Origin of the sequence: Nonomuraea sp. CA-143628 (assembly GCF_050942315.1) — a bacterium.
Lineage (GTDB): Bacteria > Actinomycetota > Actinomycetes > Streptosporangiales > Streptosporangiaceae > Nonomuraea.
The window spans coordinates 8,287,877-8,749,249 of the sequence record NZ_CP192072.1; the positions used below are offsets into that span (position 1 = coordinate 8,287,877).

At 70.2% G+C, this 461,373-nt stretch carries 406 protein-coding genes, 3 tRNA genes and 2 riboswitches (2 of these 411 only partly in view); of the genes, 166 read left to right on the forward strand and 243 right to left on the reverse strand.

Annotated elements, in window-relative coordinates:
- The 3 genes from ACQP2T_RS37745 to ACQP2T_RS37755 form a co-directional block, all read right to left on the reverse strand.
- Positions 1-16, reverse strand: the 5' portion of a protein-coding gene (locus ACQP2T_RS37745; protein ID WP_433509670.1) for a peptidoglycan recognition protein family protein. It extends 758 nt beyond the left edge of the window; 16 of the gene's 774 nt are visible here — the first part of the coding sequence; the start codon lies at positions 14-16; the stop codon falls past the left edge of the window.
- Positions 17-103: 87 nt separating this feature from the next.
- A complete protein-coding gene (mtnA, locus tag ACQP2T_RS37750) occupies positions 104-1,042 on the reverse strand; it encodes an S-methyl-5-thioribose-1-phosphate isomerase (RefSeq protein WP_433509671.1) in 939 nt (312 codons plus the stop codon).
- A gap of 45 nt (positions 1,043-1,087) precedes the next feature.
- Positions 1,088-2,953 (reverse strand): CASTOR/POLLUX-related putative ion channel, encoded by a 1,866-nt coding sequence (locus ACQP2T_RS37755; RefSeq protein WP_433509672.1) that lies wholly within the window; start codon positions 2,951-2,953, stop codon positions 1,088-1,090.
- A gap of 108 nt (positions 2,954-3,061) precedes the next feature.
- Between ACQP2T_RS37755 and ACQP2T_RS37760 the strand changes: the two genes are divergently transcribed.
- Together ACQP2T_RS37760 and ACQP2T_RS37765 are read left to right on the forward strand one after the other, a co-directional pair.
- The gene (locus tag ACQP2T_RS37760; RefSeq protein ID WP_433509673.1) at positions 3,062-4,621 is read left to right on the forward strand and encodes a serine/threonine protein kinase; all 1,560 of its coding nucleotides are present in this window, start codon (positions 3,062-3,064) and stop codon (positions 4,619-4,621) included.
- An 80-nt stretch (positions 4,622-4,701) separates the two neighbouring features.
- The gene (locus ACQP2T_RS37765) at positions 4,702-5,811 is read left to right on the forward strand and encodes a DUF5925 domain-containing protein (RefSeq protein ID WP_433509674.1); all 1,110 of its coding nucleotides are present in this window, start codon (positions 4,702-4,704) and stop codon (positions 5,809-5,811) included.
- A gap of 100 nt (positions 5,812-5,911) precedes the next feature.
- Here the strand turns inward: ACQP2T_RS37765 and ACQP2T_RS37770 are convergent, their stop codons facing one another.
- On the reverse strand, positions 5,912-8,185 hold the full coding sequence (locus ACQP2T_RS37770) for a DUF6493 family protein (RefSeq protein ID WP_433509675.1): 2,274 nt from the start codon (positions 8,183-8,185) through the stop codon (positions 5,912-5,914).
- Between the two features lie 202 nt (positions 8,186-8,387).
- On the opposite strand from ACQP2T_RS37770, the gene ACQP2T_RS37775 reads away from it, so the two are divergent.
- Genes ACQP2T_RS37775 through ACQP2T_RS37785 form a run of 3 tightly spaced genes read left to right on the forward strand, consistent with a single transcriptional unit; the run spans position 8,388 to position 12,616 of the window.
- Positions 8,388-9,440: a C39 family peptidase gene (locus ACQP2T_RS37775; protein WP_433509676.1), complete on the forward strand. Its 1,053-nt coding sequence runs from the start codon at positions 8,388-8,390 to the stop codon at positions 9,438-9,440.
- A gap of 3 nt (positions 9,441-9,443) precedes the next feature.
- A complete protein-coding gene (locus tag ACQP2T_RS37780) occupies positions 9,444-11,357 on the forward strand; it encodes a prolyl oligopeptidase family serine peptidase (RefSeq protein ID WP_433509677.1) in 1,914 nt (637 codons plus the stop codon).
- Positions 11,354-12,616, forward strand: coding sequence for a M20/M25/M40 family metallo-hydrolase (locus ACQP2T_RS37785; RefSeq protein WP_433509678.1), 1,263 nt, complete (start codon positions 11,354-11,356; stop codon positions 12,614-12,616). The genes ACQP2T_RS37780 and ACQP2T_RS37785 overlap by 4 nt, the downstream gene beginning before the upstream one ends.
- On the opposite strand, the gene ACQP2T_RS37790 is transcribed toward ACQP2T_RS37785, so the two are convergent.
- Entirely contained in the window at positions 12,613-14,115 is a 1,503-nt protein-coding gene (locus ACQP2T_RS37790; RefSeq protein WP_433509679.1) for an FAD-dependent monooxygenase, read from the reverse strand. The genes ACQP2T_RS37785 and ACQP2T_RS37790 overlap by 4 nt on opposite strands.
- A 95-nt stretch (positions 14,116-14,210) precedes the next feature.
- Here ACQP2T_RS37790 and ACQP2T_RS37795 point away from each other — a divergent pair, with 95 nt between their 5' ends.
- The gene (locus ACQP2T_RS37795) at positions 14,211-14,861 is read left to right on the forward strand and encodes a TetR/AcrR family transcriptional regulator (RefSeq protein ID WP_433509680.1); all 651 of its coding nucleotides are present in this window, start codon (positions 14,211-14,213) and stop codon (positions 14,859-14,861) included.
- A gap of 40 nt (positions 14,862-14,901) precedes the next feature.
- Complete coding sequence (locus ACQP2T_RS37800) at positions 14,902-15,498, forward strand: TIGR03086 family metal-binding protein (protein WP_433509681.1); 597 nt, start codon at positions 14,902-14,904, stop codon at positions 15,496-15,498.
- 29 nt (positions 15,499-15,527) lie between these two features.
- On the opposite strand, the gene ACQP2T_RS37805 is transcribed toward ACQP2T_RS37800, so the two are convergent.
- The 5 genes from ACQP2T_RS37805 to ACQP2T_RS37825 all read right to left on the reverse strand — a co-directional run bounded on the left by ACQP2T_RS37805 (position 15,528) and on the right by ACQP2T_RS37825 (position 20,143).
- Positions 15,528-17,129 (reverse strand): ABC transporter permease, encoded by a 1,602-nt coding sequence (locus tag ACQP2T_RS37805; RefSeq protein ID WP_433509682.1) that lies wholly within the window; start codon positions 17,127-17,129, stop codon positions 15,528-15,530.
- Positions 17,126-18,031 (reverse strand): ABC transporter ATP-binding protein, encoded by a 906-nt coding sequence (locus ACQP2T_RS37810; protein ID WP_433519881.1) that lies wholly within the window; start codon positions 18,029-18,031, stop codon positions 17,126-17,128. Before ACQP2T_RS37810 ends, ACQP2T_RS37805 begins: the two co-directional genes overlap by 4 nt.
- A 203-nt stretch (positions 18,032-18,234) precedes the next feature.
- Positions 18,235-18,978, reverse strand: coding sequence for a DUF427 domain-containing protein (locus ACQP2T_RS37815; protein ID WP_433509683.1), 744 nt, complete (start codon positions 18,976-18,978; stop codon positions 18,235-18,237).
- Positions 18,979-19,016: 38 nt separating this feature from the next.
- Complete coding sequence (locus ACQP2T_RS37820) at positions 19,017-19,604, reverse strand: hypothetical protein (RefSeq protein WP_357946013.1); 588 nt, start codon at positions 19,602-19,604, stop codon at positions 19,017-19,019.
- Positions 19,605-19,675: 71 nt separating this feature from the next.
- The gene (locus tag ACQP2T_RS37825) at positions 19,676-20,143 is read right to left on the reverse strand and encodes an adenylyltransferase/cytidyltransferase family protein (RefSeq protein ID WP_433509684.1); all 468 of its coding nucleotides are present in this window, start codon (positions 20,141-20,143) and stop codon (positions 19,676-19,678) included.
- A gap of 159 nt (positions 20,144-20,302) precedes the next feature.
- Here ACQP2T_RS37825 and ACQP2T_RS37830 point away from each other — a divergent pair, with 159 nt between their 5' ends.
- Together ACQP2T_RS37830 and bla are read left to right on the forward strand one after the other, a co-directional pair.
- Positions 20,303-20,755 (forward strand): ATP-binding protein, encoded by a 453-nt coding sequence (locus tag ACQP2T_RS37830; protein WP_433509685.1) that lies wholly within the window; start codon positions 20,303-20,305, stop codon positions 20,753-20,755.
- A 142-nt stretch (positions 20,756-20,897) separates the two neighbouring features.
- Positions 20,898-21,809, forward strand: coding sequence for a class A beta-lactamase (gene bla / locus ACQP2T_RS37835; protein WP_433519882.1), 912 nt, complete (start codon positions 20,898-20,900; stop codon positions 21,807-21,809).
- Positions 21,810-21,813: 4 nt separating this feature from the next.
- Here bla and ACQP2T_RS37840 read toward each other — a convergent pair whose 3' ends face one another.
- A complete protein-coding gene (locus ACQP2T_RS37840; RefSeq protein WP_433509686.1) occupies positions 21,814-22,791 on the reverse strand; it encodes a response regulator transcription factor in 978 nt (325 codons plus the stop codon).
- Between the two features lie 194 nt (positions 22,792-22,985).
- Between ACQP2T_RS37840 and ACQP2T_RS37845 the strand changes: the two genes are divergently transcribed.
- From ACQP2T_RS37845 to ACQP2T_RS37855, 3 genes are read left to right on the forward strand one after another with little or no spacing between them, the layout of a single operon-like run.
- A complete protein-coding gene (locus tag ACQP2T_RS37845; RefSeq protein WP_433509687.1) occupies positions 22,986-24,968 on the forward strand; it encodes a TRAP transporter permease in 1,983 nt (660 codons plus the stop codon).
- Positions 24,965-25,912 carry a TAXI family TRAP transporter solute-binding subunit gene (locus ACQP2T_RS37850; protein ID WP_433509688.1) on the forward strand — a complete coding sequence of 316 codons (948 nt, stop codon included), beginning with the start codon at positions 24,965-24,967 and terminating at the stop codon, positions 25,910-25,912. Before ACQP2T_RS37845 ends, ACQP2T_RS37850 begins: the two co-directional genes overlap by 4 nt.
- A 20-nt stretch (positions 25,913-25,932) precedes the next feature.
- The gene (locus ACQP2T_RS37855; protein WP_433509689.1) at positions 25,933-26,445 is read left to right on the forward strand and encodes a DUF1850 domain-containing protein; all 513 of its coding nucleotides are present in this window, start codon (positions 25,933-25,935) and stop codon (positions 26,443-26,445) included.
- Here ACQP2T_RS37855 and ACQP2T_RS37860 read toward each other — a convergent pair.
- The 7 genes from ACQP2T_RS37860 to ACQP2T_RS37890 form a co-directional block, all read right to left on the reverse strand.
- Complete coding sequence (locus ACQP2T_RS37860; RefSeq protein WP_433509690.1) at positions 26,355-27,323, reverse strand: magnesium transporter CorA family protein; 969 nt, start codon at positions 27,321-27,323, stop codon at positions 26,355-26,357. The genes ACQP2T_RS37855 and ACQP2T_RS37860 overlap by 91 nt on opposite strands.
- Entirely contained in the window at positions 27,323-28,036 is a 714-nt protein-coding gene (locus ACQP2T_RS37865) for a DUF72 domain-containing protein (RefSeq protein WP_433509691.1), read from the reverse strand. The genes ACQP2T_RS37860 and ACQP2T_RS37865 overlap by 1 nt, the downstream gene beginning before the upstream one ends.
- Positions 28,037-28,069: 33 nt before the next feature.
- Positions 28,070-28,930 carry an NAD(+)/NADH kinase gene (locus tag ACQP2T_RS37870; protein WP_433509692.1) on the reverse strand — a complete coding sequence of 287 codons (861 nt, stop codon included), beginning with the start codon at positions 28,928-28,930 and terminating at the stop codon, positions 28,070-28,072.
- A gap of 59 nt (positions 28,931-28,989) precedes the next feature.
- Entirely contained in the window at positions 28,990-30,153 is a 1,164-nt protein-coding gene (locus tag ACQP2T_RS37875) for an NAD(P)/FAD-dependent oxidoreductase (RefSeq protein WP_433509693.1), read from the reverse strand.
- Between the two features lie 180 nt (positions 30,154-30,333).
- Entirely contained in the window at positions 30,334-31,152 is an 819-nt protein-coding gene (locus ACQP2T_RS37880) for an alpha/beta fold hydrolase (RefSeq protein WP_433509694.1), read from the reverse strand.
- A gap of 51 nt (positions 31,153-31,203) precedes the next feature.
- Complete coding sequence (locus ACQP2T_RS37885) at positions 31,204-31,743, reverse strand: hypothetical protein (protein ID WP_433509695.1); 540 nt, start codon at positions 31,741-31,743, stop codon at positions 31,204-31,206.
- A 39-nt stretch (positions 31,744-31,782) separates the two neighbouring features.
- Positions 31,783-32,208 (reverse strand): nucleoside deaminase, encoded by a 426-nt coding sequence (locus ACQP2T_RS37890; RefSeq protein WP_433509696.1) that lies wholly within the window; start codon positions 32,206-32,208, stop codon positions 31,783-31,785.
- A gap of 105 nt (positions 32,209-32,313) precedes the next feature.
- On the opposite strand from ACQP2T_RS37890, the gene ACQP2T_RS37895 reads away from it, so the two are divergent.
- Entirely contained in the window at positions 32,314-33,459 is a 1,146-nt protein-coding gene (locus ACQP2T_RS37895; RefSeq protein WP_433509697.1) for a hypothetical protein, read from the forward strand.
- Between the two features lie 70 nt (positions 33,460-33,529).
- A complete protein-coding gene (locus ACQP2T_RS37900) occupies positions 33,530-34,756 on the forward strand; it encodes an MFS transporter (RefSeq protein ID WP_433509698.1) in 1,227 nt (408 codons plus the stop codon).
- 4 nt (positions 34,757-34,760) lie between these two features.
- On the opposite strand, the gene ACQP2T_RS37905 is transcribed toward ACQP2T_RS37900, so the two are convergent.
- Together ACQP2T_RS37905 and ACQP2T_RS37910 are read right to left on the reverse strand one after the other, a co-directional pair.
- Positions 34,761-36,008, reverse strand: a complete 1,248-nt coding sequence (locus tag ACQP2T_RS37905; RefSeq protein WP_433509699.1) for an MFS transporter — start codon at positions 36,006-36,008, stop codon at positions 34,761-34,763.
- Between the two features lie 78 nt (positions 36,009-36,086).
- Positions 36,087-36,836, reverse strand: coding sequence for an SAM-dependent methyltransferase (locus ACQP2T_RS37910; RefSeq protein WP_433509700.1), 750 nt, complete (start codon positions 36,834-36,836; stop codon positions 36,087-36,089).
- Between the two features lie 362 nt (positions 36,837-37,198).
- On the opposite strand from ACQP2T_RS37910, the gene ACQP2T_RS37915 reads away from it, so the two are divergent.
- Positions 37,199-38,104 (forward strand): helix-turn-helix domain-containing protein, encoded by a 906-nt coding sequence (locus ACQP2T_RS37915; RefSeq protein WP_433509701.1) that lies wholly within the window; start codon positions 37,199-37,201, stop codon positions 38,102-38,104.
- Between the two features lie 162 nt (positions 38,105-38,266).
- Positions 38,267-39,286 (forward strand): LacI family DNA-binding transcriptional regulator, encoded by a 1,020-nt coding sequence (locus ACQP2T_RS37920; protein ID WP_433509702.1) that lies wholly within the window; start codon positions 38,267-38,269, stop codon positions 39,284-39,286.
- A 74-nt stretch (positions 39,287-39,360) separates the two neighbouring features.
- Here ACQP2T_RS37920 and ACQP2T_RS37925 read toward each other — a convergent pair whose 3' ends face one another.
- Entirely contained in the window at positions 39,361-41,115 is a 1,755-nt protein-coding gene (locus tag ACQP2T_RS37925) for a glycoside hydrolase family 43 protein (protein ID WP_433509703.1), read from the reverse strand.
- A 136-nt stretch (positions 41,116-41,251) separates the two neighbouring features.
- Between ACQP2T_RS37925 and ACQP2T_RS37930 the strand changes: the two genes are divergently transcribed.
- From ACQP2T_RS37930 to ACQP2T_RS37955, 6 genes are all read left to right on the forward strand, one after another.
- Positions 41,252-42,601: an ABC transporter substrate-binding protein gene (locus tag ACQP2T_RS37930; RefSeq protein WP_433509704.1), complete on the forward strand. Its 1,350-nt coding sequence runs from the start codon at positions 41,252-41,254 to the stop codon at positions 42,599-42,601.
- Positions 42,602-42,652: 51 nt separating this feature from the next.
- Positions 42,653-43,585, forward strand: a complete 933-nt coding sequence (locus ACQP2T_RS37935) for a carbohydrate ABC transporter permease (RefSeq protein WP_433509705.1) — start codon at positions 42,653-42,655, stop codon at positions 43,583-43,585.
- Positions 43,582-44,472, forward strand: a complete 891-nt coding sequence (locus ACQP2T_RS37940) for a carbohydrate ABC transporter permease (protein WP_433509706.1) — start codon at positions 43,582-43,584, stop codon at positions 44,470-44,472. Before ACQP2T_RS37935 ends, ACQP2T_RS37940 begins: the two co-directional genes overlap by 4 nt.
- A gap of 7 nt (positions 44,473-44,479) precedes the next feature.
- A complete protein-coding gene (yicI, locus tag ACQP2T_RS37945) occupies positions 44,480-46,711 on the forward strand; it encodes an alpha-xylosidase (protein WP_433509707.1) in 2,232 nt (743 codons plus the stop codon).
- A gap of 25 nt (positions 46,712-46,736) precedes the next feature.
- The gene (locus ACQP2T_RS37950) at positions 46,737-48,179 is read left to right on the forward strand and encodes a GH1 family beta-glucosidase (protein WP_433509708.1); all 1,443 of its coding nucleotides are present in this window, start codon (positions 46,737-46,739) and stop codon (positions 48,177-48,179) included.
- 138 nt (positions 48,180-48,317) lie between these two features.
- Positions 48,318-49,340 carry a zinc-dependent alcohol dehydrogenase family protein gene (locus ACQP2T_RS37955; RefSeq protein WP_433509709.1) on the forward strand — a complete coding sequence of 341 codons (1,023 nt, stop codon included), beginning with the start codon at positions 48,318-48,320 and terminating at the stop codon, positions 49,338-49,340.
- Positions 49,341-49,356: 16 nt separating this feature from the next.
- On the opposite strand, the gene ACQP2T_RS37960 is transcribed toward ACQP2T_RS37955, so the two are convergent.
- Together ACQP2T_RS37960 and ACQP2T_RS37965 are read right to left on the reverse strand one after the other, a co-directional pair.
- Positions 49,357-50,154, reverse strand: coding sequence for an alpha/beta fold hydrolase (locus tag ACQP2T_RS37960; RefSeq protein ID WP_433509710.1), 798 nt, complete (start codon positions 50,152-50,154; stop codon positions 49,357-49,359).
- Positions 50,155-50,440: 286 nt separating this feature from the next.
- A complete protein-coding gene (locus tag ACQP2T_RS37965; protein ID WP_433509711.1) occupies positions 50,441-50,674 on the reverse strand; it encodes a cation transporter in 234 nt (77 codons plus the stop codon).
- Positions 50,675-50,856: 182 nt separating this feature from the next.
- Here ACQP2T_RS37965 and ACQP2T_RS37970 point away from each other — a divergent pair, with 182 nt between their 5' ends.
- Positions 50,857-51,840 (forward strand): LuxR C-terminal-related transcriptional regulator, encoded by a 984-nt coding sequence (locus ACQP2T_RS37970; protein ID WP_433509712.1) that lies wholly within the window; start codon positions 50,857-50,859, stop codon positions 51,838-51,840.
- A gap of 68 nt (positions 51,841-51,908) precedes the next feature.
- On the opposite strand, the gene ACQP2T_RS37975 is transcribed toward ACQP2T_RS37970, so the two are convergent.
- The gene (locus tag ACQP2T_RS37975; protein WP_433509713.1) at positions 51,909-52,685 is read right to left on the reverse strand and encodes a hypothetical protein; all 777 of its coding nucleotides are present in this window, start codon (positions 52,683-52,685) and stop codon (positions 51,909-51,911) included.
- Positions 52,686-52,798: 113 nt separating this feature from the next.
- Here ACQP2T_RS37975 and ACQP2T_RS37980 point away from each other — a divergent pair, with 113 nt between their 5' ends.
- Positions 52,799-53,014 carry a hypothetical protein gene (locus ACQP2T_RS37980; protein WP_433509714.1) on the forward strand — a complete coding sequence of 72 codons (216 nt, stop codon included), beginning with the start codon at positions 52,799-52,801 and terminating at the stop codon, positions 53,012-53,014.
- A gap of 6 nt (positions 53,015-53,020) precedes the next feature.
- On the opposite strand, the gene ACQP2T_RS37985 is transcribed toward ACQP2T_RS37980, so the two are convergent.
- A complete protein-coding gene (locus ACQP2T_RS37985) occupies positions 53,021-53,830 on the reverse strand; it encodes an alpha/beta fold hydrolase (RefSeq protein ID WP_433509715.1) in 810 nt (269 codons plus the stop codon).
- Between the two features lie 163 nt (positions 53,831-53,993).
- The gene (locus ACQP2T_RS37990) at positions 53,994-54,596 is read right to left on the reverse strand and encodes a CGNR zinc finger domain-containing protein (RefSeq protein ID WP_433509716.1); all 603 of its coding nucleotides are present in this window, start codon (positions 54,594-54,596) and stop codon (positions 53,994-53,996) included.
- A 98-nt stretch (positions 54,597-54,694) separates the two neighbouring features.
- Between ACQP2T_RS37990 and ACQP2T_RS37995 the strand changes: the two genes are divergently transcribed.
- From ACQP2T_RS37995 to ACQP2T_RS38005, 3 genes are all read left to right on the forward strand, one after another.
- Positions 54,695-55,147: a VOC family protein gene (locus tag ACQP2T_RS37995; RefSeq protein ID WP_433509717.1), complete on the forward strand. Its 453-nt coding sequence runs from the start codon at positions 54,695-54,697 to the stop codon at positions 55,145-55,147.
- Positions 55,148-55,169: 22 nt separating this feature from the next.
- Complete coding sequence (locus tag ACQP2T_RS38000; protein WP_433509718.1) at positions 55,170-56,054, forward strand: pyridoxamine 5'-phosphate oxidase family protein; 885 nt, start codon at positions 55,170-55,172, stop codon at positions 56,052-56,054.
- 62 nt (positions 56,055-56,116) lie between these two features.
- Positions 56,117-56,572, forward strand: coding sequence for a nuclear transport factor 2 family protein (locus tag ACQP2T_RS38005; protein ID WP_433509719.1), 456 nt, complete (start codon positions 56,117-56,119; stop codon positions 56,570-56,572).
- Positions 56,573-56,590: 18 nt separating this feature from the next.
- Here the strand turns inward: ACQP2T_RS38005 and ACQP2T_RS38010 are convergent, their stop codons facing one another.
- Positions 56,591-59,272 carry a LuxR C-terminal-related transcriptional regulator gene (locus ACQP2T_RS38010; protein ID WP_433509720.1) on the reverse strand — a complete coding sequence of 894 codons (2,682 nt, stop codon included), beginning with the start codon at positions 59,270-59,272 and terminating at the stop codon, positions 56,591-56,593.
- Between the two features lie 73 nt (positions 59,273-59,345).
- Positions 59,346-59,873 carry a carboxymuconolactone decarboxylase family protein gene (locus ACQP2T_RS38015; protein ID WP_433509721.1) on the reverse strand — a complete coding sequence of 176 codons (528 nt, stop codon included), beginning with the start codon at positions 59,871-59,873 and terminating at the stop codon, positions 59,346-59,348.
- Positions 59,874-59,931: 58 nt separating this feature from the next.
- On the opposite strand from ACQP2T_RS38015, the gene ACQP2T_RS38020 reads away from it, so the two are divergent.
- The 4 genes from ACQP2T_RS38020 (at position 59,932) to ACQP2T_RS38035 (ending at position 62,235) form a co-directional block, all read left to right on the forward strand.
- Entirely contained in the window at positions 59,932-60,624 is a 693-nt protein-coding gene (locus ACQP2T_RS38020) for a GNAT family N-acetyltransferase (protein WP_433509722.1), read from the forward strand.
- Between the two features lie 25 nt (positions 60,625-60,649).
- Positions 60,650-61,024, forward strand: a complete 375-nt coding sequence (locus tag ACQP2T_RS38025) for a BlaI/MecI/CopY family transcriptional regulator (protein ID WP_433509723.1) — start codon at positions 60,650-60,652, stop codon at positions 61,022-61,024.
- On the forward strand, positions 61,021-61,971 hold the full coding sequence (locus ACQP2T_RS38030; RefSeq protein ID WP_433509724.1) for a M56 family metallopeptidase: 951 nt from the start codon (positions 61,021-61,023) through the stop codon (positions 61,969-61,971). Before ACQP2T_RS38025 ends, ACQP2T_RS38030 begins: the two co-directional genes overlap by 4 nt.
- 84 nt (positions 61,972-62,055) lie before the next feature.
- Complete coding sequence (locus ACQP2T_RS38035) at positions 62,056-62,235, forward strand: DUF4396 domain-containing protein (RefSeq protein ID WP_433509725.1); 180 nt, start codon at positions 62,056-62,058, stop codon at positions 62,233-62,235.
- On the opposite strand, the gene ACQP2T_RS38040 is transcribed toward ACQP2T_RS38035, so the two are convergent.
- Positions 62,232-63,398, reverse strand: a complete 1,167-nt coding sequence (locus ACQP2T_RS38040) for an FAD-dependent monooxygenase (protein ID WP_433509726.1) — start codon at positions 63,396-63,398, stop codon at positions 62,232-62,234. The two genes, ACQP2T_RS38035 and ACQP2T_RS38040, sit on opposite strands and share 4 nt — an antisense overlap.
- Positions 63,395-64,789 (reverse strand): MFS transporter, encoded by a 1,395-nt coding sequence (locus ACQP2T_RS38045; protein WP_433509727.1) that lies wholly within the window; start codon positions 64,787-64,789, stop codon positions 63,395-63,397. The genes ACQP2T_RS38040 and ACQP2T_RS38045 overlap by 4 nt, the downstream gene beginning before the upstream one ends.
- A gap of 78 nt (positions 64,790-64,867) precedes the next feature.
- Between ACQP2T_RS38045 and ACQP2T_RS38050 the strand changes: the two genes are divergently transcribed.
- Positions 64,868-65,452, forward strand: coding sequence for a TetR family transcriptional regulator (locus ACQP2T_RS38050; RefSeq protein WP_433509728.1), 585 nt, complete (start codon positions 64,868-64,870; stop codon positions 65,450-65,452).
- A 55-nt stretch (positions 65,453-65,507) separates the two neighbouring features.
- On the opposite strand, the gene ACQP2T_RS38055 is transcribed toward ACQP2T_RS38050, so the two are convergent.
- From ACQP2T_RS38055 to ACQP2T_RS38065, 3 genes are all read right to left on the reverse strand, one after another.
- The gene (locus tag ACQP2T_RS38055) at positions 65,508-66,125 is read right to left on the reverse strand and encodes a DUF305 domain-containing protein (protein ID WP_433509729.1); all 618 of its coding nucleotides are present in this window, start codon (positions 66,123-66,125) and stop codon (positions 65,508-65,510) included.
- A 139-nt stretch (positions 66,126-66,264) separates the two neighbouring features.
- Entirely contained in the window at positions 66,265-66,921 is a 657-nt protein-coding gene (locus tag ACQP2T_RS38060) for a DUF305 domain-containing protein (protein ID WP_433509730.1), read from the reverse strand.
- A 77-nt stretch (positions 66,922-66,998) separates the two neighbouring features.
- Positions 66,999-67,451 (reverse strand): hypothetical protein, encoded by a 453-nt coding sequence (locus ACQP2T_RS38065; RefSeq protein WP_433509731.1) that lies wholly within the window; start codon positions 67,449-67,451, stop codon positions 66,999-67,001.
- Positions 67,452-68,224: 773 nt separating this feature from the next.
- On the opposite strand from ACQP2T_RS38065, the gene ACQP2T_RS38070 reads away from it, so the two are divergent.
- Positions 68,225-69,517: an MFS transporter gene (locus tag ACQP2T_RS38070; RefSeq protein ID WP_433509732.1), complete on the forward strand. Its 1,293-nt coding sequence runs from the start codon at positions 68,225-68,227 to the stop codon at positions 69,515-69,517.
- A gap of 248 nt (positions 69,518-69,765) precedes the next feature.
- Positions 69,766-70,740 carry a C40 family peptidase gene (locus ACQP2T_RS38075; RefSeq protein ID WP_433509733.1) on the forward strand — a complete coding sequence of 325 codons (975 nt, stop codon included), beginning with the start codon at positions 69,766-69,768 and terminating at the stop codon, positions 70,738-70,740.
- A gap of 105 nt (positions 70,741-70,845) precedes the next feature.
- Here ACQP2T_RS38075 and ACQP2T_RS38080 read toward each other — a convergent pair whose 3' ends face one another.
- Positions 70,846-71,472, reverse strand: a complete 627-nt coding sequence (locus tag ACQP2T_RS38080; RefSeq protein ID WP_433509734.1) for a TetR/AcrR family transcriptional regulator — start codon at positions 71,470-71,472, stop codon at positions 70,846-70,848.
- A 101-nt stretch (positions 71,473-71,573) separates the two neighbouring features.
- Here ACQP2T_RS38080 and ACQP2T_RS38085 point away from each other — a divergent pair, with 101 nt between their 5' ends.
- Entirely contained in the window at positions 71,574-72,443 is an 870-nt protein-coding gene (locus ACQP2T_RS38085; RefSeq protein ID WP_433509735.1) for an alpha/beta fold hydrolase, read from the forward strand.
- A 35-nt stretch (positions 72,444-72,478) separates the two neighbouring features.
- Positions 72,479-73,312: a mycothiol conjugate amidase Mca gene (gene mca, locus ACQP2T_RS38090; protein WP_433509736.1), complete on the forward strand. Its 834-nt coding sequence runs from the start codon at positions 72,479-72,481 to the stop codon at positions 73,310-73,312.
- A gap of 127 nt (positions 73,313-73,439) precedes the next feature.
- Here mca and ACQP2T_RS38095 read toward each other — a convergent pair whose 3' ends face one another.
- Positions 73,440-74,144, reverse strand: a complete 705-nt coding sequence (locus ACQP2T_RS38095; RefSeq protein ID WP_433509737.1) for a universal stress protein — start codon at positions 74,142-74,144, stop codon at positions 73,440-73,442.
- A 107-nt stretch (positions 74,145-74,251) separates the two neighbouring features.
- Between ACQP2T_RS38095 and ACQP2T_RS38100 the strand changes: the two genes are divergently transcribed.
- Entirely contained in the window at positions 74,252-76,843 is a 2,592-nt protein-coding gene (locus tag ACQP2T_RS38100) for a GNAT family N-acetyltransferase (protein ID WP_433509738.1), read from the forward strand.
- A gap of 118 nt (positions 76,844-76,961) precedes the next feature.
- Complete coding sequence (locus ACQP2T_RS38105) at positions 76,962-79,298, forward strand: phosphoketolase family protein (RefSeq protein WP_433509739.1); 2,337 nt, start codon at positions 76,962-76,964, stop codon at positions 79,296-79,298.
- 34 nt (positions 79,299-79,332) lie between these two features.
- On the opposite strand, the gene ACQP2T_RS38110 is transcribed toward ACQP2T_RS38105, so the two are convergent.
- The gene (locus ACQP2T_RS38110; protein ID WP_433509740.1) at positions 79,333-79,755 is read right to left on the reverse strand and encodes a nitroreductase family deazaflavin-dependent oxidoreductase; all 423 of its coding nucleotides are present in this window, start codon (positions 79,753-79,755) and stop codon (positions 79,333-79,335) included.
- Positions 79,756-80,036: 281 nt separating this feature from the next.
- Between ACQP2T_RS38110 and ACQP2T_RS38115 the strand changes: the two genes are divergently transcribed.
- On the forward strand, positions 80,037-80,618 hold the full coding sequence (locus ACQP2T_RS38115) for an Rv1733c family protein (RefSeq protein WP_433509741.1): 582 nt from the start codon (positions 80,037-80,039) through the stop codon (positions 80,616-80,618).
- Between the two features lie 178 nt (positions 80,619-80,796).
- A complete protein-coding gene (locus ACQP2T_RS38120) occupies positions 80,797-81,048 on the forward strand; it encodes a DUF4342 domain-containing protein (protein WP_433509742.1) in 252 nt (83 codons plus the stop codon).
- Between the two features lie 92 nt (positions 81,049-81,140).
- Here the strand turns inward: ACQP2T_RS38120 and ACQP2T_RS38125 are convergent.
- A tRNA-Pro gene (locus ACQP2T_RS38125) sits at positions 81,141-81,217 on the reverse strand.
- Positions 81,218-81,302: 85 nt separating this feature from the next.
- Here ACQP2T_RS38125 and ACQP2T_RS38130 point away from each other — a divergent pair.
- From ACQP2T_RS38130 to ACQP2T_RS38145, 4 genes are all read left to right on the forward strand, one after another.
- Positions 81,303-81,728, forward strand: coding sequence for a hypothetical protein (locus ACQP2T_RS38130; protein ID WP_433509743.1), 426 nt, complete (start codon positions 81,303-81,305; stop codon positions 81,726-81,728).
- Positions 81,729-81,797: 69 nt separating this feature from the next.
- On the forward strand, positions 81,798-82,343 hold the full coding sequence (locus tag ACQP2T_RS38135) for a hypothetical protein (protein WP_433509744.1): 546 nt from the start codon (positions 81,798-81,800) through the stop codon (positions 82,341-82,343).
- 5 nt (positions 82,344-82,348) lie between these two features.
- Positions 82,349-83,020, forward strand: coding sequence for a hypothetical protein (locus tag ACQP2T_RS38140; protein WP_433509745.1), 672 nt, complete (start codon positions 82,349-82,351; stop codon positions 83,018-83,020).
- Positions 83,021-83,026: 6 nt separating this feature from the next.
- Positions 83,027-83,221 carry a hypothetical protein gene (locus ACQP2T_RS38145; RefSeq protein ID WP_219538302.1) on the forward strand — a complete coding sequence of 65 codons (195 nt, stop codon included), beginning with the start codon at positions 83,027-83,029 and terminating at the stop codon, positions 83,219-83,221.
- A gap of 106 nt (positions 83,222-83,327) precedes the next feature.
- On the opposite strand, the gene ACQP2T_RS38150 is transcribed toward ACQP2T_RS38145, so the two are convergent.
- Positions 83,328-83,741: an ATP-binding protein gene (locus tag ACQP2T_RS38150; protein WP_433509746.1), complete on the reverse strand. Its 414-nt coding sequence runs from the start codon at positions 83,739-83,741 to the stop codon at positions 83,328-83,330.
- A gap of 16 nt (positions 83,742-83,757) precedes the next feature.
- A complete protein-coding gene (locus ACQP2T_RS38155; protein WP_433509747.1) occupies positions 83,758-84,498 on the reverse strand; it encodes a SigB/SigF/SigG family RNA polymerase sigma factor in 741 nt (246 codons plus the stop codon).
- 206 nt (positions 84,499-84,704) lie between these two features.
- On the opposite strand from ACQP2T_RS38155, the gene ACQP2T_RS38160 reads away from it, so the two are divergent.
- On the forward strand, positions 84,705-85,061 hold the full coding sequence (locus tag ACQP2T_RS38160) for an STAS domain-containing protein (protein WP_357946367.1): 357 nt from the start codon (positions 84,705-84,707) through the stop codon (positions 85,059-85,061).
- 22 nt (positions 85,062-85,083) lie between these two features.
- Here ACQP2T_RS38160 and ACQP2T_RS38165 read toward each other — a convergent pair whose 3' ends face one another.
- On the reverse strand, positions 85,084-85,809 hold the full coding sequence (locus tag ACQP2T_RS38165) for a GAF and ANTAR domain-containing protein (protein ID WP_433509748.1): 726 nt from the start codon (positions 85,807-85,809) through the stop codon (positions 85,084-85,086).
- 49 nt (positions 85,810-85,858) lie between these two features.
- Between ACQP2T_RS38165 and ACQP2T_RS38170 the strand changes: the two genes are divergently transcribed.
- The 3 genes from ACQP2T_RS38170 (at position 85,859) to ACQP2T_RS38180 (ending at position 89,513) form a co-directional block, all read left to right on the forward strand.
- Positions 85,859-87,691, forward strand: coding sequence for a SpoIIE family protein phosphatase (locus ACQP2T_RS38170; RefSeq protein WP_433509749.1), 1,833 nt, complete (start codon positions 85,859-85,861; stop codon positions 87,689-87,691).
- Between the two features lie 117 nt (positions 87,692-87,808).
- Complete coding sequence (locus tag ACQP2T_RS38175; RefSeq protein ID WP_433509750.1) at positions 87,809-88,912, forward strand: glycosyltransferase; 1,104 nt, start codon at positions 87,809-87,811, stop codon at positions 88,910-88,912.
- Positions 88,913-88,922: 10 nt separating this feature from the next.
- On the forward strand, positions 88,923-89,513 hold the full coding sequence (locus ACQP2T_RS38180; protein ID WP_433509751.1) for an FMN-binding negative transcriptional regulator: 591 nt from the start codon (positions 88,923-88,925) through the stop codon (positions 89,511-89,513).
- 10 nt (positions 89,514-89,523) lie between these two features.
- On the opposite strand, the gene ACQP2T_RS38185 is transcribed toward ACQP2T_RS38180, so the two are convergent.
- A complete protein-coding gene (locus tag ACQP2T_RS38185) occupies positions 89,524-90,582 on the reverse strand; it encodes a PucR family transcriptional regulator (protein WP_433509752.1) in 1,059 nt (352 codons plus the stop codon).
- Positions 90,583-90,658: 76 nt separating this feature from the next.
- On the opposite strand from ACQP2T_RS38185, the gene ACQP2T_RS38190 reads away from it, so the two are divergent.
- From ACQP2T_RS38190 to ACQP2T_RS38205, 4 genes are all read left to right on the forward strand, one after another.
- Positions 90,659-91,576, forward strand: coding sequence for a proline dehydrogenase family protein (locus ACQP2T_RS38190; protein ID WP_433509753.1), 918 nt, complete (start codon positions 90,659-90,661; stop codon positions 91,574-91,576).
- Complete coding sequence (gene pruA, locus ACQP2T_RS38195) at positions 91,577-93,250, forward strand: L-glutamate gamma-semialdehyde dehydrogenase (RefSeq protein WP_433509754.1); 1,674 nt, start codon at positions 91,577-91,579, stop codon at positions 93,248-93,250.
- 711 nt (positions 93,251-93,961) lie between these two features.
- Positions 93,962-95,107, forward strand: a complete 1,146-nt coding sequence (locus ACQP2T_RS38200) for a PQQ-binding-like beta-propeller repeat protein (protein ID WP_433509755.1) — start codon at positions 93,962-93,964, stop codon at positions 95,105-95,107.
- Between the two features lie 354 nt (positions 95,108-95,461).
- Positions 95,462-97,366, forward strand: coding sequence for a BTAD domain-containing putative transcriptional regulator (locus ACQP2T_RS38205; RefSeq protein ID WP_433509756.1), 1,905 nt, complete (start codon positions 95,462-95,464; stop codon positions 97,364-97,366).
- 54 nt (positions 97,367-97,420) lie between these two features.
- Here the strand turns inward: ACQP2T_RS38205 and ACQP2T_RS38210 are convergent, their stop codons facing one another.
- The 5 genes from ACQP2T_RS38210 to ACQP2T_RS38230 form a co-directional block, all read right to left on the reverse strand.
- Complete coding sequence (locus ACQP2T_RS38210; RefSeq protein WP_433509757.1) at positions 97,421-97,921, reverse strand: hypothetical protein; 501 nt, start codon at positions 97,919-97,921, stop codon at positions 97,421-97,423.
- Positions 97,918-104,925 (reverse strand): RHS repeat-associated core domain-containing protein, encoded by a 7,008-nt coding sequence (locus ACQP2T_RS38215; protein WP_433509758.1) that lies wholly within the window; start codon positions 104,923-104,925, stop codon positions 97,918-97,920. Before ACQP2T_RS38215 ends, ACQP2T_RS38210 begins: the two co-directional genes overlap by 4 nt.
- A gap of 14 nt (positions 104,926-104,939) precedes the next feature.
- Complete coding sequence (locus ACQP2T_RS38220) at positions 104,940-109,094, reverse strand: LamG-like jellyroll fold domain-containing protein (RefSeq protein WP_433509759.1); 4,155 nt, start codon at positions 109,092-109,094, stop codon at positions 104,940-104,942.
- A 198-nt stretch (positions 109,095-109,292) separates the two neighbouring features.
- Positions 109,293-109,814 carry a snapalysin family zinc-dependent metalloprotease gene (locus ACQP2T_RS38225; protein ID WP_433509760.1) on the reverse strand — a complete coding sequence of 174 codons (522 nt, stop codon included), beginning with the start codon at positions 109,812-109,814 and terminating at the stop codon, positions 109,293-109,295.
- Between the two features lie 127 nt (positions 109,815-109,941).
- Positions 109,942-110,670, reverse strand: coding sequence for a tyrosine-protein phosphatase (locus ACQP2T_RS38230; RefSeq protein ID WP_433509761.1), 729 nt, complete (start codon positions 110,668-110,670; stop codon positions 109,942-109,944).
- A 93-nt stretch (positions 110,671-110,763) separates the two neighbouring features.
- On the opposite strand from ACQP2T_RS38230, the gene ACQP2T_RS38235 reads away from it, so the two are divergent.
- Positions 110,764-112,476, forward strand: a complete 1,713-nt coding sequence (locus ACQP2T_RS38235) for a S8 family serine peptidase (RefSeq protein ID WP_433509762.1) — start codon at positions 110,764-110,766, stop codon at positions 112,474-112,476.
- 78 nt (positions 112,477-112,554) lie between these two features.
- On the opposite strand, the gene ACQP2T_RS38240 is transcribed toward ACQP2T_RS38235, so the two are convergent.
- Positions 112,555-113,187 carry a TetR/AcrR family transcriptional regulator gene (locus tag ACQP2T_RS38240; RefSeq protein WP_433509763.1) on the reverse strand — a complete coding sequence of 211 codons (633 nt, stop codon included), beginning with the start codon at positions 113,185-113,187 and terminating at the stop codon, positions 112,555-112,557.
- 72 nt (positions 113,188-113,259) lie between these two features.
- Here ACQP2T_RS38240 and ACQP2T_RS38245 point away from each other — a divergent pair, with 72 nt between their 5' ends.
- Positions 113,260-114,654, forward strand: a complete 1,395-nt coding sequence (locus ACQP2T_RS38245; RefSeq protein WP_433509764.1) for an MFS transporter — start codon at positions 113,260-113,262, stop codon at positions 114,652-114,654.
- Here the strand turns inward: ACQP2T_RS38245 and ACQP2T_RS38250 are convergent.
- The 5 genes from ACQP2T_RS38250 to ACQP2T_RS38270 form a co-directional block, all read right to left on the reverse strand.
- Positions 114,651-115,679, reverse strand: a complete 1,029-nt coding sequence (locus ACQP2T_RS38250) for a FecCD family ABC transporter permease (protein ID WP_433509765.1) — start codon at positions 115,677-115,679, stop codon at positions 114,651-114,653. The genes ACQP2T_RS38245 and ACQP2T_RS38250 overlap by 4 nt on opposite strands.
- Positions 115,679-116,689: a FecCD family ABC transporter permease gene (locus tag ACQP2T_RS38255; RefSeq protein ID WP_433509766.1), complete on the reverse strand. Its 1,011-nt coding sequence runs from the start codon at positions 116,687-116,689 to the stop codon at positions 115,679-115,681. Before ACQP2T_RS38255 ends, ACQP2T_RS38250 begins: the two co-directional genes overlap by 1 nt.
- A complete protein-coding gene (locus ACQP2T_RS38260; RefSeq protein WP_433509767.1) occupies positions 116,686-117,702 on the reverse strand; it encodes an iron-siderophore ABC transporter substrate-binding protein in 1,017 nt (338 codons plus the stop codon). Before ACQP2T_RS38260 ends, ACQP2T_RS38255 begins: the two co-directional genes overlap by 4 nt.
- Positions 117,703-117,716: 14 nt before the next feature.
- Positions 117,717-118,610, reverse strand: a complete 894-nt coding sequence (locus tag ACQP2T_RS38265) for a siderophore-interacting protein (protein ID WP_433509768.1) — start codon at positions 118,608-118,610, stop codon at positions 117,717-117,719.
- 316 nt (positions 118,611-118,926) lie between these two features.
- Positions 118,927-119,550: an ArsR/SmtB family transcription factor gene (locus ACQP2T_RS38270; RefSeq protein WP_433509769.1), complete on the reverse strand. Its 624-nt coding sequence runs from the start codon at positions 119,548-119,550 to the stop codon at positions 118,927-118,929.
- A gap of 68 nt (positions 119,551-119,618) precedes the next feature.
- Between ACQP2T_RS38270 and ACQP2T_RS38275 the strand changes: the two genes are divergently transcribed.
- Both ACQP2T_RS38275 and ACQP2T_RS38280 read left to right on the forward strand, forming a co-directional pair.
- Positions 119,619-120,869 (forward strand): MFS transporter, encoded by a 1,251-nt coding sequence (locus ACQP2T_RS38275; RefSeq protein ID WP_433509770.1) that lies wholly within the window; start codon positions 119,619-119,621, stop codon positions 120,867-120,869.
- A 56-nt stretch (positions 120,870-120,925) separates the two neighbouring features.
- Positions 120,926-121,732 (forward strand): serine/threonine-protein kinase, encoded by an 807-nt coding sequence (locus ACQP2T_RS38280; protein WP_357945775.1) that lies wholly within the window; start codon positions 120,926-120,928, stop codon positions 121,730-121,732.
- Between the two features lie 7 nt (positions 121,733-121,739).
- Here the strand turns inward: ACQP2T_RS38280 and ACQP2T_RS38285 are convergent, their stop codons facing one another.
- The gene (locus ACQP2T_RS38285; RefSeq protein ID WP_433509771.1) at positions 121,740-122,495 is read right to left on the reverse strand and encodes a lysophospholipid acyltransferase family protein; all 756 of its coding nucleotides are present in this window, start codon (positions 122,493-122,495) and stop codon (positions 121,740-121,742) included.
- A gap of 121 nt (positions 122,496-122,616) precedes the next feature.
- On the opposite strand from ACQP2T_RS38285, the gene dhaK reads away from it, so the two are divergent.
- Genes dhaK through ACQP2T_RS38300 form a run of 3 tightly spaced genes read left to right on the forward strand, consistent with a single transcriptional unit; the run spans position 122,617 to position 124,651 of the window.
- Positions 122,617-123,597, forward strand: coding sequence for a dihydroxyacetone kinase subunit DhaK (gene dhaK / locus ACQP2T_RS38290; protein WP_433509772.1), 981 nt, complete (start codon positions 122,617-122,619; stop codon positions 123,595-123,597).
- On the forward strand, positions 123,597-124,268 hold the full coding sequence (dhaL, locus tag ACQP2T_RS38295; RefSeq protein WP_433509773.1) for a dihydroxyacetone kinase subunit DhaL: 672 nt from the start codon (positions 123,597-123,599) through the stop codon (positions 124,266-124,268). Before dhaK ends, dhaL begins: the two co-directional genes overlap by 1 nt.
- Entirely contained in the window at positions 124,268-124,651 is a 384-nt protein-coding gene (locus ACQP2T_RS38300; protein WP_433519883.1) for a PTS-dependent dihydroxyacetone kinase phosphotransferase subunit DhaM, read from the forward strand. The genes dhaL and ACQP2T_RS38300 overlap by 1 nt, the downstream gene beginning before the upstream one ends.
- A gap of 6 nt (positions 124,652-124,657) precedes the next feature.
- Here the strand turns inward: ACQP2T_RS38300 and ACQP2T_RS38305 are convergent, their stop codons facing one another.
- From ACQP2T_RS38305 to ACQP2T_RS38320, 4 genes are all read right to left on the reverse strand, one after another.
- The gene (locus ACQP2T_RS38305; RefSeq protein WP_433509774.1) at positions 124,658-126,382 is read right to left on the reverse strand and encodes a thiamine pyrophosphate-binding protein; all 1,725 of its coding nucleotides are present in this window, start codon (positions 126,380-126,382) and stop codon (positions 124,658-124,660) included.
- Positions 126,379-127,224, reverse strand: coding sequence for a cyclase family protein (locus tag ACQP2T_RS38310; RefSeq protein WP_433509775.1), 846 nt, complete (start codon positions 127,222-127,224; stop codon positions 126,379-126,381). Before ACQP2T_RS38310 ends, ACQP2T_RS38305 begins: the two co-directional genes overlap by 4 nt.
- Before the next feature lie 61 nt (positions 127,225-127,285).
- Complete coding sequence (locus tag ACQP2T_RS38315; RefSeq protein ID WP_433509776.1) at positions 127,286-127,870, reverse strand: hypothetical protein; 585 nt, start codon at positions 127,868-127,870, stop codon at positions 127,286-127,288.
- A 97-nt stretch (positions 127,871-127,967) separates the two neighbouring features.
- Positions 127,968-128,396: a CBS domain-containing protein gene (locus ACQP2T_RS38320; RefSeq protein ID WP_433509777.1), complete on the reverse strand. Its 429-nt coding sequence runs from the start codon at positions 128,394-128,396 to the stop codon at positions 127,968-127,970.
- A gap of 148 nt (positions 128,397-128,544) precedes the next feature.
- On the opposite strand from ACQP2T_RS38320, the gene ACQP2T_RS38325 reads away from it, so the two are divergent.
- The 12 genes from ACQP2T_RS38325 (at position 128,545) to ACQP2T_RS38380 (ending at position 139,783) form a co-directional block, all read left to right on the forward strand.
- Complete coding sequence (locus ACQP2T_RS38325) at positions 128,545-129,930, forward strand: aminopeptidase P family protein (RefSeq protein ID WP_433509778.1); 1,386 nt, start codon at positions 128,545-128,547, stop codon at positions 129,928-129,930.
- 156 nt (positions 129,931-130,086) lie between these two features.
- Positions 130,087-130,872, forward strand: coding sequence for an MlaE family ABC transporter permease (locus tag ACQP2T_RS38330; protein WP_263655046.1), 786 nt, complete (start codon positions 130,087-130,089; stop codon positions 130,870-130,872).
- Complete coding sequence (locus tag ACQP2T_RS38335; RefSeq protein WP_433509779.1) at positions 130,872-131,726, forward strand: ABC transporter permease; 855 nt, start codon at positions 130,872-130,874, stop codon at positions 131,724-131,726. Before ACQP2T_RS38330 ends, ACQP2T_RS38335 begins: the two co-directional genes overlap by 1 nt.
- Before the next feature lie 4 nt (positions 131,727-131,730).
- Positions 131,731-132,750: an MlaD family protein gene (locus ACQP2T_RS38340; protein WP_433509780.1), complete on the forward strand. Its 1,020-nt coding sequence runs from the start codon at positions 131,731-131,733 to the stop codon at positions 132,748-132,750.
- A gap of 1 nt (position 132,751) precedes the next feature.
- The gene (locus ACQP2T_RS38345) at positions 132,752-133,810 is read left to right on the forward strand and encodes an MCE family protein (RefSeq protein WP_433509781.1); all 1,059 of its coding nucleotides are present in this window, start codon (positions 132,752-132,754) and stop codon (positions 133,808-133,810) included.
- A complete protein-coding gene (locus ACQP2T_RS38350) occupies positions 133,810-134,835 on the forward strand; it encodes an MlaD family protein (protein WP_433519884.1) in 1,026 nt (341 codons plus the stop codon). Before ACQP2T_RS38345 ends, ACQP2T_RS38350 begins: the two co-directional genes overlap by 1 nt.
- A complete protein-coding gene (locus tag ACQP2T_RS38355) occupies positions 134,832-135,863 on the forward strand; it encodes an MCE family protein (RefSeq protein WP_433509782.1) in 1,032 nt (343 codons plus the stop codon). Before ACQP2T_RS38350 ends, ACQP2T_RS38355 begins: the two co-directional genes overlap by 4 nt.
- A complete protein-coding gene (locus tag ACQP2T_RS38360) occupies positions 135,860-136,906 on the forward strand; it encodes an MCE family protein (protein WP_433509783.1) in 1,047 nt (348 codons plus the stop codon). Before ACQP2T_RS38355 ends, ACQP2T_RS38360 begins: the two co-directional genes overlap by 4 nt.
- 28 nt (positions 136,907-136,934) lie before the next feature.
- Positions 136,935-138,278, forward strand: coding sequence for an MCE family protein (locus ACQP2T_RS38365; RefSeq protein ID WP_433509784.1), 1,344 nt, complete (start codon positions 136,935-136,937; stop codon positions 138,276-138,278).
- The gene (locus ACQP2T_RS38370; protein ID WP_433509785.1) at positions 138,275-138,991 is read left to right on the forward strand and encodes a hypothetical protein; all 717 of its coding nucleotides are present in this window, start codon (positions 138,275-138,277) and stop codon (positions 138,989-138,991) included. Before ACQP2T_RS38365 ends, ACQP2T_RS38370 begins: the two co-directional genes overlap by 4 nt.
- An 18-nt stretch (positions 138,992-139,009) precedes the next feature.
- Positions 139,010-139,597 (forward strand): 4'-phosphopantetheinyl transferase family protein, encoded by a 588-nt coding sequence (locus tag ACQP2T_RS38375; protein ID WP_433519885.1) that lies wholly within the window; start codon positions 139,010-139,012, stop codon positions 139,595-139,597.
- A 9-nt stretch (positions 139,598-139,606) separates the two neighbouring features.
- Positions 139,607-139,783, forward strand: coding sequence for a hypothetical protein (locus ACQP2T_RS38380; RefSeq protein WP_433509786.1), 177 nt, complete (start codon positions 139,607-139,609; stop codon positions 139,781-139,783).
- Here the strand turns inward: ACQP2T_RS38380 and ACQP2T_RS38385 are convergent.
- On the reverse strand, positions 139,780-140,706 hold the full coding sequence (locus tag ACQP2T_RS38385) for a cation diffusion facilitator family transporter (protein WP_433509787.1): 927 nt from the start codon (positions 140,704-140,706) through the stop codon (positions 139,780-139,782). The genes ACQP2T_RS38380 and ACQP2T_RS38385 overlap by 4 nt on opposite strands.
- A 217-nt stretch (positions 140,707-140,923) precedes the next feature.
- On the opposite strand from ACQP2T_RS38385, the gene ACQP2T_RS38390 reads away from it, so the two are divergent.
- The 3 genes from ACQP2T_RS38390 to ACQP2T_RS38400 all read left to right on the forward strand — a co-directional run bounded on the left by ACQP2T_RS38390 (position 140,924) and on the right by ACQP2T_RS38400 (position 143,793).
- Complete coding sequence (locus ACQP2T_RS38390; RefSeq protein WP_357639270.1) at positions 140,924-141,382, forward strand: MarR family winged helix-turn-helix transcriptional regulator; 459 nt, start codon at positions 140,924-140,926, stop codon at positions 141,380-141,382.
- 72 nt (positions 141,383-141,454) lie between these two features.
- Positions 141,455-142,105, forward strand: a complete 651-nt coding sequence (locus ACQP2T_RS38395; RefSeq protein WP_433509788.1) for an LppX_LprAFG lipoprotein — start codon at positions 141,455-141,457, stop codon at positions 142,103-142,105.
- Positions 142,102-143,793 carry an MFS transporter gene (locus ACQP2T_RS38400; RefSeq protein ID WP_433509789.1) on the forward strand — a complete coding sequence of 564 codons (1,692 nt, stop codon included), beginning with the start codon at positions 142,102-142,104 and terminating at the stop codon, positions 143,791-143,793. The genes ACQP2T_RS38395 and ACQP2T_RS38400 overlap by 4 nt, the downstream gene beginning before the upstream one ends.
- A gap of 51 nt (positions 143,794-143,844) precedes the next feature.
- Here the strand turns inward: ACQP2T_RS38400 and ACQP2T_RS38405 are convergent, their stop codons facing one another.
- Positions 143,845-145,044 carry an acyltransferase family protein gene (locus ACQP2T_RS38405; RefSeq protein ID WP_433509790.1) on the reverse strand — a complete coding sequence of 400 codons (1,200 nt, stop codon included), beginning with the start codon at positions 145,042-145,044 and terminating at the stop codon, positions 143,845-143,847.
- 236 nt (positions 145,045-145,280) lie between these two features.
- Positions 145,281-146,597 carry an aspartate--tRNA(Asn) ligase gene (gene aspS, locus ACQP2T_RS38410; RefSeq protein ID WP_433509791.1) on the reverse strand — a complete coding sequence of 439 codons (1,317 nt, stop codon included), beginning with the start codon at positions 146,595-146,597 and terminating at the stop codon, positions 145,281-145,283.
- 406 nt (positions 146,598-147,003) lie between these two features.
- On the opposite strand from aspS, the gene ACQP2T_RS38415 reads away from it, so the two are divergent.
- Positions 147,004-147,540, forward strand: a complete 537-nt coding sequence (locus ACQP2T_RS38415; protein ID WP_433509792.1) for a hypothetical protein — start codon at positions 147,004-147,006, stop codon at positions 147,538-147,540.
- A 210-nt stretch (positions 147,541-147,750) separates the two neighbouring features.
- A complete protein-coding gene (locus ACQP2T_RS38420; protein WP_433509793.1) occupies positions 147,751-148,200 on the forward strand; it encodes a DUF6220 domain-containing protein in 450 nt (149 codons plus the stop codon).
- A gap of 134 nt (positions 148,201-148,334) precedes the next feature.
- On the opposite strand, the gene der is transcribed toward ACQP2T_RS38420, so the two are convergent.
- The 13 genes from der to ACQP2T_RS38485 form a co-directional block, all read right to left on the reverse strand.
- On the reverse strand, positions 148,335-149,741 hold the full coding sequence (gene der, locus ACQP2T_RS38425) for a ribosome biogenesis GTPase Der (protein WP_358555631.1): 1,407 nt from the start codon (positions 149,739-149,741) through the stop codon (positions 148,335-148,337).
- Between the two features lie 33 nt (positions 149,742-149,774).
- Complete coding sequence (gene cmk / locus ACQP2T_RS38430) at positions 149,775-150,431, reverse strand: (d)CMP kinase (RefSeq protein ID WP_433509794.1); 657 nt, start codon at positions 150,429-150,431, stop codon at positions 149,775-149,777.
- 258 nt (positions 150,432-150,689) lie between these two features.
- Complete coding sequence (locus ACQP2T_RS38435) at positions 150,690-151,853, reverse strand: NAD(P)/FAD-dependent oxidoreductase (protein WP_433509795.1); 1,164 nt, start codon at positions 151,851-151,853, stop codon at positions 150,690-150,692.
- A 454-nt stretch (positions 151,854-152,307) separates the two neighbouring features.
- Positions 152,308-153,681, reverse strand: coding sequence for an SMI1/KNR4 family protein (locus ACQP2T_RS38440; RefSeq protein WP_433509796.1), 1,374 nt, complete (start codon positions 153,679-153,681; stop codon positions 152,308-152,310).
- Between the two features lie 199 nt (positions 153,682-153,880).
- The gene (locus ACQP2T_RS38445) at positions 153,881-155,005 is read right to left on the reverse strand and encodes a prephenate dehydrogenase (protein ID WP_433509797.1); all 1,125 of its coding nucleotides are present in this window, start codon (positions 155,003-155,005) and stop codon (positions 153,881-153,883) included.
- A gap of 69 nt (positions 155,006-155,074) precedes the next feature.
- Positions 155,075-155,434: a chorismate mutase gene (gene aroH / locus ACQP2T_RS38450; protein ID WP_433509798.1), complete on the reverse strand. Its 360-nt coding sequence runs from the start codon at positions 155,432-155,434 to the stop codon at positions 155,075-155,077.
- 69 nt (positions 155,435-155,503) lie between these two features.
- Positions 155,504-157,645 (reverse strand): pseudouridine synthase, encoded by a 2,142-nt coding sequence (locus tag ACQP2T_RS38455; RefSeq protein WP_433509799.1) that lies wholly within the window; start codon positions 157,643-157,645, stop codon positions 155,504-155,506.
- The gene (gene scpB / locus ACQP2T_RS38460) at positions 157,642-158,148 is read right to left on the reverse strand and encodes an SMC-Scp complex subunit ScpB (protein WP_363990325.1); all 507 of its coding nucleotides are present in this window, start codon (positions 158,146-158,148) and stop codon (positions 157,642-157,644) included. The genes ACQP2T_RS38455 and scpB overlap by 4 nt, the downstream gene beginning before the upstream one ends.
- A gap of 454 nt (positions 158,149-158,602) precedes the next feature.
- Complete coding sequence (locus ACQP2T_RS38465) at positions 158,603-159,415, reverse strand: segregation and condensation protein A (protein ID WP_433509800.1); 813 nt, start codon at positions 159,413-159,415, stop codon at positions 158,603-158,605.
- Positions 159,412-160,353 carry a ParA family protein gene (locus ACQP2T_RS38470; RefSeq protein WP_357945679.1) on the reverse strand — a complete coding sequence of 314 codons (942 nt, stop codon included), beginning with the start codon at positions 160,351-160,353 and terminating at the stop codon, positions 159,412-159,414. The genes ACQP2T_RS38465 and ACQP2T_RS38470 overlap by 4 nt, the downstream gene beginning before the upstream one ends.
- 116 nt (positions 160,354-160,469) lie before the next feature.
- Entirely contained in the window at positions 160,470-161,375 is a 906-nt protein-coding gene (locus ACQP2T_RS38475) for a site-specific tyrosine recombinase XerD (protein ID WP_357945676.1), read from the reverse strand.
- Between the two features lie 15 nt (positions 161,376-161,390).
- On the reverse strand, positions 161,391-162,002 hold the full coding sequence (locus ACQP2T_RS38480; protein ID WP_433509801.1) for an NUDIX domain-containing protein: 612 nt from the start codon (positions 162,000-162,002) through the stop codon (positions 161,391-161,393).
- Positions 161,999-163,663, reverse strand: a complete 1,665-nt coding sequence (locus ACQP2T_RS38485) for a CTP synthase (protein WP_357945671.1) — start codon at positions 163,661-163,663, stop codon at positions 161,999-162,001. The genes ACQP2T_RS38480 and ACQP2T_RS38485 overlap by 4 nt, the downstream gene beginning before the upstream one ends.
- Before the next feature lie 110 nt (positions 163,664-163,773).
- On the opposite strand from ACQP2T_RS38485, the gene ACQP2T_RS38490 reads away from it, so the two are divergent.
- Genes ACQP2T_RS38490 through ACQP2T_RS38500 form a run of 3 tightly spaced genes read left to right on the forward strand, consistent with a single transcriptional unit; the run spans position 163,774 to position 166,475 of the window.
- A complete protein-coding gene (locus ACQP2T_RS38490) occupies positions 163,774-164,436 on the forward strand; it encodes a DapH/DapD/GlmU-related protein (protein WP_433509802.1) in 663 nt (220 codons plus the stop codon).
- Positions 164,437-164,490: 54 nt separating this feature from the next.
- Positions 164,491-165,615: an NAD(P)H-dependent flavin oxidoreductase gene (locus ACQP2T_RS38495; RefSeq protein ID WP_433509803.1), complete on the forward strand. Its 1,125-nt coding sequence runs from the start codon at positions 164,491-164,493 to the stop codon at positions 165,613-165,615.
- Between the two features lie 26 nt (positions 165,616-165,641).
- A complete protein-coding gene (locus ACQP2T_RS38500) occupies positions 165,642-166,475 on the forward strand; it encodes a GntR family transcriptional regulator (RefSeq protein WP_433509804.1) in 834 nt (277 codons plus the stop codon).
- On the opposite strand, the gene ACQP2T_RS38505 is transcribed toward ACQP2T_RS38500, so the two are convergent.
- The gene (locus tag ACQP2T_RS38505) at positions 166,432-168,849 is read right to left on the reverse strand and encodes a GcvT family protein (protein ID WP_433509805.1); all 2,418 of its coding nucleotides are present in this window, start codon (positions 168,847-168,849) and stop codon (positions 166,432-166,434) included. The genes ACQP2T_RS38500 and ACQP2T_RS38505 overlap by 44 nt on opposite strands.
- A gap of 61 nt (positions 168,850-168,910) precedes the next feature.
- Between ACQP2T_RS38505 and ACQP2T_RS38510 the strand changes: the two genes are divergently transcribed.
- Together ACQP2T_RS38510 and ACQP2T_RS38515 are read left to right on the forward strand one after the other, a co-directional pair.
- Positions 168,911-169,810: a phosphotransferase gene (locus ACQP2T_RS38510; protein ID WP_433509806.1), complete on the forward strand. Its 900-nt coding sequence runs from the start codon at positions 168,911-168,913 to the stop codon at positions 169,808-169,810.
- A 4-nt stretch (positions 169,811-169,814) separates the two neighbouring features.
- Positions 169,815-170,420: a DUF4126 domain-containing protein gene (locus tag ACQP2T_RS38515; protein WP_433509807.1), complete on the forward strand. Its 606-nt coding sequence runs from the start codon at positions 169,815-169,817 to the stop codon at positions 170,418-170,420.
- Between the two features lie 3 nt (positions 170,421-170,423).
- Here the strand turns inward: ACQP2T_RS38515 and ACQP2T_RS38520 are convergent, their stop codons facing one another.
- The 3 genes from ACQP2T_RS38520 to ACQP2T_RS38530 form a co-directional block, all read right to left on the reverse strand.
- Positions 170,424-171,221, reverse strand: coding sequence for an alpha/beta fold hydrolase (locus tag ACQP2T_RS38520; RefSeq protein WP_433509808.1), 798 nt, complete (start codon positions 171,219-171,221; stop codon positions 170,424-170,426).
- A gap of 3 nt (positions 171,222-171,224) precedes the next feature.
- Entirely contained in the window at positions 171,225-172,145 is a 921-nt protein-coding gene (locus ACQP2T_RS38525) for an alpha/beta hydrolase (RefSeq protein ID WP_433509809.1), read from the reverse strand.
- Between the two features lie 105 nt (positions 172,146-172,250).
- The gene (locus tag ACQP2T_RS38530; protein WP_433509810.1) at positions 172,251-173,009 is read right to left on the reverse strand and encodes a glucose 1-dehydrogenase; all 759 of its coding nucleotides are present in this window, start codon (positions 173,007-173,009) and stop codon (positions 172,251-172,253) included.
- A gap of 162 nt (positions 173,010-173,171) precedes the next feature.
- Between ACQP2T_RS38530 and ACQP2T_RS38535 the strand changes: the two genes are divergently transcribed.
- On the forward strand, positions 173,172-173,777 hold the full coding sequence (locus ACQP2T_RS38535; RefSeq protein ID WP_433509811.1) for a hypothetical protein: 606 nt from the start codon (positions 173,172-173,174) through the stop codon (positions 173,775-173,777).
- 57 nt (positions 173,778-173,834) lie between these two features.
- A complete protein-coding gene (locus ACQP2T_RS38540; protein ID WP_433509812.1) occupies positions 173,835-174,416 on the forward strand; it encodes a Uma2 family endonuclease in 582 nt (193 codons plus the stop codon).
- Positions 174,417-174,604: 188 nt separating this feature from the next.
- On the opposite strand, the gene ACQP2T_RS38545 is transcribed toward ACQP2T_RS38540, so the two are convergent.
- Together ACQP2T_RS38545 and ACQP2T_RS38550 are read right to left on the reverse strand one after the other, a co-directional pair.
- Positions 174,605-176,155, reverse strand: a complete 1,551-nt coding sequence (locus ACQP2T_RS38545) for an amidase (RefSeq protein ID WP_433509813.1) — start codon at positions 176,153-176,155, stop codon at positions 174,605-174,607.
- 215 nt (positions 176,156-176,370) lie between these two features.
- Complete coding sequence (locus tag ACQP2T_RS38550) at positions 176,371-176,964, reverse strand: hypothetical protein (RefSeq protein ID WP_433509814.1); 594 nt, start codon at positions 176,962-176,964, stop codon at positions 176,371-176,373.
- Between the two features lie 112 nt (positions 176,965-177,076).
- On the opposite strand from ACQP2T_RS38550, the gene ACQP2T_RS38555 reads away from it, so the two are divergent.
- The 3 genes from ACQP2T_RS38555 to ACQP2T_RS38565 all read left to right on the forward strand — a co-directional run bounded on the left by ACQP2T_RS38555 (position 177,077) and on the right by ACQP2T_RS38565 (position 178,839).
- Complete coding sequence (locus ACQP2T_RS38555) at positions 177,077-177,385, forward strand: hypothetical protein (protein WP_433509815.1); 309 nt, start codon at positions 177,077-177,079, stop codon at positions 177,383-177,385.
- A gap of 52 nt (positions 177,386-177,437) precedes the next feature.
- Positions 177,438-177,668 (forward strand): hypothetical protein, encoded by a 231-nt coding sequence (locus ACQP2T_RS38560; RefSeq protein WP_433509816.1) that lies wholly within the window; start codon positions 177,438-177,440, stop codon positions 177,666-177,668.
- Positions 177,669-177,969: 301 nt separating this feature from the next.
- Positions 177,970-178,839, forward strand: a complete 870-nt coding sequence (locus ACQP2T_RS38565; RefSeq protein ID WP_433509817.1) for a serine protein kinase RIO — start codon at positions 177,970-177,972, stop codon at positions 178,837-178,839.
- Between the two features lie 211 nt (positions 178,840-179,050).
- Here the strand turns inward: ACQP2T_RS38565 and ACQP2T_RS38570 are convergent, their stop codons facing one another.
- The 5 genes from ACQP2T_RS38570 to ACQP2T_RS38590 all read right to left on the reverse strand — a co-directional run bounded on the left by ACQP2T_RS38570 (position 179,051) and on the right by ACQP2T_RS38590 (position 186,585).
- Positions 179,051-182,305, reverse strand: coding sequence for an ATP-binding protein (locus ACQP2T_RS38570; RefSeq protein WP_433509818.1), 3,255 nt, complete (start codon positions 182,303-182,305; stop codon positions 179,051-179,053).
- A 79-nt stretch (positions 182,306-182,384) separates the two neighbouring features.
- Entirely contained in the window at positions 182,385-184,493 is a 2,109-nt protein-coding gene (gene uvrB / locus ACQP2T_RS38575; protein ID WP_357946355.1) for an excinuclease ABC subunit UvrB, read from the reverse strand.
- 72 nt (positions 184,494-184,565) lie between these two features.
- Positions 184,566-184,799, reverse strand: coding sequence for a helix-turn-helix transcriptional regulator (locus ACQP2T_RS38580; protein WP_433509819.1), 234 nt, complete (start codon positions 184,797-184,799; stop codon positions 184,566-184,568).
- Between the two features lie 14 nt (positions 184,800-184,813).
- Positions 184,814-185,665 (reverse strand): ABC transporter permease, encoded by an 852-nt coding sequence (locus ACQP2T_RS38585; RefSeq protein WP_433509820.1) that lies wholly within the window; start codon positions 185,663-185,665, stop codon positions 184,814-184,816.
- Positions 185,662-186,585 carry an ABC transporter ATP-binding protein gene (locus ACQP2T_RS38590; RefSeq protein ID WP_433509821.1) on the reverse strand — a complete coding sequence of 308 codons (924 nt, stop codon included), beginning with the start codon at positions 186,583-186,585 and terminating at the stop codon, positions 185,662-185,664. Before ACQP2T_RS38590 ends, ACQP2T_RS38585 begins: the two co-directional genes overlap by 4 nt.
- Before the next feature lie 141 nt (positions 186,586-186,726).
- Here ACQP2T_RS38590 and ACQP2T_RS38595 point away from each other — a divergent pair, with 141 nt between their 5' ends.
- Genes ACQP2T_RS38595 through ACQP2T_RS38605 form a run of 3 tightly spaced genes read left to right on the forward strand, consistent with a single transcriptional unit; the run spans position 186,727 to position 190,310 of the window.
- Positions 186,727-188,304 (forward strand): SPFH domain-containing protein, encoded by a 1,578-nt coding sequence (locus ACQP2T_RS38595; protein ID WP_433509822.1) that lies wholly within the window; start codon positions 186,727-186,729, stop codon positions 188,302-188,304.
- Positions 188,301-189,530: an SPFH domain-containing protein gene (locus tag ACQP2T_RS38600; protein WP_357945627.1), complete on the forward strand. Its 1,230-nt coding sequence runs from the start codon at positions 188,301-188,303 to the stop codon at positions 189,528-189,530. The genes ACQP2T_RS38595 and ACQP2T_RS38600 overlap by 4 nt, the downstream gene beginning before the upstream one ends.
- A gap of 9 nt (positions 189,531-189,539) precedes the next feature.
- Positions 189,540-190,310 (forward strand): sporulation protein, encoded by a 771-nt coding sequence (locus ACQP2T_RS38605; RefSeq protein ID WP_433509823.1) that lies wholly within the window; start codon positions 189,540-189,542, stop codon positions 190,308-190,310.
- 48 nt (positions 190,311-190,358) lie between these two features.
- Here ACQP2T_RS38605 and ACQP2T_RS38610 read toward each other — a convergent pair whose 3' ends face one another.
- A complete protein-coding gene (locus ACQP2T_RS38610; RefSeq protein WP_433509824.1) occupies positions 190,359-191,261 on the reverse strand; it encodes a PIG-L family deacetylase in 903 nt (300 codons plus the stop codon).
- A gap of 263 nt (positions 191,262-191,524) precedes the next feature.
- On the opposite strand from ACQP2T_RS38610, the gene ACQP2T_RS38615 reads away from it, so the two are divergent.
- The 3 genes from ACQP2T_RS38615 to ACQP2T_RS38625 are packed head-to-tail and all read left to right on the forward strand — an operon-like array spanning position 191,525 to position 193,909.
- Entirely contained in the window at positions 191,525-192,469 is a 945-nt protein-coding gene (locus tag ACQP2T_RS38615; RefSeq protein ID WP_433509825.1) for a hypothetical protein, read from the forward strand.
- A complete protein-coding gene (locus tag ACQP2T_RS38620; RefSeq protein ID WP_433509826.1) occupies positions 192,466-193,083 on the forward strand; it encodes a hypothetical protein in 618 nt (205 codons plus the stop codon). The genes ACQP2T_RS38615 and ACQP2T_RS38620 overlap by 4 nt, the downstream gene beginning before the upstream one ends.
- Before the next feature lie 10 nt (positions 193,084-193,093).
- Positions 193,094-193,909, forward strand: a complete 816-nt coding sequence (locus ACQP2T_RS38625; RefSeq protein ID WP_433509827.1) for an inositol monophosphatase family protein — start codon at positions 193,094-193,096, stop codon at positions 193,907-193,909.
- Between the two features lie 47 nt (positions 193,910-193,956).
- Here the strand turns inward: ACQP2T_RS38625 and ACQP2T_RS38630 are convergent, their stop codons facing one another.
- Both ACQP2T_RS38630 and ACQP2T_RS38635 read right to left on the reverse strand, forming a co-directional pair.
- On the reverse strand, positions 193,957-194,400 hold the full coding sequence (locus ACQP2T_RS38630; protein WP_433509828.1) for a hypothetical protein: 444 nt from the start codon (positions 194,398-194,400) through the stop codon (positions 193,957-193,959).
- A 31-nt stretch (positions 194,401-194,431) separates the two neighbouring features.
- Positions 194,432-195,604: an SLC13 family permease gene (locus ACQP2T_RS38635; RefSeq protein WP_433509829.1), complete on the reverse strand. Its 1,173-nt coding sequence runs from the start codon at positions 195,602-195,604 to the stop codon at positions 194,432-194,434.
- Between the two features lie 173 nt (positions 195,605-195,777).
- On the opposite strand from ACQP2T_RS38635, the gene ACQP2T_RS38640 reads away from it, so the two are divergent.
- Positions 195,778-201,345, forward strand: coding sequence for a TIR domain-containing protein (locus ACQP2T_RS38640; RefSeq protein ID WP_433509830.1), 5,568 nt, complete (start codon positions 195,778-195,780; stop codon positions 201,343-201,345).
- An 83-nt stretch (positions 201,346-201,428) separates the two neighbouring features.
- Here ACQP2T_RS38640 and coaE read toward each other — a convergent pair whose 3' ends face one another.
- The 6 genes from coaE to polA all read right to left on the reverse strand — a co-directional run bounded on the left by coaE (position 201,429) and on the right by polA (position 209,721).
- Positions 201,429-202,031: a dephospho-CoA kinase gene (gene coaE, locus ACQP2T_RS38645; protein WP_433509831.1), complete on the reverse strand. Its 603-nt coding sequence runs from the start codon at positions 202,029-202,031 to the stop codon at positions 201,429-201,431.
- Between the two features lie 26 nt (positions 202,032-202,057).
- Positions 202,058-202,504 (reverse strand): GNAT family N-acetyltransferase, encoded by a 447-nt coding sequence (locus ACQP2T_RS38650; RefSeq protein ID WP_433509832.1) that lies wholly within the window; start codon positions 202,502-202,504, stop codon positions 202,058-202,060.
- 129 nt (positions 202,505-202,633) lie between these two features.
- Complete coding sequence (locus ACQP2T_RS38655) at positions 202,634-203,803, reverse strand: epoxide hydrolase family protein (RefSeq protein ID WP_433509833.1); 1,170 nt, start codon at positions 203,801-203,803, stop codon at positions 202,634-202,636.
- Positions 203,804-203,910: 107 nt separating this feature from the next.
- Complete coding sequence (gene rpsA / locus ACQP2T_RS38660; protein ID WP_225291707.1) at positions 203,911-205,398, reverse strand: 30S ribosomal protein S1; 1,488 nt, start codon at positions 205,396-205,398, stop codon at positions 203,911-203,913.
- Between the two features lie 201 nt (positions 205,399-205,599).
- On the reverse strand, positions 205,600-206,649 hold the full coding sequence (locus tag ACQP2T_RS38665) for a polysaccharide deacetylase family protein (protein ID WP_433509834.1): 1,050 nt from the start codon (positions 206,647-206,649) through the stop codon (positions 205,600-205,602).
- Positions 206,650-207,030: 381 nt separating this feature from the next.
- Positions 207,031-209,721 carry a DNA polymerase I gene (gene polA, locus ACQP2T_RS38670; protein WP_433509835.1) on the reverse strand — a complete coding sequence of 897 codons (2,691 nt, stop codon included), beginning with the start codon at positions 209,719-209,721 and terminating at the stop codon, positions 207,031-207,033.
- A gap of 131 nt (positions 209,722-209,852) precedes the next feature.
- Here polA and ACQP2T_RS38675 point away from each other — a divergent pair, with 131 nt between their 5' ends.
- The 6 genes from ACQP2T_RS38675 to ACQP2T_RS38700 all read left to right on the forward strand — a co-directional run bounded on the left by ACQP2T_RS38675 (position 209,853) and on the right by ACQP2T_RS38700 (position 215,207).
- On the forward strand, positions 209,853-210,197 hold the full coding sequence (locus tag ACQP2T_RS38675; RefSeq protein ID WP_433519886.1) for a PaaI family thioesterase: 345 nt from the start codon (positions 209,853-209,855) through the stop codon (positions 210,195-210,197).
- A gap of 524 nt (positions 210,198-210,721) precedes the next feature.
- The gene (locus tag ACQP2T_RS38680) at positions 210,722-212,011 is read left to right on the forward strand and encodes a branched-chain amino acid ABC transporter permease (RefSeq protein ID WP_433509836.1); all 1,290 of its coding nucleotides are present in this window, start codon (positions 210,722-210,724) and stop codon (positions 212,009-212,011) included.
- 13 nt (positions 212,012-212,024) lie between these two features.
- Positions 212,025-213,011, forward strand: a complete 987-nt coding sequence (locus tag ACQP2T_RS38685) for a branched-chain amino acid ABC transporter permease (protein WP_357945587.1) — start codon at positions 212,025-212,027, stop codon at positions 213,009-213,011.
- The gene (locus ACQP2T_RS38690) at positions 213,001-213,951 is read left to right on the forward strand and encodes an ABC transporter ATP-binding protein (protein WP_433509837.1); all 951 of its coding nucleotides are present in this window, start codon (positions 213,001-213,003) and stop codon (positions 213,949-213,951) included. The genes ACQP2T_RS38685 and ACQP2T_RS38690 overlap by 11 nt, the downstream gene beginning before the upstream one ends.
- Positions 213,948-214,745, forward strand: coding sequence for an ABC transporter ATP-binding protein (locus ACQP2T_RS38695; protein ID WP_433509838.1), 798 nt, complete (start codon positions 213,948-213,950; stop codon positions 214,743-214,745). Before ACQP2T_RS38690 ends, ACQP2T_RS38695 begins: the two co-directional genes overlap by 4 nt.
- A gap of 60 nt (positions 214,746-214,805) precedes the next feature.
- Entirely contained in the window at positions 214,806-215,207 is a 402-nt protein-coding gene (locus ACQP2T_RS38700; RefSeq protein WP_357945579.1) for a hypothetical protein, read from the forward strand.
- A 73-nt stretch (positions 215,208-215,280) separates the two neighbouring features.
- Here ACQP2T_RS38700 and ACQP2T_RS38705 read toward each other — a convergent pair whose 3' ends face one another.
- A complete protein-coding gene (locus tag ACQP2T_RS38705; RefSeq protein ID WP_433509839.1) occupies positions 215,281-216,576 on the reverse strand; it encodes an ABC transporter substrate-binding protein in 1,296 nt (431 codons plus the stop codon).
- A 188-nt stretch (positions 216,577-216,764) separates the two neighbouring features.
- Here ACQP2T_RS38705 and ACQP2T_RS38710 point away from each other — a divergent pair, with 188 nt between their 5' ends.
- The gene (locus tag ACQP2T_RS38710) at positions 216,765-217,625 is read left to right on the forward strand and encodes a hypothetical protein (RefSeq protein ID WP_433509840.1); all 861 of its coding nucleotides are present in this window, start codon (positions 216,765-216,767) and stop codon (positions 217,623-217,625) included.
- A 3-nt stretch (positions 217,626-217,628) separates the two neighbouring features.
- On the opposite strand, the gene ACQP2T_RS38715 is transcribed toward ACQP2T_RS38710, so the two are convergent.
- From ACQP2T_RS38715 to ACQP2T_RS38725, 3 genes are all read right to left on the reverse strand, one after another.
- On the reverse strand, positions 217,629-218,918 hold the full coding sequence (locus ACQP2T_RS38715) for an ABC transporter substrate-binding protein (protein WP_433509841.1): 1,290 nt from the start codon (positions 218,916-218,918) through the stop codon (positions 217,629-217,631).
- A gap of 294 nt (positions 218,919-219,212) precedes the next feature.
- On the reverse strand, positions 219,213-220,508 hold the full coding sequence (locus tag ACQP2T_RS38720; RefSeq protein ID WP_433509842.1) for an ABC transporter substrate-binding protein: 1,296 nt from the start codon (positions 220,506-220,508) through the stop codon (positions 219,213-219,215).
- Positions 220,509-220,657: 149 nt separating this feature from the next.
- Complete coding sequence (locus ACQP2T_RS38725; RefSeq protein ID WP_433519887.1) at positions 220,658-221,224, reverse strand: ANTAR domain-containing response regulator; 567 nt, start codon at positions 221,222-221,224, stop codon at positions 220,658-220,660.
- A gap of 134 nt (positions 221,225-221,358) precedes the next feature.
- Here ACQP2T_RS38725 and ACQP2T_RS38730 point away from each other — a divergent pair.
- Positions 221,359-221,432, forward strand: a tRNA-Leu gene (locus tag ACQP2T_RS38730).
- Positions 221,433-221,752: 320 nt separating this feature from the next.
- Here ACQP2T_RS38730 and ACQP2T_RS38735 read toward each other — a convergent pair.
- The gene (locus ACQP2T_RS38735; RefSeq protein WP_433509843.1) at positions 221,753-222,349 is read right to left on the reverse strand and encodes a TIGR03086 family metal-binding protein; all 597 of its coding nucleotides are present in this window, start codon (positions 222,347-222,349) and stop codon (positions 221,753-221,755) included.
- A complete protein-coding gene (locus ACQP2T_RS38740) occupies positions 222,343-223,170 on the reverse strand; it encodes an SDR family NAD(P)-dependent oxidoreductase (RefSeq protein ID WP_433509844.1) in 828 nt (275 codons plus the stop codon). Before ACQP2T_RS38740 ends, ACQP2T_RS38735 begins: the two co-directional genes overlap by 7 nt.
- Before the next feature lie 70 nt (positions 223,171-223,240).
- On the opposite strand from ACQP2T_RS38740, the gene ACQP2T_RS38745 reads away from it, so the two are divergent.
- From ACQP2T_RS38745 to ACQP2T_RS38755, 3 genes are all read left to right on the forward strand, one after another.
- Complete coding sequence (locus ACQP2T_RS38745) at positions 223,241-224,317, forward strand: LysR family transcriptional regulator (RefSeq protein ID WP_433509845.1); 1,077 nt, start codon at positions 223,241-223,243, stop codon at positions 224,315-224,317.
- A gap of 90 nt (positions 224,318-224,407) precedes the next feature.
- Positions 224,408-225,370, forward strand: a complete 963-nt coding sequence (dapD, locus tag ACQP2T_RS38750; protein ID WP_357945556.1) for a 2,3,4,5-tetrahydropyridine-2,6-dicarboxylate N-succinyltransferase — start codon at positions 224,408-224,410, stop codon at positions 225,368-225,370.
- Positions 225,371-225,844: 474 nt separating this feature from the next.
- Positions 225,845-227,443: an AAA family ATPase gene (locus ACQP2T_RS38755; protein WP_433509846.1), complete on the forward strand. Its 1,599-nt coding sequence runs from the start codon at positions 225,845-225,847 to the stop codon at positions 227,441-227,443.
- A gap of 91 nt (positions 227,444-227,534) precedes the next feature.
- Here the strand turns inward: ACQP2T_RS38755 and ACQP2T_RS38760 are convergent, their stop codons facing one another.
- The 5 genes from ACQP2T_RS38760 to ACQP2T_RS38780 are packed head-to-tail and all read right to left on the reverse strand — an operon-like array spanning position 227,535 to position 232,894.
- On the reverse strand, positions 227,535-228,728 hold the full coding sequence (locus ACQP2T_RS38760; protein ID WP_433509847.1) for a hypothetical protein: 1,194 nt from the start codon (positions 228,726-228,728) through the stop codon (positions 227,535-227,537).
- Between the two features lie 29 nt (positions 228,729-228,757).
- On the reverse strand, positions 228,758-229,843 hold the full coding sequence (locus ACQP2T_RS38765) for an enolase C-terminal domain-like protein (RefSeq protein WP_433509848.1): 1,086 nt from the start codon (positions 229,841-229,843) through the stop codon (positions 228,758-228,760).
- Positions 229,844-229,861: 18 nt separating this feature from the next.
- Positions 229,862-230,773, reverse strand: coding sequence for a carbohydrate ABC transporter permease (locus ACQP2T_RS38770; RefSeq protein WP_433509849.1), 912 nt, complete (start codon positions 230,771-230,773; stop codon positions 229,862-229,864).
- Positions 230,770-231,615: a carbohydrate ABC transporter permease gene (locus ACQP2T_RS38775; protein ID WP_433509850.1), complete on the reverse strand. Its 846-nt coding sequence runs from the start codon at positions 231,613-231,615 to the stop codon at positions 230,770-230,772. Before ACQP2T_RS38775 ends, ACQP2T_RS38770 begins: the two co-directional genes overlap by 4 nt.
- Positions 231,602-232,894: an ABC transporter substrate-binding protein gene (locus ACQP2T_RS38780; protein ID WP_433509851.1), complete on the reverse strand. Its 1,293-nt coding sequence runs from the start codon at positions 232,892-232,894 to the stop codon at positions 231,602-231,604. The genes ACQP2T_RS38775 and ACQP2T_RS38780 overlap by 14 nt, the downstream gene beginning before the upstream one ends.
- Positions 232,895-233,006: 112 nt before the next feature.
- On the opposite strand from ACQP2T_RS38780, the gene ACQP2T_RS38785 reads away from it, so the two are divergent.
- Both ACQP2T_RS38785 and ACQP2T_RS38790 read left to right on the forward strand, forming a co-directional pair.
- Complete coding sequence (locus tag ACQP2T_RS38785; RefSeq protein WP_433509852.1) at positions 233,007-233,663, forward strand: GntR family transcriptional regulator; 657 nt, start codon at positions 233,007-233,009, stop codon at positions 233,661-233,663.
- Complete coding sequence (locus ACQP2T_RS38790; RefSeq protein WP_433509853.1) at positions 233,660-233,869, forward strand: hypothetical protein; 210 nt, start codon at positions 233,660-233,662, stop codon at positions 233,867-233,869. Before ACQP2T_RS38785 ends, ACQP2T_RS38790 begins: the two co-directional genes overlap by 4 nt.
- A 94-nt stretch (positions 233,870-233,963) precedes the next feature.
- Here ACQP2T_RS38790 and pyk read toward each other — a convergent pair whose 3' ends face one another.
- From pyk to gltB, 5 genes are all read right to left on the reverse strand, one after another.
- Entirely contained in the window at positions 233,964-235,391 is a 1,428-nt protein-coding gene (pyk, locus tag ACQP2T_RS38795; RefSeq protein ID WP_357945547.1) for a pyruvate kinase, read from the reverse strand.
- Between the two features lie 35 nt (positions 235,392-235,426).
- Positions 235,427-235,777, reverse strand: coding sequence for a DUF2784 domain-containing protein (locus tag ACQP2T_RS38800; protein ID WP_433509854.1), 351 nt, complete (start codon positions 235,775-235,777; stop codon positions 235,427-235,429).
- Positions 235,778-235,858: 81 nt separating this feature from the next.
- Positions 235,859-237,598: a S8 family peptidase gene (locus tag ACQP2T_RS38805; RefSeq protein ID WP_433509855.1), complete on the reverse strand. Its 1,740-nt coding sequence runs from the start codon at positions 237,596-237,598 to the stop codon at positions 235,859-235,861.
- 348 nt (positions 237,599-237,946) lie between these two features.
- The gene (locus ACQP2T_RS38810) at positions 237,947-239,425 is read right to left on the reverse strand and encodes a glutamate synthase subunit beta (RefSeq protein WP_433509856.1); all 1,479 of its coding nucleotides are present in this window, start codon (positions 239,423-239,425) and stop codon (positions 237,947-237,949) included.
- A 14-nt stretch (positions 239,426-239,439) separates the two neighbouring features.
- Entirely contained in the window at positions 239,440-243,948 is a 4,509-nt protein-coding gene (gltB, locus tag ACQP2T_RS38815; RefSeq protein WP_433509857.1) for a glutamate synthase large subunit, read from the reverse strand.
- 211 nt (positions 243,949-244,159) lie between these two features.
- Between gltB and ACQP2T_RS38820 the strand changes: the two genes are divergently transcribed.
- Entirely contained in the window at positions 244,160-245,710 is a 1,551-nt protein-coding gene (locus tag ACQP2T_RS38820) for a bis-aminopropyl spermidine synthase family protein (protein WP_433509858.1), read from the forward strand.
- A gap of 280 nt (positions 245,711-245,990) precedes the next feature.
- Here the strand turns inward: ACQP2T_RS38820 and ACQP2T_RS38825 are convergent, their stop codons facing one another.
- The 16 genes from ACQP2T_RS38825 to ACQP2T_RS38900 form a co-directional block, all read right to left on the reverse strand.
- Complete coding sequence (locus ACQP2T_RS38825; protein WP_433509859.1) at positions 245,991-246,584, reverse strand: hypothetical protein; 594 nt, start codon at positions 246,582-246,584, stop codon at positions 245,991-245,993.
- Positions 246,581-247,396 carry a hypothetical protein gene (locus tag ACQP2T_RS38830; RefSeq protein ID WP_433509860.1) on the reverse strand — a complete coding sequence of 272 codons (816 nt, stop codon included), beginning with the start codon at positions 247,394-247,396 and terminating at the stop codon, positions 246,581-246,583. Before ACQP2T_RS38830 ends, ACQP2T_RS38825 begins: the two co-directional genes overlap by 4 nt.
- The gene (locus tag ACQP2T_RS38835) at positions 247,396-248,100 is read right to left on the reverse strand and encodes a VIT1/CCC1 transporter family protein (RefSeq protein WP_433509861.1); all 705 of its coding nucleotides are present in this window, start codon (positions 248,098-248,100) and stop codon (positions 247,396-247,398) included. Before ACQP2T_RS38835 ends, ACQP2T_RS38830 begins: the two co-directional genes overlap by 1 nt.
- Entirely contained in the window at positions 248,097-249,182 is a 1,086-nt protein-coding gene (gene lgt / locus ACQP2T_RS38840) for a prolipoprotein diacylglyceryl transferase (protein ID WP_433509862.1), read from the reverse strand. The genes ACQP2T_RS38835 and lgt overlap by 4 nt, the downstream gene beginning before the upstream one ends.
- 26 nt (positions 249,183-249,208) lie before the next feature.
- Entirely contained in the window at positions 249,209-249,961 is a 753-nt protein-coding gene (locus tag ACQP2T_RS38845; protein ID WP_433509863.1) for a DsbA family protein, read from the reverse strand.
- Positions 249,958-250,491: a MauE/DoxX family redox-associated membrane protein gene (locus ACQP2T_RS38850; RefSeq protein ID WP_433509864.1), complete on the reverse strand. Its 534-nt coding sequence runs from the start codon at positions 250,489-250,491 to the stop codon at positions 249,958-249,960. The genes ACQP2T_RS38845 and ACQP2T_RS38850 overlap by 4 nt, the downstream gene beginning before the upstream one ends.
- Before the next feature lie 315 nt (positions 250,492-250,806).
- Complete coding sequence (locus tag ACQP2T_RS38855) at positions 250,807-254,754, reverse strand: endo-alpha-N-acetylgalactosaminidase family protein (RefSeq protein WP_433509865.1); 3,948 nt, start codon at positions 254,752-254,754, stop codon at positions 250,807-250,809.
- Between the two features lie 159 nt (positions 254,755-254,913).
- The gene (gene trpA / locus ACQP2T_RS38860; RefSeq protein WP_433509866.1) at positions 254,914-255,714 is read right to left on the reverse strand and encodes a tryptophan synthase subunit alpha; all 801 of its coding nucleotides are present in this window, start codon (positions 255,712-255,714) and stop codon (positions 254,914-254,916) included.
- A 112-nt stretch (positions 255,715-255,826) separates the two neighbouring features.
- Positions 255,827-257,032: a tryptophan synthase subunit beta gene (gene trpB / locus ACQP2T_RS38865; RefSeq protein WP_433519888.1), complete on the reverse strand. Its 1,206-nt coding sequence runs from the start codon at positions 257,030-257,032 to the stop codon at positions 255,827-255,829.
- A 38-nt stretch (positions 257,033-257,070) separates the two neighbouring features.
- Complete coding sequence (gene trpC / locus ACQP2T_RS38870) at positions 257,071-257,910, reverse strand: indole-3-glycerol phosphate synthase TrpC (protein ID WP_225291735.1); 840 nt, start codon at positions 257,908-257,910, stop codon at positions 257,071-257,073.
- A 119-nt stretch (positions 257,911-258,029) separates the two neighbouring features.
- Entirely contained in the window at positions 258,030-258,461 is a 432-nt protein-coding gene (locus tag ACQP2T_RS38875) for a DUF2752 domain-containing protein (RefSeq protein WP_357945515.1), read from the reverse strand.
- On the reverse strand, positions 258,461-259,084 hold the full coding sequence (locus tag ACQP2T_RS38880) for a CD225/dispanin family protein (RefSeq protein ID WP_433509867.1): 624 nt from the start codon (positions 259,082-259,084) through the stop codon (positions 258,461-258,463). Before ACQP2T_RS38880 ends, ACQP2T_RS38875 begins: the two co-directional genes overlap by 1 nt.
- A gap of 117 nt (positions 259,085-259,201) precedes the next feature.
- Complete coding sequence (locus tag ACQP2T_RS38885) at positions 259,202-259,792, reverse strand: DUF4190 domain-containing protein (protein ID WP_433509868.1); 591 nt, start codon at positions 259,790-259,792, stop codon at positions 259,202-259,204.
- Positions 259,793-259,922: 130 nt separating this feature from the next.
- Positions 259,923-260,657, reverse strand: a complete 735-nt coding sequence (locus ACQP2T_RS38890) for a Trp biosynthesis-associated membrane protein (RefSeq protein WP_433509869.1) — start codon at positions 260,655-260,657, stop codon at positions 259,923-259,925.
- Between the two features lie 227 nt (positions 260,658-260,884).
- On the reverse strand, positions 260,885-261,235 hold the full coding sequence (gene hisI / locus ACQP2T_RS38895) for a phosphoribosyl-AMP cyclohydrolase (RefSeq protein ID WP_433509870.1): 351 nt from the start codon (positions 261,233-261,235) through the stop codon (positions 260,885-260,887).
- 427 nt (positions 261,236-261,662) lie between these two features.
- Positions 261,663-261,998 carry an STAS domain-containing protein gene (locus tag ACQP2T_RS38900; protein WP_358538132.1) on the reverse strand — a complete coding sequence of 112 codons (336 nt, stop codon included), beginning with the start codon at positions 261,996-261,998 and terminating at the stop codon, positions 261,663-261,665.
- A 175-nt stretch (positions 261,999-262,173) separates the two neighbouring features.
- On the opposite strand from ACQP2T_RS38900, the gene ACQP2T_RS38905 reads away from it, so the two are divergent.
- Complete coding sequence (locus tag ACQP2T_RS38905; protein WP_433509871.1) at positions 262,174-263,001, forward strand: MEDS domain-containing protein; 828 nt, start codon at positions 262,174-262,176, stop codon at positions 262,999-263,001.
- On the forward strand, positions 262,994-263,383 hold the full coding sequence (locus ACQP2T_RS38910; protein ID WP_357945497.1) for an ATP-binding protein: 390 nt from the start codon (positions 262,994-262,996) through the stop codon (positions 263,381-263,383). Before ACQP2T_RS38905 ends, ACQP2T_RS38910 begins: the two co-directional genes overlap by 8 nt.
- Before the next feature lie 60 nt (positions 263,384-263,443).
- On the opposite strand, the gene ACQP2T_RS38915 is transcribed toward ACQP2T_RS38910, so the two are convergent.
- On the reverse strand, positions 263,444-265,228 hold the full coding sequence (locus tag ACQP2T_RS38915; protein ID WP_433509872.1) for an ABC transporter ATP-binding protein: 1,785 nt from the start codon (positions 265,226-265,228) through the stop codon (positions 263,444-263,446).
- A gap of 46 nt (positions 265,229-265,274) precedes the next feature.
- Positions 265,275-267,056, reverse strand: a complete 1,782-nt coding sequence (locus tag ACQP2T_RS38920; protein WP_433519889.1) for an ABC transporter ATP-binding protein — start codon at positions 267,054-267,056, stop codon at positions 265,275-265,277.
- 114 nt (positions 267,057-267,170) lie between these two features.
- Here ACQP2T_RS38920 and ACQP2T_RS38925 point away from each other — a divergent pair, with 114 nt between their 5' ends.
- The 3 genes from ACQP2T_RS38925 (at position 267,171) to ACQP2T_RS38935 (ending at position 269,555) form a co-directional block, all read left to right on the forward strand.
- Positions 267,171-267,800 (forward strand): TIGR03085 family metal-binding protein, encoded by a 630-nt coding sequence (locus ACQP2T_RS38925; protein ID WP_433509873.1) that lies wholly within the window; start codon positions 267,171-267,173, stop codon positions 267,798-267,800.
- A gap of 170 nt (positions 267,801-267,970) precedes the next feature.
- A complete protein-coding gene (locus tag ACQP2T_RS38930) occupies positions 267,971-268,132 on the forward strand; it encodes a hypothetical protein (protein WP_214637633.1) in 162 nt (53 codons plus the stop codon).
- A 61-nt stretch (positions 268,133-268,193) separates the two neighbouring features.
- Positions 268,194-269,555 (forward strand): glutamine synthetase family protein, encoded by a 1,362-nt coding sequence (locus ACQP2T_RS38935; protein WP_433509874.1) that lies wholly within the window; start codon positions 268,194-268,196, stop codon positions 269,553-269,555.
- Positions 269,556-269,616: 61 nt separating this feature from the next.
- On the opposite strand, the gene hisF is transcribed toward ACQP2T_RS38935, so the two are convergent.
- Genes hisF through hisD form a run of 9 tightly spaced genes read right to left on the reverse strand, consistent with a single transcriptional unit; the run spans position 269,617 to position 275,696 of the window.
- A complete protein-coding gene (gene hisF, locus ACQP2T_RS38940) occupies positions 269,617-270,378 on the reverse strand; it encodes an imidazole glycerol phosphate synthase subunit HisF (protein ID WP_357945485.1) in 762 nt (253 codons plus the stop codon).
- The gene (locus ACQP2T_RS38945) at positions 270,375-270,770 is read right to left on the reverse strand and encodes a Rid family hydrolase (RefSeq protein WP_433509875.1); all 396 of its coding nucleotides are present in this window, start codon (positions 270,768-270,770) and stop codon (positions 270,375-270,377) included. The genes hisF and ACQP2T_RS38945 overlap by 4 nt, the downstream gene beginning before the upstream one ends.
- Before the next feature lie 31 nt (positions 270,771-270,801).
- Positions 270,802-271,524: a bifunctional 1-(5-phosphoribosyl)-5-((5-phosphoribosylamino)methylideneamino)imidazole-4-carboxamide isomerase/phosphoribosylanthranilate isomerase PriA gene (priA, locus tag ACQP2T_RS38950; protein ID WP_433509876.1), complete on the reverse strand. Its 723-nt coding sequence runs from the start codon at positions 271,522-271,524 to the stop codon at positions 270,802-270,804.
- Entirely contained in the window at positions 271,524-271,853 is a 330-nt protein-coding gene (locus ACQP2T_RS38955) for a hypothetical protein (RefSeq protein ID WP_433509877.1), read from the reverse strand. Before ACQP2T_RS38955 ends, priA begins: the two co-directional genes overlap by 1 nt.
- Positions 271,846-272,481: an imidazole glycerol phosphate synthase subunit HisH gene (gene hisH, locus ACQP2T_RS38960; protein ID WP_433509878.1), complete on the reverse strand. Its 636-nt coding sequence runs from the start codon at positions 272,479-272,481 to the stop codon at positions 271,846-271,848. The genes ACQP2T_RS38955 and hisH overlap by 8 nt, the downstream gene beginning before the upstream one ends.
- The gene (locus tag ACQP2T_RS38965; RefSeq protein WP_357945477.1) at positions 272,475-272,630 is read right to left on the reverse strand and encodes a hypothetical protein; all 156 of its coding nucleotides are present in this window, start codon (positions 272,628-272,630) and stop codon (positions 272,475-272,477) included. Before ACQP2T_RS38965 ends, hisH begins: the two co-directional genes overlap by 7 nt.
- Positions 272,627-273,220 carry an imidazoleglycerol-phosphate dehydratase HisB gene (gene hisB, locus ACQP2T_RS38970; protein ID WP_433519890.1) on the reverse strand — a complete coding sequence of 198 codons (594 nt, stop codon included), beginning with the start codon at positions 273,218-273,220 and terminating at the stop codon, positions 272,627-272,629. Before hisB ends, ACQP2T_RS38965 begins: the two co-directional genes overlap by 4 nt.
- Before the next feature lie 59 nt (positions 273,221-273,279).
- Entirely contained in the window at positions 273,280-274,365 is a 1,086-nt protein-coding gene (locus ACQP2T_RS38975; protein WP_433509879.1) for a histidinol-phosphate transaminase, read from the reverse strand.
- A gap of 8 nt (positions 274,366-274,373) precedes the next feature.
- Positions 274,374-275,696: a histidinol dehydrogenase gene (hisD, locus tag ACQP2T_RS38980; RefSeq protein ID WP_433509880.1), complete on the reverse strand. Its 1,323-nt coding sequence runs from the start codon at positions 275,694-275,696 to the stop codon at positions 274,374-274,376.
- A 250-nt stretch (positions 275,697-275,946) separates the two neighbouring features.
- On the opposite strand from hisD, the gene ligD reads away from it, so the two are divergent.
- Positions 275,947-276,936: a non-homologous end-joining DNA ligase gene (gene ligD / locus ACQP2T_RS38985; protein ID WP_433509881.1), complete on the forward strand. Its 990-nt coding sequence runs from the start codon at positions 275,947-275,949 to the stop codon at positions 276,934-276,936.
- Between the two features lie 8 nt (positions 276,937-276,944).
- On the opposite strand, the gene ACQP2T_RS38990 is transcribed toward ligD, so the two are convergent.
- Entirely contained in the window at positions 276,945-278,096 is a 1,152-nt protein-coding gene (locus tag ACQP2T_RS38990) for an MFS transporter (protein WP_433509882.1), read from the reverse strand.
- Positions 278,097-278,150: 54 nt separating this feature from the next.
- Here ACQP2T_RS38990 and ACQP2T_RS38995 point away from each other — a divergent pair, with 54 nt between their 5' ends.
- Positions 278,151-278,909, forward strand: coding sequence for a helix-turn-helix domain-containing protein (locus tag ACQP2T_RS38995; protein ID WP_433509883.1), 759 nt, complete (start codon positions 278,151-278,153; stop codon positions 278,907-278,909).
- A 20-nt stretch (positions 278,910-278,929) separates the two neighbouring features.
- Positions 278,930-279,424, forward strand: coding sequence for a Cys-tRNA(Pro) deacylase (ybaK, locus tag ACQP2T_RS39000; protein WP_433509884.1), 495 nt, complete (start codon positions 278,930-278,932; stop codon positions 279,422-279,424).
- Here the strand turns inward: ybaK and ACQP2T_RS39005 are convergent.
- On the reverse strand, positions 279,405-281,858 hold the full coding sequence (locus ACQP2T_RS39005) for a transglycosylase domain-containing protein (protein WP_433509885.1): 2,454 nt from the start codon (positions 281,856-281,858) through the stop codon (positions 279,405-279,407). The genes ybaK and ACQP2T_RS39005 overlap by 20 nt on opposite strands.
- A 58-nt stretch (positions 281,859-281,916) precedes the next feature.
- Positions 281,917-283,227 (reverse strand): UDP-N-acetylglucosamine 1-carboxyvinyltransferase, encoded by a 1,311-nt coding sequence (gene murA / locus ACQP2T_RS39010; RefSeq protein ID WP_433509886.1) that lies wholly within the window; start codon positions 283,225-283,227, stop codon positions 281,917-281,919.
- Between the two features lie 63 nt (positions 283,228-283,290).
- On the opposite strand from murA, the gene ACQP2T_RS39015 reads away from it, so the two are divergent.
- Positions 283,291-283,800 (forward strand): hypothetical protein, encoded by a 510-nt coding sequence (locus ACQP2T_RS39015; RefSeq protein WP_433509887.1) that lies wholly within the window; start codon positions 283,291-283,293, stop codon positions 283,798-283,800.
- Positions 283,801-283,815: 15 nt separating this feature from the next.
- Here the strand turns inward: ACQP2T_RS39015 and ACQP2T_RS39020 are convergent, their stop codons facing one another.
- Positions 283,816-285,183: an amidase gene (locus ACQP2T_RS39020; RefSeq protein ID WP_433509888.1), complete on the reverse strand. Its 1,368-nt coding sequence runs from the start codon at positions 285,181-285,183 to the stop codon at positions 283,816-283,818.
- A 14-nt stretch (positions 285,184-285,197) separates the two neighbouring features.
- Positions 285,198-288,716 carry a DNA polymerase III subunit alpha gene (gene dnaE / locus ACQP2T_RS39025; RefSeq protein ID WP_433509889.1) on the reverse strand — a complete coding sequence of 1,173 codons (3,519 nt, stop codon included), beginning with the start codon at positions 288,714-288,716 and terminating at the stop codon, positions 285,198-285,200.
- Between the two features lie 531 nt (positions 288,717-289,247).
- On the opposite strand from dnaE, the gene ACQP2T_RS39030 reads away from it, so the two are divergent.
- Positions 289,248-290,324, forward strand: a complete 1,077-nt coding sequence (locus tag ACQP2T_RS39030; protein WP_433509890.1) for an SGNH/GDSL hydrolase family protein — start codon at positions 289,248-289,250, stop codon at positions 290,322-290,324.
- Here ACQP2T_RS39030 and ACQP2T_RS39035 read toward each other — a convergent pair.
- Complete coding sequence (locus tag ACQP2T_RS39035) at positions 290,321-291,322, reverse strand: chorismate mutase (protein ID WP_433509891.1); 1,002 nt, start codon at positions 291,320-291,322, stop codon at positions 290,321-290,323. The two genes, ACQP2T_RS39030 and ACQP2T_RS39035, sit on opposite strands and share 4 nt — an antisense overlap.
- Before the next feature lie 286 nt (positions 291,323-291,608).
- On the opposite strand from ACQP2T_RS39035, the gene ACQP2T_RS39040 reads away from it, so the two are divergent.
- The 6 genes from ACQP2T_RS39040 to ACQP2T_RS39065 are packed head-to-tail and all read left to right on the forward strand — an operon-like array spanning position 291,609 to position 298,264.
- Positions 291,609-293,348: a serine/threonine-protein kinase gene (locus tag ACQP2T_RS39040; RefSeq protein ID WP_433509892.1), complete on the forward strand. Its 1,740-nt coding sequence runs from the start codon at positions 291,609-291,611 to the stop codon at positions 293,346-293,348.
- A gap of 10 nt (positions 293,349-293,358) precedes the next feature.
- Positions 293,359-294,993, forward strand: coding sequence for a serine/threonine-protein kinase (locus ACQP2T_RS39045; protein WP_433509893.1), 1,635 nt, complete (start codon positions 293,359-293,361; stop codon positions 294,991-294,993).
- Positions 294,990-295,856: an AraC family ligand binding domain-containing protein gene (locus ACQP2T_RS39050; protein ID WP_433509894.1), complete on the forward strand. Its 867-nt coding sequence runs from the start codon at positions 294,990-294,992 to the stop codon at positions 295,854-295,856. The genes ACQP2T_RS39045 and ACQP2T_RS39050 overlap by 4 nt, the downstream gene beginning before the upstream one ends.
- 11 nt (positions 295,857-295,867) lie before the next feature.
- Positions 295,868-296,530: an AzlC family ABC transporter permease gene (locus ACQP2T_RS39055; protein WP_433509895.1), complete on the forward strand. Its 663-nt coding sequence runs from the start codon at positions 295,868-295,870 to the stop codon at positions 296,528-296,530.
- A 14-nt stretch (positions 296,531-296,544) separates the two neighbouring features.
- Entirely contained in the window at positions 296,545-296,856 is a 312-nt protein-coding gene (locus ACQP2T_RS39060; RefSeq protein ID WP_357641961.1) for an AzlD domain-containing protein, read from the forward strand.
- A gap of 10 nt (positions 296,857-296,866) precedes the next feature.
- Positions 296,867-298,264: a protein kinase domain-containing protein gene (locus ACQP2T_RS39065; protein ID WP_433509896.1), complete on the forward strand. Its 1,398-nt coding sequence runs from the start codon at positions 296,867-296,869 to the stop codon at positions 298,262-298,264.
- Between the two features lie 13 nt (positions 298,265-298,277).
- Here the strand turns inward: ACQP2T_RS39065 and ACQP2T_RS39070 are convergent, their stop codons facing one another.
- The 3 genes from ACQP2T_RS39070 to ACQP2T_RS39080 are packed head-to-tail and all read right to left on the reverse strand — an operon-like array spanning position 298,278 to position 300,134.
- Complete coding sequence (locus tag ACQP2T_RS39070) at positions 298,278-299,207, reverse strand: RluA family pseudouridine synthase (protein ID WP_433509897.1); 930 nt, start codon at positions 299,205-299,207, stop codon at positions 298,278-298,280.
- Positions 299,200-299,709 carry a signal peptidase II gene (gene lspA / locus ACQP2T_RS39075; RefSeq protein WP_433509898.1) on the reverse strand — a complete coding sequence of 170 codons (510 nt, stop codon included), beginning with the start codon at positions 299,707-299,709 and terminating at the stop codon, positions 299,200-299,202. The genes ACQP2T_RS39070 and lspA overlap by 8 nt, the downstream gene beginning before the upstream one ends.
- A gap of 35 nt (positions 299,710-299,744) precedes the next feature.
- Positions 299,745-300,134 (reverse strand): TraR/DksA family transcriptional regulator, encoded by a 390-nt coding sequence (locus ACQP2T_RS39080; RefSeq protein ID WP_357945428.1) that lies wholly within the window; start codon positions 300,132-300,134, stop codon positions 299,745-299,747.
- A gap of 440 nt (positions 300,135-300,574) precedes the next feature.
- Between ACQP2T_RS39080 and ileS the strand changes: the two genes are divergently transcribed.
- Positions 300,575-303,721: an isoleucine--tRNA ligase gene (gene ileS / locus ACQP2T_RS39085; RefSeq protein WP_433509899.1), complete on the forward strand. Its 3,147-nt coding sequence runs from the start codon at positions 300,575-300,577 to the stop codon at positions 303,719-303,721.
- Between the two features lie 51 nt (positions 303,722-303,772).
- Here ileS and ACQP2T_RS39090 read toward each other — a convergent pair whose 3' ends face one another.
- A complete protein-coding gene (locus tag ACQP2T_RS39090; protein WP_433509900.1) occupies positions 303,773-304,708 on the reverse strand; it encodes an SDR family NAD(P)-dependent oxidoreductase in 936 nt (311 codons plus the stop codon).
- Between the two features lie 110 nt (positions 304,709-304,818).
- Between ACQP2T_RS39090 and ACQP2T_RS39095 the strand changes: the two genes are divergently transcribed.
- Positions 304,819-305,409 (forward strand): TetR/AcrR family transcriptional regulator, encoded by a 591-nt coding sequence (locus tag ACQP2T_RS39095; protein ID WP_433509901.1) that lies wholly within the window; start codon positions 304,819-304,821, stop codon positions 305,407-305,409.
- Between the two features lie 342 nt (positions 305,410-305,751).
- On the opposite strand, the gene ACQP2T_RS39100 is transcribed toward ACQP2T_RS39095, so the two are convergent.
- The 18 genes from ACQP2T_RS39100 to mraZ all read right to left on the reverse strand — a co-directional run bounded on the left by ACQP2T_RS39100 (position 305,752) and on the right by mraZ (position 328,762).
- A complete protein-coding gene (locus ACQP2T_RS39100; RefSeq protein ID WP_433509902.1) occupies positions 305,752-308,238 on the reverse strand; it encodes a hypothetical protein in 2,487 nt (828 codons plus the stop codon).
- Between the two features lie 42 nt (positions 308,239-308,280).
- The gene (locus ACQP2T_RS39105; protein ID WP_357945415.1) at positions 308,281-309,153 is read right to left on the reverse strand and encodes a DivIVA domain-containing protein; all 873 of its coding nucleotides are present in this window, start codon (positions 309,151-309,153) and stop codon (positions 308,281-308,283) included.
- Between the two features lie 106 nt (positions 309,154-309,259).
- Positions 309,260-309,553 carry a YggT family protein gene (locus tag ACQP2T_RS39110; RefSeq protein ID WP_358438949.1) on the reverse strand — a complete coding sequence of 98 codons (294 nt, stop codon included), beginning with the start codon at positions 309,551-309,553 and terminating at the stop codon, positions 309,260-309,262.
- An 80-nt stretch (positions 309,554-309,633) separates the two neighbouring features.
- Positions 309,634-310,134 carry a cell division protein SepF gene (locus ACQP2T_RS39115; RefSeq protein ID WP_225291780.1) on the reverse strand — a complete coding sequence of 167 codons (501 nt, stop codon included), beginning with the start codon at positions 310,132-310,134 and terminating at the stop codon, positions 309,634-309,636.
- 140 nt (positions 310,135-310,274) lie between these two features.
- Positions 310,275-310,979 (reverse strand): YggS family pyridoxal phosphate-dependent enzyme, encoded by a 705-nt coding sequence (locus ACQP2T_RS39120; RefSeq protein ID WP_433519891.1) that lies wholly within the window; start codon positions 310,977-310,979, stop codon positions 310,275-310,277.
- A gap of 826 nt (positions 310,980-311,805) precedes the next feature.
- Positions 311,806-313,263, reverse strand: coding sequence for a cell division protein FtsZ (ftsZ, locus tag ACQP2T_RS39125; protein ID WP_433509903.1), 1,458 nt, complete (start codon positions 313,261-313,263; stop codon positions 311,806-311,808).
- A 672-nt stretch (positions 313,264-313,935) separates the two neighbouring features.
- Entirely contained in the window at positions 313,936-314,598 is a 663-nt protein-coding gene (locus ACQP2T_RS39130) for a cell division protein FtsQ/DivIB (protein ID WP_433509904.1), read from the reverse strand.
- Between the two features lie 366 nt (positions 314,599-314,964).
- A complete protein-coding gene (gene murC / locus ACQP2T_RS39135; RefSeq protein ID WP_433509905.1) occupies positions 314,965-316,380 on the reverse strand; it encodes a UDP-N-acetylmuramate--L-alanine ligase in 1,416 nt (471 codons plus the stop codon).
- Positions 316,377-317,453, reverse strand: a complete 1,077-nt coding sequence (gene murG / locus ACQP2T_RS39140) for an undecaprenyldiphospho-muramoylpentapeptide beta-N-acetylglucosaminyltransferase (RefSeq protein WP_433509906.1) — start codon at positions 317,451-317,453, stop codon at positions 316,377-316,379. Before murG ends, murC begins: the two co-directional genes overlap by 4 nt.
- Positions 317,454-317,465: 12 nt before the next feature.
- On the reverse strand, positions 317,466-318,761 hold the full coding sequence (ftsW, locus tag ACQP2T_RS39145; protein ID WP_433509907.1) for a putative lipid II flippase FtsW: 1,296 nt from the start codon (positions 318,759-318,761) through the stop codon (positions 317,466-317,468).
- Complete coding sequence (murD, locus tag ACQP2T_RS39150) at positions 318,758-320,122, reverse strand: UDP-N-acetylmuramoyl-L-alanine--D-glutamate ligase (RefSeq protein ID WP_433509908.1); 1,365 nt, start codon at positions 320,120-320,122, stop codon at positions 318,758-318,760. Before murD ends, ftsW begins: the two co-directional genes overlap by 4 nt.
- Positions 320,122-321,177, reverse strand: a complete 1,056-nt coding sequence (gene mraY / locus ACQP2T_RS39155) for a phospho-N-acetylmuramoyl-pentapeptide-transferase (protein WP_357945394.1) — start codon at positions 321,175-321,177, stop codon at positions 320,122-320,124. The genes murD and mraY overlap by 1 nt, the downstream gene beginning before the upstream one ends.
- Positions 321,174-322,688 (reverse strand): UDP-N-acetylmuramoyl-tripeptide--D-alanyl-D-alanine ligase, encoded by a 1,515-nt coding sequence (locus ACQP2T_RS39160; protein WP_433509909.1) that lies wholly within the window; start codon positions 322,686-322,688, stop codon positions 321,174-321,176. Before ACQP2T_RS39160 ends, mraY begins: the two co-directional genes overlap by 4 nt.
- Positions 322,685-324,217 (reverse strand): UDP-N-acetylmuramoyl-L-alanyl-D-glutamate--2,6-diaminopimelate ligase, encoded by a 1,533-nt coding sequence (locus ACQP2T_RS39165; protein WP_433509910.1) that lies wholly within the window; start codon positions 324,215-324,217, stop codon positions 322,685-322,687. The genes ACQP2T_RS39160 and ACQP2T_RS39165 overlap by 4 nt, the downstream gene beginning before the upstream one ends.
- 40 nt (positions 324,218-324,257) lie before the next feature.
- On the reverse strand, positions 324,258-326,654 hold the full coding sequence (locus tag ACQP2T_RS39170) for a penicillin-binding transpeptidase domain-containing protein (protein WP_433509911.1): 2,397 nt from the start codon (positions 326,652-326,654) through the stop codon (positions 324,258-324,260).
- Positions 326,651-327,160 (reverse strand): hypothetical protein, encoded by a 510-nt coding sequence (locus ACQP2T_RS39175; protein ID WP_433509912.1) that lies wholly within the window; start codon positions 327,158-327,160, stop codon positions 326,651-326,653. The genes ACQP2T_RS39170 and ACQP2T_RS39175 overlap by 4 nt, the downstream gene beginning before the upstream one ends.
- Entirely contained in the window at positions 327,144-328,115 is a 972-nt protein-coding gene (gene rsmH / locus ACQP2T_RS39180; RefSeq protein WP_433509913.1) for a 16S rRNA (cytosine(1402)-N(4))-methyltransferase RsmH, read from the reverse strand. Before rsmH ends, ACQP2T_RS39175 begins: the two co-directional genes overlap by 17 nt.
- A gap of 215 nt (positions 328,116-328,330) precedes the next feature.
- Positions 328,331-328,762 carry a division/cell wall cluster transcriptional repressor MraZ gene (mraZ, locus tag ACQP2T_RS39185; protein WP_225291791.1) on the reverse strand — a complete coding sequence of 144 codons (432 nt, stop codon included), beginning with the start codon at positions 328,760-328,762 and terminating at the stop codon, positions 328,331-328,333.
- A 408-nt stretch (positions 328,763-329,170) separates the two neighbouring features.
- Here mraZ and ACQP2T_RS39190 point away from each other — a divergent pair, with 408 nt between their 5' ends.
- From ACQP2T_RS39190 to ACQP2T_RS39200, 3 genes are read left to right on the forward strand one after another with little or no spacing between them, the layout of a single operon-like run.
- Positions 329,171-330,214: an AAA family ATPase gene (locus ACQP2T_RS39190; protein WP_433509914.1), complete on the forward strand. Its 1,044-nt coding sequence runs from the start codon at positions 329,171-329,173 to the stop codon at positions 330,212-330,214.
- Positions 330,211-331,473, forward strand: a complete 1,263-nt coding sequence (locus tag ACQP2T_RS39195; RefSeq protein WP_357945380.1) for a DUF58 domain-containing protein — start codon at positions 330,211-330,213, stop codon at positions 331,471-331,473. The genes ACQP2T_RS39190 and ACQP2T_RS39195 overlap by 4 nt, the downstream gene beginning before the upstream one ends.
- Complete coding sequence (locus ACQP2T_RS39200) at positions 331,470-333,899, forward strand: transglutaminaseTgpA domain-containing protein (RefSeq protein WP_433509915.1); 2,430 nt, start codon at positions 331,470-331,472, stop codon at positions 333,897-333,899. Before ACQP2T_RS39195 ends, ACQP2T_RS39200 begins: the two co-directional genes overlap by 4 nt.
- A gap of 72 nt (positions 333,900-333,971) precedes the next feature.
- On the opposite strand, the gene ACQP2T_RS39205 is transcribed toward ACQP2T_RS39200, so the two are convergent.
- From ACQP2T_RS39205 to ACQP2T_RS39215, 3 genes are all read right to left on the reverse strand, one after another.
- Positions 333,972-334,367, reverse strand: a complete 396-nt coding sequence (locus ACQP2T_RS39205; protein ID WP_358538237.1) for a DUF3040 domain-containing protein — start codon at positions 334,365-334,367, stop codon at positions 333,972-333,974.
- A 203-nt stretch (positions 334,368-334,570) separates the two neighbouring features.
- Complete coding sequence (gene dinB / locus ACQP2T_RS39210) at positions 334,571-335,812, reverse strand: DNA polymerase IV (RefSeq protein ID WP_433509916.1); 1,242 nt, start codon at positions 335,810-335,812, stop codon at positions 334,571-334,573.
- Between the two features lie 42 nt (positions 335,813-335,854).
- Complete coding sequence (locus ACQP2T_RS39215) at positions 335,855-336,574, reverse strand: methyltransferase domain-containing protein (protein WP_433509917.1); 720 nt, start codon at positions 336,572-336,574, stop codon at positions 335,855-335,857.
- Positions 336,575-336,941: 367 nt separating this feature from the next.
- Between ACQP2T_RS39215 and ACQP2T_RS39220 the strand changes: the two genes are divergently transcribed.
- On the forward strand, positions 336,942-337,622 hold the full coding sequence (locus ACQP2T_RS39220) for a hypothetical protein (protein ID WP_433509918.1): 681 nt from the start codon (positions 336,942-336,944) through the stop codon (positions 337,620-337,622).
- Between the two features lie 357 nt (positions 337,623-337,979).
- Here the strand turns inward: ACQP2T_RS39220 and nusB are convergent, their stop codons facing one another.
- From nusB to ACQP2T_RS39235, 3 genes are read right to left on the reverse strand one after another with little or no spacing between them, the layout of a single operon-like run.
- Positions 337,980-338,390 (reverse strand): transcription antitermination factor NusB, encoded by a 411-nt coding sequence (gene nusB / locus ACQP2T_RS39225; protein WP_433509919.1) that lies wholly within the window; start codon positions 338,388-338,390, stop codon positions 337,980-337,982.
- Position 338,391: 1 nt separating this feature from the next.
- Positions 338,392-338,952: an elongation factor P gene (efp, locus tag ACQP2T_RS39230; protein ID WP_358181102.1), complete on the reverse strand. Its 561-nt coding sequence runs from the start codon at positions 338,950-338,952 to the stop codon at positions 338,392-338,394.
- Positions 338,953-338,976: 24 nt separating this feature from the next.
- A complete protein-coding gene (locus ACQP2T_RS39235) occupies positions 338,977-340,026 on the reverse strand; it encodes a M24 family metallopeptidase (RefSeq protein ID WP_433509920.1) in 1,050 nt (349 codons plus the stop codon).
- A 102-nt stretch (positions 340,027-340,128) separates the two neighbouring features.
- Here ACQP2T_RS39235 and ACQP2T_RS39240 point away from each other — a divergent pair, with 102 nt between their 5' ends.
- The 3 genes from ACQP2T_RS39240 to ACQP2T_RS39250 all read left to right on the forward strand — a co-directional run bounded on the left by ACQP2T_RS39240 (position 340,129) and on the right by ACQP2T_RS39250 (position 344,117).
- Positions 340,129-342,006, forward strand: a complete 1,878-nt coding sequence (locus ACQP2T_RS39240) for a glycoside hydrolase family 9 protein (RefSeq protein ID WP_433509921.1) — start codon at positions 340,129-340,131, stop codon at positions 342,004-342,006.
- A gap of 212 nt (positions 342,007-342,218) precedes the next feature.
- Positions 342,219-342,935 carry a helix-turn-helix domain-containing protein gene (locus tag ACQP2T_RS39245; protein ID WP_433509922.1) on the forward strand — a complete coding sequence of 239 codons (717 nt, stop codon included), beginning with the start codon at positions 342,219-342,221 and terminating at the stop codon, positions 342,933-342,935.
- A gap of 12 nt (positions 342,936-342,947) precedes the next feature.
- Positions 342,948-344,117, forward strand: coding sequence for a cytochrome P450 (locus tag ACQP2T_RS39250; RefSeq protein ID WP_433509923.1), 1,170 nt, complete (start codon positions 342,948-342,950; stop codon positions 344,115-344,117).
- A 214-nt stretch (positions 344,118-344,331) separates the two neighbouring features.
- Here the strand turns inward: ACQP2T_RS39250 and ACQP2T_RS39255 are convergent, their stop codons facing one another.
- The 6 genes from ACQP2T_RS39255 to ACQP2T_RS39280 form a co-directional block, all read right to left on the reverse strand.
- The gene (locus tag ACQP2T_RS39255) at positions 344,332-345,963 is read right to left on the reverse strand and encodes a protein kinase domain-containing protein (RefSeq protein WP_433509924.1); all 1,632 of its coding nucleotides are present in this window, start codon (positions 345,961-345,963) and stop codon (positions 344,332-344,334) included.
- 246 nt (positions 345,964-346,209) lie between these two features.
- Positions 346,210-346,515: a hypothetical protein gene (locus ACQP2T_RS39260; RefSeq protein WP_433509925.1), complete on the reverse strand. Its 306-nt coding sequence runs from the start codon at positions 346,513-346,515 to the stop codon at positions 346,210-346,212.
- A gap of 268 nt (positions 346,516-346,783) precedes the next feature.
- Positions 346,784-347,335: a flavoprotein gene (locus tag ACQP2T_RS39265; RefSeq protein WP_433509926.1), complete on the reverse strand. Its 552-nt coding sequence runs from the start codon at positions 347,333-347,335 to the stop codon at positions 346,784-346,786.
- On the reverse strand, positions 347,332-348,750 hold the full coding sequence (locus ACQP2T_RS39270) for a helix-turn-helix domain-containing protein (RefSeq protein WP_433509927.1): 1,419 nt from the start codon (positions 348,748-348,750) through the stop codon (positions 347,332-347,334). Before ACQP2T_RS39270 ends, ACQP2T_RS39265 begins: the two co-directional genes overlap by 4 nt.
- A 1,204-nt stretch (positions 348,751-349,954) precedes the next feature.
- Positions 349,955-350,031: transfer RNA gene (locus tag ACQP2T_RS39275), tRNA-Met, on the reverse strand.
- 54 nt (positions 350,032-350,085) lie between these two features.
- Positions 350,086-351,126 (reverse strand): LLM class F420-dependent oxidoreductase, encoded by a 1,041-nt coding sequence (locus ACQP2T_RS39280; protein WP_433509928.1) that lies wholly within the window; start codon positions 351,124-351,126, stop codon positions 350,086-350,088.
- A 104-nt stretch (positions 351,127-351,230) separates the two neighbouring features.
- Between ACQP2T_RS39280 and ACQP2T_RS39285 the strand changes: the two genes are divergently transcribed.
- Positions 351,231-352,118 carry an endonuclease/exonuclease/phosphatase family protein gene (locus ACQP2T_RS39285; protein ID WP_433509929.1) on the forward strand — a complete coding sequence of 296 codons (888 nt, stop codon included), beginning with the start codon at positions 351,231-351,233 and terminating at the stop codon, positions 352,116-352,118.
- A 214-nt stretch (positions 352,119-352,332) separates the two neighbouring features.
- Here the strand turns inward: ACQP2T_RS39285 and ACQP2T_RS39290 are convergent, their stop codons facing one another.
- From ACQP2T_RS39290 to ACQP2T_RS39305, 4 genes are read right to left on the reverse strand one after another with little or no spacing between them, the layout of a single operon-like run.
- The gene (locus ACQP2T_RS39290; RefSeq protein ID WP_433509930.1) at positions 352,333-352,896 is read right to left on the reverse strand and encodes a nucleotidyltransferase family protein; all 564 of its coding nucleotides are present in this window, start codon (positions 352,894-352,896) and stop codon (positions 352,333-352,335) included.
- Positions 352,893-353,984: an XdhC family protein gene (locus ACQP2T_RS39295; RefSeq protein WP_433509931.1), complete on the reverse strand. Its 1,092-nt coding sequence runs from the start codon at positions 353,982-353,984 to the stop codon at positions 352,893-352,895. Before ACQP2T_RS39295 ends, ACQP2T_RS39290 begins: the two co-directional genes overlap by 4 nt.
- Positions 353,977-355,053: a vWA domain-containing protein gene (locus tag ACQP2T_RS39300; protein WP_433509932.1), complete on the reverse strand. Its 1,077-nt coding sequence runs from the start codon at positions 355,051-355,053 to the stop codon at positions 353,977-353,979. Before ACQP2T_RS39300 ends, ACQP2T_RS39295 begins: the two co-directional genes overlap by 8 nt.
- Complete coding sequence (locus tag ACQP2T_RS39305; RefSeq protein WP_433509933.1) at positions 355,046-355,909, reverse strand: AAA family ATPase; 864 nt, start codon at positions 355,907-355,909, stop codon at positions 355,046-355,048. Before ACQP2T_RS39305 ends, ACQP2T_RS39300 begins: the two co-directional genes overlap by 8 nt.
- A gap of 144 nt (positions 355,910-356,053) precedes the next feature.
- Between ACQP2T_RS39305 and ACQP2T_RS39310 the strand changes: the two genes are divergently transcribed.
- A complete protein-coding gene (locus ACQP2T_RS39310) occupies positions 356,054-356,899 on the forward strand; it encodes a hypothetical protein (RefSeq protein ID WP_433509934.1) in 846 nt (281 codons plus the stop codon).
- On the opposite strand, the gene ACQP2T_RS39315 is transcribed toward ACQP2T_RS39310, so the two are convergent.
- From ACQP2T_RS39315 to ACQP2T_RS39345, 7 genes are all read right to left on the reverse strand, one after another.
- Positions 356,896-357,363, reverse strand: coding sequence for a PH domain-containing protein (locus ACQP2T_RS39315; RefSeq protein WP_433509935.1), 468 nt, complete (start codon positions 357,361-357,363; stop codon positions 356,896-356,898). The genes ACQP2T_RS39310 and ACQP2T_RS39315 overlap by 4 nt on opposite strands.
- A 20-nt stretch (positions 357,364-357,383) precedes the next feature.
- Positions 357,384-357,854: a 6,7-dimethyl-8-ribityllumazine synthase gene (gene ribH / locus ACQP2T_RS39320; RefSeq protein ID WP_358444964.1), complete on the reverse strand. Its 471-nt coding sequence runs from the start codon at positions 357,852-357,854 to the stop codon at positions 357,384-357,386.
- The gene (locus ACQP2T_RS39325) at positions 357,851-359,077 is read right to left on the reverse strand and encodes a bifunctional 3,4-dihydroxy-2-butanone-4-phosphate synthase/GTP cyclohydrolase II (protein ID WP_433509936.1); all 1,227 of its coding nucleotides are present in this window, start codon (positions 359,075-359,077) and stop codon (positions 357,851-357,853) included. The genes ribH and ACQP2T_RS39325 overlap by 4 nt, the downstream gene beginning before the upstream one ends.
- A complete protein-coding gene (locus ACQP2T_RS39330) occupies positions 359,074-359,733 on the reverse strand; it encodes a nicotinamide mononucleotide transporter family protein (RefSeq protein WP_433509937.1) in 660 nt (219 codons plus the stop codon). The genes ACQP2T_RS39325 and ACQP2T_RS39330 overlap by 4 nt, the downstream gene beginning before the upstream one ends.
- Complete coding sequence (locus tag ACQP2T_RS39335; protein ID WP_433509938.1) at positions 359,730-360,320, reverse strand: riboflavin synthase; 591 nt, start codon at positions 360,318-360,320, stop codon at positions 359,730-359,732. Before ACQP2T_RS39335 ends, ACQP2T_RS39330 begins: the two co-directional genes overlap by 4 nt.
- The gene (gene ribD, locus ACQP2T_RS39340; protein ID WP_433509939.1) at positions 360,320-361,513 is read right to left on the reverse strand and encodes a bifunctional diaminohydroxyphosphoribosylaminopyrimidine deaminase/5-amino-6-(5-phosphoribosylamino)uracil reductase RibD; all 1,194 of its coding nucleotides are present in this window, start codon (positions 361,511-361,513) and stop codon (positions 360,320-360,322) included. Before ribD ends, ACQP2T_RS39335 begins: the two co-directional genes overlap by 1 nt.
- A 102-nt stretch (positions 361,514-361,615) precedes the next feature.
- Positions 361,616-361,746: riboswitch (FMN riboswitch) on the reverse strand.
- Between the two features lie 95 nt (positions 361,747-361,841).
- On the reverse strand, positions 361,842-362,651 hold the full coding sequence (locus ACQP2T_RS39345; protein ID WP_433509940.1) for an oxygenase MpaB family protein: 810 nt from the start codon (positions 362,649-362,651) through the stop codon (positions 361,842-361,844).
- 269 nt (positions 362,652-362,920) lie between these two features.
- Here ACQP2T_RS39345 and ACQP2T_RS39350 point away from each other — a divergent pair, with 269 nt between their 5' ends.
- The 5 genes from ACQP2T_RS39350 to ACQP2T_RS39370 are packed head-to-tail and all read left to right on the forward strand — an operon-like array spanning position 362,921 to position 368,791.
- Positions 362,921-363,922 (forward strand): ABC transporter permease, encoded by a 1,002-nt coding sequence (locus tag ACQP2T_RS39350; protein WP_433509941.1) that lies wholly within the window; start codon positions 362,921-362,923, stop codon positions 363,920-363,922.
- 9 nt (positions 363,923-363,931) lie between these two features.
- Entirely contained in the window at positions 363,932-365,716 is a 1,785-nt protein-coding gene (locus tag ACQP2T_RS39355; protein ID WP_433509942.1) for an ABC transporter substrate-binding protein, read from the forward strand.
- A gap of 53 nt (positions 365,717-365,769) precedes the next feature.
- Positions 365,770-366,750, forward strand: coding sequence for an ABC transporter permease (locus ACQP2T_RS39360; protein WP_433509943.1), 981 nt, complete (start codon positions 365,770-365,772; stop codon positions 366,748-366,750).
- Positions 366,750-367,763, forward strand: coding sequence for an ABC transporter ATP-binding protein (locus tag ACQP2T_RS39365; RefSeq protein WP_433509944.1), 1,014 nt, complete (start codon positions 366,750-366,752; stop codon positions 367,761-367,763). Before ACQP2T_RS39360 ends, ACQP2T_RS39365 begins: the two co-directional genes overlap by 1 nt.
- The gene (locus tag ACQP2T_RS39370; protein ID WP_357945315.1) at positions 367,760-368,791 is read left to right on the forward strand and encodes an ABC transporter ATP-binding protein; all 1,032 of its coding nucleotides are present in this window, start codon (positions 367,760-367,762) and stop codon (positions 368,789-368,791) included. The genes ACQP2T_RS39365 and ACQP2T_RS39370 overlap by 4 nt, the downstream gene beginning before the upstream one ends.
- A gap of 189 nt (positions 368,792-368,980) precedes the next feature.
- On the opposite strand, the gene rpe is transcribed toward ACQP2T_RS39370, so the two are convergent.
- Positions 368,981-369,682, reverse strand: coding sequence for a ribulose-phosphate 3-epimerase (gene rpe, locus ACQP2T_RS39375; RefSeq protein ID WP_433509945.1), 702 nt, complete (start codon positions 369,680-369,682; stop codon positions 368,981-368,983).
- 122 nt (positions 369,683-369,804) lie between these two features.
- The gene (locus ACQP2T_RS39380; protein WP_433509946.1) at positions 369,805-370,782 is read right to left on the reverse strand and encodes a phosphotransferase family protein; all 978 of its coding nucleotides are present in this window, start codon (positions 370,780-370,782) and stop codon (positions 369,805-369,807) included.
- A gap of 83 nt (positions 370,783-370,865) precedes the next feature.
- Here ACQP2T_RS39380 and ACQP2T_RS39385 point away from each other — a divergent pair, with 83 nt between their 5' ends.
- Positions 370,866-371,267: a hypothetical protein gene (locus ACQP2T_RS39385; protein ID WP_433509947.1), complete on the forward strand. Its 402-nt coding sequence runs from the start codon at positions 370,866-370,868 to the stop codon at positions 371,265-371,267.
- Positions 371,268-371,291: 24 nt separating this feature from the next.
- Here the strand turns inward: ACQP2T_RS39385 and ACQP2T_RS39390 are convergent, their stop codons facing one another.
- Positions 371,292-372,752: an MFS transporter gene (locus ACQP2T_RS39390; protein ID WP_433509948.1), complete on the reverse strand. Its 1,461-nt coding sequence runs from the start codon at positions 372,750-372,752 to the stop codon at positions 371,292-371,294.
- Between the two features lie 244 nt (positions 372,753-372,996).
- Here ACQP2T_RS39390 and ACQP2T_RS39395 point away from each other — a divergent pair, with 244 nt between their 5' ends.
- Positions 372,997-373,398 carry a hypothetical protein gene (locus tag ACQP2T_RS39395; protein WP_433509949.1) on the forward strand — a complete coding sequence of 134 codons (402 nt, stop codon included), beginning with the start codon at positions 372,997-372,999 and terminating at the stop codon, positions 373,396-373,398.
- 23 nt (positions 373,399-373,421) lie between these two features.
- On the opposite strand, the gene ACQP2T_RS39400 is transcribed toward ACQP2T_RS39395, so the two are convergent.
- Positions 373,422-374,360 carry an aldo/keto reductase gene (locus ACQP2T_RS39400; RefSeq protein ID WP_433509950.1) on the reverse strand — a complete coding sequence of 313 codons (939 nt, stop codon included), beginning with the start codon at positions 374,358-374,360 and terminating at the stop codon, positions 373,422-373,424.
- 91 nt (positions 374,361-374,451) lie between these two features.
- Here ACQP2T_RS39400 and ACQP2T_RS39405 point away from each other — a divergent pair, with 91 nt between their 5' ends.
- Positions 374,452-375,072, forward strand: a complete 621-nt coding sequence (locus ACQP2T_RS39405) for a TetR/AcrR family transcriptional regulator (protein ID WP_433509951.1) — start codon at positions 374,452-374,454, stop codon at positions 375,070-375,072.
- 41 nt (positions 375,073-375,113) lie between these two features.
- Entirely contained in the window at positions 375,114-376,097 is a 984-nt protein-coding gene (locus tag ACQP2T_RS39410) for a serine hydrolase domain-containing protein (protein WP_433519892.1), read from the forward strand.
- A gap of 42 nt (positions 376,098-376,139) precedes the next feature.
- On the opposite strand, the gene ACQP2T_RS39415 is transcribed toward ACQP2T_RS39410, so the two are convergent.
- From ACQP2T_RS39415 to pyrR, 22 genes are all read right to left on the reverse strand, one after another.
- Positions 376,140-377,771 carry an RsmB/NOP family class I SAM-dependent RNA methyltransferase gene (locus tag ACQP2T_RS39415; protein ID WP_433509952.1) on the reverse strand — a complete coding sequence of 544 codons (1,632 nt, stop codon included), beginning with the start codon at positions 377,769-377,771 and terminating at the stop codon, positions 376,140-376,142.
- Positions 377,729-378,094, reverse strand: a complete 366-nt coding sequence (locus ACQP2T_RS39420) for a hypothetical protein (protein ID WP_433509953.1) — start codon at positions 378,092-378,094, stop codon at positions 377,729-377,731. Before ACQP2T_RS39420 ends, ACQP2T_RS39415 begins: the two co-directional genes overlap by 43 nt.
- Before the next feature lie 60 nt (positions 378,095-378,154).
- On the reverse strand, positions 378,155-379,084 hold the full coding sequence (fmt, locus tag ACQP2T_RS39425) for a methionyl-tRNA formyltransferase (protein WP_433509954.1): 930 nt from the start codon (positions 379,082-379,084) through the stop codon (positions 378,155-378,157).
- Positions 379,085-379,086: 2 nt separating this feature from the next.
- Positions 379,087-379,635, reverse strand: a complete 549-nt coding sequence (gene def, locus ACQP2T_RS39430; protein ID WP_363989160.1) for a peptide deformylase — start codon at positions 379,633-379,635, stop codon at positions 379,087-379,089.
- 25 nt (positions 379,636-379,660) lie between these two features.
- Positions 379,661-380,995, reverse strand: coding sequence for a hypothetical protein (locus tag ACQP2T_RS39435; RefSeq protein ID WP_433509955.1), 1,335 nt, complete (start codon positions 380,993-380,995; stop codon positions 379,661-379,663).
- Between the two features lie 38 nt (positions 380,996-381,033).
- Positions 381,034-382,536: a hypothetical protein gene (locus ACQP2T_RS39440; RefSeq protein ID WP_433509956.1), complete on the reverse strand. Its 1,503-nt coding sequence runs from the start codon at positions 382,534-382,536 to the stop codon at positions 381,034-381,036.
- A gap of 49 nt (positions 382,537-382,585) precedes the next feature.
- Positions 382,586-384,919 carry a primosomal protein N' gene (locus ACQP2T_RS39445; RefSeq protein ID WP_433509957.1) on the reverse strand — a complete coding sequence of 778 codons (2,334 nt, stop codon included), beginning with the start codon at positions 384,917-384,919 and terminating at the stop codon, positions 382,586-382,588.
- Positions 384,920-385,083: 164 nt separating this feature from the next.
- Positions 385,084-387,852: a LuxR C-terminal-related transcriptional regulator gene (locus ACQP2T_RS39450; protein ID WP_433509958.1), complete on the reverse strand. Its 2,769-nt coding sequence runs from the start codon at positions 387,850-387,852 to the stop codon at positions 385,084-385,086.
- Between the two features lie 143 nt (positions 387,853-387,995).
- A complete protein-coding gene (gene metK, locus ACQP2T_RS39455; RefSeq protein WP_433509959.1) occupies positions 387,996-389,183 on the reverse strand; it encodes a methionine adenosyltransferase in 1,188 nt (395 codons plus the stop codon).
- Positions 389,184-389,302: 119 nt separating this feature from the next.
- Complete coding sequence (locus ACQP2T_RS39460; RefSeq protein WP_433509960.1) at positions 389,303-389,632, reverse strand: hypothetical protein; 330 nt, start codon at positions 389,630-389,632, stop codon at positions 389,303-389,305.
- A gap of 66 nt (positions 389,633-389,698) precedes the next feature.
- On the reverse strand, positions 389,699-390,991 hold the full coding sequence (gene coaBC, locus ACQP2T_RS39465) for a bifunctional phosphopantothenoylcysteine decarboxylase/phosphopantothenate--cysteine ligase CoaBC (protein ID WP_433509961.1): 1,293 nt from the start codon (positions 390,989-390,991) through the stop codon (positions 389,699-389,701).
- 8 nt (positions 390,992-390,999) lie between these two features.
- Positions 391,000-391,269, reverse strand: a complete 270-nt coding sequence (rpoZ, locus tag ACQP2T_RS39470) for a DNA-directed RNA polymerase subunit omega (protein WP_214637710.1) — start codon at positions 391,267-391,269, stop codon at positions 391,000-391,002.
- Between the two features lie 5 nt (positions 391,270-391,274).
- Positions 391,275-391,847 carry a guanylate kinase gene (gmk, locus tag ACQP2T_RS39475; RefSeq protein ID WP_363990336.1) on the reverse strand — a complete coding sequence of 191 codons (573 nt, stop codon included), beginning with the start codon at positions 391,845-391,847 and terminating at the stop codon, positions 391,275-391,277.
- 139 nt (positions 391,848-391,986) lie between these two features.
- Entirely contained in the window at positions 391,987-392,310 is a 324-nt protein-coding gene (gene mihF / locus ACQP2T_RS39480; RefSeq protein WP_214637712.1) for an integration host factor, actinobacterial type, read from the reverse strand.
- 912 nt (positions 392,311-393,222) lie between these two features.
- Positions 393,223-393,921, reverse strand: a complete 699-nt coding sequence (pyrF, locus tag ACQP2T_RS39485) for an orotidine-5'-phosphate decarboxylase (RefSeq protein ID WP_433509962.1) — start codon at positions 393,919-393,921, stop codon at positions 393,223-393,225.
- Entirely contained in the window at positions 393,918-394,883 is a 966-nt protein-coding gene (locus ACQP2T_RS39490; protein ID WP_358444884.1) for a dihydroorotate dehydrogenase, read from the reverse strand. The genes pyrF and ACQP2T_RS39490 overlap by 4 nt, the downstream gene beginning before the upstream one ends.
- Positions 394,884-395,011: 128 nt before the next feature.
- The gene (locus ACQP2T_RS39495) at positions 395,012-395,884 is read right to left on the reverse strand and encodes a dihydroorotate dehydrogenase electron transfer subunit (RefSeq protein ID WP_263656021.1); all 873 of its coding nucleotides are present in this window, start codon (positions 395,882-395,884) and stop codon (positions 395,012-395,014) included.
- A gap of 40 nt (positions 395,885-395,924) precedes the next feature.
- Complete coding sequence (gene carB, locus ACQP2T_RS39500) at positions 395,925-399,221, reverse strand: carbamoyl-phosphate synthase large subunit (RefSeq protein WP_433509963.1); 3,297 nt, start codon at positions 399,219-399,221, stop codon at positions 395,925-395,927.
- Complete coding sequence (gene carA / locus ACQP2T_RS39505) at positions 399,208-400,314, reverse strand: glutamine-hydrolyzing carbamoyl-phosphate synthase small subunit (RefSeq protein ID WP_433509964.1); 1,107 nt, start codon at positions 400,312-400,314, stop codon at positions 399,208-399,210. The genes carB and carA overlap by 14 nt, the downstream gene beginning before the upstream one ends.
- Positions 400,311-401,597: a dihydroorotase gene (locus ACQP2T_RS39510; RefSeq protein ID WP_433509965.1), complete on the reverse strand. Its 1,287-nt coding sequence runs from the start codon at positions 401,595-401,597 to the stop codon at positions 400,311-400,313. Before ACQP2T_RS39510 ends, carA begins: the two co-directional genes overlap by 4 nt.
- Positions 401,594-402,511, reverse strand: coding sequence for an aspartate carbamoyltransferase catalytic subunit (locus ACQP2T_RS39515; RefSeq protein WP_433509966.1), 918 nt, complete (start codon positions 402,509-402,511; stop codon positions 401,594-401,596). Before ACQP2T_RS39515 ends, ACQP2T_RS39510 begins: the two co-directional genes overlap by 4 nt.
- Positions 402,508-403,080 carry a bifunctional pyr operon transcriptional regulator/uracil phosphoribosyltransferase PyrR gene (pyrR, locus tag ACQP2T_RS39520; protein WP_433509967.1) on the reverse strand — a complete coding sequence of 191 codons (573 nt, stop codon included), beginning with the start codon at positions 403,078-403,080 and terminating at the stop codon, positions 402,508-402,510. Before pyrR ends, ACQP2T_RS39515 begins: the two co-directional genes overlap by 4 nt.
- Positions 403,081-403,317: 237 nt before the next feature.
- Here pyrR and ACQP2T_RS39525 point away from each other — a divergent pair, with 237 nt between their 5' ends.
- From ACQP2T_RS39525 to ACQP2T_RS39550, 6 genes are all read left to right on the forward strand, one after another.
- On the forward strand, positions 403,318-404,562 hold the full coding sequence (locus tag ACQP2T_RS39525) for an arginine deiminase (RefSeq protein ID WP_357945243.1): 1,245 nt from the start codon (positions 403,318-403,320) through the stop codon (positions 404,560-404,562).
- Between the two features lie 3 nt (positions 404,563-404,565).
- On the forward strand, positions 404,566-405,501 hold the full coding sequence (arcC, locus tag ACQP2T_RS39530; protein ID WP_433509968.1) for a carbamate kinase: 936 nt from the start codon (positions 404,566-404,568) through the stop codon (positions 405,499-405,501).
- 17 nt (positions 405,502-405,518) lie between these two features.
- Positions 405,519-406,943, forward strand: coding sequence for an amino acid permease (locus tag ACQP2T_RS39535; RefSeq protein ID WP_433509969.1), 1,425 nt, complete (start codon positions 405,519-405,521; stop codon positions 406,941-406,943).
- Positions 406,940-407,806, forward strand: a complete 867-nt coding sequence (locus tag ACQP2T_RS39540) for a universal stress protein (RefSeq protein WP_433509970.1) — start codon at positions 406,940-406,942, stop codon at positions 407,804-407,806. Before ACQP2T_RS39535 ends, ACQP2T_RS39540 begins: the two co-directional genes overlap by 4 nt.
- A gap of 509 nt (positions 407,807-408,315) precedes the next feature.
- Complete coding sequence (gene bldD, locus ACQP2T_RS39545; protein ID WP_026214021.1) at positions 408,316-408,810, forward strand: transcriptional regulator BldD; 495 nt, start codon at positions 408,316-408,318, stop codon at positions 408,808-408,810.
- 710 nt (positions 408,811-409,520) lie between these two features.
- A complete protein-coding gene (locus ACQP2T_RS39550; RefSeq protein ID WP_433509971.1) occupies positions 409,521-409,805 on the forward strand; it encodes a hypothetical protein in 285 nt (94 codons plus the stop codon).
- 145 nt (positions 409,806-409,950) lie between these two features.
- Here the strand turns inward: ACQP2T_RS39550 and ACQP2T_RS39555 are convergent, their stop codons facing one another.
- The 6 genes from ACQP2T_RS39555 to ACQP2T_RS39580 form a co-directional block, all read right to left on the reverse strand.
- A complete protein-coding gene (locus tag ACQP2T_RS39555) occupies positions 409,951-411,006 on the reverse strand; it encodes an oxygenase MpaB family protein (RefSeq protein WP_433509972.1) in 1,056 nt (351 codons plus the stop codon).
- Between the two features lie 197 nt (positions 411,007-411,203).
- Positions 411,204-412,100 carry an RNA polymerase sigma-70 factor gene (locus ACQP2T_RS39560; protein WP_433509973.1) on the reverse strand — a complete coding sequence of 299 codons (897 nt, stop codon included), beginning with the start codon at positions 412,098-412,100 and terminating at the stop codon, positions 411,204-411,206.
- 104 nt (positions 412,101-412,204) lie between these two features.
- On the reverse strand, positions 412,205-413,338 hold the full coding sequence (locus ACQP2T_RS39565) for an NAD(P)/FAD-dependent oxidoreductase (RefSeq protein ID WP_433509974.1): 1,134 nt from the start codon (positions 413,336-413,338) through the stop codon (positions 412,205-412,207).
- 958 nt (positions 413,339-414,296) lie between these two features.
- Entirely contained in the window at positions 414,297-414,620 is a 324-nt protein-coding gene (locus ACQP2T_RS39570) for an SAV_6107 family HEPN domain-containing protein (RefSeq protein ID WP_433509975.1), read from the reverse strand.
- A gap of 1,357 nt (positions 414,621-415,977) precedes the next feature.
- Positions 415,978-416,172 (reverse strand): ferredoxin, encoded by a 195-nt coding sequence (locus ACQP2T_RS39575; protein ID WP_393472053.1) that lies wholly within the window; start codon positions 416,170-416,172, stop codon positions 415,978-415,980.
- Positions 416,173-416,176: 4 nt separating this feature from the next.
- A complete protein-coding gene (locus ACQP2T_RS39580; protein WP_433509976.1) occupies positions 416,177-417,367 on the reverse strand; it encodes a cytochrome P450 in 1,191 nt (396 codons plus the stop codon).
- 100 nt (positions 417,368-417,467) lie between these two features.
- Here ACQP2T_RS39580 and ACQP2T_RS39585 point away from each other — a divergent pair, with 100 nt between their 5' ends.
- Positions 417,468-418,070, forward strand: a complete 603-nt coding sequence (locus tag ACQP2T_RS39585; RefSeq protein WP_433509977.1) for a TetR/AcrR family transcriptional regulator — start codon at positions 417,468-417,470, stop codon at positions 418,068-418,070.
- Between the two features lie 45 nt (positions 418,071-418,115).
- Here the strand turns inward: ACQP2T_RS39585 and ACQP2T_RS39590 are convergent, their stop codons facing one another.
- A complete protein-coding gene (locus ACQP2T_RS39590) occupies positions 418,116-420,176 on the reverse strand; it encodes an alpha-galactosidase (RefSeq protein WP_433509978.1) in 2,061 nt (686 codons plus the stop codon).
- A 72-nt stretch (positions 420,177-420,248) separates the two neighbouring features.
- Here ACQP2T_RS39590 and ACQP2T_RS39595 point away from each other — a divergent pair, with 72 nt between their 5' ends.
- The gene (locus tag ACQP2T_RS39595; RefSeq protein WP_433509979.1) at positions 420,249-421,415 is read left to right on the forward strand and encodes an ROK family protein; all 1,167 of its coding nucleotides are present in this window, start codon (positions 420,249-420,251) and stop codon (positions 421,413-421,415) included.
- Between the two features lie 13 nt (positions 421,416-421,428).
- The gene (locus tag ACQP2T_RS39600; RefSeq protein WP_433509980.1) at positions 421,429-423,174 is read left to right on the forward strand and encodes a glycoside hydrolase family 36 protein; all 1,746 of its coding nucleotides are present in this window, start codon (positions 421,429-421,431) and stop codon (positions 423,172-423,174) included.
- Here ACQP2T_RS39600 and ACQP2T_RS39605 read toward each other — a convergent pair.
- The 5 genes from ACQP2T_RS39605 to ACQP2T_RS39625 form a co-directional block, all read right to left on the reverse strand.
- Positions 423,169-424,863 (reverse strand): hypothetical protein, encoded by a 1,695-nt coding sequence (locus tag ACQP2T_RS39605; RefSeq protein WP_433509981.1) that lies wholly within the window; start codon positions 424,861-424,863, stop codon positions 423,169-423,171. The two genes, ACQP2T_RS39600 and ACQP2T_RS39605, sit on opposite strands and share 6 nt — an antisense overlap.
- 89 nt (positions 424,864-424,952) lie before the next feature.
- Positions 424,953-426,542, reverse strand: coding sequence for a hypothetical protein (locus ACQP2T_RS39610; protein WP_433509982.1), 1,590 nt, complete (start codon positions 426,540-426,542; stop codon positions 424,953-424,955).
- A 66-nt stretch (positions 426,543-426,608) separates the two neighbouring features.
- Positions 426,609-427,850, reverse strand: coding sequence for a hypothetical protein (locus ACQP2T_RS39615; protein WP_433509983.1), 1,242 nt, complete (start codon positions 427,848-427,850; stop codon positions 426,609-426,611).
- On the reverse strand, positions 427,847-428,659 hold the full coding sequence (locus ACQP2T_RS39620) for a hypothetical protein (protein WP_433509984.1): 813 nt from the start codon (positions 428,657-428,659) through the stop codon (positions 427,847-427,849). Before ACQP2T_RS39620 ends, ACQP2T_RS39615 begins: the two co-directional genes overlap by 4 nt.
- A complete protein-coding gene (locus ACQP2T_RS39625) occupies positions 428,656-430,401 on the reverse strand; it encodes a glycoside hydrolase family 97 catalytic domain-containing protein (protein WP_433509985.1) in 1,746 nt (581 codons plus the stop codon). Before ACQP2T_RS39625 ends, ACQP2T_RS39620 begins: the two co-directional genes overlap by 4 nt.
- A 329-nt stretch (positions 430,402-430,730) precedes the next feature.
- Here ACQP2T_RS39625 and ACQP2T_RS39630 point away from each other — a divergent pair, with 329 nt between their 5' ends.
- Genes ACQP2T_RS39630 through ACQP2T_RS39650 form a run of 5 tightly spaced genes read left to right on the forward strand, consistent with a single transcriptional unit; the run spans position 430,731 to position 435,850 of the window.
- A complete protein-coding gene (locus ACQP2T_RS39630; RefSeq protein WP_433509986.1) occupies positions 430,731-432,137 on the forward strand; it encodes an ABC transporter substrate-binding protein in 1,407 nt (468 codons plus the stop codon).
- A complete protein-coding gene (locus tag ACQP2T_RS39635) occupies positions 432,134-433,033 on the forward strand; it encodes a carbohydrate ABC transporter permease (RefSeq protein WP_433509987.1) in 900 nt (299 codons plus the stop codon). Before ACQP2T_RS39630 ends, ACQP2T_RS39635 begins: the two co-directional genes overlap by 4 nt.
- Positions 433,034-433,042: 9 nt before the next feature.
- The gene (locus tag ACQP2T_RS39640) at positions 433,043-433,957 is read left to right on the forward strand and encodes a carbohydrate ABC transporter permease (protein ID WP_433509988.1); all 915 of its coding nucleotides are present in this window, start codon (positions 433,043-433,045) and stop codon (positions 433,955-433,957) included.
- A gap of 3 nt (positions 433,958-433,960) precedes the next feature.
- Entirely contained in the window at positions 433,961-434,944 is a 984-nt protein-coding gene (locus ACQP2T_RS39645) for an aldo/keto reductase (protein ID WP_433509989.1), read from the forward strand.
- A 21-nt stretch (positions 434,945-434,965) separates the two neighbouring features.
- A complete protein-coding gene (locus ACQP2T_RS39650) occupies positions 434,966-435,850 on the forward strand; it encodes an aldo/keto reductase (RefSeq protein ID WP_433509990.1) in 885 nt (294 codons plus the stop codon).
- On the opposite strand, the gene ACQP2T_RS39655 is transcribed toward ACQP2T_RS39650, so the two are convergent.
- The 3 genes from ACQP2T_RS39655 to ACQP2T_RS39665 form a co-directional block, all read right to left on the reverse strand.
- Positions 435,843-436,433, reverse strand: a complete 591-nt coding sequence (locus ACQP2T_RS39655; protein WP_433509991.1) for a class I SAM-dependent methyltransferase — start codon at positions 436,431-436,433, stop codon at positions 435,843-435,845. The genes ACQP2T_RS39650 and ACQP2T_RS39655 overlap by 8 nt on opposite strands.
- Positions 436,434-436,444: 11 nt before the next feature.
- Complete coding sequence (locus ACQP2T_RS39660; protein ID WP_433509992.1) at positions 436,445-438,799, reverse strand: penicillin acylase family protein; 2,355 nt, start codon at positions 438,797-438,799, stop codon at positions 436,445-436,447.
- Positions 438,800-438,943: 144 nt separating this feature from the next.
- Positions 438,944-439,399: a hypothetical protein gene (locus ACQP2T_RS39665; RefSeq protein WP_433509993.1), complete on the reverse strand. Its 456-nt coding sequence runs from the start codon at positions 439,397-439,399 to the stop codon at positions 438,944-438,946.
- A 36-nt stretch (positions 439,400-439,435) separates the two neighbouring features.
- Here ACQP2T_RS39665 and ACQP2T_RS39670 point away from each other — a divergent pair, with 36 nt between their 5' ends.
- Positions 439,436-439,543: a hypothetical protein gene (locus ACQP2T_RS39670; RefSeq protein ID WP_433509994.1), complete on the forward strand. Its 108-nt coding sequence runs from the start codon at positions 439,436-439,438 to the stop codon at positions 439,541-439,543.
- A 6-nt stretch (positions 439,544-439,549) separates the two neighbouring features.
- Here ACQP2T_RS39670 and ACQP2T_RS39675 read toward each other — a convergent pair whose 3' ends face one another.
- From ACQP2T_RS39675 to ACQP2T_RS39685, 3 genes are all read right to left on the reverse strand, one after another.
- The gene (locus ACQP2T_RS39675) at positions 439,550-440,698 is read right to left on the reverse strand and encodes a methyltransferase domain-containing protein (protein ID WP_433509995.1); all 1,149 of its coding nucleotides are present in this window, start codon (positions 440,696-440,698) and stop codon (positions 439,550-439,552) included.
- 11 nt (positions 440,699-440,709) lie between these two features.
- Positions 440,710-441,585 (reverse strand): radical SAM protein, encoded by an 876-nt coding sequence (locus tag ACQP2T_RS39680; protein ID WP_433509996.1) that lies wholly within the window; start codon positions 441,583-441,585, stop codon positions 440,710-440,712.
- Positions 441,586-441,775: 190 nt separating this feature from the next.
- Positions 441,776-442,612, reverse strand: coding sequence for a L,D-transpeptidase family protein (locus ACQP2T_RS39685; protein ID WP_433509997.1), 837 nt, complete (start codon positions 442,610-442,612; stop codon positions 441,776-441,778).
- An 84-nt stretch (positions 442,613-442,696) separates the two neighbouring features.
- On the opposite strand from ACQP2T_RS39685, the gene ACQP2T_RS39690 reads away from it, so the two are divergent.
- The 3 genes from ACQP2T_RS39690 to ACQP2T_RS39700 all read left to right on the forward strand — a co-directional run bounded on the left by ACQP2T_RS39690 (position 442,697) and on the right by ACQP2T_RS39700 (position 444,394).
- Complete coding sequence (locus ACQP2T_RS39690) at positions 442,697-443,173, forward strand: YbaK/EbsC family protein (RefSeq protein ID WP_433509998.1); 477 nt, start codon at positions 442,697-442,699, stop codon at positions 443,171-443,173.
- Positions 443,174-443,183: 10 nt separating this feature from the next.
- Positions 443,184-443,735, forward strand: a complete 552-nt coding sequence (locus tag ACQP2T_RS39695; RefSeq protein ID WP_433509999.1) for a GNAT family N-acetyltransferase — start codon at positions 443,184-443,186, stop codon at positions 443,733-443,735.
- A gap of 158 nt (positions 443,736-443,893) precedes the next feature.
- Positions 443,894-444,394 carry a hypothetical protein gene (locus ACQP2T_RS39700; RefSeq protein ID WP_433510000.1) on the forward strand — a complete coding sequence of 167 codons (501 nt, stop codon included), beginning with the start codon at positions 443,894-443,896 and terminating at the stop codon, positions 444,392-444,394.
- Between the two features lie 325 nt (positions 444,395-444,719).
- Here the strand turns inward: ACQP2T_RS39700 and metF are convergent, their stop codons facing one another.
- Positions 444,720-445,643, reverse strand: coding sequence for a methylenetetrahydrofolate reductase [NAD(P)H] (gene metF, locus ACQP2T_RS39705; RefSeq protein ID WP_433510001.1), 924 nt, complete (start codon positions 445,641-445,643; stop codon positions 444,720-444,722).
- Positions 445,644-445,747: 104 nt separating this feature from the next.
- Between metF and ACQP2T_RS39710 the strand changes: the two genes are divergently transcribed.
- Complete coding sequence (locus ACQP2T_RS39710; RefSeq protein WP_433510002.1) at positions 445,748-446,815, forward strand: polyprenyl synthetase family protein; 1,068 nt, start codon at positions 445,748-445,750, stop codon at positions 446,813-446,815.
- Positions 446,816-446,941: 126 nt separating this feature from the next.
- Here ACQP2T_RS39710 and thiE read toward each other — a convergent pair whose 3' ends face one another.
- The 3 genes from thiE to ACQP2T_RS39725 are packed head-to-tail and all read right to left on the reverse strand — an operon-like array spanning position 446,942 to position 449,123.
- The gene (gene thiE / locus ACQP2T_RS39715) at positions 446,942-447,577 is read right to left on the reverse strand and encodes a thiamine phosphate synthase (RefSeq protein WP_433510003.1); all 636 of its coding nucleotides are present in this window, start codon (positions 447,575-447,577) and stop codon (positions 446,942-446,944) included.
- The gene (locus tag ACQP2T_RS39720; protein WP_225298599.1) at positions 447,555-447,929 is read right to left on the reverse strand and encodes an Rv2175c family DNA-binding protein; all 375 of its coding nucleotides are present in this window, start codon (positions 447,927-447,929) and stop codon (positions 447,555-447,557) included. Before ACQP2T_RS39720 ends, thiE begins: the two co-directional genes overlap by 23 nt.
- Before the next feature lie 30 nt (positions 447,930-447,959).
- Positions 447,960-449,123, reverse strand: coding sequence for an NAD(P)/FAD-dependent oxidoreductase (locus ACQP2T_RS39725; RefSeq protein ID WP_433510004.1), 1,164 nt, complete (start codon positions 449,121-449,123; stop codon positions 447,960-447,962).
- A gap of 58 nt (positions 449,124-449,181) precedes the next feature.
- A riboswitch (TPP riboswitch) is annotated at positions 449,182-449,299 on the forward strand.
- Here ACQP2T_RS39725 and ACQP2T_RS39730 point away from each other — a divergent pair.
- The 4 genes from ACQP2T_RS39730 to pknB all read left to right on the forward strand — a co-directional run bounded on the left by ACQP2T_RS39730 (position 449,289) and on the right by pknB (position 453,935).
- Positions 449,289-450,797: an FAD-dependent oxidoreductase gene (locus ACQP2T_RS39730; protein WP_433510005.1), complete on the forward strand. Its 1,509-nt coding sequence runs from the start codon at positions 449,289-449,291 to the stop codon at positions 450,795-450,797. Its footprint overlaps the riboswitch before it by 11 nt.
- Complete coding sequence (gene thiS / locus ACQP2T_RS39735; protein ID WP_225298594.1) at positions 450,794-450,994, forward strand: sulfur carrier protein ThiS; 201 nt, start codon at positions 450,794-450,796, stop codon at positions 450,992-450,994. Before ACQP2T_RS39730 ends, thiS begins: the two co-directional genes overlap by 4 nt.
- Before the next feature lie 40 nt (positions 450,995-451,034).
- Positions 451,035-451,742, forward strand: coding sequence for a thiazole synthase (locus ACQP2T_RS39740; RefSeq protein ID WP_433519893.1), 708 nt, complete (start codon positions 451,035-451,037; stop codon positions 451,740-451,742).
- Positions 451,743-452,003: 261 nt separating this feature from the next.
- A complete protein-coding gene (gene pknB / locus ACQP2T_RS39745) occupies positions 452,004-453,935 on the forward strand; it encodes a Stk1 family PASTA domain-containing Ser/Thr kinase (RefSeq protein ID WP_433510006.1) in 1,932 nt (643 codons plus the stop codon).
- A gap of 47 nt (positions 453,936-453,982) precedes the next feature.
- On the opposite strand, the gene alc is transcribed toward pknB, so the two are convergent.
- From alc to uraH, 8 genes are all read right to left on the reverse strand, one after another.
- Positions 453,983-454,927 (reverse strand): allantoicase, encoded by a 945-nt coding sequence (gene alc / locus ACQP2T_RS39750; protein WP_433510007.1) that lies wholly within the window; start codon positions 454,925-454,927, stop codon positions 453,983-453,985.
- Entirely contained in the window at positions 454,928-456,238 is a 1,311-nt protein-coding gene (gene allB, locus ACQP2T_RS39755) for an allantoinase AllB (protein ID WP_433510008.1), read from the reverse strand.
- Between the two features lie 11 nt (positions 456,239-456,249).
- Positions 456,250-457,389: a glycerate kinase gene (locus tag ACQP2T_RS39760; protein ID WP_433510009.1), complete on the reverse strand. Its 1,140-nt coding sequence runs from the start codon at positions 457,387-457,389 to the stop codon at positions 456,250-456,252.
- 121 nt (positions 457,390-457,510) lie between these two features.
- The gene (locus ACQP2T_RS39765; protein WP_433510010.1) at positions 457,511-458,908 is read right to left on the reverse strand and encodes an 8-oxoguanine deaminase; all 1,398 of its coding nucleotides are present in this window, start codon (positions 458,906-458,908) and stop codon (positions 457,511-457,513) included.
- Positions 458,905-459,378 carry a (2Fe-2S)-binding protein gene (locus tag ACQP2T_RS39770; protein WP_433510011.1) on the reverse strand — a complete coding sequence of 158 codons (474 nt, stop codon included), beginning with the start codon at positions 459,376-459,378 and terminating at the stop codon, positions 458,905-458,907. The genes ACQP2T_RS39765 and ACQP2T_RS39770 overlap by 4 nt, the downstream gene beginning before the upstream one ends.
- Positions 459,378-460,238: an FAD binding domain-containing protein gene (locus ACQP2T_RS39775; RefSeq protein WP_433510012.1), complete on the reverse strand. Its 861-nt coding sequence runs from the start codon at positions 460,236-460,238 to the stop codon at positions 459,378-459,380. Before ACQP2T_RS39775 ends, ACQP2T_RS39770 begins: the two co-directional genes overlap by 1 nt.
- Positions 460,239-460,242: 4 nt before the next feature.
- Entirely contained in the window at positions 460,243-461,115 is an 873-nt protein-coding gene (gene pucL, locus ACQP2T_RS39780; protein ID WP_433510013.1) for a factor-independent urate hydroxylase, read from the reverse strand.
- A gap of 3 nt (positions 461,116-461,118) precedes the next feature.
- On the reverse strand, positions 461,119-461,373 hold the 3' portion of the coding sequence (gene uraH, locus ACQP2T_RS39785; RefSeq protein ID WP_433519894.1) for a hydroxyisourate hydrolase. The gene runs 48 nt beyond the window's last position; only the last 255 of its 303 coding nucleotides appear in the window; its start codon lies off the right edge, out of view — the gene reads right to left on this strand; the stop codon is at positions 461,119-461,121.

Sequence of the window (461,373 nt, forward strand, 5' to 3'; positions counted from 1 at the left end):
CGAGGTCAATGGCCACCTTGTGTCTCCGGGGGTAGGGGAATGTGACCACTGAGCGTAGCCCGGAGTGCGCGGAAAGGTTGGTAGATCTGGATTTTTGATGTTCTTAGGGTCTGATCACCCTTTTGTCGGTGACGATCGCGGTGATGAGGTCGTGCGGGGTCACGTCGAACGCCGGGTTCAGCGCCCGCGTGCCCTCGGGCGCCACCCGCATGCCCCTGATGGAGACGATCTCGTCGGCGCCTCTGTCCTCGATCTCGATCTGCCGGCCCGAGGGAGTGGCCTGGTCGATGGTGGTCTCGGGCGCGACGACGATGAACGGTACCCCGGCCCGTTCCGCGCCGAGCGCCAGCGCGTACGAGCCGATCTTGTTGGCGGTGTCGCCGTTGGCGGCGATGCGGTCGGCGCCGATGAGCACCGCGTCGATGTCCCCCTTGGCCAGCAGGTACGGCCCGGCGGAGTCGGCGACGAGCCGGTGCGGCGCGCCCATCCTGCCGAGCTCCCAGGTGGTGAGCCGGGCCCCCTGCAGCAGGGGACGGGTCTCCAGGGCGAGCACCTCGGCCAGCCGCCCGCGCTCGTGCAGCGTCTGGACGACCCCGAGCGCGGTGCCCCGTTCGACGGCCGCCAGACCGCCGGTGTTGCACACGGTCATGATGCGCAGCCGGTCGCCTTCGAGCAGGTCGGCACCGCGCCGGCCCATCGCCTCGCACGCGGCGATGTCGTCGTCGCGGATCCGCAGCGCGGCCTTGAGCACGGCCTGCGGCCCCTTGGGCAGGTGCGTGGCGGCCTGGTCGACGCCCCAGGCGAGGTTCACGGCGGTGGGCCGGGCCGCGCGCAGCCTGGCTATGGCGTCCTGGTCACCGGCCGCCAGCACGACGCCGAGCGCCCCGGCCACGCCGAGCGCGGGCGCCCCGCGTACGGCCAGCCGCCGGATGGCGTCGATCAGGTCCGCGACGGTCTCGATCCGCAGCATGACGCACTCGTCCGGCAGGCGCGTCTGATCCACCAGCTCGACCGCGCCGTCTACCCAGTCAATCGTCCTCACGCCCAAACCGTAGCCTTCCAGGCAAGTCCGCGCCGTCACCCGGGTTCAGCGCTCGGCCAGGACGATCACCGCGTCCTGCCGGTTCAGCACGATGGGCTGGGACTTCGGCGGGTTGAGGACGATGCCGTAGTGCGGCGGGATGTTGAGCGCCGAGGTGTCGCGGTAGCCGATGGCCGTCTCGCCTCTGCGGCGCGCCGCCTCGATGACCGTCGAGAACGTGACCCGCGTACCCGAGGCCACGTACGAGCCGGCGGGGCGCGGGTAGATCTCCGAACCGCGCGAGTCGAACAGGTAGCCGAAGACGTCCGCCAGGTGGCGGTTCTCCGCCAGCTGGGCCAGCAGGAGGCCGATCACCGTGTCGCTGATCACGATGTCGTCGGCCTCGGTCACCTCCGCGAGCGCGCGGTTGTTCTCGTCGTGCATCTCGCTGACGATCGAGTAGTGCTCGCCCATCGCGCTCTGCATGTCGCGCAGCTGCAGCAGCGTCATGAGCGTGCGGGTGTCGGCGTGGTGCGGCTTGAAACGGTCGTCCGACAGGACGATGACGTGCTGGAAGAGGCCGACACCGAGGGATTCGAGCGCGTACCGGTCCGTGGTGTCGCATTCCTTGACGTTCACGGTGAGGTTGACCAGGTCCGCCAGGCCGGTCCCGGCCTTGGGGTGGTCGGCGGCGATCTCCAGGACGGAGCCGGGGGCCACGTAGGCGTCGAGGTAGTGGACGATCTGGTCGGCCCGGCCGTTCCAATTGAGCAGGAGCGTGCGCTCGGGTTCGAGCGGGGAGTGGCCGGCGACGGCGATCGCGCTCTCGTCAAGAGTGGGCTCGCCGGTGGCGAGCCGGATGGCGGAGTCGTCGTGGGCGATGACGATGATGTGGTCGGCGGCCTCGACGACGGTGTCCATGGCCGGGTTCAGGACGACTCCGGTGGGCCGGCGCAGGCCGATGACCGTGGCCGTCTCGTAGGCGTGCTGCGCGTCGCCGTACGTGCTGCCCGCCAGCTCCGTCCCGGCGCGCAGGTAGATCTCGCCGCCGTCGAAGTTCAGCAGGTCCATGCAGACGACGGACATGCCCGACTGCCGCGAGGACTGGACGATGAGCCGGGCGGCGGTGTCGTCGGAGTCGACCAGGTGCACGTCCTTGCCGCCGGCCAGGCGGGCCGCGGCGATGTTGCGGCTGGCGGCGATGGCGGCGACCACCGGCGGGCGGGTGCCCTGGCGCTTGGCCAGGGCGAGCAGGATCTTGATGACGTGCGCGTCGGGGTCCTCGCCGTCGGGTGAGAGCACGACGACGGACCGGGCGGCGGCCAGGTTCATCAGGTTGAGGTCACGCGACTCGGTGGGCCTTCCCGTACGGCAGACCAGGCGGGTCCTGCCCAGGTCGCCGATGTTCTCGCGGATGTCCTCCTCCATGGCCAGCTTGTCGCGTTCGGCCAGTACGGCGATGACCGAGCCCGGCTGGCTGGCATGCGCCTTGGCCAGCTCGGCGACGATCGTGAACACCTGGTCCGACCAGCCGAGCACCACCGTGTGCCCGGACTCGACGATGCGGGAGCGGCCCCTGCGCAGCCGGTCGACCTTCTGCTTGAGGCCGTTGGACAGTAGGCCGACGAGCATGCTGACGACGAAGATGCCGCCGAGCGACCCGGCGAACATCACCGCCATATAGGCGACCGACCCCTTGTCGCTGGCGACCTTGCTCGGGGTGAGCGCGTGCATGAGCGCGATCCACACCACGTGGCCGGCGCCGCCGACGCCCTCGGGCTCCTCCGGGGCCAGCCAGAGAGTGAGCCCGGCGACCACCACGATGAGCCCGACCGACACCACGGCCAGCCAGCCGATCAGTGAGGCCGTGCCCTTCGACATGGTGTTGTCGAACCAGTACCGCGCCCGCTCGCGGAACGTCACCCTCGCCACCCCAGAAACCCCCACGTACGCAGTGATTCGATCAAGGACATTTTCGATCGAGGACACAAGGTACCGGGCTATCTATACAGATGCATGACGAGCGGTAACGTATCCGCCATGGCGACCCCCCTGACCCCGGACGACCCGGCGTCGCTGGGCGCGTACCGTCTGGCCGGGCGGCTCGGCAAGGGCGGGCAGGGCGTCGTCTACCTGGCGCACTCCCGCGACGGCGAGGCGGTCGCGATCAAGCTGCTCAGCACCGGTGACGAGGAGACCCGCGCACGGCTGGCGCGGGAGCTCGACGCATTGGAGAGCATCGCCTCCTTCTGTACGGCGCGCGTGCTGAACGCCTCGATCGACGGGCCGCGGCCCTACGTCGTGAGCGAATTCGTCGAGGGCCTGTCGCTGGCCGAGCGCGCCCGCGAACGCGGCCCGCTGCGCGGCGGCGAGCTGGAACGCCTGGTGGTCGGCACCGCCACGGCCCTGGCCGCCATCCACGCGGCGGGCATCGTGCACCGCGACTTCAAGCCGGCCAACGTCCTGCTCGGCCCGGACGGGCCCCGGGTGGTGGACTTCGGCATCGCCAGGGCGGAGGGCGCGGCGACACTGACCTCGGGACTGATCGGGACGCCCGCCTACCTGTCGCCCGAGCAGATCGCCGGCTCGCCCGCCTCCCCCGCGTCGGACGTGTTCGCGTGGGCGGCGACGATGGTGTTCGCGGCGACCGGTCGCAGCCCGTTCGGCGCGGACACGGTGCCCGCGGTGCTGCACCGGGTCCTGCACGCGGACCCGGACCTGTCGGAGCTGCCGCCCCGGCTGCGGGGGCTGATGGCCTCGTGCCTGGCGAAGGACCCCACGCACCGGCCCACGGCCCGCGACCTGATGGTCTCCCTGGTCAATCCGATGTCGACCCCGCCTTCCCCTGCGCCGGGCGTCCCTGCCGGCCAGGCCACCGACAGGCAGGGGGCCGCCGGTCTTCCGGGTCAGCCTCCCGGGAGGCCGGGTGCCACCGGTTTTCAGGGTCAGGCCACCGGGAGACCGGGCGTCCCTGCCGGACCCCTCGATACCGGCCCTGGGGAACGTACGGGACCACGAGCCGCGGCGCTCACCACGGACGTCTCCAAGCGGAACCGCTCGCGTGGCCTGCTGGTCGGCGCGGTGGCGGCCGTGCTGGCCCTGGGGGCGGCGGGAGGCACCCTCCTGTGGATCAACCGCGCCCCGACCGGCGCCACGGCCCACACGTCCTCGACCCCCGCGCCGAGCCAGAGCAGCACCGCTCAGGAACCCACGAGCACCGCTACCGAGAAGACCACCACCGAGACGAAACCTCAAAGCGGCTCGCTGAAGATCCCTGCCACGTTCGCCGGCAAGTGGTCCGGCCGCATCACCTCCACGAACCCGATCGACTCCGACGGCGCCACCATCACGATCGATCTGAAGACCGGTCAGTCCACCGCCTCATGGGGCCAGAAGGACAGCGCCACCAGCTGCACCGGCAAGATCACACTGACGAAGCTGACCGGGACGAAGCTCACCTTCTCCCTCCAGCCCGACACGATCGACTGCATCGCCGGCACGGTCTGGCTCACGCTCGACGGCGGCAAGCTCGCCTACATCTGGCGCGACGTACCGGGGCCCGGCCTCGTCGAGGAGACCGGAGACCTCAGCAAGGGCTGACACCCGGAGCGCCAGCAATACCTCTGGAATTGCGCAAATGCCGTCGACAGACCGGGCCGCGAACCTGGATCATTACTGTTATGTCTGTGATTAAGGAGGTGCCGTTCCCCAGCCCGGACTCCCCTGAGCTCCCGATGAACATCTGGATCGACGACGCCGACTCCGCCATCGACGTCATCGACGCTCTGGCCTTGTCGCCGTTCGCGACCGGCGTCCAGCCCTGGTCCCGCCTGGCCAACCTGGAGCGCGTACGCCCCGACGCCGCGCTCCGCCCCGAGCAGGGCAGGACCGTACGCACCGCGCAGGTGCAGGACGGCTCCGTGTCGAGCCTGATCTGTGGCGACGGCTGGACCCTGCGGGTCATCCGGCACCGCAACCGCACCGCGACCGTCAGTGTCACGGCGGTCAGCGACGAGCTGGCCCGCTCCGTGCTGAAGGAGTGCACCGAGGGCGCCGAGGAGCCGGAGCCCGACACCGACCACGTCGAGATGGGCTTCTGGTGGCGCGGCGCGCACGGCGGCACCCGCTCCGAGAAGCCGATCACCGCTTCGCCCTGGGACGAGATCAGCGGCAACTACTCCGCCCGCGTACGCGGCTCGCTCGACAGCCTGATGGCGGTCACCCCGGCCGACGTCGGCGGCCGCCTCGTCCTGCTGCACGGCCCGCCGGGCACGGGCAAGACCACGCTGCTGCGCTCGCTGGCCAAGCAGTGGCAGGACTGGTGCCAGGTGGACTGCGTACTCGATCCGGAGCGCCTGTTCAACGAGCCGGGCTACCTGATGGAGGTGGCGGTCGGGTACGACACCGACGAGGAGGCGCAGCGGTGGCGGCTGCTCGTGCTGGAGGACTGCGACGAGCTGATCAGCTCCTCCGCCAAGGCCCAGACGGGCCAGGGGCTGTCGCGGCTGCTGAACCTCACCGACGGCTTGCTGGGACAGGGCCGTGACGTGCTGGTGGCGATCACCACGAACGAGGACCTGACCCGGCTGCACCCCGCCGTCGTACGTCCGGGCCGGTGCCTGGCCCAGATCGAGATCGGCCCGCTGACCAGGAACGAGGCGGTCGGCTGGCTCGGCTCGTCCGAGGGCGTCGGCCCGTCGGGCGCCACGCTGGCGGAGCTGTACGCGCTCCGCTCGGGCCGCGCGATCCCCCCCGCCGCCGAGGGCGAATCCACCGGCCTGTACCTCTGACCCCTCACCCGCGCGCCCGGCCGAGGCGACACGCCCCGGCCGGGCGCGCGGGCGGGGAGATCAGGCGAGCCCGACGTCGAGCCGACTCTGGCGAGCCGGTTCAGGTGAGGCGGGCGTGGAGGCGGCGCGCTTCGCGGACGAAGCCGCTGCTCCCCTTGCGTCGCGCGATCTCCGCGACGCACGGCAGCTCACCCCGCGCCCCCGCCCACGACGCCGCACGTACGGCGAAGCCGAGCGCCTGCGTGTGGGCGGTGCGCGCCCGCTCCCCTGGCCCCGGAAGGTAGACGGCCAGGAACCCGGCCACCACCTCCCACACCTCCCGATGCGCCCCATGCCGAGCCGCGCTCTCCAGCGACTCGGCCACCGCGCTCAGCTTGTACCAGGCCCTGCGCAAGAGCAGCGCGAGCTGCCGCCCCACCTCGGCGGCGGGCAGGTCGCCCCGCCCGGCCATCTCGACCAGCACCCGGACCCCCTCGTTGGGCTGCTTCCCGCCCGCCCAGGAGTTCCGTTCGACCAGGAAGTACGCCAGGAGCAGCGCGACCCCCTCACCCGCCGGCCCACCGGCTCGGGCCAGCGCCCAGAGCATGTCCGGCTCCACCCCGGGCGCGTTCCACTGGTAGAGCAGGAACGGCAGGCAGTGCAACACCACCGCCTCCCGGTCCGACGGCAGAACGGCGGGCCACCACGACAGGTAGACGCCGTGACCGTCCCGCCGCGACGCGCTCGGATCGTCGAGCAGATCACGGAGCGGCCCGAACCCACCGTACGAGGGAGGAAGCGGCCCCGACTCGCCATCCGCGAGACCGGGCGGACCCGACTCAGCACGTGAGAGACCGAGCGGACCCGACTCACCGCACGGGAGGGCGATCCTGGGCACGAGGTCGGGATGCTTCCCGCCGGCGGGCTCGCGGTCGCCGGTGTAGGTGGTGGACCCCCGAGTCCACTCGACGGCGGTCACCGGCACGGGCCGGCCGCCGCTCATCCAGCGGGCGGCCGTGACGCCCGCTGTGGACGTCAGCCCGCCCGCCCGCGCCGCCACCTCGGGCGCGACCGAGCGGGGCAGTCGCAGGAGCGCCTGCCACAGGTCGGCGTCCATGACCTTGGCGCCGGTACGTTCGTAGCCGTCGAGCCGGTCGACCAGCACGCCGGGATCCAGGTGCCCGGTGCCGCTCGTGGGGGTCGCCAGCAGGTACGGCGGCAGCGTGCCCGCCCGCAGCGCGGCGTGGACCTCGGCCCAGCGCCGCAGCAGGAACAGGTGCGGCGGCGACACCCGCACGGGCGACGGCAGCAACGACGACGACCACCCGAGCCAGGTCTCGGGCGTGACGATCTGCCTGGCCATCGCCTCGGACCACTGGTCCAGGTAGCGCCACTCCGGCTGCACGTCCAGGCGGGTCGGCCAGCTCGTCCAGCGGGCCAGGACGGAGCGGAGCAGGCCACGGTCGTCGGTGCAGAACCGGACGAACCCCTCCAGCCACCGCTCCGCGCCCTGCCAGTCCTCGCGCTCGGGGAAGGCGCCCAGTTCCCGGATGTCACCGATCAGCGGGAAACCGGCGTTCTCCTGGGGAGACGCGGGCAGCGGCACGGGCATGAAGCCGTCGTCGTCCTCGTCGGCCGGAACCTGACCGCCGAACACCGTCACGAGTTGTTCGCCGAGGTCCGGCGGGAGCAGCCCGAGCGCGTCACGGATCACCTCGGCGCCCGCGGAGGTGAATCGGGCGGCGTGCTTGAGCGCGAGCCGTACGGCCCGCTCCTGGAGGTCGGGGGCGTCGCACGCGAAGGCGTACGCCAGGGCCAGGGCGTAGTCGTCGGCATCGTCAGCGGCGTCGCGGACGGCTTGGTCGAGCCAGCTCAGCCCGACCGACACCAGCTTGCGCTCGGGCCTGAACAGCAGCGCCCGCAGGGCCTCGGCCACGTCGGCGGGGTCGAGCGTGTCGAGGCGGCGCAGGTGCCGTAACGCCAGCTCGGCGACCACAGGTGGCGCGGCGGGCAGCAGCCGCAGGTAGTCGTGGGCCCGCGCCGCGACCTCGGCGTGGGCGGGCTCGACGAGCTCGTGCAGCCGGGCGAAGAAGCGCAGGTCAGCGGCCTGGCCGCCGCGCAGGAAGCGGCGGACGCAGCCGGCGAGCAGCAGCTCCCGGTCGATCATGCCCTCGCGCTGGAGCTCCGCCAGCAACGCCGACCAGCTGTCCCGCATGGGCGGATCGGCCAGCGCCATGCCCACGCCTTCCGCCTCGAAGATCAGCGGCAACAGGTGGCCGGGCAGCCGCCGGGCCACCTCCTTCCTGTCCTGATCGTCGAGCCCGAGCACGATCTCCGCGACCTTGACCGCGTCACGGGTGGCGATGGCCTGCTCGACGACCTCCCAACCGCTCACGGCCGGTCCTCAGGGCCGAGCCGGGTCCGGGAGCCGGATAACGCCGTCCCACCGGAGGTCGAGAGAGCGGGTCTGCCATCGGAGAGCAGGGAGGAATACGCCTGCACTGCTTGAGTCATGGCCGGAACATTAGAGATCACCACCGACAAGATCACCGCAGTACGTAAACCTTCCGATGCGCGACAACCGGTGCGAAACCACAATGGGTCCGGTGCTCACCGTGGACCCGGCCCGCGTCGCCTTCGCCCGCTTCGCCGTGCCCGCCACCCCATTGACCTCATGGACCAGCCCGGAACACCCGATCGGCTTCACCGCGACCCAGCTCGTCGCCTCGTGGACCGCGCGGACCCCGCCGGGCACGTGGATCGAGGTGGAGCTGCAGGTCAGGCTCGCGACGGGCGAGCAGTCGAAGTGGTACGTCATGGGCCACTGGGCCGAGCACGACGAGATCCGCACCTCCTTCCCCGGCCAGGGTGACGAGGACGGCGACGTGGCGGTCGACACGTTCGTGGCGCGCCGGCCGGTCACGGCCTACCGGGTGCGGGTCACGCCGCACGGCGCGGGCGCGCGCGTGGACTGCCTGGGCGTGATGGCCTCCGCCCTCTCCCAGGGTCCCCCGGTCCCGAGCCTTCCGGGTACGGCCGGAGCCGTCGAACTGGTGGTGCCCCGGCACTCTCAGTACACGCACACCGGTCACCATCCGGAGCTCGACGGCGGCGGCGCCAACTGGTGCAGCCCCGCCTCGGTGGCGATGGTCCTCGGGTTCTGGGGTCGCGGTCCCGGTCCCGAGGAGCTGGCCTGGGTGGTGGCCGGCGACCCCAGTCCGGTGGTCGACCACGCCGCGCGCGGCACGTTCGACCACAGTTACCAGGGGACCGGCAACTGGCCGTTCAACGTGGCCTACGCGGGCCGGTTCGGGCTGGCCGGGTTCGTGACCAGGCTGCGGTCGGCCGCCGAGCTGGACCTGTTCGTGCGGGCGGGGATCCCGGTGATCGTGTCGCTGTCGTTCAAGGCGCACGAGCTGCCAGGGTCCGGCTACTCCTCGGGCGGGCACATCATGGTCGTCACCGGTTTCACCGCCGAGGGCGACGTCGTCGTCAACGACCCGGCCGCGCCGAACGACGCCGACGTGCGCCGGGTCTATCCGCGGGCCGCGTTCGAGAACGTCTGGCTCCGGAGCTCGGGCAGCGGCGGCATCGTGTACGTCCTCCACCCGCCCGAGCGTTCCTTGCCCCCTTCCGATGGCAATTGGTGAGATATGAGCAGCATTCGACCGATCGACGTGGCCCGTACTGATGGCGGCCCCCAGTGGGTGGAGGCCGTCGCCACGCCCGCCGGACTGGAGGTCTGGTGGGACGAGCCACGCCCGCACGAGGGCGGGCGGCGCTGCGTGGTGCGCCGCCTGCCGGACGGCTCCCTGGTCGACGCTCTGCCTGAGGGGTGGAACGCGCGCAACCGCGTGGTCGAGTACGGCGGGCGGTCCTGGCGCCCGCTGCCCGGCGGCGGCCTGGTCTTCACCAACTGGTCCGACCAGCGCATCTACCGCCTGGACGGCCCACCCACGACCGGCGATCCCGCGGTCGGGCTGACCGCAGCCGGGGAGCCCGTTGCTGGGGAGCCGGTGGCGCTCACACCTGAGGGGACGGCGCGCTACGCCGACCTCTACCTCCCGCCCGGGCGGGACGAGGTCTGGGCCGTGCGCGAGCAGGACAATGTGCGCGACCTGGTCGCGGTGCCACTCAACAGCGGCCCGCTCAGAGTGATCATCAAAGCCCAACATTTCCTGATGAATCCCCGCATTTCCCCCGGCGGCGGATATGTCGCCTGGATCGGCTGGGACCACCCGAACATGCCCTGGGACGGCACCGAACTCTGCGTGGCCCCCCTCGACGACGACGGAACCGCCGGGCCGTACCAGGTGATCGCGGGCGGCCCGGCGGAGTCCGTGATCCAGGCGGAGTGGCGCGACGAGCGCACCCTGTACGCGGTCGCCGACCCGACCGGCTGGTGGAACATCCACCTCGTCACCCGCGACGGCTCCGGCGCCCGCAACCTCACCCCGATGGCCTCCGAGGTCGGCACCGCGCCCTGGAAGCCCGGCAGCACCTATTTCGCGGTCGCCGGCGACCGCCTGGTGCTCGTGCACGGCACCCCCGACCGCCGCCTCCTGAGCGTCCTGGATCTGGAGAGCGGTGACCTGCGCGAGATCGGCGGCGAGGCGACGTACTGGGCGCCGACGATCTCGGCGGCGGAGGGCAAGGCAGTGGCGGTGTCCGCCACTCCGTACACGCCCACGCGGGTGACCGTGGTCGACCTCGACGGCGGCGCGCACGAGGCGGTGTCGGCGCCGAAGCCGCTGCCCGACCGGGCGCTGCTGCCGACGCCCGAGACGGTGACGATCGAGGGCGTGCACGCGCACCTGTACCACCCGACCGGGGTTCAGGGTCCCGCGCCGTACGTGGTCTTCGCGCACGGCGGGCCGACCGGCAGCTTCACGATGACCCTCGACCTGGAGGTCTCCTACTTCACCAGCCGGGGCCTCGGCGTCGCCGAGGTGAACTACGGCGGCTCCACCGGCTACGGCCGGGCCTACCGCGAGCGGCTGCGGCACCAGTGGGGCGTGGTCGACGTGGCCGACTGCGCGAAGGTGGCGCGCGGGCTGGTCGAGCTGGGCCGGGCCGACGCCGCCAAGATCGCGATCCGCGGCGGCAGCGCCGGTGGCTGGACCACGGTCGCGGCGCTGGTGCACAGTGACGTGTTCGCGGGCGGCGTCGCGCACTACGCGATCACCGATCCGGAGAGCTGGGCGGCCGAGACGCACGACTTCGAGTCGCGCTACCTCGACGGCCTGATCGGGCCGCTGCCCGAGACGCGCCGGCGTTACATCGATCGCTCGCCGCTGCTGCACGCGGCGCGGGCGTCCGGACCGTGCCTGATGCTGCACGGCCTGGAGGACGCGATCGTGGACGTGGGCCAGGCCGAGCGATTCGTCGCCGAGCTGGACCGGCACGGCAAACAGTGGGCCCTGCTCACCTTCGCCGGAGAGCAGCACGGCTGGCGCCGGGAGGAGACCATCGTCGCGGTGCTGGAGGCCGAGCTGGCATTCTATGGACTGATCTTCGGGTTCGAGACGCCCGAGGTGGCACCGCTCAAGCTGAAGGGACGGTCGTGAAGAGCGTCGGCGAGATCTGCTCGGACCTGATCAGGTTCGACACCTCCAACCCGGGGTCGGGCGAACGCCCGGCGGCCGAGTACGTGGCCACGCTGCTGGCCGACGCCGGGCTGGAGCCGGTGGTGTTCGAGTCGGCGCCGAAGCGGACGACCGTGGTCGCCAGGATCGACGGCGACTCCCGTGACGCGCTGCTCGTCCACGGCCACCTCGACGTGGTGCCCGCCGACCCGGCCGAGTGGCGGATGCACCCGTTCTCGGGCGAGATCGTCGACGGCTGCGTCTACGGCAGGGGCGCGGTCGACATGAAGGGGTCGTGCGCGATGACGCTCTCGGCCGTGCTCGGCATGGCGGCGCGCGGCCAGCGTCCCAAGCGCGACCTGGTGCTGGCGTTCCTGGCGGACGAGGAGGCGACGGGCGACTACGGCTCGCGGCACGCCGTCACCGAGCACCGGGAGCTGTTCGACGGCGTGACGGAGGCGATCAGCGAGTCCGGCGGCTTCAGCGTCGCCGCCGGCGACCACCGCGTCTACCCGATCGCCGTGGGCGAGCGCGGCACCGCCTGGATGAAGCTCACCGCCCACGGCGTGGCCGGCCACGGCTCCCGGCCCGCGGTGGACAACCCGGTCGCGACGCTGGTGCACGCGCTGTCACGGGTGGCCGCCCACCAGTGGCCGGTACGCCTGACGCCGTCGGTCTCGGCGCTGCTCCAGAGCCTGTCGGAGATCACCGGCCAGCCGATCGACCTCGACCGCCTCGACGAGGAGGCGACTCGGCTGGGCGCGCTCGGCCATCTGTTCAGGGCGCAGATCCGCAACTCGGCCAACCCGACGATGCTCGACGCGGGCTACAAGGTGAACGTCGTGCCGTCCACGGCCCACGCGCACGTGGACGGCCGCTACCTGCCGGGGCTCCAGGAGGAGTTCCTGGCGACCATGGACGAGCTGCTCGGGCCGAAGATCACCAGGGAGTTCGTCAATCTGGAGGACGCGCCGGACGCGCCGTACCCCTCGTCGTTCTTCGACTCGCTCGCGGGCTCGCTCGTGGCCGAGGACCCGCTCGCCCGGCCGGTGCCGTACGTGATGAGCGGCGGCACCGACGCCAAGTCGTTCGCCACGATCGGCATCAAGGGGTACGGTTTCGCGCCGCTCATGCTGCGGCCCGATCTGGACTACTTCGGGATGTTCCATGGGAAGGACGAGCGGGTGCCGGTGGAAGGGCTGGAGTTCGGCACCCGTGTGCTGACCCGGCTGCTGACCTAACCGACCCCGAACCAGGCGTCGAGGGCCTCGGCGAGACCGGCTTCGCCGGAACCGGCCCAGGCGACATAACCGTCAGGACGTACCAGTACGGCGGCCGCGTCGGCTTGATCCACGGTTCCGCCCACCACGCGGACGCGGTCGTCGCGGCCTTTCGCGGCCGCGCGGGTCTCCGGTGAGCCCGCGAGGTCCAGCAGCAGGCCGCGGCCGTCCCTCAACGACTCCCTGACCCACCCCACGCCCTCGATCTCCCAATCCGGTACGAACCGCCCGGCCAGCGACCGCGACGCGTCCGGCGCGTAGTCGATGTCCGTGCCGTTGGCCATGGCGATGAAGTGCCCCCTGGTCTCGGGGAGCTCCAGCGCCTCGGAGATCACCTCGCGCAGCGCGTCGACCTGCGGTCCCGGCCGCATCAGCGCGACCTGGGCCCTGGTGTTGCGCAGGACGCGGGCCGCCACCGGGTGCCGCTCGGCGGTGTAGGTGTCGAGGAGCCGTTCGGGCGCCTGGCCGCGCACCACCAGGGCGAGCTTCCAGCCCAGGTTGGCCGCGTCCTGGAGGCCGAGGTTGAGCCCCTGGCCGCCGATCGGCGAGTGGACGTGCGCCGCGTCCCCGGCGAGCAGGATGCGGCCCTTCCGGTACGTCTCGGCGTGGCGGGTGTTGTCGCTGTAGCGGATGCCGGCCTCCAGGCTGAGGACGACCGCGTCGGTGCCGCTCGCCCGCCGGATGCTCGCCTGCATCTCCTCGGCGGTGACCGGTGCGTCCCGCTCGGTGGGACCGCCGTCGAACTCGATGGTGGCGACCTCCCCCGGCACCAGCGACAGGTTCACCAGGCCGCCGGGGGCGCGCAGGGTCGAGGTGAGCGCGCCGGGGTCGGCCAGCTCGGCCACAGCGGTACGCCCGGTCATGGTCGCGGACGTGCCGGTGAACGGGATGCCGGACTGCTTGCGCACGAGGCTCCGGCCGCCGTCGCACCCCACCAGGTACCCGGCCCGTACGACCCGGCCGTCCGCGAGTGTGGCGACCACGCCGTCGCCCTCGTCGGCGATCTCGGCGACCCGGCACCCGGAGCGGACCTCGACGCCGAGCCCGGCCGCGTGCTCGGCCAGAACCCGCTCCAGCTGGTGCTGCTTGAGCATGAGCAGCTCGGGAACCCGGTTGCCGGCCTCGCCGATCAGCGGCAGGCCGCTGAAGTGGCCGCCGCTCATGCCCAGCTTGAGCATGTACACCAGCCCAGAGACCATGTCCCCCGCAACGGGTTCACCACCGGTCCCCAGCTCGCCGAACAGCGCCCACTGCGCCTCGGCCAGCGGCTCCACCAGCCCGCGCAGGTTCAGCGTGTGGAGGGTGCGCGCGTTGAGCGAGCGCATCCCGAGGCTGCGCGTGATCCGTTCCTGGCCGGTGGCCGCCTCCAGGACCAGCGGGTCCGCCCCCGCCAGCTTCAGCTCGCAGGCCAGCAGCAGGCCGACCGGCCCGCCACCGACGATCAGTACGTCCGCGTTCACGGAATCTCCTTACTTACGGTGTATGCTTACGCCGTAAGTACATACATACACCGTAAGCTCTGTCAACCGGAGGTCTACGACAGAAGGAGTGACGAATGACCCGGCGCGAGCCGCTGAACAGGGAGAAGGTTCTGGACGCGGCCCTGGAACTGGCCATGGAAGAAGGCCTCGAAGGGCTGTCCATGCGGCGGCTGGCGAAGTCGCTCGGCGTCGAGGCGATGTCGCTCTACAACCACGTCTCCAACAAGGCCGACATCCTGGACGGCCTGGCGGAGCGGGCCTTCGACCAGGTCGAGCTACCCGACCCGGCGCTGCCTTGGCCGCAGCGACTCCGAGCGGTGGCGCTCAGCATGTACGAGGTGTTCGCCCGCTCTCCGGTGGTGCCGATGGCGTTGCTGACCGACCAGTCCAATCCGACCTCCGTACGGGCGCTGGCCCCGATCGACAGCGTGGTCGGCGCCCTGTACGAGGCCGGCTTCGACGACGCGGCCGTGTGGCGCGCGCTCGGCGCGGTGAACAGCCTGATCTTCGGGTCGCTGCTGCTGTCCACCGGAGGGTTCAACGTCGACACCGGCGAGCACGCGGGACGCAAGCAGGTCGGCGTCTACATCCAGGAGATGGACCCGGCCCAGCTCCCGCATTTCAGCAGGCTGCTACGGAACATCCCCCCGACCGACCCCGCCACCGATTTCGAGCGCGCGCTGGACATGCTCATCCTCGGACTGGAACAAAGCATTCCGTTCTGATAGAGTGAAGACACAGCGGAACGAACGGAAGGAACCCCCCATGAGCGACAACATGCCGACCGGCTGGGACATACTCGACGCCGCGCACCAGGCGCTCCGCCAGGCCGTGGCCGGCGTCCCCGCCGACGGCTGGGACCTCCCGACCCCCTGCGCGAAGTGGAACGTCACCCAGGTGCTCCAGCACGCCGCGGGCGACCAGGTGGGCTTCGCCGCCTTCCTCACCGGCGAGCCGGGTCCCGCCGAGAACCCGTTCGAGCCGACGGGCGAGCTGGCCGAGGAGCCCCGGGCGTACGCGGAGGCCGCGATGGAGCGCTCGGCCAGGGCCTGGGCCGGTGTCGACAAGAGCGCCGAGCAGGTGCCCGTCCCGGTGCCGCCGAACACGATGGCACCGGCGCTCGGCGCGGGCGCCTGCGCGCTCGACGCGGCGGTGCACGCCTGGGACATCGCCGTGGCCACCGGACAGTCCTCACCGCTGACCCCGGAGCTGGCCGGAGAGCTGCTGCCGGTGGCGAAGGCCATCGTCGAGCCGCTGCGCCAGTGGGGCGCCTACGCCGCGGTGGTGCCCGCCGAGCCGGGCGACGACGAGGTCGCGGAGCTCCTCCGCTACCTGGGCCGCAACCCGGCCTGGACCGCCTGAGCGACCGAGCCGAAGTCCGGGCCGGGGGCTCAGCCGAAGTCGCGGCGGCGGAGGGCGAACAGCCCGCCACCGAGCAGCAGCGCCGACAGCGCGACCATGGTGAGGGCGGGCACCGGGTCGAAGGCGGCTCCGGCGACGGTGTTGGGGATGTAGTGGAACGGCTCGAAGGGGGTCCCGCCCCAGAGTCCGTACAGTGGACCGGCGGCCCGTCCCATGACCGCCACCGCGACCCAGGTGATCCAGCCGATCGCCACGGAGGCCCTCGGGGCCAGGCCGTAGGCGAGCATGCAGACCGCCCCGACCAGCCAGGCGCCGGGGACGGTGCCCAGGGTGCCGGCGAGGATGCGGACGATGTCCGACGAGGGATCGCCGACGAGGAAGGCGTAGAACGTACCGAAGACGACTCCGGCGACGGCGAGCAGTGCCGCCGTACCAAGACCGGCCACCACCAGTTGCCCGGCGGCCCAGCGCAGCCGGGTCATCGGGGTGGCCTGTACGGCTTCCGCGCGCCCGGTCGTCTCGTCGGCGCGCAGCCGATGGACCATGAGGACCGGGTAGAGCGCGATGACGTGGGCGAAGATCAGGATGATGGCCCACAGCGCGAAGTCGACCGCTCCGCCTCCCGAACTGCCGCCGAAAGCCTTCAGCAGGTTGTCGACCGTGACGCCGGGCGCCTCGGTGAACTGGTACGCCAGGGTGCTGACGCCCCCGGCCGCCGCCGCGAAGCAGCCGATTCCGACGGCCCAGGTGATCAGCAGGCCCCGGTGGAGCCGCCAGGCCAGGCTGATCGGGCCGCGCAGGCCGGGGGCGGTCATAGGCCCGCGACGCTCATGGATCACTCCGGCGCCGAGGTCGCGGCGGCCGGCCAGGCGGTAGGCGATGGCCATCAGGGCCGAGGTCACAGCCGCCGGAATCGCCAGCAGCCACCAGCGATCACTCCAGTACGGCTCCACCAGATGGCTCCAGCCGATCGGGGAGATGTACTTCATCCAGTACTGTCCGGAGGCGTCACCCGCATAGCGCAGGATGTAGGCGAGGCCGAGCACCGACAGGGCGATGGCTCTGGCCGTACGGGCGGTCTGCGCGAGCTGGGCGGTCACGGCGGCGATGGCGCCGAACACCCACCCGGCCATGGTGATGGCCGCGCCGTAGTCGATCGACCCGGCCGGATCCAGCCCGATCCCGATCAGCGTGATCGTGGTCACCGCGCCACCGGCGAAGCTGACCCCGCCCGCCACCAGCAGGGCCGCGGTCAGGGGAGCCAGGCGGCCGAGCACACCCGCGCGCAGCAGCTCGATCCGGCCGGCCTCCTCGTCGGCGCGGGTGTAGCGGACGACGGCCATCAGGGCGGCCAGCCCGTTGAACACGTAGAGGAAGCCGCCGCTGCGCCAGGCCTGCATGTAGCCCAGGTCAGGCACGACGAAGCCGCCGCCGAGCGCCCGGAAGAAGCTGTTTCGGTTGATCATCGTGGTGTAAGTGGTCATCACCTCGGGGGTGGGCATGTTCCGGTTGATGTAGGAGACCATCGCCAAGGCCAAGGCGACGAGCAGGATGATCCACCACGGCGCGATGCTTCTTTCGCGGCGCAGCGCCAGCCGTACCGACCGAGCCGTCCCGGTGAGCGCGTTCATCGGCTCGCCTCCGCGCGCGTCCTGTCGTAGTACCGCAGGAAGACCTGCTCCAGCGTGGGCGGTTGGCTGACGAGACCACGGACGCCGAGTGAGGCGAGGCACCGCAGCACCGGACCGAGCGCGTCGGCCTCGACGTCGAAGCGCACCAGACCGTTCTCCGCTCGCACGTCGTGCACTCCCGGCAGCTCGGCGAGCTCATCGGGAGGGGCGGAGAGCTCGGCCTGGATGGAGGTGCGGGTCAGGTGCCGCAGGTCGGGCAGGCTGCCGGTGTCGATCGTCCGGCCGTCGCGGATGATGGTGACCCGGTCACACAGCTCCTCGACCTCGGTGAGGATGTGGCTGGACAGCAGTACGGTGCGGTCGCCGCCCCGCCGCGTCTCGCGAACGACGTCGCGGAACACCGTCTCCATCAACGGGTCCAGGCCCGCGGTGGGCTCGTCGAGGATCAGCAGCTCGGCGTCGGAGGCGAGCGCGGCGATCAGCGCCACCTTCTGCCGGTTGCCCTTGGAGTAGGCGCGGGCCTTGACCCCGGGGTCCAGGTCGAAGCGTTCGATCAGCTCTTGACGCCGGGTACGGTCGGCACGGCCACGCGACTGCATGAGCAGGTCGATGACCTCGCCGCCGGACAGGCCAGGCCAGAGCGTGACGTCTCCGGGCACGTAGGCCAGCCGGGAATGCAGTCTGGTCGCGTCCTCCCATGGATCGCCGCCGAGCAGCCGGGCGGTGCCCGCGTCGGCGCGCAGTAAGCCGAGCAGGATCCGGATCGTGGTGCTCTTGCCGGCACCGTTCGGTCCGAGAAAACCGTGCACCTCGCCGGTGTTCACGGTCAGGTCGAGCCCGTCCAGCGCCCTGGTGCGGCCGAACGTCTTGACCAGACCGCTCACTGAGATGGGGGCAGTCATCATGAGCCTTTCTCGTGGGCGCCGACCCTTTGTTCGCGGCGCCGCGTCCCGGATCCGAGCGTCAGCGGCCCGATCAGGGCCGTGCTCCGACGCCTATCCGCGCGTATATCTGACTACGCAATGAGAAAGCCTACTACACGCGCGTGTAGCCGCTAAGGCAGCCCTCTGGGCAGGCTCAGTAACTAATGCCGATCCCCGGTGCGTCAGGCGAACTTGGTCTTCGGCCGCTCCTGGAGTTCGCCGTCGAGGTAGATGTCGAGCTTCTCGTTGTAGAACGCGATCAGCCCCGCGACCCGCTGACTCTCCGGCAGCGGCGTCCGGTACGACCAGGCGAGGTCCTTGGCGCCGTTGACCGTCCAGTACTCCGCCGTGCCCTTGTACGGGCAGTTGGTGGCGGTGTCGGTGCGTTCGAGCAGGTCAAGCCGTACATCCGTCTTGGGCAGGTAGTAACGGGCGGGCAGCCCCGTCTCGAACAGGATGCGGGGGCTGTGCGAGTCGGCCACCGTCACACCGTCGACCTCGACGCGCACGTGCCGCGAGCTCGGCAGGATGTCGACCCTGGTGTACGGGTCGCGCGGGTGGAAGAAGACCTCCTCGTCCTCCTCGAACCAGGATTCCATGGCATCCCACTCGAAGCGGATGTGCCCGCGGATGTCCGCCAGCGGCGACTCCGGGTAGGCCAGCCCCGCCTCCGGGGCCTCCGTGCCTCCCGAGGTGACGGTGTAGACGACGCCGTCTCCCCTGCTGGGCGAGTGCTTCGTGGCGCCCGTCGGCTTGAGCGCCGACTCGTCGACGTCCGAGAGCGGGAAGTAGTACGTCGGGTAATAGGGGATCTCCCACACCAGGAGGGCCTGGGTGGTGTCGGCCACCGCCCGGCCGCCGAGGTAGGTCCTGACACGCTTGGCGGAGCGCTCGACACGCACCCGGCCGCGGTTCGTGGCTTCCATGGTCGCGGCAACCCCTACGAAGCCACCGCTATTCCCCCTTATCGGATGCCGAACGCCGCCAGGGTCACCCATGTCGACGCCACGCCCACCAGCGCCCCGGCCACCACCTGCGCCCACGTGTGGTGCGCCAGCCGTACCCGGGCCCAGCACACCAGCGCCACCACGGCCGCCCCCACCAGGCCGGTCGGTACGGCGGGCAGGACGTGGGCGAGCACCACCACGGTGCCCGCGCAGACGGCGGCGTGGAAGGAGATCTTCCAGCGCATCGTGACCGGCACGGTGACGGCCAGCGCGACGAGCATCGCGGTCACTGTGGCCACCAGCAGCGTCGGCGCGCCCAGCGCGACGAGCAGCACCAGGGCGACCAGTACGGCGGCGACGGCGGCCAGCAGGGGCCCGGTGCGGCGGGTCCGGTCGACGATGTGGTGGGAGTCCAGCCGCCCCGAGCGGACGCCCAGCGCGATCACCCCGGCGGGCACACCGCCGCACAGCGCCGAGGCCGCCAGGCCCCACGCGGCGCCGCTCCAGCCGTGCGCGATCAGCCCCACGGCCGGGGGCATGGTGATCACCAGCACCTGCGGGGCCAGCAGGTCCGTCACCCGCTTGGCAACCAGATCGACCGTCATGGCAGCAAAGCCTACGCGATCTTGAACGGGCCGACTTCCGATCTTGAAAGGACCGGGCCCGCCAGAAGGGGTCAGCCCTTGCCCGCCGCGTTGACGATCCTGGTGGTCGAGCGATTGGGGATGGCCTCCAGCTCCCAGCATTCGGCGCCCAGCAGCGCGGCCGCCGCGCATCGGCCGCCCGCGTGCGGGTCGCCCGCGGTGTGCGCCAGCGCGCCGGGCCGCATGGGGGCGAGCAGGTCGATGTAGTCCTCCGGGCCGTGCGCCGCCGAGGGCCCGGTCACGATGAACACCCCGCTCACGAAGCGGAGCGCGGCCAGCACCTCGGCGCGCTCCACCGCCGGGTTGAACGGGCGCGTCGGCCCCTTCCACGCGCGCACGCGCGGGTCGTCCTCCACGCCGACGACCAGCGGCAGCCCGCGCCCGGCGACGGCACCCAGGTAACGCACGTGTCCGACGTGCAGGATGTCGAAGACTCCGGTCACGAACACTGCCCCCGGGTGATCGTACGGCTGCACCCAGACGGCCTCCAGGCTGCTCACGCAGGCACCCCTCCTAGTCGACTCGTCGATCGCAGCGTACTCGGTCCGCCCGGACGATCGCGCGGGCGACCATGGGAAAGGGCATTCCTACCTTTTAGCGATAATCTCCCGCACCCCTCTGACGCGTCTCATGACGTCGCCGTAATCGGGGAGGTCGCCATGGCACCGCCGGACTTTCACCAGTTGGAAGAAGGGGACCAGGAGCCGTTCGTCGTACGGTTCCCGGGGATTCCGTCCCAGGTGGCGAAGGCCAGGAGACTGGTGACGGCGGCGCTCGGGCGTGATCATCCGCTGTACGACGACTGCGTGCTGCTCACCAGCGAGCTGGCCACGAACGCGATCCTGCACTCCCGCTCGGGCGAGGGCGGCTCGTTCATCGTGTCGGTGCTCGCCGCGGGGTCCCTGGTGCGGGTGCTCGTCAGGGACGGGGGTTCGAGCGGGGCGCCGTGCGCGTGCCGTACCGAGACGCAGGCGACGAGCGGGCGCGGCCTGCCGTTGATCGAGACGCTCAGCCACCGGTGGGGGTTCGTCCGCGAGAACGGCGCGACGTCCGTGTGGTTCGAGTTGCGGCAGGTGATGATCCCCGCGCAACGGTCGGCGGAGGCCGTCTGACCTGCGATCATTTGTCAGCCGATATAGATCCCTTCTCCATATCGATATTGGACACCATCTGATCCGATCTGCTGTGCTCCTCTCCTCTGACGGACGAGAGCAAGGACATGGCATGCGACACCCTCGCCGCCTCACGGCCGCACTGCAAGCGACCGCGCTGACGGTCTCCCTCCTGGCGGGCGGCGCCTATGGAGCGGGCACCGCCTCAGCCGCGACCGCGCCGTCTCAGGTGGTGAGCGACGGTCAGGCGGCCGCGAAGAAGGAGTTGCGCGCGCTGGAGGCGTCCTACAAGGGCCGCATCGGCGCGTACGCCCTGGACACGGCCACGGGGAAGACGATCGCCTACCGGGCGGGCGAGCGTTTCCCGCTGCTGTCCACCTTCAAGGCGATGGTCTCCGCCGCCGCGCTGCACGAGGCCCGTACCTCCGACCCTGGGCTGATGGAGCGGGTCGTCCACTGGACGGCCGACGACCTGAAGCCGAACTCGCCGGTCACCGAGAAGCACGTGAAGGACGGGCTGTCCGTCGCCGAGTTGTGCAAGGCGGCGATCACCTACAGCGACAACACCGCCGGCAACATGGTGCTGAAGCAGATCGGCGGACCGGCGGGCCTGACCCGCTACTTCCGTACGCTGAAGGACCCGATCTCCCGTCTGGACCGCTGGGAGACCGAGCTCAACGACTGGACTCCCAAGGACAAGCGGGACACCACCACGCCCGCCTCCGTGGCCCGCGACCTCGCGAAGGTCACGACCGGCGACGCGCTCACCGCCAAGGACCGGGAGACGCTCAACGGCTGGCTGATCGCGAACACGACCGGGGGCGCCCGCATCCGCGCCGGCCTGCCCAAGACCTGGACGGTCGGCGACAAGACCGGCACCGGCCCGTCGTACGGGACGGCCAACGACATCGCCATCGCCTGGCCCGAGAAGGGTGCCGCCCCCATCATCCTGGCCATCTACACCAACCGCCCGGCCACCGATGCGGCCAAGGACGAGAAGGTCATCGCCGACACCGCCACCGTCCTCGCCCGCGGTCTGGGCAAGATCTCCTAGCCGGCTAGACGTCGAGGCGGCACAGCCCCTCGGCGAGAGCCTTGGTGGTGAGGCGGGTGCGGCTGTCGCAGCCCAGCTTGGCGAAGATGTGCTCCAGGTGGGTGGTCACGGTGCGGACGCTGAGCACCAGGGCGGCGGCGATCTGCGGGTTGGAGTCGCCGGCGGCCACCCGGGTGAGCACGTCCACCTCCCTGCCGGTCAGCTCGTACGGCAGGGTGCACGGGCGTTCGGCCACCACCGCGCCCTGGAGCGAGCCCTGGAAGCCGACGCCGGCCCGCAGCACCCGCACCTCGTGCCAGCGGCCGTCGCGGTCGAGCCAGAGACCGCGGCGGCTCAGCTCGCGCGAGTCGATGAAGGCGCGGGCGAGCCCGGCGATGGCCGGTTCGTCCCACAAGGCCGCGGATCTGGCGACGCCGGGGACCTCGCGGCGCACGCCCAGCCGGTCGAAGGCGGCCGCGAGGAACCCGGCCGGTAAGCCCACCGGGTCGATCACGCACCGGGTCAGGTCCGTGACATGCGCCAGCATGGGCGCCACGGCCGCGACCAGCGAGCCGGTGAGCTCGGGGAAGGCCTCTCTGGCAGCCAGGTGCAGCAGGCCCGTGTAGCGGCCCTCCGCCAGGAACAGCGGCGCGGTCAGCCCGGCGCGCCACCCGTAAGGGGCGAGATGGCGGCGGAAGTAGCGCTCGGTGCCCGGCTCGGGCATCGGCACCGGCGCCCGCGTGGCCATCGCCGTGCGGTAAGCCTCCAGCCCGATGTATTCCTCCGCGGCGTCGCCGTCGATGCGCCGGTGGCCGTCGGAGACGACGCTGTGGTGCCGCCCGCTGGCCGGGTCGAACGCGACGAACTCGTAGGCGTCGACCGGGACCACCCGGCGCAGCGCGGCCATCGCACCGCGCGCGCCACCACCCCCGCCGCCCGCCGCCTGGTAGCCGATTTCGGCGAACGCCTGCAGCTGGCGGACGTTCAGGGTGATCTCGGCCACGGTTCTTTATATCAGTGCGTGCACGGACGTACCGAGATCTCCGGCTACGGCCCCACCGCCCCAGAACGTCAGCCAAGCGTCGCGGCCGAGTCGTCCGCCGATCGCCGCCGTCCAGATTTCTGTACCGAACTGGGCCTTCCTCATTGCGTAAAGGGCTCGTAAAGTCCGTTCAAACGCCCTGTCAGGGAGGACACTTGACCGAGCTGAGCGACCGCGACGCGGAGCTGGTGTCGGCCCACGAGCAGGAGCGTCCGGCCCGGCGGTTGACCGGGACGCTGCGGCTCGGCGTGTGGATCGTCGGCGGGCTGCTGTCGGCGTACTCGCTGGTGGTGGTGTTCAGGCCGGTCGAGGCGCTGGAGCATCGGCTGACGTTCCTGGCGGTGGCGCTGCCGCTGGTGTTCCTCTGCTATCGCTCGGGGATCTCGTCGGCGCTGCGGCGGGTACGCGGCGCGGCGCCGCCTGAGCAGCCGTCCGAGGAGGCGCGCCGTGACGTGGTCGATCGGCCCGGGGTGGGTGACTGGCTGCTGGCGGCGGCCGCGCTCGCGGTGCTCGTCTATCCGCTGCTCGACATCGACGCCTTCCGCGACCGGGGCTCGGGCGCGGCGCTGACCGGGCTCGACATCGCGGCCGGCCTGGTGCTGACCGTGCTCCTGCTGGAAGCGGTCCGCCGCACGGTCGGCTGGTCACTCACCATCATCTGCCTAATTTTCCTGGCTTATGCCTACTTCGGGGCATATTTGCCGATTGGGTGGACGATTGGCCATCGCGGTTTCGACCTCGCGCAGATCGTGTCGCAGCTCTACACCGGCACCGAGGGCTTCTTCGGCGTCCCCATGCAGGTCGCGGCCAGCTACATCATCCTTTTCACGATTTATGGCGCGGTGCTGGATTATTCAGGCGCAAGCAAGTTCTTCATCGACCTGAGCTTCGCCGCCTTCCGCAAATCCCGCGCCGCCCCCGGCCGTACGGTCACCACCGCCGGCTTCCTGCTCGGCACAGTCTCCGGCTCCGGCGTGGCCACCACCGTCAGCCTCGGCAGCGTCGCCTGGCCGGTGCTCCGGCGGGCCGGCTACCCCAAGGAGGCGGCGGGCGGCATCCTCGCCTCAGGCGGCATCGGGGCGATCCTCTCCCCGCCCACGCTCGGCGCGGCGGCGTTCATCATCGCCGAGTATCTCAAGGTCGGCTACCTCGAGGTGCTCATCTACGCGACGATCCCCACGATCCTGTACTACCTGGGCCTCTTCCTGGCCATCGAGATCGACTCGCGCCGCTTCGGCACCCACGCCGTCGCGGTGGACGCGCCGAAGGCGGGCCGGCTGCTGCTGCGCTTCGGCTACCACTTCAGCTCGCTGATCCTCATCATCGTGCTGATGGCGCTGGACCGGTCGGCGTTCCAGTCGGTCGTGATCGCCACCGCCATCGCGTTCGCGCTGTCGTTCCTCGACCCCGAGCACCGGATGGGGCCGAAGCGGACCGCGCAGGCGCTGGCCAAGGGCACGCTGGAGGTGCTGCCCGTGACGGCGGTGTGCGCGGCGGCGGGCATCATTGTCGGCGTCATCACCCAGACCGGGCTCGGGCTGAACCTCAGCGCGATCATCGTGGACGTCGCCGCGGGCAACCTCATCCTGACGACGTTCATGTCCGGGGTCGCGGTCATGCTGCTGGGCCTGGCCGTACCGGTGACCGCGAGCTTCATCATCGCGGCGGTGATCATCGCGCCGGCGCTCACCACGCTCGGCGTCACGTCCGCCGAGGCGTACATGTTCGTCTTCTACTACGCGGTGCTGTCCGAGGTGAGCCCGCCGACCGCGCTGTCGGCCGTCGCGGCGGCGGCGATCACCGGCGGCAACACCTACAAGACGATGATGATGACCTGGCGCTACACGCTGCCCGCGTTCCTGGTGCCGTTCGCGTTCGTGCTCACGCCGAACGGTCAGGCACTGCTCGGGCAGGGACCGATCGGCACGGTGCTGCTGATGAGCGCGGTCTCGGCCGTCGCGGTGGCGGCCCTGGCCATGGCGACCGGTGGGGTGACCGGGTGGCCCGAGCGGCTGCTGGCCACCGTGGCGGCCGTGTTGCTGCTGTTCCTCGAACCCGTCCCCATCGTCGCGGGCCTGGCCGTCCTGGCCGTCGCGGCGGCCGTGCACCTCATCAGGAGAAGGAGAGTCCCAGCGTGAAGCGGATCCTTGCGGTGCTCGCCGCCATGGCACTGGCCGCCGGGGCGGCGGCCTGCGGCGACGTGAGCGGGTCGGGCCACCGGCTGTCGATCGCGACGGGCGGCACGACCGGCGTCTACTACGTGTACGGCGGGGGCCTGGCCAAGCAGCTGACCGACAACATCGCCAACACCCAGGCCACCGCGTCCGTCACCTCCGCCTCCGTCGAGAACATCAAGCTGCTGGCCACCGGCAAGGCCGACATCGCCTTCTCGCAGAGCGACACGGCCGCCGACGCCGTCACCGGGACCGGGTCCTTCACCGCCATGCAGCCGATCAAGGCCATCGCCCGCATCTACGACAACTACGCCCACGTCGTCATCGCCCCCGGCCTCGCCGCGAGCAAGATCGCCGACCTGAAGGGCAAGCGGGTCTCGATCGGCCCGCCCAACTCCGGCACCCAGGTGCTGGCCAGGCGCCTGCTGGAGGCGGCCGGCCTGAACCCCGACTCCGACATCTCCAAGCAGCAGCTGTCCATCAACGAGTCGGTCCAGGCCGTCAAGGACGGCACGATCGACGCCTTCGTCTGGGTCGGCGGGCTGCCTACGGGCGGCATCGTGGACCTGGCCACCAGCAAGCCGGACATCAAGCTGCTCGACGCCACCGACCTGCTCGCGCCGATGCAGGCCAAGTACGGCAAGGAGTACATCAGGCTCGACATCGACATGTCCCTCTACAAGCTGCCGGGCACCGTCAAGACGGTCGGGGTGGCCAATGTCCTGCTCGTGCCCGACAAGATGGACGAACAGCTCGCGTACGACATCACCAAGACGCTGTTCGAGAAGAAGGCGCAGCTCGCGGCCGTCCACCCTGAGGCGGCCAAGCTCGATGTCAAGATCGGCCAGCAGGTGGAGCCGGTCACGCTGCACCCGGGCGCGGCCCGCTACTACAAGGAGAAGGGCTGATCCGCCTCGCCCTCGCGCTGGTGACCTTGCTGGCGGCCGGTGCCTCCGGCGCGGGGCGCCCGGCCGTGGACGGGCTGCTCCTGCCGCCGTCCGGGGTGTTCGCGATCGGCTACATCCATTCGATCTACCACGCCCCGTCGGCGGAGGTGTTCACCGTCCAAGGGCGCCGTTTCACCATGCGGGCCGTGGTCTCGACCAGCGGCGGCGTGCTCGACTACTACGCGCTGGACGGCCAACGCGGCCACGCGGCGGGCCTCTGGACGCTCCGCCTGGCCGTCCCCGCGATCTACGACGAGCTGCCGCTGATCGCCACCCCGATCGGGCGCCGGACGCTGATCGCGGGCGGGCGCTGCCTGCCCCTTTACCCCGCCTCGGGAGCCGCGCAGGTACGGCTGACGGTGCGACTCGCGCTCGACGACCGGGGCGGCCCCTGCCCCCGCGCCTACAGCCAGTCCTTCTTCTTGAAGATCGCGTACAGCGCCACGGAGGCCACGGCCACCAGCGCCGACGCCACCCAGACGCCCCAGGGCTGACTCGAACCCGGGTAGGGCACGTTCATGCCGTAGAAGCCGGTGATCGCGGTCGGCACCGCGATGATCGCCGCCCAGCTGGTCACCCGCTTCATGATCTCGTTCAGCCGGAAACCCTGCTGGGCCAGGCGCGTCTCACGCATGTTGGCCAGCAGATCGCGCAGCGACTCGGTCCACTCCGTCGCGCGCACCACGTGGTCGTAGACATCCTCGTAGTAGGGCGCCATGACCAGGTCGGCGACCACCTCCTGGTCGCGGCGGAGCAGGGTGCCGACGACCTCGCGCATCGGCATGATGATCTTGCGGAAGGCGGCCATGTTCTTGCGCAGGTCGTACATGGTCCGCTGCAGCTGCCTGCCGTCGATCGGCGCCTCCTCGAACAGCAGCTCCTCCAGGTTCTCCACCCTGGAGTCGAACTCCTGGACGAGGTCGAACTGCCCGTCGACCACGTAGTCGAGCAGGCCGTGCAGCAGGAACGCCACCCCGTGGTCGGCCAGCCGCTTGGCGGCGTCCCAGCGCTTGACCACCTCGCCGATGTCGAATTGGTCGCTCTCGCGGATGGTGACCAGCGCGTTCTTCGTCACGAAGACGTTGACCTCGACCGGATGGAGCCGCCCGTCGTCGAAGTGCACCCCGTAGACGGTGATGAACAGGTGATTCTGGTAGATGTCCACCTTGGGGCGCTGGTGGTCGGACAACACGTCCTCGACGGCGAGCTCGTGCAGGCCGAGCTCCTCGCCGACCACGGCGAGGTCCTCCGGCGTCGGCGCGCACAGATCAAACCAGACGGTATTGGCCTCGTCGGCCACATAGTCGGAGACCTCCGCGACCGGGAAGCCCTCCTTCTCCAGAACACCGTTTCGATAAAGGCGGGTATGCACTAGACGAGTCTGGCAAAGCGGATTGCGTTCCGCACGGCCGCTCCCCCCGGATCGTTGTTGAAATAGATGTAGGCGTCACACCAACCGGCCTTCTTGACCCGCCCTGCCCAGGTCTTCAGCGCCGTGTCCCCGTACGACGGCCAGGGGTTGGCCCGCCCTTCGTGCAGCCGCAGGTAGCCCCAGCCTGCCGCGCGCCACAACGGGCTCACCGGCCTGCCCAGCCGGTCGGCCCAGCACAGGGCGGCGTCGCGGGCCGCCAGGATCTCGCGGACCTCGTCCGTCCACCACGACGGGTGCCTGGGCTCGACCGCGACGCGCACGTGCTTCGGGAAGCAGTCCAGGCAGCGGGCGAGCCGGTCCGGATCGGCCTTCAGGGTCGGCGGGAGCTGCAGGAGGATCGGGCCGAGCTTGTCCTTGAGCGCCGAGGCGGCGTTCATCAGCCGCTCCACCGGCTCCTCCGGATCGGCCAGCCGCTTGATATGGGTGAGGAACCTGCTGGCCTTGACGGCCATCACGAACCCGTCGGGTGTGCGGTCCCGCCAGCCGGCGAAGGACTCGGGTGAGGGCAGGCGATAGAAGGCGTTGTTGCTCTCCACAGTGGGGAACGTCTCGGCGTACGTCTCCAGCCAGAGACGCTGCGGGACCTCCTGCGGATAGAAGATGCCGCGCCAGTCTTTGTACTGCCACCCAGACGTGCCCACCAGCCTCGCCATACTCCGGCGCCTACCCCGCGGAAGGCACCGTACTCACTCCACCTCGGCGCTGCCGTCCACCCGAAGCTTGCGCCGGGCCCGCTCGTAGAAGGTCGTCCCCATCCGCACCACGTGGGCCGCGTCCGGCATGGCGGCCACCGTGACCCGGTCACCAGGGCACAGATGCCCCAGCACCGCCCCGTCCACCTCCACCGCCAGCCGCCCGCTCGTGGGCAGCAGCTCCAGCGTCACCTCCTCGTCGGCGGGCAGGACCAGCGCCCGGTTGAACGACGAGTGGGCGGCGGCGGGCACGACCAGCAGCGCCGCCACCCGAGGCGACACGATCGGCCCGCCCGCGGCGAAGCTGTAGGCGGTGGACCCGGTGGTCGTGGCCACGATCACGGCATCGGCCGCGTAGCGCACGAACGGATCGTCACCCGGCATGACGGAGACGGCGGCCATGCCGTCGCCCGGGATGCGCACCAGGGCGATGTCGTTGAACGCGATCAGCTCCTCGGCCCCGTCGAGCTTGGTCCGCACGGCCATGCGCGGCTCGATCGTGTAGCGGTGCCCGTCGATGGCCGACAGCGTGGCGGGCAACTCCGCGATGTCGATCTCGGCCAGGAACCCCAGCCGCCCCAGGTTCACCCCCAGCACCGGCGTCTTCCGCCCGGCGATGAGCCGCATGGTGCGCAGCATCGTCCCGTCACCGCCGAGGCTCACCAGCAGGTCGGCCCGCTCGATCAGCAGGTCGATGTCGACCGGCACGGCGCTGCAGTCGATGCGGCCGACCTCCTCCGGGAGCCCCATGACGGTGACGCCTCTGGCGGCGGCCCAGCTCAGGATGGTGTCGATCGCCTCTTTGGAGTCGCGCCGTGGATGCAAGACCAGGCCGACCGTCCCGACCATACCCATGTGGCCAGCTTAGGGGCCCGGTCACAGAGCCCGACGTCCGCCGCCCGCCCGTACGGTGTTCAGACGATGTTGAGCTCCGGTCTGGCCCCGGCCAGAGCGAAGCGACTCGCGTCGAAGCCGCTGACGTCGACGAACGGCGTCCGGTCCAGATAGAGGTCGCGGACCACCTCGCCGACGGCCGGGCTCATCAGGAAGCCGTGGCCGGAGAAACCGGTGGCGTAGATGAACCTGTCGACGTCCGGGGCGGTCCCGATGAGCGCGTTGTGGTCCGGCGTCACCTCGTACAGGCCGGCCCATCCGGTGGCGATGCCGGTCTCCAGCAGGGCCGGGGCACGGCGGGCCATGGCCTCGCCAAGCCTCGGCAGCCAGGCGTCGGACCGGTCGAACTTGAACCCCGGCGTCTCGTCCGGATCGGACATGCCCAGCAGCAGGCCGGGACCTTCGCGGTGGAAGTAGAACGTGGTGCCGAAGTCGATGGTGAACGTCGTGGGCGGCAGGCCGGGGATCGGCTCGGTGATCAGGATCTGCCTGCGCAGCGGGCTCACCGGCAGGTCGACGCCCACCCAGTCGCCTATGGGACGTGACCAGGCGCCGGCCGCGCAGATCACGGTGTCGGTCTCGATGCGGCCGCCCTCGGTCTGGACGGCGACGATGCGGCCGTCCACCGTCTCGATGCCGGTCGCGGCGCAGTTGGGCAGCAGCCGCGCGCCGAGCCGGCGGGCCGCGCCCGCGTAGCCGAGCACCACGGACTCGGGCGTGCAGTGGCCGTCGGTGGGCGAGTAGGCGGCGGCGAGCAGGCCGTCGGTGTCGATCAGCGGCGACAGCTCCGCGGCCTCGCGCACCGAGATCATCCTGCTGGGCACGCCGAGGTCGTTCTGGATCGCGACGTTCTTCTCGAACTCCGCCACGGACTCGGGCGAGTCGAGCAGGAACAGGTAGCCCACCTTGTGCAGGTCGATCTCCTGCCCGAAGCGGGCGGCGAAGGTGTCGAAGGTCTCCAGGCTGCGTACGGCGAGCTGGACGTTGACCCGGTCGGAGAACTGCGCCCGCACTCCCCCGGCGGCCTTCGAGGTCGAACCCGAGCCCAGCGACCCCTTGTCGATGAGGACCACGTCGGTGACTCCGGCCGCGGCCAGCGCGTAGGCCGAGCTGACGCCCATGGCGCCACCCCCGATGACGACCGCTGAGGCCCGCGCGGGCAGCCGGCGTCCGGTTTCGCTCACGGCCACCTCCTTCCCTGCTCGCTCGTCCTAGCATGTGTGGACATCATCGCCCATGCCTCTCGGCGGTCGCCGTCCACGGGTCCAGGATCGCCGAACGCCCGGATCCGGAGAAAGCGGTCGAGCACGGGTATCTGTGGGCGTAGCCGAAGAGGTTCTTACGCTTCCACCTGCGGCAGGTCGTCATCGGTCCGCCGACCGCAGCTCGTCACCCAGGGCCTTGGCGAACTCGCCCGGGTTGGTCAGGAAGCCGACGTGACCGCCGGGGAACTCCACGATCCGCCTGCCGAGGGCTTCCGCGAGAGCATCGGTGGTGCGGCGTAGCAGCGTCTGGCCCGATTCGGCGCCGAACGCCACGGCCAACGGCGCGTCACGCAGCACGTCCAGGTCCGGTCTGAAACGGACGAAGGACCGCAACTCATACGCCAGGACCGTCTCCAGGTTGGCGTGGACCCGATCCAGCATCTCCCGTAGCGGCGCGGGCAGCGCCGCGGACGTCGCCGGTGGCGGGTCCACGCCGACGTCCGAGCCGAACATCCGCATCGCCGGGTCCACGCCGTCGCGCTGGTAGGTCTCGTACACCTCCTGGAACCGGGCGTGCCACCGATCGGCGTCGGGCAGCAGCTCGATGACGAACGGCTCGTGCGCCACCACGGCCCGGACCCGCGCGGGATGGCGGGTGAGCAGGTCCATGCCGACCATGCCGCCGTAGCTGGTGCCGAACACGTACGCGGGCTCGGCGCCGAGCGCACTGAGCAACCGGCAGGCGTCGTCGGCGTGCTCGCCGATTCGCTGCTCGCTCGGCTGCCCGGTCAGGCGGCTGCGCGAGTTGCCGCGCGGGTCGTAGGTGATGACCCGGTAGCGGCCAGCGAGCGCGTCGGCCAGCGGCCCGAACAGCGCCGCGTCGCCGTCACCGCCGTTGATGAGCAGGAGGTACGGCCCGGATCCGCGCACCTCGTAGTAGATGTCCGCGCCGGGCACGCTGAGACTGCCGGTCTCCATGAATCAAACCTCCCCTGGTCTGGGCCTGATGCCCGAGTTGCCGTGCCCCGGTCAGGCCCGGTCGAGCCGCTGGAACAGGCCGTACACGAACCGAGCCCGGTAGTCCGTGCCCTCGTGGGCGAAGTCGACCACCCAATGCTGCGGCGCCGAGCCCTCGCCCTGCGCGGCCCCCGGGAAACTCGTCACGACGTCGCCGACGACGCACCCCCACGGGACCAGGTCCACGAAGGCCAGCGCCTTGTCGCCGTGGGGACGGACGAACCACTGGTTCCATATCGCGCCGTCGGGCCCGATCAGCGCCTCGAACTCCAGGTCCGGCCAGGACGGCAGCGTCCACCGAGCCACCCGGCAGGTCAGGCTCCCGACCGGGGTCGTGCCCTCGTACGACGGCGGACCGAGCATCGTCCGCAACGCGCCCAGGCCCTTCCGGCTACGGACGGAGTGGGCCATCTTCGTCCATTGCGTGTGCGCGGCGCGAAGCTCGGCCCGGGACGCGCCCATGTCCATGAGCGCGTCCTCCACCCGTTCGGCGTTGAGATCACGCATCCGATGCATCAAGGTCAGCTCGAACTGACGAACCCCGAATCCCATGGCCGCCAGCCTGCCAGGCTCGGCGGCCGGGGACGCGGCTCATTTCCCGATGTCCTCATTCCACAGCTCGGGGTTGGCGGCGATGAAGGCGCTCATGAGGTCGACGCATTCCTGGGAGTCGAGCACCACCACCTCCACGCCGTGCCGGGCGAGCCATTCGTGCTGGCCCATGAAGGTCCGGCACTCCCCCACGACGAGCCGCGGGATGCCGAACTGGCGGATCAGGCCGCTGCAGTACCAGCAGGGCGACAGCGTGGTCACCATGGTCGTGCCCCGGTAGGTGGGCTGCCGCCCGGCGTCGCGGAACGCGGCGGTCTCGCCGTGCACCGACGGGTCGCCGTCCTGGACCCTGCGGTTGCGGCCCCGGCCGAGCAGCGTGCCGTCCGCCGCGAACAGCGCCGCCCCCACCGGTACCCCGCCCTCGGCCAATCCCTTCCTTGCCTCTTCGAGCGCTACTTCGAGCATGTTCCGACTATCCCCCCAAGCAGGTGACGCTCACCGTGTTTTCCTGACACAACCCTGACCCAGACGTCGACAGGCGCTGCCGAACGCCTTCCTAAGCTGTGGCGCATGCGACTGCCGAGGCTGACGATCATGCTGGGAGCGGTCGCCGTCGCCGCCGCTTCCTGCGGTTCGCCCCCCGCTCCCCTGGTTGCGGACCACGCCGCCGCGCCACCGCCGAAGCCGCGACCGCGCCGGCACGCGCCGGTAGCCGCACGCGTGACCGACGTCTACGCCCACGACCGGCCAGGGATGCTGAGCCCACGGGTGGCGAAGATACCCCCTCGCGTGTACGTCCCCAACAGCGAGTCGGACACGGTGGACGTCATCGATCCGCGGACCTACCGGGTCGTGCGCCGCTTCCGGGTCGGCGCCCTGCCGCAGCACGTCGTGCCCTCCTGGGACCTGAAGACACTGTGGATCAACGAGAACGAGGGCAACCGGCTCGTCCCCATCAACCCGGTCACGGGCCGCCCCGGCAAGCCGGTGCCCGTGGACGATCCGTACAACCTGTACTTCACCCCCGACGGCTCGTACGCGCTGGTCATGGCCGAACGCAACAACCGCCTCGACTTCCGCGACCCGCACACGATGCGCCTGATCCGTTCCCTCGACATGCCCTGCCGGGGCATCAACCACGGAGACTTCACCGCCGACGGATCGGTCTTCCTGGCCAGTTGCGAGTTCTCCGGCCAGATCGTGGCCATCGACTGGAAACGCCCCCGCGTGAAGAAGGTGATCGGTGTGGGGTCGGGGAACATGCCGCAGGACGTCAAGCTCTCCTCCGACGGCCGGCTCTTCTACGTCGCCGACATGATGGCGGGCGGCGTGTGGATCATCAACGCCACCACGTTCCGGCGGGTGGGCTTCCTGCGCACCGGCGCGGGGGCGCACGGCCTGTACGTCAGCAGGAACTCGCGGCGGCTCTACGTCTCCAACAGGGGCGAGGGGACGGTCTCCGTCGTCTCGTTCGCCACTCGGAAGGTGGTCGAACGGTGGCGGATCCCAGGCGGCGGCTCGCCCGACATGGGCGGGGTGTCGGCGGACGGCAAGCAGCTCTGGCTGTCCGGAAGGTACGACGGCGTCGTCTACGTCCTGTCCACCAGGACCGGAAAGCTGCTCCACAAGATCAAGGTCGGCCGAGGCCCGCACGGCCTGTGCGTCTATCCCCAACCCGGACGCCACTCCCTCGGCCACACCGGCGTGTTCCGCTGACTTCCCACGACGCAGGAAGATCTATAGGCGTTGCCGCGCGTCCGCACAGCCGCCCGCGCGATGATGCCGCATGACGAATAAGCAGGTCAGGACCCCTTTTCTAGTCGAAGTAGGGCGCAACGGGCGGCTCGTCATGGCCGCCCGAGCGCTGCGGACCTTCGGGTACGGATGCACGAGCGTGCTCCTGGCCGAACTGCTCGCCCAGGACGGCGCCGAACCCTGGCAGACCGGCCTGCTCCTGACCGTGGCCGCCGCCGGCTCGGTGCTCGCCAGCCTGGTGCTCGGCCTGTTCGCCGACCGCTGGGGACGCCGGCGCACGCTGATCGCCTGCGGCTGCCTGATGGCCGTCGCCGGCCTGGCGTTCGCGGTCAGTGAGTCGTATCCCGTCCTGCTCGCCGCCGCCTTCATCGGCACGATCTCGCCGTCCACCAACGACAACACCCCGTTCTCCGGGGTGGAGCAGTCCATCCTCGCCCAGACCTGCGCCCCGGTCCGGCACACCCTCGTCTTCACCTGCTACAACGTCACCGCCATGGCGGCCGGCGCCCTGGGCGGGCTGGCCGCCGCCGCGCTGTCGTTCCAGCCGTGGGTGTCGGCCGCCGACGCCGCCTTCGCGGTGTACGCGCTGCTCGCGGCGGGCACCGTACTGCTGTTCTGGCACCTCACACCGGACGCCGAGGCCGCGTCTATTGAGAGGTGCCAGACCGGACCCCGGGTACGGGTGCCCGGACCGGTCCGGCGCCTGGCCGCGCTGTTCGCCCTCGACGCCTTCTCCGGCGGGATGGCCGTCCAGGCCGTCCTGGCCTGGTGGTTCGCCCACCGCTACGGGGCCACCACCGCCCAGCTCGGCCTGGTGTGCTTCGCCGCCAATCTGCTCCCGGCCCTCGCCCAGCTCACCGCGCCCCTGCTGGCCGCCCGGCGCGGGCTGCTGGCCGCCATGCTGCTCCCCCACCTGGCCGCCAACCTGCTGCTGGCCGGCATCCCGTTCGCCCCGACCCTGGGTGGCGCGGTCGCGCTGCTGCTGCTCCGCCAGACGCTCTCCAAGATCGACGTACCGGCCAGGCAGGCCTTCACCGCCGCCGTCGTACCCCCTGCCTACCGGACGACCGCGGCCAGCATGGCCAGCCTGGCGCGGAGCATCGCCGTGTCCGTCAGCCCGCTCGCCGCCACGGCCCTGCTAACGGGCACCCTGGTGGCGCTGGGCGCGCCCCTCATCGTCGGCGCCGTGCTGGGCATCGGCTATGACATCACGCTCTGGTGCGCGTACCGGACCGACCCCGCGGCGGAGACCCTCTGAGCGCTCATCCGTCCTTCGTCGGCGTACGGGTGCCGCGCATCTCGGCCATCCCCCGGACGAGGAGCAGGCAGGGCGGTATCACCAGCACCAACCCAGCGGCGCACAAGAGGACGGCGTGGTCGCCCATGAGGTTCGTCAGCGGCCCGGTCAGCGCCTGACCGAAGGGCATGAGGCCGAACGTGCTGAGCCAGGCCAGCGAGGTGATCCGCCCGATCAGATGGTCGGGCACCTCCCGGTACATCGCGACGTCCCAGGTGAGGGCATACGTCTCGACGCCGAAGCCCGCCACGAGGTAGCAGCAGAAGAGCACCCAGACAGAGGGGGCGAAGAGGAGCGCCAGCGGGACCAGCGCGTACAGGGACATCGACCACATGGCCACGACGCCCGGCCGCCGCGGCTGCCAGACCATCATCGTGACGCTGCTGATCAGACCGCCGGCGCCGTAGAACGCGAGCGCCGTACCGTATGCCGCATAAGAGCCGAACGTCTCCCGGCTCATCAGCGGCAGAAGCACCTGGCTCGGGGCGATCACGAACATCAGGCTGACAGGCGAGAACAGCAGCAGGGCCGACAACCACGGCCGGCGCCCCGCCTCGGCGAACCCCAGCAGCGCCTCACCCAGCAGCGACCGGCGTCGCACGGGAGTCCACGGTGGTTCCGGCACCCGGCGGAACACGGCCGCGCCGCCCGCGAAGACGACCCCGGCCAGCACGAACGGGAGCAGTTCGCCGCCGCTCGCCAGTTGGGTGCCGACCACGGGTCCGGCGATGACGCCCAGGCGCGTACAGATGTTGACGAGGGCCCGGCCGGACACGCGCTGGTCTTCCGTCAGCGTGCCCGCCAGCATCGCGTTGAAGGCGGGCCGGATGAACGACTCCGCCGCGCCGACGGCGAAGAGAACGGCGGCCAGTAACCAGGCGGACGGACGCTGTCCGAGGACGAAGACCGGGACGACCGCCGCGACGGCGTCCACGGCGAGCATGATCATCAAGATCCGCCGCCGGGGAAGGCGGTCGGACCAGACTCCGCCCACCAGGAGCAGGCACAATGACGCGATGCCCTTGGCGGCGAGCACGGAACCGACCGCGGACGCGTCACCCCCGGCATTGAGCACGGAGACGGTGACGGCGATAGCCAGAACCTGCTCGCCCAGCACGAAGCCGAGCTGCGCCGAGGCGAGCAGCCGGAAGGCGGGATTCCGAAGGACCGCGAGGTTGATGTTCGGCCGACGAGGGGCTTGTGCGGGCGTCATAGGCGGGCTTGACCAGAGGCTCGCGCAGGCGTCATCGGCGGGCTTGGGCGAGGGTCTCGTGCGGGCGTCATCGGCGACCTATCGCTTGCGCGCCACCCCGCACAACGCGTCCACCCGCTCCGTGGAGTCCTGGAACGGGTCGGGATCGGGACGCCATTGCGGCAACGACACCACGCCGGGCGCCACGAGGTCCATGCCGTCGAAGAAGGCGGTGATCTGCTCTTCGTCGCGCAGGTTGTAGGGCACGCCGCCGCCCTCGTTGTAGTTCTCCTGGGCCTGGTCCAACGCCTGGCCGGTGACGAGGTTGACGCCGTCCCACAACGCCAGGTAGCTGCCGGGGGCCAGGCGCTCCATCAGTCTCGTCACGACCTCTGTCGGTCCCTCGTCGTCACGTACATAGCCCATGATGCCCATCAGCATGAGCGCTACCGGCCGGCTGAAGTCCAGGGTCTTGGAGGCACCGGCCAAGATCGCGTCCGGGTCGCGTAAGTCCGCTTCGATGTAGTCGGTGGCGCCTTCGCGGGTGCCCACGAGCAGGGCCTGGGCGTGCACCAGGACGAGCGGATCGTTGTCCACATAAACCACTCGGCTGGTCGGGTCGGCCTGCTGGGCGAGTTCGTGGGTGTTGTCCACAGTGGGCAGCCCGGTGCCGATATCGAGAAACTGGCGTATCCCCTGCTCCCGGACCAGATAGCGGACGATGCGGGCCAGCAGATGCCGAGACAGTTGAGCGATCCTCACGATTTCCGGGAAGTCTCTGCTGAACTCATCACCGGCCTGGCGGTCGACCGGATAGTGGTCCTTGCCGCCGAGCCAATAGTTCCACATCCGCGCAGCGTGCGGGACAGATGTGTCGATATGCCGGTGAATCGGCGATCCCCCTACAGGCGATTCGTCCGTCACGAAACCCTCCTCTAATGTCGCCTCCGTGGCTACTGAAACCTAGTGGCCGCGCTTTACCCGCGCTATACCGCGAAGGACGATAAAGTTGGATATTTCCGCATGAAGTGGCGGGGTAGTTCCCCAAGTCCGGGCGAGATCGGTCACCCTCAGCGATGATGGAACCGAACAAGTGCACGGTGAAGAAGGAACAGCCGGATGGGACCGACAGGAAATATGGTGTCTCAGCTGTCTCATGTGACAAGATGGTGACGATCGCGGCGTGGCGATTTGCCGAATTGGGAGCATAAATGCCGACTCCTCGAGGCAGTGGCGACTCGACGGAAATCTCAGGCGACACGTGGCAACGTTCCGGGCCGACGGCCTTGCGGATGCTGGTCGGCGTACGCCTGCGTCGGTTGCGCGAGTCCCACGGAATCACCCGCGGTGAGGCGGGGTCCGCCATCGGCTGCTCAGCGTCCAGGATCACCAGCTTGGAAGGCGGACGGATCGGTCTCCCGCTCGGCGATGTGGCCGACCTGCTCAGCCTGTACGGCGTCGACGAGGACGAACGCCAGATCGTGCTGGCCCTGGCCGTCCAGGCCAATGCTCCTGGCCGGTGGCAGGACTACCGAGACGTGATCCCCGACGAGTTCGAGGCGTTTCTCGGGCTGGAACAGGACGCCACGGTCATCCGCACCTACGAGGACCAGCACGTCCCGGCCCTGCTCCAGACCAAGGACTATGCCCGAGCCGTCATCGCGCAGAGCCACGAAGGCGGCGACGCCGAGCTGATCGAACGCCGGGTCGCCCTGCGGATGCACCGCCAGCGACTTCTGCTGCCACCCACGCCCCGTACGTTATGGGTGGTCATGGATGAGTCGGTGCTGCGCCGTCAGGTCGGCGACAGCGCGACGATGCGCGCCCAGATGGAGCATCTCCACGAGATGGTCAAGCTGCCGCACGTCACCCTCCAGGTGCTGCCCTTCGTGCACGGCAAGGGAGTTGACCCCTTCACCGTCCTGCGCTTCGCCGAGGCGGACCTGCCTGACGTGGTCCATCTGGAACAGACCGCCGACGCCCAATACCTCACCAGGGACGCCGACGTCCGGCCGTACCGCCATCTGCTGAACCAGCTGAGCGTCTACGCGCAGCCGGCCGGGGCGACCCCGGAGATCCTCCAGCAGATCATCGGCACGCTGTGGTCGGCGTCGTAGCCACCGGAGAGCCTCAGCACGCTGTAGCCGCGCGCGGCGGGTGTGACACCATCGATCTTCGCGTGCGCGTTCGCCCGGCCGGGGTACGCGGCGGGTGTGACACGATCGACCTGACACCGGGCAGGCCAGGACGTCGTGGTGGAAGCTGTCGGAGTGGGGTACATGAACCGGGCACCAGGCATGGTGGATGTGGCACGCGAAGCCGGCGTGTCGCACGTCACCGTGTCCCGCGTCCTGAACGATCACCCTTCGGTCCGGCCGGAGACCCGGGCCCGGGTCGAGGCCGCCATCGAGAAGCTCGGCTATCGCCGTAACAGCGTGGCCCGCGCGCTGAAGAGCCGCCGGTCCTCGACGATCGGCGTGGTCCTCGCCGGGGCCGAGCTGTACGAGCTGCCCCGCGTCCTGCGCGGCGTACAGGCCGCGGCGCAGCGGGCCGGATACTGGCTCAACCTGGCCGCCTGGCAGGGCGGCACCACCAAGGACCTGACCGAGACCCTGCAGCGGCTCACCGACCAGGCGGTGGAGGCCATCGCGGTCATCGCCGACCGGCCCATGGTGATGGACGCCCTGGCCGACATCGTCACCGGCGTGCCCATGTCGGTAATCATGTCCGGCAACGTGCCCAACCCGGATGTCGGCTTCGTCGAGCTCGACCAGGAGCTCGGCGCGCGGCTCGCCGTGCGGCACCTGCTGGAGCTCGGGCATCGCCGCATCGTTCATCTGACCGGCGCGCTGCGCACCTTCGACGCCCGCGCACGCGTCGAGGGCTGGCGGACCGCGCTGGCCGAGACGCCGGACGCCCACGGCGAGCTGCTCGAGGGCGACTTCACCGGCAACAGCGGCTACCGGCTGGCCCACTACCTCGTCACCCGCCGTACGGGCGAGCTGCCGACGGCGATCTTCGCCGGCAACGACCAGGTGGCCATGGGGGTGCTGGCCGCCTTCGCCGAACTCGGCGTCAAGGTGCCCGACGACATCTCGCTCGTCGGGTTCGACGACATCGCCGGCGCGGCCTACCTGGTGCCCGCGCTCACCACGGTCCGCCAGGACTTCGTCGGCCTCGGCGAGCGGTCCATCCAGCAGGTGCTGCGCATGATGAAGGGCGAACCGGCCTCCTCCGAGCGGATCGCCCCCGAACTGGTGGTCCGGCGCAGCACGGCGCCGCCTCGGCAGTCGCGCTAGCGCCGCGCCAACTAGCCCGCCGCCGCGCCAGGGCCGCGCTCGCTAGCCCGCCACCGCCCCGGCCGCCGCGCTGATCAGCCCGCCGTGAGCCCGCTGGTCTGCTCGGCGTGGGGTTGGTAGTCGAACCAGCGTGCGTACGCCCGTCCGTCGGTGGAGCGGCCGTTGCTGGTCGCGTACAGGCCGAGGTAGACCCCGACGAACCCGCCCGCCCGCTCGGTGCTCAAGCAGGACCGCTCGACTTCGCCCAGGCTGATCCACCGGCCGGTGTCAGGCTCCTTGAGGCGAAAGGCGTAGCGGGCCTCGTCTCCCTCGACCGCCAGCACCACCTCGCCCGTCGCGACCGGTAGGGACGCCAGGCGGGTGCTCGTACCGGCCTGGCGTACAGTCAGCACCACCTGAGCCCGCCCGCCCCCGTCCACGGTGAGGGCGAGGGTGGCGTGGTGGTCCTGGTTCTGGAAGACGGCGAGTCCGGCCTCTTCCGTCGGATGCGCCGCGGAGAAGCTGATGTGCGTCCGCGCGTCGAACCGGACATGCTGCTGGCGCCGACCCAGGAAGGTGGGCACGCCGGTGGAGGCGAGCGACTCGGCGGCGAGGACGAGGCCGAGACCGCCCCCGTCGGCCGAGGGTCTGACGCGGTCATCGACGGGTCCCCGGAGGCTGTTCCACTCCAGGCCCGGCGACGGCGCATCGAACCGCACCCGGCCCGCCACCACGGCGGCCCCCTCGCCCAGCCCGCCAAAAACGCCATCGCCCGACCCCGCAGAGGCGCCCCCGCCCAGCCCCGCGGAGGCGCTGTCGGTCAGCCCCGCGGAAGCGCCGTCGGTCGACCCCGCGGAGGCGCCAGCGCCCAGCCCCGCAGATCCCGCCCCCGCAGAGGGACCATCTCCCGGCCCTGCGGCGGTGGCGATCGACGGCAGCCGTTCCGACAGCCGCACCCCGCCCGACTCCGGGGCGAAGACCGGCCCATGAGTGCCCCAGGCGACGGGCACCAGGAACACCTCGCGGCCCAGCGTGTGCGTCCCCTCGATCGGCCGGACCCCGAGCGCCACGGCCCAGGCCTCGCCGTCGGGGGTGTCCACCAGGTCGACGTGGCCGACGTTCTGGACGGGCTCGGCCGAGCCGCGGTGCCGGTGGGTCAGCAGCGGGCTGCGCGGATCGGTGACGTACGGGCCGGTGATGGCACTCGATCGGGCCGCGGTGACGCTGTGGTTGCTCTCGGTCCCGCCTTCGGCGGCGATCAGGTAGTACACGCCGTCACGCTTGTACAGATGGGGCGCCTCCACCCACGCCCCGCGTACCGCGCCGTGCCACAGCACGTGGGTCGGGCCGACGAGCTTGAGCCGGTCGAGGTCGAGTTCGCGCATCCACAGCTCGCCGGGGCCGCCGCCGGTCGGCTGGCGGGCGTCCCGGCAGGCGGTGAACCAGCACCGGCCGTCGTCGTCGAAGAACAGCGACGGATCGATGCCCTCGGCCTCCAGCGGCATCGGATCCGACCACGGCCCGGCCGGGTCCTCGGCGGTGACGACGAAGGTGACGCTGCCCTGCCGGTTTCTGGCCAGGGTGGAGACCACGTAGAACGTGCCGTCGTGGTGGCGGATGGTCGGCGCCCAGATCCCGTCGGAGACGTCCAGGCCCTCCAGCGACAGCGGGCTCGGCCGGTCGAGGACGTGCGTGAGCTGCCGCCAGTTCACCAGGTCCCGGCTGTGAAACAGGGGGATGCCCGGGAAGTAGGCGAATGATGAGGTGACCAGGTAGAAGTCCTCACCGGCCCGGCAGATCGACGGGTCCGGATAGCAGCCGGGCAGAACCGGGTTGCGGAAGGTGGGCACGGGGGTGGACTCCGAAGCTGTGTCGGCTCTGTTACGAGCAGGGGGCTTGACAGGATGACAACGTTAACATCAGGTTAGTTCCCAACGCACGACCCGGCATTCCGCCGTGGTGCACCACCCGCCCGAGGAGACCGTGATGACCCCACCGACCCCCCGACCGCGCCGTCGCTGGACGATGGCCGCCGCGCTCGCGGTCGCCCTGACGGCGAGCGTGGCCGCCTGCTCGTCCGCCGACACGCCCTCCTCGGGCACCTCGGGCACCGAGGCCGCCAAGGGTCCGGTCACGCTCCAGGTCTGGACCTGGAACCTCAAGGGCGACGATCCGCGGGCCAAGGCGATCATCGACAAGTACCACCAGGAGAACCCGAACGTCACCATCAAGCTTTCGGAGGTCGGCGGAACCGCCGACACCGCCTCCAAGTTGCTGGCCGCCGACCAGGCCGGCGACACCCCTGACGTGGCGCAGGTGGAGTACCGCGGCCTGCCCGCCCTGGTGGTGGCCGGAGTCGTCAAGGACGTCACCGCCGACGTGGCCGCCCTCAAGTCCGGCATCGAGCCCAACATCTGGGCCCTGACCACCTTCAACAACCAGGTCTACGGCGTGCCCCAGGACATCGGGCCGATGATGTTCACCTACCGCAAGGACCTGTTCGACAAGTACGGTGCCAAGGTCCCCACCACCTGGGCCGAGTACGCCAAGGCGGCCGAGCAGATCCACAAGAAGAACCCCGAGGCCTACATCGCCAGCTTCTCCGCCGCCCAGCTGGAGTTCTTCGCCGCGCAGGCCGCCCAGGCCGGCGCCCAATGGTGGAGCAACGACGGCAAGGCCTGGAAGGTCGGCATCGACAGCGAGCCGTCGCTGAAGACCGCCGACTTCTGGGAGGACCTCGTGAAGCGGGACCTGGTCAAGGTCGAGCCGCTGCTCACGCCGGAATGGAACGCTCAGGTCAACGACGGCAAGCTGCTGAGCTGGGCCGCCGCCGCCTGGGCCCCCAACGTGATCCACTCGGTGGCGCCCGACACCGCCGGCAAGTGGGAGTCGGCGCCGCTGCCGCAGTGGACGGGCGGCGACCCCGCCGTCCCGTTCCTGGGCGGCTCCGCCTTCCTGGTGCCGGCCAAGTCGAAGCACGCCAAGGAGGCCGCGGCCTTCGCCGCCTGGCTCGGCGCCTCCGACGAGGGCTCCAAGCTGCAGCTCTCCCTCGACATCTACCCCGGCGGCAACGCCGGCCGCCAGGCGACCCTGAGCCACGAGCCGCCCAAGCTGATGCCGCAGCAGAAGGACTTCTACCAGGTCGCCGACCAGGTGATCAAGAACACCACCATCCCGGTGACCTGGGGACCCAACGTGAACGTGTCGCAGACCGCCTTCGGAGACGCGCTCAACAAGGCCGCGCTCAACAAGAGCTCCTTCCGCGAGGTATACAAGGCCACGCAGCAGGCAGTCGTCGCCGACCTGGAGAAGTCCGGCTACACCGTCACCAAGTAAGACGCCGAGGGCCCGTCGGGGCCCTCGGTCCGACCCCATCCTGGATGTCTCATGCCCGCCAACCCCGCTGGCCGGCGCTCGCGCCTCCGCTTCCGCGGCGCCGCCACCCCGTGGCTGTTCGCCACGCCCGCGATCGTGTTGTTCACCCTGTTTCTGATCATCCCGATCGGTTACGCGATCTACCTGAGCTTCCGCGGCTTCCGCATCGACGGCGGTGGCGCGTTCGGGCGGCGGGTGCAGACTTTCGTCGGCTTCGACAACTATCTCGCCGCGCTCACCGATCCCGAATACGTCGCCGGGCTCGGCCGGGTGCTGCTCTACGGCCTCATCTCCATTCCCAGCGTGCTGGGCCTGGCGCTGCTGTTCGCGCTGCTGCTGGACACCCCCAGGGTGCGGGCGCGCGGCTTCACGCGTACCGCGATCTTCCTGCCGTACGCGGTGCCCGGCGTCATCGCCAGCCTCCTGTGGGGCTTCCTCTACCTGCCCAGCACCAGCCCGCTCAACTACCTCGCCAAGCAGTTGCACGCCGGGCCGCTGGACTTCTTCAGCTTTCCCACCCTGTACTTCTCGCTGGCCAACATCGCGCTGTGGTCCGGCGTCGGCTTCAACATGATCATCATCTTCACCTCGCTGCGCGCCATCCCCACCTCCGTCTACGAGGCGGCCCGCATCGACGGGGCCAGCGAGCTGCAGATCGCCTGGCGCATCAAGATCCCCTTGGTGGCGCCCGCGCTCGTGCTCACCGGCCTGTTCTCCGTGATCGGCACCCTGCAGCTGTACAGCGAGCCGGCCACGCTGCGGCCGATGTCGACCACCATCAGCTTCACCTGGGTGCCGCTGATGAAGATCTATCAAGAGGCGTTCATGAACGACAATCTCGGCGGGGCCGCCGCCGCCTCCGTCGTCCTGGCCCTGGGCATCCTGGTCCTGTCCATGTTGCTGCTGCGTTTCTTCCAGCGCCGTACCTTCGGGGACAACGCATGACCGCCGCCCTCCAGAGCCGCACCGGTGATCGCCAGTTCCGCCGGCGCCGCGCGGGTGCGGCGCGACGGCCGCGGCTGGCGCTGATCGTGCTGCTGCTCGGCGCGCTCTACTGTCTGGCCCCCGTGGTCTGGGTGGTCGCCGCCGCCTCGAAGACCTCGCGCGAGTTGTTCACCACCTTCTCCTTCGCGCCCGGCAGCGGCTTCTTCGACAACCTTGCCAACCTGAGCGCGTACGGGGGCGGCCAGTTCTGGCAGTGGGGGCTGAACTCCCTGCTGTACGCCGGGCTCGGCGCGGTCCTGTCCACGCTGGTGTCGGCCATGGCCGGCTATGCCCTGGCCAAGTTCCGCTTCCGCGGCAGCCAGGTCCTGTTCTCGGTGATCCTCGCCGGCGTGCTGGTGCCCGGCATCGTGCTGGCCGTCCCGCAGTATCTCCTCATGGCGGCCGTCGGCCTGGCCGGGACCTACTGGTCCGTACTCCTGCCCGTGATCATCAACCCGTTCGGCATCTTCCTGTGCCGGGTCTTCGCCAACGCCGCGGTCCCGCAGAGCACCCTGGAGGCGGCCCGTCTGGACGGCGCCGGTGAGTTCCGCATCTTCGGCGGCATCGTGCTGCCCATGATGACGCAGGGGCTGGTGACGGTGTTCCTGCTGCAGTTCGTCGGCATCTGGAACAACTTCCTGCTGCCCTTCATCATGCTCTCCGACCAGGACAAATACCCCATCACTCTCGGCCTGTACACGTTCATGGGAAAGGGCGCGGGCGACGGCGACCTCTACTCGCTGGTCATCATGGGCTCGGCCGTGTCCGTCATCCCGCTGATCATTCTGGTCCTGGTCCTGCAGCGCTTCTGGCGCGCCGACCTGCTGGCCGGCGGATTGAAGGGATGATCCACTGATGAAGTTCACCGACGGTCTCTGGCAGTTGCGTCCCGGCGTCACCGCGCTGTACGCCGCCGAGGCCCACGACATCTGGGCGGAGGACGGGACGGTCACCGTGACCGCGCCCACCACCGTCATCCACCGCCGGGGCGACACGCTCAACCGGCCGGTGCTCTCGCTGACCCTGTCGTCACCGCTACCGGACGTGATCCGCGTACGCGTCGACCACCACGTGGGAGGCGGTGAGGAACGCGGCTTCGACCTGCCCGGCGCCGAGGACGGCCACGGCGTCGTCAAGGCGGACGACACGAACGGGGCGACGCTCACCAGCGGCGCGCTGAGCGCGACCATCGCGCCCGGAGCCCCGTGGAACCTGTCCTTCCACGGTGACGGACGCCCGCTGACCGCCAGCGGCCACAAGTCCATCGGCTACTTCCGGCTCGCCGAGGACGCGCACGTCGATTCGGCGCCGGTCGGCGCCGCCCGCTCCTCCGTCCACCTCGCCCAGCAGCTCTCGCTCGGCGTGGGCGAGGTGGTGTACGGGCTGGGCGAGCGCTTCGGGCCGCTGGTCAAGAACGGCCAGACCGTGGAGATCTGGAACGCCGACGGCGGGACCTCCTCCGAGCAGGCGTACAAGAACGTGCCGTTCTACCTGACCAACCGCGGATACGGCGTCTTCGTCAACCATCCCGGGCATGTCTCGTACGAGATCGGGTCGGAGGCGGTGCAGCGTGCGCAGTTCTCGGTCGCGGGAGAGAGCCTCGAGTATTTCGTGATCTACGGGCCGACGCCCAAGCGGATCCTCGAACGCTACACCGCGCTCACCGGCCGCCCCGCCCGCCTGCCCGCGTGGTCCTACGGCCTGTGGCTGTCGACCTCGTTCACCACCGACTACGACGAGCGGACGGTGACGTCCTTCATCGACGGCATGGCCGAGCGCGACCTGCCGCTGTCGGTCTTCCACTTCGACTGCTTCTGGATGCGCGAGTTCAACTGGTGCGACTTCGCGTGGGACCCACGCGTCTTCCCCGACCCCGAGGGCATGCTCGCCCGTCTGCGCGCGAAGGACCTGCGCGTCTGCGTGTGGATCAACCCGTACATCGCCCAGCGCTCGCCACTGTTCGCCGAGGCCGCCGGGCGGGGCTTCCTGCTGAAGCGTCCCGACGGGTCGGTCTGGCAGTGGGACCTGTGGCAGCCCGGCATGGGGCTGGTCGACTTCACCAATCCCGAGGCGACGCGGTGGTTCCAATCCAAGCTGCGCGCGCTTCAAAACCAGGGAGTCGACGCTTTCAAAACCGACTTCGGGGAGCGCATCCCGCTCGACGTCGCCTATTTCGACGGGTCCACGCCCGAACGGATGCACAATCTCTACACGCACCTCTACAACACGGCCGTGTTCGAGGTGCTGGAGGAACAGCGCGGCCGGGGCGAGGCGGTGCTGTTCGCGCGGTCGGCGACCGCGGGCGGCCAGCGGCTGCCGGTCCACTGGGGCGGCGACGCGGGGTCGAGCTACGAGTCCATGGCGGAGACCCTGCGCGGCGGCCTGTCGCTCGCGTTCTCCGGCTTCTCCTTCTGGAGCCACGACATCGGCGGCTTCGAGGGCACCCCGGATCCCGGCGTCTTCAAGCGCTGGGTAGCCTTCGGGCTGATGTCCTCCCACTCGCGGCTCCACGGCTCCTCCTCCTACCGTGTGCCCTGGGCCTTCGACGAGGAGGCGGTCGAGGTGACCCGGCTGTTCACGAAACTCAAGCTCCGCCTGATGCCGTACCTGTTCCAGGTGGGCCTCCAGGCCCACGAGAGCGGGACGCCCGTCATGCGGCCGATGGCGATGGAGTTCCCCGAGGATCGCAACGTCGCCCACCTCGACACCCAGTACATGCTGGGCCCCGACCTGCTCGTCGCGCCGGTCTTCAGCCCGGACGGTACGGTCGAGGTCTACCTACCGGACGGCACGTGGACGAACCATCTGACGGGCGAGCGCGTCGAGGGCGGACGCTGGCGCACCGAGTCGCACGGCTTCACCTCGATGCCGATCTACGTACGCGAAGGTGCCGTCCTGCCCATCGGGGCCAGGGACGACCGGCCGGACTACGACTACCTCGACGGCCTGACCCTCCGCGTGTACCCGGGACCGGACGGCGAGACCACCCTCACGGTCACCGACCAGGTGTTCACCATCACCCGCTCCGGTGGCCAGGTTTCCATCTCTTCTTCCCTCGCCTCCGGCTGGACCTACGAACTCGCCTGACGGCGCCACGAAACGAGGATTCTTCATGACGCCCAACCGCGACGACTACCGCGAATCCGGCCTGACCTTCCCCGCCGGCTTCCTCTTCGGCTCCGCCACCGCCTCGTACCAGATCGAAGGCGCGGCGACCGAGGACGGGCGCGGGCCGTCCATCTGGGACACCTTCTCCCGCACGCCCGGCAAGGTGTGGAACGGCGACACCGGAGACGTGGCCGACGACCACTACCACCGCCTCGAAGAGGATCTCGACCTCATGAGCGAGCTCGGGCTGGAGGCCTACCGCTTCTCGATCGCCTGGCCGCGCATCCAGCCCACCGGCCGCGGCCCGGCCAACCCGAAGGGGCTGGACTTCTACGGCCGCCTCGTCGACGGCCTCCTCGCTCGCGGGATCACCCCCGTCGCCACCCTCTACCACTGGGACCTGCCCCAGGCGCTCGAGGACGAGGGCGGCTGGACCGACCGCCGGACGGCGTACGCCTTCGCCGACTACGCCCGCGTCGTCGGCGAGGCGCTGGGCGACCGCGTGGCCGTGTGGACGACCCTCAATGAGCCCTGGTGCTCGGCCTATCTCGGCTACGGCTCGGGCGCGCACGCACCCGGCCGTACCGACGGCGCCGCGGCCCTCGCGGCCGTGCACCACCTCAACCTGGCGCACGGCCTGGCCGTCCAGGAGCTGCGGCAGGTGGTCACCAACGCGCCCCAATACGCGATCACCCTCAATTTCCACGTCCTGCGGGGCGAGGGCGACGGCGGCGCGGAGGCCGTGCGCCGCATCGACGCCCTGGCCAACCGCGCCTTCACCGGCCCGCTGCTGCGCGGAGAGTATCCGGCCGACCTGCTCCAGGACACCGCCGGCGTCACCGACTGGTCGTTCGTCCACGAAGGCGACCTCGCGATCATCCACCAGCCGCTCGACCTGCTCGGCGTCAACTACTACTCGACCACGACCGTACGTCTCTGGGACGGCGTGAGCCCGCGGCAGAGCAACGACGGCCACAAGGACATGGGCGGCTCACCCTGGCCGGGGGCCGACCAGGTGGAGTTCGTCGCGCAGGCCGGACCGTACACCGACATGGGCTGGAACATCGATCCGGGCGGTCTGGAGGAGCTCCTGCTCCACCTGCACGCCGAATTCCCCGGGCAGGCCCTCATGATCACGGAGAACGGCGCGGCCTTCCCGGACGAGCTCACCGTCGAGGCCGACGGGACGCGAGCCGTGCACGACGCTCTGCGCACCGACTACCTCCGGCGCCACTTCGTGGCCGCCCACCGCGCGCTCCAGGGCGGCGTCGACCTGCGCGGGTACTTCGTGTGGTCCCTCATGGACAACTTCGAGTGGGGGTACGGCTACTCCAAGCGGTTCGGCATCGTGCACGTCGACTACGCCACGCTGCGGCGTACCCCGAAGGACAGCGCGCACTGGTACCGCGACCTCATCTCCGACCGCACCATCCCGGCGCTGCCGTAACCTTCCAAGGCTTGCGGGCTCCCCGCAACGACATCGCCATCTTCTCTGCCGATGACGGTCAAACGGTCACGCGGCCCGGCCTGGGCCGCCGGGTCCGCGCCGACACTGGTCTCCACATCATCGGCAAGGAGAACTCTCATGCGTGGCGCCGTACTGCACGCTCCCCGTGACGTCCGGGTGGAAGAGCGCGAGGACCCGAAGATCCTCGCCCCCACCGACGCGATCATCCGCCTGCCCGCGACCTGTGTCTGCGGGTCGGACCTGTGGCCGTATCGCGGGATCGACGCCGTCCAGGAACCGTCCCCGATGGGTCACGAGTACGTCGGCATCGTCGAGGAGGTCGGCAGCCAGGTCACGACGATCCGGCCGGGCCAGTTCGTGATCGGGTCCTTCTTCGCCTCCGACAACACCTGCGAGATCTGCCGGGCCGGCTACCAGAGCTCCTGCGTTCACCGGGAGCTGATGGGCCCGCTCGGCGCTCAGGCGGAGCTGCTGCGCGTACCGCTCGCCGACGGCACGCTCGTCGCCACCCCGGACGTCCCCTCACCGGATCTCATCCCCAGCTTCCTGGCCGCGTCCGACGTGCTGGGCACCGGCTGGTTCGGCGCGATCGCCGCGCAGGCCGCTCCCGGCAAGACGGTCGTGGTCGTCGGCGACGGCGCGGTCGGCCTGCTCGCGGTGCTGGCCGCCAAACAGCTGGGCGCGGAGCGGATCATCGCGATGAGCCGCCACGAGTCCCGGCAGCGGCTCGCCCGTGACTTCGGCGCGACGGACATCGTCACCGAACGCGGCGACGAGGGCGTGGCGGTGATCAAGGAACTCACCGGCGGCCTCGGCGCCCACTCGGTCGTCGAGGCCGTCGGCACCCAGGAGTCGATGATGCAGGCCATCCGCTCCACCCGGCCCGGCGGCTACGTCGGCTACGTGGGCGTGGCCCACGACGTCGCGCTGCCCGGAGAGGAGCTGTTCTTCTCCCATGTGCACCTGCACGGCGGGCCGGCCCCGGTCCGTCAGTATCTGCCCGAGTTCGTCGACCTGATCTTGGACCGCCGGATCGACCCCGGCAAGGTCTTCGACCTCGAACTACCGCTGGAGCAGGCCGCCGAGGGCTACCAGGCCATGGACGAACGCCGCGCCATCAAGGTCCTCCTGCGCCCATAGACTCCCGCCGCTTGGTTCACTCCGCGACGTGGGCGAGGGTACGCATGAGCTCCGTGGCGAAGGCGGGGACGTCGGTGATGAATCCGATGTGCCCACCGGGTAGCTCGGCCACGTCTCTGTCCAGGTGCCGGCCCAGCTCCAGGGTCGCCTCGTAGCACGGGCGCCCCTGCGACAGGCGGCCGGCCGCGGGGATGACGCGGTCGGCGTGCGGGGCGAGCGCGACGAGATCCACGGGGGCGGGCGGGTACTGGCGCAGCTCGTGCTCGAACCAGTAGGTGGCGTTGGCGTCGTTCCTGGGGGCGCGGGCCATGTGCTGCTGATCCGACGGCGCGAACGTCCGCTCCCTGAACGCCCGCATCGCCGGCTCGATCCCTTCTCGCAGGTACAGGTCGTACACCTCGGAGAAGACGGCCGCCCACTTGTCGCCGTCAGGGAGCAGCCGCAGGGCGGGCGGCTCGTACGGGATGAGCGTGCGCACCACGGACGGGTGGCGGGCGAGGAGTTCCAGGGCGACGGTCGCCCCGGAGCTGGCGCCGAAGACGATCACCGGGTCGGCACTCAGGTGCTCGATCAGGCGCCATGCGTCGTCGGCGTCCGTTTCCAGGCGACGGCCGTAGTCCTGGGGACCGTCGAGATGGCTCCGGGAGAAGCCGCGGCGGTCGTAGACGACGACGGTGTGCCGCGCGGCCAGCTGCGGGATGAGCGCCCGGTAGACGTCGGCCACTCCGGGCGCTCCCGTGATCAGGACCATCACGGGGCCGCTGCCATGGGTCTCGTAGTAGAGGCGGGCCCCTGGGACTTCGAGAGTGCTCATGCGATGTGGACTCCTCGCCGGCTCTGCGATTTTGCGATACATAGTGTATATATCAGATTCACCTTGTCCACTTGAAGAGACAGAGTGGTCGCTCACCAGGATCTGATCTCGAAAGGACGGCCACGCAAAGCGCAGGAGCGCGACGAGATCGGGAGCGAACCTGGACCTGCGCGCGCCGGCCCGTATCGGCGGGGACCGCCGCCGATACGGCACCGACGACCTCTATCGCGTCGAGACCCAGGCCTCGCTGGGGCTCACTCGACCGCGCGCTGGAGTGCGCGGCACATCACGTTGCCTCGACGCCGCAACCGGCCGCTTCCATGGCGGCCCGCACCTCCAGCTCGTTCACGGGGCCGTCGGTCAGGATGCTCACCCGAGATTCCGCCGGATCGACGTCGACCCCCACAACTCCCGGCACCTGGATGATCTCCGCCTTGACGGCGCCAAGACAGTGCTCGCACGTCTCCGGCGACAGGCCGGTGACGCAGTAGGCGACAAGGCTGTACGCAACGGTGATCAATGGGATTCCTCCTCGTTCGCGGCGATGACGTTTCGCCTCACTCACCGATCGTGCTGCAGGCCAGAGTGTCTGTGGAGGGCGCGAGAGCTTCCGAAGTAGGACATGGCGGAAATCAGAACTCTTTGCCGACAAAGGCGCTGATATGCCAATGTGCAGGATTGATCCAGTAGGAAGGGAGCCAGGTGGACAACGGGGCATTTTCCGGGGACGACGGCGTTGCGCGCTCTCTGTACGCCCGCATGCGCCAGGACGGCGAGTCACTTTCCGAGGCCGCGGCGAAGCTGAGCCTGACAGCGGCGGACATCGACCGGGCCCGCGACGAGCTCACCCGGCTCCACCTGCTGAACCCGGAGACACAGGCCGCCGCCGACCTGACCGCCGCGCTCAATCGCAGCCTGCAGAGCAGCCATCGGATGCTCGACAACCTCGTCGAGCAGCACGTCAAGATCGCCACACTGGCCAAGAACTACCTCGGCCTGCCCAAGCGGACGGACGACCACGCCAACATCGAGTATTTCCCATGGCCCGACCACCGCCGGCGGCTCCACGACCGGCTCAGCGAGCTGTCCGAACTGGCCGAACACGAGGTGCTCGGCATGCACCCGATCGCTGCCTGGACGCGTGAATCTCTCGACGCGGGCCTGGCGCGCAGCGAGGCGAACATCCGCAACGGCGTACGGGTGCGGAGTCTGCACGCCCAGATCGCCATGTCGAACCCGCTGATCCGCGAGTACACGGTGCGGTGGCGGGAGCTGGGCATGGAGATACGGGTCACCCCGGTGATCCCCACACGCATGGTCATCTACGACCGTACGGCCGCCGTCGTCCAGACCGACCCTGAAAACCTGGACGCCGGCACTGTCCTGATCCGAGGCGCCGACGTGGTGAAATCCCTCGCGGCGATCTACGACTACTGCTGGACGACCGCCTCCGAGCCCGAGGACGTGCCCCGCTCCCCCGACGGCTCCTCACTCACCGAACAGCAGCGCGCGGTGCTGCGCATGCTGGCCGCCGGCATGAAGGACTCCGCCATCGCCCGAAGCATGGGCGTCTCCACCCGTACCGTCACCCGCGTGGTGGGCGAGCTGACGGTATTGCTGGGAGCGGGCAGCCGCTTCCAAGCAGGTGTCCGAGCGGCCCGGCTCGGCTGGCTCGACACCCACTGACCGCACGCCGACGACCTGCGCCCCGTACGGGAGCGGCGAGGCACCGTCCGGGCCGTACGGGAGCGGCGTCAGTCGCCCAGGATCTGGGCCGTGGGCTGGGGCTGCTGCCACATGTCACGGCCGTTGCTCCACAGCTCGGCGGCATGGTAGGCGAACCGGTCGAACAGGCCGTCGTCCTGGCACCGCCTCAGGTGCAGCATGGGCGAGTCGTGCCCGACCAGCTTGGCCAGATGAGGCGTGACAAGCATGTCCGAGTCGAACCGGAACACGCTCATGGCGATGTGCGCATCCCCGTAGCGCGCCTCGATCCCGGGAACGTCGCGCAGCTGCTTGATCTCCGACAGCGTGATGCGGATACGCGTGGAGACGGTCAACGGGACGTTCTCCACTTCCTCACGGCTGCGTGTGACATCGCTCTCCGGGTCGCCGACGAGAAACCGGATCTTGCAGCCCTGCTGAGCCTTCCGTTTGAGCACCTTTGCCAGATTCGGGTGTTCCAGCCATAGGAAATAATTCGTGTAACCGGCGAACACGATCTCATTTCGCGCAGAGTTGATGAGGTCACGCCAAATTGATGTCGGGCATGCCGACCGATACGGATAAGTGGTCAAGACTTCCTTGTCCGGCCCCATTTTCACCGCATTGCGAATCGCGTCTGGCCATAGCACGGCTGTCTCAACTCCTAGTGCCTCTGCGGCGGCCCACTGGTGCCGCAGGTGCGGGACACGAGTCTCGTCCTGCAGCCAGCGTTCCACCGTCTTGACGTCCACGCCACACCGGTCGGCCAAATTCTGGTTCGTGACCTGGGCGTTCAGCATGGCACTGCGTAGGGCGACGTTAGCCACGGGACACCTTGGGGGTGGAGGACGCCAGGGACGTTTTGAGCCTAACGCCATAACGTCCTGGACGTCTAAATAACGCGGTTGGTTCGTCGCTCTTCAGTAAGCACGCTGACCACATGTTCACGCCGGTAATTCTCGAAGACCTCCAGGAGACTTTTCCTGGTTGGCGTATTTGGCGCAGTTCCGCAGGACGCCTCTGGGCAACTCGAAACGGCCGACACCTGTCGCCGTACGAGGTGGATCACGGCCTCTGTCAGACGGTCGACGCCGACGACCTCGCCCAGCTCGCCGAGCAGTTGAGGGAGCAGGACGCGGTGGACCGAGCCCTGTGACGCTCCCTACGTACCCGCCAGGAATCGGACGAGCGGTCCGTGGGTCTCCTCGGGACAGTCGTCGTGGAGTGAGTGCCCGCCACCCGGCACGGTGCGGACTTCGGCCTGGGGCAGGTGTGTGACGAACCGCCTGGCGAGGCTCGCCGGGAAGTAGCGGTCCCGGTCGCCCCACAGCAGCAGGACGGGAGCTCGTACCAGATGGAGATCCCTTTCGGTGGCCGCCCAGCTCACCGAGCGTTCGACCCGCAGGACGTCGTCGAGCCGGGACGATCGCATCGTGCGTTCGAGGTCGTCGATCCGGTCTTCGGGAACACGGTCTCGATGGGCGAACGACTTGATCAGCATGTGCCGGATAGAGGGCCGCAGCAACCGGCGAAAGACCAGTTCGCCCACGACCGGGAGCCGGGCGAGGCGGAATTCCCACGCGTCCTTGACGTCCAGGCCGGCCGGAGCGATCAGGGCCAGGCGGGTCACCGTGTCCGGGTGGAGTTCGGCGAAGCGCAGGGCGAAGCCGCCGCCCCAGGAATGACCGACGATCGCCGTACGCCCGAGGCCGACCGCATCGAGAAAGTCCCCGATGAGACGCACCACTCCGTCCACCCCCAGGGAGAGGCCGCGGTCGAGGATCTCTGTGGCGCCCTGCCCAGGCGGGTCCAGGGCATAGACGGTGTGGCGCTGGGAGAGGATCGGGATCAGGTCCTGGAAGGTGAACCGCCAGCCACCGGCTCCCGGCAGCAGGAGGACAGGCGGGCCGCTTCCGGCTCGCGCGTAGTGAAAGCGGGCCAAAGCCGTCTCCACGACCACTCCGGCCGGCATGACTCGACCACTGCTTTCGTCAACCGACACAGTTCCTCCAGCAAGCCATTAACTCGAACATCGATGTTCAGGTTAATCGCAGAACGGGCGGGACGTCGAGGCATGTGGCGGGTTGGGCTGCTCGATCGACGCCAGGCCGACTATGCGCCCAGGGCCATGGCCCTCAGCCCTCGGCCCCCTGCCGCACCTTGGCGTAGTGACGGGCGGCTCGCGCCCGGTTGCCGCAACCGGGTGAGCACCACTCTCGCCGTGCGGTGTCGCGGACGAAGTACAGCACGCAGCCCGGGCCATGACAGGCGGACAGCTGCTCACGCAGCGGCCCGGCGAACAGGTCGATGGCGTCTTCGGCCAGGGCGGCGAGGGCGGCGGCTACCGGGCGGCCGGCGGCGCGCACCGTCGTGTGCGGCTCAGGGGTGGTGCGCAACTCGCGCCAGCGCGGGGTCAGCCCCACGTGACGATTGAGGGTCGCGACCACGTCCGCATCGGGTTCACGATCGTTGACGGCCGCGGCGGCGAGGGCTCGGACGGCGTCTCGGAGCTCCCTGGCAAGACGCAGGTCACCGTCGGTCACACCCTGGATGTCGGCATCGGTGAGTGCGACCGCCAGGTGTGGGCGCATGTCGCGCAGCCACGCCGCCAGATGCTCGACGCTCCGCAAGCCATCCTTGCGGCGGCCCCTCACCGCGTACGTGGTGTTGCCGAGTTCGATGGACGGCGGTTCACCGAGGAACGGAGCGCCGCCATCCGCGAGGTGTGCCACTTCCACTCTTCTAACGCTATCTCCAGCTTGACACCGTTACAAACTACGCGCCATATTCTAATGGTCCACCGACCGGTGAAACGTTAGAACATTGGAGATCCTCTATGAGCACACCGGCCCTGAAGACCGGGCACGTCGGCCTGAACGTGACCGACCTGCCGCGTTCCATCGCCTTCTACCGCCGGGTCTTCGACTTCGAGGTCATGGGCGAGCGGACTGACGGCGACCGCAGATTCGCCTTCCTCGGCCGCGACAGCACCCTGCTGGTCACGCTGTGGCAGCAGAGCGGCGGCACGTTCGCCACCGACCGGCCCGGCCTGCACCACCTGTCGTTCCAGGTACCCGACATCGAGGCGGTTCGTCGCGCCGAGGCCACCTTGCGGGAGCTCGGCGTACAACCGGCCTATGACGGGATCGTCCCGCACGGCGAGGGCTCGTCCTCCGGCGGTGTCTTCTTCGCCGACCCGGACGGCATCCGCCTGGAGATCTACGCGCCGAGCGGCGCCGACACCGCGCCCGCGCCCACACAGGGCGCGCCGACGTGCGGCTTCTTCTAACACATGGGGAAAGGGGTCCCTCATGCTTCACCGAGGTGAACACGCAGTACAGCGCCGCGCCGGTCTGACCACCGACCGCTTGGGATCAGCCGGTGTGCGGGCGACCATCCCGCCGGTGGCGGCGGAGTTCGTCGGCCGGCAGCGCCTGATGGTGCTCGCGACCGCCGACGACGCCGGCGCGGCCTGGGCCGGCGTGCTCACCGGCCCGCCCGGCTTCGCCACCGCCCCCGACGACCGTACCGTCATCGCCGACCGGCTTCCCGGCACCGGCGATCCGCTCGCGGACCTCTTCGAGACCGAGCGGCCGGTGGGCATGCTCATGATCGAGCCGGCCACCCGGAGGCGGATGCGGGTCAACGGCCGCGCGCGCCGTCACGGAGATCAGCTCTTGGTACGCACCGAACAGGTGTACTCCAACTGCCCGAAATACCTGCAAACCCGCGCCTACATCGACGACTCGCCCTCCACGAGCAGGACAGCACTCGTCACCGGCGAACTCACCACCGGTCAGCAGCAGTGGATCGCCGCGGCCGACACGTTCTTCATCGGCACTTACGCCGCAGGGCTCGGGGCCGACGCCTCACATCGCGGCGGCAACCCCGGGTTCGTCACAGTGACCGGCAGCCGCCGGCTGACCTGGCCCGACTACGTCGGCAACTCGATGTACATGACGTTGGGCAACCTTGAGCTCGAACCGCGCTGCGGGCTGCTGTTCCTGGACTGGGAGAACGGTCACACCCTGCACCTGACCGGCCGCGCCCGCGTCGACTGGGACCAGGACCGGGCGGCCGCGGTGCCCGGCGCGCAACGGCTGATCGACTTCGACGTCGAAAGAGTCGTCCAGATCGCCGGTGGCCTCCCCCAGCGGTGGTCATTCGACGAGTACTCCAGGTTCAATCCCGCCTGAACGCCTCGCGGCTGATCCGGGTAGAGCACTGGAACACCCACCTACCTGACCAGGGAGCACAAATGACCCGTCCACCTGTCCCGCCCTTCACCGCCGAGACCGCGCACGCCAAGGTGCAAGCCGCTGAGGACGCCTGGAACACCCGCGATCCGGAGCGCGTGGCACTCGCCTACACGCCGGACTCGACCTGGCGCAATCGCGACGAGTTCGTCACCGGCCGAGCGGAGATCATCGCCTTCCTGACCCGCAAGTGGGCCAAGGAACTCGACTACGCGCTCCGCAAGGACCTCTGGGCGTTCACCGGCGACCGGATCGCCGTCCGTTTCCAGTACGAGTGCCACGACGCCGACGGGCGATGGTGGCGCAGCTACGGCAACGAGCTCTGGGAGTTCGACGCCGATGGGCTGATGCGACGACGCGAGGCGAGCATCAACGACCTCCGGATCACCGCCGAGGAGCGCCGTATCTTCGGCCCGCGCCAGGCCGGTGATCAGGGCATGTCCATTCCGCTCGCATAGGCCCAGAACTGCGGATGGTCACGTTTCGCCGGCTGCGGGCGCCTTCTGCAGAACCACCAGCCGCGCCAGATCCGTACGAGAGCCGATGCCCAGCTTCGGATAGATCTTGTACAGGTGATACTCGACCGTGCGCGGGCTCAGGAAGAGCTGGGCGGCGATCTGCTTGCTCGACAACCCATCGGCGACCAGGCCCGCGATACGCAGCTCCTGCGGGGTCAGCGCGTCGAACACGGCGGCGGGCGGGGCCTGCCCGCTCTCCCCCGCCGCCCGCAACTCCTCCTGCGCGCGCCGCGCCCACGGCCGGGCGCCCGCCCGTTCGAACGTCTCCCACGCCGTCCGCAGATGCGCCCGCGCCTCGCCCGGCCGCTGCGTCCGGCGCAGGCGCTCACCCAGCAGCAGGGCCGTCCTGGCCGCCTCGAACGGATTGGTGTGCAGCCGCAGCGCCTCGCCGAAAGCGTCCTCGGACGACTCGACCAGGCCCCGGCAACGGGCCAGCAGGGCGTGCGACTCGGCCGTGGCGGCGTGCGTCGACCACCGCTCGTACGCGGCCAGCACCGCCCGGGCGCCCGCCTCGTCACCCGCGCCCACGGCGGCCTCGACGCGGTCCGGGGCCGTCCGCCACACCACGGTCGGATGCCCCGCGCCCGGCCCTGCCGCGGTGATGGCCGCGAAACGGTCGTGCGCCGCCGCGAACCGGCCCAGGCACAGGTCGAGCAGCGCCAGCGCGTACGAGGCGACGCCCGCGCGCAGCCCGACCCGGTGCGGAACAGCGATGGCCAGCGCCTCGCGGGCCTGCCGCTCGCAGGGCTCCTCCTCGCCCCGCAGCGCCGCCACCACCGCCAGGTTGGCCAGGTGCGCGGCCACCGTGTTCTCGTACCCGGCCTCACGAGCCAGCTCCAGGCCCTCCTCGGAGACGGCCTGGCTGCGCGCCAGCCGCCCCGCGATGCGCTCGGCCGTCGCCACGAACTCCAGTACGACCGGCAGCTGGCCGCTCATCCCCGACACCCGGGCCACCTGCCCGGCCCGACCGGCCATCTCGGCGGCCAGGTCTCCCTCGCCCAGGTAGCTGGCCGCGGCCGCCGCCCACAGGTATTCCGCCGCGTCCTCCAGCTCACCGACCCGGGCCAGCGCCCGCCGCAGCAGGACCGGCCCGGCGGCGTCTCCGTCCAGCGTCAGGCCGATCCCGGCCACCGTGTCCCGCAGGAACCCTTCAGGATGCGCCGCGGCCCGCCGGCCGAGCTCGGCGATGGCCGCCGTGTCGCCGACGTACGAGGCCGCCTCGACGGCATCGGCCAGCATGTCCAGGCTCTCACCCGCCGCCAGGATCCGTACGGCTTCGGCGGCGTTGCCCGAGTTCAGCTCGAACCGGCCCCGGAGCTGGGCGATCTCCATGGCGAGCATGGCGTCCCCGTCGGCCCGTTCGCGCGCCTCGGCCAGCAGCGACTCCGCCTGTCCCGGGCGGCCGCCGAGCCAGGCCGCGACGGCGGCGTCCTTCAGGCGGACGGCACGGGAGCGCGGCTCGGGGGTCAACTCGGCGGCCCTGGCCAGGGCGGTGGCGGCGGCGCCATACCCGCCACGGTCACGCGCCCGCTCCGCGGCGGCCACCAGCGCGGCGGCGACCCGCTCGTCCTGGCCCAGGGCCGCTTCGGCCAGGTGCCAGGCGCGGCGGTCATCCGAGGCCAGCTCCGCGAGGACGGCGTGCACGTGGCGAACGTCGGCGGGGGCGGCCGCCTCGTGCACCGCGGATCGGATGAGCGGATGACGGAAGCGCACGCTCGTGCCCGACACCCCGGCCAACCCGGACTCCTCCAGCTCGGCCAACGCCGCCCGCGTGCTCGTACCGGACTGTGTCGCTTGCTCGGCGAACAGCCGGTCGGTGGCGCGCAGGACCAGGTCGAGGTCGGCCTCGACGGCGGCGGCCAGGGCGACCAGCCGAGCTGGGGCGGACAGCGCGGCCACCCGATCACCGAAGAGCCGGGCACCACCGGGCAGTGGGTCGGGCAGTGGTTCGCGCCCGGCGAGCTGCGCGCGCGTCAGGCGAGCGGCGACCTCGCCCAGGGCGAGCGGGTTCGCGCGGGTCGACGTGACAAGCTCGCGTGCCACCTGGGCGGGCAGCACACCGCAGCGGGACTCCAGCAACTCGGCCGCGGCGGGCTCGGACAGGCCGCGCACGTCCATCGTCAGCGGCACACCCTTGACAGCGGCGTCCCCGCGCACGGCGAACAAGATCGCGATCCGTTCCGTCCCCAACCGCCTGGCGGCGAACAGCAGCGCGTCGGCCGAAGCCCGGTCCACCCACTGGAAGTCGTCGACCACGCAGATCAGACCGTCCGGCGCGGCGGCCTCGGCCAGCAGTGAGAGCACGCCGGCCCCCACCAGGAACCGATCGCCGACACTGCCCGCGGCAAGCCCCAGGGCCGCGCTCACAGCCACGCGCTGCGGCTCGGGCAGCGCGTCCAGCGCGCCGGTCACCGGCCACAGCACCTGGTGCAGCGCCGCGAACGCGAGGTCGGACTCCGACTCCACGCCGGTGGTCCGCAACACCCGCATCCCGCCACCGCGCGCGGCCGCCGCGTCAAGCAGGGCGGTCTTGCCCTCCCCCGCCTTGCCGCGCAACACCACCGCGCTCCCGGCGCCATCACGGGCCCGCGTGATCACCTCGTCGAGTGCGCTGATCTCCTCAGATCTTCCATAAAGCACGAACACCCACTGTAGGAGGCCTCGACGCGGCTGCGGATGACCACGCCCGCCGACGGCGAGCCCGTCAGGCGACCTACGCGATCTCTTCTGCCGGCTGCAAGCCCACCAGGAGGTTGAAAGCGCCGGTCAGGAGATTGAGGGCGACGACGCCCACGATCTCCGCCACGATCCGGTCGCTCCAGCCGTGCGCCCGCACCTCCGCGACGTCCTCATCCGTGATCGCCGACGGCTCGGCCAGCACACGCACGGCCAGGGCGATGAGCGCCGCCTCCCTGGCGTCGGTGGACGTGCCCTGCCGGGCCAGCGCGATGTCGCTCTCGCTGAGCCCCGCCGCGCGCCCGCCCTCGGCATGCGCCTGAAGGCAGTGGCCGCAGCCGATCCATTCCTGTACGGCGAGCGAGATCTTCTCACTGAGCGCGCGCGGCAGCTTGACGCGCTTCATGGCCCGCGAGAAGTCCAGGTATCCCTGCAGCAGCGCGGGTGAGTGGGCCATGGTGGCGACCATGTCGCCCACGCCACCCCTCCTGCCGATGATGTCGTTCAGCAGCTCTCTGGATTTTTCCGGCGCCTCAGCGGGATCGAGGGGGGCCAACCGTCGCATATGTCCTCCAAAAGATTCTCGGATACCATACCCCCCTAGTGTATGAGGGAGGAAGGCGATGGAGCGACGGCTCATGGAGCACCTGTCCTGCTGGCTTGGCGGCCGGCCCGCGACGAGCGGGCTGGACATCATCGGCACGCCCAAGCGCACCAGCCCAGGATGGGACGGCAAGATCCACCCGGTCATGGGAGTCGCGAGCCCGGAGGGCGGCGTGTTGTCGGTCCCGGCCGAGCACGCCGCGACCGTGGCGGAGCAGTACGCCAAGGACGACAAGGACCTCACCGCATTGGGACCACGGATCCCCGGCCTGGTCGGCTTCCCCGAGCGCGGCTGGTTCACCGCCGTCTATCGGTGGACCACACACCCACCGCCATTCCCTGACGCGGGCGTCTGGGTCCCCGCCGATTCCCCGGACACCCCCGAATGGCTGCGGCCCTTCGGCGGGGACGTCCTGATCGCCACGGATCCGGTGACCGGAGAGCACCTGGCGGGGGTGGGGATCAAACGACACGACGCCCACGGGCACGAACTCGCCGTCGTGACCGCCCCGCAAGCACGCGGCCGTGGCCTGGCGCGCAGGCTCGTCGCCCAGGCGGCCCGGCGGGTGCTGGACAAAGGCGCGGTCCCCACCTACATGCATGATCCCGCGAACCACGCCTCCGCCGCGGTCGCCGAGGCGGCGGGCTTCAGCGACCACGGATGGCTCGTCTTCGGCGCGACCGAGGCTCGCCAGCGCCGGCGAGCGGCATGACTACGATCGCCGGTAGGATCAGGGCATGATACGAGGCCTGGGTGAGCTCGAATCCACGATCATGGATTGGTTGTGGGCGCTGCGCCGACCGGCTTCCGTACGCGACGTGCTGGAGGGTTTGCGTCAGGAGCGGGTCATCGCGTACACCACGGTGATGACCGTGATGGACAACCTGCACACCAAGGGCCTGCTCAAGCGCCGGCCCGTCGGCCGGGCCTACGTCTATGAGACGGTCGCGTCGAAGGAGGCCTATACCGCCGGCCTGATGCGCAGCGCGCTGGCGGGCAGCGGCAACCAGGCCGCCACGCTCGTGCACTTCCTGGAGCAGCTCACGCCGGAGGAGGCCGCGGCGCTGGAGGCGGCGTTGCAGGTGTTCCCGCCCGGCGGAAGGCCGGCATGATCGCCGCTCTCGCCCTGGCGCTCTACACGATCGTCGCCGCCATCTGGCTGCCCGAGCTGGGGCGGCGGGCGGCGCGCTGGGCCGAGCGGGCGCCGCGGCTGGCGATCGCGTTGTGGCAGGCGGCCGGCGCGTCGGTGCTCGCCTCGGCGGTGCTGGCCGCGCTGGCCTTCGCCGTGCCCGCGGACGTCGTCGGGCACGGCTTGGCCGAGCTGTTCGCGATCTGCGCCGACATGCTGACCGACGGTTCCGGCCTGACCTGGACGAGTGCCGTGGGGCTGTCGGCGGCCGCCCTGCTCATGGCCAGGGCCGCCTACTGTGGCGCGGCGGTGCTGCTCAGAGCCCATGTCGAACGTCGTGAGCACGCGGCCATGCTCGACCTCCTGGGCCGGCATGACAATGACCTGGGCGCGGTGGTGATCGACTACGCCGAGCGACTGGCCTACTGCGTGCCCGGCAGGCGCGCCAAGATGGTCATCACCACGGGCGCGCTGCACACCCTGGCGCCCGAGCAGGTCACCGCGGTCCTGGAGCACGAGCGTGCGCATCTCCGCGGCCGCCATCACCTCGTGCTGGCCGCCGCCGAAGCCCTGGCCAGGGCGTTTCCCGGCATCCCGCTGTTCGAGCGGGCCAGGACGGAGATCACCCGGCTGATCGAACTGCTGGCCGACGACGTCGCCGCCCGCCGCCACCCCCGCGCGCAGATCGCCGCCGCGCTGGTCCGCCTGGCCACCGGCCGAGCGCCCGCCTTCACGCTCGGCGCGGGCGGCGAGACGGCACTCACCCGGGTACGCCGCATGCTCAACCCCGAGGCGCCGCTCCGCCGCCGGGAACGCCTGGCCGGGCTGGCGGCGGTCGCCGTGTTGCTGGGCGGGCCCGCGATGGTCGCACTGGTGCCCGGCGTCAGCTCCTTCCTCGCCCATCACTGCCATTCGCTCTTCGCTCTTTAACCTACGATCGCCCATAGTCGGTTCCGACTCCGTGCGAGGAATGCGCGTCGCCACTACGGAGGAACATTCGGCGAGGTGCTGGGCATGGTCATCGGCACCGCCGCCGGTCTGTCCAACCTCACCACGGTGGTGCTGTCCGTGGCGCTGGCCTGCGTGTTCGGCTACGCGCTGACCATGCGCGGCGTCCTGCGCGCCGGAGTCGACTTCCGTACGGCGCTGAAGGTCGCCATGCCCACTGAACGCTCATGGCCGCTGAACGCTTAAGGCTCGTTGTGGAAGCGGAGGTGGCGGCTGAGCAAGTGCGTCACCGGCGGGACGGTGGCCAGGCGCAGGGGCAGGTCACGCAGGGCGAGCTCGAACCGGTTGCGTGGTGCGTGCACGCCTGTGTTGGCCCGCCCCTTGCGCTGCCGCTCGACCACCTCCGGCCGTAATCCGGCCTCCCAAGCGCGCAGCGCCGCGGGAATGTCGCCGGAATGGCGTTCGAGCTCGGCACCGAGGAGGTCGGCACCGCCCACGGCCAGCGAGGAGCCGTAGCCGGCGAAGAGCGTGACGCACCAGGCGGCGTCGCCGAGCAGGACGACGCGTCCCTCGCTCCACCGGTCCATGACGATCTGGCTGACGCTGTCGAAGTAGACGGCCTCCTCGTCCAGGTCCGCGATCAGCTCTGGCACGGCCCACCGCGGGCCGGGATATTCCTGCTGAAGGGCGCGGCGCGGCCCCTTGGCCAGTTCCGCGTCGGGGTCGGCGGCGCTGTAGGTGAAGAACGCGGCCGACCGGCCACCTCCCAGGTCGGCGACGGTGAACGTCCGGCCGACGCCGCTGACTGTGGTGAACGCCCGCTCGGGCGCTCCGCCGGGCAGTTCGTCCAAGGTGAAGGCGGCCACCACGTGGCCCAGGTCGCGCCGGAAGCGCTCTTCGGGACCGAAGACGAGCGTGCGTACCGACGAATGCAGGCCGTCGGCGCCCACCAGTAGGTCCGCCCGTTCTACCGAGCCGTCGGCAAGGGCGACCTCCACCATGTCGGCGTCCTGGCTCACGGCCGTGATGGTCGTGCCGAAGCGGATCTCGGCTTGATCGGCCACCGCCTCGTACAGAACGTCCTCGATGGCGCCGCGCAGCAGCGCCATGCCGCCGTCACCGAGAACCTTGCGTACGGTCGAGTGCGGGACGGTGAAGCGCGGGCGCCCATCCGCTCGCAGATAGGCCAGGTCGAAGGCCACGACCTGATGGGCCCGCAACGCGGGCAGGACGCCCATGCGGTCGGCGGCCTCGTACCCGATGCCGGAGAAGATGACCGCGTAGCCACCGCCTCGTCGCGCCGGGGAGCGCTCGAGGACAAGGGGTTCCCAGCCGATCTGGCTCAGCCGCAACGCGGCGGCCAGGCCCGCGATCCCCGCGCCGACGATGATCGCTCGTTTCGTGGTCATGCCGCCAGATCCTTTCTGCCAGGGAAGAACGTGATCGCGAAGACGGCGCACAGTGCCATCAGGACGGCGGACATGACGAAGGCGAGGCCGTACCCGTCGGTGAGCGCCGCGCTCGGCGGCATACCCGCCTGGAGCCGCTCATCGGTACGGGCGGCGGCCGCGGTCGCCAGGACCGCCAGCCCGAGCGCGCCGCCGAGCTGAGCACTGACATTGAGCACCGCGGCGGCCACACCGCTCGCCGACGACGGCACGCCCGACAGCGCGGCATCGGTGAGCGGCACGACCATGATCCCGTGTCCCGCGCCCACGACCGCCATGGGCACGATCAGGCTCGCGAGCAAGCCGGCGGTCGGCGAGATCCAGGCCAGCGGCAGCAGGCCCGCGGCGACGACCAGCGTGCCGAACGTCAGGACCAGCCGCGTGCCCAGGCGGCGGACCAGCAACGGGCCGAGCCACGAGGCGCCGACCATGACGACGGTCATCGGCACGTACGCCAGGCCCGTCACCAGCGCCGAAAACCCGAGTACCTCCTGCATGAACAGCGTGGCCAGGTAGAACAGGCCGAACAGAGCGCTGGCCCGTACCACTTGGATCAGGTTGGCCCCCGCCACGGAGCGGATGCGAAACAGCCCGAAATCGACGAGCGGCCGGCGCGCGACGGCGTTCTCGTGGACGGCGAAGTAGCCCAGCAGCGCCGCCCCGACGAGCAGGAGCCACCATTCCGCGCGCAGCACCGCGTAGATCAGCATCCCGACCCCCACCGTGACGGTCACCGCCCCCACGACATCGAACCCCCGGCCCGGCTGAGGCTCACCACGCGCGGGCAGAACACGGCCGGCGGCCACCAGCAGCACGCCGATCGGCACGTTGATGAAGAAGATCCACCGCCAGCCCGGCCCGTCGGCGAGCAGCCCGCCCGCGACCAGCCCCAGCGCGCTGCTCACCGCCGTAGCCGTCCCCCACACCGCCAGCGCGCGGCTGCGCGGCCGCCCCTCGGGGAAGATCAAGGTGATCATGGCCAGGGTCATCGGCGCGACCAGCGCGGCCGCCAGCCCTTGCGCGCCCCGAGCCCCGACCAGCACCCCGGCGCTCGGCGCCAGCCCGGCCACCAGCGACGCCCCCGTGAACAGCGCGATGCCGCCCATGAGGACCCGCCGGTGGCCGAACAGATCGCCCAGCCTCCCGCCGAGCAGCAGAAAGCCGCCGAAGAGCACCATGTACGCGTTCACCACCCAGGACAGATCAGCCGCCGAGAAGGCCAGCTCGTCCTTGATCGCGGGTAACGCCACATTCACCACCGTGCTGTCGACGGCGTCCAGCACTTGCGCCAGGCACAACGCGACCAAGGCCACCACATGCCCCCGCGTCCACACGAACTCCTGCGTCTCCATATCCCTCCTCAGAATGAACACTCGCTCATACAGTATGAGCGAGTGTTCATTCTGGCAAGTTCGGTAGACTCCGGAGCCATGTCACCGCGCGGCGTCACCATCCCTGAGGTACGACAGCAGCTCTTCGACGCCGCCGAGCGGATCCTGCTGCGCGAGGGGCCATCCGGGCTGACCAGCCGGGCGATCACCCGGGAGGCCGGGGTCGCCGCCGGGCTGCTCCACAACCACTTCGGCGACCTGGACAGCTTCCTGGCCGCGCTCTTCGTCGACCGGGCGCGGACGGCGACCGTACGCCTCCGGGGGCTGGCCACCCAGGCCGGATCGGGGGCCGTGGTGGACAACGTGATGGTGACCATCGAGCCGCTGTTCGCCGGCAACCTGCTCGCGCTCGGCGGGCTCGCCTTGGCCAGGCCGTCCATTGTGAGCAAGCTGGGCGAGGCGCACAGCGAGGGGGCGCTGGAGCTGGATGCGAGCGAGCGCGTGATCGCCGACTACCTGGCGGCCGAGCAGCAGCTCGGCCGCGTCCCACTCGGCGCCGACACCGCCTCGATCGCCCTCGCCCTGGTCGGGGCGGCGCATCAACTCCTCCTGACGCGTGGCCCGCACGCGCCGGACCTGCGCGAGCGCATACGCCGCGTGGCGGACGCCCTCCTCACCCCCTGACGCCTACGCGTGACGCACGCGCTCCTCACCCGACGAAGCCCAGCAGCCCGTCGCGCTATTGGAGCCGAGCGAGGATCTTCTGCATCTGGTCCACTTCGGCCTGCTGGCCGGTCTCGATGGTGTCGGCGAGCTGCTTCGCCTCCGGATTCTTCCCGCGCTCCCGCTCGGTGCGGGCCATGGTGATCGCGCCCTTGTGGTGAACGATCATCATCTGGAGGAATGCCTTGTCGAAGGCGGAGCCCTTGGCGTCTTCGAGCTTCTTCATGTCCTCAGCGGACATCATCCCGGGCATGCCATGCCCCATCCCCTGGTCCATGCCGCCGGACGGCAGCGGCTTACCCCAGTCGGTGAGCCAGCCCTTCATGGTCTGGATCTCCGGATCCTGAGCCGCCTTGATCTTCGCCGCCAGCTCCTTGACCTCCTTGTCGGAGGCCCGCGTCTCGGCCAGCTCGGCCATCTCCACCGCCTGCTGGTGGTGCGGGATCATCATCTGCGCGAACATCACGTCCGCGTCGTTGAATTCGGCTCCCGGTTGTGCGCTCGTCGTCGGCGTCGCGGCCGCCCGCACGGCGTTGGGAAAGGCGGACGCGCTCCGGCCCGCCGTCATGCCGCCGCAGGCGGCGAGCAGTAGCGCTCCCGTCACCAAGGAAACGCCGGCTGGTTTGGTGATCATCCCTGCTGAACCCCCCGATCGCAGGACATCAACCTACGAGGAGGGCTTCTACCCTGCTCAGAAGGGCTCTCACCTGCGCGTTTCACCCCGGCGACGAGCCTGGCCGGCTGCCCGGCGACCGGGCAGCCGGCACCAGCCGCTAGAGCCGGTCGAGGATCTTCTTCATCTGGTCCACTTCGGCCAGCTGGGCGCTCTCGATGGCCTTGGCCAGCTCCTTCGCCTCAGGGTTGGAACCCTGGGACTGCTCGGTGCGCGCCATGGTGATCGCGCCGTTGTGGTGGGCGATCATCAGCTCGGCGAACCCCTTGTCGAACGCGGTCCCCTTGGCGTCTTCCAGCCTCTTCATGTCCTCCGCGGACATCATCCCGGGCATGCCATGCCCCATCCCCTGGTCCATGCCGCCGGACGGCAGCGGCTTACCCCAGTCGGTGAGCCAGCCCTTCATGGTCTGGATCTCCGGATCCTGAGCTCCCTTGATCTTCGCCGCCAGCTCCTTGACCTCCTTGTCGGAGGCCCGCGTCTCGGCCAGCTCGGCCATCTCGACCGCCTGCTGGTGGTGCGGGATCATCATCTGCGCGAACATCACGTCCGCGTCGTTGAACGTCGCCGCCGCCTGAGCAGTCGCCTGATCACTCGCCTGAGCGCTCGCCGACGTGGCGGCCGGAGCGCTGGACATGGTGGACATGTCCTTCCCGTCCATCGAGGCACTGTCCGTACCGCCGCATGCGGTCAGCAGGATCAGCGCGGCGCCCGAGGTGGCGACGATGGCGGAGAATTTCCTGATATTCGTGAACATGGTGGTCTCTCTGAAGATTGACGTGCATGGCTGACACCTCCCGGACGACCCTGAGGATCGTCCGCAGATGGATCGGCCTATGTACGCATCACTGAGAGCCCGGCGAGGGCAGGGGCCAGGCGGCGTGGCGGCGACCTGGCCACTCCGCCCACCCATGGCCTCCTGGCGGCCATCGCTCCTGGCCACGGCCGCATCATGGCCAAGATCACCGCGATCAACAGCGCGACGATCAAGGGCAGCACGGCCAGGCACACATCGGTCGGATCCGGCCAGACCGAGCTCCCGGAGCCCAGCAAGGGCCCGCTGAGCACACCGACGGTCGCCGCCTGCCCGATGAGCTCCGTCCCGCCCTCCGGCATCGCCTTCTCAGAAGCCTCCATGTGCGCCGGAGCGTACGAGCCGAGGGGCGAGGAGGTCTCATGCGAGGCCAGGTGCCCGAGCGTATGCATGCCCCAGACACCCAGGACGAGCATCACCGGCAACAGCCATCGCGGACAGAGAAGGGACGACCAGCGGACCGATCCGCCCACGCGCCCCTCCTCCCCCGCACGCTGCTCAGTGCTTGAGACCCGAGCGTGCGCTCACACGCCGACTCGCTTCAACTATTGCTCATAGTACTGCGCTCCCGGACGGCGGGAGGCACATGCGTTGTACTCCGTTCAGACCGCCAGCGCACCGCTCTTCACGCCGCCACCGCGGCGATGCGACTGTGGCACCACACTTGATACATACCCCATAGGGGTATAAATCTACTCGCGACATACCCAACCCTGGTATAGACGTCTGGAGAGTGCACCATGTCCGCACCATCCCCCAGGCGCTGGACCGCCTTGGCCCTGATCGCCATGGCCCAGTTCATCGTCATCATGGACACGTCGATCATCGGCGTGGCCCTGCCCCGCTTCCAGGAAAGGCCACGGTTTCTCCCAGGAGAGCGTCTTCGGTTCCCCGTGTTTACCCAGGTAAAGCGGACATCGGCGTAGTCTCGTCGCGCCCGACTGAGGTCGGGTAGTGATCTGGTGGAAGCCGAAGCCGCGTCCGTCCGGCGAGCCGGGCGGACCGTGGTTTGAGAACCGCGTTGTCGGGGCCTGACTGCGCACTGCTGGAGGGAGTGCGCCTCTTGGGCCACCGCCCCGCCGGACGCTATCCCGATGGTGCGGACACCAACGGGGGCGGGGACCGGGCGCTCAGTCAGGCACCCGGCTGTGACAGAAAATTACCGCACGATTACTATCCGTCGCAACCGATCGGGCCAGAGAAATCCAACAACAGTTCTAACGGTAACCACACGCTCGCATAGCGAATGCCAGCGACAGTTCATACCCTGTCCTGGGTCTTCAACGCCTACGTCGTCGCCTTCGGCGGGCTGCTCCTGCTCGGCGGCCGGCTGTCCGACCTGTTCGGCGCCCGCCGGCTCTTCGCCGCCGGCTGGCTGATCCTGCTCGCCGGCTCCCTGGCCGCCGGCATCGCCCCCGAGGTGTGGGTCGAGCTGACCGGCCGCGCCGTCCAGGGAATCGGCGCGGCATTGATCGCCCCCTCCGCGCTCACCCTGCTCATGATGCTCTTCGGCCGAGACCCCAAGGAGCTCACCAAGGCCCTGGCCCTGTACGGCGCCGCGGCCCCGGCCGGCGGCACCGCGGGAGTGTTCCTCGGCGGCCTCATCACCGAATACCTGAGCTGGCCCTGGGTCTTCTACATCAACATCCCCATCGCGCTCGTCGCACTGGTGGCCACCGGCCCGCTGATGCCCGCCGCCCAAGCCCAGCGCGGCTCCATCGACGTGACCGGCGCGCTCACTGTCACCGCCGGTCTCGGCGCCGCGGTCTACGCCATCGTCCGGGCGCCCGAGATCGGCTGGGGTTCCGCGCAGACCTGGCTCGTGCTGGCCGGCGCCGTGGCTCTGCTGGCCGCGTTCGTCGTCATCCAGGCCCGCCGCCGCGAACCGCTCATGCGGCTGTCGATCTTCCGCACCCCGAACCTCGCCGCCGCCAACCTCACCCAGTTGCTGCTCGGCGGGGCTTGGATCCCGATGTGGTTCTTCCTCAACCTCTACCTGCAGCAGGTCCTCGGCTACAGCGCCTTCCCCAGCGGCGCCGCCCTGCTCCCGATGACCGTACTCATCATGATCGGCATGATCGTGCTCGCGCCGCGGACCATCAACCGGTTCGGCCCCAAGGCCACGACCATCACCGGCCTGGCCCTGCTCACCGCCGGCATGGGCTGGCTGTCCCTGATCAGCCCGAACGGCACCTTCGCCGGAGACGTCCTGCCCGCCAGCCTCGTCGCCGCCCTCGGGATGTCCATGGCCTTCATCCCCTCACTCGGCACCGCCATCTCCTCCGCCCGCCCAGAGGAAGGCGGCCTCGCCTCCGGCATCGTCAACACCAGCTACCAGGTCGGCTCCGCGCTCGGCCTGGCCGCCATGACCGCCGTCGCCGCCGCCAACGGCGCCGGGCAACTCGGCGACCTGCCCGCCCTGACCAACGGCTTCTCCTCCGCCTTCATCGGCGCCGCCGGCATCGCCGCCGCGGGCACCCTGCTCGCCGCCCTGACACTGCGCACCCGTACGGCCGAGCCCGCCACCACCCGCCGGTGACCTACCGCGAACAAAGCGGACAAAGGAGAGTGACACCCAACGCCGCGCCCGGCTCCCCCGCTCTTGGGGCCGGGCGCGCCTTCTTGTCGCCGAACGGCACGCTTATCTCCTTATGAGATGACATCCGCTAGGCCAGATAGTATGTCCCGCCAGCGAGAGCAATCCCTGCGAACAGGCCAACCGGCCCCCCGCCTTCTGTACTATTGCGCCCCAGGTTTGGAGACTTACGAGGAGGCATCGTAGTGGCCGTGCCGACAAGGCTTGGGCAGACAGCTATGGCGGCGGCACTGGCCTCGGCCGTATTGGTCTCCAATCCCGGCGGTGCCGCCGCCGCGCCTCCGTCGCCCGCCAGGGCCAGGGCCAAGCTGGTGAAGCTGAACGAGCAGGCGGACGACCTGGTCGAGCGGCACAACCAGGCCACGGAGGCGTACAAGTCGGCCAAGAAGAAGTACGACGCTCTCAACGCCGAAATCGGCCGCAAGGATGAGCGAGTCGCCACACTGCGCAGAGACCTCGTCACGGCGGCCGTCGGCGACTACCAGACCGGCCCGCTCACCTGGCAACGATTCGCCTTCCAGAACAGCCCGGAAACGACGCTGAGCAGCATGGCCTCTCTGGACCAGATCGCGCAGGACAGGGCCGCGAAGGTGCTCGCCTTCGATGCGACCACCAAGGACCTGCGCGACAGCCGCGCGGCGGCCAAAAGCGTCCTGGCGGATGCCGACGCGGCGCGCGACAAGGTACGCGGCGAGAAGGAGAAGGTGGAAAAGCTCATCAAGGAGCAGACCAAGCTGCTGCGCCGACTGGGCGCCTTCAAGACCGGCGACCCCAACAGCACGGGCATCCCGTACACCGGACCGGCCTCCGGCAACGCCCGCCTGGCGCTCCAGTTCGCCTTCGCCCAGATCGGCAAGCCCTACCAGTACGGCGCCGTGGGGCCGGGCTCCTACGACTGCTCCAGCCTCACCCAGGCCGCCTGGCGTAGCGCGGGAGTCGAGATCCCGCGCACCACGTACACCCAATGGAGCTGGGGCGCCAGCCGCCACGTCCCCCTCGACGCGTTGCAGCCCGGCGACTTGCTCTTCAGCAAGGGGCTGGGGCACATGGGCATGTACGCGGGCGACGGGAAGATGGTCCACGCACCTCAGACGGGCGACGTCGTGAAGGTGGTCGCTCTCGACGACTACTGGCGTAACCGCCTGCTCGGCGCCGTCCGTCCCTGACGGAGCCCAGCACACGGGCATCCATCCCCACAAGACCCGGCACCTTCGTACGGGAAGGTCGGCAGGTGGACGTGGTGCTCCTACAGATCGCGTCTGATCATGCTGTCACCGCATCGCATAGTCGGCCATAGAGACTTCCAGCAGCCCGAACACCTGGCGGGCCGAGCGGGTCACGGTGGAGGCGATCTGGCGGTTGCTCCGCCCCTCCCTCGTGAGATCCATGATGTGCTCGAACAGGGTGCGGTGGGCGGCACCGAGCAGGGCGGCCGCCGCGCGGGCCGTGAGATCGCCGGGTGTGGACGCGGTGTCGGCGGCAAGGACCTGGGCGAGGGCGTCTTCGCGCTGGTCGTGCAGGTCGCGTAGCCGGGCGGTAAGGGTGGGGCTGTCGCTGATCATGCGGGCGAAGCCCTGACTGGAGAAGCCGATGACGGCGTCGTGCCGCTCCACCCCGGCAAGGAACTCGCGACGCAGGGCGGCCAGCGCGGACTCCCCCGCCGACCGGTCGGCGACGGTGCGGGCCAGGCTGGCGGCGAACGTCTCGTGATGGTCGAGGGCGAGGTCTTCCTTGCGGGGGAAGTAGTTGGTGACGGTCATCTTGGCCACCTGGGCGGCGGCCGCGATCTCGGTGATGGTCACCGCTTCGAAGCCGCGCTCGATGAACAGTCTCGTCGCGGCGTTGGAGATCGCCTGCCGCGTCTGCTGCTTCTTGAGCTCGCGAAGTCCCGTGGCCATGACACCACATCCTCTCATAGGCCGATCATAAATCGATGCTTGACACATTTTTATGTCCATCCTAAATTTATGTCCCACCCAAGCAATACGGGAGGGAATCCTTGAACATCCCCGCCGGTTCCGACGAGACCGCAGCGGTCATGGCGCAGATGCGTGCGCTGGCAGCCGGGACCCCGGAGCCGCCCGCGGACGCCGATTTCACTCCGGCGCTCCCGCACATGGAGGGGGCCGCCGGGCAGTGGGTCAACACCTCTGGGCGTTCGGCGGCGGAGGCCGGTATCACGCTGTACATTCACGGCGGCGGCTTCACCCACACCGAACCCCGGATGGAACGACTCATCGCCTGCCATCTGTCCAAGGCGACAACTCGGCCGGTCTTCGCGGTGGACTACCGGCTCGCCCCTGCCCACCCCTACCCGGCGGCGCTCGACGACGTGACGGCCGTCTACAGCAGGCTGCTCGATCAGGGCGTACCGGAGTCCCGGATCATCCTGTTCGGCGAGTCGGCAGGCGGCACCCTCGCCCTGTCGGCGCTGCTGGCACTCAAGGAAAGCGCGGCCCCGATGCCGGCCGCAGTGATCGCGGTGTCCCCCTTGACCGATCTGACCCTGTCCAGCCCGTCGCTGGACACCAACGACGAACGAGACATGATCAATCGGGCGGTACTGAAGGGCGTCGCGACCCAGTACCTGGCAGGAGCTCGACCGGATCTGGCGCCTCAATCCCCCCTGTACGGCGATCTTCGTGGCCTGCCGGCCCTTCTGCTGATAGCCGGTTCCGCGGAGGTGCTGCTCGACGATGCCCGGCGCTTCGCGGCGGCCGCCTCGGCAGCGGGAACGGCGGTCACCCTCGATGTCTACGAGGGCATGCCCCATGTCTTCCACCTGGCGATGTTGCCGGGCGTACCCCTTCCCACCACGACCACGTTCCTCCGCCGCCTGACGGAGTGGACCGAAGAAAGGCAGAGATGACGTCGCGGATCACGCCAGGAGAGCCCCTTCGCCTGATGAGCGTGCACGCCCATCCTGACGACGAGTCGAGCAAGGGCGCGGCGACACTCGCCAAGTACGCCGCGGAGGGTGTGGACGTCCTGGTGGTCACCTGTACGGGCGGGGAGCGCGGCGACGTGCTGAACCCCGCGATGGACCGGCCCGGCGTACGGGAGAACCTCACCGAGATCCGGCGGGCCGAGATGGCGGCGGCCAGGGAGATCCTGGGCGTCCGGCAGCACTTCCTGGGCTTCGTCGATTCGGGCCTGCCGGCGAACGGCGAGCCGCTGCCGGACGGCTGCTTCGCCCTCCAACCGCTGGAGGAGGCGGCCGGGCGGCTGGTGGCGTTGATCCGCGAATTCCGCCCGCACGTGATCGTGACCTACGACGAGACCGGCGGATACCCACACCCCGACCACATCAAGACGCACCAGGTGACCATGGCGGCATTCGACGCCACTCGTCATCCGGAAAACGGCGAACACTGGCAGCCACTCAAGCTCTACTATCTGGGCACCCTGTCGCGAGCCTGGTTCCAGGCCATGCACGATGCCCTGACAGCGCGCGGGATCGACTCGGGAATGGCGGCCGTGCTGGCAGAGCTCCCGGACGACGCCCCCGCGCTGGAGATCACTACCCGCATTGCCTGCGCGGAGTACTTCGAGGTCCGGGACCGGGCGTTGCTCGCCCACGCCACGCAGATCGACCCCGCCAGCGGGTTCATGCTCCACGATCGGGACGCCGAGCGGGAGGTGTGGCCTGTCGAGGACTATCACCTCGCTCGGTCCCACGTCGACGGCACCGTTCCCGAAGACGACCTGTTCGCCGGCCTGCGCCCCGGCCGCGAGTGACACCCCGCTCAACCAGATCCGGCCCGCGGTGGCGACCACGTCCCGAACGCGGGCCGCTCGGGGCCGCGGCATCGTCAGGCCCGCGACGAACTCCCCCAGCCTGCCAGGCCCTCTTCAACAGGACGGTTCAGGCTTGGCCCACCACCGCCACCGGGCAAGGTGCGTGCTGCAGGAGGTAGCCGGCGGCGCCGTGACGCGTGGCTCCTGTGCGTCCGATGACCACCAGCGTGGCGTGGTCGGCGGCGTCGTACGGCTGAACGCGCACGCCGGGATGACGCGCCGCCCACTCGGAGAGGTCGGCCGGGGAGGCGATCGGAAGCCGGCGCAGCGCGGCTTCGCCGAAGGCGAAGTCCAGCACGGCCGCCTCCGGATCCTTGCTGGTCACGATGATCGGGCCGCGCCTGGTCGGCGCGGGCAGCGGGCCCGGGCCGCGGACGACGATGACCGGGCAGTCGGCGTGGGCGGCGACGTAGCCGGCGACCGAGCCGACCACCACCCGGGGCAGCGCGCTCAGGCCGCGGGAGCCGACCACGATGAGGGCGGCGTCGTCGGAGAGCTCGACGAGGCGCTGCGCGGCGGCCCCTTCGTGCAGATCGGTGTCGACGCGCACGCCCGAGCTGGTGGAGCGGGCGCACTCGGCACCGTGCCACAGCACGTGCTCGGCGGCCTTGCGCAGGTGGGCCTTGGCGTCCTCGTCCGCCGCACCGTAAGGCCACTGCCAGGCGTGGGCGACGGTCAGCGGCAGCTGCCTGAGCTCCGCCTCGTCCAGCGCCCAGTCCAGGGCCTGCATGGAGAAGTCCGACCCGTCGTAGCCGAGCACGATGTCGTTCATGCCGCCAGCCTGACGCGTGCGCGGGCCGGCGGGTAGGGACCTTGGTCCCGCGGGCGAAGGCCGTACGGCACTGCCTGCCGAGCCGATCGCCCGACAGCCTCGAAGGTATGACCGACGGATATGACGTCTTGCTGCGCGACGGCGGGATCGCCCACGTGCGACCACTGCGGACCGACGATCGCCAGGCGCTGCACGAGCTGGTGGACCGCTCGTCCGAACGCTCGGCCTACTTGCGCTTCTTCACCGGCGGCCGGAACACCGCGCACTCCTACATGGATCGCGTCACCAGCGACAAGTACGACGGCCATGCCCTGGTGGCCACCCTCCGGGGCCGGCTCGTGGCGGTCGCCGAGTACATCCCCATCCGCGACGGCAGCGCCGACCTGGCCATCCTCATCGACGACGCCGTACACGGCCATGGGCTCGGCACGCTGCTGCTGGAGCACGTGGCCCTGGACGCCGCCACGCACGGCGTGCGCGAGCTGATCGCGGACGTACTGGCCGAGAACCAGCGGATGATCAAAGTGCTGCGCGACCTCGGCCTGGACCTCACACAGCGCTTCGACGGCGGCATGCTGCACCTGGCCATCGCCGCCGAGCCGACCGCGCGGCTGCGCGCGGGCATCGAGGCCCGCGACCACGAGGCGAAACGCGCCTCCCTGGCCCGGGTGCTGGCCCCCCGCTCCGTAGCGGTGATCGGCGCCGGCCGAGACGAGCGGGGCGTCGGTCACAAGGTGCTGCGCAACCTCATCGACGCGGGCTTCGAGGGCCCGATCCACCCGGTCAATCCGAACGCGACCGAGGTGGCCGGACTGACCTGCCACCCCACGGTGCCCGACGGCGTGGACCTGGCGGTCGTGGCGGTGCCCGCCCGGCACGTGCTTCAGGTGGCCCGCGACTGCGCGAACGGCGGTGTGGCCGGACTGGTGGTGCTCACGTCGGGGTTCGCCGAAGCCGGGCAGCCCGAGCTGGAGTCGCAACTGGTGCGCGTCTGCCGTACAGCCGGTATGCGGCTGATCGGCCCGAACTGCCTGGGCGTGATCAACACCGCGGCCCACCTGAACGCCAGCTTCCTGCCGCACCATCCGGCCCCGGGCCGGGTCGCGCTGGTCTCGCAATCCGGCGCGGTCGGGGCCGCGCTGTTGGAAAGGCTGAACGTCTCCTCGTTCGTCTCGGTCGGCAACAAGGCCGACGTCAGCGGCAACGACCTGCTCGAATCCTGGGAGGACGACGACGGCACCGACGTGATCGCGCTGTATCTGGAGTCGTTCGGCAACCCGCGCAAGTTCGCCCGCATCGCCCGCCGGGTAGGCGCGCACAAGCCGGTGTTGCTGGTCAAGAGCGGTCGCGGCGGCGCGGGAGATCGGGCGGTGCGCTCGCACACCGCCGCCGCGGCCACCCCCGACGTCGCCGTGGACGCCCTGGTCCGCGCCTCGGGGGTGATCCGGCTCGACAGCGTCCATGAGCTGATCGACACCGCCAAACTGCTGTCCGCCCAGCCCCTCCCCCGAGGCCGCCGGGTGGCGATCGTCGGCAACTCGGGCGGTCCTCAGGCGATGGCCGCCGACGCCTGCGAGCAGCAGGGTCTGGTCGTTCCCGAACTGCCGCCCGGCCTGCTGCGGGCCCGTACCGCCGCGGCGCTGGGCAACCCGGTGGACCTGACCGCGGACGCGAGTGCCGAGGAGATCGGCGCCGCCGTCGCGGCGCTGGCCGCCTCGCCGGAGGTGGACGTGGTCCTGGCCGTGTACACCCCACCGTTCGGCTCGGGGCTCGAGCAGACTCGGCAGGCCCTTTCCATCGCCGCGAAGGGAGCGGGCAAGACCGTGCTGGCCTGCGTCGTCGGCCATGACACTCTGATCGACGGCCACCTGCCCAGCTACGCCTTCCCCGAGCAGGCCGTGGAAGCGCTCGCGCACGCCGTACGCTACGCCGAGTGGCGCGACCGTCCCACCGAGCCGGCACCCGCCTCCTTCCGCGTGCACGAGCGGACGGCGCGGCAGCTCGTACAACAGGAGCTGTCAGCCCACCCGGACGGCAGGTGGCTCTCCCCCGCGACCACCGCCCGGCTGCTCGACTGCTACGGCGTCACGATGGTGGAATCGATCGAGGTGGACGGCCCCGAGGCCGCCGCGGCCGCGAGCGAGCGCATCGGGCCGCCCGTCGTCCTCAAGGCCGTCGGCCCGGTGCACAAGAGCGACATCGGCGGCGTCCGCCTCGGCCTCCGAACCGCGGACGAGGTGCGACAGGCGTACCACGATATGTCCGCGCACATCGGCCCGCAGATGACCGGCGCGACCGTCCAGCGCATGCTGCCGGGCGGTGTCGAGATCATCATCGGCGGCGTCAACTACCCGGCCTTCGGCCCGCTGGCCATGGTCGGCATGGGCGGCGTCATGGCCGACCTCCTGGCCGATCGCGCGTTCCGGGTGCCGCCCGTCACCGACCCCCTCGACATGATCGGCGAGCTGCGCTGCGCCCCGCTGCTGCACGGCTACCGTGGCTCGCCTCCGGTGGACGTGGAGGCCCTGGCCGACCAGCTCGTACGAGTGAGCAGGCTGCTGGAAGACCTGCCCCAGATCGCCGAGCTCGACCTCAACCCCGTCATCGTCGGCTCCGACGGCGCCACCACGGTCGACGCCCGCATCAGGGTGGCACCCTGTGAGCCACCGCCATCACTGCTCCTGCGGCGCCTGCGCTGACCGAACGACCGCGCCAATTCAGGACTTCCGCCCCTATTGGGATTAGATCACCAAAAATCTGGAGGCGTTGGTGCATGCCATCTCGCGCCAAGCCTCCTCGCGACTGAAGGTAACCGTGATGGATGTCATGAGCCAGGTGGACGCCTACTGGCGTGCCGCGAACTATCTGTCGGTGGGGCAGATCTATCTGCTGGACAATCCGCTGCTCACCGAGCCACTGCGCCCTGAGCACATCAAGCCGCGCTTACTCGGCCATTGGGGCACCACGCCGGGCCTGAACTTCTGCTTCGCCCACCTCAACCGCATCATCGCCGAGCGTGACCAGGACATGATCTATATCGCCGGTCCGGGGCACGGCGGCCCGGCTGCGGTGGCGCACGCCTGGCTGGAGGGCTCGTACTCCGAGAAGTACCCGGAGGTCTCGCGGGACGTCGCCGGTATGCGGCGGTTGTTCCGGCAGTTCTCCTTCCCCGGCGGCATCCCCAGCCATGTGGCACCCGAGACACCCGGCTCCATCCATGAGGGCGGCGAACTCGGCTACTCCCTCGCCCACGCCTACGGCGCCGCCTTCGACAACCCGGACCTGGTGGTGGCCTGCGTGGTGGGCGACGGCGAGGCGGAGACCGGGCCTTTGGCGGGGAGCTGGCATTCCAACAAGTTCCTGGACCCGTCGCGTGACGGCGTGGTGCTGCCGATCCTGCACCTGAACGGCTACAAGATCGCCAATCCGACCGTGCTGGCCCGCATCCCCTCGGCCGAGTTGCTGTCGCTGATGGAGGGCTACGGCTACCGGCCGCACATCGTCGGCCCCGACCACGAGCAGATGGCCACGACCCTCGACACCGTCTTCGACCAGCTCGCCGACTACAAGCAGGGCCGCGCCGACCGCCTGCCGATGATCATCCTGCGCACGCCCAAGGGCTGGACCGGGCCGCGCGAGGTGGACGGGCTGCCGGTGGAGGGCACCTGGCGCGCCCACCAGGTGCCGCTCTCCGGCGTCCGCGACAACCCCGAGCACCTGGCCATGCTGGAGCAGTGGATGCGCTCCTACCGGCCCGATGAGCTGTTCGACGCCGATGGGCGGCCGGTGGCCGAGATCTTGGAAACGGTTCCGCACGGCGCACGGCGGATGAGCGCCAGCCCGCACGCCAACGGCGGTGAGCTGCTCGAACCCCTCGCATTACCAGACTTCCGCGACTACGCCGTAGAGGTCAAAACGCCTGCCGGGCAGTCCAGCGAGCCCACCCGTGTGCTGGGCCGGTTCCTGCGCGACGTGATCGCGGCGAACCCGCGGAACTTCCGGTTGATGGGCCCGGACGAGACGGCCTCCAACCGGCTTCAAGCCGTCTTCGAGGCGACCACCCGGGCCTGGAACGCCATCGTCGAATCAACTGACGAGAACCTCGCCCCCGGCGGCCGGGTCATGGAGGTGCTGAGCGAGCACCTGTGCCAAGGCTGGCTGGAGGGCTACCTGCTGACCGGCCGGCATGGGCTGTTCAACTGCTATGAGGCGTTCATCCACATCATCGATGCGATGTTCAACCAGCACGCCAAGTGGGTGGAGACGTCCAAGCGGATCCCGTGGCGGCGTCCGGTCGCCTCGCTCAACTACCTGCTCTCCTCGCACGTGTGGCGGCAGGACCACAACGGCTTCTCCCACCAGGACCCGGGCTTCCTCGACGTCGTGGTCAACAAGAAGGCCGAGGTCGTGCGGGTCTATCTGCCGCCGGACGCCAACACGCTGCTCTCTGTCGGCGACCACTGCCTGCGCTCCCGCGACTACGTCAACGTCGTCGTGGCCGGCAAGCAGCCGGTGCTCGACCTGTTCACCATGGACGAGGCCATCGCGCACTGCACCCGTGGCCTCGGCATTCTGCCCTGGGCCTCCACCGATCAGGGCGCCGACCCCGACGTGGTGCTGGCCTGCGCGGGTGACGTCCCCACTCTGGAAACCCTCGCCGCCGCCGCGCTGCTCCGCGAACACCTCCCGTCGCTGAAAGTACGCGTCGTCAACGTCGTCGACCTGATGCGGCTGCAACCGCCCTCGGAACACCCGCACGGCCTGCCGGACGCCGAGTACGACGCCCTGTTCACCACCGACCGGCCAGTGATCTTCAACTTCCACGGCTACCCCTGGCTGATCCATCGCCTCACCTACCGCCGCCATGGGCACGCACACCTTCACGTACGCGGCTACAAAGAGGAAGGCACCACCACCACGCCGTTCGACATGGCCATGCTCAACGACATCGACCGCTATCACCTGGTCATGGACGTCATCGACCGCGTCCCCGGCCTCGGCACCAACGCCGCGCACCTACGCCAGCGCATGTCCGACGAACGGCTCAAGGCCCGCGCCCACACCCGCGAACACGGCGAGGACGCCTCGTACATCAGCGGCTGGACCTGGCCCGACCCACCTGACCACGCTCCAACGATGAGAGCTCCCCGATGACCGTTGCCGACGAGGAATGACCCCGCCGCTCAGATCACCCGCCGGCGGACGACACCGTCGGGGGCACGATACGGAAGACCGGGAAACGATCGGCGATCGCCTCGAACTCGGCCGGCGAGGCGCGCCGATCCACGGGGATGTGCGCCCGCGCACCCGGCGCCACCGCCAGGTAGCGGCGAAGAACAGGGGCGCGCAGTTCGATGGGAACCTCCTCGAGCACGATCCTCTCGCTGCGTCCGTGCCGTAGAAGCCCTTCTCCCTTTGCCGCCCGTACGTTACCCACCCAGTTGGCCTTCTCCCCGAGCATCGACACCAGGTAGCGCTCGTTCTGGTAGTCGGCGACGACCAGGGGAAAGGAGATGAGACGCCCCGTGCGGCGGCCTGGCACCTCCAGGGTCACCATTCGCTCCGGCATCAGCACGCCGGTGGAGTGGAGGAGGGCGGAGAGCCGGTTCATCGCCCCTGCCAGGCGATTCGGCCGTCCCCCGCGATATAGCCACTGCCGGAAACCTGTACCCCTCATCGCTACCTCCCAGAAATGATGTCCCTTCAGCACATCTCTTCCTGCGATCTTCGGTCAGTGCCGATAGTCCCGCTCCGCCAGGACTTTCGCCCCAGCGAACCGGGGACGCCGGCCTTGGCGCCGCTGCGAAGGACCAAGGTCCCTGTCGCGCCGAGTCGTACGGCTCTGCCGGTCATGGCCGGCAGAGCCGCACAGTGGACAGAAGGAGGTGCGCCGTGAAGAACTCATCCCATCCGCTGTTGCTGTGCGTGCGGTTGTACCGGCCGGATGGCAATCCGTTGCGCCGCCGCTCCGACCGGCTGGAGTCCGCCCTTGTCCTGGCAGTCCTGCTGCTGGTGCTGGCCAGCCTGTGGCCGGCCGTGCTCGCGGGCCGGGCCACCTACCAAAGCGTCCTGCGCGATCAGCAAGGTCATTCGCGTGTACGGATCATGGCCACGTTGTCGCAGGACGCTCCGGGCGCCATCGCGCCGTTCACCGAGATACCCACGGCCGAGCCTCGGGCGATGGCGCGATGGACTTTCCACGGCACTCCGCGCAGCCACCTGGTGCCGGTGTCCCCATCGGCCAAGGCCGGCTCGGTGGTGCCGGTGTGGGTCGACGCCGCCGGAACGCTCGCCACACCACCGGCTGACAAGGCGGAACTCGTGGGCAGAGGCCTGGCGACGGGCGCCCTCATCGTCCTGGCGACGGCGTTGCCGGCGATGAGCTTGTTCTTGGGTGCCCGCCGGCGAATGAACCGGGCCCGGTACCGGCAGTGGGAGACCGACTGGGCGCGAGCAGACCACAGCTCCGCCTAGATCCGACCTGAAACGCCGGGCATACTGGGCGAACGTTTCGACAGCGCCTCCGGCCTCGTCGTCCTGGACGAACGTGGCCAGGACCACCGGCGGGCATGACGGGCCCTTCGCCTCCTGCCCCGGCGCCTGCCCGCACGCATCCTGAAAGCGGAGCGAATCAGAAGGGAGAGCAGCAGAGATGACCGTCACCAAGGAAGAGGTCAAGGTCCGCAGCACGGAGCTCGCTGACAAGATCAAGACGTTGATTCACGAGGGCAACGTCCGCCGGATCATCCTCAAGGACTCTTATGGCCACACCGTGATGGAGATCCCCGTGACCGTCGGCGTCGCGGCGCTCATCGTCGCCCCCGTCGTCTCGGCCGTCGCCGCGCTGACCGCCTTAGCGGCCGAATGGACCATCCAGATCCACCGCGATCCCGACCATGTATAGGACAAGCGGCCGCTTCCGCCTGCCACTTGGCTTCCCGGAATTGAAAAAGGGTGCCACTCTCTCGAGTGACACCCTGCTCGACCAGAGAAACCTGGTCGGGACGACAGGATTTGAACCTGCGACCCCTTGACCCCCAGTCAAGTGCGCTACCAAGCTGCGCTACGTCCCGGTCTGTGTCGATCACCCCCTGCGGGGCGAGACGTCATAACCTTAGCGCACATCAGAACCACACGCGTACTCAGCAGGAGGGGCTCGTGGGGCGCAGGCCGACCGTTGATCGGAGTGAGCTGGCCAGGCTCGTCGCCGAGGGGATGAGCGTGCAGGAGTTGGCCACGCACTTCGGGGTGAGTGAGTCCGGGGTGTTGCAGGCCAAGCGGGCCGCGGGCCTGGCCAAGCCGATGCTCGATCACAGCCGGGCCGTACCGTGGAAGCTGGAGCGGAAGCACGCGCAGTCCGGGCCCGCCACGAACCTGCGGAACCTGTCCGCCGCCGCGCAGGGGAAGCCGCCGGCCGCCGAGCGGTTGAACACCGCCTTGCGGTGGGCGCAGCGGCTTGTCGATGCCGGGCTCGACGTCGGCTACGACAGCGTGAGCGGGTTCAGGGAGGTCGCCGCCGCCCCTGGTGACTCACACGTCGCGACAGTGCTGGAAGCGGCCAGGAAAGCGCTGGAAGGCCGCTGACACCGGCGTTTCGGGCGCTCGTACGGGGGCAGTCGCTGGTCTCGACATTAGAGACCGGAGGCGAACATCATGTCCACCTTGATCTGGGTGGTCGTCGTCGTGGTCGCGGTGGTGGCCCTCGCCGCAGTCGGCTACGTGGTGTTGCAGCAGCAGCGCCGCAGCCGCCTCCGCACACGTTTCGGCCCCGAGTACGAACGCCTGATGGCGGAGCACGACAGCAGGCGCGACGCGGAGCAGGAGTTGCTCGCCCGAGAGCAGCGCCACTCCGAGCTGGACATCCGGCCCCTGCCGGAGGAGTCACGTGACAGCTACGCCACCCGGTGGAACGAGGTGCAGGAGCGCTTCGTCGACGCCCCCGGATTCGCGGTATCCGAGGCCGACCAGCTGGTGGCGGCGGTCATGGCGGAGCGCGGCTACCCCACGGAGGACTTCGAGCAGCGGTTGTCCGATCTGTCCGTCGGGCACGGTGCCACCCTGGACCACTACCGGGCGGCCCACGAGATCAGCGGGCGCGCCGCCAGGAAGGAGGCCTCCACCGAGGACCTCCGTCAGGCGATGGTGCACTACCGCGCGCTCTTCGAAGAGCTCCTACAAGAGACCACGCGAGGACGGTGACCGATATGACGAGCGACGAGCTGAAAGTGCCGTCGCAACGGGCGGACCAGACCGACGACGATGACGCCCCCAACGACGACTTCCGCGCGAACGACACCCCCACCGCTGACCTCAGCAGGGAAGACATCGTCCGTGACGAGCAGTCCCGGGCGACCGCCGACACGGAGAACGGCGAGAACGACAAGGGGAACGGCGCCCGTCACCACGAGCCGTACGCCCCGACGGGCGGCGACATGCTCGCCGAGCCCGAGCCGGGTCTGAGCCCGGACCCCGTGCGCGACGAGCCCGAGTACACCGACGACGTGGCCGGCGAGCCCGTGGCGGTGGAGAGCGCGCCGGCCCACGCCGCGCCTCAGTCCGTCGTCCTGTTCGACCAGGACCCGTCCGAGGTGCAGGGCCGCTGGCGCGAGCTGCAGACCTCGTTCGTGGACGACCCCAGTGACGCCGTCCAGCGGGCCGAAGGACTGGTCGAAGAGGTGGTCGAGGCGATCACCAGCGGTCTTGCGGCTCGTACGGGCGAGCTGCGCGACCGCTGGAAGGGCGCGGGCGACACCGAGCAGCTGCGGCTGGCCCTGCGCGACTACCGGGTCGTGCTGGAGCGGCTGCTCACCCTCTCAGAGCACGAAGCAAACCACGAAGCAGGCCGCGCAACCGATACGGCCTACGGAACGAGGTAACGGGACATGCTGGCGATAGTCGCGGCGATCATTTTCGGCCTGGGCTTCCTGCTCGACCTGCTGAACGTGAGCATCGGGTCAGGAATCTCCGGCACGACGTTCATGCTGCTCGGCCTCACCCTGCTGGCGCTGCACCAGGCGGGCATCGGCACGGCCAGCGTCAAGAGCTACGGCGGCTGGCGAGGCCGTACCCGCCGATAACAAACGACCCGCCGATAACATACGCCGACAGCGGACACAACACGACAGCGCGCGGCGCACTCGATGATCAGGAGAGGATCACGAGGCGTCGCGCGCGCACGTGAAATCAGGTCTTGCTGGGGAAGCGCATGATGACCGTGCTGCCCTCGCCGCCCACCCGCAGCGACAGGTCGGAGGAGAGCAGGCGGGCCACCCAGAGTCCCATCCCGCCCACCGAGCCGGGCATCGGGCCGGGCTTCCAGGTGCCCTCGTCGTGGACCTCGACCACCAATTCGCCGTCGTGGACCCAGGTACGGAGCTGCGCGTCGACGGTGCCGTGGGTGACGGCGTTGGTGGCCACCTCGTTGACGGCGATGACGAAATCGCCCACCGCCTCCTCCGCCATGCCCACCTCGCGGGCCTCGGACGCGGCGAACTGGCGCACCTGCGGGAGGTCCGGCAACCGGAAGCTCAGCCTTTTCACCGGCGCGCCCGGTGGCGGGCTGATGGAGCCCGCCTGAGGATCGACATCCTCGTTCACCCGGTAACCGCCTTAATCAGCTGACTAGCTCACTACGTAGCTGGTCCAGCACTTTACGGAGGATTCGCGATACATGCATCTGCGAGATGCCGAACTCTGCCGCTATTTCGGCTTGTGTCATGTTCCCAAAGAAGCGCAGCAGCAGGATGTGCTTCTCACGCGACGGCAGCGCGTCGATCAGCGGCTTGACGGCTTGCCGGTCGACCATCTTGCTCAGCGTATCGTCGTCCTCCGGGATGATGTCGCCGAGAGAGGCGGCGTCGTCCTCGGTTCCGAGCGGCGCGTCGAGCGACAGCGTGCTGTAGGCGGCCGAGGCGTCGAGCGTGAGCAGGACGTCCTCCTCGCTGATGTTCATCTTCGCGGCCAGTTCGGCCACGGTCGGGGAGCGTCCCAGGTCCTGGCTGAGGTCGGCGACGAGCCGGTTCAGCTCGGAGCGGCGCTCCTGGTAGAGACGCGGCACCCGGATGGCCCAGGTACGGTCGCGGAAGTGGCGCTTGACCTCGCCGGTCATCGTGACGACGGCGTAGCCCCTGAAGGCATGGCCGAGAGTGGGGTCGAAGCCGTTGACGGCCTTCATGAGGCCGACGTACGCGGCCTGCAGAAGATCTTCCAGAGGCTCGCCGCGGTAGCGGTAACGTCTGGCGATCTCCATGGCGAGCGAGCGGTGCATCTCGACGATGCGCTCCCGCAGGCGTTCGCGGTGACTGTCGGTAGTGGCTTCGCTCGCCATTTCGGCCAGCAACTCTTCGGCGGTCAACTCCTCGAGGACGAATTCCCGCACAGCCATGGCTGCTCCTCATATGGGTCGCAGGGCCGCCTCCACCTGCAGAAAAAGCCCATGCAGAGGCCTGCCTCGCTCTACATCCGAGACGGAAGCCCTCTGCTGGACTTCGGATCCAGTGTCCCCCCTAACGGCAGAAGTATTCCTCCTTCGTTCGGTGACAGTAGGGTTGCCCCGTGACAATGCCGGAGAACGGCGAAGGGGCGGTGACGGCCCTGAGCCTTACGTCGTCGACCGTGGACGAGATCACGGTGATCAAAGTCGATGGCGTGCTCGACGCCACGACGCGCGAGCAGTTCGCCGACTACCTCTCTCTGGCGGGCTCCGAGCTGATCCTGGACCTGGCCGGAGTGACGTTCATGGACTCGCGCGCGCTCGGCCTGATCGTCCACCATTGGCAGACCAGCCTGGCGTCGGGTGCCAGGTTTGCCCTGGTCGGCGTGGAATATTCAAAGTCAAAGGTCATGTGGATCACCGGGCTCGCGCAGCGGCTGCCGCTGTACGACACGCTCGACGACGCCTTGGCCGCCATTGGCTGAGCCCATTCCCCAAAACCAGGCTCTAGCGGCGGGACTTTTTCTGGTGCTCGTCGACCAGGAGCCTGGCCAGATCCGCCACCTTGACCTGGTGGTGCTGTGAGATCCGGCGCAGTTCCTCGAAGGCCGCCTCGGACGAGCACCCGCTGGTCTTCATGATGATGCCCTTGGCCTGGTCGATCACCGAGCGGCCGGCCAGGGCCTCCTGGAGCTGGGCGGCGTCCGTACGCGCTTCCTCGAAGTCCCACAGGTTGGCCATGGCCACGCCCACCTGCTCGGTCAGCATGTCGGCCAGCGCCTGGGCGGCCTGCGGGGAGAAGGCGGCCGGCCGTACCGAATAGAGGCCGATGACCAGCAGGACCGGGTCGAGCCGGATGGGCACGGTGAGCACCGAGCGCACGCCCCATCGGGCGGCGAGCGGGGCGTAGCGCGGCCAGCGCGAGTCGTTGAGCACGTCCGTCACGACCACCCGGCCGCCGGTCAGCCTGGCGTCGGTCGACGGGCCCTCGCCGATGTCGCGCTCGCCTTCGACCAGCATGATGAGCTCGCTGTGCGAGCCCGACACCAGCACCCGCTGGTCCCGCCAGTGCTCTGCGGAACCGCCCGAGCAGCCGGGGACTCCGTCGGCCAGCGCGGTGGTCAGACCGCGCAGCACGCTTTCCGTTGAGTTGTCTTCGCCCAACCGCCCAAGAGTCGCCAGGTCACGGGCAAGTCCGGGGGTGATCATCGCCGTTGATTTCATAGCAAGCATGCCCTACCCCTTATGGCTAGCATTATCCAGAGTGGCGTAGCGTCAGAGAATGACCATGCCCGGCCTCGAACACGCCCTGGACGCTCTGTCCGGACGTGTTTCCTCCCTGCGCGAGGCGCGGGCGGCCTACCCCTCCGACCTTGCGCCGACTCTGGACGCGGCACTCGCGGAGCTCGACACCGCCGCCGAGTTGCTGGCCGAGGCGCGTGAAGCGCTGCGCAACGCGCCCAAGCGGCAAGGCGGCAAGAAGGACGGGGGGCAGCGGGAGCTGAAGCTGCTGCGCCAGGTCTACCGGGCCTTCCCCGTGCCGGTGATCGTGCTGGACGGCGGCGGGGTGGTCCGGCGGATCAACCCCGAGACCTCGCGGATGCTGGGCAGCCCCGACGGCTACCTGGTCGGCCGGTCGTTCCCGCTGCTGGTGGACGTGTCGCGGCGGGCGGCGTTCCGCTCGCACCTGATGTCGGTGCTGCAGACCGGGCAGCCGGCGGCGTTCGAGTCGCGGCTGGCGCACCAGGGCCGGACCCATACCGTCCAGGTGGCCCTGACCAGGCTGACGATGCCCGGCGAGCCGCAGCAGATGGTGGCGGCCGTGGCGCTGCCGACCGAGGTGCAGCTGCCCGAGCCGGGCGCGCGGCGGCCCGAGCAGTCCGACGGCGCGCTGCTGCTGGCGGCGGCCAAGCGCCAGGACCTGCTGGCCACGATGACCACGCTGCTGCTGGACGAGGAGGCGCTGCGGCAGCCCGTGGCGCTGCCCAGGGCGACGCGGCTGCTGGCGGCCGGCTGGGCCGACTGGGTGATCGCGGACGTGGTACGCGACGGTCTGGCCCGCCGCGCGGCCGTGGTGGCGCCCAAGGACCACCCGCTGGGCGACCTGGTACGCCAGATCGAGTCCGCCCAGCCGGCCGCGAGCCACGTGGTGACCCAGGTGCTGGAGCGCGGTTCCGGCGTGGTGCACGAGATGGTCGACGACGAGACACTGCTGGGCTTCTGCGCCGACGGGCCGCTGCTGACGGCGATGGGCGCCGGCTCGATGCTGTGCGTGCCCATCGGCCCGGGCGACGGGGTGCTCACGCTGGTCAGGTCGCACGCCCGGCCGCCGTTCACGCTGGCCGACCTGGGGGTCATGCAGGAGGTCGGGCTCCAGCTCGGGCTGGCGGTGCGCGCGCAGAGCAGCTTCCAGCGCCGTTCGCGGGCCGCCGACGCGCTGTCGGCCACCGTCGCGCCGCGCAACCTGCCGGACGTGCCCGGGTACGAGGCCGCCGCGATCTACAATCCCGGCGCGTCGGTTGGCGCCGAGTTCTACGACGTCTTCCCCGTCGCGGACGGCTGGGCGTTCGCCCTCGGCGGCGCCGCGGGCAAGGGCGAGGAGGCGGCGTCGGTCAGCGCGATGGTCAGGGGTGGGGTCCGGGTGCTCAGCGTCTGGGAGTCCGATCCCGACGTGGTGCTGCGCAAGGTGAACGAGGCCCTGGTGACGCAGGGGACCGGCATGTTCGTGATGGTCGTGGCCGGGTTCGTACGGGGCCGCAGGATCCGCCTGTCGTCCGCGGGGCATCATCCGGCCGCGCTGCTGCTGCCCGACGGGAGCGTCCGGTTCGCCTCGGGTGGCGGCGTGCCGCTGGGCATCTCCCCGGAGGCCGAGACCGAGACCGAGGAGCTGACCGTCGCGGTGGGCGAGACGCTGCTGCTGTATTCCGAGGGGCTGATCTCCTCCAGGAACGAGGCCGGCGAGCCGTACGGCGAGGAGCGGCTGGCCGACGTGCTGGGCAGATGCGCCGGCCAGGCGCCCACGACCATCGTGAAGGCGGTCGAGGCGGACCGGCACGCGTTCTCCGGCGGACAGGTTTGGGACGAGATCGTGGTGCTGGCGCTGCGCGGCGTCTGAGGGGTGTCGGCTCTGCGGGGGTTTGCGGTTGAGCCATCTTTGGGTAAGGTCGGGGGAAGAACGACGTGCCTAAGACGCAGGCACACCTTGAAAGCTGTTTTCACGCTGAGGTGTGCCATGAATATCGCGATCGTCGCTTCCGCTACCGGCAACAAGCGTCACCATATTCTCTCCGTAGCGCGTGAACTGGGCCGCGAGCACCACGTCACCATCTACTCCCGTCGTGACAGCGCCGAGGGCAAGGCCAGGACGCGGGTGGCCCCGGGCGTGATGATGGAGCACATCGAGGTGGGCCCGGCCCGCGATCTCGCCCCCGCCGATGTCATGCCGTACCTCAAGGACGTCGGCCAATATCTGAGCCGGCGCTGGAGCCAGGAACGCCCCGACGTGATCCACGCCCACTCCTGGACCGGCGGCCTCGCCGCGGTCACGGGCGCCAACGGCCTGGGGGTGCCGGTCACCCAGACCTTCCACACCGTCGACGCGGCCCACCTGAAGCTGGAGCGCGCGCTCGGCCGCAGCGCCAGAGCGGTCATCGCCGGCTCCGGTGACGAGGAGTCGGCGCTGATCCGGCTCGGCGTGCCGCGCCACAACATCGCCATCGTGCCGTACGGCGTCGACACCGAGCGCTTCCACCGCCAGGGCCCGATCGCCACGCGCGGCAGCCGCAAGCGCCTGCTGCACCTGGGCCCGCTCACCCCCGAACGCGGCGCCCCCACGATCATCCGCGCGCTGCAGGGCCTCCAGGACGTCGAGCTGGTGCTCGCGGGCGGCCCCGAGCCGGACCTGCTCGACGGCGACCGCGAGGTACGCCGCCTGCGCGCCCTGGCCCAGCAGCTCGGCGTGGCCGACCGGGTCACCCTGCTCGGGCAGGTCAAGCGGACCGCGGTGCCCAAGCTCATGCGCAGCGCCGACGCCGTGGTGTCGGTGCCGCGCGAGGCCACGACGGGGATCGTCGCGCTGGAGGCCATGGCCTGCGGTGTACCCGTGATCGCCTCGGCCGTGGGCGCGCACCTCGACTCGATCATCGACGGCGTCACCGGCCTGCTGGTGCCGCCGGACCGCCCCGCGCGGACCGCGCGCCTGGCCCGCGAACTGCTGACGGACCCGACGCTGCGCACCGCGCTCGGCTACGCGGGCGCCGACCGCGCCCGTTCGCGCTACTCGTGGGAGCGGGTCAGCCAGGAGCTGGTGCGGGTGTACGAACTCGCCTGCGCTTAAAGTTCCTTTTATGCTGATTCACCCTTGGGACGCGGGCACCGACGAGCAGTCCCTGGCGTACGTGAAAGACCACCAGTTCGGGCACCTGATAGCCGCGGGCCGCGGCCGTGAGGTGCCCGTCGTGGTGCCGACGCAGTTCCTGCTCGTGGACGAGCGGACGATCGTCCTCCACCTGGCCCGGCCGAATCCGATCTGGGCGGCGATCGACGAGAACCCCAAGGTGGTCATGTCGGTGGCGGGCCCCTGGGCCTACATCCCCGGCCGGTGGCGGGCCGAGCCCGGTGTCGAGCCGGAGCTGGGCGTGCCGACCACGTTCTACTCCTCCGTCCAGCTGATCTGCCAGGCCGAGATCGTCAAGGAGGTCGAGGGCAAGCTGGAGATCCTGCGCGAGCAGCTCGCCGACCTCGAACCCGGGCAGGGCGATCCGGCCCGGATGCCGCGGCTGATGTCGGGCATCCAGGGGATCCGGCTGGCGATCGAGGAGATCCGCGGCAAGTTCAAGTACGACGGGCACAAGGACGACGCTCACCGGCAGCGGGTCGCCAAGGGGCTGACCGAACGCGGCGGGCCCGGCGACGCCTCCGCCCTCAGCCACCTGTAAGACCCGCCGTTCAAGGCGCCAGGAGGCGGGCCGCTTTGAGGCCCAGGTGGACGGTCAGCCGGTCGTCGCCCTCCGACAGGTCACGGTGCAGTGTCCGCTCGGCCTTGCCCAGCCGGTAGTAGAGCGTCTGGCGGTGGATGCCCAGCTCGGCGGCCGTCTTCTGGGCGTGGCCGCCGTGGTCCAGGTAGACCTCCACGGTGTGTGCCAGCTCGGCGTCCAGCGCCGCCGTCTCGGCCGCCAGCTCGCGCAGGTCGCTCTGGCCGAGCCGGGCCAGCAGCCGGTGCACGCCCAGGTCCTCCCATCGGGCGACGGGCGCGAAGCGGGGGAAGTGCTCGGCGACGCGCAGCGCCTGCCGTGCCTCGCGCCAGCTCTGCCAGGCGTCCGCCGGGTCCGCCCGGGGGGCGCCGGTGCCGGCCGCCGTACCGTACGCGCTCTGCAGGGTCTGGGCGACCTCGGCGGCCAGGTGCGCGGGGGCGAGCAGCGCGACGGGCGAGCCGGCGCGGGCCAGCACGCCGCGCGGCAGCGTCCAGAGGGCGGCGACGCGCTCCTCCGACTCGCGCACGGCGATCGCGGTGACGGGCCCGAGCACCTCGATGGAGGCGCCGGCCCGCTCCTCCGGGTCGGCCGAGAGCAGCGCGCGCAGGCCGCGGCCGAGGTCGTGGCGGCTCCTGGCCTCCTGGGCGAGCGCGGCGGCGGCCCTGGCCACGAGCGGCGCGGCCCGGCTCAGTGCCTGCTCGGTGAGGCTGCCGGAGTCGAGCAGCCACAGGTAGCCGTAGGTGACCTCGCCGTGGCGCAGCGGCCAGCAGACCCTGGCCAGGACCTTGAGGTCGGCGTCCGCGGGGATCCTGACCGGGCCGTGGGCGCGGGCGATGCCGTAGCGTTCGAAGTAGTCGCGGACCTCGCCGGTGGCGCGTCTGCGCAGGATCGACTCCTGGCGGACGGTGTCGATGTCGCCGTGCTGCGCACCGTACGCCAGCAGGCGGAACGAGCGGTCCTCCAGCGTCGCGGACGCCCCCAGCAGGCGGGCGAGCTCGTCGACGGTCTCCTGTAGATCTGCCGAGTTGTGCATTTGTATGACAGCCTGCCACAAGTGGCGTTACGCGCGTCGATGGCCCGGTTGTGAGCTGCGGTTTTAGGCTGAGGACATGCTGGGTCAACTGCTACTCGCCACCTCCCGGAGCGCGCTGGTACGCCGCTCGGTATCCGGCTTCCCCCTCACCCGCAAGGTCGTCGACAGGTTCGTCGCCGGTGAGAGCGTTCAGGAGGCCCGGGCCGCCATCGAACGGCTGCGCGACGCCAAGCTCGCCGTCACCGTCGACCATCTCGGCGAGGAGACCCGCGACGCCAGCGCGGCGGCGGCCACCGCGAAGGCGTACATCACGCTGCTCGACGCGCTGCGCCCGCTCGATCTCGGCCGCCGGGGCGAGGTGTCGGTGAAGCTGTCGGCCGTCGGGCAGCGGCTCGACGACGCGATGGCGCTGGAGCACGCCCGCGAGATCTGCGCCGCCGCCGACGCGGGCGGCTCGACCGTGACGCTCGACATGGAGGACCACACCACCGTCGACTCGACGCTCGCGATCCTGCGCAAGCTGCGCGCGGACTTCCCGTCGACCGGCGTGGCGATCCAGGCCTACCTGTTCCGCAGCGCGGACGACTGCCGCGCGCTGGCGGTCGAGGGTTCGCGGGTACGCCTGGTCAAGGGCGCCTACCGGGAGCCCGCCTCTGTCGCTTACCAGGGCAAAAGCGAGGTCGACAAGGCGTACGTGCGATGCCTGCGAACCCTCATGGCGGGGCAGGGGTATCCCATGGTGGCGACGCACGACGACCGGATCATCTCGATCACCGAGCTGCTCGCCGACCGCTTCGGCCGCGGGCTCGGGTCCTATGAGTATCAGATGCTGTACGGAATCCGCACCGACCGGCAGGAGGACCTCGCCGGGGCCGGTCACACCGTGCGCGTCTACGTTCCCTACGGCGACGACTGGTACGGCTACTTCATGCGCCGCCTGGCCGAGCGGCCCGCCAACGTCGCCTTCTTCCTTCGTGCCCTTGGGGGTAAGTAAATGGACGCCATCAGCAACGTGCCTGTTCCCGCCAACGAGCGGGTGTACGGATACGCGCCGGGCAGCCCGGAGCGGGCGACGCTGGAGAACCGGATCAAGGAGCTGTCCGGGTCCTCGATCGATCTGACCATGACGATCGACGGCGAGCGGCGGCTCGGCGGCGGCGCGCCGATCGACGTGGTGCAGCCGCACAACAAGGCCTCCGTCCTCGGCCGCACCCAAGATGCCACGGCTCAGGACGTACGGAACGCCGTCGACAGCGCGCTGCGCGCGGCTCCGGCCTGGCGGGCGCTGTCGTTCGACGAGCGGGCGGCGGTCTTCCTCAAGGCGGCCGACCTGCTGGCCGGGCCGTGGCGGGCGACGCTGAACGCCGCGACCGTGCTCGGACAGTCGAAGTCGGCGCAGCAGGCGGAGATCGACTCGGCCTGTGAGCTGATCGACTTCCTGCGGTTCAACGTGGCCTACGCGCGGCAGCTGTACGCCGACCAGCCGATGTCGTCGGCCGGGGTGTGGAACCGGATGGAGTACCGGGCGCTCGAGGGCTTCGTGCTGGCGATCACTCCCTTCAACTTCACCGCCATTGCCGGAAATTTGCCGACGTCGGCGGCTTTGATGGGAAATGTCGTCGTCTGGAAGCCTTCGCCCACGCAGCAGTTCGCGGCGCACTTCACGATGCGCCTGCTGGAGGAGGCGGGCCTGCCGCCGGGCGTGATCAACATGGTCACCGGCAACGGCCAGGCGGTCTCCGAGGTGGCGCTCACGCACCCGCAGCTGGCGGGCATCCACTTCACCGGCTCGACGGCGACCTTCCAGCACCTGTGGGGCACCGTCGGCGCGAACATCGCCTCCTACCGCGGCTACCCGCGCCTCGTCGGCGAGACCGGCGGCAAGGACTTCGTCCTGGCCCACCCGTCCGCCGACCCGGCCGTGCTCGCCACCGCGCTGGTCAGGGGCGCCTTCGAGTACCAGGGCCAGAAGTGCTCGGCGGCCTCGCGGGCGTACGTGCCGCGCTCGGTCTGGTCGCGCATGCGTGACGACTTCGTCTCCGCGGCCGAGTCACTGACCGTGGGCGACGTGGCGGGCGACCTGTCGACGTTCATGGGCGCGGTCATCGACGACCGGGCCTTCGCCAAGCACAAGGCGGCCATCGACCGGGCGCGCGGCGCCTCGAACATCGACCTGCTCACCGGCTCGTACGACGACTCCACCGGCTATTTCGTGAAGCCGACCATCCTGGAGTGCGCCGACCCCACGGACGAGATCTTCGTCAAGGAGTACTTCGGGCCGATCCTGGGCGTACACGTGTATGAGGACGGCGACTTCGACGCGGTGCTCGACCAGATGGAGAGCGTCTCGCCGTACGCGCTGACCGGGTCGATCATCGCCCAGGACCGCTACGCGATCGCCTCGGCCTCGGAGCGGCTGCGCTTCGCGGCGGGCAACTTCTACATCAACGACAAGCCGACGGGGGCGGTCGTGGGCCAGCAGCCGTTCGGCGGCGCCCGCGCCTCGGGCACCAACGACAAGGCGGGCTCGATCTTCAACCTGATCCGCTGGGTGAACGCCCGTACGATCAAGGAGACCTTCGTCCCGCCGGTCATCACGGGTCCTTACCGGGGTGACATTCCGCAGATGGCCTTCGAGCAGCCCGACCTGAAGCGGCTGGGTTACTGAGGTCCAGCGGCTGAACTGAGGCACCCCGGACTCCGGGGTGCCTCTCACCCATGGTCGGCGGCACGAACCGGTCAGCGGGCCGCCTCGTCATACGCCGCCACGTGGGACGTGCGGGCTCTTACGGCTCCGTCCGGGGCCGTCGCCTTCGTCACCGAACAACTTGATCTGGATCCGGCCTGCTTTGGCGACTACGGGCAGCGGCCCAAGATCGCCTACGAGCACGCGTGGCAGATCCAGCCTTTCGTCCTGCCTCCAGGGGTTCCCGTAGCAATCGCAGAAATCCAACGAACCTATCTCTTACGCCTTCTTGGGACGGTTTGCGATCTTTGCCGCTACGGTTCGTACTGGTCCAGTGCTTCCAGGGAGGTTGATGGGGTTCGCGACCCAGTTCTTCTCTGATGAGCAGACGGAGCGACTGCGGTTGTTTCCGGACATCGGCCGCCCGATGATCCGCTGGGTATGCCGCAGGCGGCAGTGTTCCCCGGGGTGTTGGAGTACTACGTGCGGGCCACCCGGACAGGAGCCAAACCCTCGCCCAGCCCACCATGATACGGAGTCCCGAAAGTGTCCCCAGGTACCGTGCCTCACGGCGATCTGGCGCGTACCGGCCGATGTGCCGGCCCAGGCATCGTCAGCGAACCCCAGGTGGTGCGGCGGTTCGCCACTCCTGCGAGCCCTTCGCTCCCAGCCGTCGCCGATGGCGTGATGTACATGAGCGACGCCGAGGGCAATGCCTTCGCCTTCGACATCGCCACAGGCCATCAGCTTTGGCATCAGCAGCACTGCGACAACCCGCAGGATCACGACAAATGGGATTTTACGCGCCTAGAGTGGCCACCCGCACTCACCTCCGGCCTGGTCATCATCGACACAGGCGAAGAAACTTTCGGGTGCGACAGAGGCGATGGACGGTTGAGGTGGAAGCTCGAGGGAGCACGCAGACCGACTGTGGTCGACGGCCTTCTCCTGAGAGTCGGCATCGACAGACCCCGCCGGGCGGGCCGTTCGGCCTCCGAGACGGTGCCTGCTCTACCACCTCTGCAACGAGGGATGGAGGCGCTCGACGCCGCCACCGGTCAGCTCCGCTGGCAGACCAGCGTGCCCTCTGATGGCTACACATACAGCCTGTCCCACGTCCATCCCACCATCGCCGAGGGAATGGTGCTGATGACCGAGGGGTTTGACCCGCATTGCCGTGTAAAGAGCGGGTTGCATGCCTTCGACCTGCATACCGGCGCTCTGCGCTGGGAGATCTGGGAAGACAACGAACAAGCGTGCCCCCGAATGCCGCCGTGTGACAGGCCGGACAGGGTGGGGGTCTCCTCTGGGCGTACCGTCTGGGCACACGGCCTCGTCTGGATTGTCGAGGACCGGTTCCATGCCGACTACCCGTACGAAGAAACGCTGGTCGGCCTCGATCCGCGAACGGGTCGGCCAGAACGGACGCTCAGCCTCAAAGGGTTCGACGACCCGGACGAGATCGGCTCCGGAATGCCGATCTTCGGGCACGATCTCCTCTACTGCCTTGGGGATGAGCGGATCGACGCGCTAGATCTCGCCACCGGGACTGTCCGATGGACCCAGCGCCTGACATCACCCACCGTCGGATCGCTGCTGCTCGCCGGAAACATCCTTCATATGGCCACCGAGAACGGCGGGCTTCAGGCACTCGACGCCGACACCGGCGACCCGAGATGGAGCATCGTCCTGAACGATGAGACAGCCATGTGGGAGCCGCCCTTCCCCGTGTCCGTGCCGTTAGCAGGAACCGGATACGAGGCGATGCCGGCCCCCTTCGTCCTCATCGACGGCAGTCTCTTCGTCCGTACCGACAACGCCGTGCTCCAGCTCCGCTGATGAATCAACGAGTCCGCGGATGGCCCAGTTGCCTCGGACGGCACGCTCACGAAACCCCATTTCCGCAAGTCAACCCCATATTCGTGGATCTTCGGCGATAGCTGCCGGGACTCCTCCAGGCCGGAGCCGGCATATCTCACCGACCCCAGATCACCGGCATTGCCTATCAGCCCCTTGGGCTGGAGTTTTGCACTCAGGCGGAAACGTCTGGATGGTGCCGACATGTTGGGGCAGCCTGGCCAGGCACCGGAGAGAGGGTTCGTCCTTCACGAACGCGACGAAGGTGCGCTCCGCAGGGGGAGATCGTCCTGGTGTCGGCGGGGGCGCCGCATCGGGGAGGCGACGGGGGTCCATATGCGATTACAGGTGCTCGGACCGATGCGGTTCTGGACCGGTTGCGACTGGGCTCCGATCCCCAGCCCGCGCCCCCGAACCCTGCTGGCCCTGCTGACGATCGGCGCGGGGCGGCCGATCACCACAGAACGCATGATCGCCGAGCTGTGGCCGGCCAAGCCGCCGCCGACGGCGGCCACTCTGCTCCGGGGCTACATCCTGCAACTGCGGCGCGCGCTCGGCGACGACGGCGGCGAGACGATCATCACCCGGGCGTCCGGCTACGAGATCCGCCGCGCCGCCGACGAGACCGATGTCGCCCGCTTCGACGCCCTGACCACGCAGGGCCGCACCGCGCTGGTCAAGGGCGCCGCCGGGGAGGCCCACCGGCTGCTCTCCCAGGCGCTCGCCCTGTGGCGCGGCGAGCCGTACTCCGACACCCTGCCCACCGCGGCGGTGAGCGCCGAGGTGAGCAGGCTGGGCGAACGCCGGCTCACCGCCACCGAGGCCCGCATCGAGGCGGGCCTGCTGCAGGGGCGGGGGCCCGAGCTCATCCACGAGCTCCAGGGGCTGACGAGCGAGCATCCCCTGCGGGAGGGCCTGTGGGCGCAACTCATGCGCGCGCTGCACGCGGCCGACCGGCGCGCCGACGCCCTGGACTCATACCGCCGAGCACGTCAGACGCTCGTAGCGGAGCTCGGCCTGGAGCCCGGCCCTGAGCTGCGAGAACTGCACCAAGCCATTCTCGAGGGCAGATCCTTACCAGGTACGAGCGCCTCCGCTCGCCCTGTGACCATCGCCAGCGCTGCCCAGCGCGGTGCCGCCTCGGCATCACCGCCCCTGGAACTGCCCCGGGACGTCCCGGCGTTCACCGGCCGACTGCAGGACATGGCGTCCTTGCAGCGGCTCATGACCCACCCCGACGGATCGAGTACGGTCGTGATCACCGGGGGCGGCGGCATGGGCAAGTCGGCAATAGCGATCCACCTGGCCCATCGCCTGCGCGACCATTTCCCCGGCGGATACCTCTACGTCAACCTGCAAGGGGCCCGCGAAGAGTTGACTCCCCTCCTGCCCGACGAAGCCCTGGGGCGCATGCTGCGGGCCCTCGGCGTCGCCGCAGGGGATGTGCCCACGGAAACCGCGGAGGCGGCCGCCCGGTTCCGCTCTCTGACGACGGACCGCGGCATGCTGGTACTCCTGGACAACGCGGTGGACGCCGCCCAAGTAGAACTCCTTCTCCCAGGCGAGGGATGCGCGGTCCTGGTGACCAGCCGGCGCTCCCTGACGACCCTGGGCGGCGCCGTCCACCATCTGAACGCCCTTTCCGAACAGGAATCGCTGGCCATGCTCGGCAGCCTGGCAGGCGAGGAACGTGTCGCCGCCGAGCCGGACGCGGCCCTGCGGATCATCCGCTACTGCGAAGGGCTCCCTCTCGCCGTACGCATCGCGGCCGCCCGCCTGACCTCCCGGCCACGCTGGCCCCTGAGTTGGCTGGCGGACAAGCTGGAGAACGAACAGCATCGCCTGGACGAACTTCAAGTAGAGGATCTGTCCCTTCGCTCCTCCTTCGCCATCAGCCTGCGTGACCTGGAGGGTCACCCCAGCGGGCAGGATCTGATCCGCTTGCTCTGCCTCCTGGCCCTTTCACGCCACCTCCAGGTGAGGATCCCTCTCGCCGCCGCAGTCGCCGGCACAACGCTTGACCAGACCGAGAAGCTGCTCGACGAACTCCTCGACGCCCGTCTCCTGGAATCCCCCGAACCGGGTCGCTACCAGATACCCGCGCTTCTATGCCTGTTCGCCGAGAAGCATGCCATCACCGCTTTTCCCCTCAGAGCCGGATCCGCCCCTCGAGTACGCGATCCGTTGGTGGCGGAGGTGGAGCAGACAGGCACACCGCTACAGCTGCTCCCGAATCGCTAGACCAGACAGGCCGTCTACGCTATTCAAGATCCATCGCCTTTGACACCCGCGTCATTAAGTATCTTCCGCCAGGTCCAGCTGGGCCAGCACATTCGCTAGAAACGGATTTCTCACCAGCCCGGGATACTTGGCATATAGGTTGCGGAGAAGTTCTGTCAGACCTCCTCGAGCAAGGGCGAGAAGCTCGCTGTAGGCGATGGCCGCCACATTCTCTGAATACGAGCACGATACCCGAACATCAGAGGCGTTCAGCTGGAATTCGATCCGGTATTCGGATTCGAGAAATCCAGCCGCCGACACGCCTTTCGCCGGCAGTTCGTGGAGTGAGCGCAGCATGCCCAGGGCAAAGCTCAACGTCGAGACCCATCCGAAGTGTGTTCTGAAATCGATCCCATCGATTGCCAGGTCCACGTCACCCATGAAGCATGAGTAGAACAGCATGTACCCTGGAGTGGTCGCCAAATCCAGACCGACTTCGGGATTTCCGTAAGGCGAATGATCATCGATGATGTACGTCAGGTGGCTCGCCCGCGAGGTGGCGTTGTCAGATGTCATCTGATGACCGGAAATGCGGTGCCGAGATTTCCTGCGTCATCGACATAAATCTTGATCCAAGATGTCGGAACTCCGTCCACGGTGCCGAATCCTTTGACTCCGGTGTTGTAAAGGTGGTAGTGCGTCGAGGGAATCTCACCCACCCCACCGTAAGTCTCCTGCCTGACGCCGGCCATCACGGCGTCGATGACGTTCTCGGGCGAGGTGTCGGTGCCGAACTTACTCGCTGTTCCGTTCTTCGATACGGCAGGAGTTCCTGGGCCATGCAATTTCCAGATGTGTCCGTCTCTGGCGCCTGAGACCCTGTCCGCCACCTGCCATGGATCCGTCAGTCCGTTGCAGTTGTGAACGAGGACCGGTGCGGAGCCCGTCAGCACATAGAACGTGTGGATGTCGTCGGCTGTCAGGTTGTGGACGCGTTGGGTGGCGGTCCACTTCTGGACGACAGTGATCTGGACGTGAGTACCGGCGCTGGTGCGAAGCCACATGCCCGGCTGCAGCTGGTCCGCGTCACGCCACTCTCGCAGGTCGTCCAGCCAGAACGGATGGCCTTCGGTCGCGGTAAGGCTGCCGGTGCGATCGCCTCGGTCGCCGTCGATGTCCACGGTGATCTTGACGAGGTGCTTGACGCCCTCACCGACGATCAAAGCGGTGACCTGTTTCGCCTGTGTACTGCCGGTGCCCGGGTCGGTGGCGAGGATCCGATCGCCCACTTTGACGCGCTCGATGGGCTTGGCGGATCCGTCCGCCATCAACACCTTCGTGCCGGGGACGAAGCTGTTGCCCTTACAGCCTCGGCCCATCGCTCTGGCGGCGGCTTTTATGCCCGATCGAATCCTGCCTCCGCCACGAGCGGCGGAGGTCGCCGCTTTCTTGAGCACCTGCCCGGCGATCTCGCGGCCCGTCGTGCCCGCCGCCCTCGCCGCTGCGTATCTGGTCAGCCCAGCGAGCCCAAGCTTTATCGCTGATTTGGCCAGGCTTGCGACACCGACCACAGCGAGGGCGATGTCTGGCGCTAGTTTGCCCGCTTTGTACCAGTTGGAGCCAGGGTCCGCTCCCAACCAATGAGCAATCTTGTCTTCGGCTCCAGGTATCGAGGCAATAGAGCCGAGAGGGCCGAATGCGCCGTTCTGCAAGCCCCACATCTCGGCGCCTACGTAGGCGTTCCAGGCCGGCTTGAGGAGGTGCCTGACGAACCAGTTGCCACCGCCGCCATGGCCACCACCGCTGCCGCCGCCGCTGTTGCCGCCGCCGCCGTGGCCAGTGGAGTTGCCGCCGCCGGTATGTCCGCCGCCGTCGCTGCCGGCCCCAGGGTCTCTCGCGCCGGGATGGCAGGCATAGGGGCCACACCAGGGGCCGTCCGGTTGAAGGCCCGAGGGGTCGCTCTGGGTGACAGGGCTTTGATCGGCGTAGGAGTAGCCGTCCCAGCTCTGCGGGGCGCTCAGGTTGAACAGCGGGTCGACCGAGATGAAGCGGCCGATGTCCGCGTCGTACTCACGAGCGCCCAGATGCGTGAGGGACGTGCTGGAGTCGATGGTGCCGCCGACGAAGCCCCTCTCCCCCGGCCAGACGCCGGCGGCGGTGCCGCGTGGCTGGCCGAACGGGGTGTAACGCCGCTTGCTCAACCCGCCGGTGGTCGCGTCGATCGCCACCTCCCCGGTGCCCTGGTGGTCGGGCGACAGGAAGGTGACCCCCGCGGTGGTGCGCATGGCGACGGTCACGTCGTCGTGGCTGTAGTAACGGGTGGCCTGGGTGGTCGTGGCTCCCTTGTTGAGGTGCACCTCCAGCCCTGGGAGGTAGACCGTGGTCCCGGTCGGGTCGCGGCGGATCAGCCGGTCGCCGTCCGAGTCGTAGCCGAAGCTGGTCTCACCGGTGCCCGCGTCGGCGACCTTGGTGAGATGACCTTCGACGTCCCAGGAGAGCGTCTGGTCGCCGGCACCGGTGGTCCGCCTGGTGGTGTTGCCGGTGGCGTCGTAGGCGTAGCTGTCGGTACGCCCACCTGTCCCGGTCTGGGTGGTGACGGTGGCGAGTTGGTGCCCCTTGTACGAGGTGCCGACGCCGGTGCCACCCGCGTAGGCATAGGTACGCGTGCCGGCGAGCTTGTTGGAGGTGTCGTACTGCGTCTCGGTGGCGCGGTTGCCGGAGGCGTCGAAGGTGTACGCGGTCCGGTACGGCGCGGGGCCGCCCAGGGTCGCCGAGCCGGGATCGGTCGCACAGCCGTCGCTCGCCTGGGTCCAGGCGTCGGTGAGCCGCCTCAGGTAGTCGTAGCGGAAGCACTGGTTGTCGGTGCCGTCGCGGGAGACGTCGGTGATCTGCCTGATGTCGCCCGCGTCGTCGTAGTCGTAGGTGGCGTCGCGGTCGACGCCCGGCATGCCGGCGTGGACCGTGGTGCTGGTCTTCAGCCGCTGGGTGCCGAACTCGTACCCGTAGGTCTGGTCGACCTGCTTGCCCCCGGTGGACAGCCGCCTGCCCAGCAGCTTGCTGGTCTTGCTGTAGTCGCTCCCGATGACGTACGTCGCCAGGTTGCTCGTCAGCTTCACCGCACGGCTGAGCTCGTCATACGTGGTGGCGACCACCTCGGCCGGGAGCCCGCCGACCGCCGGGCTGCTGACCGACTGCACGGTCCCGTCGAGGTTGTAGACGGTGTTGAACTGGTAGCCGGCGGACGGCGCGAGCGCTGACTCGGCCGCGGGGAGGCCGGACAGGGTCACGGTCGTGCGGGTCGGCCGGTTCTGGTTGTCGTAGAAGTTGACCGCCTCGGTGTAGACGGCGCCGTTCTCGTATCGGATGGAGGCGGTCGGCTGTCCCTTGCGTACCGTGTCGTACGTCCACTCGGTGAGCTTGGTGCCGGGGCTGCCGCTCGTCGTGTCGGAGCGGGCGATCTGGCGGCCGATCGGGTCGTAGGTGGTGCCGATCTTCTTGCCGCGCGCGTCCTCGGCCTGGACGGCCTGGTCGAGGTCGTCGTAGGTGTACTTCGTGACGCCCTTGTCTGGGTCGGACACCTCGATCTGGCGACCGCGCAGGTCGTAGTCGTAGGTCCAGGTGTGGCCGCCGTACCCCTTGATCGAGGCCAGCTGTCCCCTGGGGGTGTAGCTGTAGGAGGTCGAGTCGTAGCCGCCCGGCTTGTGCTGGCGAACCTCGACCTTCCTGCCTAGGGCGTCGACCACCGTGGTCGTGGGGATACCGCCGGCGGGCGGGGTGACGGTCGTCCGGTCGCCGCCGTAGGCGTAGGTCGTGCGCCACTTCTCCCCGGCGTCGCTGTTGCCCGCGAGCAGCCGTTCGGCGACGACGCGGCCGAGCCCGTCGTAGGTGTAGGCGGTCTGGCTCTCCACCTGGCCCGGGGCGTCCACGCCGAACAGGGACGCGCCGGGGGCGCCATCGGCGTAGTACGTGGCGTAGGTCCGGTCCACGCTGCCCTGGGCGTTGTAGAAGGTGTCGCTGATCAGGCGGCCGCCGTCCGGGCCGGGCTGCTGAGTCTGGCGGGAGCGCAGCCAGCCGTCCATCAGCTCGTACGCGGTGTCCTGACCGCCGTCGTTGTTGAGCTCCTTGGTGTAGATCGCAGTGATCTGGCCGGCCACCGTCTGGTAGCCGAACTGCCGGTTCGGGAGCTGGTCGGTGTCGCGGCCCGGCGCCCACACTCTGCTCACCCGGCCGAGGGCGTCGTAGGAGAAGACCGTCGTCTTGTCGCCCTCGTCGGTGGACTTGAGGGCACTCCCCCAGGCGGGATCGAGCTCGGTGATCGTGGTCATCGCCGAGCCGGCGTCCCCGCTCTTGACCGGCGGGCCCGTGACCGTCGCCTTGGTGGTCAGGCCGCCGCTCTCGGTGTAGACGGTGGTCGTCGTGCGCTCGACGGGGGTGGCCGTGGTGTTGTCGACCACTGTCACGGCCTTCGGCCTGCCGTAGGCGTCGTAGGCGGTCTTGGCGGCCGGCACATAGCGCACGGCGGTGCTGGTGGTGCCGGTGGCCGCGACCTTGTCGGTCGCCGTGACCAGCCCTCTGGTCGGCGCCGCTCCGAAGGCCCCGCCGTCGTAGTAGGTGCGCCCGTCGGAGATGAGCTGCTTGCTGAGGTCTGCGGACTGACCGCAGGACGCCGCCACCGTCCGTACCTGCGCCGGGAAGCCGACCAGCCAATCGGTGGTGTTCTGCGCCGCCACCGTCGTGGTGACGCATCGGTTGTCGGCGTCGGTGGTGACGTCGCCGAAGTCGTCGACCTGCGTCGGCGCGCCCGTCGTGGGGTCGAAGGCGTTGGTGGTGGCCTTGGTCTCCCGCCAGCTCCCGTCGTCGAGCGCGGTCAGCTTCCGGGTGGTCTTGGTGCCGATCAGGTTGGCGGTGACGGTTCCCCAGGAGCGGGTGCGGGAGGCGGTCTGGGAGTGCCACGGCGAGGCGACGCTCTTGGACACGACACTGCCGCCGGCCTTGTCGTAGGTCACGGTGCGGACCTCGAATCCCTGCAGGGACTCGTGGTCGGGATAGCTGCCTCCCTCGTCGTCGGAGACCTTGACGTCCTTCTCGCCGCCGGAGGTGTTCAGGCGGTCGCCGTCCATGCCCTGGAAGTACCAGTGGTCGACCTGGCCGGGCGCGCCGCTGGTGGCCGCGCTGATCACCCGTACCTTGTCGTAGCCGTGCCACTGCGACCACGTCTTGTACTTCTCGGGCGTGAGCCCGTCGTCGTCGTCGAAGTGCCAGGCGGGATGCCCGACTCCGTAGTCGTACCTGGTGACCATGTCCGGCGACCCGCCGGTCAGGTCGGTCTGGACGGTCTCGGTCACCACGTACTTGTGGAACCAGTCGAGGGTCGGGTTCTCGCTCTCGCCGTCGGTCTTCGTCCAGTACGTGGGGAAGCAGCGACGGCGGTTGGTCTGCGGGGTCGGCAGGTCGCTCGTGGTGCAGTCGGCGTCGGAGTACTTGATGTCGAGGACCCCGCCGAACTCGTTGTACACCGTGCCGAGCCGGTCCTTCACGAACGGGCCGAGGTCGTCGCCGAGCTTGTCCACCCGGTTCGGCTTCTGTGTGTAGACGAACGACACGGGGGGCAGCTCGACCGGGTCCGGTCCGGCGAGACCGGTGTGGACGATGGACGTCAGCAGCAACTGCCGGTCGACGTCGGCCATCCCCCACGCGTGCTTCAGCTCCCAGTAGTCCACCGGGCGGTAGTCGCTGCCGTCCGCCTTGAGGACCTGGGTCTTGACCATGGTCAGCCGTTTACGGGTCCAGAACGTGGGCGAGAGGTTGCCGTGCTCCTCCTTGCACTCCTGTCCGGAGTCGCAGTGCAGGTCCCAGGGCACGTCCTCCCAGTACTCCGGGTGGTCCTTGATCTTGTCCACCGCGCAGTCGGCGTCCTCGGAGCGCAGGCACCGCTCGGAGACCTCGAAGCTGACCCGTGCCGGAGCCTTGCCCGGGAACAGGTTGTCGGAGCGCAGGCCGTAGTCGATGTGGTCGAGGTAGCCGCCGCGTACGTACGGCGTCTCGTCCTCGGCCTTGAGGTCGCGGCCGTAGTGGTTCGTCTCCTGCTTGTAGAAATAGGTGATGGCGTTGCCGTCCCGGTCGACGACCTTGTCGAGGTTCCACCGCCACGCCTGCCGGCACCAGGAGTCCTTGAACTCGGACTTGTGGCACGGCTCGCCGTCGTCGTCGCCGAACACCGGCACCGTCCAGGCCGACTGGGTCTGCGGGTTCTCCAGGGCCAGCGTGTTCAGCCCGAAGAAGTACTGGGTGCCGTCGGGGGTGGTGACCTTCCAGTACTCCCCGTCGTTGTCGCCGTTGTCGAGGGAGGCGCTGGTCAGCTTCTCGACGCGGGTGCCGTCGTCGTTCTTCATCCGCCACTTGTCGCCGCCCGCGGGGATGAGCTCGCCGCCCTTGCCGTTCAGCGTCATCGTGGCGTTGTCGTAGCCCCAGCACAGATCGCCGGGGTAGAGGTCGAGCGTGGTGTTCTTCGGCACGCCGTCGTCCTTGCAGGACTTGTAGTGCCGCTCGATGTAACCGGGCCACAGGTCGAACCCGTCGCCTGCCCAGGACGGCTGGGTGTTGGTGTTGGAGGTCCGGCCGTCGATGGACGAGGAGGAGTACGACAAGCCGACCTCCGGGGCCAGCCCGCCAGGCACCGGCGGTACCCGCATCGGATACGACCAGGTGAAGTCGCCGGACTGAGGGCCGACACCCCACGTCGCCGACGCCGACAGCGACGTCGCCTTGTAGTCGCCCTTGCCGCTGGAGGGCGCCGCCGCGGCCGCCAGCACCGTCGCCGCGCCGTCCGCCGACGCGGTCGTCACCTCCGCGCTCACGCTCTGGTGCTCGGTGTCGTTGGCCGAGGCCACCGGGGTGGCCGTACGGCATCCGGCGGCGTCCGGCGTGGTGAGCGCGCAGGCGGGCAGCCGTACCAGCCGCAGGCGGGAGCCGTAGGAGGCGCCGTACGCGCGGGCGAACCCGGAGTAGTCCAGGCGCACGGCCATCTTCCCGGGGACCGGCGCGGCGCCGGCCTGCTCGACGGAGAACACCACCCCGTCGACGCCGGCGCGCCGCCCTGTCGCGCGGTCCAGCATCCGCACCCGCACCTTGCCCGGGGTGGCGGACGAGGCGGTGGCGGACGAGGCGGTGGCAGACGGGGCGGTGGCAGACGAGGCGGTGGCGGCACCGGTGGGCGAGACGGCACCGACCCAGACCGGGAGTGTGCCCGCCTTCGCGGCGGCCGTGGAGTCCGACTTACGGAGGCCGGGCGCGGGCAGGGAGACCTCGGCGACCCCCGCCTTCGGCCACGCCACGGTGGCGGAGGGCGCCGGGTGGGCCACGGACGCGTCCACCTTGCGCGGTTTGACCTTCACCTCGTGCCCGGCCACCGTCTTGTCGGGGTCCGCCGGCTTGGGCAGCAGCCGTGCGGCGTCCGCCGCCACCGGCAGAGCCTCGACGGGCACCGCCGCCAGCAGCCCCGCGCACACGAGCAGCGCCGTCACGGTCGCGACCAGGCGCGGAGAACGCCGCCGGCTCTTCCTGCCATTGCCGCTACGCACAACTTCCTCCACGGCTAGAGCTCGTCGATCTCGGTCGGGTTGGCCAGGTAGGCGACCTCTTCCTCGGTGGCCGCGCCGCGCAGCACCCAGACGTCGTCCAGCTGGCCGCGCCAGTTCTGGCCCGTTGGATAGGCGCCGCCGGTTCTGGCCCGCCCGAGTTGAACTGAGGTGATGGGCGCGAAGACCCGGGTGTTCTCGCGGTACGACACCGTCGGGGCCTCGGCGGCGTCCTCCCGGACGCCGTTGACGTACAGCGTGATCCGGCTGTTGAAGCCGTCGTAGACGACCGCCAGGTGGTCCCAGTCGCCGAAGCCGCCCTGGTGGAAGCTGGAGTGCTCCACTGTCGCGGTGGTCGCGCCCGTCCCGTCCACGCTGGGTACGTCCAGGACGTAGCGGCCCTTGGCGGCGTCGTAGCGCACCGCCACGGCGCTGTTGGTGGCGCCGGCGAGGCCGAGCACGGTCATGGACCTGGTGGGAGTGCCCGCCGTCTGCACCCACGCCGACACCGTGAAGCTCTCGGCGCTGTCCACCACCGCCCCGTCGGCCGTGGCGTAGTCCCCGTCGCCGCCGGGAAGGTCGAGCGCCCCGGCCACCTGGCCGTCGGGCGGGGTCACGACGGCCAGGGCGGGATCGGTGGTGATCTTCGCGGCGCCGGCCAGCGTGACCGGGTGCTTGACGGCCACCGGAGCGGAGTCGGGGCTGGTCGCCGGGGTGCCGGTCGCGGTGTTGAGCCGCCAGCGGCCGAAGATGTCGGACTTGACGGCGAACAGGTCCTGCGCCTCCTCGACCGAGACGATCCGGTCGTAGACCCGCACGTCGTCGATCGCGCCCGTCGCGTAGTCGACCGCTGCCCCGTTCCACTTGGACCGGCCGATCTGCAGCCCGCCTCCGGCCTGCCACACCGGTGGAAGGTCGTTGGAGCCGCTCTCGACGCCGTTGACGTAGATCCGGAGTTTCCCGGCCACGACGTCCTGGACCCCGACCAGGTGAGTCCACTGGCCGAGCGTCGCCGTGGCGGCCGAATACGCGGTGAGCGTCGTCGGAGCCGTGACGTCGCCCGCTGTCCGCATGAACGCCCACTTCTTGTTGGCGGCCCGGTACTTGAGGTAGAAGCCGCTCTGGTTGGCGCCGTCCTGGCTGACGATCGTCATGTCCGTGGCGGCGGTGGTCGGCAGCTTCACCCAGGCGGCGATGGCGAAGTCGCCGGTCGTGTTCAGCACCGGGCCGGCGGTGGATGCGTACGCTCCGGGCCCGGTGAGCTGCATGGCCGTGCCGACCTGGCCGGGGACCGCGAGCGTGGCGCTGCCGTGCACGGTGGCGGGCAGGGGGCCGCCGCCCTCGCCGTAGACCCGCTCGTTGCCCGCCGGCTCCTCCAGCCGCCAGTGCGCCGCGAGCTTGCGGCCTTCCGGTGTGGAACCGGCGGCCAGGCTCGCCGCGTCGGCGTCGGACAGGGCCTCGGCGAACACCTCGACCTCGTCGACGTCGCCCGGCCAGTTGTTGGCGTACCCGCCGTCGTACAGGCTGCGCCCGATCTGGAAGGCGCCCCTGGCGTCGAGTACGGAGGTGACCGGGGTCTCGGCCGCCTTGGTGCCGTTGACGTACAGGCGGAGCATCTTGGCGGGCGCGTCGTACACGCCGGTCAGGTGGGTCCAGACGTTCAGCTCCGGCGGCGTGGGCGCGATCGCCCCCGTCCACGGACCGCTTCCGCCCTTCACGTCGTTCGCCGGGGTCTTGAACACCCATGAGCTGGGGGCGGGATTCACGCCGAGCTGGAAACCGCTCTGGACGGACGCGTCCTGCGCCAGAACGTTGTAGAAGGCGTCGTTCTTGCGCAGCCGGACCCATGCCGAGACGGTGAAGCTCTGCGCGGTGTCGGCGACGGCGAGGTCGGTGGCGGCGTAGCCACCGGCGTAGCCGTCGAGGCTGAGCCCGTTGCCGGCCTTGCCCTCCGCGCCGAGGGTGGCCCCGGCGCCGGACCGGGCCGCGATCCCCGGGGTCTCACCTGTGAGCGCGGTGGAGCCTGCGGGTTCGTCCAGTTTCCAGCGCGCCTTCTCCGGGGCGCCCTCGCTCACCCAGAACCGGTAGTCGCCGACCGAGAAGTTCCCCGCCGCGTCCCACACGGTGATGTACAGGGTGTTGACGCCGGGATGCGTCGGGACCACCTGGACCGTCTGCGGGTTGGCGGCGCGGGTGAGCGCCGAGGCGGGGGCGGGGGTGGTGTTGAGCGCGTAGGCGTACTTGGTCACCTCGGGGTCGAAGGTGATCGTGAACGAGCCGTAGCGGCCGACGCCGTCGCGCGCCGTCACATCCGGGTCCTCTGGGTTCAGCTCCGGGTACTCGGGCGAGCCGACCACGGGGGTGCGGGGAGCTGTGGGGTCGTAGCGCAGGTAACAGCTGGTGGCGGCGCCACCCGAGCTCCACGGGCTCCAGGCCACGCCGTCATAGGCGCGCACCTGATAGTTGAAGTCCGTGTTCACCGGGATCAGGCCCGAAGGGACCTGCGCCGAGAACGACGATCGGTGCGAGCCCTTGGCCGACTGCTTCTTGGGGGTGGTGGTGCTCCACTGGTGCTCGGTGCCGGCGGCGTCCTTCCACGACACCAGGAACTCGGCGTTGAGCTTCTCCCCCTCGGCGCCGCTGTTGTCGGGGTCGGTGAGGTTGTCGGCGTACAGCATCGGCAGCCGGTTCACCGGCGTGGTGTGGCCGTAGGCCGGGCAGGGACCGCCGGGGCTGGAGTGCAGTTGCCTCATCTGCGGCTGCGGCGGGGTGCTGTTGTAGTAGACGCGTAGAGTCGCGTCTCCGTCGAACCGCTTCCAGCCGTACTCGTCGTCCTCGTGCCCGGCCCGCAGGCCGAACGTCGTGCTCGACCAGCCCTTCTTGGCGGCCTCCTTGACGGCCGACTCCACGTCGAAGACCACGTCGCCCGCCGGGCAGCTGCTCGAATGGCCCTTGGCGACGTCCCGGTAGGTGAGGTAGTCGGCCCAGTTGTCGGAGGTCGAGTTCCAGGTCGAGTCCTTGCCGAAGGCGGTGGTCCGATAGATGTGCACCGATCGCCCGTCACACGACGGCGCCCAGGTCTCCTTGACCGAGAACTCCGCCGACAGGATCTGCTTGCCCGCGAAACGGCTGGTCGGCATGCGGTAGAACAGCCGCTTGACGTGCGAGCTGCCGCAGTAGGCGCCGGCCGGGGGCAGGCTGATGGGGCAGCGCCCCATGCCCTCATTGGTGAATTTGTGGTCCTCCCAGCCTCCGCTGGAGACCATCAGCTTGGCGGACTCGCCGGGCGCGTACCACATGGGGTCGATGTAGATCGGGAACTTGGCGTCCGGGGAGGTGAGCAGCCCCTGGTCCGGCTCGAGCGTCATGCGCCCGGCGTCGGCGCTCGTCTTCATCACCGCGACGCGCGAGGTGTCCCCCGGCGCCGCCGCCGACGGCCTGCGCAGCCCTCCGTTCCCGGGCGTGGCCGAGGCGGCCAATGCCCCGACCGGCTCGCTGGAGTCCCACATCTTCGGTGGCGGCGCCCTGAACACCTCGGCGCCCGACACCGGGTCGAATGCCGATTGGTCGCCTCGCGTGTCCGCCGCCATCCGCAGGTCCGGTGCCGACAGCCCGAACTGGAGCTTGGCCAGCCGGGGATCGCGCGCCGCTTCCGGCGTCTTCACCACCAGCACGTGCGACGCGCCGTCCGCGGTGGCCCGGACCCGCAGGTCGACGTCGGGCCCGAACACGCCCCGGTACAGCGCGGTGTCACCGTCGAGTTCGGGTGCGGGCAGGCGGCCGGGCCACGACAGCGACATCCGGCGGCCCGCTCGGGTCATCGACAGCATGGGCGCGTCGCCGCCGCCGGACAGCCGCAGATCGACAGTGGTGGCCGCGGGCCGGATGGACCCGTCGGGATCCCTCCGCAGGGTGGTGTCGATGCCGACCCACGTGCCGTCCTTCAAGGTACGGACCGGTTCCAGGTGCTCGACCGCGACGAACCCGCCCTGTGGCTGCGCCCGCACCTCGTGTCTCTCACCGCGCAGGCCGAGGACCTCAACCGGCTGCCCCGACTCACGGGCCGACCGCGCCGCTTCGGCCTCGGTCACCTGGGGCTCAGGGCCGGCGGCCCGCGCTCCCCGTCCGGGAACCGCACCCCAGGACGGGACGGCGAGGCATGACAAGGTCATGGCCGCCATCGCTGACACCGCCGTAAGGGCCCAACGAGTTCTCAACACCGCGCTCCCACCGGCTCCCCGTTGACGTCGGCCGCCAGACTCTTCTGGCGGCCGAGATCAAGAGTGGCGGTGACCGGTAGTAAGCCCGTTCAGATCGTGTAGATCCCGTGTTGACCCGGTGTTGTCATGCGGTGCCGGCGCTCTACTCGGTCAGCGGTCCACGAGCACCCGGCCGAACTCGACCTGCGGGGTGGCTCCGGCGAAGTTACGGTCGACCTGGGCCCGTTCGGCCGCGCTCGGATTCGCGTTCGTGCAGCTCACCGGAGCGCTGGAGCCGGACATCAGGTCGGAGCAGAGGCCGGTGCGCCGGTCCGGCAGACCTAAGATGTGGCCGATCTCGTGGGCCGCGATGCGCGGGGGGTTGTAGCCCTGTGAGGTGGCCTCCCTGCCCATCCAGATGGTGCCCCGGCCCAGGCTCGTGGGCAGGGTGCGGGGCCAGCCGTTGTCGGCGACGACGACGAAGTCGGCGGGGGTGCCTGCGACCAGGCGGACGTTCGCGACACTGGAGTTCCAGATCTGCGCGGCCTGGTCGACCGCGCCGCGGAACTCGGCGGCGCGGCTGGCGTCGTACCGGAGGGTCCTGACCAGGGGCGCGGCCTGCGCGGGCGAGGCGGTCAATAAGAACGCGACGGTGAGGATGAGAGAGAGCGCGAGACGCAGGGGTTTGTGCATCGGGTCTCCTCGGACAGTGGGGGTGCTGTCACGGTAGGCGCGACAACGCCGTCCGGGGATAAGCCAGTTTGCCCCTATTACGGTGATATGGAGGAGCCAATGGAGTGCGCCGAGGGCGCGGTGCTTGTCACGGGCTCAGGTACCGTTCGCGCAAGGCCGTGATCAGCTCGTCGTCGGCGCCCAGCCGGTCGGCCGCGTAGTCCCGTACGGAGCCATGGCCGGCCGCCAGGTCCGCCAGGCAGAGCCGCATGATCTCGCCCGGCGCGCGGCCGTAGCCCGGCCACTTCAGCGTCCGGTCCGGATAGGCCGCCCGCCAGTCGGCGACCAGCCGTTCGGTGGCCAGTTCGGTGAGCGCGAAGTCCTCCACGATGGTCTCCTCGTCCACCCCCAGCAGGGACAGCACCAGCGCGGCCAGCAGCCCGGTACGGTCCTTGCCCGAGGCGCAGTGCATGACGAGCGGAGCGCTCTCCTCGGCGGCGATCACCTTCAGCGCCTGCCCCAACTCCGCCACGCCGTCCAGCGCGACCTCGGCGTACCGGTCGGCGAGGAAGCGGGCGGTGTCGATGTCCGCCCCCAGCTCGGCCTGGTCATAGGGCTGATGCTCGATGCTGAGGTTGTGGTAGGACAGGCCGTCGCTGTCCGGTACGCGGCCCCTGGCGGCTATCTCCCACGGGTAGCGCAGATCGATGACCGTGCGCACGCCCAGGTCGAGAAAGCGCCGCCAGTCCTCGCCCTGGAGCTTGGCCAGGGAATCGGAACGGTACAGGCGCCTCCAGCGCACCGTACGACCGTCGCGGGTGCGGTAACCACCCAAGTCCCGGAAATTGTGCAGCCGGTCGAACGCGATATGCCTCATCGAGCACATCTTATGAGGTAGGCGGGACCTATAGACGTAGCCGGGAAACATGACCAGATTGGTGGACATATACAACTACGCCCGGAGGTACGCGTGAAGCGTGTCATCGTCCTGGCCGCCTGCACCCTCGTGGCTACCGCTATGGTCAGCCCCGCACAGGCAGTCAGGACCTCAACCGCCTCGGCAACCGAATACATCGTCTTATACAAGGAGGGAGTGCAGCCGGACGTCGCCCGCAAGGCCGTCCAGGCGGCAGGCGGCACGGTGGTCAAGGAGAACACCGCGGTCGGCGTGGCCACCGTCTCCACCACCAACACGGGCTTCGCCGGTGCCGTCACCGCGAACGACTCGATCGAGGGCGTGGCGCACAACCGGTCCATCGGAACGGTCCCGTCCGCCGCCCGCTCCGCCGCCAAGGCGCGCAAGGCCGGCGACGCCGTGGAGAAGGCCGCTGACGGCGCCCCCGCCGGCACCACGTTCGGCAAGCCAGGACCGACGGCCGAGCCGCTGTCGGAGCTGCAGTGGGACATGAAGCAGATCCACGCCACCGCCGACGGCTCCTACCGCTACGAGCAGGGCGACCCGGGGGTGCTGGTCGGCATCCTGGACACCGGCGTGGACGCCTCACATCCGGATATAGCACCCAATTTCAATCGGGCTCTGAGCCGTAACTTCACGGTCGACATCCCGGTCGACGCCAACGGCGACCCGGTCGACGGGCCCTGCGAGGCCGAGCCGGACCACTCCTGCACCGACCCCGCGGACGTGGACGAGAACGAGCACGGCACGCACGTGGCCTCCTCCATCGCCTCGCCCATCAACCGGCTCGGCGTGTCCGGCGTGGCGCCCAAGGTGTCCATCGTCAACCTCCGGGTCGGCCAGGACTCCGGCTTCTTCTTCCTGCAGCCGAGCGTGGACGCGCTGACGTACGCGGGCGACCACGGCATCGACGTGGTCAACATGAGCTACTACATCGACCCGTGGCTGTTCAACTGCGTGGACAACCCGGCCGACTCCCCCGCCGACCGCGTGGAGCAGGCCACCATCATCAAGGCGACCCAGCGGGCGCTGAACTACGCCCACGCCAGGGGCGTGACGCTGGTCTCCGCGGCGGGCAACGGCGGCACCGACTACACCAAGGAACTCGTCGACGGCTCCAGCCCCGACTTCGCCAGCGTGCCCGGCGAGGCGCCGTACGACCGGACGATCCCGCCGAGCTGCGTGTCCATGCCCAGCGAGGGCAACCACGTGATCGCGGTGTCGTCCACCGGCATCAGCAAGCGCAAGGCGTACTACTCCGACTACGGCAACGGCTACGTGGACGTGGCCTCGCCCGGCGGCGACGCCTACGACGACCCGGCCAACACACGTGACGTGACCAGGGCGACGCTGGCCGCCTATCCGAAGTCGCTCGCCGAGGAGAACGGGCAGCTCAACCCCGACGGCACGCCGAACACCCCGTCCGTGGTGCGCGACTGCCGCGGCTCGGTCTGCGGGTACTACACCTACCTCCAGGGCACCTCGATGGCCTCGCCGCGGGCCGCGGGCGTGGCGGCGCTGATCGTCAGCCGGTTCGGCCACCGCGACCGCGCTCACGGCGGCCTGACCATGAACCCGGACGCGGTGGAGGCGGCGCTGAAGGCGACCGCCACCAAGACCCCGTGCCCGGAGCCCCGGGCGTTCACCTACACCCGCATCCTGCCGAACGGTACGACGACGACGGCCACGCACACCTGCGAGGGCGGCAGGTCGCGTAACGGCTTCTACGGCTCGGGCATCGTCGACGCGTTGAACGCGGCCCGATAGCCCCACGGCATGACCGGTGCGCGTCCGTGAAAGCGAACGCGCACCGCGTCAGCCAAGGCTAAGGCGGACGCGCGTGCGCTATGACGTCTGAGCGCGGATGGCCTCGATCACCAGCGTCAGCTCGCTCTCGAAGAGGTCCTCCGACGTCGTCGACCCCAGGTGGGGAGCGACCGCGCCCAGATGAGGCAGCCCTTCGACGTCGACGGGGGCATGGCCGAGCAGCACGCTGTGCCCGTCACCGGAGGACTCCCGGTGGACCCGCCCCACCACCACGTCCATGAACACCGTGAACCACCGCGCGGTCGCCGCGCCGTCCAGACCCGCGCTCCTGATGATCCCGATCACCGTGTCGAACAGGCGCAGCGCGCCGGGCCCGTGTCCGTGCCGGGCCGCCAGAAGGTCGGCGAAGCCGGGATAGGCGAGCAACGTCGCACGCAGTTCGCGGGCGAACACCCGCAGCTGCTCCGGCCACGGCCGGTCCGCCTCGACCGGCGGCACCACCGCCTCGGCGACGGCGTCGGCGACGAGCTCGACCAGCGCCTCCTTGTCGGCCACGTGCCGATAGAGCGCCATGCGCGACGCCCCGGCCTCCTCGGCGACCCGGCGGATGGTCACCGCGCCGAGGCCCTCGCGCCGGGCCAGGTCGAGCGCCGCGACCACGATCCGCTCGCGGGTGAGGCTGCCCCACGCCCGCCGGTCCCGCGTGCTCATGCGGTCGACAGTACACTTGCGGACGATGTCCGCAAGAATTAGGGTTGCCTAACCTTGACCAAGGGAGGCGACTTGACCACGACAACCCCCGCCCGCGCGACACTGATCGCCGCGAGCCTGGCCGCCAGTTCGGCGCAGACGATCGTGGTCGCGGCCTTACCCGGCTTCCAGCGTGAGACCGGCGCCCCGCTGAGCGCCGTCGCGTGGCTGCTGACGACGTTCATGCTGGCCAGCGCCGTCGCCACGCCGATCGCCGGGCGGCTCGGCGACCTCTACGGCCATCGCCGCGTCCTGATCGCGTCCCTGGGCCTGCTCATCGCGGGCACCGTGCTGGCGGCCGTGGCGGCGCAGGCGGGCTCGCTCCCGTGGCTGCTGGCCGGGCGGGCCGTGCAGGGGGCGTCGGGCGGGGTCCTGCCGCTCACGTTCGGGCTCGCCAGGCACCTGGTGCCACCGGAACGGCAGCGCGGCACGATCGCGCTGCTCAGCGCCATGATGGGACTCGGTGGCGCGGCGGGCATGGTGATCGCGGGCCCGCTCGCCGACCTGCTGGGGACGCCGTCGCTGCTCTGGGTGGGCCTGCAGCTCGCCGTCCCCGCCGCCGTCGGGGCGATCCGGCTGCCGGAGACGCCGTCGGCGGCGGTGTCAGGGGTGGACCTGCCGGGCGCCGCGCTGCTCTGCGGCACGCTGGTCGGGCTGCTGCTGGTGATCAGCCAGGGCGCGGCCTGGGGCTGGACGTCGGCCGCGGTGCTGGGGCTGGGGGCGGCGACGCTCGCGCTGGCGACCGGGTTCGTGTGGGTGCAGCTCCGCACCCCCGTGCCGCTGGTGGATCTGCGACTGCTGCGAACGCGGGCCATGGCCGTGACGAACCTGACCGCACTCGTCGTGGGTGCCGCGATGTTCAGCTCTGTGGCCCTGTTCCCGCAGTTCGTACAGGCCCCGGTCAGCACCGGGTACGGCCTGGGCGGCTCGGCGACGACCACCGGGCTGGTCATCCTGCCGGTCGCCCTGGGCATGCTGGCCGGCGGGCCGCTGGCCGGACGCCTGGCCGCCAGGTTCGGCGCGGCCGTCCCGCTGCGGGCCGGGGCGGCGTGCGCGGCCGTCACCTTCGCCGTGCTGGCGCTGCGGCCGCCGCCGCTGTGGGAGTTCTACCCCGCCGGGCTGCTGCTCGGAATCGGGTACGGCCTGGCGTTCGCGTCGATGGGCCTGCTGGTCGTGGCGGCGGCCCCGGCCGACCAGACCGGTGTGGCCACGGGCGTCAACACCATCGCCAGGACCGTCGGCGGGGCGGCCGGGGCTCAGGTCGCCTCGGCCATCCTGGCCGCCACGGCCATCGCTCACGTGCCCACGCTCAGGGGGTTCACGATCGCCTTCTGGACGTTCGCCGTGATCGCTGCGGTCGCCGTGGTCACCGCCGCGCTGATCCCGGCGCCGGCCGTACGGGAGGGGGAGCCCGTGGGACGACGCTAGGCGCGGCGGCCGCGGGCGAGGAGCCAGAGCAGGAGCGGCGCCCCGAGCACGCCGGTGACCACGCCGACGGGCAGCTCCACGTCCGGGATGAGGCGGCGGGCGATGAGGTCGGCCGCCAGGACCACGAACGCCCCGGCCAGCGCCGAGGCGACCGGCGGTGGCCAGGCGGTGCGGGCCAGCCGCTGGGCGATCTGCGGCGCGGCCAGGGCGACGAACGCGATCGGCCCCGCGGCGGCCGTGCCGAAGGCGACCAGTGCGACGCCCACCAGCAGCAGCGTCAGCCGCGCCCGCTGCACCGGCGCGCCGAGCACCACCGCCACCTCGTCGCCGAGCTGCAGCGCCCGGCTCCAGCGGCCGAGCAGCAGCGCGACGGGCGTGAGCACGGCCAGGGCGAGCGCCAGCGGCACGGCCTGGCTCCAGGTACGGCCGTTGAGGTTGCCGAAGAGCCAGCCGAGCGCGGCCTGGGCCTGGAAGGTGTTGCTCGTGACCATGAGGTATTCGGTGGCGCTGGTGAAGATCCACGACAGGCCGATGCCGACCAGCACGATCCGATACCCGGTGGTGCCGCGCTGCCACGCGAACAGGTACGTGAGCAGCGCGGCGAGCACGGCCCCCGAGAAGCCGAGCACCTGCGTGCCGGGCCCCGATCCGATCCCGAGGACGATCCCGGCCACCACGGCGACGCCCGCTCCCTGGGTGACGCCGATCATGTCGGGGCTGGCCAGCGGGTTGCGGGTCATGGTCTGGAACAGGGCGCCGGACAGCCCGAAGGCGGCACCGGTGAGCAGCCCGGTCAGCGCCCTGGGCAGGCGCAGCTCCCGTACGACGAACAGGATGCCCTGGTCGCCGGTGCCGAACAGGGACTGGACGACCTCGCCGAGCCCGAGCGGGAACTCGCCCAGCCCGATGCCGAGGCAGAAGGCCAGGAACGTCACGGCGGCCAGCGCCAGGCACACCACGACGACCCGAGGGCGCAGCACGCCCGACACGGGCGGCGTGGAGAGGCGGAAGGTGAGCTGGCTCATCACAGCTCCGCCAGCCGCTGGCGCCGGGCCAGCACGATGAAGAACGGCCCGCCGATGAAGGCGACCAGCAGCCCGGCCTGCACCTCGATCGGCGGCACGACGAGGCGGCCCAGGATGTCGGCGGCCAGCAGCAGGCACGGCGCGAGCAGCGCCGACAGGGGCAGCAGGAGCCGGTGGTCGGTCTCGGCCCCGCCGCGCCTGGCGACGGCCCGCGCGAGATGCGGCACGACCAGGCCGACGAAGACGACGGGTCCGATGGCGGCGACCGCGGCGCCGGTGAGCAGCATCACGGCCACCGCCCCCTGGAGGCGCACGAGCCCCACCCGGCGGCCCAGCCCGCGGGCCACGTCGTCGCCGAGCGCGAGGCTGTTGAGCGCGGGCGCGCAAGTGATCGCCAGCACGGCACCCGCCAGGATGAACGGCAGCAGTTGCGGCAGTACGCCGGAGCCGTGCCCGGACAGCGATCCGGCGGACCAGAACCGGTAACGGTTCAACGATTCGGGATCGACGAGCACGATGGCGCTGGTCACCGAGCTGAGCAGAAAGGTGACGGCCACCCCGGCCAGGGCCAGCTTGACCGGGGCCATCCCGTCACGGCCCATGCCGGCCATCGCGTACACGACGAGGCTCGCCAGCAGCGCGCCCGCGAACGCGAACCACACGAACCCGGACAACGCGCTGATCCCTAACAGGCCCATGGAGATCACCACGCCGAACGCCGCGCCCGCGCTGACGCCGAGCACCCCGGGGTCCGCGAGGGGGTTGCGGGTGAGCGCCTGCATGAGCGTGCCGGACAGGCCGAGTGCCGCCGCGGCGAGCACGCCGAGCAGTGTGCGCGGCACGCGTACGGACCAGATCACCTCCCGCGTCTCCTGGTCCGCGCCCAGGCCGCCCAGCGCCCTGACCACCTCGCCCAGGGGGATCTGGCGGGCGCCCAGGGCCAGCGACAGCAGGCAGATCAGGGCGAGGGCGCCGGCCGACGCCACCACCAGGACGACCCGGCGGGTCACGAGGGCAGCCCGACCTCGGTCGCCGGGTTCCCGTCGACGGCGGCCGCGAGCCGCGGCACCAGCGTGTCGAGCACGTACGGCAGGCTCAGCACGGTCAGGAAGGACACCGAGTTGCCGACGTCGGTGCCGTCCTTCAGGAACACCTCGCGCCCCTCCTTGACCACCTTGAGCCCCTTGTAGACGGTGTCGGCGCGCAGGGTGGCCTTGTCCTTGTCGGGGTCCGTCACGCTCCAGAGGAGCGCTCCGGTGTCGAGCAGGTCGAGGCGTTCGCGGCTGATGTTGGCGCCGAACTTGTCGCCGATGGCCTGGTCCAGGTCGGCGGGGAGCTTGAAGCCGAGCGAGGTGAGCAGGCGGGAGCGCGGGTCCTGGCTGCCGAAGACGAAGTAGCCCTCGTAGACCGTGCCCATCAGCCCGGTCTGTCCGGCGAACTCCGGATGCTCCTTCCGTACGGCGGCGAACCGGTCCTCCACCTGCTTGACCAGCGCGTCCGCCTTGGCGGGCTCGCCCACGGCCACGCCGACCCGCTTGGTCACCTCCTGCCAGGAGATCCCGTAGTCGATGCGCTCCTTGGGCTGTGCCACGGTGGGTGCGATCTTGGACAGGGTGGTGTACTGCTCCTGGGTCAGCCCCGAGTACAGGGCCAGGATCAGGTCGGGCCGCAGTGCCGCGATCTTCTCCATCTGGGGACCGCTACCCGTGTCCTTCAGTACCTGCGGGACCGCCGCGGAGCCGAGCTTGGGCTTGGCCCAGGGCCCGATGGCGCCGGGATACCCGCCGAGCCACTCGGTGGTGGCCACGGGCACGATGCCGAGGGCCAGCAGGGCGTCCTGCTCGACGAGGCCGACGGTGACGATCCGCTTGGGCTTGGCGGTGATCGTCGTGCTGCCGTACTTGTGGTCGAGGGTGGCGGAGAAGGCGGAGGCCGCCGCCACGGGGGCCTGGGGCGGGGCGGAGCCGCATCCGGCGACCAGGGCGAGGGTCATGGCGGCGAGCGCGTACAGGACGCGGGTCATAACTGGGGACTCCCTTATTCGTTGTGCTCGGCGCGGCCCAGCCGCCAGTAACCCATGAAGGCCACGGCCCGCTTGTCCATCCCCCGCTCGGCGACCAGGTGCCGCCTCAGCGACTTGATCACCGCCGCCTCCCCGGCCAGCCAGGCGTACAGCGGGCCGTACGGCGCCTCCTCGGGCACCTCCCACAGCTCCTCCACATCGACGTCGATGTCGTCGAAAGAGTCCGGGGTGGGCAGCGGCGGGAGCAGCCGGTCGGCGGCGGCCCTGACGGCGGGCACCAGCAGGGCGCCGCGCTCCTCGTCGTCGCGGGCCAGCCAGGTGACCTTGACGCCGCTCGCCGTCTCGACCGGGAGGAAGTCGTCCGCGCAGGGCACCTCCATGAGCGCCTCGCCCTCGTAGCCCGCCGGCAGGCGTTCGAGGATGGAGCAGATCGCGGGGACCGCGGTCTCGTCGCCGGCGATCAGCACCGCCCCGGTGTCGGCGGGCGGGTGGAACTCCAGGCCGCCGTGCGGCCCGTCGTGGCGGGCGTCGGGGCCGAGCAGCACCGCGACGGCCCCGGGCCGCACATCGGCCGCCCAGCGGGCCACCGGGCCGTCGCCGTGGTCGTGCATGACCACGTCGACGTCCACCTCGCGGGCCTCGGGGCGTACCAGGCGGGCGGTGTAGGTACGGAGCGGGTTGCGCAGCGCGTCGGGCAGGCCGCGCCAGCGCGGGAACCAGTCGGGGCCGCTGGGCAGGTGCTCCAGCCCGTGCCCGTCGACCGGCAGGATGAGCTTGATCCGCTGGTCGAACCCGTTGTCCGCGAAGTGATGGAGGTCCTCCCCCTCGAACGTCACGCGCAGGAAGGCCGGGCTCAGGCGTGCCAACCGGTTCACGCGTACGTCGAACATGCGAAAGGGCTCGATCATCGTCAGCTCCACCTCGATCCTTTAAGGTGAGGCTAACCTAACTCATACTGATCGACCAGTCCCGTCCGGGCACGGCAAACGCCCCCGTCCCTCCAGCCCGGGACGGGGGCGCCTGCCATTCCGAGCCCTATGTCCGGCGGACTCGGAGGTCGGCGACATGACGAGGGCGGCGGCGCCGCCGAGCATCGCCCGCTCCGTCGGCGGCGCCGCGCCCGGCATGCGGACGGGGACGGAAGCTTGATGCTGGACATTAGGCGGCGAGCGGCGGCGTCGCGACAGGGCCCGGCCTAGGGATGTCCCTAGGCGTCCTTGATCCCTAGACGTCCTTGATCGCGCCCTTGACCCCCACCGGCAGCACGTCGAAGTGGACCACCACGCGACCGGTCGCCGGATCCGGAGCACCCGGGGACTCGAGGTCCCTGCGGTCCGCCACGGCGCGGTACCTCTCCAGAACCTCGAACACCTCCTCACGCATCCGCGTCGTCTCGGCCACGGTGAGCCGCATCGACCGCCGGCCGAACCCGCTCGCCCGCACCCACTCCTCGGGAGTCGTCGCCTCCTCCTCACGCCAGCGCGCCAGCTCGGCACCGCGCTGCCGGATGAGGTCGTCGAGCAGCCGGGCGAACGCGTCGACCGTCTCGGCGTCGGCCGACGGGTCGGTCGAGGGATCGCCGTAGGAGAAGCCACCCGGCACGATCCGCCAGTACTTCTCCTTGCCCTTGCCCAGCTCGGGCACCGTCTCGATCATGCTGTGCCGGGCCAGCTCACGCAGGTGGTAGCTGGTCGCCCCGGTGTTCTGGCCGAGCAGTCCGGCCAGCCGGGTGGCCGTCGAGGGACCGTGCTCGTCGAGCAGCTCGTAGATGCGCAGTCGCAGCGGGTGCGCGAACGACTTCAGCGCGTTCGCGTCGAGCGCCCTGGCCGAATAGTGCTTGCTCTCCATGGCTGTGCACACCTATCTTTGCAAAGAAATCTGTGCATAGTTTTCCTTACACACTATCGGAGTGAGCCATGCCACGTCTCGGCCGATCATTCGGCTTCCTCCTGTCGTCGACCGCCCTGTCCAACCTGGCCGACGGCGTGCTCAAAGTGGGCGCGCCCCTCCTGGCCGTGTCGCTGACCCGCTCCCCCACGCTGGTGTCGCTGACGGGGGCGGCGGCCACGCTGCCGTGGTTACTGTTCGCCCTGCACGCGGGCGCGATCGCCGACCGGCTCGACCGCAGGCGGATCATGGTGCTGGCCAACCTCGCCCGTTCCGCCGTGCTCGCGGCGACGGCCGCGCTCGGGCTGCTCGGGCTGGTGAACCTGTGGGTCATGCTGGCGGCCGTACTGATCGCGGGCGTGGCCGAGGTCTTCGCCGACACCTCGGCCCAGTCGGTGCTGCCGATGGCGGTGCCGCCGGAGCGCATCACGGCGGCGAACGGGCGGGTGCAGAGCGTCCAGATGATCGGCAACGAGTTCGCCGGCGCGCCGATCGCGGGCCTCCTGGTCACGCTGCTGCCCGCCGCCGTCTTCGGCGCTCCAGCCCTCCTGTACGGCGCGGCGGGCCTGCTCCTGCTGGGCATGAGGGGCTCCTACGGAACGGCCGCCACAGCGGGCCCCAGGCGCTCGCTGCTGCGCGACATCGTGGCGGCCCAGCGCTACCTATGGTCCCAGCGGTTCCTGCGGACGCTGGCCGTCTCGGCCGGCCTGCTGAACTTCGCCAGCGCCGCCTACTTCGGGGTGTTCGTGCTGTGGGCCGTCGGCGACGGGTCGCGGATCGGGCTGTCCCCCAGCGCGTACGGCCTGATGATGACCGCGATGGCCGTCGGCGCGGTGGCCGGATCGCTGGTCTCGGAGCGGGTCTCCGGGCTGCTCGGAGAGGGCCGGACGCTGGTCGGCGCCTGGCTGGTGAGCGCCCTGCTGCACCTCGTGCCGGTGGTGTGGCCCGTCGCCTGGCTGCTGTATCCGACCGCCGTGGTGTGGGGCGTCATCGGGGCCGCCGCGAACGTGCTGGTCATCTCCACGCGGCAACGGCTGATCCCGCCTGAACTGCTCGGCCGGGTCAACTCCGCCTACCGGCTGATCGGCATGGGCGGGATGCCGGTGGGGGCCGCCCTCGGCGGAGTGGTGGCCGAACTCGCCGGGCTGACCACCGTACTTCTCGGCGCCACAGGGGTCTGTTTGGTGGGCGTGGGGCTTGTGTGGCGCGCCTTACACGATCGAATTTCCCACCCTTTGACCAGCGCACCTTCCGTTCCCGACACATTCAGATCACGTTAGTCACACTTTGGCCTACCTCGAGATGACATGATTACCCCGAGCAATGAGGGGATGGCATGCGGGAGATCGGCGGACGGTACCTCCTTAACGAGGAGGCCGGTCGTGGAGGTATGGGAGTCGTCTGGCGGGCTTTCGACCAGCTTCTCCACCGGGAGGTGGCGCTCAAGGAGCTGACCCTCAGCGGTGAGGCCGAGATGGTCCGCCGCCGGGTCCTCCGCGAAGCGCGGATGGCCGCTGGCCTCACCCACCCGAACATCGTCACGGTCCATGACCTCATCGAAGAGGGCGGCAAGCTCTGGATCGTGATGGAGTACCTCGACGGCCTCTCACTGCACCAGCTGCTCTCCCAGGTGGGGACGCTGCCCGCGCAGTCGGTGGCGGCGATCGGCCAGCACCTGCTGGCCGCGCTGCGCACCGCCCACCAGGCAGGGGTGCTGCACCGAGACGTGAAGCCGGCCAACGTGATGCTGACCGGCGACCGCGTGGTGCTGACGGACTTCGGCATCGCCACGGTCGAGGGCGACATCCGGATGACCACGTCCCGGCGGCTGCGCGGCACGCCCGCGTTCATGGCCCCCGAGCGGCTGCACGGCGGCCCGGCCAGCAAGGAGGCCGACATGTGGTCGTTCGGTGCCACGCTCTACAGCGCCATCGAGGGCCAGCCGCCCTACCCCGGGCAGGACGCGGCCACGGTGCTCGGCATGGCCAGGAGCGGCGGCTACCCGCCGCCGCGCCGGGCCGGGGTGATGCGACCTCTCATCGAGGGCCTGCTCCACCACGACCCGGTACGCCGCTTCACGCCCGAGCAGACCGCCGGTTTATTGGCCGGCATGCGCGCCAGCAGCTACCCCGCCGCGATCTGACGGGGCTTCATTCCTCCTCGCCGCGCTTGGCGCGGGCCTCCGCCTCGGCGGCGTCCATGGCGGCGGCCTCCTCCGGCGTGGGAGCCGTGCCGCCCAGGTGCCGGGGCTGCCACCACACGCCCGGCGGGATCTCCGGGTAGGTGCGCTGGGCCCGGTCCACCAGCTCCGACATCCGCGCGTGCAGGTCGGCGACGTGCTGGTCGACGTTCTCGCCGCGCTTGGGGTGCATGGGCTCCCCGATCAGGATCGTGATGGGTACGTGCCGCAGAGTGAGTTGTTTGGAACGGCCCTTGGTCCAGATCCGCTGACTCCCCCACAGCGCCATCGGGATGACCGGGACCTTGGTCGCCTGAGCCATGCGGATGGCGCCGTTCTTGATCTCCTTGACCGTGAACGACCGGCTGATCGTCGCCTCGGCGAAGACGCCGACCACCTCTCCCGCCTTCAGCATGCGCAGCGCCGTCGCGTAGGACCCCGCGCCCGCGCCCCGGTCGACCGGGATGTGGTGCATGCCGCGCATCAGCGGCCCCGAGATGCGGTTCTCGAACACATCCTGCTTGGCCATGAACCGCACCAGCCGCTTGGCGGGCACCGCCCCGAACCCGGCGAAGATGAAGTCGAGATAGCTGATGTGGTTGCTGACCAGCACCGCGCCACCGGTGCGCGGAATGTGCTCGGTCCCCTCTATGTGGAAGCGGTAGTCGAGCACGCGAAAGAGGGTCCGCGCGGTGGCGATCACCGGCGGGTACACGATCTCAGCCATGACCAGAAGGTAGCCTATTCACCCCGGTCGGACGGTAGTCGGCAAGGTCGTAGAGGCTGTGGACGCCCTGCTCACGGTAAGACGCTTGCCCTGCCGGGGAAACGGGCAGATGTTCTTCATCATGAAGAAGCTCATCAACTCGGCCGAATCCGCGGTTGACGACGCCTTGGCCGGGATGGCGGCCGCCCACCCGTCGCTGCGGATCCGCGACCGGGTGGTCTACCGCGCGTCGGGGCCGCGGGCAGGCAAGGTCGGGCTGGTCTCCGGCGGTGGCTCGGGGCACGAGCCGCTGCACGCCGGCTTCGTCGGCTACGGCATGCTCGACGCGGCCTGCCCTGGAGAGGTCTTGACCTCGCCCGTGCCCGACCAGATCGTCGAGGCGACCACGGCCGTCGACGGCGGCGCGGGCGTGCTGCACATCGTCAAGAACTACACCGGCGACGTGCTCAACTTCGAGATGGCCGCCGAGTTGTGCGAGGACGTCCAGGTCGCCGGCGTGCTCGTCGACGACGACGTGGCCGTCCAGGACTCCCTCTACACGGCGGGCCGCCGGGGCACCGGCGCGACGCTGTTCGTGGAGAAGATCGCCGGAGCGCTGGCCGAGGAGGGCGCGCCGCTGGCACAGGTGGCGAGCGTGGCGAGCGAGGTGAACGTGCGCAGCCGCTCCTTCGGCATCGCGCTCACCTCGTGTACGACGCCCGCGGCGGGCAAGCCGACGTTCGATCTGCCCGACACGCAGGTGGAGCTGGGCATCGGCATCCACGGCGAACCCGGCAGGATCCGGGCGCCGATGGCCTCGGCCCGCGAGCTGACCGAGATCGCCATGGACGCCATACACCGCGACCTGCCGCTGGAGGGTGACCTGCTCGTCCTGCTGAACGGCATGGGCGGCACACCCCTGATGGAGCTGTACGTGGCGTTCGCCGAGGTGGCGGCCGTCATCCGCGGCAAAGGGGCGCGGGTGGCGCGGTCACTGGTGGGCAACTACGTAACGAGTCTGGACATGCAAGGCTTCTCCGTGACGATCTGCCGGCTCGACGACACGTTGACGCGTCTGTGGGACGCGCCGGTCGAGACGCCGGGGCTGCGCTGGGGACGCTGATGGGCGCCCCCACGGACCCCGAGACGGGCGGCGGTTTCATGGACCCCGGCACGTTGACCACGGCCTTCTTCGTCGCCTGGTTGGAGGAGGTGGCCGAGCAGGTCCGGGTGCATCGCGAGCGACTGACGGCCCTGGACGCGGCGATCGGCGACGCCGACCACGGCGCGAACCTCGACCGCGGCTTCACCGAGGTCCTCAAGGCGCTGGCCGACTCCCCACCGACCGCGCCGGGCCAGGTGCTGGTGTCCGCGGGCACGACACTGATCCGCCGCGTCGGGGGTGCTTCCGGGCCGCTGTACGGGTCGGCGTTCCGGGCCATGGGCAAGGCGATGGAGGCGCCGGTGACGCAGGCCGGGTTCGCGGCGGCGTTCGAGGCCGGGGTGGTCGCGGTCGAGCGGCTGGGCAAGGCGGCTCCGGGCGACAAGACCATGGTGGACGCGCTGGCCCCGGCGTCGCTGGCCCTGGAGCTGGCCGTACGGGATGGGGTGGGGGTTCGGGAGGCGTTCGAGCTGGCGGCGCGCGCGGCCGAGGAGGGGGCGCGGGCCACGATCCCCATGCTTGCCCGTAAGGGCAGGGCCAGTTACCTGGGCGAGCGCAGCGTCGGGCACGAGGATCCGGGGGCGGCGTCGTCGGCGCTCATCGTCGCCTGCCTGGTCACTGTGAGCTCGTGATGGTGGGCATCGTGCTGGTTGCCCACAGCGCCGGGCTGGCGGAGGAGGCGGCCGCGCTCGTCCGCGGCATCGCCGGTACGGGCGCGCTGGTGGCGGCGGCGGGCGGCACCGAGGACGGCGGGGTGGGCACGAGCCTCGACCTGATCGAGCGGGCGCTCACAGCGGTCGACCAGGGCGACGGGGTGGTGCTCGTGCCCGACCTGGGCAGCTCGGTGCTGACGGCCCGGCTGCTGGCCGAGCCCGGCCGGGTGGTGGTGGCCGACGTGCCGTTCGTGGAGGGGGCGATCGCGGCGGCCGTCACGGCGGGTGCGGGCGCGCCCCTGGCGGCCGTTCTCGCGGCCGCCGAGGAGGCCCGCACCGTCCGCAAGCTCAGCGACTCCTGAGCCCGCTCAGTGGCCCTTGAACGCCTCTTCCAGCCACCACGAGCCGTGCTTCCCGGCGACCTTGGCGTGGACCAGCAGCGGCCGGTCCCTGGGGCCTTTCAGCCACTCGGCCACCCCGGCCAGGTCGCCAGGCCCCGTGACCGTCACGGCCGCGAAGCCGTAGCCGGTGGCGATCGCGGCGAAGTCGGCGGGCGGGAACCTGACCGTGCCGAGCGGGTGCCCGTGCGGGCCGAAGTGGTGCACCTCGGCGCCGTACGCCTCGTCGTCGTAGACCACGACCACCATCGGCAGCCCGAGCCGTACGACGGTGTCGAGTTCGGCGATGCCCATCAGCGCCCCGCCGTCGCCCAGCGCGGCCACCGGCAGCCGGTCGGGCCGGGCGAGCGCGGCGCCGATCGCGGTCGCCAGCCCGAGCCCGATCGACTGGAACGCCTGCGTGAAGCAGAACCCCCGCTCGTCGGGCACGTCGAGGAACATGGCCGGGTACCCCATGAAGTTGCCGGAGTCGACCGCCACGATCCGCTCCCCCGGCAGCAGGTCGTCGAGCCCGATCGTGAGCGTCCTGGGGTCGATCAGCCCGTCGCCGCCCTCGTCGTCGTAGGGCACGGCCTGCCACCGGCCCTCGGCCCGGATCCGCGCGGCGACCTCCGCCGACCGATACCCGCGCCCGGCGTCTCTGGCCGGACCACGAGCGTCCCCGGTCGGCGCGAGGGCGTGGAGGACCGTGCGTGCCGTGGCGGCCGTGTCGCCGACCAGGCCGAGGGTGATCGGCCGGTGGACCCCCAGGGCGCTCTCGTCGAGGTCCACCTGGACGAGCCTGGTGCGCTCGCCGATCAGCCGTCCGTGACGAGTGGTCCACATGTTGAGGGCGCACCCCCAGGCCACGATGAGGTCGGCGTCGAGGATCAGCTCGGCGGCGAGCGGTGTGGCGAAGCCGCCGCTCACATCCAGGTCCCAGGGGTTGCCACGGAACAGGCCCTTGGCGACGGCGGAGGTGGCGAGCAGCGCACCCGTGGCGTCGGCCAGCTCCTCCAGCTCGGCCCTGGCGTGCCTGGCGCCGCGCCCGGCGACGAACACCGGCCGCCGCGCCTCCGCCAGCAGCCGGACCAGCGCGTCGAGTTCCACGGCCGACGGCGTACTGAGCGACTCCGCGCCCGGCAGTGTCCCAGGCGGCTCCGCGCCCGACAACGTCCCAGGCGACCCCACAGCCGACGGCGTCGCGTGCGACTCGCCGATGAGGCCGGGCCACTCGACGAGCTCCTGCTGCACGTCGAGCGGCAGGTTGAGCACCACCGTGCGCCGGTCGCGGGCCGCCGTACGGTAGGCCGACAGCGTGTCCTCGACCGCCCGGCCCGCGGTGACGCGGAGCGACACCGCGCCGACCGACGCCGCCAGCGCGTCCTGGTCGATGTGGAAGTTGGACCGTACGTCCGTCGCCTCGCCGGTGAGCACGATCAGCGGGGTACGGCTCTTGGCCGCCTCGGCGATCCCCGTCACGGCGTTGGTCAGGCCGGGCCCCTGGTGGACGGAGACGATCCCGACCTTGCCGCTCATCCTGGCGTACGCGTCGGCCATCGTGGTGGCGCCGCCCTCGTGGCGGGCGGCGACGAAGCGTACGCCGTGTGCCACGAGGGCGTTGGTGACGTGGAAGTTGCCGCTGCCCACCACGCCGAACGCGGTGTCGACCCCGGCCTCGGCCAGCACCCGCCCGACGGCCTCGGCGACGATCATCTCTCGAGCTTATGGTCGCGGCCGCTTCGGAGCTCGTTGGCTCGTTCCTCGCTCTCTCCCTCCGAGCTCCTCCGCTCCACCAGAGCCAGTACCCGCACAGGGCTTCCGGAGCCGCCCACGATCGGCAGCGGCGGGGCCAGGACGACGGCGCCGGTCACCGGGAGGCGGTCGAGGTTGCGCAGCTGGGTCAGGCCGTACTTGCCCGCCCCCAGCAGGAACGAGTGGCACGGGAAGGGCGGGTCGAAGGAGTGGGCGGTGCCCGCGTCGGTGCCGACGGTCTCGACGCCGAGCCCGAGGATGGGCGTCTCGTTGGCCAGCCAGTTCGCGCATTCGACGGAGATGCCGGGGGTGTGCGGGCCGGTCTCGTCGGCGTTCAGGAAGGTGGCCTGGTCGGCGGACCTGGCGTCCCAGCCGGTGCGGTAGAGGAGCCAGCCGCCGTCGGGCAGCGGGCCGTTGGCGCGCTCCCACTCCTTGACGTGGTCGATCTGGAGCAGGAAGTCGGGGTCCTTCTCCGCCTCCGACGCCAGGTCGAGCACGACGGCGGGCGCCAGCAGGCTGGACGGGGGCACCTGGGAGACGTCCTGGCCCTCGCGGCCGGTCACCCAGTGGATCGGCGCGTCGAAGTGGGTGCCGGTGTGCTCGCCGGTGTGGATGTCGTTCCAGTACCAGGCGGGGCCGCGGTCGTCGTAGCGGCTGATCTCCTCCAGCCGGAACGGGATCGTGTTACCGAACGGCTCGGGCAGTTGGAGGATCGGCGTCTCCGGCGACAGGGGCGAGGTGAGATCGATCACCTCGATGGCGCCACCGCGCAGGCTCTCCACCAGGCTCCGCAAGATCGACATGTCATCCTCCTTGATGGGCTGGCTGCATCCTCCTATATCGGCCCGCCCGGCTCCAAGCACGTCAGGCCTTGGTCCATGGGGCGCAGCCGCCCGTCTGGAGCGCCTTGTCGGTGGCCAGGATCGTCACGGTGGCGGGGCCCTTCGGCATGTCCGCCGCGATCACGTCGCTCATCTGGGCGGACGTGCTCTTCATGCGGGCCCAGTAGCACGTGTCCGTGGCGGTCGCGGGACCCGTCGTACGGTAGGTGCCGGGCTGGATGTCCACGCCCACGATGAGCGTCCGCATGCCGCCGACCGCGCCCGGCGGCCCGGCCGAGCCCACGGGAGCGGCCGTCCCCGTCGGCGCGGCCGTGCCTGCCGGGGCGGATGTCCCCGCCGGCGCGGACGCGGTCGGGCCGGACGTGACAGTGCCGGGCGGGGCCACCGGAGCCGACGTGACAGTGCCCGCCGGGGCTGACGGATCCGGTGTGGCGGCACCCGCCGGGGCCGACGGGTCCGTCCCCTGGTCCGCGGGCGGGGTCGAGTCGCCGATCGTCATCGTCACCGGAGGCGTCTCGGCGGGCGCGGCCGTCGCCGCCCCCGAGTCGAGCCCGGTGAAGTACCCGAGCAGGAACCCGAGTAAGCAGGTCAGCCCGGAAACGAGCACGATGATGGTCGGACTGCTCGTCGCCCGGGGATATTCCGGAGACGGAGGGTATTCGGGAGGAGGCCCGTACATCACGGGGACAAGCGTCCCATCCGTGTCAACGGTGGAGGTAGTCGACCAGCGACGCCTTCTCCGTCTCCAGCTCCTCGATCGCGCTCTTGACCACGTCACCGATGCTCACGATGCCGACCAGCCGCCCGTCCTCGACGACGGGCATGTGCCGGAACCGGTGGGTGGTCATGGTCCTGCGCAGCTCTTCGACGTTGTCGTGCGGGCCGACCGTGCGTACTTCCGAAGTCATGATCGCGGAGACGGGCTGGTCGAGCACGGCCGCGCCGCGGTCGTGCAGGCGGCGGACCACGTCGCGCTCGGACACGATGCCCGTGATCGTCACGCCGTCGGCGGAGACCACGACGGCGCCGATGTTGTGCTCGGCGAGCTTGGTCAGGAGTTCGCGGACCGTGGCTTCCGGAGCCACGGTCATCACCGCGCTTCCCTTGCCGCGTAGGATTGTCCCGATGAGCATCTGAACCACCTCGGCTCTCAGTTACCCCGGGTGGCTCCGGCTAAGCGCTCCACCCGTGTGCCTTTCAGGCAAGCAAGCAGGTAGGGGCATCGTCAAGCGTTCCCGTAGGCTGCATGCCGTACATGGAGCTTGTGAAACAGGATGCGTGATGACAGAGCCGCTCAATACCGGCAGCCACGATCTGCCCGTCACCGCGGCGCTGACCGCGTTCATGCGCACGGGCTGGGCCGACACCCGGCGCACCGACGTGGCGGCGCTGCCGATCGCGCCCTGGGCGGCCAGGCGCCGCGCCGCGCTCGCCGCCCGCTTTCCCGGTGAGCGGCTCGTCGTGCCGTCGGGGACGCTGAAGGTGCGCAGCAACGACAGCGACTACCGCTTCCGGCCGCACAGCGCGTTCTCCTATCTGACGGGCGCGGGCGAGCCGGGCGACGTGCTGGTCATCGAGCCGTCGGGCGAGGCCACTCTGTACCTCAGGCCGCGCTCGCCGCGCGAGGACGGCGAGGAGTTCTACCGCGACAGGCGTTATGGGGAGTTCTGGGTGGGGCGGCGGCCCGACCTGGAGGAGGCGGCCGAGCTCTACCAGATCGGCTGCGCCCACATCCGCGAGCTGTCGCTGACCAGGCCCGCCAGGGTGCTGGGCGGCGTGGACGCGGCGGTCGACGCGCTGCTGCCGGGCGACGCGGAGTTCGAGAGCTTCCTGTCGGAGATGCGGCTGATCAAGGACGCGTGGGAGATCGGCGAGCTGCAGTCGGCGGTCGACGCCACCGCGCGCGGCTTCGAAGACGTCGTACGCGCGCTGCCCGCCGCGCTCGGGCACCCTCGGGGCGAGCGCTATCTGGAGGGCGTGTTCGGGCTCCGTTCGCGCCTGGAGGGCAACGCGGCCGGCTACGACAGCATCGTGGCTTCGGGCGCGCACGCGTGCGTGCTGCACTGGATCCGCAACGACGGCCGCCTCGACCCGAGCGACCTCCTGCTGCTGGACGCGGGCGTCGAGTCCGACACCCTCTACACGGCCGACATCACCCGGACGCTGCCGCTGTCCGGCCGTTTCAGCCCTGTGCAGCGGCAAGCGTACGAGCTGGTGTACGAGGCGCAGACGGCCGGGATCGCCGCGCTCAAGCCCGGTGCCCGCTTCCGCGACTTCCACCTGGCGGCGATGCGCGTCATCAGCGAGGGCCTGCACGACTGGGGCCTGCTGCGCGACTCGCCGGACGCGCTGATGGAGTCGGGCCTGTACCGCCGGTACACGCTCTGCAGCAGCGGCCACATGCTCGGCCTGGACGTGCACGACTGCGCCCGCGCGCGCTCGGAGGTCTACCTGGACGGGGTCCTGGAGGAGGGCCAGGTGCTCACCGTCGAGCCGGGTCTCTACCTGCAGCCCGACGATCTCACCCTGCCGGCGGAGTTCCGGGGGCTGGGCATCCGGATCGAGGACGACCTGGTGATCACCGCCGACGGCGCCCGCCTGATGTCGGCCGCCCTGCCGCGTCACCCCGCCGAGGTCGAATCCTGGATGGGTGACCTGCTGAGCTGAAACGGTTACGAGGTGATCACGTTTCGTGGCGGGCTGACAACCTGTGACCTGGGTCTCATACCTTTTCCTCAAATTCCAGCGAAAGCATCGACTTACTAGACGGACCGTCAGTAGGGTTACTGCTTCCGTAGTCGGCTGGTTCCACGAGGTGGTCAGTTGTCCGGATACGTTGGCCGCAAGGCTGTGTCCGTGCTCGGCCAGGTGGGTGACCTCTTCGTCATCGTCCTGGAGGGATTGCGCCGCAGCTGGGACGTCCGGAGCTGGTGGTGGGAGTTCGTCGACCAGTGCTGGTTCCTGGCCCGCGTGACCAGCGTGCCGGTGCTGCTCGTCTCCTTACCTCTCGGCGCCACCGTGGCGTTGCAGGTGGGTGACCTGGCCTGGCAGCTCGGCGCGGCGTCCGCCACCGGCAGCGCCGTGTTCGTCGGGCTCATCCGGGAGGTCGCGCCGCTGGCCAGCGCCCTGTTGATCGCCGGAGCCGGCGGCAGCGCGATGACCTCCGACATCGGCGCCCGGCACATCCGCGACGAGCTGAGCGCCATGGAGGTGATGTCGGTCAACCCGATCCACCGCCTGGTCACGCCGCGCATGTGGGCGGCCAGCACGGTCGCGGTCTGCCTGTGCCCGCTGGTCATCCTGGCCGGGGCCAGCGGCGGCTACTTCTTCAACGTGGTCGTCCAGGGCGTGACCTCCGGCGCCTACTTCGACGGCGCGCTGTCGCTCGTGGTGGGCTCCGACCTGTACGTGACGCTGTTCAAGGCGTGGATCTTCGGCTTCATCGCCGCGGCCGTCGCCTGCTACAAGGGCATGACCTGCGCCACCAGCCCCGTCGGTGTGGGCCGGGCGGTCAACCAGTCGACGGTGGTCACGTTCATGCTGGTGTTCGCGTTCAACTACGTGATCTCCGCCGTCTACTTCCTCGCCTACCCGCCGAAGGCGCTGTGATGGTCTCGCGTACGGCCGGCCTCAGGCTCGCCGCCGGCGGGCGCGAATGGGCCGAGCGGTTCGCGACCCTGGCCAACTGGCCGCTGTTCGTGTGGAAGGTGCTGTTCTACTCCGTCCGCGACGTGATCCTCCGGCTGAAGTACTTCAAGGTCGTCATCCGACAGGTCAGCGACGTGGTCGTGGGCGTCGGCGCGACCGTCATCGGCGGCGGCATGATCTTCGTGGTGTTCACCATGGCCTTCGTCGTGGGCGCGACCGTGGGCCTGCAGGGCTACCAGGGGCTGCAGGCGATCGGCGCCGAGTCGTTCATGGGCCTGGTCGGCAGCTTCGCCAACGTACGCGAGATCACCCCGATCATCGCCGCGACCGCGCTGGCCGCGCAGGTCGGCTCGTCGTTCACCGCCGAGCTCGGCGCGATGCGGATCTCCGAGGAGATCGACGCGCTGGAGGTGATGGGCATCAACGCCTTCACCTACCTGATCTGCACCCGGGTGGTGGCGGCGCTGCTGGCGCTGGTGCCGATCTATCTGATCGCGTTGTTCGCCAGTTTCTTCGCCACCCGGCTGATGAGCACGGTCCTGTTCGGGCTGGCGCCGGGCGTCTACGACTACTACTTCTACCTGTACCTGCCGGTCAGCGACATCGTGTTCAGTGTGACCAAGGTGGCCGTGTTCGCCTTCACCGTCGTCGTCATCCACTGCTACTACGGCTTCTACGCCACCGGCGGCCCGGTCGGCGTGGGGGTGGCGGCGGGCCGCGCGATCCGTCAGTCGATCGTCACGATCGTCCTGCTCAACCTGCTGCTGTCGTACCTGTTCTGGGGTAACGGCGGCAGCGTGAAGCTGACGGGGTGAATGAATGGGACGCGACGAGTTCTCCCTGCCCGTTCGCGCGGGCATCGCGCTCGCGCTCATCGTGGTGCTCGCGGCGACGACGATCTTCATCGTACGGACCGCGTCGGAGATCAGCGGCACCAGGATCGACGCCGTCTTCGCCCGCGCCGGTCAGGGCCTGGACACCCAGTCCCCGGTCAAGATCCGCGGCATCACGGTCGGCGACGTGACGAAGGTTTCCCTCGACGCCAAGGGCAAGGCCGTGGTGAGCATGGCCATCGAGCCCGGCGTCCGGCTGCCCCGCACCACCGTCGCGGCCATCGAGCCGTCGTCGGTGTTCGGGCCCAAGTTCGTCGACCTCAAGCTCGGCGCGGGCGAGACCACCGGCCCCTACCTGGCCGGCGGCGCGGTCATCACCCAGAGCGAGCAGGCCCTCGACCTGTCCGACACGCTCGGCGCCGCCTACCGGGGCCTGGACGCCGTGGACCCGCGTGAGGTCACCGTCATCGTGCACACGCTGGCCCAGGGGCTCGACGGCGAGGGGAAGCGGCTGCGCGAGCTCATCGACGACGCGGGCACGGTCGTCGATGTCGCGCACCGGCAGCGCGCGCGGGCCAGGCAGTTCCTGCATGACACGGCCGGGCTCTCCACCGCGCTGTCCGACAAGGGCGACGAGCTGATCTCGATCTCCTCCGACGTCAACGTCATCACCCCCGACCTGCTGGAGCGGGCCGACAAGGTGCGGGTGCTGCTCCAGGAGGTCACCTCGGTCTCCGACCTGGGCGCGCACGGGCTGCGCAAGCACCGGCAGGACCTGCGGGCGGCCGTCCACTCGGGCGAGCGGGTGGCCTCGCTCATCTACGCCCAGCTCGGCCTGGCCGGTGACGGCGTACGCGGCCTGAACCGGCTGGTGGACCTGCTGAACAAGCTGATCGAGGCGCCGGGCCCCGGCGGCGCCCGGCAACTGCAGGTGGAGGCGTTCCTCTCGAGCGACATCTGCGAACTCGTCGTCGGCTCCTGCGGCCCCACCGACGGGAGGGACTGACGTGGCGCTGTCCAGAGAACGCGTGGCCCGCCGGTGGACGCTGCTGCGCGTGATGCTGTTCGTCGGCGTGACGGTGACGCTGATCGTGGTGATCAGCGTGCAGATCGCCCGGGTCAGCACCGGCGGCGGATACCAATTGATCGCGACATTTGATGATGTGTCGGGGTTGCGGGAGGGCGACCAGGTGAAGATCGCCGGAGCGCCCGTGGGACAGGTCGACACGATCAAGGTGGTGAACGGCCGCGCCGAGATCACCATGGAGGTCCAGGACGCCATCAGGGTGCCGTCGGACACCGAGGCCGCGATCAGGTGGCGCAACGCGGTCGGCCAGCGGGTCGTCTATCTGCTCCCCGGCACCGCGCCGGGCCGGCTGGCCCCCGGCTCGCGGATCGTCCGCACGTCGTCCGTGGTCGACATCGGCCGGCTGGTGAGCGACCTCGGCCCGCTGACCCGCAGCCTGGACCCGGACCAGATCAACCAGCTGCTCACCGCCGCCGCCAGGTCCCTGAAGGGCAACGACAAGAACATCCCCCGGCTGCTCGACAACGTCAACGCCATCACCGGCACGATCAACGAACGCAAGCAGACGATCCAGCGGCTGCTCAAGGACTACGCCACCGTCACCGGCGTGGTCGCCCAGCGCGACAAGCAGATCGAGCAGCTCGTCGACAACCTGGTCACCCTCTCCGAGGCGTTCGCCGGCAACCGCAAGCTGATCGACGACGCGATCGTGCAGCTCTCGACCACCGTCCACACCTCCGACCAGGTGCTCGGCAAGAACGCCGACGAGCTGGGCGCGCTGGTCGACAACCTCTCCGGGCTGACCGGCGGCATCAGGCGGCACGTGAACGCGATCGACAAGACGATCGGCACCTTCCAGCCGCTGCTGGCCCGCGCCTACTCCAGCGTCGATCGCGGCCACTACTTCATCACCGCGGTCCCGTGCCTGGCGCTGAGCGCCGCGCCCTGCCCGTACCCGATGAAGACGCCGCCCCCATTGCGCGGCAGCACGCGGATCCAGAGCTCCAAGGACCTGCAGAAGCTCATGGTCGGTGAGTGATGGCGCTCAAGTCCTTCCGCGACCGCAACAAGATCGTCGTCGGCCTGATCTCGCTGACGGTGATCGGCGCGGTCCTGGTGGCCACCTTCCTCGTCGGCAGCCTCGGGCTGCTCGAAGGCGGCTACTACATGTCCGGCACGTTCGTGGACTCCGGCGGCCTGCGCACCGGCAACGACGTGCGGGTCGCGGGCGTGCGCGTCGGCAAGGTGACCGAGGTGCGGCCCGACTACGGCCAGGGCAACGTGGTCGTCACCTGGAAGGTCGACACCGACGTACGGCTCGGCCGCGCCACCCGGGCCGACATCACGCTGTCCAACCTGCTCGGCGGCCGCTACGTCAAGCTGTCGGGCCCGGTCACCGCCCCGTACGTCGACCAGCTCCCCGAAGCCCAGCGCCGGATCCCGGTGACGCGGACAGGCGTCCCCACGCTGATCAACGACGCCATCAAGGACGCCACCCACCTGGTCCAGAAGCTCGACACCAAGGCCGTGGACGACCTGCTCACCCAGCTGGGCAAGGTCGACATCAGCAAGCGCGGCCGGATCACCAAGCTGCTGAAGAACATCGGCGACCTGTCCGACACCATCAGCCAGAGCGAACCCCAGCTGCAGAAGCTCCTCGACAACGGCACCAAGATCATGAACGTCCTGGAGCGCAAGGACAAACAGCTCGGCCGGCTCATCGACGCCATCGAGGTCATGCTGAACGAACTGCGCTCGCGCCGCAACGAGCTGCGCGCGCTGCTCGGCGACGGCAGCGACCTCGTCCAGAGCACCACCCGGCTGATCAACGAGCACGAGAAGACGCTGGTCCAGGTCCTCGACGACACCGGCGCGATCACCACCAAGCTCAACAGCGGCAACAAGGAGTTCAACGCGCTCCTGGCGTGGGCCGGCCCGACGTTCTCCGGGCTGTCCACGATGGGCGGTCAAGGCCCGTGGCTCGAGGCCATAGCCACGGGCCTGGGCCCCATCGACCCGGAGGTGCTCGGCGCCATCGCCAAGGACAGGAAGAACGACCGATGACCCGTCTACTGGCGGCCCTGCTGGCCGGCACGCTGCTGGCGGCCAGTGGCGGGTGCACGGTGCTCGGCCCCGAGCCGTACCGGCTGACCGCGATCTTCAGCAAGGCGCCCTCGCTGTACGAGCAGGCGCGGGTGAAGGTGATGGGGCTCGACGCCGGATATGTGACGAGCATCCGGATCGACGGCGACAAGGTGCGCGTCGAGCTGTCGGTCGACCGGGAGGTGCCGCTGCCCGCGAACGTCAAGGCCGTGGTCGCGCCCCAGAACACCCTGGGCGAGCGCAACGTGGTCCTCTACCCGCCCTGGAAGCCCGGCGACCAGCGGATCGCCTCCGGCGCCACCATCCCCCTGGAGCGCACCGACCTGCCGGTGGAGATCGACGACGCGCTCGACGCGTTCACCAAGCTGACCGACGCGCTGGACTCCGACAAGCTGGGCGACGTCGCGAGCGACCTCGCCGGCGGCGTCAGGGGCCGCGGCAAGACGGTCAACAACGCGCTCGCCGACACCGCGCGGCTCACCGACACGCTGGCCAAACAGGACCAGCAGCTCATCGACCTGGCCAAGGGCCTGAACAAGCTGGCCACCAGCCTCAACAAGCGGCAGAGCCAGGTGACCGGCGCGATCGACTCCTTCGCCGAGGTCAGCGCCATCCTGGCCGAGGAGCGGCGGCGGCTGCGGACGTTCATCGCGGGCATGGCCGACTTCGTGCGCCGCGGCGACGTGATCATCGAAGCCTATTCCGAACGGCTCCCCCAGGCCGCCGGCACACTGGCCGAGCTGGTGCTGACGGTCCGGGCCAACAGCGCGTCGATGGCCCAGGCGATCAAGGGCGCGGCCGACTTCTCCGACATCCTGATCGACTCCTGGGACAAGAAACAGCACGTGCTGAAGATCCGCGTCGTGCTCAACGCGATGACCAGAGCCTGGCTGACCCCGCTGTTCGACGCCCTGAACCTCGGCAAGGTCCCGTGCCTGCCCGCCGGCCTCAGCAACTGCCCCTACCAGCAGGGGAAGAAGCAACGATGAAGGCACGTGTCCTGTCCGGGCTGCTCGCGCTGAGCATCACCGCGTCCTGCTCGCTCCAGACACTCGGCGCCACCGGCGGCGACCTGACCGTCAACGCCACCTTCGACGACGTCCAGAGCCTGGTCGCCGGGCACAGCGTGCAGATCTCCGACGTACGGGTGGGCACGGTGACCGGCATCCGGCTGCAGGGCTACCAGGCCAGGGTGACCATGTCGATCACGCCGGAACACCCGGTGCCCGAGGGCAGCACCGCGACGGTGGCCAAGACCTCGGTCCTGGGCGAGAACTACGTCCAGCTCACGCCGCCGCCGGGCAAGGACCTGTCCAAGGGCCCCTACCTCAAGAGCGGCGCCACGATCACCGACACCTCGGTCGAACCGGACATCGAGCAGGTCACCGCGAAAGCCGGGCCGCTCATCGAGGCGCTCGGCACGCAGGACGTCAACGCCATCCTCGACGCCGCCTCGACCGCGTTCGCCGGCAAGGGCGCCGACGTCAACAAGCTGATCAAGCAGACGGCCGAGGTGACCGACACCTACGCCGCCGCCCGCCAGGACATCGCCACCACCGTGGACGCCCTGGCCAAGCTGGGCGACCAGCTCGCCAAGGGCAGCAAGGAGCTGGACCGGCTGCCCGGCACACTGGCGGCGGCCACGGCCCGGATCGCGCACGGCCGCAAGCACGTGAAGACGGCCATCATCGCGCTGACCGACCTGGCCAAGGAGGCCAACCTCACGGTCTACCCGCGGCACGCCGCCCGGCTGCGCACGCTGCTGCGCGAGCTCGACGCGATCACCTCCTCGATGCTGCGCGGCAAGGAGGACCTGAAGGCGCTGGTGGCCAAGCTGCAGGCGTTCATCGACACGCCGCCGATCACGGTCAACGGCCAGGTGCTGATCTACGTGTGGCTGAAGGGCCTGCTGGCGCCGCGCCACAAAGGACTCCTGCCGAACGGCAAGACGGGCCTGCTGCCGGACGGCAAGACGGGTCTGCTGCCCAACCGTGTGACGGACTTCCGCCTGCTCTGGGAGCCACCGAAATGAGGAACCGTCCGCTCTGGGGGCCGCCGCGATGAGGAACCGCCGCATCTACCTGAACCTCGGTTTCTTCGTCGTCCTCGGCATCGTGATGACGGTCTGGGCGTTCAGCACGATCATCAAGCTCGACGCGATCACCCAGCCCTACCGGGTGTCGGCGGAGTTCGTCTCCTCCCCCGGTCTGATCCGCGGTTTCGATGTCGCCTACCTGGGCGTCCGGGTGGGGAAGGTCGGGGACGTACGGCTGGCGCCCGGCAAGATCGTCGTGGGCCTGGACATCGACAAGGAGGTCCGGCTGCCGAAGGCCGCCACGGCCGAGGTACGGCGCAAGTCCGCGGTCGGCGAGCCGTACGTGGAGCTGTCGCCGCCCGCGACCGGCGTGAACGGCCCGACGCTCGCGGCCGGCGACGTGATCCCGCTGTCCAAGACCACGGTGCCGCTGGACTACCGCAAGCTGTTCGAGGGCGTCGGCAAGCTGCTGTCCGCCGTGCCGCCCAAGGACGCCAAGACGATCACGCACGAGCTGGCGGTGGCGCTGGACGGCCGGTCGTCGTCGATCAGGGACATCATCGAGGACGCGCACGACCTGACCGGCACGCTGGCCGACAACTCCCAGGTGCTCGACGACCTGTCCGTGCAGCTCACCCAGCTCACCCACACGCTGGCGGGCAGGAAGGACAAGCTGGCTTCCGGCATCACGGACCTGAGCACGGTGACGGCCACGCTGCGCGACTCGCGTACCGACCTCGACGCCTTCCTGGACCAGGGACCGGGCGTGTTCGGGCAGCTCGACCAGGCCATCAAGCGGGCCAGACCGGGCCTGTCGTGCCTGCTGACCGCGGCGGGCCTGCCGCACAAACCGGTGTTCTCCGCCGAGACCGAGCGGAACGTGCACCACCTGCTGAGCATCGTGCCGACCGCGCTGAGCCTGGCGGACGACATCAGCGTTAGGGAGGGCAACACGGTGTACGGCAAGGCGTCGTTCATCTTCAGCGTCCCGGGCGGCCCGCGACCGGCGGAGGAGTACGCGGGCCCGGTCGGCCCGCCCACCGTGCCCCGCCTGCGCGCCTGCCCCGACCGCGCAACGGCCGGACCGGTCCGTACGGAAGACGCCGCCGACCACCCCCGGAACGACACAGGCACAGACGCGGAGCAGACCAGGCGGCCGGAAGCCCAGGCCACCGCACAGCCCGAGCGGACCCCGGAGGCGGCGGGCGCGAAGTCACCCGCCGCGGCTTCCGGGCCCGCGTCCCGTACCCCGGTGGACGCCGCTCCGCTGATCGCCGCGATCTTCCTCGCGGTGGCGGCGAGTGGTGGCATCTTGGGGTGGATCGCGGTGGGCCGGGCCGCCCGCCGCCGTGATGAGGAGAACTCATGACCACCAAGCAGGACCTCGCGGAGGACCAGCAGAGCGCCGCGGAGGAGGCCACAGCGGCAGAAGCACCGACCACCTCGGACACCGACGCCTCGGACGGCGTCCCCTCCGACACTGGTGCCTTGGACGGTGGTGGGGTGGTCGCCGCTGGGCGGTCGGGGCTGGGGCGTGGCCGGGTCCTGGTGGCGGCGGTGGCCCTGCTGGTCGCCGCGCTGGCCGCCACGGCGGCGCTGCAGTGGGTCTCCGCGAGCCAGGCCCGCGACTCGCTGGCCCGGCTGGAGAGCGAGCGGGCCCTGCGGCTGGAGGTCTCGGGCGCGGCGAGCTCGTTCGGCAAGGCGCTGCTCAGCTACGACTACCAGGACCTCCAGGCCACCCGCGCCACGCTGACGGCCCAGGCCACCGGCGACTTCCTGGCCACCTACGACGAGGCGTTCGGCGGCGCGATGGCCCAGGTCATCGTCAAGCTCAAGGCCGTCTCGCAGGCGAACGTCCGCGAGGTCTACCTCTCGGACGTCGACGAGGCCACCGCGCACGCCATCGTCGTGGTCGACCAGCAGGTGAACACCTCGGAGGCGATACGCTCGGTCAAGGACTCCCATCTGAAGATCAGTCTGGTCAAGGAGAAGGGCGTCTGGAAGGTCCAGGACGTGACCGTGCTCGGCGCGGCCAAAGAGGACCAATACAACCTGGACAGCGGCACCAAGAAGAAGGACTGACCGATCGGCCCCGTGGCGATGGGTGGGCGCCCCGACGAGGTGCTCGCCCCAGAAGACTGGCTGACCGACGTCGAGCGGGCGCGCGCCGCCCGGTTCGCGTTCGAGCCCGACCGCCGCTCGTTCACGGCGGCCCACCTGCTCGTACGCCTCTGCGCCGCGGCGGTGCTCGACACCGACCCGGCCGGGCTGACCCTGTTACAGCACTGCGAGATACACGGCCCCGGCCACGGCCGCCCGTACATCGAGCAGGCCCCCTCCCTGGGCGTCAGCCTCAGCCACACGCGCGGCTACGTCTGCGCGGCGGCCGGTGCGGGCCGGGTGGGCATCGACGCCGAACGCGTGCCGCCGGGCCCGTTCGACCGGCTGCTCGCGGGCCGGGCGCTCACCGAGCGGGAGCTGGCGGCGGTCAGCACCAACGAAGAGCTGATCAGGCTCTGGACCCGCAAGGAGGCCCTGATCAAGCGCGGCGAGCTGACCATCGACGGGCTGCGGGCCACCGACGCCGACGTGACGGGCCGCCACCTGCTCGAATGGACCGCCGAGGGCGACATCGTAGTGGCCGTCATCACAGACTCACCAGCCGAGCAGCTGCCCCTGATCGCATAAACTGCGGGCATGTTCTACAGCAAGTCAGTCGAGGAGCGAATCGCCGACCGAATGGCCAAGCGCAAGCCGCTCGAAGAGGGCAAGACCTTCGAGCACGGGCCGGCCAAGTTCGTGTTCATCTCGCTGATCGTCGCCGTCGTGCTCATGCACGTCGTCGGCCTCGCCGTGGTCATGGCCCTGGACTAACGGCGCCGAGTGGGAGTCGGATCCAGGAACACCTGGGAGATGCCGGGATAGCGCTCCCGCAGCCGGCGGTCCAACTCGTCGCAGGCGATCTCCACCCCCGCGGCCGTCGCGTCGTCCCGGAAGTCGATCTTCGCGGCCACCAGGAAGCGGCCCGGGCCCAGCATCATGGTCAGCAGCTCGACCACGTTCTCCACCTCAGGCTGCCCCGCCAGCACCGCGCGGATCTCCTCCTCGATGGGGCCCGGAGCGGACTGGCCGATCAGCAGCGACACGTTCGACCGGATCAGCGTGAGCGCGGCCACCAGCAGGAGCACGCCGATCGCGATCGACGCCGCGCCGTCCCACACCGGCGAGCCGGTCACCTGGTAGCCGAGCAGACCCAGCGCCGCGATCACCAGCCCGATCAGCGCGGCCGCGTCCTCGTACACGACGGCCTTCAGCGCGGTGTCCGAGGTGATCGAGACCAGCCGGAACGGGCTGACGTCATGCCTGCGGGCCTCCCTGCGCAGTTGCGCGAGCGCGTTGAGGAAGGACACGCCCTCGATCGCGAAGGAGAGGGCCAGCACGATGTACGACGGGGTGAGGTTGCCGAGCCGCTCGCCGTGGCTGATCTCGTGCACGCCATGGGTGATGGAGAAGCCCGCGCCACCGACCAGGGTCGCGACCGCCGCCATCATCGCCCAGAAGAAGCCCGCCTTGCCGTGCCCGAAGGGATGGCGCGAGTCGGCGGGCCGCCGGCCCCGGCGTACGGAGACCAGGAGCAGGAGCTCCGTCACCGTGTCCGCGGCCGAGTGGGCCGCCTCCGACAGCATCGCCGCCGAACCGCCGATCAGGCCCGCGATCAGCTTGGCCACCGCGATGGCCAGGTTCGCGCCGCCCGCGACCAGGACGGTGCCCAGACTCTCACCAGAGTTGTCCGCCACGACGGATCACTCTATGACGGACGTTACTCCCGGCGACGTGGTGGGCCACGTCCGGCGGCATGGTGGGCCGCGTCCGCCGGTCCGCCATAGAGCCTGCGGTGTCCCACGGACCGCGAGGTCACACGGACTGCGAGGCCGGCGTCTATGTGCGCTAGATTGGAGATCTTGACCTCCTCCCTCGCCTGAAGACGGGGGTATCCACGCTCGAGGAGTCTCGATGAGCGCGCCTCGCTGGCTCTCCCCCGCCGAGCAGCGTGCCTGGCGTACCCACCTGGCGCTGCACAAGCTGCTCATGCACCGGCTCGACCGCGAGCTGCAGGAGCACGCCCTGTCGGTGAACGACTACGAGATCCTGGTCAATCTCTCGGAGAGCCCCGACCACCGGATGCGGATGAGCGACCTGGCCGACGCGACCATCCAGTCGCGCAGCCGGCTGTCGCACCAGATCTCCCGTATGGAGGCCAAGGGACTCGTCGTCAGGGAGGACTGCCACGACGACCGGCGCGGCACGTTCGCGGTGCTCACGAGCGAGGGCTGGGCCACTATCGAGCGGGTCGCGCCTGATCACGTGACCAGTGTCCGGGAGCACTTCGTCGACCGGCTCACCGACGACCAGCTGGACGCGCTGGTGGCCGCCTACGAACCGATCGTCGAGCACCTGAAGAAGCTACGCTGACCGACCACGCCGACACCTAACCGATATGCCCGACGGCGCACGATCGTTCCGGGCGCTCGCTACGATCCGCTCATGCTTCGAAAGCTGCTGTTCGTCGTCGTCTTCGCGCTGGTGTCCGCCTGCTCATCGGGCGGCGGCGGAAGCGAGCTGCCCGCCGGGCCCGACCTGCTGAAGAAGTCCACCGAGGCCATGAAGGTGGTCAAGTCGGCCACCTTCTCCATCGCCACGGACGGCAAGCCCAAGGTGCCGGTGAAGAAGGCCGACGGCAGGCTGACGGCCGCCGGTGACGCCGACGGCACGATCACCATCGAGGTGCTGGGCAGCCTCCAGGAGATCACCTTCGCCCTGGTCGGCGACACCGTCCACTTCAAGGGCCCGACCGGCGGCTTCCAGAAGATGACCAGGAAGGACCTGGCGCAGCTCTACGACCCGTCGAAGATCCTCGACCCGTCCAAGGGCCTCGCGCAGCTGCTCGGCACGGCCACAGACCCGCGTGTGGAGGCCGAGGAGAGCGGCGCATACCGGGTGGCCACCGCGTTCTCCGGTCAGGTCCTCGGCACGCTCATCCCCGGCGTCACGCAGGGCGTCAACGGCAAGCTCTGGGTGGACAAGGCCACCACCCGGCTCACCAAGCTCGAACTGCCGCTGCAGGACGGCACGGTGACCGTGTCGCTGAGCGACTTCGACGCGCCGGTGACCATCACGCCGCCCGCCGCCGGATGAGGCGCGCCCGCCGGGTCGCGCTCGGCGTCGGCGGCGCGGTGGTGCTGCTGGCCGCCCTAGACGCGTACGTGGTCGTGACCGTCCTGCTCGACATCGCCACCGACGTGGGCATCCCCACCAACCGCCTGGAGCGGGCGACGCCGGTGGTCACCGGGTTCCTGCTCGGCTACATCGCCGCGATGCCGCTGCTCGGCCAGCTCTCCGACCGGTACGGCCGGCGGCCCCTCATCCACGCCTGCCTCGCGGCGTTCGCGCTCGGCTCGGTGCTGACCGCGCTGGCGTCCGGAGAGGTGATGGTGGTGGCGGGCCGGACGATCCAGGGGATCGCGGGAGGCGCGCTGCTGCCGATCACGATGGCGCTCATCGGCGACCTGTGGCACGAGCACGAGCGGCCGGTGGCACTCGGCGCGGTCGGCGCGGCGCAGGAGCTGGGCAGCGCGCTCGGCCCGCTGTACGGCGGAGTGCTGGCTCTGCTCCCGAGCACCACGGTGTTCGGGATCGAGCTGGGCGGCTGGCACGCGATCTTCTGGATCAACCTGCCGCTGGCGGCACTGGCCGCGGTGGCGGTCCACCTGACCGTCCCCTCGCCACGGGCTCAACGGGCCCTTTCCGGTTCCGCTCCCCTGGGTCGGACCCCGTCCAACCCTCTGGAGCAGACCGCGTCCGGAGCTGTGGAGCAGACCCGGTCCGAACACCCGGAGCAGACGTCTTCCGGGCTTTCGGGTGGGGCGTCCGCCGAGCTTTCAGGTGGGGCGTCCGCCGAGCTTCCGGGTCAGAGGTCCGCTGAGCTTTCTGGTCAGGCGTCGGCCGGGCGTGTGGACGGGGTCGGCGGCGCGTTGCTGGCCCTGAGCCTCGCCCTTCTGGTCGTGGGCCTGTACAACCCGGATCCCGCCACGACCGTGCTGCCGCCCTGGGGCCTGCCGGTGATCGCGGCCGGGGTCGTGGCCGGGGCGGCGTTCGTCTGGTGGGAGATCCGGTCGAAGGTCCGGCTGCTCGACCTGACGGGCACCCGCAAGGGACCGCTGCTGGCCACGCTCGGCGTCAGCTTCCTGACCGGGGCCGCGCTGCTGATCACCATGGTGTTCGTCCAGTTCACGGCACAGACGCTGCTCGACATGGAGACGTTGGACGCGGCGCTCGTGCTGGCCAGGTTCCTGATCGCGCTCCCGGTGGGCGCGCTGCTGGGCGGCCTGCTGGCCCGCCGGCTCGGCGACCGCGTGGTGGCGGTGGCTGGCCTGATCGTGGCCACGGCCGGGTACGGCGTGATGAGCCGCTGGCCGCTCGACCTGGCGAACGCCGGCCTGATGGTGGACCTCTCCCTCATCGTGGCCGGGCTGGGGCTGGGACTGGTCATCGCGCCCGTGTCGGCGGCGGTGCTCCGGGTGACGCCCGCCACGCAGCACGGGGTGGCCTCGGCGGCGGTGGTGGTCGCCAGGATGATGGGCATGCTGATCGGCATCGCGGGGGTGTCGGCTTGGGGTTTCCACCGGTTCCAGTCGCTGACCGCGGGCCTGGACACGCCGCTGCCGGTGGGGGTGGAACCGGCCGTGTACGCGAAGCAGCTGAGCGAGTACCTCGCGAAGGTGGATGCGGCGCTGCATCTGGAATACACGGAGATGTTCTTCGTCACGGCGCTGATCTGCCTTTTGGGCGCGGTGGTCGCCGCCTTCCTGCCCCGTGCCCGGTGAAAGCCGCCTTCCTGCCCCGAACCCGGTGAAAGCCGCCTGACCAACTCGGCCTCAGCCACTGCCTGAGACGAGGCGCTTGCCCAGCCGTTGCGCTGGAAGTTCCACGAAACGCCTTGTCATCGCGCTGGCCCCGAGCAGCAACGCCAGCACGCCGACCAGAACCGCCAGCCGTGAATACGGCGGCACAGCCAGCGGCTCGGGCCAGAATGACTCGACGCTTTCCAGGAGCAGCGGGTGGAGCACGTAGATCGAGTAGCTGACCAGTCCCAACCATGCCAGCACCCGTGGCACCGTCCGGTGCCGCAGTGCCATCCCGAGGACGAAGGTCGTCCAGGCCGCGACCGTGGCCGTCTGAACGCCGAGCTCATCACGCGCCAGCCAGACTCCGGCCAGCGGTACCAGCACCACCCAACCAGCTTGTCTCCAGGAGATCTCCCCCTGCTCGGCCCGATACAGCACCGTGCCGGCGAACATGGTGGCCAAGATCAGCATCCCCTGCCACGGGCCGGGATAGCTCTGATTGACCGCCAGCAGACCAAGCACGGTGACCCCGAGGACGACAGCGCCCGCGTACCGTATCCCGGCTGAGCCTCTGAGCACCGCGGCCAGTCCCACCGCCAGCAATCCGGTCACCACCAGCACGACCGTCAGCATCCGCCCCGATCCACCGGCCGACAGCAACGCGACCGGCAGCGCCCCCGCACCCAGTACGGCCGCCGCGGCGAAGCCGAGCGCGCCGGCGACACTCCGCCGATGCACGCCGAGGCTGAACATGGCGGTCAGCAGCAGGTAGAAGGCCATCTCGTAGGAAAGCGTCCACAGAACATTGACCACGTTCGGCACATACAGCAGGTTCTGCATCATCGTCAGATGACCCAACACCAGGGAGACCGGCCGCGAGCTCCACCAGATATGCGGGGCATCCCAGCCCACCGCCGCCAGTAACGCCATGCCTGCCACGCATACCCCGAACAGCGGATACAACCGGAAGAAACGAGAGATCCAGAAAGCCTGGATGCTGCCTCGCCGCTCCAGCGACGCCGGCACGATATAGCCGCTGACCAGGAAGAACACCATCACCCCGTACCAGCCGGGCTCGAAGGCCGCCTTGACCGCCGACTCCATCTCGGGCAGCAAGGGCCTCAAGGCATGCTCGAAGACCACCACCACAGCGGCTATGCCACGAAGTGCGTCGAGCCAGGCCAGGCGGCGCCCAGCCTGCCGCTGAGCCGCTGCCGGAAGAGTGAGCATCCGGCGATGCTAGCGATCGACTCCCTGGAACCGCACATTTATCGATAAGCGTCACGATCCGCCGCCGATGGATGATCCGCGTGCCTGACGGCTGTCGAACCATACGGAAGCCATGGCCCACCATGCGCACGTCACGGCGCCCGGCCCCGCCCACCGGAGGAGCGTGCCCCTGGAGGGGGCCCGGCCACGTATGGCGGGTGGGGCCCACCGGGCTTGCCGTAAAATATGGTGCTTTTCTACGGAGAGAGCCGATTCAGGTCGCGGGGGAACAACGTGACCTGGCGGATGTTCGCGGCGCCGACCAGCCGCGCGGTCCAGCGCTCAAGCCCCAGCGCGAACCCTCCGTGCGGCGGCATGCCGTGCGCGAACGCCTGCACATACCCCTCATACGGCCCGACATCCTCGCCACGCGCGGCGAGCGCGTCGAGGTAGTCCTGGTGCCTGTGCAGCCGCTGCCCGCCCGTCACCAGCTCCAACCCCCGGAAGAGCAGGTCGAACCCGTTCGAGTACCCCTCACGCAGCGGGTCCGGATGGGTGTAGAACGGCCGCTTGGCCATCGGATACCCCGTGACGAACAGGAACTCCGACCCGTGCTCCCGCACCGCCCACTCCGACAGCCACCGCTCCTGCTCCGGCGAGAGGTCCAGCGAGAGGTCCTGCGACAGGTCCGACGAGTGGTCCGGCGGCAGGCCGGGCTCGGACCCGCTCGTGAGCCGCTGCGCCTCGGTGAAGTGGATCGCCGGGATCTCGGCGGGCACCTCCGGCAGCGTCACGTTGAGCAGGTCGACCGCCGGCTGCCCCCGTACCGCCTCCACCATTCCCGCCACCGCCTCGCGCAGCACCGCCATCACGTCGCGGTGGTCGCGCACGAAGCCCAGCTCGGCGTCCAGGCTGGTGTACTGGGCCAGGTGGCGGACCGTGTCGTGCGGCTCGGCCCGGAAGACCGGCCCCACCTCGTAGACCCGCTCGAACACCCCGACCATCGCCTGCTTGTAGAACTGCGGCGACTGCGCCAGGTAGGCGGGGCGGCCGAAGTAGTCGATGCCGAAGACGTTCGCGCCCGATTCGGTGGCCGAGGCGACGATCTTGGGCGTGTGGATCTCGGTGAACCCCAGCCGGTCCAGTGCCCGGCGGAACCCGGCCACGCTCGCCGCCGAGATCTCCAGTGGCGCCTTGAGCCGAGGATGGCGCAGCGCGACCGGCGCGTGGTCGAGGATCGTGGGCAGCGCTGCGGGCACGACCGGCCGGTAGAGGTCGAACGGCGGCGCCTCGGTCGGCTCGGCCAGTACCTCGATCTCCGGCTCGGTGAGCTCGGCGCCGCCCGGCGCCTGCGGGTTCGCGGTCACGACGCCCGTCACCCGGACGACCGTCTCCTCCCCCGGAACCGCACCGGGCTCCACATCGGACGCCACCACCTGGGCGAGCCCGCTACGGTCCCTGATGACCAGGAAGGACACGGATTTCAGCCGCCGGCGGCGATGTACCCAACCGGCGATCGTCACTCGTTGTCCGGCGTGCTCAGCGAGCTCCGCCGACAGGACACGAGAGATCATCACAGCTCCTCACGAGTTGCATGATCCCTTGGGAGTGCGGGGGAGAAGGGAACTCCCGGTGCCACCGCACTTTCGCCGCCCACGAAAGGGCGGCCTCCACGACCCGATGACGGGGGTCAGACCGGCGGGGCATTTCCTCCCCGCACTCGGGAGTGTCTTCGCCGAAAGGGCGCGAGGCCGCCTTCACAGCTGCCGGCGGCTCTCTCAGCCCGCGCGGGCCTTCGGTTACTCGTCTCCGTCTACGTGTTGCCGGTGATCGTAGTCATCGCCGGCGGACGTCGGCAACCTGATTAGGACCCGTCCACACCTACATCCAGAAGGCCCAATAGTGCTTGGTCGCGTCAAGCAGTACGGCGGCCGCGGCTCCGAGAATGACGCCGTACAGCATGTATCGACGTTGAGTGCCTTGACCTCGCTGCTCGACGCGTTGAGCCACGGCGTCGACCTGCCTGGCGAGGAGGACGTCGAAGGCGTCGGTCTCTTCTTTACGTCGCGCCGCGACCTCACGGCTCGAATCGGCTTCACGCCTGTTGGCTTCCGCTTCGGCGGCAAGCCTTCGGGCAACGGCCGCACGGGCTTTCATCGCGGCCTCAAGCTCAGCCAGTTCGTCGAAGGTGCCTTCCAGGCGGCGGGCCAGATCCGCGAACTGGATCTCGAGACTTTCGTCGTCGGCATCGCCCAGGGCCTGACCATGCCGCGGGTTCGATCGCGTAATGAGTCTCTCGAGGTCCGCGAACTGCTGATCGGAACGAAACCGATCTCGGAGCACTGCGCTGCCGATGAGGGCAAGAAGGACAAGCGTGGCACTTTGGATGAGCTCGTCCATCGTCTCCGAATGGACCACCTCGTCGGGGAGTATGCCGATAACTGCGACGACGAGGGCGAGGGCCAGCGCGATCGCTCCATCCGCGTTGCGTGCCAGCCAGGCAACGAACCGACGTAGTGCGTTAGAGGCCATCCTCACTCCGCCATTCCCAGAGGTATTGCCTGGGCAGTATTCCAGGGCGGGACTCGGGGCAGAAAGAGGTATCTCAGCGAGCTTGGAGACATCGTCGCCCCCCGCGTCCGACGACCACAGGGGGCGGATAGGGGTTATCCGGAGGGCCGTCGCCGAGCAAACTCGGGGCAACCCGTCCCCCCGGAGGAGGCCGACATGCGCAGAGCCCTGGTCGGATGCGCCGTCGCGCAGATCGTCGTGGTGATCCTGCAGTTCTACCTGGCCACGTTCGGCGCGTTCCAGATGCCGCGGCCCACGGGCACGGATCCCGCGGCGATCGGCCTGCACGCCGCGAACGGCCTGTTCGTCATCCCGGCCGTCTCCCTCGTGGCCACCATCGTCGCGGCGCTGGCGAAGGTGCCCGGCAAGCTGATCGCGCTGAGCGCCGCTCCCCTGCTGCTCAGCGCGGTCCAGATGCTCGTCGTCTTCCCGCTGGCCGGCCTCGCGGGCGCGACGGTGGACGACACACCTCTGGCCAGCCTGTTCGTGTACGGTCTGCACGCCGTCGTGGGGCTTGGCCAGCTCTGGGCGGTGATCGCCGCCTACCGTGCCGTACGCAGGCACACCAAGGCTCCCGTGGAGGAACCCCAGCCCCAGCCGGTCTGACCGGGCCGACCCCACTCCCAGGCCCGGCCCGGCCCGAACAGAGCCGGACCATGACCTGAGCCAGGACCTCGGACCGCGACCTGAGCCGGAATCCCGGACGGCGACCTGGATCGGAAAGCCGTACCGGGCCGGTACTACTTCTTGGCGGGCTGGCCGCCGCTCTTCCGCTTCTCCCGGATCTTCATCGACACGTCGATCGGCGACCCGGCGAAGCCGAACTCCTCGCGGATCCGGCGCTCGATGAAGCGCCGGTAGGTGTCCTCCAACCAGCCCGAGGTGAACAGCACGAACTTGGGCGGTTCGACCGACGCCTGCGTGGCGAAGAGGATCTTCGGCTGCTTGCCACCCCGCACCGGCGGCGGCGTCTGGTGCACCAGCTCGGTCAGGAACGCGTTGAGCCTGGCCGTCGGCACCCGCGTCGACCACGACCCGAGCGCCTTCTCCAGCGCCGGGACCAGCCGGTCCATGTGGCGTCCGGTCTTGGCGGAGATGTTGACCCGCAGCGCCCATGGCGTGCGGACGAGCTGCCGGTCGATCTCCCTCTCCAGGTAGTAGCGGCGGTCCTCGTCGACCAGGTCCCACTTGTTGAACGCGACGACCATCGCCCGGCCCGACTCGATCACCAGGCCGATGATCCGCAGGTCCTGCTCGGTGAGCACCTCACTGGCGTCGATGAGGACGATCGCCACCTCGGAGCGTTCGAGGGCGGCTCGGGTGCGCATGGCGGCGTAGAAGTCGGCGCCCTGCAGTTCGCGGTCGCGCCGCCTGATGCCGGCGGTGTCGACGAAACGCCAGGTCTTGCCGCCCAGCTCGATCAGCTCGTCGACCGGGTCACGGGTGGTGCCCGCCATCGGGTCGACCAGCACCCGCTCCTCCCCCGCCAGCTTGTTGAGCAGCGAGGACTTACCGACGTTGGGCTTGCCGAGCAGCGCCACGCGGTAGGGGCCGCGTTCGGCGTCGAACCGCAGCTCCGGCGTCTCCGGCAGCGCGTCGAGGATCACGTCGAGCAGGTCGCCGCTGGAGCGGCCGTGCAGGGCCGAGACCGGCTGCGGCTCGCCCAGGCCGAGCGCCCAGAGCGCGGCGGCCTCCAGCTCCACCTGCTGGTTGTCGACCTTGTTGGCGGCCAGGATGACCGGCTTGCCCGACTGGCGGAGCACCGAGCCGACCGTCTCGTCGGCGTCGGTCGCGCCCACGGTGGCGTCGACGACGAACACGATCACGTCGGCCAGCTCGACCGCGACCCGCGCCTGGTCGGCGATGCGCAGGTTCATCCCGGTGGCCTCGGGGTCCCAGCCGCCGGTGTCGACGACCGTGAAGCGGCGCCCGCGCCAGTTGGCGTCGTAGGTGACGCGGTCACGGGTGACGCCCGGCACGTCTTCGACGACCGCCTCGCGGCGGCCGATGATGCGGTTGACCAGCGTGGACTTGCCTACGTTCGGGCGACCGACGATGGCCACGACCGGCACCGGGCCGCTGTCGGCGACGTCGTCGGATACTGCGAGATCGTCGAGCTCAGCCTCGACCCAATCCCCCGTTGACACGATTTTTCATCCTTTGTGAGTACCGCACCCTTGTCAGGTGCGCTCCTTGATCAGACTCAGCACCTCGCCGATGACCTCTTCGAGAGTCAGCAGCGTGGTGTCGAGCTCGACGGCGCCATCCGCCATCGAGAGTGGATCCGTCTTGCGAGTGGAGTCGAGGGTGTCACGCTTGGCCATCGCGGCCTGCTGCGCCTCCACCGTGGTGCCGCTCAGCTCCGCCGTACGGCGCAGGGCGCGGGCCTCGGCGCTGGCCGTCAGATAGACCTTGACGGTCGCGTCGGGGGCGACCACGCTGCCGATGTCGCGGCCCTCGACCACGATGTCACCGGCACCGATGATCTCCCGCTGCAGGTGTACGAGACGCGCGCGCACCTCGGGCACCGCCGCCACGACGGAGACCGCCCCGGTGACCTCGGCCTCCCGGATCGGCCCGGCCACGTCGACACCGCCGACGTGAATGGACGGGCCGTCGGGGTCGGTGCCGCAGACGATCTCGGGCTCGCCCGCGCGAGCCGCGACAGCGGTGGGATCGGCCAGATCGACACCCTGCTGGAGCATCCACCAGGTCATCGCCCGGTACATCGCCCCGGTGTCCAGGTAGCGCAGCCCGAGTGCGCGAGCGACTCCACGCGACACGCTCGACTTGCCCGACCCCGCGGGACCGTCCATGGCGACGACCAGACCGGTCACGGCCTCTCCCTCTTCACGTTGCTTTTTCTCCAACCTGAAGAGGCTACCGCCTCGCACGCATGCCCTACGCCCAGCTGGATCATTCGGTGTGCGCCGCGACCTCCGTCCGGCCACAGCCCTCGCTCCGCGCCCGACCTCCCGCGGTCCGCGGCACCCATTCCGCGCACGACCATCCGCCCGATCGTGTCCCCGTACCGCGTACTCTGCCGGACACCGTCCCAACGCGGCCCGTGAGGTGGTCGCCCGCGCCACCCGCCATCACCTGAATCCGGCCGTCAGCCGGAACAGGCCGACCGGCACCAGCCCGTGCTTGAGCAAGCGGTAGGTGGGCATCGGACTGCCGCTCACCGTCTCCTTGTAGACGATGGCCCAGCGCCCCTTCAGGTACGCCCTGCGCGGCGTTTCGTCGGGGTGGGTGAACTGGATGACGGCGTCCCGGCGGCCGAGGCTGAGGGGTGCATGAACGTACCCGAACCGGAACTCCTTCACCGCACGGCCGCGCAGCCCGTCGGCGAGCGCGTCGGCCGCGTGCAGGCCCGTCGGGATGCCGCCCTGGCAGGTCCCGTGCATGACGCCGTACGGCTGGCGCACCGCGGCGGCGTCGCCCACGGCGTAGACGTCCGGATGCGACACCGAGCGGAGCGCGGCGTCGACCACGATCCTGCCCCGCCCGTCCACCGTCAGCCCCTCCTCGGCGGCCAGAGGCAGGCCCTTGGTGCCGGCGGTCCAGAGCGTCGCGTCGGAGTGGACCAGCTCGCCCCCGGCCAGTTCGACGGCGTCCGGCAGCACCTTGGTGACCTCGACGCCGTCGCGTACCTGGATGCCGAGCCGGTCCATCACCCGCTCGACGTAGGCGCGGGCCTTCTCCCCCATCATCGAGCCCGGACGGCCCCGGCTGAGCAGGACGACGCGCAGGTTCGGGTGCGCTTCGGCGAGCTCGGTGGCCGACTCGACACCGGTCAGACCGCCACCGGCCACGACGACCGTCCCCCGGTCGAGCTCACTGAGCCGTCGCGCGAGCCGTACGGCCTGGTCGTGGTCGTCGTAGACGTGGGCGTGCTCGGCCACACCGGGGGGCGAGGCATCGGTGACGGTGCCGAGGGCGTAGATCAGCTTGTCGTACGCGATCACGCGCCGGGTGTCCGCGCCCTCGCCGTTGACGGTGACCTCCTGCCGTTCGGGGTCGAGGGCGCTCACGCGGCCCAGGACGAGGTCGATGCCTGTGCCGGCGATGATGTCGGCGATCGCGTGGTCCCGCAGCCGTTCGCCCGCGGCGGTCTGGTGCAGCCGCAGCCGCTCCGTGAACCGTGGCGAGGCGCTGACCAGCGTCACCTTGCCGCCGTGACGGCGCGTCCGGGTGGCGGCCCTGATCGCGGCCGCGATGCCTGTGTAGCCGGCGCCCAGAATCAGAATGTTCGTCATGTCCCTGGCTCCTTGCGAACTCCGGTGGGATTCGCACTGAAGACGGAGCGAGCGGCCAGGGATGTGACATCGACGCCGTTCTTCCGTACCCCCAACGGCGGAGTCCCTCTCCAGGGACCCCACGACGGACCGTCTCCTTCCGCACCTCCGACGAGGGCACCCCACCTCAGGGACACCGCCCCGACGGACCGTCTACTCCCCCTCCCCGAAAGGGGTATCTCTTCGAAAGGAGCCCAGCCACCACGGACCGTCACAGAGATCGAGACGGTCATGTGACGAACCACCCGGGGAACCCTGAAGAGAGCTGATGGATCTGTCCGGTTCGAGCTTTTGGCGGCTACCTTCATCCGTGGAGTGCTGTCCTCGTGGACGTAACGCCAGGCGGTGATGGTGCCGATGGCGAGCCCGGCGGCCAGTCGGGCGAGCCGTCGATTCCGCTGGTTGTCGTCGCTGACTACGCGGCGGGGCCGAGGTCGCCCTCGATGATGGTCTGGGTGATCGGGGGGCGGTCCCAGAGGGCGAGGAGTTCGTTGGCGATGGCCGTGATCGGGAACGGGTGCCGATCGCCGTGCACCTCAATGGCGGCGGCCGACAGGCTGCGCGGGACGGCTCCGGCATCGAGGAGGACCCGCCACTCATCCGGCCCGAGTTCCAGGAACTCCAGGCCGGTCAGCTTGGCGATCTCCAACGGGTCGGCGAGCGTGCGCGGGTAGGCGGTGAGGGTCCTCAGGCGAGGCAGCCCGGTGACGGGCTCGAGGCTGAGAGGTTCACCGTCCCAGACACCGATGCTCAGGACCTCCAGCTCAGGGTGGGCGGCGGCCTGGAGGCTTGTCAGGCTCCAGACATTGGCCACGGCCGGCGGTTGATCGCTGCCATGGCCGGAGTGCGAGTCGCTGCGCCGGTTCACCACCAGGTCGGTGAGGGAGTCGGCGAGCAGGACGGCGCCGATGTTCTGCTCATGGCCGAGCATGATGAGCTGCCCCACGTGTCCGCGCGGGCCTGGGGTGAGGTCGACCGCGATCCGATCGCCGCCGCCGTTGTCGCCGAAGGCGATCCAGCCGGGTGAGCCGACCAGCCCCTGCACCGCGGCGTCGAGCGGGGTGACGACCGCCTCCGTCGCCGCGAACCGCCACGGGCAGGGACGGGACGGCGCGTCGGCGATGTACAGGTGATCCAGTGGGAAGAGCTCGCAGCCGATTGCCTCGAAGGCGCGGCTCGCCGCCGCGTAGTCGCCGCCCCAGTCCTGCGACCGCCCCCGAGTTACCCGGTAAAGCACCTTGAGTTCGTCGGGCAACGCAACGCCGAGGCGCGCTTCCGTGGCAGCGATCTCCGCCTCGGTGGCGCCGGTAGCGTCGGGGAGTCGCTCGCGAAGGGTCCGCTCCAGCAACGCCAGATCCATCGACGGTGCCGGCACCGCCCCAGGCACCGAATCGGGAAGACGGCGCCAGGGCTCTGGGACGGAGCCCTCGACCAGGATGAGCGATCCCGGATGCGGCCCGATGCCGGCCTCGACGGCGGGGCTGGGATTGAGCAGATAGAGCACGGCCCGCCCGGCCGGCGAGATCTCCACCATGAACGAGATGCCGTCGGCGCCGACGTCCGCGAGCGCGCTCCGCACCCGCTCCACCGCATCGACCTCATCCTGCATGTCCTCCCCCTGGCGGGCTTGGCCGGGCCGTCGGAATCGCCGTGGCAGTGGCAGGCTCCAGCTGCCGCGGCCGATCCGTCCCGCCACGTGACCGCCAGGGGCGGCAAGACTCTCCGCGTTGCCCGCCCGCAGGAGCCTCAGCAGCGGCTCCCAGGTCATGAAGTCGTGAATCGAGGGCAACGATGGCCTCCGGTCGTTCCAATGATCGGGATGCAGGTAAGCGTGACGCCCTTGGGAAGGATCATCCGCAAGCGATCGCTGACCGTCTTACGTCACCGGCCACACGAAGAAGCCTTGGGGGGCATTTCTGCTGGTCAAGGCAATTTTCTGCTGATCGGACGTCGTGTCCCCGGCAAGATTCGAGCCTGCGGTGCCCGCTTTACGGGACCTGCCAGCCCCGCTCGTGCAGCGCCTTGGTGAGGACGGCCGCCGCGTCCGGCTGCACGGAGACCTCGGCGATGCCCAGAGGCAGGCCGGGAGCGTGCTCCAGGCGTACGTCCTCGACGTTGACCCCGACCTCGTCGCAGATCTGGAAGAGCCTGGCCAGCTGGCCAGGACGGTCGCCGACGACGACCTGGACCACCACGTACGCCGGCGCGGGCCCCCCGTGCTTGCCCGGGATGCGGCCGTGACCGGCCACGCCGCGCTTGAGCAGCTGGGTGAGCTCCTGCGTGACCGTGCCGTCGCCGTCGGCCAGCGCGCGGAGCGCCGTAGCGGCCTCGGCCAGGTCGCGGGAGATGGCCTCCAGCACCTCGGCCACCGGCGTCGCGTTGCCCGACAGGATGCCGAGCCAGAGGCCCGGGTCGCTGCCCGCGATCCTGGTGACGTCGCGTACGCCCTGCCCGGCCAGGCCGAGCGCGATGTCGGACGCGTCCGCCAGCCGGGCCGCGACCGCCGAAGCGGTGACATGGGGCGCGTGGGACACGACGGCCACGGCCTGGTCGTGGTCGGCGGCGTCCACTTCGACGGGGTTGCCGCCGCAGAGCTCCACCAGCCGCAGCACGGCCGCCCTGGTCTCCGGTGTGGCGTCGGGGGTGGGGCACAGCGCCCACGGGCGGCCCAGGAACAGCTCGGCCCTGGCGGCTCCGGGGCCCGACTTCTCGCGTCCGGCCAGGGGATGGGAGGCGACATAGGTGGACATGTCGCAGCCCAGCTGGGCGGCCCGCTCGATGGGCTCCACCTTGACGCTGGCCACGTCGGTGTAGAACGTGGCCGTGCCGTTGCGCTGCAGCGCCAGCAGCTCACCGGCGACATGCGCGGGCGGCACCGCGAGCACCGCGAGATCGATCGTCTCGCCGGACCCACCCGAGCCGGACTCACCCGAGGCCGAAGCGGCTTCCGGCTGCCACTCCTCGCCCGCGCCGAGCTCCCGGGCCAGTCGTACCGCTCCCTGGTCGTGGTCGGCGAGCAGCACGCGTAGCCCGCGCTCGCGCAGCGCCAGCGCTATGGAGGTGCCGATGAGACCGGTGCCGACTACCAGCACGGTGCGGAGTTCGGAGGCCATGTAGATGTCCTGATTTATCTGGCTTTGGAGTTGCTCGGTCGGGTGAACAGGAAGCGGATGAGCCGGTCGTTACTGGGCGATGTCCTGGCGCAGCGCCACGGCACCGCGCAAATAGACGTGCTGGATGTCGGAGCGCGGCCGGTCCGTCTCCACGTGGGCCATCAGGCGTACGACCCTGGGCAGCGCGCCCGGCACGTCGATCTCGGTGCAGCAGATCAGCGGCACGTCGTGGAAGCCCAGCTTCCGCGCCGCCAGCGCCGGGAACTCCGCCGTCAGATCGGGAGACGCCGTGAACAGCACACTGATCACATCGTCGGTGGTCAGCTGATTGCGCCCCATCACTTCGCCGACCAGCTCCGTGGTCGCCTCGATGATCGCCCCACGGTCGTTGGCGTCCACCTGGATCGCCCCGCGGATCGCCCGCACCATGTGATTACACCCCTCTATAGCGGTGAAGCCCGTGCGGAGGTTCGCACGGGCTCCTGCGTTGCCGCCAGATTACAGCTTCACGGCGGCGTAAAGTTCGCCGACCTCCTTCAGGGACAGCGCCCTGACGGTGCCCGCCTTGGTACGGCCCAGCTTGACCGGCCCGAACTCGATCCTGGCCAGGTCGATGACGCGATGACCCGCCTCTTCGAGCAGCCGCCGGACGATGTGATTGCGGCCTTCGTGCAGAACGACCTCGACCAGCGCCTGCTGGCCGTGCTCCTGCACGATCGAGAAGGAGTCGATCTTCGCGAGGCCGTCTTCGAGCTCGATGCCCTGCTTGAGCCGACGGCTCAGATCACGCGGGATCGGACCCGGAACCTTCGCCCAGTACTTCTTCTGCACCCCATAACTCGGGTGAGTCAGCCGGTTGGCCAGCTCGCCGTCGTTGGTGAGCAGCAGCAGCCCCTCGGTCTCGGTGTCGAGCCTGCCCACGTGGAACAGCCTCGGCGCGAGCTCCTCCACATAGTCGGCCAGGCACGGCCGGCCCTGCGGGTCGTCCATGGTGGACACGACGCCGATGGGCTTGTTCAGGGCGTAGTAGACCAGGTCGGGGGCGGTCGGGATGCGCTTGCCGTCCACGTGGATGACCTGCGCCGCCGGGTCCACCTTGGCCCCGAACCTCCGTACGACCTGCCCGTTCACGGTGACGCGGCCGTCACCGATCATCTCCTCGCAGGCGCGACGGCTGGCCACGCCCGCCTGGGCGAGCACCTTCTGCAGCCGTACGCCGCCGGGCACCTCGGTGGTGTCGCGCTCGTCGGTGTAGCCGGCGGGGAAGAAGTTGCGGTCCCGCATGGGCTGGCGTGCGGTCTTGAACCGGTCGCGCGGCGCACCGGTGGCCGCCCCGTCCCGTCCGCCGGACGTACGCCCGCCGCCGATGGTCTGAACATCGTCGCGCCTGGGGGTACGGGCCGGGCGGCCGGCGTCGCGGCGCGAGCCGGCGTCGTCACGCCGCCCGAAACGGGCGCGAGTGGACTCTCCGCGGCCGTAGCCGGTCCGTGGGGACTCGGTACGGGAACCGCCGTCCCTGCGGCCACCACGGTCGGCCCGGAAGCCGCCACGGTCCTCCGTGCGCTCGGGACGCGATCCGCCCCGATCGTCACGACGGTCACTCTGGTAACCGCCCCGGTCGTCCCGCCTCTCGGGCCGGAACCCGCCACGGTCATCACGACGGTCGGACCGGAAGCCGCCCCGGTCGTCACTGCGGTCGGAACGGAAACCGCCGCGGTCGTCGCGGCGCTGGGAACGGAAGCCACCGCGATCGTCGCGGCCCGCGCCCTGGAAACCGCCGCGGTCGTCACGACGCTCGGAGCGGAAGCCACCCCGGTCGTCACCACGGTCGGAACGGAAACCGCCCCGGTCGTCACGACGGGCACCCTGGAAACCGCCACGGTCGTCGCGGCGCTGGGGACGGTAGCCGCCACCCTCCCGAGGGCCGGAGCCGCCGCGGTCGGAGCGGTATCCGCCGCGCTCGCCACTGGAGGACGAGCCGTAGCCGCCGCGCTCGCCACGGGACGACCCGCCAAAGCCACGGTCGCCGCGCGACTGCGCGCCATATCCGCCGCGCTCGCCACCGCGCGATGACGAAGAGCCGCCGCGGGACTGCGAGTAGCCGCCCCGGTCACCACGGGACTGTGAGTAGCCGCCGCGGTCGCTGCCGGGCGCCGGACGGTCGTCGTCGCGGGAGGGGGAGCGGTCGTCGCGGTACGTACGCTCGCGGGGCGAACGGTCGTCACGGGAGGAGCGGTCGTAGCCGCCTCGGTCGCCCGTTGAGCTGGAACGGTTGTAGCCGCCCCGGTCGCCCGCCGAGCCGGAGCGGTCGCGGGAGTCGCCGGAGGCGGGCCTGCCGTACCGGGCGCGGGATCCGCCACGGTCGGCGCGGAGCGAGTCACGGCCGGAGCCCAGCTCGCTTCCGGAGTCGCGGCCGTAGCCGCGGTCGCTGTCGTCGCGGCGCGCTCCGCCGCGGTCACTGTCATCGCGGCGGGGTCCGCCGCGGGAATCGTCTCGGTGGGAACCGCCACGGAACTCCTCACGGCGGGAGCCGCCGCGCGAATCATCCGAGCGGAAGGCGGGACGGCCGCCACGGCTCGCGCCGCCGGTGCGTCCACGACCGCGTCCATCACCGGACGGGGTGCTGCGCCTGTTGATCACTTTGTATTCTCCTCGAGGTTTTCCACGTCGTCGGGGAGGAAGGGAGCGAGCTCGGGGAGCTCGCCGATGTCCTTCAGTCCCAGGCGTTCAAGGAAGTATGAACTTGTCCGGTAGAGCACTGCCTGGCTCTCCGGGTCGGTGCCGGCCTCTTCGACCAGGCCCCTGGCGACGAGCGTCCGCATGACGCCGTCGCTGTTGACGCCGCGGACCGCGGCGACTCGTGCGCGGCTCACCGGCTGCCGGTAGGCGACGACCGCGAGGGTTTCCAGCGCGGCCTGGGTGAGCCGAGTCTGCTGGCCGTCGCGGACGAACCGCTCGACCAGCGCGGCACAGTCGGCTCGCGTGTAGAACCGCCAACCGCCTGCCACTTCTCTCAGATCGAAACCCCGTCCGGCTTGGGTGTATTCCGCGGCCAAGGCCCGGAGTGCGGTGCTCACCTCGTGGGTGGGCCGTTCGAGCACCTGCGCCAGGGTCACTTCGGGGACGGGCTCGTCCACGACCATCAGGATGGCTTCAAGCGCCGCCCAGAGCGTCGGGCCGCCTCCCTGGGGGTCGCTCTCGGCCGGTTCATCGGATATGTCGTCCAGGCCGGCCGGCTCGGATACCTCCGCGCCGGTCGGTACGAGGGACGCGTCCCAGAGTTCATCGTCCGTATCCGGCTCGACGGACGGCCCCGGGAGCCGATCGTCCAGCTGAGGGGACAAGAGCAGGTCGTCCGTATCCAGCTCGGGCGACGTGTCCTGAAGCTCATCGTCCATGTCCGGCTCGGGGGAGGCCCCCTGGAGCGGGTCATCCGCCTCCAGCTCGGATGGAGCGACCTCCGCCTCGGCGACCGCAGGCGGGACCTCCGGGGCAGCGTCCAAGCCGTCGTCCGTGCTCGCGGCGGCGAGCGACCCCGGAAGGGTCATCCAGGCGGGCAAAGGGGCGGGTTCGCGAGGCGGGGTGTCGTCCAAGCGGTCAGTCATCAGCCGTCTTCTCCGCGCTCTCCTCGTAGTCGTCCCCCACCGAGACGTCCCCCTCGTCCGTCCCGGTCCAGGTCACGTGCAGATCGCCCAGCGCTTCGACCTGTTCGAAGGTGACCGCGGACTCCCGGAAGAGCTCTAGCACCGCCAGGAAGCGGGCGATGACCTCAATGGTGCCGTCACAGTCGGCCACCAGGGCCCGGAAGGTGGCCCGCCGCATGCGGCGCAGGTGAGCAACCAGAATAGCGGCTTGCTCCCGCACGCTGGCCAGCGGTTGATAGATGTGCCCGACACTCACCGTAGGCGGCAGCTTGGGGGTGAAGGCGCGGGCGGCGATGCGGGCGAGGTCGTCCGGGCTGATGCCCAGGATGAGCTGCGGGAGGAGGTTGGCGAACTGCGGCTCCATGGGCGCGGTGCGGGGGAAGCGCAGCGCCTCCTCGGCCATGCGGCCGGAGAAGACCTTCGCCACCTCTTTGTACGCCTTGTACTGCAGGAGCCGGGCGAACAGCAGGTCGCGGGCCTCCAGCAGAGCCAGGTCCTCTTCGTCCTCGACCTCGCCCGAGGGCAGCAGCCGGGCCGCCTTGAGGTCGAGCAAGGTGGCCGCGACGAGCAGGAAGTGGCTGGTCACGTCGAGATCCCACTCGGGGCCACGAGCCCGGATGTAGGCGATGAACTCGTCGGTGACCTTGGAGAGCGAGATCTCGGTGATGTCGAGCTTGTGCTTGGAGATCAGGCCGAGGAGCAGGTCGAAGGGCCCCTCGAAGACGTCCAGGTGGACCCTGAACCCTTGTGGCTCTGTCTCCGTCACCTGGCCATTGTCGCAGGTGCCGGCCAGCGGGACAGCACCTCGCGGGCCAGCTCACGGTAAGCGTTGGCACCCAGGGACGACGGGTCGAAGGTGGTGATCGGCTCGCCGGCGACCGTGGCGTCGGGGAAGCGCACGGTGCGGTTGATCACGGTATGGAAGACCTTGTCGCCGAACGCCTCGACGACGCGGGCGAGCACCTCGCGGCCGTGCAGGGTGCGCGCGTCGTACATGGTGGCGAGCAGGCCCTCGATCTCGAGGTCCTCGTTGAGCCGTTCCTGCACCTTGGTGATGGTGTCCATGAGCAGGGCCACGCCACGCAGCGCGAAGAACTCGCACTCCAGCGGCACCATGACGCCCTGCGCGCAGGTCAGCGCGTTGATGGTGAGCAGGCCGAGCGACGGCTGGCAGTCGATGAGGCAGACGTCGTAGTGCGGCAGCAGCGGCTTGATCACGCGGCCGAGCACCTGCTCGCGGGCCACCTCGGTGACGAGCTGGACTTCGGCGGCGGACAGGTCGATGTTGCTGGGCAGCAGGTCGAGGCCCTCGACGCCGGTCTCCAGCAGCACGTCCTCGGCGGTGACGTTGCGCTCCATCAGCAGGTTGTAGACCGTGAGGTCGAGCTGGAGCGGGTTGATGCCGAGGCCGACGGACAGGGCGCCCTGCGGGTCGAAGTCGACGAGCAGCACCTTGAGGCCGTATTCGACGAGCGCTGCGCCCAGGTTGATGGTGGTGGTGGTCTTGCCGACCCCACCCTTCTGGTTGACCATCGCGACCACCCGCGCGGGCCCGTGGATCTCGGGCGCGACAGGTTCGGGGAACACCGGGCGGGGACGCCGGGTGGGGCCCAGATTCACGCCTATGGAAGGCGTGTTGGTCTTCGTGTCTCCCCAGGGGTTGTCGGGGGTCCCCGGGGCCGAACCGTTGGTCTTCACAGTCACCAGCTCGAACCTCCCTGACGATCCCGAACCGGACCGTCCGGACGGACACTATGGCGTCACCACTTAACGCGGCAAGGCGGCACGCCGAAGTGCCGCACGTCGCAAATGACTATAGATCACTGCCGGGCACGGGGATGCGCGGCGGCGTACACCTCGCGGAGTTTGTCGACGGTGACCAGGGTGTAGACCTGCGTGGTCGTCACCGAGGCGTGGCCGAGCAACTCCTGGACCACCCTAACGTCGGCTCCGCCGTCAAGGAGGTGGGTTGCGAAGGAATGACGGAGAACGTGCGGAGATATCCCGGCGAGTCCGGCCCGTTCGGCGGCGGCCTGGAGCACCTCCCAGGCGCCCTGCCGGGTGAGCCGGCCGCCCCTGGCGTTGAGGAAGGCGGCGGGCGTGCCCCGGCCGTGGGCCACGAGGCCGGGCCGGGCCCTGACGAGGTAGGCGTCGAGCGCGGAGCGGGCGTAGCGGCCCAGGGGGACGACGCGGGTACGGCTGCCCTTGCCGCGCAGCCGTACCTGCTCGGCCTCCAGGTCGTCCACGGCCAGGCCGACCGCTTCGGAGATGCGGGCGCCCGTGCCGTACAGGACCTCCAGGAGGGCGCGGTTGCGGAGGGTCAGCGGCGCGCCGTCGGGGCCGGAGGCGGCGATGAGCCGCTCGACCTCGTCGACGGTGATCGCCTTGGGCAGCCTGCGGAGCTGTCGCGGCGGGCGTACCTGGTGCGCCGGGTCATGGGCCGTGACGCCCTCGCGCAGCGCGAAGCGGTGCAGGCCACGAACGGCCGACACCGCCCGCGCGGCCGAGCTGGCCACGAGGGCGGGGTGGTCGCAGTCGCCTTCCCGCAGCGCGGCGAGGAAGTCGAGCACGTCGGCCTCGCCCACCTCGCCGAGCGACACGCGGCCGCGCGAGCGCAGGTGCTCGAAGTAACGGTCGAGGTCACGGCGGTAGGACGCCAGCGTGTTGGCAGCCAGGCCCCGCTCCACCGTGAGGTGGGCGAGGTAGCTGGAGAGCACTGCCTCCACGAACTGGTCCTTCCGTCACGCCTCCTTGGCGTCGGCGGGGCGCAACAGGGCGAATCCCTCGACCGAAGCCGCATATGCGGCGAGGATACCGGCCACGGTCGGGGAATTGTGGATCATTCCCATGAGCGCCCTTTCGACCGCGTCGGGTAGAGGCACCCATTCGACCGGCATGTCGATCTCTTCGTGCTCGTGGACGAAGCCGTTCTCGTCCGCGGGGATCTTCGACAGGCCGCGGGCCAGGAACACCCGGATCCGCTCGTTGGACATACCGGGCGAGGTGTAGAGGTCGACCAGTGTGTGCCAGGTCTCGGCGCGGTATCCGGCCTCCTCTGCCAGCTCCCGCGCGGCGCCGGTGACCAGCGATTCTCCTTCCACGTCGCGCAGTCCGGCGGGCAGCTCCCAGAGCAGGTGGCGCGTCGGGTGACGGTATTGCCGGATGAGCAGGACCCGGTCCTGCTCGTCGAGCGCGAGGACCGCGACGGACCCGGGGTGCACGGCGTAGTCGCGGTCGGCGACCGTGTCCCCGGGCATGCGGACCGTGTCGGTGACCACGTTGATCACCCGGCCCGCGAACCGGTCCTTGGATTCGACGACTTCCCACGCCTCGGGCGTGTCTTCCACCCTCACTTGGCCACCTTCGCGGTCACCCGGCTGTCGGCGTAGGCGAGCGCGGCGTTGATCAGCCCCTTGAACATCGGGTTGGCCCGCGTCGGCCGGGAGCGGAACTCGGGGTGGGCCTGGGTGCCGATGAAGAACGGGTGGGCCTCGACGGGCAGCTCGGTGTATTCGACCAGGCGGCCGTCGGGCGACAGCCCGGAGAACACCAGGCCGACCTTCTCCAGGCGTTCGCGGTAGGCGTTGGCGACCTCGTAGCGGTGCCGGTGGCGTTCGGCGACCTTGGCCTTCCCGCCGTACAGCTGCCTGGCCAGGGTGCCCTCGCCGAGCTTGGCGGTGTAGCTGCCCAGGCGCATGGTGCCGCCCATGTCGCGCTCGCCGGCGACGACGTCCTCCTGGTCGGCCATCGTGGAGACGACCGAGTGCTTGGCGTCGGGGTCGAACTCGCTGGAATTGGCGTCTTCGAGTCCCGCCAGGTTGCGCGCGGCCTCGATGACCATGCCCTGCATGCCGAGGCAGATGCCGAGCAGCGGGATCTTGCCCTCCCGGGCGTGGCGGATCGCGCCGATCTTGCCCTCGATGCCGCGCACGCCGAACCCGCCGGGGATCAGCACGCCGTCGACGCCGTCGAGCTCACGCTCGGCGCCCTCGGGCGTCTCGCAGTCGTCGCTCTTGACCCAGCGGATGTTGACGCGGGCGTCGTTGGCGAACCCGCCCGCCCGCAGCGCCTCGGTGACGGACAGGTAGGCGTCGGGCAGGTCGATGTACTTGCCGACCAGGGCGATGGTGACCTCCTTGGCCGGGCGGTGCACCCGGCGCAGGAGCTCCTCCCACTCCTTCCAGTCCACGTCGCGGAAGGGCAGGCCGAGCCGCCGCACCACATAGGCGTCGAGCCCCTCGGAGTGGAGCACCTTGGGGATGTCGTAGATCGAGGCCGCGTCCACGGCCGAGACCACGGCGTCCTCGTCCACGTCGCACATCAGGCTGATCTTCCGCTTGATCGCCGTCTGCACGGGCCGGTCGGAGCGCAGCACGATCGCGTCGGGCTGGATGCCGATGCTGCGCAGCGCGGCCACGCTGTGCTGCGTCGGCTTGGTCTTCAGCTCGCCGGACGGGCCGATGTACGGCAGCAGCGAGACGTGCAGGAAGAACACGTTGTCGCGCCCGACCTCATGCCTGATCTGGCGTACGGCCTCCAGGAACGGCAGCGACTCGATGTCGCCGACCGTGCCGCCCACTTCGGTGATGACCACGTCGACCTCAGGACCCGCCATGCCCCGGATGCGGTCCTTGATCTCATTGGTAATGTGCGGGATGACCTGGACCGTGTCGCCCAGGTATTCGCCGCGCCGCTCCTTGGCGATGACGTTGGAGTAGACCTGGCCGGTGGTGACGTTCGCCGAACCGTGCAGATCGGTGTCAAGGAAGCGCTCATAGTGGCCGACATCGAGGTCGGTCTCGGATCCGTCGTCGGTGACGAAGACCTCGCCGTGCTGGAACGGGTTCATCGTCCCTGGGTCCACGTTGAGGTAGGGGTCGAGCTTCTGCATGGTGACCCGGAGACCGCGTCCCTTGAGCAGACGGCCCAGGCTGGAGGCGGTTAGCCCCTTCCCTAGGCTGGAGGCGACACCGCCGGTGACGAATAGATGCTTGGTTTGCGATGCGCTGCGCAAAGGGGCTCCCGTGGGTCGATGTGTGGTCGAAGCGTCCACGGGCTCTCAGGATATCAAACAACGCCCCCGACATGCCCGAACGGCATGACCTAGCGGTAACTTTGGGCCCTATGTCATTAGTACGGCGGGCAACGGGCGCGCTGATTCACCGTGCCTACAAGGCGATCCGCGCGGCTGGGGCGATCACTCCCGCCAGTCCGGGCGGCACCCGCTTCCGGCAGTTGGGCGACGGTGTCAGCATCGCCTTCCCGCCGGGCGCGATCTTCGGCGAGCAGTGGATCGAGATCGGCGACCACACGCTGATCGGCGAGCGCGTGTCATTGTCCTGCGGCATGGGCCCCGGCGTCGACCTGGGCCCGGACTCGATCCTGCGCATCGGCGGCGGCTGCTCGATCGGCCGGGGCTCGCACATCGTGGCCCACCAGTCGATCGACATCGGCGAGCACGTCTTCACCGGCCCGTACGTCTACATCACCGACCAGAACCACGTCTACGACGACCCGGAGACCCCGATCGGCCGGCAGTGGCCGCGCAACAGTCCGGTCTCGATCGGCGCGGGCTCCTGGCTCGGGGCGGGCGCGATCATCCTGCCCGGCACCAGGATCGGCCGTCAGTGCGTGGTGGCGGGCGGCGCGGTCGTGCGCGGTGAGTTCCCCGACCACAGCGTGGTCGCGGGCGTGCCCGCCAAGCTGGTCCGCAGCTACGACCCCGCGCTGGGCTGGCACACTCCGGGCATCTCGCTGGCCATGGACCGGCAGGCCACCGCCTCCTGACATAGACCACCCGAGCTGTAGACCGAACAACCTTCTGGCGGCTAGCGTCGGACCATGCGGACCGCCATTTGCGAACGTCTCGGCGTCGAGTTCCCGTTGTTCGCCTTCAGCCACTGCCGCGACGTGGTGGCCGCGGTCACCAACGCGGGCGGCTTCGGCGTCCTGGGCGCGGTCGCCTACACCCCCGACCAGCTCGACACCGAGCTCACCTGGATCGACGAGCGCGTGGACGGCCGCCCGTACGGGGTCGACGTGCTGGTGCCCGGCAAGCTCGACGCGTCGGCGCTCGATCTCGACGCCCATCTGACCGACTTCATCCCCGAACGGCACCGCGACTTCGTCACGCACCTGCTGTCCAAGTACGGCGTGAACGCTCCGCCGCAGCCGGTGGCCGCCTCGACGGACGAGTTCGGCAGGCGGGTGACCGCGGCGGGCGCGACCGGGCTGATCGACGTGGCGCTCAAGCACCCGATCGGCCTGATCGCCAGCGCGCTCGGACCGCCGCCGCCGGAGATGGTGGCCAAGGCCAGGGCGGCGGGCGTGCCGGTGGCCGCGCTGGTCGGCACCGTCGAGCACGCCCACAGGCAGGTGGCGGCCGGCGCGGACCTGATCGTGGCGCAGGGCACCGAGGCGGGCGGGCACACCGGCGAGATCGCCACGATGGTGCTGGTGCCGCAGGTCGTGGACGCGGTCGCCCCGGTGCCCGTACTGGCGGCGGGCGGCATCGCCTCGGGGCGGCAGATGGCGGCGGCGATGGCGCTCGGCGCCGAAGGCGTGTGGTGCGGGTCGGTCTGGCTGACCACCGAGGAGGCGGAGACCTCGCCCTCGGTGAAGCGGAAGATGCTGGCCGCCTCCTCGCTCGACACGGTCAGGTCCAGGTCGCGTACCGGCAAGCCGGCCAGGCAGCTCAAGTCGGCCTGGACCGAGGAGTGGGACTCCGGGCCGGAGAGCCCCGGACCGCTCGGGATGCCGCTGCAGATGCTCGTGGCCGAGGCCGCGATGACCCGCATCGGCACGGCCGCCGAGCGCGGCGAGCCGGGGGCCGTGGAGCTGGCCAACTACTTCGTCGGGCAGGTCGTCGGCCAGCTCGACCAGGTCAAGCCCGCTCGCGAGGTGGTCTACGAGATGGTGAGCGAGTTCGCCGACGCGGTGGAGCGGCTGTCCAGATTGTCGGAGTGAGCGGCGCTACCGGCTACGATGCGCGTGTGGTCGGGACACCCGAGGTCGAGCGCGGCACCGGTGTCCCCGCGCACGTGCAGATCGAGCGGTGGCTGCTGGAGTCCATCGGCAGCGGCGAGATGGAGCCCGGCGACCGGCTCCCGGGTGAGCGGGAGCTGTCGGCGCGCCTGGGCGTGAGCCGGATGACGCTCAGGCAGGCGCTGGCGACGCTGGAGCACGACGGTGTCCTGGTCAGGACGCCGGGCAGGTCGGGCGGCGCGTTCGTCGCCGATCCGCGTGTCGAGTGCGATCTGACGGGGCTGGCGGGGTTCACCGAGCAGATGCGGCGTGCCCATCTTCAGGCCGAGGCCAGGGTGCTGGTCGCCACGACCGTCCCCGCGCCCCGTTCCGTCGCCGCCGCCCTGGAGCTCGCCGTGGGCGAGCCGGTGCACCACGTCGCCCGCGTACGCTCGGCCGGGCAGTCGCCGGTGGCCCTCGAACGCTCCTTCTTCCCCGCGCTGCCCGGCTTCCTGGAGCAGGATCTCGACGGGTCGCTCTACGCCCTGCTGGCCACCCGCTACGACCTGGAGCCGCGCACCGCCGTCGAGCACCTCGACCCGGTCATCGCCAGGTCCGACGAGGCCGCCGAGCTGGGCGTCGAGCCGGGCACGCCGCTCATGCTGATCGAGCGCACCGCCTACGCGGCGGCCGGGGAGCCGGTGGAGTTCGCCCGCGACCTGTTCCGCTCCGACCGGGTGCGCATCTCGGTCCGCAGCGGCCTCAGCGCACCCTCACCCTCGGCCGGCGGCGGCCTCAGCGCACCCGCCCGCGCCGGCCTCAGCGCACCCGCTCCCCCGCCGGGTCGAAGAGCGGGTCGCTGACGACGGTCCCGGTCACCCAGGCGCCCTCCACCTCGACCTCGACCTTGACGCCCGGCCCCACCGGCAGATACGCGTAGGCGATCGGCGAGCCGACCGTGTAGCCGCGGCCGCCCGAGGTGATCCGGGCCACGACCTGACCGTCCAGGCGCACCGGCTCGTTGCCGAGCGCGATCGCCCCCGGCTCCAGGGTCAGGCAGCGCAGCCGCCGCTCGGGGTGGGGGTCGAGCGCGTCCTTGCCGAGGAAGTCCTTGTCGAGCTTGACGCAGAAGCCCAGCCCCGCCTCGTACGGCGTGGTCTCGGGCCCGATGTCGGCGCCCCAGACGCGGTAGCCCTTCTCCAGGCGCAGGCTGTCGATGGCCCGGTAGCCCCCGGCTCGCAGCCCGTACGGCTGCCCGGCCGCCCACAGCGCCTGCCAGAGCGCCAGGCCGTACTCGCTGGAGCAGTACAGCTCCCAGCCCAGCTCCCCCACGAACGTCACCCGCAGCGCCAGCACCGGCACGTCGCCCACGGTGAGCTCGCGCGCCGACATGAACGGGAAGCCGAGCGGGTCGGGCGTGAGCGTCCCGAGGATGTCGCGGGCACGCGGCCCCCACAGGGCGAAGCAGGCGTACTGGCCGGTCACGTCGGCGATCCGCACGTCGGCGCCCCTGAGCGCGGCCTGCTTGCGCAGCCAGCCCAGGTCGTGCGAGCCGAACGCGGTGCCGGTCACGATGAGGAACTCGTCCTCGGCCCGCCTGGTGACGGTGAAGTCGCACTCGATGCCGCCGCGCCGGTTGAGCGCCTGCGTGTACGTCACCGCGCCCACCTGGCGGGCGACGCGGTTGTCGCAGACCCATTCGAGCAGGTCGGCGGCGTCCGGCCCGGTGACCTGGATCTTGGCGAAGGAGGTCTCGTCGAACAGGCCCGCCGTCTCCCGCACGGCCCGGTGTTCGACCCCGATCGCGGGCGACCACAGCCGCCCGGCCCACCCCTGGGGCCGCTCGTCGCGGCCACCATCCGGCTCGTTCGACCGGTCCGGCGCGTTCGGCTGGTCCGGCTCGTTCGACCGGTAGTAGTTGACCCGCTCCCAGCCCGCCTTCTCGCCGAACTCGGCGCCGTGCGCGGCGTGCCAGCCGTACGCCGGGGAGACCTTGAGCGGGCGGCCCGCCGAACGCTCGTGGCCCGGGTAGCGGATGTCGTAGTAGGTCTCGTAGTTCTCGACCGCGCGGGCGAGGGTGTAGGACGGGGAGCGGTACTGGCGGCCGAAGCGGCGGATGTCCATGTGCCAGACGTCCATGGCGGGCTCGCCCTCGACGATCCACTCGGCCATCACCCTGCCGATGCCGCCGGCGCCCGCGATGCCGTGCGCGCAGAACCCGGCCGCCACGAAGAACCCGCCGACCTCCGTCTCGCCCAGGCAGAACTCGTTGTCGGGGGTGAACGCCTCCGGGCCGTTGATCATCTTGCGGATGCCGACGTCGGCCATGGCCGGGACCCGGATCCGCGAGTTCTCCGAGATTTCGATGAATCGGTCGTAATCTTCCGCGAGCAGGCGGCCGTTGAAGTCGGCCGGGATGGCGTCGTACGAGGTCTCGGTCGCCGTCCAGGGGGCACAGGTGCGCTCGTAGCCGCCCATGACCAGGCCCTGCACCTCCTGCCGGTAGTAGACGAGCAGGTCGGGGTCGCGCAGCGTCGGCAGGCCGGTGTGCTCGTGGAAGGCATCGGTGACCACGTACTGGTGCGACATCGGCACGATCGGGATCCGCACCCCGGCCATCCGGCCGATCTCGGCGGCGAACATGCCGCCGCAGTTGACGACCACCTCGCAGTCGATGTCGCCCTGGTCGGTGCGTACGCGCCTGACCCGGCCGCGTTCGGTGTCGATGCCGAGCACGCGGGTCCTGGCCCTGACGCGGGCGCCGCCCTCGCGAGCCTTCGCGGCCAGCGCGTAGCAGAGCGCGGAGGGGTCGATCTGCCCGTCGGTGGGCAGGTACGCCGCGCCGACGACGCCCGTGGGGTCCATCAGCGGGAACAGCTCGACCGCCTCGGCGACGGAGATCTCCTCCAGCGGCAGGCCGAACGTGCGCGCCCAGCCGATCTGGCGGCGGATCTCGGCCATCCGCTCCGGCGTACCGGCCAGCTTGATGCCGCCGCACTCCGTCCAGCCGGCGTCGAGCGTGCGGTAGAGCTCCACCGAGTACTGGTTCATCCTGGTCAGCGTGGGGTCGGCGCGCAGCTGGCCGACGAGCCCCGCGGAGTGGAAGGTCGAGCCGCTGGTCAGCTCGTCGCGGTCCAGCAGGAGGACGTCGCGTTCGCCGAGCTGGGTGAGGTGGTAGGCGACGGAGGCGCCGCCCACGCCGCCGCCGATGATCACGATGCGGGCCGAGTCGCTCATGCGGGCGAGGCTACACTAAAAGGTCTAGACCGTTTAGGGGGTGACGGCGCTAGCATCGACCATGACCGAGATCCTCGACCGCATCCCCCTGCTGTCCGGCGTGCCGCGTTCCGTCGAGGAGCTGCCCGGCGGGCTGACCAACCACAACTACAAGGTGACCGTTCCCGGCGGGGCCTACGTGGCGCGAGTGTCGGCCAGTGAAGGATCGCTGCTGGCGATCGACCGGGACGTCGAGCACTCCTGCTCGCAGGCCGCCGCGCGGATCGGGGTGGGTGCGCCGGTGCACGGCTATCTGCCGGAGCTCGGGGTGCTGATCGTGGGTTTCCTGCCGGGCCGGACGTTCACGGAGGCCGATCTGCGTGATCCGGCGAACCTGCGGCGGCTGGCCGAGGTGTGCGGGCGGCTGCACGCGGGGCCTCGGTTCGAGCGGGACTTCGACATGTTCGAGATTCAGCGGGGATATCTGGAGATCGTCCAGAGCCGCGGCTACCGCCTTCCGGCGAAATATCTCGACTTCATGCCCGAGGTTGAGCAGATCCGGAAATGTCTGGATATTCGGGATGTGGGGCGGGTGCCGTGTCACAACGACCTGCTGCCCGGCAACATCATCGACGACGGCGAGCGGCTCTGGCTGATCGACTACGAGTACGCCGGCAACAACGACCCCTGCTTCGAGCTCGGCAACATCTGGAGCGAGTCGGACCTGCCCCTGGACCTGCTGGACGAGCTCGTCACGGCCTACTACGGCCGCCGCCTGCGCCACAAGATCGCGCGGGCGCGGCTGCTCGGGCTCATGTCCAAGTACGGCTGGACGCTGTGGGCCTCGATCCAGGACGGCGCCAACCAGAGCATCGACTTCGACTTCTGGTCGTGGGGCATGGAGAAATACGAGCGGGCGGTGGCCGAGTTCACCGGATCCGATCTGCCCCGCCTCATGGACGAGGCGGCCCGGGCAGACTAGAAACATGTTCGCCGCACTGACAGGGCTCGGGCTGTCCACCGCCGCCGGGCTGAACGCCTACATCCCGCTCCTCGTGGTGGGCATCGTGGCCAACTTCACCGACAAGGTGAAGCTGCCCGACGGCTACGGGTGGCTGTCCAACTGGGGCGTGCTCGCCATCATCGCGGTGCTGCTGGTCGCGGAGATGGTGCTCGACAAGGTCCCGGCCGTCGACAGTGTCAATGACGCCATTCAGACGGCCGTACGACCGGCGGCCGGCGGCGTGGTCTTCAGCGCCACGAACGCGGCGGCGGAGCTGGACCACTCGACCTGGATGACCGAGCACCCTTGGGCGGGCTGGCTGCTGGGCATCCTGGTGGCGCTGGCCGTACACGCGCTGAAGGCGACGGCCCGTCCGATGATCAACGTGGGCACGGGCGGCGTGGGCGCGCCCGTCGCCAGCACGGTGGAGGACGTCGGGTCGCTCGGCATGAGCCTGATCGCGGTGTTCCTGCCCCTGCTGGTCATCGTCGCGCTGCTGGCGCTGGCCCTGCTCGCCTGGTGGACGATCAGGAGGGTACGCCGCTACCGCGCCGCCCGCCGGGCCAGACGGACGTCGGGAAGTCCGTAGCGTTCAGGAAGCCCGTAACCAGCGGCGCAGGACGAGGAGGAACTCGCCGGGGCGTTCCTCGTGCAGCCGGTGGCTGGAGCCCTCCCAGCACACCACCTTCGAGGCCGGATGCTTGCACAGCCCCGCCTCCCAGGCCGCGCGTTCCGGGTCGGACCAGATCGACAGCACCGGGCACTCCCTGCGGGTCAGGTAGTCGTCGCTCGCCGGTCGCAGCCCGAGCGCGTCGGGCTCCGTGAACATGGCCTCGAACGCCTGGAGCAGCACGTGCGGCGCCATGCCGTACAGCCGGCGCTTGTGCCAGCGCCTGATGACGGCCGGGGTGGCGGCGTTGGTGCACCACTCGTCGAGCCGCTCGGCGGCGGCGTGCGCGTGCGGGCCGCGCAGCGCGGCGACCGTCTCCGGGAAGGTCCGCGCGACGTCCGCCGTGATGCCGTAGCCGGGATCGAGGGCGACCAGTTTGCGCACCTTGTCCGGATGCTCGACGGCCAGGATGGAGACGACCTGCCCGCCCATGGAGTGGCCGATCGCGATCACCTCGGGGATGGCGAGCCGGTCCAGCAGCGCGGCGAGGTCGGCGGCCATCTCGCGCGGCGTGTTGCCCTCGTCGGGCACCGAGGAGTAGCCGTGCCCGCGCAGGTCCACCGCGATCACCCGGTGCTTGCCGGCGAGCGCGTCGATGTGCCAGGACCACTGGTGTGAGTCCGTGCCCCAGCCGTGGACGAGCAGCAGCGGCGGCCCGTCACCTTTGCCGTCGTCGGTATAAAAGAGCCGAATGTTCTGCCCTAAATCGGCATAAGGCATCTTTTACCCCACCTGCTCCTTGATCGTGGCGCAGACCCGCTCCTCGGCCTCCTTGGCGACGGGCAGCATGGCGCCCAGCCCGAAGGCCCCGTGGAACATCCCGGCATAACGCACACTCTGCGTGTCCACCCCGGCCGCGCGCAGCCGCTCCGCGTACGCCTCGCCCTCGTCCCGGAGCGGATCGTGCTCCGCCGTGATCACCAGCGCGGGCGGCAGTCCGCTCACGTCCGCGTTGATCGGCGAGCTGTACGGCTCGGCGCGCCTCGCGTGGTCGGGCTGGTAGCAGTCCCAGTACCACCGCATGTGCGCCGTGGTCAGGAAATATCCCTCCGCGTTCTCCGCGTACGAGGGCGCGTCCTGTGCGGCGTCGGTGACGGGATAGACCAGCACCTGCAGCGCGATCGGCGGCCCGCCCTCGTCCCTGGCCTTCAGGCAGGTCACGGTCGCCAGGTTCCCGCCCGCGCTGTCACCGGCGACCACCAGCCTGCCGGGATCCGCGCCCAGCTCCCGCGCGTGCTCGTACACCCAGCGGGTCGCGGCGTAGGCGTCCTCGACGGCGGCCGGATACGGATGCTCCGGCGCCAGCCGGTAGTCGACGGACACCACGATCACGTCGGCGTCCGTGCAGATCAGCCGGCAGACGGAGTCGTGCGTGTCCAAGGTGCAGAGCGTGAACCCGCCACCGTGGAAGTACACGACCACCGGCCGCGCCTCTCGCTCCGTCGGCGGCCAGTAGACACGTACCGGCAGATCCCCGGCCATGCGGTTGTCCACCCGGCCCACCTTGTACGGCTCCGCCTCCGGCTGGGGCATCTCGGCCAGGATCCGCCGGGCCTCGGCGGCGTCCGTCACCTCGGTGCCCACCTTGGGGAAGACCGCCGTCATCACGTCGATGACCGCCCTGGTGACCTCGTCAATCGCCATCGTTCACCCAGCCTCCGTCCGTGGGAGCATGGTGACCTCGTCGATCGCCATCGTTCACCCAGCCTCCGTCCGTGGGAGCATGGTGACCTCGTCGATCGCCATCGTTCACTCGGCCTCCGTCCGTGGGAGCATGGCGGTATCGCCCGCCGTCCAGCCGCCGTCCACCGCCAACTCCGCGCCCGTGACGTATGAGGCGGCGTCGGACAGCAGGAACGCGATGGCCTCCGCCACCTCCTCGGGCTCACCGCACCGCCCGGCAGCGGCCCGCGGGAACGTGCCCTCGCCCGAGACCGCGCCGTGCCGGAGCGTCATCGGGGTGACGATCATCCCGGGATGTACGGAGTTGACCCTGATCCGGTGGGGGGCGTACTCGATCGCGGCGATCTTGGTGAGCCCGCGGACACCCCATTTGGACGCACCGTAGCCGCCCGCGCCGGGAAGCGCCGTCAGACCGGCCGCAGACGACAGGTTCACGATCGAGCCGCCGCCGAACGCGCGCATCGGCGCGACCACCGACTTGAGCCCGAGGAAGACGCCGACGAGGTTCACCTTGAGCACGCGCTCGAAGTCGTCGAGCGTGTGCTGCTCCAGGAGCGCCGAGCGGACAATGCCCGCGTTGTTGACCAGCCCGTCGATCCGGCCGTATGCGTCAAGGACCTCCTCGACCACATCAGCCCACTGATCCTCCTTCGTCACGTCGTGCGGGATGAATCGGGATTCGAGGTCTTTCGCGGTGGCGGTGCCGTCCTCCACCAGGACATCGGTGATCACGACGCTCGCCCCGGCCGCGACACAGCGGCGGGCCGTCGCGGCCCCCATGCCCCTGGCGCCGCCGGTGATGAGCACTACCTTGCGATCAAGCATGCGTGGCTCCTTCGCGGTACGTGAACTGAATCACGCACCCGCGACAACAATCAAGAGCTTGCTTGGTGAGGCAGAGGCTGCTTGGTCACGCACCTGCCCCGCGCTCGCACTATCCTCTAAGCAACGACCGTTCAGCAGCCGGCGGTCGACGGTCAGCAGGAGGTGGGGACGATCGCCGAGGTCCTTCTCATCATCCTCGCGATCCTGGGCTTCCTGGGTCTGGTGGCCGGCGTCGGCATCTACTTCCTGGTCAAGCTGGGCCAGAAGGCGGCGATCAAGGCCAGGCAGGCGGCGACCCAGCTGACCACGCACGTCAACGCCATGGGCTCCGGCGACGCCGGGGAGGTCGAACGCCTCCGCCTCGACCTGCGCCGCGAGGTCTCGATCACCCGCCAGGCCGTCGAACAGGCCCAACGCCAGGGCTGGGGCCTCGGCGACCTCCCACGGCTCCTGGCCGACCTATCTACCCAAGCGGACGTACACGACGGGCAGCTCGCCATGTACGCCCAGCAACGCCGCGCCTCGCCGTACGTCGACCACGTCACGCTCGATCGCCTACGCGAGCACCAGGCCAAGCTGACCGCCATGTGCGCCCGCATCCGGGCCGACCTCCTCGGCGACCAGCTCCAGCACGCCTCGGCCGGAATCGACGACCTCCACTCCCGCACGGAGCTGGAGATCGAGGCCCGCCGCCGCCCGCCGGACCCCCTCGACGAGATCGACGAGCTTTATCGCAGGAGCACGCAGGAGCGCCGGGACCTCCCCTGACGACTACCTGGCGTGGCATAATGGCTTCGTTAAGTGAGCTTTTTGAGGAGATGTGTGATGACCGCGGCATTTCCTGAGTGGTTCTATCCCGGCCCTCCCGGCGGATGGACCGCCGACATGCTCGATCACCTCCCCCCCGACGCGCCCAAGCACGTCGAGCTGATCGATGGGTCACTCATCTTGATGTCGCCGCAGACCGCATTCCACATGTGGGTTCTTCGTCTTCTCGAACGGCGCCTCACGCCACCAGAACACCTGGTCGTAGCCCGCGAGATGACCGTGACACTCGGCCTGCGGCAGCGTCCCGAACCCGACATTCTCCTTGTGAAGAGCTCGGCGCTGAACAACTCCTCTGTTACGTCCTTCAAGCCAGATGACGTCCACCTGGTCATCGAGGTGGTGTCCGAGGAGTCGAGAGAACGCGACCGGACGACGAAGCCCATCAAATATTCGGATGCCGGCATCAAGTACTTCTGGCGGGTGGAAAAGGACGACGACGCCAAGCCCGTCGTCTACACGTTCGAGCTCGAGCCGGTGGTCCGGGCCTACTTGCCCACCGGCATCCACCACAAGCGTCTACAGACCGACATTGGTTTCCCCGTGGACATCGACCTCGATCTGGACAATTCCATCCGCTGACCTCTCGCCCCCAGGTGCGGTGGATGAACGCCTCATACTCCTCCACGCTGGCACCGTTGTTGAGCATGGCGCGCGCCGCCTGTGCCTGCCGCGTCATGGGGAGCCGACCTTCGAGCAGAAACGGCAGCGAGAGCCGCCGCGCCGACAGTTCAACCGCCTCGTCCTCGACGGATACCCGACAATACGCTCTATTTCGGCGCCTGGAAGCCGCCGATCTTCTGCTCGAGCAGTTCGGCCAGCCGCAGCGGGGTGCGGTCCTCGAACATCGGACCGATGAGCTGCACTCCGACCGGCAGGCCCTCGGGGGACCGGCCCGCGGGTATGGCGGTGGCGGGCAGGCCGGGCATGGTGGCCAGGCCGGCCCAGACGAGCTGGTCGAAGTACGGGTACTCGACGCCGTCTATGTCGATGCGCCGTTCCAACGGATTGGGGTTGTGGTCGTGCGGGAACGCGGGCGTCGGCGTGATCGGGCACACCACGGCGTCGAACTCGGCGAACAGCTGCCGCCAGCCGTGGCGGTGGACCTCGCGGCGGTAGTTCGCCTCCATCCAGTCGCGGTGGCTGAACACCATGGCGCGCAGCCGCACGGCGTCAAGACTCTGGTCGTCCGCGCTCAGTCCGGCGACGCGGGTCCGCAACTGCTCAAGCGATTCGATGGGAAAACGCGCAACGGACCCCGAGATCAGCAACCGCATGTAGAGCATCGCGGCTTCGGTCAGATCGGGCAGCAGCGGACTGTGCCGTCCGACGCGGGCGCCGCCGTCGACGAGCGCGGCGGCCACCCGGTTCACGCCCGCCCGCACGGCGGCCCCGGTCGGAATGAGCGGATGCTCGTCGAGGACCAAGACCCGGAAATCGCGGAGCCGCTCGTGGCGGGCGGGCGGCAGCGCCAAACGGTGCGCCACGCCGCGCGTCAGCGGGTCCGGTCCGGCCATGACGTCGAGCAGGAGCGTGAGGTCGCGGGCGGTGCGCGCCATCGGACCGACGACGGCGAGGTCGAGGTCGACCGGCAATGCCGGCTCGGACGGCGGGACCATACCGCGGTTGGCCGCCAGTCCGAGCGTCGGCTTGTGCGCGTAGACGCCGCAGAAATGCGCGGGGGTGCGCAGCGAGCCGGCGAGGTCGGAGCCGATGGACAGCGCGCCGAATCCGGACGCCAGGGCCGCCGCCGATCCGCCGGAGGATCCGCCCGACGTGCGACCGTGATCCCACGGGTTGTTGGTGGTGCCGTAGATCTCGTTGAAGCTCTGTATATCTTGCAGCCCCAACGGCACATTGGTCTTGCCGAGCACCACCGCGCCTGCCGCCTTGAGCCGCGACACCTGCACCGCGTCCTCGGCCGGCAGATAGTTCCGGTGCGGCGGCATGCCCCAGGTCGTGGTCATCCCGGCGATGTTGTAGGACTCTTTGACCGTCACCGGGATGCCGAGCAGCGGCCGGTCCTCGCCGCGGGCGCGCGCCTGGTCGGCGTCGCGCGCGGCGGCCCGCGCACGGTCGAAGTCCGGCACGCAAATAGCGTTGATCACCTTGTCGTCCCGCTCGATACGGGCGATCGCCTCGTCGGCCAGTTCGACCGAGCTCACTTCACCGGCACGCAATGCGGCTGCGAGGTCTTCGGCCGATTGAAAATTCCATTCCATGGAGTTGACTCTAACGGCCTGCCGTGAACGCTTTTCCCCGCATTCATCGCCCGCATACACCGGAAAAAACGAAACGACAGTCTTACTGGCCGAAGTCACGCACTCGTTCTGCCACCCAAGATGCTCCACCCCAGGTCAGAAGGGTTGTCAGCAGGTCGACTCCACTGACAAGGGCATGAAATTCCGCTTCGCGCAACGAGATAGACATCTCAATTCTCATCATGCACCTCGCCAGGAACTGACTATTCGCCCGACCGATGGCCACAGCGTGCGGGGATTGTCCAGTAGGCGGGGCAACTCATTTCAAATTGGTTCTATCCAGATGGCTGAGGGTCAGCGGCCTTCGAAGCGGGCGCGGCCGACTCATGCACCCGGACGCGCCGCGTCGGCCATCGCCACAGACCGAAGCTCGCGCTGGGGGCGGCCCGGGACGTCATTCCGAGCCTGCGCAACCGCGCGGGGCGCAACGGCCGCCGGCCGCTGGTGTCGGGCTTGGCCGGCTCCGCCTCCACGTCCACGTTGATGACGCCGGAGAAGTTGATGCCGTCGCTGTGGCCGGGCGAGATGTGCGACAGGATCTCATCCGGCAGATCCCACCCCTGGGAGCGGGCGAGTCGGCCACCTCCGGCTCTGGCGGCGACCCGGCGACGGGCCGAGACTTCACCTCGGCGTATCTGGAACAGGTCATGGCAGACCCGAGGCTCCAGCCCGTCTTCTCGCTCAAGGGTCGGCCACACGGCCACGGGGATATCGAGCGGCTCACCGAGACGACCAACCAGATGCGCCTGGCCCACCTGCCCGGCTACGCGCCCCGCGGCACCCCCGACCGTGCCGCCAGGCCACATGGCGACATGCTCGGCCGGGATGGCCCCAGCCAGGCAGTTGCGGTGGCTTGTTCGACCCGGCATCGGAAGCCCTGGGTCGGCCCCAGTCACCGACAGTGACAACTAGTAATTGAATCATTACTATTTGTCAGGTCTTGCTTGGAGACGGTCTCCATGTGAGCCACGAGGAGGTCCTATGCGCACTCTCGCCCTCACCGCCACCGTCGCCGCCCTGGCAGTAGGCAGCGCACTCGCCGTCGCCGCCCCCGCATCCGCCGCACAAGGATGGGTGCAACTGTGGTCCCGCAACGACGATGTAGCCGCCCTCGTAAACCCTGCCGAGGGATGCCACTCCATCGCCCCCGCCGAACGGGCTTACAACCACACCGACAGTCTGGTGGTGCTGTTCCCCCTGGCCGACTGCCAGGGAGCGCCTGTCCACATGCCCCCGGGCGACGTCAGGTGGATCCCTTTCCCCGCGACCAGCATCTATGTCACGTCCTAGCGTCACCGCACCACCGCGTTCGAGCACCCGTGTTTCGTGACTTTCCGGCCTGGTGGTCCTGAGCGTCGAAGTCGACGAGCTCGACCCGCGCAACCGGCGGGCCAGCGTGCGGCGCAAGGGCGGCGCGGTCGACGTCATCGTCTGGCGCACCCCCACCGCCCGGCTGCTACCCCGCCTGCTCGACGGGCGCCGCACCGGGCCGGTGTTCCTCACCGACCGGCGCGCCCGCGTCCCACTGCCGCCCGGCGACCTTGACACCAGCTCCAGCACCGCTCTGGAATAACATTCGGCCGTCCACGCGTGCCGGTCTGGGTGGGTGGGCGTGTGTGAGGAGGCCGAAATTCAGTTGCCGCGACCGGCCCCCGCTCGGCATACTCAGCCAGGCTGACCACAGCGCGTTACGCAACTGTGTAATCAGTGCATCTCACAGCGCGTATCGCAGCCTGTGCATGGAGGGCGAAGGGAGGTTGAGACCGTGATGACGACTGTTCGCGTGCCGTTTTCCGCGTCCTCTGACCTCCCCACCGGGATCTCGCCAAGCTGATCGCTGCGCCGGTGGGCCTCATTTCTGGAGAAATCCCACCGTGCCCAAGCACTCCTCGCCCCGCCGCCGGGGCAAGTACGCCCTCGACGCCGACGATCTCGAATGGCTCGACAGCAGCCCCGTCGACGACGGACCACCCACTGGGGACCGCTGGTCGACCTGGGACCAGAGCACGCCCACCGAGCGTGGCCCGAAGCCGCACCCGCGCTGGCTCGTCACCGAGCTCGCCGCCGTGGACACCGAGCTGGGCATCCTCAAGACCGGCAAGGAAGCCGACGTCCACCTGCTCTCCCGCGGTGTGCCGGACACCGATCGCGTCTGCCTGCTGGCCGCCAAGCGCTACCGCTCAGCGGAGCATCGGTTGTTCCACCGGGACGCCGGCTATCTGGAAGGCCGCAGCACCCGCGAAAGCCGCATGAATCGCGCCATGGCCAACCGGACCGCCTTCGGCAAGCAGCTCATCGCCGGGCAGTGGGCCGCCGCCGAGTTCGGCGCCTTGTGTCGCTTGACCGAGCTCGGCCTGCCGGTCCCCTATCCGGTCCAGATCGTCGGCACTGAGATCCTTCAAGAGTTCATCGGCACTCCGGACGGCTACGCGGCACCTCGCCTCGCCAACGTCTCGGACGACCTGGACGACCTCTGGGCCCAGCTGGTGGAGGCGCTGGTGATCCTCGCCAGAGAGGGTCTGGCCCACGGCGACCTGTCGGCGTACAACCTGCTGGTCCACGAGGGCAGGCTGGTCATCATCGACCTTCCCCAGATCGTCGACGTGATCTCCCACCCCACGGGCACCCACTTCCTCGACCGGGACGCCCGCAACGTGGCCACCTGGTTCGCCGCGAAGGGCGTCACGTCAGCAGACCCCGACGCTCTCTCCGCCCTGCTCCAATCGGAGGCCGGAATGCTCTGACGCCCACCAGAGGGCGAGGGCCTGAGACGAAGGCGCAGCGACGCCAAGGCCCACTCTCCGGCCCTCTGCCACACCAGCCGCAAAGCCCTCAGTCCCAACGGCCGCAAAGCCCACTCTTCGGCCCCGTGTCATAGGGGCCGGGAAGCCCGGCTCTCCGGCCGCTGTCACAGCGCCGCGGCGGTGGGCTTGGGTCGGGGCCGGTCCAGCGCGATCAAATGTCCGGCGATTTCTGGTCGATTTCGGCCAGGAACCGCTCGGAGCGGCGCGCGAAGAGGTAGGCCCCGCGTTCGGCCGATCGGGCGCGGGCTGCTTCGGCGGCGGCTCGCACGACGTCGACGGGTTCGCCGCGGGCGTGCAGCAGGCGCGCGCGCAGCAACAGCAGGAGCCCTTCGGCGTAACGTTGGCCGTAGGTCGTGAGGGCCTGGTCGGCTCGGTCGAGGGCGGTCGCGGCCGCGTCGGGCATATCGGCGGCCAGCCACATCTCGGCGATCAGTCCGTAGTGGTATGCGATGCCCCATCGCGGCGGGTCGAGGAGGGTCGCGGCCAGGAGTCGTTCGGCCTCTGCCGCCTTGCCGGCCGGGTCGTCGCCGGTGAGTGCACAGGCCCAGTGCCAGTCCAGCCAGATGTAGTGCTCGTGCGCGACGCCGGAGCGGTCGGCGCCGGCCGCGATCCACCGCTCGCCCGCCCACATCGCCCATCGCGCGTCACCGGCCATCGAGGCCGCCATGGTGTGGTAATAGGCCCAGGCCGACATCGCGAACAGGTCTTCGTCGGCCAGGTACGCCTTGTCGATCGCGGACCGTGCCGTCTCGACATCGCCGTGCAGCGCGGTGATCACGGCCAGCCAGCCGATCCGTTCGTTCGGCACCTTCCACGGTCCGGGGTCTCCGGGGCCATGGTGCGGGCTGGTGTGGCCTTGCACGCTGAGGAAGCGGTACGCCTCGCCGATGTTGCCGATGTCCCACTGGTACAGGCCCCAGCCATGCCGACCGTACGCCTGGATGGTCGGGTCGGCGGACGCCTGTCCTTGCTCGTACACTCGGCGAGCCCACCTCCCACGGTCCTTCTCGATCGAGGTGTAGGCCCCGACGAGCCGAACGAACAGAAAATGGACGGCCTCCCTCTCGCGGCCGAGCATGCGGGCCAGGTACTCGGCCCGCTCCAGCAGGTCGAACGTCGAACCGCCGTATCCCGCGTGCCTGCTGGCAACAAGGGTGAGCAGTGACAGCGCCGACAGCTCCAGGTCCCGCAGGCCGGCCGTGCGCGCGATCTGGGCGGCCGATTCCAGGTGCCGACCGGCGGCCGCGAACGCGAGCTTGGTCGCCGCACGGCGCCCGGCACGGGTCAGTGCCTGCGCGGTGCGAGCCGGGTCGGCGAGCGGGCCGGCGGCCCAGAGGTGGTAGGCGAGGCGTTCGGCGACAGGCTCGTCGTCCACATGGATGCGTTCGATGGCGTCGGCGACCAGCAGATGCAGGTGGACGGTCTGCTGCCGCGTCGTGGTCTCGGTGACCGACTCGCGGACCAGGTCGTGCGCGAACCGTAGCGAGTGCGGGCTTTCCGGCTTGGTTTCCAGCAGACCGAGCGCCTGCAGCGGTTCGAGGCGTTCGAGGCAGTCCGCGACGTCGACGCCGCCTGCGGCGGCGAGCAGGGCGAGGTCCACGTCGCGGCCGATGAGCGCGGCGACATGCAGCAGGTCGCGAGCGCCGTCGTCGAGACCGGCCATCCGGTCGCGGATGACGTCTCGTACGGTGGCCGGTACCCCGGCCGGCACTGCTGCCTCGCCGTCGCGCAGCGAGCCGCCATCGCTCAGGAGCCGGGACAGCTCCCGGACGAAGAACGGATTGCCGGCCGTACGGGTATGGATGCCACGGGCGATATCAACGCCCGGGTCCTGGCCGATTTCGCGGCGGATGAGCTCGGTCACCTCGGTCAAGCCGAGCGGGCCGAGCCGGATCCTGCGGTGATCCGGCAGCCGACCGGCCGCGGCCAGGACCCGCGACAAGTCAGAGCCGGGTACGGGTGCGCGATCACGGAGCGCGCCGATGATCACCGTGCCGGCGGGTAACCGGGCCGCGAGGTGGCCGAACAGCTGGAGCGAGGCGGTGTCAGCCCACTGGAGATCATCGAGGATCAGCAGCGTGGGCCGTTGCGCCGAGGCCAGCCCGACTACGGTGACGACCTGTTCGAACAGGCGGAACTGGGCGCCGCTGTCAGGAACCGTTGGCGTGGCCGCGCTGTCGTTTCGCGGTTCGAGGAGGCCGCCGAGATCACTGGCGAGCCATTTCTCCCGCAACGGCGCCGGCAGGCTGTCGAGGATCGGACGGAGCACCTGCTCCCACGGCCACATCGGCGGTGTTCCATCACCTTCCAAGCAGGAACCCCAGACCACGAACGGGCCGAGCCGGCTCGCCTCGGCGGCGGCTTCCTGCAGCAGGCGGGTCTTGCCCACGCCCGGTTCGCCTTCGACGATGGCGAGCGCCGAGCGGCCGGTGAGTGCCGCCTCGATGGCCTGCCGCAGCACGCCGAGTTCCTCGCCTCGGCCGACCAGCCTGGACTCCTGCCTCGCCGGCGCGTCCTCACCCTCACGTGGTGTGCCTGTCACCACCGGCACGTGGCCGCCCTCACGCGGCGCGCCCGTCACCACCGGCGCAGGCGGAGTCTGTGTCAGCACGCGAAGGTGCGCCTCCTGCAGCGCCGGGCCGGGGTCGATGCCGAGTTCCTCGGCGAGGCGGTCACGGATCGCATGGAACGCCGACAGCGCCTCCGCCTGCCGCCCAGCGGCGCCGAGGGTGGTGATGAGGGCGGCATGTACGGGTTCATGAAACGGTGCCATCGACGCCGCCAGCCGCAACGGCGGGATCACCTGCTCCGGACGGCCTAACGACACGGCCAGCTCGGCCGCCGCCACGCAGGCGGCGTGGAATTCGTCGTCGAGGGCGTTCAGCATCGACGTCGCGCTCGATCCGAAGGGCAGTCCGTCCCCCGCAAGGCCCCGCCAGAGGCCGAGTGCCTCGACATAGTCGTCGAGCGCCACTTCGCGAGCCTGCTGAGCGAGGGCGGCCTGGGCGGCTTCGAGAAGCCTTCTGAACGCGACGAGGTCCAGCGTGCCGGAAGCGGCGCTGAACACGTACGCGTTGCCTCGAAGGTGCAGGTAGGTGCCGGCCGCGCGGGCGGGGACAGCGGGTTCGAGCACCCGCCGTAATGCCCCGATGTACTTCTGGATGAGGTTGAGCGCGCTGGCTGGGGCGTTGTCGGCCCAGATCAGGTCGATCAGTTCCCTCGTGCTGATCGGATGGCCCACCCGCGCCAGCAGCAGGGCCAACAGCTGCGCCTGCTGCCGGGGGCCGACGTCCAGTTCGGCGCCATCGCGCCACAGCCGCAACGGACCGAGGATCTGCAGCCGCACCGAACCGGTGCCAGAAGGCGGGTCGGCAGGGGCCCGGCTCGGTGAGTTGGGCAGGACCACGCCGTTCGACCCCCGGATGGACGATGGATCATTTATTATGGGCCGCTGTCCCGGCCGGGTCCAGCCCGGCCCGGTTGGCCTACTGGACCCCCGCCTCCCGCATGTCGCGCAGCTCCCGCTTGAGCTCCTTGATCTCGTCGCGCAGCCGGGCGGCCACCTCGAACTGCAGGTCGGCCGCCGACTGGTGCATCTGCTCGGTCAGCGACTCGATCAACGACTCCATCTGTGCCCGGGGCATCTCCCCCGCGATGGTCTTGGCGTGCTGCCCGGCCTGGCGGGCGGCGAATCCGGGCACGGGCGCCTTGCCGCGCGACTGCTGGCGACCGCCGCCGAGGAGGCGGTCGGTGTCGGCGTCCTCGCGCTGCAACGAGTCGAGGATGTCGGCGATCTTCTTGCGAAGCGGCTGCGGGTCGATGCCGTTGGCCTGGTTGTAGGCGATCTGCTTGGCCCGCCGCCGGTTGGTCTCGTCGATGGCCCGCTCCATCGACGGGGTGACCTTGTCGGCGTACATGTGGACCTGTCCTGAGACGTTTCGGGCGGCCCGGCCGATGGTCTGGATCAGGGAGGTCTCCGAGCGGAGGAAGCCTTCCTTGTCGGCGTCGAGGATGGCCACCAGCGACACCTCGGGCAGGTCGAGGCCCTCGCGCAGGAGGTTGATGCCGACCAGCACGTCGTATTCGCCGGAGCGCAGCTCGCGCAGCAGCTCGATGCGGCGCAGCGTGTCGACCTCGCTGTGCAGGTAACGGACCCGGATGCCCAGCTCGAGCAGGTAGTCGGTGAGGTCTTCCGACATCTTCTTGGTCAGCGTGGTGACCAGGACCCGCTCGTCGCGGTCGGCGCGCTCGCGAATCTCGTGGACCAGGTCGTCGATCTGTCCCTTGGTGGGCTTGACGATCACCTCGGGGTCGACCAGCCCGGTCGGCCGGATGACCTGCTCGACCACGTCGCCCTTGACCCGGCCCAGCTCGTAGGAGCCGGGCGTGGCCGACAGGTAGACGGTCTGGCCGATGCGCTCCAGGAACTCCTCCCACTTCAGCGGGCGGTTGTCGAGTGCCGACGGCAGGCGGAAGCCGTGGTCGACCAGGGTGCGCTTGCGGGAGGCGTCGCCCTCGTACATGGCGCCGATCTGCGGCACGGTCTGGTGGGACTCGTCGAGGACCAGCAGGAAGTCTTCCGGGAAGTAGTCGAGCAGCGTGTTGGGGGCGCTGCCCGCCTCGCGGCCGTCCATGTGGCGTGAGTAGTTTTCGATGCCGGAGCAGGTGCCGATCTGGCGCATCATCTCGATGTCGTAGGTGGTGCGCATGCGCAGCCGCTGCGCCTCCAGCAGCTTGCCCTGCCGCTCCAGCTCCGACAGCCGCTCGGCCAGCTCCGCCTCGATGCCGTTGACGGCCATCGCCATCCGCGCCTCGCCGGCGACGTAGTGGGAGGCGGGGAAGATGTAGAGCTCTTCGTCCTCGGTGATGACCTCGCCGGTCAGCGGGTGCATGGTGGACAGCTTCTCGATCTCGTCACCGAACATCTCGATGCGTACGGCCAGCTCTTCGTACTTCGGGATGATCTCGATCGTGTCGCCGCGCACCCGGAAGGTGCCCCGCGTGAAGGCGAGGTCGTTGCGGGTGTACTGCATGTCGACCAGGCGGCGCAGCAGCTGGTCGCGGTCGACGTCCATGCCGACGCGGAGCCTGGCCATGCGGTCGACGTATTCCTGCGGCGTGCCCAGGCCGTAGATGCAGGACACGGAGGCCACCACGATCGTGTCGCGGCGGGTCAGCAGCGAGTTGGTCGCCGAGTGACGCAACCGCTCGACCTCGTCGTTGATCGAGGAGTCCTTCTCGATGTACGTGTCGCTCTGCGGGACGTACGCCTCAGGCTGGTAGTAGTCGTAATAAGAGACGAAATATTCAACCGCGTTGTTGGGCAGCATCTCCCGCAGCTCGTTGGCGAACTGCGCCGCGAGTGTCTTGTTGGGCTGCATGACCAGCGCGGGCCGCTGCAGCCGCTCGATCAGCCAGGCGATCGAAGCCGTCTTGCCGGTGCCCGTGGCGCCCAGCAGGACGTTGTCCTTCTCCCCGGCCTTGACGCGGCGCTCCAGCTCGGCGATGGCCGTCGGCTGGTCGCCGGAGGGAGTCATCTCGGTGACGACCTCGAAGGGCGCCACCTTCCGCTGCAAATCAGTGACCGGTCGCATGCTGCCCACTTTAGGCGGCGCCACTGACAGAAACCGTCACCTGGTCAGGGGGGACCCCGCAGAAAGCCTCCGTCAGGCGGACCGCTCCCCGATCCGAGGGAAGGGGGTGGTGGAGAAGACGACCTCGACCGGCACCTCGAAATGTTCGGCGATCCGCAGCGCCAGGTAGAGGCTGGGGCTGTATTCGCCGCGTTCCAGGTAGCCGACCGTCTGGTAGTGCACGCCCAGAGCGTCGGCGAGTTGCCTGCGGGTGACACCGCGTTCGGTGCGCAGCAACGCGATGCGGTTGTAGACGATCTCGCTCATCGCCGCCTATCTTCTCAGCCGATGCGCTGAAGTGCTCGGTCACGGCGCATCTGCATCAGCGAGCCGGACTCGCGCCGGGCCATCTTGCGCAGGATCGGGGGCGCCAGCAGCAGCCCGGCCACGGCCCAGGCGCCGAGCACGCCGACGGTCTCCAGGGTGTGCCAGGATCCGCCGATCTCCGCGCTGGGGCCGGCGGGCGACAGCGCCGAGCGCATTCCCAGCCCCAGCCAGTACAGCGGGAACACGTGCGCCAGCGCCTGCAGCCAACCCGCCAGCGCCGACAGCGGGTAGAAGATCCCGGAGATGGCGGTGAGCCCGCCGACGGCGAGCATCGACATCCCGGCCGCCGTCTGCGGGCTGTTGGACACCGCTCCGATGATCGCGCCCAGTGGCAACGTACCCACGAGGCCGAGCACCAGCACCCAGACCAGGGTCAGCCAGCCGCCCGGCCCGGTACGCGCCACTGAAGGGAGCAGGACCAGCCCGGCCGCGAGCACGACCAGCACGCTGATCACGGTGGTGAGCGACACCGACACGATGCGGCCGACCAGATAGCCGACCATGCCCTGCGGCAGGGCCTTGGCCCGCAACAGCGTGCCGTCCTCCCGTTCGACGGCCATGGAGCCCACCGCGCCGAGCAGGCCGTTGAAGGCCGTCAGCATGCCGAGGACGCTCGGCAGCGTGGCGGTGGCCAGCGATATCGAGGTGCCGGGCAGCGTCGCGTCGCGCTGGAAGTACATGACGACGACCACGGCCACGGAGAGGACGACGGTGAAGCCGATCTCCTGCGGGTTGACCAGGGCGTGCTTGAACTCGGTCCAGCCACGGGACAGCCCGAGCCGGGCGGCGTGCAGCGTGGGGTTCATCCCTCTTCCCTCCTGACGATCGCCATGTAGGTGTCCTCGAGCGTCGCCCGGCGTACTTCCAGATCGCCGATCTCCTCACCGTGCTGCGCGAACAGGTCGCGTACGAAGCCGGTGGCGTCGTCCGTGGCGTGGACGAAGTGTTCGCCGGCGACGCTCCAGCGCACCTGCGCGTCACGGGAGACCTCACGGGCGAGGCGGTCGGCGCTGCCGTCGGCGACGATCTTCCCGCCGGCCAGGATCAGGATCCGGTCGGCGAGCTTCTCGGCCTCGTCCAGGTCGTGCGTGGTGAGCAGGATGGTGGTGTCGTCGAGGTCCGACAACCGGTGCACGAGGTCGTGGAAGTCACGGCGGGCCTGCGGGTCGAACCCGGCGGTCGGCTCGTCGAGGAACAGCACGTCAGGGCGCCCCACAATGCCGATGGCGACGTCGAGGCGGCGGCGCTGCCCGCCCGAGAGCCGGACGATCCGCTTGTCGGCGTGCTCGGCGAGCCCGACGGCCGCGATCAGCTCGTCGGTGGGCAGCGGGCGGCTCCTGCCCTCGTCCGAGTACGGCAGGTAGTAGCGGCCGAGGTGATCGAGCAGTTCGCGGACCCGCCAGCGGCCGTGGTCGCGCCACGACTGCAGCACCACGCCGACCCGGGCCCGCCACCGCTCGTCGCCGCCGGCCGGGTCGGTGCCGAGCACCCGCGCATGGCCGCCGGAGCGTACCCGGAAGCCTTCGAGGATCTCGATCGTGGTGGTCTTGCCCGCGCCGTTCGGGCCGAGCAGCGCGATCACCTCTCCCGCGCGCACGGTGAAGTCGACGCCCTGGAGCACCTCCACCGGCCCGTAGCGCATGCGCAGATCACGGACCTCGATGACGGCGGGCTCCACCGGGCCGGCTAACGCGGAACCCTCGTCCAGGTCCCTCATGACCTTCATCAGACCCTCCCAGTAGTAGGTCTACTACATTGATAGCACACCTACTACCGATCGCAAGAGGAATGTGACAACGGCTTGCAAGCGAACCGTAAGTGACACCCGATACGGTCGAATCCGCCCGTAGCGGAAGAGGAAGGTGCAATGTCACGACCCAGAGAGGCGTTGATCCAGGCAGGTCAGGGCATAGCCCAGGCGGTCGTTCAAGGCGGTGATGTCCGTCACGCCGTCGGCCAGGCGGTGGACCAGGCGGGCCAGCTGGCCGGTCAGGTCCAGGTGCAGGGCTTCGCGCTCAACCCGTACGACTTCGCGGCGGCCCGTGACGGCGGCGTGTCGGTGGGCACGCTGATCGAGGCCCGGTCCGCGTCGCTGAACGAGGCCGGCGAGATCATCAACCGCAGCTTCGCCGAGAACGGCATGCACGTGATCTCGCCGGTGGTGATCCCCAAGGGGACCACCGCGAAGGTGGTCGTGCCGCTGGGCATCCTGGTGGTGCTCGGCCTGATCGGCGCGCTCGGCAACGTCATCCCCCGAACCGATGTGTTCTTCGGCCCGCACTACTGGGTGGTCCTGGTCCTGGCGGCCGCCTTCCTGTGGTGGCGGCGCAGCGTGGTGATGGTGCCCGAGGGCTGCAAGGCGCTGATCACCAAGTTCGGCAAGCTGGTGCAGATCGCCGATCCCGGCCGGGTGACGCTGTTCAACCCGTGGAAGCGGGTCAGCTACATCGTCAACACCACCCGTGAATACCCGTTCAACGCCCCCATCAGCGAGGCCCCCACGCAGCAGGGCGTCAAGGCGAGCGTCGACCTGTTCCTGCAGTTCAGGATCGAGAACCCGGCGGAGTTCATCTTCGTGCTCGGCTCGGTCAGCGGCTTCCAGTCCAAGCTGCAGAACGCCATCAGCGAGGTCACCCGATCCCTCATCTACGCCCAGCGGGCCGAGGAGATCTACGACCTGGTGGGCGAGAGCACGCTGGGCATGCTGGACAACCTCAACCAGCAGTTCCTGCCCGCCGTACGCCTCACCGACGTCAACATCACGCACGCCGAGCCGTCCAGCCAGGAGTACCGGATGGACCTGGCCGCCCCCGAGATGGTGCGCGTCGCCAAGGAGGCCTACACCTACGAGTACGAGCTGCAGCTGCGCAAGGAGCAGAACGAGGGCGACCTGGTCAAGGAGCTGGCCGGACTGCAGGAGACGCTGAGCGCGATCCAGGCGGAGATCGCCGGCTACCAGGCGCGCATGGACACGGCGCTGGAGCGGGCCTCCCACCAGGCCAAGGCGCAGGCCAGGCAGCGCCTGGTCGAGGCGGAGTCCTCCGCCAACGCCAACTCGGCGCTGCTGGAGGCGCAGGCGCTCGACATCAGGGCGCTCAGCGCGGCCGAGGCGCCGGAGATCCTCGACTACCGCTTCCAGCAGGATCTGCTGGACAAGCTGGAGTCGGTCGCGACCCGGCTGCCGCAGGTGGTGCAGGTGGGCGAGCACACCGACATCGACTTCCTGGCGCTGGCCCAGCAACTGGTCGGCGGCAAGGGGGCGGCGCTGTTCTCGGCCGAGGACATGGCGGCCATCCGGGGCAGGCTGGCCGAGATCGGCGAGCGCGTCGAGGGCAGGGAGGCGGAGATCACCGCACTGCTCAAGAAGGTCGCCGAAGAGGTGAGCGAGGCGCCCGAGCCCGCGCTCGCCGCCACGCTGCCGACCATCGAGGGTGAGGTCCGATGAGCCGCGAGTTCTCGAAGATCAAGGAGTCGCTGGCCTCCTGGTCCGACATCCGCCAGCTGCTGCGCGGCGGTGAGCAGGGCCAGCTCGTGCCGGTCGTGATCCCCAAGGACCGGCGCGGCTTCGCCTGGATGGCCCTGGTCTTCATCGCCGTCTACTTCGCCGGAATGGCGGTGATGGGCAACCTCGTCGTGACGGCCTCGCTGGGCGCGCTGTTCTTCCTCGCCGTCGCGCTGGTGTGGATGTGGCGCCGGGCGATCATCGAGATCGAGGAGGGCACAACCGGCGTACGCAGCCGCTGGGGCGCCATCACCGGCACCCTCCCGCCGGGCCGCCACTACCTGTGGTTGCCGTGGGACCGGGTGGACGCGGTCGTCGACACCTCCACCGAGATCCCGTACTCGGCGCCGATCGTGGCCTGCCCGACGGCGGAGAACGTACCGTTGAAGTCGATCGAGTTCTTCCTCAAGTTCCGCATCGTGGATCCGGTCGCGTTCGTCCGCACGATCGGCGCGGGCAACTTCGACCTGGTGCTGTCGAGCGCCGTACAGGACGCGATCAGGCAGCGCAGCCGCAAGGTCAACACCGAGCGCGCGTACGACCTGCGCGGCTCCGACGTCGGCGACATGCAGGAGGCGCTCAACCGCCAGCTCGGCCGCTACGGGGTGCGCATCACCGGCGCCAACATCCCCGACGTGCAGCTGCCCGACCAGTATCAGCAGCACCTGGCCACCCGCGAGAAGGTGGCCAAGGAGCTGTCGGCCTACGAGCGCGAGTGGGAGCTGACCCGCAAGCGCCGCATCGACACCCTGCTCATGGAGATCGAGCGCTCCAAGAAGACCCGTGACGCCCGCGTGGTCGAGGTCAAGGCCGCGCACAACACCGCGCGCAAGGACGTGGCGCGCATGCTGGAAGAGCAGGAGACGGAGGCGCAGCGGGTGCGCTGGGAGATCGAGGCCCGCGGCCGCGCCGAGCTGACCGCGGCCGAGAACGAGGCCAAGGCACTGCGCAGGCTGGCCGACTCCTATCGCGACAACCGGGCCGTGCTGCAGTACGAGCTGGCCCGCAGGCGCCTGGACGTGGGCGCCAAACTGGCGGAGAACGCCCCGCAACCCCTGGTGGTCCGCACCCAGCAGGGATCCGGCGACTCCGCGCTGTCGACCTTGCTCCTGGCCCAGTTGCTCCCCCGCTTCTCGGGCCATCACAACGGAGAGACCCCCGGGTCATAGGAGAACCCCATGGTGTTCCGCAAACTGATGGCCGCGTTCGGCGCGGGCGTCGAAGTAGACACGGTCCTGGCCGGCAGCGGTGTACGGCCCGGTGAGACGTTACGCGGAGTGGTGAACTTCCGCGGCGGCGGCGCCGATTACAAGGTCGAGGGCATCTACCTCGACCTGACCGCGGTGGTCGAGGTGGAGCGCGGCGACGAGGAGTACAAGACCACCTACGGCTTCCTGCGCCAGCAGGTCGCCGGGGCCTTCCAGCTCTCCGCCGGCGCGCAGCACAGCCAGCCGTTCGAGATCGTCATCCCCTGGGAGACGCCGATCAGCGCCATCGGCGGTCATCCGCTGCACGGTATGCGGCTGGGCGTGCAGACGGAGCTGGCGCTGGCCGGCGCGATGGACAAGGGCGACCTCGACCCGCTGTTCGTCAACCCGCTGCCCGCGCAGGAGCACGTCATCGCCGCGCTCGACCGCCTGGGCTTCGGCTTCAAGAAAGCCGACCTCGAACGCGGCACGCTGCGCGGCTCGACGATGCCGTTCTTCCAGGAGATCGAGTATTACGCGGGCGGGGAGTGGCGGCGGCACTTCAACGAGCTGGAGCTGACGTTCATCGCCGGGCCGCGGCAGATGGACGTCATCCTGGAGGCCGACAAGCGCGGCGGCTTCCTGACCTCCGGCCACGACGCCTACAACCGGTTCACGGTCCGCTACGACGACCCGAGCGGGGCCGACCAGGCGCTCCGGCACGCTCTGGAGCAGATGGCGCGCCGCCGCGGCTGGCTCTAGATCCCGAAAGGGCGGCGTGGAGCGACAGCTCCACGCCGCCCTTTCGTGTCAGTGGCGATGGCCGTGGCCCGGGACCTTGTACATCCGGTCGTACCAGGCCCGGTAGTGCCAGCCGGACCTGGCCCGGTAGTCGTGGCGCCGGTAGACGTGGAAGATCTCCCGCTTGAGCTCCCGCATCCGCTGCGGCACGTTGGGCGCCCAGGTCGTCATCGGGTAGCCGCGGTAGGCCACCAGGCGTACCCGCCGATCCGAGGCAGCGGCGGCGGCGAAGCGGGCCGAGGCCACGTGGTCGGGGTGGTCGCACAGGCGGCAGCGCGGCGGCGGGTCGGGGTCGAGGGTGCGGATCACGTTCGCCTGGTATCTGCGGTAGATGGCACGCAGCATCGCCACCACGTTCGCCCGGCTCACGCACCGCCGCTCGGCGGGGTCGAAGGCGCGTACGCAGCCACGCCCGGCCCACAGCCGGGTCAGCGCGTCACGGCCGCCGTCGGCGCGCGGGTCGCCGCCGTCCGGCAGCCCGGCGTAGATGAGGACCACCTTTGGCCGCTCGACCAGGGTGTCCACCTTGACGGGCAGCCCTCCGGCGGTGATCACCGTGCTGTGCCAGGCGTCGCGCACCCCCGCCAGGTAGGCGTACGCGGCGCGCAGGCCCTCGACGCGGTCCCGTGCGTACACGTACGGATCATGATGGTCGTCCAGCCCTGCGGTGCCCTCGCCCGCGGTGAGATAGACGGTCACGCTCGGCCGCTCCCCCAGCACCCCGCCGTAGAGGTCGGGGCTCATGAACAGCAGATCGTCGTCCGGATGGGCGACGACCTGCACGAACCGCTCCCCCAGGACCAGCTCGTCGGACACCGTGGCGGCGATGGCCGGCGGCACGGGACACACCGTGTAGACGACCAGCGCCATCGCCAAAGAACCCGAGCGCAAGCTCGGTATCAACCCCTTCATCCCCACCCCCGTCCAGTAAGCGTAAAGATCTCGCGATCTCCACGCCCTACCTTTAAGGGGGATATGTCAGGTCATACTCAGGGAGGAGGCCTGCTCTTTCCGCGCACTTGGCGGGGTCGTTACCATGATTTCGGGAACTGACTGATCGTCGGATGCGGGGCAATGCGATGGCACGGTTCACGGCGGCGCTGAAGCGGATCGCCCCATGGGCGGCGCAGAACGCCGACGGCGCGATCGCACTCGGTCTGGCCATTGTAGTCGGCGTGCTCGGGATCATGCCGGACGGCATCTTCGGCAAGGAAGGCGACAAGGTCCAGGATCAGCTGGTCAGCGCGGCGACCCTGGTGATCCTGGCGCTGGTGGCCACCGCGCTGCTGCGCGACCGGGTGCGTCAGGCGCCGTTGGAGGAGACCGTCACCTCCGGCGCGCTCGCCCAGCTGCCCGTGCGGCTGGCCCGGCTCGAGGCGATCGAGGACCTGGTCACCGGCACGCGGCAGGCTCTCGACGCTCTCCAGCTGGTCAGGGTGCTCGGCAGCAGGCAGGAGATCGCGCAGGCGCACGCCGACGCCCGCAAGGACACCACGCGATGGAGCTTCAAGGGCGGCACCGGCACCTACCTGCGCGCGATCACGCTGCCCGAGTGCGTGGCGGCGGCCAGGAAGGTCAAGCGCCACCTCACGGTCAGGGTCGAGATCATCGACCCGGCCGACGTCGAGGTGTGCGAGACCTACGCCCACTACCGCCGCTCCCTGTCCGACGCGCCCGACGGCACCGGCGAGACCTGGACGGTCGACCGGGTCAGGAAGGAGTCGTACGCGACGATCCTGGCCGCCTTCTGGCACCGCCAGCGCTACGGGCTGCTCGACATCGGCATCGGCCTGTCCTCCACGATGACGACCTTCCGCTGGGACCTGTCGGCCACCCGCCTGATCATGACGGTCGAGGACCCCAACCGGGCGATGACCGCGCTGGCCGACACCTTCTACTACGAGAACTGCGACACCGAGCTGCGGCTCAGCTTCGAGCAGGCCCGGCTGGTGCCGCTGGAGATGTACAAGAAGGTGCCGTTGAGCGACGAGCCCACGGTCGAGGAGGTGCAGGAGCTGTTCACCCGGATCTCGATCCCGCTGCCCAGGTCCTACGACGACCGCGACGTCGTCGACATCGCCCGCAAGGCGCTGCGCGCCAGGAATCCGTACGACGTATGAGCCGTGACGGTGTCTACCAGCAGCTCGCCCGGGGACAGGCGCGGCCGTGGGCGCTGGCGGCACTCTCAGGCACCGGCATCAGGGCCGTACGCCACCCGCTCGGCTTCGTCTGCCTGCCGCTGGAGCGTGACGGCGGCGAGGGGGTATGTCTCCATCTGTGGTCGGCCAGGTTCGCGCACGCGGAGAGCACCACGTCGGGCATCCACTGCCACAGCTGGGACCTGCTCAGCCATGTGCTCTACGGGCAGGTGCGCAACGTGCACGCGGTGGTCACCGACGCGGTGCGCGACCCGACCCACCGGGTGTTCGAGGTGGTCAGCGGCGCCGACGGCGACCGCATCACGCCCACCCGCCGGACCGTACGTCAGGAGGCGGGGCTGGTGGAGGAGTTCGGCCCCGGCGACACCTACACGCTGGCGGCCGGCCGCTTCCACAGCAGCGTCGTGCCGGCGGGCGGCGAGGCGGCCACGATCGCGCTCGGCCGCGGCCGGCCGGGCAGCCGCGACCTGTCGCTCGGCCCGCTCGGCACCGGCGACCACCACGTGTCCAGGCAACCGCTCGACGACGAGGAGACGGCGCTCGCCGTCCGCCTGATAGCCGCCCACCTGAGTTGAGGGGCCCCGAATGGATCTGGATCACGCTCGCGCGGTCGCCGTCACCGCCGCCGAGGCCGCGGGCGAACTACTCGTGTCCGGCACCCGCGGCGCGCTCGGCGCCCGGCCCAAGGGCGGTTCGGGTGACGTCGTCACCGAGCTCGACCTGGCCTCGGAGAAACTGCTGGTCGAGCACATCCTCACCGCCTTCCCGGCGCACTCCGTCATCGCCGAGGAGTCGGGTCTGCTCGGCGCCGCCGACGGCGAGTGGACGTGGCTGATCGACCCGCTCGACGGCACCAACAACGTGGTGATCGGCCTGCCCGCCTATGTCGTCGGCCTGGCCCTGTGCCGCTCGGGACGTCCCCTGCTGGGCGTGGTGCACGACCCGGTCTCGGCCCAGACCTGGTCGGCGATCCGCGGCCGCGGCGCGATCACGTCCGCCGGGGTACGCCTGGCGCCGCCGCACAACCCCTCGCCGCACGGCCCGTTGCTGGCGTGGACCCAGGGCTACTCGGTGTCCAGGGGCGACGCGACCGTACGGGCCATCAAGTACGCCCTGGAGCTGAGCGCCCGGCGGATGCTGCAGCTGTGGGCCCCGCTGCTGGCGTGGGCGATGCTGGCCAGGGGCGACATCGACGGCATCGTCGGCTACCGGGCCGAGGCGGTGGACCTGCCCGCGGGCGCGCTGCTCGCGCGGGAGGCGGGCATCGAGATCCGGGCGCTGGACGGCGGGCCGTTCGAGGAGGGGATCGACGGCACACCCGACGACCGCAGCTTCGTCGCCACCCACCCGAGCGCCATGCCCGGCCTCCTCGACGTGCTCCGCGCCCGCGCCGCCATGTGACCTCGTGCCGGCGCGGGCCCGCCGCTGTACGGGTCCGCCTCGCCCCACTACTTGACCTTGTACTTGCACAGGCCCGTGCCGGAGACGACCTTCTTCCCGTCCACGATGATGCGGCAGGGAGCCGGCTTGAGCTGACCGCTCGCGTCCTGGACCGAACCCGACACGACGGACACCAGGCGGCCCACGCGCTGCTCGGCGCCGGTGAGCTCGATCGTGGCGGTCCGGGACCAAGGCAGGGTGGCGTTGCTCTCCGTGCCGTCCTCGTCGGCCATGTACATGATCGGCTGCATGACCTTACCCTTGCCCAGCACCTCCAGCTTGATCGTGCGCGTCGCGGCGGCGGGCGGCGCGGCGCTGGGCGACTCGGCGGGCGGCGCGGCGGTGGCGGCGGAGGGCGGCGTCGAGGGCTGGGCCGGTGAGGGCTCCCGGGCGCCGCAACCGGCGAGCGCCACAGCAAGGCCGAAATATGCCAACAAACGGTAGATAGTCATGAACCGTATTGTCCCCGACCCTGACGAGCGGTCAGCCGAACGTGACAAGGGCCCACACGCTGGCGACCAGGCCGACGGCCGCCAGCCCCGTGCCGGTGGCCAGGAAGCGGCGCATCGGGACGGACACGTCGTGACGGCGGCACGACTCGAACCAGAGCAGCGTCGCCAGTGACGCCCACGGCGTGACGACCGGCCCCACGTTGGTGCCGACCAGCAGGGCCAGCAGCCGGTCCTGGTCGCTCGACGGGATGACCTCGGCGATGGCCTGGAACGCGGGCAGGTTGTTGATCAGGTTGGACAGCCCGGCACCCACCGCCGCCGTCCGGTAAGGGTCGCCCTCGGCGCCGATCATCCAGCGCATCAGGTCGGCCAGGCCGTAGCGGCTGAGGGTGGGCACCACCAGGAACAGGCCCGTCACGAAGATCAGCAGCTGCCAGGGGATGAGGCTCCAGGTCAGCCGGGCGCGGTCGCGTACGACGAAGGCCACCACGACGACCAGCGCCGCCACCGAGGCGGCCACGCCGACCTGGACCTTGACCAGCAGCGCGCCGATGAACAGTAAGCAGCCCGCGGCCGCGGCGGCGAACAGCACGCGGTCGGCGACCGGCTCCAACAGGGGCGGCGTGTAGCGCAGATCGCGACGCTGGCCCCGGCGCCAGAAGAAGACCCACAGGAAGGCCATCGTCACGGCGATCGAGACGACCTGCGGCACCCACATCCGTCCGGCGAACTGCTGCGTGTCGAGCGCGATCTTGTTGATGCCGAGCAGGTTCGTCAGATTGGAGACCGGGAGCAGCAGGCTGGCGGTATTGGCCAGCCAGATCGTGGTCATCGCCAGGGGCAGGGCGGCGATGCGCGCCCTGGGGGCCAGCGCCAGCATGACCGGGGTGAGCAGCACCGCGGTCGTATCGAGATTCAGAAATATCGTAATAAATGAGGCGAAGGCCGTACACAGGAAGAAGAGCGCGACGTAGTTGCCCCGCCCCAACACGGCCATCCGCGCCGCGATGGCGTCGAAGACCTGGGCCTCCTTGGTCAGCTCCGCCAGCACGATGATGCCCACCAGGAAGACGAGCAACGGCCCGATCTCATCCAGGCTGTCCACGGCTTCGCGCCACGGCAGCAGCCCGGTCGCCACGAAGACGAGACCGAGCCCGAGCAGCCCGACCCTGATCCAGTCGAGCACACCAAGACGTCGCCACACCCTGCCGATGATCGCACAACCGTGCTTATTGGCCGCACTCCGTGCGGCGGGCTCGGTCGCCCAATGCCGCCGTCTTCCCCCGTCGCTCTGGTCGCTACGCTCCCGCCGCTCCTCCTCCAGACGACGGCGCTCCCTCGCCTGCAATCGCCGGTCCCACAGGGGATACTGAGGGAATGGCACGTGACGGCAGGCCGACAGAGATCTTCGTCAGCTACTCCCCCGCCGACACGGCTTGGGCGACCTGGATCGCCTGGGAGCTGGAGGCGGCGGGCTACCGGACCATGATCCAGGCGTGGGACTTCGTGCCCGGCACGAACTTCATCGACTTCATGGACCGCGGCGTCAGCGAGGCGCAGGTGGTGGTGGCCGTGCTCTCGCGCAACTACCTGGGCTCGCGCTACGGCCGCATGGAGTGGCAGGCCGCGCTCCGCGCCGACCCCGACAACCCGTCCAACAAGCTGATCACGATCCGGCTCGAGGACGTACGCCTGGAAGGGCTGCTGTCCACGATCACCTGGGTGGACCTGCTCGGCATCACCGATTCCGGCCAGGCCAGAGCGCTGCTGCTGGGCCGGGTCAGGGAGGCCATGTCGGGCCGGGCCAAGCCGGAGGCGGCGCCCGCCTTCCCGACGGGTGCGGGCCTGCCGCTGCCCGCGCCGACCCTGCCGCCGCCGGGTGAGCGCTCGCGGGCCCGGCGCACCCCGGTGTCGGCGCCGAAGTTCCCGCCGTCGGCCACCGCCGACCACGGCCGCGAGTCGCTGACTGTGCTGCACATCGGCGGCCCCCGGTTCGGGCGGGCGCTGCCCGATCCGGGCGAGCCGTTCACGCCCGAGGACATGCAGGCGCGTATCTGGGCGGATCTCACCGAGATGTACGACCGGGGCATGCCGCGCCCCGATCTCATGGTGGTCACCGGCGACCTGACCGAGTCGGGCAGTCTTGGGCAGTTCGGGCAGGCGACCCGCTTCATCACCGACCTGCGGCTGCTGGTCGGCCTGGAGCCGCACCGGCTGGTGATCGTGCCGGGCCCGCGCGATGTCACCAAGGCCGCGGCCAGCGCCTACTTCCTCACCTGTGAGGCCGACGACGTCTCCCCGCAGCCGCCCTACTGGCCGAAGTGGCGGCATTTCGCGGGCCTGTTCGGCGAGGTGTACCAAGGTCTGGACGACCGGGTGTTCGACGGCGGCCAGCCGTGGACGCTGTTCGAGGTGCCCGACCTGAAGGTGGTCGTCGCCGGGCTCAACTCGACGATGGCCATGAGCCACCTCGAACGCGACGCCTATCCCCTGCTCGGCGAGGGGCAGGCCGCCTGGTTCGCCGAGCGGCTGCGCCCCTACGAGGAGAGCGCCTGGCTGCGGCTCGGCGCGATCGGGCACCCGCCGTCGGCCCTGCGCGACGCGCCGACCTACGACCGGATCCTCGCCCGGCGGCTCAACCTGCTCTTCCAGGGCGCGGGGGAGGCCGGTGAGGCCGCCGTCGCCGCGCCGCGCTCCGGCCACCATCAGGTCGTCGAGATCACCGCCGGCGGCCTGCGTACCTGGCTGCCCGGCGCCGACCGTCCCGAGCGCGTCTCCCACACCTGGCGGGCCGCCCAGGCCACCTTCACCGGGGAGGCGTCGGCCGCCCGCGCCCCCGAGCCCGCGCCGGTCGAGCGCGAGCCGGGCCCGGTGGACCTGCTGCTCGATCGGATCACCGAGGTCTGCGAGGCCCGGCACGAGCGGGCCAGGATCCGCCGGTTCACCGCCCACCTGGTCGTCACCCATCCCGAGGACGGGTTCGTCCGGCAGACGATGATCGGCGCGCACGTGGGCGAGCTGACCGCCGCCGAGGCCGATGATTTCGCCCGGCAGGCGCACGCCGCCGATCTCGCCGCCGAGCTCGTCTACCAGGGGCCGCCCCCGGCCAGGTCGCTGCGTGACGAACTCATGCGCAGAGGCGTGCGGCTGCGCAGCTTCACCGAGTTCCAGGGCCTGCTGGACCTGTCGGGTTATGTCGCCGAGCAGACGGCCCGGCTGACCAACGACCGCCGCTACCCACCCAGCCTGTACGTCCCCCAGCGCTACCGCGAGCTCGACCGCCCCGGACACCAGGTCAGAGAGGGCCTGACCGACGAGCTGATGCGGCTGCTGGCCGCCGACCACGGCCGGTTCCTGCTGCTGCTGGGCGACTTCGGCCACGGCAAGACGTTCGCGCTGCGCGAGCTGGCCAGGCGCATCCCGGCCGAGCTGCCGCACCTGACGCCGATCCTGATCGAGCTGCGGGCGCTGGACAAGGCGCACTCCGTGGACGCGCTGGTCGCCGCCCATCTGGCGAGCCACGGGGAGGAGTTCATCGACCTCAAGGCGTTCCGTTACCTGCTGCGGCAGGGGCGGATCGTGCTGCTGTTCGACGGGTTCGACGAGCTCGTCACCCGGCTCACCTATGACCGGGCGGCCGACCACCTGTCGACGTTACTGGCCGCGGCCGAGGACAAGGCGAAGATCGTGGTCGCCAGCCGTACCCAGCACTTCAAGTCGCACTCGCAGGTGCTCACCTCGCTCGGTGAGATGGTCGGCGTGCTGCCGCAGCGGCGGGTGCTCAGTGTCGAGGACTTCACCCACGACCAGATCCGCGCCTACCTGGCCAACCGCTTCGACGACGGCGACGCGGCGGCGGCGCGCATGTCGCTGATGGAGAGCATCACCGACCTGCTCGACCTGGCCCAGAACCCGCGGATGCTGAGCTTCATCGCCGACCTCGACGCCGACCGGCTGCGTACGGTGGCCGGCGCCCGCCACACGATCAGCCCGGCGCTGCTGTATGAGGAGATCCTCGGCTCGTGGCTGGCCTTCGAGGAGCGGCGGGCCAGGGTGCCGGGGTCGCCGACCCCCCTGACCACCGACGAGCTGTGGCAGGTCGTGACGGGGCTCGCGCTGCGGCTGTGGGACTCGGGCGAGTCGCTGCTGGGCATGGACGAGCTGACCGAGTACGCCGAGACGCTGACCGGCCTGGCCGGCGGGCAGTTGTCCGCCGAGCACGCCGCCCACGCGGTGGGCTCGGGGAGTCTGCTGGTACGCACCGAGGAGGGCATGTTCGGATTCATCCACTCCTCGGTCATGGAGTGGCTGATCGCCCGGCACATCGCCGCCACGATCGAGGCGCCGGTGGGGCTGTCGCGCCGGCCGCTGTCGGCGCTGACCGTCGAGTTCCTGTGCGACCTGGCCGACGTACGAGCGCTGCGGGCGTGGGTGGCCGACCCGCCCGCCGACGACGTGTCCCGGGCGAACGCGGTCAAGATCTCGGCGCGGCTGCGCACCCCCGCCAGGGCCGACCTGCGGGGCGCGAACCTCAAGGGCGAGGACCTGTCGGCCAGGGACCTGCAGGAGGTCGACCTGACCGGCGCCGACCTGACCGACGCCACACTCGTCGGCACGAACCTGTCCCGAGCCGTCCTGCGCGACGCCAAGCTGGCCGGGGCCCGGCTCGACGGCGCCAAGCTGGCGGGCGCCGATCTGACCGGGGCCGACCTGTCGGGCGCGCGGCTGGCCCACACGGACCTGAGCGACGTCTCCGCCGAGGGTGCCCGGTGGCACCGGGCCACGCTGATCAACGTGACGGGCACGCTGCCGGACCTGCCGGGCGCCTCCGTGGTGCCGGGCCAGCCGGTGGAGATCCAGCTCGCGCCCGCCGCGATCGGCGTCCCGTACGGCTATCACTTCCAGACCAGCCGGCTGCCGGAGCCCATCGCGTACACCCCCGACGGGTCCACGCTCGCCGTGGGCCACGAGGACGGCGGCGTGCTGCTGTGCGTGGCCGGCGCGCCCGTGCGGACGCTGCAGGGGCACGCGGGCCGCGTGTACGCGGTCTCGTTCGCCGGGGGTCTGCTGGCCACGGGAGCGAGCGACGGCCTGGTCGTGCTCTGGGACGCCCTCACCGGCGCGCACCTGCGCGAGCTGCGCGGCCATGCCGACGGCGTCTGGCCGGTACGCCTCAGCCCGTCGGGCGAGCTGGTCGCGGCGGGCGGCGGCGACGGCGTCATCCGCGTCTGGGACACCGCCACCGGCCGGCTCGTCCACGAGCTCGCGGGCCACCAGGCACCCGTCTACACGGTGTCCTTCGGCGACTCGGTGCTGGTCAGCGGCGACTCGGCGGGCGTGGTACGCCTCTGGGACCTGACGTCCGGACAGGTGACGGGCACGCTCGACGGCCACCGCGGCTCGGTCTACCGTGCGATCCACAGCCCGGACGGGTCGCTGCTGGCCACGGGCGACGAGGCGGGGACGGTACGCCTGTGGGACGCGGCCTCCTGGGCCCTGCGGCACGAGCTGAAGGGCCATTCCGGCAGCGTCTACTGCCTGACCTTCACGCCCGACGGCTCCCTGCTGGCCAGCGGCGACACCGCCGGGACCGTACGCCTGTGGGACCCGGCCGGTCAGGCCCACGGCGTCCACACCAGCCACACCGGGTCCGTCTACCAGGTGGTCTTCTCCCCCGACGGCCGCACGCTGGCCAGCGGCGACTCCAACGGCGTCGTCCGGCTGCAGGAGGTGGGCGGCGGGCGGCGGGTCGAGCTGACCGGGCATCGCAGCTCGGTCTGGCCGTTCGTGTTCCGGCCCGACGGCGAGCAGCTGGCCACCAGCAGCAACGACGGGACGGTACGCCTCTGGGATCCGGCCAGCGGCCAGTGCCAGCGGGTGCTGCGGGGCCACGGCAGGCGGATCTCCTCGGTCAGGTTCAGCGCCGATGGCTCGATGCTGGCCACCAGCGGCAACGACGGCGTCGTCCGCGTCTGGGAGCCGCGCACGGGCCGCCGCCTGCGCGAGGTCGCCGGCACCGCCGACCGCCTCATCTCGGCCCTGTTCTCACCTGCCGGGCCGGTCCTGGCCACCTCCAGCAACGACGGCGGCGTACATTTCTGGAACGCCGTCACCGGCGACTACGAGCGCGAGCTCAACGCCGAGACCGACCACGTGTGGGCCGAGGCGTTCAGCCCCGACGGCACGCTGCTGGCCACGGCCAACGACGACGACAGCGTACGGATCTGGTATCGGCCGACCAGCCGCCTGGTGAGCAACCTGGCCGACCACCGGGGCCGCGTCCGCTCGATCGCCTTCAGCCCTGACGGCCGTTACGTGGCCACGGGCTGCGACGACCGGCTTGTACGCATCTGGCACGTCGAGTCCGGGGGCCGGATCGCTACCTTGGAAGGCCATACCGACCGGGTCTACTCGGTCGTGTTCTCGCCCTCGGGCAAGCACCTGGCCAGCGCCGGCAACGACGGCCTCGCCATGGTCTGGGAGCTGCGTCCCGGCCAGCCCTGGCAGCCACGCCTGCGGCACACGCTCAGCCAGCACGCCGGGCGGCTGTGGAGCGTCGCGTTCGACGCCACCGGCGAGCGGCTGGCGACCGGCGGCGACGACCTCATGGTGCGGGTCTGGGACACCGCGACGGGGCGGCCACTGCACACGCTGGCGGGACACTCGCGGCGGGTGTGGTCGGTGGCGTTCAGCCCCTCGGCGGACCTGCTGGCCAGTGCCGGGGACGACGGGGTGGTGATCCTCTGGGCGGGGACGGAGCGGCGGGCCACCCTGCTGGGTCTGCCGGAGGGGTGGGCGGCGCTGTCCCCGGACGGCAGGTACAAGATCCAGGGGGAGGTTTCCGGACAGTTCTGGCACGTCATCGGGATGTCACGGTTCGAGCTGGGTGAGCTGGACCCGTATCTGCCCGGTGTCCGTCAGGTGCCGCTCGACTCCCCGTTCTGAGCGCTTCTCCCGGCCCACCGGAACCGGTCAGCCTGTCCGCACTACGCCTACCGGCCGGTGGGAGGCCGTCAGCCGGAAGCCGGTCAGCCGCGGCCGGCTCGGGTCAGCAGGTTATCCCAGACCTGGGCGACCCTGGCCTCCAGGTCGTCCAGGTCGCCCTCGTTGTCGATGACGATGTCGGCGATGGCCAGCCGGTCCTGGCGGGTCGCCTGCGCCGCGATGCGGGCCTTGGCGTCGTGCTCCGGCATGCCGCGGTGCTCGGCCAGGCGGGCGATGCGCACCTCGTCGGCCGCGTCCACGACGATCACCACGTCGTACATCGGCGCCAGCCGGTTCTCCGCGAGCAGCGGCACGTCGTAGACCATGATCGCGTCGTCGGCCGTCCGGCTCTGCAGATCGGCGACCCGCTCCCCCACCAGCGGATGCACGATGCCGTTGAGCGTCGCCAGCTTGTCGGGGTCGGCGAAGACGATGGCGCCCAGCTTCTCCCGGTTGAGTGAGCCGTCAGGGTGGAGCACCTCCTCGCCGAACACGCCCACGACGCGGGCCAGGCCCGGGGTGCCGGGCTCCACCACCTCGCGGGCGATCTTGTCGGCGTCGATCACGACGGCGCCCCGCGCCGCGAGGCGCTTGGAGACCTCGCTCTTGCCCGATCCGATGCCGCCGGTGAGGCCGATTTTCAGCACGCGGAAAGCCTAGCCGTGATCGGGAATCAGCGGCGCATGTAGACCATGGTGAGATGGTCGTCCATGCGCTCCCTGTGGGTCTCGCGGTAGCCCAGGCTGCGGTAGAGGCGCAGGTTGCCGTCGGACAGGTGGCCGGTGAACAGGTCGAAGGCCGTCGCCTCCGGCATCCGCTCGTGCAGCGTCCGTATCAGCGCCCGGCCCAGGCCCTGACGCTGCCGGTCGGGGGCCACCACCAGGCGGCCGACCAGGCAGGTGGTGCCGGCCAGCTGGCCGCGAACGGCTCCCACGATCCGGCCGGCGTCGGTGGCCTTGAGCACGAGGCCGGTCTCGATGGCCTTGCGGACCTGCTCCACGGACTCCAGGAGCGGCGGCAGGAAGGGGTCGCCGTACAGCTGGGCCTCGCTGACGTACGCGGCCCGCTGCAGGGTGAGGATCTCACCGGCGTCGTCCGGCAGCGCACGCTCGATTTCCACGCGAGCACCTTACTGCAGCCGCACCCCAGCACCCCTACCGAATGCCGCCCAGACCGCCCTCCCACGCCTCCGGCACGCCCCCCGGCCCAGACCCCCTTCCCACGCCCCTGACGCCCCTTCAAGAAGCCGCTACCGCGCCCCTTCCCGAGCTCCTTCCAGCCGTCCCTCCAGGGTTCCGAAGAAGGTACGGATGCTCCGCACCAGCGGCTCCGGCGAGTTCATCGCCACCATGTGGCTGTCGCCGTGCTCGCCCGCCCAGTGGACCACCCGATTCCCGCGCTCGGCGATGCGCCGGAGCAGCGCAGAGCCGCCGTGCGACACCCCGCTCGGCACCGCGGTCTGGTTGATCGGCATGCCCGCCGCCCCCTCGTAATACGTCCACGAGGACGAGCCGCCGGTCGCGGTCAGCCAGTAGAGGCTCGCGTTCGTGAGCACCAGGTCACGGTCGATGGGCTCGGCGGCCTCCTCATCGGGCCAGCCGTCGAACCCCTTGAACCGCTCCACCAGGTAGGCCAGCTGCGCCACCGGCGAGTCGGTGAAGCCGAAGCTCAGCGTCTGCGGCCGGTTGGCGAGGTACGGCCCATAGCCGCTGCCCCCGGCGATCCGCTGGGTCAGGTCCGCGAGCTCGGCCAGCTCCTCCTCGGTGGCGTCGGCGAGCTCGGCCGGGTCGCCGGTGGGGATACCGAGCCCGGCGGTGATGTGCGAGCCGATCACATGATCGCTGTCGATGGCCGCCAGCTGCGGGGTGACCAGGGCACCGGCGTCGTTGCCGTGGGCGCCGTACCGCTCGTACCCGAGCCGTCCCATCAGCTCGGCCCAGGTCCGCGCCACCCGCACGATGCTCCAGGGCCGCTCGTCGGCGGGCTCGGGGAACGGCGAGAAGCCGAAGCCGGGCAGCGAGGGGGCCACCACGTGGAAGGCCGTGGCCGGGTCGAGGCCGTGGGCGCGCGGGTCGGTGAGCGGGCCGATGACGTTCAGGAACTCGGCGACGGAGTTCGGCCAGCTGTGCGTGAGGATCAGCGGCAGCGCGCCGGGCTCCGGCGAGCGGACGTGCAGGAAGTGCACGCGCTGCCCGTCGATGTCCGTGGTGAACTGCGGGAAGGCGTTGAGCTTGGCCTCCTGCGCCCGCCAGTCGAACCCGTCGGCCCAGTACGCGGCCAGCTCACGCAGGTAGCCGACCGGGACGCCCCGGCTCCAGCCGCCACCGGGCAGCGTCCGCGGCCAGCGGGTACGGGTGAGCCGGTCCTTCAGGTCGTCGAGGTCGGCTTGCGGAATGGTGATGCGGAAGGGTTCGATCATGCGGCAAGCCTAGGAAGCATCGCGGAAAGGGACGTTCCGCAATTAACCCAAAAGAAAAACCCCGCACCAGATGGTGCGGGGTTTTCTCTGTCAGCTGGTCAACCAGGTCAGCTCTGGCCGCCCGCGAGCTTCTCGCGCAGAGCCGCGAGAGCCTCGTCGGAGGCGAGGGCGCCGGCCGCCGGAGCGGACGAGCCCGAGCTGCTGGCCGGAGCCGCCGTCTCACCGGTGTAGGACGAGGGAGCGGCTTCGCCCGCCTCGGCCTCCGCCTTGCGAGCCTCTTCGATCTGCTTCTTGTGCGCCTCGAAGCGGGTCTGGGCCTCGGCGTACTGCCGCTCCCACTCCTCGCGCTGCTTGTCGAAGCCCTCGAGCCACTCACCGGTCTCCGAGTCGAAGCCCTCGGGGTAGATGTAGTTGCCCTGGTCGTCGTAGGTCGCCGCCATGCCGTAGAGCGTCGGGTCGAACTCGACCTCGGCGCCGCTGACACCCTCGTTGGCCTGCTTCAGCGAGAGGCTGATGCGACGCCGGTCGAGGTCGATGTCGATGATCTTGACGAAGATCTCGTCGCCGACCTGGACGACCTGCTCCGGGATCTCCACGTGGCGCTCGGCCAGCTCGGAGATGTGAACCAGGCCCTCGATGCCCTCCTCGACCCGGACGAACGCGCCGAACGGCACCAGCTTGGTGACGCGACCCGGCACGACCTGGCCGATCTGGTGGGTGCGGGCGAACTGCTGCCACGGGTCTTCCTGAGTGGCCTTGAGCGACAGGGAGACGCGCTCGCGCTCCATGTCGACGTCGAGGACCTCGACCGTGACCTCCTGGCCGACCTCGACGACCTCGGAGGGGTGGTCGATGTGCTTCCAGGACAGCTCGGACACGTGGACCAGTCCGTCGACGCCGCCGAGATCCACGAACGCACCGAAGTTGACGATCGAGGAGACGACGCCCTTGCGGACCTGCCCCTTCTGGAGGGTGTTGAGGAACGTCTGGCGAACCTCGGACTGCGTCTGCTCGAGCCAGGCGCGGCGGGACAGGACCACGTTGTTGCGGTTCTTGTCCAGCTCGATGATCTTCGCCTCGAGCTCGCGGCCGACGTACGGCTGCAGGTCGCGGACACGGCGCATCTCGACCAGGGACGCCGGCAGGAAGCCACGGAGGCCGATGTCGAGGATGAGTCCACCCTTGACGACCTCGATGACGGTGCCGGTGACGATGCCGTCCTCGTCCTTGATCTTTTCGATCGTGCCCCAGGCGCGCTCGTACTGAGCGCGCTTCTTGGACAGGATCAGGCGGCCCTCTTTGTCCTCCTTCTGGAGAACCAGGGCTTCGACGTGTTCGCCGACCTCCACGACGTCCGCTGGGTCGACATCGTGCTTGATCGAAAGCTCACGCGAGGGGATGACACCCTCGGTCTTGTAGCCGATATCGAGAAGGACCTCGTCTCGATCGACCTTGACGACGGTGCCCTCGACGATGTCGCCGTCGTTGAAGTACTTGATGGTCTCGTCGATCGCTGCGAGGAAGGCTTCCTCGGACCCGATGTCGTTGACCGCTACCTGCGGGGTGCTCGAGGTGGCCTCAGTGCTGGACGTCATGTGTGGAATTGCTCCGAACGCGGACAGGGTGTCGATGTGGCGGACGCGCGGCAGGCCCTCTTCCGCATCAAGCCGAGGAAATAACGACATCGACGTGACCGAGCGCGAGCCCGCTCCGTCTGAGGCGCGCGCGAGCCCACAGCGCAGCGATCAGCATATGAGACGTTGAGCGTGGGGTCAATCCAACCGGCCCCGCACTGGTCAGTAAACGATCAGCTGATCTTTCCGCTTCGGGGTGATATTACCCTGAAGCCGCTGCGGGATGGAGATCTTCGTGGGATCTCCGTCGGAGACGTAGCGGTCCCCAGGGTGCTTGTTCAGCCACTCCAGCCAGTACTGCGAGCACCATTTGCGACATTCGCCCTTTTTGCCGTTGCTTTGGATGCGCTGGATGGCCACGGGGTCGAATTTTTTCGCGAAGGGCGAAAGCGACGGCTCGGCCCCGGCCAGGAAGACCCCGGCGAAGTCGTAGGACGTGCCGTCCCACTCACCGCGCCGGGCGATCTTCTTCGGGTGCGGCATGGCCCCGAACGGCAGGGCCATGGTGACGGCGGGCCCGGCGCCGAGCTTCTTCAGCAGCCGTTCGAGCCGGACGACCTGCTCCTTGACCTTCTTCTTCCGCATGGCGGCCAGATTGGGGTGGGACCAGGTGTGATTGGCCACCTCGAACCCGTGCTCGACCAGCCACCGCACGGCCGCCACCTGCTGGTCGCGCTGCCGCAGCCCGAACGGGTCGTGGTTGATCCACAGCGTGGCGACCGGCCGGAACTCGGGATAGCGCCGGGCCACGTCGAGGAGCACCCCGACCGCGGTGTCCGGCGCGGGGTTGCCGCTCGCGTCGAGCCTGAAGTGACTCTCGTGCCCGTCGTCGAAGGTCAGCACCACAGGGAAGCGGCCGGCGGGCACCCGGATGTCGCCGGTGGCGAACTCCTTGGCGGTGATCGGCGCGTAGCCCTGCTTGGCCAGCTTCTCCAGCTCTTTGCGCAGCTGGTCGGGCGTGCGGTCGATGGAGGCGATCCGCTTCTTGAGTATCCGGTGGTACATCAGCACCGGCACCAGCCCGAGCTCGTTGGCCTTGACCTGCTTGGCGAACTCCGGCGTGGACACCACCCCGGGCGGCTCGGCGAACGTCGGCACGGGCTCGGCGGGGGTGGGTTGCGCGGACTGCTCGATCTTGGCCACCGCCGGCGGCCCGGGCACGGACCGGCCGGAGGAGGACTGCAGCATCAGCCCGATGACCGCCACTGACACGACCAAGACGTTCGCGAGGGCGATTAACCGGGGGAAGGACGCTGACGATCGCACAAGGCTCCCGTGCCACTCGGGGGAAATTACCCTCAGGGTAGTCCAGAACCCCGTATCGGCCGCTGTTCACGGCCCGCCGGACCACCCTGCTTCACGGTGTGGGACCGCCGCCGCTCAGCGCCAGACGGTCCCACCGGACAAAGATCGACTTGCCCCACCGTACGGGGATAAACGTCCGGTACGGCGGGACCGGCCGCGCAGCCCTTACGCTCGCCAGCGGCCGATCAGCGGAATCGGCCGCGCGAGCCGTCACGAGCATCGGCGGCCGATTCGCCAGGCTCGGCCACGCGGCCCCTCACACTCATCGTCACGAGCGTCGGCGGGCGGTCAGTGGCCAGCGTCCTCCCAGGTGCGACCGACGCCCACGGAGACCTCCAGCGGGACCCGCAGGTGGTAGGCGGCGTTCATCTGGTCGCACACGAGGGCGCGGAGCCGGTCGAGCTCGCCGGGAGCCACCTCGAACACCAGCTCGTCGTGGACCTGCAGCAGCATCCGGGAGCCCAGCCCTTCCTCCCGCATCGCCTGGGAGACGTTGAGCATGGCGACCTTGATGATGTCGGCCGCCGAGCCCTGGATGGGCGCGTTGAGCGCCATGCGCTCGGCCATCTCGCGGCGCTGCCGGTTGTCGCTGGTCAGGTCGGGCAGGTAGCGGCGGCGGCCCATGATGGTCTCGGTGTAGCCGTCGGTGCGCGCCTGCTGGACGATGGCCTGCAGGAAGTCGCGGACGCCGCCGAACTCCTGGAAGTATTCCTCCTTGAGCGCCCGCGCCTCGGCCACCGGGATGTTGAGCTGCCCGGACAGCCCGAAGTCGGACAGGCCGTAGGCGAGGCCGTAGTTCATCGCCTTGATGCGCGCCCGCAGCTCGCCGTCGATCTGCTCGGGCGGCAGGTCGAACACCCGGGCCGCGGTCGCCTGGTGGAAGTCGTGGCCCGACTCGAAGGAGGCGATCAGCGCCTCGTCGCCCGACAGGTGGGCCATGATGCGCAGCTCGATCTGGCTGTAGTCGGCCGTGAGCAGCGTCTCGTAGCCCGCGCCGACCACGAAGCCCTGCCGGATGCGGCGGCCCTCGGAGGTGCGGATCGGGATGTTCTGGAGATTGGGCTTTTCGGATGACAGGCGGCCCGTGGCCGCGATGATCTGGTTGAACGTGGTGTGGATGCGCCCGTCGTCGGAGACCTCCTTGATCAGGCCCTCGACGGTGGTGCGCAGCTTGGTCTGGTCGCGGTGGCGCAGCATGATGACCGGCAGCTCGTGCTCGGTCTGCGTGGCGAGCCAGGCGAGCTGGTCGGCGTCGGTGCTGTAGCCGGTCTTGATCTTCTTCGTCTTGGGCAGGTTGAGCTTGGTGAAAAGGATCTCCTGCAGCTGCTTGGGCGAGCCCAGGTTGAACTGCTCGCCGACGGCCGCGTGCGCCTCCTCGACCGCGTGCTTGACCGCGGCGCCGAACTCGGCCTCCAGAGCGGCGAAGTATTCGCTGTCGACGGCGATGCCCGCGCGCTCGATCTCCGCCAGCACGCTCAGCAGCGGCAGCTCCACGTCGGTCAGCAGCTGGGTGCCGCCGCGGCCGGTCAGGAAGGTCTCCAGCGCCTCGGCCAGCTCACGCACGGCATGGGCGCGCAGCGCCAGGTCCTTGGCGGGGGCGTCCTCGTCGTCGCCGAACAGCGCGGCCTGCCCGCTGGACTCCTCCTCGGCGCGCAGGTCGCGGTTGAGGTAGCGCCGGGCCAGGTCTTCGAGGGCGAAGGTGCGCTGGCCGGGCATCGCCAGATAGGCGGCCAGGGCCGTGTCGCAGGTCAGGCCCTTGAGGCTCATGCCCTGCGCCCAGAGCGCGAGGATCGGCCCCTTGGCGTCGTGGACGGCCTTGGGCCGGTCGGTGTCGGCCAGCCACGCCCGCAGCGCGGCCTCGTCGGATTCGGTGAGCTTGACCGGGTCGATGAAGGCGGCCGTGCCGTCGGGCGAGGCGATCGCGAGGGCGTCGATGCGCCCGGTGCCACTGCCGTAGGCGCCCTTGAAGGCCAGGCCCGCCCGCCCGGCGGGCAGCGCGGACAGCCAGCCCGCGACCCGGTCGGGGCCGAGGATGATGGTCTCCACCTCGAAGCCCTGGTCGGGCTCCTGCTCGCCGGTGCCGAGCACCTTGAAGACACGCTCGCGCAGCTCGCCGCGGATCTGCAGCGTGTCGAAGAGCTTGTTGACCTCTTCGCGCTCCCAGTTGCCCTGCTTGAGCTCGCCCAGGTCGACCTCCATCGGGACGTCGCGCAGCAGCTCGGTGAGCCGGCGGTTCATCAGCACCTGGGCGACGTGCTCGCGCAGCTTCTCGCCGACCTTGCCCTTGACCTCGTCGACCCGGTCGATCAGCGCGGTCAGCGAGCCGAACTCGCGCACCCACTTGGCGGCGGTCTTCTCGCCGACGCTCGGGATGCTGAGCAGGTTGTCGCTGGGGTCGCCGCGCAGCGCCGCGAAGTCGGGGTATTGGACCGGGGTCAGGCCGTATTTCTCCTCGACGGCCTCGGGGGTGAACCTGGTCATGTCGCTGATGCCACGGCGCGTCATCAGGACCGTGACGTGCTCGTCGACCAGCTGGAGCGCGTCGCGGTCGCCGGTGACGATCAGCACGTCCATGCCCTCGGCGCGGGCCCGGGTGGCGAGCGTGGCGATGAGGTCGTCGGCCTCGAACCCGGCCTTGGACAGGTGCGGGACACGCAGCGTGTCGAGGAGCTCGTAGATGAGCTGCATCTGGCCCCGGAAGTCTTCGGGGGTCTCGCTCCTGTTGGCCTTGTATTCGGAGTACTCCTCGTGCCGGAACGTCGGCTCCGACCGGTCGAACGCGACGGCCACGTGCGACGGCTGCTCGTCGCGCAGGATGTTGGTCAGCATCGAGGTGAACCCGTAGACCGCCTCGGTGTGCTGACCGTCGGTGGTCATGAGGTTGGCGTCCTTGAGCGCGTAGAACGCGCGATAGGCCAGGGAATGCCCGTCGAGCAGCAACAGGCACGGGCGGCTGGGGGTCACTTCACTCTTCGGCACACAAGCAGCCTAGTCTCCATCTCCGACAGAAAACCTGAGCTCGGAAGACTGGAGGACTCCCCTTGACGCGGATCGACCCGGTGGATTTCCAGACGTTGAACGCCGTCCATGAGGGCACGCTCCCCGACCGGATGGGCATCGAGTTCGTCGAGGCCAGCGCGGAGCGGGTCGTGGGCCGGATGCCGGTCGCGGGCAACACCCAGCCGTACGGCCTGCTGCACGGCGGCGCGTCCGTCGTGCTCGCCGAGACGCTGGGCTCGACCGGCGCGGCCATCCACGCGGGCGCGGACCGCATCGCCGTCGGCATCGAGATCAACGCCACCCACCACCGCTCGGCCATCTCCGGCTTCGTCACCGGCGTGGCGACTCGGCTGCACGGCGGCCGCTCGCTGGCCACGTACGAGATCGAGATCACCGACGAGGAGGGGCGGCGCGTGTGCACGTCCCGGCTGACCTGCATGCTGCGCGATCGCTGACCCGCGTGCCATGCGCGTGACCCGCGTGCCGTGCGATCGCCGACGTACGTGCGGCACGATCGCTCACCATCGCCGACGTACATGCGGCGTGATCGGTCACTCGCAGGCCGCGTGATCACTGAACGCCACGCGACTTTCCGACTCTCTTTGCACACGAGCCCCGTGGGTCGCTACGGTTGTCCAAGCGGAGCCCGCGGGGAGGCCGAGTAGATAACGTGTGAGGCCGGGGAAGCCCTACATGGTCCCAAAGGTCCTCTTCCGCGGGCTCGTTCACGTTCTGCAGCGATGGTTATGCATTAGCGCCCCTGAAGCGCCAGGCGTCTAGCGGCATTTAGCCCCTGACCTGGCGTCTTGGTTCCTCACGCGAGCGACACGCACGTGTCACTAATTGGTGACGAACGATACTGAACCGGGCGCGACCAGAATAAGCTCCCGCCACAGCATCCAGTTTTGTTGTGCCTGCGATGCCCACGTGTCGAGATGGAGGGGCACAACCCCGCCTTGACCTATTTGAGGGAGCACCATTGCGCAGAGCCGTGATCGCGTTCACGGCCTTCCTGGGTGGACTCATCTTCCTGCTCGCGGTCCCCGCCCAGGCGGCGGCCCCCGATCAGGGTTTGAAGGGAACACTCAAACTCCAAGGCCAACCAGTGAACGGCGTGAAAATCGTCGTGACCACCGAAGGCGGACAACCCGTCAAGGAGGTCACAAGCAACGCCCAGGGCGCGTGGGAAGTCCCGGTCGACAAACCGGGCAAGTACAAGGTCACGCTGGATGTCAAGACGCTTCCTGCCAACGCGGTGGTCCGGGGCGGCAACGCCGTCCGCACCCCGACCGTCTTTTCCGGCAACATGTCCACCGTCTTGTTCGCCCTGCAGCCCAAGGGCGCCGCGGGCCAACCGGCCCCGGACGAGGGCGCCGAGACCAGCCCCTTCCTGGACCAGGCGGCACAGCTCACCTTCGAGGGCCTGAACCTCGGTCTGATCATCGCGCTGGCCGCGCTCGGTCTCTCGCTGATCTACGGCACCACGGGGCTGACCAACTTCGCCCACGGTGAGCTCGTCACGATGGGCGCGCTGCTCGCCTACATGTTCAACGTGGGCTTCGGCCTGCATCTGATCCCCGCGGCCGTGATCGCGGTGATCGCGGGAGGCGCGCTCGGCTACCTTCAGGACCGCTTCTTCTGGGGGCAGCTGCGCAGGCGCGGCACCGGCACCATCGCCATGATGATCATCTCGATCGGTGTGGCGCTCTTCCTGCGCTATGTCTTCCTGATCCTGTTCGGCGGGCAGAACGAATCGTTCGCCCAGTACACCGCCCAGCCGGGCATCGAGATCGGCCCGATCTCCGCGGCTCCGAAGAACTTCGTCGCGATGGGCATCGAGCTGGTGGTCCTCATCATCGTCGGCATGGCCCTGCTGCGCACCCGCACCGGCAAGGCGGCCCGCGCGGTCGCCGACAACCCGGCGCTGGCCGCCTCCTCGGGCATCAACGTCGACCGGGTCATCCGCATCATCTGGACCACGGGCGGCGCCATCGCCGCGCTGGCCGGCATCATGCTCGGCTTGTCGCAAAACCTGAAATACACGATGGGCCAGGACATCCTGCTGCTCATCTTCGCCGGTGTGACGCTCGGCGGGCTCGGCACCGCGTTCGGCGCCCTGGTGGGCTCGCTCGTGGTCGGCCTGTTCATCCAGGTCTCCACGCTGTGGGTGCCGCCGGAGCTCAAGAGCGTCGGCGCGCTGGCCGTACTCATCATCGTGCTCCTCTTCCGGCCACAGGGCATCCTGGGCCGCCGAGAGCGGATCGGCTGACGGGGGGAGTCACATGGACTGGATCACGATCATCAGCACCACCGTCAAGTCCGCCATCGGCGTCGAGACGGTGCTCTACGCGCTCGCCGCGATCGGCATCAACATCCACTTCGGCTACACGGGCCTGCTCAACTTCGGGCAGGCGGCGTTCATGGGCGTGGCCGGCTACGGCCTGGCCGTCACGGTCACCGTCCTGGGCCTGCCCTTCTGGATCGGCATCGCGGTCGGCCTCATCGCCGCGGTGCTCCTGGCGCTGCTCCTGGGCGCGCCGACGCTGCGCCTGCGGGCCGACTATCTGGCCATCGTCACCATCGCGGCGGCCGAGATCGTCAGGCTCGTCTTCCGTTCGGTGGCGTTCAAGAGCGTGTTCGGCGGCTCCGACGGGCAGCGTGGCTTCTCCGACGGCTTCTACGCGCTCAACCCCTTCCCCGAGGGCGAGTACGGCATCGGCTGGTTCACCTTCAACCACCGGATCCTGTGGATCATGCTCGTCGGCTGGGTGCTGGTCGCCCTGTCCTGCGGCATCGTCTACCTGCTCATGCGCAGCCCGTGGGGCCGCGTGCTCAAGGCCATCCGCGAGGACGAGGACGCCGTACGCAGCCTCGGCAAGAACGTCTTCTCCTACAAGATGCAGTCGCTCATCCTCGGCGGCGTCATCGGCAGCCTGGGCGGCTTCGTGTACGGCCTGGCCTACGCCTCGGTGCAGCCCGACGTCTTCGGCACCGAGACCACCTTCTTCGCCTACACGATCGTGATCCTCGGTGGCGCGGCCCGCGTGCTCGGCCCCGTCGTCGGATCCATGATCTTCTGGGTGCTGCTGGTCCTGGTCAACGGTGTGCTCAGTGAGGCGGTTCAGGCGGGGTACATCCCCTTCATGACCTCGATCCAGGTCGGCCCGGTGCGCTACATCCTGGTTGGTCTCGGGTTGATCCTGTTGCTCATCTTCCGGCCACAGGGCATCTTCGGTGACAAGAGGGAGATAGCTTTCGATGTCCGCTGAAACAACCGCCCCAAGCACGATCTCCGAGCGCAAGGCCGCGGCCCTGGCCGCCTTCAAGGACCTGGCTCGCGATCCCGGCGTGCCCAAGCCCGACCCGATCCTCGTGGTCGACGGCGTCGTGCGCCGCTTCGGCGGTCTGACCGCCGTCGAGGTGGACCACGTCGAGATCCAGCGCGGCTCCATCACCGCCCTGATCGGCCCCAACGGCGCCGGCAAGACGACGTTCTTCAACCAGCTCACCGGCTTCGACACCGCTGACGCAGGCAAGTGGACGTTCAACGGCAACAACATGAGCGGAGTTCCCGCCCACCGGGTCGCCCGCGCCGGCATGGTCCGTACCTTCCAGCTCACCAAGGCCCTGTCCAGGCTGACGGTGATGGAGAACATGCGGCTCGGCGCCCAGCAGCAGCGCGGCGAGAACTTCTGGCGGGCGCTGGTGCCCGGCTCCTGGCGGGCCCAGGAGGAGGCGATCACCGAGCAGGCCGAGGATCTGCTGACCAGGTTCAAGCTCGACGCCAAGCGCGAGGACTTCGCCGGATCGCTGTCCGGCGGCCAGCGCAAGCTGCTGGAGATGGCCCGCGCGCTCATGGTCAAGCCCGAGCTGGTCATGCTCGACGAGCCGATGGCCGGCGTCAACCCGGCGCTGACCCAGTCACTGCTCGGCCACGTCAAGGACCTGCGCGATCAGGGCATGACCGTGCTGTTCGTCGAACACGACATGGACATGGTCCGCGACATCAGCGACTGGGTGATCGTCATGGCCCAGGGCGCCATCATCGCCGAGGGACCACCGGACACGATCATGTCCGACTCCCGCGTCATCGACGCCTACCTGGGCGCCCACCACGACGCGCCGCTGTCGGACAGCGAGCTCGAAGAGCAGCTGCACCAGGCGGAGGCGGCGCTGGAGGCCGAGATCGAAGAGGAGACGCAGAAGTGAACGCCGTCCCCGAGTCAGCGCCCGAGTCGAAGGCGGCGATCACCGACCGCGGCGCCCACCTGGCGGGCGCCGCGAACGCCGTGCTGCGGTGCGACGAGCTCATCGCCGGCTACCTGCCGGGCGTCAACATCCTCAACGGCTCCGACCTGTACGTCGGCGAGGGTGAGCTGATCGGCATCATCGGCCCCAACGGCGCCGGCAAGTCGACGCTGCTCAAGGCCATGTTCGGGCTGGTCAACATCCGCAGCGGCACGGTGGTGCTGAAGGGTGAGGACATCACGAACATGAAGGCGCACTCGCTGGTCGCCCGAGGGGTCGGCTACGTCCCGCAGACCAACAACGTCTTCCCGAGCCTCACCATCGAGGAGAACCTCGAGATGGGCGCCTTCCAGGTGCCCGGCAAGTTCAAGGAGCGCTTCGAGTTCGTCGCCGAGCTGTTCCCGGCGCTCAAGGAGCGGCGCAAGCAGCGGGCCGGCTCGCTGTCGGGCGGCGAGCGGCAGATGGTGGCGATGGCCAGGGCGCTCATGACCGAGCCGTCGGTGCTGCTGCTGGACGAGCCGTCGGCGGGCCTGTCGCCCATGCTGCAGGACCTGGTGTTCATCCAGGCCCAGCAGATCAACAAGGCGGGCGTGACGGTCATCATGGTCGAGCAGAACGCCCGGCGCTGCCTGCAGATCTGCCACCGCGGCTACGTGCTGGACCAGGGCCGCAACGCCTACACCGGCACCGGTCGTCAGCTGGCCAACGACCCCAAGGTGATCGAGCTCTACCTCGGCACCCTGGCGAAGGCCTAGAAGATCTCAAAACGGCGAAGGGGCTCCCCAGGGGCCCCTTCGCCGTTTTTAATGAGCGCTGTGAGACGAATTGCGACAATCGCGCTCCTGCTGCCCATCCTCGTCGCCTGTCAGAACGGCGCCGCCTCGGCCGGGAAGTACAGCACTGGCGGCGACCCCACCGACGACCCCTGTGCGCGCGTGGTCTCCGCGATCGGCTACGTCGGCCTCATGCTGAAGCCGAAGGGCCAGGAGAACACCCAGAACTTCGAGGACGCGCTGCTCGGCCGCCTCGCTGAGGCGCGCGGCATCACCCTGCAGTTCGGCCCGCGCCTGCCCGAGTCGCTGGGTACGGCCGTGCGAACGGTCGAGTCCACGACGGCGGGCCTGTCCAGGGCCGACGTTCCGCGTGAGCGGCAGGTGGCGCTGCTCGCCCAGTACCGGATCGCCGCCGACGAGATCGTGGCGGGCTGCGGCCAATAGGCGCCAATGGTCCGCGAACAGCCGGAAGGCCCGATCCAGCGGACCGGGCCTTCCAGGGTGTGCGGCGTACGGACTAGCCGGCGATGTTGCCGGTGCGGTACTCGAGCGCCTTGGTCGGGTACTTGTTGTCGGCACCGTACTCGTAGATGCCGATCGTGGCGACCGCCGGGTCACCGGCCTCGTTGAACTCGACCGGACCGCTCACGCCGTCGTAGTCGATGTCCTTGCCGGCCTTGAGCAGGTCGACGCACGACTTGAAGTTGTTGCACTTCTCGCCGCCCTTGCTGACCTCGGCCAGCTTGGCACCGATGTCGACACCCGCGTCGCTCTTGGCGGCCTCGGCGGCCAGCGCGATCAGGTTCATGGCGTCGTAGGACTCAGGCGCGTAGCTGAAGTCCTCCAGCTTGGGGTTGACAGCCATGAGCTTGGCCTTGAAGTCCTCCGGAGCGGCGGCACCGGGGATCGTGCCCTTGACGCCCTTGAGGGTGTTCTTGGGCATCTTGACGTAGTTGGTGTTGGAGGTGTTGCCGTCGACCATGTACCACTTGTGCTTGCTGGCCGGCAGACCCTGCTTGACCAGCTCCTGGATGACCTTGGCGGTCTCCTCGAAGCCGATCAGCACGATGGCCTTGGGAGCCTTCGCCTTGATCTTCGCGACGTCGGCGGAGAAGTCGGCGGCCTTCGGGTCGTAGTCCACGCGCTCGACGACCTCGGCGCCACCGTCGGTGACGGTCTTGGCCACCTGGTCGGCCAGGCCGGTGCCGTAGGAGTCCTGCATGGCCAGGATGCCGACCGTGTCGCTGCCGTCGGCGATGATCAGGTCGCCCAGCACGCGGCCCTGCAGCTTGTCCGGCGGAGCCGTACGGAAGTAGAGGCCGTTGTCCTTGATCGTGGTGAACTTGTCAGAGGTGTTGGCGGGCGAGAAGTGAACCACGCCGGCACCCGTGATCTTGTCGACCACCGACTCCGACACCGAGGAGGACGCGGCGCCGATGATGGCGTCGGCCTTCTGCGCGAGCAGCTTGTCCACCGACTGCGAAGCGATGTTCGTGGTGGTGTCACCGGAGTCGGTGTCATATTTTTGCACCGGCTTGCCAAGCACGCCACCGGCTTCGTTGATCTCCTTGAGCGCGGCGTCCACACCGGCGAACTCGGGCGGGCCGAGGAAGGCAAGCGAACCGGTCTGCGGCAGCAGGGTGCCGACAGTCAAGGTCCCGTCGCCCTTGGCAGCCGGGGCAGCCGCACTGGATGGCGCGGCCGAGGACGAGGCCGGCGCAGCGGTGTTACCGCCACCACCGCAGGCTGTCAGGGCCAGGCTCGTGGCAGCCACGACAGCCAGCGCCCGTCCCGCGGGAGCAATGCGGATCATGAAGTGTCTCCTTCATCTCCAGGCCGGGTGAGGTCAGCACCGCCGACGTTCCCGAATCGAATGACGGAAAGCTATAGAACGTAAGGCCAGTTCAACAGATGGAAGAGAGAACTGTCGGTACTTGGATGCGGAGTCGTAATCACTCCTCAACTTACGGGAGCCTGAGGATCACGCCTAATGTTCGACTGGTGAAGCGCACAGCGGCCTTCCTCGCCATGGCGATCCCGCCCATTGCTCTTCTGGCGAGCTGTGGCGCCCCTGAGACGCCCGCGGCGCCCCCTGCCGACCCTCCCAAAGGGGTGTCGGTCTCGCTGGCCCAGTGGCGCTCTGACGAGCCCGTACACGCCCTCGAAGTGGCCGTCACGAATGCGACGGACACGCCGGTCTATTTCTCTGACGTTCAGCTTGTCACACCGTCGTTCAAGACACTGCCTCCCGAACGCGCCGACGCGCTCCTGAAGCGGACGCCTCGCACAGACCTGCGCATTCCGTACGGCGCGGCCAACTGCTCGCCCAAGGGCCTGCCGTCGCTGCAGCCGGCCACGGTCGTGGCCCACCTGCGCACCGGGTCCGAGCCGCTGCGCAGGGTGGTCTTCAAGGTGCCGCACCCGGACCCGCTGCTGACCCGGCTGCTGCGTGACGAGTGCTCCGCATTCCTGATCAAGGAGGCGGCCGACATCGAGTTCGGCGACGACTGGACGCAGGTCGGCAAGGTGATGCGCGGCAGTCTCGTCCTGACCCGCCGCAGCGCGGGCGTGGTGGCCGTACAGGACGTGGGCGGCACCACTCACTACATCGCCACCCCCGTCAAGAAGAGCAGGCCGCTGGCGACCCTGGACGCCGGGGCGCAGCGGGCGCAACTCGGCCTCGAGCTCACCCCCGGCCGCTGCGACCCGCACGCGTTCGCCGAGGGCAAGAAGGCGTTCCTGTTCCCCGTGCGGGCCACCATCGACGGCGGCGAGGAACGCGTGGTCATCGTCGTGCCGCCCAAACCGCTCCAGGAGCGGCTGACCGCCTACGCGCTCAAGACGTGCGGGCTGGGCGGCTGAGCCTCAGCCCGCGATCTTGCCGGTGCGATATTCCAGCGCCTTCGTGGCGTCGTACTCGTTGTTCTCGCCGTATTGGTAGACGCCGATCGTCGCGACCGACGGGTCACCGGCGGCGTTGAACTCGACCGGGCCGCTCACGCCGTCGTAGTCGATGTCCTTGCCGGTCTTGAGCAGTTCGTCGCAGGACTTGAAGGTCTTGCACTTCTCGCCGCCCTCGCTCACCTCGGGCAGCTTGGCGGCGATCGACCGGCCGCTGTCGTCCTTGGCCGCCTCGGCGGCCAGCGCGATGAGGATCGTGGCGTCGTACGACTCCGCGGCGTAGGTGTAACTGGTCAGCTTGGGGTTGACCGCCAGCAGCTTCTTCCGGAAATCGGTGGGCGCCGCGGCGCCGGGGATGGTGCCCTTGACGCCCGCCAACGTGCCCTTGGGCATCTTCAGGTAGTTGCTGTTGGACATGTTTCCGTCGACCATGTACCACTTGACCTTGTCGGCCGTCAGGCCCTGCTTGACGAGCTCCGCCACCACCTTGGCGGTCTCCTCGAAGCCGATGAGCACGACCGCCTTCGGGTTCGCCGCCTTGATCTTGGCCACGTCGGCGGAGAAGTCGGCGGCCTTCGGGTCGTAGTCCACCCGCTGCACCACCGAGGCCCCGGCGTCCTGCGCGGTCTTCGTGACCTGGTCGGCCAGGCCCGAGCCGTAGGAGTCCTGCATGGCCAGGATGCCGATCGTGTCGTTGCCGTCGGCCACGATCAGATCGCCCAGCACCCGGCCCTGAAGCTTGTCCGGCGGCGCCGTACGGAAGTACAGGCCGTTGTCCTTGATCGTGGTGAACTTGTCAGAGGTGTTGGCCGGCGAGAACTGGACCACCCCGGCGCCCGTGATCTTGTCGATCACCGACTCCGACACCGAGCTCGACGCGGCGCCGATGATGGCGTCCGCCTTCTGCGCGAGCAGTTTGTCCACCGACTGCGAGGCGATGTTCGTCGTCGTGTCGCCCGAGTCCGTATCGATCTTGGCAACCGGCTTGCCGAGCACCCCGCCCGCGTCGTTGATCTCCTTCACGGCCGCGTCGACCCCCGCGAACTCGGGCGGCCCGAGGAAGGCCAGCGACCCCGTCTGCGGCAGCAGGGTGCCGATCGTCAGCGTGCCGTCGCCCTTGGCCTCGGCGGCGGCCGAGGTCGGAGCGGCCGACGTCGCGCCCTTGACTCCCGTGTCACCGCCGCCACCACCGCCACAGGCCGTCAATGCCAGGCTCGAGACCGCCGCGGCCGCCAGCAGGCGTTTGCGCATCATGTGACTCCCCCTCTGTGTCAGCGAAGGGAACGATCTACCTCGCCGCGTTTCCCAAGCTCAGCATGCACGTCTAGGGAGGAGGCGTGGAGTTCTGACAGCCTTTTTATACCCATTTGTAATGTCTCAGTCAGTGGCGACGGTCCGTGATCCTCAAATCGAGGCCGTCCACTGCGGAGAGCGTTCGTCTTGTCCCTGTCAGTCGCCGCCGGTGTCGTCGTCGCTGGGGCGTTCGCAACGTCTCCGTCAGCACGGACGGCCCCGATCCTCGGATCGGGGCCGTCGCTGCGGAGGGCTTCAGCCGGAGATGTCGCCCTTGCGATATTCGAGCGCCTTGGCGGCGTTGTACTTGTTGTCGGCGCCGTACTGGTAGACCCCGATCGTCGCGACCGACGGATCGCCCGCGTCGTTGAAGTCGACCGGCCCGCTCACGCCGTCGTAGTCGATGTCCTTGCCCGCCTTGAGCAGCTCGTCGCAGGACTTGAAGTCCTTGCACTTCTCGCCGCCCTTGCTGACGTCCACGAGCTTGGCCGCGATCGCCGCGCCCGCGTCGTCCTTGGCCGCCTCGGCGGCCAGCGCGATGAGGTTCGCCGCGTCGTACGACTCCGCGGCGTAGGTGTAGTTGGTCAGCTTCGGGTTGACGCCCAGGAGCCGCTTCTGGAACGCCTCGGGTGCCGCCGCTCCGGGGATGGTGCCCTTGACGCCCTTCAGCGTGCCCCTGGGCATTTTCAGGAAGTTGGTGTTCGACATGTTGCCGTCGACCATGTACCACTTGTACTTGTCCGTCGTCAGGCCCTGCTTGACGAGCTCCGCCACGACCTTGGCCGTCTCGTCGAAGCCGATGAGCACGATGCCTTTCGGGTTCGCCGCCTTGATCTTCGCCACATCGGCGGAGAACTCGGGCGCCTTGGGGTCGTAGTCCACCCGCTCGACCACCTTGGCGCCGCCCGCCTCGGCGGTCTGCGTGACCTGGTCGGCCAGGCCGGTGCCATAGGAGTCCTGCATGGCCAGGATGCCGACGGTGTCGTTGCCGTCGGACACCACCAGGTCACCCAGGACCCGCCCCTGAAGTTTGTCCGGCGGGGCCGTACGGAAGTAGAGGCCGTCGTCCTTGATCGTGGTGAACTTGTCGGAGGTGTTGGCCGGTGAGAACTCCACGACGCCCGCCCGCGTGATCTTGTCGATGATCGACTCTGACACCGACGAGGACGCGGCGCCGATGATGGCGTCGGCCTTCTGCGCGAGCAGTTTGTCCACCGACTGCGAGGCGATGTTCGTGGTGGTGTCCCCCGAGTCGGTATGGATCTTGGCGACCGGCTTGCCGAGCACCCCGCCGGCGTCGTTGATCTCCTTGATGGCCAGGTCGACGCCGGCGTACTCGGGCGGGCCGAGATAGGCCAGCGACCCCGTCTGCGGCAGCACCGAGCCGATGGTCAGGGTGCCGTCGCCCTTGGCCGCGCTGCCAGTCGCCGTCGCCTGAGCGGTGGCCGTATTCGCCGAGGTCGGCGCGGTGGTGGTGCCCCCGGTGGAACAGGCCGCCAGTGCCATGGCCGCCGCGGTGGCGACGGCCATGGCCCGGGAAATTCGGATCATCGAAGCGTCTCCGTCCAGGTGAGCGGATCTTCTGTCCGCCCATCAGCATGCGACCGGGACGCCTCAGGCGAAGGAAACCGAGGCCGGTTGGATGCCCACTCGTAATCGCGCCACAACCCGAGGGGACAAATCCAGTGATATATGGCCTCTCAGGCACGCTCCGCCGTGTCGTCTATAACGATCTGGGCAACCTCGCGCATGCTCAGCCGGCGATCCATCGACGCCTTCTGGATCCACCGGAACGCCTGCGGCTCGCTCCAGCCATGCGCGGACATCAGCTGACCCTTCGCCCGCTCCACCAGCTTCCTGGTCTCCAGCCTGTCGGACAGGCTCGACACCTCGGCGGCCAGCGCCACCATCTCCTCGTGCCTGCTGACCGCCATCTCGATCGCGGGCACCAGATCGGCCTTGGTGAACGGCTTGACCAGATAGGCCATGGCCCCCGCGTCCCTGGCCCGCTCGACCAGGTCACGCTGGGAGAAGGCGGTCAGGATGAGGCACGGAGCGATCCGCTCCGCCACGATCCGCTCGGCCGCCGAGATGCCGTCGAGGACGGGCATCTTGACGTCGAGAATCACCAGGTCCGGCCTCAGCTCGGTGGCCAGCTGGATCGCCCGCTCACCGTCACCGGCCTCGCCCGCGACGATGTAGCCGTCTTCCTCGAGCATCTCCTTGAGATCGAGGCGGATCAGGGCCTCGTCTTCCGCGATCACCACTCGCCGCTGCGTACTCACGAGCAAGAGAGTACCGATGTCCGCTAGATTAGAGCGACGCCGGTGGTGGGTGGCTGCGAATTTCGGCTACCCTTTCGCCGTGCGATAAGGACGGATCCAGATATTTTTGGATCCTTGCCTCGGTATCCCAATTGGCAGAGGAAGCGGATTCAAAACCCGCACAGTGTGGGTTCGAGTCCCACCCGGGGCACTTCGATCAGTCGCCCGGCCACTTCGGCCGGGCGCTGTTCCTTGTCTGGGCGCTGTTTCGGGACGGGCGCTGTCTCCGGGACAGGCGTGTTTTGGGACGGACCCTGGGGTGTCATATTTGAGCCCTCAGGACCGCGAGGACGTTACCGTCAGGGCTGGATCGGCCAGGGAGAGCTGAGCGACGAGCCGTTCCCCATGCCGGAGCCGTCCGCCGTGATGACCCTCGACGGGGCGCGGTGCTGACCTCGGCCGACATTTCAGATGTGCGGCCACCAACCCCGACGAGCCGCTTCAGCTAGCGGACCAGCTCGATGAGCCGCTTCAGCTGGCCGACCAGCTCGGTGAGCGGCCGAGTAGTGCCACCACCCGGTCCAGAGCCGGGGCGTCGTCCGCCGCCGGCACCCCCGCCACGAACGCCTTGCCCTCCCCGCGCGTCTCCGGTGTGTCGGGCACCTTGGCGGCCACCGGCAGCGCGGCCTCGGCCAGATCCTCGTCCACGTTCGCGGGGACGCCCAGCGCCTTGGCGAAGTCCCAGCCGTGGACCACGCAGTCGACGAAGTGGAACCCGATCGCCATCCGCGCGGGGAAGGGACCTCCGTCGCGGATCTCCGGCAGATAGAACCCCCGATCAAGTACGCCGTCCGCGGCGAAGGCCTCCATCACCGCCCGCGCCGACGCCGCGTACTCCTCCACCGGGTCATCCCCCACCGGACTCGGCTCCCAGCTCTCCAGACCGGACCGCGCACCGGAGGCGGCGAAGGCGAAGCCGTGATTCTGCACGATCTGATGCGCGAGCAGGTCGCGCACCGCCCAGCCGGCGCACGGGGTCGGCCGGTCCAGGTCGCCCGGCTTGATGGTCGCCACCAGGTCGACGGTCGCCTGCACAGACCGGCGGTTGAGCTCAATGATGTCTACCAAGGCACTGTCCCGTCATCGTCGAAGAATCCGCCCGTCGGCCCGTCGGGGCCCAGGGTGGCCAATCTGACGATAACGGCCGCTCCGTCGGCCGCTGTGCGGGTGATGGGCAACCCGAGGTCCTTGGTGAAGTCCGTGGCACAGGCTCCGGGCGCTGCCGCGTTGACCAGGATGCCGTCCTCACGCAGCTCCTTGGCGTACTGGATCGTCAGCGCGTTGAGCGCCGTCTTGGACGGCGGATACCCCGCCGACGCCGGAAGTCCGGACATGTAGTGATCCGGGGTCGTGTGGTGGCTCAGGGAGCCGACGCCGCTGGAGACGTTCACGATGCGGGCGGCGGGCGCGCGTCTGAGCAGGGGCAAGAACGCGTTCGTCACCATGAGCACGCCGACGACGTTCGTCTCGAACACCTGGCGCACCAGCTCGGGCGGGGTGGTGCTGGGTGCCTCGCCCGCGTGGTGGCCGGAGATGCCGGCGTTGTTCACGAGTACGTCCAGACGGCCGTAGCGGTCTGACAGGTGGGCGGCGGCCGCCTGAATGGTGGCTGCGTCGGTGACGTCGAGGACGATCGGGTGGATGTCGACGCCGACAGCCTTGTCCGTACCGCCGGAACCGGACCTGTCCGCTCCGCTGGAACCGGACCTGTACGTACCCCCGGCCCTGTCTGTGGCGGTCGCGCGTAGCCTGGCGGCCGCCGCCTCACCTCGGCGTGCGTCGCGGGCGGCGAGCAGCACCGTCATGCCCCTCGCGGCCAACTGCGCGACGACCTCGAAACCTATGCCCTTGTTCGCCCCGGTCACCAGGGCGATCGTCGATGCGGTCATTCCCCGAGCACACCACCGTTGATCGTGGACGGGCCAACACCGGCTGGGTCAGGATCGATACCCTAGGGGTATGGAGACGCGTGAGCTCGCCTACTTCGCCGCCGTCGCCGAGGAGCTGCACTTCGGCCGGGCGGCCGCGCGGCTGGGGATCGCGCAGCCGCCACTGTCGAGGGCGATCCAGAAGCTCGAACGGCGGCTCGGGGTGACCCTCTTCGACCGCTCGGGCCGCCGGGTGGCGCTCACCCCGGCGGGCGAGGTGCTGGCCAGGGAGGCCGCCAAGGCCCTGGACGCGGTGGCGGCGGCCGAACACCGCACCCGCAGGGCGGGGCGGACCGAGCCACGGCTCGTGGTGGCGCTGAAGCCGGGCGGCGACGGCGCGCTGCTCCCGGACATCCTGGCCGCCTACCAGTCGTGCCCGGACGCTCTGCCGGTGGAGGTGGTGCTGTGCGGGGTGGCGGAGCGGGCCGGGCTGTTGCGCGACGGTACGGCGGACGTGGCGTTCCTGCACCACCCTTGGGAGGACATGACGGGGTTCGACACGGAGCCGCTCCTGGTGGAGGGCGGTGTGGCCGTCGTACCTGCCCGGCACCCGCTGGCCGGACGGCCGTTCGTCCACCTCGCCGACCTGGACGCCGACCCGACCCCGCGCTGGCCCGATCCCCGCGCTCCCGATCCCGGCGCCTCCGGGCGGCATGCCCCCGGACCGCAGGTCCCCGGTCCACACGTCCCCGGGCCACACGCCTCCGGACCCCAGGTCCACGGGCCGCAGCTCTCCGGGCTGCAGGTCGCGTCCAAGTCGCTGGGCGGGTCCGAGCCGCATGTCGCGGCCGGGCTGCGGGCGGGCGATGCCGCTCAGATCATGCAGTTGGTCGCCCTCGGCAGGCTGATCGCCGTCGTCCCCGAATCGGCCAAGGAGCAGGTACGGCGTGACCTGGTCTGCGTCCCGGTCGTCGACGCCGCCCCCACCACGGTCGTCCTGGCCTGGCCCGAGCAGACCCGCTCCCCCGCCCTGGCCGCCTTCGTCCGCACCGCCGCGGACATCGCGAACGTCGCGACGACGGGTGTCACGGCCGGAGACGTGGCACGCTGGCCCTCGGTCGAGTCGGGTGACCGGGCTGAGCAGGTGATCGACCATGGGCTCGCGTGACCCGTGGAATGCCGTCCGGTGGACCGGCGAGGTGATGACACGGACGACTCCGGGCTCTGGGGTCGGACCGGATGACGATAGTTTGTGCCAGTGACAGCTATCGATCCCACCGTGACCGGCGCGTACGCCATCGGGCTCGCGACCATCGCCGCCGACGGCACCGTACTTGACACCTGGTTCCCCGCTCCCCAGCTGGGCGACCCGCCCGTTACGGGCACCGAGCGGCTCTCCGCCGAGGAGGCCGGCGAGCTGGCCTCGCTGGTGGGTCCCGACCCGGCCAGGGGCGTCGAGGTGGTGGCCGTGCGCACCGGCATCGCCAAGCTCTCCGAGCCGCCGGCGGACACCCACGACGCCTACCTCAGGCTGCACCTGCTCTCCAGCCGCCTGGTCCAGCCGCACGGGCTGAGTCTGGACAACCTGTTCTCCTTGCTGGCGAACGTCGTGTGGACCAACTTCGGGCCGTGTCCGGTGGAGGGGTTCGAGCAGACCCGGCTGAGGTTGCGGGCTCGGGGGGCGGTGTCGGTGTATGGGGTGGACAAGTTCCCGCGGATGGTCGACTACGTGCTGCCGGCCGGTGTCCGGATCGCCGACGCCGACCGAGTACGCCTCGGCGCGCACCTGGCCACCGGCACCACGGTGATGCACGAGGGCTTCGTGAACTTCAACGCGGGCACGCTGGGCGCCTCGATGGTCGAGGGCCGCATCTCGGCGGGCGTGATCGTCGGCGACGGCTCCGACGTGGGCGGCGGCTCCTCGATCATGGGTACGCTCTCGGGCGGCGGCAAGGAGGTCATCTCCATCGGCGAACGCTGCCTGCTGGGCGCGAACGCGGGCATCGGCATCTCGCTGGGCGACGACTGCGTGGTGGAGGCGGGCCTCTATGTGACGGCCGGCACCAAGGTCGCCCTCCCGGACGGCCGCGTCGTCAAGGCCAAGTCACTGTCCGGCACGAACGGCCTCCTGTTCCGCCGCAACTCCCAAACCGGCGCCGTGGAGGCCGCCCCGCGCGCGGGCGGCCCTGTCGAGCTCAACGCCTCGCTGCACGCCAACTGACCCTCCGAGATCCACAAACCCAAGATCCGTTACGGCCGGCCCGGTGGGCGCCACCCGCCACACGGGGCCGGCGCCCGTCCAGGGACACGCTCCTGGGGTGGAGCCGGCTGAGCGCCGTGACGTGCGCACGGTGGACCGTGGCTTCCGTGTGGCCGAACCGAGGCCGCGGTCCTGTCCCCCACGCGGCCAGGAGATCCCGTCCTGGCCCTCCGGCAGGCATGCCTGGGCGCCATAGCGAAGACGCCCACGAACCTGGCCGCCGAGGTCTCCACAGCTGATGGGTTGCGGGTCCCGGCGCGCGATTGAATCAGGCTGCGGCGAGTTTCTGCAGCAGGGTGCCGGAGGCTGTGACATCCGCGCATCCGACCGCACGGCCAAAGGGAATCTCCGCAACGCCGCCACCTGCTCTACCACCTCGCGCAGCAAACACGGAATCCTGTCATCGACGGAAACGAGCGATGACAGAATGTAAGCATGCCACCACCCCGAGCGAGATATTTCAATACCACCGGCCCCTGCGATCAGCGGCTCCACTACATGCTGCCGCCCACGCCACGGCTCCCCGAGGCACGGGCGCTCATCGAGATGGACCGCTACTTCGTGCTGCACGCGCCCCGGCAGACCGGCAAGACGACCATGCTGGACACCCTGGCATCCGAGCTCACCGCCGAAGGCGACACCGCCGCCCTGACGTTCTCCTGCGAAGAGACCAAGGGAGCCGGTGACGATATCGCCACCGCGGAGGCGATTTTGCTGGATTCCCTCCGCGAGGCTGTTGAGCAGTCGGGATGGCCGGACGAATTGCTGCCGTCGGCCCCCTGGCCGCAGGCGCCGCCGGGCAGGCGGTTCCGGGCGGCGCTGCGTGAGTGGTGCCGCCGCTGCCCGCGCCGGGTGGTGTTGTTCCTCGACGAGATGGACGCCTTGCAGGGCAACAGCCTGGTCAGCATCCTCAGCCAGCTCCGCGCCGGTCACAACGTGCGACCGAAAGGCCATCCGTTCCCCGCGTCCGTGGTGCTGTGCGGGCTGCGCGACCTACGCGACTCCAAGGCCGCCTCGGGCGGCGAATCCGGCCGGTCCAACACGGCCAGCCCGTTCAACATCGTCGCCGAGTCGCTGCGCCTGGGCGACTTCACCACCGACGAGATCGCCGAGCTGTACGACCAGCACACCCAGGCGACCGGCCAGGAGTTCACCAAGGACGCCGTCGACCGGGTCTTCGAGCTGACCCAGGGACAACCGTGGCTGGTCAACGCCCTTGCCAACGAGGTCATCATGGAGATGGAGGTGACCGGCACCATCACCACCGCCCAGGTCGACGAGGCCAAGGAGCGGCTGATCCGAGCACGTGCCACCCACCTGGACTCCCTGGCAGCCCGGCTGCACGAGCCCCGGGTCAAGCGGGTGATGGAGCCCGTGCTGGCCGGGACCTTCCCCGACATCGACCACACCTTCTCCGACGACCTGTCCTACGCCACCGATCTGGGCCTGATCAAGCAGAAACCCCCGCTGGAGGTGGCGAACCCGATCTACCGGGAGGTCATCCTGCGGGTCCTGGGCGACCCCTCGGCACAGTACGTGACGGCCGACCCTCGCAGCTTCGTGCTGCCGGACGGCCGTTTCGATCTGCCGCGCCTGCTGGAGGAGTTCGTCGTGTTCTGGCGCGAGCACGGCGAGGTCCTCATCCAGCGAGAGGGCTACCACGAGGCCGCCTGCCAGATCATCCTCATGGCCTTCCTCCACCGCCTCGTCAACGGCGGAGGCCAACTCGACCGCGAGTACGCCGCGGGCACCAAACGCCTGGACGTCCTGGTCCGCTGGCCCTACACCGGCCCCGAAGGCGAACGACTGACGCAACGCGAGGCCATGGAGCTCAAGGTCTGGCGAACCGGCGAAAACGACCCGAAGCCCGACGGCCTCACGCAACTCGACCGCTACCTGGACCGCCTCACCCTGACCACCGGCGTACTGGTGATCTTCGACCGACGCCCCGAAGCCCCACCCTGGAAGGAACGCGGCGGCTTCGACCAGGCCACCACCCCGTCCGGCCGCCAGATCACCGTCCTGCGAGTATGACGGGCGCTTACGCGGTGAGCCATCGCGATCCTGCGGGACCTCATGACCGAGTGACCGGCGATCCCCTGCTCGGTGCCCCGCGTGGCCGGACTCAGGCCAGGAGCGGGGCGAGGTGGTTGGTGCGTGTTCCCTCGGCGGAGCTCAGGTAACCGCGCAGCCGCCCCGCGATGCTGCCCAGTTCGCCGGACAGCGCGTACGCCGGGCCGTACAGAGCGGGTGGCCGGATCGCGGCGACCTGTGCGTTGAGGTTGGTGACCAGGCCGGCGCCGGTGCCGCCGTTGGGCACGATGCGGATCGTGTAGTCCAGGATGCTGTTGGCCTCTCCGCCGGTGATATGGGCGCCGGGCAGAACGCCGATGCCGGTGTCCCAGTCCATCGAGTTGCGTACGTTCTCGAACACGGCCGAGGTGGCGTACTTCGTGCCCGGGTTCTTGGAGAAGACCACGGCCACGTTGGGGGTGGTCCGGTGCGCGCCCTCCTTGAAGACCATGGCGTAGCCGCTGGTGCCGCCGGTCGGGGTCCATGGGTAGTAGGGGATGTTCTCGCCTGCCCGGTACCACTCGCTCGGGTCGCCGTTGGCGTCGAGGCTCATGGCCAGCGCGGTGAAGGTGTCGGCGGAGCGCAGGAACGGCAGCCAGTTCTCCAGGTAGAACTCCACGTGGGCGACCGTCGTACCGGCGTTGACGACCTTGGGCAGCCGGATGACGCGGCGGATCTCCAGTGCTCCGCTGGACAGCCTGGTGTAGCGGGTGAGCTGCGGAACGGCGTCCGATCCCGCGAAGTCGGCGATGAGTTCGGCGTACCACTGCCGGTCGGCGATGGTCCACACGTCGGTGGTGGTGGAGTTGGTCCGCTCGACGCGTACCGTGCGCTGGTAGGCGCCGGGGCGGGTGCCCGCCTGGTTGACGTTCCAGCGCCGGTCGAGGACGTTGGTCGCGGCTTCGACGTTCAGGCCCCACAGGACGGCCTGCATGACCCGGTCGGTCTCCTCGCCCTCGTAGGTGGGTGAGAGCAGCGCCCGGTAGCCGGTGGGGCAGTGCCGCATCTGCGGGACGCAGCCGCCGCCACCGAGCCGGAAGTCGAACTGCTCCCCGCCGTTCCAGTAGTTGCGCTGCCACACGTCGGTGCCGTCCTTGAACAGCTTCCACGTCCAGCCCTTGGCCTTGGCCGCCGCCGAAGACGTCGCCGCGGTGGCGGGCGTCGCCGCCGCCGCGATCAGGGGCAACGCCGCGGCGCTCGCCAGAATGGCACGTCGGCTCGGGTTGGTACTCCGCTTGTCGCTCATGTCGGGTGATCTCCTTTGTTGGGGGGATTTCAGGAGGTGTAGGGCTCCAGCCCGGCCGGTACGGCGGTGCGCTCCCATTCGGCCTCGTATCCGATGCCGGGCGCGGTGCCCGCATGCACGAGCCCGCTGGCGTCGACCGCCTCTTCCCTGGTCACGGGGTTGGCGGGGACGAACGACTCGTAGTAGGTGGTGTTGGAGATGGCCATGCACAGGTGGGTGTGCACGATGCCGCCGCCGTGGACCTCGGCGCGCATCCGGTAGGCGTCGGCCAGGTGGGCGATCCGCATCGCCCCGGTTATGCCGCCGCGCAGGCCCGCGCTGGTGCGCACCGCGGTGGCGGAGCCGTTGGCGATGAAGTCGGCGGTGTTCATGTGGGCGCCGTCGCTGGTCTCGGCGACGATCAGCGGTACGTCCACCTTCTCGGCCAGGCGCTGGTAGGCGGTCGCGCTGAACTCGCGCATCGGCTCCTCGTACCAGAGGTAGCCGGCCTCGGACAGGACCCTGCCCAGCTTGATCGAGTCGAGCAGGTCGAACCCGGCGGACCCGTCGTACATCAGCGGCACCGAGTCGCCGACGTGCTCGCGCAGGGCGGCGCACAGGGCGATATCGCGCTCGACGTTCCCCCAGGCGTGCAACTTGATGGCCGGATAGCCCAGCTCCAGGCACTGGTCGGCGACGTCCAGGTACTCGCTGATGGTGGCGAAGGTCGCGGTGGAGGCGTACGCGGGGATGGCGGAGCGGTATCCGCCGAGCAGCCGGTGCACCGGCAGTCCGGCCGCCTTGCCCCCGATGTCCCACAGCGCCACGTCCACCAGGCCGTGGATGTAGAGCGGCATCTCCTCGATGCGGTCCAGCTCCCAGACGCGGTGCCACAGCCACTCCCGCCGCAGGGGGTCGGCGCCCAGCAGTTCGGAACGCAGCCGCCGGTCGACGATGTCGGCCAGGATGACGCCGCGCTGGCTGTAGGCGTAGCCCGTGTGCCCGTCGTCGGTCGACAGCACGAGCCACCCACCCGTGTGCGCGGGCTCGGACCCCGGCAGGCCGTCGCGCCAGCGGAAGGTGGGTGTGACGGCGGGCTGCGCGCACAGGACGACGTCGACAGCGGTGATCTTCAAGTTCACTCCGTTGCGGTTTCAGTTCTTGACGGCGCCGTCGAGCAGCCCGCGCACCAGGTGGCGCTGGGCGAACAGGAAGACGAGCGCCACGGGCACCACGGTCAGCACACCCGTGATCGCCGCTTCTGGCCGGTGGATGGGCAGATCGCTGCCGCCCAGCGCGGGGTTGAGCGCCGGTGAGCCGGAGATGAGCACGCCGAGCCCGACCGGGAGGTTGAAGGTCTCGTCGTCGCCGAGCATCACGAACGGCAGGAAGTAGTTGTTCCAGTTGCCGATGAAGGCGAAGAAGGTCAGCAGCGCGATCAGCGGCTTGCCCAGCGGCAGGGCGACCCTGGCGAACAGGGCGGCCTCCGAGCAGCCGTCGATCCTGGCGGCCTCCAGCACCTCGCGCGGCAGCATGGTGGAGAAGTAGATGAAGGCGAGGTAGACCCCGAACGGGTAGAGGCCGGCGGGCAGGATCACCGACCAGGCGGTGCCGGTGAGCTGGACCGCGTTCACCTCGAGGAAGAGTGGGAGCACCAGCGCGGCGGGTGGGACGATCATCGCCAGTAGCGTGGCGATGAGGATGACCCGCCGGCCGGCGATCCGCGTCGCCGCCAGCGCGTACCCGGCCAGCAGGGACGTGGTCACCGACAGCAGCACAGCACCGCCGGTGTAGACCGCCGAGTTGACGATCCACTGATAGATGACGCCGTCGTTGAAGGTGGTCAGGTTCCGCCAGGCGGTCAGGTAGCCGTCGGGCGAGCCGAAGGACAGCGGATGCCCACCGGTGATCTGGGCGTCGGACTTGGTCGGCGCCAGCACCAGCCACACCAGCGGCAGCGCGCAGGCCAGGGCCACCAGGCCGAGCACGACGGACACGGACGTCCGCCACACCCACGCCCCGCCGAGCCGCCCGGTCATCGGCCGATCTCCGTGCCGCCCGGTCATCGGTCGACCTCCGTCTCGAAGAATTTGGCCTTGAACACCAGGAAGCAGGCGGCCACGGTGCAGACGGCCAGCAGCATCAGGCACAGCGCGGCGGCCGCGGCGAAGTCGCCGTTGTCGAAGGCGAACAGCAGGCCGAGCTGGTTCAGCGACCAGGACTTGGAGCCGGTGAAGGCCACCCCGTACAGCAGTTGCGGCTCGATGAAGATCTGCAGCCCGGCGGTGAAGGCCAGGATGACCATGTAGACCACGTACTTGGAGATGAGCGGCAGCTTGATCCGCAGAGCCGTCTGCCACCAGGTGCAGCCGTCCATCTTGGCGGCCTCCAGCACCTCGCGCGGCACTCCCTGCAGGGCGCCGTACATGATGACCACCCACTGACCGAAGCCGGTGGCGAAGGCCATCAACGCGAAGATCACCACCAGGTACGACGGTCTCAGCACGTCGTTGCCGGTCCGCATGCCCAGGCCGTGCAGCAGCGGGGCGAAAGGGCTGAGCGCGGGCTGGAGCATGACGTACCAGAGCAGCACGCTGGCCGAGCCGGTGACCGCACCCGGCAGCATGTAAACCAGGCGCAGCGCCGTACCGTACAGGGGACGCTGGTCCTGGACGAACAGCGCCAGCAGCAGCACGCCGATCACCATGACCGGCAGGTACAGCGCCATGAACAGCGACACGTTGCCCACCGCGGGCAGGAAGCGGAAGTCGGCGACCGCGCTACCGTAGGCCCGCGGGTCGCTCAGGGACTCGTAGAGGGCGTACATCACGGGGCCGATCCCGAAGACCGCGAGCAGCACCAGGTACGGAGTCACGCACAGCCAGCCGAAGACCCTACCCGACGTCATAGCCCTGGGCTTTGGCCAGGTTCACCAGTTCGGTCTGCAGCGCGTCCAGGCTTGCCGCGACAGTGCCGCCGGAGCGGATCGCCGGGACCACCGTCTGGGTGAACGCCCCCTCGACGTCGTAGCGGGTGGGCTGCTGCACCGGGTTGACCTTGGCCGCCTGCTCCCGCATGACCGGGAACGGGTCTGCGGCGTAGAACGGGTCAGTGGCCAGCCGCTTGGCCCACGCGTCGGCCGAAGGGCCGAAGGCCGGGTAGGTCGGCGCGCTCTTCTGGTAGCCGGGGTCGGTGGTCATCCACTGGATGATCTCGGCGGCCCCCTTCATGTTCTTGGAGTGGCGCGAGACCAGGTAGACGCCGCCACCCGCGCTGCCGGACCAGTTGGTCGTCTCGCCGTCCCAGGACGGGTACGGCGCCGCGGCGATCTGCCCGTTGGGGGTGGCGAACAGGTCCTTGGGCTTGAACAGGTAGTCGCCGAGCCAGGAGGCTCCGGGCAGCATGAGGACTTTGCCCTCCTTGCCGAGCTTGGCCATCTCCGGATCGAAGAGCCCCGCCTTGGTGACCGAGCCGTTCTTGATCAGCGGGTCGAGCACGTCCGCGACCCGGGTGCACTTGGGGTCCTTCAGGACGATGTGTACCTTGTCCGGCCCGGTCACCTGCTGGATCGGGCAGCCGCTGGACCAGAAGTAGTCGTAATAGGTGAAGAAGCTGCCCGCGCTGCCGATGACGTAGTCGGGGTGCTCCTTGGCCACCCGCTCGCCCAACGCCCGGTAGTCGCTCCAGGTCTTGGGGAGCTGGTAGCCGAAGCGCTCCATGAGCGGCTTGTTGTACCACAGCACGGTCTGGGCCAGGTCGTTACGCAGGCAGTACAGCTTGCCCCCCACCTCGCAGGGCGCGTTGGCCGTGCCGAAGTCCTTCCGGATCTGCTGCGGCACCAGCGAGTCGAGGGGCTGCGCGTAGTCGAGCTTCCCGGCGAACTGGGAGACCGTGTTGGGCTGTCCGGCGAAGACGACGTCCGGCCAGCCCTTGCCGGTGCGGTTGAACAGCTGGATCTTCGTCAGCAGGCTCTGCCCGTCGTAGGTCTCGACCTTCATCTTCAGGTTCGGATGCGTCTTCTTGAACTGCTCGAACCCGGCCAGCCGGGTGGGGTCACTCCACACCAGCAATGTCGCGTCACGATCCTCGGTGATGGCGCCGCTGACGGACGCAGGCGTGTTGGAGGAGCATGCGGCGAGCAGGGCGCCCGCGAGGCACGCCGTTAAGGGGATGCGGAGTCTGATCACTACTGCCTCGGCAAAATCGTGTACGATGTTTGAAGTCAGATGTTGCATGCATGTTAAGAAGACGTCAACCCCCATGGGCCGCTATGTTGTGAAACATCAGCAGGAGGCTTGGATGACCGACTCCCCCGCGCCGGCACCGGCGCTCCCCCGGCGGCAAGTACTGGCCGACGATGTGTACGACGTGCTGCGAGAAATGCTGCTCAGCGGTCATATCCCGCACGGCAGCCGGGTCAAGATCGACGCCCTGGCGGCGCAGCTGAAGATCTCCAACACGCCGATCCGCCAGGCGCTGGGGCGGCTGGAGGCCGACGGCCTGGTCAGCAAGCACCCCTATCGTGGCTTCGTCGCCGCCGACCTGCCCGACCGCAAGACGATCTCCGACCTGTACGAGTGCAGGCTGCTGCTCGAACCACCCACGGCCGCCCGCGCAGCCCAGGAGTTCCGCGCGGAGGACCGGGCGTTCCTGCGCCGGCAGGTCGACCTTCCCGGCGGCGACCTCACTACGCTGGCCAAGGCCGACGAACTACTGCACGGCAAACTCGCCGAGATGTCCGGGAACCTGATCGTGGCCGAAACGCTGGAGCGGCTGTTCGTCCGTTCGCGCGCTTTCCGAATCTTCTACGCCAGGGAAGGCGCCGCCGAGCTCACCCGGGACGAGCACGAAGCCATCGTCCGAGCGGTCGTGGCGGGCGACAGCCCGGCCGCGGCTGCCGCGATGACCGCCCATCTGCGATCGGCGGGAGAGCGAATGCTCGCGTCACTGCCGTGAGCTCCAGCGGTCCACTGGCAGGTGACGTCGGCGGATCGGCGCGCTTCGCCGGGTACGCGTGGACCGCTCCCAGCCACAAGATCATGGATCAGCACAATCCGCGCGGACAGGCCGCACTGAAACGCGCTCTGGTGGACCGGTTCGCCGGCGGCGTCTCATGGATCCGCTCCATCGGCGTCGAGGCCATGCGCACGTCACGGCGGTGAGCCGGGGAAGCAGAGGGCCCACCCTGGAGGACCGTCAACCGGCCGTCCAGGGTGGGCCCTCTCGTGCTCTGCCGTAAAAAGGTTTTGTCAAAAACTAGCTGTGAGAGACCGCGGAGCCGATGGTGTGGACGCGGAGGGCGTTGGTGGAGCCCGGCGTGCCGGGAGGGGAGCCGGCCACGATGACCACCTTGTCGCCCTTCTCCAGGCGGCCCAGCGTCAGCAGCGACGCCTCCACCTGGCGCACCATGTCGTCCGTGTGGTGGACGAACGGCACGTGGAACGTCTCCACGCCCCACGTCAGCGACAGCTGCCCCCGCACGTGCGGGGCCGAGGTGAAGGCCAGCAGCGGGATCGGCGAGCGGTAGCGGGCCAGGCGGCGGGCCGTCTCGCCCGACATGGTGAACGCGATCAGCGCCTTCGCGCCGACGATCGCGCCGACCTCGGCGGCGGCGCGGGCGATGGCGCCGCCCGTCGTCTCCGGCAGGCGCTCCAGGGAGTGGGTGGCGTGCAGCGAGTGCTCCTCCGCCGCGCGCGCGATGCGGTCCATGGTGGAGACCGACTCGATGGGATAGTTGCCCACCGAGGTCTCGCCCGAGAGCATGACCGCGTCGGCGCCGTCCATGACCGCGTAGGCGACGTCGGACGCCTCGGCGCGGGTGGGGCGGGGCGCGCTCATCATCGAGTCGAGCATCTGGGTGGCGACGATGACCGGGCGGGCCTTCTCGCGGCAGAGCTCGATGATGCGCCGCTGGACGATCGGCACCTGCTCCAGGGGCAGCTCGACGCCGAGGTCACCGCGGGCGACCATGATGCCGTCGAACGCCTCGACGATCTCGGGCAGGCGGTCGACGGCCTGCGGCTTCTCGATCTTGGCGAGCAGCGGAAGGCGGACGGCCTCCTGCTCCATGATGTTGCGCACCACGTCGGCGTCGGACGGGCGGCGGACGAAGGACAGGGCGATCATGTCGAAGCCGGTGCGCAGCGCCCAGCGCAGGTCGGCCTCGTCCTTGTCGGTGAGCGCGGGCGCGCTGACGTTGATACCCGGCAGGTTGAGGCCCTTGTTGTCGGAGATCATGCCGCCGATGACGACGCGCGTGATGACGCGGTCGCCGTCGACGCTGGTGGCCTCCAGGACGAGGCGGCCGTCGTCGACCAGGATGGTGTCACCGGGGCGTACGTCGCCCGGCAGGCCCTTGTAGGTGGTGGAGACCTGCTCGCGGTCTCCCGGCACGTCCTCGGTGGTGATCGTGAAGACGTCGCCGAAGCCGAGCCGGACCGGGCCCTCCTCGAACCTGCCGACGCGGATCTTGGGGCCTTGCAGGTCGGCGAGCACGCCTACACCACGGCCGAGGTCGGCCGCCACCTCTCTGACCCGGTCGTATACCTCACGGTGCATGTCATGGTCACCATGGCTGAGGTTGAACCTGGCCACGTCCATGCCGGCGGCGATCAGCTCGCGCAGGCGTTCAGGAGAGGACGTGGCGGGACCTAGAGTGCAGACTATTTTCGCGCGACGAGTCACGAGTCCTACCTTAATTGGTACAGACCACTTGGCTGTCATTGACGACGCAGAACGTACCCGGCGTAGGAGAACAACACGAGAATGGCGACCCCCAGACGGGCCAAGTTCGCGTATTCCTCGGGGTAGATCACGCCTTCGATGTAGTGGTCGATGAAGCCGGTGGGCGGGAGGCCCTGGAGTCCGGCGGTGCGGCGCCCCCAATCCTCCACCACCGTGAGCGGGCATTCGACGCCGGTGGCCAGCGACATCAGGCCCCAGGTCGTGACCGCGAGATGGACCCAGATCGTGCGCCGCCAGCGCCATGCGACATACCCGCCCACGGCCATGTAGGCCAGGAAGGCGAAGTGCATCACCATCGCGGTGTCCGCGATGATGCGATACATCATGCTCTGACGGTAGCGCCATTCCACGACATCATGGTCTGGCGATAGCCGCTCATGGCGTGGCGGTCGCGGCCTTCCGGGAGATCATCGTGCGACGGTCGCGGCCTTCCAGGCGTCGACGATGCCGTGGCCGTAGAAGCCGTTCTTGGACTTGCCGCCCTCGCAGGTCTGCTTGTCGCTCTCGCCGGCGCTCTCGTAGGTGTACGTACGCGGCGACGGGCACGCCTTGCGATCGGCGGTCTTGTACAGCAGCTTCTCGACGGTGGCGGGAGACAGCGCCACCCCGCCCTTGCCGGGCTTGCCGAAGCGGCTGATCAGGATCGCGGCGACGCCGGTCGCGTGCGGGGCCGCCATCGAGGTGCCGTCCAGATACTGGTAGTAGGAGCAAGGGCTGCTGCTGCAGTCACGGACGACCGCGGCGGTCTTCGGCTTGCCCGACTTGTCCAGCAGGCCGGTACGACGCAGCACAGCCTCGGGAGCGGCCGCCAGGATCGACCTGGTGGCCGAGGCGCCCTTGCCCTCGGTCACGTCGCCGCCCGGCGCGGACAGGTCGGCCTGCTCGATCCCGTAGTCGCTGTAGCTGGCCTTGCGGCCGGAGGGGCCCACCGCGGCGACCGAGATGACGCCCTTGGACTCGGCGGGCACGTTGATGCAGGAGTTGTCGACCTTGCGGGTCTTCTCGCTGCCGCGCGGATAGCCGGGACTGGACGTGTCGACCTTGGGCTTGCCGAGGTCGGTGGAGCCGTTGCCGAGCGCGGAGATGAGCGTGACGCCCTTCTTGCGCGCGTAGTCGAGTGCCCGCTGCATGCCGGTGATGATCGCGCGCTGCTGCAGCTGCTGCTTCTTGCTGTCGGCCTTGTTGTGGGCGCAGTTGAACAGCCACGGGTCGACGTAGTAGCTCATGTTCACCACGTCCACGCCGATGTCGGCGGCGTAGGTGAGCGCGTCGAGACTGGGCTTGAGGAAGAAGAACCCGGAGTCCTGCCCCGCCCTGATGTTGACGAGCTGCACGCCCGGCGCCACGCCCGCGATGCCGATGTGGTTCAGCGGCGAGCCGATCGTGCTGGCCACGTGGGTGCCGTGGCCCTCGTCGTCCTGGTCGACCGGGTCCTTGCAGCTCGACACCTCACAGGGGCCGTCGAGTGTGTCGCCGTTCTCGTCGTTCGGCTTGTCGGTGACGAAGTTGCGGCTGAGGGCGCGGTTGAAGTTGGGGGCGATGTCGGGGTGCTTGCCGTCGATGCCGGTGTCGATGACGCCGACGAGCACCTTCTTGCTGCCGGGCACCTTCTTGTTGGCGCGGTCGGCGCCGATCATCCTCATGTCCCACTGACGGGGGGCGAGGGGCTCGCCCGCCCTGGTCGTGAGGGCCGACGCGTCGGGGAACGCCCGCGACTCCAGCGCGCCCGTGGTCGTCGGGCTCTGAGCGCCGGATCCGTCCGCTGTGCTCGCGGTGCCGGACGCGCCTGCCGTACTCGCGGCACCGGACGCGAGCGCGGCCGTCGAGCCGTGAGCGCGAGGGGTGAGCCCTGGCGCGAAGCCGATTTCGCGGTCGGTCGTGACGCCGACGACGGCCTGGTCCGCGCCGAGGGCGTCGACGAACGCGTCGCCGCCGCCCTTGGCCACGACATAGCCGAGCTTGGGGTCGGTGCTGACGAGACGGCCACCGGCGCGCTGGACGGCGGAGAGCGCCGCTCCCGCCCGGCCGTCGGCGTAGAAGACGAGGTACTCCTGGTCCAGCCCCGCTTTGGGCGCCGCAGGGGTCGCGCAGGCCGCCAGCGAACCGGCCACAGCCAAGGCCATCAGGCCGGCGGCGAATCGCCTCATACTTCCCCCATCCACGGCGTCACACCAGAAACTGCATCTTCCCGACCTCGGTCCCGCGATGCAACTTTGTCGCAAAATTTCGGACTTTAAAGGGCAAAACGGGATCAGGTTGCCAGTCCTGGTCAGGCAAAAGGGCAGCTCTGGTCAAGAGTACGCACGTCACGGCGGCCGGCCGGGGAACCGGAGGAGCGTTCCCCTGGATGGAGCCCAGCCCCGCGCAGAGGGTGGGGCCGGCCACTGCCTGCCGTAAAGAAAAACGAAACGCCCGCCCGGACAGACCGGGCGGGCGCCTCGAAACAGCAAGGCCATCAGACGAGTAGACCGTCAGACGCGCAGACGGCCAGCCCGTCAGACGAGGGGACGCGCGGTGGGCAGGATCGGGTACGGCAGAGAAGTGTCGCCGGACAGGAACCGGTCCACGCCCGAGGCGGCCGCGCGGCCCTCGGCGATCGCCCAGACGATGAGCGACTGCCCGCGACCCATGTCGCCCGCCACGAAGACCCCGTCGACCTTGGACATGTACGACTTGTCGCGGGAGACGTTCCCACGCGCGTCATAGAACCCGTCCCCACCGACATCAGCGAGGTCCTGAAGCAGGGCACCCTTCTCCGGGCCGAGGAAGCCCATCGAGAGCGTGACCAGCTCAGCCGGGATCTCCCGCTCGGTGCCGGGGATCGGCTTGAAGCCGTTCTGCGGGCCCTCGACCTCGACCAGCCTCAGTGCGCGGATGTTTCCGGCGTCGTCGCCGACGAACTCCGTCGTCGAGACCGCGTACACCCGCGCGCCCCCGCCCTCCGCGAGCTCCTCGTGCGCGCTCTCCATCTTGAACAGGATGGGGAACGTCGGCCACGGCTGGCTGCCGGGCCGGGCGGCGGGTGGCTGCGGCATGATCTCCAACTGGGTGACCGACTTGGCCCCCTGCCTGATCGCCGTGCCGATGCAGTCGGCTCCGGTGTCGCCGCCGCCGATGACCACGACGTGCTTGTCCTTGGCCGAGATGGGGGGCTCGCTGAGGTCGCCCTCCTGCACCTTGTTCGACAGGGGCAGGTATTCCATCGCCTGGTGGACGCCACCGAGCTCGCGCCCGGTCACCGGCAGGTCGCGCCACAGGGTGGCACCGCCCGCCAGTACGACCGCGTCGAACTCCGAGCGCAGCTGGGCCGCCGTGACGTCGACGCCGACGTTCACGCCGGTGCGGAACTCGGTGCCCTCGGCCCGCATCTGGTCCAGACGCCGCTCGATGTGGCGCTTCTCCATCTTGAACTCGGGGATGCCGTAACGCAGCAGTCCGCCGATACGGTCCGCGCGCTCGAACACCACCACGTCGTGGCCCGCCCGGGTGAGCTGCTGGGCCGCGGCCAGCCCGGCGGGACCCGAGCCGACGACCGCGACCTTCTTGCCCGTCTTCACCGGCGCCGGCTGCGGGGCCACCCAGCCCTCGGCGAACGCGCGGTCGATGATCTCGACCTCGACCCGCTTGATCGCCACCGGGTCGGAGTTGATGCCGAGCACGCACGCCGCCTCGCACGGAGCCGGGCAGAGCCTGCCGGTGAACTCCGGGAAGTTGTTCGTGGCGTGCAGCCGCTCGATCGCCTCCCGCCAGTCGGTGCGGTGGACCAGGTCGTTCCACTCGGGGATGAGGTTGCCGAGCGGGCAGCCGTTGTGGCAGAACGGGATGCCGCAGTCCATGCAGCGTGACGCCTGCTTGGTCAGCTTGTCCTGGGAGAAGTCCTGGTAGACCTCCCGCCAGTCGCCGATGCGGACGTCGATGGGGCGGCGCGCGGGCAGCTCCCGGTCGTGCGTGAGAAAACCCTTGGGGTCAGCCATCGGTTACGCCTCCCTTAACCCTTGACCGCGGCGGCCATGACCGCCTCGTCGATGTCCCTGCCTTCGATGCGAGCCGCCTCGGCCGCCTCCATGACCCGCTTGTAGTCGGTCGGCATGATCTTGCCGAACCGGGCGAGCGCCGCGTGCCAGTCGGCCAGCAGCTCCTTGGCGACCGGGGAGCCGGTCTCCGCGAAGTGCTTCTCGACCGTCTCGCGCAGGAACTCGCCGTCCTCTTCCGTTAGCTCCTCGATGGCGACCATCTCGCGGTTGACCCGCCCGATGTTGAGGTCGAGCAGGTAGGCGACGCCGCCGGACATGCCGGCCGCGAAGTTGCGCCCGGTCGGGCCGAGGACGACCGCCTTGCCGCCGGTCATGTACTCGCAGCCGTGGTCGCCGACGCCTTCGACGACCGCGGTGGCGCCGGAGTTGCGGACGCAGAAGCGCTCGCCGACGACGCCGCGGATGAACGCCTCCCCGGACGTGGCGCCATAGAGGGCGACGTTGCCGGAGATGATGTGACCGTCGAGCGGTGCCTCCTCGTGCGGCCGCAGCGTGATGCGCCCGCCCGACAGGCCCTTGCCCAGGTAGTCGTTGGCGTCACCGGTCAGCCGCAGCGTGATGCCGCGCGGCAGGAACGCCCCGAAGGAGTTGCCCGCCGAGCCGGTGAAGCTGATGTCGATCGTGTTCTCCGGCAGGCCGGCGCCACCGTAACGCTTGGTGACCTGGTAGCCGAGCATGGTGCCGACGGTCCTGTTCACGTTGCGGATCGGCAGCTCCAGCGTGACCGGGGTGCCGTTGTTCAGGGCGCCTTCGGCCAGCTGGATCAGCGTGTTGTCCAGCGCGTGCTGCAGCCCGTGGTCCTGCTCGACCGTGCGGCGCAGCGGGGTCCCCGCGGGCAGCTCCGGCTGGTGCAGGATCGGCGACAGGTCGAGGCCGTTGGCCTTCCAGTGGTCCTCGGCGGCCGTCATGTCGAGCAGCTCGACGTGCCCGATCGCCTCTTCGAGCGAGCGGAAGCCCAGCTCGGCGAGGTATTCGCGGATCTCCTCGGCGATGAACTCGAAGAAGTTCACCACGAACTCGGGCTTGCCGGTGAAGCGCTTGCGCAGCTCGGGGTTCTGCGTGGCGACGCCCACCGGGCAGGTGTCGAGGTGGCAGACCCGCATCATCACGCAGCCGGACACGACCAGCGGAGCGGTGGCGAAGCCGTACTCCTCCGCGCCGAGCAGCGCGGCGATGACCACGTCGCGGCCGGTCTTGAGCTGGCCGTCCACCTGCACCACGATGCGGTCGCGCAGCCCGTTGAGCAGCAGCGTCTGCTGCGTCTCCGCCAGGCCGAGCTCCCACGGCGCGCCCGCGTGCTTGAGCGAGGTGAGCGGCGAGGCGCCGGTGCCGCCGTCGTGCCCGGAGATGAGCACCACATCGGCGTGCGCCTTGGACACGCCCGCCGCGACCGTGCCGACCCCGACCTCGGCCACGAGCTTGACGTGCACGCGCGACTCGGGGTTGGAGTTCTTCAGGTCGTGGATGAGCTGGGCGAGGTCCTCGATCGAGTAGATGTCGTGGTGCGGCGGCGGCGAGATGAGGCCGACGCCGGGCGTGGAGTGCCGGGTCTTGGCGATCCACGGGTAGACCTTGTGGCCGGGCAGCTGGCCGCCCTCACCGGGCTTGGCGCCCTGGGCCATCTTGATCTGCAGGTCCGCCGCGTTGACCAGGTATTCGCTCGTCACGCCGAACCGGCCCGACGCCACCTGCTTGATGGCGCTGCGCCGCGTCGCGTCGTACAGGCGCTCCGGGTCCTCGCCGCCCTCGCCGGTGTTGGACTTGCCGCCCAGCTGGTTCATGGCGATGGCGAGCGTCTCGTGCGCCTCCATCGAGATCGAGCCGTACGACATCGCGCCGGTGGAGAACCGCTTGACGATCTCGGAGGCCGGCTCGACCTCGTCGATCGGGATCGGGGTCCGGCCCGCCTTCAGCTTGAACAGCCCGCGCAGCGTCATGAGCCGCTCGGCCTGGGAGTCCACCATGCCGGTGTACTCCTTGAAGATCTCGTAGCGGCGCGTGCGGGTGGCATGCTGCAGCTTGAAGACCGTCTCGGGGTTGAACAGGTGCGGCTCGCCCTCGCGCCGCCACTGGTACTCGCCGCCGATCTGGAGCCCGCGGTGCGCGTTGGCCACCCTCGGGTAGGCGTGCGCGTGCCTGCGGGCGGCCTCCTCGGCCAGCACGTCGAAGCCGACGCCGCCGAGCCGCGAGGTGGTGCCGGTGAAGCAGGCGTCGATGACCTCCTGGCTCAGGCCGAGCGCCTCGAAGATCTGCGCGCCGGTGTAGGAGGCCACGGTGGAGACGCCCATCTTCGACATCACCTTGATGACGCCCTTGCCGTACGCCTTGATCAGGTTCCGTACGGCCTTGTGCTTGTCGATCTGGAGCGCACCGGTGTCGACGAGGTCCTCGACGGTCTCGATGGCCAGGTACGGGTTGACCGCGCCCGCGCCGTAGCCGATGAGCAGCGCCATGTGGTGGCACTCCCGCGCCTCACCGGTCTCGACGACGAGGCCGATCTTGGTGCGGGTCTTCTCCTGGATCAGGTGGTGGTGGACCGCCCCGGTCAGCAGGAGCGCCGGGATCGGCGCCAGCGTGTCGGACGAGCCGCGGTCCGACAGCACGATGATGCGCGCGCCGTTGGCGATCGCCTGCGACGCCTCGGCGCGGATCTCCTCCAGGCGGTGCAGCAGCGCCGCGCCACCGCCCGACACCTCGTAGAGGCCGGAGATCACGTGCGGGTGGAAGCCGGGCAGGTCGTGCTCGTCGTTGATGTGGATGATCTTGGCGATCTCGTCGTTGTCGATCACCGGGTACGGCAGGACCAGCTGGCGGCAGGAGGCGGGCCCGGGGTCGAGCAGGTTGCCCTCCGGCCCGAGCACGCTGGCCAGCGAGGTCACCAGCTCCTCGCGGATGGCGTCCAGCGGCGGGTTCGTGACCTGCGCGAACAGCTGGGTGAAGTAGTCGAACAGCAGCCTGGGCTTCTCGCTGAGCACCGCGACAGGCGTGTCGGTGCCCATGGAGCCGATCGGCTCGGCGCCGCTCCTGGCCATCGGCGACAGGATGATCCGCAGCTCTTCCCCGGTGTAACCGAAGGTCTGCTGCCGCTTGACGAGCGCCTCGTGCGTGGGGATCTCCCGCTGCCGGGCCGGCAGCTCCTCGAAGCGGACCAGGCCGGCGTGCAGCCAGTCCTCGTACGGCAGCGCGGCCGCGAGCTCGGCCTTGATCTCGTCGTCCTCGATGATCTTGCCGCGGGCGGTGTCGATGAGGAACATCCGGCCGGGCTGCAGGCGGCCCTTGCGCACCACGTCTTCGGGCTTGAAGTCGAGCACGCCCGCCTCGGAGGCCAGCACGACCAGCCCGTCGGCGGTCACCCAGAACCGGCCCGGGCGCAGGCCGTTGCGGTCGAGCACGGCTCCGGCCAGCGTGCCGTCGGTGAAGGTGATCGACGCGGGGCCGTCCCACGCCTCCATCATCGAGGAGTGGAACTCGTAGAAGGCCCGCCGCGCGGGGTCCATCTCGGTGTGGTTCTCCCACGCCTCGGGGATCATCATGAGGACGGCGTGGGGCAGGCTCCGGCCGCCGATGTGGAGCAGCTCCAGAGCCTCGTCGAAGGATGCGGTGTCGCTGCCGTCTGGATCGCAGATCGGGAAAAGTCGCGACATGTCGCCCGGGATCTGGGCGGATTCGAGCATCGCCTCGCGGGCCCGCATCCAGTTGCGGTTGCCCTTGACCGTGTTGATCTCGCCGTTGTGGGCGATGTAACGGTAGGGGTGGGCCAGCGGCCAGCTCGGGAAGGTGTTGGTGGAGAAGCGCGAGTGCACCAGCGCGATCGCGGTCTCGTAACGCTCGTCCGACAGGTCGGGGAAGAACGGCTCGACCTGGTCAGGGGTGAGCATGCCCTTGTACACGATCGTACGGGCGCTCAGCGAGGGGAAGTAGACGTCCACCTCGTGCTCGGCCCGCTTGCGCAGGCAGAACGCCAGCCGGTCCAGCTCCAGCCCCGACTCCCCGTTGGGGCTCGCCACGAACAGCTGCGTGAAGTGCGGCATGACGGCTCTGGCGCTCGGTCCGGGCAGCGCCCGGTCGACCGGCACCTCGCGCCAGCCCAGGACGTTCAGGCCTTCCTCGGCGGCGATCTCCTCGATCATGCGGAAGGCGATGTCGCGCGCCTCACCGTCGAACGGCAGGAAGGCCATGCCGACGGCGTAGTGGCCGGGCTCGGGCAGCGCGAAACTCACGTTCGTACGGAAGAAAGTGTCCGGGATCTGGGTGAGGATCCCGGCTCCGTCGCCTGTGTCAGGCTCGCTACCCTTGGCCCCCCGGTGATCGAGATTGCACAGCGCCGTCAGCGCCTTCACCACGATCCCGTGCCCGCGGCGCCCGGCGACGTCGGCCACCATGGCGACTCCGCAGGCATCATGCTCGTTGGCGGGGTGGTAGAGGCCCTGGGGCTCGGGGAACCCGAGGTGGGCAGCAGGCATTGAATCCCTCCCGTCGTCATCGTCTGTCAAGAACTGCTCTACAGGCGGGGACGACGTTGGCCCTGCTGCGTGTGCGTAGAGGTTACAACACCCTGCCGGAATAGTTCCCGCCTGGTCCACATTGCGAACATTGGCGACAATCCCGACATACGAGCTTCTATGTCCCAAACACCGGACTGGAGGCCCGGAATTCCCTCGATAGGGTTGGACCATGGACCGTGACGGGGTGGAACGCCTGCTCGACGAGGCCGGAGTCGACGGCAGACGACTCAGGCACGCCCTGACCCTCCTCTGCGACGGCCAGTGGTGGACCCTGTCCGACCTGGTCAGGGAGTCGGCAACGGCCCGGCGGACGATCGAGGCGCTGCTGCGCGAGGTCCCGCTGGAGCACTCCGGCGACAGGTTCCGGGTGCCGCTCACGCATTCTCCGGACTTCCAGGACCTGCTGGCCGTGGCCCCGCCCCCGGCCGATCCGGTCGCCTATCTGCTCCCCCACTACACGCACGTGCTCGACCGGCTGCGCCGCCTCATCGACGGGGCGCCGCGCTCCCGCCACGCGCTGGACCACGTGGCCGCCACCCCCGACACCGTGCTGCGCCGGGCGCTGCTGCTCGGCGCCCGCTTCTGGCTGCGGGGCGCGAAGCTGCTGTTCGTGGGCGACCACGACCTCACCTCGCTGGCCGTCAAACTGGTCCACCCCGAGGCCGAGGTCACCGTGGTCGACATAGACGAGCGCATCCTGGCCTATCTGGACGCCCAGGATCTCGGCGTACGCACCCGGTGGGCCGATCTGCGGCTGGCGCTGCCACCGTCGGCCCGCGACCACGACCTGGCCGTCACCGACCCGCCGTACACACCGGAGGGCGTCGGGCTGTTCGTGGCGCGCGCGATCGAGGGGCTCAAGGACGATGGGCGGGTTTTGCTGGCGTACGGGGCGAGCGAGCGCACGCCGATGCTCGCTCTGAAGGTGCAGAACTCCCTCTCCGCCCTCAACCTCGCATATGACGCTATTTACCCAGATTTCAACAGATATTTCGGGGCGGAAGCCATCGGCTCCGCCGCCGACCTCTACGTCCTGCGTCCCACCACCAAGACCCGCCCCGCCGTCACCGCCCGCCTCGACCGCCTGACCACCGCCATCTACACCCAGGGCCCCCAGTCGATCGAGTCCACCGGCTCCTCGGCGGCCGACAGCTCCTCGGCGGCTGTCGGCGCGGCGTCCGACGCCGACCTGCTGGTGGGTGACTGGCCGAAGGAGCTGCCGCAGCCCCGGGTGAAGCTGTCCACGTGGCTGGCCAAGCCCTACGCCGCCGCCGTGGAGCGGGTGGCGATCGCGCTCCCCGCCGGGCTGGAGGCCGCGCTCCCGCGCCTCCTGCTGGCCACGCGCGCCGCCCACGTGCGGGTCCTGCTGTCCGCGCCGACCCCTCTCCCGGACGTCCTGGGGTCCGTCTACGAGCTGACGTCCGACGGCGGTGTCCTGGACGCCGTACGACTCCCGCAGCCGATCGGCGACGAGGCCGGGGTGCTGCGGCGGATCCTCGACAACGGGCACGGCAAACTGGCCAACACCTGGCGCGAGGGGCTCATCGCGGTGGCCCGCTCACAGGGCACCACCCTCACCAAGAACGACGCCCGCTCCCTCATCCGCCAGGTGGCGCCCTGGGCGGAGGGCGTCACCCCGCTGGAGACGCCCCTCCACCGCCTCGCCGACCTCCCCACCACGGTCTCCGCCACAGTGACGGCCCTGTCCAAGACCACCTGACCACGGCCGCGAACGCCAAGCCCCGGGCGCCGGGACCCGTGTACGCCGGACCCGGCGACGCCGGGACCCCTGAACACCAGGCCCGCCGACGCCGAGACCCGTGAACGCCAGGCCCGGTGAACGCCAGGCCCGCCGACGCCGGGACCTGCGGACGCCAGGCCCGCGTACGTTGGGCCCGCAAGCGCGTCAGGCCACCGACCAACAGGCCCGCCGACAGGTCGGCGCCGATGGAGAGGGTGCCGTCGGGCACCTCGGCGGCGATGCCGGCCCCATGGGCGCGTCAGGTCGCGTCGACCACGCGCTTCTGGATGATGTGCCCGAGCCCGTCGAGGGCGACCAGCTGCGACACCAGGTCCCCCGTTTCCCCTGGCCGCACCGGCCCCACCCACGCGACGGTGACGTAATGGCCGAGCGCCCTGGCCTGCGCGCGGCTGCGTACGGCGTCGAAGGGGACCGCCTGCCGGACGAACCCGTCCTCGGACAGCGCCTTCACCAGCGCGTCGGCGGCCCGCCCGTCGGTGAGGTTGAAGATGACGAACTGCCCCGCCCCCAGGTCGCCCGTGTACGTGGCCCGCAGCGCCTGCGTGCAGCCCGCCGCCGAGGCGCCCCAGAGGGCGTCGTCGCAATCGAGCTGCTCGGCCGAGACGCGGCGCAACCCGCCGAGCGTCGCCGTGGCGGGGGTGAACACCTCGTCCACGGTCAGCGGAGCCGCGTCGCGCTGCCGGGAGTCGATGAGGGAGTAGAGCGCCGAGGTCGGCTCGCCCTTGAAGGTGGACGGCCGGGCCTGGGGTCGCAGGAACAACATCCAGCCCCCGACGGCGAGCACCGCCACCAGGGCGATGCCCAGCGGGATCATGACGCGGGCGCGCATCATGACGCCGGCCCGGTGACCGAGACGACCCGGCGGTAGACGGCCTTCTCGGCCCCCCGGAGCGTCAGCGAGAGCGAGACGAAGTCGTCCTTGGGCGTCGGGGCGGCGCCGTCAGACCGACCGATCCAGACCAGCCCGACGTAGTGACCCAAGGCGTAGCCCCCTCCCTCGGTGTGGGCTCCCGGCGGGAAGGCGGTCTTGCCGGAGCCGACCGGGCGCGTCCAGCCGCCCCGGTAGAGCGTCTTGAGCGATTCGACCAGCTCGCCGGCGGCCTTGCCGTCGCGCAGGTTGAGCAGGGTGTACTGGCCCACGTAGCGGCCGTCCGGGGTGGTGTAGACACCGCGGGCCGCCTGGCTGCACTCGGCGCCGGAGACCAGATCGAGGAGTTCGGGGCCCCAGACGGCGGCCGAGCAGTCGGCGTCGAGCTTGCTGCCGGCCAGCTTGAGAGTGAGTTTCTTCTCACCGGTGAGCGTCTTCTGCCCGAAGACCTCCTTCTCGGTGAGCGGCGTGCGGTCCTTGGCCCGGTCGGCGATCGGATCGAACAGCTTGGGCGAGGCCCAGCTGTGGTAGGTCTCCGGCAGCGCCGCGTCGGCCTGCACGATGGCGGCGCCGCGGCGTTGTTCGGGGGTGTACTGGCCCAGCGAGTTGACGAAGGCGACCAGGGCGAACGCCGCTGCCAGCACCCCCACCGCCGACACGATGATCACCAGGAGCTTCTGCTTCTTGGGGTCCATCCCCAGGTCGGTGAGCAGGGGGAACTGCCAGTCGGAGCGCGCGGGACGCCGGCGCTTGCGGGTCGCCGTTCTGGAGGCCATCACAGCCCACCCGCCCCGATCAGGTTGCCCAGCCCGAACGTGAGCCCGGCAGCCACCACGCCGACGATCAGCTGCCGCAGCCCGGAGTAATGCCAGGAACGCGCGGTCACCGTGGAGACCAGCGCCCCCGCCCCGAACAGCGCCAGGCACGAGATGACCGCCGACACCCACAGGCTCGTCACGCCGATGAGGTACGGCACGAGCGGCAGGAGCGCCCCCACGCTGAAGGACAGGAACGACGAGCCCGCGGCCACCTTGGGCGAGGGCAGGTCGTGCGGGTCGACGCCGAGCTCGCTCTGGGCGTGGACCTCCAGGGCCTCGGCGGGGTTCTCGGAGATCTGTCTGGCCACCTCGGCGGCCAGCTCCGGCGCCACGCCTCTGGCGATGAACACCTGGGCGAGCTCTTCCTGCTCGGCCTCGGGGTGGCGTTCGAGCTCACGGCGCTCCACGGCGATCTCGGCCAGGGCCAGCTCGCGCTGGCTGGCCACCGAGACGTATTCGCCACCGGCCATCGAGAAAGCGCCCGCCGCCAGGCCCGCGATGCCCGCCAGGGCGATGACCTTGGTGTCGCCGGTGCCGCCCGCGACACCGGCGATGAGCGCGAAGTTGGACACCAGGCCGTCCATCGCGCCGAACACCGACGGCCGCAGCCAGCCGCCGGTGACGTCACGGTGCTGGTGGTGCTGCTCCGCGCCTCCGCTCATCTGGAGTTCTTCTCCTGCTGAACGACCTCGGGGTTCTCCCCCTGCTTCGCGGTCGCGTCATCCTCGCGGGCCTCGTCCTCGCGGGCGTCATCCTCGCGGACGACCTCAGGATCCGGGGCGTCATCCGGCGCCTTGTCCGCTGGCCCGGCCTCTGCGGCGGCGTCTGAATCAGCGGCGGTGTCGCCCGTCGAGTCGGCCTGATCGACCCCGTGGGCCGGATCCGGGCCGCTCGCAGCGGCCTCCCGCACGACGGCCGGGAGGATGAACTCCTCGCTGTCCTTGTTGCGGGTCAGCCAGAAGTAGGCCAGCGCCCCGATGAACACCACGATCGACGTCCACTGGTTCAGCCGAAGCCCCAGGAGCGTCACCGCGTGGTCCACCCCGCCGACGGGGTCGATCCGCAGCCCTTCGATCCAGAACCGCCCCAGCGTGTAGCCGGCGACGTAGAGGGCGAACAGCCGCCCATGGTGCAGCGCGAACCGCTTGCCCGCCCAGAGCAGGGCGAAGCCCAGCAGGACGTCCCAGATCGACTCGTACAGGAACGTCGGGTGGTAGAGCACCCCCGGCTCGCCACCGTGCAGCTGGTCGATCTCCAGCCCCCACGGCAGCGTGGTCGGCCCGCCGTACAGCTCCTGGTTGAACCAGTTGCCCCAGCGGCCGATCGCCTGCGCGAAGATGATGCCGGGCGCCACCGTGTCGGCCACAGCACTGAGGGACAGGCCGCGCCTCCGGCAGGCCAGCCAGACGCCGACGCCGCCGAGCGCGACCGCGCCCCAGATGCCCAGCCCGCCTTCCCAGATGAACAGGGCCTGGTAGGGCTTCTTGATCGCGCGGTCGCCGAAGTAGGTCTGCCAGTCGGTGATGACGTGGTAGAGGCGTCCGCCGATGAGGCCGAAGATCACCGCGGGCACGGAGATATCGATGATCGTGCCCGCCTGGCCGCCGCGAGCGCGCCAGCGGCGCTCGCTCAGCCAGACGGCGAAGATGACACCGAGCACGATGCACAGGGCGTAGGCCCGGATCGGCACGAATCCGAGATACCAGACCCCTTGAGAAGGGCTGGGAATCGAGGCAAGGGGCATGTCAGGTGAGGGTAGCGGAAGCGGGGCTACTTGGCCGCCTTGGTGACCGCATCGCGAAGATCCTTTGGCGCGAAGACGACCTTGTTGTCCAGGGCCGTGCCGTTGAGCTTGACGGTCGGCGTGCCGCTCAGCTTCTGCTCCTTCATGACCTTGGCGCTGTAGTCGAGCTGGGCCTGCACGTTCTTCTGGCCGGTGACGCAGGTGTCGATGCCCGCCCCCGTGGCCCCGGCCTGCTTGGCCCAGTCCACCAACTGGTCGGTCTTGAAGCCCTCGACCGTCTCACTGGGCTGGTTCTTGTAGAGCAGGTCGTGGAAGGCGATCCATTGCCTGCCGTCGGACAGGCAGCGGGCGGCGGCACCGGCCCGCAGGGAGTTGGATTTCGTCGGATCGGTACTGAAGATCGTGATGGGGTGGTAGACGACCTTGGCCTTGCCCTCGGCCGCGAGGTTCCTGAACGTGCTGCCGCTCACCTCCTCCATCTGCTTGCAGGCGGGACACTGGAAGTCCTCGAAGATGTCGACGACGGGCTTGGTGACCCCGCTCTGGGCCATGGTGACCGAGCCGTCGGGGTTCACCGTGGTCGGCGGAAGCGCGCCGCCGGCCTGCTCCGCCTGCGACGTGCTGGCGGCGTACCAGACGCCGAGCCCGACCGCCGCCACCGCGACCGCGCTCACGGTCACGTAGGTGACGGCTTTTCTGCGCCGGTCCCGCACACGGTCGGCGGCCTGCTGCGCCTTGATCTTCTCCCGTGCGGACTTCGCACGGTCCCCCTTGCTCATTGGTCGATCCCCTCTTGTTCATCATGTACGCGCTCGCCGCCCGCCAACCCGAGCGCCGAGTCGAGCGCGAAACGCCCCGGCGGAAAGCGCACGATCCAGGCGCCGAGCACCACGAGACCGAAGTCGCGCAGAATGTCGAGCAGGTAGGCCGGCTGCTCCCCCGCCCCGAGCTGTCCGCCGCCCCCGAAGCAGCCGCAGTCGATCCGCAGGCCGTGCGCCCACGCCCAGGCGATGCCGAAGACGAAGGCGAACATGAGCAGCCCACCGACCACCCCGGCCACCCGGGTCAGCAGCCCGACGACCAACAGCACCCCGACCACGATCTCCAGGATCGGCAGGCCGTAGCCCACGGTCGTGGCGAGCGAGTCGGGCAGCAGCTCGTAAGCCTTGACCGCAACGACGGAGTCGGACGGGTTGCCGATCTTCAGCCACCCGGCCACGATCAGCACCCCGCCCAGGATCAGCCGGGCGACGGTCGTTACCCAGGGTACCGCCGTACGAGCGTTAAGTGACTGTTGCGACGCGACCACGGCTAGGGCTCCTCTTTCTCTGCGCTGGAAAGCGCACAGTATCGGAACCCATCTGACCACGCCCGGGATAAGAATCGGTTAAGAGGGTTTTCCCGCGCACGGGCCGTACGCGCTGCTCACGGCGTCGCGGCGACCGGCACGACTCACCGACCGCCAACCGCGAACGAACCCGACCGACCGCTTATGGCAAAAGCCGCGGAGGCCGCAGAGGCCGCAGAGGCCGCAGAGGCCGCAGACGGACCTGACCGACCGCTGACCGCGGCCGAACCCGACACACCGCTGACCGCAGAGACCGCCGACGAACCCGTCAGACCGCTAACCGCAGGCGAACTTGGCGGCGCCCCAGTCCGCGTGGTCGTTGCCGTTGCCGTCGCCGCCGTCGCCCGCCACGAGGTCCACGTACCGGGCCCCGGTGAGGTCGGCGGTCAGCTCGTAGGCCGGATCGGCGGCCCGCAGCACCGGGCTGTGTGCCTTGACCACCCCGTCGGCGACCACGCTGTACTCCACGGACCCCCTGGTGGCCTGGACGTCGTCCACGCCAACAGAGGCTGTGAAGGCCGTACACCGGCCGCCGAGGTAGAAACGGACGTCGGCGGGCGCGTGCGTGCCCAGCCCCTTGGCGAACGTCCGGCCGCCGATCACGATCGGCGTGCCGTCGGCCGCGCCGAGGTCGCCGTTGGACCGGTCGCGCTCGACCGGCCCCCAGCCGTTGGCCGCGCTGACCCACTCCAGGTCGCTCGCCCAAGCCTCCGCCGTGGGTGGCGGCGGCAGCGTCCGTACAGTCGTCACCGCGCCGATCGACTTGGCGGCTCCCGCCGCGGTGTAGGCGGCGTCGGCCTTGAGCTCGTAGGTGTCATAGGGCGCGTCCGCGGGCGGCGTCACCTTCCAGGTGGTCACCAGCTTGCCACCAGGCTCCACGGTGCGAGACGCCACAGTGCCGGACTTCACAGGGCCGGACTTCATAGGGTCCGACTTCATGGGGCCGCTCCCGTCCCCGGCGACGGTCCAGCCCTCGGGTACGGTCAGCGTCACCTTGACGTCCTGGGCCGCCACGTCCTCCAGGTTGACGAACGTGGTGGTGACCTCGGAGGCCGCGCCCTGCTCGAACGCGGGCGTCGCGGGCACCACGTCCAGCGACGCGCACGCCTGGGCCTCGGGGTCGGTGCCCAGGTCCTTGACGGCGAAGTCGTCGAGGACGAAATCGGCCCCGGCCTGCTCGGGCAGCAGCGAGCGGAGCCCCACCCAGACGTCGCCGCAGCCCGCGACCACCCGCTCGGCGAACCTGCCCGTGGTCCGCCGCTCCGGCACCGGCGTCCGCCGGGTCTCCACGCTGGAGGTGCCCTTGTCGTAGCCGGTCACCCAGGCGTAGGCGTCCGCCAGGGCGCTCTGGTAGCCGAAGGACACCTCGTAGGCGTGTCCCGGCTCGAACCGTACGGTCTGCGGCACGGTCCGGTAGACCAGCCCCTGCCGCTCCTCGTGCGCCTTGAGCGACCAGTCGCCGCTGATCACGTCGTCGACGGTCTTGCCGTTCCACCCGGCCTGCGTGTACGGCTCGTGCCGCTCCGACAGATGCGTACGCGCGTCGAACGCGCCACCGGCGTCACCCTTGACGAACGGCCCCCACCCCGGCTCGGCGGACTCGAACGTCTCGGTCCCGCCCGCCGGATCGCTCCTGATGAGCCGTACATCGTCCACCCGCACCTTCGCCGCACCGGCGGCGGCCGTGATCCGCAGCGTGACGGAGTCGCGCGGGGCGGTGAAGGCGACCTTGACGCGCTGGAAGTAGGTGTCGTGCTTCTCGTCGGAGGCGATGTAGTTCTTGGCGGTCGAGCGCTGGATCGTCGCCTTCCGGCCACCGGCCTCCAGCGTGGTCTGCCTGGCCTGTCCGGGTTCGACCTCGACGAATGCCGAGGCGGTGTACGCGCGGCCGGGCTGGAGGCCGGTCAGCCGCTGCTCCAGCCGGGCCTGCGGACCGCCGCCGAGCAGGGCCACGCGCTGGCCGCGCTCGTTCTTCTGGACGCTCACCGGGCCGGTGACCTGCCAGTCGCGCAGTCCGTCGCCGTTGAAGCCGGGATCGCGGACGCCGCTCCCCTCGCCCCAGCGGGGCTCGGCCCGGGCGGGCGCCCGGCCGGGGTAGAGCACGTACGGCACGCCCGCCTCGGCCCGCAGAGTGATCTTGCCATCGGCCGGAGTGGCGACGCCCACCCGGACTCGGCCCTGGTCGGTGAGCTTGTAGACGGTCATCGGCCGGGCGGCGTCCCAGGTGGTGGTGCCGCCGGCCGGGTTGTAGTGGTAGTACTTGCCGGCCCACGGCAGCAGGTACGTGGTGCCGTCGAGCACCTTGTGACCGCCCGCGAACAGCTGGCGCCGGCCGTCCACCACCTTGCCGCGCACGCCTCCGGTGAAGACGATCTCGTCGGGGTTCCAGTCGGTGATCTGGTAGTGCTGCAGGAACTTGGCCGGCAGGTTGTGCTCCCAGATATTGCGGTAGAAGGCGGTGAAGTCGTTCTGCGCGGTCCAGCCCTCGAACTCAACGATGCGGGCGTTGCCCAGGATGGGGTGGGCGTTCCAGACGTCCTTCTCGCTGTTGCGGATGAACCGGATGATCTGCGAGTTCAGCCCCTTGTTGGTGGCTCCGCCGTAGTTGAGGTCGTTGGCCCAGTGCGACCAGAGGGACGAGCGCTCCAGCTTGTCGGACCATTCGGTGGCCACCTGCCAGCCCTGTCCGCGCAGCTCGGTGAGCAGGCGGTCGGCGACCCAGCCGTGCGGGCGGTACACATCCACGTACAGGAGGGCCAGGTTCCTGTCGGTCTCGGCGCGCAGCCGCCGCAGCCGCTTGGCGAGGGTGCCCCTGGTCAGGTCGCCGCGCTGGTCGATCAGGTACGACTGGTCGAGCCAGTTCCAGCCCTTGGTGTCCTTGTTGACGAGCTGTTCGCTGAAGCTCTTCGCCTCGGGGTAGGACTCGGTGGCGTTGACGTGCACGCCGAACGTCGCGTTCCAGTCCTTGCCGGTCTTGAGCAGGGTGTTGAGGTCGGCCAGGCCGCCGGCGCGCTTGTTGTAGTCGCCGCCGTAGTCGGGGTGGGCCGAGTCGTGGCCCTCCGACTGGTACCCCTTGAGCAGGGCCAGCTGGCCCAGGCCGTCGGTGGCCAGCGAGATCCGCTTGACGTCGTCGAGGGTGCGCAGGAACGGGTGGGTGGCCTGGCTGGAGAAGTTGAACGGGATGTGCGCGATCACCCGGTCCTTGGTCTGGTCCGCGCCGGGCGCCTTGACGCCGATGCTCCTGAACGCGACGGCGCCGTCCTGCCAGTCGAGGGCCCCGTCGCCGTTGGCGTCGGGGGTGACCACGACCTTGGCCCACGGCAGGTCCTCGGTGAAGGGCGCTCCGGCGCCCCGGTAGGTCCACTGACCGCTCCACACGCCGACCCTGACCCGGCCGCTGTCCTCCTGCCTGGCCTGGTGCCAGAAGCGGGCCGCGTCCTTGTCGGTGACGCCTGAGGGGCGGTCGTAAGTGGAGTTCGACTCGACCGCGGCGGCCAGGGCGCCGGTGTTGACGATGGCGTACGAGGCGCCGATCGGAGCGGCGTCGGGCGCCGTCCCCGGGGTGACGGCGGCGAAGACGTCGGCCGTACGGGTGGAGTTGGGGTCGAGCCTGGTGAACGCGGTCGCGGCGCCCGGCTGGTCGCTGCTCACCGACACCAGATCGTGCCCCGGCAGGTCGATGGTGTTGACCCGGAACGCCTCGGTGTCGGTGACCGCGTCGATCGCGAAGGTCGTCACCCGGTCCTTGACGCTGATGCCGGCGTCCAGCGTGACGCCCGTCTCGAAGGTCAGCCGGTAGCGGGCGGACGCGCCGTCGGTGCCGCGCAGCGCGACCGTGGCCTCGTACGGCGTGCCGTTCAGCACCACGGCGGGCACGGCAGTGCTGCCGTCGAGTACGGCGCCGCTCGCCTTGTCGGTGTAGCGCAGGATCCTCGGGAAGGCCGGGTCGAGGTCGACGGCCAGTTGCCCGGAGGAGATCCTGACGGGTTCGGCCACGGTGGTGGGCTCGGGGGCCAGGTTCTGCTGCGTGGGGGGCGGTGGCGTAGGGCCGGTGGTCGGCTGGTCGGGCGAGGACAGCTCGTAGGTGGGCGTCGGCTCCGGGGTGGGCGCCGCGCCTCGTACGGAACCCGCGGTGTCCTGTGGAGGGATCTCCGGTACGCGCGTGGCCTGTGCGGGGGCGGCCAGGGCGACGCCCGATAAGGCGAGGAGAAGGGCGGCTACCAAGGTAACGGGACTCCGACGCATATATGTCCTTTCACAGGCATGCGTCGTACTGCGTGGGGCCCCGATACCAACACCCGCCGCCGCAACACGCGCCATGGACCGACGCCAGAAATACTGACACTTGTCCGGTTGCGAGTCGCGGTATTTGACAGAAAACGGTTAGGCGCGGGAGCGCACGCCCTCCGCCATCTCCCGGGCCAGCACGCCGATCGACTCACGGCCGGCCGCCTCGTCGGGCGCGTCGAGCATCCGGCGGATGAACGCCGAGCCCACGATGACGCCGTCGGCGTAACCGGCCACCTCGGCCGCCTGCTTGCCGGTGCCGACGCCCAGTCCCACGCACACGGGCAGCGCGGTGTGCGCGCGGGTGCGCTTGACCAGGTCCTCGGCCGCCACGTTGACGGTCTCCCTGGCGCCTGTGACGCCCATCAGCGAGGCCGCGTAGACGAACCCGGTGCAGCAGTCGACCACGGCCTTGATGCGCGCCTCCGTGGAACTGGGCGCCACCAGGAACACAGTGTCGATGCCCGCCGCCGCCGAGGCCGCCCGCCACGGCTCCGACTCCTCCGGCGTCAGGTCGGGCGTGATCGTGCCGACGCCGCCCGCGGCGGCCAGGTCACGTGCGAACCGATCGGCGCCGTAGCGGTCGATCGGGTTCCAGTACGTCATGACCAGCGTGGCCGCGCCGGTGGCGGCGACTCCCTCGACCGTGCGCAGGACGTCGGCGATCCGGGTGCCGTTGACCAGCGACCGGTGCACGGCGTCCTGGATGGTCGGGCCGTCCATGAGCGGGTCGGAGTAGGGCAGCCCGATCTCGATCACGTCGCAGCCGGCCTCGACCAGGGCGGCGGCCGCGGTGATGGCGCCTTCCTTGGACGGGAAGCCCGCGGGCAGGTAGCCGACCAGCGCGGCACGGTTCTCCGCCTTCGCCGTGGCGAAAACCGTCTGAAGAGTAGTCATGATCGTCCGTTCTCAGTGCTCAGGGGCCGCATCGCCGCCGTCCTTGCCATGGTGCCATCGGCCGCGGTGCTCGGGCATCTTCCAGAGCCGGTGCGGCGCGAACCCCGGGCCGTCAGAGGTTGAAGTACTTCATCGCCGTGCCCATGTCCTTGTCGCCGCGCCCCGAGAGGTTGACCAGGATGGTCGCCTCGGGACCCAGCTCACGACCGAGCTCCAGCGCGCCCGCCAGGGCGTGTGAGGACTCGATGGCCGGGATGATGCCCTCGGTCCTGGCCAGCAGCGAGAACGCGGCCATCGCCGCGTCGTCGGTCACACCGTGGTAGACCGCCCGCCCGCTGTCCTTGAGCCAGGCGTGCTCGGGCCCGACGCCCGGGTAGTCGAGACCGGCCGAGATCGAGTGCGACTCGATCGTCTGGCCCTCGTCGTCCTGCAGGACGTAGGTGCGCGAGCCGTGCAGCACGCCCACCGAGCCGGCGGTGAGCGTGAGCGCGTGCTCGCCGCTCTCCAGGCCGTGGCCGGCGGCCTCGTAGCCGTGCAGCTGGACGCCCTCGTCGCCGATGAAGGCGTGGAAGATGCCGATCGCGTTGCTGCCGCCGCCGACGCACGCGGCGACCGCGTCGGGCAGCCGGCCGGTCAGCTCCAGCATCTGGCGGCGGGCCTCGACGCCGATGATGCGCGCGAAGTCGCGGACGATCTCGGGGAACGGGTGCGGGCCGGCGATGGTGCCGAACAGGTAGTGGGTCGTGTCGACGTTGGTGACCCAGTCGCGGAACGCCTCGTTGATGGCGTCCTTCAGCGTCTGGGAGCCGTTGGTCACCGGCACCACCGTGGCGCCGAGCAGCTTCATCCTGGCCACGTTGAGCGCCTGGCGCTCGCAGTCGACCTGGCCCATGTAGATGACGCACTCCAGGCCGAGCAGGGCCGCCGCGGTGGCGGTGGCCACGCCGTGCTGGCCCGCGCCGGTCTCGGCGATCACTCGCTTCTTGCCGAGCCGCTTGGTCAGCAGCGCCTGGCCGAGCACGTTGTTGATCTTGTGGGCGCCGGTGTGCGTGAGATCCTCGCGCTTGAGGATGATCCGCGCGCCGCCGGCGTGCTCGGCGAAGCGCGGCACCTCGGTCAGCGTGGTCGGCCTGCCCGCGTACGTACGCAGCAGGTGATCGAACTCGCGCAGGAACTCGGCGTCGTTCTTGGCCTTCTCATAAACCGCGGCGACCTCGTCGAGGGCCGGGATGAGCGCCTCGGGAACGTAGCGCCCGCCGAAGATGCCGAACTTGCCGTGCACGTCGGGGTCGTTGCCGTAGGCGCCGTTACCTGCCAGGTCGGCGGCGGTGAGAATGGTGCCGTCGTTTGCCACTGCTATCCCTCTGCTCCGTGGTCGGGGCGCGTCGCGGGGTGGGCGCCGGCGGTCACCAGCGCCTCCACGGCCTTGCGTGGATCCTTGCCGGTGACCAGGCTCTCGCCCACCAGGACGGCGTCGGCGCCGACCCGTGCGTAGGCGAGCAGGTCATGCGGACCCCGCACGCCCGACTCCGCGATCTTGATCACATTATCGGGGACCTTCGGCGCCAGCTTGGCGAACACGTCGCGGTCGACCTCGAGTGTCTTCAGATTACGGGCGTTGATCCCGATGATCCGGGCGCCCGCGGCGACCGCCCGCTCCAGCTCCTCCTCGGTGTGCACCTCGACCAGCGGGGTGAGCCCGATGGACTCGGCCCGCTCGATCAGCGACACCAGGGCCTCCTGCTCCAGGCAGACCACCATCAGCAGCGCCAGATCGGCGCCGTGGGCCCTGGCCTCCCACAGCTGGTAGGAGGTGAGGATGAAGTCCTTGCGCAGGATCGGGATGTCGACGCGGGCGCGGACAGCGGCCAGGTCTTCGAGGCTGCCGCCGAACTTGCGCCGTTCGGTCAGCACGCTGATGACGTGGGCGCCGCCCGCCTCGTAGTCGGCGGCCAGCGCGGCCGGGTCGGCGATGGCGGCCAGCGCGCCCTTGGACGGGCTGGAGCGCTTGACCTCGGCGATCACCGAGATCCGGTCGCCGCCGAGCGCGGCGAGCGCGTCTTTGGGCCCCGAAGCCCGCTCGGCCCGCTGCTTGAGCTCGTCAAGCGACACGGCCTGCTGACGGGTGGCGAGGTCGGCGCGCACCCCGTCGAGGATGTCGTCGAGGACGCTCGGCCCTTCGGTCCGCTCACTCACGCGCTTGGGGTCCCTCCGGTCGGCAGTTGGGGGCGGCAGAGAGTTCGCATCGCGTCCGCTCCCGGCCTGTCTTGCGATGGTATCGGCCCCGACGTGGTCACCTCACCACAGGCCCCCGACTACGGCGCGAGAAACGCCCCGAATGGCAGGTTTCGGACCACCCAGTACACCAGCACTATGCCGAGAAACGCCCAAAGCCAAGCTGGATGCGCGAGTGTCGTCCGCCGGGGCTTGCCCTGCCAGGCGCGGACCAGCCAGCGACCCCACCAGAACAGCAGAAACGGGATCATCGCCATGGCGAGCGGGTTGAGGCCGAGCGCGGTCACCGGGTCGAGGTGGGCCAGCGCGTGGATGGTGCGCAACGTACCGCAGCCCGGACAGTAGAGGCCGGTGGCCCACAGGAACGGGCAGGTCGGATAGTGGCCCGGCTGGTTGGGGTCGATCGTGCCCACGACCGCGAACACCGCCCCCGCCGCGGCGGCGACGCCGAGCGGCGCGAGCACGGACCGGAGCCGGTCGGTGCCGCGCCGCTCGAAGTTCGCGATGTCCATCAGTATCCGGACGGGGCGTTCGCGGCGACGATGACGAAGAGCAGGATGTAGCCGATGACGATGAGGATGTTGATGATCGCGCCGAAGATCAGCGCGCGCTTCCACCACGTCTTGGCCTCTTCCGAGGACTGCATCGCGCCCTGGTAGTCACCGGCCTGCCACTTCGAGTTCACCTGCGACGACTTGACAATCGACACGATACCGAAGGGAAGGCAGCAGAACAGCGTCGTGAGGATGGCCGCGACCAGATGGTTGTCCGGCGGACCCTGCGGCGCGCCGTAGCCGCCGGGCTGACCGTAACCGCCACCGGGGGGCGGGCCGTAACCGGGAGGCTGGGCGCCGTAGCCGCCACCGCTCGGGGGCTGCTGACCATAGCCACCGCCGCTGGGCGGCTGCTGACCGTAACCACCGCCACCGCTCGGAGGCTGCTGACCGTAACCACCGCCACCGCTCGGAGGCTGCTGACCGTAACCACCGCCACCGCTGGGCGGCTGCTGACCATAGCCACCGCCGCTGGGCGGCTGCTGACCGTAACCGCCGCCACCGCTCGGGGGCTGCTGACCGTAACCGCCACCGGGCGGCTGGGCGCCGTAACCGCCGTCGCCCTGGTTTCCGTAGCTCATGCTGATTACTCCTCAATCTGTGGCGCGTTGCGCGCGGCAGCCTAGCGACAAACCACTATCGACGTGGAATAACGTCCACGTTGCGGACAATTTGTAACCGACTGGATGCCCTGCGGGTCAGTAGCTTCCGGTCGTGGTGGCGGTCGCGAGCCCCACGACGGTCAGCCAGATACCGCCGAACACGAGCCAGAGAATCGCCCAGAGCACGATCGTGATGTACGAGGTGATCAGGCCGCCCAAGGCCATGCCCTGGCCCTCTTCGCCGGTGCGCTTGATGCGGCTGAGGGCCATGTGACCGACGACGACACCGGGGATGCTGGTCAGGCCGCAGAACAGCAGCCCGACGATGCCCAGGACGAGCGAGGCGACGGCCAGGCCGCTGGTGTTCCGCTGCGGGGCCCCGTACGCGCCGTAGCCGGGTGGCCCGTAGGCGCCCGGCGGCTGCTGGCCGTACCCATATTCGCCGGACGGCTGCTGGCCGTACCCGTATTCGCCGGACGGCTGCTGACCGTAATAACCGCTCGGGGGCTGCTGACCGTAACCCGGAGACTGACCGTAGCCCGGAGATTCGCCGTAGCCGGGAGATTGGCCGTAGCCGGGAGACTGCCCGTAGGCCGGAGGCTGGCTCTGGCCCGGAGGCTGTCCGTAGCCTCCGCCGGGCGGCTGCGCGCCGTAACCCCCGCTGTTGCCCTGATCCCCGTAGCTCATGCCACTGGCACCTCATCCCCTCTTGGCCCGTTGCAGAGGCAGCTTATTGACGAAACGCGCGCCGGTCCGGCAACGGTTCAGACCGTGGACTTTTTGTGATGAGCCCGCGACGGGGAGGGGTCGCGCGCGGCTAGGTCGGGTCGTCGCCGCGGTCCAGGGCGTCCCACATGGAGCGGTCGCCGGTGGTCTCGGGACGCTCGCGGGTGTACTTGGCGGACATGCCGGCCCAAGCGCCACCTCGTACGACGGCCAGGACGCCACCCGCGACCATCAGCACCGCCCCGAGGCCGCACACCACGGGCCAGAGCGGCACCGCGTCCCACTGGATCGCGCCGGTCGCGCGCATGACGTTCCGCTCGCGCAGCCAGCTCAGCACGCCGCTCCCGCCGGCCGCCTGCCACGCGCCGAGCCCGGCTCCCACGCCGCACAGGGCCAGCAGCGCTCCGATCACCCGGCGACCGGCTCCCTTGGTGGCCAGCACGGCCACCACCCCGGCCAGCCCCGCCAGCGCCAGGGGCGTCAGAACCGGGCTGAGGTCACCACCGCTCGGCACGGCCAAAGCCCCTGTGCCGGCGCCGCGCACATTCGTCACCCACGCCCGGCCCGCGGCGAGCAGCACCAGCACGCAGCCGAGCACCGTCACCACCAACCAAGCGGTCAACTCCCGCCGCCCCCGCCGAGCCGCGACCTCACCCGGAGACCCGCCCTGCTCTCCTGCTTCGGACACGTCGCTTGTCTGGGGAACGTCCGCCGCCGCCCCGCCCGTCCCGGCCACGACCTCCGACTGAGGCACGGCCTCCCGGCTACCAGTGCCGGACAGGCCATCCGCCCGAGCCCCGGACTCCCGGCCGCTCGACTCGGGCATAGCCTCCGCCTGAGTCCCGGATCCCCGGACATCCGTCCTGGACTCCCGGCCATCCGACCGAGACATGGCGCCCGACCGAGATCCGGATTCCAGACCGCCTGATCGGGGCGCGGCGTCCGACTCGGGCCGGGCGTCCGACTCGGGGCGTGTGACCGGCCTGGGTCCAACGCCCGGCTCAGGTCCGGTGACCGGCCCGGATTCGGGGTCCGGGTCAGGTCCGGTGGCCGTCATGGTGTGATCGTCACCTCGAGTGTGTCGGCGTCGAAGCAGGTGTGGTCGCCCGTGTGGCAGGCCGCTCCCACCTGGTCCACCTTGAGCAGCACCGTGTCACCGTCGCAGTCGAGCGACACCGCCTTGACGTGCTGCACGTGCCCCGACGTATCCCCCTTCACCCAGTAGGCCCCCCGGCTGCGCGACCAGTAGGTGGCCCGGCCCGTGGTGAGGGTGCGATGCAGCGCCTCGTCGTCCATCCAGGCGAGCATCAGCACTTCGCCCGAGTCGTGCTGCTGGACGATCGCGGGCACCAGCCCGTCGCCGTTGCGCTTGAGTCGCGCGGCGATCTTGGGGTCAAGGGACATGTCGTCATTCAACCAGCCGGAGCGGCCGCTCCCCGAATCGACGGTGGCACAGCCGCTGTTCCGGCACCCTGGCCAGGCGGCCGGTCACTGGTCACGCAACCGTCTCGATCCCTGTGACGGTCCGTCGTGGCTGGCGTCTCTTTGGAGGGATACCCCCTTCGGGGGAGTGGAAGGAACGGCCGGGCCCTAGGGGGAGACGCGCCTCCGGGAGAGCGGAACAAGACGACCCGTTATGACGAGGTCCCCAAGGGGGACGCCCCGCCCTGGGAGAGCAGAAGAAGACCGCGCCATGGCAGAGGCCCCCCAACGACGGACGGCCCGCCCCGGGCAAGCCGAAGAAGACCACACCGCCGTGACAGAAGCCCCCACGAAGGGACGCCCCCTCCGGAGAGCGGATCCCCGGTGAACGGGCACCGCCCCCGCCGATCTAGTCGAGTGCCTGCGACAGCGTCTCGTAGATCGGGAACAGTGGTGCGATGTTGGTCCGGCGCAGGCGCCTCAGGACCTGACCGTCCGTGGCGACCAGCGCCATGGTGCCGTCGCGATCCCGTAGAGCGGCAAGCTGACGAACCAGCACCCCCAAGCCCGATGTGTCGATGAAGGTCAGGTTGCTCAGGTCGACGACCAGGCGCGGCCCGTGTGTCGCGACCGCCTCGTCGAAACATTTGCGGACCTTTGACACGTTGTCCGCGTCAACCTCGCCCGCGAGGCTGACGACCACGAGCTCGCCATGTCGGCGCCGCGTCATCTCCAGCACATCCACGCCCATGCTCCTCATGACTCCGCCACTAGCGGCCCCCGCGGAAAAGGTACACCGGGACGCGCCACGTTACCGAGGGTTTTGCGAAGAACGCATTACGTGATGATGAGCGGCGGAGTATTTTCTGTCCGACGTACGGGAGATGCATGGCAGACCCACGGCAGGGGGAGGGACGATCGTGGTGGACGTCGCGGGTTCCGTCCTCGATCCTGACCTGGGCGATCACGTCTGCCTGCCGTTCCAGGGCGATCGGGAGCGGATGGCCGCGACCAGGGCGTTCACGGCGAACGGGCTGCGCCGCCGGACCAAAGTGGTGATCATCACCCACACCGACTCGCCGGAGCGGACGCGGGAGTGGCTGGCGCCGCTGGTGCCGGGGCTGGCCGCGGCGGAGGCGGCGGGGCGGGTCGAGATCACGGCGTGCGCGGGCGCGGATGGGCCCGCGTGGCTGCTGGGCGTGCTGGTCGCGGCCGGCGAGCAGGCCAGGGAGCAGGGGCATCGCGGTGTCTACGCGCTGGTCGACGCGGCCTGGGGGGTGCGGGACGCGGCCGGGCGGGAGGGGTTCGAGGCGGCGGTCAACGCGCTGTTCGGTGAGCGGTGGCTGGCGGCCGTGTGCCAGTACGATCGCGGGCTCTACTCGGCCGCGGCCGTCAACCGGGCGGCGGCCATCCATCCGATCGCGCCGGGGCAGGCGCTGCTGCGCTTCGTCAACATGCGCCCGCAGCCGGGGCTGCTGCTGTCGGGTGACATCGACATCACCAACCGGCTGGCGTTCGCCTCGGTGCTGACCCAGCTGGAGGCGGTGGCGGCCGAGGTGGTCATCGACGCGACGGGGCTCGACTTCATCGACGCCGGGTCGGCCCAGTTGCTCGCGCTGACGGCGCTGGCACGGGCCGCCGCCCACCACCATCGCACGGTGGTGGTGTGCCGCGGGACGGTCGCGCGCGTGCTGCGGCTGATCAGGGCCGATGAGGTCATCGCCGTCCGCCGGGCCGTCGATGGGTAGACAGGTCCTCTGTACGGGGTTCGCGCAGGGGCGGATCACTGCCCTGCGCAGATTGGTCACCGAGCGCGCGGCCGGGGAGGGTCTGGCGGGCAAGCGGCTGGAGGACTTCGTGCTGGCCGTCAATGAGATCACCACGAACGCCGTGCTGCACGGCGGCGGCAGCGGACGGCTACGGCTGTGGTGGCACGACGACCGGCTCTGGTGCGAGGTGACCGACGAGGGGCCGGGGCTGCCGCCCGGCTGGACGGGCGCCTCTCACACTCCGCCGGGGTACGAGCCGCGCGGGCGCGGGCTGTGGCTGACCAGGCTGCTGTGCGACCAGGTCACGGTCGTCTCCGGCCCGGGCGGCACCAGCGTTCGCTTCGCCGCCGCCCGGGAATGAGCCCCGCAATGAGGCCGACCGTCCCGCGATGAGCCCGATCGCACCAAGAGGGGCAAGACGCTACGAGTGGGCGGCCGACACCCAGGAGGCGTGCAGGTCGGCGTAGACGCCCGGCTCGGTCACCAGCTCGGCGTGCGGCCCCCGCTGCACCAGCCGCCCGGCGTCGAAGACGAGCACCTCGTTCGCGTTCTCGGCCGTCGACAGCCGATGCGCGATCGAGATGGCCGTCCGCCCCCTGGTGACGCCTTCGAGCGCCCGTGCCAGCCGTACCTCCGTCGCCGGGTCGACCGCCGAGGTGGCCTCGTCGAGCAGCAGCAGGTCGGGGTCGGCCAGGTAGGCGCGGGCGAGCGCGACGAGCTGGCGTTCGCCCGCCGAGAGCGACTCGCCGCGCTGGCCCACCGGGGTGTCGAGGCCGGCGGGCAGGCCCTCCAGCCAGTCGGCCAGGCCGAGCTCGGTCATGGCCAGCAGGATCTCCTCGCGCGTGGCGGCGGGCTTGCCGTAGCGGACGTTCTGCTCCAGGGTGCCGTCGAACAGGAAGCCGTCCTGCGGCACCATCACGATGCGCTCGCGCAGCGAGGAGAAGCGCACGTCGCGCAGGTCGTGGCCGTCGACGGTGACGCGGCCCGCGACCGGGTCCATGAGCCGGGTGAGCAGTTTGGCGAACGTGGTCTTGCCGGAACCGGTCTCGCCCACGATCGCGATGCGCGAGCGCGGCGGGATGGACAGCGTGACCTCGCGCAGTACGGGGACGCCGCCGGGGTAGTTGAAGTGCACGTCCTCGAAGGCGACGGAGATCGGCCCGCGCGGCAGGTCCACGCCGGAGTCGCCGGGGTCGGCCACGTCGGGCGGGGTGTCGAGGACGCCGAGGATGCGCCGCCAGCCGGCGACCGCGTTCTGGGCCTCGTTCAGCACCTCGGTGGCGGTCTGCAGAGGCGAGACGAACAACGTGACCAGGAACAGGAACGCCACCAGCCGCCCGGCAGTGATCTCGCCCGACAGCCCGAGCCGTACCCCGAGCAGGACGATCCCGGAGATGGCCACGGCGGCCACGATCTCGGTCAGCGGGAAGACGAACCCGACGATCGTCTGCGCCTTGATCTGCGCGGACCTGTTGGCGTCGACGGCGGTGTCGATGCGGTCGGCGGTGCGCCGCTCGGAGGCGTACGCCCTGATGACGGCGGCGCCGACCACGGACTCGCTGACGGCGGCGAGCATGTCGCCGGTCCGCTCGCGCACGGTGGTGTAGGCGCCGGACAGCCAGCGCTGGAAGCGCGGCAGCGCGATCACCAGCGGGATGAAGCAGGCCCAGACCAGCAGCGTGAGCTGCCAGGAGTAGATGAACATCAGCACGCTGGCCACGAGCACCTGGCCCAACGCCACGATGATCATCAGCCCGCCCCATTGCATGAACGTGCTGATCTGGTCGATGTCGTTGGTGACGCGGGAGACGAGGGCGCCGCGGCGCTCGGTGTTCTGGGTGAGGACGGACAGGTCGTGCACGTGGCGGAAGCCGCGGACCCGCAGGCTGGCCAGTGAGGACTCGGTCGCCTTGTAGAGGCGAACGTTCATGACATATCCGGCGAGGGCGGTGAGGATCACGGCGGCGGCGCACAGGGCGACGGCCCGCCAGATGTACGGCAGGTCGGGGGTGCCGCCCTTGAGGCCGGTGTCGATGGTCTGCTGCACCGCGATCGGCACGATGATCTTGCCACCGGTGGCGATGACGGCCAGCGCGAGTGTCCCGGCCAGGCCGCTGCGGAACTCCGGCGTGAGCGAGAACCCCTGGCGGATCGTGGCCAGCGCCGACCGCTCGGCGTTGCCGCGGATGCCCTGTTCCACACTCATGCGCTGACTTCCCGCCCGGTGTTGCCGGGGGTCCCCTGCCCGACGATCATGCGCTGACCTCTTCTTCCTCGATCGGCTCGATCTCGATGGCGGCCCGTTCGGCCTCCTCCCGCTCGTAGGCGGTCACCAGGTTCCGGTAGCCCTCGCAGCGCTCCAGCAACTCCTCGTGGCCGCCCCGGTCGACGACCCGCCCCCGGTCCAGGTAGACGATCTCGTCGGCCAGCGCGATCGTGGCCATCCGGTAGGCCACGACGACGACGCTCGACGCCGCGTCGCGCAGGCCGTAAAGGATCTTGGCCTCGACCTGCGGATCTACGCTGGAGGTGGCGTCGTCGAGGATGAGCAGGCGCGGGCGGCGGACGACCGCGCGGGCCAGCGCGAGCCGCTGGCGCTGGCCGCCGGACAGCGACGTGCCGCGTTCGCCGACGCGGGTGTCGAGTCCCGAGGCGAGCTTGGCGACGAACCCGTCGGCCTGGGCCACGCGCAGCGCCGCCCACACGTCCGCGTCGTCTGCGTCCAGCCCGAGCGCGATGTTGCCGCGCACGGTGTCGTCGAACAGGAACGTCTGCTGCGGCACCAGCGCGACGGACTCGGCCAGCCCGCCGTAGGCGAGCCGGCGCACGTCGACGCCGTCGAGCAGCACCTGTCCGGAAGCCGGGTCGACCAGCCGTACGAGCAACTGCACCAGCGTCGACTTGCCGGACCCGGTCGGCCCGACCAGCGCTACGGTGCCGCCGGCCGGCACGTCGAAGGTGACGTCGTGCAGCACCTCGTCGGCGCCGTAGGCGTAGGAGACGTCCGAGACCTCCAGTTTGGCGGGCCTGGTCTCGCTGAGCGCGACCTCGCCGTACTCCATGGACCCCTCGGCGTCCAGTACGGCCTGCACCCTCTCCCAGCCGACGACGCTGCGCGGCAGCTCGGCCAGCACCCAGCCGAGCGCCCGGATGGGGAAGGACAGCAGCGTGAACAGGTAGGCGACCTGCACCAGTTCGCCGGAGTCGATCGAGTTGGTGGACAGCCGCAGCGCGCCGACGCCGAGCACCGCGAGCACGCCGAGCGTGGGCAGGGCCTCCAGCAGGGGGTCGAACAGGCCGCGCACCCGCCCGACGGCGATGTTCGCGTCACGCAGCTCGTGCGCGCGCCGCCGGAAGCGCTCGGTCTCCATCGCCTCCCTGCCGAGCGTCTTGACGACCAGCGCGCCGTCGAAGCTCTCGTGCGCGATCTCGCTGACCTCCGCGCGCAGCTGCTGCGCGCGGGTGGCGAGCGGGCTCAGGCGGCGCTGGTAGATCAGGTTCAGTACGGCGATGGCCGGGAAGATCAGGAAGCCCACCAGGGCGAGCATGGGATCGGTGAGCAGCATCCCGATCGCCGCGGTGAACAGCATGACGATCACGCCGACGGCCATGGGCAGCGGCGCGAGCGGCGCCCAGGCCGCCTCGGCGTCGGCGCTGGCGTTGGACAGCAGCTGCCCGGTCGGGTGCTGGTGGTGCCACGACAGGGGCAGCCGCAGGTACTGCCTGGTGACCGCGCGCCGCGAGCGGGCCTGCATGCGGTACTGCATCAGCCCGGCCAGGATGCGGCGGCCCGCCACACCGATGGATTTGAGCAGCGCCGCGCCCATGATGAGCAGCACGCCGATCCAGAGCGCGCCCGCGGCGGTGTCGCCCTTGTCGAAGGCGGGGAGTACGACGTTCTGGGTGGCCCAGCCGAGCGCCCAGGCGGACGCCACGGTCATGCCACCGTAGAGCGCGCTGGCCAGGACGGCCGCGGCGAACACCGCCTTCTCCGTACGGACGGCCACCCCAAGGACGCGCAGCCCTTGACGCATGACAGCCGAGGTGACCTTGGTCGCCACTCGCAAATTTTCCTTTCCCCGCCCATTTCTACATATGTCAGTATCACTGGCGATCAATGCGTTATTCCCGCGGGTAGGGTGGGCCGCGTGACTCACGCTCGTAGCGAACGCGCCGCGCTGTGCGACCTGCTCGACCAGCTCGGCCCGGACGCGCCGACGCTCTGCACGGGCTGGAACACCGCTGACCTGGCCGCCCACCTGGTCCTGCGCGAGCGCCGGCCCGACGCCATGGGCGGCATCGCCCTCAAGCCTCTGGCCGGCTACACGGCCTCCGTGCAGGAGGGCCTGAAGGCCAAGCACTCCTACCCCGAGCTGGTCGACCTGGTCCGCAGGCCGGGCGGCGTGTACGGCCTGCTCCCCTTCCTCGACGACGCCGTCAACACCCTGGAGTTCTTCGTCCACCACGAGGACGTGCGCCGCGCGCAGCCGGAGTGGGAGCCACGCGAGCTACCCGCCGACCTGGAGCAGATCATGTGGAAGCGGGTGGCCAGTGGCGGGCGGTTCATGCTGCGCAGAGCGCCCGTGGGCGTGGTGCTGCACCGCCTGGGCGGCGGCGTGACGCTGGGCGGCGCGCAGCAGGGCCCGAAGGTGGAGGTCACGGGCCGGGCGGGCGAGCTGCTGCTGTTCTGCTTCGGGCGTCAGGAGCACGCCAGGGTCGAACTGACGGGCGATGCCGACGCCGTCGCCCGGCTCAAGAACGCCAAGCTGGGCATGTGATGGCACCCCAACTTCCGGGGTCTCACAGGGGCCTCGGTGATACCTCTTGGCCTTACCATGGCGTGAGAAACAAGCCCCCCGGTTAGGATCAAGGAACGTCTTCATAGAAGATGCCAAGGATCGCCCAGATCCGGGTATATACGGCTGGGAATGGACTGCAGGAGGCCCCCATGCAGGTCAAGAAGGTGGTCACGTACGTTCTAGTGGCGTTCGTGATTTTCTACCTGTTCACCCGGCCGGCCCAGGCCGCATCCGCGGTTAACGGCGTGTTCGACGGGATCGTTCATGGCGCCAACCAGTTGGCTGTCTTCTTTACCAATGTGCTGACCTGACGTGTGGTTCTGTCTGCGCTAGACGCTTCCCCACGATGCCAGATCGTGTTACGCAGGCAGAATGAGAGATCGTCCGAGCGTCACCAAACTCCATCAGCCTGATCCCCACGTCCGGCGCGTCCTCGAACGCGCCGAGATCGAGGGGATCGAGCTGGTCCGCTTCCTGTACGCCGACCACGGAGGCGTCATCCGTGGGAAGGCGGCATCCCGGTCGCGACTCGCCGAGCGGCTCAACACCGGGATCGGGCACACGGTGGCGATGATGGCGATGAACATGCTCGACCAGTTGCAGGAGGTCGAGCACCTGGGTCCGGTGGGCGAGGTGCGCATCGTCCCCGATCCCTCTACCTTCGTCCCGCTCCCCCACGCTCCCGGCGCCGCGGCGATGCTCTCAGATCTCCGTGAGCCGGACGGCTCACCCTGGGCGGCCTGCGCACGCACCTTCCTCAAGGACGCGGTCGGCGCGCTGGCGGACGAGGGCTACACACTGCTGGCCGCCTTCGAACCGGAGTTCACGCTCGGCCGACGCCTGCCCGACCCCACAGGCGGCTTCGACCGGCTGGTGCCCCTCGACGACACGCTGTGCTACGCCGCCACCGGCTTCGACACCGCCCACGATTACACGATCAAGCTGATCCGCGCCCTGGAGACGCAGGGCCTGCACGTCGAGCACTACCACCCCGAGCTCGGGCCGGGCCAGCAGGAGCTGTCCGTACGCCACGCGCCCGCGCTACGGGCCGCCGACAACCACGTCCTCTACCGCGAGACCGTGCGCGGGGTCGCGATGCGCATGTCGATGTGGGCGTCACTGGCCCCCAAGCCGCTGGCCGACCAGGCGGGCAACGGGGCCCACCTGCATCTGTCCCTGTGGAACGACACCCAGAACGTCTTCGCCGAGGACAGCGAGCTGCGGGCGGGCTTCATCGGCGGCCTGATCGCCCACCTGCCCGCCCTGACCGCGCTGACCTGCGGCAGCGTCAACGGCTTCCGGCGGCTGGCGCCGCGCACGTGGGCCAGCGCCTACGCCGTCTACGGTCCCGACAACCGGGAGGCCGCGATCCGGGTCTGCTCGCCGCTCGGCGAGAGCGGCGAGCCGAATCTGGAGCTCAAGCCGTCCGACTCCTCGGCCAACCCGTACCTGTCGCTCGGCGCGGTCATCCACGCCGGGCTCGACGGGATCCGGCGCAAGCTGGACCCCGGCGAGGCGGTCGACGTCGACCCCGACACGCGGCCCGGCCGCTACCCGCGCCTGCCGGCCTCACTGGAGGAGGCGCTCGACGCCCTGGAGGCGGACGAGGTGCTCATGGAGGCGCTCGGCCCGCTACGGCGTAGCGCGTATCTGGCCGTGAAACGGTCCGAGGCCGCCGCGTTCGCGGCCAAGGACGCCTCCTATGAGCTGTTCCACCACATGCGGGTGTTCTAGCCGGACCGGGTGGCCGACCGTCCGCCGGTCCGGCGGACCCGGTGACCGGCCGTCCGCCGGTCTAGCGGACCGGGTGACCGGCCATCCGGAGCGTGTCCTTGACCTCGGAGATCTTCAGGGTCCCGAAGTGGAACACGCTCGCCGCCAGCACCGCGTCGGCGCCGGCCGCGACCGCCGGAGGGAAGTCCTCCAGCCGCCCGGCGCCGCCGCTGGCGATCACCGGCACCCGGACCGCGGCCCTGACCGCGTGCAGCAGCTCGAGGTCGTAACCGTCGAGCGTGCCGTCGCCGTCCATCGAGTTGAGCAGGATCTCGCCGACGCCGAGCTCCTCACCGCGCGCGGCCCACTCGACCGCGTCGATGCCGGTGCCGCGGCGCCCGCCGTGCGTGGTCACCTCGAAGCCGCTCTCGGTGCCCGGCGCCCGCCGCGCGTCGACCGACAGCACCACGCACTGCGCGCCGAAGCGCCGCGACGCCTCGGTGAGCAGCTCGGGCCGGGCGATGGCGGCGGTGTTGAACGACACCTTGTCGGCTCCCGCGCGCAGCAGCGTGTTGACGTCGTCGACCGAGCGGATGCCGCCGCCCACGGTCAGCGGGATGAACACCTGCTCGGCGGTCCTGCGCACCACGTCGAGCATGGTGTCGCGCTCGCCCGAGGAGGCGGTGATGTCGAGGAAGGTCAGCTCGTCGGCCCCCTCGGCGTCGTAGCGCCTGGCGAGTTCGACCGGGTCGCCCGCGTCGCGGAGGTTCGCGAAGTTGACACCCTTGACCACGCGCCCCGCGTCCACGTCCAGGCACGGGATCACTCGTACGGCTACCGTCATGCCCGAAGCGCCTCTATCTCGATCTCGACCAGCATGTTGGGATCGACGAGCCCGGCGACGCGGACGCCGGTGCAGGCGGGGCGCACCCGCCCGAACACCTCGCCGATCGCCCGCCCGACCTCGTCGAAGTGGCCGTGCTCGACCACATAGTAGCGGACCATGACGACGTCCTCCCTGCTCAGGCCGCCCATCGCGACCGCTTCGAGGGCGATGTCCATGGCCGTCCTGCTCTGCAGGTAGGCGTCACCGTGGTGGCGCACCTCGCCGTCGACGGTGGCGGTGCACCCGGACACGATCACCCGGTCACCGACGACCACCGCCCTCGCGTAGCCGTATCTCTCTTCCCAGATGCCTCCGGAGAACACCCTTGGTCCGGTGCTCTCCATACTCATGCTGCTGCCCATCACGCCCCCTCCCGAGGAACTAAGCGCGAACCGCGATCAGCGCGCTCTCCAGCGTGAAAGCTTGAGCGTAAAGGGCCTTGCCCACGATGGCACCCTCCACGCCGTCGGGCACCAGCGAAGCCAGCGCGACCAGGTCGTCGAGAGAGGAGACGCCGCCGCTGGCCACCACCGGCTTGTCGGTGCGCGCGCAGACCGCGCGAAGCAGGTCCAGGTTGGGTCCGCGCAGGGTGCCGTCCTTGGTGACGTCGGTGACCACGTAGCGGGGGCAGCCGTCGGCCTCCAGGCGTTCGAGCACCTCCCACAGGTCCCCGGCCTCTTCGGTCCAGCCGCGGGCGGCCAGCGTCGTGCCGCGTACGTCCAGCCCGACGGCGATCTTGTCGCCGTGCTCGGCGATGACCCGGCGGCACCATTCGGGGTTCTCCAGCGCGGCCGTGCCGATGTTGACCCGGCGGCAGCCGGTGGCCAGAGCCGCGGCCAGCGAGGCATCGTCACGGATGCCGCCCGACAGCTCCACGTTCACGTCGAGCCGGCCGATCAGGTCGGTGAGCAGCTCCCGGTTGGAACCCCGGCCGAAGGCGGCGTCGAGGTCGACCAGGTGGATCCACTCCGCGCCCGCCTCCTGCCAAGCCAGCGCCGCGGCGAGCGGCTCGCCGTAGCCGGTCTCGGTCCCGGCCTCCCCCTGGACGAGGCGTACGGCCTGACCGTCCGCGACGTCCACGGCAGGGAGCAATACGAGCGACATCAGGTCCTCCGGTCGAAAGCGAGAGTCATGACAACAGGTGCCAGCAGCAGGGAAAAGACGAGCACGGCCAGGCTCAGGAGCGGCGCGCCCCACACCAGCCACGCCACCACCTGGACCAGCACGAACAGCAGCCCCACCACGGCGTTCTGGCCTCGGCGGCGGCGGGCGAGCAGACCACCCTGGCGGGCGATCCGGACCGGGCGCGGGACCAGCCGGCCGAGTAAGGCGCGGCGGCGCGCGGCCCGCGCCTGCCGTGCCTCGTTGAGCCGGATCGCGCGCGCCCGCTCCGCCTCACGCTCGGCACGGCGGCGCGCCCGCTCCTTACTCAAGGGTGCCGAGCCAGTTGGACAGCAGCGCGGCCCCGGCGTCGCCGGACTTCTCCGGATGGAACTGGGTGGCCATCAGCGGGCCGTTCTCCACGGCCGCCACGAACGGCACGCCGTGCTCCGCCCAGGTGACCAGCGGCTCGGCGAAGCCGTCACCCGGGTGCAGCTCCCACTCGCGCACGCCGTAGGAGTGTACGAAGTAGAAGCGCGTCGCCTCGTCGATCCCGTCGAACAGCGCGCTGCCCGCGGGCGCCTTGACGGTGTTCCAGCCCATGTGGGGCAGAACGGGCGCGTCGAGCCGCTCGACCGTGCCCGGCCACTCGCCGCAGCCCTCGGTCTCGACCCCGTGCTCCACGCCCCTGGCGAACAGGATCTGCATGCCGACGCAGATGCCGAGCACCGGGCGGCCACCGGCCAGGCGCCGGCCGATGATCCGCTCGCCGTACACACTCTTGAGGCCGGTCATGCACGCCTCGAACGCGCCGACGCCCGGCACGACCAGGCCGTCACACTCGAGCGCGGCGGTGAAGTCGGACGTGACGGTCACGTTGGCGCCCACACGGGCCAGGGCCCGCTCGGCCGAACGCAGGTTGCCCGACCCGTAGTCGAGCACGACGATGTTCTTCACCACCACATCACCCCCGCGGTGATCGCCAGCGCGGCGCCGACCGCGCAGGCGGCGGCGCCGAGCTTGAGCCCCTGCCTGAACAGCGAGAACACGCCGCCGATGAGGAACAGCCCGATGAACACCATGACGATGGCGATCGTGTTGTCGGTCACAGCACGCCCTTGGTGCTCGGCACGCCCGTGGCGCGCGGGTCGAACTCCGACGCCTCGCGCAGCGCCCTGGCCAGCGCCTTGAACTGGGCCTCGACGATGTGATGCGCGTTGCGGCCGTAGGGCACGCGTACGTGCAGGCAGATCGCCGCCTGGGCGACGAACGACTCCAGGACGTGACGCGTCATCGTCGTGTCGTATTCGGGCCCGATCATCGGCGCCATGCCCTCGGGCTCGGTGTGCACCAGGTAGGGGCGGCCCGACAGGTCGACGGTCACCTCGGCGAGCGACTCGTCCAGCGGGCACGACGCATTGCCGAACCGCCTGATGCCCGACTTGTCGCCCAGGGCCTCGCGGAACGCGGCGCCCAGCGCGAGCGCCGTGTCCTCGATCGTGTGGTGCGAGTCGATGTGCAGGTCGCCCTCGGTCTTGACGGTCAGGTCGAACAGCCCGTGCTTGCCGAGCTGCGCCAGCATGTGGTCGAAGAAGCCGACCCCGGTCGAGACGTCGACCCTGCCCGTGCCGTCGAGACCCACCTCGACCAGGACCGAGGTCTCCTTCGTCGCGCGCTCGACGCGACCGACCCGGCCCACCGGCCCACCTTCGTCGGGGCTGTGAGCCGCAGAAGCGCCGTTTCCGTTGGTTGGCTCGCTCACAGCAGGACTCCCTCCAAAGCGGCGCGGAACGCCGCCATCTCCTCATCGGTGCCGATCGACACCCGCAGCCATTCTGGCGGCCCCACCTCGCGGATGAGCACACCGCCCGCCAGCAGGGCCTCCCACACCTTCCGCCGATCGGCGAAACGCCCGAACAGCACGAAGTTGGCGTCTGAATCGGCGACGGTCAACCCCTTACCGCGCAGCCAGGCCACGATGTCGTCGCGCTCCTGCCTGAGCGCGTCGACCGTGGCGAGCAGCTCGGCGCGGTGCCGCAGCGCCACGCGGGCCGCCGTCTGCGTGAGCGTCGACAGGTGGTAGGGCAACCGCACCAGCAGCAGCGCGTCGATCACGGCCGGATGCGCGGCCAGATAGCCCAGCCGGGTGCCCGCCATGGCGAACGCCTTGGACATGGTCCGCGTCACGATCAGCCTCGGGTGCGCGGGCAGCAGGGTGAGCGCCGAGGGCGTGCCTTCCCGGGCGAACTCCGCGTAGGCCTCGTCGACCACGACCATGCCCTTGGCCGCGTCGAGCACCCGGCTGATCGTCTCCATCGGCAGCGCGGTGCCGGTCGGGTTGTTGGGCGAGGTCAGGAACACGATGTCGGGCCGGTGCTCCTCGACCGCGGCGACCGCCTTGTCCGGATCGAGCGAGAAGTCGGCCTCACGGGCCCCCGAGATCCACTCCGTGCTGGTGCCGGTGGTGATGATCGGGTGCATCGAGTAGGACGGCTCGAAGCCCAGCGCGGTGCGCCCGTAGGAGCCGAACGCCTGGAGGATCTGCTGGAGGATCTCGTTGGAGCCGTTGGCCGCCCACACCTGGTCCTTGGTCAGCCCGTGACCCAGATAGCCGGCCAGGTCGGTGCGGAGCGCCTCGGCGTCCCTGTCGGGGTAGCGGTTGAGCTCGGCCGCGCTCGCGCGCACCTCCTCCGCCAGGTCGGCGACCAGGGCCGGGGAGGGCGGGTAGGGGTTTTCGTTGGTGTTGAGCCTGACGGGCACGTCGATCTGCGGAGCGCCGTAGGGCGTGCGGCCCCGCAGGTCGTCGCGGATCGGCAGGTCGTCGAGCGTCACGTCAAGATTCACGCGGGGATTCACTGAGCCTCGTTTCGCGATGGGACCTGCCAGTCGAAGCGGGCGCGGATGGCGGCGCCGTGCGCCGGGAGGTCCTCGGCGTCGGCCAGCACCGTCACGTGCCCGGCCGCCTCGGCCAGCGCCTCGCGCGTGTAGTCGACGACGTGGATGCCGCGCAGGAACGACTGCACCGACAGGCCGCTGGAGTGGCAGGCGCAGCCGCCCGTGGGCAGCACGTGGTTGGAGCCGGCCAGGTAGTCGCCGAGCGACACCGGGGCGTAGGGGCCCACGAAGATCGCGCCCGCGTTGCGGACCCGTGCCGCGACGGCCGCCGCGTCGGCGGTCTGGATCTCCAGGTGCTCGGCGGCGTAGGCGTCGACGACCTTGAGGCCGTCGTCGATGCTGTCGACCAGCACGATGCCGGACTGCCGGCCGCCGAGCGCCTCGGTGATGCGCTGGGCGTGCTTGGTGACGCCGACCTGGCCCGGCAGCTCCTTCTCCACGGCCTCGGCCAGCCGGAGGCTGTCGGTGACCAGCACGGCCGCCGCGATCACGTCGTGCTCGGCCTGGCTGATCAGGTCGGCGGCCACGTGCACCGGGTCGGCCGTCTCGTCGGCCAGGATCGCGATCTCCGTCGGCCCCGCCTCGGAGTCGATGCCGATGCGGCCCTTGAGCAGGCGCTTGGCGGCGGCCACCCAGATGTTGCCGGGCCCGGTCACCATGCCGGCGGCCGGGCACTCCTCGGTGCCGTAGGCGAACATCGCCACCGCCTGGGCGCCGCCCACGGAGTAGACCTCGTCCACGCCCAGCAGCGCGCAGGCCGCCAGGATCGTGGGGTGCGGCAGCCCGCCGTGGTCGCGCTGGGCCGGGCTCGTCACGGCGAGCGACTCCACGCCCGCCTCCTGGGCCGGGACCACGTTCATGACCACGCTCGACGGGTAGACGGCGCGCCCGCCGGGGACGTAGAGGCCCACGCGGTCGACCGGCACCCACCGCTCGGTCACGGTGCCGCCGGGCACGACGCGGGTCGTGACGTCGGCGCGGCGCTGGTCGCGGTGGACCAGCCTGGTGCGCCGGATCGCCTCCTCCAGCGCGGCCACGACCTCCGGCCGCATGTCCCGCAGCGCCGCCTGGATCGCCTCCTGGGGCACTCGGGCCTGCTGGATCTCGACACCGTCGAACTTGGCGGTCAGCTCCCGTACGGCTGCCGCCCCGCGATGGCGGACCTCGTCGCAGATGGGCCGCACCTTCTCCAGGGCGGCCTCGACGTCGAGCTCGGCGCGGGGCAGCACGTCGCGCAGGTTCGCCGGAAGGGAACCGCGCATGTCAATACGGGAAATCACCCACCCAGTTTACGGAGTCCCCTCCCTGAATCCGGTTCTGTCCAGCATCCGGGACGGGGGTGGGTCGTCCCGAATGCCCCACTCTGGGAGTTCCCGAGCGCCACACCATGCTCGCCTTTAGGTGGATTTGTCCTGATATTACGAATCTAGTACGCCAGCGGCATAAGGCTCGGACAGCCGCCTCCCGGCTTGACCATCTGCAGACCCCCGCCCCCGCTGCCGATCTTGCCGCAGGGGTACGCCAGGAGTCATGGCGCGGCTGCCCGTCTATGCGCCGATGCTGGCTCAGCTCGGCTCCCTGCCGTCGGTACGCGGGGACAAGTGGGCCGTCGAGATGAAATGGGACGGCGTACGCGCCCTGGTCTACCTGGAGGACGGCGGCGTCCGGCTGCTGTCGCGCAACGGCAAGGACGTCACCGCGGCCTACCCCGAACTGCAGCTGATGGCCGGCGCCACTGGCGGGCGGCCGGCGGTCGTCGACGGGGAGATCGTGGCCTTCGACGAGGCCGGCCGGCCCAGCTTCGGCGCGCTGCAACCCCGCATGCACCAGCGCCACCCGGCCAAGGTCGCCGAGCTGGCCAGGGCCGTACCGGTGACGCTCATGGCGTTCGACCTGCTGCACCTCGGCTCCGACAGCACCATCGGCCGGCCCTACACCGAACGCCGCGAGCTCCTGGAGCACGTCCTGACACCCGGCTTCCGCTGGCAGGTGCCGGTGTGGTTCCACGACCACGCGGACGGCGCGCTCGACTCCTCCCGCCGGCTCGGCCTGGAGGGCGTGGTGTGCAAGCGCCTGTCGTCGCCCTACCGGCCGGGCCGGCGCAGCGCCGAGTGGACGAAGGTCAAGAACCTCACGGCCGTCGAGGTGATCATCGGCGGCTGGAAGGCCGGCGCGGGCCGGCGCGCGGGCACGATCGGCTCCCTGCTGCTCGGCGCGCACGACCAGGACGGGCGGCTGCGGTTCGTCGGCCACGTGGGCACCGGCTTCACCCAGGCGATGCTGGACGACCTGTACGAACGCCTCACCCCACTGGAGCGGCCCGAGTCGCCGTTCGCCGCACCGGTGCCCCGCGAGCCCGCCCGCGACGCCCACTGGGTCGAGCCGCGCCTGGTGGGCGAGGTCCGCTACGCCGAGCTGACCGGCGACGGCCGCCTGCGCCACCCCTCGTGGCGCGGCCTGCGCCCCGACCGCGAGCCGGCCGAGATACGCCTGGACACCGGCGACTGGGCCGCCGGCTGAGCCGATCGCTAGGCGCCGGCAGCGGGCAGCGGCTCCCGTATGACTGGAGCGGGGTCCTTGAGCGTGCGGGCCAGCAGCCAGGCCAGGGCCGGGAAGACGATCAGGCCGGCGAGCGCGACCCGGAGCGAGGTGGCCTCCGCCACCGCCCCGACGAGCGGGCTGGTCAGGCCACCGGCGCTCACCGCCAGGCCGAGCGTGACGCCGCTGGCCGTGCCCAGACGGTTGGGCAGGAAGTCCTGGCCCAGCGTCACATGCAGCGAGAACGGCGCGTACAGGGTGATCGACGAGGCCGCGATGAACACGTACGCGAAAGGACCCGGCGCCAGCACCACCCCGGCGATGGCGGGCACGGCGGCCGCGTACGCCAGGCACATGGTGCGCACCCGGCCCCAGCGCCCCGCCAGCCGGCCACCGAGCAGCGTCCCCACCGCACCCCCGGCGAACAGCACGAACAACGCCACCGCCCCCGCCGCTCCCCCACCCATGTACAGGGCGACGAACGCGCTCAACCCCACGTACGCGATCGACCGGAAGACGATCACCAGGGTGAGCCGGACGAACGACGGCCAGTCGTCCCGCCCGGCGGAACGGGCGCTCGCCCGAGCCGCCTCACCGTGACGGGAGAGCGAGCGGATCACCGTGAGCGTGAGCAGCGCGCCCACCACGGCGGGGACGACCAGCAACGGCGAGGCGCCGAGCCCCCACAGCGACAGCAACGGCGTGACGACGATCGGCGCGGTGGCGAAGCCGAGCGTGCCGCCCAGTGAGAACCAGCTCATCCGCACGTGACTGCCCTCGCTGGCGATCCTGGCCAGGCGGGCCGACTCCGGATGGTAGGCCGCCACGCCCAGACCCGACAGCGCCACCGCCAGCCAGGTGAGGGCGTACACGTCGGTGACACCGCTGAGGGCCACCCCGAGCCCGGCCGTGAGCATGCTGACCGGGATCAGCCACGGCATCCGCCGGCGGTCGGTGAGCGCGCCGAAGACCGGCTGGACGATCGAGGACAGCAGCGTCGCGGCGAGCACGATGCCCGACGCGGCGACGTACCCGTAGCCGCGCTGCGCCACCAGGAAGGGCACCAGCGCCGGCACCGCCCCCTGGTACACGTCCACACCGGCATGGCCGGCGGCCAGCATCACGATCTTGTTCGCCTTCACCCTCTGATCGTCACCCCGGGATGACCTGGCCCGCTTCCGATAAAATGCCAATCCATGATGGAAATCCGCCATCTTCCGGAAGCACCCACCGGAATCCGGCCGCTCGCGCCCGGCACCGGGATCGACGCGCACCGCCACGACACCCACCAGATCACCTACGCCTGCCGGGGCGTCCTGTCGGTGACGACGGGCGCGGGCACCTGGGTGGCCCCGGCCAACCGGGCCATCTGGGTCCCGGCCGGCACCGTCCACGAGCACCGCGCGCACGGCGACACCGACCTGCGGCTCGTCGGCCTGCCCATCGCCGACAACCCCCTGCGCCTCGACCGGCCCGCCGTGCTCGCCGTCGGCCCGCTGCTGCGCGAGCTGATCATCGCCTACACCGCCGCCGCTGTGGGACCGGACCCCGACGATGGCGGCGCCGAACGGCGGCGGTTGCGGGCCGTCCTGCTGGACCAGCTCCGCCGCTCCCCCGAGCAGCCGTTCCACCTGCCCACGGCCCGCGATCCCCGACTGGCCGCCGTCTGCGCGCTCCTGCACGACGACCCGGCCGACCACCGCACGCTCGCGCAGTTCGGGCGGCTGGCCGGCACCAGCGACCGTACGCTGGCCCGGCTCTTCAGGAGCGAGCTGGGGATGACGTTCCCGCAATGGCGTACGCAGCTGCGCCTGCACCACGCGTTGCTGCTGCTGGCCGACGGGATCACGGTCACCTCGGTCGCGCACCGGTGCGGCTGGGCCACCGCCAGCGCTTTCATCGTCGCCTTCCGGGAAGCTCTCGGGTACACCCCGGGCCGCGCCTTTACAATGTAGATTCGCTACACTGGCATCCTGTGAGCAGAGCGAAAGCCCAAGGGGGCACTCCGGCCACGGTGGCGCTGACGAAGGCCAAGGCCGAGTTCACCCTTCATCCCTACGAGCACGACGCCAACGCGCAGGCCTATGGCGAGGAGGCCGCCGACGCGCTCGGCGTGCCGCACGAGCGGATCTTCAAGACGCTGGTGGCCGAGGTGGAGGGCGCGCTCGCGGTGGCGGTCGTGCCGGTCTCGGGCAAGCTCGACCTCAAGGCGCTCGCGGCGGCGCTCGGCGGCAAGAAGGCGACCATGGCCGACGCGGCGAAGGTCGAGCGCGTCACGGGCTACGTGGTCGGCGGCATCAGCCCGCTCGGCCAGCGCAAGAGGCTGCCGACCGTGGTCGACGCGTCGGCGCTGGAGTTCGGGACGATCTACTTCTCCGCCGGCAAGCGGGGGCTGCAGATCGAGACCGCCCCCGCCAACCTGATCTCGCTGACGGGGGCCGTCACCGCCGCTATCGGAAGTGCCGGTTGATCCTGTCGCGGCGATGACGCGGCTCCAGGAAATCGCGGGGACGCCGCGGTCCCATGACGTCGCCGGGGCGCCGAGGTTCCATGACGTCCTCGGGACGCCGGGGGTCTCGGGCGTTCTCGGGACGCCGGGGGTCTCGGACGTCCTCGGGACGCCGGGGGTCTCGGACGTCCTCGGGACGCCGAGGTTCCAGGGCGTCACCGGGACGCCGTTCCAGGGCGTCACGGCGATGCCGTGGCTCCCGGAAGTCCCGCCGGTTCCATCGCTCCATGAACGTGAAGCGTCCGCGGTGGTCGAACTTCCGGCGCCTGTCGCGGGCGAACCGCTCGTGCTCGTGACGGGCCTTCGCCTCCGCCTCCAGCGCCTCCTTCAGGCCCGGGGTGAAGCCGCCGCCGAAGCGGGACATGTCAGGGCCGGGAAAGCGCGACGGGGCGGTGTCACTCAGGGCCTCCTGCATCGAGTCGACCCAGATCGGTCCCGGTAGCGAGGCGCCCTGCACGGAGCCGTAGTACTCATCGCCGATCTGGACGTTCTGCAGGGGGTAGCGGTAGGCGCCCCTGATGTCCCCGACGCTGACCGCGGCCGCCAGGTCCGGGGTGTAACCGGCGAACCACGCCGAGGTGTAGCCGTTGTTCGTGCCCGTCTTGCCCGCCGCGGGACGGCCGATGCTCTGGCCGCGCATGGTGCCCTCGGTGAAGACGCCGCCCAGCACCCAGTTGACCGCGTCGGCCACCGGCCGCTCGAGGGCCTGCTCGCAGGCGGGCGGCACCTGGGTGCGTTCGCCGGCCCGGCCGGTGATCTCCACGATCGCCAGCGGCCGGCAGTACCTCCCCCTGGCCGCGAACGTCGCGAACGCCGCCGCCACCGTCACCGGGTCCATCTCGTTGGCCCCCAGCGTGAACGTCGGCACCTCGCGCAGCGGCGTCCCGTCGGCGCGGGAGATGCCCAGCGCCTTGGCGGTCGTGACCACGTTGCAGAGGCCGACCTTGCGCTCCAGCATCATGTAGAAGATGTTGACCGACTTCCAGGTGCCGGTCTCCAGGCTGTGCGGGCCGCCGGCGCCCTCGCCGGAGGCGTTGTAGATGGTCGTCTTCGGGTCGTTGACGCGCCGGCCGTGGCAGTCGCGATAGCCCTGGTCGGGCGTCAGCTCGCCGGGGGTCTGGAAACCGTCCCCGAACCGCCAGCCCTGCTTCAGCGCCGTGGCCAGGGTGAACACCTTGAACGTGGAACCGGCCTGGAACCCCATCCCGCCGCCGTGCGTCATGTCGGCCGGCAGGTTGAAGGTGGTCCTGGCGCCGTTCTTCTTGTTGCCCGGGTTGCGGCCGAAGCGCTTGCTCGCCGCCATCGCCATGATCCGCCCGGTGCCCGGCTCGACCATGGCCTCGGCGGCCACCTGGGTGTCGTCGGGGTGCACCCGCTGCCGGATGGCGTGCTCGGCGGCCCGCTGGGCCACCGGGTCGAGGCTCGTACGGATCACCAGCCCGCCTGTGCTCATCCTGGCCTGCCGTTTGGCGGCTGTGCTGCCGAAGGCGGGGTTGGACAGGAGCTCCCGCTGAACGTAATAGCAATAGAACGGGTAGCTGCTCTGGGCGCAGCCGCCGGGCTCCGGATGGAGCTTGAGGTCGAGGCCGGTCCGCTTGGCCGCGGCCGCCTCCTGCTGCGAGATCGCGTGCACCTCGGCCATGCGGTCCAGCACGATGTCGCGCCGCTGCCGCAGCCGGACCAGGTGCCTGTCACCCAGCGAGGGGTCGGTCGAGTACGGTACGCGCACCGCCCCCGCCAGCGTTGCCGCCTGGGTCAGGGTGAGGCGGGCGGCCGTGGTCGAGAAGAACCGCCTGGCCGCGGCCTCGACGCCATGAGCTCCCGCGCCGAAGTACGCGATGTTCAGATATTTCTCAAGAATCTCGTCCTTGCGGTACTTCTCCTCCATCGCCAGGGCGTACCGCAGTTCGGTGATCTTCCTGGCCAGGTTGGGCGCGCGGGCCCGGTCGCGCTCGGCGTCGCTTCGGGCGCCTTCCACCAGGATGTTCTTCACGAGCTGCTGGGTGAGGGACGAGCCACCCTGCTTGATCCCGCCCGCCTGCGTGTTGGTGAGCAGTGCCCGGATCGTGCCCTTGACGTCCAGGCCGCCGTGCTCGTAGAACCGGGCATCCTCGATGGCCACGATCGCCTTGCGCATCACCGGCGCCACCTGGTCGAGCCGGACGGTCGTCCGGTTGGCCTCGTAGAACTGGGCGAACTGCTTGCCGTTCCGGTCGAGGAGGCGGGTCACCTGGGACAGCGGCTCCTCACGAGGGGCGGGCGGCAGGTCGACGAACGTCATGGCGACGTTCTTGGCGGACAGGCCCGCCCCGGTCACGGCCGGGGCGGCCAGCGCCGCCGCCAGGACCCCGCCGATCGCCCCGGCCACGGCGAGCACGCCGACGGATCTGAGCACAGTCACTCAGTTGATCTGCGGCCGGGAAGCCATCGGCAAACACCGGCCTCGCGCGTCTTTACTGTTGTCTGCGGATATTCAGACCAAGTGACGCGAACTGCTCGAACGGCTGGTGATAGCCGCGCTCGATGTGGTTGACGCCGCGCAGCGTCGAGGTCCCGTCCGCCACCGCGGCGGCCAGCACGGCCGAGAATCCGGCCCGGATGTCGGGCAGCGTCACGTCCGCGCCCTTGAGCTGTGACACGCCCCGTACGACGGCCGAGTGCCTGGCGTTCGTGTCGTGGTAGCGGCAGGCCGGGCCGCCCAGGCACTGATCGAACACCTCGATCTCGCAGCCCATCTTCTGCAGCGCCGGAACGTACACCAGGCGGTTCTCGAAGACGGTCTCGTGCAGCACCGACATGCCCTGGCTCTGCGTGAACAGCACCATGAGCGGCGTCTGCCAGTCGGTCATGAACCCGGGATGCGTGTCGGTCTGCACGGCCGCCGCGCGCAGCCCCTCGGGCGGCGCGGTGGCGCACAGGTATTCGTCGTTGATGTCGAACTGGGCGCCCATCCTGGCCAGCGTGGTGATCGCGGTGACCAGCCGGTCCTGCGGGCAGCCGTGCACCCGCACCTCGCCGCCGGTGACCAGGCCCGCCGCGAGATAGGAGAACGCCTCGATGCGGTCGCCCGCGAGCCAGATGGAGGCGCCGTGCAACCGCTCCACGCCCTCGATGACGATCCTGCGGTCGGGCGAGAGCTCGATCCTGGCGCCCATCCGCTGCAGGAACAGCGCCAGCTCCACGACCTCGGGCTCCATCGCCGCGTTCTTCACCACGGTCTTGCCCTCGGCCAGCACCGCGGACATGAGGATCGTCTCGGTCGCCCCTACGCTGGGATACGGCAGTTCCAGCCGGGTTCCGTTCAGCCGTTTGGCCTTGGCGAAGATCCCGGTGTCGCCCACCTCGACCTCGGCGCCCATCGCGCGCAGCGCCTCGACGTGGAAGTTCACCGGCCGCCGGCCGATGGGGTCGCCGCCGACAAGCGGCACGAACGCCTCCCCCGCCAGGTGCAGCAGCGGGCCCAGCATGAGGATCGGGATGCGGTTGAGCCCGGTGAACGCGTCGGGCACCCGCGGCTTGATCTCCGGCCCCTGACCGATGCGGATCTCCGTCCGGGTGATCTCCACGTTGATGCCCAGCGCGTCGAGCATCGCCGCCGTGATGCCGACCTCGCCGACCTCGGGGACGTTGTGGATGGTGCTCTCCCCGGTGCCCAGCATGGCGGCGACCATGTGCTTGGACACGGCGTTCTTGGAGCCGCGTACTTCGACGTCACCCCTGAGGGGACCGGAAGGTTCGATCAGCCAGACCTTGTCTTCAATCACGAAGCGAGCCTAGCCGGGAGATACGATCGACCTGATTCAGACGTAAATGTGAGGGGGAGCGGCGTGGCGAGGCATGTTCGCGCATTTGCGGTTACTGTCCTCATCCTCGCCGCTCTGGCAGTGCTGGCCGGGCTGCTGTGGTCGCACCTGTCCCCCCGCGCGCCGTACCAGGTCACGGCGCAGGGGCCGGTGCTGGCGGACCCGACCACGCAGGCGCTGATCGCCGCCGACGGATGGTACGCGGTGATCACCGGCGGGCTCGGGCTGGCCTGCGGAGCGCTCGCGTGGTTCCTCGGCCGGCGGCACCAGCTCGCCGTGCTGCTGGGGCTCGGCGTCGGCGGGGTACTGGCGGCGTTCCTCACGCTCTGGGTGGGTTCGACGTTCACGTTCGGCGTGGTGGCCGTGGAGGCCGCGGCCGAGCCCGGGGTGAAGGTCGTCCCCGGGTCGCTGGCGCTGACCGCCACGGGCGTGATCGTGTCCTGGCCGCTGGTCGCGGTGGGCTTCTTCGGGCTGCTGGAGGGCATGCACGGGTATCGCGAGTCGCCGCTGCGCAAGCCGTACGGGATCGACTGACGGCTGCCCTGCTGGTCAGAGGGGCGGGCGGCGCAGGCCGTGCTCGGTGGCCCGCTCGAAGGCGCGGGCCACGCGCAGCACCGTGGCGTCGGCGAACGGCCGGCCGATGATCTGCACGCCGACCGGCAGCCCCGACGGCGTGAATCCGGCCGGGACCGACGCGGCGGGCGCGTGCAGGACGCTGATCCAGTACGCGGAGCGCATCCATGCCAGGTAGTCGGGCAGCCGGACCCCGTTGATCTCGCTCACGTAGGGGTGCTCGACGGGGAACGGCGGCACCTGGCTGACCGGGGCGATCAGCACGTCATAGGTGTCGAAGAAGGCCGCCATGCGGTGGTAGAGGCCGCTGCGCAGGCGTTCGGCCCTGGCCAGGTCGGCGCCGGTGAGCTTGCGGCCCTGCTCGACGTTCCAGGCAGTGTTGGCGCCCAGCCCGTCGAGCTCACCGAAGGCGAGCGTGTAGTACCACGCCCGGTAGACGCGGAAGGCGTCGTCGGCGTCCGACAGGTCCAGCTCGGCCTGCTCGACGTGCGCGCCGAGCCGCTCGAACACACCGGGCGCCGTAGCGGTGACCGCCGCTGTCTCGGGGTCCACCGGCAGCCCGCCCAGATCGGGGCTCCAGGCCACGCGCAGCCCGGCGACATCGCGCTCGTCGGGGGTGAAGCCCTCGGTGATCGAGTACGGAGAACGAGCATCGAATCCCGAAATAACCGACATCATCAGGGTCAGGTCGTCGACCGTCCTGGCCATCGGCCCCTGAACGGAGAGCGTGTACCAGGCGGCCTGCTCCGACAGGGCGGGCACCCGGCCCGGCGTCGGCCGTAGCCCCACCACGTTGCAGAACGAGGCCGGATTGCGCAGCGACCCGCCCATGTCAGAACCGTCGGCGAGCGGCACCATCCCGGACGCCAGCGCCGCCGCCGCCCCGCCGCTGCTGCCCCCGGCTGACCTGGACAGGTCGTAGGGGTTGCGGGTGGCCCCGAACACCTCGTTGACCGTGTGGGAGCCGGTGCCGAACTCCGGCGTGTTGGTCTTGCCCACGAGAATCGCCCCGGCCGACCTGAGCCGCTCCACGATCACATCGTCCTTGTCGGGGACATGATCGGCGTAGATCGGCGACCCGTAGGTGGTGCGGATGCCCTTGGTGTCGACGAGGTCCTTGTGCGCCACCGGCACCCCGTGCAACGGCCCCGTCGCCTCCCCAGCGTCGGCGGCCTTGGCCGCGTCGAGCGCCTGCTCGGCGACCAGCGTCACGATGGCGTTGACCTGGGGGTTGACCTGCTCGATGCGGTCGAGGTGGGCCTGGAGCAGCTCGACGGCGCTCACCTGGCGGGTCCTGACCAGGTGGGCCATCTCGGTCGCGGTCAGGTAGTGCGGTGCGGTCACGATCCGATTGTCGCTCACACGCCCAGGCAGGCAGGACCGAGGAGTTGCTTGAGGTCGCCCATCAGTGCCGCCGACGGCGCCACCCGGAGCCCGTCGCCGACCCGCATGACCGTCGCCCTGGACCCGTCGTACACCCGCAGATGCACCTCCGACGTCCCAGGATGCGCGGCCAGGATCTCCTTCAGCCGCCCCACCACCGACGGCGTGCAGCGGGTCAGCGGCAGGCTCACCAGCAGCGGCCCGCGCGGCTCCCGCGATAAGTCGGGCACCGTGACCTCCATCGCGATGATCTTGGCCACGTCCTCCCGCTTGTCCAGGCGCCCCTTGACGAAGACGAACGCGTCCTCGGCCAGGATCGTCGAGCTCAGCTGGTAGGCCGACGGGAAGATCAGCACCTCGATCGCGCCTTCGAGGTCTTCCAGCTGGGTGAGCACCCAGGTGTCGCCCTTCTTGGTGCGCTTGCGCTGCAGGCCGCTCAGAATGCCGCCGACCGTGACGATCTGCCCGTCGGCGCGGCTGTCGTCCTGGAGCGCGGCGATGGAGCAGTCGGCCCCCGAGGCGAGGATGTGCTCCAGGCCGAACAGCGGGTGGTCGGAGACGTACAGGCCGAGCATCTCCCGCTCGAACTGCAGCAGCGTGCGCTTGTCCCACTCCCCCACCGGGATCCGCACCTCGAACGTCTGGTCCTCGACGGCGCCGAACAGGGAGTCCTGGCCGATGGCCTCGTGCTTCTTGATGTCGACGATCGCCTCGACGGCCTGCTCGTGCACCAGGACCAGGCCCTTGCGCTCATGACCGAGCGAGTCGAAGGCCCCGGCCTTGATCAGCGACTCGATCACGCGCTTGTTGCAGACGGGCGCCGGGACCTTGCGCAGGAAGTCCGTGAAGTCGGTGAAGCGGCCCTTCTGCCTGCGCGCGGCGATGATGCCGTCGACGACGTTGCCGCCCACGTTGCGGATCGCCGACAGGCCGAAGCGGATGTCGGCGCCGCGCGGGGTGAAGTCGAAGTCGGAGTCGTTGACGTCGGGCGGGAGCACCTTGATGCCCATGCGGCGGCACTCGTGAAGGTAGAGGGCTGACTTGTCCTTGTCGTCCTTGACGCTCGACAGCAGCGCGGCCATGTAGGCGGCCGGGTGGTTGGCCTTGAGGTAGGCGGTCCAATAGGCGATGAGGCCGTAGGCGGCGGAGTGGGCCTTGTTGAAGGCGTAGTCGGAGAAGGGCAGCAGGATGTCCCACAGCGTGGTGATCGCCGTGGCGGAGTAGCCGTTGGCCCGCATGCCGCTCTCGAAGGAGGCGAACTGCTCGGCCAGCTCGGACTTCTTCTTCTTGCTCATCGCCCGGCGCAGCAGGTCGGCCTTGCCGAGCGAGAACCCGGCGACCTTCTGCGCGATGGCCATGACCTGCTCCTGATAGATGATCAGGCCGTAGGTCGTGTCGAGGATGTCGGCCAGCGACTCCTCGAACTCGGCGTGGATCGGGGCGATCTCCTGCCGGCCGGTCTTGCGCAGCGCGTAGTTGGTGTGCGAGTTGGCGCCCATCGGGCCAGGGCGGTAGAGCGCGATGAGAGCCGAGCAGTCGTCGAAACCGTCGGGCTTCATCAGCCGCAGCAGCGAGCGCATGCCGCCGCCGTCAAGCTGGAACACGCCCAGCGTGTCGCCCCGGCCGAGCAGCTCGTAGGTCTTGCGGTCGTCGAGCGGCAGCGTCAGCGGGTCGATCCGCTCACCGGACGTCGCCTCGATCATCTTGAGGCAGTCGTCCATGATCGTGAGGTTGCGCAGGCCCAGGAAATCCATCTTCAGCAGGCCGAGCGCCTCGCAGGCCGGGTAGTCGAACTGCGTGATGATCGCGCCGTCGGACTCACGGCGCATGACGGGGAGGTGGTCGGTGATCACCTCGGCCGACATGATCACGCCTGCGGCGTGCACGCCGGTCTGCCTGATCAGGCCCTCCAGGCCCCTGCCGAGGTCCATCGCCGCCTTGACGTCGACCTCTTCGGCGTAGAGCCGGCGCAACTCGCCCGCCTCGGCGAAGCGGGGGTGGGCCTCGTCGAAGATGCCCGCCAGCGGGATGTCCTTGCCCATCACCGCGGGCGGGAACGCCTTGGACACCCGGTCGCCGAGCGCGTAGGGGAAGCCGAGCACGCGGCCCGCGTCCTTGATGGCGGCCTTGGCCTTGATGGTGCCGAACGTGACGATCATGGCGACCTTGTCGGCGCCCCACTTCTCCGTCACATAGCGGATCACCTCGGCCCGCCTCCGCTCGTCGAAGTCGATGTCGACGTCGGGCATGGAGACCCGGTCGGGGTTGAGGAACCGTTCGAAGATCAGGCCGTGCGGCAGCGGGTCGAGGTCGGTGATGCCCATCGCGTAGGCCACCAGCGAGCCCGCCGCCGACCCTCGGCCCGGACCGACCCGGATGCCGTTTTCCTTGGCCCACATGATGAAGTCGGCGACCACGAGGAAGTAGCTCGGGAAGCCCATCTGCTCGATGACGCCCATCTCGTACGCGGCCCGGCGGCGATGCTCGTCGTCGAAGCCTTCCGGCCAGCGCCGGTCCATGCCCTCCCAGACCGTCTTACGGAAGAACTCCCGCTCGGCCATCCCCTCGGGGACCGGGTAGGCAGGCATCAGATTCTTGAACGCGAAGAACCCGGTCGGATCGACCCTCTCGGCCACCAGCAGCGTGTTGCGGCAGCCCTCGGCCCACAGGTCGGAGGAGTCGGCCGCGCGCATCTCGGCGGCGCTCTTGAGGTAATAGCCGCTGCCGTCGAAGCGCAACCGGTCGGGGTCGGACAGCTGCCTGCCGGTCTGGACGCACAGCAGGGCGTCGTGGGAGGCGGCGTCGGAGGCGTAGGTGTAGTGCGAGTCGTTGGTGACCAGCGGCGGCAGGCCGAGGTCGCGACCGATCGCGCTCAGCCCGTCGCGGACCCGGCGCTCGATGTCGAGGCCGTGGTCCATGATCTCCAGGAAGAAGTTGTCCTTGCCGAAGATCTCCTGATATTTCGCGGCGGCGGCACGCGCCTCGTCGTACTGGCCGAGCCGCAGCCTGGTCTGCACCTCGCCCGACGGGCAGCCGGTGGTGGCCATCAGCCCGTCGGCGTGCTCGGCGAGGAGCTCGGCGTCCATCCTTGGCCATTTGCGGACGAAACCCTCGGTGTAGGCGCGCGAGGACAGCCGCATCAGGTTGTGCAGGCCGACCTTGTCGCGCGCCCAGATCGTCAGGTGGGTGTAGTGGCCACCCGCGGAGACATCGTCACGCCGCTGGTGCGGCTCGCCCCACAGCACCGGTTGCCTGGTGTGGCGCGACTCCGGCGCGAGGTAGCTTTCGATCCCGATCACCGGCTTGACGCCCGCGGCGGTGGCCCGCCGATAGAAGTCGTAGGCGCCGTGCAGGTTGCCGTGATCGGTGATCGCGATCGCCGGCATCCCCAGGTCGCCGACCCGGCTGACCAACTGCTCCAAGCGCGCGGCCCCGTCGAGCGTCGAGTATTCGGTATGGACGTGCAGATGCACGAACGAGTCGCTGGACGACATGGAGCGGCGCCTCCCGTCTGAATCGTGACCTGCGCTCCGACTCTAGTTGTCACCACCGACAGTCCTGGAGTCGTACAGAACGGGTGTCCTCACCGTGAAGGCAGGTCGCGGCGATCACCGGTCGATTAGGGTACGAACTGTTGCTGGCATTCGCCATGTGAGGCGGTTAGAACTGTTGTTGGATTTCTTCGACTCGCTTGGTTGCGACGGATGGTAATCGTGGGGTAATTTTCTGTCACAGCCGGGCGCCTGACTGGCGCTCGGTCCCCGCCCGCGTTGGTGTCCGCACCAAACGGGACAGCGTCCGGCGGGGCGGTGGCCCAAGAGGCGCACTTCCTCCAGCAGTGCGCAGTCAGGCCGTGACAACGCGGTTCTCACCCACGGTCCGCCCGGCTCGCCGGACGGACGCGGCTTCGGCTTCCACCAGATCACTACCCGGCCTCGGCCGGGTGCGACGAGACTACGCCGACGTCCGTTTTACTGAGGTGAACACAGGGAACCGAAGACGCTTCCTGGCGGAGTCGTCACCACTTGGGGGAGGCCGCGCTGGACGGGACGAAAGGGAAGATCGTCCAGATCGCCGCGGCCGCTCTGCTCGGCGCCGCGCTCGCTCTCGCGGGCGCTCCCCTGGGCCTGTACACCTCGCTCGCCTGCGCCACCATCGGCGCGGGCTGTCCCGCCGGGGGGCCGTCGCCCGGCCGGCTCCCGGTCCTGACCCGCCTGTCGCCGGTACAGGCCGCGCAGAGCGGCACGTACGTGGCGCTCGGCGACTCCTACTCCTCCGGAGAGGGCGTGTACGACCGAGCCACGCGGCCGATCAACAGCGGCGCCGACCGCTGCCACCGCTCGCCGGGCTCCTACGTCCCGCTCGTCGCGGGCGCCCACCGGTTCGGCGGCGGCAGCGCCTTCTGGGCCTGCAGCGGCGCCACCACCCGCCAGCTCTTCTCCGGCCAGTACGGCCAGCAGCCGCAGATCGAACGCGTGGGCGCGGCCGCCAGCCTGGTGACGCTCAGCATCGGCGGCAACGACGCCGGGTTCACCAGCGTGCTCACCGGCTGCATCGTCAAGCTGCCCTGGTCCTCGGCGTGCGTCGACCAGCAGTCGGAGGTGGCCAAGCGGATCGCGGGGCTGCGGCCCAGCATGACGAAGGTGCTGCGGGAGCTCAGGAGCCGGGCGCCGAACGCGCGCATCATCGTGCTCGGCTATCCCCGGCCGTTCCCCGCCGCGCCCCCGGACGGGGTCGACAACCTGACCGTAGAGGACCAGCGATGGCTCAACGGCATGACGCGGCAGCTGAACGACGTCGTGGCGCGGGTGGCCGGGGAGTTCGACCGGGAGATCGTGGCGTTCGGGGGGACGGGGAGCGTCGAGTACGTGGACGCCTATGACGCGTTCGCCGGGCACGAGGTCGGGCGGCCCGACCCGTACGTGAACGGGCTGGCGCTGAACCTGGACGAGTTCGTCGTCAACAGCCGCAGCTTCCATCCGACGGGCGCGGGCTACCGGCGCTTCGCCGAGCTGATCAACGCCCGGATCGCCGCCGGGCCGGGACGCCCGTTGAACAACTTCCACCTCACGACCCCGGGCACCGACGACGGCCGCTTCTAGCCCGCCGTTTCCGGTCGCTGGCTCCGGCCGTTGGCCGATCGTTCCTCGGCCAGGCTCAGGCCCGCCTCTATGACGGCGTTCATGATGGGGACCAGCCGGGCCTCGCCCAGCTCGGGGGCGTGCTCGGCCATCCGGGCGACGAGCGCCCGCTCGCGCGCCATGTCGCGGCCCGCGAAGCCGCCCACCGGCTTGAGGGTCTGCACGATCCCGGCGAGCGCGGCGCGGCGCTCCAGGAGCGTGGCCAGCGCCGCGTCCACCCGGTCGATCGCCTGCCTGCACTCGGGCAGCGTGGCGGGCGCCTCGGGGCGGACCAGCGCTCCGACGAGCGCCACCGCCTCCTCGGCCACCCGCACATCGGCCTCCCCGTGCTCTTCCGTCCGGCGGGCGTCACCCGTACCCCCAACGGGGCCGTCCACGATCAGGCCGTCCGCGCCCGCCGCCACCGCCGCCGCCGACAGCCCGGGGTCCGCGCTCACGTCGGCGAGCACCGGCCGCCCCGACGCCGCCCGCGCGGCCCGCAGCAGCCCCAGGTCCAGCCGTCCCGTCTCGCACAGGATCACCCGGTCGTCGCACTCCAGGGCGCAGTAGTCGGCCAGCCCCAGCCACTCCTCCAGCGTCGCCGACGCCCGGCGTTCGACCACCACCGGTAGGCCCAGCCCGGCCACGGCCCGCACCAGCGGGATGTCGCGCGTCCACGCCACCCCGATGACCACGCCGTCGGCCGCCCCGGCGATCGCCGGCAGGTCGGCCGCCGAACCCGGCTCGACCAGCGTCACCCCGTCACGCCGGGCTTCCACCCGGTCCCACCCGTTCGCCCCGCCCACGCCGCCCAGCCCGGTCGCGCCCGGCTCGGTCGCGCCGCCCAGCCCGGTCGTGCCTGGCCTGGTCGCGCCGCCCGGCCCGCGCAGGCTGATCCGGCGGTCGATCACCACCGCCGGGCCGTCGCCCACCCGCAGGCCACCCACGGTCACCACGTGCCGTTCCAAGGTCGATGACATCTCGGCTCCCCACATTGGCCGGCTCCCCTGGAACCGGCAGGAAATCAAAAAGGCAGAGACGATGGCGTCTCTGCCTGTTGCCGACTCCGGGTGGTCGCTAGCCGACGACCGGCCCTCCCGGAGCCGGCTCGGTAAACGCGTAGCGACAAGTCATGTCTAGACTTTACACCGGCCCTCCACCTGCTGGACTCCCCCTCTCACATAGCGGACTAGCCTTCAGGCGAGTCGCCGTTGATCCCTCGCTATGGGAGTATTTCCTGGCCTAGAGGAGGGTACGAGGCCGTTGATGTCGGATCGCAAGCGGGACGGACGCCGCATCGCCGGTCGTTACCAGCTGCAGGAACCCATCGGCAGGGGTGGCATGGGCATCGTCTGGCGAGCCCATGACGAGCTTCTCGACCGCACTGTCGCGGTCAAGGAGGTCAGATACGCCGCCGCGCTGGGTGACGAGGTGCAGCTGCTGAACCGGCGCACGATGCGTGAGGCGAGGGCAGCGGCCAGGTTCGAGCACCCGAACGTGATCGTCGTACACGACGTGATCGAGGAGGACGGCCGGCCCTGGATCGTCATGCAGCTCGTCCAGTCACGCTCCTTAGGAGCCGTGATCAAGCAGGACGGGCCATTGCCGCCCAAGCGGGTGGCCGAGATCGGCCTGGCCGTGCTCGACGCGCTGCATCGCGCGCACGAGTCCGGCGTCCTGCACCGGGATGTCAAGCCGGAGAACGTACTGCTCGCCGATGACGGCCGAGTGGTGCTCACCGACTTCGGCATCGCGACGCTGGAGACGGAGACGCAGCTCACGGTGACGGGGCTGGCGGGCACTCCGGCGTTCATCGCGCCCGAGCGGCTCAAGGGGCTGCCCGCGCGGCGCGAGTCGGACCTGTGGTCGCTCGGCGCGACCCTTTACACGGCGGTGGAAGGCCGCTCGCCCCACGAGCGCGGCATGGCGCTCGCGACCATGCACGCCGTACTGACCGACGAACCGGACCCGGCGCCCCACGCCGGGCCGCTCAGCGGCGTGATCAGCGGTCTGCTGACCAAGGAGCCGGTGCAGCGCCTCGGCTACGAGGAGACTGGGGAGTTGCTGCGGGCCGTCATCACGCAGCAACGGTCACGGAAGTCCTCGGCGCCCGCGCCGACCGCGGTGATCCCGCCGGCCGTGGACGAGACCCCGACCGACCCCAACCTGCTGGCAGCGGCCGCCGCCCCGCCCGAGACCGGTGCGCGGCTCACCCCGGCGACCGGCGAGCATTCCGAGGAGCCTCCCCAGTCCACCCAGAACGCCGTCCGGCACGACGGCCGGCGGTGGGGCCCGATCGTCGGCGTGGTCGTCGCGGTCGTGCTCGTGGCGGCCCTGGGCGGCTATCTCGGCCTGCGCTCGGCCACGGGCAGCCCGGAGGACGGGACGAAGTCCGCGTCCGTCACGACTCCTGTCAAGCAGTCGGCCAAGCCGCCCGCGGCGACCGCCGACCCGCCGAAGACCACGCCGAGCAGTGCGGCTCCATCCGCCACGCCGTCCGTCAGCCCGTCCGCCGCGCCGACACCGACGCCGACCACGAAACCCACCGATACGGCCGCCGCGGTACCCGACGGCTGGAGGTTGTACACGAACAAGAAGCTGAAGTTCTCCGTCGCGCTGCCGAAAGGCTGGACGAGATACCGGCACAACAGCAGCCAGATCGCCTTCCGTGGCGAAGGTGCGGGCAGCAACGCTTTCATCTTGTTCGAGATGACGTCGAGCCCCCGCAAGGACCCCGTCGCGGACTGGAAGAAGCAGGACAAGACCATCGGGCTGGGCGGCTACAAGAAACTCAGCATCAAGGCGGTCGACTACCGCGGCTGGCCGGCCGCCGACTGGGACTTCACCTGGAACACGAACACGGGCCCGACCAGGGTGCGCAACCGCGGCTTCATCGCCAACGGCCGCGGCTACGCGATCTACTGGCACAACCTCAAGAGCAGGTGGAAGAAGGACAAGCACTTCTTCGACACGTTCGCCGCGACCTTCACCCCGGCAGCCAAGTAGGCTTCCCTGCGTGGAAAGGCAGGTCAGTAACCGATACAGGCTCATCGAACCGCTTGGCGAGGGCGGGATGGGCGTGGTATGGCGTGCCTACGACGAGCTGCTCGACCGTACGGTAGCGATCAAGGAGGTCCGCTACACCGGCGTCGGTGAGGACAAGCGGGCCGAGCTCAACCGCAGGACCATCAGGGAGGCCAGGGCGGCGGGCCGCCTCGACCACCCCTCGGTGATCGTCATCCACGACGTCGTCGAGGAGGACGGCCGCCCGTGGATCGTCATGCAGCTGATCCGCTCGCGGTCGCTGGCCGAGGTGATCCGCGAGCACGGCCCGCTGCCGGTCGCGCAGGCCGCGGCGATCGGCGGCAGGGTGCTCGACGCGCTGCGGGCCGCGCACGCGACCGGGGTGCTGCACCGCGATGTGAAGCCCGAGAACGTGCTGCTCGCCGATGACGGCCGGGTGGTGCTCACCGACTTCGGCATCGCCTCGCTGGAGGCCGAGGCCGGTCTGACCGCCACCGGTGGCCTGGTGGGCACGCCCGCCTACATGCCGCCCGAACGTCTCAACGGCGAGCCCGCCCGGCCCGAGTCCGATCTGTGGTCGCTGGGCGCGACGCTGTACGCGGCCGTCGAGGGCGCGCCGCCGTTCAAGCGCGACTCGTGGGCGGCGACGGTCGCGGCGGTGCTGCGCGACCTGCCCGGGCAGCCGGTCAGGGCGGGCGTGCTCGGCCCGGTGATCATGGGCCTGCTGCAGCGGGACCCGGCCGCGAGGATGCCCGCCGACGAGGCCGCCCACCTGCTGCGGACCGCCGCCGCCGAACCCATGGTGTACGGATATGCCGGACCTCAGACCCCGCAACCCGGCGGCCCGGTAGCCGGCGGGTTCGGGTCCGCGGGAGCCCAGGTACCCGGCGGGTTCGGGTCCGGGGGGACCCAGGTAACCGGCGGATTCGGGCCTGCGGGGACCATGCCCGTACGGACCCGTCGGCGCGGGTGGCTCATGGCGGTGCCCGCGGTCGTGATCGCCGTCGCGGCGCTGGGCACGGGCGGCTGGTACGTCGTCACCTCCCAGCAGCGCGCTACCGGCACGTCCACCCCGGCCCCCACTCCCAGCGCCACTCCGACCCCAACCCCCAGCGGGACTACGACGCCCACCCGCACCGCCGAGCCGACCCCGACCCCGACCCCGACCCCGGCGCTCCTGCCCGACGGCTGGCGCCGGCTGGTCAACTCCACCGGGCGCTTCTCGATCGGCCTCCCGGAGGGCTGGCAGGCCAAGAAGGACCCCAACAGGGCCAGCATCACCATCACCGGCCCCGACACACCGGGCCAGATGATGGTCGAGTGGACCGCCCCCGAGAAGCCCACGGACGACCCCGAGCGCCGCTGGGAGGAGCTGGAGAAGGAGATCCAGGCCAAGGGACAGTTCGCGCGCTACAAGCGAATCGGCATCCGGGCCACGACCTACCTCGGCCGACCAGCCGCCGACTGGGAGTTCACCAGGCTGCGCGGCAGCACGCTGATCCACGTGATCAACCGCGGCTTCCGCACCGCCGACGGCCGCTACTTCGCCCTCTACTGGGACACGACCGACTCAGGGTGGGACCAGCACTACTTCGACGAGTTCGTCAAGACGTTCAGGCCACGATGAACCACCCGGTGAACGAGGCGGCGAAGGAGCGGGCGCGCTTCTGGCGCCACCCGGCGCTGCCTCAGCTGGACCTGCTCAAGGCCCACTACGTCACCCACCGCTTCACCCGGCACGTGCACGACGGCTACGCGATCGGGCTCATCCTCGACGGCGTGGAGGAGTTCGAGTACCGCGGCGACCTGCACCGCGCGGGCGCGGGCGAGATGGTGCTGGTCAACCCGGACGCGGTGCACACCGGCCACGCGGGCGAGGCGGACGGCTGGTCGTACCGGATGCTCTACCCCTCGGTGGAGGTGCTCTCGGGGCTCGCGGCCGAGCTCGGCCTGCCGTACACGACGCCGTACTTCCCCGAACAGGTGGTCCGGGACGAGGCGGTCGCGGCGCTGCTCGGCCGGGCGCACCTGGCCGCCGAGCGCGGTGACGCGCTGGCCGCCTCGTCGCTGATGCGCGGCTTCTTCGCCCGCCTGCTGATCCGGCACGCCACGCCGCGCCCGTCCGCCGTCCTGCCCGCCGAAGGGGGACGGGCGGTCGCCGAGGCGCTGGACGTGCTGCATGAGAGTCTGGTGGACCCGCCGTCCCTGGACGATCTCGCGCAGGCCGTCGGGGCGCGGCCGTTCCCCCTGCTGCGCGCGTTCAAGGCCGCGACCGGCCTGCCGCCCCACGCCTACCTGATCTCCATGCGGATCCAACGGGCCCGCCGGCTCCTGGACTCGGGCGTACGGCCGGCGCAGGTGGCCGCCGAACTGGGCTTCACCGACCAAGCCCACCTGAACCGGCACTTCAAACGCATCGTGGGCGTGCCACCCGCGGCCTACCAACGGTCAGCAGGAACGTACAAGACCGGCGATTTCCTCTTCACCTAGCCTCACCTCTCATGGGACAGACAACACACCGTTCCGCCGCGATACGGGACGGACTTGGCGTGGGCTTGGCCGTGGGGCTGTCCGGGCTCGCCTTCGGCGCCGCGGCGATCACCGCGGGCCTCAGCGTGGCGCAGGCGTGCGTACTGAGCCTGCTGGCCTTCACCGGCGCCTCGCAGTTCGCGCTGGCCGGAGCGGTGGGCGCGGGCGGCGACCTGGTGGCGGCCGCCGCGGGCGCGCTGCTGCTGGGCGGCCGCAACACCCTGTACGGGCTGCGCCTGGCCGACCTGCTCCGGGTACGCGGCCCGCGCCGGCTACTCGCCGCGCAGGGCGTGATCGACGAGACCACCGCCGTCACGCTCGCCCAGCCCACACCCGAGACCGCACGCACCGCGTTCGCGACCACCTTCGCCAGCCTGTACCTCACCTGGAACCTCACCACGCTGGCCGGAGCGCTCGGCACATCGTTCCTGGGCGATCCTGGCGCACTGGGGCTGGACGCAGTCGGCCCGGCGACCTTCCTGGCCATCCTGTGGCCCCGCCTGACGGGCAGCGCCCAGATCAGATGGCTGGCGGTGGCCGGCGCGGCGGTCGCGCTCTGCGCGACGCCGTTCTTCCCGCCGGGCGTGCCCGTGCTGCTGTCGGCGGTCGTCGTTCTGGCGGTGCTGGTCCGATGAGCGGTGCTGGTCCGATGACGCTGTGGTGGGCCATCGCGGCCGTGTGCGCCGGGTGTTACGCCCTCAAGCTGGCCGGGTTGGCGGCACCGCGCCGGGTGCTCGACCATCCCCGGGTCCGCCGCTTCGCCGAACTCGTGCCCGTGGCGCTGCTGGCCGCCCTGATCGCGGTGCAGATGTTCACCGAGCACGGCGAGCTCCACTTCGACGCCGCCCGCACGGCAGGGCTGGGCGCGGCCGTTGTCGCGCTCCTGCTGCGCGCCCCATTTCTCGTGATTCTGGCGACAGCAGCAATAGTGACCGCGCTTGTCCGGGTTTTTATCGGGTAGACGGCGGAGCATGTCCGATTCTGCGCTGCTGGTCGGCGGACGTTACCGACTGATCAGGACCATCGGCCAGGGTGGGATGGGAACCGTCTGGCAGGCCCACGACGAAGTACTCGGCCGAGACGTGGCGGTCAAAGAGATCCATCCCCCTCCTGACCTGACCGACCCCGAGCGAGACGTCTTCTCTGTGCGTACCTTCCGCGAGGCCAGAGCCGCGGGACGGGTGGCGCATCCCGGCGTCGCCACCGTCTATGACGTGCTCGAAGAGCACGGCCACCCGTGGATCGTCATGGAGCTCGTCCACTCGCGCACCCTCGGCGAGCTGGTGCGCGAGGACGGCCCGATGACACCGGCCGAGGCGGCCGACATCGGGCTGCAGTTACTGGAGGCGCTGCGGGCCGCGCACGCCGCCGGAGTCCTGCACCGCGACGTCAAACCGGACAACGTGCTGCTCACCCCGGACAACCGGGCGGTGCTCACCGATTTCGGCATCGCCACCACCGAGGGCGAGGCGCCTGTCACGAGGACCGGGGTGCTGCTCGGCACGCCCGCGTTCATGGCGCCGGAGCGGGCGGCGGGCGGTGAGGCCCAGATCGCCTCGGACCTGTGGGCGCTGGGCGCGACGCTGTACTACGCCGTCGAGGGCCAGTCGCCGTTCCAGCGCCCCCACGCGCTGGCCACGCTGGGCGCGGTGCTGCACTCCGAGCCCGCCCCGATGGCCCGCGCGGGCATGCTGGCCCCGGTCATCCTCGGGCTGCTGCGCAAGAACCCGGCCGAGCGGATGGCGCTGGACGAGGCCGAGCACCGGATCCACCGGCTGCTGATCGGCAGCTCTCCGGAGGAGACCGCGCCGGTGAACGTCCCGGTGCCGCCCACGGTGCCCAAACAGGACCCGATGCCACAAACGGGAGCCATAGCCGCGCCCGTCGCGGTAGCCGAATCCGACGCGGGCCCGGCACGATCCAGGAGGGTTCGCAGACCGCCCCTCGCCGCGGTCGCGGCCGGCACGCTCGCCCTCGTCGTCCTTACCGCGGGCGCGGCGTGGTGGACGAACCGGCAGTCCCAGGCCCGCCAGCCGGTGACGACGGTCCCGGCCGTGGTGCGTACGACCAGCGTCCACCCTTCGGGCCCGACCCCCTCGGCGACGCCCACGCAGACCGAGACGCAAGGGCCGACCACCGATCAGAACCAGGTACGGCAGAGCACCCCGCCCTCCGGCGACCGGACCGGCGGGCCCACCCCGTCCCCGACCGGAACGCCGACGAAGAAGGAGCCGGCGAAAAAGAAGGAGCCGACGAAGAAGCCCTCGGCCACGCCCACCAAGAGCAAGACCCCCAAGAAGAGCACCAAGACCTCGGCGAAGGCCACCGACGAGCCCGTCGACGTCCCTCCGGCCGACAACGCCGACTAGGGCACCCGCCCGGTCAGGACTCGTCGCGTACGGCGTCCAGGGCCCGCTGGAGGTCGGCGGGGTAGTCGGTGGTGAACGTCAGCCACTCCCCCGAGCTCGGGTGCTCGAAGCCGAGCGACACCGCGTGCAGCCACTGCCGGGTGATGCCCAGCCGGGCGGCGAGCGTCGGGTCGGCGCCGTACATCAGGTCGCCCACGCACGGGTGGCGCAGCGCGGACATGTGCACCCGGATCTGGTGAGTACGGCCGGTCTCCAGCTTGATGTCCAGCAACGAGGCCGCCCGGAACGCCTCGATGGTGTCGTAATGGGTGACCGACGGCTTGCCCCCGGCGACCACCGCGAACCGGCCGTCGCCCGACGGGTGCCGGTCGATGGGCGCGTCGACAGTGCCCCTGAACGGGTCGGGATGTCCCTGTACGAGCGCGTGGTAGCGCTTGTCGACCGTGCGTTCCTTGAAGGCGCGCTTGAGGTGGGAGTAGGCGTGCTCGCTCTTGGCCACGACCATGGCGCCGGTGGTGTTGGCGTCGAGCCGGTGCACGATGCCCTGCCGCTCGGCCGCGCCGCTGGTGGCGATCGTGTGACCGGCGCCGAGCAGGCCGCCGATCACGGTCGGGCCGGTCCAGCCGACGGTCGGGTGGGCGGCCACCCCGATCGGCTTGTTGACCACGACGATGTCGTCGTCCTCGTACACGATCGACATGCCGGGCACCGGCTCGGCGACCGGCATGGGCGGAGTGACCGGCGGAGGGAGGGTCACGTCGAGCCAGGCGCCCGCGTGCACCCGGTCGGACTTGGCGGGCGCGTGCCCGTCCACGAGCACCTCGCCCGCGACGATCAGCTCGGCGGCGCGGGTGCGGGAGAAGCCGAACAGGCGGGAGATCGCGGCGTCGAGCCGCTCGCCCTCCAGCCCGTCGGGCACCGGGAGGCTACGCTGGTCAGTCACGCTTGCCGCCCTCCCTGGTGCCGTCGATCTGGTAGCCCCGCCAGGCAAGGATCACCGCGAGGATCCCGCCGCAGACGATCGCCGAGTCGGCCACGTTGAACACCGGGAAGTAGTCGATCACCGGGAAGTGTCCGGGCAGCACCTCGATCCAGTCGACCACGTGCCCCTGGAACTGCACGGACCTGCCGATCCCGGACGGGTAGCGCAGCAGCCGGTCGGTCAGGTTGCCCAGCGCCCCGCCGAGCAGCAGCCCGAGCGTGATCGCCCACGGCAGGCTGCGCATCTTGCGGGCCGTGCGGAGGATGGCCACCACCACGCCGGTCGCGATGAACGTGAAGATGATCGTCATTCCGGTGCCGATGCTGAAGGCGGCACCGGAATTGAAGATCACCCGGAACTGCAGGACGTCCTGGATGACCACCAGGGGCGCCTTGCCCTCGAGCGTCCGCAGGACGAGCGTCTTGGTGATCAGGTCGGTCGCGTAGATCACGACCGCCAGCACGACGAGGACCGCGAAGAGGCGGCCGCGTCGCCCCCCTACCGGCGCTCCTCCTTCTGCTTGCAGGCCACGCACAGCGTCGCCCTCGGGAACGCCTGCAGACGTTCCTTGCCGATCGGCTTGTGGCACGATTCGCACACTCCATAGGTCCCTGCGTCGATCCGGGCGATCGCACGTTCGTTCTGCGCGACGAGGTCGCGCGCATTCAGGGTAAGGGCGATCTCGCGTTCGCGCTCATACGTCTTGGCACCCGCGTCGGCCTGGTCGTCGCCGGCCCCCTGGGTGACGTCACCCGAGGCGATCTCGGACTCATGGCGAAGAATGTCGGTGTTGAGCTCGTCGATCTCGCTCTGCAGCCGGCCGCGGACGTCGGCGAGCTCCTCCTCAGACCACATCGACGGTGTAGCGGTCTGCGTGACTGGCGCCATGGCTACCTCCCCATGCTGGAACAAGGCCGTAAATGGTGCGGGCAGCTTAGGTCCCCCATAACAGAACAGCAAACGACCCGCCGGACGATTTACCTCTCCCGTAATATCCCGCCCCGCTCGTTCAACTCCTCCACAGAGGCGCCCATTCCCACAACTTTGTCGGGGTTTACGAGTTCACTACCTGCCGACCGGAAACGCGGAAGCTTTGCGGTCCACTCTGCGTTATGGTGTGAAGCTGCAAGGCGTTGATGGGGCCCGTCTGTGACGGACATCACCCCGGAGCCGCCGGAAGAACGGCTCTCGCGAGCTCACTAGACCCGGCCGCAGCCCGAACGAAGAGGGCCTCACCTGAGGCCAAGAAGGGTGGTACCGCGGGGCCGCACGGCTTCGTCCCTTCACGCTCACCTGCCAATCAGTGATCGCGTGGAGGCCCGCCCGAGATGTCTTCCCCTTCTTTCCGCCCTCTTCCCGCGCAGGTCGACCTGCCCGCGCTCGAGCGCGAGGTCCTCGACCGCTGGCGGGACGGGAAGATCTTCGAGCGCTCCGTCGAGCAGAACGACGGCAACCCCTCCTGGACCTTCTACGAGGGCCCGCCCACCGCCAACGGCCTGCCCGGCGTCCACCACGTCGAGGCCCGGGTGTTCAAGGACCTGTTCCCCCGCTACAAGTCGATGCGGGGCTTCAGCGTGCCGCGCAAGGCGGGCTGGGACTGCCACGGCCTGCCGGTCGAGGTCGGCATCGAGCGTGAGCTCGGCCTGAGCGGCAAGAAGGACATCGAGGCGTACGGCATCGCGGAATTCAACGCCAAATGCCGCGAGTCGGTGCTGCGCCACGTCGACGCCTTCGAGCAGATGACCGAGCGGATGGGTTATTGGATCGACCTGTCCACCGCCTACCGGACCATGGACCCGTCCTATATCGAGTCGGTCTGGTGGTCGCTCAAGGTCATCTTCGACAAGGGCCTGCTGTTCCGCGACTTCCGCATCACCCCCTACTGCCCGCGCTGCGGCACCGGCCTGTCCGACCATGAGCTGGGCCAGCCCGGCGGCTACGAGACCGTCTCCAGCCCGTCGGTCTACGTGCGCATGCCCGTCACCTCCGGCCCGCTGAGCGAGCTCGGCGCGTCCCTGCTGGTGTGGACGACGACGCCGTGGACGCTGGTCTCCAACACCGCCGTGGCCGTACACCCCGAGGTCACCTACGTCGCGGCCCGCACGGCGGACGGCGAGGTGCTGGTCGTGGCCGAGCCGCTGCTGTCGGTGCTCGGCGAGGGCGCCACCGAGGTCGCCCGCTTCACCGGCCGCGACCTGGAGCACACCTCCTACACGCGGCCGTTCGAGCTGGTCGACATCCCCGGCGCCCACTACGTGGTGCTCGGCGACTACGTGACGGTCGAGGACGGCACCGGGCTGGTCCACCAGGCTCCGGCGTTCGGCGCCGACGACCTGGCGGTGACCAAGCGCTACGACATGCCGGTCGTCAACCCGATCGGCCCCGACGGCCGCTTCCTCGACGACGTGCCGATGGTCGGCGGCCAGTTCTTCAAGGACGCCGACGAAGGCCTCACCGAGGACCTGCGGGCCCGCGGCCTGCTGTTCCGCGGCACCCACTTCGAGCACAGCTACCCGCACTGCTGGCGCTGCCACACGGCGCTGCTCTACTACGCGCTCCCCTCCTGGTACATCCGGACCACCTCGGTCAAGGACCAGATGCTGGCCGAGAACGCCAAGACCAACTGGTACCCCGACACCATCAAGTGGGGCCGGTTCGGCGAGTGGCTGCGCAACAACGTCGACTGGTCGCTGTCGCGCTCGCGCTACTGGGGGACGCCGCTGCCGCTGTGGGTCTGCTCCGCCGACGAGTCCCACGTGACGTGCGTCGGATCGATGGACGAGCTGGGCACGCTGGCCGGCCGCGACGTGTCCGCGCTCGACCCGCACCGCCCGTACGTCGACGACGTCACCTTCCCCTGCCCGACGTGCTCGGCCGAGGCCCGCCGCGTGCCCGACGTCATCGACGCCTGGTACGACTCCGGGTCCATGCCGTTCGCCCAGTGGGGCGAGCGAGGCAAGCCGGAGGGCCTCTACCCGGCGCAGTTCATCTGCGAGGCCACCGACCAGACGCGTGGCTGGTTCTACTCGCTGATGGCCGTGGGCACGCTGGTGTTCGGCCAGTCCTCCTACGAGAACGTGCTCTGCCTCGGGCTCATCCTGGCCGAGGACGGCCGCAAGATGAGCAAGCACCTGGGCAACATCCTGGAGCCCATGCCGCTGATGGACGAGCACGGCGCCGACGCGCTGCGCTGGTTCATGGCCTGCTCAGGCTCGCCGTGGGCGGCCCGCCGCGTGGGTCACAACGCCCTTGAGGAGATCGTCCGCAAGGTCCTGCTGACGTACTGGAACACGGCGTCGTTCTTCACCCTCTACGCCAACGCCGAGTCGTGGACACCCGAGCGGCTGGCGCAGGCGACCCCGGCGGCCGAGCGGCCGCTGCTCGACCGCTGGGCGCTGGCCGAGCTGCACCGCACGGTGGCCGAGGTCACGGGCGCGCTGGACGAGTACGACACCCAGCGGGCCGGGCGCCGGCTGGCCGAGTTCCTGGACGACCTGTCCAACTGGTACGTACGCCGCTCGCGCCGCCGCTTCTGGCAGGGGTCGGCGGACGCGTTCGCGACCCTGTACGAGTGCCTGGAGACGGTCACGCGGCTGATGGCGCCCATCGCGCCGTTCGTCACCGACTACCTGTGGGACGTGCTGCGCGGCGAGGGCGCGCCCTCCTCCGTACACCTGACCTCCTGGCCCGCCGTACGCCAGGACCTGCTCGACCCCACGCTGTCGGAGCGGATGGCGCTGGTACGACGGCTGGTCGAGCTGGGCCGCTCAGCCCGTGCCTCGTCCGGCGTCAAGACCCGGCAGCCGCTCGGCCGGGCCCTGGTCGGGGCGCACGGCTGGCCCTCGCTCCCGTCCGAACTGCGGGATCTGATCGCTGACGAGCTGAACGTCCAGGCTCTCGAGGACATGTCCGGCTTCAGCGCCGATCTCGTGTCCTACACCGTCAAGCCCAACTTCCGGGCCCTCGGCAAGCGGTTCGGCTCGCAGACCAAGCTGGTGGCGGCGGCCGTCGGCGCGGCGGAGGCCGCCTCCCTAGCGCCCACCCTCCGCTCCGGCGCCTCTGTCACAGTGGACGTACCTGAGCTCGGCGCGGTGTCGCTCGGCCCGGACGACGTGATCGTCACCGAGCAGCCGCGCTCGGGCTGGGCCGTCGAGACCGGCGCCGTCGACACGGGCACCGGCGAGACGGTGGCGCTCGACCTGGAGCTGACGGACGAGCTGCGCCGGGCCGGTCTGCTGCGCGAGGTCATCCGCCTGGTCCAGGAGGCCCGCAAGTCGACGGGCCTGAGCATCACGGACCGGATCTCCCTGTGGTGGTCGGCCGCCGACCCGGACCTGGCGCAGGCGCTGCGGTCGGGGTGGCAGGCGGTGGCGGAGGAAGTACTCGCCACGACCGTCACGGAGGGGACCGAGGACGGGCTGCCGTCGCACTCGGAGACGGACCTGGGGCTGACGTTCCAGCTGCGCCGCGCCTGACGGCCCCTTCGATGGTCGGTCGGCCCCTTTCGGGCTGATCGACCATCGGGCTCACCCGAGGCCAAAGCTCGGATCGAGGCCGGTCAGGTCGGCGCTGGCGGTCCACACGCGGGCCGCGAGATCGGCGTCGGCCAGGTGGCCTCGCAGGGGTTCGAGAGCAGGCAAGCCGCGGATCCCGAACACGCGAGGCCCCCACAGCTGGCCGCCGCGCACGGACGGGTCGAGGACGGCCCGGACGGCGGGCCAGGCGGCGGCCTCCTTGCCCTGGAGGAGGAGGCCGGCAGGCAGACCACGCAGCCGTTCGCCGGTGGTCCGCAGGTGGACCGGCGGGCGTGATGGGGTGAGGGAGTCGAGCGCGCCGCCGGGGTGGGTGAGCACGCTCAGCGTCGTACTGCCGGCGGCGCGCAGGCGACGGTCGAGTTCGAGCCCGAAGAGCATCTGCGCGAGCTTCGATCGCGCGTACGTTCGTTTCGGCCGGTAATCGCGCGTGCTCTGGAGATCGTCGAGATCCAAGCTCTCAGACTTGGCCGTGAAGCTGCCGGTGGTGACCACCCGGCTCGCGGACGTTGCCGTCAGCAGGGGTGCCAGCCACCAGGTCAGCGCGAAGTGCCCCAGGTGATTGGTGGCGAACATCACCTCGTTGCCGCCCTTGGTCTCGCGCCGCGGCGGCTGGTCGAGCAGCACCCCGGCGTTGCAGACGACCGCGTCGAGCCTCTCCAGCTCCAGCGCGTCCACGGAGGCTTTGACCGAGGAGAGATCGGCCAGGTCCAGCCGGATGTGACGGACCCGCGCGCCGGGGACGCGGGCGCGGATCGAGGCCTGGGCCGCTTCGGCCTTGGCGGTGTCCCGGCTGCCGAGGATGACGGTGGCACCGGTGCCGGCGAGTTGTTCCGCGACGAAGTATCCGATGCCCGCGTTGCCGCCGGTGACCAGGAAGTTCTTACCGTCGGCGCGCGGCAGGCGGCGCACGTCCCAGGGGTCTGTCATGTCCGGCTCCTTACATGGGGAGGTCGTCGGGTCAGCGGGCGCGTACCGACCAGGAAACTATAATCACTATAGTTTCAGATTCATTCTAGTTTTGGGATACAGTGGGAGGCATGGCGACGACGATGGGGCGCCGCGAGCGCAAGAAGGCACAGACCCGCCGGGCACTGTCGGACGCGGCGTTGCGGCTGTTCTCCGAGCATGGCTACGACGGCGTCACCGTCGCGCAGATCGCCGATGAGGCGGACGTCTCCATCGCCACCCTGTTCGCGCACGTGCCGGACGGCAAGGAAGCGCTGATCTTCGACGACGGTGCCGAACGACACGTGTGGCTGGTCGCCGCGATCCACGACCGCCCCTCCGGCCAGTCGGTGCTGGAAGCCCTGCGCCGCTGCCTGGCCGGCCGGGGACCCTTCACCGAAGACCTCCCGCCCGACCTTCGGCGCAAACGCGACCTGATCGTGAGCACGCCCGCCTTGCGGGAATACTCACGCAAGCTCTGGATAGCGAGCGAGGGCGCCCTGGCCGAGGCGATCGCCACGGAGAGCGGCCGCGACCCCGCCGACATGACGGTCCGCGCTCTCGCTCGCTACGTGCTGGAGATCCCGGAGCTCGCGGGCACGGAAGCAGACCCTCTGGCCGCGATGAACGCCATCTTCGACCTCCTCGAATCCGGCTGGCCCGAATCACCCACGGACACCTGACCAGACCCACCGAACCGCGCCTCTGACCGCACCCCGCCAGACGGTGCCCCGCGACCGGGCCTCACCCGGCCCGCTCGCTCTGCCGCTGGACCCGGCCGTTCGCTCCACCGCTCGGCATGGGCCGTGCGGTGCTCAAGGGCGGCCGAGGTGATTTCCCAGGCGAAGGGCTTCGGTGGCCGGCCCGCCCCGCCGACGATCTCGCTGGCCAGCCCGGTCTGCGATCTACATTCCCGCCGGTCCCAGCCTCCACGATCGGCGGCCCGACAAACCGCAATGGCCCAGCACCCGGGCAACCTCCGCGTTGGCCGCTGAACCAACGTCGAGGTTTACGCCCGAGCTCACCTAACTGACGGACTCGCGATCGTTCTGACAGACCGAGCAGCTCGTGAGGCCGGCCGACTCGGCCTGCGAGATCGTCATGGTCTCCACACCCGTTTCACCCGCGCCCCGGATGAGGGGGCAGGCGGTGCTGTGGTAGCGGCGGGTGCCGACGATGACCTTCACCGTGGCCGACCGCCCGCTCTTCCCCGCGCCTTCACTGTCGGGCTTGCCGCCCTTGGCGGTCGCTTCTCCTGCGGGGTCGGCGTCTCCCCCGCCAGAGGACCCCTTGGCAGACGCGGCGCTGTCCGACTTAGTGGACGAGGCACTGCCTGGCCTGGCGGATGCTGCGCTGTCCGGCCTGCCGGACGCGCCGCTGTCCGGCCTGGGCGGCGTGGGCCCGGATGCGGGCTCGGGCGCTTTGCCCGCCGCCTTGGCGCTTTCGGCTGCCTTGGCGCTCTCCGCAGGTCTGCTCTCCGCAGGCGTCGTACCGGCAGCGGGTCTCCCACCGGCCGGGCGCGACCCACTCGCGGATCCGGCGCCCTCTCCCTTAGACGGCGCTCCGGAAGCGGCTCCGGACTGCACCGGCATGACCACGGTCCCGCCCACCGACTCGGACCGCTCTCCCTTGGACCCGGACCGCTCTCCCTCGGAGCCGGACGTCTCTCCTCCGGATCCGGGGCGCCCCGGCTTACCGGACGCGGCCGGCCCCGTTGGCAGGGGCCCCTTGGGCTTGGCCGCGGACTCGGCCGACGAGGCGGGACGCTCGGGCGCCACGGCCGGGCGCTCAGGCCGGTCAGACGACGGGCTCCAGCCGGCCTTGCCGGGTCCGGGGCGCTGCGGCGCGGGATCTCCCGCCTGTACGGCACGCTGAGGCGCCGTCGCGGGCCCAGAGTCGTCGAGGTCCGGCGCGGCACCTCGGCCCTGAGAATCACGGGCCTGAGCATCACGGCCCTGACCGCCACGCTCCTGACCGCCAGAGCCTTGACCGCCACGCTCGGAGCCCCGTTGGGCCTGACCACCACGCTCGGCGGTCCCCCGGGGCTGGCCACCGCGCTCGGTGGCCCCTTGGGCGGGTCCGCCGCGCTCGGGCGCGCCTCGGTCCGGTCCGCCACGGCTCTGACCGCCGGCCTCTGCCGCGACGGACGAGGGGCGCTCTCCGGGCCGACCCGCTCCCGGCTTTCCGGGCGTCTCCGGCTTTCCGGGCGTCTCCGGCTTGTCGGTCGCTCCAGGCTGGCGGCTCCCGGGCTTGCCGGTCTCGGTACGGCCGCTTCCGGACGTGCCGGACGACGACTGACCGGATCCAGGCTTGCCGGGCGCCGGCTGGCCGCTCCCAGGCTTGCCCGACGACGGCTGCCCGCTCCTGGTCTGCCCGGACGACGGCTGACCGGACGACGGTCGGCCCGACGATGGCTGACCGGACGACGGCATCGTGGTGATGTACGGGGCCAGCCTCGGGCCGGCGGAAGGGTCGGACGACGGGGGTTCCGTGCGGTCCTTGCCGGGCCCTGAAGCGGCCGGCTTGGTCGTGGCGCTGGACGACGGGGCGGGCTCCGCGGGGCGGGCGAACCAGCCGGTCGGCTCGGCCGGGGCATCGGCGGGGTCCGGGGCGGGGGTGGCGGCCTTCGAGTCGGGCTTCGGCTTCGCCGGGCCGCCGGACATCGGGGGGCGCAGGTCGCGCGTGGCGCCAGGCGCCTCGGCCCGGAGGTCCGCGGGGACCTTGGGAGTCTGCGAAGGCTCGGAGCCACGCTTGGGAGCCGAGGAAGGGCCGGAACCAGACTTGGGGGCCGATGAAGGCGTGGATCCGGGCTTGGGACCGCCGACCGGCGCGGGGCCCAGGGGGGACACGGAGCCGGTAACGGGGCCGGAAGCGGACGCGGCGCCGGTAGCGGAGCTGGGGCCGGAAGCGCCGGCCAAGGGGGTGACGGCGGGCTCAACACCGCCGGGCTTGGAGGCGGCAGCGGGCTCGGGGCCGGCGGCAGGCGGCAGCTGCCGTCCGCCGAGCGCTGCATCCGGCAGGCACGACGTACAGGGCGTGAAGCCCTCCTCGCGCGCCTCCTCGTACGTGAGCTCCTCTTGATCCCGTCCGATCAGCTGGCGGCAACCCGGAACGTGATAGCGCTTGCGTCCGGGGATCACCAGGACGAGCGCGTCCGGGGAGATCCCGCGCACCGCGGGACGGCGTTGCGTCGGCGCGGTGGCCGTCTGCTGGAGCGTCTGTGGACGCGGCGACGGCGGCGCTCCCATCGGGGCCCCCAGGGGACCCGGCTGGGTCTGGCCATGCGGCAGGCCGGCCGGCGCGTGCCCCACCGGCGGGGTGGCCGGCGCAGCGGCCCGCCCACCACCGGGAAACAGCTCGTGACGCCGCAGCAGCGCCCCGATCACCAGGAAGAGCGCGGACAGCACGCTGACCACGATGGACCACATGATCAGGAACGGCTTTGCCAGAACGAAGCCCGCGATCAGCAAGACAACCGCCGCGAGCACCAAACCAGCACTGATTAGGATCACAAAGGGCTCTTTCGAGTGACGGGTCCTTGATGACCCGCTACTTTACCGGCGGTCGTTGTGCGGACCGTCACCGCCGGGGAAAGCGCCCTGCGGGGAGTCACCGCCGAACGGGTTGGGACCACCGGGGAGAGGCTGCTGACCACCCTGAGGCACCGCGTGCGACATGGCCGGAGCCGCCGCCGAGGGACCGCCACCGGTCATAACCGGGAAGCCACCGCTGCCTTCCGCGGAGACGTTCAGCTCGGCGAGCTGGTTCTCCAGGTAGAGCTTGAGGCGGCTGCGGTATTCGCGTTCGAAGCTGCGCAGCTCCTCGACCTTGCGCTCCAGCTCGTCACGGGTCTGGACGAGGGAACCCATGGCCTGACGGTGACGCTCCTGCGCGTCGCGCTCGAGCGTCTCGGCGCGGGCACGGGCGTCGCCGATGACCTGCTCGGCCTGGCGGCGAGCCTTGGTGAGGATCTCGTCGGCCTCGCGGCGGGCGCGGGTGACCGTCTCGTCCGCCTCGCGGCGGGCGTCGGAGATCGCCTGGTCGGCGGTCTGCTGGGCCAGCGCGAGCACGCGGGCCGCGGTGTCCATGTTGTCCTCGGCCGGAGGCATGTTCATGACGGGGACCGGCTGAGGCTGCTGCTGCGGCTCGGGAACCTTCATCGGCTCCGGCTGCGGCGGCATCATCATCTCGGGCTTCGGCTGCTCCTGCACCGGAGCGGAGGCCATGGGCATGCTCATGCCCCCGGGCACCTTACCGCGCAGGCACTCGGCCAGCTTGGCGCGGAGCTCCTCGTTCTCTTGGATCAGGCGGTCGAGCTCAGCCTCGACTTCGTCGAGGAAGGCGTCGACCTCTTCCTCGTCGTAGCCCGGCCGTAGCCGAGTGGTACTGAACTGCTTGTTCCGCACATCAGCGGGCGTCAGCGGCATCTTTTGGTCTCCTTGGCGCGCTTGGAGTCTGTCCGGAGGGACGGTTAACCCGAATCACTTCAGCGCGGACACGAGTTGGATCACGACCGGGGGCCCACGGCCTCCGTCACCGCGTGCCCAGCAATCCGGCGAACTGGATCAGGAGCAGAACGATGATGAAGAGGACTGTGAAGCTTAGGTCAAAGGCCACCGTACCCAACCGGAGCGGGGGAATGAAACGGCGGAGGAACTTGAGAGGTGGGTCGGTTGCGGTGTAGGTGGCCTCGGCAAGCACGAGCACGACGCCCGAAGGGCGCCACTGACGGGCGAACGCCTGGACCGTCTCAAAGATCATCCTGCCGATGAGCAGCACCAAGTACAGAGACAGGACTACGACCAAGATCTGGCTTACGATCCCCACGGTCTGGCCGCGCCTCCACTTCTGATGTGCCCGCCGGGCCTCGGTGAGGCCTGGTTGGGTGCGATAGACATACAGAGACTCTAACTCTGGTTGAAGAACCCGCGTTCCGCGATTCGAGCCTTGTCCTCGGCGGTCACCTCGACATTGGCTGGGGACAACAGGAACACCTTGTTGGTAACACGTTCAATGCTGCCATGTAGGCCAAAGACCAGACCTGCCGCGAAATCGACCAGGCGTTTTGCGTCGCTGTCAACCATCTCGGTCAGGTTCATGATGACGGGGGTGCCGTCGCGGAAGTGCTCGCCGATCGTCCGGGCCTCGTTGTAGGTCCGGGGATGGAGGGTGGTGATGCGCGCCAGATCGGTCGTACGGCGCTCCAGGACGGTCGTGGATGGCCTCGGCGCGGGGACCCCGGAGTCTGCCTCGTCGTCGCGTTCCTGGACCGCTACGGCCCGCTCCTCGCCGGTCCGCGGGGGCTCGTCCTCGTAGGCGTACTCGTCCGGGTAGGTCTCATACCTCTCGTAGCGGTCGTCCTCCACGAGACCGAGGTAGACCGCCATCTTGCGCATCGCGCCGGCCATCGCTACGTCGTCCTCCTGCTCATGGTCGCACTCGCTCGGGCCTGTCGCCGGGTCCGAGGCGGCAGCCGTACCCCCTTGGAGCTCACCGCTGATCGACCTCTACTGGTGGTGTGAGCCTGTAAGACCCACTTGACGGGACATTACCTGACGAAGGGCTTGCGACGACCGAGCAACGCCGTACCGACCCGAACGTGTGTCGCGCCGTGCGCGACGGCCGCGCCGAGGTCATCGCTCATGCCCGCCGACAGCATCGTGGCACGGGGGTGGCGCTCGCGTACGGCGGCGGCCAACTCTCGCAGGCGGGCGAACGCCTTGCCCGGGTCCTCCCCCAGCGGCGCCACGGCCATCACCCCGCCCAGCCAGAGGTGCGCGGCCGCGGCGATCAGGTCGGCGATCTCCGGCACGTCGGCGGGCCTGGCGCCGCCCCTGGCCGGGTCGTCGTCGAGCGCCACCTGCACGAGGCAGCCGACCTGGCGCCCCTGCTTCCCGGCCTCCCGGCTGATCACCTCGACCAGCCTGGGCCGGTCGACGGAGTGGATCACATCGGCGTAGGAGACCACCGAACGGACCTTGTTGGTCTGCAACTGGCCGACGAAGTGCCAGGTCAGGGGGAGATCCCGGCATTCGCCCGCCTTGGGGGCGGCCTCCTGGTCGCGGTTCTCGCCGACCTCGCGGACGCCGAGCTCGCACAGCAGGCGGACGTCGGAGGCGGGATAGGTCTTGGTCACGGCGATCAGGGTCACCTCGCTCCGATCGCGCCCGGCTGCCCGGCACGCCTCCGAGATCCGCCCCTCCACCTCCGCCAGCCCCGCCGCGATCTCGTCACGCCGCGCCCGATCGGTCACATCTCGCCGCGCCGGGTCGCCCCCGTCACGCCGCGCTCGGTCGCTCTCGTCACGCCGTGTCCGGTCGGCCTCGTCACGCCGCGCTCGGTCGCTCTCGTCACGCCGTGTCCGGTCGGCCTCGTCACGGCGCGCTCGGTCCGTCGCGTCACGCCGCGTCCCGTCACCAGCGTCTTGCCGCGTCCGGCCGGTCTCGTCCGTACTCACGCTCACGTCCACCTCTTCGCTCCGCTCGGGTATCTCTCTGCCGCAGGGCGCGCCTCCCATGTGGTGCGGCACTGTTTTTCTGGTACGGCAAGCCTGGTGGGCCCCACCCGCCGCACGGGGCCGGGGGCCTCCAGGAAGACGGCCGCTGATCCCGCACGGGGCCGGCCGCCGTGACGAGGCACGTGAGTCCGGTCACCCCAGCTCTACACGACTCCCGACCACCACGGCCACCTGAGCCCGACCACCCCGGCTTCATGCGAGTCCGGCCACCCCGGCTACGGGAGGTTCCGACCACACCGGCCGCGTGAGTCCGACCACCCCAGCCACGCGAGTCAGCCACCCCCGCCACGCGAGTCAGCCACCCCCTCTATGTGGGTCCAGCCACCCCCGGCCGCGTGAGTCCGGCCACCCCCGCCTCGTGGGCTCGGCCATCCCGGTTACGTGAGTGAGATCACCCCGGGTACGTGAGTGAGATCACCTCAGTTACGTGAGTGAGATCACCCCGGCCAGGTGAGCCAGATCACCCGGCTGGACGAACCGGCCCCGAACGCGGCTGCGCCGCTCCATTCCCCCGGTGAAGGGCCGTCGAGGCCGGGTGAGGAAGGAGCGGCGGAGAGTCGGGCTACTTGAGGAAGTCGGGGACGTCGAGTTCCTCCTCCTGCTCCTCGAAAACCACCGGACGGCGTTTGGCGGGCTCCGACATGCGGGAGGTGATGGGCGTGGGCGGATTGGCGGGCTCGGGCGTGGGCCGCGGGATCGAGACGGGGCCGGAGGGCTCGTCGGCGATCGGCTCGTGGGCCGCCGACTCGGGCGCGCTCTCCACCGGACGCACCGGCTCGGGCCGATGGTCGGAGCGGAAGTCGGACCGCTGGTCCGGGCGCGGTGGCTCGGGACGGAGGTCGGCGCGCGGCTCGGGCAGGGGCTCAGGGCGAGGCTCGGGCCTGAAGTCGGAGCGCGGCTCGGGACGCAGCTCGGGCCGGGGCTCGGGGCGCTGGTCGAAACGCTGCGGCCCAGGCTCGGCCTTCACGCTGGGCGCCGAGACGCTGGGGCGTACCGGCGAGGACACGGGCGGAGCCGTGGACGCGGCGGCGGGACGGCTCTGCGGGCGCGGGAGCGGCTTCTCAGCCGGCGGCGGCACGTCGTCGAACCCGGCGGCGATCACGGTGACGCGGACCTCGTCGCCGAGCGCGTCGTCGATGACCGTACCGAAGATGATGTTGGCGTCGAGCGCGGCCGCCATCGACACGAGCTGGGCGGCCTCGTTGATCTCGAACAGGCCGAGATCGGAGCCACCGGCGATCGACAGCAGCACGCCGTGGGCGCCGTCGATGCTGGCCTCCAGCAGCGGGCTGGAGACCGCCATCTCGGCCGCGGCGACCGAGCGGTCGTCACCGCGCGCGTGGCCGATGCCCATCAGCGCCGAACCGGCGCCCGACATGACCGACTTGACGTCGGCGAAGTCGAGGTTGATCAGGCCGGGCGTGGTGATCAGGTCGGTGATGCCCTGCACACCCGACAGCAGCACCTGGTCGGCCGCCTTGAACGCGTCGAGCACGCTCACCTGCCGGTCGGAGATCGACAGCAGCCGGTCGTTGGGGATCACGATCAGCGTGTCGACCTCGTCGCGCAGGGTCTCGATGCCGGCCTCGGCCTGCGAGGCCCTGCGACGGCCCTCGAAGCTGAACGGCCGGGTCACGACACCGATCGTGAGCGCGCCGAGCGATCGGGCGATGTTCGCCACGACGGGCGCGCCGCCGGTGCCGGTGCCGCCTCCCTCGCCCGCGGTCACGAAGACCATGTCGGCCCCCTTGAGGACCTCCTCGATCTCCTCACGATGGTCTTCGGCCGCCTTGCGCCCCACATCGGGGTTGGCGCCGGCTCCCAGCCCGCGGGTGAGCTCGCGGCCCACGTCGAGTTTGACGTCGGCGTCACTCATCAGCAGCGCCTGGGCGTCGGTGTTTATCGCGATGAACTCGACGCCCTTGAGTCCCTCCTCGATCATTCGGTTGACGGCGTTCACTCCGCCGCCGCCAATGCCGACGACCTTGATGACCGCGAGGTAGTTCTGCGGTGCTGCCACGACGAGGGGCCTTTCCGCTCGTTGACTTGCCATTTCGGTGCGGATCGTCTCCGCGTTCTCTGCTTCGTTAACTCTCAACCTCAAGTTGAGATTCAGATTTATGTCAACCTGAGGATTGATACGGACAGTAGGAGTTACGCTCCGGGCGGGTCAACTAACCGCGCCGCAAGCACGTCCGGCGTGTCGCGGGCTGTCCGTTTCGCTCCGTCGTCCCGCCAGGTCGGAACCCTCCTCTGCCACGCGCCGTGTTACAGGCTCTCACGCCGGAAGCCCCATCCCGGACAGACTCGGCCATCGGCGGGCGGCATGATCGGCGCGCTCTGACAGGTGCGCCGCCCTTTATGCGACGCTTATCCCATAGGACGCGCCAACCCCACCCCCGGATCACGCCGTACGACGGCTCCGTTGGCGGCACGGTGGAATCCAGGCGCTTGACCGCCACCACATGGGTGGGGCCCAGCTCCGACGCTTGACCGCCACCACGTCGGTGAGGTCCAGCTCCGGTACTTGGCCGCCACCACCTCGGTGGGGTCCGGCTCCCACGCTTGAGCGTCACCACGTCAGTGGGATCCGGCACACGAGCATCACCACGTCAGTGGGATCCCGGCACACGAGCATCACCACGTCGGTGGGGTGCGGCGCTGAAGCGTCACCACATCGATGGGATCCGGCTCACTTGAGCGTCACCACGTCGGGCGAGCTCACGTCGTAGACGCTGGCCTTGCGGCGCAGGAGGGTCTTCAGGATGCGAGCCTTGTCCGCGCCCCGGTCGGCCCCGCCCCAGACGACGCTGCGGCCGTCGGAGAGCTCCAGCGACACGCCCTCGGGCGAGGAGGCCCGGACCCCCCGGACCTTGGCCGCGAGATCGTCGGGCAGCGACTGGATCACCCGTAGCGCGGCCATGGTCGTGGGGTCGCCGGCGGCCGGGCGGTCCACCTTGAGTGTCGGCAGGCCGGGCGGGAGCCTGTCCTGGATCTCGATGACGACGCCCCCCTTGTCGATCAGCGCCGCCTTGCCCCCGGCCGTGATCGCGGCGATCGGCTCGCGCTCGACCACCTCGATCTTCAGCGTGCCCGGCCAGACCCGGTCGACCTTGGCCGAGGCGAGCTGCCTGATCTGCATCACCCGGGCCTCGACGCCGGCCAGATCGACGGTGGCCAGCGGGTGCAACTCGGGCACCCCGGCCTGTTGCTCGATGCGCTCAGCGGGCACTGTGACATTTCCCACGATGTCGATCGATCGTACGCCGAGCACGGGCGAGAAGAAGATCAGCCAGACGGCGCAGCCCACCACTCCGGCGGTCAGCAGTACCAGAAAAGCGTTGCGCGCCTTCATCGCCCTCCCAGGGTCGCCCACCTTGCGCAACCGGCACACCGTGCGCCACCGAACCCACGCCGCGCGAGAGTCGCCGCCACGCCACGCGCCACCGAACCTACGCCGCGTCCGGCCACCGCCCACGGCGCCACGCCAGAGACCCGCCGCCAGAACCCCCGCCGCCCGGCCGCCTGTGGCCGCCGGGCGTGAGGGACCGCGCGGTCATACCGCGAAGAGCCACGCCACGCGCAGCGGACCACGGCGTGGTCCCGCGCGGAGTCGCACCAGGCGCAGCGGAGCTCGGAGACCCGCAAAAAGCCACGCCACACATAGCCGACCGCGGAGCCGTCCCGCGCGGAGCCACACCAGACGTGGCCGGCCGCCGAATCAGCCAGCGGAGAGCTGCTCAAGGATCTGCGGTCCGAGCTCCGTCACGTCGCCCGCGCCCATCGTCAGCACGATGTCGCCGCCACGGGCCCGAGCCGCCACCAGGGCCGGCACCGAGGCCCGGTCCGGGGCGTAGACCACCTGCTCGGCGGGCAGCCGCACGCGCCCCGCCACCATGGCCCCCGAGACGCCGGGCTCGGGGTCCTCGCGAGCGCCGTAGACGTCGAGCACGATCGCCTCGTCGGCCAGCCCCAACGCCGTCCCGAACTCCTCGGCGAAGAACCTGGTGCGCGAGTAGAGGTGCGGCTGGAAGATCGCGATGACCCGCCCGTCGCCCGAGTAGGAGGCCACCACGTCACGCGCGGCCCTCAGGTCTGCGGCCAGCTCGGTCGGATGGTGGGCGTAGCTGTCGAACACCGCGACCCCGCCCGCCTCGCCCTTGGCCTCGAAGCGCCGCTTGGCCCCGGTGAAGGTCGCCAGCCCGTCTCTGATCTCCTCGAACGGCAGCCCCAGCGCCACGGCCACGGCGACCACGGCGGTGGCGTTGAGCGCGTTGTGCGCCCCGGGGACGGCCAACCGGACCTCGCCCATGCCATCGATGCCCGGGCCCTCGATGGTGAACGTGGTGCCGAACCCGTCGGGCCTGACGTCGCGTACGCGGTAGTCGCCCGTCTCGCCGTACGTGATGACCTTGATGCCGCGCGCCCGCGCCACCTCGGCCAGCTCCGCCGCCCCGGGGTCGTCGGCGCAGGCGATCAGCAGCGACCCGACGCGGTCGGCGAAGCGGGCGAAGCTGTCGTGCACGGCCCGCGGATCGCCGTAGTTGTCGAGATGGTCGGCCTCGACGTTCGTCACCACGGCGATGTCGGGCGCCAGCATGAGGAAGGACCCGTCGCTCTCGTCGGCCTCGGCGACGAACACCTCCCCCGACCCCTCGTCGGCCCCCAGCCCGGTGGTGACGAGCTGGCCGCCCACGCAGTAGGACGGGTCGGCCCCGCACTTCTGCAGCGCGACGGTCATCATCGAGGCGGTGGTGGTCTTGCCGTGGGTGCCCGCGACGGCGACGCCGTTGCGCCCGGCCATCACGGAGGCGAGCGCGGCGGCCCGCGGGATGACCCGCAGTCCCTGCTTGAGCGCCTCGCCCAGCTCGGGGTTGGAGTCGCGGATCGCGGTGGACACCACGACGGTGTCGACGTCCCTGATGTGGGAGGCGGCGTGGCCGATGTGCACGATCGCGCCGAGCTCGCGCAGCTCGTTGACCTGATCGGTGCTGCGCGCGTCGCTGCCGGACACCCGCACCCCGCGCTTGAGCAGGATGCGCGCGATCCCGGACATCCCCGCGCCGCCGATGCCGATGAAGTGCACCCGCCCCAGCTCTTCTGCGGCGACGGGATCGACCAGCTTGACGAGACTCATCGGGCTATCTCCAACACTTTCCTGGCCAGAATGATATCGGCGTCCTTCCGTCCCAGTCTGGAGGCGGCCTCCGACAGGGCCACGACCCGCTCGGGACTGTGGAGCACGGGAAGGACGTTGTGGATGATCCAATCAGATGACAGGTCGGCGTCGCCGACCACGAACCCGCCGCCGCCCGCCGCGATGCGCTCGGCGTTGATCCGCTGCTCGCCGTTGCCGTGCGGCAGCGGCACGTAGGCGGCGGGCAGCCCGACCGCGGTGAGCTCGGCGCAGGTCAGCGCGCCGCTGCGGCACAACGCGAAGTCGGCGGCGGCGTACGCGAGATCCATGCGGTCGAGGTAGGGCAGCAGGACGTATTGGGGGTCGCCGGGCGGTGGCTCGTGCTCGACGGTGTTCTTGGGGCCGAGTACGTGCAGCACCTGCACGCCCGCCGAGCGCAGGACCGGCGCGGCGGCCAGCGCGGCCTCGTTGAGCGACCTGGCCCCCTGGGAGCCGCCGAACACCAGCAGCGTGGGCCGGTCGGTCTGCAGCCCGAACCAGGAGCGGGCCTTGTCGCCCATCGACAGCCGGTCAAGCGAGACGATCTCCCGGCGCAGCGGGGTGCCGATGTATTCGGCCTTGCCCAGCACGTGGTCGGGGAAGCCGGTGAAGACGTGGTCGGTGAGCCGGGCGCCCAGCCGGTTGGCCAGGCCGGGCCGCGGGTTGGCCTCGTGCACCACGATCGGCAGGCCGCGCCGCTTGGCCGCCAGGTAGGCCGGGGTGGCCACGTAGCCGCCGAAGCCCACCAGGACGTCGGCCTGGACTCGGTCGAGTATCGCCGCCACCGCGTTGACCGCCCCGGCCAGCCGTCCTGGCACGGTCAGCAGCCGTGGCGTGATCGCCCTCGGCAGCGGCACCGCCGGCACCAGCTCCAGCTCGTATCCCCTGGCCGGGACCAGGCGGGTTTCGAGGCCGCGTTCGGTGCCCACACAGGTTATGCCGATGCGCTGGTCATAATGGCGCAGCGCGTCCGCAAGGGCGAGAGCCGGCTCGATGTGCCCGGCCGTCCCGCCACCGGCGAGGACCACCCTCATCTAGGTCACTCCCTAACGTCTCACTCGGCCTTTGGTCGTTCCCCCCAGGCCAAGCCAGCTTAGGGCCCGTACGGCCGGTCCGGGGCCACGAGCGGCCAGAGCCTCGCGCGCGCCCGGCTCACGTTTCGCGAACGACAACAGCATCCCCAGGGCGGCGAGGGTCGGCAGGAGCGCCGAGCCCCCGTAGGAGACCAGGGGCAGCGGGATGCCGGTGATGGGCACCACGCCGAGCACCGCGCCCATGTTGATGATGGCCTGGCCGACGATCCAGGCCACGATGGCGGCGGCGGCCAGCCGTACGAAGGAGTCCTTGACCCGGGCGGCGACCCGCAGGCCCGCGTAGCCGAGCAGCCCGAAGAGCACCACCACGGTCAGGGTCCCCATCAGCCCGAGCTCCTCGCCCAGGATGGCGAAGATGAAGTCGCTCTCGCCGTGGGGCAGCCAGCTCCACTTGGCCCGGCTGCTGCCCAGGCCGAGCCCGAACCAGCTGCCGGAGCCCATCGCGATCTGCCCTTGTACGGCCTGGTAGCCGTCGCCCTGGGCGTCGGCCCACGGGTTGAGGAAGGCGCCGATGCGCGCCATGCGGTACGGCTCCACCTTGATCATGATCAGCGTGGCCAGCACGGCGAGCGAAAGGATGCCGCCGAACAGCTTCAAGGGCGCGCCCACCACCCACAGCAGCGACAGGAAGACCATGAACAGCACCAGCGTGGTGCCCAGGTCCCGGCCGAACATGACCATGACGGCCAGGAGCGCGGTGCCCGGCATGAGCGGGATGAGCAGCTGCCGCCACTCGATGCGGCCCTGCCGCGCCCTGCGGGCCAGCAGGTCGGCCCCCCAGAGCGCCAGAGCCAGCTTGGCGGGCTCCGACGGCTGGATGCTGTACGAGCCCACGTCGATCCACCGCTGCGCGCCCAGCTGGGACGAGCCGATGAACAGCACCATGACCAGGCCGATGAACGACAGCGCCATCAGCGGATAGCCAGCCCAGCGGAAGAACTTGTGCGGCAGCCGGGAGCAGACCCACATGAGCGTCACGCCCAGACCGGCCGACAGCGACTGCTTGATGAACCAGGTGAACGGGTTGTCGGTCTTCTGCATCGCCTCGATGCTGGAGGCCGACAGCACCATCATCAGCCCGAGCGCGAGCAGCAGCCCGCAGCAGCCGATGATGAGGTAGTAGGTCGCCAGCGGCTTCTCCAGCAGCTCCTTGAGCACGGCGAGCTGATCGCGGATCCAGCCGGTCGGCCCTTCGACCGCGCTCTGCCGTGACCGCTCAGGAGCCTGTGGAGAGGTGGTCGTGCTCACGTGGCCGCCTCCAGGCCGCGTACGGCTCGCGCGAAGGCCTCCCCTCGGGCCGGGTAGTTGGCGAACATGTCCAGCGACGCGCCGGCCGGCGACAGCAACACGGTGTCTCCGGGGGAGGCGAGCCTGGCGGCTTCGGTGACGACACGATCCATCGCACCAGTGTCTTGGGCGGAGATGTCCACGACGGGGACATTCGGCGCGTGTCGCGCCAGAGCTTCGGCGATCCGGGCGCGGTCCACGCCGAGCAGCACCGCGCCGCGCAGCCTGGGCGCAGCCTGGCGTACCAGGTCGTCCACGTCGGCGCCTTTGAGCTGGCCGCCCGCGATCCACACGATCGACGGGTAGGACGACAGCGCCGCGGCGGCGGCGTGCGGGTTGGTGGCCTTGGAGTCGTCGACGTAGTCGACCTCGCCGACCCGCTCGACGTGCGCCATGCGGTGCGGGTCGGGCACGAAGTCGCGCAGGCCCTGGCGTACGGCGTCGGGGGCGACGCCGAGCGTGCGGGCCAGCGCGGCGGCGGCGAGCGCGTTGGCCACGTTGTGCGGCGCCAGGGGGCGTACGTCGGCGAGGGTCGCGAGCTCCTCGGCGGCCTCGGCGGGGTTCGCCACGAACGCCCGGTCCACCAGCAGGTCCTCCACCACGCCCAGCTGGCCGGGCCGGGGCACGCGCAGCGTGAAGCCGACCTTGTCCGGGTAGGGGGCGGCCAGCCGCGACGCCTCGGGGTCGTCGGCGTTGTAGACCACGGTGCCCGCGCGCTCGAAGATGCGCCCCTTGGCCTCGGCGTACGCCTCCATCGAGCCGTGCCAGTCGAGGTGATCGGGCGCCACGTTGAGTATCGCGGCGGCGTGCGGGGCGAGCGTGCTCGACCAGTGCAGCTGGAAGCTCGACAGCTCGACGGCCAGGGCGTCGTACGGCTCCCCCACGGCCTCGACCACGGGCAGGCCCACGTTGCCCACGGCCAGCGCCTTGCGCCCGGCGGCCAGCAGGATGGAGGTGAGCATGCGGACGACGGTGGTCTTGCCGTTGGTGCCGGTCAGCGCGAGCCACGGGGCCGCCTGGGCGGGGCGCAGCCGCCAGGCCAGCTCCACCTCCCCGACCACCTCCACGCCCGCCGCAAGGGCCGCGGCGATCAGCGGGTGGTGCGGCGCCCAGCCGGTGGTGACGAGCCGGGTGACGCCCGCCGGCAGCTCCATCGGGCCGAAGCGCACCTCGACGCCGAGCCCGGCGAGCTCGGCCGCCACGGCGCGCCGGCGGTCGTCCTCGGCGCCCTCGACCACGACGACGGGCTCACCCCGCGCGGCCAGCACCCGCGCCACGGCGGTGCCCGAGACGCCGAGCCCGGCCACGCAGGTGAGAGCCATTACTTGGGCATCCATTCGACGTAGAACAGCCCGAGCCCGAGTGCCGCGCAGAGACCGGCGATGAGCCAGAAGCGGACCACGATCGTGGTCTCGGCCCAGCCCTTGAGCTCGAAGTGGTGCTGCAGCGGCGCCATCCTGAACACCCGTTTACCGGTCATCTTGAAGAACCCGACCTGGATGATCACCGACATCGTGATGATCACGCACAGCCCGGCCAGGATGATGAGCAGCAGCTGGGTGCGGGTGGCGATGGCCAGACCGGCCAGCACGCCGCCCAGGGCCAGCGAGCCGGTGTCGCCCATGAAGATCTTCGCGGGCGGGGCGTTCCACCACAGGAACCCGATCAGCGCCCCCAGCACGGCCGCGGCCACCACGGCCAGGTCGAGCGGGTCTCGCACCCAGTAGCAGTTGGGGCCGAGCTGGTCGATGCAGTTGTTGCGCAGCTGCCAGTTGCCGATCAGCACGTACGCCCCGAGCACCACCCCGGTCGCGCCACTGGCCAGGCCGTCGAGGCCGTCGGTGAGGTTCACCGCGTTGGAGAACCCGACGATCATGATGAGGACCCAGATGGTGAAGCCCACGATGCCGAGCGAGGGCCCGAAGTCGCGCAGGAACGACAGCCTGGGCTCGGCGGGGGTGATGCCGTAGACGTTGGCCTGCTGGGTCACCAGCACCGCGAAGACCGCGCCGATGACGAGCTGGCCGAGCGCCTTGGCGCCGCTGCGCAGGCCGAGGCTGCGCTGCTTGTAGATCTTGATGAAGTCGTCGAGGAAGCCGACCGCGCCGAGCCCGGTCATCAGGAACAGCACCAGCATCCCCGAGACGGTCGGCGCCGACAGCGTGGCCAGGCGGGAGGCGCCGTAGGCGAGCAGCGAGGCCAGCACGATCACGGTGCCGCCCATGGTGGGCGTGCCCCGCTTGCCGTGGTGCCCGGACGGGCCCTCCTCGCGGATCTCTTGACCGTAGCCGCGCCGGGAGAACAGCCTGATGGCCAGGGGTGTCCCGAGCATCGAGAGGATCAGCCCCACCGCGCCCGCGATGATGATGTCGGTCACTGCGTGGCCCCCCCGAGCAACTGCTCGGCCGTCCGCTCCAGACCCATCGCCCGGGGCCCCTTGACCAGCACCGCGTCACCCGGCCGCAGCCATCCGGCCAGCTCCGCGGCCGCGGCGGCGGCGTCGGGCACGTGCAGGATGAGCGTCTGGGGCGACTGCGCGGGCCCTGCGGCGCCTGGCGCGCCCCCGACGACCGGCGGCACCGGCGGGCCGCCCGCACCCGGTGGGAACGGCGGGCCGCCCGCGAGCGGGATCGGCGGGCCTGCGGCGGCGGCCGCCTGAGCGGCGGCGTAGGCGCCCTGAAGCACCGGCTGGGCGTCGGGGCCGGCGACGATGAGACCCGCCAGCCCGGAACCGCCCGCCATGCGGCCCAGCTCCTCGTTGAGCGCGGCGCTGTCCTCGCCTAGCTCGCGCAGGGCGGCGATCACGGCGAAGCGGCGGCGGCCCTTGCCGAGCACGCCGAACGCCTCGAACGCGGCCCGCATCGAGTCGGGGTTGGCGTTGTAGGCGTCGTTGACGATCGTGACCCCGTCGGGGCGGTCGGTGACCTCCATCCGCCACCGGCTGCGCGGCGTGGCCTCCGACAGCTCCGCGGCGATGGTGGCGACGGGCAGGCCGAGCTCGTAACCGGCCGCGGCGGCGGCCAGGGCGTTCTCCACGGCGTGCGCGCCGTACAGCTTGAGGCGGACCTGCCCGGAGCCCGAGGGGGTGCGCAGCGTGAACGAGGCGCGCCCGCGCTCGTCGACGACGACGTCCTCGGCGCGGATCGCGGCGGCCTCGGATCGGCCGAACAGCGTGACCCTGGCGTCGGTGCGCGAGGCCATCTCGAGGACCAGCGGGTCGTCGGCGTTGAGCACGGCCACGCCGGTGCGCGGCAGCGCCTCGACGAGCTCGCCCTTGGCCTTGGCGATGGCCTCCTTGCCGCCGAACACGCCGATGTGGGCGGTGCCGACGTTCAGCACCACGCCGATCTGCGGCGGCGCGATGCGGGCCAGGGCCTGGATGTGGCCGATGTTGCGGGCGCTGAGCTCCAGCACCAGGTAGCGGGTGTCGGCGTCGGCCCGCAGCACGGTCAGCGGGTGGCCGAGCTCGTTGTTGAACGAGCCGACGGGCGCGATGGTCGGCCCGATCCGCCCGGTCAGCCTGGCCAGGAGGTCCTTGGTGGAGGTCTTCCCGGCCGAGCCGGTCACGCCGATCACGGTGGCCTGGGGCAGCGCGGCGGCGTGGGCCGTGGCCAGGTCGGCCAGCGCGGCGGCGGCGTCGGGGACGATCACCGTGGGGGCCTCGACCGGCCTGGTGGCCAGCACGGCGACGGCGCCGGCCCGGATGGCCTGGGCGGCGTAGTCGTGGCCGTCGACCCGCGCGCCCTTCAGGGCGACGAACAGGGATCCCGGTTCTACGCCCCGTGAGTCGATCACGACGGGACCGCGCACCACGGCGCGAGGGTCGGCCATGCCCGACAGGGCGCCCGAGGTTATCTCGGCGATCCTGGCCAGAGGCAACGGGATCATGCGTGCTTCCTGCTTTCCTTGCGTGCTTCGATCGCTCCGGCGACCACTTCGCGATCGTCGAAGGGGATCACCTCGCCTGAAACGTACTGGCCCTGCTCGTGACCCTTGCCTGCCACGACGATCACGTCGCCGCGCCCGGCCCGGCCGATCGCCAGGTCGATCGCGGACGCGCGGTCGGGCTCAATGATCACATGAGCGCGGTCGTGCTGCGGAACGCGGAGCGCTCCTTCCATCATCGCGGCCAGAATGTCCAGAGGATCCTCGGAACGAGGATTGTCGCTCGTGAATATGGCCACATCGGCCAACCTCGCCGCGGACTCGCCCATGACGGGCCGCTTGCCCGCGTCGCGCTCGCCGCCGCAGCCGAGCACGACGACCAGCCGGCCCGCGGTGACCTCGCGCAGCGAGCGCAGCACCGACTCGACCGCGGCGGGTTTGTGCGAGTAGTCGACGATCGCCTGGAACTCGTCGCCCGCCTCCGTGATGCGCTGCATGCGGCCGGGGACGCCGACGAGCGTGCCGACGCCGTGGACGGCGGTCTGCAGCGGCACCCCGGCCTCGACGAGCGTGACGATCGCGCCGAGCGCGTTGGCGACGTTGAACGGGCCGGGCAGCGAGATCTGCGCGTCGGCCTCGACGCCGCCTGGACCGGTCACGCGGAACGTGCTGCCGTCGGCGCCCAGCCGGACGTCGAGCGCCCGCCAGAGGGCCTCGGGCGCGCCCAGCGCGGAGAACGTGGTCATCGGCACCTTCGCCACCGACAGCAGCTCGCGACCATAGGGGTCGTCGATGTTCGTCACGCCCACGCGGGCCAGCTCGGGCTGGAAGAGCCGGGTCTTGGCGGCGAAGTAGTCGTCGAAGTCCTTGTGGAAGTCGAGGTGGTCCTGCGACAGGTTGGTGAACAGGGCCACGTCGTAGTGGAGGCCGTCGACCCGGCCGAGCGCCAGGGCGTGGCTGGAGACCTCCATGGCCGCCGCGGTGACGCCCGCCTCGCGCATGAGCGCGAACAGGCCGTGCAGCTCGGTGGCCTCGGGGGTGGTCAGCCTGGGCTCGAAGCGCAGGTCGCCGGCGCGGATCTCGACGCCGCCCACCAACCCGGTGGTGTGGCCCGCAGCCCGCAGGCCGGCTTCGAGCAGGAACGAGGTGGTGGACTTGCCGCTGGTGCCGGTGACGCCGAGCAACTGGATGTCGTCGGCCGGCCGGCCGTAGACCCAGGAGGCGACCTGCCCGAGCACGGCTCGGACGTCGGGCACGACGAGGACGGGCAAGCCCGTGGCGGCGGCGGCCGCGCGGCCGCCGGGATCGGTGAGGACGGCCACGGCGCCGAGCGCCATGGCTTCGGCGGCGAAATCGGCGCCGTGGGACCGGTTGCCCGGCAAGGCCACGTAAAGATCTCCGCGCCGCACGTGGCGGGAGTCGATCGTGACACCGGTGAGCGGGGCGTACGGCGACCGCGACGTGCCGGAATCGGCGTCGAGCATGGTCGCCAGCCCGGTCAGCGGGCGGGGCGGACTGGTCGTTGGACGCATAGACGACGGGGGACGCACGGCCGCAGCGTACCTTCCCTGGTCACTGTCCCGCGCGCGTCCGCACCGCAGGTGCGGCCGAGCCGGTCGGCGGAATCTTCTTGCTCTTGATGGCGAACGTCATCACGTCCTTGAAAACAGGGGCCGCCACCTGGCCCCCGAAGTGGTCCTTCGTGGGATTCTGCAGCACGGACAGCACGACCAGCCGCGGCGCGTCGGCGGGGGCGAATCCGGCGAACGACGCCGTGTAGCCGTCATATCGGCCCAGCTGCGCGTCGTAGCGGTTGGCGGTGCCGGTCTTGCCCGCCACCCGGTATCCCGGGATGGCGGCCAGCTCGCCGGTGCCCTCGGCGCTCACCGCGGTCTCCAGCATGGTGGTGATCTCCTTGGCGGTCTTGTCGCTGACCACCCTGGTCTCCTTACCAGGAGCGGACGGTACGAACCTGCCCGACTCGTCCGTCGTGCCCGCGACGATCTGCGGCTCGATCTTGACGCCGCCGTTGGCGATGGTCTGGTAGACGCTGGCCATCTGCAGCGCGGTCACGGACACGCCCTGCCCGTAGGCGATCGTGCAGCTCTGGCTGCCCGACCAGTTCTTGTAGTTGGGCAGCAGGCCGGCCTCCGCGTTGGGCACGCCGCCGCCCGGCCGCGCGCCGAAGCCGAAGCTCTTCAGCATCTCGTAGAGGCGTTCACTGCCGACCTTGCGCGCGGCCATGATGGTGGCCACGTTGCTGGACTCGGCCACGGCCTGGCGATAGGTCATCGGCTCCGGCTTGTGCGGGTGCGCGTCGTGCAGCACCCGGTCCGCGCACCTGATGTTGTCCTTGACCTGGAAGACCGTGTCGGGCGAGACCACGCCGGCCTCAAGGGTGGCGGCGGCGGTGATCACCTTGTTGGTGCTGCCCGGCTCGAAGACCTCGGAGGCGGCCCGGTTGACGTAGAGGGCCGCAGGGCCCTTGCGCCAGTTGTTCAGGTCGAGCTCGGGGGCGTTGGCCATGGCGATGATCTGCCCGTTGCGCACGTCCATGACGATGACCGTGCCGCTGCTCGCGCCGGAGTCGCTCACCTGCTTGGCCACCGCCTGCTGGGCGGCCCACTGGATGTCGCGGTCGATGGTCAGCCGCACGTCGCGGCCGTCGACCGGGACCGTGCGCTGGCTGCTGGTCATGGGGATGCGCTGGCCGTCGCGGCCGGTCTCGACGCGCTGCTGGCCGTCGCGTCCCTTCAGCAGGGTGTCGCGCGCCTGCTCCATGCCGCCCAGCCCGCTCTGCTCGTCGCCGACGAACCCGATCAGGCTGCCCGCCAGGTCGCCGCCCGGGTAGACGCGGCGGTAGGTCTTCTTCGTGGTCATCGCGGGCACTTCCGCCTTGAGCAGGCGGCTGGCCACGAGCGGGTCGGCGTCCCTGGCCAGGAGCTGGTATTGAGTGTCCTTCTTGGCCAGCTTGGCGGCTATCTCCTCCTGGGGCCGGCCGAGCTGCGCGGCGAGCACGGCGGTGATCTTCGGCCGCACCTCATCCTTGATCTTGCTGGGGTCGATGGCGATCTCGCGGGCCTCGACGGTGACGGCCAGCGCGTGGCCGTTGACGTCGGTGATGGACCCGCGCTTGGCCGGGATCTCCTCGGTCTGCGTGCGCTGGCCCACGGCCCGCGCCTCGTAGACCTTGGAGTCGAGACCCTGCATCTGGACGAGCCGCCCACCGAAGATCGACAGGATGAACGTCATGCCGATCAGGCCGATGTTGATGCGCCGGCGCGGGTTTCCCAGGCGCAGCACGGGCGACGGCTTGGGCGGGCGCGGGGGTGCCGGGGGCCTGCGGGGCGGCCCCTCGCCGCCGCGCCGCCCGGCGGGCTGCACACGCGTGTGCTCGTCGTCGCGGGTACGGCGAAGCCTGCCGCCGTCGCCGGGACCCTCCTCACGGGCCCGGCGCACGTCACGGGGTATCTCTTCGCGGGTACGGCGGAGTGGCCCGTCGTCCTGGCGGGCCCGGGAACGCTCGTCCCTGGCCGGGGGGATGCGATCCCTGGGACGGTCGGCCTCCGGGCGCGGGCGTACGGAACGCTGGCGGGCGCGCTCCTTGGCGGCGTCGTCCCCGTCCTGCCGGGAACGCCCCCTCGGCCCGTCACCACTCTGCCGAGGCCGGGGACGCGAACTGTCGCGCCCGTCAGCCGGGTCCTGCGGGCGCCGGGCCCCGCGGTCGTCTCCGTCGTCGCGGCCTTCGTCCCTGACGAACGGCCCGAACGGGAGGTCGAGCGGGTCCGGCCGCTTTCTCGGCTCCTTGGGTGGATCGTCGGGCCGGCCCGCCCCCTCCGAGCGAGCCGACCCCGCTTGCCGCCCCTGCCGCCCCGGCCCGCCGGGGGTACGGCGAGAGGCGCCGGGCCCTCCCTGGGAACCGGCGCCGCCGCGGCCGGGACCCTGCCCCCTGCCGCCTGTGTCTCTCACCGTCCCTGGTCCACCTGGCTGGTGTCGGCGCCCGCCTCGGTCAGCACGTTGGGCTTGCCCCAGTCACGGTGCTGACCCTGCATCTCGGCCTGGTCGGCGACCGGGCCGGGACCCATGTTCGTCTCGTTGACGAGCTTGGCGTCCTCGTTGGCCTGCCGTGCGACCTCGATCTCTTTGCGCAGGTTGGCCGCGGTGTTGGAGTCTTGCGCGAGAACGACGTTGAGCAGCAGCAGGCTCATCAGGCCGCCGCACATCAGCCCGACGACCAGCAGCACGAACGGGGCCCGCTGGCGCCCCCGCGACGGACGTCGCTTGAGTGCCGGGCGCGCCCGCTCCTGGCCCGCCGATGGCCCGCTCGTCTCGGGGCCGTCGGGGCGCGAACGCGGGATGGGCTTGGACTGGTGAGGCACGCCGGGCCTGCGCGGGCCGGTCTTGGGCGCCGTCTTCGGCGGGACGCCGCGGACGGCCGCGCCCCGCCTGCTCTCCTGCTCAGTCCTGGTGGTCAACACGGATCCTCTCTGCCGCCCGTAGCCGGGCCGAGGTCGCCCGCGGGTTGCGGGCCAACTCTTCTTCACTTGGGAGCTCGGCTCCCCTCGTCAACAGGCGGAACCGCGGCTGATGAGCCGGCAGCGGGACCGGCAACCCGGGGGGGCCGGTGTCCTTGGTTCGCGCCGCGAGGACCTGCTTGGTGAGCCGGTCCTCCAGGGAGTGGTAGGAGAGCACGACGACTCGCCCACCGAGCACCAGCGCGTCGAGGGCCGCGGGCAGCGCCGCCTCCAGGGCGGCGAGCTCCGCGTTGACCTCGATGCGCAGCGCCTGGAAAGTTCTCTTGGCGGGGTTGCCCCCTGTGCGCCGAGTGGCGGCTGGAATCGCCTGACGAACGATCTCCGCCAACCGCTTAGTCGACGTTATGGGGTCCTTGGCCCTTTCCTGGATAATTAGGCGCGCGACACGCGGTGCGAACCGTTCCTCTCCGTAATCGCGAAGGATGCGGGTTAGCTCCGCGGCCGAGTAGGTATTGACCACCTTCTCCGCCGTGAGCTCTTGATCCGTATCCATCCGCATGTCGAGCGGAGCGTCATAGGAATAGGCGAACCCGCGTTCGGCCTCGTCCAGTTGCGGCGAGGACACCCCCAGGTCGAACAGCACCCCGTCGACGGTGGCGCGGCCCGCGCGGGCGAGCACGTCGGCCAGTTCGTCGGACGAGGCGTGGACCAGCGTGGTCCGGTCGGCGTAGGGGGCGAGCCTGCGCGTGGAGAACTCGATCGCGAACGGGTCGCGGTCGATGCCGATCAGGCGCAGAGACGGATGAGCGGCGAGCAGGGCCTCCGAGTGGCCACCGAGGCCGAGGTTGGCGTCGACGACGACGGGCTCCTGGCCGGTCAGCGCCGGAGCCAAGAGCTCCAGAACGCGGTCGAGCATGACCGGAACGTGACCGCCCGTGCCTGCGTTGTCGTACATCTCCAACCCCCCTCTCGCGTCCTTGCTCGCGGATGACGCGTCCGGACGATCATCGGCCCACCTGGCCCCCACCCGGCGCCGTCCGGCCAGGTCCCCATCCGCACCCTCTTCGTGGACGCCTGCCATCTGACACCGGGGAAGGTGCATCAGCTGGCCGGCAGTGGTTGCGGGTGGAGACCTCGCCGAACGACATCTCCGACGGATCGACCGTGGCTCTACAGAATCCCTGGCAGCACCTCCTCCGACAGGTCGGCGAACGCCTGCTCCTGCGCCTCGAGATAGGTCTCCCAGGCTTGGGCGTCCCAGATCTCCAACCGGGTGTTGGCCCCGATGACCGCGCAGTCACGCACGAGGCCCGCGTATTGGCGCAGGCTCTGCGGGATCGTGATGCGCCCCTGCTTGTCAGGCGTCTCGTCGGACGCGCTGGCGAAGAAGACGCGGCTGTAGTCGCGCACCGCCTTGGCGGTGACCGGGGCGGTGCTGAGAGCCTCGGTAATGCGCTGGAACTCCTCTACGGGAAAGACGTAGAGGCATCGCTCCTGGCCTTTGGTGATCACAAGACCCTCCGCCAGCTCCTCACGGTACTTAGCCGGCAGGAACAGCCGTCCCTTGTCGTCCAGACGCGGCTGATGGGTGCCGAGGAACATCGGCCCCACCTCCCGTGCCTAGCGAAGCGCTCAGCGCTGGCGCACCGGGCCCTCCACTGCGCACCACCATACTCCACTTCTCCCCACCGTCAACTGATTCCCGGCCGCTTCGTCACTAGATCGCCGCGCGTTAGTGCAGGTCAGAGCCATGCCGTCGGGTGGGGGGCGGTGGGGCGCGGCCCAACCCTCATGGGCGTGTCGAGGGTTGAAACGACCATGGAATTAGCGGATCAAGCGCTTCACGAAGCGCCGCGTGGTGGAAAGTGGAGCGCATCGCAAGGGCCACTGTCACGGGATTCGCACCCGTATGGCACAAGAACCGCAACTGGGGGCAGGTTCTCTGGAATATCGGTAAAAGTCGCCCAAGAACCCCCAGCGTCGTAGGGTCGTACACACAATGGAAAAGGAATGGCATGGCTCCCGCAATGGCACCCTGGCACGCGGGACTGCCGTAGCACTTCTCATGGAGGCCTGGTGGCAGTAACCCATGACGTCCCTAGCCGGCTCGATGAGCTGGTCTCCACCGCGCACCGGATTCGACAGGCGATCGAGTCGGTGATCGAGGGCAAAGGGGACGCCGTCCGCCTCACCCTGACTGTCCTGCTGGCCGAAGGCCATCTGCTGATCGAGGACGTGCCCGGAGTCGGCAAGACCATGCTGGCCAAGGCACTGGCCAGGTCCATCGACTGTCCGGTCCGGCGCATCCAGTTCACGCCGGACCTGTTGCCCAGCGACATCACCGGTGTGAGCGCCTACAACCAGCAGACCCGGGAGTTCGAGTTCAAGCCGGGGCCGGTGTTCGCCAACATCGTGGTGGGCGACGAGATCAACCGGGCCTCGCCCAAGACGCAGTCGGCGCTGCTGGAGTGCATGGAGGAGCGCCAGGTCACGGTCGACGGAGTGACCTACCCGCTCGACGCGCCCTTCATGGTGATCGCCACGCAGAACCCGATCGAGATGGAGGGCACCTATCCCCTCCCGGAGGCGCAGCGCGACCGTTTCACCGCTCGCGTCGCGATGGGCTACCCGGAGCCGTCGGCCGAGCTGGAGATGCTCGACGTGCACGGCGGCACCCCGCCGCTGGACAAGCTGCAGCCGGTCGCCACGACCGCCGAGGTGCGCGCGCTGATCGAGGCGGTCCGCGGCGTGTACGTCTCGCAGCCGGTCAAGAAGTACGCCATCGACCTCGCCGTCGCCACCCGTCACTCCCCCGATCTGCGGCTGGGCGCCTCGCCGCGCTCGACGCTGCAGCTGGTCAGGGCGGCCAGGGCCAACGCGGCGCTGTCCGGGCGCGACTACGTCACCCCCGACGACCTTCAGGAACTGGCCGTGCCGGTGCTCGCGCACCGGCTGCTGCCCAGCGTCGAGGCCCAGGGGCAGCGCCGCCTGCCCGAGCAGGTGGTGACCGAGCTGGTCAGGCGCGTGCCCGTGCCGGAGACGCGAGCGTCGTGAGAGACGGGCTGCGGGCGCTGACCTCCCGGGGACGCTCGTTCCTGGCCTCCGGGGTGGCCGCCATGTTGATGGCCTTCCTCCTGGGCGAGAACGACCTGTTCAGGATCGGGGTCCTGGTGACGGCGCTGCCGCTGCTGGCCGCGATGGTGGTGGCGCGCACCCGCTACCGGCTGAGCTGCGCGCGGCGCCTGGACCCGGCCAGGGCGGAGGTGGGCGGTGAGGCGACCGTGACGCTGCGCCTGGAGAACGTCACCCGGCTGCCCACCGGGCTGCTGCTCATCGAGGACACCGTGCCGTACGCGCTGGGCGTGCGGCCCCGGTTCGTGCTGGACCGGGTGGAGTCGCGCGGGATCCGGGAGATCGACTACCGGGTCCGCTCCGACCTGCGCGGCCGCTACACGATCGGCCCGCTGTCCGTGCGCATCACCGACCCGTTCGGGCTGGTGGAGCTCACCCGGGGGTTCACCATCAGCGACACGCTGGTGGTGACGCCGCAGGTGGTGGCGCTGCCCCACGTACGGCTGTCGGGTGAGTGGACCGGGGGCGGCGACAGCCGTACCAGGAGCGTGGCGGCGGCCGGCGACGACGACGTGGCGCCGCGCGAGTACCGGCAGGGCGACGACCTGCGGCGGGTGCACTGGCGCTCCACCGCCCGCCACGGCGAGCTGATGGTGCGGCGCGAGGAGCAGCAGTGGCAGAGCCGCGGCGCGCTGCTGCTCGACACGCGCCGCTACGCCCACCGCGGCGAGGGCCCGCGCTCCTCCTTCGAGGTGGCGGTCTCGGCCGCGGCCTCGATCGGCGTGCATCTCGCCCACGAGGGCCTCGGTCTGCGCCTGGTCACCGACCAGGGCGCCGAGCACCTGACCGACACCGGGTTGAGCTGGTCGCTGCTCGACACCCTCGCGGTGGTACGGAACAGCCCCGCCCGCTCGCTGGAGCTGGGCGTGTCCGCGCTGCGTCAGGGCGGCGGTGACGGGCTGATCGTGGCCGTGCTCGGCTCGCTGGACCCGGAGGAGGCCAGGGAGCTGGCCAGGCTCAGGCACAGCGGCATCACCGGCGTGGCCGTACTCCTCGACGTGGGCACGTGGGACGGCGGCGAGCCGGGCTCCACGGAGAACTACCAGGCGGTGCAGGCGGTCCTCGCCGGTTACGGGTGGCGCATCGTGCGGCTGCCGGCCGGCGTCCCGATCGCCTCGGTCTGGCAGGACGCCGCCAACCGCGGCAGGTACGCGCTCAACTCGGCGGGAGGTGCGGCATGAGGCTGTCGATCGCCTCCGCGGTGGCCACGTTCTGCGCGGCCGTCCTGCTCTATCCGCTCTTCCAGGGCGGCTCCTGGTTCTGGGGGTCGCTGGGCGCGGTGCTCGCGGTGATGTGCGGTGGCCTGGTGAGCGGGCGGCTGTCGCTGCCCGCGTGGGCGGCGGCCCTGGTGAACGTGGCCGCGCTGTGGATCTATCTGACCATGGCCTTCGCCTCCGACAAGGCGTGGGCCTGGGTGGTGCCGACCAAGGGGTCGGTGGTGGAGCTGGCCAAGCTGCTGGGCACCGGCTGGGCCGACATCCAGCGCTTCGCCGCGCCGGTGCCCGCCACCGAGGGCATCGCGCTGCTGACGACCGGCGGCGTGGGGCTCATCGCGCTCGTGGTGGACCTGTTCGCCGCGCGGTTGCGGCGGGCGGCGCTGGCCGGGCTGCCGATGCTGGCGCTCGCCACGGTGCCGGCCACGATCCTGCCGGATCCGATCAGCTGGCCCGCGTTCATCATCGCCGCCCTCGGCTTCACCGGCCTGCTGATCGCCGACGGCCGTGAACGCGTCGGCCACTGGGGACGCGCGGTGCTGGTCAGGCGGACCCGCGTCGCCACCTCACCGGTGCCGGGCGCCGAGCGCGAGACGGCCGACACCCGGGGGCTGCGCCTGTCGGGCAAGCGCATCGGGTTCGCCGCGATCGCGCTGGCGGTCCTGGTGCCCGCGGCGCTGCCGGCGATGGAGCCGGTGTCGTTCTTCACCTTCGGGGTGGGCGGCAGCGGGTCGGGCAGGGGCAATTCGATCAGCATCCCGAACCCCATCGCCGGCCTGAAGGGCCAGCTGGAGCTGCCGGAGCGGCGCGTCGTCCTGTCCTACACCAACACCGACGACAAGCCCCGCTACCTGCGGATCTACTCGCTCGACACCTTCGACGGCGAGCAGTTCGGCATGACCGAGCCCAAGGGCTCGCCGGACAACAGGACGGAGAACGGCCCGCTGCCCACTCCGCCCGGCCTGTCACCGGCGACCAAGGTCTCGAACGTGACGACCAGGATCCAGCTCAGTGACGAGATCGAGCGGCTGTCGTTCCTGCCCCTGCCGTACCCGCCGCGGCAGATCAACATCGACGGCGACTGGCGCGCGGACACCACCACCCTGATGGTCTTCTCCACCAGGGACGAGGCCGCCGGACTCGGCTACGAGGTGTTCACCACCGAGCCCGCGGTGACCAGCGACCTGCTCGAAACGCTGCCGCAGGCCAGGGCTTCGGCGAGCGACCCGCGTTACCTCAAGCTGCCCGACAACCTGCCCCCGGAGATCAGGGACCTGGCGGCCAAGGTGACGGCGAACGCCCGGACCAGCTACGAGGCCGCGGTGAAAATCCAGGAGTTCTTCACCAAGACCGGTGACTTCACCTACAGCCTCAAGACGCAGGGCTCCGGCAACTCCGCGCTGAAGGACTTCCTGCTGCGCAGCAGGGCCGGTTACTGCGAGCAGTTCGCCGCGTCGATGGCGGTGCTGGCCAGGCTGGTGGGCATCCCCGCCAGGGTGGCGATCGGCTACACGGGCGGCACGAAGGAGGGCGACAGGTGGACGGTCGGCACGAACGACTCCCACTCGTGGCCGGAGCTGTACTTCGACGGCGTGGGCTGGCTGCCGTTCGAGCCCACTCCGACGGGCTCGCTCGGCCAGGGCAGCGCCCGGGTGCCCGCCTACACGCAGCCGGTCCCCCGTTCCACGAGTGACGGCTCGACGCCGACACCCGGGGCGACCAGCACGGCCGACGACTCGCCGCTCGGCCCGCAGAACCGGGACAACCCCCGGGCGCTCGACCGCGAGGCCACCATCGCCGACAGCGGGCTGCCGGTGGACGACTCGATGCCGCTGATCGGCAAGATCGGCATCGGCGCGGGCGTGCTCCTGCTCATCCTGCTGATCCCGGCCGGGATCCGGCTGATCACCAGGAGCAGGCGGGTCCGCGCGCTGGGCTGGAAGGTGTCCGAGCCGTCGGACGAGATGACGGCCAGGGTCGTGGCGGGCAGCCACCCGGCCGTGGCGGCCGCCTGGGCGGAGCTGGACGACGTGCTGTTCGACTACGGGATGGCCCGCGAGCCCAGCGAGACGCCCCGGGCACTGGCGCGGCGGCTGACCGAGCGCTATGAGTTCGGGGCCGAGCCCGCCGCGTCCATCGCGACGATCGCCTCGGCGGTCGAGCGGGCGTTGTTCGCGCGGGACGCCGGAGAGATCGCGCCGATGAGGAAGGACCTTCGCAAGGTACGGCTTGCGCTGGCGGCCACGGTGTCGCGCTGGAGGCGGGTGCGGGCCCTGCTGCTGCCCCCGTCGACGCTACGGAGGTTGCGTCGGATGGGCGAGGGAGTGCTCGACGGCTTCGACCGGCTGGAGAACATCAGGTGGCGGCGGACGGCGGCCCACAAAGGCTCGTGAGCGTCCGAATCGACCGTGCGGTCGTCCCCCTTCCGGGGGCGGCCGCACGGTCGTCTGGAGGTCGTCCGGCGCTCAGCGCTCGTCGTGACGACGGCGCCAGCGCTCCTCCATGCGCTCCATGAAACTGCCTCGGTTGCCCCGGCGGGCCGGCTTGCCCGAGACGGAGGCACCAGAGGCGGGCGCGGCGTCGCCGAACCCGTTCATGCGTTTCCAGCTGGACAGACCCCACAGACACGCGGCGAGCATGACCACGAAACCGCCGACGCCGAGGGGAATCATATTGATCACTACGCCGACCATCAGCAGGACGACGCCGAGCGCAAAGCCGATGGAGGCCTTGATGAGGCGACGTTTGTAATGGCTGCGCGGGTCACTGATCCTTACGGTGTTGGCCCACTTCGGGTCCTCGGCGTAGAGGGCCTGCTCGATCTGGTCGAGCAAGCGCTGCTCGTGGTCAGAGAGCGGCACGGCGCCTCCCAAGGACGGCCCCAGGACGGGGAAGACGGCAACGGACGACACGGGGTGTCCGAACCTCGCGGTCGGTTATCCCCAGAATACGAGGCCGGAGACGTAGGCGAAAGCGAACGCCCAACGCAGACCAAACCGGAGGTGACGTCATGACTCCATTGTGGGTCATCCAGCGCCCCTCCTCAGAAATCGTGACATCGACGTCATGCCTCCATTTCATCAAGTCTGCCGCGTACAAGCGACGCCGGGAGCACCGCATCGGGACCAAATCTCCGGATCGCTCGATCCATCGCCTGTTCGGCCTCCCGCCAGCCCGTCTCCCGCTCGCCCAGACCGAGCTGGCGGGAGGCTGAATCGGCGGGGCGCAGGTTTTCCATCCTGACCCCGACCAGGCGCAGCCGCACCCGCTCCAGCCCGGCGGCCTCGAAGAGCTCGCAGGCGGTCGCGTAGATCTCCTGGGCCACGTCGGTCGGCTCTCTGAGGGTCTTGGACCGGTTGATCGTGGAGAAGTCGGCTCGGCGCAGCTTCACGCTCACTGTCCTGCCCACGTGACCGGCCTTACGCATCCGGGCGGCCACTCGCTCGGACAGGCGCAGCAATTCGCGTTTGATCACTTCGGGATCATCGACGTCGGCCGCGAAGGTCTCCTCGTTGCCGATGCTCTTGTCGGGCACGTGCGCGGTCACCGGGCGCTCGTCGCGCCCCCATGCCAGCGCCGCCAGATGACCTCCCACGGCCTGGCCCAGCTCGCGCCGCAGGGTGTTGACGGGCACCTTGGCCAGATCGCCGACCGTGCGGATGCCGAGGCGCGTCAGAGACTGCTCCGTGCGCTCACCGACGCCCCACAGAGCCGAGACGGGCAGCGGGTGGAGGAAATCCACCACCTCGCCCTCGGGCACCACCAGGAGGCCGTCTGGCTTGCACTGCTTCGAGGCGAGTTTGGCCACGAACTTGCTGCTGGCCACCCCCACCGAGCACGTGATGCCGTAGCGCTCCAGCACCTGGGCCCTGATCATCGCGGCGATCACGGCGGGCGAGCCCAGCCGGCGCCGGGCGCCGCCGACGTCGAGGAACGCCTCGTCGGAGGCGATCGGCTCGACCATCGGGGTGATCGCGTGGAAGACCTCCATGACCCCCTTGGAGACCTCGGAGTATTTGCCGTGGCTGGGCGGAATGATCGTGGCCTGGGGGCACATCCGGCGCGCCCTGCTCATCGGCATCGCCGAGTGCACGCCGTAGGCCCTGGCCTCGTAGGTGGCGCTGAGCACCACGCCGCGCCCGGCCGGCGAGCCGACGATCACCGGGCGCCCTCGCAGCTCCGGGCGGTCGAGCAGCTCGACGCTGGCGAAGAAGGCGTCCATGTCGACGTGCAGGATCGGGCAGCCGCCGTCATCGGCCCCGGTCTGAGGAGCGGGGCCGATGCCCGTGATCTGCTTGCGAGACACGCCACCATTCTATCCGAACACGTGTTCCATGGTAGGGGCAGGTCAGCCGCGATGGCCCAGGACGTGAAGCTGCGTGGCGATGTCACGCAGCACGGGATGGGCGGCGGCGGCCTGTTCGAGCGCCACGAGGGCCTCGGCGGCGCCCGGCTCGCCGTCGACCAGCCTGCTGGGCACCAGGTCGGCGAACACCCGCACGCCGTGCACCTCGCCGACCGTGAACCCGGTCGCGGCCAGCAGCTGGGCGAGCGTCTCCGCGGTGTAGCGGCGCGGGGTGGGGTCGCGGTCGCCCCAGCTGCCCCTCGGGTCGCTCAGCACGGCCCTGGCCTCGTCGAACTGGCCCGCGAGCGCCCGGTGGATGGCGCTGGAGACCGGGTTGGCGGCCAGCACGCTGACCGCGCCGCCCGCGCGCAGCACTCCGGCGACGGCCGTGAGGGCGCTGATCGGGTCTTCGACGTATTCGAGCACGCTGTGGCAGATGACCAGGTCGGCGCTGTCGTGGTCGAGCAGGTCGCCCAGGTCGGCGGCGTCGCCCTGCAGGGCCCGCACGCCCACGCCCTTCTCCTTGGCCCGGCGCTCCAGCGCGGCCAGCGAGTCGGGACTCGGGTCGACCACGGTGACCGTGTGGCCCAGCTCGGCCAGCGGCACCGCGAACCCGCCGGTCCCGCCGCCGGCGTCGACGATGTCGAGCCCGTCGCGCCCCGTGGCGGCCGCCCGCTCGGCCAGCACCGCCCGCAGCGCCGCCCAGACCACGGCGGTCCGCACCGCCGGAGTCCTCGTCACCCCCGCGGTACGCCCTTCAGAACGCAACCTCGGCTCGCCTCCCTCTGCTCCACGAACCCATGTCGCCCGACCCTGCCCCTAAAGCTCCGTCGCCCCTAAAGCTCCGTCGCCCCGAAAGCTCCGTCGCCCCTAAAGCTCCGTCGCCCCGAAAGCTCCGTCGCCCCTGAAGCTCCGTCCCATAAAGCTCCCGGCCCAGCCTACGCGGTGTGGGAGATCGCCCGCTCCGCCTCCTCGCTTCCAGGATCGTCGAAGCGCCCCCGCCGATGCCGCCCGGTGCGATGGACTTGCGGGCGACGATCTACACGCAGAGGGACTTATGAGGCTTTTTAGGTATATTTCGCTGGCAGTTGTGGCTCTGGCGCTCCTGCCGTCCGTACCGGCTCAGGCGGAGACGGCGGGCGAGGTCTACGGCGCGTACTCGCGCATGATGTCGCGCAGCGCCGGCCAGTACTGGGCCGACGGCAAGGCCGCCGGGCAGTGGGCCTGGAAGCCGCTGTCGGACACCACCTCGGAGATCAGCTGGGGCGACCCCGCCAAATGGCCGCCGAACTACGCGGAGAAGTTCGTTCACGACGGCGACTGGGTCATGCTCGACGGCTGGCGCGACAACGGCACCTACTACCGCGTGCGGGTCACCAAGGAGCAGATCGGCGACGCCAAGTGCGACGACCTGCGCACCCTGGCCACCAGCGGCCGGCAGCACTACGTGAAGTGGGATATCCCCGGCCAGGCGTACTGCCTCAAGGCCTGGGGCACCATCACGGAGGAGTCCTCGGGCAAGGTCGTCGACTTCGGCCACACGCAGATCTGGTCGCCGCCCGCGCCCTGCTCCAACGCGAAGTACGGCCGCGAGACCTGCGTCAAGCAGTGGGAGTCCTGGTGGGACAACCAGGGCGCGCCCGGCAAGCCGATCACCAGGAAGCTGGAGCGCGACCAGTTCATCGCCCGGGGCATCGGCATGGCCTTCGTCATCCAGCAGTATTTCCCCAAGACGTGGCGGGCCGAGGCGCACTCCGACTGGACCTGGTAGGACGCTGGAGCCCCACCGACCGGACCTGGTCCGACACTGGTGCCCCGCCGGCTGGGATGGTCCGGCGGGGCCTTTGTGGGGCGTCGGCGCCCTTGGCCGGCGCTGTGTTCCGGCTCGGGACGGGACCGGGGCGGGTGGGCTCCTGGCCGAGCCGCACGGTCAACCATGCGCCCGGCGGGCGTCGAACGGTTGACCGTGCGGCATACACGTCCCTCGCCTAGCGCAAGCCGTGCAGGCCGCGTGTGTGGAACGTACCTCGCGAATATGGACGGACCTCGGATCAGAAGTAGGAACTTCTTCTACTCGGTGGGGCCGGTATCCGCCGGGGGTAGAACCCGATGCATCCAAAGAGGCTGTCTAAAGAGTGATACTTGGCTTCAGCTGCTTGAAGCGGGCCAGCAGCCCGTTCACGAACTGGGGCGACTCATCCGTCGACAGCTCGCCCGCCAGGTGCACCCATTCGCTGATGACCACGCCCTCGGGAACGCCGGGCATCCACAGGAGCTCATAGGTGCCGCCCCGCAGCAGGTTGCGATCGACGGCGGGCATGCGGTCGAGGGTCCAGCCCTCGGAGTAGGTGGTGATCAGCTCGTCGATGCGGGCCTGGTGAAGGGCCACGCCCTCGACGATGGTCGAGGTGTATTCGTTGACCGGGGGATCCTGCCGTTCGACCCGCTCGGCGAGGATCCGCAGGGGATCCTCGCCGCGCAGTTCGGACTCGAAGAGGATGTCGAGCGCACGCCTGCGTGCTTTGCCTCGCGCCGACACCTCAGGCCCGGCCGAGGTATTCGCCGCTGCGGGTGTCGACCTTGATCTTCTCGCCGGTGGTGATGAAGAGCGGGACCTTGACCTCGGCGCCGGTCTCCAGGGTGGCGGGCTTGGTGCCGCCGGTGGAGCGGTCGCCCTGCAGGCCGGGCTCGGTGTTGGAGATGATCAGCTCGACCGCCGCGGGCAGATCGATGTAGAGCGCGGAGCCCTCGTTGAAGGCGATCGTGGCCAGGGTGTTCTCGAGCATGTAGTTGGCGGCGGTGCCGACCGTGGCGGAGGGCACGTTGACCATGTCGTAGGTCTCGGTGTCCATGAAGACGAAGTCGTCGCCGTCCTTGTACGAATACTGCATCTCGCGCTTGTCGACGTTGGCCACGTCGACCTTCACGCCGGCGTTGAAGGTCTTGTCGACGACCTTGCCCGAGAGCACGTTCTTGAGTTTGGTGCGGACGAACGCGCCGCCCTTGCCCGGCTTGACGTGCTGGAACTCCACAACGGCCCACAGCTCACCGCCGTCGAGCTTCAACACCATGCCGTTCTTGAGGTCGTTGGTCGTCGCCACTCGTATTCTCCCGCGTGTGGCCGCTCAAAGGACGAGCAGCTCCTTGGTCGTCTTCGTGAGGAGTTCCGGCCCGCCCGTGCGTGTCACAAGGGTGTCCTCGATGCGAACACCGCCCCGGCCCGGGAGATAGATCCCCGGCTCGACGGTGACAGGAACTCGATCCTCAAGTCTACCGGTCCGCGACGGGCCCAGGAACGGGTCCTCGTGGATCTCCAGCCCGACGCCGTGACCGAGGCCGTGTCTGAAGTGGCCGCCGTGACCCGCCGCCTCGATGACCGAGCGGGCGGCCGCGTCCACTTCCTTGGCCGTCGCGCCCGGCGCCAGCGCCTGGCGGCCCGCGCGTTGCGCCTCGGCGACCAGGTCGTAGATCTCCCGCTGCCAGGCGGCCGGGCCTCCTAGGGCGACCGTACGCGTCATGTCGGCGTGGTAGCCCTGGTAGCAGGCGCCGAAGTCGACGGTGACCAGGTCGCCCGTGCGCAGTTCCCTGCCGGTGGGCGCGTGGTGCGGGATGGCGCCGTTCTCGCCCGCCGCGACGATGGTGGCGAAGGCCGGTCCGTCGGCGCCCAGCTCGATCATGCGGGCCTCGAGCAGCCGGGCGACGTCGCGCTCGGTGACGCCGGGGCCGATGTTGCCCATCACGTCGGCGAGTGCCTGGTCGCTGATCGCGCAGGCCGTACGGAGGAGTTCGAGCTCGTCGTCGTCCTTGACCGCCCGCAGCACCTCCACGAGCGGCTCCAGCGGCACCGGCCCGCTCTCCAGCAGGCTGCTCAGCCGGTTGAACGTCGCCACGCTCATGCTGGCCGCCTCGATCCCGATGCCGGGCGCGGCCAGCCGGGCCGCCACGTCGGACGCCTCGACGGCCGCCACGTCCAGCCCGCGCGTCTTCTCGATGTAGCGGTTGTCGGTCACCAGCAGCGCGGAGCCGTCGGCCTTGACGAGCACCGCGGCGTTCGAGCTCTCCAGCCCGGTGAGGTAGCGCACGTTGACGCCCGAGGTGACGAGGATCGCGTCGACCTCGCGCGCGGGCAGCATTTCCGCGACCCGCGCCCGGCGTTCCGGATAATTGACGGTCATTTCGTCAATGTACGTGTATTAACCCTCGCGCCACTATTGACCTCCCCTGTCACACGCGAATACCGTGCCGAACGCTGTTCTCATAATTCCATGGAGCGCCCCATGATGAGGTACGCCTTAGCTGTCGCCTTGACCGTTCTGACCATGGGGAGCGTCCCGGCCGCCGCCGCGCCGCCGCCACCCGGTCATATCCGGGTCGATCAAGTGGGCTTCGCGCCCGCGGAGTCCAAGCACGCCTTCCTGATGACCCGCGCGCGGTCCGCGGGCGCGCGCTTCAGCGTCGTCCGCGACGACGGGCGCGAGGTGCTCAAGGGTACGGCGGGCCGCGACCTGGGCTCGTGGAACGGCACGTACGGGCACGTGTACGGCCTGGACCTCACGTCGCTGAAGGACCCGGGCCGCTACCGGATCAAGTCGGGCACGATCACCTCCCCCGCCTTCCGGATCGCCCCGGCCTCGCCCACCTCGAAGATCCTCACCTTCTTCGAGGGGCAGCGCGACGGCGGCCGCAGGCACGCCAACGACAAAGCCGCCTCGGTCTACGACTGGCCCGTGTTCACCGGGCCGGACACCGACGAGATCAAGGGCGGGCTGCGGAAAATCGGCGGGCCGGTGAACGTCGAGGGTGGCTGGTTCGACGCGGGCGACTATCTCAAGTTCACCCACATCCTGGCTTATGTCGACACACTGCTCTGGGCCTCGGTCCGGGACGGCGGACCCGACCAGCGTCTCAATCGCGAAGCCAGCCACGGCCTGAAATATCTGGACAAAATGTGGGACGGCGCTTCGAAGACCCTCTACATCCAGGTCGGCATCGGCGCGGGCGACAAGGAGGCCACCTACGTCGGCGACCACGACGTCTGGCGGCTGCCCGAGTCCGACGACTCCTCCAAGCACCGCTACCTGCGCCACCGGCCGGTCTTCCGCGCGGCCGCCCCCGGCAAGCCGATCAGCCCGAACCTGGCCGGCCGTACCGCGGCGGCCTTCGCACTGGCCGCGCAGCTGGAACCCTCCCGGGAGCGGGCGACGGCACTGCTGGGCAAGGCGGCGGCGGTCTACGCGATGGCCAAGACGGAGAAGGTGGGGCAGCTCGTCACGTCGCTGCCGCACGCCTTCTACCCGGAGAGCGCCTGGCGCGACGACATGGAGCTGGGCGGCGCCGAGCTGGCGCTGGCGGCGCTGCGGCTCGGCGACGACCGGGCCGCAGGCTGGCTGGAGCAGGCCGCGCGCTGGGCCGGCCAGTACCTGGAGCACGAGGCCGGTGACGACACCCTCAACCTGTACGACGTGAGCGCGCTCGCCCACACCGACCTGGTCAAGGCGATCCGGCAGGCGGACGCGTCCAGCCCGGTGCAGGCCGACCAGGTGATGGGCCCGGACGGGCAGCCGGCGCTGGTCGGCTCAGGGAGTCAGCAGAAGATCTCCGACGGACTGGCGGTCTCCGAGCAGCAGCTGGTGGACGATCTGCGGGCCCAGCTGGAGATCGGTTCCGCGCGGGCGGCGAAGGATCCGTTCCGGGCGGGGGCCGCGTACGCCGAGTTCGACGCGGTACCGCACGCGTTCGGGCTGGCGGCGACGTCGCGGCTGTACGCGTCGGTGAGCGGGGACCGGGCCTACGACGCCTTCGGGACGCGGCAGCGCGGCTGGGTGTTCGGCGCCAACGCCTGGGGCGTGTCGTTCGTGGCCGGGGCGGGCGAGAACGCGATCCGGTGCCCGCACTACCAGATCTCCGACATCACCCGTAAGCCCGCCACGGGCGCCGTGGTGAACGGGCCGAACGACGCGTCACTGTTCCACGACGGGCTGGGTGGCCACCTGGAAGGGATGGTGCCCTGCCCGTCGGACGGCGTGGACCGCTACGCGCCGTTCACGGGGCGGGGCAGCCGGTTCGTGGACGACGTCCGGTCCTGGCAGGCGTCGGAACCGGCGGACGACTTCGCGGCCATCGGCGTCTACGCGCTCTCGCTGATGTCGCGCTGAGTGCGATGCCCGCCATGGGTCCCCGGGTGGTTCGTCACACGACCGCCGGGGGCCCCGGCCCGGCCACCACCCCCGGTGGCAGGATGCCCGATGACCCGACCGACACCGCCCGACCCCTGCTCGGGCTGAGGCCTTGAGGCGTACGCGGATCGCGGGCTCTCCGTCCGGTTAATCGCTGGCGGACGCGGCGGGTCTCCGGGTTGACTGCACGGGTGACCGCTTTGCCCGTACCCGCCGATCTGGCCCATCTGGTGGCCGGGATTTGGGTGCTCGACGGCGACGTGGTGCCGAGAGGGTTACCGCAGCCCGCCGTCGACCTGCTGGTCATGCCTGATGGGGCGTACTGGCTGGCCGGGGCGGAGACGCGCGCTCGGCAGGGGGCGCTGCCCAAGGACGGGTCCCTGGTCGGGGTGCGGCTGCGACCGGGGACGGTGGCCGGGCTGTTCGGGGTCGCTGCCGACGAGGTGCCGCTGGCCGGGGCGCCCATCGAGGCCGGGCAACTGGACGGGTCGGTGACCGGGCGGCTGGCAGGGGCGCTGGCACTGGTACGGGCACGGGCCGGGCGATGCCAGGTCGACGAGCGGGTACGCATCGTGCTGGCGGCCATGCACGCGGCGCCGGGCGCGCCGGTCGACCGGCATGCCGCTCAGGCTGGGTTGTCCGAACGGCAACTTCGGCGGCGTTTCGGGGCGGCGGTCGGGCTGCGGCCCAAATCCTACGCACGCGTGGTGCGGCTGCACCAAGCACTCGCCGACGCGCGCGCCGCGGTGGCCAAGGGCGAGCGCCCGAACTGGGCCGCCATCGCCGTGCGCAGCGGCTGCTACGACCAGTCACACCTGCTCGCCGAATTCCGGCACGCGGTGGGGGTGCCGCCGACCACGTTGCTGGCGGATGTCCGTTTTCTCCAAGCCCCGGCCTGCCAGGGCTAACACACTCGACGCATGACTGATGATGTTGTCAAAGAGATCTTCGACTGGCACCGGGAGACCGCCCGGGACGGTCTCGCCGGGGACGGGGTGCGCTTCGTTGAACCGTTCGGCGCCTGGGTGGTGCACGGCTACTCCGAGGTGAAGCAGGTGCTCACCGACTACTCGATATTCTCCTCCGACGAGCTGCGCTACAGCGCGCAACCCATGCCGCACCGGGACAACCCGGTTCTCAGCAGCCTGTCGGCGATGGATCCGCCCCGGCACCACCTGCTGCGCCGACTGGTCAGCCGGGCCTTCACACCCCGCGCGATCCAGGCGTTACTCCCCTCGATCACCGACACCGTGCGGAGACAACTGGCTGATGTGGACGGTGAACTGGACGTGATCGGCCGGCTCGGCTACCCGTTGCCGGTGCGCACCATCGCCGCGCTGCTCGGAGTCGAAGCGCACCGGCAACCGGACTTCATGCGCTGGACCGAGGCGATCACCTCCTTCGCCGGGTCGTTCGCAGAGGACCCAGTGCGTCAGGCCGCGTTCCGCACCGCACACGCCGAACTGGTCGAGTACTTCCGGGAGGTGTTCGCCGAGCACCGTGCCCGCCCCCAGGGCGACGTGATCGACACTCTGCTGGCCGCCGAACCGGACGGCAGCCGGCTGTCCGACGAGGAGCTGATCGACTTCTGCACGCTGCTGCTCATCAACGGCCACGAGACGACCAAGACCCTGCTGGTCAACACGGTGCTGTGCCTGGCGGCTCATCCGGACGCACTGGCCCAGCTGCGTACTGACCCTGGACTGGTACCAGATGCCATCGAGGAGGTGCTGCGGTTCCTGCCCCCGGTGGGTGGCACCGACCGCTTCACTACCGGCCCGGCCGGCATCGCCGGGCACGCCATCGAAACCGGCCAGCGGGTGATCGCCATGATGCTCTCGGCCAACCGGGACCCTCGGGTGTTCACCGAGGCACAGGAGTTCCGGCCCGGCCGAACGCCCAACGAGCACCTTTCCTTCGGCCATGGCGTGCACTTCTGCCTCGGCACGCACCTGGCCCGGCATGAGCTCGTGATCGCGGTCGACGCACTGCTGCACTACTTCCCCGGTCCGTGGTCGGTGGGCCGGATCGCGACCGGGCGCACTCCGGTCGGCATCGACGTGCTCGATCTAGTGCTGGTCAGCCCGTAGCCGAGGACTGATCCCCGAGCGGGCAAGCCGAGGAGAATCCAGCGAGGGCAGCCCAAGAACTGTTGCTCAGGCCCTTCGGGGGAGCGGATACGCGGCGAACGTTCGTGGACACCACGCCAGCCACCAGCGGTTACTGAAGTCCGCCCTTCCGATCGTGCGGCTGGGCGCCCGGTCCGGGGCAGTCTCGGACCGGGCGTCACAGCGGGCGTCGGGGTCAGGGCTTCCAGTTGTCGAGGAAGTCGTTAAGGGGTCCGGAGGTGGGCACGTCGCCCTTCTCCTGGCCCTTGCGCAGGTCGCGCATGATCCCCGTGATCTGGTCGAGCGCCGAGTCGTCGTGGTTCTCCAGGAACTTCTTGCCGGCCTTCCTGATCTTCTCGTGGGCCTTCCTCGCGGCGCGGGGCTCGATGTCGCCGATGGTCTCCTGAGCCGTCAAGGACGCGTCGAATTCACCCAGCCACTTCACCCACCCTCCGGGCGGAACGCTGTTGGCCAGCGTGCCCTTGGGTTGCGGTGTAGGGCCTGCATCGGTCGGGAGGGGCGCGATGGACGTGGACGGCTCGGGGGTCTCCGTCGGCGTCGGCGTCGGCTCCGGGGCCGACGTGGTGACGATGGGCGTCGCCGAGGGCGTCGGCCCGGCTTCGGGTTTGCCGCGTGAGCCCGCCCACAGGACCAGGCCCACGGTGACGACCGCGATCACGGCCAAGGCCGCGCCCAGTTGCACGAACAGGCGGCGGTTGGACGGCGGCGGGGGTGGCGGCGCGTCATAGATCGCCGTGTCCCCCTTACGCGGGCCGCCGCCGTCGTGAAACGCCCCGGCGGGCATGGCGCGAGTGTCGCCGGCACCCGCCCGGGCCGCGTCCACCCCACGCCCGGCCACCGGCCCACCCGCGCCCGGCTGGGCGAAGATCTGACCGGTCTGGGGAACGCCGCCCGGGTGAGACGTAGCTGAACCGGGCTGAGGCGCACCGCCCTGATAGGAACCGGCCTGACCGCTCTGGGGCGCCATGGGGGACGTGGCTTGACCGGGGTGCGACCCCGTGTCCGGGGCGGGCTGGGTGCGGGGTGGGCGAGCGATGGCGGCCAGCGCTCGGCGTACCGTCTCACCGCCGGCCGGGCGGGCGGCGGGGTCCTTGGCGAGCATGGCCAGCACCAGCCGGTCCAGCTCGCCCGGCACCTCCGCCCGGTGGCGGCTCGGCGGCTCGGGATCGGCGTGCAGGTGCCGCTCGCCGACCTCGTCCGGCGAGCCTTCGAACGGCGGGCGGCCGCACAGCGCCTCGTAACAGACGCACCCGAGCGCGTACAGGTCGGCGGCGGCCTCTCCGCCGCGTCCGTCGATCACCTCGGGCGCCCGATACAGTACGCCGCCGTCCGAGGACACCTGGTCGGCCAGCCCGAACCCGACGACCTTCAGCACCCCGCTCCCGGCCCGCCGGAAGCTGTCGGGCCCGATCTGGCCATGCAGCACCCCGGCCCGGTGCGCCGCTTCCAGCCCCGCGGCCGCCTGCCCGATGAGGTCGCATGCCTCCACGATCGGCAGCGGCCCCCCTCCTGCCACCTCCTCACCGAGGCTCTCCCCCGTGAGGAATTCCATCACCAGGAACGGCGCCCCCTCGTGGTCACCCACGTCGAGCACCATGGCCACGTTCGGATGGATCACCCGGGCCACGGCCTGGGCATGCTGCCGGAGCACCTCGGGCGTGGCCGCCCCGGTGTCCAGCACCTTCACGGCCACGGTCCAGTCGGCGCGCTGGTCGTAAGCGCGCCACACCTCGCCCGTCGGCCCGCTGCCGATGAGCTCATCAAGCCGGTACCGGCCGGCGACCAAAGACGGCGTCGCGTCGGACATTATTTCCGCCAATAACTACAGAAACGGCAATTTCTGCCCCACACTAGGCCCCCGCGGGCCTCACCCGCCCCACAACACGGCCCGAAGGGATCAGGTTCCGGCCCAGTCGGCGCCGGGACCCGGTCGCCGCCGCTGTCAACCCACCGGGTCGCGGAGGCGTCTTACAACACGGGCCCCGGTACGGACGATGGTGGTGGTGCGCAGATTCCAGGACATTCGCCGTACGGCATTTGACGGGCCCGGGCCTCACGCCCGGGACGCATCATCCTCGGGCCAGTCCTCGGCGTAGATGAGCGCGAGCTCCTGCCACACCTCTTCCACCGGCCGTCCCTGCACCCGCGCGAGGTGCCGTACGAGCAGGAGGATGAGATGCAGGGACGCCATCGCGGCGACCTCGCGTGGCACCTCGTTGATGACTCTGCTGATCACCTGCAGGCCGACTGGGTCGCTGGTGTCGCCGCTCTCCCGTGCTTCCAGAGCGACGGTGACCATCGCCAGCACGGCGTTCATGTGCTCTTTGAGGAAAGCGCCCCGCTGAGGGCTGCCTGTCATGACTCGTGCACCTTCCGGCATGGAGGGATAGCGCCATTGGGCACCCGAACCAGCATGGCGGCTCAGCCGGTGCGATGCGCACCGATTCGCCCAGGAGACCGCTTACCGTCACGGGCACTCTTTCTCACCTCACACCCGCCACGCCAACTGCTGTACGCTCGGCTTCGGTGACGCGCCGACACATCCGTTCTCCGTTCGGTAGGCGACAGGCTCCTCATCGACCTCACCGGGACCGATCAGGCGCAACAGGCACGAATCCGTCCGGCGATCATGCCGTAGTCGATCTATGAGAGGTCAAGCCGGCAAGGGTTAGATGCCACGGGTAATCATCGATGCGGTCCGCCCCTGAGCTTGGCGGATGCGGCTCGAACTCGCCGGCACCGAGCAAGATCCGAACGCCTTCGGCCCGTAGAACCTCAACCGCCGTGCGGAACGGCGCTCGCACCGCGAGGGCACCGTTCACGAAGGGCAGCACGATCACCGGAATGCCAAGCCCTGGGGCCTCGGAGAGCACGCCCAAGGCGTAGGTGTCGGCGATGCCCTGGGCGAACTTGTTGATCGTGTTGAAGGTGGCGGGAGCAACGATGATGGCGTCGGCCCTGGGGGGCCTAGGTTCATCGGGCTTGCGGTACTGGCTGCGGACTGGGCAGCCCGTCTGCTTCTCCAACGCCGGAACGTCGATGAAGTCGAGTGCGGACGGCGTCGCGATGACCTGAACGGTCCAATCCTCCGCTTGCGCCAGAGCGACGAGGCGGCCAACGTCTCCGGCAGGTCCCGCTGCGCAGACGATCACATAGAGGACCTTGCCTTGACCACTCAAGCCGCGACTCCCAACGACTGCGCGAACTCCCGCGCCTCGCGGCGGATGCTGATCGGCGCGGTATCTACCAGATCACGAACGAGGCGGTGCGACACTGGGCGGAAGGCGATCTCCTCGGGTGCGATGTTTCCAGCGGCTCGCATGACGGATAGGGCGCGGTCGTGCTTGCCCCACACGAGGAACGCACGGGCGGTGTCGAGTAGCAGTGTCGCCTTTCGCTCGTTGCTCGGCAGGGCCTCAATATCTACCTTGCGGGCATACTCGACCGCCGTGCCCGCGTCGCCCATAGTGAGCGCGACGTTCACCCGGTGACACAAGACGTTGTTCGGGCCGAACGCGGTCCACATGTGGTTACCGTCGCGACCAAGCCGCCGACCCGCCTCGCCTGCCTCGTCCAGCAATTCGACAGCGGTATGCCGGTTCGCCTGCTGGGCCGCTGCGATCGCCCCCTGCAGCAGCAAAGAGCCATAGATCGACAGGTCATCCGACGTCGGCGCCAAGAGCGCCGCGTCCATACGCTGAGCCGCAGCGGACGCCGTACTGACAGCGGCCTCGCGGTGGCCACCGTGCAGCAGGGCGCGCGTGATGATCCGCGAACTGGAACCGATCATCAGCGGACTCCCTGACGCATGAGCGGTTTGGACGCTCCGGCCAGCGGCCAGCCAGGCGAGTCCCTTGTCCTCTTGCTTGAGCAGGATGGACGCGGCCACGTGGTACGCCTCGGCAGCCAGGCCGTGCGCTTTCGATCGGGCGTCCCCATCCAGGGTCGCGGTTGCCACTTGTAGTGAGCGGAGCAGCGAGGGCAGCATGTTCACCACGTCGCCGTATCGACATGCCTGATAGCGCTGCTTGGCCTCGGAGACCGCGCGGGCCAGCGTCGCCAGTTCGGGCAGAGAGTCACCCGGCGTCGGGAGATCGACCAGGGCGGCGGCCAGATCCTCGATGCCTCCGGCTGATGCTTGCTCGGCTGGCCCAAGAGCGGCATTGAACAACGCGACCCCGGCCAGACCGACGAACTCGCGGCGTCGCACGTTCGTCTCGTCCTCTCCTCGCTGGACGACTTCCACGCTACGTGCTGGAGTGCCAGGAATCGAGGTCGCGATATGGCGGTCATCCTGAGATGAGATAGCCCATACGAGAGCCGTCCGAGGGGCGAGGCCTAGAGCCATGCGTGCGGCATCCGGCATATTCAGACCATCGGCGACACGTTCGAACACCTCGAACGCGATGACCTGCTGACTGCCGCTCATGATGGCGCTGACCTTGCCCTGCGAAAGCCCGGTCACGCTACCGATGGAGGTCTGTGACAGCCCGGCGTATTGACGGATGAGACGGAAGACGTTCCCGATGTCGCGGGCCTGCAAGGCGGCGAACATGTCGGCGCGTCGCCAGATAGAACCCGGAATCTCGGGCATCGGGGGTGATATCCCTTCGCGCTATCATCACCACGGAGAGTGATCTCTATCCTCCCTCCACGATGACCTATGCCGTCAAGGGATACCAGGCCGCGATGGGCTTGTAATGCCGAAACGGCAAGGCTTGATCGCATGACCAGCACAGATACCAGCGGACAGACCGAAGGGCCGTGCTTCTCCTGCCAAGGGCGGGACCGGAAGCTCGTGACCACTCACGACGAGGTCGCGGTTTCCCGCCTCGGCGTTCCGGATGGACCGAACCCGCGATGGACTGCGTGTTGTGCGGTGGTTCCGGGGTGGCAGCGTGATCCGGTAGCCGTCGTTTACGAGTGGGAGAGCTTCCGGGGCGGAGACCTCATCGGGCCCTGCGGGACGAACGACCTTCTGGACAGGGCCGTGCAGCGACTTGGCGATGCACTACGCGCCGCAGGCTGGCCAGCCTGGGGTCGCGTCTCTCGACGCTCGTTCACGTACGGTATGTCGCCGCACGACTGGTCGATCCGCGTCATGGTCCGGGCCGACCTCGACGAGGCGGGCATGGTGTCATGGGCACCGGTGTTCTCATGAGTCGGCCGACCGACTCTTGCCTGAGTCCGCATCCGTCCACGGCGAGACCCGGGTGCCGGTCGCTCACCTGGCGGAAGCCGTACGCCTCGGGCCGCATTCGGGTGATCGAATGGACCTGCGATTGCGCCTCGGTCTTCTACGAGCTGTGCGAAGCTGCGGGGCAGGCGTTCATCAGGAAGACGGTCAACGGCAGCGCCGTACGCGAGTCTGACGCTTGGACGATCCGTGAGGCTCGACAAATCTGGGGTGCCCTGTTGGACGGATACGCCAGGTGACGCTCGAGCCAGCTCTCCTTGTCATGGCAGGCCACGGATTGCGGCCTTGGAGGTCGAGGTCCGGGCGGATGATCATGCCCGTCGACTCCGGCCAACATGCGGCCACACGCGCCGACCGTAAGGGGTTGCGCGCCGAAGGCGCGCCCGAGGAAGGCAGTCCGAGCGAAGCGAGGCCCTCCAGGGGTCGGGCCTGGGCCCGACTGGAAGCCGGCGCCTGAGCCCCAAGCGCGAAGCGCACCAGGCGAAGCCCTTTGTGCGCCGGCACGGCGCCCCCAGAAAACACAGCCCGAGCGAAGCGAGGCCCATTGTGCTTGGACGCGCGAAAAGGCCCTCCAGGGTGATCCTGAAGGGCCTTTTCGTCTTGGTAGCGGGGGCAGGATTTGAACCTACGACCTCTGGGTTATGAGCCCAGCGAGCTACCGAACTGCTCCACCCCGCGTCGCAAGAGAAAGACTATCGGATCCCAGGAGTGCTCCGGCCGCCCAACGGCAAATCAGGAGGCGATTTCCTTGATCCGCTCGATCAGCTTCACCCGGTCCTCGTGCGTCGCCCCGAACGGCGCGATGTTGAGCGTCGTCACCCCGGACTCCTTCATCGCCGCCACCCGGTCCCGGACGAACCCGTCGCTCCCGATGAGCGACATGCTCTCCAGCAGTTCGTGCGGCACCAGCGCCGCCGCCTCCTGCTTCTTCCCGTCGAGGTACAGCTCCTGGATCGCCTCGGCCTCCTTCTCGTAGCCGTAGCGCCGCGCGAGGTCGTTGTAGAAGTTGCGGCCCTTGGCGCCCATGCCGCCGATGTACAGCGCCGCCATCGGCCGCCCGAACTCCAGCAGCCCCGCCACGTCGTCGCCGATCGCCAGTGACGCCTGCGCGATCACGTCCAGTTCGCCCAGCTCGTCCTGGCGCTTGGCCCGCCCGGCGGCCAGCGACGGGCCCCACACGTCGGCGGCCTTCTCGGGTACGTAGAAGATCGGCTCCCAGCCCTCGGCGAGCTCGGCGGCCAGCTCGACGTTCTTGGGGCCGATGGCCGCGATCACGATGGGGATGCGGGGCCGCACCGGATGGTTGATGATCTTCAGCGGCTTGCCGAGACCGGTCCCCTGGCCGGGCGGCAGCGGCAGCGTGTAGTGCTTGCCCTCGTACTCCAGCCGCTCGCGCCGCCACACCTGGCGGCAGATCTCGATGATCTCCCTCGTACGGCCCAGCGGCGCGGTGTACGGCACGCCGTGGAAGCCCTCGATCACCTGCGGCCCCGAGGCGCCGAGACCCAGCGTGAAGCGCCCGTCGGAGACGTAGTCCAGGCCCGCGGCGGTCATCGCCAGCAGCGCGGGAGTGCGCGAGTAGATCGGCAGGATCCCGGAGGCGATCTCCAGCCGCTCGGTCTTGGCCGCGATGTAGCCCATCTGGCTGACGGCGTCGAAGCTGTAGGCCTCGGCGACGAAGACGATGTCGAGGCCCGCCTTCTCGTAGTCGGCCAGCTCGGCGACCGACTCCTTGAAGCCGCCCGAGTAGTTCAGTGCCATACCGATGCGCATGCCGGGCTCCCGATGAACCGAAGGATGAACCGAATGTTGTTCCGTTGCGACGGCAACAGGTTAGCGCGCCGCGTCACCGGCAGCGAGCGGCTAGCCTGGGTCGAATGCTGAAACGCGTCGTCATCGCCGTGTCCGCCGTGCTCGCCGTGGGGCTGGCGGGGCATCAGCTGATCCCGGTGCTCGGCGGGTTCACCCCGGTGATGGAGAGCCTGCTGCCCTGGTTCGGCCTGATCGTGCCGATACTGCTGGTGGCGGCCGTCGTGGCACGCTCCAAGCTGGCCACGGCCGCGGCGCTCGTGCCCGGCGTGGTGTGGGCGTCCATGTTCGGCTCCACGCTGATGCGCACCCCGCCCGGCGGCCAGAGCGACCTGGCGGTCGGCACGGTCAACGTGGGCGTCACCAACAGCGCCTCGGGCGAGGCGGTGCGCCGCATCGCCGAAGACCTCGACCTGCTGGCGGCCCAGGAACTGACCAGCGGCGGCCCGGCCGCCAAGCAGCTCAACAAGATGTTCAAGTACCACTATCCGGTGAGCACGGTCGGCCTGTGGAGCCGATACCCGATCACCGAGACCAAGCCGCTGGACGTCGGCATGGGCTGGCCCCGCGCCCTGCGGGCCGTGGTGGCCACGCCCAAGGGCAAGGTCACCGTGTACGTCATGCACCTGGCCTCCGCCCGCCCCGGCCACACCGCCTCGCGCGATGAGTCCCTGGCCCACGCCCGCAAGCTCATCGACGCCGACCCGAGCAAGCGGATCCTGCTGCTCGGCGACCTCAACACCGCCACCACCGACCGGGGCATGCAAGGGCTCACCCCGCCGCTGACGGACGCGCAGCTCACGGCGGGCGACGGCTTCGGGTTCACCTGGCCGTCGGAGTTCCCGATCACCAGGCCGGACCACATCCTGTACAAGGGGATGACGGCGACCAAGGCGGGGGTGGCCCCGGCGACGGGCAGCGACCACCGCGCCGCGATCGCGTCGCTGCGCCTCTGAGGCGCGAGTGCGGCGGCTCTCCCCCCAGCTCGTTCGTCACGCGACCGTCTCGATCCCTGTGACGGTCCCGTCGTGGCCAGGGTCCTTTGGGGATACCCCTCCGGGGGGAGTGGCCAGGGTCCTCTAGGAATATCCCTTCGGGGCGTGGCTAGGGTCCTTTAGGGATGCCCCTTCAGGGGAGAGGAAGAACGGATGCCCGGCGAAACGTGCGCGGTCAGGTCTCCAGCAGCGACAGGTCCTCAGGGGTATCGATGTCGGCCGGGTCGCCCAACCCGTCGCACGGCACCTCCGTGACCAGTTCGGGATGCGCCTTCAGGAACGGTCTCGCCCCCACATCCCCCACGGCCAGCGCGGCGACGGCGGCGAAGTGGCGGCGGGCGATCAGCACGGGGTTGCGGCGCCGGCCCTCATAGGTCGCCACGGCCACCTCGGCACCGGCGTCCACGAGCGCGCGTACCGCCGCGGGCCCGATGAACGGCTGGTCCACCAGCGCGATGACCACCGACTCGGCCTCCTCGGGCAGCGCGGCCAGCCCCACCCTCAGGGACGAGCCCATGCCCGTCGCCCAGTCCGGGTTGCGCACGGTCACCGCCCGGCGCACCTGTACGGTCGCCGCCCCGAGCACGACCACCACCGGATGGCAGCCGCCATCCTCCAGCAGCCGCACCCCCCGGTCCACGAGCCGTTCGCCCTCGTACTCGACCAGCGCCTTCGGCGTGCCCAGCCGGGCGCCCTGCCCGGCGGCGAGCAGCAGCCCGGCCACCCGGGAGCCCTTCATGGCGTCTCCTGGTGGATGCGCCCCTCGGTGTGGGTCAGCGGCCGTCCCGAACCGCCCCAGCGCAGCTGGATCAGCTCGGCGGCGATCGACACCGCCGTCTCCTCCGGGGTTCTGGCGCCCAGGTCGAGGCCGATGGGCGACCTCAGCCGGGCCAGCTCGTCCTCGGTCAGGCCCGCCTCGCGCAGCCGGGCCAGCCGGTCGTCGTGGGTGCGGCGCGAGCCCATGGCGCCGACGTAGCCCGCGCCGGTGCGCAGCGCCACCTCCAGCAGCGGCACGTCGAACTTGGGGTCGTGGGTGAGCACGCAGATGACCGTGCGCTCGTCCACCTGTACCGAGGCCAGGTAGTCGTGCGGCCACTTGACCACCACCTCGTCCGCGTCCGGGAAGCGCTTGGGGGTGGCGAAGACGGGCCGCGCGTCGCAGACGGTCACGTGATAGCCCAGGAACTTGCCCACCCGCGCCACCGCCGCGGCGAAGTCGATCGCCCCGAACACCAGCATCCGCGGCGGCGGCGCGAACGACTGCACGAACACCGCCAGGTCGTCCAGCCGCCGCTCGCCCTGCCCGCCGTAGTGCCTGATGCCCGTCGCGCCCTGGGCCAGCATGCCGCGGGCGTCGTCGTCGACGGCCTCGTCGAGCCGGTCCAGGCCGAGCGTGCCCGAGGAGCGGTCCGGCCAGATGACGCGCCGGGCGCCCATCCGCCCGGGGCCGGAGACGATCGTGGCGACCGCCACGGGCTCGTGCGCGTTCACGGACTCCGCGATGTCGCCCAGCTGGGGAAAGGTGTCGGCCGAGATGGGTTCGACGAGGATGTCGATGATGCCGCCGCAGGTCAGCCCGACGGCGAACGCGTCGTCGTCGCTCACGCCGTACCTCTGCAGGATGGGCGTGTCGATCTCGGTGGCCAGCTCGAACACCGCGCCCTCGACGCATCCGCCGGACACGCTGCCGACCACCTCGTCGCCGCGCACCGCCATGGACGCGCCCGGCGCGCGAGGCGCGCTGCTGAACGTGCTCACCACTGTGGCGAGCCCGAACTTGTGCCCCGATCTCCACCAGCGCATGATCTCCGGCAGCACGTCACGCATGGGCGAGCCTCTCACTGAGTTCTTCGAAGGCGGCCAGGCTGTGCCCGGCCACGAGATCGTCCAGGTACGGCAGAGCGGCCCGCATGCCGCCGGTCAGCGGCTGGTAGTCCGCGTACCCCTTGTGCGGGTTGACCCAGATGACCCGGTGCGCCTGCCTGGCCAGCCGGGCCATCTGTGTGCCGAGGAGTTCAGGGTCGCCCCGTTCCCAGCCGTCCGAGGCGATCACCACGATCGCCCCTCTCGCGCCGGCGCGGGTGAGGTATTCCCTCAGCTCCTCGCCCAGCCTGGTCCCGCCGCTCCAGTCGGGCACGGCCTTGGACACCTCGTTCAGCGCCGTGCCGGGGTCGCGATGGCGCAGCTCGGCGGTGATCGGGGTGAGCCTGGTGCCGATGGAGTAGACCCTGGTGGCCCGCGGCTCGCTCCTGACCAGGGCGTGCGCGAAGCGCAGCAGCGTCTCGGCGTAGGGAGCCATGGAGCCGCTTACGTCCACGAGCAGCACGACGCGGCGCGGCCTGGTGCTGTGCCGCCGGCGGCGCAACCGGGCGACCTCGCCCTTCCTGAGCGCGTCACGGATGGTCCGCCGCTGGTCCAGAACTCCCCGGTGCGCGGCCTCGAACCGCCGCGAGCGCCGCTGCGCGCGCCGGCCGCGCAGCATCGACAGCATCCGGTGCACCTCCGCCCGCTCCGCCTCGGTCAGCCGGGCCACGTCCCGGTTGCGCAGGATCTCGGTACGGCTGGCGGTGCCGGGCACGGCCTCGGCCTCGGCCTCGCCCTCCTGCTCGTCCTGTTCGGTGGCGGCGGTGTGGCGGGTGACGGTCGTGGTGCTGGTACGGCCGACCTTGGCGCTCCGGCCGCCGAAGTAGGCGGCGAAGCAGCGGTCGTACCTGGGCAGGTCGTCGGGTGTGGCGCAGAGCGTGAAGCGGCCGGCCCAGTAGACGTCGGCCGGAGCGGCCACGTCGAGGTGGTCGAGGGCCAGCAGCAGGTTGCGGGTGCGCTCGTGGTCGGCGGCGACGCCCGCGGCGCGCAGCGTCCTGGCGAAGCCCGTCATGGTGGCGGCCAGCTCACGCATGGAGGAGCCCGTTGCCCAGGACGTTCTCGACGTCCTCGCGGTATTTCAGCGCGGCGCCGAGCGTGGCCGCCGCGCGGCCGGGGTCGAGCTCCTTGGCGCCCAGCGTGAGCAGCGCCTCGGTCCAGTCGAGCGTCTCGGCGACGCCCGGCGGCTTGACCAGCCCGGCCTGCCGCAGCCGCGCCGCCGCCTGGGCCACCTGCGCGGCCAGCGTCTCGGTGCACTCGGGCAGGCGGCGCAGCAGGATCGCCACCTCCCTGTCGAAGTCCGGGTGCTCCAGCCAGTGGTAGAGACAGCGGCGCTTGAGCGCGTCGTGCACCTCACGGGTCCGGTTGGAGGTGACGACCACGACCGGCGGCGTCTTGGCGCTGACCGTGCCCAGCTCGGGGATGGAGATCGTGAAGTCCGACAGCACTTCCAGCAGGAACGCCTCGAACTCGTCGTCGGCCCGGTCGATCTCGTCCACGAGCAGCACGCTGGGCTGTGTCTCGACGGCCTTGAGCAGCGGCCTGGCGATCAGGAAGCGGCGGTCGTAGATCTCGCCTTCGAGACGGCCCACGTCGGTGATCCCGGCGGCCTCGGCGGCCTTGAGGTGGAGCAGCTGGCGGGCGAAGTCCCAGTCGTACAGCGCCTGGGCGGCGTCGAGCCCCTCATAGCACTGCAGCCGGATCAGCGGCGCCTCCAGCAGCACGGCCAGGGTCTTGGCCAGCTCGGTCTTGCCCACCCCCGCCTCCCCTTCGAGGAAGAGCGGCCGGCCCATCCTGAGCGCCAGGAACGTGGCCGTGGCCAGTCCCTCGTCGGCCAGGTAGGCGTGCCGGTCGAGCAGCTCGATGAGCTTGTCCGGAGACTGGATGTCCATTGCCGTGATTGTCCGCCGCAGCACGCCTTCAGGCTACGCGCCGCCCGGCCTTCGCGAGAATTCGCTACTTCTTTCGATCACACAGGGTAAGGTTTCAACCACGGAGAGAAAGGCAGGTTAGTGCCCCCCAGCCTTCGACACGAGATGCCGCTGGAGATGATCACCCGCCGTCCCGCCTTCGCGCTGGAGTTGCTGGCATGGGGTCTCCGCGGCACCGCCGACGGCTACCACGACGCGTGCGTGGAGTCGGTCGAGCTGAACGAACGCCTGCCCGCCGAGTATGCGGCCGACTCGGTGATCTCGGTCAGAGGTCCCGATGGCGCCAAACGGTTCGTGATCGTGGAGGTCCAACGCCGCTTCGACGAACGCAAGCTCTGGTCCTGGGCCGCTTACGTGGGTGGCCTGATGGGTCGATACAAGCGCGCGGTCATGTTGGTGGTGTTCTGCCCCGACCGCAAGACGGCCGAAATATACAAGAAGCCGATCAGTCCGGACGAGAGCTGCCTGATCCTCTGTCCCGTGGTCGTCGGGCCCGACGAACTACCCATCCTGCGGGAGCCGGAGGATGTGCTGGCCTCGCTGGAGATCGCCACCCTGAGCGCCATCGCGCACCCCGACGATCTCAAGACGGTGGTCTCGGTGGCCAAGACATTGGCCACTTCTGACGATGACCGCGGCCTCGTTTACTACGATTACCTGCGCGGACAGCTCCCGATCAGTGTCCGCGCCCAACTGGAGGAAATCATGCGCACCGAAGTCGAACGCCGCCCCGACGCCTTCACGCGGCCCATCGAGATCAAGGCGGAAGCCCGTGGAGAAGCCCGTGGGCTGGCTACCGCGCTCCTTCGCGTGCTGGAGCGGCGAGAGCTGAAGATCCCCAGCGACCTGCGTCAGGAGATCGAGTCCTGTAGCGATCTGGAGCTGCTCAACCTCTGGCACGATCGCGCCATCACCGCCACGACTTCGGATGATGTGTTCTTGGAGGCCTAATCCTCCCCCGCCTGGCCGCCCTTCGCCTCGCCGCGCTCGTGGATCAGGGCGGCCAGCTCGGCCGTGGCGCGGTGGGCGCGGGCCTTCTCCGAGCCCTGGATGCCCATCGCGCCGATGGTGCGGCCGTCGGAGAAGTCCAGCTTGGGCCAGGGCTCGCCGACCAGCAGGGTCACGTCCAGGACCTCCGGCCAGCTGTAGCGGTGGGTACGGATGGCGTTGACGATCGTCAGGCCCGTCTCGTCGGCCTCGACCCGCACCCGGCCCAGCAGGTGCAGGACGAAGGCCACCAGGCAGCCGAACATCACCAGCCCGATCCGGTCCACCAGCTGGAACGGCTCGGCGATGAGGACGGCCATCACCACCGAGCCGAGGACGATCACCGTCGCGGCGCCGTACGCGACGAATCTCCCCCGGCTGGGACGCCAGGTGATGGGCAGCGGCGGGGGAGTCATCGGCTCGGGCACGAACGGAAACCTATCGCAGGTCAGTGGAGGGTCTTCAGGAGGAGGGCGGTCTCCAGCGCGGCGATGGCCGACTCATAGCCCTTGTCCTCCTTGCTGCCCGGCAGGCCCGAGCGGTCGAGTGCCTGGTCGAGCGTCTCGCAGGTGAGCACGCCGTTGCCGACCGGGGTCTCCTCGTCGAGTGAGATCCGGGTCAGGCCGGCGGTCACCGAGTCGCAGACGTACTCGAAATGCGCGGTCTCGCCCTTGATGACCGCGCCCAGCGCCACCACCGCGTCGCAGCGGCGGGCCAGCGCCTGGGCGATGACCGGGATCTCCAGCGAGCCGGGCACCCGTACGACGGTGGCCGTGGCGCCGCTGTCCTCGCACGCCTGCAGGGCGCGGGCGAGGAGCTGGTCGGTGATCTTGGCGTGCCAGCCGGCGGCGACCACGCCCACCGTCAGTCCCGCGGCGTCCGGTGCGGCGGCTGCCGCAGGACGTCCTTCCCCGCTCATGAAGCCTCCGAGATGTCGTGGCCGAGGCGGTCGCGCTTGGCCTTGAGGTAACGCTCGTTGTAGGAGTTCATCGCCACCGGCATGGGCTCGCGGCCGAGCACCTTGATGCCGTAGCCGTCCATGCCCTTGAGCTTGGCCGGGTTGTTGGTGAGCAGCCGCACGGACTTGACGCCGAGGTCGGCCAGGATCTGCGCGGCATTGGAGAACTCGCGGGCGTCGACCGGCAGGCCCAGCTCGATGTTGGCGTCGACGGTGTCGCTGCCGGCGTCCTGCAGGCTGTACGCCCTGAGCTTGGCCAGCAGGCCGATGCCCCGGCCCTCGTGGCCGCGCAGGTAGACCACGACACCGCGACCCTCCTGCGCGATGGCGGACATGGCGTGGTCGAGCTGCACGCCGCAGTCGCAGCGCAGCGAGCCGAACACGTCGCCGGTCAGGCATTCGGAGTGGGCGCGGACCAGGATGTTCTCGCCCGGCGACTCGCCGGACAGGTCGCCGTAGACGAGGGCGATGTGCTCGCCGCCGTCGAGCGCGCTGGCGTAGCCGTAGGCCCGCCACATCCCGTACGCGTTGGGCACGTTCGTCTCGGCGACCCTGGTGACCATGCTCTCGGTCCTGCGCCGGTAGTCGACCAGCTGCTCGATGGAGATGAGCGCCAGATCGTGCTCGTCGGCGAAGACCCGCAGCTCGGGCAGCCGGGCCATGGTGCCGTCGTCGTTGACGATCTCGGCCAGGACGCCCGCGGGGCTGAGCCCGGCGAGCCTGGCCAGGTCGACGGCCGCCTCGGTGTGACCGCGCCGGCTCAGCACGCCGCCCTCGTGGTAGCGCAGCGGGAAGATGTGGCCCGGCCGGACCAGCTCGTAGGGCTCGGTGGCGGAGTCGGCGAGCGTACGGATCGTGTGCGCGCGGTCGGCGGCGGAGATGCCGGTGCTCACGCCGTCGCGGGCGTCGACGCTGATCGTGTACGCGGTGCGCAGCCGCTCCCGGTTCTGGAACACCATGAGGGGCAGGCCCAGCCGGTCCAGCTCCTTGCCCTCCATGGGCACGCAGATGACGCCGCTGGTGTGCCGGATGGTGAACGTGAGCAGCTCGGGAGTGGCCTTCGAGGCGGCGAAGATGATGTCGCCCTCGTTCTCCCGGTTCTCGTCGTCGACGACCAGGACGGGCTTGCCGTTTCGGATGTCGTCGATCGCCCGTTCGACCGGGTCGAGGATGGTCTCGGTCATGATGCCACCGCCAGTTCCGCGGGAGCGCTCTGATACTCCCTGAGCCATTTCACGAAGCCGATCAGCACGAGCACGAAGAAGACCCCGTAGACGGCGCCGGAGACGACCAGGCCCGAGCTGAACGCCAGCGGCACGCCGACCAGGTCGACGGCCACCCAGATGATCCAGAAGTCGACCAGCGCCCGGCCCTGCGCCCAGGTGGCGACCGCGCTGCCGACGAAGATGTAGGCGTCGGCGGCCACCAGGAACGCGCCCTTCGGCAGCGGCACACTGGCCCCCCACGACAGGTGGGTGAAGAAGAACAGCACGCCGACCAGGACGGTGCCCAGCACCATCACGCCGATGTAGGCGGTCCGCTCGCGCGCCGTTGCCGGGCGGACGGTCAGCTGCTTGCCGCCCTCCGTGCCGCGCCGCCACGCCCACCAGCCGTAGACGGCCAGCGCTCCGAACATCGCCTGCTTGAGCGCGTTGCCGGTGATGCCCGCGTTGATCGAGGCGATGAACAGCAGCACCGAGCCGGTGAGCTGCACCGGCCACGTCCACACCGACTTGCGTATCGCCAGCAGGACGGTGCTCAGCGCGGCGATGTTGCCGACCAGGTCCGTCCATAGGACGTGCGTGCCGAATACCTCGAATCCGGCGTTGGCCCAGTTCACTGCCTGCCCACCAGCCTTTCCACGTACTTCGCGATCACGTCGACCTCGATGTTCACCATGTCGCCCACTTCGCGCTCGCCCATCGTGGTCAGCTTCAACGTGGTGGGGATGAGACTCACGCCGAAGCCGTCGTCGTCAACCGTGGTGACCGTCAGGCTGATTCCGTCGATGGCGATCGAACCCTTCTCCGCCACGTAACGGGCGAGGGATTCGGGGAGGGAGAAGCGGAGGTTGTCCCAGTTCGTCCCGGGTTCCCGGGAGCGCAGAACGGCGGTGCCGTCGACGTGGCCCTGCACGATGTGGCCGCCGAGACGCTGGTCGGCCCGTACGGCCCGCTCCAAGTTCACCGCGGAGCCCACGTCCAGGGCGCCGAGCGAACTGCGGTCGAGCGACTCCTTGATCACGTCCACGGTGAACACGTCGTCCTGGACGTCCACGACCGTCAGGCAGACGCCGTTGACGGCGATCGAGTCACCGTGACGCGCGTCGGAGGTGACGATCGGGCCGCGGACGGACAACCGCGCCGAGTCGCCCACCGCCTCGACGGCCACGATGTCGCCCTTTTCCTCAATGATTCCGGTGAACATCAACTCTCCTTGCGTGGTGCGAGCACCGGCCGCGCGGTCAGCCGCAGGTCCGGTCCGATGGGGGAAACGTCGTCGAAGGCCAGCCGGTGGGTGGCGGCGATGGTCGCCACGCCCGCCTCGCCGAGCGCGGCCGGCCCGGCGCCCAGGAGGGCCGGGGCGAGGTAGGCGATGACACGGTCGATCAGGCCCTGGCGCAGGAACGCGCCCGCGAGCGTCGGGCCGCCTTCCAGGAACACGCTGACGACCTCGCGCGCGGCCAGCTCGCGCAGGAGGGCGTGCAGGTCGAGGCCGCCGTCCTGGCGCGGCAGCCGGATCAGTTCGGCCTTGAGGCGGGTCTCGACGTCGTCGGCGACCGCGACGAGCGTGGGCGCCTCGCCGTCCAGCACCCAGGCGCCGGGCGGGGTACGCGCCTCGGAGTCGACCACGACCCGCAGCGGCTGCCGTACGGCGTCCAGGGCCGGGCTCGTCAGGCGCTCCCGCTCGGCCGGGCTGGTCAGGCGGAAGGTGAGGCCCGGGCCGATCGGGTGGTCGGGCCGGGCCTGGTCGGCCGGGTCGCCCGGTCGGGCGGTGAGGCGTGGGTCGTCGGCGAGGATCGTGCCGATGCCGGCGATGATCGCGTCGGACTCGGCGCGCAGCCGGTGGACGTCGGCTCGGGCCTCAGGGGAGGTGATCCACTGGCTGGTGCCGTCGGGGGCGGCCGATCTGCCGTCGAGAGTGGCGGCGAACTTCCAGGTCACGTACGGCCTGCCGAGCCGGGCGTACGTGAGCCACTCGGCGTTGACCCGCTCGGCCTCCTCGGCGAGCAGCCCGGACTCCACGACGACCCCGTGCGCGCGCAACCGCGCGGCGCCTCCTGCGGCCTTGGGGGTCGGATCGGCGACCGCCACCACCACCCGCGCGACGCCCGCGTCGAGCAACGCCAGGCTGCACGGCCCGGTCCGGCCGGTGTGGTCACAGGGTTCGAGCGTCACGTACGCGGTGCCGCCGCGGGCCCGCTCCCCCGCCGCGCGCAGCGCGACGACCTCGGCGTGCGGGCCACCGGCGTAGGCGTGGAAGCCCTCGCCGGCGACGTTCCCCGAGGCGTCGAGGACGACGCAGCCTACGACGGGGTTCGGGCTGGTGGCGCCCCGCCCGCACGCGGCCAGCTCGACGGCCCGCGCCATGTGCGCGGTGTCTTCAGCGGGTGTCTCCACCCCGGGCCTCCTACTCGCCAGTAGCTCCAAGCCACGGCGGGCCCCGGGGGGTATGGCGGTGCGCGTACGCACCACAGTGGCGCCCGGCTCAAGGCCGGACACCCGCGCGCTTCCTCCCATCCGGACTTTAACCGTCGGTCCCGGAATTTCACCGAGTCAACCGGCCGATGGCATCGGCCGGGTCGCGGACTGTAACCGCCGGTTCGGAATTTCACCGACCCCGGAGCACGCTAGCTCTCTTCTCACACCAGTCTGCCATGCCGACAAATGCGGACGCGACCGCCCCCTACTATGCCAAACAAGCGCTCGCTTGGTCAACAGAGGGAGGTCAGGCGGCCATGAGACGGCGGGCGAGACGGGCGGCCGGGCTGTAGCGGACCTGCGCCGGGATCAGCCCCAGCCCGGTGTGCAGCGCCCTCAGCGTGGTCGTCGCCCACAGGTCGCCGACCGGGGTGGCGGGCAGGCCGTACAACCGCCTGGCCCAGCGCGGCAGCGTCGCGAACGCCAGCAGCGTCACCCCCGGCAGGACCGGCTTGAGCGGGGTGAGCAGCAGCGGGAGCGGCGCGGTGAGCGACAGGCGGAGCGGGTGCGCCGCCTCGGGGACGAACCGCAGACCGGGACGCTCCCCCTCGATGTAGTCCCGCAACTCGCCCACGGTGCCGGGGACGGAGGCCGGGTCGAGGCCGACGACCTCGGCGGCCCGTCGCCATTCGGCCACGAAGGTGTCCGCCTCGGCGTCCGTCAGCTTGACGCCGCCCCGGCGCGCCACCGACAGGTAGGAGTCGACCTCCCCCACGTGCACCCAGCGCAGGGCGTCCGGATCGTCGAGGTGGAAGCGCTCGCCCGTGTCCGGATCACACGCGGTCAGCTTGGCGTGGATCCGGCGGACCCGGCGGCCGGCCCGCTCGACCTCCTCGTGCGTCCCGTACGTACGGACTCGGACGAATTCCGTCGTCCGCGTGAAACGCGACCACGCCTCGTTCGGGTCCATCAGAGAGGAGTTCTGCAGCACGCCGCGCATCGCCTTGGGGTGCAGCCCCTGCATCAGCAGCGCCCGCAATCCGCCGACCAGCAGAATCGGCTCGCCCATCACCCGCCAGGTCACCGAATCGGGCCCGAAGAGCCCATGGTCCTCCATAAGCGGACAGTTACCCAGGTAACGCCTGCTTCATGTCACAGCATCATCTTGTTTATGCCTTGATTCCGTGATTAAGAAAGCGTCACCACGATAGATCATGACATCGCGTACATGACCAGGTCAACGGCATAGAAGGCACGACCGCATCGATATTTCACAACAAAACAATCAAACCTTGGCGAAGCATTGCCTCCAGCTGATCGGGCCTGCAAATCTGCCATATGGCCTGAAACTTCCCGTTCTGGCACGTTCCTTGGGGGCCTTGTTAGATGACCACACCGACGTCCACCGCACCAGAGATCGACGCGACGTCCGTGACCGAAGCACCGGATGCGGTGGGCCGATCGCCCGGCCAGCTCATGTGGCTGCGCTTCCGGCGGGACCGCACCGGGGTCATCTCCGCCGCGATCGTGATCCTCTTCTTCCTGGTCGCCATCCTCGCGCCGGTCATCTCCTTGGTGTACGGCAAGGACCCGTACACCCTGTACGGCCAGGACCGGCCCGGGCTGCTCAACGACTTCGGCTACGCGATGGCGCCCAACGGCGGGATCAGCTCGGAGTTCTGGTTCGGCATCGAGCCCAACCTGGGCCGTGACGTGTTCATGCAGCTCGTCTACGGGATCAGGACCTCGCTGCTGATCGCGGTGGTGGCGACGATCCTCACCACCCTGATCGGCATCGTGGTCGGCATCATCGCCGGGTACGCCGGCGGCAAGACCGACTTCTTCATCGGCCGGATCATCGACCTGATGCTGTCGTTCCCGCAGGTGCTGTTCATCATCGCGTTCACGCCGGTGGTGGACCAGCTGCTGGTGCCCTCCAACGAGGAGACCCCGGTGTGGCTGCGGGCGGTCACGCTGACCATCCTGCTCACCGTCTTCGGCTGGGCCGGGCTGGCCCGGCTGCTGCGCGGCCAGGTGCTGTCGATGCGCGAGCGTGAGTTCGTGGAGGCGGCCAAGGTCACCGGCGCCTCCCCCGCCAGGATCGTGTTCAAGGAGCTGCTGCCCAACCTCTGGACCCCGATCCTCATCCAGTCGACGCTGCTGCTGCCCGCCCTGGTCACGGCCGAGGCGGCGCTGTCCTTCCTGGGGGTCGGGATGGGCGAGCAGGTCCCCGACTGGGGCCGGATGTTCCTGCGGGCCACGCAGGTCTACCAGAACGACATCACCTACCTCATCTTCCCCGGCGTCGCACTGCTGATCTTCGTCATCGCCTTCAACCTGCTCGGTGACTCGGTCCGCGACGCCTTCGACCCCAAGATCAAGCGCTAGAGGAGAGAAATGAATCACCGCAAACGGTCGGCTCTCGCGGTTGTCGCGGCGGCCTCGCTGGCGTTGGTCGGCGCCTGCGCGCCGGGCAACGCGGGCGCTCCGTCGAGCGCTCCCACGAGCGCGGGCGCCTCGTCTGCGCCGGCGGCGGCCTACAAGCCCCCGACGATCACCATGGGCACCGCGGAGGACTCCAAGGGCCCCGCCATCCCGCCGGAGGGCGTCGTCAAGGGCGGCACCGTCACCATGATCGACCGGGACGACTTCGCCCACTTCGACCCGGCCCAGATCTACGTGAACACCGACGCGAACTTCGGCCTGCTCATCAGCCGCGGCCTGACCGGTTACAAGCGGATCGCCAAGGGCGAGTACAAGCTGGTCGGCGACCTGGCCGTCGACGCCGGCACGCCGTCCGACGGCGGCAAGACCTGGAAGTTCACCCTGAAGGACGGGGTGAAGTGGCAGGACGGCAGCCCGATCACCTCAGCCGACGTGAAGTGGTCCGTCGAGCGGATGTTCGCCCCCTTCGTCACCTTCGGGCCGAACTACATTCAGACGTGGCTCACCTCCGAGGACTACAAGAAGGCCTACCCCGGCCCGTACGGCGGCAAGGAACTCGACAACATCGAGACCCCTGACGACAAGACGATCGTCTTCAAGTTCAACTCGCCGCACGCCGACGCCAACTACGCCTTCGCCATGGCGGGCTACAACATCGTGCCCAAGGCCAAGGACACCAAGGAGAAGTACGACAAGGAGCCCGTCTCCTCCGGTCCGTACATCATCAAGTCGCACGTCGTCGACAAGTCCCTGGAGCTGGCCCGTAACCCCAACTGGGACGCGGCCACCGACCCGATCCGCGGCGCGTACCCGGACGTGTGGAAGATGGAGTTCGGCCAGGAGGCCACTCAGGTGACCGACCGGTTCGTGGCCGACTCGGGACCTGACCAGACGGCGTTCACGTTCTACTCCAACACCCCGGCGGAGCGACTGCAGCAGGTGCTGGGCGACGCCAGCCTGGCCGACCGGCGCATGATCAGCCCGTCGCCGTACGGCAACTACTACTACTTCAACCTCGACCGGGTGAAGGACCAGAAGATCCGTCAGGCGATCAACTACGCCTGGCCGGCCAAGCAGATCCAGCAGGCCCTGGGCGGCCCGCAGGCCGTGGCGCTGCCGACGACGATCCTCAACGAGAACACCACGGTCGGCTACAAGCCGTACGACCTGTTCGGGAAGCTGGCCAAGCCCGAGGGCGACATCGAGAAGGCCAAGCAGCTGCTGGCCGAGTCGAGCAACCCGCACCCGACCATCGTCTACGCCTACAACAACCTGCCCACCCAGGAGCCGGTCACCCTGGTGATCAAGAACGCCCTGGAGAAGGCCGGGATCAAGGTCGTGGCCAAGTCGCTGGACCGTAAGACGTACTACGACTCGATCAGTCAGACGAAGAACGAGTTCGACCTGTACTGGGGCGGCTGGGGCGCCGACTGGCCGTCCGGCTCCACCGTGATGCCGATCATCTTCGGCCCGGTCTCCGACGGCGGGCAGAACATGAGCCACCTCAACGACCCGACGGTCAAGGCCGAGATGAAGAAGATCTCGGAGAACCCGGACATCAACGCGGCCAACGAGGCCTGGATGAACCTCGACAAGCAGATCCAGGAGACCATCACCCCGCTGGTCGTGGCCGAGAACCGAATCGGCACCTTCCTGCACGGCTCCAAGGTGGGCGGCGCCGAGATCGATCCGCAGCAGTGGATCGTCTCGCCGAACACCATCTTCGTGAAGCAGTAGCACCGCCGCTCCGGGCGTCGTCGCGGCGCCCGGAGCACCCTTTTGGAGATCTCGTGCTTCGATTCCTGACCCGCCGCGTCATCGGCGCCGCGGTCATCCTCGTGATCATCTCGGGGGTGACCTTCTTCCTGTTCTTCGTGATCCCCGCCGACCCGGCTCGGCTGGCGTGCGGCAAGGTCTGCCCGCCGGAGACGCTGGCGCAGGCCAGGCACAACCTGGGCCTCGACCAGCCGGTCGTGGTGCAGTTCGTGTCGTGGCTCGGGGGGATCTTCTTCGGCCGGAACTTCGAGGGCCTCGGCAACTGCCCCGCGCCCTGTCTCGGCTACTCCTTCGTCAACCGCGCCCCGGTCTTCGAGACCATCATCGACCGGCTGCCCGTCACCATCGCGCTGACGATCGGCGCCTCGGTGATCTTCCTGACGTTCGGCGTGGCCACCGGCATCCTCGCCGCGCTGCGCCAGGGCAAGCCGCTCGACAAGATCGCCAGCATCTCGTCGCTGGTCGGCGCCTCGATGCAGATCTACTTCGTCGGCACGCTGGCCATGTACTTCTTCGTCTACCAGGCGCACGTCTTCCCGCAGCCCAAGTACATCCCGATCACCGAGGATCCGCTCGGCTGGTTCGGCGGGCTGCTCCTGCCCTGGATCGTGCTGGCGATCATCTTCACCGCCAACTACACCAGGATGACCCGCTCCACGATGGTGGAGAACCTGGCCGAGGACTACGTACGAACCGCCAGGGCCAAGGGCATGTCCGGCAGGAGCGTGGTGCTGCGCTTCGCCCTGCGCGGCACGCTGACCCCGATCATCACCATCTTCGGCGTGGACCTGGGCCAGCTCATCGGCGGCGCGATCATCACCGAGACCACGTTCGGGCTGCAGGGGATCGGCCGCCTGTCGGTCCGCGCGGTCGACTACTCCGACCTGCCCACACTGATGGCCACCGTCCTGGTGGCGGCGGGCGCGATCGTGGTGATGAACATCGTCGTCGACGCCCTGTACGCCGTCATCGATCCCCGCGTGAGGCTGAGCTGATGTTCCTTGAGGTCAACGAGCTCACCGTCGACTTCCACACCGAGGACGGCGTGGTCCACGCGGTGGACCGGCTCTCCTTCCAGGTGGAGCAGGGGACCACGCTCGGCATCGTGGGAGAGTCGGGCTCGGGCAAGTCGGTGACGAACCTGGCCGTGCTCGGCCTGCACAACCCGGAGACGGCGAAGATCTCCGGCAGCATCACCTTCGACGGCCAGGAGCTGATCGGCGCGTCCAGGTCCACGATGGAGAAGCTGCGCGGCGACCGGATCGCGATGATCTTCCAGGACCCGCTGACGTCGCTGTCGCCGTTCCACACGATCGGCGCGCAGATCGCCGAGGTGTACCGCAAGCACAAGGGCGTCTCGCGGTCGTCCGCGCGGGACCGGGCGATCGAGATGCTGGACCGGGTCGGCATCCCGCAGCCGAAGGTCCGCGTCGACGACTACCCGCACCAGTTCTCCGGGGGCATGCGCCAGCGCGCGATGATCGCCATGGCGCTGGTCTGCGACCCCGGTCTGCTGATCGCCGACGAGCCGACGACCGCGCTCGACGTCACCGTACAGGCGCAGATCCTCGACCTGCTGAGCGAGCTGCAGGAGCAGTCGGGCACGGCGATCGTGCTGATCACCCACGACCTGGGCGTGGTGGCCAACACCGCGCACAACGTGCTGGTCATGTACGCCGGGCGGGCCGTGGAGCGGGGCACGATGCACGAGGTGCTGCGTGAGCCGCGCCATCCGTACACCTGGGGGCTGCTGGGCTCGATGCCCAGCCTGCGCCGCCCGGTGGACCTGCCGCTGGAGCCGGTGCGCGGCACCCCGCCCAGCCTGATCAACCTGCCGTCCGGCTGCGCGTTCCACCCGCGCTGCGACCACATGAAGCTGCTGGGCAAGCAGGTGTGCGCCGGTGACCGGCCCGAGCTGTCGCCCGAACACGGCCACGGCGACGCCTGCTTCCTGACGCTCAAACAGAAGGCGGAGCAGCGCCGGCGACCAGTTGAGGAGACGAAGTGACGGAGAAGCTGCTGGAGCTGTCCGGGGTGGTGAAGCACTTCCCCGTCAGAGGCGGCTTCCTGGTCAAGCACCAGGTCGGCGTGGTGCACGCGGTGGACGGCATCGACCTGACCGTGCACGCGGGCGAGACGCTCGGCCTGGTCGGCGAGTCGGGCTGCGGCAAGTCGACGACCGGACGCCTCGCGGCCCGGCTGCTGGAGCCGACCGGCGGCCGCATCACCTATGACGGCCGCGACATCACGCACGCGGGCCGCCGCGAGCTCAAGCCGATCAGGCCCGAGATCCAGATGGTCTTCCAGGACCCGTACTCCTCGCTGAACCCGCGGCACACGGTCGGCTCGATCATCCGCGGCCCGATGGACATCAACGACATCAACCCGCCCGGCGGCCGGGAGGCCCGCGCCAGGGAGCTGCTGGAGATCGTCGGCCTGAACCCCGAGCACTACAACCGCTTCCCGCACGAGTTCTCCGGCGGCCAGCGGCAGCGCATCGGCGTCGCCAGGGCCCTGGCCCTGGAGCCCCGGCTGATCGTGGCCGACGAGCCGGTGTCCGCGCTGGACGTGTCGATCCAGGCCCAGGTGATCAACCTGCTGCAGCAGCTGCAGCGGGACATGGGGATCGCGTTCCTGTTCATCGCGCACGACCTGGCGGTGGTCCGGCACTTCTCGCAGCGGGTCGCGGTCATGTACCTGGGGAAGATCGTCGAGATCGCGGACCGGGAGTCGCTCTATGAGCGGCCGCGCCATCCGTACACGCACGCGCTTTTGTCGGCGGTGCCGGACGCGGACGTGGAGGGGCCGGCGCGGCAGCGGATCCGGCTGGCGGGGGATGTCCCGTCGCCGCTCAATCCGCCGTCGGGGTGCCGCTTCCGTACGCGATGCTGGAAGGCACAGGAGAAGTGCGCGGTGGAGGAGCCGCCGCTGACGCGGCTGTCGGGCAACCACGAGGGCCACCTGACCGCCTGCCACTTCCCCGAGGCCCCCACCACCCAAGGTGAGGACGTGGTGCTGGACCCGGCGCTGGCCTGATCACTCTCATCTGACTGTCCGGCCCGCCGTGCTTCTCGCGGCGGGCCGGACGTCTTTCACAACCGTTTCCTTGTACGGCAAGCATGGGGAACCCGCCACCCGCCGACCGGGGTTGAGGGCCTCCAGGAAGACGGCCGCTGACCGGACGGTGGCCGGGCGCCGTTACGCCCCGCCGACAGCTCGTTCGTCCTAAGCCCGTTCGTCCAAAGCCCGTTCGACCTGAGCTTGTTCGGCCTGGGCTTGTTCGGCCTGGAACCGGAGGGCGTCGACCGCCGCCGCCGGGTCCGAGGCGCCATAGACGGCGCTGCCCGCCACGAAGACATCCGCGCCGGCCACCACGCAGCGCTCGATGGTGTCCGCGTCCACGCCCCCGTCCACCTGGAGCCAGATCTGCCCGCCGTGCCGCTCGATCAGGGCGCGGGCCCGGCGGATCTTGGGCAGCACCATGTCGAGGAACTTCTGCCCCCCGAACCCCGGCTCGACCGTCATCAGCAGGAGCATGTCGACCTCACCCAGCAGATCCTCGAAGGGTTCGATCGCCGTGGCCGGGTTGAACGCGATGGCCGCCCGCGCGCCCAGCGACCGGATCTCGCGCAGCGTGCGCACCGGCGACTTCGCCGCCTCCACGTGGATCGTGACGCTGCCCGCGCCCGCCTCGGCGTAGGGCGGGGCCCAGCGGTCGGGGTCTTCGATCATGAGGTGGCAGTCGAGCGGCATCGAGGTCGCCTTGCGCAGCGCCTCGACCACGGGCAGCCCGAGGGTCAGGTTGGGCACGAAGTGGTTGTCCATGACATCCACGTGCAGCCAGTCGGCATTGGTGACGGCCGCGGCTTCGTCGGCGAGCCTGGCGAAGTCGGCGGACAGGATGCTGGGCGAGATCTGTAGGGCCATGATGGTCAGAGTCTATTGAACGGCGCCCACACCCGCAGCGGTGCGGGTACTTCATCAGTTTCTACACTTAAGGCCCTCAAATGCGGCGCCTTCATGAGGCGTTCACAGACGGGTTTCACTTCTCACCGACGGTTCCGTAACCAGCGCAGCGAGGCCCGGCCCAGCGCGACCATCATGTTCACCAAGTGGCGATCGGCCCCCGGTCCCGCCGACGCGGCGATCCGGAGCAGAAAGCCCGAGTGCGCCGCCAGCACCGCGTCGATCTGAGCCGGATCGAGGTCGCGGGTCAGCGGATGGCTCTCAGCGATCGGCTGCGGATCCATCCCGCTGAGCGACACGCCGGCCAGCAGCGTCACCACGTCGCAGTGACCGGCCCCGACCCATGCGTGGGGCCAGTCGACGACGAAGACGCGCTCCGCGGTCAGCATGATGTTGAACGGATACAGGTCACCATGCAGAAGCGTCTGACCAGCCAGAGCCGGTGCGGCGCGCTCCTCCAGGCCGGCGAGTTCGTCGAGGTGCCCAGCCGCCCACGGGGAAAGCGCACCGAGCCTCTTGACGACGCCGCGCTCGATCCCGGGGCCGCCCTTCGCCAGTGCCACCCAGCCGCCCAGCCGCGGCCCGCCCAGTAACGCCCCGTCCACCGGCGATGGGGTCAAGGCCCGTACCAGGTCGGTGACGGCCGTCAGGACCCGCTCGAGTTCATCCCGCCGCCATGGCTGGGCAGGCAGCCGGCCCGGAATCTCCTCGAATATCAGCGCGACCCAGTCACCGTCGTCATAGGCATCCAGCAACCGTGGCACCGGCACCGTCGGGGGAAGCCGCCGCGAGATCTCGATCTCCCTGCGGTGAAAGGCCGCCACCGCCGGCGCCGTCAACGTACTCGCGGCCTTCACGAACGCACCCCCGCCGCCCGCCAGACGCACGCGCGCGGCCAAGCCCTCGGAGAACCCGCCCGGCTGACTGACCGCGCCGACCACCCGGTCACCGAGCAACCGCTCGATCCCCGCCGCCACCTCCTCGGGCACGGCCGCCCAGGCGATCCTCCTGCCGCCCGTAGCCCGCGGGACCGCACTCGAACCGTGTTCCTGGCTGCTCACACTCCGTGATCCTTCCTGCTCTAGCCACGTGCGAATTGAGGTTTCCCGGCAGCACAGGATGAGTCACGGGCTACGATGGCCACATGACCGCTCCCCAGCACCGCGTGCAACTTGCCGCCCGCGTCCAACGGCTCGAAGTGGCCGTTTGTACGCTGGCTTCCGGCCTTGGGGATGTCAAGGCCGCGGTGGACCAGCTCCCGCAGACGATCCGCCAGGAGATCCTCGAATATACGGAGCCCGTCTTCGGGGAAATCATGGCGGGCAACGCTTCGCTGGCCACGAAGGAGCAGCTGGACCAGCTTGAGCAGCGCCTCAATGGTCGCCTAGATGACCTGAAAGGCCTGACCGATGAGCGCTTCGGTCAGGTCGATGACCGCCTCGACCAGATGGATAAGCGCTTCGGTCAGGTCGATGACCGCTTCGTTGAGGTTAACGCCAAACTGGACCAACTCCTGGCGGCTCTGGCGCAAGCACCTCCGCGCTGAGCCCTGGCAGCAAGGAAAGCGGTCTCAGCTTTTGGCCGTGGTGCCGGGGCGGAAGAGGGCGGCCACAAGCGCCGCTACCGCGAGGCTGGTCACGGCGGCCACGAGCACCGCCAGGTGCATGCCGTCGAGGACGGCGGCGACATTCGCCTCGACGCCGGTGACCGTCCCGGCGCCGTAGAGCGCGACGGCGGCCAGCATGGGGGTGCCGAGGGTCAGGGCGATCTGCTGGCTCATGGTGCTCAAACCGGTGGCCAGGCCCTGCTCTTCGTCAGGCAGGCCGGAGGTGGCGATGACCGTGTAGGAGACCAGGCCCATGGCATGGCCGAAGAACGCGACCGCGACGGCGGCGAGGACGATGTAGATGCCCGCGGCGCCTTCGCCCACGGTCAGCAACCCCAGGAGGCCCAGCCCCTGGACCGCCAGGGCGATGACGAGGGTCCGCTTGCCGCCGATGGCGCCGATCACCCGGGGGGCGAGGAGCCCGCCCGCGATGGCCGCGATGCTGGACCCGCCGAACGCCAGGCCGGAGGCGAGCGGCTGGTAGTCGAGGACGTCCTGCAAGTAGAGCGTCATCTGGAAGACGACCGCGCTGGGCATGCTGATGACGATGATCCCGGCGAAGTTGCCCCAGCGGACGGTGGGCCGCTTGAGCACGCTGATCGGCGCCAGCGGGTGCGGGCTGCGCAGTTCGATGAACCAGAACGCGACCAGCAGGAGCGCGGCGAGGATCAGGCAGCCGATGACGACGGGGTCTCCCCAGCCGTTCCGCTCGGTCGCGGAGATGCCGTAGACCAGGCTCACCAGGCCGCCGGTGACCGTGACCGCGCCGGGAATGTCGAGGCGGCGGCGAATCCGCTCGCCGGTGTCGCTCAGCACGCGCGGGGCGATGAGCACGATGAGCGCGACGACCGGCAGGTTGATCAGGAAGGCCCAGCGCCAGCTCAGCAGTTCGGTCAGCACGCCGCCGAGCACCGACCCGAGCGCGAAGCCGCCGGTCAGCAGCGTGCCGTTGAGCCCGAGGGCACGCCGGCGGAGCGGGCCTTCCGGGAAGGAGGTGGTGAGCAGCGACATCGCGGCGGGTGTCGCCATCGCGGTGGCCAGCCCTTGCCCGATACGCCCGGCCAGGAGCATGCCCGGCGACTGCGCCAGGCCGCCGACCAGCGACGCCACGCCGAGGAGCAGCATTCCCGCCAGGAAGAGGTTGCGCCGGCCGAACAGGTCGGCGACGCGGCCGAACAGCAGGGTGAAGCCCGCGGCGGGCAGCATGAATCCCGTGACGATCCACTGCAGGTTGCTCAGCTCGAAGCCGAGCTCGGCGCCGATCGTCGGCACGGCGATGTTGAGTACCGAAAAGTCGACCGCGAGCATGAACTGGGCGCCGAGCAGGAGAACCAGGATCAACTTGTGCCGGGACGTCATCTGGTTCTCGAGGGGTTCGTCCCGCGCTTGCCTGCCGGAATCGAGCGTGGAGTCGAGCTCCGTCATGGTGTTCCTCTCGCCTGATGCTTTCTTAGGTCGGAGTGCTCGATCACGCGTTCGCGAAAGTCGATCACGGCCCGTGAACGAGCCAACAGCAAGAGGAACACCGGCGGCCCGCGGCGGGTTGCAGGCAAGCGCGCCACGGCGCGAAGTGAGTTATGCCCAACTCATGCGCCATCAGGCCTTTTCCGCACCCCGCTGGTTCTCCGGAGCCCGTGAGCACAGATGAGTCACCGGCTACGATGACCACATGACCGCTCCCCAGCACCGCGCGCAACTGACCGACCGCGTCCAACGACTCGAGGCGGCCGTTTTCACGCTCAGTTCCGATCTGGGGGACGTCAAGTCCGATCTGAGGGACGTCAAGGCCGCGGTGGACCAACTCCCGCAGACGATCCGCCAGCACATCCTCGAATACACCGAGCCTGTCTTCGGGGAAATCATGGCGGGCAACGCTTCGCTGGCCACGAAGGAGCAACTGGACCAGCTTGAGCAGCGTGTGAATGCTCGTCTGAGCAACCTGGATGATGGTCTGAGCGGCCTGGATGATCGTCTGAGCGGCCTGCAAGACCTGACCGAAGCGCGTTTCAGCCAGGTCGACGCCAAACTGGATCAACTCCTGATGGTTCTGGCGCAAACGTCTCCGAACTGAGCCCCGGCTGAGACGATCCGGAATCAGCCGAGCGAGACCTCTGCCGAGCGGGAGGGGACGGCGTCGAGCGTGTTGAGCGTGTCGCGGTCGAAGGTGATCGTACCGGCGGCGAGGTTCTCTTCCAGGTGCTCGATGCCGGCGGTGCCGGGGATGAGCAGGACGTGCGGGGCGTGGTGCAGCAGCCACGCGAGGCCGACCTGCACGGGCGTGCGGCCGAGGGACGTCGCGGCGGCGTGGACGGCCGCTTCGTCGGTCACCTTCGGCATCTGGGGGAAGGCGCCGCCGAGGGGGAAGAACGGCACCCAGGCGATGCCCTCGGTCCGGCACAGTTCGAGCACGGCTTCGTCGTCGCGGGTGACGAGGCTGTAGGCGTTCTGCACACAGACGATGCCGGCGGGGATCGCTCGGCGTAGCCCGTCGAGGGTGACGCTGCCCAGCCCGATCGCGCCGATCTTGCCCTCGTCGCGCATCGCCGTCATCACGGCGAGCTGGTCGTCGAGGTCGACCGCCTGATCGCCCGTGGCCCGCACGCCGGGACCGGAGTCGGGACGGCGCAGGTTCACGACCGGGATCTGCTCCAGGCCGAGGCTGATGAGGTTGTCCTCGACGCTGGCGCGAAGTTCTTCGGGCCGCTGTGCGAGCCGCAGCGGCATCGGACCGTCTGGGTCGGGGGTGGCGCCGACCTTGCTGACGACCATGACATCGTCCTGCGGCCGGATCGCCTCGCGGAGGAGCTCGTTGACGAAGCCGTTGCCGTAGAACTGGGCGGTGTCGATGTGGTCGACGCCGGAGTCGATCGCCCGGCGCAGGACCGCCAGGGCCGCGTCACGGTCGTCGTGCAGGCGGCTGAGCTGCATGGCGCCATATCCGATGCGGGACACGGTACGCCCGGCGAACTGAGCGGTGCCGCCGGGCCGAGGAACATCGACCGGCTCATCGGAAAGGGTGTTGCTGGAGGTCATGATAATCCCATCCAGGTAAGATGCCAGAGATACCGGAGGAACCTCCGCTATCTCTGACTGACTATAGAGCAATATCGGAGGTACCTCCACTTTGACTTCGACCGAACCGGCGTCCGCCGAAACCGCCGCAGAACGGCCGGCCACGACGCAGCGTCCGCTCCGCGCCCACGCCCAGCGCAACCGCGACAAGCTCATCGCCGTCGCCCGGACCGCCTTCGCGGCCGCCGACGACACCGTCCCGCTCGAAAGCATCGCCCGTGAGGCGGGCGTGGGAATCGGCACCCTCTATCGCCATTTCCCCACCCGCGAAGCACTCGTGGAGGCGGTCTACGCCGCCGAGCTCGACGACATCACCACGAGCGCCCCGGCCCTTCTCGAACGGTTGCCGCCGCAACTCGCACTGCGGGCCTGGATGGAGCGCTACGGGGCGTTCGTCGCGATGAAACGCGGCATGGCCGACGCACTGCGCGCCGGCCGGGCCTCAGGCCGCATCCCGACAGCCACCACCAGGGAAGGCATCATCGCCGCGATCACGATGATCCTCGCCAAGGGCGCCGAGACGGGCTCACTCCGTGCGGACGTCGATCCGGACGATGTCGCCACGATGCTCTTCGGCATCTTCGTCGCCACGGCGGCCCTTGATACCCCCGAGCAGACCGGCCGCCTCCTGGACCTGCTCATCGACGCACTGCTCCCCAAGCCAGGCCACTAGCAGGGGTCCGGGGCGGCCCGAAGGATCATTTCGTGTCCCAGATGCACCAACGCATAACAACCCTTATCTCCGAAGCCGGCTACCGCAGCGACGAACCGATCGTGGTCGGGATGCAGCAAGGCGGCGCGCCACCCGTACTCCTCGCCCAAGGGTTGTCAGCCACCGGTGGGTCAGTGACCGCCACGACGCTCGCATACGCGGCGTCACTGTCGAAGCAGATGACCGCGGCCTGCGCCGCGCTGCTGGCCCAACATGGCGCGCTGGACATGGAATCGCCCCTGTCAGGCCGGCTGCCCCAGCTACCGGCGTGGGCCGGCACCATCCGGCTCCGGCACCTTGTCCATCACACAGCCGCCCTTCCCGCAGACGCCGAAATCGATGCCATCATCACCGGCGACGCCGACCGGACCACCCCAGGCATCATCCAAGCGCTCGCCCAGTTCCCGGACCTGGACCACCAGCCGGGCACCGAACACGTCTATTCCAACGCCGGATACGTCTGCCTGGCCGCCGTGGTGGAACGAGCGGCGGACATGCCGCTGCCCGACTTCGCCCAGCACCGCCTCTTCGTACCGCTCGCGATGGCGGATACCCGCTACTGGCCCGGGCCTGACCCAACGCCCCCGGGCGCCGCGCCGCTCGCCCGTCTTCATCCCGCCCCGCTGTCCCTGGGTGACGGAGGGGTATGGACAACTCTCCACGATCTGCTGCGCTGGGGCCAGGCGCTCAACGCCGATGAACTCGGCATCTCGGAGCTCATGCAGACTCCTGGACGCCTCGATGACGGAACGCCGATCGACTACGCCTGGGGCATCGGCGTCCGATCACACGCCGGGCATCGCGTCTATCGGCACGGAGGAGGCTGGACGGGCCTGCGTGCCCTGCACGCCCGGGTTCCCGACCTGGAGCTGAGCGTGGCTCTCCTTGCGATCGACGACCACACCGAACGCCGAGTCCCGCTCCTCAACGGCCTTCTCGATGAAGTGGTCAATCCCGGCTTCCCGTTGAAGGACGAGCAGACCTGATTCCCGGCGCCCATCACGCCGGGAAACGCGAACATGATCCACTCAGCGCGGGCGCTTGCGGAGGAGGGCGAGGAACATCGCGTCGGTGCCGTGGCGGTGCGGCCAGAACTGCGCGTGCGGGCCGTCGCCCAGCCCGTCGATCTCCGGCAGGTAGTCGCGCGCGTCGAGCTGCTCCACGTCGCCGCGCCGACCGGCGACGTCACCGACGACGACCCGGGTCTCGGCCAGGTGCGGCGAACAGGTGACGTACGCGACCACCCCGCCGGGCCGTACGGCTTCGAGTGCGGCGTCGAGCAGGCGCCGCTGCAACCGGCCCAGCTCGGCGATGTCCGCGGGATCCCGCCGCCACCTCGCCTCGGGGCGACGGCGCAGCGCTCCGAGCCCGGTGCAGGGCGCGTCCAGCATGATCCGGTCGAACGCTCCCGGCCGCCAGGCCGGCTCCGTCCCGTCGGCGGTGACCACGGCGGCGTCCCGGGTGGTCTGCCAGACCAGCCGCGCCCGGTGATACTGCACGTCGGCGGCCAGCAGCCGGGCGCCACCCGGATAGGCCACCGCCCGACCCCCGGGCCCCACACGATCCGGCCGACCTGACCGGTCATCCTGGCCATCCCGGTCATTCCGGCCGTCCGAGTCCCGACCGCCCCGGTCCCGGTCGTCCCGGTCCCGGTCATTCCGGCCGTCCCGATCATCTCGGTCCTGGTCTTCCCGGTCCTCACGATCGCCGGAAAAGGCGGGAGTTGCAACGGCAGCACGATCGCCGCGATCGGCGAGATAGCGGTCATCGAAAGCCGCGGCGTCACCGCGATCAGCGAGATCGCGGTCGTCAGAGGCCGCGCCGCCCCCGCTGAAGTAGCGGTCGTCGGAAGCCGCCAGGTCGCCGTAGGTGGCGATGGCGTCGAGGAGGCCCGCCTTGCCGCCCGGCCCCGCGCACATGTCGAGCCACAGCTCGTCACGCCCGTCGAGCGGCACGCGGGTCAGAGCGAGCGCCACGAGCTGGCTGGCCTCGTCCTGGACGGCCGCGCGGGTCTCGGCCACCGCCGGGATCCTGCCCGGGTCGCCCTCCGGCAGGTAGGCGGCGTACGGCGAGTAGCGGCCCGGGTCGGCGCCGCTGTCGGTCAGCTCCCCTACCGAGCTGCGGCCGGGCCGGGCGACCAGCGTCACCAGCGGCCGCGCGTTGTCGGCGGCCAGCAGGTCGGCGACCTCGTCGGCCCGGCCGCCCAGGGCGTCGCGGAACGCGCTCACGATCCACCGCGGATGGCTGTAGGCGACCGACAGATGCCCGGCCGGGTCGCGGGCCTCGTCGGGGGCCACGATCGGGACCCACTCCTCGATGGTCCGTGACCCGATCTTGCGCAGCACGGCGTTGACGAACTTGGCGGCGCCCGTCCCGATGCGCAGCCGTACGAGATCGACGGTCGTGCCGACGGCGGCGTGTGGGGGAACGCGCATCTTGAGCAGCTGGTGGGCGCCGAGCCGCAGGGCGTCGCGCACGTCGGAGTCGGGCGCCCGGTCGACGCACATCTCGATGATCGCGTCGTACGTCCCGAGCCCGCGCAGCGTGCCGTAGGCCAGCTCGGTCGCCAGCGCCGCGTCACGCCCCTTCACCCCGCGCTCGCGCAGCAGGCGCGGCATCAGCAGGTTGGCGTAGGCGTCACGCTCGTCGACGGCCCGCATGACATCGAAGGCGGCATTGCGCGCCTGGTCACGCGCCGGACCCCGCGGCCGGCCCCGGCCACCGCCACGACCCCCGCCCTGCCCGCCCCGGCCACTACCTTGACCGGCCTGGCCACCGCCTCGGCTGCCGCCCTGCCCGGCTCGGCCGCCGGCTTGACCAGCCTGCCCGCCGCCCTCACCCGCACGACCGTCACCACGCCCGGTCTGACCGCCCCGGCCACCACCGCGCCCGGCCTGGCCACCGCCTCGGCTGCCGCCTTGACCACCCCGGCCGCCGGCTTGACCGCCTTGGCCACCTTGACCGGCTCGGCCGCCGCTGCCATGTCCGGTCCCGGTCGGCCGTCCCTCGTTCTGGCGGCGTGGGCCCTGTCCCATGTCGTTTCTCACTCGAACCTGTCGTCGTTCTCAGGACGCACACCGCGCGCCCACTCCCCCGCGCTCATCAGCCGTTTGCCCTGCGGCTGGAGCTCGCCCAGCTCGACCGGGTGGGTCGCGGTGCCGACCAGCACGGTGTGCTTGGTCGCGGCGATGGCGCCGGGCGCCAGCGGCTCGGCCGTGGGGGCGAGCCGGACCGGGCCGAGCTTCAGCCGGTGGCCGCGGAACTCGCTCCAGGCGCCCGGGTTGGGGGTGCAGGCGCGGATCAGGCGGTCGACGCGCATGGCGGGCGCGGACCAGTCGACCCGGGCGTCGGTCACGTTGATCTTGGGCGCGACGCTGATCCCGTCGGCCGGCTGGGGAACCGCCTGCAGCTTGCCGTCGGCCACCCCGTCGAGCGTGGCCGACAGCAGCTCGGCGCCCGAGACTGACAGGCGGTCGAGCAGCGCGCCGCTGGTGTCGTCGGGACGGATCTCCTCGGTGACGACGCCGAAGACCGCCCCGGCGTCGAGCTCCTTGACGATCTGGAACGTCGAGGCGCCGGTGATCTCGTCACCGTGCAGGATGGCGCGCTGGACGGGCGCGGCACCCCGCCAGGCGGGCAGGATCGAGAAGTGCAGGTTGATCCAGCCGAGCGGCGGCACGTCGAGCGCGGACTGCGGCAGCAGCGCCCCGTAGGCGACCACGGGGCAGCAGTCGGGCTCCAGCCCGCGCAGCCGGTCGAGGAACTCCGGGTCGCCGGCCTTGGCCGGGCGCAGCACCTCGATGCCCGCCTCCTCGGCCAGCTCGGCCACCGGCGACGGGTGCACCTTGCGACCGCGCCCCGACTGGGCGTCGGGCCGGGTGACGACCGCGACGACCTCGTGCCGGGGCGAGTCGATCAGTGCGCGTAGTGACGGCAACGCCGTCTCGGGCGTGCCCGCGAAGACCAGGCGCATCGTCAGAGTGCCTTCCCGCCCATGGTGTGCGGGGAGAACTTGACCATGGGGACGGACAGCCCGCTCCACTCCGCCTCGCGGACGGCCTTCATCGCCAGCTTGCGCTGCTTGGGGTCCATCCGGTCGATGAACAGGATGCCGTCGAGGTGGTCGGTCTCGTGCTGGAAGCAGCGGGCCATCAGGTCGGTGCCCTCCAGCGTGACCGGCTCGCCGTACATGTCGAAGCCCTTGGCGACGGCGCGGATTGCCCGCGGCGTCGGGAACGACAGGCCGGGGAAGGACAGGCAGCCCTCCTCGCCCTCCTCGTCGATGTCGGCGGACAGGTCGAGGTCGGGGTTGATCAGATGGCCGAGCTGTTCGTCGACGTAGTAGGTGAACACCCGCAGCCCGACGCCGATCTGCGGGGCCGCGAGCCCGGCGCCGGGGGCGTCCATCATCGTGTCGGTGAGGTCTTTGACCAGCTTGCGGAGCTCCTTGTCGAAGTCGACGACCGGGGCCGCCGCGGTGGTCAGCACCGGGTCTCCGAACAGGCGGATCGACTGGATCGCCAAAGGGTCACTCCGTTTCGTCAGTGGGTCAGCCCAGTTTAGTGTGCGCCAGCGATCGGGCCTTCATCGCGGCTTTGCGGGCTGCCTTGACCACGGCCTTGTCGTCGTGCGCGGCGGCGAGCATGTCGAGCACCGCGATCGTGTCCGGGTGGCCTACGGCGGGCATCTCGCCGACGAGCCGGATCAGGTCCTCGCCCGGCTCGGGGTCCAGCCGGCCCGCGGCGGGGCCGGACAGGTGCATGAGGGCGGCCAGCGAGTCGACCGCGATCCAGGTGTGGTCGTCGGGGCTGAGCGTGGGGGCGTCGAGGTCGCGGATGTGCAGCCAGGAGGCGGCGTAGCGGCGCATCAGCGGTAGTGCGAGCGCCTCGCGGACGGGAGCCTCGGCCTCGGGCCCCAGCTCCTCCAGGATGGCGCCTACGGCGCCGCGCTGCCCCGCGGTGCCCTCCGCCGCGATCTCGATGAGGTCGTGCGCGGCCTGCGCGGGCGGGCGGCGCTCCAGCCAGCCGGCCACGGCGCTCTGCGTGGCGGCACCCTTGACCAGGGCCTCGACCAGCTCGGCGGCGGACAGGTCGGCGAACACCTCGACCTCGGCCGTCGTCGGCGCGTCGTGCCCCTCGCGCAGCAGGTCCCTGCGTACGGCCCAGACGCCGAGCGGGGTGAGCGCGGTGCGGCCGGCCGCGGTCTGCTCGACCAGGCCGCAGTAGGCCAGCAGCGCCAGCGCGTCGAGCAGCTCGGCGGGCAGCGAGGCGGCCAGTCGGCGCATCTCGATGGCGCCGGGCTCGCAGGCGACCTCGTGCGACTGCAGGATGCCCCGGGCGAGGTTGGCGATCGCGACGCCGGAACGTACGGAGTAGACCGTGGCCAGCATCTCCGCCAGGTGCTCGTCGACGACGGCCGAGCCGGTCAGGCCTTCGTCGGCGCGGTCGAGCACGTCCATGACCACGCCGTCCCAGAACTCCAGCGTCGCCTCCACCGAGAGCCGCTCCGGCAGCGGCCCGCGCGAAGCGTGCCCGCCGGCGATCTGGAGCAGCCCGGTGTTGACGGCGACGATCCAGACGAGTCGGAGCCGGGCGGCGTCGAGGCCCAGCTCGGCGGCGGCGGCGTGGGCGTCGGCCGCGACCGGCAGCCCTTCCGGGGTGACCTCGCGGGTGCCGGTCCACTTCATGAGCCGGATGGCGTCGGCGACGAGCGGCACCGTGGGCACGATCCCGGCCAGCTCGGCGTCGGGCGCCAGCAGCACAGGTGGGAACGTCAACGCCTCTTGCTCCGCCACGGGAGTCTCCTCGGGTGGCCGTGGGGGCACGGCGGACTGCTCATCGATCAGCTTACGCAGCTCGGCGAGGTCGAAGACGTTGTTTGCCACCCCACGAAACTTACTGCACACGAGTCACATGAGCGTACTCAACGGATGGCTCGGGAGCGCGCTTTGAAGGCGGCCTTGCGGGCCGCCTTGGCCACCGTACCGTCGGGCAGCGAGCGTCCGAGCAGCTCCAGCACCTCTACGACGTCGGGGTGGTCCACGCGCCACATCTCTTCGATGAGGTGGGCGGGCGGGCCGGAGGCGGCCATGTTCTCGGCGAAGATCTCGGGGGCCTCTTCGGCGGCGGGCAGCGCCAGAGCGAGCATGTCGATGCTGACCCACAGCAGCTCCTCCTGGCTGAGCTGCGGGGCGGCCAGCCCTCGGGCGGTCAGCCAGTGGATGGCGTGCGGGCGAAGCTCCTGGTCCTCCAGGCAGGCGCGTACCTCCGGCTCCGCCTCGGCGCCCAGCCGGTCGACGATGGTCACCGCGATGCCGCGCGCCACGGCGGGGGCGCCGGAGGCGGCGGCGAGCAGCTCGGCCGCCGCAGTGACCGGGCTGCGGCCGGCCAGCCACCTGCTGATGTCCTCTTCGGCCAGCTCGGTGGGCATGCCGTCGAGCAGGCCCTCGATCAGCCCGGTCGCGTCGGCCTCGGCCAGGTCACCGGCCTGCGGGGCGTCGAGGCCGAGCGCCAGGTAGTGCTCGCGCAGCCCCCACACGGCCAGCGGGGTGAGCCCGGCGGCCTCGCCCTCGACCGCGACCATGCCGCACCAGGCCAGCCGGTCGAGCACCGCGCCCAGGTCGGCGCCGCCCGCGTCCGCGACCTCCTCCAGGTAGTCGCCGATCACGGTGACGGGCACGGGCGCCCGCAGCCGGTAGAGCATGTCGAACAGGTCGTAGAGCTCCTCGTCGAGCTCGGCCGAGCCGGTGACGGTGCCGCGGGTGTCGCGTTCGACGATGTGGGCGACGATCTCGGCCCACGCCTGGAGCGGGTCGTCGCCGACGTCGCGCCGCAGCTCCTCTTCCAGATCTCGGTACGGTCCGGCGTTCCCCGCCAAGAGCGGCACGTCCGCCAGCTCCGCCACGAGCGCGTCGGGCTCCGCCAGTCGTACGGCCGGCAGCGGCGCGCACCCCGGGCAGTCGCAGGGCGCCTCCCCCAGGTCGGGCAGCTCGCCCGAGGGGATCGCGACCGACTGCTCCAGCGACTCGGGACCGATGGAGCTGAACAGGCTCTTGGCCATGCCGAAGTTGGCCGTGTCGGCGAGCGCCACGGGCATCTTCGGCTCGATGCCGGCCAACTCCTCGCGCATCGCCGCCGCGGTCTCCTCGCCGACCGCGTCGGCCTGCTGCAGGAAATCGACGAGGGTACGGGCGGCGGCCACGGTCTCCGGCGCGCTCTCCGGCGGTGCGATGACCTTGCGAGGGTAGATGGACAGCAGCAGCTCGTCGAAGGTCGCGGGAGTGAAGTCGCCCAGCTCGTTGACGTTGAGATAGTCGCTGGCGTAGTCGCAGAGCAAGCGGATTTCGTCCGCGTCCACCACGACGCCCCGCGCGCGCCCCCAGGCACGGAGGTCGTCGATGGCCTGGTTCACCCATTCGATCGACACAGGGGCACGCTAACGGCTGGCTTACAGATGAGCGAATCGGGGAAACCGCTTAAATCAGGTCGAGCGGGTCGACACTCACCCGGACGACATCAGGTGCCTTACGGGCCGCACGTACCCCACTGGCCCCTTTGAGCGCGGCGGCCAGCGCGGCGCCGCCGCCGCGCGGGACGCGGATCATGGCGCGTTCCCTGCCCGCCTCGTCCACCGGCACGGGGCCGAGCACCTGGGCGCCGTCGGGCAGGCGCGTCTCGTCGAGCATCTGCCGGACCGCGGCGGCGCTGCCCGTGAGCGTCGCCATCCGTACGGCGGGCGGGAAGCCCAGCTCGGCGCGTTCGGCCAGCTCACGCTCGGCGTGGGTGATCGGGTCCCAGCGCAGCAGCGCCTGTACGACCGGCAGCGCGGCGTCGCCGAGCACCACCACCTCGGCACCGGGCCGGAGCAGGGCGGCGGCGTTCGTCCAGCGGCGCAGCGCCTCCTCGGTGGCCCGCAGGTCCGGCCGGCCGAGCAGCGCCCACGCGTCCAGCAGCACGGCCGCCGCGTAACCGCCCTCGGCCACCGGCTCGGCGCCGGGCGTGGCGACGACCAGGGCCCGGGTGGCGGGCACGGTGGCCAGCACGCCGTCGCGTCCGGAGGTGCGTACCGGGACCGAGGGGAAGGCCCGGCCCAGCTCCTCGGCGGTACGGCGGGCGCCCACGACGACGGCTCGCAGCCGATGGCCACCGCAGTTCGGGCAGCGCCAGCCGGCGTCCACCCGGCCGCACCAGCGGCAGTAGGGGGCGGAGTGACCGCCTCGCAGGCCGAGCGGGCCATGACACGACGGCGGCCCCGCGGAACCGGGCTCACTTTCGAGCCTGAGCCCGCTGTGCTTCGTCCCGCGGCCGGCCGCCGCCATGGCCAGGCCGGGGATGTCGGCGTTCGGCTCGCTCGCCTCGGCTCCTGGAGCCGCGCTGAGGCGGGTGGGCGGGAGCGCGCAGCGGGCGGGGGCGCGGCAGTTCTGGCAGGCCAGCGCGGGCAGGTAGCCGCGCCGGGGCACCTGGACCAGCACCGGACCGGACTCCAGCCCTTGGCGCAGCGCCCGCCAGGCCAGGCTGGGCAGCCTGGCCTGGCGGGCGGCCTGGTCTTTGGCGAGTTCGGCGTCCTCTCCGGCCGGATGTACGCGGGGGGCGAGGCTTCTGATCGTGGTTCGGGCGGCGACGATCGGCCTGGCCCAGCGGCTGGCGATGAGCTGCGTGGCCTCGGCGGTGCGCGTGTAGCCACCGATCAGCATGGCCGCGCCCGTGCGATGGGCCCGCAGCGCGAGGACTTCGCGGGCGTGCGGGTAGGGGGCCAGCCGTTCGGCGTGAAGGTCGTCACCGTCGTCCCAGATGGCCACCAGACCGAGCGCGGCCACGGGGGCGAACACGGCGGCCCTGGTGCCCACGACCGCCCGCACCTGCCCTCTCAGGACGCGCAGCCAGCGCCGGTAGCGTTCGGCCGGGCCCAGGTCCGCGGTGAGCGCCACGTGCCGCCCGTCACCGAGCACCCGGGTGAGCTCGGCGTCGGCCAGCGCCACGTCCTTGCCGTCGGGCACCACGACGACCGCGCCCCGCCCGCCGTCGAGAGTCGCGCGGACCGCCTCGGCCACCGCCCCGGCCCACCCCCTGGCCCCCGGCAGGGCCGACCATACGGCCCGGGGCGCCCGGCCGTTGCGCAGCGCGTCGAGGAACGACGGCCCCATCGGGTAGTCGTCCCAGGGCCCGGCGGACGCGCCGTCGGCCGGGGCGGGAGTGACTTTGGTCGTGTCGGTGACCGGGCTGGTAGGCGTATCTGTCGCCGCGTCGCCCGGCTGGCCAGAAACCGGACCAGTCACCGCATCCCCGGACGTACCAGAAACCGGACCAGTCGCCGCGCCACCGGGCGTACCGGGAACCGGTTCGGTTGGCGCGGCGGTCGTTTCGGCGGGTCTTGGGGGGGTCGCTTCCGCTCTGGCGTGGCGGGGCGGGATGGCCAGGCGCAGGACGTCGGCGAGCGTGCCCGCGTAGCGGTCGGCGACCGCCCTGGCCAGGCCCGCGATCTCCCCGGTCAGCACCCGCTCGCCCGACACGACCCGTTCGAGGGCGGTGAGCTTGCCCGCGTGCTCGCTCTCCTCGACCCGTTCGAGCACGAACCCGTCCACCAGCTGACCGGCGAACCGCACCCGCACCCGCACCCCCGGCTCGGCCGTCTCGTGCATCGTCACCGGCACCAGGTAGTCGAACGGCCGATCGAGGTGCGGCAGCGGGTTGTCCACCGCCACCCGGGCCACCGGCCGCGAAGGAGCGGGAACCGGCGCCCCCTTACCGGGCTTGGACGGCTCCACCCTCCGCACGGCGTCGAGCGGCAGGAGGGCGTTGGAGTCGGTCACGCATTACGTCTACCAGACCCGGACCACCCGTAACGCCCGCACGCTTGTCGGCCCCAAGCCCCGCGCCCGCCCGGTCCCCACCCCACGCCTGCTCGGTCCTCGGCCCTACGCCAGTCCGGTCCCCAAGCCCCCGTGTCTGCCCGTCCCAGAGCCGCAGACGGGGCTCAGCCTTGCTCGCGTTGCCGCCCGATCACCCAGGCGGCGACCTGACTCCGCCCGGAGAATCCGAGTTTGGCGAGGATGTTCTCCATGTGAGAGTCCACCGTGCGCCGGGCGACGACCAGCCGCTGCGCGATCAGCCGATTGGTCAGCCCGGCGGCGACCAGCTCGGCGACGTCCGCCTCGCGCGGGGTGAGCGGCGCCCAGAACGGCACGGCCGGGGTAGGAGGCGTGACACCCGGGGCGAGCGCGTCGGCGATCGTCTCCTCCTCCGACATGGCCCGGCCCTCGGCGACGGCCTTGCCGTGCTGCCGGCCGAGGGTCTCGCGTAGTTCCTTGAGGTGGCCGTCGCGCTCGGCGGCGAGGATCGGCGCGCCGAGCAGGGGGCTCACCTCGTACCCCCACAACCGTTGCGCCGCGCTCAGTAACCGGGCGGCGCGGGCGGGCCGGCCCTGGTCGGCGGCGAGCCGACCGAGGAGCTCGACGCAGAGCGCCCGCCCGAACGTCATGTGCAGCGACACCTGCGTCCGCAGCGCCGTTCTGGCCAGGGTGTCCGCCTCCGAGTACTGTCCGGCCGTCCGCCGCGCCAGGGCGAGCGCGAGCTCCGTCCAGGCGGCGGTGGCGCCGTCGCCCGCTTCCCGGCCGAGCGCGCCGGCCTTGGCGAGAACCTCCTCCGCCTCGCTGGTACGGCCGGCGAGGAGCAGGGTGAGGCCCAGTTCGACGGTGGCGTCGAGCGGATGGACGCCACCGTTGGGCGACAGGCCGTCGACGCACCGGGCCAGGTGGCGTTCAGCCGCGGGCAGGTCGCCCGCGCAGAGGCTCACCGTGCCGCGCGCCTTGGCGAGGTGGAGGGCGCCGCGCGAGCCCAGCCGGGCCGCGGGTGCCTCGGCCTCCTCCAGCGCCTCACGGGCCGCGTCCAGGTCGCCGCCGATGGCCGCCAAGTGGGCGAGCAGCGACAGGGCGTCGAGCCGTATCGGGTCGGAGCAGGAGGTGATGGGCAGCAGGCGTTCCAGGTAGCGGCGCCCGTACCGGGCCATGCCCCCGAACGTCCACAGCCCGCCCAGCCGCAGAGCCATCCGCAGCCCGCGCTCGCGGACGGCCGGGCCGACGGCGAAGGACTCGAGCGCGGCCCGCAGATCGGCCCACTCATCCCCGATCCGGACAATCCCCTTATTCCGGCGATGACCCGCCACCTCGGCCTTGACCCGGGTCAACTCCTCATCCCGGTCGCGACTCGCCACCTCGGCCTGGACCCGAGCCATCTCCTCATCCCGGTCACGACTCGCCGCCTCGATCCACTCGGCCCTGACCGGGGTTGTCTCCCCTCCCCGGTCACGACCTGACGCCTCACCTCTGTCACGGCCCGCCGAGTACACGCGGCCTGCTGCCTCGCCCCGGTAGCGACCTGCCGCTTCGGCGAGCGCGTAGTAGTGCTCGCGGTGGCGCGCCCGCAGCCGTTCCCGCTCGCCGCTGCCCGCCAGGCGGGCGGCGGCGAACTCGCGCACGCTGTCGGGCATGCGGTACACCGCCCGCCCCTCGTCCTGCTCCCTGGTCACGATCGACTTCTCGACCAGCGCCGCCAGCGTGGCGCGCACCCGCGCGGCGGGCAGCGGGCCGCCCGCGCAGACCTTCTCGGCCGCCGCCCGCTCGAACGTCCCCGCGAACACGCTCAGCCGCTCCCACAGCAGCCGCTCCTCGGGCGGGCAGAGCCCGTGGCTCCACGCGATCACGGCCCGCGTGGTGGCGTCTCCGCCTCGCTGGGCACCCACCTCCGGCGAACGCCTGCCCCAAGGGCCGACCACCTCCGCTGGATGGCTCCCCTGCGGCCCTCGCACGTCCGCTGAGTCGCGCCCCCGGAACCCCTGGGCATCCGCTGAAGGCCTGAGCCGCCTGCCCGCATCTGCCACGTGCCTGGCCCGCTGCCCACCCACGTCCACGGGATATGTGGCCCGCCGCCCGTTGTCGTCCGACGCCACCGACTGCCCGTCCGAGTCCGGGCGGCCGGGCGGGTCGGAGCGGCCGCTCGGGCCAGGGTGCCGGTCCAGGTCCGGGCGATCGAGCGGGTCCGGACGGCCGAGCGGGTCGCCGTACGCGTCCATCCGCGCGAGCAGCTCGTCCACTGGCGACCGGCGGACGTGCGCGGCGGCCAGTTCGATCGCCAGCGGGATGCCCTCCAGGCGGCGGCAGAGCTCGGCGACGGGCGCCGCGTTCCGCTCGGTGAGCTCGAAGCCGGGATCAACGCCGGGGTCGACGGCCGCGACCCGGTCGAGGAGGAGCGACACCGACTCCACCCGCGCCACGTCGGCGGGCGCCGACTCGCCACCTGGTACGGCCAGCGGCCGAACAATGACCGCGTGCGCGCCGGGGACCCGCAGCGCCTGCCGGCTCGTGGCCAGCACGTGCAGGCCGGGGGCGGCGCGCAGCAGCGACTGTACGAGGGCGGAGCAGGCGGCGGTCAGGTGTTCGCAGGTGTCGAGCACCAGGAGCAGGCGGCGGCGCAACAGCTGCGCGGTCAGGTCACCGCTGACGTCGAGGGCCTGGGCGATGACCTCTTCGAGAGAGTCGGGGTCGGTGTGCCCGGCCAGCTCGACGAACCGGCTGCCGTCGGTGAAGGCCCGCCGCATGAGCTGCGCGGCCCGTACGGCCACACGGGTCTTGCCCACCCCGGCGATGCCGGTGACGGTGACGAGGCGGCTGCGCTGGAGCATCCGCCGGACGTCAGCGACCTCCTGACGGCGACCCACGAAGCTGGTCGTCGTGGCACGCCATGGCATGATCCATTCCCCAGTTTCCGGAAGATCCAAGGAGACCACGGTACGTCTCCACGGCCTCCCTCAGAGAACGGCCCCCGCCCGACCGGCCGTGAACACGCAGATGCCGCACCCCCAAGCCGGGGTGCGGCATCTGACGGTAACGGTCACAGACCGGCGGCGGACCTCAGGGTCTCGGCGCGGTCGGTCGACTCCCAGGAGAAGCCCTCACGGCCGAAGTGGCCGTAAGCGGCGGTCTCCGAGTAGATCGGGCGCAGCAGGTCGAGGTCGCGGATGATCGCGGCCGGGCGCAGGTCGAACACCTGGAGCACGGCGGCCTGGATCTTCTCGACCGGCAGCTTCTCGGTGCCGAAGCACTCGACGAACAGGCCGACCGGCTGGGCCTTGCCGATGGCGTAGGCGACCTGGACCTCGCAGCGGTCGGCGAGCCCGGCGGCCACGACGTTCTTGGCGACCCAGCGCATCGCGTAGGCGGCCGAGCGGTCGACCTTGGACGGGTCCTTGCCGGAGAAGGCGCCGCCACCGTGGCGGGCCATGCCGCCGTAGGTGTCGATGATGATCTTGCGACCGGTGAGGCCGGCGTCGCCCATCGGGCCGCCGATCTCGAAGCGGCCGGTCGGGTTGACCAGCAGGCGGTAGCCCTCGATGTCGATGTCGAGGCCCGCGAGCACGGGGTCGACCACGTGCTCCTTGATGTCGGGCGTCAGCATCTCCTTGAGGTCGATCTCGGCGGCGTGCTGCGTGGAGACGACCACGGTGTCGAGACGGACCGGCTGGTCGCCGTCGTACTCGATGGTGACCTGGGTCTTGCCGTCGGGCCGCAGGTAGGGGACGGTGCCGGACTTGCGGACCTCGGACAGGCGCTGGGCCAGCCGGTGCGCGAGCGTGATCGGCAGCGGCATCAGCTCGGGCGTCTCGCGGCACGCGTAGCCGAACATCAGGCCCTGGTCGCCCGCGCCCTGGCGGTCGAGCTCGTCGATGTCGCCGTCGACCCGGTGCTCGTAGGCGTCGTCGACGCCCTGGGCGATGTCGGGCGACTGCGCCCCGATGGACACCGACACGCCGCAGGAGGCGCCGTCGAAGCCCTTGTGGGAGGCGTCGTAGCCGATTTCCAGGATCTTCTCCCGGATGATGGCGGGGATGTCGACGTAGGTCTCGGTCGTGACCTCGCCTGCGACATGGACCTGGCCGGTAGTGATCATCGTCTCGACGGCGACCCGGCTCTTGGGGTCGTCCTTGAGCATGGTGTCGAGAATCGCGTCACTGATCTGGTCGGCGATCTTGTCCGGGTGGCCTTCGGTGACCGACTCGGAGGTGAACAGGCGACGTGACAACTCAGTGGCTCCTCATGCAGCGGCTGCTGACGGACGTGCGGGCTCCGGCGACTGTACACCCCGGCCAGTGCCTCGCCGAAGTCTAGCCCTACCCACAGGCATGTCGCGAAACGGGTCGTTCACAGGTCGGGCAGGGGGTCGGGGGGCAGCGTCTCCGGCGCGAAGATCTCCGCGTCGGCGGCGGCGACCACGGCGGCGTACTCCTCCTCGAACTCGAACGCCATCACGCCCAGCTCGATCACCGGCCCGGAAGCCTGCATGATCGGCCCGAGCCTGGTGTGGCGGGGGAACGTCGCGTGGACGGAGACCGGGCGGTCGCTCCGGAGCATCCGGGTGGCGAGGACGGAGATGGCCGTGTCGGTGACCACGATCAGGAAGTTGCCCGTGCCCGACGGGCCCAGGGACAGCGCGGGGAAGACGTAGCGGATGTCCCCCTGATCGCCGAGCAACGTTCTGCATCGATCTCTGACAGTGGAACTCACCGGCATTCCCCGCCCCCTTTTGCCCCCTTTGTCTTAAGTATCGGCAGGCGTTCGGGGATGCCGCAACAGCTTGGCGACCTGATCCCAGACGGCGTCGGCGACGTCGTCCTTGGGGCCGCGGGGGATCTCCACCGGCTCGCCGCCCGCGACCAGCACGGTCGCCGCGTTGTCGGGCGTGCCGAAGGCCAGGTCAGGGCCGACCTGGTTGACGACGAGCAGGTCGCAGCCCTTACGGGCGAGCTTGGCCTGCCCGTTGGCGAGCACGTCGTCGGTCTCGGCCGCGAACCCGACGATCACCTCGGGATGACGAGCGACGACCGCCTCGGACTCCGGCCCGACGGCCACAGTCGAATCCGTCCCGGCCGCCACCCCGGAGGGCGGTCCTGCGGCGCGTCGGCGTTCGCCCAGTTCGGCGAGGATGTCGGGATTTTTCACTAGATAGAGGGGCTCGGGATCGCCCTCAGTTTTCTTGATCTTGGAGTCCTGCCGCGCGGCGGGCCGGAAGTCGGCCACCGCCGCCGCCATCACCACCACGTCGGCGGCGGCCGAGGCGGTCAGCACCGCCTCGCGCAGTTCGGCCGCCGACTCCACCCGCACCACGGCGGCCCCGGCCGGATCGGGCAGGGACACGTTGGCGGCCACCAGCGTCACCTGGGCCCCGCGGGCGACGGCCGTGCGGGCCAGGGCGTACCCCTGCAGCCCGGAGGACCGGTTGCCCAGGTAGCGGACCGGATCGATGGCTTCACGCGTGCCGCCGGCCGAGACGACGACCCGCCGCCCGGCCAGGTCGCGCGGACGGCCGGCCAGTACGCGCAGGCAGATCTGGAAGATCTCGGCGGGATCGGGCAGACGCCCGGGCCCGGTGTCGGCGCCGGTGAGGCGCCCGACCGCGGGATCGATCACCACGGAGCCCCGCTCGCGCAGCGTCGAGACGTTGGCCCGGGTGGCGGGGTGCTGCCACATCTCGGTGTGCATCGCGGGCGCGAACACCACCGGGCAGCGCGCGGTCAGCAGCGTGTTGGTGAGCAGGTCGCCGGCCAGGCCGTGCGCGGCCTTGGCGAGCACGTCGGCGGTCGCGGGCGCCACCACGACGAGGTCGGCCCGCTGGCCGATCCGTACGTGGGGCACCTCGTGAACGTCTTCCCACACGTCGGTCGTCACCGGGTTGCCGGACAGCGCCGCCCAGGTGGGCTCGCCCACGAACCGCAGGGCGTCGCGGGTCGGGACGACCCGCACCTCGTGCCCGGACTCGGTGAACAGGCGCAACAGCTCACACGCCTTGTACGCGGCGATGCCCCCGCTGACGCCCAGGACGACCCTCTTCATCTAACGGGTCAGACCGCGCCTTCGATGGGCTCGGCGTTGAGCAGGCCCTCGGCCACCTCGCGCAGCGCGATGGACAGCGGCTTCTCCTGCGCGTGCGTCTCGACCAGCGGCCCGACGTATTCGAGCAGGCCCTCGCCGAGCTGGGAGTAGTAGGCGTTGATCTGGCGGGCGCGCTTGGCACCCATGATCACCAGGGAATACTTGCTGTCGACGATGTCGAGCAGCGCGTCGATCGGCGGGTTGGTGATGCCCTCTGCGACCGGGGCAATTCCTGCCACGATTGTCAGACCTCTCGGTTGGTGGTTTTGATGACCCCCTGAGGGTCAGTCATCAAGGCTATCAGCCGGCGGCACACCTCTTTGACACTTGTGTTCACCAGCGTGAGGTCGAATTCCTTCTCGGCCGCCATCTCGACGTGGCCGGCCTCAAGGCGGCGGGCGATGACGTCCTCCGGCTCGGTGCCGCGGCCGCGCAGCCGCTTCTCCAGCTCCTCCCAGGAGGGCGGGGCCAGGAACACCAGCAGGGCCTCCGGCATGCTCTGCCGCACCTGCCTGGCGCCTTCGAGGTCGATCTCGAGCAGTGTGGGCATGCCCGCGGCGAGCCGGTCGAGCACCGGGGCGCGCGGCGTGCCGTACCTGTTGCCCGCGAACTCCGCCCACTCGAGCAGCTCCCCCGACTCCACGAGCCGGTCGAACTCCTCGTTGTCGGCGAAGAAGTAGTGGAGCCCGTGCACCTCACCGGGCCGGGGCTTCCTGGTTGTCACCGAGACCGACAGCCACACCTCGGGGTGTGCCCGCCGAATCTCGGCGACGACCGTTGACTTACCGACGCCCGACGGTCCGGACAGGACCGTCAGGCGCCGCTCGCTCGAGGGGAGGAAGTCGCCGACCCTCGTTCCAGATCCGACTGCCTCATGGGCCCAAACACTGCCGGACCTGGACCTGTCGGTCACTTCCTACCCCCCGTTGAACCTGCGCTTTCGTGTGGAACCGAGATTAGCTCTCGTTGCCACCGAACTCGCGCTCGAGGGATGCCCTCTGGTTCGCACCGAGACCCCGCACGCGGCGGGACTCGGCGATGGCAAGCCGCTCCATGAGCTGCTTGGCGCGGACTTTGCCCACGCCTGGGAGCGATTCCAACAAGGCCGACACCTTCATCTTGCCGATGACGTCGTCGGTCTGCCCATCCTTGAGCACCTCAGCCAGAGAAACCGCGCCATGCTTGAGCCGGTTCTTGACCTCGGCACGCTCTTTACGGGCCTTGGCAGCCTTTTGCAGGGCTGCGGCGCGCTGCTCAGGGGTCAGGGGAGGAAGAGCCACGCCGGGTCACCTCGAATTTCTGTCGATGTACTCGGACGGGAAGGGAAACTAGCTGGTCATCGCCCCCTAAGCAACGTCAATGGCAGTTTCTCTCCCCACAAAATCCACTTCATCACTCTCCGTGTATGTAAAACTACAGAGTGCTGATCAAATCGCCCCCACTTCCCGCTTCTTCCTTACACACAGGAAGCGCCGTGGGGGTACGATGATGATCACCCACCCGTCAGGGAGCGGTGTCCGAAACGTGCGCGGGTTTACGTCCGAAACCCCGCCCGAGGTGGGCATCCGTATGCCCTGTGGGGGTGTTCTCGCGACCCTGTGCGGGTCGTCGTGGGACGCCGTTCTGGGGTCGGCGTCCCTCCGGGGAGGCGCTCACCGTGCGTACACGGCCATCCGCCGTACGTGTGCTCATGGGAGCGGTCCCACCACGGCCGGGTGACGACGGCTGTGCTCCCGGCACATCCGCCCGTCACACGGGGCCCTGACCGACCGGCCCGCCGTACGGTGGGCCGAGCCGTGCCTGGCTGGTCGGGGCCGCCATGCGGTGGACCTGAGCTACACCGGCCGACCGGGTTTCCGCACGGGCCCGAACTACGGCGGCTGACCGGGCCTCCGCGCTGGGCCGGCGGGGCCTCCCGCACGGGGCTGGGCTGCACCGGCTCACCTCAGGGAGCTTGAGCCACACCGGCCTGCCGCATGGTGGGCTGGGCCAGGCTTCGCTGGTCGGCCGCTTGTGGTGGCGCGCCGGACAACGACGCGCCGTCCACTCGGCCGTGAGCTGACGGACGCGGGTCCTTCCCGGTGTGGCACTGGCGGCGGCAGGTTCGCCGCTGCGCACCGATGCCACGCCGCGATGGGCCGCGCACGAAGACCCGTCAGGAACACGGAAGGCCCCTAAGGGCGCGAACCCCCTTAGAAGGGGGTCGTGCGCCGCAAAGAGGACGCGATGGCGGCGGCCGTGGCGCCCGGGTCCGGGGAGGCGGTGATCGGGCGGCCGATGACCAGGAGGTCGGCGCCGTCCGCCAGCGCCTGCTCCGGCGTCGCCACCCGCGCCTGGTCCTGGCTGTCCGCCCCGGCGGGACGTACGCCGGGTGTGATGAGGGTGATGTCCGGCCCGACCTCCGAGCGCAGGTCGACGACCTCGTGCGGCGAGCACACCAGGGCCGTCGCGCCCGACTCGACCGACAGGACGGCCAGGCGGCGGACCGCGTCCGAGGCGGGGCCGGCGAGCCCGATGCGGCTCAGGTCGGCCTCCGAGAGCGACGTCAGCACCGTGACGGCCGCGATCTGGGTGTCCGGGGCCGCCTCGACGGCCGCGCGGATCATCGCGGGGCCGCCGGCCGCGTGGACCGTGAGGATGGCCGGGCGCAGCCGGGCGACCGCCCTGGCCGCCGCCGCGACCGTGTTGGGGATGTCGTGCAGCTTGAGGTCCAGGAAGACCTGTACGCCGCTCGCGCCCCGGATCGAGGCGATCACGTCGGGGCCGTAGCGCAGATAGAGCTCCAGCCCGATCTTCACCGTGGTGACGTGCGGGGTCACCAGGGCGGCCCACCTGGCGGCGGTCTCCAGGTCGGGGGCGTCGAGGGCGACGGCGATGGGTGCGGGCGTCAAGGGGAGCTCTCCTCGGAGTCGACGAGCAGGTGCCGGGGGGCGCTCCCCGGCGGACGGTGGGCCAGGCCGACCGCGTCGGCCAGCCGCTGGAAGCCGCGTGCCCGCAGCAGGTCCTCAAGCTCTCGCTCGATGCGCAGGCACGCGTAGGGGTCGTGGAACAGCGCCGTCCCCACCCCGACCGCGCAGGCGCCCGCCAGGATGAGCTGGAAGGCGTCCCTCCCGGTCGTCACGCCACCGACGCCGATCAGCGGCACCCCGGGCAGGGCGGCGTGCACCTGCCACACGCACCGTACGGCAAGCGGCAGGATGGCCGGTCCCGACAGCCCGCCGGTCACGGCCGCGAGCGAGGGCCGTAGCGCCTCGGTGTCGATGGCCATGCCGAGCGGGTTGTTGATCATGGACAGCGCGTCGGCTCCGGCGTCCACGCAGGCGCGGGCGACCGCCACGATGTCGGCCACGTCGGGCGCCAGCTTGGCGACCACCGGGACGTCGTACCGCATGATGGAGCGCACCGACGCGATCACCTCGGCGGCGGCGCTGCCCTCGCGGGCGAAGACCCGGCCGCGGTCCTCGATGTTCGGGCAGGACAGGTTCACCTCCAGGGCGGTGACGCCGGGCGCGTCAGCCAGCCTGCGGGCCAGCGCCGAGTACTCGGCCACGGTGCCGCCACCGATCGAGACGATGGTCCTGATGCCGCGCTGGGCCAGCCAGGGCAGCTCGCGTTCGAGGAAGGCGTCGATGCCGGGGCCCTGGAGGCCGACGGCGTTGAGCATGCCCGAGGGGGTCTCGGCCATCCGGGGGGTGGGGCGGCCGGCGCGCGGGGCCATGGTGATCGAGCTGGTGGTCAGGGCGCCCAGGCGGTGCAGGTCGAAGAACTGGGCCAGTTCGCGGCCCGAGGCGGCGCAGCCGGCGGCGGTGGTGATGGGGTTGGCGAGCTCCACGTGCGCCAGAAAAGTCCTCATATCTACCGACACGTCAGCCCACCCGCGCAAAAAAGCCGCAGAAAAACAGCCAAGCGGGACGCGGGCGCCGCGGAGAGACAGCCGCAAGATCGCGCAGGACGCGGCAGAAAGAGCGCGGGCAGTGAGTATCAGCCCGCATGGCGAGCACCGCCCTGCCCCCCGGGCGCCCCCAGCGCGTCGAACGGGATCGTCCCCACATCCTCGAACCGCACCCGCTCCCCCCGGAACACCGGCCCCTCCGCGCAGGCCCGCACCATCCGGGTCACGCCGTCATCCCCGATGACCGGCAGCACGCACGTCATGCAGACCCCGATCCCGCAGGCCATCGCCTCTTCCACCGCCACCTGCACCGGGATGTCGAACTCCATCGCCACCGCCGTGACCGCCCGCAACGTCTCCATGGGCGCGCACGCGTAGACCACGTCCGCCCGTGTGTCGGCGATCACCGCGGGCAGCGCGTCGGTCACCCGGCCGCGCAGCCCGAGCGAGCCGTCCTCGGTGGTGAGCGTGGTGGTCTGGGCCATCCGCCTGGCCCGCATGGCGCCGAACACCCGGTCCGCGCTGGCGCCGCCCAGCACGAAGTCGACCCGGCAGCCGCGTTCGATGAGCTGGTCGGCCACCGGGAACAGCACCGCCGAGCCGTACTCGGACCCGACCAGCACGCAGTGGACCGGGTCGCGCGGCAGCGGGAAGGGCCGTCCCAGCGGCCCGACGAGGTCGATCGTGTCACGCGCCCGGCGCTCGGCCAGCCACGCGGTGCCGGGGCCGCGCACGGTGAAGACGAGCTCCACCGTGCCGCCGTAGTCGGGCTTGACGTCGTGGATGGAGAAGGCCCGCCGCGTCACCATCGACGTGTGGGCCCCGCCGACGGCGACGGACACGAAGTGGCCGGGCCGGTAGCGCTCGGCGATGCCGGGCGCCACCACGGTGAGGGCATGGTAGGCGTCGACCCGGCGCGTCGTCAGCACCGTGCCCGTCACCTGCACCGGAGTGCCGGCCAGTCCTCTTCACCTCCCGCGGGAGCCTGCCGTCGATCGAGCCCTACGCCCCTGCCGCCCGCAGCGCCCGCCCGTGCTCCTGGAGGGACCGTACGCCGACGTCGCCCCGCACGATGGCCTGGATGCCCGCGGCCGCGGCGGCGAGTCCGGCGACCGTGGTGATGCACGGGATGCCGCGCAGCACGGCGGCGGTGCGGATGTCGTAGCCGTCGAGCCGCGGGCCCGACTGGCCCGGACTGCCGAACGGCGTGTTGACGATCAGGTCGATCTCGCCGTCGAGGATGTACTGGACACTCGTGGGCTCACCTCCGGCTCCGGGCCCCTCGCTCTGCTTTCGCACGATCTTGGCATGGACACCGTTGCGGCGCAGCACCTCGGCGGTCCCCTCGGTGGCCAGGATCTCGAACCCGAGGTCGGCGAGCGCCCGTACCGGGAAGATCATCGCACGCTTGTCCCGGTTGGCCACCGACACGAAGGCCCGGCCCTTGATGGGAAGTTCCCCGTAGGCGGCCGCCTGTGACTTGGCGAAGGCGACGCCGAAGGACTCGTCGATGCCCATGACCTCGCCCGTGGAGCGCATCTCGGGCCCGAGCACGATGTCGACGCCGCGGAAGCGGTTGAACGGCAGCACCGCCTCCTTCACCGCGATCGGCGCCTCCAGCGGCAGCGTGCCGCCGTCGCCCGTGGCGGGCAGCATGCCCTCCTCGCGCAGCGAGGCGATCGAGGCGCCCAGCATCACGCGAGCCGCCGCCTTGGCCAGCGGCACCGCCGTGGCCTTGGAGACGAACGGCACGGTACGGCTGGCGCGCGGGTTGGCCTCCAGGACGTACAGGACGCCGGCCGACATGGCGTACTGGACGTTCAGCAGCCCGCGGACCCCGACGCCGCGGGCGATGCCCTCGGTGGCGGCGCGGATGCGCTTGATGTCGTTGCTGCCGAGCGTGATCGGCGGCAGCGCGCACGCCGAGTCGCCGGAGTGGATCCCGGCCTCCTCGATGTGCTCCATGACGCCGCCCAGGTAGAGCTCCTCGCCGTCGAACAGGGCGTCGACGTCGATCTCGATGGCCTCGTCGAGGAACTTGTCGACCAGCACCGGATGGCCGCCCTCCTGGGCCGCCATGTAGGTGGTCAGGGTCGCGTCGTCGTAGACGATGGCCATGCCGGCCCCGCCGAGCACGTACGAGGGCCGGACGAGCACGGGGTAGCCGATCTCCTCGGCCACGGTCAGCGCCTCGGCGACGGTCGTCGCGGTGCCGTGCTTGGGCGCGGGCAGCTGCGCCTCGGCGAGCACCCGGCCGAACGCGCCGCGCTCCTCCGCCAGGTGGATCGACTCGGGCGAGGTGCCGACCACGGGCACGCCCGCGTCCTTGAGCGCCTGCGCGAGGCCCAGCGGCGTCTGCCCGCCGAGCTGCACGATCACGCCCGCGACGGGGCCCGTCTGCTGCTCGGCGTGTACGACCTCCAGCACGTCCTCCAGCGTGAGCGGCTCGAAGTAGAGCCGGTCGGAGGTGTCGTAGTCGGTCGAGACCGTCTCCGGATTGCAGTTGACCATGACGGTCTCGAACCCGGCCCGCGACAGCTCGAAGGAGGCGTGCACGCAGGCGTAGTCGAACTCGATGCCCTGGCCGATGCGGTTGGGCCCGGAGCCGAGGATGATGACCTTCTCCCGCTCGCCGTACGGGACCTCGCTCTCCTCGTCGTAGGCCGAGTAGAGGTAGGGGGTCTTGGCGGCGAACTCGGCGGCGCAGGTGTCGACCGTGTTGTAGACCGGCCGCAGGCCGAGCGCGTGGCGCAGGTCGCGTACGCGGGCCTCGTCGATGCCGCGGATCTCGCCGATCTGCGCGTCGCTGAAGCCGTGGCGCTTGGCCCGGTCCAGCACCTCGGGGGTCAGCTCGGTGGCCTCGCCGAGGGTCCGCGCCTCCTCGTCCAGCAGGAACAGCTGGTCGAGGAACCAGGGGTCGATGTGGGTGGCCTCGAAGAGCTCCTCGGCGGTGGCGCCGGCCCGGATGGCCTGCTGCACGGTGCGCAGCCGGCCGTCGTGCGGGACGCGGGATTCCTCGATGAGCTCGGCCTTCGGCCGCTGGGGGCCGGCCCAGGTGAAGGAGGAGTCCTTCTTCTCCAGCGAGCGCAGCGCCTTCTGCAGCGCCTCGGGGAAGGAGCGGCCGATGGCCATGGCCTCGCCCACCGACTTCATGTGCGTGGTGAGGGTCTGGTCGGCGCCCCTGAACTTCTCGAAGGCGAACCGCGGCACCTTGACCACGATGTAGTCGAGCGTGGGCTCGAAGGAGGCCGGGGTCTCCTTGGTGATGTCGTTGGGGATCTCGTCGAGCGTGTAGCCGATGGCCAGCTTGGCGGCGATCTTGGCGATCGGGAAGCCGGTGGCCTTCGAGGCCAGGGCGCTCGATCGGGACACGCGCGGGTTCATCTCGATGACGATCATGCGGCCGGTCGCCGGGTTGACCGCGAACTGGATGTTGCAGCCGCCGGTGTCGACGCCGACCTCGCGGATGACCGCGATCGCGACGTCGCGCATGTTCTGGTATTCGCGGTCGGTCAGCGTGAGCGCGGGGGCGACGGTGACGCTGTCGCCGGTGTGGACGCCCATCGGGTCGATGTTCTCGATGGAGCAGACGATGACCACGTTGTCATGCTTGTCGCGCATGACCTCGAGCTCGTACTCCTTCCAGCCGAGGATCGACTCCTCCAGGAGCACCTCGGTGGTCGGCGAGGCGTCCAGCCCGGCGCCGGCGATGCGGCGCAGGTCGGACTCGTCGTAGGCGAACCCGGACCCGACGCCGCCCATCGTGAAGGAGGGCCGCACGACCAGCGGGTAGCCGAGCTCGGTCGCGGCGGCCAGGCACTCGTCCATCGTGTGGCAGACGACCGAGTTGGCCGACTCCGCGTTCAGGCCGTGCTCGCGGGCGACCTTGGCGACGATCTCCTTGAACTTCTCGCGGTTCTCGCCCGCCTGGATCGCGTCGAAGTCGGCGCCGATCAGCTCGACGTCGTAGCGCTCCAGCGCGCCCGACTCGTGCAGCGCGACGGCGGTGTTGAGGGCGGTCTGGCCGCCCAGGGTCGGCAGGAGCGCGTCGGGGCGCTCCTTGGCGATGATCTTCTCGACGTACTCGGGGGTGATCGGCTCGACGTAGGTGGCGTCGGCGAACTCGGGGTCGGTCATGATCGTCGCCGGGTTGCTGTTGACGAGGATCACGCGGAACCCCTCGTCGCGCAGCACGCGGCAGGCCTGGGTGCCGGAGTAGTCGAACTCGCACGCCTGACCGATCACGATCGGCCCCGAGCCGATCACCAGGACGGACCCGATGTCATCACGCTTGGGCACGGTTCATGACCTCACAGAACTCGTCGAAAAGGTAGGCGGCGTCGTGCGGCCCGGCGGCGGCCTCAGGGTGGTACTGGACGCTGAAGGCGCGCCCGTCGAGCAGGCGCAGCCCTTCCACGCAGCGGTCGTTGAGGTTGACATGGCTGACCTCGGCCCGGCCGTAAGGGGTGTCGAACGACTCGCCGATCGGCGCCTCGACGGCGAAGCCGTGGTTGTGCGCGGAGATCTCCACTTTTCCGGTCCGTACGTCCTGGACCGGCTGATTGACCCCGCGGTGCCCGTAACGCAGCTTGTACGTGGACAGCCCCAGAGCGCGGCCGAAGATCTGGTTGCCGAAGCAGATGCCGAAGAACGGCAGCCCGGCCTCCAGCACCCGCCGCAGTGGCGTGACGTCCACGGTGGCCGGGTCGCCCGGCCCGTTGGACAGGAACACACCGTCCGGCTCGATTGCCATGATCTGCTCGAACGTGGCGCCGGCCGGCAGCACGTGCACCTCGCAGCCGCGCTCGGCCATCCGCTGCGGCGTCATGCCCTTGATGCCCAGGTCCACGGCGGCGACCGTGAACCGCTTCGCGCCGATGGCCGGCACGATGTACGGCTCGGTCGTGGCCACCTCGGAGGACAGGTCGGCGCCCTCCATGCGCGGCGCCCGCCGTACGCGCTTGACGAGCTCATCGACCGGCTCGGACGGATCGGTGAAGATCCCGGCGCGCATGGCGCCGCGCTCGCGCAGGTGGCGGGTGAGCGCGCGGGTGCCCGGCATGGCGATGCCGACGACGCCCTGTTCCTTGAGGTAATCGTCCAGCGAGCGGTTGGCCCGCCAGTTGGAGACCACGCGGGACGGCTCGCGTACGACGTAGCCGGCGACCCAGACGCGGCCCGACTCGGGGTCCTCGTCGTTGACGCCGGTGTTGCCGATGTGGGGGGCCGTCATCGCGACGATCTGCCGGTGGTAGGACGGGTCGGTGAGGGTCTCCTGGTAGCCGGTCATGCCGGTGTTGAAGACCATCTCGCCGAACGTCTCGCCCGCGGCGCCATACGGGGTTCCGTGGAAGACGCGACCGTCCTCCAGAACGAGCAGCGCAGAAGTCACACCAGCTTCCCTTCAAGTACTGTCGGCTTGCCGCGCAGGAAGGTCGCCACGACCCGGCCGGGGAGCGTCATTCCCTCGTACGGCGTGTTGCGGCTCTTCGACGCGAAGGCGGACGGATCCACCTCTGTACGGACGGACGGGTCGTACAACGTGAGGTTGGCCGGTACGCCCACCTCGATCGGTTGCCCGTGCCCCGCAAGGCGGCCGATACGCGCGGGCACGATCGACATGCGCTCGGCGACGCCGGCCCAGTCGAGCAGCCCGGTGTCGACCATGGCCTCCTGCACCACGCTGAGCGCGGTCTCCAGGCCGACCATGCCCATGGCCGCGGCCGACCACTCGGTCTCCTTGTCCTCGACCGGGTGGGGCGCGTGGTCGGTGGCGACGATGTCGATCGTGCCGTCGGCCAGCGCGGCGCGCAGCGCCTCCACGTCGGCGCGGGTGCGCAGCGGCGGGTTGACCTTGTAGATGGGGTTGTAGGCGCCGACCGGGGAGTCCTCGACGAGGTCGTCGGTGAGCAGCAGGTGGTGCGGGGTGACCTCGGCGGTGATGTTCCAGCCCTTGGACTTGGCCCAGCGCAGGATCTCCACCGAACCGGCCGTGGAGACGTGGCAGACGTGCAGCCGGGAGCCGACGTGCGCGGCCAGCAGGCAGTCGCGGGCGATGATCGCCTCCTCGGCGACCGCCGGCCAGCCGGTCAGGCCGAGCCGGCCGGAGACGACGCCCTCGTTCATCTGGGCGCCGCCGGTCAGCCTGGGTTCCTGGGCGTGCTGGGCGATCACGCCGTCGAACGCCTTGACGTACTCCAGGGCGCGGCGCATCAGCACGGCGTCGTCGACGCACCTGCCGTCGTCGGAGAAGACGCGGACCCGGGCGGCGGAGTCGGCCATCGCGCCGAGCTCGGCCAGCTGCCTGCCCTCCAGGCCGACGGTGACCGCGCCGACCGGCTGGACGTCGCAGTGGGCGAACTCCCGGCCCAGCCGCCAGACCTGCTCGACCACGCCGGCGGTGTCGGCGACGGGCGAGGTGTTGGCCATGGCGTGCACGGCGGTGTAGCCGCCGCGGGCGGCCGACTGGGTGCCGGTCTGCACGGTCTCGGCGTCCTCGCGGCCGGGCTCGCGCAGGTGGGTGTGCAGGTCGACCAGGCCGGGCAGCACGATCGCGCCGCCGCCCTCGATCGCCGCCTCCCCGTCGATCCGCGGGGCGATCTCGGCGATCACCCCGTCCTCGACGCGGATGTCGACGGGCTCGCCACCGACGATCCGTACGTTGCGAATGATCACGAAGTCTCTCCCCCGAGCAGCAGGTACAGGACGGCCATGCGGATGGTCACACCGTTGGCGACCTGCTCGACGATGGTCGAGCGCGGCGAGTCGGCCACCTCGGCGGCGATCTCCATGCCCCGGTTCATCGGCCCGGGGTGCATCACGATGGCCTCGTCGGGCATCTTGGCGAAGCGGTCGCGGTCGAGGCCGTAGCGGCGGGAGTATTCGCGCTCGCTCGGGAAGTAGGCGGCGTTCATCCGCTCCTTCTGCACCCGCAGCATCATCACCACGTCGGACTTGGGCAGCACCGCGTCGAGGTCGTAGGAGACCGCGCACGGCCACGTGTCGACCGAGACCGGCAGCAGCGTGGGCGGCGCCACCAGCGTGACGTCGGCGCCGAGCGTGGCCAGGAGCAGCACGTTGGAGCGGGCGACCCGGCTGTGCAGGACGTCGCCGACGATCGTGACCTTGCGGCCGTCGAGGCCGCCCAGGCGGCGGCGCATGGAGAAGGCGTCGAGCAGCGCCTGCGTGGGGTGCTCGTGGGTGCCGTCGCCGGCGTTGACGACGCTGCCGTGCACCCAGTTGGCCAGGCGGTGCGGCGCGCCGGAGGCGCTGTGGCGGATGACGACCGCGTCGGCGCCCATCGCCTCCAGCGTCAGAGCCGTGTCCTTCAGCGACTCGCCCTTGGAGACGCTGGAGCCCTTGGCGGAGAAGTTGATGACGTCGGCCGACAGCCGCTTGGCCGCCGCCTCGAAGGAGATGCGGGTGCGGGTGGAGTCCTCGAAGAACAGGTTGACCACCGTACGGCCGCGCAATGTGGGCAGCTTCTTGATGGAACGTTCCGAGACCCTCGCCAGTTCCTCGGCCGTGTCGAGGATGAGCAGGGCGTCGTCCTTGCCGAGGTCGCCCGCGGAGATGAGATGGCGGTTCACTTGGCCTCCTCCTTCATCAACAGCACGGCGTCGCGCCCGTCGGTCTCCTGCAGGTAGACCTTCACCTTCTCGCTCTTGGCGGTCGGCAGGTTCTTGCCGACGTAGTCGGCGCGGATGGGCAGCTCGCGATGGCCGCGGTCGACCAGCGTGGCCAGCTGTACGGCGGTCGGGCGGCCGAGGTCGTTGAGCGCGTCGAGTGCCGCGCGGACGGTGCGGCCGGAGTACAGGACGTCGTCGACCAGCACCACGATCCTGCCGTCGATGCCGTCGGGCGGCAGCTCGGTGTGGCCGAGCGGCCGGGCGGGCCGGAGCCGGAGGTCGTCGCGGTACATCGTGATGTCGACCGAGCCGACGGGGATCTTGACGCCTTCGAAGCGTTCGATGCGGTCACCGAGCCGGCGGGCCAGGGTGACGCCGCGGGTCGGGATGCCGAGGAGGACGACGCCGTCGGCGCCCTTGGTTCGTTCGAGGATCTCGTGCGCGATCCGGGTCAGCGCCCGGTGGATGTCCGGGCCCTCCAGAACGGCCCTCGACAAGGGGGTCTGGTCGGACGTTGGGGATTCGGACACGGCAGAGCTCACCACCTTTCCCGCCTCACGGGACGGGTCTTAAAAGGGTGTTGGTCGTGACACACAGTACCAGGGGCTACCAGCCAGAACTCTTGCCACCTACTCCCCATGGCTGCCCACGGTTGGGTAATTTCCCCGCCCTTTCCGTGTCGGAACCGTCCACGCGGGGCACGTGACGGGCATCGCGGGCGGTGCCAGCGCGTTGACGTCCGCCTGCTTCGAGGGGATACAGGGACAATGACCTTCCATGTCGACTCCGAGGTGGGCAAGCTCTACCAGGTGCTGCTGCACAAGCCCGACCTGGCGCTCAAGCGGCTCACCCCGACCAACAAGGACGCGTTCCTCTTCGACGACGTGCTGTGGGTGCAGCGCGCGATGGAGGAGCACGAGGAGTTCCAGCAGGTGCTGCGGGAGCGCGGCGTCAAGGTCCACATGCTGGCGGACCTGCTCAGGGAGACGATCGAGATCCCCGAAGCGCGCAAGCACATCCTCGACGGGATCCTCGACGAGCGCTTCATGGGCCCCCTGGCCGTCGACGACATCCGCAACACCCTCGACTCCATGGACTCCAAGACCCTGCAGATGTACCTGACGGGGGGCATCACCAAACGCGAGATGGTCGAGGCGGGCTGTGACCCCAAGTCGATGTCCTACCACGCGGCCGGCGACGACGACTTCATCCTGCCGCCGCTGCCGAACCACCTGTTCACCCGCGACACCTCCTGCTGGGTGTACGACGGCGTCTCGATCAACGCGATGAAGAAGAAGGCGCGCATGCGCGAGACGGTGAACATGGAGGCCGTCTACGAGTTCCACCCGACCTTCGCCGACGGGTTCGGCCGGCCGCAGAAGGGCGGCTACAACGTGTGGCTGCCCGGCCAGTCGGTCGCTCCGGCCACACTGGAGGGCGGCGACGTGCTGGTCCTCGGACGCGGCGTGGTGCTGATCGGGATGAGCGAGCGTACCCAGCCGCAGGCCATCGAGATGCTCGCGCAGCGGCTGTTCCAGGCCGGCTCCGCGCGGAAGATCATCGCGCTGAACATGCCGAAGGCCCGCGCGTTCATGCACCTCGACACCGTGATGACGATGGTGGACGTGGGCGTGTTCACCAAGTACGCGGGGCTCGGCATGCTGCCCTCGTACACGATCGAGCCGGGCGACACCGAGAAGGAGCTCAAGGTCACCGACCACCCGCCGGAGGACATGCACCGGGCCATGGCGCGGGCCCTGGACCTGGACGACATCAAGGTCCTCATCCCGACGCAGGACGTCTACGCCGCCGAGCGGGAGCAGTGGGACGACGGCTGCAACGCGCTGGCCATCGAGCCGGGCGTGGTCGTCGCCTACGAACGCAACACCACGACCAACAACTTCCTGCGCGGCCACGGCATCGAGGTCATCACGATCCGGGGCAGCGAGCTCGGCAGGGGACGCGGGGGGCCGCGCTGCATGAGCTGCCCGCTCGAGCGGGACGGCTTCTGAGCGATGAGGGTCATCGTCGCCCTGGGGGGCAACGCGGTGCTCCGGCGCAGCCAGCAGGCGGACGTGGAGCCGCAGATCGCCAACGTCGCCAACGCGGCCAAGACGCTGGCCAAGCTCGCGGAGAAGCACGAGCTGATCATCACCCACGGGAACGGGCCGCAGGTGGGCCTGCTGGCGCTGGAGAGCGCCAACGACCCCCGCCTGACCAAGCCCTACCCGTTCGACACGCTCGGCGCCGAGACGCAGGGCATGATCGGCTACTGGATGCTGCAGGCCCTGCAGAACGCGCTACCCGGCCGGCAGGTCCTGGCCATGGTGACGCAGACGCTCGTGTCGGCGGTCGATCCGGCCTTCGACAACCCGACCAAGTTCGTCGGCCCGGTCTACGACCAGGAGGAGGCCACGAAGCTGGCCAAGGAGTACGGCTGGACGGTCGCCGCCGACGGCCACGACTGGCGGCGCGTCGTCCCCTCCCCCACCCCGCAGCGCGTGGTGGAGACACGGCTGATCAGCAAGATGGTCCGCGAGGGGGTCGTGGTGATCTGCGCGGGCGGCGGCGGCATCCCGGTCATCCGCGACGAGCACGGCCGGCTGTCCGGCGTCGAGGCGGTCATCGACAAGGACTCCACGGCGTCGATGCTGGCCGAGGCGCTCGAATGCGACGCCTTCCTCATCCTGACCGACGTGCCGCGCGTACTGAGGGACTTCGGCACACCGCACCAGAGCGAACTCGCGAACACCACCCCGCACGAACTACGCGCCCTCGACTTCCCAGCGGGCTCCATGGGGCCGAAAGTGGAAGCGGTCTGCCGTTTCGTGGAGACCACCGGCGACATGGCGGCCATCGGCGAGCTCGGGCAGGCGGAGCAGATCCTGGAAGGCACCGCCGGCACGATCGTCACGCCGAACGCCCGCTGGCCGCTGACCAGCACGCTTTAGGGCTCTAGGAGGTTTCGATGGCACTCGCCCAACGGCTCTTCCGCATCAAGCCCACCGACCAGATCGTGGCCGAAGGGGGCCACGGCGAGGGCGGTGAGCTGCGCCGCACGATGTCGCTGTGGCAGCTCACGCTGTTCAGCGTCGGCGCCACGCTCGGCACCGGCATCTTCGTCATCCTCGGCCAGGCCGTGCCGAAGGCGGGTCCCGCCGTCGTGCTGGCCTTCGTGCTGGCCGCGATCACGGCGCTGTTCTCCGCGCTGTCGTACGCGGAGCTGGCCGGCACGATCCCGGTGTCCGGCTCGTCCTACTCCTACGCGTACGCGACGCTGGGCGAGATCGTCGCCTGGATCTGCGGCTGGTGCCTCATGCTGGAGTACGCGGTGTCGGTCGCGGCGGTGTCGGTCGGCTGGGGCGAATACCTCAACTCCTTCCTGAAGGGCCTGTTCGGCTGGGAGCTGCCCGCGTCGATCACCCACTCCCCCGGGCAGGACGGCGGTGTGGTCAACGTCACCGCGATCCTCATCGTGCTGCTGGCCACCTGGCTGCTGCTGCGCGGGGCGTCGGAGAGCGCCACGGCCAACGCCGTGTTCGTGCTCATCAAGGTCGCCGTGCTGGTCTTCTTCTGCGTGGTGGCCTTCACCGCCTTCAGGGCCGGGCACTTCTCACCGTTCGCGCCCATGGGCGTGGCGGGCGTCACGGCCGCCGCCTCGCAGGTGTTCTTCTCCTACATCGGCTTCGACGCCGCCTCCACCGCCGGCGAGGAGGCCAAGAACCCCAAGCGCGACCTGCCCCTGGCGATCATCCTGTCGCTGGCCATCGTCACCATCATCTACGTCGTGGTCGCCGTGGCCGCGATCGGCGCCATGCCGTGGACCGACTTCGACCCCGAGCGCACCGAAGCCAGCCTCTCCTACATCGTGGATCTCGCCACCGGCGCCACCTGGGCGGGCCTGATCGTCTCCTTCGGCGCGGTCGTGGCCATCGCCAGCGTCGTCCTGACCGTCATCTACGGCCAGACCCGCATCCTGTTCGCGATGTCCCGCGACGGGCTCATCCCGCACATCTTCCAGAAGGTGAACCCGCGCCACCAGGTCCCCGTCGCCAACACGCTCATCGTGGCGGCGTTCATCTCCGTACTGGCCGGGCTGGTGCCGCTGGGCCAGCTCGCCGAGGCCACGAGCATCGGGACGCTGTTCGCCTTCGCCATCGTCAACATCGGCGTGCTCGTGCTCCGCTACCGCAGCCCCGAGCTGCCGCGCAGCTTCCGCACGCCGCTCTTCCCCGCCACGCCGATCCTGGGCACGATCTTCTGCGTCATCGTGATGGCCGGTCTGGCCGGCGTCACCTGGCAGGCGTTCGGCCTGTGGATGCTGGCGGGCCTGATCTGTTACTTCCTGTACGGCTATCGCCACTCGCGGTTGAACACCGAGGTGCCCCAATGAAGCTCGAAAGCGTACTGGCCGGATTCATCCCCGAGCCGAGAGGACGTGACGCGCTGGCGCTGGCCGTGGTCCTGGCCGAGCAGGTCAAGGGGCAGCTGACGGTGGCGTACGTGCAGCCGCCCGCGTGGACCACGCCGGGGCCCGCGCGCGCCGACCTGACCGAGTGGCGCAAATACCTGCAGGAACAGGCGGAGGCCACGCTCGGGCAGGCCCGGGCGCTCACCGGCGACAAGGCCGACTACGTCGTCCACACCAACAAGGGCAGCGGGCGCGGGCTGGTGGACCTGGCCCGCAAACGCGCGGCGGACGTCGTCGTGATCGGCTCCGCGCCGGGCGGCGGCAGGGGCCGCATCTCCGTCGGCAGCACCGCCGACCAGCTGCTGCACTCCTCGACGGTGCCGGTCATGCTGGTCCCGCGCGGCTACGCGGACGCGCCGACCGCGGCCATCGAGCGGATCACGGTCGCCTACCGCCGTAGCCCCTGCTCCGACGCCGGGGTGCACGAGGCCGCCAAGGCCGCGGTCATCCTCGACGTGCCGCTGCGGCTGGTCACCATGCTGGTCCGCGGCGCCCGCCGCGCCAAGATCGAGGAGGACATGCTCACGCGGCTGCGCGACCAGGTGGCGGACGACCTGCAGGCGGCGGCCACCGGGCAACGGCCGCACATCCGGGCGGAGTTCGAGATCCTGGAGGGCCGCGACGTGGCACAGGCCATGGGCCAGACGTCGTGGTCGCCGGGCGAACTGCTCATCTGCGCCTCCAGCAACGCGGGGCCGTTGCGGCGGGTGTTCCTCGGGGACACGTCGCTCAAAATCGTCCGGGCGGCCACGTGTCCGGTCATGATCCTAACCCGTCAATCCTGACCCCTGCGCCACACCCCCGCCCCGACCCCCGCCCCGACCATCGCCCCCACGGTCGGACCCGCCGGTGGGGGCCGCCGGCGGGCCCGCCAGCCGTCGCCGTGTTCGTCGCCGCGCTCTCGGCAGTGCTCTTGGGCGGCCCTCGCTGGCCCTCTCAACGCCTCTCACCTCGGCCTCCACGCGATCACTGACATGGTTTAGCGGTGATTTCCACCATGCATGTCACCGGACAAACAGTGACGAAGTATTGTTACTCAGGGGACAAGAGGGGCTAATAAGTCGTTCCATCCCGGATCGGATTCGGCATCTTTTTTCCAATCAGCTTGACCTTCGGCGTCCGCCCCTTTACCGTCACTGTGCGTAACCACACTGCGCGGCGTTATGGGGTAAACCCAGAGCCATGGCTACCGATGGTGCCTAACAAGGCACACACCCCCCGGTGGCCGGGGCATACGCCGCAAGGGAGCACAATCTACTGAGAGCGCTACATACGAGAGCCGGGGGGCCACACGATGCCGTCTGAGTACGCAAAGTCGCTGGGTGCACGACTCCGCGCCATCCGCACCCAGCAGGGCCTGTCCCTGCATGGAGTCGAAGAGAAGTCGCGTGGCAGGTGGAAAGCCGTAGTCGTGGGCTCGTACGAGCGGGGCGACCGTGCTGTAACGGTTCAGAAACTTGCCGAGCTTGCCGACTTCTACGGGGTGCCCGTCTCCGAGCTGCTGCCCGGCGGTGCCGCGCCGAGCCCGCTCGGCCCGACACCGAAGCTTGTCATCGACCTCGAACGTCTTGCGACGCTGCCGAAGGAGAAGGCCGGGGCGCTCGCCCGCTACGCGGCCACCATCCAGAGCCAGCGTGGCGACTACAACGGGAAGGTCCTGTCGATCCGCCAGGAGGACCTGCGCTCCCTGGCCGTGATCTACGACAAGTCGCCGAGCGAGCTGACGGAGGAGCTCATCAGCTGGGGCGTCCTCGACGCGGAAGCCCGCCGCGCCGTCGAGTCCTTCTGACCGCTCCTGCTTTTCGGGGCGCGCCATGTGACGGGTGCGTCCCGCTTTTTCGTCTTGGTGCTCGCGTACGGCGGCACGGTGAACCTCCGTACGGGAGCACGACGGGCTTTGTCCGGACACGCACGGGACCCCGCCACCTCGTCCACCAGGCCGAGGAACCCAGTAGGGCAGCCCTTTCCGCACGCCTCCAGGCCCGTGGTCCTGCCGTACAGGTCCCTCAGGCGGATCCCGCCACACACCTCCGGCACTCGTAGGCCCTACGCGACCTCATAGGCCCTTCGCGACGCACGCTGCCAAGCGCCGTGCCTGCGTCTCTTCGCAACCCCCGAAGGCCCTTCGCGATCCTGTAGACCTTCGCGATCCTCTAGGTCTTCACGCTCCTCTAGGTCTTCGCGCGCACCGCCGCGGGCCCAGCGGCACGTCCCCGCACGAGGGCGGCCAGCCCTCACGGCGTCCGCCGGCCCGCCGAACACCCCTCCGCACGCCCACGCCCATCCGGGCGCGTTCACAACGCAGGCCCAGCCGCGCCCCGCCGTGCCCACACGCCGCAGCCCCGCCGTGCTCACACGCCCACACACGCACACGCAGGTCCAGTCACGCAGGTCCAGCGGAGTCTGGCCGTCCAGGTTCCCACCGCGTTCGCCCAGATAGAGCCTTGGAAACAGCGTGTTCGGCTAGCGATGTCGAACGCCAGTTCGTATAATGGACCAATGCATCTCGACATGAAAGGCCTACCAGGGTTGTGGCGGCCGCCGATCGTCGAACATGCCGCGACGACGTTCTCGACCGCCGGCCGCGGCGGCGAGGCGCGTTATCTGCTGGCTTGGGGCGATACGGAGGGAGAGCGGTGGGGATTCCTGCTATGGCCCCCAAAGACGCTGAACACCGACGACGGCACCGAGCACATGGGCCAGGCCCGATGGGTGCGCTGGCAGGACATCCGGCCGGTGACAGGCGAGGATTACAGCACCGTACCGCTGTGCGATCCGATGTGAACCACCTCCTGACGCGCCACTGAGGACGTGCGGGCGGCCCGGCCGGGACTCGTACTCCGAGCGGGCCGGGCCCCGCGGAGCGAGCATGTTGAGGCGCGTGGAGCGGATCTGAGCACTCGGTGCGGGCGGATCGCGCGAGGACCGTTCATGCCGTGGTGGGCACGGCGATGTTCTGCTCGTAAGCGGTGCCGCCGGGAAGGCGGAAGGCTTCATCGGGGCCGGGACCTTGCGCGTTCTCGCGGCGGGCCGTCTCTGCGGAGTCAGCCGTGAAGGTCTGCCAGCGCCTGGCCTGGCTGTTCAGGGGGTTGGGTGCGCTGGCCGTGGCGCTGACCATGGCCGCGGTCAGCGCACGTGAGTTGTCGTCCGGCTCAGCGTTCGTCATGTCCAGCAGGTTCTGCAGACGACGAGCGCTGGCGTGGTCCGTGACGCCCTGGTAGAAGCGTTCATCGATCCCGAGCAGATAGGCGGTGTAGGACCAGTACTGGTACAAGCCCTTCTGTTCTTCGGCACTCAGCTCGATGCCGACTGCCGCGAGGGCTGTGAAGGGAGTGAGCGTGAAGTCCAGCCATGTGCGGGCCATGTCGGTCTGACCGATGGGAAGGCCCCAGACGGCTGTGTCCCAGCCGTGCTGGAGAGCGGTGGCTCGTATCCGCGCATGCAGCAGTCGGACCTGCGCGGTGCTGATGTAGCCGGGAGCTCCTCGGTGAAGACCTCCGGGCAGCGTGCTCTGACGCCCCCACATCCCGGTCTCGACGAGCCGGCGGGAAGCCATCTTCGTCAGCTGTCCCGTCTGCGCCAGCAGCCGGGCGATGGCGGGCGAGGCATAGGTGTGCACGAGGGCGCTGCTGATCGCGCAGATCTCGAACCACGGCTGGGGCACCGACAGCAGGGCGACCTCACCACGGTCGATCTGTGCGGGATCGGCCCAGGAAGGCACTGTCTCCAACTGCCGCAGCAGTGCCTCGATGGCCTTGGGCGGCTGTTCGCCCAGGCTGGTAAGACCGTCGGCGAGTCCCCGGTTGAGGATGTGGCGGCCTTCCTTGCCCAGCTGGTCGAGTTCGGCGATCACGGCGTCGGCCAGCGGGTCTCCGGCCATGACCATGTGGGCCGCGTGGTCGGCCATCGCACCGTGCCGGTGTCGGGCCTCGTCCAGGTTCACGACTCGCTCGGGGATGACAGCGTTGCGGTAGGTGTGGGACATGCGTCTGCTCTTACTTCCTCTTGGGGGGAGCGGCCGGTGGGAGGGGGAAACTCTCCTCGCCCCTTCGGCAGGTGGCGCTTGCCTGGGCTCCCATGAAAAGCGCTGGTCAGTGGGGCTGTTGTAAGCCGGGGGCGGGGTGCTCGTGCTGGTCGTCCGGCTGATCGTGCTGGGGGATCGTCTGCCGCGTCGGCGGAGGGTCAGCGGGAGGTGAGGGGGGTTTCGGACTCGACACGGGTGAGTTTTTCGGGGTTGCGGACGTAGTAGAGGCCCGTGACGCGGGCGTTGTCCACGCGGAAGGCCAGCACGCCGTCGATCACGTCGTCCAGCCGCAGGATGAGTCCGGGGTTGCCGTTGACCGTCGTGGGCTCACTGGTGAAGGTGCCGCCGGCCCTGCCGAGGCTGCCGGCCATGTAACTGAGCACCTTGTCGGCGCCGACGACCGGCCGCAGGGCCGCCAGCTTGAGGCCGCCACCATCGCTGACGAAGACAACATCCGGAGCGAGTACGTCGAGCAGCCCCCGCAGGTCCCCGGTCACGAGCGCGGACTGGAACGAATTCAGCGCCGCCCGGGTTTCTTCCCGGGAAACCGTTGTGGACGGCCGGCGGGCGTCGACGTGCCGGCGTGCGCGGTAGGCGATCTGGCGTGCGGCGGCAGGACTCTTGCCGATCGCGGCCGCGATGTCGTCGTAGCCGATGTCGAAGACTTCGCTCAGCACGAAGACGGCGCGTTCGGTCGGTGAGAGGGTTTCCAGGATGAACATGAGTGCCAGCGACAGGTTCTCGGACAGTTCGACGTCCTCGGCCACGTCCGGCGCGGTGAGCAGGGGCTCGGGCAGCCAGGGGCCGACATATGCCTCCTTGCGCCGTTGGAGGGTCCGTAGCCGGTTGAGTGCTTGCCGGGTCGTGATCCGTACCAGGTAGGCGCGCTGGTCCCGTACCTGCGTCAGGTCGACCTTCGCCCACCGCAGCCAGGCCTCCTGGAGGACGTCCTCGGCGTCCGCCGCCGATCCGAGCATCTCGTAGGCGAGGGTGAACAGCAGGTCTCGGTGGGCGACGAAGGCCCCGGTCGCGGGGTCGGTGACGTGGTCGTTCATGTCGTGCGCTTCACTCTCTTGTGGTCGGCCTCACATGCCGGAAGCAGACCGTGGATATGTACCCGGTCCAAAGACGGGGTCGTCGGCAGCGGCCTCCCCGCTGATCAGGTCAGGTGGGATGCGCGGGAGGTGGCCTTGCGTGCCCCGGACACCAGCTGATTGAGGGTGAACCGGCAGGCGATCTCCTTGACGGGGGCACCGAGCCGCCCGCTGATGTGAAGCGCGTTCACCCTGTCGTTCAGGTAGGAGAACTGGGTGACGCCCTCGTTTCGGCCGAGGCTGAGGCACTGCCCGGCGAACAACAACCGGACGGGAGCGGGTGTTCTCCCCGCGATCCGCCGCAGAATCGTGGTGGCGGCCCCCGGGCCCAGCTGTACGGCGGCCTGGCAGCTCATCCGGAATGGCCGGTCCGTCATCGCCGCCGCGTCCCCGGCGGCGACGATGCGCACGTCGTCCACACTGGTCAGCGTCGTGTCGGTGAGCAGGCGGCCTTCGGTGTCGGCGCGCAGCCCGCTGCGGGCGGCCAGGTCCGGGACACGGAATCCCGCGGTCCAGATCGTCACCGCGCTGGGCAACCGGCGGCCGTCGTCGAGCCGTATCGCCTCGCGTGTCACTTCCGCCACCCGAGCGCGGGGACCTTCGAGGACGGTCACACCCAGCTCGGCGAGCCGACGAGCGACCAGGCGGCGGCCCCGGGCATGCAGGTAGGGGCCCAGCACATTGCCGCAGACCAGGGTGACCTTGCGGCCCAGTTCGGCCAGCTCGGCAGCGGTCTCCAGGCCGGTCGGGCCGGCCCCGACCACGGTCACCGGAGCCGTCGCGGGCCTCGCGGCCAGCGCCGACCGCAGTCGTCGCGCCCCCTCGAGGGTCGACACCGAATGAGCGAACTCCGCCGCTCCGGGCACGCCGGGATCGGCGGCGCCACTGCCCACCGCGTAGACGAGGTAGTCGTAGAAGAGCGTGCCACCGCCCGCCAGCGACACCCGGCGCTCGGCGGCGTCGATCCGGGTCGCGGTGTCGACCACCAGCTGAACGTTCCCACCCAGAACCTCACCGAAGTCCTCGACCGCGTCATCGGAGCCGGTCACGAGCTGGTGCAGACGGATCCGCGAGACGAAGTCGGGACGCGGATTGACCAGGGTCACCGACACGCCATCGCGCCGAGCCAGGCGATTGGCCGCCGTCACGCCCCCGTACCCGCCACCGACCACGACCACCGCGACGTTCCCGTTCATCATGTCTCCCTCGTGTTGTGAACTCGACATGGAGACACCAGCCGCGCATCCGGTGTAACAACCCGCGGATGAGACTTAGCGCACACGGAGGGGGCACGGCGGAAATGCCGCCCCAGTCCGCCGCAAGTGGCGTGGCACGATCCTGACGAGCTCGGGCAAGGGCCGAGCAGTCTCCCGGTAGCGGGCGAGTGGGCGCCGGTCTGATGTATTCGGCCTGACACGGCCCGGCAGTGGCCACGCGGGGCCCGTGGCCGGGCGAGGCTCGTGGCCGGGCGAGGCTCGTGGCCGGGCGAGGCTCGTGGCCGGGCGAGGCTCGTGGCCGAGCGAGGCTCGTGGCCGGGCGAGGCTCGTGGCCGACAGACCAGCCCCGGCTATCTGGCCGATCCCCCAGGCCGCAAAGACGTTGCTGCCCCCGGCGGCCGGCTTCGTATCGGAGACCTGGTCCAGATCGACACGCAGCGGTATCGCAGCGTCACAGGCCGCCTCAAAGAACTCATCAGGAGTCCTGCTCAGATCAGAGTCTGGTCCGGCAGCCGGATGATGCCAGAGACATCCTGGAGCATGGCTGCACGGCCACGGAGGAACGGATGGGCCACAGGTTCCGCAAGATCCTGTCCATGGCGCAGATCATCGAGCTGACCGAAGGCGGCAGCAGCTCGATCAACGCTGAGAACTGGACGGCCTGATGTTCCTCTGCCGAGGGCCACAAGGCCCCTGGCATGCCGTTCAATTCTGCGGAGATCCTCCTCGACCCTCTGGCCACCCAGGTTCGGAGCGTTCGATCGCCTGCATGCAGCGTCTTCGCGCATGCTTCAGGCGTCGTGCTCTGCTTCCACCGGTTTGGCGGGGTCGTCCTTGGTCGGGATGGTCTGCTGGCCCTCGCCTGGGTCGGTGTGTTCGCTCGTGTTCGAGTTGTCCGGCTGCCCACTCGCCGCCGGCGTCGGCGGCGCGAGCGGTGTGGTCAGCCGGCCAGGGGGACCTCGACCGGGAGTTGGGGTTGAGCGGGGACGCCCAGGATGTCCTGGACTACGGCGACGAAGGTGTCGGCTTCGGCCAAAAGCTCGTCCGCGTCGGCCGCGCTGACGCCACGGACCATGCCGGCCTCGGCGGCAGCGCGCTTGGCGGCGCTCACCGAGAAGTAGGCGGCCCATTCAGCAAGCTTGGGCTCCGCCTCCGGGAGCAGCTCCCAGGCGCTGCGCAGGCGGCGCCTGCGGCCTTCCATGGGGCGCGGGCGGGCGGCCAGGATCGCCGCCGCCGCTCGTAGGGCTGCCAGGTGCGCTGCCACGTATCGGGATGCCGGGGTGCGAGCGGCTGTCGCCTCCGCCAGGCAGGAATGTGAATCCGTCAGGTGCGCCCTAACTGCGGGCGACAGCCGGGGCCCCTGCGTATCGCTGAGCCTTGGTGCCATCTTGCGCGCCTCCTTGGAGTCATGGCGGCTCCCGGCGTCTCCGCCGGTGAAGCCAAGGTTCGCAGACTCCACCGACAATTCCGCCGGGCTGGCCGGACGAGGAGCTTCCCCGCACCCCGTCCGGCCAGGACGCGCCCACTCGTCTCCGCCGACGACGAGGACACGCCCTTCGCCCTGGAGCCTGATCGCGGGTCTCGCTTGGGGGAAGCGAACGGCCCGCGACCAGGTCCTACGACGTGAGCCGCGAGCCTCACGTCACTAGGTCGAACATAATTTCGATCACGCTCGGTGTCAACCTGTTCTACGAACACAGATTCGATCAGTGTGAGGGAGAGTGGACGACACACGCATTGACGTGCGGCGGGACGAGGTTGGGGGTCAGGGTCGAGGGACCGAGGTTGAGGGACCGAGGTTGAGGGACCGAGGTTGAGGGACCGAGGTTGAGGGACCGAGGTTGAGGGACGGGCAAAGGTGTGCAGAGGACATGCGAGAGGCACCCGAACGCGTAGAGGCCGTCCCTTGGCGAGGGTCCGCCCCAGCGGAGATCCGGCCCGGGCTACCCCGACGGAGGTCCACAGAGGGCCGTGAAGGTCCAGGGGGGCGAAAGTCCAGGGCGGTGGAGGTCCTCAGGGGGTGGAGGTCCAGGGCGGTGGAGGTCCTCAGGGGTGAAGGTCCGGGCTCCAGAGGGGCGGACAGCTGCAGGGAGATGACGGTCCGCAGGAGGTGGAGGTCCGCAGGGGGCGCGGAGGTCCGCGGGAACGGGCAGCGCGCTCAAGGGCCATCCGGAGGCTTGGGATCAGCGGTCCGCGCCCAAATGGTCGGCGCCTCAGCAGGTCCGCGAAACAGGCGCATCCGCGCTGGGTTTCTGCAACCGAGGCCCGGTGGGGCGGTGGCCCGGCGCCCGATGGAGTGGTGGAGCGGTGCTCGGTGAAGCGGTGGGCCAGTGCGCGGTGGACCTGTACGTGATGGGCCGGTACATAGTGGGCCGGTCAGCGATCCAGCCGGTAAGCGATCGGGCCCGTGGGGGCGGGCATCCGGGCAGGCGGTCAGCCCGATAGATGGTCGGCCGACAGGCGGTCGACCCAGTAGAGGGTCAGCCCGATGGACGAGCGCCCCAGAAGACGGTCGCGGCGACGGCGGGGAAGGTTCGGGCTGGGCGAGCCGTGAGACGGCCGGCCAGACCAGTACGACAGAAGGCACCCGCCGTCGACGCGAAGGACCCAGAAACGCGAAATCAGACCACCGAGATGGCGCCTGACGGGCACAGCGTCACGGCGCGGCGGACGGCTTCTTCCAGTTCGGCCGGTGGGGTGGAGTCAAGGACCACCACGGTCCCCTCCTCCTCGCTCTGGTCGAATATCGCCGGCACCGTCAGCGCGCACATGCCCGCACCGATGCACACCGTCGTGTCTGCCTTGATCTCCATCATTGACCTACCAGGTGACAGGGAGGCGGTGCACACCATAGATGCTCATATCCGAGCGCATCGGCACCTCCTCCGGTGATATGGCCAAGCGTAGGCCGGGGAAGCGCCGCAGGAGCGCCGGGTAGGCGATGCGCATCTCGGCCCGGGCCAGTTGCTGGCCGAGGCACTGGTGGATGCCGTGGCCGAACGTGAGGTGGCCCGTGGCGGGCCGGGTCAGGTCGAGGGCGTCGCCGTCCGGGAAGCGGGAGGGGTCGCGGTTGGCCACCGGGAGGTGGATCGCGACCGATTCGCCGGCCTTGATCAGCTGGCCCTCGATCTCGACGTCGACCAGGGCGCTCCTGACCGGGCCGAGGTGGATGATCGTGAGGTAGCGCAGGAGTTCCTCGACGCCGTTCTCGACCGCGGCCGGGTCGTCCCGCATGAGGGCGAGCTGGGCGGGGTTGGTGAGCAGCGCGTACGTGCCGAGGCCGAGCATGTTCGCGGTCGTCTCGTGCCCGGCCACCAGCAGCAGGAACGCGACGCCCGTGAGCTCCTCGTCGTTCAGCTCGCCGCCCTCGATCAGCCCGCTGAGCAGATCGTCCTCCGGCTTGGCGCGCTTGCGCTGGATCAGCCCGTACAGGTACGCCGAGATGCGCGTCACCGCGCCCATGGCGTCGTCGGACTTGGTCTCCAGGTTGACGAGCACCTTGGTGTCTTCCTGGAACTGCGCCCGGTCCTCGTACGGCACCCCCAGCAGCTCGCAGATCACCAGCGACGGGATCGGCAGCGCGAACTCCTGCACCAGGTCCACCGGCTTGGCCGCGGCCTCCATGGCGTCCAGGCAGGCGTCGGTGATCTCGGCGATCCTCGGCTCCAGCTCCTTCATTCTGCGCACGGTGAACTGGCCGGTGAGGAGCTTGCGGTAGCGGGTGTGCTCGGGGGCGTCCATGCGCAGGAAGAACCCGGGCGGCACCCGGAAACCCGCTTCCTTCGCGAGTTGCAGCCGGGCCGGGATCGGCGGGTGGATGAGCTCGGGGCGGTTGCTGAAGCGCGCGTCGGCGAGTATGGCGCGGGCGGCGGAGTAGCCGGTCACGATCCAGCCGAGGTGCCCGTCGGCGTAGGTCATGCGGTGGATCGGCGTTTTTTCTCGTAGCTCGGCGATTTCGTCCGGCGGATCGAAGGGGCGCTGGCGGGTGGTGGTGAGGGTCAGATCCGACATGGTGTGGCTCCTTTCGCTTGGTCAACTCCTCCAGAAAACCTCATTCGCTGCAAAACTTCAATGGATGAAAATCCCCAAGTTTGGCGGTACAGTTTCCGGCATGGTGGGACTACGGGAGCGCAAGAAGCAGCGCACACGCCGGGCGCTGATCGACGCCGCGCTCCGGCTGTTCGACGAGAAGGGTTTCGAGGAGACCACGCTGGCCGAGATCGCGGCCGAGGCCGAGGTGTCGACGCGGACGTTCTTCAGCTACTTCGCCAGTAAGGAGGACGTGCTGTTCTTCGACGGCGCGTCGCGCATATCGCTGGCCATGGAGATGATCTCGTCCAGGACGCCCGGCGAGCATGTGGCCGACCTGCTGCTGCGGCTCGTACGGACGAGCCTGCAGTGGGCGAGCGACGACGACTTCCGAGTGTTGGACGTGCCCTTGCGGATGCGGCTCATCATGACCGTCCCCTCCTTGCAGGCACGGGCGCTGCATCTGCTGTTCGACAGCCAGCTCCAGCTGGCGCGGGCGCTGGAGGACGCCTTTCCCGACGAGCTCGACCACGTGGACGCGGCGGCGGCCGTGGGCGCGCTGATCGGCGCCACCAAGCTCGCGGTCATCTCCACCATCAACCGGGGTGGGTCGCTGGAGCAGGCGGAGGAGTCGGCCGTGCGCGCCGCCCAGCTCGCCCTGCGCGGCCTCTCCTCAATCGGATAAGACCGACTCGGCTACACCGAGCGCAGTCGGATAAGGCCGACTCGGCTACACCGAGCGCAGTCGGATCAGCGCGCTGGAGTAGTCGCCCGGAGGCAGGTCCGGCCGCAGGCCCGCCGACATCAGCAGGGCTCCGTGATACAGCTGCCCGGTGTCCTCGTCGCGGTAGCGGCCCAGCGGGTCGAGCCCGGCCAGGCGGAGCGGCACGAGCGGTGTCCCGTGCGCGACGGGCCCCCGCCAGGCGAGTACGACCGTCCGATCTCCGTGGGTGTACTGCACGCCGTACTCGAGCCTGTCCTGCCGCCCGAACTGGACGACGGGCCTGATGTCCTTGTAGACGGCGACCAGCGCGGCGGCCTCGGCCAGCTCGGCCGGGCTCCACTTCAGCAGGTCGCCGCCGAGGCCGAGCGCGCCGGCCATGGCGACGTGGAAGCGGAAGCTGAGCGGGGTGCGGCGGCGGGTGAGCGGGTTCGGGCTGTCGGTCACCCAGGCGGCCATCACGCGGGCCGGGTAGACCTGGCTGAAGCCGTACTGGATGGCGATGCGGTCGTGGGCGTCGGTGTTGTCGGAGGTCCACACCTGGTCGGTACGGGCCAGCATGCCCAGGTCGGTACGGCCGCCGCCGCCCGCGCACGCCTCGATGCGCAGGTGCGGATGGTCAGCGCGCAGCCGGTCCATGATCGAGTAGACGGCGCGCACGTGGTCGATCCAGAGCCGGTCCTGGTCGGCGGCGCCGGGCCAGCCCGCCTCGGTGAAGGCCCGGTTGAAGTCCCACTTCAGGAAGTCGACCCCGTGCTCGCCGACCAGCCGGTGCAGCCATTTGTGCGCCCAGTCCGCGACGTCGGGCCGGGCGAAGTTGAGGACGAGCTGGTTGCGCAGCAGCGTACGGGGGCGGCCGGGCATGTGCAGCACCCAGTCGGGGTGGGCGCGGTAGAGGTCGCTGTCGGGGTTGACCATCTCGGGCTCGACCCAGAGGCCGAACCGCATGCCCAGCCCGTGCACCTCGTCGATGAGCGGGGTAAGGCCGGAGGGGAAGCGGTCCGGGTTCGGCCACCAGTCGCCGAGCCCGGCGCTGTCGCCGGTGCGCCCGCCGAACCAGGCGTCGTCCATGACGAACAGCTCCACCCCCGCGCGGGCGGCGAGCGCGGCCAGCTCCTTCTGGTTCGACTCGGCCACCTCGAACCCGACGGCCTCCCAGGCGTTGTAGACCACCGGGCGCAGCTCGTCGGGCTCGGGCAGCACGTACCCGGTGACGTAGTCGTGCCAGCGGCGGCTGGCCCCGCCGAACCCGTCGGGCGCGTAGACCCCGGCGAACACCGGCGTCACCCACTCCTCCCCCGGCTCCAGCCGCCAGGTGAGGCCCTCGTGGCCGAACCCGCCCGTCCACCCCACGCTCCCCGAGGGGTCGCGGGTGACCGTGACGCGCCAGCTGCCGCTCCAGGCCAGCGCGCAGCTCCACACCTCGCCGTGGCGCTCGCCCGCGTCACCGCCGTCGACGGTGAGCCACGGGTTGGCGTGGTGGCTGCTGAGCCCGCGCCTGCTGGTCAGCATCGTCTCGCCCACGGTGAGGTCGGTACGGCGCAGCCCGTGCTCGGCGCTCCACCCGCCGACGGCGTGGCTGAGCCGGTATCCGGACAACGGCGGAACGCTCCACGCGGCCGAGTCGCACCGCAGGATCGTCACGGGCACCTCGGAGCGCAAAGCGGTCCACCGCTCCACGACGTCGCCGCGCACCCGGTAGTGCAGGTCCACCTCGAACGGCTGGACGGCGTCCCGGAAGTGGACCGTCAGGTGTCCCCCGTCGATCGTGTGGCCGAGATGGCGCCAGTCGACGCCCCGGGCCCCGTCGGGGAAGGCGATCTGCAGCGACGGAGTGCCGAAGCGCGCGCCCGCCTCGGTGCCGAGCTCCTCGGCCGGTCCGGCGCCGTCGAAGCTGCTCGCGGCGGGTGCCGCCGGGCGGGGCAGCGACGCCGCCTGCTCCTGGGTCAGAAGGGGTCCCCAGTGCAGGTGGACGGGGGTATCGTCGGCGTCGAGCCCGAGGACGTAGCTGGTGGTTGTGGTGGGCAGCAGATACGTACGGCCGGCCGCGTCGAAGGTCACCGAAGGCATGTCCCGGAGCCTAGATCGATGGGCCCTTCGAATCAATTCTTAACGAAGTTAATTAGTGTTACGATGCCCATCATGCCTGCACCGCTCACCACTCCCGCGGCGGCCACCGTGTTCACCATGGTCCTGACGCAGGGGCCGGTCTCCCGGGTGGAGATCGCCAGGCGGACGGGGCTGTCGTCCGCCGCCGTCACCAAGGCGGCGCGCCCGTTCATCGAGGCGGGCTATCTGGAAGAGCTGGAGGCCACGGACCGGCCGGGGCCCGGCGCGGGCCGGCCGGCCAGCCCGCTGGCCATCAAGCCGGACCGGGAGTTCTTCACCGGCGTGAAGATCACCGACGACGAGCTCATCGGCGTCGTCACCGACCTGCGCGCCCAGGTGCTCGTCGGCGCGCACCGCCCCCTGACGGCGGCCTCGCCCGAGGAGGTGGTGGCGACGCTGGCCGACCTCGTGGCCGAGCTGCTCGCCGCCGACCCGGCCTACCGGCAGCGCTGCCACGCGCTGGGCCTGGCCGTGTCGGGCGATGTGGACAAGGCGCACGGCATGGTGCGCTACTCCCCCTTCCTCAACTGGCGGCAGGTGCCGCTGGCCCGGCTGGCCTCCGAGGCGACGGGCCTGCGGGTCACCGTCGAGAACGACGTCAAGTCCCTCACCGTGGCCGAGCAGTGGTTCGGCGAGGGCATCGGCGCGTCGTCGTTCGCGGTGGTCACGGTCGGGGTGGGCATCGGCTGCGGGCTGGTGGTCAACGACCGGATCGTGGCCGGCTCGCACGGCGTCGCCGGGGAGATCGGGCACGTCCCGGTCGGCGGCGAGGAGCCCGCGTGCCACTGCGGAGGGCGCGGCTGCGTCGAGGCGATCGCCGGGACCGCGCCCATCGTGGCCGCGATCCGCGCGGCCACCGGTGACGCGTCGCTGACCATCGACGCGGCCATCGACGCCGCCCACGCGGGCGACGAAGCGGCCCGCGAGGTGTTCGCCAGAGCGGGGCACGCGATCGGGCTGGCCATGGCGGCCATGGCGAACCTCATCGGGCCCGAGCGCATCATCGTGACCGGCGACGTGCAGGGGCTGGCGGCCTACGACCTGTTCGAGGAGCAGATCAGCCGGTCGTTCGCGAGCCAGGCGTTCGGGGCGGCGGCCGACTGCCGGATCTTCCTGCGTCCCCGGCCCTTCGAGCAGTGGGCGCGCGGCGCGGCCTCGGTCGCCATCCAGACCTTCTTCACCCTCCAGGAGCGACAGTGACCAAGGAGTGGCGGTGACCGCGACGACCGGGATCTGGCAGCCGCACGATCGGGCTTCGGGCGAGACCCGCGAGGTACGCATCCACGCGGGCACGACGGAACTGACCGCGACGGCGGCGGCCGAGCTGACGTGGACCGTCACCAAGGACGCCGAGGGCGTCCACGAGGTGCGGATCACCCCGGACCGGCCCGCGGTCGTCCGCGTGGCGTGGCGGGTGCCGTGCGTGGCCGCCACGGCCTTCTGGGCGCCCGACGGCGGCGAGCACAGAGGGCTGCCGCCGTTCTGGCGCAAGCCCCGGGTGGCCGCCCTGGAGAAGAACGCCCCCGTGGGCTGCCTGGTGGGCGCCGGTGACGTGTCGCTGTGCACGTACGCCGTCGGCGAGGTGGTCCGGCCGGTGCACATCCGCACCGGGGTCGTGGAGGAGACCGGCGACTTCGGCTTCTGGGCCGAGCACGACGCCGAGCCCGGCACCGGCCTGGTGTTGCGACTCGACCGCACCGGACGGCCGTTCTCCCGCACGCTCGCGGACGTGGCGGAGTGGTGGCGCGGCCCAGCGGATGAGGTGCCCGAAGTGGCGCGGATGCCCGCGTACTCGACCTGGTACGCCATGCAGCAGCACGTCGACGCCGTGAGCGTGGAGCGGCAGGCGGGTCCGGCGGCCGAGCTGGGCTGCGAGGCGATCATCGTGGACGACGGCTGGCACAGCGACGACCGCGGGCGCGGTTACGGGCACGTCGGCGAGTGGGAGCCCTCCGCCACGTCTTTTCCCGATATTTCCGGACACGTGGCGGCGGTCAAGCAGGCGGGGCTTGCCTACCTCCTCTGGTACGCCCTGCCCTTCGTCGGCCGCCACACCGCGCTCTGGGACCGCGTACAGCCCTACTCGCTGGCCTACAAGGAGCACATGAACGCGGTCATCGTCGACCCGCGCTACCCCTACATCCGCGAGCTCCTCGCCGGCCACCTGACCCGCGCGGTCCAGGAGTGGGGCATGGACGGCCTGAAGATCGACTTCATCGACCAGTTCGCCGTGGAGGACCCGCCCGAGCCGGGGCCCGAGGCCGACTGCGCGACGGTCAACGAGGGCGTGCGCAGGCTGCTGGCCATGCTGCCCCGCGACTGCCTGGTGGAGCTGCGCCAGCCGTACGTGAGCCCGGGGCTGTGGCCGTACGCCACGATGGTCCGCGCCTCGGACTGCCCGCTCAGCCCCGCGCACAACCGCCAGCGCACGGTGGACCTGCGTCTGATCGCCGGGCCGCTGGCCGTGCACGCCGACATGCTGATGTGGCACCTGGACGAGACCCCGGAGCGGGTCGCGGCGCAGCTGGTCAACGTGCTGTTCGCGGTCCCGCAGATCTCGGTGGACCTCACCACGCAGACGCCTGAGCAGCTGGAGGTGCTGCGGTTCTGGCTGGGCTTCGTCAAGGAGCACGCCGACGTGCTGCAGCGCGGCGCGTTCGAGCCGGCCCGCCCCGACCTGGTCTACCCGCAGGTGACCGCTCGCGGGGAAGAATCCGTGATCACCGCCCGCTACGCGCCGCTGCCGGTCGCGGTGCCCGCCACCGGCACGCTGTGGCTGGCCAACGCCGACGCCTCTCCCGACGTGCTCCTCCAGGTCTCCGATCCCGGTACGGCCCACGCCGCGGTCACCGACTGCAGGGGCCGCACGGTGTCCTCGGCCGCCCTGGACCTCTCCCCCGGCCTCCACGCGATCATCGTCCCCACCGGCGGCCTGCTCCATCTGCGCCGAGCCTCATGAGCGACAGGACGGGTTGGACCAGCTCACCCAGCCCATCCGCGCCCCGCCATCGCCGGTGGGGATCCACGGCGCGGGCGGCGGCCCCGCCTCGGCAGGCACGATGGCGGTGCAGGCGCCCGCGGGAGGCGTGCTGTCGTACATCTCCAGCCGGGTCCACCAGACGCGGTACGTGAGGGGCACCCAGACGTTCCACTTCACCTGGCGGTCCACCGCCACGCGGCCGGGCGGCGGGTAGGGAAGCCAGTCCTTGCCCGGCGCGGGAGCCGATTTGGGCGCCAGGTCCGCGGCGAAGGCGATGTTGATCGCCGCGAGCACCGCCGCCAGCGCCGGGAGCCGGTGACGGCGCGGCAGGAGTGACACGGCCGTCAGGCAGGCGAGCAGGATCAGGGCCGCCGTCGAGGTGGCCGTCATGTCCAGCGCGTCGCGGACTCCGCTCAGGTACGACGCCTCGGGGAAGTCGAAGGCGATGAAGGCGTAGGTGCGCAGCCGGTCACCGGCGTACCAGGCGGCCAGGCCACCGGTCGCGGCCAGCAGGGTCGCCGCCGTCAGCCCGTGGCGCAGCACCGTGACGCGGCGGGCGCGGGCCAGCGCGATCACCCCGGCCAGGATCCAGGCCGCCGCGACGCACGCGAGGTAGCGGCCGTAGACGTAGTTGCCGACCCGGTGCTCGTCCGGCAGGGCCGCCGAGGAGGCGTAGGCGATGCCGAGGGTCGTCAGCAGCAGTGTGGCGGCCACGATTCGATGGCCGTGCGGGGTGCTCCGCCGTGCGACGGCCACCACCGCGCTCGCCAGGCCGACGCCCGCCAGGCCCCACGTGCCCGCGATGAGGTACCAGAGCTGGCCGATCGCCCCCGAGACGGCCCACGCCTGCCCGTCGAGGCTGGTGAGGCGGGAGATCAGCAGACCCGCGAGATCGCGCGGCCCGTTCGGGTACAGCTCCGCGGACAGCGCGCCGTTGAGCGACATGCCCACCAAGGCCACCGCGCCCGCGGCGGCCAGCGCCGCCAGCCCGGCCCGCCGCGGCAGGCGCTTGGCGACCAGTAGGACCGCCACCAGCAGCACGAACACCGCCAGGATGACCATGCCCCGCAGGTGCACCGCCATCGCGAACGCCGACAGCCCGCCCCCGGCCGCCCCCGCCCACGCCGAGCCCTTCCCGGCCAGGTCGTGCACGGCGAGCAGCCAGCCGAGCACCAGCGTGGGCAGGATCGCGTCGACCAGCGCCAGCCCCGAGAACAGCAGCAACGCCGGGGCGAGCCCCGCCGCGAACGCGACGGCCAGCGCCGCACGCCTGCCCGTCTCCAGGCGCCGCAGCAGCAGATACGCCAGGGGGAACGCCCCGGCCGCCGCCATCGACCCGACCGCGACCACGAGCCGGTAGACCACGGCCGGATCGGAGGTCACCCAGTACACCGGCACCAGCAGCAGCGCATAGCCGCCCTGGTACATCGTGGACCCGCTGAAGTCGGCCCCCGGCCCGCCCGCCAGCCACCGTGCCGCGATGAGGTAGCCCGTCTCATCCGGGTTCGCCACCGGCCCCGCGTGATACCTGAACAGCCACAGCCGGATCGCCACCTGCGCGATCCACCCGCCGGCCAATAACCAGAACAGCCATCGGCGGCGAGACGCGGGCCGGGCCCGGACGGCGGGTGCGTGCGCGCGGGCGCGGACTGCGGTCGCGATGGCCATGGACTCCCCCTGATCCGGCGCTGGGGCGTTCCCGGCGTCGGATCAGGAGTTCACCAGAGTCCCGATAACCCCTCTGTCACCAGAAGTGGTTATGCGAGGGTTATGCCGCGCAGCCGGTCGAGGAACTGCGCCTCGTACAGCGAGGGCGGCAGCAGACCCGGCTGGCCGGTGCCCTCGATGTACCCGGCGGGCTGCTGGAAGGGGCCGTCCCCGGTGACCGTCCCCAGGCAGCCGATCGCGTAGTTCTGGGCCGTCGGCGGCTTCTGGACGATGAGCCTGCTGGTCGACACGTCGCATCGCCAGGCCACCGAGTGCGCCGCAGACCAGCCGTGCGAGGTGCCGTAGCGGCCCCGGTTGTACAGGCCAAGCGTGTAGTCGTAGTGCGGGTCGATGTCGCGGTGCCCGTCGTACAGCAGGCCCTGGGACCAGCGGCGGTGACCCTCGCTGGAGTTCAGCGCGTACTCGGCCGTGCCGCGCAGGAACACCACGCCCGAGACCGTGCTGTGCCCGTTGGAGACGAAGGCGTGCCGCGACTTGTAGGCGTAGCAGTCGCGGAAGAGCACCTGCTGCGAGTAGACGTAGGTGTTGAAGTTGTAGCGCCTGCTCCCCGTGACGATGCTGACGGGGTCGACGGCCCGGCAGTTCTCGACCGTGGCGCGGGTCGTCTCCTGGGTGGCCACCCCGGCCTGGGTGAAGTGCAGCATCGTGCAGTCGCGCACCCACGAGTCCTCGGTACGCAGCAGCACGATCGCGTTGTAGGCGTGGTCCTCGTCCTGCTCGGGGTCGCCCTGATACTCGATGTCCACGCGCAGCCGCTCGACGCCCACCTGGGTGACGAGCCCGGCCCGGTCCCACCTGTAGACCGATGACTGGGACAGCGCCCGGTTCAGGTGGTTGAACACCGGTACGTCGATCTTCAGCCTGTTGCCGGAGATCTCGCGGATGTAGCGGTTGTAGATGATCGGGTGCTCGCCCACCTGCCAGGCCGGGCCGACGTCATGGCCGCCGTAGTCGATGGCCTTGAGCCACTCCTCCGAGCACGGGTGATGGATCACGATGTTGTCGCCGGGCCGCAGCGACCCGGCGTTGGCCACCTCGAACTCGCGTGCGCCCACCTGCACGAAGTCCGTGGTGATGTCGGTACGGGTGCCCGGCACCTCCCCCGCCCAGCCGCCCGCCGCCGTGCCGCCGGCCACGATCACGTCGCGGTCCTTGGGGTTGTTGCCGGTGGCCTTGATGATCGTGTTGCCCGCCGGGTCCTCTCCGTCGCCGCTGCCGCGCAGCACCATGCCGTCGGCGCGGACGTACAGGGTGCCCGCGACCGGGTAGAGGCCGGGCAGCAGGAGCAGCGCGCCGCGCCGCTCGCGGGGCAGCGCCGCGATCTCGTCGAGGGCCGCCTGGATGTGGGCGGTGTTGTCGCCCTCGACCGGCCGGATGACCTTGACCACCCGCGCCCACGGGATCGGCCGCTCGCCGTTGCGGTACCCGGCGTGGCTGAAGTCCGGCAACCGGTTGCCCTCGGCGTCCTGGGCGTAGGTCAGCCGCCCGCGCCGGTCGTAGGAGACCAGCTTGGACTGCCAGAACGTGCCGGCGGCGGCGGGCGCGGCGCCGGTCGCCGCCGCGAGGGCCAGCGCGCCGCCCGCCACGAGTAGACCGCGTCTGCTGAGGTCGTGTGCCATGTGGACCGACTCCGTCCTTAGGGGGTGCTACGGCCCGCGCCCGAGCAGGGCGCGGGCCGTACGGGCTCAGCTGATGACGATCTTGTCCAGCTCGGGACCCCTGGCCGTCAGGCTGAAGAACCGGATCGTGTTGACCCCGGCCACCAGATCCACCGGCACGGTCGTGGTCGTCACGGTGTCCTTGGTCCCGGTCATCGGCACCTGGATGGAGTCGGCCCCGTTGACGCTGACCGCGAACGTCTGCGCGCCGTCCACCAGCGCGTGCACGGTCATCTTCCGGGTGCCGGTGGTCTCCGACAGCACGCCCTTGACCACGGCGTAGTCGTAGACGTTGCCGCCGATGAGGATCACCTTCCTGCCGCCCGAGCAGACCGCGCAGTAGGCGGGCTCGGCCGCGCCCTCCCACACGTTGCCCACCCGCTCGGCCTCGTAGGCGCCCGGACTCCGGTCCGGCGCCGGGAGCTTGACCGGCGGCGTCGCCGGGCCGAGCTGCCACGCCTTGAGATCCTTGACCAGCAGGTACGTCTCCTGCAGCCCGGCGCTCTTGATGCTGCGGTAGATGCCCCACTTGGGCCGGTTGTACTGCTCCTGGGTCCACCACAGGTCGATGTGCTCGATCTTCTGGTCGGCGATCGTCCGGCGGCCGTCCGACAGGGTCCAGCGCATGTAGCCGTCGTCGCTCGACTTGAACTCCAGCGTGGTGGTGACCCACTTGTTCTGGATCGGTTCCAGGTCGGCGGTGGCGAAGTCGTGCGAGGTGTTGTCCGGGAGCGTCCAGTAGCGGGCCGCGATCTTCTGCACGCCCCCGATGACCGGCAGCGAGATCTGCGCGATCGGGGTGCCGACGTCGGAGTTCTTGAGCTGCCAGATGTGGGTGAAGGAGGTGGTCGCGTCGAGGGTGTCCGGGATGTACATGCGGTAGCTGATCCGCCAGGTCTCGTCCTTGCGGATCTCCAGCGGGGCGCCCTTGCCGTCGCGCATGCCGCGTACCTCGTTGCGCATGCGGTCGGAGCCGTCGCGGTCCTCCAGGTGGGCGGTGAAGCGCCAGGCGTCCTTGTCGGTGGAGACGTGCGGCAGGCCCTCGGGATGGGAGCCGCGCCGGTCGTCCTCCAGCGCCTCGAACGCCTGGACACCGTCCTTCTTCACGCTCGGGTCCCAGCGCAGCTCCCAGCGCGGCGGCCGGGCCGTCTCGGTCTGCGACGGCCCCTCCGACGGGGTGGGGGTGCGCGCCGCCACCGCGGGGGTGGCGGTCGCGATCAGGGCGAGCGTGGCGAGCGCGCCCGCCAGGCGGGCGCCGTACTTCTTCACGGGTTGGCTACCTCGTCGGTGTCGGCCGCGCTGGCGGTCTGCTGTTCGGCGCGCAGGTTTCTGACCAGCAGGTACGTGTTCTGCAGGCCGGAGCTGTTGATGCTGCGGTAAATGCCCCACTTGGGGCGGAGGTAGTCGGTGTCGGCGCGCCAGAGGTCGGTGTTGTCCAGGCGCTTGTCGACCAGCGTCGTCGAGCCGTCCTTGAGCGTCCAGCGCAGGTAGCCGTTGTCGGCGGCCTTGAACTCGAAGGTCGTGTCGAGCCACTTGCCCTGGATCGGGTTCAGGTTGGTGTTGCCGACCTCGTGCGTCTGCTCGTCCTCGTCCCAGTAGCGGACGTTGATCTTCGGGGTGCCGCCCGAGATGGGCAGCGACATCGTGTAGAGAGGCGCGCCGGAGCCGGGCACCTTCATCTGCGCGATGTGGGTGAAGGAGCTGGTCGCGTCGAGCGAGGTCGGGATGTACAGCTGGTAGGAGATGCGCCAGACCTGGTTCTTGAGGATCTTGAGGTACGAGCTGCCGCTCGTCCGCATGCCCTTGACCTCGTTGCGCTGCCGGTCGTCGCCGTCGCGGTCCTGGGTGTGCATGTCGAAGCGGTAGGCGTCGCCGGAGACGTAGATGTGGGTGACGCCGGAGTGGGAGTCGGAGCGGTCGTCCTCGATGCCCTCGAAGGCCTGGGCGACCGTCTGACTGGCCGGGTTCGGGTTCCAGCGCTGCGTCCAGACGGCCGCGGCGTCGGAGGCGGAGGCGGGCGCCGCCGATAAGGACACGAGGGTGAGAGCGGCGAGGGTGCCGCTCAGGCGCTTGATCATGAGGTTTCTCTCCTCAGATGGAGGGTGAACCCGCCGTTGGGGGATACGGCGAGGTCGAGCTTGCCCCCGGCCGACACCGTCGCCGTCTCGGCGAGGATGCCGTCGCCGGGGGCGTCCCGGTAGATCTCGGCCGTCCACTCCCCTTCGTCCAGGAAGTCGAGCGGCACGGTGAGCGTGCGGGCCTCGCCCGACACGCCCGCGCCGACGTACCATTCGCCGCCGCTCCTCCTGGCCAGCAGGATGTGGTCGGCGGGGTCGCCGGACAGCAGCCGCGTGTCGTCCCATGCGGTGGGGACTCCGGACAGCAGCCGCAGCGCCTCCGGCCTGGCCTCGTAGGCCTCGATGCCGTCGGCGAAGTGCTGGACACCCGATTCGAAGATCACGGACAGCGCGAGCTCGAATCCGGCGGAGATGGTGCGGACCGCGGTGAACGTGCACGGGGTGAAGTCCATCGGGCCCTGCACGTTGCGGGTGAACGCCAGCGACAGGTAGTGCGCGGGCGGGTAGAGCGGCAGCTTGCCGGGCTTCGGCTTGATCCACTCGGCGCCCTTGACCGCCTCCGCGGTCATGAACTGCGGCCAGGTGCGCTCGGTGCCGCGCGGGATCGTGCCGCCGTGGAAGACGACCATGAGCTTCAGCCGGGCGGTGGCGGCCAGGATAGCGTCGAACCAGCGCATCCGGTCCTGGCCGTCGGACTCGGTGAAGTCGATCTTCACGCCGACGGCGCCCCACTCCTTCCAGAGCGCGAGCTTCTCGCGGTGCTCCAGCTCGGTGTCGACGTGCTGCCAGTGCGACCAGAGCCAGACGCCGACGTTCCTGGCCGCGGCGTAGGCGATCAGCTCGGGCATCCACTGCTTGTTCCATCCGGCGTCGGCCAGCACGTACGGCCAGCCGTTGGCGGCGGCGAAGTCGACCCAGCGCTTCTGCTCGTCGAGGTCACGGGTGGAGGGGCCGTCGGACCACCACGACCAAGCCGCCGCGCCGGGCCGGATCCACGAGGTGTCGTCCACCGCCGAGGGCGCGGCCAGGCTGGTCACCAGGTCGCTGGCGACGATCGTGGCCAGCTCTCCGATGATCATCGTGCGCCACGGCGTGACGAGCGGGCTGGCCGCCGTCACGTACGGGTCGGGCAGGTCCAGGCGGAAGGCGTGGCCGTCGAAGCGCAGCCGGGTGCCCGCGTAGCCGCTGTCCAGGTTCGACTCGGTGACCAGCAGCCAGGTGTCGCCGATCTGGAAGAGCGACGGGTAGCCGTACAGGATGGGCTCGGCGTCGGCGACCGGGCCGTGCCGGTGAATCTCCTCGTAGTCGCAGCGCCCGTTCTCGTAGGGCAGGAGCACCGCACGGGCCTCCCCCGGCACCACATACTCCGAAATTTCGTCAATTACCGTCACCGGTCCGCTCCATGGCACCACGTACCGGTACGCCACGCCGTGGCCGCCGATCCGCACCTCCAGGTCGAGCCGGTGCGCGCCCTTGGTGAACGACAGCGTCCACTCCTTGGCCGCGTACAGGTGCTCGCGCCGCTTGCCGGTCACCGTCTCATAGGTCTCCGTCACCTGCCTGGACGACATCCCGTCGAAGGCCAGGCCGGTGCTCAGGTCCTCGTGCGCGGCCCGCAGGCCCAGCCTGGACGGCCGCACCACCACCCGGCCGTCGCGCCGCACCTCCACTGTGGGCTCGCCATCGGCCGAGAGCGCGATCGCGACTTCCAGGTCTTCGTCAGTGAGCGTCCATTGCGACACAGGGCCTCCAAGCAGAGATAGGAGGAGTGAGCCGAACTCATCAGCAACCCACTCGGGCCCGCCGGCTCGGGCAGGGCGGCCGACGCCAACCCCGCTGAGCTCCTCACAACGTGCCTGAGCCTAGGTTGCAAGCGCTTGCAATTCAATTCTTGACGAAGTTAATTACCAGGTCTACGGTACGGCCATGCCTCGCGCATCGGACGATGACGGATCCACACATCGGATCTCTCCGCTTGGCTGGCCGAATTCCAGCGCCCGGACGTGGCGATACCCGGTGATCGAGCTCTTCCTGTGAAAGGCCCACCCCCATGGAGATGAACCGTCGGCAGATGCTGGCCCTCGCAGTGGCGGCCGCGGCGATGCCCACGCTGTCGGCCTGTGGCGACAGCCGTCAGTCGAAGCAGGCCGCGGCCCCGGTCAAGTCGGGCGCGCAAGTGATCGACCCGAACCGGCCGGCCAGCGATGACTGGCCGTTCGAGGAGGCCGAGCAGCTCAACAACTCGCTGACCTGGCCGAAGACGGACGTTCCCGACCCGGCGTCCAAGGTCGTGATCACGCTGGGGTTCACCACGGACGCCGTCACCGAGGTACGCAACGCGCAGTTCGACTTCTTCTTCAAAAAGCGCCACCCGAACATCGAGATCAAGCGCGAGTCGGCGCCGTTCGACCAGTTCCTCACCAAGTACATGGCGCAGGCCGCCGGCGGCTCACTGCCCGACGTGCTCTACAACCACTACTCCTGGACGCAGAACCTCATCGCCAACAAGATCCTGCAGCCGCTGGACGACTACATCGCCAAGACGCCCGAGTTCGACATGAACGACATCCCGCAGCGCGGGCTCGGCTACTTCAAGCGGGACGGCGCACTGTACGGGCTGCCCACCGACATGGCGCCCAAGCTGCTCTTCTACAACAAGGACCTGTTCGACAAGGCCGGGCTGGACTACCCGGACGAGACCTGGACGTGGGACAAGCTCTTCGAGACGGCCAAGAAGATGACCAGCGGGTCGGGGGCGGAGAAGATCTACGGCGTCTCGCCGATGCCCAAGCCCGCGCCGGACCTGAGCTCCGTCTACCTGATGCCGTACGGCGGGCGGTTCCTGGACGCGGCCGAGTCCAAGGTGCTGATCACCGATCCGAAGGCCAGGGACGTCATGGCCCGCTGGATGGACCTGCTGCTCAAGGACAAGGCGGTGCCGAGCCTGGCCGAGCTGCAACTGCTGGAGAAGGTCGATCCGTTCAAGTCCGGGCACGCGGCGCTGTTCCTCAACGGCGCGTGGGTCATGCTGGAGCTGTCCAAGCAGAAGGCGTTCAAGTGGGGCGCCACGCAGGTGCCCAAGGGGCCGGAGGGCCGCACCTCTCCAGCCGTGGGCAGCGCGCTGGTGATGGCGGCCTCGTCGCAGAACAAGGACGCCGCCTGGATCTACATGCACGAGTTCCTGTCCGCCTCCGGCTACAAGTTCCGCCGGATCGCCGCGCCCGCCCGCCAGTCCGCGTGGGAGGACACCGCCAAGGCGCTCGGCATTCCGGCGGAGCAGGCGGACCTGGTCAAGAAGATCATGGCCGACTACGCCTCGGACGACGGCGTGCTGCGACTGCCGGCCAACAAGAAGGTCGTGGACACCGCCATACCGATCTGGGAACGAGCGCAGCTCGGCAAGATCGGCGTGGACGACGCGCTGAAGGAGATCGCCGACAAGGTCACACCGGTCCTGGCTGAGAACAAGGTCGCATGACCGCGGTGAGCGCCCGCGGCACTCTGGCCCGCAGGGAGGCGCGGCGCTTCTACCTGTTCACCTCGCCGTGGACGATCGGGTTCGTGATCTTCAGCGTGGGCCCGATCCTGGCCGCGATAGTGCTCAGCTTCATGAAGTGGAACCTGCTCCAGTCGCCGACATGGGTGGGCCTGGCCAACTACGAGCGCATGTTCAACGACCCCGAGTTCTGGGAGTCGATCGGGAACACCGTCGAGTACGGCGTGGGCGCGGTGACGCTCGGCGTGACGTTCACGTTCCTGCTGGCGCTGCTGCTCAACCAGCCGCTGCGCTTCCAGGGCCTGTTCCGTACCGTGATGTACCTGCCCTCGGTGGTGTCGGGCCTGGCCACCGCGCTGCTGTGGCTGAACATCCTGCACCCCGACTACGGGCTGATCAACAAGGTGCTGGCCTCGATCGGCATCCAGGGGCCCGGGTGGCTGGCCTCGCAGGAGTGGGCCATCCCCGGGCTCGTGCTGATGAGCGTGTGGGGTGCGGGCAACACGATCGTCATCTACCTGGCCGGCCTGCAGGGCATCCCGAAGACGCTCTACGAGGCGGCCGAGATCGACGGCGCCGGATGGTGGCGGCGCTTCTGGAGCGTGACGGTGCCGATGATGTCGCCGGTCATCTTCTTCAACGTGGTGACCGGGTTCATCGCCGCCCTGCAGAGCTACGTGCTCATCCTCGTCATGACCGAGGGCGGCCCCGGCAACGCCACGATGGTGCTGGGCCTCTACATCTACCGGCACGCCTTCGCCTATTTCGACATGGGCTACGCGGCCACGCTGTCGTGGGCGATGTTCGTGCTGGTCATCGCCGTGACCGCGATCCAGTTCAGCCTGGCCAGGCGCTGGGTGCACTACGAGTTCAAGTGAGGTACGCCGATGCTCGTCGAGACCGCGGCGCATGATCGGGCGCCCGCGCGCACCAGGAGGCCGGGGCCGCCCCTGTCCGTGGAGCAGGCCGATCGGATCAGGCGGATCCGGCGCACCGGCGCCTACGTCCTGCTCATCGTCAGCTCGGCGGTGTTCCTGCTGCCGTTCCTGTGGATGCTGACGACCTCACTGAAGTCCGACGCGGACAACCTGGCCTTCCCACCGCAGTGGCTGCCTGACTCCTTCCACTTCGAGAATTACGTCAAGGGCTGGTCGGGCTCGTTGCCGTTCACGAAGTTCCTGGTGAACACCATCGTGATCACCGCGCTGTCCATGGCCGGCAACCTCCTCTCCTGCGTGCTGCCCGCCTACGCCTTCGCCAGGATGCGGGCACCGGCGGCCGGCATCATGTTCGGCGCGCTGATGGCGACCATGATGATCCCCCGTGAGATCACCCTGGTGCCGAAGTTCATCATGTTCTCCAAGCTCGGCTGGGTGGACACCTATCTGCCGCTGATCGTGCCGGAGTTCTTCGGCGTGGCGCTCTACATCTTCCTGCTGCGGCAGTTCTTCACCACGATCCCGCAGGAGCTCATCGACGCCGCCCGCATCGACGGCGCCTCGGAACTGCGCATCCTGTGGAGCGTCATGCTGCCGCTGGCCAGGCCGGCGATCGCGGCGATCTGCCTGTTCTCCTTCGTCGGGAACTGGAACCAGTATCTGGAGAACTCCATCTATCTCCGGTCGGTGGACAAGATCACCCTCGCGCAGGGGCTGGGCATGTTCAGCGGCCAGTACGTTACTCAGTACAACCAGATGATGGCCGTCTCGATCATCTCCATGATGCCCATCCTTATCGTCTTTTTCCTGGCCCAGAAAACGTTCATCCGGGGCGTCACGCTCACCGGAATCGCTGGAAGGTAAGTTTTGAATTACGAACGTCAGCCGTACAGAAGGTGTGGCCGCAGCGGTCTGCAGCTCCCCGCAGTCTCGCTGGGCCTGTGGCACAACTTCGGCGGCGGCAAGCCGCTGGACAGCCAGCGGGCGATCCTGCACAAGGCGCTCGACCTCGGCATCACCCATTTCGACATCGCCGACAGGTACGGTCCGCCGCTCGGCGCCGCCGAGTCGACGTTCGGCACGATCTTCCGTCAGGACCTGCGCGGCCTGCGTGACGAGATCGTGGTCACCACCAAGGGCAGCAACCCCATGTGGGACGGCCCCTACGGCAAGGGCAATTCGCGCAAGCACCTGCTGGCCACGCTCGACCGCTCGCTGGAGCGGCTCGGCCTGGACTTCGTGGACATCTTCTACCTGCACCGCGACGACCCCGAGACGCCGCTGGAAGAGCAGGTGAGCACGCTCGACCACATGGTGCGCACCGGCCGCGTCCTCTACGCCGGGGTGTCCAACTTCTCCCCCGAGCGTACGGCCGAGGCCGCCCGGCTGATGCGCGAGCTCGGCACCCCGCTGACGGTGCACCAGCCGATGTACTCGATGATCAGGCGGGGCATCGAGGAGTCGCTGCTGGGCGTGCTGGAGCAGGAGGGCATGGGCTGCGTCGTCTACTCGCCGCTGGCCCAGGGCCTGCTGACCGACCGCTACCTCAACGGCATCCCGGCGGACTCGCGGGCGGCCGAGGGCCGCTTCCTCACGGCCGACCGGGTCACGCCGGAGATGGTGGCCTTCGTCCGCGGCCTGGGCGAGCTCGCCTCGGCCCGCGGGCAGTCGGTGGCCCAGCTGGCGCTGGCGTGGGCGCTGCGCGACCCGCGCATCACGTCGGTCCTGGTGGGCGCGTCGAGCCCCGAGCAGCTGGCGGCGAACGTCGCGGCCGTCGACCGGCTCGACTTCACCGACGACGAACTGTCCCAGATCGACCAGGCCGTCAAGGAAGCGGGTGTCGATGCGTAGCAGGCCTCATCTGGCGCCGGCGTGATAACCCTCCCCAGGGTGGGCCTGGGCGGCGGACCCCTTGGGAACTACCTCCATCCCATCTCCGACGCCCAGGCCCAGGCCGTCATCGACACGGCCTGGGCGGCCGGGGTCCGCTACTTCGACACCGCCCCCTTCTACGGCTTCGGCCTGGCCGAGCGGCGCCTGGGCAAGGCGCTGCGCGGCCGCCCCCGGTCGGACTACCTCCTGTCGACCAAGGTCGGCCGCCTGGTCCGGCCCGGCGCCAACGGGTCGCCCGGGGCGGGCATCTTCGCGGTGCCGGGCGATCGGCACGTCGAGTGGGACTTCACCCGCGACGGCGTCCTGCGCAGCGTCTCGGACTCCCTGGAGCGCCTCGGCCTGGACCGGATAGACATCCTGCTCATCCACGACCCCGACCACCACTGGCCGCAGGCCCTGGACGAGGCGTACCCCGCCCTGGCCGACCTGCGCGCCCAGGGGGTGGTGCGGGCGATCGGCGTCGGCATGAACCAGTCGCGGATGCTCGTCGACTTCGTCAAGCGCGCCGACCCGGATCTACTGCTCGCCGCCAACCAGTGCACGCTGCTGCGCCGGTCGGCGTTCGAGGAGCTGTTACCCCTGTGCCAGGAGCGCGCCATCCCGGTCGTCGCGGCCAGCCTGCTGCACCGCGGCGAGCTGGCCGGCCCGCCGGCCGACGCCTCCGAGGAGGTGCGGCGGATCGCGGCGGCGTGTCAGGAGCACGAGGTCCCGATCACGGCCGCGGCCCTGCAGTTCCCGTTCCGGCATCCCGCGGTGCGCTCGATCCTGGTCGGCGCCCACGAACCAGACCAGATCACCGCCAACCTGGCCGCCCTGCGCCATCCCGTACCCCACGCCCTGTGGCAGGACCTGGGACCTAGCTGATCGGTTCCTTGTAGACGAGCAGGTAGCGCCAGAACAGCAGGCGGCGGATCGAGGCTCCGGGCAGCAGCCTCGCCGCCTCGGCCATGATCTCCGGCAACGTCATCATGGCCTCGGCGACCACCATCTCAGTGGGAGCCTCCTGCGGCCGAGCCGCCGAGAGGAGCCGCGCGACCGCGTTCACCGGCACCGCGCACAGACTGACGGCGTAGTCCGCGGGCACGCTCTCCCGATAGCAGCCGAGGATCGCGAGCACCCCGCCGGGAGCGAGCGATCGGCGTAACTGGCCGACCGTCTCGAACGGCACATGGTGGATGCTGGCCAGGCACGAGACGAAGTCGTACTTTCCGTGCGGCAGCTCCGCCACCGCGATGTCGGCCCGCTCGTACCGTACGGGACCCGGGATCGAGCGGGCCGCCTCGATGGCCTCGGCGGAGGAGTCGATCGCGTCGACCACCAGCCCCCGCGCGGCCAGCCGCCGCGCGAACAGCCCGCTCCCGCAGCCCACGTCCAGGGCGGTCGCGGCGCCCTCGGGGATCTGCTTGAGCAGAAGCGGATGATAGTGGTCATTGTGGCTGAACGACATAACACGCAAAGCTACCGCTGCGGGAGCAGCTTGATCGTGCTTTCGGCGTGCCGCTCCACCTGGGCGCGGCTGTACAGGAGCGGGAAGTAGTTGCTCGTCCGCCAGCGCTCTGCCAGATCCCGGTAGTGCGGGCTGCGCGGATCGCCGGACTGGCCGGGGGCGTTGACCGCGCGGGAGTCGTCCCATTTGCCGACGTCGAGCACCATCTTGAACGACGCTCCGGACGACTGCTGGTAGGTGGCGGCGTTGTAGGAGGAGGCGTCCACCGTGTACGCCGAGCCGCCCCGGGGGAAGGGACCCACGTTCGCGCCGACGGGGCTGGTGAAGTCGGTGTACTGCAGCGCGCCCCACTTCCACAGCCGCGGGTCGGCACCGAGCCGCCCGGCGACCTCGCGGTAGGCGGCGGCCAGTGTCGTGGCCAGCAGGTCGTCGCGCACGGCCTTACCTCCGGTCCCGAACCAGCGTTCCGGGTTCTCCAGCGCGTCGATCAGCACGCGGACATCGAGGACGGGGATGGCGTCCGCCACCGCCGGCGGCAGCACCGCGCGGCGGAAGGCGGGCACCAGATGACGCGAGAACCACGGCTCGAACAGGGCCGCCTCCGGCGAGTCCGCGTCCGTCGCCCCGCCCCAGGGCTGGAGCAGCGCCAGCGCCCGCTGGGCGTCGGGATCCGCGCTCGTCAGGCCGGCGAGCACGCGCACGATCCGCTGGGCGGGCTTGGACACCTTGTCGGCCTGCAGGCGGATCGAGTCGTCGACCGAACTCCGGGGGCTCGCCGCGAGCACCTCGTCGATCCGCTGCTTGCGGTAGGGAGGATCCCACTCGAATCCCACCTGGACCGGGTGGTTCGCGGGTAGGTCGAACTCGTTCGCCGAAGAGATCAGCCCTCGCGGCGGATTGTAGGAGCGAGGCAGCCGGGCGCCGTCGTAGAAACCCTTCCATTCGTAGCGGCCGTCGCCCGGCACGGGCAGCAGGCCGTCATAGCCGGTGCGCCGGGGGGTGAGGCCGCCGGGCACCCAGCCGATGTTGCCGGAGGTGTCGGCGTACACCTGGTTCTCGGGCGGGCCGCCCCAGGTGCTCATGGCCGCGGCGAACTGCTTGAAGTCGCGGGCGCCCATGTAGGTCAGGCTGCCGAAGTAGGGAGACGTGCCGGGCTCCAGCCAGGTGGTGCGCAGGGCGTACGCGAGGTTGCGCTGCTTGTCGATCTTGAGCACGGGACCGTGCCTGGTGAAGGGCAGCTCCACCTCGACCGGCGAGCCGCCCGCCACCGGCACCTTCTCGGTGATCGTCGTGAAGCGCTCCCAGCCGTCGCCGTACCGGTACCTGCCCGGGTCGGCGGGATCGAGCTGGTAGACGTAGAGGTCCTCCTGATCGGTGCCGAAGATGGTCAGGCCGAAGGCGACCGTGCCGTTGTGCCCGATCGAGATCCCCGGAAGCGCGGGTTCACCGGCCCCGATGACGTCGATCCCGGGCGCCGACAGATGGGCCAGGTAGCGCAGGGAGGGCGCCGTCAGCGACCGGTGCGGGTCGCTGGCCAGGATGGGACGGCCCGTCGCGGAGCGGCCCGGCGAGACCGCCCAGCTGTTGCTGCCCTCACTGGCCGCCGGGTCGGCGGGGGCCAGGCGAAGCGCGCCGTTCTGGAAGACCACGCCCCGGGTGGCCAGATCGTAGGTCCGCAGCACGTCCACGGGCACGGAGCAGGGATCGAGCCCTTTGGGCAGGGTCGTGGTGTGTTCGGGTTCCAGCTGCCACAGGGCTGCGGTGGCCTCGATTCCGCCCGCTCCGCCCGCGCAGGCGATGAGCGAGCGCAGCACCTCGCTGAAGACGTTCTTGGAGATGCCGTGGCTTCTGATCCGCACCACGTCCTCCGGCCGCCAGAGCGCGGGCGTGTATCCCAGCTGCCGGAACTCGGGCGGCATGCGGTCCGGATTCCGTTCGAGCCACCGAACGTAGGCGTTGACGCCCTCGGTGAAACGGGTCGCCGCCTGCTTGGCTCCGGGGCCGTAGCTCGCCCATTCCCGGCCCATGTCCCCGCGATACAGGAACATCCTCGTCGCCTTGTCCTGCTCCAGGTAGGCGGAGCCGAACACCGAGGAGAGCTCTCCCAGGCCGCGGCGGCGCCAGAGATCGATCTGGAACAGGCGGTCCCTGGCGGCGTTGAACCCCTGGGCGAGGAAGAGGTCGTCGGTGTTCTGGGCGTAGATGTGCGGCACACCCCACTCGTCCACCACCAGCTCGACCGGCTGCCTGAGCCCCGGGACGACCTGCTCCGTGGCCTGTCGTGACTGCGCCACGACGGGCGGCGCCGTCAGGCTCAGTACAAGGACGGCGGCCAGCGCCGCTCCGGCGCGCAGGCGTCTCCGCATGGCACAGCACCTCTCGGTGGGGTGTGGGACTCCATGACAGGACGCTTGCGGTGATTTCGGCCAGCGAATGCCGGATATTTAGGGGGCACAGCGGAGGAAAATGCCCTCCGCGCCTCATCTGTAGGGGTTGGTTAGGGGTTGGTGCTAGGCGCACGCCTTCTGTTCGACGTCACACAGCTTGACCTCGGGGAAACGGGGTGAGCGCTCGTCGAGCAGCGGCTGCGGCTTCGCGCGCAGGTGCAGGCCGAAGAACGCCGCCGCGTACGTGCGGGTGATCCCCATGGACCGGGCAGGGGGCAGGTCGGTGTTCCGGTAGATGCCGATCTGTTCGCCCAGCACGGCGATGTCGGTGAACGAGACGTGCTCCGCCCCCGCCACCACGAGCCAGCGCTTCCATCCCGTCAGGTTCTGCCAGACGCCGTCCCACGAGACGTCCTTTCCTCCCGGGCTGTGTTGCTCCTGCGTGCCCAGGAAGAGGAACGGCCGCGACAACCCGCTCTTCGGAACCGGGACGAACGCGGTGCCGTCGATGTCGATCCCGGCGCGTACCCTCGGGTCGAACGCTTCGCCCGCCGCGACGAGGCCAGGGCAGCCGTACACCGCGACCTGTCGGAGCTGACACCCCGGGAACTGGAGGTGTTGCGCCTGCTCGCCACCGGGCTGAGCAACGCCGAACTCGCTGAACGGCTGAGCCTCAGCCCGAGGTGTGGGTGGAGCTGTCGACAAAGGATGGAGCTTCGATGAGGACGGTCAGCGAATGATGCCCTTCCAGGTGCCCCGCCATACGCGAATGACCCCGTTAGGCGTGATGGAGACGCGAGCGCCGTACAACGGCAGCGACCCGTTGGCCAGCCACTGGAACCGGATATCGTCGAAGATGTCCCACAACCTGCGAGGCCCCGCCTGGTGCACGGTCGGACAGTTCATCCCCTGCGCGCTGGCCCGAGCCCATGACCCGTCCTCGTGCAGGAGCCAGGCCGTCCGACGGCCGTCCTCGCCCTCTTCGTATCGGTCCTCGATCCCCGGCGCCGTGACCTCCAGCATTGACCGCAACTCCCACCCGGCTCCGGCGTCGACGACGGGATAGCGCCCCTGCCTGACGTCCTCTCCGGGGTGGTCTCGGATCGCCTCGTACATGTCGGCAAGGTGCGACACGTATGCTCCGCTGCCCGACCGGGTGGGCATGAACATCGCCCAATCACGCTCGATCTGCCCTCGCGCCCAACCGTCGTCGGTCTTGTTCGCCGTGACGATCAGCGAGGTGTTGGCGATGCAGGTGACCAGCCGCCCTCCGGGGCGCAGGGCTTCCAGCCAGCTCGCGGGTATTGGCCGTACCGCGACCATCGACACGATCCGGTCGTACCGGCCGGGCAGCGGGCCGTTCCCATCACAGGTGACCACCTTGGGGTGCAGACCGACGCGGTCAAGCCGCTCCGCGGCCGCCTCGGTCAGATAGGGGTCTACGTCAATACTGGTGACGTGCGCATCGCCCAGCAACCGAGACAGCAGCGCGGCACTATAGCCCGAGCCCGTAGCCAGGTCGAGCACGTCCGCGCCGTCGTAGATCTCCCCGTGCCGCAGCATACGAACAACCAGACCCGGCAGTGTAGAGCTGGAGGTCGGCCGCCCGGTGATGACCTGTCCGGGGGTGGCATGATCGGCGTGCACACCCGCCACCTGCGTGATCAGACTCTCATCACGGTAGCCCGCCGCCAGCCACTCCTGCTCGTCAGCGAGCCCGTCGCGCGGTTCCCAGCGGCCGAACGAGGCGCCGGCTGGGGTATCCCACCACCGGGGAACGAACAGGTGGCGGGGAGTGGTCGTGACGGGCTCGCGCCACCGTGACCCACGCGGAGTCACACTGGCGGCGAGCCGAGCGGCGTGTTCGTGCCAGGTCACTGCTGGGGTCCTCAGGAGTCGGGGTCGCAGAACGAGGGATCACATGCCTCGGTTTCGGCGGGTGCGCAGTCCGATCCGTCTCCTGTGCCTGGTTTGCACTCGGGATTGCACATGCTGGTGAGGCTACGGGCAGCCGGGATCGTTGAAACGAGCTGACGCCACGCTTCGCTGCCGATGATCTCAGCCAGGGGCGCGTCATGGACGTTACCCAGGCGCATCCATCGAGCCATGACGCACGGCCACACATCACCGTACGGGCTGATGGCGACCTTGGTTCGCGCGCACTTGCCACAGAGCTGCGAGACATCGGCAGGCATGCGGGCGGCGCGACCGATGCCTCGGACCCAGTCTGTGCCGATTCGGGCGATGCCCAGGGTGCGCAGTTCCTCCCGGGCCTGCTCGACACGCTGGCCATAGATCGCGTCGACAATTCCAACGCGCAAGGGAATGCTTCGCCTCAACGCCTCGATGATGTTGGAGCGGGTTCGGACGTGGCTCCCCGGACGCTGGGTTACCTGGTCGTGCTCATCGGCCTGGTCGCTGTAGTAGCTGGTGGCAAGCGAGACACCAGGGAGGCAGAACAACTCCCAGTGCTTCCTGCTGATGGCGAACAGGCTCGAGTAGATCTCCACCGTACGCTCCTGGCTCAGCGCATACCGTACAAGTCGGTCGAGCCCAGAATGTGTCGTGACCTCCCCACCGATGAACTGGACCTGGGGAATGCCGAGCGCGACACCCTGATCGATGACCGAAGCCCAATCATCGTTGGTCATCGTGCCATGTGTCCCGGCGGGACCCGAATCGGCGTAGCAATGGACGCATTGAAGGGCGCACCTACCGGTCAGCTCAAGCTCCAGGGTGCTTATGATCGACTTGTTCGTCAGCAATCGACTCCTGTCGAAGCGGCCCGTCGATACGCTCACGGTAAGTGAGACCACGCTCTGTGACGGCGCTTTTCGAGAGTTTCAGACGGTCCTGCAACGCCGACTACGATCATCTGGAGCCCCCAGAATGCCGAAAGGTCCGCGAACTCCGGGACGAGAATCTCCCGAAGCGCGCGGACCCGTCACCGGCGAGCTAGCGTCGCACGTGCACCGGCACGCCCTTGCCCAGCAGACCGGGCAGCTCGACCGCCACGTTCATCGGCATCCGCACGCACCCGTGCGACGCCGGGTACAGCGGCACCGACAGCGCGCCGTGGAAGGCGATGCCGCCGTTGAAGAAGATCGGGTTGTACAGCTGCCCCAGGTACGACCTGTGCCAGCCCTTGGCCCGCCACGTCGTCTTGTAGTCACCCGTGGGCGTCCTGGCCGAGCCGCAGAAGCGCTGGCTCTTGCCCTGCCACTTCGCCGTCTCGCAGTACGGGACGCCGCTGCCCGACGAGATGTGGGTGATCAGCTTCACCTGGCCGTCGACGTACAGGACCATGATCTGCTTGGTCAGGTTGACCTCGGCGCGGGTCGGCTTGCCGTTCTTGACCAGGACCTTGGGGGTCCTGGGGTTCTCCAGCGCCGTCCACGTGCGCTTGGCGATCGTGCTGGTGGGCCGGATGCCGTTCACCTTCTGGAAGGCCCAGACGGCGGTCATCGTGGACCCGCCGTAGTTGCCGTCGGCCCGGCCCGGACGGTAGCCGAGCTCCTTGAGGCGCGTTTGCAGCCAGGTGACCGCTTTGCCCTTGGCGCCCAGCTTGAGCGTCTTCTTGGGCGCGGCGACGGTCGTGGTGGGCCCGGCCTCGGAGGCCGCCACAGTCGGCGGCACCGCGGTGGGTGTCGCCGCAGTGGGTGTTGTTGTGATGGAAACGATCGCGGGCGCGGCCGCCGACCGCGCATGGGTGACGGTCGTACCGCACCCCGTCAGAGCCAGGGCGCCAGCCGTCAAGAGAGCAGCCACGCCGGGCAGCCGTCGATCCCCCACCCGTACCACCTCTCAAACCATGAACATTCTGATCAAAGGACCATGTCAGGTTAATGCAATGGTCAACCTGTTTAGAGTGTGCCCATGCCTGAGAAGTTGCCTGCCAACGCCGTTCTGGTGGAAACAGCCCTCCGCGCGCTAGGTGCCGAGGGAGAAATCATCGTATTGCCGGAAAAAGCGCCCACTGCGGCCACTGCCGCCGCGCAGGTCGGCTGTGAGGTCGGCGCCATCGCCAACAGCCTCATCTTCGACGCGGACGGCGCGCCGCTCCTCGTGATGACCAGCGGCGCGCATCGCGTCGACGTCGAGCTGATCGCCCGCACGGCGGGGGTCGAGAAGGTACGGCGGGCGACGCCGGAGTTCGTCAGGGCGGCGACGGGCCAGCCGATCGGCGGCGTCGCACCCATCGGGCATCCGGCCCCGGTGCGGACCCTGGTGGACAACTGGCTGAGCAAGCACGAGGTCGTATGGGCCGCCGGCGGGCATCCGCTCACGGTCTTTCCCACCACATTCGATGAGCTGGTGCGGATCACCGGTGGTACCCCCGTCGACGTCGAGTAGTGTGCGACGCGTGATCGAGTTTCGTGGGGCGGGACAGGCGGAGTTCACCGAGCATCTGGACACGGTGATCGACATCTACGCCGCCGCCATGCGCCCGCCCGCGGACCAGATCACCGGCCGCAAGGCCATCATGCGGAATCACGGGACATACCCATATTTCCAGTGCTATTTCGCTGAAATGCGTGGGGAATCGGACTCGAAGATCGTCGGCTTCGCCTACGGCTTCCGGGGCGCGCCGGGCCAGTGGTGGCACGACGTCGTGTTCCGCGCGCTGGAGAACCAGGCGGGCAGGGAGGTCGCCGAAGCCTGGCTGGGCAACGCGTTCGAACTGGCCGAGATCCACATGCACCCCGACTACCAGGGCAAGGGCATCGGCCGGGCCATGATCTCCACTCTGTGCGCGGGCCGCCGCGAGCGTTCGGCGGTCCTGTCCACCCACGACCGCCCCACCACGGCCCGCCACCTGTACGCGAGCATGGGCTTCACCGACCTGCTGAGCCCGTTCCTCTTCCCGGGCGGCTACGAGCAGTACGCGATCGTGGGCAGACCCCTCCCCCTGTGACCACGACGGGCGAATCCCGGTCCTGACTCGGTCCGTTCCAGGTTCGTGCCAGCGCGGCTCCGCCATGTTCGCGGCCCCACCGACATAATGAAGACGATCAACCTCCCCCTGCACCGACGCCCACGTCACACCACCCGGACGTCCGGCAGGAGGAACCTATGCGTCTCGTCACACGAATCGGAGTGGCCGCCACTCTCCTGGTGAGCCAGGGCACCCCGCCCGAACCGACCGCCACCCCCTCACCCACGTCGACCGCGAGCAGCAGCAAAAAGAGCTCCAAGACCGCCATCCCCCCGGAGCTGAAGAACGTCCCGTCGCTGCGCGTCCTCCCCTGGGATCCCCGCCAGGCCAGCCACGTCCGGATCTTCGTGCACTGCCCGCCGAAGGCGAATCACGCGCTCATCGGCTCCACCGCGTTCGCCCTGAAGGGGTCGAGGTGGCTCTACCGGGAGGTGGGGCTGGGACTCTCCGACCGTGGCCTGGCGCATCGCGCCGTGTCCATCTCCTACTCCGCCCTGCCCGGTTTCCACGGCGCGCACCTGAAGTGCGTGAAGGTCAAGATGAACCAGAAGACACGCATCAGGCGCATCCGGGTGCTCGGCCGGGATGCCGTGCCTCTCTACGTGCGCAGGTTCAGCATCTGGCAGTTCTTCGACTAGGCCGGATGGCGGACGGGCGTGTCGTGGCCGTTCCGTGACCCGCAGTTTGCCGCCGGTTACTCTGGGCAATCTTCACTACGTAGGGCAACCGGCCATCCGCCCGATCCCCCTGCGGGCGGAGGACGGTCATCACCACCCAGATGGCCGGGGGACGAGTCGTGACGGCGGCAAGCCGGGGAACCTCGTAAGCGTAACCCTGGACAGGCCTCAGCCCCGGTCGGCGGTTGGCGGCCCACCGGGCTGGCCGTACAAAAGACCACTTGTCACCCGCACGTACGGCCAGATCAGCGCAGACGCCCGCACGAACGGCCAGATCAGCTTCGGGTTACGCGGACAGCGCCTCGACTGGAGCGAGCCGTTCGAACACCTCTCGCGTCGCGCTGGAGCGGTTGAACGTGATGAAGTGGATGCCCGGGGCGCCCTCGTCGAGCAGCCGCTGGCAGAGCTCCACCCCGTGGTCGATGCCCAGCCGCCGCACGGCCGCCGGGTCGTCGGCCACCGCCTCGAAGCGGGCCGCCAGGTCCGGCGGGAACGGCGCCCCCGACAGCTGCTCCGACCTGGCGATCGTGCTCATCTGCGTGACCGGCATGATGCACGGGATGATCGGCGTGTCACACCCCTGCTCCGCCACCCGGTCGCGCAGCCGCAGGTAGTCGTCAGCCTGGAAGAACATCTGGGTGATCGCGTAGTCGGCGCCGGCCCGGCACTTCTGTACGAAGAAGTCGGTGTCGGACTCGATCGACGGCGAACGCGGGTGTTTGTACGGGAACGCCGCCACGCCCACGCAGAAGTCGCCCACCTGCCGGATCAGCCGCACGAGATCCTCGGCGTACAGGACGCCTTCGGGGTGCTGGACCCACTCGCCCGTCGGGTCGCCGGGTGGGTCGCCCCGCACGGCGAGGATGTTGCGCACCCCCGCGTCCGCGAAGCGGCCGATCAGGTGGCGCAGCTCGCGGATCGAGTGGTTGACGGCGGTGAAATGCGCCACAGGGGTGAGCGTGGTGTCGTGGGCCAGCCGTTCGACGATGTCGACGGTGCGGTCACGGCTGGAGCCGCCCGCGCCGTAGGTCACGGACACGAACGTCGGCCGCAGCGACTCGAGCTCTCTGATCGCCCGCCACAGCTGCCGTTCCCCCTCGTCCGTCTTCGGCGGGAAGAATTCGAAGGAGAACGACCGGCCACCGGACGCGAGAAGCTCACGGACGGTGGGAACACGATCGGGCAGGATGGAGGGTCGACCAAGCGCCATGTGACCCAGGCTACCGCCACAAGCCCCGTCCCTGGAGATCCGGCTTGGTGGCCAAGCCGTCCCTGGAGATCCGGCTCGGCCGCCCGGCCACTAGTCTCAGATGCATGACCACTGACGCCGCGAGCCTGGACGCCCTGCGTGCCAAGGTGGACGCCGCGCTGCGGACGTTCGTCCGACGGCAGTTGCCCGTCCCCGGCGACACCGAGCTCGAGCCGCTCCGCTCGGCCGCCGAAGACCTGCTGTCCGGCGGCAAGCGGCTGCGCCCGGCCTTCTGCTACTGGGGATGGCGGGGCGCGGGCGGCACCGACGTGCCCGGGATCTTCACCGCCGCCGCCTCACTGGAGCTGCTCCAGGCCAGCGCGCTGGTGCACGACGACGTGATGGACAAGAGCGATCTGCGCAGGGGCATGCCGTCCGCGCACCGCCGCTTCGAGGCCATCCACGAGAAGTCGGGCTGGCACGGCTCGGCGGCGCAGTTCGGCGAGGGCGCGGCGATCCTGCTGGGCAATCTGCTGCTGATCTGGTCCGGCGAGATGTGGCGCAGCAGCGGTCTGCCGCCCGAGTCCCTGGCGGCGGCCCAGCCGGTGCACGACCACATGCGCACCGAGCTGATGTGTGGCCAATATCTCGACCTGCTGGAGCAGGCGCACGGCGAGAACACCTTCGAGTCCGCCCTGCGCGTCGCCCTCTACAAGAGCGGCAAATACTCCGTCGAACAACCGCTCCGACTCGGCCTGGCGCTCGCCGCCGGCCGCCTGGAGCCGTGGATGGACGAGCTCTGCATGGAGTACGGCCGGCGGGTCGGCATCGCCTTCCAGCTGCGCGACGACATCCTGGGCGTGTTCGGCGACCCGGCGCAGACCGGCAAACCGGCGGGCGACGACCTGCGTGAGGGCAAGCGGACGATGCTCGTCGCCCGGACGCTGGCCGCGGCCGCACCCGGCGACGCCGAGACCGTGCGCGCCCTGCTCGGCGACCCCGGTCTCGACGAGGACGGGGTGGCCGCGCTGCGGGGCATCATCGAGGGCACCGGGGCGCTGCGCCAGTGCGAGGACATGATCGGCGACTACCTCGGTGAGGCGCTGACGTTCCTCGGCAAGGCGCCGATCACACCGGAGGCACGCGCGGCCCTGTCGGAGCTGGCGGTGGCCGCCACCTCACGCACCACCTGAGCCACCACACGCACAACCAGTCACTCTCAGGCACGCCTGAGGGACCGCACACGCACACCCTGAGCGGCTACGTGACGACCCGCCGCCTCACGTACAAGCTGAGTGCGGCGGGCGCCCGCGCGTCTGTCAACCGGCCAGGCGCTTGGCGAACTCCGCTGCCGCGGCGCCCGGGTCATCGGCCTCCGTGATGGCGCGTACCACCACAACCCGTTCGACCCCGTACGACCTGACCTGATCGAGATTGCCCAGGTCGATGCCGCCGATGCCGAACCACGGCCGCCCGCTGCCGAGCGACGCCGCGTGCCGGAGCAGCGACGGCCCCGGCGCGTGGCGGCCCGGCTTGGTCGGCGTCGGCCAGACGGGACCGCAGCAGAAGTAGTCGACGCCCTCCTCCACGGCCGCGGCGGACGCCTCGGCGACGGAGTGGGTGGACCGTCCGATGAGGATGTCGTCGCCGAGTATCTCTCGCGCGACCTTCACCGGAAGATCGTCCTGCCCCAGGTGGAGCACGTCGGGCCGGGCGGCGTAGGCGATGTCGGCCCGGTCGTTGACCGCCAGCAGCCGGCCGTGCCGGTCGCAGGCGTCGCGGAAGACCTCGAGGAGCGCGAGCTCTTCGCGCGCCTCCAGCCCCTTCTCCCGCAACTGGACGATGTCCACGCCCGCGGCCAGCACCGCGTCGAGGAAGTCGGCCAGGTCACCGCGTTCGCGACGGCCGTCCGTGCAGAGGTAGAGGCGGGCGTCAGAAAGCGAGGGCTTGGGCACGCCGCTTGACCTCGGTATGGCGACCGGCCCTGATGGCGTCGACGGGCGAGCCGGGCAGGGAGTCGTCGGGAGTGAAGAGCCAGCGGAGCGACTCGATGTCGTCGTAACCGGAGTCGCGCAGCACGGAGAGTGTGCCGGGCAGACCCTTCATCACGTCCTTTCCGTCAAGGAACACCGCGGGCACTTGTGGCCCACCACCACCCCGGCGCACACCGAGCAGTTTGCGGTCCTTGAGGAGTTGCTTGGCCCGCCCTATCGAAAGGTCTAGGCGCGCGGCCACTTCGGGGAGAGTGAGCCACTCGGCGACGAGCTGGTCGGTCTCCCGGTCGATCTGCGCAACAGAAAGCGTCACGAAACCACAACTACCACATGGCGTGCTTGCTCAAACAACACAGTCCCGTAGGGAGAGGTCGGGATCTACCAGGCGTTCGGCGTCCACGCGGTGTCCGGCTTCGATGATTCTGCGGCCCTGCACGAGGTCTCGGGGCCGATCCACGGCGAGTACGGCGGCCAGGGTGTCGTCCGAGGTGAGCCAGCAGGCCGACCATTTTCCGCCGAGTTCGCCCCGGTAGAGGAGGCGGTCTCCGGCCGGGTGGTGGCCCGCGTACTGGACCATGTGGCCGAACTGCTCGGACCAGAAATAAGGCACCGGGTCATAGGCGGCCTCCACGCCCAGCAGCGTGGCGGCGGCCACCTCGGGTGAGTTGAGCGCGGCGTCCCAGTGCTCGACCCTCAGCCTGGTCTCGAACCGGCGCGACCACCAGGCGGCGCAGTCGCCCACGGCCACGACGTTCGGCAGGGAGGTGGCGAGGTGTTCGTCGGTGACGACGCCGTTGTCCAGGTCGATGCCGGAGCCCGCGAGCCAGCCGACGGTCGGGCGCACGCCGACGCCGGTGACGACCACGTGCGCCTCGATGAGGCTTCCGTCCGCGAGCGTGACGCCGCCGTCGTCCACGGAGCCGACCAGGGTGTTCAGCCGCAGGTCGATGCCCTCGTACCAGCCCTGGGTGCGGGCGCCGATCTCGGGGCCGACCGCCTGGGCGAGCGGGGTGGGGCCCGCCTCGATCACGGTCACCTCGCAGCCGGCCCGGCGGGCGGCGGTGGCCACCTCGGCGCCGATCCAGCCGGCGCCGATGATCACCACGTGGGCGCCCTTGACGAGCCGGGCGCGCAGCTCCAGCGCGTCGTCGAGGGTACGCAGCACGTGCTGACGGCCGTCACCGGGCAGCGTGATCGGCTCGGCTCCGGTGGCGATCACCAGGCCGTCGTAGCCGAGCTCGCCCTCGGTGGTCTCGACGACGCCGGGACGCAGCGCCTTGGCCGAGACGCCCGGCCAGAAGTCCACCTCCAGCACGGCGAGGTCGGCGTCGACGAAGCTGGAGTCACTGCTGCCGGACAGGACCGCCTTCGACAAGGGTGGCCGGTCGTACGGCCGGTGCCGCTCTTGCCCGATCAGCGTGATCCTGCCGTCGAACCCTTTCGCGCGCAGCGCCTCGACACTCCGTACACCGGCCAGACCGGCGCCTGCCACCACCACATGATTCACGTTCAAGACCATAACGGGGCCTGTGCCGGGACGTCGCGCCGAGGCCGTAGGGTGGAGGCGTAAGACGCGCGGGAGTCCGGCCGTTTACCGGGCTGAGAGGAAGGCTGCACCGGGCCTTCGACCGCAAGACACCTGATCCGGATCATGCCGGCGAAGGGAGCGGACGTGGACATCGTCGTAGGCGGCGGGATCATCGGGCTGTCCATCGCCTGGCGCCTGTCCCGCTCGGGGCGGCCGGTCACCGTGGTCGACCCGGCACCGGCCTCTGGGGCCTCGCACGCGGCGGCGGGCATGCTGGCGCCGGTGAGCGAGGTCACCTACACGGAGGAGCCGCTGCTCCGGCTGGGCCTCGCCGCACTGCGCCGCTGGCCGTCCTTCGCCACCGAACTCGCCACCGACGCCGGCCTCGTTGCCGGTACGGAACCCGCCGCCAACCTCCCTCAGCTCGATGCCGGTACGGGACCCGCCGCCAACCTCCCTCAGCTCGATGCCGGTACGGGATTCGCCGCCTCCGACGTCGGCCTCCATGCTGCTACGGGACCCGCCGCGACCCGCCTCGACGAGATCGGAGCGTCTGAGCTTGACGGGGCCGGACCGTCTGAAGCGGCCGTTAGCGGGCTCAGCGAGGCCGCGCGGGCCGGGCTGGACTTCCGGGCCGACGGGACGCTGGCCGTGGCGTTCGGGGCCGACGATCTGGCGGCCCTCGGTGAGCTGGCCGCGTTCATGGAGAAGCTGGGGCTGCCGGTCGAGCGGCTCACCGGGCGCGAGTGCCGTCGGCTGGAGCCCATGCTGGCGCCCTCCGTACGCGGTGGGCTACTGGCCCGTGGCGACGCCTGGGTGGATCCGCGCCGCGTCACCACCGCCCTCCTGGCCGCGCTCGACCGCCTGGGCGTCCCAATCGTCCGGGCTCGCGTCAGCGAACTGCTCCAGGACGGCGACAAGGTGGTGGGCGTACGCCTCGCACCCCCGGACCGGCCGACCACCCCGAACCGGAGGCCCGCCCCGGACTGGACGGCAGCGCCGGACCGGAGACCCACCCTGAACCAAACACCCGCCCCGAACCAGGCGGCCACCCCGAACCAGACGGCCACCCAAGACGGAACGGCCACCCTGAACCAGACGGCCACCCAAGACAAGGGCCTCCCGCAGGCAGACTTCCCCGACGAGATCCGGGGCGAGCGGGTCGTGCTGGCGGCCGGGGCGTGGAGCGCCGGGCTGGTCGATGTCCCGGTACGCCCGGTCAAGGGGCAGATCATGCGGCTGCGCTCCCCCCAGTCCCTGCTCGGCAGGTGCGTACGCGGGACGGTCCACGGCACATCCGTCTACCTGGTGCCGAGGGGTGACGGTGAGCTGGTGGTCGGGGCGACCCAGGAGGAGCTGGGGTTCGACACGAGGGTGACGGCGGGCGGACTGTACGAGCTGCTGCGGGACGCCCACGAGCTGGTGCCCGGCGTCACCGAGCTGGAGATCGCCGATGTGGTGGCGGGGCTGCGTCCGGGCACACCGGACAACGTCCCACTCATCGGGCCCAGCGGGACACCAGGGCTGGTGCTGGCCACTGGGCATCACCGGGGCGGGGTGCTGCTGGCCCCGCTCACGGCGGCCATTCTGCTGGGTGAGGAGAGCGAGCTCGCGGAGCTGTGCTCGCCGCTGAGGTATCGGGATATTTCATGAATGTGACCATCAATGGGGCCCCACACGAGGTGCCCGACGGCACCACCGTGGCGCAGGCCGTACTCACGCTCACCACGGCGACGACCGGCGTGGCCGTGGCCGTGAACGACGAGGTGGTGACGCGGAGCGCCTGGGAGACGACGGCGCTCGGCGACAGTGACCGGATGGAAGTGCTGACGGCGGTGCAAGGTGGATGATCTCCTCATAGCCGGGGAGAAGTTCTCCTCCCGGCTCATCATGGGCACCGGCGGCGCGCCGTCGCTGGAGGTGCTCGACCAGGCGCTGGTCGCGTCCGGCACCGAGCTGACGACCGTCGCCATGCGGCGGCTCGACCCCGGCGCGCCGGGCTCGGTGCTCGACGTACTGCGCGAACGCGGCATCAAGGTCCTGCCCAACACCGCCGGTTGCTTCACGGCGGGCGACGCCGTGCTGACCGCCCGGCTGGCCAGGGAGGCGCTCGGTACGAACTGGGTCAAGCTCGAGGTCATCGCCGACGAGCGGACGCTGCTGCCGGACCCGATCGAGACGTTCGACGCGGCCGAACGGCTGGTGGCCGACGGGTTCGTGGTGCTGCCGTACATCGGGGACGACCCGGCGCTGGCGCGTCGCCTGGAGCTGGCCGGATGTGCCGCGGTGATGCCGCTCGGCGCGCCGATCGGCTCGGGCCTCGGCATCCGCAACCCGCACAACATCGAGCTCATCGTGGAGGCGGCCTCGGTGCCGGTGATCCTCGACGCGGGCATCGGTACGGCCAGCGACGCCGCTCTGGCGATGGAGCTGGGCTGCGACGCCGTACTCCTGGCCACGGCCGTCACCAGGGCGCAGCGGCCGGAGATGATGGCGGCGGCCATGAGAGCGGCCGTCCAGGCGGGCCGGCTCGCCCACCAGGCGGGCCGCATCCCCCGCCGCCGCTACGCGGAGGCATCCTCCCCGACGGGCCCGTAACCACGCGAAGGCCGCTGACGGGACCGTGTAGCTACCCCGGAGCACCCCACACGGTCCCGTGGCCACCCGAAGCCCCCCAGACGAGCCCGTAGCAACCCAGAATCCCCCAGACAGCCCTGTAGCCACCGACGCCACGCGGAACCGGCGAGACATGATATGTCCGGTTATATTCCAGATAGGCGCGTTCCAACGAGCACGGCTCGGCATCGGTTTCGGATGGTCAGGCCTTGCCAGTGGCAAAACGCCCGTAAACTCAGCGGGGTGGACACGACGACAGCGGACCCTCTCGTCGGACGGCTGCTCGATGGGCGTTACCGCATCGAGTCCCGGATCGCGCGGGGCGGTATGGCGACCGTCTACCTGGCGCTCGACGTCCGGCTTGATCGCACGGTCGCGCTGAAGGTCATGCACCGCTCGCTCGCCGAGGACCCGTCGTTCGTGCGGCGGTTCATCGGCGAGGCCAAGTCTGTGGCCAGCCTCTCGCACCCCAACGTGGTGCATGTCTTCGACCAGGGCACCGACGGTGACGTGGTCTATCTGTCGATGGAGTACGTCCCCGGCAGGACGCTCCGCGACACCCTGCGCGACCGGGGCAGGCTGCCCGCCCGCGAGGCGCTGGAGATCATGATACCGGTGCTCGCGGCCTTGGGCGCGGCCCACCAGGCCGGCATGGTGCACCGCGACGTCAAGCCCGAGAACGTCCTGCTCACCGACGACGGCCGGGTCAAGGTGGTGGACTTCGGTCTGGCCCGGGCGATCGAGGCGACCAACCAGACCCGCACCGGCGTGATGATCGGCACGATCGGCTACATGTCGCCCGAGCAGGTCATGACCGGCGGCGCCGACGTGCGCAGCGACGTCTACGCGGCGGGCATCATGCTGTTCGAGCTGGTGACCGGCGAGCAGCCCTACGACGGCGAGACGCCGATGTCGGTGGCCTACCGGCACGTCCACGACACCGTGCCGCCGCCGTCCTCCGTGGTGCCGGAGGTGCCGCCGCTGATCGACACGCTGGTGACGCACGCCACGGCCCGTTCCCCCGACGACCGTCCCGCCGACGCGACCGCGATGCTGGTGGCGGCCGTGGACGCGCACCGCATGCTGCCCCGTACGACGACGCCGCCCACGCACGCGGGGGCGTCCGGCGTGCGCTCCATGCCCTACTCGATGCCGAGCGCCGGCCCCGCCACCGCGCCGCACGCGATGACGCAGGTGGTGCCGAACCACACGATGATCCAGCCGCGTGAGGAGCTGCCCGCGCGGCGCGCCGGTTTCAAGCCCAACTGGTTCCTGGTCGCGCTCGCCGCGGTCATGGTGGTGGCGGTGGCGCTGACGGGCTGGTACTTCTCGCAGACCACGTACGTGCCGGTGCCCGACCTGGTCGGCAAGGACCTGGCGGTCGCCCAGAGAGCCGCCACCGCCCAGGGCTTCCAGGTGAAGACGGCCCCCGGCCAGCACGACGAGAAGGTCGCCGAGGGCCTCGTGCTGCGCACCGATCCAGGGCGCAACGTCGAGGTCGAGCGGGGCGCGGTCCTCACACTGGTCCCCTCGCTGGGCCCGAAGCGGGTGCTGGTGCCCAACGTCGAGGGCATGACCGAGCCCGAGGCCCGCACCGCGATCGGCAAGGCCGGGCTCGACGTCAACCGTGTCAGCCGGCAGGCCAGCCAGGAGATCGACCGCGGCAAGGTGATCCGCACCTCGCCCGACGTGGGCGAGAAGGTCAAGGAGAACTCGAAGGTCAACCTCTACGTCAGCGCGGGGCTCGTGATGCCCGACGTCAGCGGCATGCCCAAGGACGAGGCGGCCAACTACCTCGGCACCCAGGGCTTCCAGGTGCAGGTCAACGAGGTCGACGACCGGGCCGAGCCGTGCACGGTGATCGCGCAGACGCCCAAGGCCAAGGCCGAGGTCAACAAGGGCGCGCAGGCCATGATCACGGTGTCCCGGTGCCAGACCGACTTCTGGGACTGGTTCAGCGGCGACAATGAGGACAACGAGGCGCGGGACGACCAGGAGTTCCAGCTCGTCCCGTCGGTGGTGGGCAAGAACGTCAACGACGCCAGGAACGAGTTACAGGGGCTCGGCTTCAAGGTGCAGATCCGCAAGCTCACGAAGGATGGAGTCGTACGGTTCCAGCGCCCGGCGGGCAACAGCGAGCGGCCGCCCGGCGCGATGGTGGTCCTCTGGCAGTAACCCGGCGGCCGCCCGCTGGCAGTGGCCCGACGGCCGGGCGAGCGCTGTCAGGCGAGGTTGCCGTGCAACCGGACCCTTGCCAGCCCACCGTCGGGATAGATGTCGACGCGCACCCGCGTGACCGGCTCGGCGTGCTCCAGGCGGAACCGGTGCGGAGTGTCGGGCTGCAGCCGCGTCCTGGCCAGCAGCTCGACCTCACGGTCGCCGTCGTAGCCGGTCAGTGACACCCAGCCGGGCGCGTTGAACAGCAGGTTCGTGGTGTCGATCTCGGCCAGCCGGATGACGCCGCGCGCGGCGAGCCGGATGACCAGCCATTCGTTCCCGGCCTCGCGCCGCCGCGCGGTCTCCCAGCCCTCCGCCTGGTGGCGGGCCGACCCGGGGGCCAGGACGTTGTCGGGCGCCGAGTAGAACTCGTTGGAGCAGGCGATGACCCGCCCCCCGTTCGCGAGAGCGGCCAGGTCGAGGCTGAGCCCCTCATAGAGGGACAGGTCCGGCCGTACCTCACCGTGTACGCGCAGCCGGGCGATCCCGCCGTCGGGATACATGTTCAGCCGGACGTGCGTGTAACGGGAGTCGTCGGTGACCTCGAAAGCGTGCTCGGCGTCGCCCTTGAGGTCGCTCCTGGGCACGATCTCCGCCCAGTCGGCGTCGGCGAGCTCGGCGGGCGACGGGTAGCCGTCCACGGCCGCGGCCTCGACCGAGGCGTGAGGCGGGTAGTTGCCCTTGAACCAGGCCGTGTCGATCACCACGCCACGGACGACGCCCGGCAGGCCGAGCCGGACGATCGCCCAGTCGTGGCCGGGCTCGCGCCGGCGCCGGGTCTCCCAGCCGTCGTAGACCTGGCCCTTGCTGCCGAACGTCTCCGCCTGGAAGCCGGGACGTCCCGGCCGGATCAGGCTCTCCTTCTCGGCGAAGGACTCGTCGCTGGCGGCGACCACCGAGCCGCCGAGGGTACGCAGCGCGAGGTCGGGCAGGTCGGTGAAGCCGGGCATCTACTGCTCTCCCAACAGGAAGGCTCCGTGCGGTACGCCGTCAGTGGGCCGGCCACGGAGCCAGGTGGTAAGGACGGCGCCCTTGAGGAGGTGGCCGTGGTAGGGGGTCACCGGGTTCTTGTGATGGAGCCGGGCCGCGTCGACCGGGTTGACGGCCGTGGCATCGAAAGCCACCAGATCAGCGTCGTTGCCCACCTTTATCGCGCCTTTTCCGGAAATATGGGCCATTGCTGCTGATTGGGTGGACATCCAGCGCACCACGTCGGCCAGCCCGTGACCACGGCGCGACGCCTCGGTCCATACCGCCGGCAGGCCGAGCTGGAGCGAGGCGATGCCGCCCCAGGCCGCCGCGAACGAGGGCACCTTGAGGTCGGCCGGTGCGGGCGAGTGGTCGGAGACGACGCAGCTCAGCACGCCACTCGCCAGCCCGTCCCAAAGCCGGTCGCGGTTGGCGGCGGAGCGGATCGGCGGGCAGCACTTGTAGGCGGTCTCGCCCTCGGGCACCTGTTCGGCGGCCAGGGTCAGGTAGTGGGGACAGGTCTCGGCGGTGACGCGTACCCCCTCGGCCTGGGCGGCGGCCAGCGGCTCCAGGCAGTCGGCGCTGGAGACGTGCAGGATGTGCACCCGGGCGCCGGTCTCCCTGGCCAGCCGGATCACCTGCTCGACCGCGCTGCGCTCGGCCGCGCCCGGCCGGGAGTCCACGAACTCGCGGTACGTCGGGCCCGCCGGCTCGGCCAGCATCGCCGGGTCCTCGGCGTGTACGACCATGAGACCGTCGAACCCGGCGAGCTCCGTGAGCGCCTGGCGTACCTCCGAAGGGCTGAGCGGCGGGAACTCCTCCACGCCCGACGGCGACAGGAAGCACTTGAAGCCGTGGACACCACGGTCGTGCAGGGGGCGCAGGTCCTTGACGTTGCCGGGGATCGCGCCGCCCCAGAAGCCGACGTCCACGTGGCACTGCCCGTCGGCGGCGCGCAGCTTGGCGTCGAGCGCGTCCACGGTGACGGTGGGCGGGAGCGAGTTGAGCGGCATGTCCACGATCGTGGTGACACCACCCGCGGCGGCCGCCCTGGTGGCCGAGGCGAACCCCTCCCAGTGCGTACGGCCCGGCTCGTTGACGTGCACGTGGGTGTCGACCAGGCCGGGCAGCAGCGCGAGGTCTCGCAGGTCGATGACCTCGGCCGCCTCGACGGCGTCACCGTACGCGCCGATGGCGGCGATCCGGCCGTCGCGGACGGCCACCGAGGCGGCCCGCTCGCCGTCGGGCGTGACGGTCCTGCGCGATCGAATCACGAGGTCATAGCCGGTCATATCAACTCCGGTCATAGGCGGTCGGCGGCGAGCTTGGCGGCCAGGCGCTCAAGGAGCGCGGCGGCGTCGGCCATGCAGCGGGCCGGGTCGGGCTCCAGGTCGGTGAGGGCGTAGGCGGCCTCGATGCCGGCCGCCCGGAGCTCGGCGTCGGACAGGGTACGGCGACCGCAGACGGCGACCACCGGAACGCCCGCCCGGGCAGCCGCCTGGGCGACGCCGACAGGGGCCTTGCCGCGCAGCGACTGCTCGTCCAGCGAGCCCTCACCGGTGATCACCAGACGGGCCCCCTTGACCTGCTCACCGAACCCGAGCAGGTCGAGCAGGTAGTCGATGCCCGGCCGGACCTCGGCGTGCAGGAACGCCAGCGCCGCGAACCCCACGCCACCCGCGGCCCCCGCGCCCGGAGCCCCGGCGACGCCCATCGGGCGGGGCACGTCGTCGTGCTCGACGGCGCCCGCCAGACCGTGCGTGCGGGTGGCGACGGCGGCGAGGCGGCCGAGCGCCCGGTCCAGGATCGGCACGTCCTCCAGGGTCGCGCCCTTCTGCGGACCGTAGACCGCCGCGGCGCCGTGCGGGCCGAGGAGCGGGTTGTCGACGTCGCTGGCCACCACCACCTCGATGCCCGACATATCCGTGAAACCGGAGATGTCGATGCGGTCGAGCCTGCCCAGGGCGGCTCCGCCGTACTCGAGCTCGTCGCCCTGAGCGTCGAGGAAGCGGGCGCCGAGCGCCTGCGCCATGCCCGCGCCCCCGTCGGTGCATGCGCTGCCGCCCAGGCCCAGCACGATGCGCTTGGCACCCTGGCGGATCGCGTCGGCGACGAGCTCGCCGGTGCCGTAGCTCGTGGCGGTGAGCGGCTCAAGCCCGCCGGGAAGGCGGCGCAGACCGGACGCCTCGGCCAGCTCGACTACGGCGGTGTCCCCACGCCGCGCGTACGACGCCTGGACGGGCTCGCCCGTGGGCCCGGTGACCTGGCGGGAGACGCGGGTGAAGCCGCAGGCCACGACCGCGTCCACGGTGCCGTCTCCCCCGTCGGCCACAGGCAGCTCTATCGCCGGGACGCCCAGCCCCGCCGACACATGGGCCGCCACCTCGGCGGCGGTCAGCGACCCCTTGAACTTGTCGGGGGCAACGAGCACATGCTCAACCACTACGAACTCCCACACGGTGACGAACGGCGAACGGCCCCGCCTCCGGGGAGACGCGACGCTTCATCATCACATCCCGGCGGACGGCGCCTCGAACTGGCGTCCGGAACCCGGACGGGCGTGGTTACCGATGGATCTCCTTGGCGGCGGTGATGCCATGCTTCTCGGCCAGCCGGGTCAGGCGGCGGTGGGCCTCAACGCCCGCGCGGCCGAGGTCGTCTTGGGCGACGGTCCTGAGCTCGTCGTCCTCGACGACCGTCTCGCCGCCGACCAGCAGCCGGGCCAGCGGCGGCTGGCGGGTGGCGAAGACCAGGCGGCAGACCGGGTCGGTCACCGCCGAGGCGAACGGCCCGTCCACCCGCCACAGCGCGATGTCCGCGAGCTTGCCCGCCTCCAGCGTGCCCAGTTCGCCCTCACGGCCGAGGTTGCGGGCCCCGCCGAGCGTGGCGAGTTCGAGCGCCTGCCGGGCGGTCAGCGCGCCCGGACCGTGCACGGCTCGCTGGAACAGCAGTGCCTGCCGCATCTCGCCGGACAGCGTGGTCAGCTCCGAGGAGGCGCTGCCGTCCACGCCGAGGCCGACGTTCGCGCCGCGCCGGAGCATCTCCGACACCCTGGCGATCCCGGCGCCGAGCCGGCCGTTCGACGAGGGGCAGTGCGCGGAGCCGGTGCCGGTGGCGGCGAGCTTGCCTATGTCGGAGTCGCTGAGGTGCACCGCGTGGGCGAACCAGACGTCTGGGCCGAGCCAGCCGAGCTTGTCCATGTACTCGACGGGCCGCATGCCGAACTGCGCGCGGCAGTGCTCCTCCTCGTCCAGCGTCTCGGCCAGGTGGGTGTGCAGGCGCACTCCCCGGTCCCTGGCGAGGGCGGCGGCCTCGGTCATCAGCTCACCGCTCACCGAGAACGGCGAGCAGGGCGCCACCGCGATCCGCAGCTTCGAGGAGAACGACGGGTCGTGGTAGACGTCGACGGCCTCGGCGGTGGCGGCGAGGATCTCGTCGAGCCGCTCGACCACGACGTCCGGGGGCAGGCCGCCCTGCGACTGGCCCCTGTCCATGGAGCCGCGCGCCGGGTGGAAGCGGATGCCCAGCTCGCGCGCCGCCTCGATCTCGGCGGCGAGCAGGTCGCCCCGGCCCTTGGGGAAGACGTAGTGGTGGTCGCTGGAGGTGGTGCAGCCGGACAGGGCCAGGTGGCCGAGCCCCGCCCCGGCCGCGCCCCTGACGACCTCGGCGTCCATGGCGGCCCACACGGGGTAGAGGGTCACCAGCCACTCGAACAGGGTCGCGTCCTGGGCGAGACCCTGCGAGGCCCACTGGTAGAGGTGGTGGTGGGTGTTGACCAGGCCGGGCGTGGCCAGGCAGCCGGTGCCGTCGATCCGGGTGGCCGGCGGGGTGGCGGGCGCCTCGGCCATGGGGCCGAGGCCGGTGATCAGGTCACCATCGATACGGATATATCCGGACTCGACCTCCGGCCCGGCAACGGGCGCGATGTAGACGTTGTCGATCTGCACAGAGCCAGGCGTCATCTGGTCGCCGCCTTTCGCTCGGCCGCCAGCCGTACCGCGTCCAGGATCTTCTCGTAGCCGGTGCAGCGGCACAGATTCCCCGCGAGCGCCTCGCGGATCTCCGCGTCGGACGGACGGTCGACGCGTTCGAGCAGGTCGTGCGTCTGCACGATCAGACCGGGCGTGCAGAAGCCGCACTGCACCGCGCCGCTCTCGACGAACGCCTCCTGCACGGGGTCGAGCCGGTCGCCGTCGGCCAGGCCCTCGACGGTACGCACCTGGCGGCCCTCGGCCTGCCCGGCGGCGACCAGGCAGGCGCAGACCGGAGTGCCGTCGAGGTAGACCGTGCACGATCCGCATTCGCCCTGCTCGCAGGCGTTCTTGGAGCCGGGCAGGCCGACCCGTTCGCGCAGCACGTACAGGAGGCTCTCGCCCTCCCACACGTCGTCGGCGCACTCCTGGCGGCCGTTGACGGTGAAGGTGACGCGCATCAGGCGGCCCTCCTTCCTCGGTAGTCGTTCCAGGCCCAGGTCAGCGTGCGGCGGGCCATCACGCCGATGGCGTGCCTGCGGTAGTCGGCGGTGCCGCGCACGTCGTCGATCGGTGCGGCGGCCTGGGCGCACAGCTCGCCGAACCGCTTCAGCACGGCGGGGTCGAGCCGGGCGCTCCAGTCGAGCTCGCGGCGCAGGAACTCCTCGGCCTCCAGCGCCCGGCGCGGCGTGGGCGCGGCCGATCCGAGGCCGGTGCCGACCCGCCGCTCCCCCGGATGCAGCGCGACCGCGAACGAGCACACCGCGATGACCATGGCGTTGCGGGTGCCGACCTTGGAGAAGTATTGGGGGCCGGTGGCGGGTTCGAGGTGGACGGCCCTGATCAGCTCGTCCGGCCGCAGCGCGGACCGCTTGACGCCCAGGTAGAACTCGTGCGCGGGGATCATCCTGACGCCGCCGTCGCGCGACTCCACCTCGATCACCGCCCCGGCGGCCAGCAGCGGCGGGTGGCTGTCCCCGGCGGGCGAGGCCGCGCCGAGGTTCCCGCCGACCGAGCCGCGGTTGCGGATCTGCGGCGAGCCGACCGTCCGCGACGCCTGCGCCAGTCCCGGCAGCGGGCCGCCGAGCTCCTCGATGATCGTGGTGTACGGCACGGCGGCTCCCACCCGGTAGCGGCCGTCCTCCAGGGACCAGGTACACAGCTCGGGCACGCGGGTGAGGTCCAGCAGCGCCTCCGGCCGCCGCGCGTCGAAGTTGATCTCGACCATCACGTCGGTGCCGCCCTGGATGGGCACGGCCCCTGGCCGGTCCGCCTTGGCGGCCAGCGCCTCGTCCCATGTCGTGGGGCGCAGGAATTCCATCGTTCTACTCCCAGGCGAATGCGGCGTCAGGGGCGTCCTCGCGCAGTACGCCGCCCTCGATCAGGCCATAGGGGCGGTCGGCCGCGAAGTAGACCTCGTTGTCGTTGTCCAGGCCGAACGGCGAGAGGTCCACCAGGAAGTGGTGCTTGTTCGGCATCGCGAACCTGATCTCGCAGACCTCGCCTCGGGTGTCCAGTACCCGTTTTCCCATCGCGTACAGCGTCTGCTGCAGCGACAGGCTGTGCGTGTCGGCGAACGTTTCGAGCAAGCAGCGCCGGACCTCCTCGTACGACTTGCCGTACGCGGACCCTTCTGAAGCGTGGCGCCATCGGGCGGCGACGGCGGTGGCGAGGACGCGGTCGGTGGTCGGCGGCAGCGTGGTGTACTCGTCCTGGATGTAGCCGTGGAACTCCGAGCCCGTCGAGTTGAGCACGACCAGGTCCTTCAGCCCGGAGACCACGGTGGTGCGGCCGTCCCGGTCATGGTGGACGACGCAGGTGCGCACCTCGCCGCCCTTGCGCGCGAACGAGTGCGGCCGGTCGCCGCCGATCCGCTCCCAGGCGTACTCCTCGATCTCCACCCTGGCGTGGTGGATCGACGGCTGTGACTCGACGAAGTGCCTGGCCAGCAGGAGCGCGAAGTCCTCGATCTGGTCGACGCCGTGCTTCTTGGCGAAGGCGTAGACGGTGTTCTTCTGCGAGTCGGTCGGCAGCACGGTGGCGTTGTCGCCGGTCAGGTGGACGGCCTCCATGTCGCCGGAGAGCGAGGAGCTGACGCTCAGGTCCTTGAGGTGGTGGACCTCGCCCTCCCGGACGACGCGGACGAGCCTGGTCTCCGCCTTGCCGTAGCGGTTGGGGCCCAGGATGACGTCGGGCACGTTCTAGCTCCCTCGGTAGGTGGAGTAGGCGAACGGGCTGAGCAGCAGCGGCACGTGATAGTGCGCGGCCGGGTCCGTCACGGTGAAGGTGATGACGACCTCGGGGTAGAACGTGTCGGTCAGGTAGGCGCCGGTGTCGAAGACCACCCGGTGGACGCCGGCGCCGGGGTTCCAGCCCTTGATCCGGCCGTCGGCGTCGGTGCGGCCGTCGGCCACGACCTCGCCCTCGTACTCCAGCCGTACGGCCACTCCCGCGGC

Excerpts from the sequence above, each read along its gene's own strand:
- ACQP2T_RS37760 (WP_433509673.1), top strand. The coding sequence starts at position 3,062 with ATGGCGACCCCCCTGACCCCGGACGACCCGGCGTCGCTGGGCGCGTAC.
- ACQP2T_RS37765 (WP_433509674.1), top strand. The coding sequence starts at position 4,702 with ATGTCTGTGATTAAGGAGGTGCCGTTCCCCAGCCCGGACTCCCCTGAG.
- ACQP2T_RS37775 (WP_433509676.1), top strand. The coding sequence starts at position 8,388 with ATGGGTCCGGTGCTCACCGTGGACCCGGCCCGCGTCGCCTTCGCCCGC.
- ACQP2T_RS37780 (WP_433509677.1), top strand. The coding sequence starts at position 9,444 with ATGAGCAGCATTCGACCGATCGACGTGGCCCGTACTGATGGCGGCCCC.
- ACQP2T_RS37795 (WP_433509680.1), top strand. The coding sequence starts at position 14,211 with ATGACCCGGCGCGAGCCGCTGAACAGGGAGAAGGTTCTGGACGCGGCC.
- ACQP2T_RS37800 (WP_433509681.1), top strand. The coding sequence starts at position 14,902 with ATGAGCGACAACATGCCGACCGGCTGGGACATACTCGACGCCGCGCAC.
- ACQP2T_RS37805 (WP_433509682.1), bottom strand. The coding sequence starts at position 17,129 with ATGAACGCGCTCACCGGGACGGCTCGGTCGGTACGGCTGGCGCTGCGC.
- ACQP2T_RS37810 (WP_433519881.1), bottom strand. The coding sequence starts at position 18,031 with ATGACTGCCCCCATCTCAGTGAGCGGTCTGGTCAAGACGTTCGGCCGC.
- ACQP2T_RS37815 (WP_433509683.1), bottom strand. The coding sequence starts at position 18,978 with ATGGAAGCCACGAACCGCGGCCGGGTGCGTGTCGAGCGCTCCGCCAAG.
- ACQP2T_RS37820 (WP_357946013.1), bottom strand. The coding sequence starts at position 19,604 with ATGACGGTCGATCTGGTTGCCAAGCGGGTGACGGACCTGCTGGCCCCG.
- ACQP2T_RS37830 (WP_433509685.1), top strand. The coding sequence starts at position 20,303 with ATGGCACCGCCGGACTTTCACCAGTTGGAAGAAGGGGACCAGGAGCCG.
- ACQP2T_RS37865 (WP_433509691.1), bottom strand. The coding sequence starts at position 28,036 with ATGGCGAGGCTGGTGGGCACGTCTGGGTGGCAGTACAAAGACTGGCGC.
- ACQP2T_RS37870 (WP_433509692.1), bottom strand. The coding sequence starts at position 28,930 with ATGGGTATGGTCGGGACGGTCGGCCTGGTCTTGCATCCACGGCGCGAC.
- ACQP2T_RS37880 (WP_433509694.1), bottom strand. The coding sequence starts at position 31,152 with ATGGAGACCGGCAGTCTCAGCGTGCCCGGCGCGGACATCTACTACGAG.
- ACQP2T_RS37885 (WP_433509695.1), bottom strand. The coding sequence starts at position 31,743 with ATGGGATTCGGGGTTCGTCAGTTCGAGCTGACCTTGATGCATCGGATG.
- ACQP2T_RS37890 (WP_433509696.1), bottom strand. The coding sequence starts at position 32,208 with ATGCTCGAAGTAGCGCTCGAAGAGGCAAGGAAGGGATTGGCCGAGGGC.
- ACQP2T_RS37895 (WP_433509697.1), top strand. The coding sequence starts at position 32,314 with ATGCGACTGCCGAGGCTGACGATCATGCTGGGAGCGGTCGCCGTCGCC.
- ACQP2T_RS37900 (WP_433509698.1), top strand. The coding sequence starts at position 33,530 with ATGACGAATAAGCAGGTCAGGACCCCTTTTCTAGTCGAAGTAGGGCGC.
- ACQP2T_RS37905 (WP_433509699.1), bottom strand. The coding sequence starts at position 36,008 with ATGACGCCCGCACAAGCCCCTCGTCGGCCGAACATCAACCTCGCGGTC.
- ACQP2T_RS37910 (WP_433509700.1), bottom strand. The coding sequence starts at position 36,836 with ATGTGGAACTATTGGCTCGGCGGCAAGGACCACTATCCGGTCGACCGC.
- ACQP2T_RS37915 (WP_433509701.1), top strand. The coding sequence starts at position 37,199 with ATGCCGACTCCTCGAGGCAGTGGCGACTCGACGGAAATCTCAGGCGAC.
- ACQP2T_RS37920 (WP_433509702.1), top strand. The coding sequence starts at position 38,267 with ATGAACCGGGCACCAGGCATGGTGGATGTGGCACGCGAAGCCGGCGTG.
- ACQP2T_RS37930 (WP_433509704.1), top strand. The coding sequence starts at position 41,252 with ATGACCCCACCGACCCCCCGACCGCGCCGTCGCTGGACGATGGCCGCC.
- ACQP2T_RS37935 (WP_433509705.1), top strand. The coding sequence starts at position 42,653 with ATGCCCGCCAACCCCGCTGGCCGGCGCTCGCGCCTCCGCTTCCGCGGC.
- ACQP2T_RS37940 (WP_433509706.1), top strand. The coding sequence starts at position 43,582 with ATGACCGCCGCCCTCCAGAGCCGCACCGGTGATCGCCAGTTCCGCCGG.
- yicI (WP_433509707.1), top strand. The coding sequence starts at position 44,480 with ATGAAGTTCACCGACGGTCTCTGGCAGTTGCGTCCCGGCGTCACCGCG.
- ACQP2T_RS37950 (WP_433509708.1), top strand. The coding sequence starts at position 46,737 with ATGACGCCCAACCGCGACGACTACCGCGAATCCGGCCTGACCTTCCCC.
- ACQP2T_RS37955 (WP_433509709.1), top strand. The coding sequence starts at position 48,318 with ATGCGTGGCGCCGTACTGCACGCTCCCCGTGACGTCCGGGTGGAAGAG.
- ACQP2T_RS37960 (WP_433509710.1), bottom strand. The coding sequence starts at position 50,154 with ATGAGCACTCTCGAAGTCCCAGGGGCCCGCCTCTACTACGAGACCCAT.
- ACQP2T_RS37980 (WP_433509714.1), top strand. The coding sequence starts at position 52,799 with ATGTTCACGCCGGTAATTCTCGAAGACCTCCAGGAGACTTTTCCTGGT.
- ACQP2T_RS37985 (WP_433509715.1), bottom strand. The coding sequence starts at position 53,830 with ATGCCGGCCGGAGTGGTCGTGGAGACGGCTTTGGCCCGCTTTCACTAC.
- ACQP2T_RS37995 (WP_433509717.1), top strand. The coding sequence starts at position 54,695 with ATGAGCACACCGGCCCTGAAGACCGGGCACGTCGGCCTGAACGTGACC.
- ACQP2T_RS38000 (WP_433509718.1), top strand. The coding sequence starts at position 55,170 with ATGCTTCACCGAGGTGAACACGCAGTACAGCGCCGCGCCGGTCTGACC.
- ACQP2T_RS38005 (WP_433509719.1), top strand. The coding sequence starts at position 56,117 with ATGACCCGTCCACCTGTCCCGCCCTTCACCGCCGAGACCGCGCACGCC.
- ACQP2T_RS38015 (WP_433509721.1), bottom strand. The coding sequence starts at position 59,873 with ATGCGACGGTTGGCCCCCCTCGATCCCGCTGAGGCGCCGGAAAAATCC.
- ACQP2T_RS38020 (WP_433509722.1), top strand. The coding sequence starts at position 59,932 with ATGGAGCGACGGCTCATGGAGCACCTGTCCTGCTGGCTTGGCGGCCGG.
- ACQP2T_RS38025 (WP_433509723.1), top strand. The coding sequence starts at position 60,650 with ATGATACGAGGCCTGGGTGAGCTCGAATCCACGATCATGGATTGGTTG.
- ACQP2T_RS38030 (WP_433509724.1), top strand. The coding sequence starts at position 61,021 with ATGATCGCCGCTCTCGCCCTGGCGCTCTACACGATCGTCGCCGCCATC.
- ACQP2T_RS38035 (WP_433509725.1), top strand. The coding sequence starts at position 62,056 with ATGGTCATCGGCACCGCCGCCGGTCTGTCCAACCTCACCACGGTGGTG.
- ACQP2T_RS38040 (WP_433509726.1), bottom strand. The coding sequence starts at position 63,398 with ATGACCACGAAACGAGCGATCATCGTCGGCGCGGGGATCGCGGGCCTG.
- ACQP2T_RS38045 (WP_433509727.1), bottom strand. The coding sequence starts at position 64,789 with ATGGAGACGCAGGAGTTCGTGTGGACGCGGGGGCATGTGGTGGCCTTG.
- ACQP2T_RS38050 (WP_433509728.1), top strand. The coding sequence starts at position 64,868 with ATGTCACCGCGCGGCGTCACCATCCCTGAGGTACGACAGCAGCTCTTC.
- ACQP2T_RS38055 (WP_433509729.1), bottom strand. The coding sequence starts at position 66,125 with ATGATCACCAAACCAGCCGGCGTTTCCTTGGTGACGGGAGCGCTACTG.
- ACQP2T_RS38060 (WP_433509730.1), bottom strand. The coding sequence starts at position 66,921 with ATGTTCACGAATATCAGGAAATTCTCCGCCATCGTCGCCACCTCGGGC.
- ACQP2T_RS38070 (WP_433509732.1), top strand. The coding sequence starts at position 68,225 with ATGCCAGCGACAGTTCATACCCTGTCCTGGGTCTTCAACGCCTACGTC.
- ACQP2T_RS38080 (WP_433509734.1), bottom strand. The coding sequence starts at position 71,472 with ATGGCCACGGGACTTCGCGAGCTCAAGAAGCAGCAGACGCGGCAGGCG.
- mca (WP_433509736.1), top strand. The coding sequence starts at position 72,479 with ATGAGCGTGCACGCCCATCCTGACGACGAGTCGAGCAAGGGCGCGGCG.
- ACQP2T_RS38095 (WP_433509737.1), bottom strand. The coding sequence starts at position 74,144 with ATGAACGACATCGTGCTCGGCTACGACGGGTCGGACTTCTCCATGCAG.
- ACQP2T_RS38100 (WP_433509738.1), top strand. The coding sequence starts at position 74,252 with ATGACCGACGGATATGACGTCTTGCTGCGCGACGGCGGGATCGCCCAC.
- ACQP2T_RS38105 (WP_433509739.1), top strand. The coding sequence starts at position 76,962 with ATGGATGTCATGAGCCAGGTGGACGCCTACTGGCGTGCCGCGAACTAT.
- ACQP2T_RS38110 (WP_433509740.1), bottom strand. The coding sequence starts at position 79,755 with ATGAACCGGCTCTCCGCCCTCCTCCACTCCACCGGCGTGCTGATGCCG.
- ACQP2T_RS38120 (WP_433509742.1), top strand. The coding sequence starts at position 80,797 with ATGACCGTCACCAAGGAAGAGGTCAAGGTCCGCAGCACGGAGCTCGCT.
- ACQP2T_RS38135 (WP_433509744.1), top strand. The coding sequence starts at position 81,798 with ATGTCCACCTTGATCTGGGTGGTCGTCGTCGTGGTCGCGGTGGTGGCC.
- ACQP2T_RS38140 (WP_433509745.1), top strand. The coding sequence starts at position 82,349 with ATGACGAGCGACGAGCTGAAAGTGCCGTCGCAACGGGCGGACCAGACC.
- ACQP2T_RS38145 (WP_219538302.1), top strand. The coding sequence starts at position 83,027 with ATGCTGGCGATAGTCGCGGCGATCATTTTCGGCCTGGGCTTCCTGCTC.
- ACQP2T_RS38160 (WP_357946367.1), top strand. The coding sequence starts at position 84,705 with ATGCCGGAGAACGGCGAAGGGGCGGTGACGGCCCTGAGCCTTACGTCG.
- ACQP2T_RS38165 (WP_433509748.1), bottom strand. The coding sequence starts at position 85,809 with ATGCTTGCTATGAAATCAACGGCGATGATCACCCCCGGACTTGCCCGT.
- ACQP2T_RS38170 (WP_433509749.1), top strand. The coding sequence starts at position 85,859 with ATGACCATGCCCGGCCTCGAACACGCCCTGGACGCTCTGTCCGGACGT.
- ACQP2T_RS38175 (WP_433509750.1), top strand. The coding sequence starts at position 87,809 with ATGAATATCGCGATCGTCGCTTCCGCTACCGGCAACAAGCGTCACCAT.
- ACQP2T_RS38180 (WP_433509751.1), top strand. The coding sequence starts at position 88,923 with ATGCTGATTCACCCTTGGGACGCGGGCACCGACGAGCAGTCCCTGGCG.
- ACQP2T_RS38185 (WP_433509752.1), bottom strand. The coding sequence starts at position 90,582 with ATGCACAACTCGGCAGATCTACAGGAGACCGTCGACGAGCTCGCCCGC.
- ACQP2T_RS38190 (WP_433509753.1), top strand. The coding sequence starts at position 90,659 with ATGCTGGGTCAACTGCTACTCGCCACCTCCCGGAGCGCGCTGGTACGC.
- pruA (WP_433509754.1), top strand. The coding sequence starts at position 91,577 with ATGGACGCCATCAGCAACGTGCCTGTTCCCGCCAACGAGCGGGTGTAC.
- ACQP2T_RS38200 (WP_433509755.1), top strand. The coding sequence starts at position 93,962 with ATGAGCGACGCCGAGGGCAATGCCTTCGCCTTCGACATCGCCACAGGC.
- ACQP2T_RS38205 (WP_433509756.1), top strand. The coding sequence starts at position 95,462 with ATGCGATTACAGGTGCTCGGACCGATGCGGTTCTGGACCGGTTGCGAC.
- ACQP2T_RS38210 (WP_433509757.1), bottom strand. The coding sequence starts at position 97,921 with ATGACATCTGACAACGCCACCTCGCGGGCGAGCCACCTGACGTACATC.
- ACQP2T_RS38220 (WP_433509759.1), bottom strand. The coding sequence starts at position 109,094 with ATGACCTTGTCATGCCTCGCCGTCCCGTCCTGGGGTGCGGTTCCCGGA.
- ACQP2T_RS38225 (WP_433509760.1), bottom strand. The coding sequence starts at position 109,814 with ATGCACAAACCCCTGCGTCTCGCGCTCTCTCTCATCCTCACCGTCGCG.
- ACQP2T_RS38230 (WP_433509761.1), bottom strand. The coding sequence starts at position 110,670 with ATGAGGCATATCGCGTTCGACCGGCTGCACAATTTCCGGGACTTGGGT.
- ACQP2T_RS38240 (WP_433509763.1), bottom strand. The coding sequence starts at position 113,187 with ATGAGCACGCGGGACCGGCGGGCGTGGGGCAGCCTCACCCGCGAGCGG.
- ACQP2T_RS38250 (WP_433509765.1), bottom strand. The coding sequence starts at position 115,679 with ATGAGCCAGCTCACCTTCCGCCTCTCCACGCCGCCCGTGTCGGGCGTG.
- ACQP2T_RS38260 (WP_433509767.1), bottom strand. The coding sequence starts at position 117,702 with ATGACCCGCGTCCTGTACGCGCTCGCCGCCATGACCCTCGCCCTGGTC.
- ACQP2T_RS38265 (WP_433509768.1), bottom strand. The coding sequence starts at position 118,610 with ATGATCGAGCCCTTTCGCATGTTCGACGTACGCGTGAACCGGTTGGCA.
- ACQP2T_RS38270 (WP_433509769.1), bottom strand. The coding sequence starts at position 119,550 with ATGGAGAGCAAGCACTATTCGGCCAGGGCGCTCGACGCGAACGCGCTG.
- ACQP2T_RS38275 (WP_433509770.1), top strand. The coding sequence starts at position 119,619 with ATGCCACGTCTCGGCCGATCATTCGGCTTCCTCCTGTCGTCGACCGCC.
- ACQP2T_RS38280 (WP_357945775.1), top strand. The coding sequence starts at position 120,926 with ATGCGGGAGATCGGCGGACGGTACCTCCTTAACGAGGAGGCCGGTCGT.
- ACQP2T_RS38285 (WP_433509771.1), bottom strand. The coding sequence starts at position 122,495 with ATGGCTGAGATCGTGTACCCGCCGGTGATCGCCACCGCGCGGACCCTC.
- dhaK (WP_433509772.1), top strand. The coding sequence starts at position 122,617 with ATGAAGAAGCTCATCAACTCGGCCGAATCCGCGGTTGACGACGCCTTG.
- dhaL (WP_433509773.1), top strand. The coding sequence starts at position 123,597 with ATGGGCGCCCCCACGGACCCCGAGACGGGCGGCGGTTTCATGGACCCC.
- ACQP2T_RS38300 (WP_433519883.1), top strand. The coding sequence starts at position 124,268 with ATGGTGGGCATCGTGCTGGTTGCCCACAGCGCCGGGCTGGCGGAGGAG.
- ACQP2T_RS38305 (WP_433509774.1), bottom strand. The coding sequence starts at position 126,382 with ATGATCGTCGCCGAGGCCGTCGGGCGGGTGCTGGCCGAGGCCGGGGTC.
- ACQP2T_RS38310 (WP_433509775.1), bottom strand. The coding sequence starts at position 127,224 with ATGTCGATCTTGCGGAGCCTGGTGGAGAGCCTGCGCGGTGGCGCCATC.
- ACQP2T_RS38320 (WP_433509777.1), bottom strand. The coding sequence starts at position 128,396 with ATGCTCATCGGGACAATCCTACGCGGCAAGGGAAGCGCGGTGATGACC.
- ACQP2T_RS38325 (WP_433509778.1), top strand. The coding sequence starts at position 128,545 with ATGACAGAGCCGCTCAATACCGGCAGCCACGATCTGCCCGTCACCGCG.
- ACQP2T_RS38335 (WP_433509779.1), top strand. The coding sequence starts at position 130,872 with ATGGTCTCGCGTACGGCCGGCCTCAGGCTCGCCGCCGGCGGGCGCGAA.
- ACQP2T_RS38340 (WP_433509780.1), top strand. The coding sequence starts at position 131,731 with ATGGGACGCGACGAGTTCTCCCTGCCCGTTCGCGCGGGCATCGCGCTC.
- ACQP2T_RS38350 (WP_433519884.1), top strand. The coding sequence starts at position 133,810 with ATGGCGCTCAAGTCCTTCCGCGACCGCAACAAGATCGTCGTCGGCCTG.
- ACQP2T_RS38355 (WP_433509782.1), top strand. The coding sequence starts at position 134,832 with ATGACCCGTCTACTGGCGGCCCTGCTGGCCGGCACGCTGCTGGCGGCC.
- ACQP2T_RS38360 (WP_433509783.1), top strand. The coding sequence starts at position 135,860 with ATGAAGGCACGTGTCCTGTCCGGGCTGCTCGCGCTGAGCATCACCGCG.
- ACQP2T_RS38365 (WP_433509784.1), top strand. The coding sequence starts at position 136,935 with ATGAGGAACCGCCGCATCTACCTGAACCTCGGTTTCTTCGTCGTCCTC.
- ACQP2T_RS38370 (WP_433509785.1), top strand. The coding sequence starts at position 138,275 with ATGACCACCAAGCAGGACCTCGCGGAGGACCAGCAGAGCGCCGCGGAG.
- ACQP2T_RS38375 (WP_433519885.1), top strand. The coding sequence starts at position 139,010 with ATGGGTGGGCGCCCCGACGAGGTGCTCGCCCCAGAAGACTGGCTGACC.
- ACQP2T_RS38380 (WP_433509786.1), top strand. The coding sequence starts at position 139,607 with ATGTTCTACAGCAAGTCAGTCGAGGAGCGAATCGCCGACCGAATGGCC.
- ACQP2T_RS38390 (WP_357639270.1), top strand. The coding sequence starts at position 140,924 with ATGAGCGCGCCTCGCTGGCTCTCCCCCGCCGAGCAGCGTGCCTGGCGT.
- ACQP2T_RS38395 (WP_433509788.1), top strand. The coding sequence starts at position 141,455 with ATGCTTCGAAAGCTGCTGTTCGTCGTCGTCTTCGCGCTGGTGTCCGCC.
- ACQP2T_RS38400 (WP_433509789.1), top strand. The coding sequence starts at position 142,102 with ATGAGGCGCGCCCGCCGGGTCGCGCTCGGCGTCGGCGGCGCGGTGGTG.
- ACQP2T_RS38405 (WP_433509790.1), bottom strand. The coding sequence starts at position 145,044 with ATGCTCACTCTTCCGGCAGCGGCTCAGCGGCAGGCTGGGCGCCGCCTG.
- aspS (WP_433509791.1), bottom strand. The coding sequence starts at position 146,597 with ATGATCTCTCGTGTCCTGTCGGCGGAGCTCGCTGAGCACGCCGGACAA.
- ACQP2T_RS38420 (WP_433509793.1), top strand. The coding sequence starts at position 147,751 with ATGCGCAGAGCCCTGGTCGGATGCGCCGTCGCGCAGATCGTCGTGGTG.
- ACQP2T_RS38435 (WP_433509795.1), bottom strand. The coding sequence starts at position 151,853 with ATGACGAACATTCTGATTCTGGGCGCCGGCTACACAGGCATCGCGGCC.
- ACQP2T_RS38445 (WP_433509797.1), bottom strand. The coding sequence starts at position 155,005 with ATGGCCTCCGAACTCCGCACCGTGCTGGTAGTCGGCACCGGTCTCATC.
- aroH (WP_433509798.1), bottom strand. The coding sequence starts at position 155,434 with ATGGTGCGGGCGATCCGCGGGGCGATCCAGGTGGACGCCAACGACCGT.
- scpB (WP_363990325.1), bottom strand. The coding sequence starts at position 158,148 with ATGGTCGTGGACGAGCCCGTCCCCGAAGTGACCCTGGCGCAGGTGCTC.
- ACQP2T_RS38490 (WP_433509802.1), top strand. The coding sequence starts at position 163,774 with ATGTCATTAGTACGGCGGGCAACGGGCGCGCTGATTCACCGTGCCTAC.
- ACQP2T_RS38495 (WP_433509803.1), top strand. The coding sequence starts at position 164,491 with ATGCGGACCGCCATTTGCGAACGTCTCGGCGTCGAGTTCCCGTTGTTC.
- ACQP2T_RS38505 (WP_433509805.1), bottom strand. The coding sequence starts at position 168,849 with ATGAGCGACTCGGCCCGCATCGTGATCATCGGCGGCGGCGTGGGCGGC.
- ACQP2T_RS38510 (WP_433509806.1), top strand. The coding sequence starts at position 168,911 with ATGACCGAGATCCTCGACCGCATCCCCCTGCTGTCCGGCGTGCCGCGT.
- ACQP2T_RS38515 (WP_433509807.1), top strand. The coding sequence starts at position 169,815 with ATGTTCGCCGCACTGACAGGGCTCGGGCTGTCCACCGCCGCCGGGCTG.
- ACQP2T_RS38520 (WP_433509808.1), bottom strand. The coding sequence starts at position 171,221 with ATGCCTTATGCCGATTTAGGGCAGAACATTCGGCTCTTTTATACCGAC.
- ACQP2T_RS38525 (WP_433509809.1), bottom strand. The coding sequence starts at position 172,145 with ATGGCGATTGACGAGGTCACCAGGGCGGTCATCGACGTGATGACGGCG.
- ACQP2T_RS38530 (WP_433509810.1), bottom strand. The coding sequence starts at position 173,009 with ATGCTTGATCGCAAGGTAGTGCTCATCACCGGCGGCGCCAGGGGCATG.
- ACQP2T_RS38540 (WP_433509812.1), top strand. The coding sequence starts at position 173,835 with ATGACCGCGGCATTTCCTGAGTGGTTCTATCCCGGCCCTCCCGGCGGA.
- ACQP2T_RS38550 (WP_433509814.1), bottom strand. The coding sequence starts at position 176,964 with ATGCCGGGTCGAACAAGCCACCGCAACTGCCTGGCTGGGGCCATCCCG.
- ACQP2T_RS38555 (WP_433509815.1), top strand. The coding sequence starts at position 177,077 with ATGCGCACTCTCGCCCTCACCGCCACCGTCGCCGCCCTGGCAGTAGGC.
- uvrB (WP_357946355.1), bottom strand. The coding sequence starts at position 184,493 with ATGCGACCGGTCACTGATTTGCAGCGGAAGGTGGCGCCCTTCGAGGTC.
- ACQP2T_RS38580 (WP_433509819.1), bottom strand. The coding sequence starts at position 184,799 with ATGAGCGAGATCGTCTACAACCGCATCGCGTTGCTGCGCACCGAACGC.
- ACQP2T_RS38585 (WP_433509820.1), bottom strand. The coding sequence starts at position 185,665 with ATGAACCCCACGCTGCACGCCGCCCGGCTCGGGCTGTCCCGTGGCTGG.
- ACQP2T_RS38590 (WP_433509821.1), bottom strand. The coding sequence starts at position 186,585 with ATGAAGGTCATGAGGGACCTGGACGAGGGTTCCGCGTTAGCCGGCCCG.
- ACQP2T_RS38595 (WP_433509822.1), top strand. The coding sequence starts at position 186,727 with ATGTCACGACCCAGAGAGGCGTTGATCCAGGCAGGTCAGGGCATAGCC.
- ACQP2T_RS38600 (WP_357945627.1), top strand. The coding sequence starts at position 188,301 with ATGAGCCGCGAGTTCTCGAAGATCAAGGAGTCGCTGGCCTCCTGGTCC.
- ACQP2T_RS38605 (WP_433509823.1), top strand. The coding sequence starts at position 189,540 with ATGGTGTTCCGCAAACTGATGGCCGCGTTCGGCGCGGGCGTCGAAGTA.
- ACQP2T_RS38610 (WP_433509824.1), bottom strand. The coding sequence starts at position 191,261 with ATGAAGGGGTTGATACCGAGCTTGCGCTCGGGTTCTTTGGCGATGGCG.
- ACQP2T_RS38620 (WP_433509826.1), top strand. The coding sequence starts at position 192,466 with ATGAGCCGTGACGGTGTCTACCAGCAGCTCGCCCGGGGACAGGCGCGG.
- ACQP2T_RS38625 (WP_433509827.1), top strand. The coding sequence starts at position 193,094 with ATGGATCTGGATCACGCTCGCGCGGTCGCCGTCACCGCCGCCGAGGCC.
- ACQP2T_RS38630 (WP_433509828.1), bottom strand. The coding sequence starts at position 194,400 with ATGACTATCTACCGTTTGTTGGCATATTTCGGCCTTGCTGTGGCGCTC.
- ACQP2T_RS38640 (WP_433509830.1), top strand. The coding sequence starts at position 195,778 with ATGGCACGTGACGGCAGGCCGACAGAGATCTTCGTCAGCTACTCCCCC.
- ACQP2T_RS38655 (WP_433509833.1), bottom strand. The coding sequence starts at position 203,803 with ATGATCGAACCCTTCCGCATCACCATTCCGCAAGCCGACCTCGACGAC.
- rpsA (WP_225291707.1), bottom strand. The coding sequence starts at position 205,398 with ATGACGTCCAGCACTGAGGCCACCTCGAGCACCCCGCAGGTAGCGGTC.
- ACQP2T_RS38675 (WP_433519886.1), top strand. The coding sequence starts at position 209,853 with ATGGGCATCGAGTTCGTCGAGGCCAGCGCGGAGCGGGTCGTGGGCCGG.
- ACQP2T_RS38685 (WP_357945587.1), top strand. The coding sequence starts at position 212,025 with ATGGACTGGATCACGATCATCAGCACCACCGTCAAGTCCGCCATCGGC.
- ACQP2T_RS38690 (WP_433509837.1), top strand. The coding sequence starts at position 213,001 with ATGTCCGCTGAAACAACCGCCCCAAGCACGATCTCCGAGCGCAAGGCC.
- ACQP2T_RS38705 (WP_433509839.1), bottom strand. The coding sequence starts at position 216,576 with ATGATCCGCATTGCTCCCGCGGGACGGGCGCTGGCTGTCGTGGCTGCC.
- ACQP2T_RS38715 (WP_433509841.1), bottom strand. The coding sequence starts at position 218,918 with ATGATGCGCAAACGCCTGCTGGCGGCCGCGGCGGTCTCGAGCCTGGCA.
- ACQP2T_RS38720 (WP_433509842.1), bottom strand. The coding sequence starts at position 220,508 with ATGATCCGAATTTCCCGGGCCATGGCCGTCGCCACCGCGGCGGCCATG.
- ACQP2T_RS38740 (WP_433509844.1), bottom strand. The coding sequence starts at position 223,170 with ATGACCGCATCGACGATCGCCCTGGTGACCGGGGCGAACAAGGGCATA.
- ACQP2T_RS38745 (WP_433509845.1), top strand. The coding sequence starts at position 223,241 with ATGGAGACGCGTGAGCTCGCCTACTTCGCCGCCGTCGCCGAGGAGCTG.
- ACQP2T_RS38755 (WP_433509846.1), top strand. The coding sequence starts at position 225,845 with ATGCCACCACCCCGAGCGAGATATTTCAATACCACCGGCCCCTGCGAT.
- ACQP2T_RS38760 (WP_433509847.1), bottom strand. The coding sequence starts at position 228,728 with ATGAGCGACAAGCGGAGTACCAACCCGAGCCGACGTGCCATTCTGGCG.
- ACQP2T_RS38770 (WP_433509849.1), bottom strand. The coding sequence starts at position 230,773 with ATGACCGGGCGGCACGGAGATCGGCCGATGACCGGGCGGCTCGGCGGG.
- ACQP2T_RS38775 (WP_433509850.1), bottom strand. The coding sequence starts at position 231,615 with ATGACGTCGGGTAGGGTCTTCGGCTGGCTGTGCGTGACTCCGTACCTG.
- ACQP2T_RS38785 (WP_433509852.1), top strand. The coding sequence starts at position 233,007 with ATGACCGACTCCCCCGCGCCGGCACCGGCGCTCCCCCGGCGGCAAGTA.
- ACQP2T_RS38800 (WP_433509854.1), bottom strand. The coding sequence starts at position 235,777 with ATGATGTATCGCATCATCGCGGACACCGCGATGGTGATGCACTTCGCC.
- ACQP2T_RS38805 (WP_433509855.1), bottom strand. The coding sequence starts at position 237,598 with ATGAGGCGATTCGCCGCCGGCCTGATGGCCTTGGCTGTGGCCGGTTCG.
- ACQP2T_RS38810 (WP_433509856.1), bottom strand. The coding sequence starts at position 239,425 with ATGGCTGACCCCAAGGGTTTTCTCACGCACGACCGGGAGCTGCCCGCG.
- gltB (WP_433509857.1), bottom strand. The coding sequence starts at position 243,948 with ATGCCTGCTGCCCACCTCGGGTTCCCCGAGCCCCAGGGCCTCTACCAC.
- ACQP2T_RS38820 (WP_433509858.1), top strand. The coding sequence starts at position 244,160 with ATGGACCGTGACGGGGTGGAACGCCTGCTCGACGAGGCCGGAGTCGAC.
- ACQP2T_RS38825 (WP_433509859.1), bottom strand. The coding sequence starts at position 246,584 with ATGATGCGCGCCCGCGTCATGATCCCGCTGGGCATCGCCCTGGTGGCG.
- ACQP2T_RS38830 (WP_433509860.1), bottom strand. The coding sequence starts at position 247,396 with ATGGCCTCCAGAACGGCGACCCGCAAGCGCCGGCGTCCCGCGCGCTCC.
- ACQP2T_RS38835 (WP_433509861.1), bottom strand. The coding sequence starts at position 248,100 with ATGAGCGGAGGCGCGGAGCAGCACCACCAGCACCGTGACGTCACCGGC.
- lgt (WP_433509862.1), bottom strand. The coding sequence starts at position 249,182 with ATGCCCCTTGCCTCGATTCCCAGCCCTTCTCAAGGGGTCTGGTATCTC.
- ACQP2T_RS38845 (WP_433509863.1), bottom strand. The coding sequence starts at position 249,961 with ATGAGCAAGGGGGACCGTGCGAAGTCCGCACGGGAGAAGATCAAGGCG.
- trpA (WP_433509866.1), bottom strand. The coding sequence starts at position 255,714 with ATGACTACTCTTCAGACGGTTTTCGCCACGGCGAAGGCGGAGAACCGT.
- ACQP2T_RS38875 (WP_357945515.1), bottom strand. The coding sequence starts at position 258,461 with ATGGACATCGCGAACTTCGAGCGGCGCGGCACCGACCGGCTCCGGTCC.
- ACQP2T_RS38880 (WP_433509867.1), bottom strand. The coding sequence starts at position 259,084 with ATGAGCTACGGAAACCAGGGCGACGGCGGTTACGGCGCCCAGCCGCCC.
- ACQP2T_RS38885 (WP_433509868.1), bottom strand. The coding sequence starts at position 259,792 with ATGAGCTACGGGGATCAGGGCAACAGCGGGGGTTACGGCGCGCAGCCG.
- ACQP2T_RS38890 (WP_433509869.1), bottom strand. The coding sequence starts at position 260,657 with ATGCCCGAGTCGAGCGGCCGGGAGTCCGGGGCTCGGGCGGATGGCCTG.
- hisI (WP_433509870.1), bottom strand. The coding sequence starts at position 261,235 with ATGTCCCTTGACCCCAAGATCGCCGCGCGACTCAAGCGCAACGGCGAC.
- ACQP2T_RS38910 (WP_357945497.1), top strand. The coding sequence starts at position 262,994 with ATGGGTAGACAGGTCCTCTGTACGGGGTTCGCGCAGGGGCGGATCACT.
- ACQP2T_RS38915 (WP_433509872.1), bottom strand. The coding sequence starts at position 265,228 with ATGAGTGTGGAACAGGGCATCCGCGGCAACGCCGAGCGGTCGGCGCTG.
- ACQP2T_RS38920 (WP_433519889.1), bottom strand. The coding sequence starts at position 267,056 with ATGCGTCAAGGGCTGCGCGTCCTTGGGGTGGCCGTCCGTACGGAGAAG.
- ACQP2T_RS38930 (WP_214637633.1), top strand. The coding sequence starts at position 267,971 with ATGCAGGTCAAGAAGGTGGTCACGTACGTTCTAGTGGCGTTCGTGATT.
- ACQP2T_RS38935 (WP_433509874.1), top strand. The coding sequence starts at position 268,194 with ATGAGAGATCGTCCGAGCGTCACCAAACTCCATCAGCCTGATCCCCAC.
- hisF (WP_357945485.1), bottom strand. The coding sequence starts at position 270,378 with ATGACGGTAGCCGTACGAGTGATCCCGTGCCTGGACGTGGACGCGGGG.
- ACQP2T_RS38945 (WP_433509875.1), bottom strand. The coding sequence starts at position 270,770 with ATGAGTATGGAGAGCACCGGACCAAGGGTGTTCTCCGGAGGCATCTGG.
- priA (WP_433509876.1), bottom strand. The coding sequence starts at position 271,524 with ATGTCGCTCGTATTGCTCCCTGCCGTGGACGTCGCGGACGGTCAGGCC.
- ligD (WP_433509881.1), top strand. The coding sequence starts at position 275,947 with ATGGCGCGGCTGCCCGTCTATGCGCCGATGCTGGCTCAGCTCGGCTCC.
- ACQP2T_RS38995 (WP_433509883.1), top strand. The coding sequence starts at position 278,151 with ATGATGGAAATCCGCCATCTTCCGGAAGCACCCACCGGAATCCGGCCG.
- dnaE (WP_433509889.1), bottom strand. The coding sequence starts at position 288,716 with ATGTCGTCCAGCGACTCGTTCGTGCATCTGCACGTCCATACCGAATAC.
- ACQP2T_RS39035 (WP_433509891.1), bottom strand. The coding sequence starts at position 291,322 with ATGTCATCGACCTTGGAACGGCACGTGGTGACCGTGGGTGGCCTGCGG.
- ACQP2T_RS39040 (WP_433509892.1), top strand. The coding sequence starts at position 291,609 with ATGTCGGATCGCAAGCGGGACGGACGCCGCATCGCCGGTCGTTACCAG.
- ACQP2T_RS39050 (WP_433509894.1), top strand. The coding sequence starts at position 294,990 with ATGAACCACCCGGTGAACGAGGCGGCGAAGGAGCGGGCGCGCTTCTGG.
- ACQP2T_RS39055 (WP_433509895.1), top strand. The coding sequence starts at position 295,868 with ATGGGACAGACAACACACCGTTCCGCCGCGATACGGGACGGACTTGGC.
- ACQP2T_RS39060 (WP_357641961.1), top strand. The coding sequence starts at position 296,545 with ATGACGCTGTGGTGGGCCATCGCGGCCGTGTGCGCCGGGTGTTACGCC.
- ACQP2T_RS39065 (WP_433509896.1), top strand. The coding sequence starts at position 296,867 with ATGTCCGATTCTGCGCTGCTGGTCGGCGGACGTTACCGACTGATCAGG.
- ACQP2T_RS39080 (WP_357945428.1), bottom strand. The coding sequence starts at position 300,134 with ATGGCGCCAGTCACGCAGACCGCTACACCGTCGATGTGGTCTGAGGAG.
- ileS (WP_433509899.1), top strand. The coding sequence starts at position 300,575 with ATGTCTTCCCCTTCTTTCCGCCCTCTTCCCGCGCAGGTCGACCTGCCC.
- ACQP2T_RS39090 (WP_433509900.1), bottom strand. The coding sequence starts at position 304,708 with ATGACAGACCCCTGGGACGTGCGCCGCCTGCCGCGCGCCGACGGTAAG.
- ACQP2T_RS39095 (WP_433509901.1), top strand. The coding sequence starts at position 304,819 with ATGGCGACGACGATGGGGCGCCGCGAGCGCAAGAAGGCACAGACCCGC.
- ACQP2T_RS39105 (WP_357945415.1), bottom strand. The coding sequence starts at position 309,153 with ATGCCGCTGACGCCCGCTGATGTGCGGAACAAGCAGTTCAGTACCACT.
- ACQP2T_RS39115 (WP_225291780.1), bottom strand. The coding sequence starts at position 310,134 with ATGGCCGGCGCGATGCGCAAGATGGCGGTCTACCTCGGTCTCGTGGAG.
- ACQP2T_RS39130 (WP_433509904.1), bottom strand. The coding sequence starts at position 314,598 with ATGAAGGCGCGCAACGCTTTTCTGGTACTGCTGACCGCCGGAGTGGTG.
- murC (WP_433509905.1), bottom strand. The coding sequence starts at position 316,380 with ATGAGTCTCGTCAAGCTGGTCGATCCCGTCGCCGCAGAAGAGCTGGGG.
- murG (WP_433509906.1), bottom strand. The coding sequence starts at position 317,453 with ATGAGGGTGGTCCTCGCCGGTGGCGGGACGGCCGGGCACATCGAGCCG.
- murD (WP_433509908.1), bottom strand. The coding sequence starts at position 320,122 with ATGGCTCTCACCTGCGTGGCCGGGCTCGGCGTCTCGGGCACCGCCGTG.
- ACQP2T_RS39160 (WP_433509909.1), bottom strand. The coding sequence starts at position 322,688 with ATGATCCCGTTGCCTCTGGCCAGGATCGCCGAGATAACCTCGGGCGCC.
- ACQP2T_RS39165 (WP_433509910.1), bottom strand. The coding sequence starts at position 324,217 with ATGCGTCCAACGACCAGTCCGCCCCGCCCGCTGACCGGGCTGGCGACC.
- rsmH (WP_433509913.1), bottom strand. The coding sequence starts at position 328,115 with ATGTACGACAACGCAGGCACGGGCGGTCACGTTCCGGTCATGCTCGAC.
- mraZ (WP_225291791.1), bottom strand. The coding sequence starts at position 328,762 with ATGTTCCTCGGCACCCATCAGCCGCGTCTGGACGACAAGGGACGGCTG.
- ACQP2T_RS39190 (WP_433509914.1), top strand. The coding sequence starts at position 329,171 with ATGGCATGGCTCCCGCAATGGCACCCTGGCACGCGGGACTGCCGTAGC.
- ACQP2T_RS39200 (WP_433509915.1), top strand. The coding sequence starts at position 331,470 with ATGAGGCTGTCGATCGCCTCCGCGGTGGCCACGTTCTGCGCGGCCGTC.
- ACQP2T_RS39235 (WP_433509920.1), bottom strand. The coding sequence starts at position 340,026 with ATGACCGTCAATTATCCGGAACGCCGGGCGCGGGTCGCGGAAATGCTG.
- ACQP2T_RS39240 (WP_433509921.1), top strand. The coding sequence starts at position 340,129 with ATGATGAGGTACGCCTTAGCTGTCGCCTTGACCGTTCTGACCATGGGG.
- ACQP2T_RS39250 (WP_433509923.1), top strand. The coding sequence starts at position 342,948 with ATGACTGATGATGTTGTCAAAGAGATCTTCGACTGGCACCGGGAGACC.
- ACQP2T_RS39255 (WP_433509924.1), bottom strand. The coding sequence starts at position 345,963 with ATGTCCGACGCGACGCCGTCTTTGGTCGCCGGCCGGTACCGGCTTGAT.
- ACQP2T_RS39260 (WP_433509925.1), bottom strand. The coding sequence starts at position 346,515 with ATGACAGGCAGCCCTCAGCGGGGCGCTTTCCTCAAAGAGCACATGAAC.
- ACQP2T_RS39270 (WP_433509927.1), bottom strand. The coding sequence starts at position 348,750 with ATGCCCGAGATTCCGGGTTCTATCTGGCGACGCGCCGACATGTTCGCC.
- ACQP2T_RS39280 (WP_433509928.1), bottom strand. The coding sequence starts at position 351,126 with ATGCGCATCGGTATGGCACTGAACTACTCGGGCGGCTTCAAGGAGTCG.
- ACQP2T_RS39285 (WP_433509929.1), top strand. The coding sequence starts at position 351,231 with ATGCTGAAACGCGTCGTCATCGCCGTGTCCGCCGTGCTCGCCGTGGGG.
- ACQP2T_RS39290 (WP_433509930.1), bottom strand. The coding sequence starts at position 352,896 with ATGAAGGGCTCCCGGGTGGCCGGGCTGCTGCTCGCCGCCGGGCAGGGC.
- ACQP2T_RS39295 (WP_433509931.1), bottom strand. The coding sequence starts at position 353,984 with ATGCGTGACGTGCTGCCGGAGATCATGCGCTGGTGGAGATCGGGGCAC.
- ACQP2T_RS39300 (WP_433509932.1), bottom strand. The coding sequence starts at position 355,053 with ATGCGTGAGCTGGCCGCCACCATGACGGGCTTCGCCAGGACGCTGCGC.
- ACQP2T_RS39305 (WP_433509933.1), bottom strand. The coding sequence starts at position 355,909 with ATGGACATCCAGTCTCCGGACAAGCTCATCGAGCTGCTCGACCGGCAC.
- ACQP2T_RS39310 (WP_433509934.1), top strand. The coding sequence starts at position 356,054 with ATGCCGCTGGAGATGATCACCCGCCGTCCCGCCTTCGCGCTGGAGTTG.
- ribH (WP_358444964.1), bottom strand. The coding sequence starts at position 357,854 with ATGAGCGGGGAAGGACGTCCTGCGGCAGCCGCCGCACCGGACGCCGCG.
- ACQP2T_RS39325 (WP_433509936.1), bottom strand. The coding sequence starts at position 359,077 with ATGACCGAGACCATCCTCGACCCGGTCGAACGGGCGATCGACGACATC.
- ACQP2T_RS39335 (WP_433509938.1), bottom strand. The coding sequence starts at position 360,320 with ATGTTCACCGGAATCATTGAGGAAAAGGGCGACATCGTGGCCGTCGAG.
- ACQP2T_RS39345 (WP_433509940.1), bottom strand. The coding sequence starts at position 362,651 with ATGGAGGACCATGGGCTCTTCGGGCCCGATTCGGTGACCTGGCGGGTG.
- ACQP2T_RS39350 (WP_433509941.1), top strand. The coding sequence starts at position 362,921 with ATGACCACACCGACGTCCACCGCACCAGAGATCGACGCGACGTCCGTG.
- ACQP2T_RS39355 (WP_433509942.1), top strand. The coding sequence starts at position 363,932 with ATGAATCACCGCAAACGGTCGGCTCTCGCGGTTGTCGCGGCGGCCTCG.
- ACQP2T_RS39365 (WP_433509944.1), top strand. The coding sequence starts at position 366,750 with ATGTTCCTTGAGGTCAACGAGCTCACCGTCGACTTCCACACCGAGGAC.
- rpe (WP_433509945.1), bottom strand. The coding sequence starts at position 369,682 with ATGGCCCTACAGATCTCGCCCAGCATCCTGTCCGCCGACTTCGCCAGG.
- ACQP2T_RS39385 (WP_433509947.1), top strand. The coding sequence starts at position 370,866 with ATGACCGCTCCCCAGCACCGCGTGCAACTTGCCGCCCGCGTCCAACGG.
- ACQP2T_RS39390 (WP_433509948.1), bottom strand. The coding sequence starts at position 372,752 with ATGACGGAGCTCGACTCCACGCTCGATTCCGGCAGGCAAGCGCGGGAC.
- ACQP2T_RS39395 (WP_433509949.1), top strand. The coding sequence starts at position 372,997 with ATGACCGCTCCCCAGCACCGCGCGCAACTGACCGACCGCGTCCAACGA.
- ACQP2T_RS39400 (WP_433509950.1), bottom strand. The coding sequence starts at position 374,360 with ATGACCTCCAGCAACACCCTTTCCGATGAGCCGGTCGATGTTCCTCGG.
- ACQP2T_RS39410 (WP_433519892.1), top strand. The coding sequence starts at position 375,114 with ATGCACCAACGCATAACAACCCTTATCTCCGAAGCCGGCTACCGCAGC.
- ACQP2T_RS39415 (WP_433509952.1), bottom strand. The coding sequence starts at position 377,771 with ATGCGGGCCGTCGACGAGCGTGACGCCTACGCCAACCTGCTGATGCCG.
- ACQP2T_RS39420 (WP_433509953.1), bottom strand. The coding sequence starts at position 378,094 with ATGGCAGCGGCGGCCGAGCCGGTCAAGGTGGCCAAGGCGGTCAAGCCG.
- fmt (WP_433509954.1), bottom strand. The coding sequence starts at position 379,084 with ATGCGCCTGGTCTTCGCGGGCACGCCCGAGACGGCGTTGCCGTCACTA.
- ACQP2T_RS39450 (WP_433509958.1), bottom strand. The coding sequence starts at position 387,852 with ATGCCATGGCGTGCCACGACGACCAGCTTCGTGGGTCGCCGTCAGGAG.
- coaBC (WP_433509961.1), bottom strand. The coding sequence starts at position 390,991 with ATGAAGAGGGTCGTCCTGGGCGTCAGCGGGGGCATCGCCGCGTACAAG.
- ACQP2T_RS39490 (WP_358444884.1), bottom strand. The coding sequence starts at position 394,883 with ATGAGGACTTTTCTGGCGCACGTGGAGCTCGCCAACCCCATCACCACC.
- ACQP2T_RS39525 (WP_357945243.1), top strand. The coding sequence starts at position 403,318 with ATGACCTTCCATGTCGACTCCGAGGTGGGCAAGCTCTACCAGGTGCTG.
- arcC (WP_433509968.1), top strand. The coding sequence starts at position 404,566 with ATGAGGGTCATCGTCGCCCTGGGGGGCAACGCGGTGCTCCGGCGCAGC.
- ACQP2T_RS39535 (WP_433509969.1), top strand. The coding sequence starts at position 405,519 with ATGGCACTCGCCCAACGGCTCTTCCGCATCAAGCCCACCGACCAGATC.
- ACQP2T_RS39540 (WP_433509970.1), top strand. The coding sequence starts at position 406,940 with ATGAAGCTCGAAAGCGTACTGGCCGGATTCATCCCCGAGCCGAGAGGA.
- bldD (WP_026214021.1), top strand. The coding sequence starts at position 408,316 with ATGCCGTCTGAGTACGCAAAGTCGCTGGGTGCACGACTCCGCGCCATC.
- ACQP2T_RS39550 (WP_433509971.1), top strand. The coding sequence starts at position 409,521 with ATGCATCTCGACATGAAAGGCCTACCAGGGTTGTGGCGGCCGCCGATC.
- ACQP2T_RS39555 (WP_433509972.1), bottom strand. The coding sequence starts at position 411,006 with ATGTCCCACACCTACCGCAACGCTGTCATCCCCGAGCGAGTCGTGAAC.
- ACQP2T_RS39560 (WP_433509973.1), bottom strand. The coding sequence starts at position 412,100 with ATGAACGACCACGTCACCGACCCCGCGACCGGGGCCTTCGTCGCCCAC.
- ACQP2T_RS39565 (WP_433509974.1), bottom strand. The coding sequence starts at position 413,338 with ATGATGAACGGGAACGTCGCGGTGGTCGTGGTCGGTGGCGGGTACGGG.
- ACQP2T_RS39575 (WP_393472053.1), bottom strand. The coding sequence starts at position 416,172 with ATGATGGAGATCAAGGCAGACACGACGGTGTGCATCGGTGCGGGCATG.
- ACQP2T_RS39580 (WP_433509976.1), bottom strand. The coding sequence starts at position 417,367 with ATGTCGGATCTGACCCTCACCACCACCCGCCAGCGCCCCTTCGATCCG.
- ACQP2T_RS39585 (WP_433509977.1), top strand. The coding sequence starts at position 417,468 with ATGGTGGGACTACGGGAGCGCAAGAAGCAGCGCACACGCCGGGCGCTG.
- ACQP2T_RS39590 (WP_433509978.1), bottom strand. The coding sequence starts at position 420,176 with ATGCCTTCGGTGACCTTCGACGCGGCCGGCCGTACGTATCTGCTGCCC.
- ACQP2T_RS39595 (WP_433509979.1), top strand. The coding sequence starts at position 420,249 with ATGCCTGCACCGCTCACCACTCCCGCGGCGGCCACCGTGTTCACCATG.
- ACQP2T_RS39605 (WP_433509981.1), bottom strand. The coding sequence starts at position 424,863 with ATGGCCATCGCGACCGCAGTCCGCGCCCGCGCGCACGCACCCGCCGTC.
- ACQP2T_RS39610 (WP_433509982.1), bottom strand. The coding sequence starts at position 426,542 with ATGGCACACGACCTCAGCAGACGCGGTCTACTCGTGGCGGGCGGCGCG.
- ACQP2T_RS39620 (WP_433509984.1), bottom strand. The coding sequence starts at position 428,659 with ATGATCAAGCGCCTGAGCGGCACCCTCGCCGCTCTCACCCTCGTGTCC.
- ACQP2T_RS39630 (WP_433509986.1), top strand. The coding sequence starts at position 430,731 with ATGCTGGCCCTCGCAGTGGCGGCCGCGGCGATGCCCACGCTGTCGGCC.
- ACQP2T_RS39635 (WP_433509987.1), top strand. The coding sequence starts at position 432,134 with ATGACCGCGGTGAGCGCCCGCGGCACTCTGGCCCGCAGGGAGGCGCGG.
- ACQP2T_RS39640 (WP_433509988.1), top strand. The coding sequence starts at position 433,043 with ATGCTCGTCGAGACCGCGGCGCATGATCGGGCGCCCGCGCGCACCAGG.
- ACQP2T_RS39655 (WP_433509991.1), bottom strand. The coding sequence starts at position 436,433 with ATGTCGTTCAGCCACAATGACCACTATCATCCGCTTCTGCTCAAGCAG.
- ACQP2T_RS39660 (WP_433509992.1), bottom strand. The coding sequence starts at position 438,799 with ATGCGGAGACGCCTGCGCGCCGGAGCGGCGCTGGCCGCCGTCCTTGTA.
- ACQP2T_RS39690 (WP_433509998.1), top strand. The coding sequence starts at position 442,697 with ATGCCTGAGAAGTTGCCTGCCAACGCCGTTCTGGTGGAAACAGCCCTC.
- ACQP2T_RS39700 (WP_433510000.1), top strand. The coding sequence starts at position 443,894 with ATGCGTCTCGTCACACGAATCGGAGTGGCCGCCACTCTCCTGGTGAGC.
- metF (WP_433510001.1), bottom strand. The coding sequence starts at position 445,643 with ATGGCGCTTGGTCGACCCTCCATCCTGCCCGATCGTGTTCCCACCGTC.
- ACQP2T_RS39710 (WP_433510002.1), top strand. The coding sequence starts at position 445,748 with ATGACCACTGACGCCGCGAGCCTGGACGCCCTGCGTGCCAAGGTGGAC.
- thiS (WP_225298594.1), top strand. The coding sequence starts at position 450,794 with ATGAATGTGACCATCAATGGGGCCCCACACGAGGTGCCCGACGGCACC.
- ACQP2T_RS39740 (WP_433519893.1), top strand. The coding sequence starts at position 451,035 with ATGGGCACCGGCGGCGCGCCGTCGCTGGAGGTGCTCGACCAGGCGCTG.
- alc (WP_433510007.1), bottom strand. The coding sequence starts at position 454,927 with ATGCCCGGCTTCACCGACCTGCCCGACCTCGCGCTGCGTACCCTCGGC.
- allB (WP_433510008.1), bottom strand. The coding sequence starts at position 456,238 with ATGACCGGCTATGACCTCGTGATTCGATCGCGCAGGACCGTCACGCCC.
- ACQP2T_RS39765 (WP_433510010.1), bottom strand. The coding sequence starts at position 458,908 with ATGACGCCTGGCTCTGTGCAGATCGACAACGTCTACATCGCGCCCGTT.
- ACQP2T_RS39770 (WP_433510011.1), bottom strand. The coding sequence starts at position 459,378 with ATGCGCGTCACCTTCACCGTCAACGGCCGCCAGGAGTGCGCCGACGAC.
- ACQP2T_RS39775 (WP_433510012.1), bottom strand. The coding sequence starts at position 460,238 with ATGGAATTCCTGCGCCCCACGACATGGGACGAGGCGCTGGCCGCCAAG.